We start from the raw sequence: 365,088 nt of genomic DNA on the forward strand, positions 1-365,088 counted from the left end.
TGGTCGGACTTGCACCGTTCCTGCTGTTTCGCAACACCGCTTTGCGCTTGATGAACAGCCCAAAGGAAAACCGCTCACTGTTTGCCTATAAACAGATCAAGCCGCTGGACACCTACATCGCCCGGGTTCTGGTGGAGTTCAGCATTTCGGCGAGCGCATACGCCATCCTGGTCTTCGGCTTTGCCTGGTACGGCTTCGACATGTCCATCAAGTCCCCCATCGAGTGGATACTGACCATCCTTCTGGGCGTCCTGTTCTCCTTTGGCCTGGGCATGCTGCTGTCGTTGATTGCCCACGCCATGCCCAGCAGCGTGCTGTTTCTGCGGATGATGTTCTTCCCGCTGTACTTCCTTTCGGGCGTGCTGATTCCCGCCGCCTACCTGCCACACGCCATGCTGCCAGTGCTGCTGCTCAATCCATTCCTGCACCTGCTGGAACTGATCCGCGCCGAAATCTTCCCGCACTACGTTCCGGTCGATGGCATTTCGGCCCACTACGTCATCGCGGTCACCCTGGTCTTGCTGTTCGTCTCCCTGGGCACCTACCGGGTTCGTCGACTGCATTTGATCTCTACCAAGAACGGCTAACCGCAGGCTTCCCGTGTTCGAGCTCAGAAATATCACCAAGTCTTATCTGACCCCAAAAGGTCGCCGGCATGTGTTCCGCGACCTGTCACTGCAGATTCCGCCGGGCAAAAACATCGGCCTGATCGGTCGTAATGGCTCGGGCAAATCGACCCTGATGCGCCTGTTGGGCGGTGCCGACGTACCGGACTCCGGCACGGTGGTCACCAACAAGAGCATTTCCTGGCCGGTCGGTTTGTCCGGCGGCCTCCACGGCACCATGACCGGGCGCGAAAACATCAAGTTCGTCAGCCGGGTATACGGCGCGGAAGGCGACGCCATGCGCCAGAAAGTCAGCTACGTCGAAGACTTCGCGGAAATCGGCAGCTGGATCGACGAGCCGGTCAAGACCTACTCCTCCGGCATGCGCTCGCGCCTGGCCTTCGGCCTGAGCATGGCCTTCGACTTCGACTACTACCTGATCGACGAAGTGATGTCGGTAGGTGACGCGCACTTCAAGCGCAAGTGCGCGGACGTGTTCGAAACTCGCCTGCAGAAATCCAAGGTGGTGCTGGTATCCCACAGCATGCCCGAAATCAAAAAGCTCTGTGACGTCGTGCTGCTGGTGCGCGATGGCGGGGTGCAGATCTATGACGATGTCGATGAAGGCATCAAGGCCTACAACACCTGATCGCCTGACCGTGGCGTGACAGTTTCATTTCAAGGATGCGTGAGCATATGAGCAGTACGGGTAAATTCAAGGGCTGGCGCCTGACACTGGGGCTGATCGTGCTGCCGATGATACTGGCCGCCGTTTACTACAGCCTTTTCGCCGTGGATCGCTATGTCAGCTCCGCGCAAGTGGTTGTACGCCAGGACGGCAACAACCCGGCGGCGCAGATGCCTGGCCTGAGCATGCTGCTCAGCGGTACCAACCCGGCTTCCCGCGAAGAAACCCTTTACCTGCGCGAATACATTGTGTCGATGGACATGATGCAACTGCTGGAAGATCGCCTGCACTGGGTCGAGCAATACAGCAAGCAACGCAGCGACCCGTTCTTCTGGCTGGCCACCGACACCGAACGCGAAGACCTGCTCGAGTACTACCAGCGCATGGTCTCGGCTCATTACGACGAAACCACCGGCCTGCTGAAAGTTGAAGTACAAGCCTTCAGCCCGGAACTGGCCGAACAAATGGTCAAGACCATTCTGGAAGCCAGCGAACACTTCGTGAACGAAGTCTCCCACAGCATCGCCCGCGAGCAGATGCGCTTCGCCCAGGGTGAGCTGGAAGGCGCGAAAAAGAACTACACCAAACGCAAGGAAGAGCTGCTGAGCTTCCAGAACCGCAACAAGGTACTGGACGGTAAAAGCTCGGCTCAAGGCCGTGCAAGCATCATCGACACCCTCGAAGGCGAGCACTCCAAAGAGCGCGCAGTACTCACGCAAATGAGCTACAAGCTTCGCCCGGACTCACCTCAGGTCAAGCAACAGCAGCAACGCGTCAGCGCCATTCGTGAACAACTTGCTGCCGAGAAACGCTTGTTGGTTTCCGCTCCCGATGGAGACCAATTGAACGTCGTCGCTTCGCGCTTCCAGCAATTGACCCTGGACGCCGGCATCGCCGAAGAAACCTACAAGACCGCCGTTGCCGCACTGGACAACGCCCGTATCGAAGCCAGCAAAAAGATTCGCACCCTGGTCACCGTGGTCAGCCCGAACACCCCGCAAATGGCCCTGTATCCGGAGCGCTGGTACAACCTGGCAACCATCTTCCTGGCCCTGCTTCTGCTCTACGGCATTACCCGCTTCCTAATTGCATCGATCGAGGATCATCGTGATTAAATCCATTTCTGGCCTGCCCCTTCGCCCCCTGAACTTGAGCATGCGAAACAGCGCTGTTGCGGGTTTGATGCTGGTGACTTTGACGCTGGCAGGGTGCAGCGGCACCCTGTCCGGTGCTGGTCCGTATAAGGGTGACATCGAAAGCAAAAGCCAAAACTCTGCTTATGACTTGGTGGACATCAACGCCAATACCATCGCCCCCTATATGCGTGGCACCGTACGACCTGTGCAATCGAGCGTTGCCAAACCCGTTGCCACCTCGGCCCGGCTAATGTCAGGCGATACCCTGAGTGTGCTGATCACCGATAACGCACCGGAAGGCTCGGCAGTGTTTGCACCACTGTCCACCGGTGGCACTCAACTCAAAACTCGCATCGACGACCAAGGCATGATCTCCCTGCCCTACGTCGGTCGTCAGTTTGTTGCCGGCATGACCCTAAACCAGGTTGAGGACATGATCCGCAAACAACTGAAAGGCGTTACCACCGATGTTCAGACACACGTCGAACTGGTTGGAGATCTGTCGGGCTCAGTACTGGTAGCCGGCGCAGTCAAATCCCCCGGCCGCTTCAGCACCTTACAAGGTCCACTGACCTTGCTTGATGCCGTCAACCAAGCCGGCGGCCCCGTGCTGGAACCCCATCTGGTAAACGTCACCGTACGCACCGGCAGTCAGGTTCAGCAGTTCAACTATGAGGATGTGCTGGCCGGTAACAACATAGTGCTGCGACCGAATTCGGAAGTGGTTTTAGATCGTGCTCGTCAACGTTTTGTTGCCATGGGTGCTGTCGGCGATCCTGGCCTGAAGGATCTGCCAGCACAAAACACGAGCTTGTTGGATGCACTGGGTAGTGTCGGCGGATTGAGAGAGGCCAACGCCAATCCGGAAGGTGTATTTGTATTCCGTATGGGTGAAGGGGCTAACCCGAAACCAACAGTACTACGCCTAGATATGCGTGATCCGGCAGCGATCTTTTTTGCCCGCCAAATCATGATTAAGCCGGACGACACCATCTACGTAACCAATGCAGCAGTCTATGAGTGGCAAAAGGTTATTTCGCCCATCGTACAAACTATGTTGTTAGGTAATGCCACGGGAGCTTATAAGTAAGCGCTTGAATGACAGGCAAGAGATCTCACTGCTCTTGCCTACTAATATCGTTAGTATCCCGTTGGCACTAACAACGAAATCGTAAAGCATGATGCTACAAGCCATGCCCTACATACCGAGTGTCGCCTAGCCAGAAAATGCTCGACACCACCACGTCTACGGACAGACACACTTCCAGGATGAAAGATGCGCTTCCAGAAAGCTTTATTTATGTCAAATTTTGGTGTCGATATGGGATTGCCCGAGTTCCGGGTTGGCTCGTATGCGACATATCTCTTGCCATTCAGCAAGGTTTTTGAAAAAGCCACTGGAGGCGAAAGCAAATTTCTATTGGGTTCTCATACCCTTGACCTCCTTAACCGAAAAAGCAAGATCACCGAAATCAATGCAAAAAACAGCTTTATTGTAAAGGGGAACGAATATGCCAGTCTGTTTGGACTGGGGGATGACTTTCTTCTTGAGAGCTACAACGACAGCTATGAAGAAAAAGAAGAACAATACACAACTTACTTTAAAAGTTTGTTCGGCGACTGGCAACCAGATGTAGTTTTTTGCTGGGAGTTCCCGACAACCTTCTTTAGAAGATTATTCCCGCAGGCATTGGTACTGGATATCATGCCAGGGGCATATATGCGACCACCGTATCCAAAAACCATCAGTGTAGATCCGGTTGGCCTGTATGCAAGTTCCTTCCTCAAGAACTACGATGAGTCCCAAGATTTTAGCGTACTTGATGACACTAGCGAATTCCTGAAAATCCGCGATCTGTACAGCCATTATTTCAATCATGATACAGACGTAAAAGATGTAATTTTGGACCTGGTTGATCCGAGCCGAAAATTTGAGAAGTACTGGTTAGTGCCGATGCAAATTTCGGGCTATTTTGGATTTTATGAAAACTGCAAATACAAAGATCAATTTGAATTCCTGACTGACGTATTGGAGAAAGCGCCGAAAAATGTTGGCGTAATTGCTACCCAGTATATCGGCAGTCTTGTATCTGAAAAAACACTAAACAACCGTAACCTTGGATACATTCGCGGCCTGTACCAAAACTTTTTGTACAGTACTGAATTTGAAAAACTGGACAACATCTCCCAGTACATCGCACCATGGGCAGATAGCGTAATAACTGTTTCCAGCACACTTGGATTCCAGGCACTGCTACATGACAAAAAACTAATATCCCCTTCAACATCGCATCTATCTTATCTCTCTTCAGACTACGAAGAAAGTTCGCATACACCAAACGAAGACCTGATCGCCTCACTGTTTTGCCGTCAGAACATACTTATCGAAAAGCTGTTGAATGACACAAATTATTTCAAATCTATTTTGACAGGTTTGGATGAGCGAAAAAGTGATTCCGCAATAGATGTATTATCTGCCCTTCCAAAGCCGACGAATCTTTACAAAGACTATCTAGCGCTTTCTCCATTCAGCGCCGCGGATAACCAGATCAAAAAAATGGGTGGCATTATAAGCAGCAAGAAAAATTCGCTTCGCAGCTTGCTTGATCGCATCGAAAAACACGAAATTGTATCATTCGACATCTTCGACACTCTTCTCAGAAGAACCGTATTCAAACCCGAAGACGTATTTTTGTTAATCCAAAAAAAACTGGAAACAGAACACAAAAACTTACTACCCCCAGTGTTTGTCAAACGATTCCCTGAGCTTAGAATCGGATTCGAAAGACAACTTCGAAAAGAATATGACCAACTACACAACATTACAGATGTGTACGCAGAAAAAAACGAAGAATTCTATACCGCAGAAGTATATCAGCGCATGCTGTCATCCTTCGGACTAAACGCCGAAATATCTCAGCAACTACTTGATATTGAGCAAGAGACCGAGCATTCAGTTCTTGAAGCGCGCTCGCTTGGCAAAGTACTATATGATTTTGCCATTGCCAAAGAGAAACGCGTACTGCTCATTTCTGACTTTACCCACAATGAACTATTTGTGAGCAAAGCACTTCAGCAATGTGGGTATACTGGATACGAAAAGTTATATGTCTCTTCTGAAGTAGGCTTGAAGAAACACTCAGGAAACTTATTTAAATACGTCATTGAAGATCTTGAAATCAAGCCAGAATCAATTCTTCACATAGGTGATAACTCTAATGGTGATTTCCTACGTGCCATCAACAACTCAATATTCCCAACAAAGATACTTGCAACCAGAGAACGCGTAAATCACGTTTTCAAAAATCGCGGTTTGGATCTTTCGGTATTCGATCAAAGCTTTTATTTGCGTACAGCCGCCAACCTGTACGCAGAAGAATACTATGACGCTCTGTTGGTAGCAGGTGACAAACCTGTAGAAAGCGCAAAAGAGAGACGTGACCTGTTCTCCACTCCAAGTGAGTTTGGCTTCTTGGCATTAGCCCCGGTTATCTATGAGTTCACTAAGTGGACACTGGATAACGCAATAGAGCAAAACTGTAAAAAAGTCCTATTTTTTGCTCGCGACTGCTTCCTGCCTTACGAAATCGCCAAAAAACTTGTTGCTGGCGTTGAGAAATATCGTGACCTCCAACCGATTTATCTTGCTGTGTCCAGAAAAGCACTGACATGCTTAAACCTGCATCAACCTGATGATTGCTTCAAAGTCCGCCTGGATGACTTCTCCCGTCACAAGACACTGGCCGATCTATTAAATAGCCGATTTAGAATCGACCCGACCCGAGTAAGTGATATACATCTCAACAAGTGGAATATTGATAGCGTTCAAACTCTGATCAAAGATACTACTCTGGGTGCGATCTATGGGCTCGTACATGAACACCTCAAGAACGACTGGCAGGCTTGGAATGACATCAATGGTGTATCCAAAGTAGCCTTCAGAACGTATCTTGAAGAAAATGGAGCGCACGAATCAGATGATGTGGTAGCTGTAGACTTCGGATACAAAGGGTCGGCTCACTCTGTGGTATCCGAGTACTTCTCAAAAAAATTCATCCCTCTATTTTTCATGACATACAATGGCGAGATGGGTAATGATCCGTACCCAGATGCTAAAGCATATCTCTTCAACAACATGAACGTCAGACATAAAGCGTGTACACCGATTATTTCTCACAACTTAATTATTGAGACACTGATAAACGAACCTCTGGGTAGTCTCAGCGCTTATACTTTGGTTGACGGAAAAGTCTTGTTGGAGCGCGAAGAGTTCGAAAGCGACGCACATACAATAAAAATCAGAGCAATTCACAATGGCGTGCTTAACTTCAGCGAACTATGGATTCAGAAAATAGAAAAGCTCAAAGCACCTATTCAATTGGAAAGTAACTCTGCCACTTACTTGCTTACCGCATTTCTCTCGCGCCCAGGAAACTTTGACCTTGAAATTTTGAGAGGACTCATTTTTGACAATGCGTTCGCGGGCGCGAACAACACTTATATCCTTTCTCCACGCGGAGCGAACGACAGCGATATCTGGAAAGAAGGTTTGGCACTTGTTAAGAAAAACGCAAAACCTGCAAGTACTATTTCTACAGCGGCCACTAATGTCAAGAACATCACAACAGCATTAGTTAAAGCAGCTTCTCCTGCCGACAATTCAATAAAAAACAACAAATCAAGCATGGCGCAAGGGAAGCCAATGGAAGCACTGAACTACACCGCTCAAAAAAGCTACAAGTCGGTAAAATCTTTGCATCGAACGCAATTCCTGCATGCGCTTTCCTCGATAGCTTTCCCAGACAAGCAATGCGTTATCGATAACTGTTTAATCAACCTTGTCCCAACGAAAGGTAAAAACCATGTTGCTATCAAATTCCTGAAAGAGAACGGTGGTATCTGGAGCTCAAAACTATCGCTAAAAGACAAGCTCTATCTATCAGCCACAAACTTGAAAGGATAATAGTGAGCACGGTATGCGCAGTAAAAACTGCGCATACCTCTATCGTTCAAATGTTTCATTTTCTATGGATCGCGTACCAGACCGACTCGGGAATCCCTCCCCGCCCAAGACTGGAAACGCAACCTAAGATCTGTTTTCGATAGATGCAATGCGCTCAGGCACCACCTGAACCGGATCCAATTTTTAGCAAAAAATCGGTTCCCCAGCGGCCCTCCCTCCGTTGTATACCTGAGTGCCTCCCCAGTTTACAGGTCATCGAACTGATTACTCGCCTAGACATCGACTCGACTGTTTTCGGTAATTTATGCTTTCAAACGAAGATGTGATGTCATTTATTGAGGCCGCAGGCAGCTCTAGCGTACGATAGCAGCCATTTAGGTTTCCCGGGCGCTGCCGATACAGCCTTTTAGGAACCAGTTTTAGACGGGCATGCATGGACTGCTCTGAAATCAGGTCATACTTCATGACTACGATGAATAACAATTTTTATAGCTTTTCGAGGGTGCTAATGCAGGATCAATTTAAAGCAAAGTTTTCAGGTCAAAGTAAGGTTGTATATGAAAAGCCCTGCATTGCGAATCAAGCAACAACTATAATCGGACTTTGTGAAGTTGGTGCATACAGCTATTTTGGCGACGGAAGCTTAATAGGCTCCTGCAAAATCGGAAGGTTCTGCTCTATCGCTCCTGGAGTAAAAATTGCTCTCGGGGAGCACCCGTTAAACAACATCTCTACTCACCCTTTATTTTTCGCATCCAAGAATGGCTTTCAGGTTCCGGATGGAATTGGCACACCGAGAGATCTTAAAGAAAAAAAATACAGCGCAGCGGTAATTGGCAACGACGTTTGGATTGGTGCCAACGCAGTAATTTGTCGTGGTGTGACAATTGGAAATGGCGCCGTTGTTGCCGCGGGGGCAGTGGTAACTGCGGATGTTGAACCCTACTCAATAGTTGGCGGCCTGCCAGCAAGACACCTAAAATACAGATTCGACAAAGACACAATAAATATTCTACAAAAAAGCGAGTGGTGGAACTATAAAGTTGAAAACTTTGTAGGACTTCCAGTATCAAACCCTGAACTTTTTGCAGAGCAACTTTTTTTGATTGGCGAGAAAGCAACTTACATTGTTATATCCGAGAATGGCAAAGATGGAAAGACCGTATTATCACCAGAAACAAAAATACCAGTCGAAAAAAACTAACACCAATATCAAATACTAAATATCTACGCCTTCCCGTTTCCAAGCCCGCGGCACGCGGGCTTTTTTATTGACAATAAATAAGTCAACATTTAAAAAACCGCCAGCACATCAATGCCAAAAATGTAGCAGTAACACACATATCGCACGATGACACCAAGGCGTCATCGTCACCATGTTCATGCATAAAGTTTATATAGAACGCAGATTCAGACCTGCATCTGATGATTCCAAGTCGTGAGAATGTGAAGTAATCAGTCGAAAATTTCCACCACACCCACTACAGCATTATCGCTATTGGTAACCGCCAGGGCACGGATCTTGTTATCGAGCATGTACGCTTCAGCTTCCGATAACTGAGCATCACCTTTGATGGTACGCGGATTCGCAGTCATGAAGCTTGCGACGCGTTCACGTACGACCCCTTCATTTTCCAGCAGCGCACGGCGCAGATCGCCGTCGGTGACGATACCGACCAAAACGCCCTTATCCATGACCACGGTCAGCCCCAAGCGGCTTTGGGTCATCACCAGCAGGCAGTCATGGAAGCTGGTGTCCGGTGTGACGATGGGTGCCGGCGAGTGCATAACGTCGCTGACGCGCGTCAGCAACTTGCGCCCCAAGCTGCCACCGGGGTGGTAACGGGCGAAGTCCATTGGCTTGAATTGAATTGCTTCAATCAAGGCCACTGCCAAGGCATCACCCATTGCCATGGTTGCAAGGGTGGAAGTGGTCGGCGCCAGATTGTTCGGACAAACCTCGCGCTCGACGGAGATGTCCAGCCAGATGTCTGCGTGCAGGGCCAAGGTCGACTTTCTGTTGCCGGTCATGGCGATGATTTTATTGCCAAAGGACTTCAGGCTCGGGATCAGCTTGATGACTTCTTCAGTTTCGCCGCTGTAGGAAATCAGGATCAACACGTCGATTGGCTTGAGCATGCCCAGGTCGCCGTGGAAGGCTTCAGCCGGGTGCAGGAAGAAACTCGGGGTGCCGGTAGAGGCGAATGTCGCGACCATCTTTTGTCCGATCAAACCGGACTTGCCCATTCCGCACACGACGGTGCGGCCTTTGCAACCGAGGATCAATTCAACGGCACGCTGGAATTCGCCGTCCAGGCGTTGTGCCAGTTGGCTGATGGCTTGCGCCTGGGCGCTGAGCGCTTCTTTGGCAATTGGAAGGTGATTCATGGGAAATCGATCGATCCTTGATTTAAGTAGCGCGTATGTTAACGACTCAATAGCCTGACGGAAACTAACGTTCTATGAACCCAGGAAAAATAGTCATTTTTCTGTATCGCCGAGGCCTCGAACATGGCAGTTGCCGGTTGGAAATTTTTATGTCACCCCCTTTTGATCGGCTGTTACAGAGGGTACGCAAGGACTCCCCGCCCTTCAGCTGCCAATAGTCATACCACACTACCCAGCGCCGACAGTGCCCCTCCCCCCCAGAGCAACGCCCAATGTTTGTAGGTAATTTCCTACTTTTATCGTTATAAATTGTCGGCTTTGTATTATCATCCACCCCACTTTTGGAAGAGCGTTGCCTGAGACGCTTTGGATTTTTTGCGCGTCTCGCAAGCGAGTGCGTCACCTACGGATATCTGCCGTTTTTTATGGACAAAAACCTCCTGAATCGGCCGTGCTTGCTGGTGCTGTCTAAAGGCGCTCGGCAAATTGCCACGCTTCCCGCCCTGTTGCCCGACTATCGATTGCTGCCTGGTTCGACTCGTGACGTCGCTCAGGCCGATATGTTGCTGGCGTGGGGTCGCAAGCCAAGCGCCCTGTTTGCCCAACGGGAAGCACAAAAAGCCGGTCTGCCTGTGCTGTCGGTAGAGGATGGTTTTTTGCGTTCGGTGGGCCTTGGCGCGGATGAGCCGCCGCTGTCACTGATCGTCGATGACCTGGGCATTTATTACGATGCCGATAATCCGTCGCGCCTGGAGGGATTGATTCCGACATCCTTGGGTGAATCTCAGACTCTCCGCGCCCGGGCCTTGCAGGCGAGCTGGCAGGAAGAGCGCGTTTCCAAGTACAACAGCGCACGCATCGAACAATGCCATTTACCGCAACCTTGCGTTTTGGTCGCTGACCAGACCAAAGGCGATGCCTCACTTCAGGGCGCCGGCGAGGCAGATTTTGAGCGCATGCTCCAGGCTGCACTCGATGAGCATCCTCAGAGTATTGTCGTGGTGAAGATCCACCCGGATGTCGTGGCCGGCCGCAAGCTAGGTCACTTTGATCTGGCGACGCTGCGCAAGCATCCACGGGTTCACCTGATCAGCGATAACGTTCACCCCGCCGAACTCTTGCCGGAAGTTGAAGCGGTGTATGTGATGACCTCGCAACTGGGCTTCGACGCGCTGTTGTGGAACGTGCCGGTGCACACCTTTGGCATGCCGTTCTATGGCGGCTGGGGTTTGACCGTGGATGCCCTGCCCGCTCCCGAGCGGCGCCAGCCGGTCAGCCTTGAGCAGTTGGTGTATGCGGCGCTGGTGGAGTACCCGCGTTATGTCGACCCGGAGACGGGCGCGCCATGCCAACCCGAGACCGTGCTGACGTGGCTGGGGTTGCAGCGACGGATGCGCAGTCGACTACCGCAAGACTTGCACATGGTGGGTTTCAGCAAGTGGAAGCAGCCCTTGGTGCAGGACTTCTTCAACGGCTCATCGCCACGGTTTGCCGCACCCTCAAGGCGCTCGAAGCCCCCTGCAATGGTAGTGAGTTGGGGTTGCCAGCACGACTCGGCGTTGGCGCAACAGAACACTGCCAATCACCTGGGCCGCGTCGAAGACGGCTTCCTGCGCTCCGTCGGCCTGGGCGCGAAGAAAACCCGGCCGCTGTCCTGGGTGTTCGACGACCTGGGCATTTACTACGACGCCACTCGCCCTTCGCGCCTGGAACAGCTCTTGCAGAACGAGCCGTGCCCACCTGAGTTGTTGCGGCGGGCGGCGGCGTTGCGCGAAGCGATCTGTGCCGCCGGAGTGACCAAATACAACTTGCCCGGTGCCACGTGGAAACGTCCGCCGGGTGTCGAGCAGGTGATTCTGGTGCCGGGGCAAGTGGAGTCCGACGCCTCGATCCGTTACGGCGCGCACCGCATCCGGCGCAATCTTGATTTGCTCAAGGCCGTGCGCGCCCGCCACCCGATGGCATGGCTGTTATACAAGCCGCACCCTGAAGTGCTGGCTGGCACACGCGAGGCTGGCGAGGACGAAGAACACACCGGTCAATGGTGCAATCAGGTGGTGGGCGATGTGCCCTTCCACGAGCTGTTGTCCGAGGTCGATGAGGTGCATGTGCTGACCTCGCAATCGGGCTTCGAAGCCTTGTTGCGCGGCGTGCCGGTGACCACTTACGGCCAGCCGTTTTATGCCGGCTGGGGCTTGACCCACGATCAGGACCTCAGCCCGCAGGTCCGGGCGCGTCGCACCCGGCGCCTGAGCCTGGACGAACTGGTGGCCGCGACCCTGATTCGCTACCCGACTTATGTCAGCCGCATTACTCGAAGATTCACCACCCCCGAACGTACGTTAATCGAGATTCAGAACTGGGATGAAGTACCTGCGCAAGGAAGAACGCCAACATGGCGAGAGATGATTCAGCGTTTGCTCCTTACCGTCTTGAGACCGTCGCCAAGGAAATTTTAGTTCCCATGCAGCGCTCCAGACGTCTGGTATCGGCGAAACCGCGCAACTCGTTCCTGTTTTTGCAGGGCGTCAGTTCGCCGTTTTTCGCGCGTCTGGTGCAGGCGTTGCAGGTCGAGGGACAACGGGTCAAATCCATCAGCTTCAATATGGGCGACACCCTGTACGGCAGCGGCGCGCGCGTGTTTTGTTCGGCGCGCCCCGAGCAGTTGAAGGACTTCTACAGCCAGTGTTTCAGCGCCGACCAGATTACCGATGTGGTGCTCTTCGGTGACTGCCGCCCCGTGCATCAACCGGCGGTGGAGCTGGCCAAGGCTCTGGGGATTCGCGTACACGTGTTCGAAGAGGGTTACTTCCGCCCGTACTGGATCACCCTTGAGCGCAACGGCGTGAACAATCACTCGTTGCTGCCCCGCGATCCGCAGTGGTATCGGGAAGTGGGCAAGTACATCCCGCGCTATCACAACGGCAATTCATTCCGCCTGTCCTTTGCCTCCAGGGCCTTCCACGATGTGATGTATCACGTCGGCGGCGCACTGAACAAAGTGGTGTTCCCCCACTATAAGACCCACGCCCCGTTCAACGCGGCCGTGGAGTATGCCGGCTACATCCGCCAGGGCCTGCGCCTGGTCAGTGCCAGGGGCCGTGACTCCGAGGTCATCAGTGAAGTGGCGCGCAACCGTCACCGAACCTTCCTGTTGCCGCTGCAACTCGACAGTGATGCGCAGATCCGCGACCACTCGCCCTTCAAGCATATGAAGGATGTGTTGAAACACGTATTGGGCTCGTTTGCCCGCCATGCCGGCAGCGATGCGCGGCTGGTGGTCAAGAACCACCCGCTGACGCCGGGCATCGTCAACTACCACCGCATCACCCGGCGGATAGCCGACAAATTCGGCATCGCCGACCGCGTGGATTTTCTCGAAAGCGGCCACATGCCGACACTGCTGTCGCATGTCGCCGGCGTGGTCACGGTCAATAGCACCGTGGGCGGTTCGTCACTGATGCACAACGTGCCGACCATTGCCCTCAGCGACCCGATCTACAACCTCAAGGGCCTGACCCACCAGGGCGGTCTCGATGAGTTCTGGGACAACCCGGAGCCTCCCGACTCCACCCTGTTTCAGCGCTTTCGCAGCACGGTCATTCACACCACGCAAGTCAACGGCGGCTTTTACACCCGCTGCGGCATCGACATGGCGGTGAACAATTCCCTGGAAGTGCTGATGGCCAAAACCTCGAAAATCGAACAGTACCTATGACCTCGCAACAGTCTCCACGCTGCATTCTCATCACCGGTGCCACAGGCGGCATCGGTGGCGCGCTGGCACCCGCCTACGCGAAACCGGGGGTTACGCTGATCCTGCAGGGCCGACGCCTGGACCGCCTGGAAGAAATGGCCACCCAGTGCCGCGCCGCCGGCGCTCGCGTACTGCTGCAACCGCTGGATGTTCAGGATCTGCAGGCCTTGCGCAGCTGGATCGACGAGATCAGTGTCACCGAGCAACCGGACCTGATCATTGTCGGTGCCGGGGTCAATACGTCCACCGGCGACAATGGCGAAGGCGAAGTCTGGGAGCTGTCCCAGGCGCTGATCGAAATCAACGTGCTGGCCGCCCTTGCCACGGTGCAGGCCGCATTGCCGGCCATGCGTGCCCGCAAGTCCGGGCAGATCGCCCTGTTCAGCTCGCTGGCCGGTTGGCGCGGATTGCCGGCCACACCGAGTTACAGCGCCAGCAAGGCAGCGATCAAAGCCTATGGCGAGGCCATGCGCGACCTGGTGGCAACCGATGGTGTGAAGATCAACGTGATCATGCCGGGCTACGTCGAATCGAAAATGTGCTTTGAAATGCCTGGGCCAAAACCGCTGCTCTGGACCCCGGACAAGGCCGCGCGACGGATTCAGCGCGGGCTGGCGGCGAACCAGGCGCGCATCAGCTTTCCGTTCCCGCTGAACCTCGGGTGCTGGGCTCTGGGGGTCATCCCGCCACGACTGTCGTCGATCATTTTGCGGTGGCTGGATTACGGTGCCTGATTTTTTGAATAACGTTTTTTGCTCGGTTGTAGTGCCTGGTTTTCTCCTGTCGTGCGCAATCGAAATGCTCCTGGTGCCGCGTACCGGCTGGGCCCGTCCGCTTCGCAGCTGGCTGTTGCATGGCGGTGTCTGGGCATTCGCCGTTGGTGTGCTGTACCTGATCAGCGGTCGCGCGTATTTCAGTGCGGTCAACGTGCTGGCGCTGTGGCTACTGATCGTGCTGGTGAGCAACGCCAAATACCATTCGCTGCGCGAGCCATTTGTCTGCGCCGATTTCGAATACTTCAGCGACGCCGTACGCTTTCCACGCCTGTACTTGCCGTTCTTCGGCATTGGCAAAGCCATCGGCCTGGCCCTTCTGTTTATCGCCTACCTGGCGTGCGGGTTGTATTTCGAACCGGTGGGCAGCAATGCTCGCGGCGTGGCGACGAGCACGCTGCTGGGCGGTTTGGTACTGCTGATGCTTGGCGGCTTGAAGCCACTGCACCCGACGTTCGACGCCAGCCTCGACCTCGGTCGCTGGGGCTTGGCGGCCAGTTTGTGGACGTACTTTATCGCGGCCCGGCGCCCGGTGGACCTCAATCGACTGAACTCGGCGTTTGCCGATGATCTGCCACGCCCGGCGTCCGACACCGTGCTGCCGGACCTGGTATCGGTACAAAGCGAATCATTCTTCGATGCGCGCAGGCTGTGGCCCGGCATCCGTCCACAGGTGCTCAGCCACTTCGACACCTTGCGGACCGAGGCGCGGGCCCAGGGCCGTCTGCAGGTCGCCGCATGGGGCGCCAACACGGTCCGCAGCGAGTTTGCCTTCCTCACCGGGATCAAGGTCGACCAACTGGGCGTCCATCGATTCAACCCTTATCGCCACCTGGCGCGACAGGGCGTTGCCAGCATCGCCAAGGCGCTCAAACGCCAGGGTTATCGCACGGTCTGCGTGCATCCTTATGTTGGCAGTTTTTATGGTCGGGACAAGGTGTTGCCTGCACTGGGCTTCGACGAATTCATCGACGTGCGCAGTTTCACCGAACAGCAAAAGGCCGGCCCGTTCATCGGTGACTGCGCGGTGGCGGACAAGATCACTGCGTTGCTGGATGATCCGTCCCGTACCCAGCCGTTGTTCATTCATGCCATCACCATGGAAAACCACGGCCCGCTGCACCTGGAAAATGTCGAAGCCGGTGACCTGCCGCAATGGTTTGACCGGCCGCTACCAGAAAGCCTGCGTGATCTGGCCCCGTACGTGCGCCACTTAAGCAATGCCGACCACATGCTCGGTCAGCTGCGTGAACATTTTCTGACCCGCGGCACACCAACCGGGCTGTGCTTTTTCGGTGACCATGTGCCGATCCTGCCTGACGTCTATGGCGCCCTGGGTGCACCGAATGGCGATACCGAGTACTTCATCTGGTCCAATACTTCGCCGCGTGCCAATACCTGCGCAGACCTCGGAGTCGAGCATCTGGCCAAGGCCTTTATCGACCATCTGGCCCCTACTGCCGATGACTGAAACCCGAGGTGAGCCGGTGCAGGTGGTTCTCGCGTCCAGCCTTGCGCAGCGCGACCCTGAGGTTGCGCGCTGGATCACCGCCGGGCGCGGCTCGTTGGCGTTCATCCTCGGCGATGAAGACTGCCGCCATCGCCTGCTCGCGCAGTCGATCAACTGGGACCGCGTCCTGCTGGCCTGTCAGGAAGGCGCACCGGTGGGTTACACCTCGTTCAAACACCAGCGCCGCGGACCATTTTCACCGGGCATCCGGCCATTCATTCATGAGTTTGGGCGACTGGGCGGCTCGCTGCGTTATGGCCTGTTCGTGATCAGCGAATGTCGCGAGTGGTACTACGGTTTTTATCTGTACGGCTTGCATGTGCGCAAAACCGCTCGGCGCCAGGGAGTGGCCAGTGCCTTGTTGCAAGTCGCCTTTGATCAGGCACTCAGCCTTGGCCATACCAAAATCGAGCTGGAAGTGCAGGTGAAGAACCTCGCGGCCAGGGCGTTCTATGCACGCCACGCCTTCATGCCGATACGCACCTTTCCAACGAACTGGCTGAGCCGCGTGATGCCCTTCCCGACGGTCATCAACCTGCGCCGCAGACTATCGCCCCATCCATGAGCAGCCCGCAAATGAATCAATCCGTACCCCTGGAATCGCTGGTGGATGGTCCCGGCCGGGTGGGCATCATGTCGCAGTGGGTGATGTGGAAAGTCCATCATCTGGAGGAGTTTCTCGACCCCGAGGGTCAGCCTCATTGGCTGTGGCGACGCGGTCGGCAGCGCCCCGCAGGCTTGAAGGCGATTGCCGGAATTGGCTACAAAAGTTCCTCTGACCATGCGCGGGTCTTGTGCAAGCGCTGGGGCATTCCCTACGTCGCACTGGAGGATGGCTTCCTGCGCTCATCTTCGCTGGGCGTCGAAGGCGATACGCCGATGTCGATGGTGGTCGACCCCATTGGCATTCACTACCTGGCCGATCGCCCGTCACGGCTGGAGAACATCCTGCAAGCCCCGCAGACCCTGAGCGCTTCGGAGCAGGCGAGCGCACGGGAGCTGATTGCCCTGATGCGCAGCAGTGGCATCGGCAAATACAACAATGCACCGGACCTCTGCGACGACGACCCGCTGGGCCGTGACAAGCCGCTGATTCTGGTGGTCGACCAGACTTATGGCGACTTCTCCATCCCCGGCGGCGGGCTGTGCGAAGCCGACTTTATCCGCATGCTCGACGAAGCCCTGGCGCAACACCCCGAGGCGGACGTGCGGGTGCGGATTCACCCGGACTGCATCAACGGCCACAAAAAAAGTTGCCTGCTTGACGCCGCTCTTGCCCGCGGCGTGACGCTGGAAAGTCGCCATGTGTCCTGGGCTTCGCTGGCGCGCCGGGCGCAGCGGGTCTATGTAGGTACCAGTCAGGCCGGGCTCGAGGCCTTGATTCAAGGCATCCCGGTCACCTGCTTCGGCTTGCCGTTCTACGCCGGCTGGGGCCTGACCGATGATCGCCTGGCAATCCCCCGTCGCCAGGCCCGACCGAACCTTGAGCAATTGGTGGCGGCGGCGTACATCCGCTATTGCCGCTACGTCGACCCGCTGACCGATCAGCGTTGCGATGTCATGACTGTGGCCCGTCAACTGGCCCGGCAAAAACACCAGGACAGCCAGTTCGCGGGGACATTGACCGTGCTGGGTGTACCACACCGACAGCGGCCGGCGATCCGGACCCTGCTCAAAAGCCGGTGGGGCCGGTTGACGTTCGCCAACGATAGTGCCGAGCTGATGCAATCGGTAGTCGCCGAAACCGGTAAGCTGTTGGTGTGGCGCGCCAGCGAACCCGGTGATCTGCAATCCCGTGCCGATGCCTACAGCGTGCCGCTATGGCGCATCAGCCCGGGCATGCTGCAATCACCGGGTGGCGATGAACAGCCACTGGTTCAGATTCGCGGCCTGCCGTGCAGTCCCCATCAAGCCCGGGAGTACAACTCCCGTCCTGAAGCCGGCCTGTTCGACAGCTGCGCACGTTATCGACAAATTCACCGCTACCTCAGACGCATGTTCTGATCCCTTGCCGGCGAAGGCGTCTTTGAAATTTGCGGTGCGCTTACGGCCGCCTTCGCTGGCAAGCCAGCTCCTACAGAAACGCGTACACACCGTCATTTTTTGTGCCGACACATGCCCAATGTAGGAGCCGGCTTGCCGGCGAAGGCGTCTTTGAAATTTGCGGTGCGCTTTCGGCCGTCTTCGCTGGCAAGCCAGCTCCTACAAAAACGCATACACACCGTCATTTTTTGTGCCGACACATGCCCTGTGTAGGAGCCGGCTTGCCGGCGAAGGCGTCTTTGAAATTTGCGGTGCGCTTTCGGCCGTCTTCGCTGGCAAGCCAGCTCCTACAAAATCGTGCGCGCACCGTTATTTTTGTGCCGACACATGCCCTGTAGGAGCCGGCTTGCCGGCGAAGGCGTTCTTGAAACTGGCGGTGCGCTTTCGGCCGTCTTCGCTGGCAAGCCAGCTCCTACAAAATCGTGCGCGCACCGTTATTTTTGTGCCGACACATGCCCTGTAGGAGCCGGCTTGCCGGCGAAGGCGGTAGTCCTGTCACATCCGGCCCCAAACCTATACGACGTAAATTCATCTGCGCACTAGCCTTACCCTTTTCGACCGATAAAGGAGGGCAACGGATTGCCCACTCGTCTACACGCCAGCCACCTGCGCACAGGGCGTCACTCTCAATCCGGGTAGATCTACCTGCTCACCACAGTCACCCATCTGCGTGAACCGCTCTTCAGTGACTGGCGTGTGGGGCGTTTGGTGGTGGATCAATTTCGTCAGGCTCAGACAGACGAACAGGCCAACTCCCTTGCCTGGGTAGTGATGCCCGACCACTTTCACTGGTTGCTTGAACTCAGGAACAGCACGTTGCCAGGGTTGATGCTCGCCACCAAATCCCGCAGCGCGAGAGCAGTGAATGCCTGTCTGGCACGCAAGGGGCAGATGTGGCAGAAAGGCTTCCACGACCGAGCGATTCGTCGCGAAGAAGATTTGCAGGCAGTAGCCCGATACATCGTCGCCAACCCATTACGCGCAGGGTTGGTCAAACGGGTGCATGACTACCCACTGTGGGATGCCATCTGGCTGTAGGAGCCGGCTTGCCGGCGAAGGCGTTCTTGAAACTGGCGTTGCGCTTTCGGCCGCCTTCGCTGGCAAGCCAGCTCCTACAAAATCGTGCGTACACCGTTCTGCCGATGCTCTGCAGGAGCCGGCTTTCGCCTACTTGCGTTATAGCTTATGCAGCTCCTGCGCGACGACGGCAACGGTCTCGGCGATTTGCTCGGGGGTGTGCAGGCATGACACGAAGAAGCGTACGCGGGCGGACTTTTCCGGCACCGCCGGGTGCAGGATCGGCTGGGCATTGATTCCGCGTTGGGCCAGGGCGCCAGACAGTTGCGTGGCCTTTAGCGAGCTGCCGGTAATCACCGGAATTACTGCCAGCCCGGTGCTGGTGCCGGTGTCCAGCCCCGCCTCGCGGGCCAGGGCCAGAAACTGTTGGCCGCGTGCCTGCAAGGTCGCCACGCGCTCGGCATCAGTGGCCATGCAGCGCACGGCAGCCAACGCAGCCGCAGCCACCGGTGCCGGCATGCCGACGCTGTAGAGAAACCCCGGCGCCAGGAACTTGAGATGCTCTACCAGCGCTGACTCACCGGCGATGTAGCCACCACAACTGGCCAGGCTTTTGCTCAAGGTGCCCATCCAGATATCCACGTCACTGCCCGCCAGACCGAAATGTTCACGGATGCCCTTGCCGGTCTGTCCCATGACACCCAGTGAATGCGCTTCATCGACCATCAGCAACACCTGGTGTTTCTTCCTGAGTTCGACGAAGCGTGGCAAATCCGGAAAGTCGCCATCCATACTGTAGATGCCTTCGAGCACCACCAACACGCGCTCGAAATGCTGACGCTGATCGCTCAACAACCGGTCAACCGCTTCCCAGTCGTTGTGGGCAAAGCCCAGACGCCGGGCGCCGGACAATTGAATCCCCTGGAGAACGCTGTTATGGATCAGTTCGTCATGCAGGATCAAGTCCCGCGGACCGAACAGATAACCAATGGTGGTCACGTTCGTCGCATGGCCGCTGACGAAAGTAATAGCGTCGTCCACCTCATAAAGCCGGGCCAGCTCCTGCTCCAGCTCGCGATGGATCGGACGATCGCCCGACACCGGACGGCTGGCGGACACTGACGTTCCATAGCGATCAATGGCCGCTTTGGCGGCTTCAGCGACCACCGGATGCCCCGAGTAGCCCAGGTAGTTGTAGCTGGCGAAGTTCACGTAGCGGCTACCGCCCATGACAGTTTCCGCACCTGCCAAACCTTCGTGCAACTTGAAAAACGGATTGGCCAGGCCAAAGCGTGCAGCCCCGTCGAGCATGATGCGCAAATGCTGATAGCCAGGGTGCTGGTCAAATCGGCAAAACTGCTCAAAGCCCTCGCGCGGGGCGCCTTTGACGCCCTCTAGTGAAGGGCTTGGAGCGCAATCGCCGATCTTGCGCAGTCGCCGTTCCAGGGCCTGCTGAATCAACTTGTCCTTCATCGAAGTGGCAAGCCCGGGCGTGGTTTTATTGGTCATGGTCCGGATCAACTAATCAAACGTGAAGGTTTCGAATCCTGGGTGCTCAACGGCGCGATGTCGTCGCGGGAAATGTCGACCCCGTGACGGGCGAGCGTATCGCTCGTCAGCGTCTGCCCGTTATGCTCGGTATCCGGTTGCCCATCGCAATCCTGATTGCCTCGCAGGAGCTCAAGGATTCGAACGGTGATTTTGCCAATGCTTGACGCTTCGCTCAGCTCCATTACCGGCAGACGCACACCGAATCGCTCCTCGACCGCCACCACCAGTTCGACACTCATCAGCGAGTCCAGCCCCAACTCTTGAAGCGGTCGCGTGGCGTCCAGTTTGCTTGTGGGTAACCGCAGGATTTCGCTGATTTCCTGCTTAAGCATTTCACCGAACAGTTCGATCAGTTCGCTGTCGTCCATTTCGGTCAACAGCCGCTGGATATCGTCGACATCGCTTTCTTCGTCCTGCTCACCACCGTGCAATCTGGCCAGCTCATTGAATTTTGGCGAGCCAGCCGCTGGCAGGAATCGCGACAGTGCTTTCCAGTCCAGCTCAAGTACGCCCAGCCCCGAACGCCGCTGCAACAGCAACCGCTCCAGGGTCTCCAGTGCCGCTTGCGACTGCAGGGCAGCACCGCCCATGCGGCTTTGCAGGGCATCTTTGATGTCCTGGTTGCGCGCCAGGAAACCCGCATCATCGATGGCTCCCCAGAGTACGCTGGTTGCCGGCAACCCATGCGCCAGGCGATGACGCGCCAACGCTTCGAGCCAATGGTTGGCGGCGACGTAGTTGGCCTGCCCCGGGTTGCCGAACAAGGTCGTTGCCGAGGAAAACAGCACGAAGAAGTCCAGCGCCAGGTGCGACGTCAGTTCGTGCAGGAGTTGCGCGCCTTTGGCTTTGGGTTCAAGCACCCGTTGCAACTGCTCCTGGCTGAGGTTGCGGATCAGCCCATCATCAAACACGGTGGCCGCATGCACGATGCCCCGCAACGGTGCCCTGGAGGCTTCGATGCCCGCCAGCACGCTGCGCAATTGAGCGCTATCGGTGATATCGCAAGCCAGCGCCTGCACCTCGATACCTTGCTCGCGCCACGCCGCCAGCACCGGCTGCGCTTCTTCGGTAGCAGCACCGCGACGACCGAGCAGCACCAGGTGACGCGCGCCCTTCTCCACCAGCCATTGCGCGGTACGCAGACCGAAACCGCTGAGCCCGCCAGTCACCAGATAGGTGCCGTCGGCAGCCAGTTGCAAAGCCTGAGCCTGCGCCACCGGCGCGTGGAAAACCTGCTGGATCGGTGTGCGGTAGGTGACGACGATCTTGCCGATCTGCCTGGCCTGCTGCATGTAGCGGAACGCTTCGACGACTTCATTGGCATCGAAGGCGCGATAAGGCAGCGGACTCAAAATGCCGTCGCGGAACAATGCCATCATTTCGCCAAACAGCCGACGGGTCAGCTGCGGACGCTCGCTCATGAGCTGGTCGGCATCGATGCCAAAGTAGCTGATGTTATTGCGGAACGGCCGCAGGCCGATCTTGGTGTTCTGGTAGAAGTCGCGTTTGCCCAGTTCGAGGAAGCGACCAAACGGCTTGAGTACCCGCAGGTTGCGATTGATGGCCTCGCCCGCCAGGGAGTTGAGTACTACGTCCACGCCACGGCCATCGGTAATGGCCAGGATGTCATCGGCAAACGCCAGCGAACGCGAATCGAAGATATGCTCGACGCCCAACAGGCGCAGGAAATCGCGCTTCTCGTCGCTACCCGCCGTGGCGTAGATTTCGGCGCCACACCATTTTGCAATCTGGATCGCGGCAATGCCGACGCCGCCCGCTGCACCGTGGATCAGGATTTTTTCTCCCGGTTCGAGCCGCGCCAAGTGATGCACGGCGTAATACACGGTGAAGAAAGTACTCGGAATGGTCGCCGCCGCTTCAAACGACATGCCTTCAGGAATGCGCGCCACAGCATTGGCGTTTGTGATCAGGCGATTGGCGAAGCTCGACGGACCAAAACCGACGACACGGTCACCCGGCTGGAAATCACCTTCGACCATCGCCCCTTTACCGCGCACCACACCGGCAAACTCGAAGCCCAGCGTCGGGCCCGAGAAGCCATTTTCGATCGCTTCATCAGACAAAAGACCCAACGCGTACATAACATCGCGAAAGTTCAAACCCGTGGCCTGAACCTGGATATCCAGTTCATCGTCTGCCGGCACCAGCGGCGCTCGAGCTTCCCAGCGCAAATTGCGCAGTTGCCCCGGCAAATCGAAGCCGAGCCTGACCTGCATCGGCGCATCCAGCAGCGCGCTGCCTGGCAACTCATCGGGCTGGATTCGCAGCCGTGCGACATACCGATCGCCCGCCGCGCTGATCGCCAGTTCGGTTTCTTCATCCGCATTGAGCAGTGCCGGCACCAGGGCCTCGACGCCAGCGCCAGGCGCCAGATCGAGCAGACGAACCCGACAACTGGCCGCTTCGTTCGTCAACGTCCGACCGAAGCCCCACAAGGCAGCATCGGCAATGCCTTGCACAGTCGTATCCAGGCGGGTGCCTTGCGGTAACAAATGGACGGCGGCGCCGCAGGTCAGCAACCAGCAATCCGCAGCGACGCCGGCCGATTCACAGGCTTGCGTGATGGCTGCGGCGTGCATGCAGCGGTCAGCCTGGGCATCAAGCCCCTGGGGTGCGAACAGGCCGGCCAGCATTACCACGTGTTGAGGCACCGCTGGACATTCACGTAACTGTTGCGCCAGATCCGATGCCGAGCCAGGCGCGAGCAGCGCGACCTCTTGGCCTTGCTCGCGCAACATCGAGGCGAGTGCCCGGGTAAACGGTGCTTCAGGACCCTGCCCGTCGGCGACCAGCAACCAGCTCTGGCGTGGATACTCACGTGCAACCGCAAGGGTCTTCGCGCAGTTTTCGGCGGCTACCAACAGATAGCAGCCAGACGCCGAGCCCGCAATGAACTCCAGCGGCTCGGACACCTTCAGGCCATGACGCCGCAATTCCTGTTGCCAGAATCCCGGGGGCTGCTGAACCGTTAATGCCTGTTGCCCCTGTCGGGCCAGCCACCAGGAAGGTTCGGCGCCAAATGTGAAGTCCGCCCAACGCGCAGGGTGTTGCGCCAACAGCAGCACTTCACCGTTGGCACACAGCCTTGCAGCGCCATGGTGCAAGGCTTGACTGACGGCTTCCAGCGGCGCCAGGTCGGTGGCGACAAGGACCAGATCGAAGTCGTTCGCCGGTGCCCGAGCGATTTTTTCCGACGCCTCCAGACTCAGTATCTGAAGCTCCGGGAGCTCAGCCTGAAGCATCGACGCAATTTCAATGTTCTGCGCAGAGTACTGATAATCGACCCGGTCAAAATCCAGGCCGACACACAAGTCTGCCGCCAGTGGTGCCCCCTCGAAGCCGAGTTCGAGAATACGCAGGCGCTGCCCGTCGGGCAGAGCGCTCAACCGTTGAGCGATATGTTCTCGCAGACCGCCCAGCAACGCCTGGTGACCGGACGCGCCAAGCACCAGGCGGGTCAATACGGCGGGCGTGGTTTCCCGTGGCAGCAGTTGCGCAATCTTCACCTGACCGCTGATCAGCTCCAGCAGATGCATGCCGATCCGGCCGACCGAATGAATGATCTGGAAGTGTTCGGGATAGCTTCTGAACAGTTCCTGCCAGATGTCTTGCGCACTCGCTCGCTCGCCTTGATCGGCAAGCTGCCAGCCGCCATTGCCTGCCGCAACCAGGCTGCCATCCTCCAGCGCTTGCTCAAGAAGATGGTCAAGATAACTTCCTGCTTCCCAGGTGGAGCGCTGCTGCAACGTCAGCTCACCGCCCAGCTTCTCGATGGCTTCCAGCACGAAACTGCCACACAGACCGTCGAGCAATGGGTCGATTTCATCGGCATAACGGCGCAATCCGGGATCATCCGCGATAGCGCAAAGGTGCTGCTGCAGTTGCGCCTCCAACCGTGAGTCCGCCAATGGCAATGCGCGTTCATTCCCAGGATAGGGTTTGGCAACCCCGACATAGTCCACCAGTTTGATGTCGCCACTGCGATCCTTGTGCAGCCGAACCCCACGAAAACGGGCGTCCTTGATGCAGATGACCGCGCGGCCATGGACGTCGTACAACGTGAAGTCTGCCAACAGGGAATGTGCTGAACGTCGTACCAGGGTGACCTGGGCCAGACAAGGCGGCAGGCTACCAGCAGCGAAGGCGATACGCCCGAGTTTCACCGGGATAAAGGCCAGGTCTTTGCGGCTGTCGGCCTCCTGATCCAACAGTTGGGTGATCAACTGGAAGGCACTGTCCAGCAGTGCCGGATGCACATTCAACGTTGCGAGTTCAGCCTCGATCGGGGCCGGGACCGTCAACCGCGCCAACACCTGGTTGCCGTCGATCCAGCCTGCCTCGATGGCTTGATAAGCCGGGCCATAGTTGAGACCAACCGCACGGGTCAGCGCCAGATGCCCGGACGAGGTGAAATCAGGAGCGCGCGCTGGCACCACTGGAGCGGTGCCAGCCAGCAACCCGCCGCGCGCTTCACCCGCAATCCTGGCAACCACATGCTGCACCCAAGGTTCAGCCTGGGCAGTGCTGCGCGACACGATGGAAACGGCACCGTCGGTGGTGTCGATCATCACCCGGACCTTTTTGCTGAAATCCGAGTGAAGCAAGAGCGGGCTGTGAATTTCCAGCTCTTCGATTTCCACATGTTCACCGGGTTGGTACTGCAATGCAGCAGCGAGTGCGACTTCGGTAAAACCCGCGCCCGGGAACAACACCGAGTCGCCCACCATGTGGTCGCCCAGTGACGGGAACAGTTGCGTATCCAGGCGATTGTCCCAGGTGAACTCATGCTCCGGCAGCGGATAACCCAACAGCGGATGGACGCGCTCTCGGCTCAGGTGGCCGGAAGACTCGGGCGTTTCCGTGTGCCAGTGACGTTCGCGCTGCCAGGCGTAATTGGGTAATTGCACGAAACGGCCGGCGTGAGGAAACAGGCATTGCAGATCGATGTCGACACCGGCAATCAGTACCTTCGCCAGCGTACGATCAATCATCTGCGGATGTTCTTCACCACGCAGCACCGTCGGGATCACCACCCCTTCCAGTTCCTGGCTGGCCATCGCATCGGCCACATAGCCACGCAGGATCGGGTGCGGGCCGACCTCCACGAATACGTTGTAGCCCTGCTCGGCGAGCGCCTCACTGGCGGACTTGAACAACACCGGATAACGAATGTTTTTCCACCAGTACCCGGCGTCCAGGTATTCACCAGCGAGCACGTCGCCGGTCACGGTCGAATACATTGGAATACTGGCGGGCCCCGGGACGATGTCGCTCAACACGTCGATGACTTGATCGGCGATCACATCCATGGCCGGCGAGTGGAACGCATAATCGAGACCCAGGCGGCGAACGAATACCTGACGCTCGGTCAACGCGTGTTCCAGGATTTCCAGCGCAGCCACTTGGCCGGCGACGGTCGCCCCCTTGAAACTGTTCTCGCCGGCGACGACCAACTCGCTGTCCAGGTCGAGCGTCCTCAACAGACTCGCAGTGTCCGCCCCCGACAACCCTACCGCCGACATGTTGCCGCAGCCCTTGGTCAAGCCTTGCAGGCGACTGCGCTGGTAGATCACACGAGTGGCGTCGTTCAGCGTCAGTGCTCCGCATGCCCAGGCGGCAGCGACTTCACCCACGCTGTGGCCAATGACGGCCACCGGCACTACGCCTTTTTCGGCCAGCATGCGGGTGACCCCCACTTGCAATGCAAACAACGCCGGTTGCGCAAATTCAGTCAACTGATAGCGGTCATCGCCCAGCTCGAGCGCCAGTTCGGCGCTCAACGAATAACCGGATAGCGCATGGAAAATCGCGTCCACCTCGGCAACCGCCTGATGGAAAACCGGATCGGCGAGCAACGACTTGCCCATGCCCTGCCACTGCGATCCATTACCGGAGAAGACGAACACGGGCCCTTTTGCCTGATCCAGGACACGGCCACTTTCCAGTACCGCCGACAACGCCGGAACGCCCGGTTCCGTGACGAAATCCAGTAGCGTCTGAGCGCTGCGTTGAGCATCCGCACCGAACACCACCACCCGTTGCGGGAGCAACTCGCGGCGAAACATCGACTGGTAGGCTACGTCGTAAAGGTTTGCCGCGTCTGGCCCGGACAAAAATTGCGCCAGCTGTTCGGACTGGGCCGCCAAGGCTGCGCTGTCCTTGGCAGAAACAATCAGCGGCACTGACCGCCCCATCTGACGCGGGGCCTGCGGCGCCTGTGGCGGACTTTCCAGGATGACGTGGGCGTTGGCCCCGCCGAAACCGAAAGAGTTGACACCGACCACCAGTTTTCCGCTGGGTTTGAGCGCTTGGGTTTCAGTGACCACGCTCAGGTTGAGGTCAGCGAAAGGAATGTTCGGATTGAGCTTCTTGATGCCGATGGTGGCGGGCACCTTGCGTTCGATCACGCAGTACAGCGCCTTCATTAAACCGGCGACACCCGAGGCTGCCTCAAGGTGCCCGATGTTGCTTTTGATCGAACCGATCAGCAGCGGCCGATCCGCCGGGCGCTGCTGCCCCAGCGCCTCACCGATAGCGCGGCTCTCGATAGGATCGCCGACTGGCGTGCCCGTACCGTGAGCTTCCAGGTAGTCAATGTCTGCCGCACTGATGCCGGCACTGTCGTAGGCCTGCTTCATCAGGGCTATCTGCGCATCCGCGCTGGGGACTGTCAAACTCGACTTTCGCCCATCGGTATTGGCCGCACTGCCGGCTACGACCGCGAGGATCTGGTTTCCATCCTCGATGGCCTTGTCGTAATCCTTCAGATAGAAAAGCCCCGCGCCTTCAGAACGGACATAGCCATCTGCAGACTCATCGAACACATGACATTGCCCGGTGCGCGACAACATTGAAGCCTTGGAAAAAATCAGGAAGCCAAAAGGGTGAAGATGCAGGCTGACACCACCGGTAATCGCCTGTTCGATATCGCCGTTCTGAATGGCCTGGCAAGCCTGGTGGAAGGCCATCAGGGAAGAAGAGCACGCCGTGTCGATGGCCATGCTCGGGCCTTGAAGGTCATAAAAAAAAGACAGCCGGTTGGCCGCGATACTGAAGGTATTACCGGTGGCGGTTGCCGCATCGATCGTCGACATGTCATGCGTCAGACGATAGCCGTAGTCGACACTGGCGATCCCCAGGTAAACACCACAATCGCTGCCACGCAGGCTCGACGGTTTGACACCGGCGTTCTCGAACACTTCCCAGCCAAGCTCCAGCAATAAACGCTGCTGAGGGTCCATGACCGCCGCTTCACGAGGAGAGATATTGAAGAATCCGGCATCGAAAGTGGAAATGTCGCCCAGGGAACCGGAAGCAAACGTATACGACGTTGCCGGGTTTGCCTTGTCCGGGTGCAGGAACTCGTCCCTGGACCAGCGAGAAAAATCCGCTTGGGTGATAAAGCTCTGCCTGTCCAGCAGGTGCGGCCAAAAAGTTGCAGAAGTAGAGCCTGGAAAACGGAACGACGTCCCTATGATTGCAACTTTCTTACGCATTGCTACTCGCCCTATTCATCCCCAGCTCTTTTCCAAAAGCTGAACAACAATCAAATTCCATTAATGTAAATGCAGTAAACCCGACGACACCCTGAATGTTATGTACAGCTTCCTGCCTGACCAAAAATAACGTCGCGCGCAAAATAGCCGCGAATCATACGCGCCGGGTTCATTAAGGGAAACCTGAAAAGTTCAACCGTTGGGCAGGTCAATCCTTTCAGCGCAAGGCGATTTTGAGACACACGTCAGGCTCTTAAAAAACATTCAATAAATCCGCGACGCCGCCGACAACTCTTGAAAGCCTTGCGGATTGAAAAAGCCATGCGTAACAACCAGCCAATTACACAGCGCGAGCGGACCTTCCCGGCTCAGCAACGGTTGATTTCCACCACCGATGCCAAGGGCATGATCACCTACTGCAACGACGATTTTGTCGAAATCAGCGGGTTTACCCGAGAGGAACTGATCCGTGCACCGCACAACCTGGTCCGTCACCCCGACGTTCCGGCCGCTGTGTTCGCGCACATGTGGGGCACACTGAAACAAGGCTTGCCATGGATGGGCATTGTCAAGAATCGCTGCAAGAGCGGTGATCATTACTGGGTGAACGCCTATGTGACGCCGATCTTCGAAGGCAATCAGGTGATCGGTTACGAGTCGGTGCGGGTCAAGCCCACCGCCGAACAGATCCGCCGCGCCGAAGCGCTCTACCAACGCATCAACCAGGGCAAGTCGGCCGTTCCCTCCTCGGATAAATGGTTGCCGATCCTGCAGGACTGGCTGCCGTTCATTCTGGTCAGCCAATTGAGCTTCATGATCGGTGCCACGCTGAACTCCCATTGGGGGTTTGCCCTGGCGGCCGGGCTCTCGGTGCCGCTGGGCCTGATGGGCCTGCAGTGGCAGCAGCGTGGTCTCAAGCGCTTGCTGCGCCTGGCCGAGCAGACCACCTCCGATTCATTGATCGCGCAGATGTACACCGACAGTCGCGGCGCCCAGGCGCGCCTGGAAATGTCCATCCTCAGTCAGGAGGCACGCCTGAAAACCTGCCTGACGCGCCTGCAGGACACCGCCGAACACCTGACCGATCAGGCCAGACAGTCCGATACCCTGGCGCACAACAGCTCCAGCGGCCTGGAACGCCAGCGCGTCGAGACCGAGCAGGTGGCCACCGCAGTCAACCAGATGGCCGCCACCACCCTGGAAGTGGCCAGCCACGTGCAACGCACCGCCGACGCAACCCAGGAAGCCAATCGCCTGACCGGTCGCGGTCGTGACATCGCCGGGGAGACCCGCGAAGCCATCCAGCGCCTGTCGGTAGTGGTCGGTGAAACCGGCGTGACCGTGACCCAACTGGCCAAGGACAGCAACGAAATCGGTGGCGTGGTCGACGTGATCAAAGGCATCGCCGACCAGACCAACCTGCTGGCCCTGAACGCCGCCATCGAAGCGGCCCGTGCCGGCGAGATGGGTCGCGGTTTTGCGGTGGTGGCTGACGAAGTGCGTCAGTTGGCACAACGCACCAGCGAGTCCACCGGGCAGATTCATGCGCTGATCGCCAAGCTCCAGCAAACCGCCGGTACCGCCGTGCAGACCATGGAAGCCGGGCACCGTCAGGCGGAAGAAGGCGTGGCGCGGGTACTGGAAGCGGACCAGGCACTGGTAGGAATCAGCGAAGCGGTGGCCAACATCACCGACATGACCGCACAGATCGCCGCTGCGACCGAAGAGCAAAGTGCCGTGGCCGAAGAAATCAGCCGCAACATCAGTAATATTTCGGACCTGGCGGACCAGACCTCGGAACAGGCACAGAACTCGGCGTTGCTCAGCGAAGAGTTAACCAGGACGGCCAATACCCAGTATTCGCTGGTGGAGCGGTTTAACCGGTAAGGCTTCAGACCGCCTTCGCTGGCAAGCCAGCTCCTACAGGAGATCGCAACCCCCTGTAGGAGCTGGCGCAGCCTGCGATCTTTTGATCTTGCTTCTCACAAAAATGCTGCAACCTTCTGCGCCGCAGCCGCCAAATGCTGCTCATGTGTAAACCCCGAAGCCTTCAACGGCTTCAAGTCATGATCCCCCGCCACCAGCCAGAACACCTCGATTCTCGGCGATAGGGCATAACCCTCGACCGCCTCCCGGTTGCCCAGCGCATCGCGCTCGCCTTGCACGATCAAGGTCCGTGTCTTCAGCCCCGCCAAATGCTCAACCCGTGGCTTTTCCGGCTTGCCCACCGCATAGAACGGATAGCCCAGGCACACCAGCGCATCCGCCTCCAACTCATCGGCCAGCAGGCTGGCCATGCGCCCGCCCATGGACTTGCCGCCGATGGCCAGCGGCCCAGCGACATGGCGTCGCACCAGGGCATACACTTCGCGCCAGCATTCCAGCAGTTTCGGCGCTGGGTTCGGCGGGCGCTTGCCGCCGTCGATGCGCCGCTGCGCCATATAGGGAAACTCGAAGCGCAACACGTTGACGCCTTGTGCCGCGAGGCGTGCAGCCATGTCGCTCATCCAGTCGCTGTCCATCGGTGCGCCGGCGCCATGGGCGAGGATCAACGTCGCCGCCGCCTTGCCAGCGGCGGCATTCCACAGCCATCCATGATCCCGCACGCACCACGCCCATTGATCCTCGTCAATACCGGCCTTGTGCCCTTTGTCCATGCTTGCCTCGCTTTCAGTCTGCCTATAACTCCGGCCGAAGGGTGCACTGCCTTGCGCTGTGCGCCCACTTCGGCTGAACCGTGGATGGGGAACCATGAACACTTCTATCAGTACCGCCTACAACTACAAGGTGGTCCGCCAATTCGCCATTATGACGGTGGTGTGGGGCATCGTCGGCATGGGGCTCGGGGTTTTTCTCGCGGCCCAATTGGTCTGGCCCGAACTCAACTTCAATTTGCCGTGGACCAGCTTCGGCCGCTTGCGCCCGCTGCACACCAACGCGGTGATCTTCGCCTTCGGCGGCTGTGCGCTGTTCGCCAGTTCGTTGTACTCGGTGCAACGCACCTGCCAGACCCGGCTGTTTGCACCGAAAATCGCCGCCTTCTGTTTCTGGGGCTGGCAACTGGTGATTCTGCTCGCGGCCATCAGCCTGCCGCTGGGCTACACCAGCTCCAAGGAATACGCAGAACTGGAATGGCCGATCGACATTCTGATCACCATCGTCTGGGTCGCCTACGCCATCGTGTTCTTCGGCACGATCATGCAGCGCAAGACCAAGCACATTTATGTCGGTAACTGGTTCTTCGGTGCGTTCATCATCACCGTGGCGATCCTGCACATCGTCAACAACATGGAGTTGCCGGTCAGCTTCACCAAGTCCTACTCGCTGTACTCCGGTGCCACCGATGCGATGGTGCAATGGTGGTACGGGCACAACGCCGTGGGCTTTTTCCTCACCGCCGGTTTCCTCGGGATGATGTACTACTTCGTGCCGAAACAGGCCGAGCGCCCGGTGTACTCCTATCGCCTGTCGATCGTGCACTTCTGGGCGCTGATTACCTTGTACATCTGGGCCGGCCCCCACCACTTGCACTACACCGCGCTACCGGACTGGGCGCAGTCGCTGGGCATGGTGATGTCGCTGATCCTGCTGGCACCGAGCTGGGGCGGGATGATCAACGGCATGATGACCCTGTCGGGCGCCTGGCATAAGTTGCGCAGCGACCCGATCCTGCGCTTCCTCGTGGTGTCGCTGGCGTTCTACGGCATGTCGACCTTCGAAGGGCCGATGATGGCGATCAAGACGGTCAACGCCCTCTCCCACTACACCGACTGGACCATCGGCCACGTACACGCTGGCGCCTTGGGCTGGGTGGCGATGATTTCCATTGGTGCGCTGTACCACATGATCCCGAAAGTCTTCGGACGCGAGCAGATGCACAGTATCGGCCTGATCAACGCGCATTTCTGGCTCGCCACCATCGGCACGGTGCTGTACATCGCCTCGATGTGGGTCAACGGCATCGCCCAGGGCCTGATGTGGCGTGCGGTGAACGAGGACGGCACGCTGACTTACTCCTTCGTCGAAACCCTGGTGGCCAGCCACCCTGGCTTCGTCGTGCGGCTGGTGGGTGGCGCAATCTTCCTCAGCGGCATGCTGCTGATGGCCTACAACACCTGGCGTACCGTGCGGGCCTCGCAGCCTGCCGAAGCCGCCGCTGCCGCGCAGATGGCCTGAGGAGTCCGCCATGAAACACGAAACTATCGAGAAAAACGTCGGCCTGTTGCTGCTGCTGATGATCCTGGCCGTGAGCATCGGCGGCCTGACCCAGATCGTCCCGCTGTTCTTCCAGGACGTGACCAACAAACCGGTGGAAGGCATGAAGCCCTACACCGCGCTGCAACTGGAAGGTCGCGACATCTACATCCGCGAAGGCTGCGTCGGCTGCCACTCGCAGATGATCCGCCCGTTCCGCGCCGAAACCGAACGCTACGGGCACTATTCGGTGGCCGGCGAAAGCGTCTGGGATCACCCGTTCCTCTGGGGCTCGAAACGCACCGGACCAGACCTGGCGCGAGTTGGTGCGCGCTACTCCGATGACTGGCACCGCGCGCACTTGTACAACCCGCGCAACGTCGTGCCGGAGTCGAAGATGCCGGCCTACCCGTGGCTGGTGGCCAATCAGCTCGACAGCAGTCATACCGAAACCAAGATCAAGGCCATGCGCACTCTGGGCGTGCCGTACACCGACGACGACATCACCGGCGCCGTCGCTTCGCTCAAGGGCAAGAGCGAGATGGATGCGCTGGTCGCCTACCTGCAAGTGCTCGGCACTGCCATCAAGAGCAAGAGGTGAGCTATGGACTTAGAACTGAGCACTGGAATGATCCGCGGCCTGGGCACGGTCGTGGTGTTCGTGGCCTTCGTCGGCCTGACGCTATGGGTGTTCAACGGCAAGCGCGGCCCGGAATTCGCCGAAGCACGCCTGCTGCCGTTCGCCGACGAGCCACAACCCGACATCACTGAAGAACCTGTCACAAGGAGTACCCGCCCATGACCACCTTCTGGAGTACGTGGATCTGCGTACTGACCATCGGCAGCCTGATCGGCCTGACCTGGCTGCTGATCGGCACTCGCAAGGGGGAAACCAAGGGCAGTGTCGACCAGACCATGGGGCACAGCTTCGACGGCATCGAGGAATACGACAACCCGTTGCCGCAATGGTGGTTCATGCTGTTCGCCGGCACGCTGGTGTTTGCCGTCGGCTACCTGATCCTCTATCCGGGCCTGGGCAACTGGAAAGGCATCCTCCCCGGCTACGAAAACGGTTGGACCGGGGCGCACGAATGGGAAAAGGAAATGGCCAAGGCTGACGCGAAGTTCGGGCCGATCTTCGCCAAATTCGCGGCGATGCCCGTGGAAGAAGTGGCCAAGGATCCGCAAGCGCTGAAAATGGGCGGCCGCCTGTTTGCCTCCAACTGCTCGGTGTGCCACGGCTCGGACGCCAAGGGTGCATTCGGCTTCCCCAACCTGACCGACAGCGACTGGCGCTGGGGCGGCAATGCAGAAACCATCAAGACCACCATCATGGGTGGCCGGATGGCGATGATGCCGGCCTGGGGTGAAGTCCTGGGGGAAGACGGTGTGAAGAACGTCGCCGCGTATGTGCGTCATGGCCTGGCCAAGCTGCCGTTGCCTGCCGACAGCAAAGCCGACCTGCAGGCCGGACAGCAAGCGTTCAGCACCACCTGCGTCGCCTGTCATGGGGCAAACGGCCAGGGCACTGAAGCGATGGGCGCACCGAACCTGACGCACCCGACCGGCTTCATCTACGGGACGAGCCTGACGCAGCTTGAACAGACGATCCGGCATGGTCGCCAGGGCCATATGCCGGCGCAGAACGAACTGCTCGGCAACGATAAAGTGCAATTGCTCGCCGCGTATGTGTACAGCCTGTCCCACGGTTTGAATACCGAGCGCTTACAGGCTGAAGACAACCGCAAATAAATCCCGAGCGCTCTGCTGCCGCATTCTCCCGGATGCGGCAGTTCCCTGCCCCTTTGCGACTCATTGTCGCACCCTCTTTGACTCTTCCTTTCCGATCCCTGGATTCGGGTCTAAGCTTCCCCCGATGCGGACTGGCCGGTGCCGGTTCCAGGTCGACCCTGAACGATGTGTTCGACGAATCTGCCCGATGACAGGCCGCAAAGGCTGGTAGATACCGGCTGTCGCACCAATTGCCTTCGGTCAGCCAAACGTTGCGTTTGAACACACTCCGTTACATCCGACCTGACCCCCTCGCCTGATCAGTTCGCCGGGACGTTTTGCCCGTGGGCAATTTTGTCCTTACGCGGCGCATGGAAAGGCCGCAGAATCAGCTTTTGAAAGCATTGACCCAGGTCATGGCGCGTTGCAATGACCCCTTGCTTTCTCCATACTTGCGGCCGATTTTTAATCCTAATAAAACACCCAAACCGTGGAACCTTAGAATGAGCACAGCAATCAGTCCGACTGCTTATAACTATAAGGTAGTCCGCCAGTTCGCCATCATGACGGTGGTCTGGGGGATCCTTGGCATGGGGCTCGGTGTCTTCATCGCCTCACAACTGGTCTGGCCGGAGTTGAACTTCGGTCTGCCATGGACGAGCTTTGGACGCCTGCGCCCGTTGCACACCAACCTGGTGATTTTCGCCTTCGGTGGATGTGCACTGTTTGCCACTTCTTATTACGTCGTGCAGCGAACCTGCCAAACGCGACTGATTTCCGACAGCCTCGCCGCCTTTACCTTCTGGGGATGGCAAGCGGTGATCGTCGGCGCGATCGTGACCTTGCCGCTGGGTTACACCACCACCAAGGAATACGCGGAACTGGAATGGCCCCTGGCTATTCTGCTGGCCATTGTCTGGGTCACCTACGGTCTGGTGTTCTTCGGCACCATCACCAAGCGCAAGACCAAGCACATCTATGTGGGTAACTGGTTCTACGGCGCATTCATCGTCGTGACCGCGATGCTGCACATCGTCAACCACATGTCCCTGCCGGTCAGCCTGTTCAAGTCCTACTCGGCCTACTCGGGCGCGACGGACGCGATGATCCAGTGGTGGTACGGCCACAACGCCGTGGGCTTCTTCCTCACCACCGGCTTCCTGGGCATGATGTACTACTTCGTGCCGAAACAGGCCGAGCGTCCGATCTACTCCTATCGCTTGTCGATCGTGCACTTCTGGGCGCTGATCACCCTGTACATCTGGGCAGGTCCTCACCACTTGCACTACACCGCGCTGCCGGACTGGGCTCAGTCCCTGGGCATGGCGATGTCGATCATCCTGCTCGCGCCGAGCTGGGGCGGCATGATCAACGGCATGATGACCCTGTCGGGCGCCTGGCATAAGCTGCGCACCGACCCGATCCTGCGCTTCCTGGTCGTCTCCCTGGCGTTCTACGGCATGTCGACCTTCGAAGGCCCGATGATGGCCATCAAGACCGTCAACTCGCTGTCGCACTACACCGACTGGACCATCGGCCACGTACACGCAGGCGCCTTGGGCTGGGTTGCGATGATCTCGATCGGCGCCATCTACCACATGATCCCGAAACTGTTCGGTCGTGCGCAGATGCACAGCACCGCCCTGATCAACACCCACTTCTGGCTCGCGACCATCGGTACCGTTCTGTACATCGCCTCGATGTGGGTCAACGGCATCACCCAGGGCCTGATGTGGCGCGCCATCAACGACGACGGCACCCTCACCTACTCGTTCGTCGAAGCGCTGCAAGCCAGCCACCCGGGCTTCATCGTTCGCGCCCTGGGCGGTGCGTTCTTCGCCACCGGCATGCTGTTCATGGCCTACAACGTATGGCGTACCGTACGCGCCTCGAACCCGGCTGAAGCCGAAGCCGCCGCCAAGATTGCCGTAGTTGGAGCTCACTGATGAAGCATGAAGCAGTCGAGAAGAATATTGGCCTGCTGGCCTTCTTCATGGTCATTGCCGTCAGCATCGGCGGCCTGACCCAGATCGTTCCGCTGTTTTTCCAGGACGTGACCAACAAGCCGGTCGAGGGCATGAAGCCCCGCACCGCCCTGGAACTGGAAGGCCGGGACATTTATATCGCCAACGGTTGTGTCGGCTGCCACTCGCAGATGATCCGTCCGTTCCGTGCCGAGACCGAACGCTACGGCCACTACTCGGTCGCCGGTGAAAGCGTCTGGGACCACCCGTTCCTGTGGGGTTCCAAGCGTACCGGTCCGGACCTGGCCCGTGTCGGCGGTCGTTACTCCGATGACTGGCAGCGTGCGCACTTGTACAACCCGCGCAACGTCGTGCCTGAGTCGAAAATGCCGGCCTACCCGTTCCTCGTGGAAAACAAGCTCGACGGCAAAGATACCGCCAAAAAAATGGAAGTCTTGCGCACGCTCGGCGTCCCTTACACCGACGAAGACATCGCCGGCGCCAAGGATGCTGTGAAGGGCAAAACCGAAATGGACGCGCTGGTGGCCTATCTGCAAGGCCTGGGCACCATCATCAAAAGCAAACGGTGAATTGGATGGATATCGGGATGATTCGTGGCCTGGGCACCGTTGTTGTAATGGTGGCCTTCATCGGACTGGCACTGTGGGTGTTCAGTCCCAAGCGCAAGTCGGAGTTTGAAGACGCGACCCTGCTGCCTTTCGCGGATGATCCCGAAGCCATCAAGCACGTCGAGCAAGCTTCTAGGAGTAACAAAGAATGACTACATTCTGGAGTCTGTACGTCACAGTCCTCAGTCTCGGTACGATCTTTTCCCTGACCTGGCTGCTGCTGTCGACCCGCAAGGGCCAGCGCACCGAGCAGACAGACGAGACGGTCGGGCACTCTTTCGACGGGATTGCGGAGTATGACAACCCGCTGCCGAAATGGTGGTTCATGCTGTTCGTGGGCACCATCATCTTCGCACTGGGCTACCTGGTGCTGTATCCGGGCCTGGGTAACTGGAAAGGCCTGCTGCCGGGTTACGGCTACCTCGACAACGAGAAGCAGACTGCGTTCGCCAACGGCCAGACCGGCTGGACCGGCGTTCACGAGTGGGAAAAGGAAATGGCCAGGTCGGACGCCAGGTTCGGTCCGATCTTCGCCAAGTTCGCTGCCATGCCTATCGAGGAAGTGGCCAAGGACCCGCAAGCGCTGAAGATGGGTGGCCGTCTGTTCGCCTCCAACTGCTCGGTTTGCCACGGTTCCGACGCCAAGGGCGCCTATGGCTTCCCTAACCTGACCGACGCCGACTGGCGCTGGGGCGGCGAGCCGCAAACCATCAAGACCACCATCATGGGCGGCCGTCATGCCGTGATGCCTGCGTGGGCTGAAGTGATCGGCGAGCAAGGCGTGGCCGACGTAGCCTCGTTTGTCCTGACCAACCTCGATGGCCGCAAGCTGCCGGAAGGCACCAAGGCCGACCCGGTTGCCGGGCAGAAACTGTTCGCCACCAACTGCGTGGCGTGCCACGGTCCGGAAGGCAAAGGCACGCCAGCGATGGGCGCACCGGACCTGACTCACCCGGCCGCGTTCATCTACGGTTCGAGCTTCGCTCAATTGCAACAGACCATCCGTTACGGCCGTCAGGGCCAGATGCCTGCGCAAGAGGCGATGCAGGGTAACGACAAGGTTCACCTGCTGGCCGCTTACGTCTACAGCCTGTCTCACGGTGAGAAGGCAGCGGACGCCCAGTAAGGCAAACGCTCGAAGCAACAAAAAACGGCCCCGCCAATGTGAATTGGCGGGGCCGTTTTGTTTAAAGCGGACTCCGGGTTTCGACCGATGGTCATGCCCGACACCTTCTGCGAGGTTGTCGAATGCCCCGCATAGTAGTAACGTTTCTACAAAGCTATTTCAGGAGGGCCAACCATGATGGCCATCACCACGATTTCCAGCCGCGAATTCAACCAGGACACAAGTGGTGCCAAAAAAGCCACACGTCAGGGGCCTGTTTTCATCACTGACCGGGGCAAACCGGCCCATGTGCTGCTAAGCATTGAGGACTACCAAAAACTGACTGGCACTAACGCCGACATCGTCGAACTTCTGGTGATGCCGGACGCAGCCGATATCGAATTCGAAACCGAGCGTGCCGTGATCAAACATCGCCCTGTGGATCTGTCCTGATGTTTCTACTCGACACCAACGTAATTTCTGAACTACGCAAACCCCAGGCTGACGCGAACGTCGTTGCGTGGGCCAAAAGTGTCATCGCTCCACGCATGTTCATTTCGGCTATTACCTTGAAGGAACTTGAGACAGGCGTTCTACGAATGGAGCGTCAGGATCCCGTCCAAGGGAAAGTCTTGCGCACTTGGTTGAAGCATCACGTCATGCCAGCCTTCGACGCCCGAATCCTTCCGGTCGATGCCGCCGTAGCGATTCGCTGCGCCAGTCTGCATGTCCCCGACAGAGCCAATGAAAGCGATGCCTTGATTGCGGCCACGGCGCTGGTTCATGGTTTGACGGTGGTCACACGCAATGTCACAGACTTTCAGTCCAGCGGCGTACAACTGATCAACCCATGGGCCGAATGACCGGCGACATGCGTAAAAAAGTCCATAATTCCCAAGTCAATTGATTCAAGTCATTACACCATCAAATGAATTTGCCAAACGTGACCAAAGGTCGCACCCGCAGGCTAGAGCGACAGGCGTATCATTGAGCCACTGCAACACCCCTTTTTGACCGCGGTCGGCACGTACTGACCGAGGCACTTTTCCACTGCCGTGGGATGCAATGATGAGCAACCAGATTCCGGTACACGACGTCACTCCACCTGCCAAGAGCGCGAACAACAGCGTCGACCTCTACGCCTCTCGAGAAAAGATCTACACCCGCGCCTTCACCGGCCTGTTCCGCAATCTGCGGATGACCGGCGGCGCCCTGTTGTTCCTGCTGTACTTCGGTACGGTGTGGTTGAACTGGGGCGGTCATCAGGCCGTCTGGTGGAACCTGCCGGAGCGCAAGTTCTTCATATTCGGCGCCACCTTCTGGCCCCAGGACTTCATTCTGCTGTCCGGCATGCTGATCATTGCCGCGTTCGGCCTGTTCTTCATCACCGTGTACGCCGGACGGGTCTGGTGCGGCTATACCTGCCCGCAAAGCGTCTGGACCTGGATCTTCATGTGGTGCGAAAAAGTCACCGAAGGTGACCGCAACCAACGCATCAAGCTCGACAAGGCGTCGATGAGCGCCAACAAGTTCCTGCGCAAGTTCAGCAAGCACACCCTGTGGCTGTTGATCGGTTTCGTCACCGGCATGACTTTCGTCGGTTACTTCTCGCCGATCCGCGAACTGGTGTTCGACTTCTTCACCGGCCAGGCGGATGGCTGGTCGTACTTCTGGGTCGGCTTCTTCACCCTCGCCACTTACGGCAACGCCGGCTGGTTGCGCGAACAGGTGTGCATCTACATGTGCCCGTATGCACGCTTCCAGAGCGTGATGTTCGACAAGGACACCCTGATCGTTTCCTACGACCCGCGCCGCGGCGAAAGCCGTGGCCCGCGTAAAAAAGGCGTCGACTACAAGGCTCAGGGCCTGGGTGACTGCATCGACTGCACCATGTGCGTCCAGGTCTGTCCGACCGGTATCGACATCCGTGACGGCCTGCAAATCGAATGCATCGGTTGCGCCGCCTGCATCGATGCCTGCGACGCCATCATGGACAAGATGGAATACCCGCGCGGGCTGATCAGCTACACCACCGAACACAACCTGTCCGGGCAGAAAACCCATAAACTGCGCCCGCGCCTGATCGGCTATGCCGTGGTGCTGCTGGCGATGATCAGCTTGCTGGCGACGGCATTCTTCATGCGTGCACTGGTGGGTTTCGATGTCAGCAAGGACCGCGTGCTCTACCGCGAGAACGCCGAAGGCCGGATCGAAAACGTCTACAGCCTGAAAATCATGAACAAGGACCAGCGCGACCATACCTACGTGCTCGAAGCCTCTGGCCTGCCGGATCTCAAATTGCAGGGCCGGCGCGAGATCAAGGTCGCGGCCGGCGAGATCGTCAGCCAGCCTGCCGAACTGTCCGTCGCGCCGGAAAAACTGCCGTCGAGCACCAACGAGGTGAATTTCATCCTCAAGGATGCCGATGACGACAGCGTCCATATCGAAGCCAAGAGCCGGTTCATCGGCCCACAAATTCGTTGAGAGAACTGAACATGCCCGCAGCAACTGCCGCAAGCCCCTGGTACAAGCACCTTTGGCCGTGGATCATCATCGGGATCCTCGCCTGCTCGGTGGCCTTGACCTTGTCCATGGTGACCATCGCGGTGAACAACCCGGACAACCTGGTCAACGACAATTACTACGAGGCTGGCAAAGGCATCAACCGCTCCCTCGACCGTGAGCTGCTGGCCCAGACCCTGAAAATGCGCGCCAGCGTTCATCTCGACGGCGTGACCGGCGAGGTTGACCTGCGCCTGAGCGGCGAGAGCCAGCCCAAGACCCTGGAGCTGAACCTGATCTCGCCGACCCAGCCGGAAAAGGATCGCAAGATCACCCTGGCCCGCAGCGAAACCGAACAGGGCCGCTACATTGGCCAGTTGAGCGACAAGATCGAAGGTCGGCGTTTTATCGAGTTGCTCGGCACCCAGGACGACCACACCTGGCGCATGTTCGAAGAAGAAATGGTCAGCCATGACAAGGATCTGCTGCTCGGTGATGAGCCGCTGCAAGGTGCCGAAGACCTGAAGAATTAATGTTTGCGCTTCGCGCTTCGCTGGCAAGCCAGCTCCTACGCAGATTCGTGTGATCCTGTAGGAGCTGGCTTGCCAGCGAAGAGGCCCATTCAGACACCATAGATTGCCCATGACCACCCCACTCCCCTGCTACCACTGCGCCCTGCCTGTCCCGACCGGCAGTCGCTTCACCGCCGTCGTGCTCGGGGAGTCCCGCGAATTCTGCTGCCCGGGTTGCCAGGCCGTGGCCGAGGCCATCGTCGCCGGCGGCCTGGGAAGCTACTACCAGCACCGCAGCGAAGCCTCGGCCAACCCTGAAGCGCTGCCGGTGCAACAGGTGGACGAACTGGTGCTGTACGACCGCGCCGATGTGCAGAAACCCTTCGTTCGCCACGAAGGCGAACTCGCCGAAATCACACTATTGATGGAAGGCATCAGTTGCGCGGCCTGCGGCTGGCTGATCGAAAAACACCTGCGCACCTTGCCAGCCGTGGCCGAAGCACGCCTGAACCTGTCCAACCATCGCCTGCACCTACGCTGGGCCGATGGGCAATTACCCCTGAGCCAGGTCCTCGGCGAACTGCGCCAGATCGGTTACGCCGCACACCCGTATCAGGCCGACCACGCCTGCGAACAACTGGCCAGTGAAAACCGCCTGGCCTTGCGCCAGCTCGGGGTGGCCGGGCTGCTGTGGTTCCAGGCGATGATGGCAACCATGGCCACCTGGCCTGAATTCAACATCGATCTCAGCCCTGAAATGCACACCATCCTGCGCTGGGTCGCACTGTTCCTTACCACTCCGATCGTGTTCTACAGCTGCGCGCCGTTCTTCAAGGGCGCCATGCGCGATTTGCGCACGCGCCACCTGACCATGGACGTTTCGGTGTCGCTGGCCATCGGCAGTGCCTACATCGCCGGGATCTGGACGTCCATCACCGGGGTCGGCGAACTGTATTTCGATGCCGTCGGCATGTTTGCCCTGTTCCTGCTGGCCGGGCGTTATCTGGAGCGGCGCGCCCGCGAGCGCACGGCCGCCGCCACCGCGCAGCTGGTGAATCTGCTGCCTGCCTCGTGCCTGCGATTGACACCCGACGGCCAGAGCGAACGCATTCTGCTCAGCGAACTGCGTGTCGGCGATCAAGTGCTGGTTCATCCGGGCGCCATCCTTCCGGCTGACGGCAAGATCCTCGACGGTCAGTCGAGTGTCGACGAGTCGCTGCTGACCGGCGAGTACCTGCCGCAACCCCACACCCTCGGCGATGCAGTCACCGCCGGCACCCTGAACGTCGAAGGCGCACTGACCGTCGAGGTTCAGGCCCTGGGCCAGGACACTCGCCTCTCGGCCATCGTTCGCCTGCTCGAGCGCGCCCAGGCCGAGAAGCCGCGGCTGGCGGAAATCGCCGACCGCGCCGCGCAATGGTTCCTGCTGTTGTCGCTGATTGCTGCTGCGGCCATTGGCTTGTTGTGGTGGGAACTGGACTCATCGCGGGCCTTCTGGATTGTGTTGGCGATGCTGGTAGCGACTTGCCCCTGCGCGTTGTCGCTGGCCACACCGACCGCCCTCACCGCCGCCACCGGCACGCTGCACAAACTAGGATTGTTGTTGACTCGCGGCCACGTGCTCGAAGGTCTCAATCAAATCGACACAGTGATTTTCGACAAGACCGGCACCCTCACCGAAGGGCGACTGGCGCTGCGTTCGATCCGCCCCCTCGGCGCGCTCGACAGCGATCAATGCCTGGGCCTCGCCGCCGCCCTGGAAAACCGCTCCGAACATCCGATCGCCCGCGCTTTCGGTCGTGCGCCGATGGCAGCCGAAGAGGTCCACAGCACACCGGGCCTTGGCCTGGAGGGTCTGGTCGAAGGGCGACGCCTGCGCATCGGCCAACCGCGTTTCGTCTGCGAACTCAGCGGTGCCGAGGCTCTGTCGATGCCCGAAGAAGCTGGCCAATGGCTACTGCTCGGCGACAGCCAGGGGCCGCTGGCCTGGCTCGTCCTCGATGATCGCTTGCGTGCCGATGCGCCTATGCTGCTGGCCGCATGCAAGGCGCGTGGCTGGCGCACGCTGCTGTTGTCCGGCGACAGCTCGCCGATGGTCGCCAGTGTGGCGGCGGAACTGGGCATCGATGAAGCCCGTGGCGGTTTACGCCCGGACGACAAACTGCAGGTCCTGCAACAGTTGCACAAGGAAGGTCGCAAAGTATTGATGCTGGGGGACGGGGTCAACGACGTGCCGGTGCTGGCGGCGGCGGATATCAGCGTCGCCATGGGCTCGGCCACGGACCTGGCGAAGACCAGTGCCGACGCCGTGCTGTTGTCCAACCGCCTCGACGCGCTGGTGCAAGCCTTCAGCCTGGCGCGGCGCACCCGCCGGGTCATTATCGAAAACTTGCTGTGGGCAGGGCTGTACAATGGCCTCATGCTGCCCTTCGCCGCCCTCGGCTGGATCACTCCGGTCTGGGCGGCGGTGGGCATGTCGATCAGTTCGTTGACCGTGGTGTTGAACGCGCTGCGCCTGACTCGAATGCCGAGCGCGCCCGCCCCAGGCACCACGCCAGAAACCCGCCCGCTGCCGACCTGAGCCGCGCGGGCATGGAGTCCAGATGCCAGCTCTCTACGTGATGATTCCCGCTGCGCTGCTGATCGTGGCCATCGCCGTCTATATCTTCTTCTGGGCGGTCGACAGCGGTCAGTACGACGACCTCGACGGCCCGGCCCACAGCATCCTGTTCGACGACCAGGACCCGAACCACACCGCCGCCGTCGATGAAGCCAGCGGCCCACCGGCCAAACCGCAAGACAAGGCGCCACCCCATGCTTGAGTTGGCGCCCCTGCTGGTGTCTGCGGTGATCCTCGGCCTGCTCGGCGGCGGACATTGCCTGGGCATGTGCGGCGGCTTGATGGGCGCGTTTACCCTGGCGATCCCCAAGGAACAACGCAGCCGCCGCTTTCGCCTGCTGCTGGCCTACAACCTGGGACGGATTCTGAGTTATGCCTGCGCCGGACTGCTGATCGGCCTGGCCGGATGGGCCGTGGCCAGCAGCCCTGCGGCGATGTTCCTGCGTATCCTCGCCGGATTGTTGCTGATTGCCATGGGCCTGTACCTGGCGGGCTGGTGGAGCGGCCTGACCCGTATCGAAAGCCTCGGTCGAGGCCTGTGGCGGCACATCCAGCCAGTCGCCAACCGGTTGCTGCCGGTATCGAGCGTACCGCGTGCGCTGCTGTTGGGCGCGCTCTGGGGCTGGCTGCCGTGCGGCCTGGTCTACAGCACCCTGCTGTGGTCGGCCAGTCAGGGCAACGCGCTGGACAGTGCATTGTTGATGCTCGCATTCGGGCTCGGCACCTGGCCGGTGCTGTTGGCGACAGGCCTTGCCGCCGAAAGGGTGACGGCATTGTTGCGCAAGCGCAGCGTGCGGATGGCAGGCGGATTGCTGGTGATGCTGTTCGGCATCTGGACGCTGCCGGGGCCCCATCAGCATTGGCTGATGGGGCATTAAAAAAAGCAAAGATCAAAAGATCGCAGCCTTCGGCAGCTCCTACATGGATTGGCGTACACCTGTAGGAGCTGCCGAAGGCTGCGATCTTTTGATCTTGACACCCTTTGATGCAAATCAAGATGCCCCACCCCGCCCTCGCATAAAGTGGCTGACACTGCCAGCCTATCCGGGGGAATGCCCGCATGATGCTCGACGCCATTCGTTGGGACACTGATCTGATCCGCCGTTATGACCTGGCGGGACCCCGCTACACCTCGTACCCGACCGCCGTACAATTCAACAGCCAGGTCGGCACCTTTGACCTGCTTCATGCCCTGCGCGACAGCCGCAAGGCTCAACGCCCGTTGTCGCTGTACGTGCACGTGCCGTTCTGCGCGAACATTTGCTATTACTGCGCCTGCAATAAAGTCATCACCAAGGATCGCGGTCGGGCGCAGCCGTATTTGCAGCGCCTGGAACAGGAAGTCCAGTTGATCGCCTGCCACCTCGACCCCACGCAGAAAGTCGAGCAACTGCACTTCGGCGGAGGCACGCCGACCTTTCTCAGCCACGACGAACTGCGCCAGTTGATGGCGCATTTGCGCAAACACTTCAATTTGCTGGACGACGACTCCGGCGACTACGGCATCGAGATCGACCCGCGCGAGGCCGACTGGTCGACCATGGGCCTGCTGCGCGAACTGGGCTTCAATCGGGTCAGCATCGGTGTGCAAGACCTCGATCCGGAGGTTCAGCGAGCGGTCAATCGCCTGCAAAGCCTGGAAGAAACCCGCGCGGTGATCGACGCCGCCCGCACCTTGCAGTTTCGCTCGATCAACATCGACCTGATCTACGGCCTGCCGAGACAGACGCCGGAGAATTTCGCTCGCACTGTCGAAGAGGTCATCCACCTGCAACCGGACCGGTTATCGGTGTTCAACTACGCCCACCTGCCGGAACGCTTCATGCCGCAGCGGCGCATCGACAGCAATGAACTGCCGACGCCAGCGCAGAAACTGGAAATGCTGCAGCGCACCATCGAGCAACTGATCAGCGCCGGCTACCGCTACATTGGCATGGACCACTTCGCCCTGCCCGACGATGAACTGGCGATTGCCCAGGAAGAATCGACCCTGCAACGCAATTTCCAGGGCTACACAACCCACGGTCATTGCGACTTGATCGGCCTCGGCGTCTCGGCGATCAGCCAGATCGGCGACCTGTATTGCCAGAACAGCAGTGACCTGACCGGGTATCAGAATGCCCTTGCGTCTATGCAACTGGCCACCAGCCGTGGCCTGCTGTGTAATGCCGATGACCGCCTGCGCCGCGCGGTCATCCAGCAATTGATCTGCAATTTCAGCCTGGAGTTTTCCGACATCGAACAGGCCTTCAACGTCGACTTCCAAGGATACTTCGGTGATCTCTGGCCCCAACTGCAAGACATGGCCAAAGACGGGCTGATCGAACTCGATCACGACAGGATCACCATCCTCCCCGCCGGGCGACTGTTGGTGCGCTCGGTGTGCATGGTATTCGACGCGTACCTGGAACAACACAGTCGCCAGCGCTTTTCACGGGTAATCTAATTCTGCAAGCAAGCGCCTCAGACTGGCCTCGATATCCTATGGTGAGTTACCCTTACGTCTCATGTGTGAATTCCCACAAGGATTGAAGAAATGTCCGAGCCAGTAAAACTGCGCGCTCATAACCAAGCCCATTGCAAGGATTGCAGCCTGGCCCCTCTTTGCCTGCCACTTTCGCTGAATCTGGAAGACATGGATGCGCTGGACGAAATCGTCAAACGTGGCCGGCCGCTGAAAAAAGGCGAGTTTCTGTTCCGTCAGGGCGATACCTTCGATTCTGTTTACGCAGTCCGTTCCGGCGCCCTCAAGACTTTCAGCCTGAGCGATACCGGTGAAGAACAGCTCACCGGTTTCCACCTGCCCAGCGAACTGGTCGGTCTGTCGGGCATGGACACCGAAAAGCACCCGGTATCGGCACAAGCCCTGGAAACCACTTCGGTGTGTGAAATCCCCTTTGAGCGCCTCGACGAACTGGCCCTGCAATTGCCGCAGTTGCGCCGTCAGTTGATGCGGGTGATGAGTCGCGAAATCCGTGACGACCAGCAGATGATGCTGCTGTTGTCGAAAAAGACCGCCGACGAACGCATCGCCACCTTCCTGGTCAACCTCTCGGCACGTTTCCGCGCCCGGGGTTTTTCCGCCAATCAGTTCCGCCTGAGCATGTCGCGTAACGAAATCGGCAACTACCTGGGCCTGGCAGTGGAAACCGTGTCCCGCGTCTTCACGCGCTTCCAGCAAAACGAACTGATCGCGGCAGAAGGCAAGGAAATCCGCATTATCGACCCGATCCAGCTTTGCGCCCTGGCCGGCGGTTCCCTGGAAGGCTGAACAAACCGTCGCGGCTGCGCGAAACGGTTCAGCCGCCGTTATACTGAGTCGTTTGCAGCCCTACCAGGACACCACGACGATGGTTTTCGACTCCTTCGACATCAAATCCCTCATCCGCCCTGTCATCGACTTCCCGAAACCGGGAGTGATCTTTCGCGACATCACCCCGCTGTTCCAGTCGCCCACGGCCCTGCGCCTGGTGATGGACAGCTTCGCCCACCGTTACGTCGAGGCGGACTTCACCCACGTCGGCGCAATGGACGCTCGTGGCTTCCTGATCGGTTCGGTACTGGCCTATCAGTTGAACAAGCCGCTGGTGCTGTTTCGCAAGCAAGGCAAACTGCCGGCTGAGGTGCTGGCCGAGGGCTATGCGACCGAATACGGCGAAGCCTTCCTGGAAGTGCACGCCGACAGCCTGTGCGAGGGGGACTCGGTGGTGATGTTCGATGACCTGATCGCGACCGGCGGCACCCTGATTGCCGCCGCCAACCTGATCCGTCGCATGGGCGCGCGGGTGCATGAGGCGGCGGCGATTATCGATCTGCCGGAACTGGGTGGCTCGCAACGCCTGGAAGACATGGGTATTCCTACCTTCTGCCTGACGCAGTTTGCCCTTTCCGATAAGTAAGCGGCGCCTGTCAGACCGCCATCGTCGGATCGCCGCCCGGAGCAAGCTCGCTCCCACAGTGTTCTTTGTCATGCACAAAATTTGTGTGCGCTGTAGATCCCTGTGGGAGCGGGCTTGCCCGCGATGGCGTCAGCGGCAGCACCACTAAACTCAAGATCGGTTCAAAGCCCCATCTGCTTGCCGATGATCTCGTTCATCACTTCCCGCGTCCCGCCGCCAATCGACAGGATCCGATTGTCGCGGTACAGCCGTTCCACCAGGCTCTCGCGCATATAACCCAGCCCACCGAGTATCTGCACCGCATCGGTGACGATCCGGTCTGCCGTATCCGTCGCAAAATTCTTGGCCATGGAAATTTCCTTGATCACACTCTGCCCCGCCGCCATCTTCGCGGCCTGGCGGTAAGTGAACTCCCGAGAGACCTCCAGCGCGGTCGCCATCTCGGCGAGACGATGCCTGATAACCTGAAACTTGCCGATCGGTTTGCCAAAGGCTTCGCGCTGGCGCGCCCACTTCAGGCTCTCCTCCAGCGCCAGTTGTGCGGTCATGTTGGCCATCAATGCCAGGGCCAGGCGCTCACTCTGGAAATTGCCCATGATGCAGGCAAAGCCCATGTTCTGGGTGCCGATCAGATTGCCTGCGGGCACCTGGCAATCATCGAAGAACAATTCGGCCGTGTCTGACGCCCACCAGCCCATTTTCTTCAGCTGCCGCCCTACGGTGAAACCGGGCGTGCCCTTCTCGATCAATAACAGGCTGATGCCCGCGAAACCCGGCTCGCCCGTTCGCACCGCGACGGTATAGAAATCCGCGCGCACACCGCTGGTAATAAAGGTCTTGCTGCCACTGACCCGGTAGACATCGCCGTCGCGCACGGCACGGGTTTGCAGGTTGGCGACGTCGGAGCCGCCGCTGGGCTCGGTGATAGCCAGGGCGCTGATCTTCTCTCCCGACAGCACCTGCGGCAGCACACGATCACGCACTTCGGGACGGGCCCACTTGAGAATGGGCGGCAAGCCGATATCCAGTGAGCCCAGGCCGGCAACCAACCCGCCTGAGCCGCAGCGCATCAACTCTTCACTGGCGGCCACCTTGGCGAACAGATCCCCTTCGTGGCTGCCTCCGTAAGCCTGCGGATAACCAATGCCGAGAATCCCCGCCGCGCCGGCCTTGAGGTAGAGTTCGCGAGGAAAGCTTTCGGCTTCTTCCCACTGCTCGATATCAGGAAGAATCTCGCGCTCGACGAAACGTCTGACGCTGTCACGGACCAATTGGTGGTTGGGGTCGAAGTATTCCTGAAAGGCAGACATCGGCGAGCTCCACTGAAGGGGTCAGTGAAGTTAACCGAGCGCTTGCTTGGTTTTCAACAGGATTGTGAAACCGCATCGCCTGCATCGCGAGCAAGCTCGCTCCCACATTGGTTTTGTGCACGCCGCAATACCCTGTGGGAGCGAGCTTGCTCGCGATGGCGTCAGCCCAAACAACTCAAATCACAGAGAAATCGGCTTGCGCCCGGCAAACGAATGCGCCAGCGTCCCGCCATCCACCAGCTCCAGCTCGCCACCAAGCGGCACGCCATGGGCGATACGCGAGGCGATCAGGCCTTTGTTGCTGAGCAATTGGGCGATGTAGTGCGCGGTGGCTTCGCCTTCCACGGTCGGGTTGGTGGCCAGGATGACTTCGGTGAACGTGCCGGCCTCTTCGATCCGTGCCATCAATTGCGGAATGCCGATGGCTTCCGGCCCCAGGCCGTCGAGCGGCGAAAGATGTCCCTTGAGCACGAAATAGCGCCCACGGAAACCGGTCTGCTCCACTGCATAGACATCCATCGGACCCTCCACCACGCAGAGCAAGGTGTCGTCGCGACGGGTATCGGCGCATTGCGGGCACAGATCATCTTCGGTCAGCGTACGGCACAAGCGGCAGTGACCGACCCCTTCCATGGCCTGGCTCAGGGCCAGCGCCAGTCGTGAGCCGCCATTGCGATCACGCTCGAGCAACTGCAACGCCATGCGCTGGGCGGTTTTCTGACCCACACCGGGCAAAATTCGCAGGGCGTCGATCAGTTGGCGAATCAAAGGGCTGAAGCTCATGGTGGAAAAGTCCGACAAAACAACGAGACGCGGTTTATACCCGCGCCTCGGTTGAGCGTCAAATTGCAGCGTCAATTACTCAGTCCCGGGAAACCCGAACCACCAATTTGCCGAAGTTGCGCCCCTCCAGCATACCGATGAACGCATCTGGAGCCTGCTCCAGGCCATCGACCACGTCTTCGCGGAACTTCACCTTGCCATCGCGCACCCAGGGCGCCATGGCACTGAGAAACTCCGGCTGGCGATCACCATAGTCATCGAACACGATGAAGCCCTGGATGCGCACCCGCTTGGTCAACAGGGTGCGCTGCAACAGTGGCAGGCGATCCGGCCCGCTCGGCGCTTCATAGGCGTTATAGGAGGCAATCAGGCCGCAGAGTGGAATTCGTGCCTTGGGATTGAGCAACGGCACCACGGCGTCGAATACCTTGCCGCCGACGTTTTCATAATAAATGTCGATGCCCTTGGGGCAGGCCTGCGCCAGCTCGTCAGCAAAATCCGGACTCCTGTGGTCAACGCAGGCATCGAAACCCAACTCGTCGACGACATAGCGGCACTTTTTTGCGCCACCGGCCACACCGACCACGTGCAGGCCCTTGATCTTCGCCACCTGGCCGACCACCGAACCCACCGCCCCGGACGCCGCTGCAACCACCAGGGTCTCGCCGGCTTTCGGCTGGCCGATGTCCATCAGGCCCATGTACGCGGTCATGCCCGGCATCCCCAGCACCCCAAGGGCCATTGAAGGACTGGACAGGCCGTTGGGCACCGGGATGATGCCGCGCCCGTCATTGATGCTGTGGCTTTGCCAACCGGTGGCACCGACCACCAGATCACCTTCCTGAAACTTCGGATTGAGCGAACGCTCGACCCGGCTGACAGCGCCGCCGGTCATGACTTCGCCGATTTCCACCGGTGCTGCGTAGGACGGTGCATCACTCATGCGTCCGCGCATGTAAGGATCGAGCGACAGGAAAACGGTCTTGAGCAGCACCTGACCTTCGGCCAGATCCGGCAGCGCCACCCGTTCCATGCGAAAGTTTTCCGGCGTTGGCGCGCCTACCGGGCGAGAGGCCAGGACAATGCGTTGATTGAGGGGCATGGGGTCGGACATGGCAGCGTCTCCTGTGATCGATGGGGCTCGGTGATATAGGGAGCAGACCTTTGTGGCGGTATGGCGTTCGATGTTTATTCAGCAAGACCGAGGCGAGATTATCGCCGGCAAGCCAGCTCCTACAGGGTTCTATGTCGCCCGAAAATTCTCTGTAGGAGCTGGCTTGCCAGCGAAGGCTATTTCATAGGCACTACATGCCTGTCCGCCAGAAACAAAAATGCCAGGCGCAATGCCTGGCACTTTTTGTAACTCATCTGCCGCCTGAAGGCGAATCAGAATGGCAGTTTCATGCCCGGCGGCAGTTGCATGCCGGCAGTCATGCTGCCCATCTTGTCCTGGCTGTTGGCCTCGATCTTGCGCACGGCATCGTTGACCGCGGATGCGATGACCGCTTCGAGCATTTCCTTGTCGTCTTCGCTCATGCCTTCAACCAGGCTTGGGTCGATGGTCACGCTCTTGACGTCATGACGACCGGTCATCACCACGGTGACCATATCGCCACCGGCTTTACCGGTGACTTCGGCGTTGGCCAGCTCTTCCTGCATCTTGGCCATTTTTTCCTGCATCTGCTGCGCCTGCTTCATCAGGCCGGCCATGCCACCTTTCATCATGGTAATCACCTCAAAAGTACTTGGATCAAAACAGCGTCCGGCCCATGCGGCCGAGCGCCTTCAGTTATCAGCCCTGAGTGACCAGGGCGTCGACAGGTTCAATAGTATCGTTACGGACCACCGCACCGAACTGCTGCATCATTTGCTGGATGAACGGATCACCGTGGATCGATTCCTCCGCCTCGCGCTGACGGTTGGCGCGGCGGCGCGAAGCCGCTTGCGCCGGAGTTTCCTGCTCGGGCTTGATCAGCTCGATGCTCAGGGTCAGCGTGCGCTGGTGATACTGATTCAGCGCATCGTTCAGGCGACGCTGCTGAGTGGCGTTGAACAAGGCACTGTGGGCCGGGTCCAGGTGCATCAGCCAATTGTCGCCATCCACCGCGATCAACGTGCAGTTGGCGGCGATGCTGCCAGTCATGCCGGAGATCGGCAATTTCGGAAACAGCTCCAGCCACTGCAGGGCCAGACCGGTGGCCGGCATTGCCGCGGGCTCAGGCTCGGGCTCCGGAACCGGGTCGGCGGCATGCTCGCTGGCCAGCTCGTCGAGGTAACTGTAGGCCGAATCCATGTCCGGCTCGATGTAATCCTCGTCCAGCGGCGGTTCGTCATCCAGGTCCATGCCCGACGTCGCGGCATCGACGTCGGCCACCGAAGGTTCCGGGATCGGTGCGGCGGCCCACTCCGGGGCGTCCGGCACCACGCTGTCCGGCGCCGGCAACGGCATCGACGGTAATTCGGGTTGTTCGCTGGCGGTTTCCAGTACAGGCTCCACCGCCGATTGCTGAACGGGCGCGGGCTCGACCGGGTCATTCCACGGCAGGTCGACGACTTCTTCGACCACGACCGCGTCGACCACAGGCACAGGCGCAGGTTGTGGAACAGGTACAACGACCGGCGCTACCGGTTCCAGTGCAGGCGCTGGAGCCGCCACTGGCGCAGCCGCTATCGGTGCAACGGTCGCAGCGACTACCGGCGCAACAACCGGCGCGGCAGCCACTGAGTTTGCGGAATCAACTGTGGCCTGGCTGATCCCCACTGGCTTTAGCGGTTGCCTCGGGGCATCCGCGGTGTCTGCGGGCCGGAACGCCAGCATCCGCAGCAGCACCATTTCAAAACCGCCCCGGGGATCCGGCGCCAGCGGCAGGTCGCGGCGGCCGATCAGGCCCATCTGGTAGTAGAACTGCACGTCTTCGGCCGGCAACGCCTGGGCCAGCGCCAGCACGCGATCACGGTCGCCGTGACCGTTATCGACGCCTTCCGGCAAGGCCTGGGCGATGGCAACGCGGTGCAGCACATTGAGAATTTCCGAAAGCACGCCGTTCCAGTCCGGGCCTTGCTCGGCCAGGTGGCGGACGGCTTCGAGCAACGTCTTGGCATCGCCTTCGATCAGCGCATGCAACACGTCGTAGACCTGCCCGTGATCGAGGGTCCCGAGCATCGCCCGCACATCGGCGGCCATGACCTTGCCTTCACCAAAGGCAATCGCCTGGTCGGTCAGGCTCATGGCATCACGCATCGACCCATCGGCGGCGCGGCCCAGCAGCCACAGTGCATCGTCTTCGAACGGCACGTTCTCGGCACTCAGCACATGAGTCAGGTGCTCGACCACACGCTCCGGCGTCATGTTCTTCAGGGAGAACTGCAGACACCGCGACAAAATCGTTGCAGGAAGTTTCTGCGGGTCGGTGGTCGCCAGGATGAACTTGACGTAGGGTGGCGGCTCCTCAAGGGTTTTGAGCAGCGCGTTGAAGGAATGGCTGGAGAGCATGTGCACTTCGTCGATCAGGTAGACCTTGAAGCGCCCGCGGCTCGGGGCGTACTGCACGTTGTCGAGCAATTCGCGGGTGTCTTCGACCTTGGTGCGGCTTGCAGCGTCGATCTCGATCAGGTCGACAAAGCGCCCTTCGTCGATTTCGCGACACACCGAGCATTCGCCACAGGGGGTGGAAGTGATACCTGTTTCACAGTTCAGGCATTTGGCAATGATCCGCGCGATAGTGGTCTTGCCGACCCCCCGGGTACCGGTAAACAGGTACGCGTGGTGCAGCCGCTGGCTGTCCAAGGCATTGATCAGAGCCTTGAGCACATGGGTCTGGCCGACCATTTCGCGGAACGAGCGCGGACGCCATTTACGTGCAAGAACCTGATAACTCATCGAAAACCGTCGCAGCGAAGGAAGCAGAAGCGGCTAATGCTAGCGGAGCAAGGCGCAAATTGCATCCGGTGCGCTCGTGTATTGTGACCAAGCTGCCCATCGGGGGCTATTAACGGAGTGTTTATGCGGCTGGCTTTGGGGGCATTGCTGTTGATCAGCCTGGACGGCATGGCCGCGCAAGCGCCGCTACGCTTCGTGATACCCGACAGCTGGACCATGCCCATGGTGCAACTTGAACAGGGCAAACCGATCCAGGGCATCCTGTATGACGTGATGCTCAGCCTTGCGACCCAGATCGGTGTACCGGCCGAATTCCATGTATTGCCCCGCGGGCGGATGCAAAACGCCATGGAGCAAGGCGAAGTCGATGTCCGCTGTTATGCCGCGCAATCATGGCTGCCTCATCAGTCCGGCGACTACCTCTGGAGCATCCCGCTCTTTGCCCAGCCCGACCTGTTGATCACCCGCAATGCGCGCCCCACCGCTGTGAACCCGGCGGACTTGCCAGATCAGCCCATCGGCACCGTGCTGGGCTACAGCTACCCGACCCTGCAACCGCTGTTCGACGCCGATCAGTTGCAGCGCGACGACGCACGCAATCAGGAACTGGTGCTGGAAAAACTCCTCGCCGGCCGCAACCGCTATGCCGTCAGCAATCAATGGAGCCTGGACTGGTTCAATCAACGGCTGCTGCCGGACCAACAACTGCACAGCGTAGCGATACTGCAGGAGCAGAATTTCGGCTGCTACGTGCGCAACGACCCGCAAGTGCCGGTGCAGCGCATTTTGCGCACCCTGGTTCGAATGAAGATGTCCGGGGAGATCGATGCGATTGTTCGGTTGTATATCGGTGGGGAGCCTGCGGCTATCGATAAATCGGAAACGACAAAAAACCGCCCCGGACAAGATCCTGGCAGCTAGCAAAAGTCTTTTTTCAGCAAGATAACGCGAGAGAACACTCGCGTGGCGTTAAGGTGGTAACCCCACCAGCCACACCCCGGCACACAATGTCACCGCTGCGGCTGCTCCCTTCCAGGCCTGACCGGGTTCACGGTTGATCGTTGCGGGGGGACCGATGGGGTCACCATAACGACACTCACCTGTCGGCGAGCCGCGCCATTGTACCTATCTGAGGCGAAGTTACAACCGTTCGGGGATATTAAAAAATATGAGCTGCTTCAAGGACATGCGCTGGCCTTAAAAGATCGCAGCCTGCGGCAGTTCCTACAGGTGTACGCCGGTCCATATAGGAGTTGCCGCAGGCTGCGATCTTTTGATCCTATTGCACCAACACCTCATCCGCCCGGCCGCCCTCCTGCTGAATCACCAGATGAATGAAATGCAGCTTGGCAATCACCGCCGACGGCAGGACGAAAGGATAGAAGTCCGGCTGCCCCATGCTGCGTGACAATTCATTGAGCATGCCGGCCAGTTCGATCCAGGCGTTGACGAACGACAGGAACGCCGGACCGTCGGGGTGCTGCGGATCGAAGAGTGTGCTGGGCGGAAACGGTTGGTAATCGAAATCCAATTCCCGCGCACTCATGCCAAAACCCAAGGCGGTGTCCACCGCATCGATCATGTGCAGGTAGTGAGCCCAGGTTTCCGCCCAGTCTTCCCAAGGGTGCATGGTGGCGTAGGCGCTGACGCAATATTGCTGCCAGTCAAGCGGCGCACCTTGCTGATAATGTCGTTCGAGCGCCTCGACGTAGCTGGCACGCTCGTCGCCGAACAAGCCACGGAACGGTTCCAGCCAATGGCTGCTGGAGACCAAGCGGTCCCAGTAGTAATGCCCCACCTCGTGACGAAAGTGACCGAGCAACGTGCGATAAGGCTCTCGCATCTGTATGCGCACCTGCTCACGGTGAGCGTCGTCGGCTTCCTTGATATCGAGGGTGATCAGGCCGTTGGCATGGCCCGTGGTCGGCAGTGTTCCCTCCAGGTCCACGCCAATGAAATCGAAGGCAAGGCCTGTCTCTTCATCGACTGTTTTGGGAATCACCTGCAATCCCAGACTGACCAGTTGCGCGACCAGACGCCGCTTGGCGGTTTCCACCTTGCCCCAGCGCTCGTGGTTGTCGGCTATCGACAGGTCGGGAATGGTGCGATTGAGGCTGCAGGCAATGCACAAGACGTCATGGTCATTGGCTGGCAGCACCCAATTACAGGCTGCCGGCGAGTCGAGGTTGGCACAGCGTCGAAACAGGCCAGCCCCGGGATCGACATCAAGCTGCCAGGTGCCCGTTTGTACACCTGGTTGCAATGAGGACAAGCGACTCTGCGTCGGCTGATAACCCAACGCAGCCGAACAGGCCAGGCACTGACTGTTGCGAAAAAACAGCGACTGCCCGCAACGACAGGACCAGACCTTGCTGTTGCGCGAATTCTCGGCCATGAACGGCGCGGCGATGCGCGAGCTGAGCTGTTCGAAGAAAGGGTGCATCACACGGAAATACCGTGCTTGCTCAAAAACGCCACAAACGCCTCTTCATCCAGCACCTTCAACCCCAGCTCACTGGCCTTGGCCAGCTTCGACCCGGCGCCAGGGCCTGCGACCACGCAATGGGTCTTGGCCGACACCGAGCCCGCTACCTTGGCCCCCAGACTTTCGAGCTTGTCCTTGGCCACATCGCGGCTCATCAGCTCCAGCGAGCCGGTCAGCACCCAGGTCTGTCCGGCCAGCAGCAAACCTTCGACGACCTTCTTCTCGCTCTGCCAGTGCATGCCGAAATCAGCCAGCTGCTTCTCGGCCGCCTCGGCCAATTGGCGATTTTCTTCGACCGCAAAAAACTCGCGTACCGAATTGGCCTGTTTCTCTGGCAGTGCCTGACGCATGTCCAGCCAATCTGCACCGATCACCGCCTGCAGCGAGCCGAATTTGTCCGCCAGTTTCTGCGCCCCGCCTGGCCCGACCAAGGGGATATGCAGCTTGTCGAGGAAACCACCCAGTGTGGTGCTCGCCGAAAACTCGGCACCCAACTCGCCCTGATCCTGAATCTGCATGCCATGCCTGAGCAAATCGGCGATCACCTGCTGGTTATGCGCATCCTCGAAGAAGCTATGGATCTCGTGCGCGACTTCCAGGCCAACATCCGGCAGGTACGTCAACACTTGCGGCAAAGCCTGTTGCACACGTTCCAGCGAACCCAGGGAGCGCGCCAGGACCTTGGCCGTCTCCTCACCGACATCGGGAATCCCGAGGGCATAGATGAACCGCGCCAGGCTCGGCTTCTTGCTGTCTTCGATGGCGCCGAGCAGGTTCTTGCTCGACAGCTCGGCAAAGCCTTCCAGGTCGACGATCTGCTCGAAAGTCAGGGCGTACAGATCGGCCGGCGAACTCACCAGGCCTTCGTCGACCAGTTGCTCGACGCTCTTCTCGCCCAGGCCTTCGATGTCCATCGCACGACGGGAAACGAAGTGAATGATCGCCTGCTTGAGTTGCGCGCCGCAGGCCAGGCGACCGACGCAGCGATACACCGCACCTTCGCTGACCGTCTCGCGACCCTTGCTGCGCTTGATCAGCTGGGTGCGCTCGACATGGGAACCACACACCGGGCACTGCTCGGGAATCTGCACCGGCCGGGCGTTTTCCGGACGGCGCTCCATGACCACTTGCACCACCTGCGGAATCACGTCACCGGCGCGACGGATGATCACCGTGTCGCCGATCATCAGGCCCAGACGCGCCACTTCATCCATGTTGTGCAACGTGGCGTTGGCCACCGTGACGCCCGCGACCTTGACCGGTTTCAGACGCGCCACCGGCGTCACCGCCCCGGTGCGGCCGACCTGGAACTCCACATCGAGCAGTTCGGTGAGTTCTTCCATTGCCGGGAATTTGTGAGCGATAGCCCAACGTGGCTCACGGGCGCGAAAACCCAGTTCGCGCTGGGAGGCAATGCTGTTGACCTTGAACACCACACCATCGATTTCATACGGCAGCGCGTTGCGACGTTCACCGATGTCGCGGTAATAATCCAGGCACTCGGCGATGCCGTGCGCCAGTTTCAGCTCATGACTGATCGGCATGCCCCAGGCCTGGAGTTGCTGCAAATTGCCGATGTGCGTATCGGCAATGTCCGCCGACACCTGGCCGATGCCGTAGCAGCAGAACTCCAGCGGACGATTGGCGGTAATCTTCGAATCCAGCTGGCGCAAACTGCCCGCCGCCGCGTTGCGCGGGTTGGCGAAGGTCTTGCCACCGTTTTCCAGTTGCGTGGCGTTGAGCCGTTCGAAACCGGCCTTGGACATGAAGACTTCGCCGCGCACTTCCAGGATCGCCGGCCAGCCGGTGCCATGTAGTTTGAGCGGGATATTGCGTACGGTGCGCACGTTGACGCTGATGTCTTCACCCGTCGTACCGTCGCCGCGCGTGGCGCCGCGTACCAGTACGCCGTCCTGATACAGCAGGCTGACGGCAAGACCATCAAGCTTGGGTTCGCAACTGTACTCGACTGTCGCGCCGCCACCGAACAGGTCGCCGGCCGGCAGGTCCAGGCCTTCGGTCACGCGGCGATCGAACTCGCGCATGTCGGCTTCTTCGAAGGCGTTGCCGAGGCTGAGCATCGGCACTTCATGACGCACCTGGGTAAACGCCGACAGTGCCGCACTACCCACGCGCTGGGTTGGCGAGTCGCTGGTGATCAGTTCGGGATTGGCCGCTTCCAGCGCCTTGAGCTCGTTGAACAAGCGGTCGTATTCGGCGTCCGGAATGCTCGGCTCGTCGAGCACGTGGTAGCGATAGTTGTGCTGATCCAGCTCGGCTCGCAGCTCTAGAATACGGTTTTTGACGGCAGTCATGGGTGTTCTCTCATAAAGCAAAAGAGCAGCCGAGGCTGCTCAATTTTTTAAATACAGTAGCTCAAGGCTATGGACATTGTGGCGAGGGAGCTTGCTCCCGCTCGGTGGCGAAGCCGCCATAAATCCTGCAATCGCGTTGAACCTGACACAACGAGGGGGATGGTTTTGGGGCTGCTTCGCAGCCCAGCGGGAGCAAGCTCCCTCGCCACAAGAGCTCGCTCCAACCTTTTCAATCAACGCTTCTGGGTCAGGGCGCGGCGTTCGAATTCGACGATGCGCTGACGGTAGTGCTCGATCGTCTGGGCGGTCAATACGCTGCGCTGGTCGTCCTTCAGTTCGCCGTTGAGCTCCTGGGACAATTTGCGCGCCGCTGCCACCATCACATCGAAGGCTTGCTTCGGGTGACGCGGGCCTGGCAGACCCAGGAAGAAGCTCACCGCCGGGGTGCTGAAATGGTCGATGTCGTCCAGATCGAATACGCCCGGCTTGACGGCGTTGGCCATGGAGAACAGCACCTCGCCGTTGCCCGCCATGCTTTCGTGACGGTGGAAAATATCCATCTCGCCGAAACGCAGGCCGCTCTCCAGAATGTTCTGCAACAGCGCCGGCCCCTTGAAGCCGGCAGCGTCGCGGCAGATCACGCTGATCACCAGCACTTCTTCAGCTTGCGGTTGTTCTTTGCCGTTGACCGAAGGCGAAGCCTTGGTGTCATCCGGGAAGTCGTCGTCGCGACTGCTGAAGCTCGGGCCACCGTCCAGATCCAGGCTGAGGTTCATGTCACCCTGGGAAGGCTCGCTGTGGCCACGCTTGCCGCGCTTGGAGCCCGACTCGCGAGGCTCGCGGGCCGGCATGCTCACCGACGGCAGATCGTGCTCGTCCAGTTGCGGCTCTTTGTGCGTGTCCAGCACGCGCGGCGGGCCCAGCAACTCGGCGCTGGCGTTGCTGTCCTCGTCCGGCAGGTTAGACAGACTTCGATCAAGACGGAACTTCAGTTTTCCCTTGCCGCCGCGCATACGGCGCCAGCCATCGAAAAGAATACCGGCAATGACAATAATGCCGATGACGATCAGCCACTCGCGCAGACCGATTTCCATGTAATCCCGTGCCTCTATAAAAAATGCTGAAAAATAAGGGGTTTACAACCTGCAAACCGCTTTAAAACGTGGCGCCAACTCTATGTTCTGACAGGCGTTTTGCCCACGTATACGAAAAATTGACATTAAACTAGCACGACCAAAGGCAACTTTACACCGTCTACCACGTCGGCTAGCGCGAATATGTCGATTGGCCAGCAGGTCGAAGCAAGGAAAAGAGTCCTACATACCGTAAACACCCTTTTCTACAACCACGACTCAGGCATCCACCATCGCCATCGCCTCCTCGACATCCACGGCCACCAGACGTGAACAACCGGGTTCATGCATCGTCACACCCATCAGCTGTTCGGCCATTTCCATGGCGATCTTGTTGTGGGTGATATAGATGAACTGCACTGTCTGTGACATCTCTTTTACCAATCGCGCGTAGCGTCCAACGTTAGCGTCATCCAGTGGCGCGTCAACCTCATCGAGCATGCAGAACGGCGCCGGGTTCAACTTGAAGATCGCAAAAACCAGGGCCAGTGCGGTCAGGGCTTTTTCGCCACCGGAGAGCAAATGGATGGTGCTGTTCTTCTTTCCTGGCGGCTGCGCCATGATTGTTACCCCTGTATCGAGTAGATCTTCGCCCGTCAGTTCCAAATACGCGCGGCCTCCACCGAAAACTTTTGGAAAAAGCGCCTGTAAACCGCCATTGATCTGATCAAAGGTATCCTTGAAACGGTTACGGGTTTCCTTGTCGATCTTGCGAATCACGTTCTCAAGGGTATCGAGCGCTTCCACCAGATCGTCGTTCTGCGCATCCAGATAACGTTTACGTTCCGATTGCTGCTGGTACTCGTCGATGGCCGCCAGGTTGATCGCACCCAGACGCTGGATCCTGGCGGCGATACGTTCTAGCTCTTCCTCGGCATCCTGCTCGCTGGCCTCGGCGGTCAATGTTGCGAGTACGCCGTGCAGATCGTAGCCGTCTTCCAGCAATTGGTCCTGCAAAGTCTTGCGGCGCACAGTCAGGGCTTGCCATTCCATGCGCTGGGTTTCGAGCTGACTGCGAATCAGCTGGGATTGTTGCTCGGCCTGACTGCGGCGCTTTTCGGCCTCGCGCAGTTCGCGGTCGGCGTCTTCGAGGGCGATCTGTGCGGTCTTGAGTTCTTCGTCGACGGTCATGCGCTTGTCGAGCAACTCCTCGAGCTTCAAACGCAGCTCTTCCAGCGGTGCTTCGCCCTCCTCCAGATTGAGGCTCAGTTGTTCGCGTTTTTCCGTCAGCCGCTCGGACTGCATCTCCAGTCGCTCCAGCGCCTGGCGCGTCGAATCATGCTGCGCCTTGAGCGACCCCAGACGCACCGCCAGCTGGTGGGCATGATCTTTGTGTTGCCGCGCTTCCTGACGCACCCGGTCCAGGCGCTCGCGCAGGCTGTCGCGCTGGGCCAGCAGCAACTCACGCTGCTCGGTGTCCAGCGCCATGCTGTCGAGGGCTTCCTGCAATTGCAGGCGCGCTTCGCCGATGCTTTCGTGCTCCAGGGCCCGCTGCTCGTCCAGCTCGGTGAGCTCTTCGTCGAGGCGGGTCCGGCGCAGGGTCAATTGTTCGGCCTTGGCTTTACCCGCGGACAACCGGGCTTTGAGTTCACCTTGCTGACGGGCTTCGTCCTGCAGCAAACGGCGCAGATGTTCGCGACCGTTTTCCTGCTGACGCTGCTGCGCGCGCAGGTTTTGCAGTTGGGTTTCCAGGGTTTCGACCGCGGCTTCGCGCTCCTCACGCTCAAGGCCCAGTTGCTGGATTTCCTGACCACGGGCGAGCACGCCGCTTTCGGCTTCACTGGCCCGACGCACCCGCAGAAAATGCCGACCAACCCAGTAACCGTCACGGCTGATCAGGCTCTGCCCGGCGGCCAGTTGACCGCGCAAGGCCAAGGCCTGTTCGAGGCTGTCGACCGGTTTGACCTGCCCCAGCCACGGCGACAGATCGATCTGCGCCTCGACCTTGTCCAGCAAGCTGCCCGGCACCCGTACGCCATCGCTGGACGGGCTGAGCAAACGCAAATCGCCTTGGGCAAATCCCGACAGATCGAAATCGTTGAAGTCGTCCACCAGCACCGCTTGCAGGTCGGCACCCAGTACGGTTTCCACCGCCAGCTCCCAACCGGCTTCAACCTTCAGGCCTTCGGCCAGGCGCGGGCGATTCGCAAGATTCTGTTCGCGCAACCATTCGGCGGTGCCGGTGCCCGGATCGAGCGCGGCTTGCTGCAGGGCTTCGAGCGAAGCCAGTCGACCGTTGAGACGCTGCAAATCGCCCTGAGCCTGCTGTTGCGCCGACAGCGCCTGCTGCAGCTCCTGACGCAATTGCTCAAGCTTTTCGACCTGCGCTTGTTCACTGGTCTGCAAATCTTCAAGGGTCGCTTCGGATTCAGCGAGCTGCTCGCTGAGTTCCATGATTGCCGCGTCTTCGGGATCCGCCGAGAGCAAGGCGCGTTCTTCGCCAAGACGTTTCTGTCGGTCGGCCAGGCGCTCCAGGCTGGTTTCCAGCTGCTGGATCCGCGACTGCTGCACTTCGGCCTGACGTCGTGGTTCGGCCGCGGTGTGGTTGAACGTATCCCACTGCTCCTGCCAGCCATGCATGGTGGTCTCGGATTCTTCCAGCGCGGCAGCGGCCTCTTCGGCGGCGGCACTGGTGACTTCCTGTTCCGGGGTGAGCATGTCCAGCTCTTCGCCGAGGGTCAGCAGCAGCGTGCGATCGTGGCCCAGGTGCGATTCGGTTTCCAGGCGCGCGCGCTCGGCTTCTTTCAGGTCGTCCTGCAACTGGCGCAAACGCTGCTGACCGTGCTGGATGCTCTGCTCGACCCGGGCGATGTCGCCACCGACCGAGTAGAAGCGCCCCTGCACCAGATTGAAGCGTTCCGAAAGGTCATGATGCCCGTCGCGCAGGCGCTCGATGCTCGCATCGGCGTTGCGTTGCTCGGCGACCAGGGCTTCGAAAGAAACCTCCTGATTACCAATGATCGCTTCACGCTGGCCGACCTGATCGTTCAGCGCCTGCCAGCGCAGGGCCGACAGTTGGGCCTTGAGTTGACGCTCCTCTCCCTTGAATTCCTGATACTTCTTGGCGGCCTCGGCCTGGCGATGCAAGCGCTCCAGCTGACGCTCAAGCTCTTCACGCAGGTCGGTCAGGCGCTCGAGGTTCTCGTGGGTGCGGCGGATGCGGTTTTCAGTCTCGCGCCGACGCTCCTTGTACTTGGAGATGCCCGCCGCTTCTTCGATGAAGTTACGCAAGTCTTCGGGCTTGGACTCGATCAGCTTGGAGATCATCCCCTGCTCGATGATCGAGTAGCTGCGCGGGCCGAGGCCGGTGCCGAGAAAGATATCGGTGATGTCGCGGCGCCGACATTTGGTGCCGTTGAGGTAATAGGTGGTCTGGCTGTCGCGGGTCACTTTGCGACGAATGGAAATTTCCGCATAGGCGGCATACTCGCCGAGCAGCGTCCCGTCGGAGTTATCGAACACCAGTTCGATGCTCGCCTGGCTCACCGGTTTGCGACTGGTGGAGCCGTTGAAGATGACGTCGGTCATCGACTCGCCGCGCAGGTTCTTCGCCGAACTTTCGCCCATCACCCAGCGTACGGCGTCGATGATGTTCGATTTGCCGCAGCCATTGGGCCCGACCACCGCCGCCATGTTACTGGGGAAGTTCACCGTGGTCGGGTCGACGAAGGACTTGAACCCCGCCAGCTTGATGCACTTTAGCCGCACGCTCAGGCGTCCGTCAGGGCAGAAACCACCAGATCGCAACTGCGCTGGGCGTAAGCCGTCAGCACTTCGCGGATCTGCGGAAAATCACGGGCCAGCACCGCAGCGAGCAAGCGCTCGAACAGCTCCAGGAATTCGCTCATCGACGCTTTGCGCTGGTCCAGAGCCAGGAAATACGCGCGGCTCATGGCCGGCTGCAGATTCTCGACGGTTTCCTGCAAGTACGGGTTGTTGGCGAACGGATACGCGGCGCGCATCACATTGAAACTGTCGTCGACGAAAGTGCGGATGTCCTGACGCTCGTAGCTGGCAGTCAGGCGCTGCTGGATCTGCAGGAACGGCGCCATGTCGGCCTGGGCTTTCCAGCCACTGGCCACCGCGTTACCGAGCAGAATGTAGAGCTCACTCATCAATGTGCACAGGCTCTGCACCTTGTGCGCGGTGAGTTCGGTAACGTGGGCGCCACGTCGCGGCAGGATCGCGATCAAGTGCCGACGCTCGAGGATCAGCAAGGCCTCGCGAACCGAACCACGGCTGACATTGAGGGCCAGCGTGACTTTCTGCTCCTGGATGCGCTCCCCGGGCTTCATTTCGCCGCGAATGATACGTTCGGCGAGGTGGTGAGCGATTTGCTCGGCGAGGCTGTCCGGCGCCTTGAACGTCATGGTTGTCTTTCAAACTCTTCGATCTGTACAAGCGGCGCAGTGTAGCGCAATTGCTGCATCAGGGCGCAGTGCCCGTCCGGAGGTTTTTGGCACGATTCAAGCAAAAAAGCAGGCTATCGAACCAACGACAATAATTAAGGAACAGGTGGTTAATCGACAAATTGCATTTTCCTGACCTTTAAGTCAGAAAATCATTGACCGAAAAGTCAGACCTGCTAAATTCAGTTCCTGTCGGTTAACAACAATAATGAGTCTGCGAGGCCTTCCGTGATCCAGTTTTTACTAAACCAGGAACTCCGTAGCGAGCACGCCCTGGACCCGAACCTGACCGTGCTCAATTATCTGCGCGACCATGTGGGCAAACCCGGCACCAAAGAAGGCTGCGCCAGCGGTGACTGCGGCGCCTGCACCGTGGTGGTCGGCGAATTGCAGACCGATGATGACGGCCGCGAACACATTCGCTATCGCAGCCTCAACTCGTGCCTGACGTTCGTGTCGTCCCTGCACGGCAAACAACTCATCAGCGTTGAAGACCTCAAGCACAAGGGTGAACTGCACAGTGTGCAAAAAGCCATGGTCGAGTGCCACGGCTCGCAATGCGGCTTTTGTACCCCTGGCTTTGTGATGTCGCTGTTTGCCCTGCAAAAGAACAGCGACGCACCGGACCCTGCCAAGGCCCACGAAGCACTGGCCGGCAATCTGTGCCGCTGCACCGGCTACCGGCCGATCCTGGAAGCTGCCGAGCAGTCCTGCTGCGCCAAACAGCCGGACCAGTTCGACGCCCGCGAGGCCGAGACCATCGCGCGCCTCAAAGCCATTGCCCCGACCGATATCGGCGAGCTCAACAGCGGCGACAAACGCTGCCTGGTGCCGCTGACCGTGGCTGACCTGGCCGACCTCTACGACGCTTATCCACAGGCTCGCCTGCTGGCCGGCGGTACTGATCTGGCGCTGGAAGTCACGCAGTTCCACCGTACCCTGCCGGTGATGATCTACGTCGGCAACGTCGCCGAGATGAAGCGCATCGAACGTTTTGACGATCGCCTGGAAATCGGTGCCGCTACCGCCCTTTCCGATTGCTACGAGGCCTTGAACGCCGAGTACCCGGACTTCGGTGAATTGCTGCACCGCTTCGCGTCCTTGCAGATCCGCAACCAGGGCACCCTCGGCGGCAACATCGGCAACGCTTCACCGATTGGTGACTCGCCGCCCTTGCTGATCGCCCTCGGCGCGCAAATTGTCCTGTGCAAAGGCGAAACCCGCCGCACCCTGGCACTGGAAGATTACTTCATCGATTACCGCGTCACTGCGCGCCAGGAAAGCGAGTTCATCGAGAAGATCATCGTGCCGCGCGCCAGCGTCGAAAAACTGTTTCGCGCCTACAAGGTTTCCAAACGCCTGGACGACGACATTTCTGCTGTCTGCGCCGCCTTCAACATTCGCCTGGAGAACGGCGTGGTGGCCGAAGCCCGCGTCGCCTTCGGTGGCATGGCGGCCATCCCGAAACGCGCCGCTGCTTGCGAAGCCGCGTTGCTCGGCTCGCCATTCAACAGCACCACTATCGAGCGTGCCTGCGCTGCCCTGGGCGAAGACTTCACGCCGCTCTCGGACTTCCGCGCCAGCAAGGAATACCGCCTGCTCAGCGCACAAAACCTGCTGCGCAAATACTTCATTGAACTGCAAACACCGCACATCGAGACTCGGGTGACCGCTTATGTCTAATCATCACGCCGTAGAGAAGACCCAAGCCGAACTGGCTGAATTGTTCGCCAAGGACCTGACCACCGGTGTCGGCCGTAGCGTCAAGCACGACAGCGCCGCCAAGCATGTGGCCGGTGAAGCGCAGTACATCGACGATCGCCTGGAGTTCCCGAACCAGTTGCACGTTTATGCGCGCATGTCGGACCGCGCCCACGCCCGGATCATCAGCATCGACACCGCGCCCTGCTACGCCTTCGAAGGCGTGCGCATCGCCATCACCCACGAAGACGTGCCGGGCCTGAAAGACATCGGCCCATTGCTGCCCGGCGATCCGCTGCTGGCCATCGATACCGTGCAATACGTCGGTCAACCGGTGCTCGCCGTCGCGGCGAAAGACCTGGAAACCGCGCGCAAGGCGGCCATGGCCGCGATCATCGAATACGAAGACCTCGAGCCTGTGCTGGATGTGGTCGAAGCCCTGCGCAAGCGCCACTTCGTACTCGACAGCCACACCCACAAACGCGGCGATTCAGCCACGGCGCTGGCCACCGCCGAGCACCGCATCCAGGGCACCCTGCACATCGGTGGCCAGGAGCACTTCTACCTGGAAACCCAGATCTCTTCGGTGATGCCCACCGAAGACGGCGGCATGATCGTCTACTGCTCCACCCAGAACCCCACCGAAGTGCAGAAGCTGGTGGCCGAAGTGCTGGACGTGTCGATGAACAAGATCGTCGTCGACATGCGCCGCATGGGCGGAGGTTTCGGTGGCAAGGAAACCCAGGCGGCGAGCCCGGCATGCCTGTGCGCGGTGATCGCGCACCTCACCGGCCAGCCGACCAAGATGCGCCTGCCACGGGTCGAAGACATGCTGATGACCGGCAAGCGTCACCCCTTCTACGTCGAATACGACGTCGGCTTCGACAGCACCGGCCGCCTGCACGGCATCAACCTGGAACTGGCCGGCAACTGCGGTTGCTCGCCCGACTTGTCGGCGTCGATCGTCGACCGGGCGATGTTCCACTCGGACAACTCGTACTACCTGGGCGATGCGACCATCAACGGTCATCGCTGCAAGACCAACACTGCATCGAACACGGCTTACCGTGGGTTCGGCGGCCCGCAAGGCATGGTCGCCATCGAAGAAGTGATGGACGCCATTGCCCGTCACCTGGCCCTCGATCCGCTGGCGGTGCGCAAGGCCAACTACTATGGCAAGACCGAGCGCAACGTCACCCACTACTACCAGACCGTCGAGCACAACATGCTCGAAGAGATGACCGCGGAGCTTGAAGAAAGCAGCCAGTACACCGAGCGTCGCGAAGCGATCCGTCGCTACAACGCCAACAGCCCGATCCTGAAAAAAGGCATGGCGCTGACCCCGGTGAAATTCGGCATTTCCTTCACCGCCAGCTTCCTCAACCAGGCCGGTGCCCTGGTGCACGTCTACACCGACGGCAGCATCCACCTCAACCACGGCGGCACCGAAATGGGCCAGGGCCTGAACACCAAGGTCGCGCAGGTGGTGGCCGAAGTGTTCCAGGTGGAAATGGACCGCGTGCAGATCACCGCGACCAACACCGACAAGGTGCCGAACACCTCGCCGACCGCCGCTTCCAGTGGTGCCGACCTGAACGGCAAGGCCGCGCAGAACGCGGCTGAAACCATCAAGCAACGCCTGGTGGAATTCGCGGCTCGCCATTACAAGGTCAGCGAAGAAGACGTGGTATTCCACAACGGCCACGTGCGGGTCCGCGATCACATCCTGACCTTCGAAGCATTGATCCAGCAGGCGTATTTCGCCCAGGTGTCGCTGTCGAGCACCGGCTTCTACAAGACCCCGAAAATCTACTACGACCGCAGCCAGGCCCGTGGCCGTCCGTTCTACTACTTCGCCTTCGGCGCGGCGTGCTGCGAGGTGCTGGTCGATACCCTGACCGGCGAATACAAGATGCTGCGCACCGACATCCTCCACGACGTCGGCGCCTCGCTCAACCCGGCCATCGACATTGGTCAGGTCGAGGGCGGTTTCATCCAGGGCATGGGCTGGCTGACCATGGAAGAGCTGGTGTGGAACGACAAGGGCAAGCTGATGACCAACGGCCCGGCCAGCTACAAGATCCCGACCGCGGCGGACATGCCGCTGGACCTGCGCGTCAAGCTGGTGGAAAACCGCAAGAACCCGGAGGACACGGTGTTCCATTCCAAGGCCGTGGGCGAGCCGCCGTTCATGCTCGGCATCGCCTCCTGGTGCGCAATCAAGGACGCCGTGGCCAGCCTGGGCGATTACAAGCATCAACCGAAGATCGACGCACCGGCGACCCCGGAGCGGGTGTTGTGGGGCTGTGAGCAGATGCGCCAGCTGAAGGCAGCGAAGGCTGTCGAGGCTGAAACCGAGTTGGCCTCGCTCTAAAGACCGCGTCGCCTGGTTCGCTGGCAAGCCAGCTCCTACAAGGACCGCGGCGCCTGGTTCGCTGGCAAGCCAGCTCCTACAAGGATCGCATATCACCTGTAGGAGCTGGCTTGCCAGCGAAGAGGCCCAAACAGACAACACAGATGTCGAGGTGAACATGTACAACTGGATCGACGCCCTCGCCGACCTGCAAAACCGGGGTGAGCCCTGCGTGCTGGTGACCATCATCGAAGAGCTCGGCTCGACGCCGCGTAATGCCGGCTCGAAGATGGTCATCAGCGCTAACCAGAGCTTCGACACCATCGGTGGCGGGCACCTGGAATACAAGGCCATGAAGATCGCCCGCGAGATGCTGGCCAGCGGCAAGCAGGACACGCATCTGGAGCGTTTCAGCCTCGGTGCCAGCCTGGGCCAATGCTGCGGCGGTGCAACCGTTTTGCTGTTCGAACCGATGGGCCAGGTTCAAGCGCAGATCGCCGTGTTCGGTGCCGGTCATGTCGGCCGCGCGCTGGTGCCGTTGCTGGCCAGCCTGCCCTGCCGGGTACGCTGGATCGATTCGCGGGAAGATGAATTCCCTGAGCAGATCCCCCACGGCGTGCGCAAGATCGTCAGCGAAGAACCGGTGGATGAAATCGATGACCTGCCCGCCGGCAGCTATTGCATCGTGATGACCCACAACCACCAGCTCGACCTCGAACTGACCGCTGCGATCCTCAAGCGCAACGACTTCGCCTACTTCGGCCTGATCGGCTCAAAGACCAAGCGCGTGAAGTTCGAACATCGCCTGCGCGACCGTGGTTTCGACAGCAGCGTCGTGCAACGCATGCGCTGCCCGATGGGCATCGGCGAAGTCAAAGGCAAGTTGCCTGTGGAAATCGCCATCTCCATCGCTGGCGAAATCATCGCCACCTATAACGCGAACTTCGGGCAGCACACCGCCAGCGCCGGATCGATTGCCAAACTGCTGCCTGCGTCACGCCGCAGCCAAGCCTCCCATTGAGAATACCCATGTCACTGACTCGCAAAGCCTACCGTGCCGCTATCCTGCACAGCATCGCCGACCCCGCCATCGTGGGCATCGAAGCCTCCTACGAGTATTTCGAAGACGGCTTGCTGGTTGTGGATAACGGCCAGATCAGCGCCCTGGGCCACGCCAGCGAATTGCTGCCGAGCCTGCCGGCTGACGTCGAAATCACCCACTATCAGGACGCACTGATCACTCCCGGCTTCATCGACACCCATATCCACCTGCCGCAAACCGGCATGGTCGGTGCCTACGGCGAGCAATTGCTGGACTGGCTCAACACCTACACCTTCCCGTGCGAAAGCCAGTTCGCCAACAAGGCCCATGCCGATGAAGTCGCGGACATTTTCATCAAGGAACTGCTGCGCAACGGCACCACCACTGCGCTGGTATTCGGCAGCGTGCACCCGCAATCGGTGGACTCGTTCTTCGAAGCCGCCGAGCAGCTCGACCTGCGGATGATCGCCGGCAAGGTGATGATGGACCGCAACGCCCCGGACTACCTGACCGACACCGCCGAATCCAGCTACGTGCAAAGCAAGGCGCTGATCGAGCGCTGGCACGGCAAGGGTCGCCTGCACTACGCCGTCACCCCACGCTTCGCACCGACCAGCACCCCGGAGCAGCTCACCCTGGCCGGCCAGTTGCTGACCGAATACCCGGATCTGTACATGCAGACCCACATCAGCGAAAACCTCAAGGAAATCGAGTGGGTCAAGGCGCTGTTCCCGGAGCGCAAGGGCTACCTGGACGTCTACGATCACTACCAGTTGCTCGGCGAACGCTCGGTGTTCGCCCACGGTGTGCACCTGTGCGATGACGAATGCGCACGACTTGCAGAAACCGGTTCGGCCATCTCGTTCTGCCCGACCTCGAACTTCTTCCTCGGCAGTGGCCTGTTCAACCTGCCGATGGCCGAGAAGCACAAGCTCAATGTCGGCATCGGCACCGATGTGGGCGGTGGCACCAGTTTCTCGCTGCTGCAAACCCTCAACGAAGCCTACAAGGTCATGCAGCTGCAAGGTGCACGCCTGAGCCCGTTCAAGTCGCTGTACCTGGCGACCCTCGGCGGCGCCCGCGCGCTGCGCCTGGAAGACAAGATCGGCAACCTGCAACCGGGCACCGATGCCGACTTCCTCGTGCTGGACTACAACGCCACGCCGCTGCTGGGCTATCGCCTGAAGCAGGCCAATAACATCGCCGAGACGTTGTTTGTGTTGATGACCCTGGGGGATGACCGGACTGTGTTGCAGACCTATGCGGCGGGGAATCTGGTGCATCAGCGCTAAATTTCTCCAGACATAAAAAATCCCCCGCAATCATCAGATTCCGGGGGATTTTTTTGATCCTCTGTAGGAGCGAGCTTGCTCGCGATGGTCGTAAACGATTACACGGGAAGCCTGACACCCCGTGGCGCCCTCAGGTTCATCGCGAGCAAGCTCGCTCCTACAGATCAGAGCTTCGCGGTCGACCGCCCTGGCTTCTTGGTCTGCAACAAATGCGAAAACACCGCATGCAGATCATCCGAAGCACTTTCCTCATCGAGGTTGAGCTTGCTGTCGATGTGATCCATGTGATGCATCATCAGGTTGACCGCCAGTTCAGCGTCGCGCTTCTCTATGGCGTCGATCAACTGGGTGTGCTCGTCGTAGGAGCAGTGGGAACGGTTGCCGCTTTCGTACTGGGCGATGATCAGCGAAGTCTGGGACACCAGGCTGCGCTGGAAACTGATCAACGGGGCGTTTTTCGCCGCTTCGGCCAGTTTCAGGTGGAATTCGCCCGACAGGCGGATGCCGGCACCGCGGTCGCCACGGGAAAAGCTGTCGCGCTCGTCATTGACCATCTGGCGCAATTCGGCAATCTGCTCGGCGGTCGCGTGCTGAACGGCCAGTTCAGTGATCGCGCGCTCGACCAGACGGCGGGCCATGAACACCTGGCGCGCCTCTTCGACGCTCGGGCTGGCAACCACGGCGCCGCGATTCGGACGCAGCAATACCACGCCTTCGTGGGCCAGGCGCGACAAGGCGCGGCGAATGATGGTGCGGCTGACCCCGAAAATTTCCCCCAGCGCTTCTTCGCTCAACTTGGTGCCGGGCGCCAGGCGCTGTTCGAGGATGGCCTCGAAGATATGCGCGTAGACAATATCGTCCTGGGTACCGCTACGGCCGGCTTTGCCTGCACGCGGTTGTTTCTTTAGGGGTTGCAACTGTTCGTTCATGGGCACTCGAGTCGGAAGAACTGCGGCGAATTGACGGTGACTGTATGACGGCACGGTGGGTCGCTGGCAAGTATCGCGTAAATAACACTGCGATTGTACACAATGGACGGTGGCAACACGACTGTACGGCCGAATGTTGCTTCGGCTGTATTGCAACGTCTGGTTACTTTTGAGTTTAGGCTTAAAACACAAAACTTTTGGCGAGAGACATTTTTGTGGCGAGGGAGCTTGCTCCCGCTCGACTGCGCAGCAGTCGTAAAGTCAGCCGACGCATTTCATTGGGCACACTGCGGTGCCTGGATTGGGGCTGCTTCGCAGCCCAGCGGAAGCAAGCTCCCTCGCCACACATTTGGGCCAGCCACAAATACCTGCTTGATTCATTGCTTTTATAGACAAGGAACACCCCCGTCATGAACGACGCCACCCACACGCAATTCCGCCCGTTGGCCGACACCTCGCCCTCGGCCATCGTCGCCGGATTCATCGCCATGATGACCGGCTACACCAGCTCCCTGGTGCTGATGTTTCAGGCAGGGCAAGCGGCGGGCCTGAGCAGCGGGCAGATTTCTTCGTGGATCTGGGCCATCTCGATCGGCATGGCGGTGTGCTCCATCGGCCTGTCCTTGCGTTATCGCACGCCGATCACCGTTGCCTGGTCGACCCCCGGCGCCGCGCTGCTGATCACCAGCCTTGGCGGCGTGAGCTATGGCGAAGCCATCGGTGCCTATATCACCTGCGCGGTGCTGGTGACGATTTGCGGGCTGACCGGCAGCTTCGAACGACTGATGAAAAAAATTCCAGCATCCCTGGCCGCCGCCCTGCTGGCGGGGATCCTGTTCAAGATCGGCAGCGAGATTTTCGTCGCCGCGCAACACCGCACCGCCCTGGTACTGGGGATGTTTGTCACTTATCTGGTGGTCAAGCGCCTGTCGCCACGCTATGCGGTGTTGGCTGCATTGCTGATCGGCACGACATTGTCAGGCTTCATGGGGCTGCTGGACTTCAGCGGTTTCCACTTGGAAGTGGCCACGCCGGTCTGGACCACGCCGCACTTCTCCCTGGCCGCGACCATCAGCATCGGCATCCCGCTGTTTGTCGTTGCCATGACCTCACAAAACATGCCCGGCATCGCCGTATTGCGCGCCGATGGCTACACGGTGCCCGCCTCGCCGCTGATCACCACCACCGGCATCGCCAGTTTGCTGCTGGCACCGTTCGGTTCCCACGGGATCAATCTGGCGGCCATCAGCGCAGCGATCTGCACCGGACCGCACGCCCATGAGGATCGCAACAAGCGCTATACCGCCGCGGTCTGGTGCGGGGTTTTCTACGGGATCGCCGGCGTATTCGGCGCGACGCTCGCAGCATTGTTTGCCGCGCTGCCCAAGGAGTTGGTGCTGTCGATTGCGGCGCTGGCGCTGTTCGGCTCGATCATCAACGGCTTGAGCATCGCCATGAGCGAAGTGAAAGAACGTGAAGCGGCGCTGATCACCTTCATGGTCACGGCGTCAGGGCTGACACTGTTTTCCATCGGTTCGGCGTTCTGGGGGATTGTCGCGGGGGTGGTGACGCTGCTGATTTTGAATTGGCGTAAAAGCTGAAAGATCGCAGCCTCGTTGCACTCGACAGCTCCTACAGGTTTACACCGCCCCGCAGGAGCTGCCGAAGGCTCGGGCCGCGTTTGGACGATTTTTTGATCCCCATAAAAAAACGGCGACCCTTGAGTCGCCGTTTTTTACTGGAACATCAAGCTACCGGATTGATCGGCTTTTCCGGGTACCAGACGTCCAGCAGCGGGCTGACTTCAACGCTGGTCAGCTCGGTGCGGCCTTTGAGCCAGGCTTCAACGGCAGCGCGCTGTTCAGCGCTGACCGAGCCACGCTTCTGCAGGCAAACCAGACCGTAGTCGTCGCCGCCAACATAACCCAGACCGTTGGCTTCCATGGCTTCTTTGAGGAACGCGTCGAGGAAAGCATCAATGGCTTCATCAGCCAAATCTTCTTTGAAATCCAGGTTCAGTTCGAAACCCAGCTCTTGAAATTCATCGACGCACAGTTTTTTGCGCAGACGCTGGGAACGGTTAGTCGCCATTGGAACAATCCTCTTAAGTAATAACGGGCGGCACTTTAGCAGTTTAAGCGGCCGATTGCCTGACTCTCTGGGCCACCACGCCTACCGTCGGTAAAAAAATAGCCGATCAGAATGCCCACGCACGGCCCAAGCGGTGAAACCTTGGGGCATAATGCCGACACTTTCATGACCATTGAGGGAATTTATCTCCATGCCCTCGTCTTTTCCCCCTCGACTGTAGGGTTTTATTTCAGATGATCAGATCTTTGCGTCCATTGCTGTTGGCCGGTTTTCTTCTCCCCCTGGCCCTTCCCGTTTGCGCCGCTCCCATCAATACCGCGTTGTCGCCCAACGTTGAAAAAGCCCTGAAGGCCAGCAAGTTGCAGGACAACGCCCTGTCGCTGGTGATGATCCCGCTCACCGGCCCCGGCACTCCGACAGTGTTCAACGCAGACGTCTCGGTCAACCCGGCGTCGACCATGAAACTGGTCACCACCTACGCGGCCCTGGAAATGCTCGGCCCGAACCACCAGTGGAAAACCGAGTTCTACACCGACGGCACCTTGAGTGGCGGCATTCTCAACGGCAACCTCTACCTCAAGGGTGGCGGCGATCCGAAGCTGAACATGGAAAAACTCTGGTTGCTGATGCGCGACCTGCGTGCCAACGGCGTCACCCAGGTCACCGGCGACCTGGTGCTGGATAAAACCTTCTTCGTGCAACCGCAATTGCCGGAGTTCAACGACGACGGCAACGACGAGAACAAACCGTTCCTGGTCAAACCCGACTCGCTGCTGGTCAACCTCAAGGCGCTGCGCTTCGTCGCGCGCAATGACTCGGGCAAAGTGCTGGTCTCGGTGGAACCGCCGATTGCAACCATCCGTATCGACAACCAGGTCAAGGCCCTCAATTCCAAACAATGCACCGGTGGCGTGCGCTACAACCCGGTGGCCCAGGCCGATGGCACTATGACCGTTACTGTCGGCGGCCAACTGGGCGAAGGCTGCAGCTCGCAGACTTACCTGTCACTGCTCGACCACGCAACCTACACCGCCGGTGCCGTCCGCGCGATCTGGAAAGAACTGGGTGGCAGCATTCAGGGCAAGGACGTGCTGGCGCCAACACCCAAGGACGCCAAGGTCCTGGCCCGGGCGTTCTCCCCGGATCTGGCGGAAATCATCCGCGATATCAACAAGTACAGTAACAACACCATGGCTCAGCAGTTGTTCCTGAGCCTGGGCCAACGCTTCCGCACCGATGCCGATGGTGACGACGCCAAGGCCGCCCAGCGTGTCGTGCGCCAGTGGCTGGCGAAGAAGGGCATCACCGCGCCGCACCTGGTGATGGAGAACGGCTCGGGCCTGTCCCGTGCCGAGCGCGTCAGCGCCCGGGAAATGGCCTCGATGCTCGAAGCCGCGTGGCACAGCCCGTATGCCGCCGAGTACATCAGTTCGATGCCGATTGCCGGCACCGACGGCACCATGCGCAAGCGCCTGAAGACCACCGCGATGCGCGGTGAAGCCCACGTCAAGACCGGCACCCTGAACACCGTGCGGGCGATTGCCGGATTCAGTCGCGACGTCAACGGCAACACTTGGGCGGTGGTGGCGATCCTCAACGACAAGGCCCCGTTCGGCGCCTCGTCGGTGCTCGATCAGGTGCTGCTGGACCTGTACCGCCAACCGAAAATGCCGCAGACGGCTTCGGTGTTGTAGAGCATCACGGACCTAATGTAGGAGCTGGCTTGCCAGCGAATGCGGCCGTTCAGTCAACATGAATATTGACTGACAAAACGTCTTCGCTGGCAAGCCAGCTCCTACAGGGATTGCGTGCACCCTCTAGTTCAATTGCGCCTCAACCCGATCCCTTCCCGCCTGCTTCGCCGCATAGACCCCCGAATCCGCACGCAACAGCAAGGCATCGGCGCCCTCTCCGGCCCGCCAACTGGCAATCCCGAAACTGGCGGTGACCGTACCCACTTCGTCAATGGGTGAACTGCGCAAGCCTTGCCACAATTGCCGGGCCAACACATAGGCATGTTCGCCGCTGATATCCGGGCACAGCACCATGAACTCCTCACCGCCCAGACGGCAGAACACATCGGTGCGGCGCAGCCGATGACCGATCCGTTCGCACACGACCTGCAACACCCGATCACCGATGGCATGACCGTGCAGGTCATTGATGCGCTTGAAATGGTCGATATCGAGCATGATCACCGACAGATTCCCACCGCCGCGCTCCACTCGGGCCATTTCGATGGTCAGGCGCTCCTGGAAATAACGCCGGTTGTGGATGCCGGTCAGGGAATCGGTGACCGACAACGCGCGCAATTCCTCCTCTACCCGTTTCATATCGGAAATGTCCGAGATATAGCCGTGCCACAGCACGCCGCCACCGGGCAGCTCCTCCGGAGTGGCTTCGCCGCGAACCCAACGCAAACCACGTTGCGGCAGTTGCACCCGGTATTCCTCACGCCACGGGCTGAGGGTGTCAGCCGAGGCGCGAATCGAGGCGCGGACACGGGTGGTGTCCAGAGGGTGAATCCGGGTGAAGATCGCTTCGGCATTGAGCACCAGCACATCGGGTTCGAGTTCGTAGATCTCGCGAATGCCGTCACTGGCATAGATCACACTGAAGCGTCCGTCGAACTCCATCTTGAACTGGTAGATGCCACCGGGCACATGGGCACTGAGCTTCTTCAACAGCAGGTCCCGCGCCGCGAGCGCTTCGTGGACCCGTTTGCGTTCGGTGATGTCGATGCACACCGCCAGGTGCCCGACCCACAGGCCTTGCTCGTCGAGCACTGGCGTGGCGAGCATGTTGACCATCAAATGGCTGCCATCGCCTCGCACCAGCGTCCACTCCCGCGCCTCGTGGGTGCCCTCCATGTCGCCTTCGACCAGCATCGCGTGGCAGGTTGGGACCGGCTTGCCATAGCGCGCGCTCAACTGCGCCGAGCGAGCGACCAGCTCCCGGGACAGGTGCAGGTTCTCCAGGGTCATGTGCCCCACCACCTCGGCACTGCTATAGCCGAGCATCTGCTCGGCACCGGCGTTGAAGGTGCTGATGACCCCGCGCAGGTCGGTGGCGATGATCGCAACCTGAGTGGCGGCATTCAGCACGCCACGCAACTGACCATGGGTGCCACGCAGTTCCTGTTCTCGATCCCGCAGCTCCCGGGTGCGTTGTTCGACCAGTTTCAGCGCCCGCTGCCGTTGACTGACCAGCACATACAGCAAGGCACTGAGCAACACGCTGAGCAATCCACCCAACACCACCAGACTGGTCACGGAGGAATGGTTGGCCCGCAAGAACGCGTCGCTGGGCTGGATATCGACTTGATAGTCATGGTCAGCCATGCGTAGCAGGCGCGTGGCGGACAACTCGCTGATAGCCGGCGGGTTGGGCGACTCGAACAGCACCTCGTGCTGCTCGTCGGTCGACAAATCGAGGATACGCACCGAGAGATAGTCACGGCTCGCCTGCGGCAGTCCGTCCACCAGCAACTGGCGCATGCTGATCACTGCCATGACATAACCGTAAGGTTTCTTGGCTTTGTGGCCCTGATTGTCATGTTGCGTGACCGGCGCGACCAGCAGCACGCCTCGCGCATAAGCCGGCTCGATACTCACCAGATGCATCGGTTGCGACACTGCCATGCCACCACGCTGATCGGCCCGATCGAGCGTGGCACGCCGCAGCGGCTGGGCCAGCAAGTCGTAACCGAGGGGGGAGCCAAGTCTGCTTTGCGTCTGGCTATACAGGACCGCTACGTACTCATCTCGCTCGCCGGCCAGCTGCAATTGGCCGTCAGCGCTGAGCTCTCTCAGGGTGAAGCTGCTCAAGCCTTCGTCACGCACTCGCCCCTCGAACGCCGCCCGCTCGTCACGAGTGACCCGTTTGGCAAAGGAATAAGCCTGGGTTCGCAATAGTAAAGGCTGGGTGTAACCGTCGAAATCCGTTCGAGAAACCGAATCGGAGTTGGCGAAAAACCGGCGCAGGCCATCAAGACGCTGCTCCTGATCTTCGAAACGCTCTTCGATACGGCTGTAACGCTCACTGGCCAGCAGTTGAAAGCGTTGCCGCAATTGATGGTGAAACAGATTCAGCGTCGACCATGCCAGTACCCCGGTGAGCACCCCGCCGGTCAGCAACACCAGCAGTGCGACCAGCCAGGCCGAAACATCTTCGCTGATAAAACCCAGGATCCTGGGGCGCACGGCGTGCAACGACATAAAACGCAAACTCAAAACGCCAGGTGCGGAAAAGCCCTTTGGCCATGGACTGAGTTATAGCTATTGGCCACTAATTTGACCAGCACTGTAGGAGCGAGCTCGGCTCCGGGCTCGCTCCTACAGTGAATCAGCACAGCTATCTAGCGAGCCATGATTTTCCAGGCGCGATGGATTTTTGCGTTGCGGGCAAAATCCGGATCGATCGTCTGGGCGGTGATCTCCTCGACCGCATAACGCTCGCCGAGGTTGGCCTCCAGTTCGAACTTGCGGAAGTTGTTGGAGAAGTACAACACGCCGCCAGGTGCCAGCCGCGCCATGGCCAGGTCGATCAATTGCACCTGGTCACGCTGCACGTCGAACACGCCTTCCATACGCTTGGAGTTGGAGAACGTCGGCGGGTCAATGAAGATCAGGTCGTACTCGTCACGACTGGCTTCGAGCCACGCCATTACATCGCCCTGCTCCAGGCGGTTCTTGTCGGAAAAACCGTTCAGCGACAGGTTGCGACGCGCCCAGTCCAGATAGGTTTTCGACAGGTCGACACTGGTGGTGCTGCGCGCGCCGCCCTTGGCCGCATGCACACTGGCCGTCGCGGTGTAGCAGAACAGATTGAGAAAGCGTTTGCCCGCCGCCTCCTTCTGGATACGCATGCGCATCGGCCGATGGTCGAGGAACAGCCCGGTGTCGAGGTAGTCGGTGAGGTTCACCAGCAGCTTCACGCCGCCTTCATTGACCTCGACAAACTTGCCCTGCGCCGCCTGGCGCTCGTACTGCCGGGTGCCACTCTGACGCTCGCGGCGTTTTACCACTACACGGCTCTTGTCGATGTTCAACGCCTGCGGAATCGCCGCCAGGGCATCGAACATACGGCCCGAGGCCTTTTCCGGATCGATGGATTTCGGCGCCGCGTATTCCTGGACGTGAACCCAATCGTGATACAGGTCGATGGCCATGGAGTATTCCGGCATGTCGGCGTCATACACGCGGTAGCAGTCGATGCCTTCACGCTTGACCCACTTGCCCAGGGCCTTGAGGTTCTTTTGCAGGCGGTTGGCGAACATCTGCCCACCTTCGCTCAGGCGCGGTTGCTCGACCACCGGTGCCGGTGCCGGCGTCGGTTTGATCGGGTTGCCGTTTTTGTTGAACTTGCGCTCCTGCGGTTCGTTCGGCGCCTGATCGTAGGCGGCTTGCTCACGCTCGACCTGGCGCTGTTCCGGAGTACGACGCTCGCCGGTGACGAACTGATCCGGCAGTACCTTGATCAGCAACAGCTTGCACGGCAAGGCACCGTTCCAGAACGAATACTGCTTGTGGCTGCGGATGCCCATGCGCTTGCCCAGGTCCGGCGCGCCGGTGAACACCGCCGCTTCCCAGTTCAGGCAGGCCTGACGCAGACGCTCGCCAAGGTTCTGGTAGAGGTAGAGCAGGCTCGCCTCGTCACCCAGACGCTCGCCGTATGGAGGGTTGCAGATCACCAGGCCTTTCTGGTTCTGGTCCGGGCGCGGCTCGAAGGTCGCGACCTCACCTTGGTAGATTTTGATCCACTCGCTCAGGCCGGCACGCTCGACGTTGTTACGACCCGGTTGAATCAGCCGCGGATCGGCTTCATAGCCGCGAATCCACAGTGGTGTTTTGGCCAGGCCGGCAGCGGCACGCTCGGACGCTTCTTCGTGGAGTTTTTTCCACAGCGCCGGGACGTGACCGAGCCAGGCGGTGAAACCCCACTGCTCGCGACGCAGGTTCGGCGCGATGTCGGCGGCGATCATCGCCGCCTCGACCAGGAAGGTACCGACACCGCACATCGGGTCGGCCAGCGCGCCGCCTTCGGCTGCGATACGTGGCCAGCCGGAACGGATCAGGATGGCGGCCGCGAGGTTTTCCTTCAGCGGTGCCGCACCTTGCTGCAGGCGATAGCCGCGCTGGTGCAGGCTGTGGCCGGACAGGTCGAGGGACAGAATGGCTTCGCCACGGTCCAGGCGCAGGTGAATGCGCAGGTCCGGGTTGAGCTTGTCGATGGACGGACGGTCGCCTTGCGGGGTACGCAGCTTGTCGACGATGGCGTCCTTGACCTTCAGCGCGCCGAAGTGGGTGTTGTCGATACCCGAGCCATGGCCGCTGAATTCGACGGCCAGGGTGCCGTCATTGAGCATGTGGTCTTGCCACTCGATGTCCAGCACACCGTGATACAGGTCTTCGGCGTCTTTCATCGGGAAACGTTTGAGCACCAGCAGCACACGGTTGGCCAGACGCGACCACAGGCACAGGCGATAAGCGGTTTCCATGGTGGCCATGCCGCGCACGGCCGAGGTGTGCTCCCGCGCTTCCTCAAGGCCAAGCCCGACGGCTTCCTCGATGAGCAGGCCTTCAAGGCCTTTTGGGCAAGTGAGGAAGAGTTCGAAACGATCGGACATGGGAATTCCAGAACCTTTAGCTAAGTGACCGGGCAACGCATTGCCGGTCCGGTTTTCAATCAGGCGCTTTTCTCGAAGAGCGCCCGCGTGGCACGAAGGTGTGCCGTTCCACCCTTGCTGCCCAGGTTAAAAGAGCTTAGATGCAAGGACAGATAAAAAAGTTGATGCAACAAAATGTCATAAGTCGACCCTTCGTCGAATAGTGCTTCCCGGCAACGGGAGCCATTCTCACTAAAGGATTAAGCCCATCATCCAGCGCAGGGCCGATCATACCGGGGTTTGGCCAATAAATACGGTAAACACGCTGTTACTTATGGCCTTAGCACATTAACAGTTACGTTCTTATGACAAAACGATCATTCCCTCGATGTGACGCATTGGTTAGAACTCAACTCAGGTTGGCGCCGCAATGACGCCAACACCTTGGCTCGTCACGCCGGCAACGAGCCCCCAACGGCAGAGTTTTTCTGCCAGACCTCAATTGAGGTCGACGCGATAAATACAGTCAACAAGTGAGGGCAACACCCTATGAGAAGACTTAAGCGTGATCCGTTGGAAAGAGCATTTTTGCGCGGATATCAATATGGCGTTGGTGGTAAATCCCGTGAGCTTTGCCCATTTACTCTACCGTCGGTACGTCAAGCCTGGATCAACGGCTGGCGAGAAGGACGCGGCGACAACTGGGACGGTATGACCGGCACTGCGGGAATCCACAGACTCAACGAACTTCACGCCGTCGGCTAATTACAGGGCAAAACACTCCGACACGACAATCTGATTTTGTACTGAATTAACCATGCGCGTCCCATCCGGACGGCGGGCTCCGGCCCAGGGGCTCCTTTTAAGGAGCCCTTTTTTATGCCTGCCAGAAACACCGCCACAAAAGCCCCCAAGCGACCTTTAGCGTAGCGCTGCGATGGCGTCTACCGACTCACGAATCAGCGCCGGGCCTTTGTAGATGAAGCCCGAATAGATCTGCACCAGGCTTGCGCCTGCGGTGATTTTTTCTGCGGCGTGCTTGCCTTCGGTAATGCCGCCGGCAGCAATGATCGGCAGCCGACCACCCAGCTCCGAAGCCAGCACTGTCACGGTGTGGGTGCTCTTGTCGCGAACCGGTGCGCCGGACAAACCACCGGCTTCGTCGCCATGCTCCAGGCCTTCGACGCCTACGCGGCTCAGGGTGGTGTTAGTCGCAATGACGGCATCCATTCCGGTTTCGATCAGCGCTTGCGCAACCTGAGCGGTTTCTTCGTCGCTCATGTCCGGCGCGATCTTGATCGCCAGCGGGACATGTTTGCCATGACGCATTGTCAGTTCCGTGCGGCGCTCGGCCAGATCGGCCAGCAACCGCTTGAGCGAGTCACCGAATTGCAGGCTGCGCAGGCCTGGCGTGTTCGGCGAACTGACGTTGACCGTCACATAGCTGGCGTGGGCGTAAACCTTGTCCAGGCAGATCAGGTAGTCGTCCACGGCACGCTCGACAGGCGTGTCGAAGTTCTTGCCGATGTTGATACCCAGCACGCCCTTGTACTTGGCCGCCGCCACGCGGGCCAGCAGGTGATCGACGCCGAGGTTGTTGAAACCCATGCGATTGATGATCGCCTCGGCCTCCGGCAAACGAAACAGGCGCGGCTTCGGGTTGCCCGGCTGCGGACGCGGCGTGATGGTGCCGATTTCGACAAAACCGAAACCCAGTTGGGCGAAACCATCGATGGCCGCACCGTTCTTGTCCAGACCGGCGGCCAGTCCCACCGGATTCGGGAAGTCCAGGCCCATGACATTCACCGGCATCTTCGCCGGCGCCTTGCACAGCAAGCCGTTGAGCCCAAGACGCCCGCCCGCGCCGATCAGGTCCAGGGACAGATCGTGGGAGGTTTCCGGGGAGAGTTTGAACAACAGCTGACGGGCCAGGGTGTACATGGGCGGATTTGACTCGATGGGCGGCGAATTGAGGCGGCGATTATAGCCGGGCATCGGCGCTGCAAGCGAGGCGCGAGAGCAAATCAGCGGTTAATGGCATATGCCTTGCACCAATCCTGGTACCAGCACCCATGCCGACGACGGAATGTGTGCAAAGACAATGGCGTCGTCCACGGCCTGCTCATGCAAGGACTCGGGACGACGTTTTTTTTGCAAGGTGAACACGCGATGAACGAACCGTCAGCCGGCCCTCTGGCCTGGGTCAATGGCAGCGATGCCCCGGAAAAAACCGAAATCAATCTCGGCTTCATGGCCCTGAGCGACTGCGCCTCGGTGGTGGTCGCCGCCACCCAGGGCTTCGCCCAACCCCACGGCTTGACCCTGAACCTCAAGCGCCAATCGTCCTGGGCCAACCTGCGGGACAAACTGGTCAGCGGCGAACTCGATGCCGCCCACAGCCTCTACGGTCTGATTTACGCCGTACACCTGGGTATCGGTGGCGTGGCGGCGACCGACATGGCCGTGCTGATGGGCCTGAATCAGAACGGCCAAAGCATTAATCTTTCCGGCGGCTTGCAGGCCCTTGGAGTGACCAGTCCTGAAGCACTGGATCGGCACGTGCACCAAACTCGCTCAAAACTCACCTTCGCCCAGACTTTTCCAACCGGCACCCACGCCATGTGGTTGTATTACTGGCTCGCCAGCCAGGGCATTCATCCCTTGCAGGATGTCGACAGCGTGGTGGTGCCGCCACCGCAAATGGTCGCGCACCTGCGAGCCGGGCGTATCGACGGGTTCTGCGTCGGCGAACCCTGGTCCGCCAGCGCCGTGCAACAGGACCTCGGCTTCACCCTGGCCACGACCCAGACCCTCTGGCCCGATCATCCGGAAAAAGTCCTGGGCTGCACCCGCGCGTTCGTCGAGCAATACCCCAATACTGCCCGGGCATTGGTGATGGCGGTTCTGGAGGCCAGCCGTTTCATCGAAGAAAGCACCGAGAATCGCCGCAGTACCGCACAATTGCTCAGTGCCGATCAGTACCTTGACGCGCCACTGGACTGTATCGAACCGCGCCTGCTGGGCGAATACGCCGACGGCCTTGGCCATCGCTGGCAAGACCCGCACGCATTGCGCCTGCACGGGGATGGCGAGGTCAACCTGCCGTACCTGTCCGACGGCATGTGGTTCATGACCCAGTTCCGCCGCTGGGGCTTGTTGCGCGACGACCCGGACTATCTCGCTGTGGCGCGGCAGGTCCAGCAACTGGACCTCTACCGTGAGGCCGCCCGTGCCGTCGGCGTCGCCTCGCCAGCCGAGGAAATGCGCAGCAGCCAGTTGATCGACGGCAAAATCTGGGACGGCTCGGACCCGGCCGGTTATGCCCGCAGTTTCAAACTGCACGCCATGTGCGACAGCTCCCATCGATCCGCCAGCCGCTGACAGGAGACCACGAACATGCTGCGTATCCTGCTGATCAACGACACCGCAAAAAAAGTCGGACGCCTGAAGGCCGCCCTGATCGAGGCCGGATTCGAAGTGATCGATGAATCCGGCCTGACCATCGACCTGCCCGAACGCGTCGAAACGGTGCGTCCGGATGTGATTCTGATCGATACCGAGTCACCGGGTCGCGATGTCATGGAACAAGTGGTGCTGGTGACTCGCGACCGGCCACGACCGATTGTGATGTTCACCGACGAACACGACCCCGGAGTGATGCGACAGGCGATCAAGTCCGGGGTCAGTGCCTACATCGTCGAAGGCATTCACGCACAACGCCTGCAGCCGATTCTCGACGTGGCCATGGCGCGCTTCGAAAGCGACCAGGCCTTGCGTGCACAATTGCAGGCCCGCGACCAGCAACTGGCCGAGCGCAAGCGCATCGAACTGGCCAAGGGACTGCTGATGAAAATGAAGGACTGCAACGAAGAAGAGGCCTACACGCTGATGCGCCGTCAGGCAATGAGTCGCCAGCAGAAGCTGATTCAGGTGGCGGAGCAGATTATTGCCATGAGCGAATTGTTGGGTTGAGCCCGCCCTGTGGCGAGGGAGCTTGCTCCCGCTGGGCTGCGAAGCGGCCCCAAAACCGGCCACTTCGGTAAATCGGACACAACGCGACTATTGAATTACGACTGCTTCGCAGTCGAACGGGAGCAAGCTCCCTCGCCACAAAAGCAGTGTTGGCACAAATCTCGCTAAGCAATCACCACAGGTAACCAACGGCGGTTGCCCCACCTACGACAAAGACGTCGCTCACCTCATTCGCCCCTGGCGGATCGGGTAGCGGCGTTTTTTCGTTTTGGCCCCACAGCACGGGGCCGGTGGTGCGGCCGTGACGGCGCCCCACCTGCAAGCTCATGACTCCTTTCGAGACTCTTCACAGCTGAGGTGCGCAATGAATTCAAGCTTCTGGAAATCCGGCCATACACCCACATTGTTCGCAGCCTTCCTCTATTTCGACCTGAGCTTCATGGTCTGGTACCTGCTCGGTCCTTTGGCAGTACAAATCGCCGCCGACCTGCACCTGACGACGCAGCAACGGGGGCTGGTGGTCGCCACGCCGATTCTGGCCGGGGCGGTGTTGCGCTTCGTGATGGGGATGCTGGCTGATCGCCTGTCACCCAAAACCGCCGGCCTGATCGGTCAGGTCATCGTGATCTGCGCATTGTTCGGCGCCTGGAAACTCGGTATCCACAGCTACGAGCAAGCGTTGCTGCTGGGTCTGTTTCTCGGCATGGCCGGCGCTTCTTTCGCCGTCGCCCTGCCCTTGGCATCGCAGTGGTATCCGCCGCAGCATCAAGGCAAGGCCATGGGCATCGCCGGTGCGGGGAACTCGGGCACTGTGTTCGCCGCATTGATCGCCCCAGTGCTGGCGGCGGCGTTTGGCTGGAGCAACGTGTTCGGGTTCGCCCTGATCCCGCTGATTCTGGCCTTGATCGTCTTCGCCTGGCTGGCCAAAAACGCCCCCGAGCGGCCAAAAGCCAAAGCCATGGCCGACTACTTCAAGGCCCTGGGCGATCGTGACAGCTGGTGGTTCATGTTTTTCTACAGCGTGACGTTCGGCGGTTTCATCGGCCTGGCCAGCGCCCTGCCCGGTTATTTCAACGACCAGTACGGCCTGAGCCCGGTCACTGCCGGCTACTACACCGCCGCCTGCGTGTTCGGCGGCAGCCTGATGCGCCCTCTGGGCGGCGCGCTGGCCGACCGGTTCGGTGGCATTCGGACCTTGTTGGCGATGTACACCGTCGCGGCGATCTGCATTACCGCTGTCGGTTTCAACCTGCCGAGTTCCTACGTCGCACTGGCACTTTTCGTCTGCACCATGCTCGGTTTGGGTGCAGGCAATGGTGCGGTGTTCCAGTTGGTGCCGCAGCGTTTTCGCCGGGAAATCGGCGTGATGACCGGCCTGATCGGCATGGCCGGCGGCATCGGTGGGTTTGCCCTGGCGGCCGGCATGGGCGCGATCAAGCAAAGCACCGGCAGCTATCAACTGGCCTTGTGGTTGTTCGCCAGCCTCGGCGTACTCGCCTGGTTCGGTCTACATGGGGTGAAACGTCGCTGGAGAACCACTTGGGGTTCGGCAGCCGTCACCGCTGCACGGGTGTGAGGACTGCATGAGCCTGCAACTGAGTTTCGCCGAACACAGCGCCATCGGCCCCCGCGAGGAGAACCAGGACGCTCTGCGCCTGGTCACTCCGGCCCCGGCGCTGGCGGCGAGCAAAGGTTATCTGTTCGCCATCGCCGATGGCGTCAGCCAATGTGCCGATGGCGGTCTCGCGGCCCGTTCGACCTTGCAGGCCCTGGCGCTGGACTACTACGCCACCCCGGAAACCTGGGGCGTCGCCCAGGCATTGGATCGCCTGCTGCTGGCGCAAAATCGCTGGTTGCAGGCTAACGGTGGCGGCCAACCACTGCTGACCACGGTCAGTGCCTTGGTGATGCGCGGCCGGCGTTTTACCCTGGCTCACGTCGGCGATTGCCGGGTTTATCGCTGGCACGCCGATACGCTGCAACGGGTGAGCGAGGATCACGTCTGGGACCAGCCGGGCATGCAGCATGTGCTTAAGCGGGCCCTCGGGCTGGATCAGCATCTGGTGCTGGACTTTCTCGATGGCGAACTGCGCCTGAACGAGAGTTTCGTGCTGCTCAGCGACGGCATCTGGGCCGTGCTGGGCGACACGGCCATTGCGGCGATTCTGCGGGATCAGCCTGATTTGGACAGTGCCGCGCAAACGCTGGTCAGCGCCGCGCACCTGGCCGGCAGTCAGGACAATGCCAGCGCCCTGCTGGTGCGGGTCGATGCCCTTGGCGAAACCAGCATTGGCGATGCATTGATTCATTTGCAGCAATGGCCACTCCCGCCTGCACTGAAGCCGGGCCAGACCTTCGAAGGCTGGCACGTGGAAGGGATCCTCGGCCAGAGCCAGCAATCGCTGCTGTATCGGGTGCGCGACGCGCAACAACAACCCTGGTTGCTGAAAACCTTGCCCGGTGCGCTACGTGACGATCACCAGGCCGGGCAGGCATTGTTATCCGAGGAATGGTTTCTCAAGCGTGTGGCCGGGCGGCATTTTCCTGAAGTCCATGCCTCGAGTCAGCGTCAGCATTTGTACTACGTGATGCGTGAATATTCCGGGTCTACCCTGGCTGAGCTGCATGAGCGTGTCGCAATGCTGCCACTGGCTCAATGGCTGGACCTGGCCGAACGCCTGCTGCGGGCCGTTGGCATACTGCATCGACGGCAGATTCTGCATCGCGATATCAAACCGGAGAACCTGCTGCTGGGGGACGACGGCGAGTTGCGCCTGCTGGATTTCGGCCTCGCCTACTGCCCCGGGCTGTCCGAAGATCAAGCTTGCGCCCTGCCCGGAACGCCCAGCTATATCGCGCCGGAGGCTTTTCGAGGCGACTATCCTACGCCACAACAGGATTTGTATGCGGTCGGCGTGACCTTGTATTACCTGCTGACCGGGCATTATCCCTACGGCGAAATCGAAGCGTTCCAGCGACCACGGTTTGGTGTGCCTGTCAGCGCCAGTCGCTACCGGCCCGACTTGCCGGAATGGATCGCGCAAAGCCTGGAGCGCGCGGTGGCTGCGGCTCCGGATCAGCGTTTTGAAACGGCGGAAGAATGGTTGTTGCTACTGGAACAGGGAGAACGTCGTAGTTTGAGCGTGCGTCCCAGACCGTTACTGGAGCGCGAGCCGCTGATAGTCTGGCGGACATTGGCGCTGGTGTCGCTGCTGGTGAATCTGGTGCTGCTGTTTTTGTTGTTTCATGGCTGAGTTTTTCACTACACCCAAAAGATCAAAAGATCGCAGCCTGCGGCAGCTCCCACGGGTGCCCACGATCTCCTGTAGCTGCCGCAGGCTGCGATCTTTTGATCTTTCTGCTTCAAAACCGGGCACTACGCCTTGAACCGGTGCACGCCAACCCTCTCCTCCCACGGTGAGAGTCCATAAATCAAGCCCTTGCGAGAGTTGGCACAACCACTGCATTACCTCTCCCAACAGACATAAAGCGCGGGCTTCAACGACGAAGGCTGCACTTCCCGAGAGAACGGGACCAGGACAAAGGCGTCCTCGCTAGGCAACTAGCGGGACGCCTTTTTTTGTTTGCGCAAAATTTGTCGAGCATGGCCTGAACCCTGATGAGGCAGGCCTGAGCTCCCCGGAGAACCTGATGAAAAAACTAAAACTGGTGATGATCGGCAACGGCATGGCCGGGGTCCGTACCCTGGAAGAACTGCTCAAGCTGAGTAATGAACTGTACGACATCACGGTCTTCGGCGCCGAACCCCATACCAACTACAACCGCATTCTGCTGTCGCCCGTACTGGCGGGCGAGCAGACATTCGAAGAGATCGTGCTCAACGATCTGGACTGGTATCTGGAAAACAACATCAAGCTGCTGCTCAACCGCAAAGTGGTGGAGATCGATCGGGTCAAACGCCGGGTCATCGCCGAAGACGGCACCGAGGCCGAATACGATCGCCTGCTGATTGCCACCGGCTCGACCCCGTTCATCCTGCCAATCCCCGGTAACACCTTGCAGGGCGTGATCGGCTACCGCGACATCGCCGACACCCAGGCGATGATCGACACCGCCAAGACCCACAAGCACGCCGTGGTCATCGGCGGCGGCCTGCTGGGCCTTGAAGCCGCCAACGGCCTGATGCTGCGCGGCATGCACGTCACCGTGGTGCACATCGGCGAATGGCTGCTGGAACGGCAACTGGACAAAACCAGCGGCCAACTCCTGCAAACCGCCCTGGAAGCTCGTGGCCTGCACTTTCGCCTGTGCGAACAAACCCAGGCCCTGCACGACGCCGGCAACGGCCGGGTCGGCTCGGTGCAGTTCAAGAACGGCGACATCATCCCCGCCGACCTGGTGGTGATGGCCGCCGGCATTCGCCCCAACACCGAACTCGCGGAAAAATCCGGCATCCCTTGCAGCCGCGGGATTCTGGTCAACGACACGATGCAAACCTACGACCCTCGGGTCTACGCCATCGGCGAATGCGCCAGCCACCGTGGCATCGCCTACGGCCTGGTCGCGCCGCTGTTCGAACAGGCCAAAGTCTGCGCCAACCACCTCGCCCAGTTGGGTTTTGCCACCTATAAGGGGTCGGTGACCTCGACCAAATTGAAGGTTACCGGTATCGACCTGTTCTCCGCCGGCGACTTCATGGGCGGTGAAGGCACCGAGACCATCACCCTCTCGGACCCGATTGGCGGGGTCTACAAAAAACTGGTGATCAAGGATGACGTGCTGGTCGGCGCCTGCCTGTATGGCGATACGGCAGACGGCGGCTGGTACTTCCGGCAGATCCGTGAGAATCACGCCATCGACGAGATCCGCGATCACTTGATGTTCGGTGAAAATTCGCTTGGCGACGTAGGACATCAGGGCCAGGACAAAGCCATGAGCATGGCCGACACAGCCGAAGTCTGCGGCTGCAACGGCGTGTGCAAAGGCACCATCGTCAAGGCCATTCAGGAACACGGACTGTTCAGCGTCGACGAAGTGAAGAAACACACCAAGGCCGCCAGCTCCTGCGGTTCCTGCGCCGGCCTCGTCGAACAGATCCTGATCAACACTGTGGGCGGCGCCGCCGACGTCAAACCGAAAAGCGAAAAGGCCATCTGCGGCTGCAGCGACCTCAACCACGGACAAATCCGCCAGGCCATCCGCGAACAGCACCTGCTGACTATCGCCGGCACCATGAGCTACCTGAACTGGCGCACCCCCAACGGCTGCGCCACCTGCCGGCCGGCGCTCAACTACTACCTGATTTCCACCTGGCCGGGGGAAGCCCGGGACGATCCGCAATCGCGCCTGATCAACGAAAGGGCCCACGCCAACATTCAGAAAGACGGCACTTACTCAGTAGTCCCGCGGATGTGGGGCGGCGTGACCAATCCTTCGGAACTGCGGCGCATCGCCGACGTCGCCGACAAGTACAACGTGCCGATGGTCAAGGTCACCGGTGGCCAGCGCATCGACTTGCTGGGCATCCGCAAGCAAGACCTTCCGGGGGTGTGGAAAGACCTGGACATGCCGTCCGGCCACGCCTACGGCAAATCCATCCGCACGGTGAAAACCTGCGTCGGCAGCGAGTTCTGCCGCTTTGGTACCCAGAACTCAACACAGTTGGGTATCGAACTGGAACATGACCTGTTCAACATGTGGTCACCGCACAAGGTGAAACTGGCTGTCTCCGGTTGCCCGCGCAACTGCTCGGAAGCCGGCATCAAGGATGTGGGAATCATCGGCGTGGACTCCGGCTGGGAGATGTACATCGGTGGCAACGGCGGGATCAAGACCGAAGTCGCGGAGTTCTTCGTCAAACTGAAAACCGCCGAAGAAGTCCGCGAATACAACGGTGCATTCCTGCAGCTCTATCGCGAAGAAGCCTTTTACCTCGAACGCACTGTGCACTACCTGCAACGGGTCGGCATGGACCACATCAAGAAAGCCGTACTAGAGGACCCGGAGCGGCGCAAGGCGCTCAACGATCGCCTGCAATTCTCCCTGTCGCTCGAACAGGACCCGTGGAAGGAACGCCTGGAACAGCCCCAGCTGAAAAAAGAATTCGACGTCATCCCCGTGAAGAACCTGGAGGTGCTGGCATGAACTGGCTGGATATCTGCGCACTGGAAGAGATCAATGCCCTGGGCTCGCGGATCATCGCTGGCCCCAAGGGTGACATCGCGATTTTTCGTACCAGCGACGACGAAGTGTTCGCCCTCGACGACCGTTGCCCGCACAAGGGCGGGCCGCTGTCCCAAGGTCTGATCTACGGCAAGCGGGTGGCCTGCCCGTTGCACAACTGGCAAATCGACCTGGAAAACGGCGAAGCCCTGGCCCCGGACATCGGCTGTGCCCATCACCATCTGGCTCGGGTAGAAAATGGCCGGGTGATGCTGGCCCTGCGGGATGCAGGCTGATGGGCCGCCAGATAACTGCGTCCACCTGCTGTTACTGCGGGGTCGGCTGCGGGGTGCTGATCGAGCACGACGGTTCACGCATCCTCGGCGTCAGCGGCGATCCCGCGCACCCGGCCAATTTCGGCAAGCTGTGCAGCAAGGGCTCGACCCTGCACCTGACCGGCGACGAGACCGCGCGGGCGCTGTACCCCGAGCTGCGCCTCGGCAAAGGCCTGGCCCGCCACCGCACAGACTGGGACACCGCCCTCGATCACGCCGCCAGCGTATTTGCCGCGACCATTGCCGAACATGGCCCGGACAGCGTGGCTTTTTACATTTCCGGGCAGCTGTTGACCGAGGACTACTACGCCTTCAACAAGCTGGCACGTGCCCTGGTGGGTACCAACAACATCGACAGCAATTCGCGGCTGTGCATGTCCTCGGCGGTGGTCGGCTACAAGCGCAGCCTGGGTGCCGACGCGCCGCCCTGCAGCTACGAAGACCTGGAATCGAGCGATTGTGTGATGATCGTGGGCAGCAACATGGCCTACGCCCATCCGGTGCTGTTTCGTCGGCTGGAGGAAGCCAAAGCCCGCCGGCCGCAGATGAAGGTCATCGTCATTGACCCACGTCGTACAGACACCTGCGATCTGGCTGACCTGCACCTGCCGATCTTGCCGGGCACCGATGTCGCTTTATTCCATGGGATTTTGCATTTGCTGCTGTGGGAAGACTGGATCGATCGTGACTTCATCAAAGACCATACCGAAGGTCTGGCTGAGCTGAAAAGCCTGGTGCGTGACTACACCCCGCAAATGGTTTCGCAGCTCTGCGGAATCAGCATCGAGCAATTGCAGCAATGTGCCGAGTGGATCGGTACATCCCCAAGCTTTCTGTCGCTTTGGTGCATGGGCTTGAACCAGTCCACTGCCGGTAGCGCGAAAAACAGTGCGCTGATCAATCTGCACCTTGCCACCGGGCAGATCGGTCGCCCCGGCGCCGGACCTTTCTCCCTCACCGGTCAGCCAAATGCCATGGGCGGGCGGGAAACCGGCAGTTTGTCCAACCTGCTGCCCGGCCATCGTGATGCCGCCAATGCGCAACACCGTGAGCAAGTAGCGTCCTATTGGGGCGTCGAGCAACTGCCGGAAAATCCCGGGCTCTCGGCGATCGAGCTGTTCGAGCAAGTGCGCAGCGGCAAGATCAAGGCGTTGTGGATCGCCTGCACCAACCCCGCGCAATCCATGCCGGACCAGATGACCGTGAGCGCCGCCTTGCAAGCCTGCCCGTTCGTGGTGTTGCAGGAAGCCTTTCGCACCACTGAAACCGCGAAGTTTGCCGACCTCCTGCTGCCCGCGGCCAGTTGGGGAGAAAAGGAAGGCAGCGTGACCAATTCCGAACGACGCATTTCCCACGTACGCCAGGCAATCGTTGCACCGGGTGAGGCACGGCCGGACTGGGCAATTACAGTAGATTTCGCACAACGCCTGGAGAAATACCTGCGCCCCGGCCAAACCAGCCTGTTTGCATTTGATAACCCCGCTCAGGTCTTTGATGAATACAAACACCTGACTCGCGGTCGCGACCTGGATCTGTCCGGTATCAGCCATGCACTGATCGATCGACTCGGCCCGCAGCAGTGGCCCTTCCCTTCAGGTGCCGTCGAAGGCACGGCACGGCTCTACGTCGACGGGATATTTGCCACTGCCAACGGGCGCGCACAGTTCGTGGCCGATCCGTACCGCGCCGCCAAAGAGCAACGCGATACACGCTTCCCCCTGACCCTGATCACCGGCCGCTTGCGCGATCAATGGCATGGCATGAGCCGCACCGGCACCGCCGCGCAGCTGTTCGGCCATGTCAGCGAAGCGCAGGTGAGCCTGCACCCTGACGAATTGCGCCGCCATCGCTTGCAGCCCGGGGATCTGGTCAGCCTGAAAAGCCGGCGCGGCGCAGTCATCGTCGCGGTCGCCAGCGATGACTGCGTGCGTCCTGGCCAGGCCTTTTTGCCAATGCACTGGGGCGACCGTTTTCTCAAGGGCGGGGTGAACAGCCTGACTTTGTCCGCATTCGACCCTTTGTCGAAACAGCCCGAACTCAAGCACAGCGGCGTACGCCTGGAGCCGGTCGATTTGCCCTGGAAACTGTTCGCACTGATCGAGGGTGATGTTCAACGGCATTTTGAGGCGCTACGACCGCTTTGTGAGGCATTTTCCTACGTCAGTCTCAGCCTGGTTGGTCGTGAACGCCCTGCTCTGCTTGTACGGGCTGCCAATGCTTCAGCGCCTTCGGCAGAGTTGCTCTGTGAAATCGATCAAAGCCTGGCACTCAATGACGGCCCGGTGTTGGCTTACGACGACCCTCGACGGGCCATTGGCAAGCGGGTGCGAATCGAAAATGGCCGGATCACCGCCATTCGCCTGGCCGGTGAAACCCTTGCCCAGCACTGGTTGCAGGGGCTGTGGCTCGACGGCCGCGCAGACGAGCAATTGCGCCGCTGGTTGTTGGCGCCGCTGAGCGCACCACCGGGCAATCTCGACGCGCCCTTCAACGCGACCAAGATCCTGTGCAACTGCAAGAACGTCGGCCAGAACGCGATCTGCGCCGGCATCGACCGTGGCCTGGACTTGCAGGAACTCAAGCAAGAACTGGGTTGCGGCACGCAATGCGGGTCCTGCGTTCCGGAAATCAAACGCCTGCTGGCTGCCAAGGCGCGGCCAGTCACTGTCATCTCGTGAGGAAAACACTATGAGTGCAAAAGTCTGGCTGGTGGGTGCAGGCCCGGGGGATCCGGAGTTGCTCACGTTGAAAGCGGTACGTGCCTTGCGCGAGGCTGATGTGGTGCTGATCGATGATCTGGTCAATGTCGCGGTACTCGAGCATTGCCCAGAGGCGCGGATCATCCCGGTGGGCAAGCGCGGCGGCTGCCGCTCCACTCCTCAAGCGTTTATCCATCGCCTGATGCTTCGTTATGCCCGGCAGGGTAAATGCGTGGTGCGGCTAAAGGGCGGCGATCCGTGCATTTTCGGCCGAGGTGGTGAAGAGGCGCAGTGGATGCGCGAGCGCGGGGTCGAAGCCGAGTTGGTCAACGGCATCACGGCGGGCCTTGCCGGCGCGACCCAATGCGATATTCCGCTGACGCTGAGGGGCGTTGCACGTGGCGTGACACTGGTCACGGCGCACACTCAGGATGACAGCTGCCTGAACTGGCAGGCCCTGGCTCAAGGGGGCACCACGCTGGTGATCTACATGGGGGTGGCGAAGCTGAGTGAAATTCGCGAGCAACTGCTGGCCGGCGCAATGGCTCCCGCTACGCCTGTGGCAATGATCGAAAATGCTTCCCTGCCGCACCAACGGGAATGTTGGAGCGACCTGGCAACCATGGAAGAAGATGCCCGCGACTTCCAGCTCAAAAGCCCGGCAATCCTCGTGATCGGTGCTGTAGCGGCCTGTGATGAGATCAAAAGATCGCAGACTGCGGCAGCTCCTACAGTGGTTCGACGTTCATCCCTGTAGGATGCTGGCGCAGGCTGCGATCCTTTCGCAACAGCGCCAAACCCTCGCTGAAACCCAAATCGCAGACAAAGAAAAGCCCGGCCTGAGCCGGGCTTTTCTCAGAGCTGCGAGCTAATTACTTAGCTTGAGCTTCAACCTGCGCTTCTACGCGACGGTTAACAGCGCGACCAGCTTCAGTGGCGTTGTCAGCAACCGGGCGGGATTCGCCGTAGCCAACGGACTGAACGCGGGACGACTCAACACCGTACTGGTTGGTCAGAACTTGCTTAACGGCGTTTGCACGACGCTCGGACAGTTTCTGGTTGTAAGCGTCAGGACCGACGTTGTCGGTGTGACCTTCAACAGTAGTGGTGGTGGATGGGTACTGCTTCATGAAGTCAGCCAGGTTCTTGATGTCGCCGTAGCTGCTTGGCTTGACTGCCGACTTGTTGAAGTCGAACTTCACGTCCAGCTCTACACGAACGACTTCAGCAACAGCCGGGCAGCCATCAGCGTCAACAGTTACGTTGGCTGCGGTGTCCGGGCACTTGTCAACGTTGTCGCAAACGCCATCGTTGTCGCTGTCGGAGCAGACTTCTGGAGCTGGAACCGGAGCAGCAGCAGGCTTGTTGCCACCGCCGAAGTTAACACCCAGACCTACGGACGGGATGTAGTCCCAACGGCCGTTGTCCAGCTTGTAGTCAGCTTCTACGCCAGCACGAGCGTAAACGTTTTCAACGAAGTAGTACTTGACGCCAGCGCCAGCAGTCAGGAAAGTCGACTGGTCACGACCGGTGTGGCCGTCAGCGGCTACGTTGGTCAGGCTGCCGTGCTTGACACCACCTTGAACGTAAGGACGCAGAGCGTCGCCAGCGTTGTTGAAGTGGTACTGGGCGTTCAGACCGAACTGGTCGCCTTCGATTTTCTGGTTGCCGGTGTTGTTGTTCGAACGGGTGTAGTCATCGTTGTTGTAGGTGAAGTTCAACGATACGTCGTCGGTCAAGAAGTAACCGATGGAGGCGCCAGGAGTGTAGCCGTCTTCAACGTTGTTAACGCTGTCGTTGTACTTCTTCCCGTAGTTGAGCTCGCCTTCAACTGCGCCTTGGCCTTGTGCCAGTGCGCCGAACGAAGTAGCGGCAATAAGAGTACCAATGGCCAAGCCCAAGGTGTTTTTCAGTTTCATCCGTTAAATCCCCATCTGGTGATTGTGAAGCAGTCCCGCAAACCGGGGGACAACTCGGCGGCAAGTCTAACAGAACTTGCCTACGCGTAAGAGATATTTGCGCTGAACTAAGTTTCAGCAATGCCTGCAAATTTCTCACGCAATTTATCTAGAGCGCGCTTGTACCGCATTTTTGTTGCGCTCAAACCCATGTGCATGATGTCTGCGATCTCCTGAAACTCCAGCTCTGCGACAAATCGTAGCACCAGAATTTCGCGGTCAATCGGGTTCACATACACCAACCAGCGATCAAGTCCGCCCTTTTCCTCAGGTTTCGGCGCCTTTTCTTCGGACGCTTCCTCAAGGGGATCAAGACTCAATGCGTCCATCAAGCGACGCTTTCGCCGTTCCTTTCGATACTGTGTGATGCATTCGTTGTACGTGATGCTATATAGCCATGTCTTGAACTTCGATTTACCTTCGAAGTTCTTCAGGCCATACAGCACCTTCAACATGACCTCCTGACAGACATCGTCTGCGTCGCGATCGTTCCCGAGATACCGTGCGCATACGTTAAATAATGTTCGCTGGTAACGCCGCATCAGTTCTTCATAGGCGCGTGTTACGTGAAACAGTTCGGTATGCGAGCGCGCGACCAACTCCTCATCAGAGAGCTCGCGGGGGTCGTAGCGCATGGATAACGATTGGGTTTTATTCAAAACAAGTCGGGCCGACAGTCAGGTCAATGTCCGCCGCAGCCAGCATCAGCAGGCATTTTGCGGCGGCATACATTAGCAGGGTTTGCCGGGTTAGTGGCTACTCACATGCTGCTCAAGGAGAATCCGATTGGAAAGAGAGACTAGCTCACCCTCATCGGTCAGCAATGTGGTTTTAACCGTGCCGATCTCCTCGATCTGGCCTTCGACCTCGCCAACACGCACTTGTTGCCCAACCTGGTACAGCTCACGCACGTAGATTCCCGCAAGAATCTGGCCGGCAATTTCCCGGCTCCCCAACCCCATGGCCAGCGCTACCGCCAGACCAACGGTTATCAACACGATCACGATCACATGGTTCAGCAGGTCAGTCTTGACCTCAAGCTGGCTGATCGCAACCGAAATACTGATGATGATCACCAGGCCCTGGGCAATTCGACCAAGCCCTGAAGCATAGTCCAGGCCTACGCCTTCTGCCGCTCCACGCACCAGCCCGTTGGCCAGTTGCGCCAGCAAAACACCTACCAGCAACACCAGTGCCGCGCCGAAAACCTTCGGCAGATACAACGCAAGCATATCCAGCGTAGCTGAAACCCGCTCAAGCCCAAGCGATTCTGCGGCAGAAACCAGAAAAATAAGCAGAATGAACCAATAGACGATCTTGCCGATCAGGGTCGAGATAGGAACCTGCAATCCAGCGCGGGACAGCAGCTTGGTCAGGCCAGTGCCGCCCATCAAGCGGTCAAGGCCCAGTTTGGCGAGCAACTTGGAGAGCAGGGTGTCCAGCAGTTTGGCCACGACAAAACCCAACAGCAGCACAACCAGTGCGCCGAACAGGTTCGGAATGAAGTTCGCAACCTTGGTCCACAACGCAGTCATTGCAGTGACGAGGCTCTGAGTCCAGAGATCAAGTTCCATATTCAATCAGCCTTATCAGCAGTGCGAGCAGCAGGTTTACGAAGACGGGATACCGGCGCGACATGGGCCGATCCGTTATTCAGGGCGATCATCAGTGCGGGCAACCAGCGCCCCAGCAGACTGAACAAATCACCGGCGCCAACCTGGCGATTGGCGGTTTTCAGCACACGCCCCAGGCACGCATCGTCGTCCCGGTTGGACGGTGAGGCCTTGAGCATGTCGCGTAAAGACTGTTCAAACGGATCGTGCATACGCACCTCTCGTGATGTCTGTGGGAGACGCGGTCAGTTTTGGTCGGGTCACATGGTTTCCCTCAGACCCAGCGCAAACGTCGGAATAACCACCATTGCCCCAGCGCCACCGAGACCATCATCAGGCAGGCGATCAGAAAGCCATAAGGGCTTGCCGAGAATGGAATGCCACCGACGTTGATCCCCAAAAGCCCGGTCAGAAAACTCATTGGCAAAAAGATCCCGGTAATGATGCCAAAGCGATACATCGTGCGGTTCATGCGCACGCTCAAGCGACGATCTTCAGCCTCCAGGACCAGCCCCACCCGCTCCCGGGTCAATTCCAGCTCTTCGAGGTAGCGGGTCAGGCTGTTGTTCAATTCGTTCCAGTAATCGCCATCGTCCTCGACGAACCAGGGCAACTTGATTCGCGTCAACTGCCCGAAAATGTCCCGCTGCGGAGCGAGAAAGCGCTTCAACGCAGCCGCCCGGCGACGAATCTGCAAAACCGATCCGTGCTCAGGAGTATACCGTTCGTCGGAATCCAGTTTTTCTTCTTCCTCATCGACCACTTCCGAGAGACAGCTGACCAGATCCTGCACCTTGTTGGTGAGGTACTGCGCCATGCACAGGATGAGTTCGGAGGCAGTTTTCGGCCCCTTGCCCTCGGACAGTTGCACCAGCAACTCGTCAGTGGCACGCAACGGACGCAAACGCAGGGAAATGACACGCTGGGCCGAGCCGAAGATCCGCACCGACACCATGTCCTCGGGCTCGGCACCGGGGTTCAGATTGACCCCGCGCAAAAATAGCAGCAGTTCGCTGTCGGAAAGCTGTAAAAGTCGCGGACGGGTGTTTTCTTCGAGCAGCAGGTCACAACTGAATTCGCTCAGACCACTGGATTTGCGCAGCCAGGTCCGGGTTTGCGGATGACTGCGATCCCAATGCAGCCACAGGCTTTCATGGGCCTGCAACTGCAAGTCATCGAGTTCAGTCCGGGCAATCGAACGCGCGCCGCCTTTACCGTCCAGCACCAGGGCATGCACCAGCCCCCATTGCGCGTTTTCTTCCTCGAACATCCGCACTCCTTTGGTCGACCAGCGTTTTATTCAGGCATTTTCAGCGGGGTTGGCGAGATGATCACGCCGTTGTTGTCCGCATAGATGTAATGACCCGGATGAAATGTCACGCCGGCGAAGGTCACGGCAACGTTGAGATCGCCGAGCCCGCGTCTGTCGGATTTCCTAGGGTGGCTGGCGAGGGCCTGAACGCCCAGATCGGTCTGCGCAATGATATCGACGTCACGGATGCAACCGTAGATCACCAGCCCTTCCCAACCGTTTTTCGCCGCTTTCTCGGCCAGCATGTCACCCAGCAACGCATGACGCAGGGAACCGCCACCGTCTACCACCAGCACTTTGCCATCCCCCTTGAGTTCGACTTGCTCCTTGACCCGCGAGTTGTCTTCGAAGCACTTGATGGTCACGATTTCGCCACCAAAGGAATCACGGCCGCCGAAATTGCTGAACATCGGTTCCAGCACCTGCACCAGTTCCGGATAGGCATCGCATAGGTCAGGCGTGAGGTAATGGATCATCGAGAAACTCCTGTGAAGAGGAAGACAGCACGAACATCAGTGATGACTTAGCCACGGAAAGTGACCAGAACAGCTCAATGCGTCATATCTTAGCCGCAAGCCGATCAGAGCGAAATGCCCTTGTTAGAGCGTCAGGCTCAGATTGCCGCGGCCAAATCCTGTTGTGCTCCCGGCAAAGGTGTCTGCTGATCAGCCAACCAGCGGGCCACCAACGGCCAGACTTCGGCCTGGGCGGGTTTGCTGACGAGCATTTCAACATGGCCAAAATTGTCGGCGAAACCTTGATCTCGCCCCAGATTGATAAATTGCTTGCGATCGGAACCGAACTGCTCGAACAGTTTGCGGCACGCCCACGCAGGATCCTGATGATCGCCCGTAGCGCTCACGGCGAGCACCGGCAACTTGACCTCGGCCAAACCCGCCCACCAATTCTTATCGGCATCGCCAAAACGCCCGAACAGACCGTACCAGCGCATGCTTTCCAGAGCCAGGCCAATCGGTTCGTCCTCCGGACCACGCTTGAGGCGTGAACCGGACAATTGAGCAAAACGCTTGAGAATAAAGCGTCCACTCCACTCCACCGGCGGAATCTTCAAGGGCCAGTAAGTGCGACTGACCTGAGTGCCAAAAAACGCCGCCGAGGCCACGACCGGCTCACCGATGTACTCGCCACCCAGCGCCGCCGCCAGGGTAATACCGCCCAGCGAGTGACCGATCCAGTGCGGCACCTGCCCGCTCTGTTCGCGCACGAACGCACCAATGGCCGGCAAGTCATAGCGTGCATAGTCGGCGACGCCGTTCTTGCGATAGTTCTGGTTGCGTTGGGACAAGCCGTGACCGCGCATTTCCGGAATCCAGACGTCGAATCCCAGGCGGGCCAGATAAGCGCCCAACCCCAGGCCCTTGGGAGAAAACCAGAACCGGCGATTGGAAAAGCTGCCGTGCAGCAGGATCACCGGCACGCCACGGGAGGACGACTCATCGGCCATGCCAAGACGCGTCACAGCCAGTTCGACGGTGAAGTCGGGGCTGTTACCGGGTTTCAAACGATAGACATCTTCGCTCAGATCACCGCGCCGTTCGGCGCTGATCAGAGCGACAGGAAATAGGTTGCTGCTGCTTTGCATAATCTCTTGCACAAAAAAGGGCGGCATCCAGATGGAGCCCGCCCTGCTTCAATCTCTAAAAGACCGCTCCCTGACGCTACGTCGCCCCTGTAGGAGCGAGCTTGCTCGCGAAAAACTTCAGGACACCGCGTTTATCCAGAATAAACGCGTTATCGTTTGCGTCCATCGCGAGCAAGCTCGCTCCTGCAAAGGTATGTGAGCGGGCCGTTCACACGTTATCAGGCCGAAGCTTGACCTTCCGCCAGGAAGAACCAGGTTTCCAGTACGGAATCGGGGTTCAACGAAACGCTTTCGATACCCTGTTCCATCAGCCATTTGGCCAGGTCCGGGTGGTCCGAAGGGCCCTGACCGCAGATGCCGATGTACTTGCCGGCCTTGTTGCACGCGGCAATGGCATTGGCCAACAGCTTCTTGACCGCCGGATTACGCTCGTCGAACAGGTGCGCAATGATCCCGGAGTCACGATCCAGGCCCAGGGTCAGCTGGGTCAGGTCGTTGGAGCCGATGGAGAAACCGTCGAAGAACTCGAGGAACTCTTCCGCCAGGATGGCATTGGACGGCAGTTCGCACATCATGATCACGCGCAGGTCGTTCTGGCCACGAGCCAGACCGTTTTCCGCCAGCAGATCGACTACCTGGCTCGCTTCGCCCAGGGTACGGACGAACGGCACCATGATTTCGACGTTGGTCAGGCCCATCTCGTTGCGCACGCGCTTGAGGGCGCGGCACTCGAGCTCGAAGCAGTCACGGAACGATTCGCTGATGTAACGCGACGCACCGCGGAAGCCCAGCATCGGGTTCTCTTCTTCCGGCTCGTAGAGCTTGCCGCCGATCAGGTTGGCGTATTCGTTGGACTTGAAGTCCGACAGGCGCACGATGACCTTTTTCGGCCAGAACGCTGCGGCCAGGGTGCTGATACCTTCAACCAGCTTCTCGACGTAGAAGCCGACCGGATCGTCGTAACCGGCGATGCGCTTGTCGACGCTTTCCTTGATGTCTTGCGGCAGGCCGTCGTAGTTCAGCAGTGCCTTGGGGTGCACGCCGATCATGCGGTTGATGATGAACTCCAGACGGGCCAGGCCCACACCGGCGTTCGGCAGTTGCGCGAAGTCAAAGGCGCGGTCCGGGTTGCCGACGTTCATCATGATCTTGAACGGCAGTTCCGGCATGGCGTCCACGGAGTTCTTCTTGATGTCGAAGCCCAGTTCGCCTTCGAAGATGAAGCCGGTGTCGCCTTCAGCGCAGGAAACGGTCACGCCCTGGCCGTCTTTCAACAGCTGGGTGGCGTTGCCGCAACCTACCACGGCCGGGATACCCAGCTCACGGGCAATGATCGCCGCGTGGCAAGTACGGCCGCCGCGGTTGGTGACGATCGCGCTGGCGCGCTTCATGACCGGTTCCCAGTCCGGGTCGGTCATGTCGGAAACCAGTACGTCGCCTGGCTGGACCTTGTCCATCTCGGACACGTCCTTGATGATGCGGACCTTGCCGGCGCCGATGCGCTGGCCGATGGCGCGGCCTTCCACCAGCACGGTGCCGGTTTCTTTCAACAGGTAACGTTCCATGACGTTGGCCTGGGTGCGGCTCTTCACGGTTTCCGGACGGGCCTGCACGATGTACAGCTTGCCGTCGTCACCGTCCTTGGCCCACTCGATGTCCATCGGGCACTTGTAGTGCTTCTCGATGATCATCGCCTGCTTGGCCAGCTCGCTGACTTCGGCGTCGGTCAGGCAGAAACGCGCACGTTCAGCCTTGTCCACGTCGACGGTCTTGACCGAACGACCGGCCTTGGCTTCGTCGCCGTAGATCATCTTGATGGCCTTGCTGCCCAGGTTGCGGCGCAGGATGGCCGGACGACCGGCAGCCAGCGTGCCCTTGTGGACGTAGAACTCATCCGGGTTCACCGCGCCCTGTACGACGGTCTCACCCAGGCCGTAGGCACCGGTGATGAACACCACGTCACGGAAGCCCGATTCGGTATCGAGGGTGAACATCACGCCGGCGGTGCCGGTTTCGGAACGGACCATGCGCTGCACGCCAGCGGACAGGGCCACCAGCTTGTGGTCGAAGCCCTGGTGCACGCGATAGGAAATGGCGCGGTCGTTGAACAGCGAGGCGAACACCTCTTTGGCGGCGCGAATGACGTTTTCGACACCACGGATGTTCAGGAAGGTTTCCTGCTGGCCGGCAAAGGAAGCGTCCGGCAAGTCTTCGGCGGTGGCGGAGGAACGCACGGCCACGGCCATGTCAGGGTTGCCGGCGGACAGCGTGGCGAACGCGGTGCGGATTTCGGCATTCAGCTTTTCAGGAAACTCGGCTTCCATGATCCACTGGCGGATCTGGGCACCGGTTTTGGCCAGGGCATTCACGTCATCGACGTCCAGGGCATCGAGGGCGTCATGAATCTGCTGGTTCAGGCCGCTCAACTCCAGGAAATCACGATAAGCCTGAGCGGTCGTGGCGAAGCCACCGGGCACCGAAACACCGGCGCCTGCCAGATTGCTGATCATCTCGCCGAGGGATGCGTTCTTGCCCCCCACATGCTCTACATCATGGACGCCGAGCTTATCGAGGGAAACTACGTACTCTACCAAGGTGATCTCTCCACTAACTGTGTTGGAAAAGCTCAAAACCGGCTGCTCGGGGGAGCGTTTGCCGGCTATATGGCCTGGACCTGGAAAATAAGTGAGAATGCGGGCCAATGGCGGCCGACAAATCGCGCCTATCATATCCAAGAATGATCATTAGCTTAAGGCCCAAGGTGCAAATGAAACGATCTGCTTTCTTTATCTCCGATGGTACCGGCATTACCGCCGAAACCCTGGGTCAAAGCCTTCTGGCGCAGTTCGAAAACATTGCCTTCAACAAAGTCACGCGGCCGTACATCGACAACGTGGACAAAGCGCGGGCCATGGTACAACAAATCAACAAGGCCGCCGAAACCGACGGCTTCCGTCCGATTATCTTCGACACAATTGTCAATCAGGACATTCGTGAGATTCTCGCAACCTCGAATGGTTTCATGATCGACATATTCTCGACGTTCCTGGCACCACTTGAACAGGAACTGACCGAGCATTCTTCCTACACCGTGGGCAAATCCCACTCCATCGGCTCCAACACCAATTACATGGAGCGTATCGAAGCGGTGAACTTCGCCCTCGACAACGACGACGGCGCCCGCACGCACTATTACGACAAGGCCGACCTGATACTAGTGGGCGTGTCGCGATGTGGTAAGACACCGACGTGTCTGTACATGGCCATGCAATTCGGTATCCGCGCAGCCAACTACCCGCTGACCGAAGACGACATGGAACGCCTGCAACTTCCAAACGCCCTGCGCGCCCACCAGCACAAGCTGTTCGGCCTGACCATCGACCCCGACCGCCTTACCGCGATTCGCAACGAGCGCAAGCCCAACAGCCGCTATTCGAGCTACGCCCAGTGCGAGTTCGAAGTGCGCGAGGTCGAGAACCTGTTTCGCCGCGCAAACATCCCGCACATCAACTCCACGCATTTTTCCGTGGAAGAAATCTCCGCGAAGATTCTTGTCGAGAAAGGCGTCGAGCGGCGCTTCAAATAAATCTCTATTGCTCGTTCTGACCTCATCGTCGGAACGCCGCCCGGAGCAAGCTCGCTCCCACAGGTTTTGTTGGTGTTCGCAAATACTGCATTCACAACCGCACCCTGTGGGAGCGAGCTTGCTCGCGATGAACGATAACTCGGTCTCCTAGATCACAAACAGATCCACAAACCGGTTCACCGGCGTAGCCTCTAGCCGCGCCTGATCCTTGCACAGCGCAAAAATCTCCTCGCTGCGCTGCCCCGCGAATCGTGTCAGCAAGTTCGCCCTGAATTTCTCCTCCAGCAATGGAATACCTTCAGCCCGACGCCGCCGATGCCCGATCGGGTACTCCACCACGACGTTATCAGTGCTGGAGCCATCCTTGAAAAACACCTGCACCGCATTGGCAATGGAGCGCTTGTCGGCCTCCAGATATTCACGGGTGTAGCGTGCTTCCTCGACGATGACCATCTTGTTGCGCAGCACATCGATGATTGGATGCGCCTTGTGGAAATCGTCCTCGTAGTGCTCCGCCACCAGATTGCCGAAGGCCAGCGGCACGGCCGTCATGTACTGGATGCAGTGATCGCGGTCGGCGGCGTTTGCCAATGGACCGACTTTGGAAATGATGCGAATCGCAGACTCGTGGGTGGTGATGACGATCCTGTCGATTTCGTGCAGGCGATTACGCACTCGCGGATGCAAGGTCACCGCCGCTTCGCAGGCCGTTTGCGCATGGAACTCGGCGGGAAAACTGATCTTGAACAGCACGTTTTCCATCACGTAGGTGCCGTACGGCTGCGAAAAGCTGAATGCACGTTTGTCTTCGGGTTTGAGCGCCAGATCATTGTTGGTGTGACTGAACAGTACATCGTAAAACCCCCACTGTTTGGCACTCAATACGCCGGGGATGCCCATCTCGCCGCGCATCGCGATGTCCGCCAGGCGTACACCACGACTGGACGCATCGCCCGCCGCCCAGGACTTGCGCGAGCCGGCATTCGGCGCATGCCGGTAGGTGCGCAAGGCCTGACCGTCGGCAAAGGCGTGGGACAACGCTGACAACATTTGCTCGCGATTGGCGCCCATCAGCTTGGCCGTAACCGCGGTCGAGGCGACTTTCACCAGAATCACGTGATCGAGGCCGACGCGGTTGAACGAATTCTCAAGGGCGATCACGCCTTGAATCTCGTGAGCCATGATCATCGACTCAAGCACCGTGCGCACGGTCAGCGGTGCCTCGCCATTGGCCAGGCGTTTTTGCGACAGGTGGTCGGCCACCGCGAGAATGCCGCCGAGGTTATCCGACGGATGTCCCCACTCGGCGGCGAGCCAGGTGTCGTTGTAGTCGAGCCAGCGCACGATACAGCCGATGTCCCAGGCCGCCTTGACCGGATCCAGCCGAAAAGACGTACCGGGGACCCGGGCGCCAAACGGTACGACGGTGCCTTCGACCACAGGCCCCAGATGCTTGGTGCACTCCGGAAAACGCAGAGCCAGCAGGCCGCATCCCAAGGTATCGATCAGGCAGTTGCGCGCGGTATCCAGCGCCTCTTCGGACTCGATCTTGAAGTTGAGAACGTAATCGGCAATGTCCTGCAGGACCTTGTCGTAGTCGGGGCGGTTGTTCAGGTCGACGTTGGCGCTCATGTTCGATTCACCTGTAGGAGCTGGCTTGCCAGCGAAAGCGGTGTCACAGATAACAATGATGTTGAATTTGACGGCCTCTTCGCTGGCAAGCCAGCTCCTACAAGGGGAATGCGTCAGTTAGAAGGAGTCGCCTGGCACACGAACGAACCCTTCCATCAACACCCGCGCACTGCGGCTCATGATCGCCTTGTTCACGGTCCATTCGCCATTGACCTGACTGGCCTCGGCGCCGACACGCAGGGTGCCGGACGGGTGGCCAAAGCGCACCGCATTGCGTTCGATACCGCCCGCCGCGAGGTTCACCAAAGTGCCGGAAATCGCCGCTGCCGTGCCGATCGCCACCGCCGCCGTGCCCATCATCGCGTGGTGCAGTTTACCCATGGACAGTGCACGCACCAGCAGGTCGACATCGCCTGCCGCAATCGCCTTGCCGCTTGAGGCCACGTAGTCCGCAGGCTTGGCCACGAAGGCCACCTTTGGCGTGTGCTGCCGCTTGGCCGCTTCGTCGATGTTCGAAATCAGCCCCATGCGCAGCGCGCCGTAGGCACGTATGGTTTCGAACATCAGCAAGGCTTTCGGGTCGCCATTGATCGCGCCCTGCAGCTCGGTGCCCTTGTAGCCGATGTCTTCGGCATTGACGAAAATCGTCGGGATGCCGGCGTTGATCATCGTCGCCTTGAAGGTACCGACGCCGGGCACTTCCAGGTCATCCACGAGGTTGCCGGTAGGGAACATCGAACCGCCGCCGCCCTCTTCATCCGCCGCCGGATCGAGAAACTCGATCTGCACTTCGGCTGCCGGGAAGGTCACGCCGTCGAGTTCGAAATCGCCGGTTTCCTGCACTTCGCCGTTGGTGATCGGCACATGGGCGATGATGGTCTTGCCGATGTTGGCCTGCCACACGCGAACCACCGCCACGCCGTTGTGCGGGATGCGGCTGGCGTCCACCAGACCGTTGCTGACGGCGAAGGAACCGACCGCCGCCGACAGGTTGCCGCAGTTGCCGCTCCAGTCCACGAACGGCTTGTCGATGGATACCTGACCGAACAGGTAGTCGACATCGTGATCGGCCTTGATGCTTTTCGACAGGATCACGGTTTTGCTGGTGCTGGAGGTCGCGCCGCCCATGCCGTCGATTTGCTTGTCGTACGGGTCGGGGCTGCCGATCACCCGCAGCAACAAAGCGTCGCGGGCCGGGCCTGGGACCTGGGCCGCTTCAGGTAAATCCTTCAGGCTGAAAAACACGCCTTTGCTGGTGCCGCCGCGCATGTAGGTGGCGGGAATCTTGATTTGAGCTGCGTGAGCCATAGTGCTCTTACTCCTAACCTTGAAAACAGGCACGGGACTCAAAGTCCCGTGCCTGCACAGCTATTAAACGGCAACCGCCGATTCTTCGAGGAAGTCCTGGGCGAAGCGTTGCAGCACGCCACCGGCCTCGTAGATCGACACTTCTTCAGCGGTGTCGAGGCGGCAGGTCACCGGCACATCGACGCGCTCGCCGTTCTTGCGATGGATCACCAGCGTCAGGTCTGCACGCGGAGTGCGCTCGCCGATCACGTCGTAGGTTTCGCTGCCATCGATGGCCAGGGTGTGACGGTTGGTACCTGGCTTGAATTCCAGTGGCAACACGCCCATGCCCACCAGGTTGGTGCGGTGGATGCGTTCGAAACCTTCGGCGGCAATCGCTTCCACACCCGCCAGACGTACACCTTTGGCCGCCCAGTCGCGGGACGAGCCCTGGCCGTAGTCGGCCCCGGCGATAATGATCAACGGCTGCTTGCGATCCATGTAGGTTTCGATGGCTTCCCACATGCGCATCACTTTGCCTTCCGGCTCGACACGGGCCAGCGAACCCTGCTTGACCTTGCCGTTTTCCAGAACCATTTCGTTGAACAGTTTCGGGTTGGCGAAGGTTGCGCGTTGCGCGGTCAAATGGTCGCCCCTATGAGTCGCGTAAGAGTTGAAGTCCTCTTCCGGCAGGCCCATTTTCGCCAGGTATTCGCCGGCGGCGCTGTCCATCATGATCGCGTTGGACGGCGACAGGTGATCGGTGGTGATGTTGTCCGGCAGCACCGCCAGAGGGCGCATGCCCTTGAGCGGACGGGCACCGGCCAGCGCGCCTTCCCAGTACGGCGGACGGCGGATGTAGGTGCTCATTTCGCGCCAGTCGTACAGCGGCGCGACTTTCGGGCCGGTATCTTCATGGATGGCGAACATCGGAATGTAGACCTGACGGAACTGCTCGGGTTTGACCGATGCCTTGACCACCGCGTCGATTTCTTCGTCGCTCGGCCAGATGTCTTTCAGGCGAATTTCCTTGCCATCCACCACGCCCAGCACATCCTTTTCGATGTCGAAACGGATGGTGCCGGCGATGGCGTAAGCAACCACCAATGGCGGCGAAGCGAGGAACGCCTGCTTGGCATATGGGTGGATCCGCCCGTCGAAGTTGCGGTTGCCGGACAACACCGCAGTGGCGTACAGGTCACGGTCGATGATCTCTTGCTGGATCACCGGGTCCAGTGCGCCGGACATGCCATTGCAGGTGGTGCAGGCGAAGGCCACGACGCCGAAACCGAGTTTGTCCAGCTCATCGGTCAGGCCGGCTTCGTCGAGGTACAGCGCGACGGTTTTCGAACCCGGTGCCAGGGACGACTTGACCCATGGTTTGCGAGTCAGGCCGAGCTTGTTGGCGTTGCGTGCCAGCAGGCCGGCGGCGATCACGTTGCGTGGGTTGCTGGTGTTGGTGCAACTGGTGATGGCAGCGATGATCACCGCGCCATCCGGCATCTGACCCAGTACATCGTCCCATTGGCCGGAGATGCCTTTGGCGGCCAGATCAGAAACCGCTACACGGGCGTGCGGGTTGCTCGGGCCGGCCATGTTGCGCACAACCGAAGACAGGTCGAAGGTCAGGCCGCGCTCGTATTGCGCGCCTTTCAGGCTGTCCGCCCACAGGCCTGTGGTCTTGGCATAGTTCTCGACCAACTGCACCTGCTCGTCTTCACGACCGGTGAGCTTGAGGTAGTCGATGGTCTGCTGGTCGATGTAGAACATCGCCGCAGTGGCGCCGTATTCAGGAGCCATGTTGGAGATGGTCGCACGGTCGCCGAGGGTCAGCGCGGATGCACCTTCACCGAAGAATTCCAGCCAGGCACCGACCACTTTTTGCTTGCGCAGGAACTCGGTCAACGCCAGCACCATGTCGGTGGCGGTGATGCCCGGTTGCAGCTTGCCAGTCAGTTCGACGCCAACGCTTTCCGGCAGACGCATCCACGATGCGCGGCCGAGCATCACGCTCTCGGCTTCCAGGCCACCGACACCGATGGCGATCACGCCCAGCGCATCGACGTGCGGGGTGTGGCTGTCGGTGCCGACGCAGGTATCAGGGAACGCGACGCCGTCACGCACCTGGATCACCGGAGACATTTTCTCCAGGTTGATCTGGTGCATGATGCCGTTGCCCGGCGGGATCACGTCGACGTTCTTGAACGCCTTCTTGGTCCAGTTGATGAAGTGGAAACGGTCTTCGTTGCGACGGTCTTCGATGGCACGGTTCTTCTCGAATGCCTCTGGATCGAAACCGCCGCGCTCGACGGCCAGGGAGTGGTCGACGATCAGTTGCGTCGGCACCACCGGGTTGACTTGCGCCGGGTCACCGCCTTGCAGGGCGATGGCGTCACGCAGGCCGGCGAGGTCGACCAGCGCGGTCTGGCCGAGAATGTCGTGGCACACCACACGGGCCGGGAACCACGGGAAGTCGAGGTCGCGCTTGCGCTCGATGAATTGTTTCAGGGATTCGCTGAGCGTGGCCGGGTCGCAGCGACGCACAAGGTTTTCCGCCAGCACGCGGGAGGTGTACGGCAGGGTGTCGTAGGCGCCAGGCTGGATCGCCTCGACCGCTGCGCGGACATCGAAGTAATCCAGGTGGCTGCCAGGCAGCGGTTTACGGAATTGTGTGTTCATCGTCAGGACTCGGTCACGGTAGTTACAAAAGGTGGGGCCTGGCACCAGCCCTGAATTGAAACGGACCTCTGTAGGAGCTGGCTTGCCAGCGAATGCGGTGGATCAGTCAACATGAAGGTTGAATGACAAATCGTCTTCGCTGGCAAGCCAGCTCCTACAGGGTCACCGGTTCATTCAGTGACCTGTGTCGGCGCCTCCACCATTCAGCGTTGTTCGATGGGTACGAACTTGCGCTGTTCAACGCCGATGTACTCGGCGCTTGGACGGATGATGCGGTTGTTGGCACGTTGTTCGTACACGTGGGCCGCCCAGCCGGTCAGGCGCGAGCAGACGAAAATCGGTGTGAACAACTTGGTCGGAATGCCCATGAAGTGGTACGCCGAGGCATGGTAGAAGTCGGCGTTCGGGAACAGCTTCTTCTGCTCCCACATGGTCTTGTCGATGGCTTCGGACACCGGGAACAACACCTTGTCGCCCACTTCGTCAGCGAGTTTTTTCGACCAGCCCTTGATCACCTCGTTACGCGGATCGTTGTCCTTATAGATCGCGTGACCGAAGCCCATGATCTTGTCCTTGCGCTCGAGCATGCCGAGGGTGCCTTTGATCGCGTCTTCCGGCGACGAGAAGCGCTCGATCATTTCCATCGCCGCTTCGTTGGCGCCACCGTGCAGCGGGCCGCGCAGCGAGCCGATGGCCGCGGTGATGCACGAATACAGGTCGGACAGGGTCGACGCACAAACACGCGCGGTGAAGGTCGATGCGTTGAACTCGTGCTCCGCGTAGAGGATCAGCGAAACGTTCATCACCTTGACGTGCAGTTCGCTCGGTTTCTTGCCGTGCAGCAGGTGCAGGAAGTGGCCGCCGATGGACGGCTCGTCGCTCACGCAATCGATGCGCTTGCCTTCGTGGCTGAAGTGATACCAGTAAGTCATGATCGCCGGGAACGCGGCCAGCAGGCGGTCGGTCTTGTCGTGCTGCTCAGAGAAGTCGTTCTCCGGTTCCAGGTTGCCCAGGAACGAGCAACCGCTGCGCATAACGTCCATCGGGTGGGCGTCGGCGGGGATACGTTCCAGCACTTCCTTCAAGGCTTGCGGCAGGTCGCGCAGCTTGCTCAGCTTGTCGATGTAGGCGTTCAGTTGTGCTTTGTTCGGCAGCTCGCCGTACAGCAGCAGGTAGGCGACTTCTTCGAACTGTGCGCCAGCCGCCAGTTCACGAACGTCATAACCACGATAGGTCAGACCGGCACCCGACTGGCCCACGGTGGACAGCGCGGTTTGCCCGGCTACCTGGCCACGGAGCCCGGCGCCACTGAGTACTTTTGCTTCGGCCATTTTTGTCTCCAGTATTCTTGAATTTGTCAGGAAAACCTGTGGGAGCGAGCTTGTTCGCGATGGTGGACCGAACACCGCGGGGTGCCAATTTCCCCGCGTCATCGTTAACGACCATCGCGAGCAAGCTTGCTCCTACAATTACTTCTTAGCGGCGAACAACGCATCGAGCTTCTGCTCGAAGGTGTGGTAGTCGATGCGATCGTAAAGTTCCATGCGGGTCTGCATGGTGTCGATGACGTTCTGTTGCGTGCCATCGCGGCGGATCGCGGTGTAGACGTTTTCTGCGGCCTTGTTCATGGCACGGAACGCCGACAGCGGGTACAACACCAGCGATACATCCGCTGCAGCAAGCTGTTCGGTGGTGTACAGCGGCGTCGCGCCGAACTCGGTGATGTTGGCCAGGATCGGCGCTTTCACGCGGTTGGCGAACAGCTTGTACATGTCCAGCTCGGTGATGGCTTCCGGGAACACCATGTCGGCACCGGCCTCGATGCACGCGGCGGCGCGATCCAGGGCAGACTCCAGACCTTCTACTGCCAGGGCGTCGGTACGGGCCATGATCACGAAGCTGTCATCGGTACGCGCATCGACGGCCGCCTTGATGCGGTCGACCATTTCCTGCTGGCTCACAATCTCTTTATTAGGACGGTGCCCGCAGCGCTTGGCGCCAACCTGGTCTTCGATGTGAATCGCCGCGGCGCCGAACTTGATCATCGACTTGACGGTGCGAGCGACGTTGAACGCCGAGGAACCGAAACCGGTGTCCACGTCCACCAGCAATGGCAGGTCGCAAACATCGGTGATACGGCGCACGTCAGTCAGCACGTCATCCAGGCCGGTGATGCCCAGGTCAGGCACGCCGAGGGAGCCGGCAGCCACCCCGCCGCCCGACAGGTAGATCGCCTTGAAACCGGCGCGCTTGGCCAGCAGCGCGTGATTGGCGTTGATCGCGCCGACCACTTGCAGTGGGTGTTCGCTGGCGACCGCATCGCGGAAACGCTGGCCTGGTGTGCTCTTGTTCAAACTCATGACTCACCTCGTTTGGCTGTCGGGTTGACGCCGTCCTGGTAATGACGGGCGATATTGCGTTTGGAGGCGCCGATGTGACGGCGCATCAACAACTCGGCCAGTTCACCGTCACGGTCGGCGATGGCATCGAGAATGCGGTGGTGCTCGGCAAACGCCTGGTGCGGGCGATTGGGCGTGGTGGAGAACTGGATGCGGTACATGCGCACCAGTTGATACAGCTCGCCGCAGAGCATTTGGGTCAGCGTGCGGTTGCCGCTGCCCTGGATGATTCGGTAGTGGAAGTCGAAATCGCCTTCCTGCTGGTAGTAGCCTCTCCCGGCCTGAAACGCCTCATCGCGCTCGTGGGTTTCCAGGACCCGACGCAGCTCGTCGATTTCTTCGAGGCTCATGCGCTCGGCGGCCAGGCGACAAGCCATGCCTTCCAGGGATTCGCGGATTTCGTAGAGCTCAATCAGTTCGGCGTGATTGAGCGACACCACCCGAGCGCCGACATGCGGCACGCGAACCAGCAGGCGCTGCCCTTCCAGACGGTGGATGGCCTCGCGCAACGGGCCACGGCTGATGCCGTAGGTGCGTGCCAGCTCCGGTTCGGAGATTTTGCTGCCCGGCGCAATCTCGCCTTTGACGATAGCCGCCTGAATGCGTCGGAAGACGTTCTCGGACAGGGTCTCCGTATCGTCTTGCGTTGAAACGGGGCGCTCGAGTTGATCCAGCATATTGTCGACACCTTGTGAGCCAGTGCCGCAAAAACTAACGAATACAGACAAAACAGTCAAAGGTTAAATCGATATTGTCGACAATCTTCTGATAACCGGCTGCACCACAACGAAGCAATCCCTCTGTTTATAGCCACCGGCCAGCGCTGGCGCCATCAAACTACCGTGCTAGAATGCCGCCCGCATTTGTTTGTCGCATCTGCACTGCCTGTCATAAAAACCTGACAGGCATACGAGGGAGCTTGCGCAGCGATGCCAGGGCCTTGAATCAAGTCGGACCGCTGCGCACCAGGATTTATGAGACTCAAGCCCTTCCCTGCCTTCCTTTATTTCCTTTGCCTGCCCGGTTTTACAATGGCCGGGGAAAAGACCCTGTATGGCCTCAATGAGTACGCATCGCTCAATGGCATCGACCTGGAAGTGGCGGCCAAACTCGACACCGGGGCAAAAACCGCATCCCTGAGTGCACGGGATATCAAACGTTTCAAACGCAACGGCGAGTCGTGGGTGCGTTTTTATCTGGCCATCGACACCGCCCATTCGCACCCGATCGAACGCCCGCTGGCCCGTGTCAGCAAGATCAAGCGCCGGGCCGGCGACTACGACCCGGAGGAAGGCAAGAAGTACACTGCCCGCCCGGTGATCGAACTGGACATCTGCATGGGCTCGGCCCTGCGCAGCATCGAAGTGAACCTGACCGACCGCAGCGCTTTCCAATACCCGTTACTGATAGGCTCCGAAGCCCTCAAGCGCTTCGATGCACTGGTCGACCCCAGCCTTAAATATGCTGCCGGCAAACCCGCCTGCACCACCGACGCTTATACCGCCGAGTAATTCAAATGCGCTCTCTTACCCTTCATCTGAAACTGCTGATCGCCATCCTGGTGGTGCTGGGCATTTCAGTTACGGCCTATCAGATCTTCGTGCTGGGCATCCCGGTGACCGAAGACGCAACCGACGACCTGTGGAACATCGACGCCAAGGTCGAGTTCGTCGCCAGTGCCAAGGACCCGGTCAAGATCCAGATGTTCGTGCCACCACTGAGCCGCGACTTCGTCAGCCTCAACGAGAGCTTCATCTCCAATAACTACGGCGTGGCAGTGAACCGGGTCGACGGCAACCGCAAGGTCACCTGGTCGGCGCGCCGGGCCAAAGGCAATCAGACGCTGTATTACCGCCTGGTGCTGACCAAGCGTTATTCCGGTGAGAAAGCCAAGATCAAAGGCCCGACCTTTCGCGACAGCATGACCATCGAAGGTCCGGAAAAAATCGCCGCCGAAGCGCTGCTCGCACCGATTCGCCAACACTCGGCCGACGTCGAAACCTTCGTCGGCGAATCCATCAAGCGGGTCAACAACCTCAACGACGACAACGTGAAGCTATTGCTGGCCGGCGATCCGTCCACCGCGCACAAGGCAAAAATCGTCGAGTTGCTGCTGTCCATCGCCCACGTGCCGATCGAGAAGGTCCACACCATCCGTCTGGTGGCCGACCAGCCGCAAATACCGGAACTGTGGCTGCGCAGTTTCAATGGCACCGACTGGCTGTACTTCAGCCCGGAAACCGGTGAACAGGGCCTGCCTGCAGACCGCCTGCTGTGGTGGACCGGCGACGAAAACCTGATCACCGTCGACGGCGGCAAGAAAGCCAACGTGACCTTCAGCCTGAACAACAGCGAAATGAACGCCATTCGTCTGGCCAAGCTGACCGACGAAAACACCGATGCCAACTTCCTCGAGTACTCGCTGTACGGCCTGCCGCTGCAAACCCAACAGACCTTCATGATCATGGTGATGATCCCGATCGGCGTGCTGGTGATCCTGATCCTGCGCAACCTGATCGGCATCCAGACCCTCGGCACCTTCACCCCGGTACTGATCGCCCTGGCCTTCCGCGAAACCCAGCTCGGCTTCGGCATCATGCTGTTTACCATCATCACGGCACTGGGGCTCTCGCTACGGTCCTACCTCGAACACCTGAAGCTGCAAATGCTGCCGAGACTGTCGGTGGTGCTGACCTTTGTGGTGGTGTTGATCGCGGCCATCAGCCTGTTCAGCCATAAACTCGGCCTGGAGCGCGGCTTGTCGGTGGCGCTGTTCCCGATGGTGATCCTGACCATGACCATCGAACGCCTGTCGATCACCTGGGAAGAACGTGGCGGCGGCCATGCCATGAAAGTGGCCATTGGCACACTGTTCGCCGCATCCCTGGCGCACCTGATCATGACCGTGCCAGAGCTGGTGTACTTCGTGTTCACCTTCCCGGCGATCCTGCTGATCCTGGTAGGTTTCATGCTGGCCATGGGGCGTTATCGCGGTTATCGCCTGACCGAACTGGTGCGTTTCAAGGCTTTCCTGAAAAAGGCTGACGCCTGATGTTCGGCTTCTGGAAGACCTGGAAGGCCCTGGAAGCCCGGGGCATCATGGGGATCAATCGGCGCAACGCAGACTACGTGCTCAAGTACAACAAGCGCAGCCTGTACCCGATCGTCGATGACAAGATCATCACCAAGGAGCGCGCCATCGCCGCCGGCATCCATGTGCCCGAGCTGTATGGCGTGATCTCCACCGAGAAAGAAATCGACAATCTCGAAGAGATCATCGGCACACGCCGCGACTTCGTGATCAAACCGGCCCAGGGCGCTGGCGGCGATGGCATCCTGGTCATCGCCGACCGTTTTGAAGGCCGCTATCGCTCGGTGTCCGGCCGGATCATCAGCCATGAAGAAATCGAGCATCAGGTTTCCAGCATCCTGACCGGCCTGTATTCCCTGGGCGGTCACCGCGACCGGGCGCTGATCGAATACCGCGTGATTCCGGACCAGATCTTCAAGAGCATCAGTTACGAAGGCGTGCCGGACATTCGCATCATTGTTTTGATGGGCTACCCGGTGATGGCCATGCTGCGCTTGCCGACCCGCCAGTCCAATGGCAAGGCCAACCTGCACCAGGGCGCAATCGGCGTCGGTGTGGATCTGGCCACCGGCCTGACTCTGCGCGGCACCTGGCTGAACAACATCATCAACAAACACCCGGACACCACCAACGCAGTGGATGGCGTGCAACTGCCCTACTGGGACGGTTTCATGAAACTCGCCGCTGGCTGTCATGAGTTGTGCGGGTTGGGCTACATCGGTGTCGACATGGTCCTGGACCAGGAAAAAGGCCCGCTGATTCTTGAACTCAACGCCCGGCCGGGGCTGAATATACAGATTGCCAACGACTGCGGGCTGACATTGCGTACCCATGCGGTGGAAGCACGACTGGAAGACCTGAAGGCTCGTGGCGTGACCGAGTCGGTCAAAGAGCGCGTGGCGTTTGTGCAGGAGATGTTTGGGCATATTCCTGCGGTCGAATGCTGATCCGAAACCGAGTTGCAGCGTTCGCTGGCAAGCCAGCTCCTACAGGTGGTCAGCCATCGACAATCAATACCGTAGGAGCTGGCTTGCCAGCGAAGACGTACTTCCAGTCACTGCATCATCCAATCGACATCCCCCTCTAGGAGCAAATCCCCGAGGGGACTACAATCGCCACCCCGCCTCGATGGCTGACTTCCCTCGCCCATGCTGACCTGTTCCGTACACCCGCTGCCCTATCGCGCCAACCCCGCCCAATACTTCGCGGCAATTCGCCATGCCCCCGGCGCCGTGCTGCTCGACAGTGGCCGCCCAAGCGCCGAGCGCGGTCGTTATGACCTGCTCAGCGCCTGGCCATTGGAACAACTGACGGTATCGCCCGACGAAACTGGCGACGCTTTCCTGCAACGCCTGCGCGATAATCTGACACGCCTGGGCGAAGCCAATTTGCCCGCAGATTATGAGTTGCCATTTGCCGGTGGGTTGATCGGCTACCTGAGTTACGACTTCGGCCGACATCTGGAGCGCCTGCCGAGCCAGGCACGGGACGACCTGCAACTGCCTGACGCGCGTTTCGGCCTGTACGGCTGGGCATTGGTCAGCGATCACCTTTCGCTGACCAGCCAATTGGTGTTTCACCCGACTCTGCCGGAGAGCGAGCGTCAGCGCCTGATCGATCTGTTCAGCCAGCCTGCACCGCAAGTGGTCGCCCCCTTCAAACTGCTCACCCCGATGACTGCTGACTTGAGCGCTGACCAGTATCAACAGGCCATCGAGCACATCCAGCAATACATTCAGGCCGGCGACTGTTACCAGGTCAACTTCGCCCAACGGTTTCGCGCCCCCTGCCAGGGTGATCCGTGGGCCGCTTATTGCGCATTGCGCGCAGCATGCCCGACGCCTTTTTCCGGTTTCCAGAGCCTGCCTGACGGCGATGCCGTACTCAGCCTGTCACCGGAGCGCTTCGTCAAAGTCAGCCAGCGCCACGTGGAAACCCGTCCGATCAAGGGCACTCGACCTCGGGGCCTGACGCCTGAGCAAGACGCCACGAACGCCGCCGAACTGCTGGCCAGCCCCAAGGACCGCGCGGAAAACCTGATGATCGTCGACCTGCTGCGCAATGACCTCGGCAGGACCTGCCGCACCGGTTCAGTGCGAGTGCCGGAGTTGTTCAGCCTGGAAAGCTATCCAAACGTGCATCACCTGGTGAGCAGTGTCACCGGTGAACTGGCGGATGACCGCGACGCCCTGGACCTGATCGCCGGCAGCTTCCCCGGCGGCTCGATTACCGGCGCACCAAAGATTCGCGCCATGCAGATCATCGATGAGCTGGAACCGACCCGACGCGGACTGTATTGCGGTTCATTGGTCTACCTGGACGTGCGTGGCGAAATGGACAGCTCCATCGCCATCCGCAGTTTGCTGGTCAAGGACGGGCAGGTGTGTTGCTGGGGCGGTGGCGGGATTGTCGCGGACTCGGAGTGGCAGGCCGAATATCAGGAATCGATCACCAAAGTGAAGGTGTTGCTCGATACCCTGCAAAACCTCTGAAAGCTTCGCCGGCAAGCCGGCTCCTACAAGGATCGCAGAGTTCTCGTAGGAGCTGGCTTGCCAGCGAAGGCGTCATTTCAGACAATTACAAACTCAAGGTCCGGTTCGAAGCCTTGATGAACTCCTGCTTCAGCTCTTCAAACGTATGCACCGCCGGGAACTGCGGGAACTGCGCAATCACGTTTTCCGGCGCATGGAACAAAATCCCGGCATCGGCCTCGCCCAGCATCGTGGTGTCGTTGTAGGAATCCCCCGCCGCAATCACCCGGTAGTAGAGGCTCTTGAAGGCCAGGACCGACTGACGCTTGGGATCTTTCTGACGCAACTGGTAGCCAGTGACGCGCCCGCTGTCGTCGGTAATCAGACGATGGCAGAGCAAGGTCGGAAAGCCCAGCTGGCGCATCAGTGGCTGGGAGAACTCATAGAAGGTGTCCGACAGGATCACTACCTGGAAGCGCTCGCGCAGCCAGTCGACGAACTCGATGGCGCCGTCCAGCGGCTTGAGCGTGGCGATTACTTCCTGAATGTCTGAGAGCTTCAGGCCGTGCTCGTCGAGAATCCGCAGACGCTGCTTCATCAGCACGTCGTAGTCGGGAATGTCCCGGGTGGTGGCCCTGAGGGATTCGATCCCGGTTTTTTCGGCAAAGGCGATCCAGATTTCCGGAACCAGCACACCTTCAAGATCCAGACAGGCAATTTCCACAAGACACTCCCATTTGTATTGATTATTGAGTCGAGCGAGCATAAAACCTGCCAAACTCTAGCGATTCGGGCCTGCCTGCGCAACGCAGAGGATGCCCCTGCCCGTGCAGCTTTTTGTTACCATCGGCGTTATATAGAGCGCCCAGCGCCACCGACCTGTAGGAAGCCGCCCTGATGAGCCCAACGTTCGACGTCGTGGAACTCGCCACGACCTATGCCAACAAATCCGCCCAGGACATCCTGAAGCTTGCGTTTGCCGAATTCGGCGATGACCTGTGGATATCTTTCAGCGGTGCCGAGGATGTGGTGCTGGTGGACATGGCCTGGAAGCTGAACAAGAACGTCAAAGTGTTCAGCCTCGACACCGGTCGCCTGCACCCCGAGACCTACCGCTTCATCGATCAGGTGCGCGAGCACTACAAGATCGACATCGAGCTGGTGTCGCCGGACTACACCAAACTCGAACCCTTCGTGAAGGAAAAGGGCCTGTTCAGCTTCTACAAGGACGGCCATGGCGAATGCTGCGGCATCCGCAAGATCGAACCGCTGCGCCGCAAACTGTCCGGCGTGAAAGCCTGGGCCACCGGCCAGCGCCGCGACCAGAGCCCGGGCACTCGCAGCGCCGTCGCAGTGATGGAAATCGACACCGCGTTTTCCACCCCGGAGCGCACCCTGTACAAGTTCAATCCGCTGGCACAAATGACCAGCGAAGAGATCTGGGGTTACATCCGCATGCTGGAACTGCCGTACAACAGCCTGCACGAGCGCGGCTTCATCAGCATCGGCTGCGAACCCTGCACCCGCCCGGTATTGCCGAACCAGCATGAGCGCGAAGGCCGTTGGTGGTGGGAAGAGGCGACGCAGAAGGAATGCGGCTTGCATGCGGGGAACATCATCAGCAAGTCTTGATCCCAACCTTGTGAAATCCCTGTGGGAGCGTGGCTTGCCCGCGATAGCCGCGCCGCGGTCTGGAGCCGGACTCAAACCGCACTGAACCTCTGCCCCAACCCCCGCTCGGCAAACTGCTCAATGATGAAATCGACAAACGCCCGGGTCTTGCCGGGCAGCAGTTTGTGTTCGGCGTAATAGACAGAAATGTTGCCGTCGTCGACATACCAGTCCGGCAACACCCGCTGCAACGTCCCCACCTCCAGATAACCCACGGCAAACGGCATGCTCACCAAGGCAATGCCCAAACCCTGGGTCGCCGTGGCGCAGGCAGCTTCCGAATCGCTCATGGTCATCCGCGCCTTGAGGGTCAATGGACTGTGTTGCTGACTACGACTGGTCAACTGCCAGGAACGCACGCGACCGGTCTGCGGCGAGCGAATGAGGATGCCATCGTGATACTTGAGATCGTCCGGCTCGACGATTGTCTCCCGCGCCGCCAGATACTCGGTGGAAGCCACCAACACGCGATGGGCCGGTGTCAGCTTGCGCGCCACCACGCCCTGAGGCAGTTCGAATCCGCCGCCAATCGCGGCGTCGAAGCCTTGGGCAATCAGGTCGACCTGTCGGTTGTCGAAATGCCAGTCCGGGTTGATTGCCGGAAAGCGCCGCAGAAACTCCCCGAGCAATGGCACGATGTACAAGCGCCCGAACACCGTGCCCATGCTGACTTTTAATGTTCCGGCTGGACGCCCTCCGGCACTGGCGAGATTGGCCACGGCATTCTGGATGGTGTGCAGACTGCCGCTGACTTCGCCGAGAAAAAGCTGGCCGGCTTCCGTGAGCGTCAGGCTGCGGGTGCTGCGCTGGAACAGCCTTACACCAAGGCGCGCCTCCAGTTTGGCAACGCTTTTGCCGACTGCTGCCGGTGTCAGACTCAAGCGCCGTGCGGCCTCGGCGAAGCTGCCGACCTCAGCGCTGCGCACAAAGCATTCGATACTGCTGAAGGTTTCCATAGGCGCCACTATAAACTTTTGGTTTACACAGACTATCGCAATTACGGTCTACACAGCATGGAATCCTGAATCGATACTAGCCTCCATCAACCGGGACATCTCGCCTCGGGACTTGGAGATCGACATGACTACTCAGAACCTCAGCGGCAAAGTGGCATTGATTCAAGGTGGTTCCCGCGGCATTGGCGCAGCCATCGTCAAGCGCCTGGCTGCGCAAGGCGCGACCGTTGCCTTCACCTATGTCAGCTCCACCGCGAAAGCTGAAGAACTGCAAGACAGCATCACCGCCAAAGGCGGCAAGGCCCTGGCCATCAAGGCCGACAGCGCCGATGCCGACGCCATTCGCGGCGCCGTGTCCGCCACGGTAGACGCCTTCGGTCGCCTGGATATCCTGGTCAACAATGCCGGCGTACTGGCCGTCGCACCGCTGGCCGAGTTCAAACTCGAAGACTTCGATCAGACCCTGGCCATCAACGTGCGCAGCGTGTTTATCGCCACCCAGGCCGCCGCCAAATACATGACCGAAGGCGGACGCATCATCAACATCGGCAGCACCAATGCCGACCGCATGCCCTTCGCCGGTGGCGGCCCATACGCCATGAGCAAGTCGGCACTGGTGGGCCTGACCAAAGGCCTGGCCCGTGATCTCGGCCCGCAAGGCATCACCATCAATAACGTGCAACCGGGTCCGGTCGACACCGACATGAACCCGGCCCACGGTGACTTTGCGGAGAGCCTGATCCCGTTGATGGCCGTGGGCCGCTACGGCAAGGCCGAAGAAATCGCCAGTTTCGTCGCTTACCTCGTCGGTCCCGAGGCTGGCTACATCACCGGTGCAAGCCTGACCATTGACGGCGGTTTCGGCGCGTGATGCGCTGAACGCAAACCCAATGTGGGTGCGGCGCACCGCCGCTCCCACATTGGCCAGTGTCGACCCGTCTATTCAGCTAGGCCCACTCAAGCGCCGGCAAACCAAAAGCACTCGGCTCGAACGCCTTCAGCGTACGAAGAATGCCATCGGCATGTGCGTACTTTGCGTCGGCCATTGCCGCATCCGGAATCGCAATCGCCGTCATCCCCGCTGCTTTCGCCGCCGTAACACCAAAGGGCGAATCCTCGAACACCAGGCAATCTTCAGGTGCAACACCCAGACGCCGCGCTGCCGTCAGGAAAATATCCGGTGCCGGTTTGGCGGCACCCACCTCGGGGTCATCAGCGGTGACAATAAAGTCGAACAAGGCGAACCAGTCGCGGTGCAGTGTGGTTTTCTGACCGAACGACTGGCTCGAAGAACTGGTGCCCACGGCAATGGGAATGTTGTTGGCCTTCAGATGCCGTACCAGTTCCTGTGCGCCAGGCATCGCTTGCGCTGTAGGAAAGCGCTCGCGCATCAACGGCTCACGGATCACCAGAAACTCTTGCGCCGTCATCGGCAAGTCCAGCGCTTGAACCACATAGCGCGCCAGATCGCCCGCGCCCCGACCAATGATGTTCTGTTTGATGCTCCAGTCGAAGGTTCGGCCGTAACGCGCAGCAATGATGGACGTGACTTCGGTGTAGATGCCCTCTGTGTCCAGCAACAAGCCGTCCATATCGAAAATCACGGCCTTGATCGGGCCGAATGCTTTCAGTGGTGCATTCATCGCATCTGATCCGTTTTCCAAGGCATCCCGGCCGACGCAGCTGAGGCCGACTCCCGGATGGATTAAAGGATTCAGCAGCATAGCGACCGCCGCGGGCTTAGAGCAACGATGAAATCCTGATCCACGTCGAATGGCACTGCGTGATTTGGCGAATCGCCCTACAGAAAACGCCAACTTTCCCGACTTCTTTCCTTGAAAATCCTCCGCAGAGTTTCACATCCCACATTCGGCCAAGCGAAAGTCTGCAGATGTTCGATCCCCAAAAGGTATTGGCATGCCCCGCCAGCGGTCCCTTGACAGGGGTGCATAGGGTCGAAACCGCCACCAGCACCGACACCGTCAAGCACACCGCCACCCACAATTGCCCCGTGTCGATGGTCACTGGCGAAGTATTGCTGACCCTCACGGACAGCACTCTCGACGGGATATTGCCGTTCGACTTCACCCGCATCTATCGCACCAGTGCCGTCGAACTCGACACCGGCCTCGGTTTTGGCTGGAGCCATTCGCTGTCCCAGCACCTGGAACTCCACGACGAGCAGGTGCTGTGGATCGACCCCGAAAACCACCGCACGCCATTTCCACGGCCGACGGCGACGCGCCCGGTGATCCACAACAGCCTGTCGCGGATGGCGATTTACCTCGGCGAGGAGCCGGACGAACTGATCCTCGCCCTGGCCGGCGACCGCGCGCGGTTCTACCACTTTCACGACGGCCGGCTCAGCGCGATCAGCGACGCCTACGGCAACCACGTGACGGTGCAGCGGGACCGCTTTGACCGGATCCAACGCCTGGACAACGGCGCCGACCGCGCCTTGCTGCTGCGTTACGACCTCAAGCACCTGATGGCCGTCGATTATCAGGTGTTTCAGCGCAGCGGCCCCGAGGCGTCCACCTGGCGCACCGAACAGACACTGGTCAGCTACCGCTACGACGCTCGCCAGCGGCTGATCGAGGCGACCAATGCCGCGGGAGAAAGCGAGCGCTATGACTACGACGAGCAGCACGTCATCCTGCAACGGCAACTGCCTGGCGGCGCAAGTTTCTTCTGGGCTTGGGAACGCTCCGGCAAAGCGCCCCGCTGCATCCATCACTGGGCCTCGTTTGCGCAGATGGAGGCGCGTTACGTGTGGGACAATCAAGGCGGCGTGGCGGTGAACTACACCGACAATGGCGAAGAGATTTACGTTCATGACGACCGCGCACGGCTAGTGCGCCACGTCGGGCTGGACGGCGGCGAGCGGCACAAGGCCTATGACGATCAGGGCCGCCTGATTGCCGAGCAGGACGCCCTCGGCGCCGTCACCGAATACCATTATGACGAGGTCGGCCGGCTGATCGCGCTGCTTGCGCCGGATGAGGCGCTCACGTCCTGCGAGTATCGCAACGGTTTCCTGCATACCCGCACCTGCGGTCAGGCGACATGGAGCTACCAGCGCAATGCCCAGGGCGACATCACGGCCGTCACCGATCCCGACGGGCAGATCACCCGCTATGTCTACGACTCGCAGGGGCGTTTGCTGACGATCCATCTCCCCGACCAGAGCGGTCACCGGTTTGTCTGGAACGCCTTGGGACAATTGCTGGAAGAGACCCTGCCAGACGGTGCTCAGCGCACTTTTTCCTACGATGCGCTAGGAAGGCGGATTACCCGCCAGGACGAACACTGTGCCGTCACCGGTTATGAATGGGACGCCGTGGGTCGACTGACCCGGACCACGCGCCCCTCCGGTGCCCGCCGTGCCTACCGCTACAACGCCTATGGCCAGGTCACCGCCGACACCGACGAGCTGGGACGGGTAACCCGTTACGAATACGCCGACGACCTGCGCTTGGTCAGCCGGCAGATCAACCCCGACGGTAGCGCACTGAAATACCGCTACGAACATGCGCAAATGTTGCTCACAGAGATCGAAAACGAGGTCGGCGACACCTACCGGCTGGATTACACCCCGGGCGGATTGATCCGACAGGAAACCGACTTTGATGGCCGTCGTACCGCCTACAGCTACGACCTCAATGGCCAATTGCTGGAGAAAACCGAGTTTGGCGACGACGGTTCGCTGCTGGTTACCGGTTATCAACGTGACAGCGCTGGACGGTTACGGGTCAAAACCCTGCCCGACGGGATCAAGGTCGAGTACCGCTACGACAGTCTCGGGCGGCTGGTCAGCGTCGATGACGGTCAGAACCATCCGCTGGCGTTCGAATACGACCGCCAGGACCGGCTGATCACCGAACATCAGGGTTGGGGCACCCTGCGTTACGGCTACGACGCCTGCGGTCGGCTCAAGCGCCTGCGCCTGCCGGACGCCTGTGCCCTCGTCTACCAATATGCCAAGGGAGGCGCCCTCACTGCCATCGACCTCAACGGCACGCGCCTGACCAGCCATCGTTTTGTCGGCGGGCGCGAACAGCAACGCCAACAAGGGCTGTTGCTCAGCGATTACGCCTACGACGAGCAAGGCCGTTTGCAGGCCCATGCCGTCAGCCAAAAGCAACGACCGCTGTATCGCCGCAAGTATGCCTACAGCATCAAGGGCAACCTCCTGCAAATTACCGACAGCCGCCACGGTTCACGTCGCTACCAATACGATGCACTCGACCGCCTGACCGGCGTACGCCAAGCCCGTGACCAGTTCGCGGAGAACTTCACCCACGACCCGGCCGGCAACCTGCTGATCCACGATCGCTCCGGCCCATGTGTGCTTCAGGGCAACCGCCTGCGTCGCCGTCACGACAGCCACTACGATTACGACGCCTTCGGCAACCTGATCCGCGAACGCCGCGGTATGCCGACCCAAGTCACCGAATACACCTACGACAGCCAGCACCGCCTGATCGGCGTCAGCACCCCGGATGGTAAACGTGTCAGCTACCGCTACGACGCGTTCGGCCGGCGCATCGACAAAACCGTCGACGGCCAGACCACGCAATTCTTCTGGCAAGGCGATCAACTCATCGCCGAAAGCGGTCCCCGACACTACCGCAGCTACGTCTATGAACCCGGCAGCTTCCGCCCGCTGGCGCTGCTCGCCGGCAAAGGCCGGGCAAACGCCTGCCCGCTCTACTACCAACTCGACCACCTCGGCACCCCGCAGGAGTTGACCAGCTACGGCGGCGTCATCGTCTGGTCGGCCAAATACACCGCCCACGGCAAACTCCGCGAACTGAGCGACGGCGACGGCGACGGCGACGGCGAACGAATCGAACAGCCGCTACGGTTTCAGGGGCAATACTTCGACGCTGAGAGCGGTTTGCACTACAACCGGCATCGCTACTACCAGCCGGACACCGGTCGTTATCTGACGCCGAATCCGGTCAAGTTAGCCGCAGGGTTGAACCCGTATCGCTACACCCTGAACCCGATCGGGTGGGTTGATCCGTTGGGGTCGAGGGGGAACTGTCCACTGGCGAACAAGGCCGCAGGCTCGGCGACAAATGGGGTGGGCGAGGCAAAGGTTGATGAGGGTGAACCCAATGCACCCTCTCCAATACCTGCAAATCGGTACTTGCATCACGCAGACTCAGGTCACGACATATCGAGGACTGGGCGATGGACGCATTCGATCAGCTAGACAAGCGGTCAATCCGGCAACACGACTCGATCAATCTTCGTCCTCTTCCTCATCTTCCAACTCAATATTCCCCACATCGCCCGCATCATCAGCGTCGTTAAGCGGCACCGTCGCATCATCCATCAGCGATCCCGGATCTTCATTGCCGGGATCGTTGATAGATGGCAGTCCGCCAGAGCCTTTTTCTTCCTTGCCTTCGGTTTTCGCAGTCATGGGATGCCTCACTCGGTTAGTGATGCTTTTTGTGGTGCTTGTTCGTGTGTTTATAACCGTTACCGGAATGGGAGTGACCGCTGTCACTTCCCAGATCATTGCCGACCGCACCGCCGGCTGCACCGCCCAGGCCTGCACCGATGGCCGACCCGGTCGAACCGCCAAGACTGTTGCCGACCACCGATCCACCCGCCGCGCCCAAACCACCGCCTACCGCCGCCTCAGTGCGACTGTGCCTGGGCGCGGCAATGGCACTGCCGGCCGCTCCGCCGACACCTGCACCAATCGCTGCCCCCGTGCTGCCACCCACCTGGCCACCGACCACATTGCCCAGCACCCCACCAAGACCACCGCCCACCGCGGCATCTCCATTACCTCCCGCCAGCGCCATCTGAGAGGCCAGCAATCCAAAAACAATCGCAGGCACAATCAATAGTCGAGCATTCAGGCTTCCATATTTTTTGCCGTTGGTTTTCGGGTTCATGGCACGCCTCGCATTCTTCAGGAGTATGGGAGATTTGAGCGGCTGCCGCGTGAAACGTTCATAAATGAAAAAGCCCGGCATCAAGCCGGGCTCTTTTCAAATCTGGATCAGGATCAGTGACGCTTGTGACCATTGGCCAGATTGCTGCCTACGCCGCCGCCCAATGCGCCGCCCAGGCCTGCACCGATGGTGGCACCGGACTTGCCGCCAAGGCTGTTACCGATCACCGAACCACCGGCCGCGCCGACACCGCCACCGATAGCAGCGCTGGTGCGATGACCTTTTTTGGCGGCGACTGCACTGCCCGCCGCGCCAGCCACGCCCGCACCAATCGCTGCGCCAGTGCTGCCGCCCATCTTCTGGCCGACCACGTTACCCAATGCGCCGCCCAAGCCACCACCCAGCGCGGCAGTACCGTCACCAGCCATTGCACCTTGAGCAACCAGAAGCCCCAGAACCAGAGCGGGCAGTGTTAAACGCATGACAAAAACCTCAAAAATAGGGGGTAAACAAAAAGGGGGCGAGATTGAATGCTTTTGCGCGGATAAAGTCCAGCACACCGGTCCAACTTCGCGATTGGCGACAGTTGGACAGCATTTTCGGAAAAGGTTTTATGACGGACAAAAAAAAGCCCGCTGGGGAAACGGGCCAGGTGTTGCTTTCTAACGGATGAGTCGAGATTACGGAGACTACTGTGAAAAGTTTGTGAAAGATCACCACTTTAAAAAACCTGTCACAAAACCTTTCAGACATTAAAAAAGCCGCTCAATGACGGCAATGCTGTTCAGTTAAGCGAATGTGCTCTCTGTAGGAACGGGCTTGCTCCGGGCGGCGTTCCGACGATGGTCGTTAACGATAACGCGTATTTACTGGCTAAACGCGGCGCTCTTGAGTCCATCGCGAGCGAGCTCGCTCCTACATGACCGGTACCGTCACCCTGGGTAAGAACTTGCCCTTCAGTACCCGGCACGCCCTGGTCTTGATCTTGTCGACCTCAGTCTGGTCCTCGCCGAAGCTGGCCACATATTGGGTCTGGCCACACTGCACGCAATTGTTGATCGGAAACTCTGCGCCATCATCCTCGATATACGGATCAGCCATCTCGTCACCCCTTTTCAACAAACGGAATCGACACCGGCAAGCCCTTTGCCTGAAAGAATATCGATCGCCACGGTTTTTGAGACTAGCCGGTCACCAATGGACCTGCCGTCCGGATTTTCCCGTGACCGACGAATGGCTTTTCACCTTTCATCTCAACTTGACCGCAGTTCCGGTGACAAACACCACGACCATCCCGCCCTTGCCAGCCGGCATACTGATTTCATAATCAAGCCCGACCACTGCGTCCGCCTCAAGCGCCTGCGCCCGCTCCTTGATCTCATCGGTGGCTTGAATGCGCGCCTCCTTCAACGCCCGCTCCAGTGTCTGGGAGCGCCCGCCGAAAAAGTCGCGCATCCCGGCAAACACGTCACGGACGACGTTGATCCCTTGCACCGATTCGGCGCTGACGATGTCCAGGTAGGCGGTAATTTGCCGGCCTTCAATGGAGTGGGTTGTGGTGGTGATCATGGGTGTTCCTTCCTGTTCAGAAATTCAGCCAGTGCATCAAACGCCGGCAACGTGACGGGATCGTTGGTCGAGTTGCTGGCCACCGGACGGGATGCTTAGCGGACGATGACCAACTCGGCCTTGGGGTCGACATAGATGCGCCGCATGATGTCGACTCTGTTCGAAGAGTTTGAGCGGTCTACAGTCGGACAGATCTATTCACTACTTAAGCACGGGCCTCGCGATCAAGAACATCAGCGACCCACTGATTGATACTTTTGTGGGCTAACTGAGCTTTCACAGCAACCGTAGCGTGAAGGGCCGGGGCCAGGCGCAGACTGAGATGGCCTGAATAGGGTTTCTGTGGGGTGCGACCGAGTTTCGCGCAAGTCTCCAGATAATCGGTGACGGCCTCTTCGAATGCGGTGCGAAGTTCTTTGACTGACTCGCCGTGAAACCCGACAACATCCTTGATGCCCGCAATGTGGCCGACGAACAGACCGTCTTCGTCGCTGTACTCGATCCGGGCTGAGTAGCCGTTGTAGTTCATTACGTTCACGGGGTAACTCCTGCTTGTTCAAGAAAAGCCCGGGCGTCACGCACCTGATAGGGCTTGGCTTCTTTGTCGGGGTGCGGCCGGTGGAAGGTGGCGACCACTCCGTTCAGTTCAAAACGTACTCGTGAACCATTGCCTTCGATGGTTATGGCCCCCTGCAGCGCTGAACAAGGATTCGATGCGGGACCACTCCATGGTGGCCGGGGTGGGTCTTGAAAATACGGCTTTGAGGGTGCTGAGCTGTTTATTATTACTGGTATTACATCATGGTACCGTACGAGGTTTAGCAACCGCGAATGACATCGCTGATGCGTGGGAGGCGACGCATTGGAGTGGCAGTGGTCAGAGTAGGATAAGATGCCTGCAAATCAGGCTTGCTGTGAGTAGCCCCACATGACAGATAACAGTCGGAACACCACCCGTCTGATCAAGAAATACCCGAATCGCCGTCTGTATGACACGCACACCAGCAGTCATTTGACCCTTGCGGATATACGCCAATTGGTCGTCGATAGAATCCCGTTCGAGGTGGTCGACGCCAAGACTGGCGAGGATCTGACCCGAAGTATTTTGCTGCAGGTCATTCTGGAAGCCGAAAGTGGCGGTGAGCCGATATTCTCCAGCGAGATGCTCATGGGGATTATCCAGTTCTACGGTCCCTACCAGAGCGTCCTCGGCAGCTACCTGGATAAAAGCATCCAGACGGTCATCGACATCCAGTCCCAGACCGGCGCTCAGTCCTCTGAAGCCTGGAGCGAGTTCATGCACCAGCAAGCACCGGTCATGCAGGATTTGATGCGCCAGTATGTCGACCAGTCAAAAGCCCTCTACCTTAACACTCAGAACCTCTTCGGCCTGTTCGGCGGCATGCCACCAGGCAAGCCAGGTACCGGTAGCGGGCCGAAAAAAAATGGCGATGGGGAGTAAACCCATCGCCATCAGTGTAACCACTCTAATGTGACTTACTTGTTACCGCTTGTAGCCTTGGCACCAGGAGCGCTTTTGCCGGTTGCGGCGGTCGCTGCGTCAAAACTGCTCTGGGCAACGTCAGCAGCCTGTTTTACGGCATTCTGTGCGCTTTCAAAAACGGTACTGGCATTCGCCAGCGACGACTTGAACGCGGCCACGACAGGCTCGGAGCCAGCCGGTGCATTCTTGCTGATCACTTCAACGAACTCTTGCACCTGCTGGGTGCCCGCCTCGACCTGACGCGAAGTCAGCTTGGCGATTTCCGAGTGAGTGCCGACAATCAACGCTTGCACTTGGCGATTGAACTCAGCCAGGCGTTCGGCTTGCACATTTGGCTGGGTGAAAGAAGTCTGGAGCTCAGCGAGCCCTTGTAGATCACGGACTGCCAGTAGCTTGCGAATGCCGTCGAACTGTTCCTCGGTGGAGGCCTGCAGAGTCTTGAACTGCAATTGGGTGAGCTGTTCAACGCTGGCGAAGACTTTGCCGCTGATTTGCTGCAGGAGGTCTAGGTTGGCTTTCTGAGCGTCTTGCAATTTTTCCGAGTTAAAAAAAGACATGCTTGAATCTCCTGATTCTGAAAAGCCGACATGGGCCTGAGGACGCGATAGCGATCCTGCCGGTCATCGCGCTAGCCTTGATATTGCAGCGCACAAATTCGTTTGGCAATGTTTTTTTGTGCAGTGCACAAAAAAAATTCTCCTCCTGCCTCTATTCGCTATAGACTCCTGACATCGAACAGCCAGCCAAGCCCTCCTCATTAAGGAGACGCTGGCAGCTTCTTCTCATGCATAACGCCAGGAGATCACCATGGGCCAGGAAGATATTATTGCACCGCAATATGACAAAACCTCCTCTCAACGCGGCCTGTTCGAACACCTGATTCATCTGCAGCACCTCAATACCCTGAACGTCCTTGATGCTTGGCGCCAGCGCCAGGAAAAAACCCTCGCGCCTCTTAAGCGGGGTCAACTCAAACAACCCACACTCACTGACTGGCAGGAATACTTCACCGACCTCGGCCAACGCAGCCTGCTGTTCTGGGACACACTGCGCCAGCGCGGCGACAATACGCTGGCCCATGAACGCGCCGGGTATCCCCTGCTGCTCAAGTTCGATCATGAAACTCTGGTCGCAGGCTCCGATCTCCCACGCCCGGTCAACTATTCACTGTTGCGAATCCTCCCCGGACCAGAGCAAACAATCGACAGCAATGGCCAGCCGGTGATCATCATTGACCCACGCGGCGGCCACGGCTCGGGAATCGGCGGCTTCAAACAGGATTCGGTATTAGGTGAAAGCCTCAGAGCCGGCCACCCCACCTATTTCATCTCTTTCAGTCACTCGCCACAGCCTGGGCAAACCCTGGCCGATATCGTGGAAGCCCAGGCCCGGTTCATCGAAGTAGTCAGTGCCCTTCACCCGGCCAACAGCGAGCCGATCATCATCGGTAACTGCCAGGCCGGCTGGGCGTTGATGGGACTGGCGGCAACACGACCGGAACTGCCGGGATTGATCATTATCAATGGTGCCCCCTTGTCATACTGGGCCGGTGTCAATGGACGCAATCCGATGCGCTATACCGGAGGCCTGCTGGGTGGCGGCTGGATGGCTCGCCTGGGCAGCGACTTGGGCAATGGCCGTTTTGACGGTACCTGGCTGGTCAGCAATTTCGAAAACCTGGACCCGGCCAACACCTATTGGACCAAGTACTACCAGTTGTTCAGCCAGGTCGACAGCGAGGCTACGCGCTTCCTCGACTTCGAACGCTGGTGGGGCAGCCCGACCCTGCTCAATGGCGAAGAGATCGAGATGATTGTCGATGACCTTTTCATCGGCAACCAATTGTCCGGCGGTCTCGGCCGCAAGAGCAGCGGCATTGACCTGAAACGGATCGAAGTACCGGTGGTGGTGTTCTGTTCCTACGGAGACAACATCACCCCTCCCCAGCAGGCATTGAACTGGATCGCCGATGTTTATCCCAGCGATCTTGCTTTGCATGACGCGGGACGTACCATCGTCTACCTGCGGCACGCCAGCATCGGCCATTTAGGTATTTTTGTTTCCGGCAAGGTAGCGAGGCGCGAACACCGAGGGTTGCTCGGCGCGGTCGAAGCCATCAATGCGCTGCCGACGGGGCTGTATGAAATGCTGATTGATGATCTGCCAACTTCCTCAGGCAGCGATGACATGCAATACCGAGTGCGTTTCGAATCAAGGCGAATCGCCGATATCCATGATGACGTCGAGCCGGCCCGTGATGACGATCGTGAATTCTCGCTGGTGGAGCGCACCTCTGAAATCAACAGCGCGTTTTACGATCTGTTTATTCGTCCGTGGTTGCGTCAGATCGTCAACGAGCCCATTGCCGAACTGTTGCGCAGGACGCACCCCTTCCATCAGCAGCAGGTGCTATGGAGCAGCCAGAATCCAGCGCTGTGGTGGTTAGCCGGGACTGCCTCCCAAGTCAGAAGCGATCGTCGTCCCGCACGTAAAGACAATCCGTTGCTGGCCTGGCAGAAACTGTTCTCCAACCAGATGCAAGACGCCCTGAATGCTTATCGCGATGTGCGTGACGCCACTCAGGAGCTGTGTTTTTACGGTATTTACGGCGCCCTGAGTACTCTCACCGGCAACAAGCCTGCGCGAAATCTCCAGGCTCACGCTGACCAGCAGGACCAGGCCCTGATCGAACGCCTGCAGGATGCGCTGCCCCATGGTGGTCCCCTGGAAGCATTGGTGCGGATTCTGTTTTTGCTGGGCCGCGACAGCGACAAGGCGGGCAAGGAAAGCATCGAGAAGCTGATCCAGCAGGTGCACCTGCTGGTCCAGGATTACAGCAATGAGCCCACTGCCCTGCGCGAAGCCATCCGATTGCAGAACCTGCTGGTTTTCGCCCACCCGCAAGAAAGCTTGCGCAGCCTGCCCTTGTTGCTGCCTGAGGCAAAGGTACGCCAACAGGTCCTGTCAGCCGTTGGGCAATTGATGCCTGAACTGCTAGCGACCGTTGGAGCCGAAGGCGAATTCTGGCGTGAACTGCACGCACTGCTCGAAGTTCCCCTGCCGGGCTTCAGCCTGACCCAGCCAGCCAGTGAAACAGTTGTCATCCCGCAGGAGGAACCCCCTTCGCAGCCATCTGCGTCGCCGCAGATCACACCACTGCCCGCTCCTGCCAACGTAGTCAAAGCCCCGAAGCGCAAAGCGAAAAAAGGGACAACCGGCCCCAAGCCTCAATGACCCTTCACAAGGGATTAGCGGTGTATCCGTTCGCTGTAGACGTTGGCGAAGCCTGCGACCTTATGATCTCTGGACAGACCGATGAGGTTCATGGATCGGACCCGCGCGACTTTTTCGACCACAGGCGACAACTCGTCGGTTCGATACTGACCGGGGGTCATACCGAACCAACGGATGCATGCCTTATGGAAGCTGCTGTGATCATGGAAGCCGAGCAGGCAAGTCACATGCTTCATGTTGAAATGAGAATGGCGCAAATAGAAGTCAGCCATCTGCCGGCGCACATCGTTCAGGACGTCCTTGAATTGCGTGCCATCCTTCTCAAGGCCTCTTTGAAGCGTTCGCTTGCTGATGTTCAGTGCCGCCGCAATCGATTCCATATCACATTGCCCTTGGCCTTGCCCCTGGCTCAAGCGCTCGGTAATCAGCGCGCGAATCCTGCCAACGATAGAGTAACCGGACAACAGGTCCAATTGAGCCTCGGCAAAACTGTCATGGAGTGTAGCCAATGCCTCGTTGGCCATGCTCAACGGACTCAGAAGCTCCTGGCCATCGAACAGGATACTGTCATATGCCGCCCCGAAACCCAGCGGACAGCCAAAAAGCCGCTGATGCTCCGACGTGTCTTCAGGTTCGGGATAAGTGAACTGCACACCCAACGGTTGCGGAGACTTGCCACCTGCCAGCCAACGGCAGAAACCCAACAGCGAAGCCAAGGCTGCATCCGTGTATTGCCGGGGTTTGACCGAGCCATTTTGCTGATGATCGAGACTGGCCAATCGGTAATGCTGCTGCTCCTTTACAAGGAAAAGGCTGAATCCGGTACCGATCAACGGGCTGAAACGAACCAGACGTTCAAGGGCTCTTTTCAGATTCGAACTGGACATCATCGTGTAGCCCACGATCTGAAAACTACTGGGATGGAATTCCCCGTAGGCTTTCAAACCGATATTCAGATCATCCGAAGCCTGAGCAGCCAGGTCCCAAAGACGAAAGATAACGCTTCGCTCGCAGAATGCTCCTGGTCTACTCACGAACCCGACATCCAGTCCCGCTTCCTGGCACAGACCGGCGAGGTCCAGTCCTTGGGCCAAAAACGTATTCGCCAGCATGCTGGCATAACCTGAACTCATTCTATACATGGCGTCCTCAATGACCGATGGAACCGAACGTCCTGTCCGGAGCCGATACTGACATGCGCTGAACATATTTCAACAGTGTTTCAGGAATATTAACTATCCATTGAGTTTTAAGAGTTGATCCAGGTAAGGGTACTCCTCATTTTTTTGCCTGCAGGCCAAAACACCCGCGTGGCACCGATGGACAGGAGAACGTCACCTTCAAACACTTCCGCACGGGCCGTCGATATCGAACAATCTTCTCTCCTGCAGCGCAAAAAAATGGAGTAGACGTATGGAATCGCGTAGTCGCATTGCTTTGGTAACGGGTGGTATGGGCGGTATCGGTACGGCAATCAGCCAACGTCTATACAAGGAAGGATTCAAGGTAATCGTAGGCTGCAGCTCTGATTCCAGCCGCAAGAACGACTGGCGCGCCAGCCAACTGGAGGCGGGTTATGAATTCGAGTTCATCTATGGTGACGTCACCGATTGGGAGTCAACCCGCAAGGCTTTCGAGATGGCTCGTGAACAATTCGGCCCGATCGATGTGCTGGTCAACAACGCCGGCATCACCCGCGACGCGTCTTTTCGCAAGCTCACCCCGCAGGACTGGAACAGCGTGATCGGGACCAACCTGACGGGCTTGTTCAACACCACCAAGCAGGTCATTGAAGGCATGTTGTCCAAAGGCTGGGGGCGGATCATCAATATCTCCTCCATCAACGGTCAGCGTGGCCAGTTCGGCCAGACCAACTACTCCGCCGCCAAGGCTGGCATCCATGGTTTCACCATGGCACTGGCCCGGGAAGTCTCCGGCAAGGGCGTGACCGTCAATACCGTATCCCCAGGCTATATCCAGACCTCCATGACCGCGGCGATACGCCCGGACATTCTCGAAGGCATGATCGCGGCAACCCCGGTTGGTCGCCTTGGCCAACCCGAAGAGATCGCCTCAATCGTGGCCTGGCTGGCATCCGATGAGTCCGCCTACAGCACCGGTGCGGACTTCTCGGTAAACGGCGGCATGAACATGCAGTAACCCTGACCAGGGCATGAATGCCCTGGCTTGCTCGACGAATTTTGTCTTTTCCATGAGGTCACGCATGAACGAAGTCGTAATCGTTGCCGCTACTCGTACCGCCATTGGCAGTTTCCAGGGTGCCTTGTCTGCAATTCCCGCGACCGAACTGGGTGCCGCAGTGATTCGCCGCTTGCTGGAGCAGACAGGGGTCGATGCTGCTCAAATTGATGAAGTGATCCTTGGCCAGGTACTCACTGCCGGCGCCGGGCAAAACCCGGCACGCCAGACAGCGATCAAGGCTGGCTTGCCACACACCACCCCTGCCCTGACCTTGAACAAGGTTTGCGGCTCCGGTCTCAAGGCGGTCCATCTTGCTGTCCAGGCAATCCGTTGCGGCGACGCGGAACTGGTCATCGCTGGCGGTCAGGAAAATATGAGCCTGGCCCCCTATGTTCTGCCCAAGGCACGCACCGGTTTGCGTATGGGCCATGCGCAACTGCAAGACAGCATGATCCAGGATGGCCTGTGGGACGCCTTCAACGACTACCACATGGGTATCACCGCCGAGAATCTGGCGCAGAAGTACGAGATCTCTCGTGAAGCACAGGATAGCTTCGCTGCCGCCTCGCAACAGAAAGCCGCAGCAGCCATTGAGAGCGGGCGCTTCCAGAGCGAAATCACCCCGATCCTGATTCCTCAGCGCAAGGGCGAACCGCTGGTCTTCGACACCGACGAACAGCCCCGTGTCGACAGTACTGCCCAAGCCTTGGCGAAACTCAAACCGGCATTCCAGAAAGATGGCAGCGTGACCGCCGGCAACGCTTCGACCCTCAACGATGGTGCTGCCGTACTGTTGCTGGCCAGCGCTGCAAAAGCACAAGCGCTGGGCCTGCCGGTTCTGGCACGGATCAAAGCCTATGCCAGCGCCGGTGTAGACCCGTCGATCATGGGCATCGGCCCAGTCCCGGCTACACGCCTGACCCTGCAAAAGGCCGGTTGGAGCGTCGAGGACCTGGACCTGATCGAAGCCAACGAAGCGTTCGCCGCCCAGTCGCTGGCGGTTGGTAAAGAGTTGGGTTGGGACACCAGCAAAGTCAACGTCAACGGCGGCGCAATCGCCCTCGGCCATCCGATCGGCGCGTCAGGAGCACGGATTCTGGTATCGCTGGTGCACGAACTGATCCGTCGCGACGGCAAGAAGGGACTGGCCACTTTGTGCATCGGTGGCGGACAAGGCGTCGGCCTGGCTATCGAGCGCTAACCAGCGGCATCCGAGTAGCCCATGCGCGGACTTGGCACCCTTGTTCCGCGCATCAGACTGGCGTCAGGTTGGCGCCAGTCAACGCTGCCCGCATTCCTGCCGTCGCTACGCCGGAATCCGGCAAAGCGCGGCTTTTTTTCTGCCCGGCTCATCTGTATGGGCAAGGAACTTTATGGATAACAACGCGCATACATTCAAAACCTATTGGTCAGGCCAGGTTCCGTTCATCGCTTCCTTTGCAGTGCAACAATTACGCCTATGGGTCAGCACTAATCCGTGGTTTTCCGGGCATGAGCACGGCGCCTGGTTCGAGTTGCCTCGCGAAACCCTGGACAGCCTTCAAGCGGACTACCAGGTTCAATGGGGCCAACTCGGCCAAAAACTGCTGACCGGCCAACCCTTCAGCTTCGATGATCGACGCTTCTCCAGCGGCAACTGGAGCGAGCCACTGTTCGGCTCCCTCGCTGCGTTTTACCTGCTCAACGCAAGCTTTCTCCTGAAACTGCTCGACAAGCTACTGATCGACGAAAAAAAACCGCGCCAACGCCTGCGCTATCTGGTGGAGCAAGCCATTGCCGCCAGCGCGCCAAGCAATTTCCTGGTCAGTAACCCTGATGCGCTCCAGCGTGCGATCGAGACTCAAGGTGCCAGCCTGCTCACAGGTATGCAGCATCTGGCCAGCGACATGAACGAAGGCAAAATGCGCCAATGTGATAGCGGCGCCTTCAAAGTTGGCGTCGATCTGGCCAACACCCCCGGCGAAATCGTCTTTGAGAATCACCTGTTCCAGCTGATTCAGTACTACCCGCAAAGCGAAACCCAGTACCGACACCCGGTATTCGTCGTACCTCCGTCGATCAACAAGTACTACATCCTTGATCTGCGCCCGGACAACTCGATGGTCCGCCACCTGCTGGAACAGGGACATCCCGTATTCCTGATGTCCTGGCGCAATTTTGACGAGGAACACGCCGGCACCACCTGGGACGACCTGATTGAGCACGGGGTAATCGACGCCTTGCAGGTGGCCCGCGAAATCAGTGGCGAGCAGCGACTCAATTGCGTGGGCTTCTGCATCGGCGGCACCCTGCTGAGCACGGCGCTGGCAGTACTTGCCGCACGCGGCGACAGAGAGATCGCCAGCGTGAGCCTGTTCACCACGTTCCTTGACTACCTGGATACCGGCCCCATCGACATATTCGTCGACGAAGAACTGGTGGCCTATCGAGAGCGCACCATCGGCGGCATGAAGGGTCCCATCGGTCTGTTCCGTGGTGAGGACATGGGCAATACCTTTTCCCTGCTGCGCCCCAACGAGCTGTGGTGGAACTACAACGTCGACAAATACCTCAAGGGGCAGAAGCCGATCCCGCTTGATCTGCTGTTCTGGAACAACGACAGCACCAACCTTCCGGGGCCGATGTACTGCTGGTATCTGCGCCACACCTATCTGCAGAACGATTTGAAATCGGGCGAACTGGAGTGCTGTGGGGTCAAGCTTGATTTGCGTGCAATCGACGCTCCCGCTTACATCCTCGCCACCCATGACGATCACATCGTGCCCTGGAAAAGCGCCTACGCCAGCACCAACCTGCTCTCCGGGGCCAAGCGTTTTGTATTAGGAGCTTCAGGGCATATCGCCGGCGTCATCAATCCACCGGCCAAGCAGAAGCGCCATTACTGGACCAATAATCGGGTCACGAAAAACCCGGAGACCTGGTTCAAGAATGCCGAGCAGCAACCTGGTAGTTGGTGGAATGATTGGTTCAACTGGCTGGCGGGACACTCCGGCGAGCGCCAACCAGCGGTTGCGCACATCGGGAATGACAAATTCCCGCCTCTGGAGCCGGCGCCAGGCAGTTATGTAAAGCAATGAAAGACTGAAATGCCCTGCTGCATGACTTCATGCAGCAGGGCAACTGCGGATCATTTGTTTCGGTACAAGGAGAGAGGCCCCATGAGCACCGCGTTGCGCATCAACGAAGCACTTTTGATTGCCGGGCACGCATTCGAACCTTTTCAATGCATCGCCTGGGCTGCGCAAGGCGGCAATGGCGAACTGAGTCTGACCGTCATCGACCAGGCCAGCACCCACATTTGTCGCAAACAGGTTCCAAGCAGTGCCTATTCCGACCCGGCGCAGCTGGAAAGCCTGCTGGAAGAGGTACGCGCCGAGTTGAGCCAGGAAGGCTACAAACTACAATCATGGACAATGCCAGAGTAAGCATTCTCGCGGATCGCTACCAGGATGTGAGGCAAATATTGGGCACGGGGCGACAATCCATTTCATCCCTGATGGAATGATTTGCCGGGCTGGAGTTTTTTCAGAAACGCAGAAACGAAAAAGCCCTGAATAATCAGGGCTTTTTCGTATAAATGTGGCGGTGAAGGAGAGATTCGAACTCTCGATACAGTTTCCTGTATACACACTTTCCAGGCGTGCTCCTTAAGCCACTCGGACACTTCACCGTATCTCTTCAAACAAGTTCTGTCTGTCGAGGCGCGCTAATGTAGTCGAAAGCTTTTCCGATGGCAAACATTTTTTTCAGAATTTTCATGCGGTTAACGCGATTCAGCGTTTTCGGTCGCTCGGGGCCATGGCAAACCGGCCAATCTCCGGCTTCGTGTCTTCTTCTATATAGAGGGAAATGCGCGGCAGGCACGGCGGGCTGCGCCTGGCGGGCGGGCAAAGGGTGACTGGCGGGTCAGTCACGGCGCTTTACCTGGCCTGCGGCGGTGGGTAACGTCTGCCCAACTTTATTGAAAGGAATAGCGTCATGAGTGAGTTGATTTCTTACCATCTCGAAGACGGTATCGCGACCCTGACCTTGAGCAATGGCAAGGTCAATGCCATCTCCCCGGATGTGATTGCCGCGTTCAACGCTGCGCTGGATCAGGCCGTGACTGATCGTGCGGTGGTGATCATTACTGGCCAGCCGGGCATTCTCTCCGGTGGTTATGACTTGAAGGTGATGACATCCGGCCCTAAAGAAGCCGTGGCACTGGTGACCTCCGGCTCGACCCTGGCCCGCCGCCTGCTGTCGCACCCCTTCCCGGTTATCGTTGCGTGCCCGGGGCATGCGGTGGCAAAGGGCGCGTTTCTGCTGTTGTCGGCCGACTATCGCATTGGCGTAGACGGTGCGTTCAGCATCGGCCTGAACGAAGTGCAGATCGGCATGACCATGCACCACGCGGGCATTGAGATCGCACGTGATCGCCTGAACAAAGTGGCGCTACAGCGTTCGGTGGTCAACGGCGAGATGTTCAGTCCACAAGGCGCCGTGGCTGCCGGTTTCCTTGATGTCGTGGTCTCGGCTGAAGAACTGCAAGGCGCAGCACTGGCGGTGGCTCGCCAGCTGAAGAAGATCAACATGACCGCGCACAAGAACACCAAATTGAAAGTGCGCAAAGCGCTGCTGGAGGCCCTGGACAACGCAATCATCCAGGACCAGGAACATTTGGGTTAAACCCGGATCGGCTACATCGAAAGCCCGACTGTCGTGTCGGGCTTTTTCATACATGTCTGCATTAAACGTCTGTAACCGCTCTAGACCGCCTCTGACCGATTGGTCGGAACATCAGCACAAACATCGGCTATTTCCCGCCTCCCCGGCAGCAATTGCCGAAAACAGTGCACATCCGTACACTGCGCCACCTTTTGTCCCGGTGGGGCCTGTAAATGCTGTTTTTGTTACGTATGTCATTGATGGGTCTGCATTTTATTGTGGCGGGTGTGCTGGGTGTGATTCTCGGCCTGTGCCGGCCATTCAATCCGGACAACAGCCGTCTGTGCGCACGCCTATACGCATGGCCGGCCATGTGTATTTTGCGTTTGCGAGTGAAGGCCGACGTCGGGCCGTTGATGGATAAACCGGACGGCTGCGTAATCATCGCCAACCACCAGTCCAACTACGACCTGTTTGTGTTTGGCAACGTGGTGCCCCGCCGTACCGTGTGTATCGGCAAAAAGAGCCTGAAATGGGTGCCGCTGTTCGGGCAGTTGTTCTGGCTGGCTGGCAATGTGTTGATCGACCGTGGCAATGCGCACAAGGCGCGCAACTCGATGTTGACCACCACCCACACCCTGCAAAACAAAGACACCTCGATCTGGGTTTTCCCGGAAGGCACGCGTAACCGGGGTGAAGATTTGCTGCCTTTCAAGAAAGGCGCCTTCCAGATGGCCATCGCCGCCGGGGTGCCGATCGTGCCGGTGTGTGTCAGCAGTTACGTCAAACACATGCGCTTGAACCGCTGGCGTAGCGGGAAAATTCTGATTCGCTCGTTACCGGCGATTCCCACCACCGGATTGAGCCTGGACGACATGCCCCTGCTGATTGCCCAGTGTCGCGAGCAGATGCGTGAATGCATCGAATCGATGGACCGGCAACTGCAAGCCGCCTGAAAAAAGAAAACCCGCCTGGTGCGGGTTTTCTTTTGCCTGCAAGACTCTACCCGCGAACCCGGCAGATTTAACTGACTCTCAAACACTACGAGGCTAAGCTGATCAACGCTGCCATTGCATTTGCTGCCAATTAAAAGCTGCCAAAAGAAGTGAATCACCATCATGGGTAGAGTTGTTGCTTCAGCGGTTTATAGCGCCGGTAAGAGAATCACCAATATCACCCTCGACGAAGGCGCAGCCTGGGCGGCAAAGCCCGGGCACTTTGTCTGGATCGGCCTCGAGGAGCCGAACGCCGAGGAACTCTACAATCTGCAACGCCAGTTCAACCTGCACGAACTGGCCATTGAAGACGCCCTGGAAAAGCACAGCCGGCCGAAGCTGGAAACCTTCGGCGATGCGCTGTTCATCGTGACGTATTCGCCCATCCGGGATGAAGGCAAACTCAAGTTCATCGAAACGCACATCTTTGCCGGTAATGGCTACATCATTACTGCGCGCAACGGTCATTCCGCGTCCTACGCTCATGTCCGACAACGCTGTGAGGCGCGTCCGCTATTGCTTGAGCACGGGGAAGATTTCGTACTCTATGCCATCCTCGACTTCGTGATCGAAAACTACCAGCCGATGGGCGAAGCCATTCACGCAGAAATCGATGAGCTGGAGGGCAATGTGTTATGTGGCTCGTTGAATGACTATGACATCCAGAGGCTGCATGGCCTGCGTCGTGATGTTTTGCGCTTGCGTCGTTATGTGGCACCGATGATTGAGATCGGGGAGGAACTGCAGAGGCTGAGCTTTCCGTTCATCGACAAGAACATGCGGCCTTACTTTCGCGATGTGCAGATTCATGTAACGCGGCAGATGGAAGACCTGACGACCCTGGCGGATATTGCCAGCCAGACGATTGAGGTCGGCGTGCTGTTGGAGGCCTCTCGCCAGAGTGTGGTGCAGCGCAAGTTTGCGGCCTGGGCGGCGATTCTGGCGTTCCCGACGGCGGTGGCGGGGATTTATGGAATGAATTTCCAGAACATACCGGAGCTGAGCTGGCACTACGGGTATTTCGGAGTGCTGGGGTTCATTACGGTGGGTTGCTTGGGGTTGTGGGCGAGCTTCAAGAAGTCGGGGTGGCTGTAGACGGGACCGGGGTGACTGGGAAATTCGCTGGCAAGCCAGCTCCTGCAATAGGTACGCAATCCCCCGTAGGAGCTGGCTTGCCAGCGAAGCTTTTGCTTCAGGTCGTTTGAGGTTTGTGCGCCACAAACCGCATCATCCACTCGGCAACCGTGGTGCCATGGTGCTCCTGCGCAAGGCTCGCGATACCTTTGGAGTAGACTTGCTCACCCAGTGCCTGCTGGCGAATCTCCAACAAAGCGCGGGAGTAGTCGTGGATGAATTCCGGATGCCCCTGGAAGCACAGCACCTGATCGTTGATGTGGTAAGCGGCATACGGACAGAAATCGCTGGAAGCGATGACCGTGGCGTTTTCCGGCAGCGACGTGACCTGATCCTGGTGGCTGATCAGCAACGTCAGTTCTTCGCGCACCGGACTCATCCATGGCGCCTTGGCGGCCAATTTGTAGTTGTGCGTGCCGACGCCCCAGCCTTGGGTCGCGCGCTCGCTCTTGCCGCCCAGCAGCAGTGCCAGCAACTGATGACCGAAGCAGATGCCCAGCAATTTGTCGCCGCGCTCGTAGCGGGTCAACAGATACTTCTTGAGGGTGTCGATCCACGGGTCGGTGCCGAAGGAATCGGCCTTGCTGCCCGTCACCAGATAGGCGTCGAATGTCAGGTCGTCGCTTGGGTATTCACCCTGCACCACGTTGTAGACCACGAACTCGGCGGCAATCGGCTGCTGCGAAAACAGGTGTTTGAACATCTGCCCGTAGCCCTGATATTGGTCAACCAATTCCGGACGCAGGTGGTCGGTTTCCAGAATGCAGATGCGTAACGACATAAAAAATACCTGACACGTGATGGGAATAATGCACACCCCAGAGCCTGCCTTGAAACACAGTGACAAGGCAAGCCCCGAAATGCGTCATCGCGCCGTCAGAAGATCTCCCCTTTCGCCGCTTTTTCCAGCAACAGTGCAGGCGGCGCAAACCGCTCGCCATATTGCCTGGTCAGGTACTGGGCACGGGCGACAAAGTCGTGCACACCGTACTGGTTGATGAACTGCAGCGCACCACCGGTCCATGGGGCGAACCCGATACCGAAGATCGAGCCGACGTTGGCATCCGCCGTTGAGGTCAACACGCCCTCCTCCACACAGCGCACGGTTTCGATGGCTTGCACGAACAGCAAGCGATCACGCACATCCTTTGGCGAGATCTGCCCGTCGGTGTTTTCGAACCGCGCCTTCAACTCCGGCCACAAGTGTTTCTGACCGCCCGCCGGATACTCGTAGAAACCTCCACCGGCAGCCTTGCCCGGGCGCTTGAATTCATTGAGCAGCACGTCAATCACGGCAAATGCTGGATGTTCTATCAGCGGTTTCCCTTCTGCTTGCAAGTCCTTGGCGGTTTGCAGGCGGATATGGCTCATCAGGCTGAGGGAAACTTCGTCAGAGACCGCCAGCGGTCCTACCGGCATGCCGGCTTTGCGCGCCTCAGTCTCTATCATTGCCGCGTTGATGCCTTCACCCAGCATGGCGATGCCTTCGTTGGTGAAGGTGCCGAACACCCGCGACGTGAAGAAACCGCGGCTGTCATTGACCACAATCGGGGTTTTCCTGATTTGCAGGACGTAATCGAAGCCTCGGGCCAGGGTTTCGTCGCTGGTGTTGGCGCCCTTGATGATTTCCACCAGCGGCATTTTTTCAACAGGGCTGAAGAAATGCAGGCCGATGAACTTGCTCTGGTCGGGCACGGCGCACGCCAGGCCGCTGATCGGCAAGGTCGAGGTGTTGGAAGCGATCACTGCGTCCGCGCCGACGACCTTCTGCGCCGCCAACGAGACCTTGGCCTTCAAATCCCGATCCTCGAACACGGCCTCGATGATCAGGTCGCAACCGGCCAGGTCGGCATCGCTTTCGCTGGTTTGAATGCGCGCCAGAACGGTGTCGCGTTGCTCGATGCTCATTTGTCCGCGAGCGACTTTCTTGTCCAGTAGCGCCGCCGAATGTGCCTTACCCCTGTCTGCTGCGGCGAGGCTGATGTCCTTGAGCACCACCTCGATACCCGCCGATGCGCTGACAAACGCGATACCGGCGCCCATCATCCCGGCACCGAGCACGCCGACCTTGCGGGTAACATAAGGCGCAAAACCTTGAGGCCGCGAGCCGCCGGCATTGATTTCGTTGAGCTGGAACCAGAACGTGCCAATCAGGTTTTTCGAGACCTGGCCGGTGGTCAGTTCGGTGAAATAGCGGGTTTCGATCAGGTGCGCCGTGTCGAAATCCACCTGGGCGCCCTCGACCGCCGCGCAGAGGATTTTCTCCGGCGCGGGCATCGTGCCCTGGGTTTTGCTGCGCAGGATCGACGGCGCAATCGCCAGCATCTGGGCGACTTTCGGGCTTGACGGTGTACCGCCCGGAATCTGGTAGCCCTTTACATCCCAGCGTTGTACCGCCGTCGGGTTGGCGAGAATCCACGCCTTCGCCTTGGCCAACAGGTCCTCGTCATCGATCGCCAGTTCGTCGATCAACCCTGCCTGCAATGCCTGTTGCGGTCGCACTCGCTTGCCCTCGAGCAGATACGGCAGGGCCTTTTCCAGGCCGAGCATACGCACCATGCGCACCACGCCACCGCCGCCCGGCAGCAGGCCGAGGGTGACTTCCGGCAGGCCGAGTTGCACCGATGGATTGTCCAGTGCCACGCGATGATGGCAGGCCAGGCAGATTTCCCAGCCGCCGCCGAGTGCCGCGCCGTTGATCGCCGCGACCACCGGTTTGCCGAGGGTTTCCAGAGTGCGCAACTGGCCCTTGAGGGTCAGCACCATGTCGTAGAAGGCTTTGGCTTCGGGCTTGCCGACCTTGATCAGCTCATTGAGGTCGCCGCCGGCAAAGAAGGTTTTCTTGGCCGAGGTGATGATCACTCCGGCGATGTTGCCTTTATCGGCCACCAGGCGCGCGACACAGTCAGCCATGGCCTCACGGTACATCGCGTTCATGGTGTTGGCGCTCTGGCCCGGTATATCGATGGTCAGGACCACGATCTGGTCCTGGCCTTTTTCGTAACGAATGGCTTCGCTCATAACTGGGTTCCTTGAAGTCCGGGCTCAGAGGCGTTCGATGATGGTGGCAATGCCCATGCCGCCACCGACACACAGGGTCACGAGGCCATAACGCAGGCGTCGGGCTTCCAGCTCATCGAGCAGCGTGCCGAGAATGGCGCAGCCGGTGGCACCCAGCGGGTGGCCCATGGCGATGGAACCACCGTTGACATTGACCTTGTCCGGGTCGACGGCCATGTCCTTGATGAATTTCAACACCACCGAAGCGAATGCCTCGTTGACCTCGAACAGATCGATGTCTTCAACCCGCAGCCCGGCCTTGGCCAACGCCTTGCGGGTCGCTGGCGCGGGGCCGGTGAGCATGATGGTCGGATCGGTACTGGTGACTGCCGTGGCGACAATCCGCGCCCGGGGCTGCAAGCCCAGCGCCCGGCCCTTGGCTTCGGAGCCGATGAGCATCAGCGCCGCGCCGTCGACGATTCCGGAGCTGTTGCCTGGGGTGTGCACATGGCTGATCCGCTCGACATGGCTGTAGACCCGCAGCGCGGTGGCATCGAAGCCCATCTGCCCCATCATCTCGAAACTCGGCTTGAGCTTGCCCAGGCCTTCCAGGGTCGAGTCAGCGCGGATGAACTCATCGTGATCGAGCAGGATGATGCCGTTCTGGTCCTGCACCGGCACCAGGGACTTGTTGAACGAACCGTCGGCTCGCGCACGCGCAGCCTTTTGCTGCGAATGCAGCGCGTAGGCATCGACATCCTGACGGCTGAAGCCTTCAAGGGTGGCGATCAGGTCGGCGCCCACACCCTGTGGCGTGAAGTGGCTGTGCAGGTTGGTCGCCGGGTCCAGCGCCCAGGCCCCGCCATCGCTGCCCATCGGCACCCGGGACATCGACTCGACACCGCCAACCACCACCAGGTCTTCGAAACCGGAGCGCACTTTCATTGCACCGAGGTTGACCGCCTCCAGCCCGGAAGCGCAGAAGCGGTTGATCTGTACCCCCGCCACACTGACATCCCAATCGGCCACCTGAGCGGCGGCTTTGGCGATGTCAGAGCCTTGATCGCCAACCGGCGTCACGCAGCCGAGCACCACGTCATCGACCTGGCTGGTGTCCAGCGCCATGCGCTGTTGTAGTGCGGTGAGCAAACCGCCAACCAGATTCACCGGTTTGACACTGTGCAAGGCGCCGTCGGCCTTGCCTTTACCACGGGGCGTGCGTAACGCGTCGAAAATCAATGCTTGGGTCATGACGTCCTCGAACCACAGTGCAGGTGGGTAAATACCGAGCGCTCACTCTTGGCCCGAGCCGCGATTGATTCAATGACCTTAGCGCTCACGGACGTTGACGCTCACGCTCAGACGGACGGTAGCCAGCTACCGGATTAACCGATTCAAGACACCAAGCTGTCTAGCCAACGGGCGCCAAAGAAGCTGGCAATAGGCCTCATACCTTTTTTAAAGCGAATCGTAACAACTCCATATGAAATGGATCTAAACCAAGCACAGCGCGGGCTCTAAGGTGAACTTGTACGAAGTCGTCGTCGGGTTTTGCCGAGGCGCTCGTCACTACAGGAAGTGCAACGCGCTGCCAACATGGAGATATGCAGGCAGGCATCAGGAAATAACAAAAAAGGCGGTCAAGCCATGTTCAAACAATCGAAAGTACGTCAAGCCGGGCTCATCCTTTTCGCCACCACGCTGTTGTTGATATTGCCGAACCTGACCAAGGTGATCGGCTAGTCGCGTCTAAAAGATTCGGCGTCACCGTTTTTGAATGGCCACTATCAAAATGTGACTGGCCCGCTACCCGGGCCAGCGTGGCTGTGCCAATCTTTGCGGCACTTGCACGACATGGACGGCGATCTCTTGAAAATGCTCACTCTGCTCGGGGCCCTGCTGTTCGGCACGCCCTTGTATGCCGCACAGCTGAATCTGGAGCTGGGCGCGAACAGTCGCACCTGGCAAACCGAGCAATTGCTCAAGCATCCCCAGGCTCAAACCATCAACATCAGCAACGACGTTTCCTACAAGCGGGACATGAGTTACCGCGCCGTGCCGTTGTCCGCGCTGCTGAACGGCATCAAGCCTGAGGACCATCTGCAAGCCGTGGCCCTGGATGGCTTTGCCGCCGAAATGGCCGCGGCGCCGTTGCTCAATACCCAGGGTGCACAGGCCTGGCTGGCGATTGAAGACCCGGCCAAACCCTGGCCACCGCTGTCGGAAGGCAAGCCGGGGGCCGGGCCGTTCTATCTGGTCTGGAGCAATCCGCAGGCCGGCAACATCAGCCCCGAACAATGGCCGTTCCAGGTGGCGAGCATCAAACGCCTGGCGCCCGTGGCCGAGCGCTTTCCTGCCCTGCTGCCCGATCCTGCGTTGAAGGCCGATGATCCGGTGAACAGGGGATTTGCGTTGTTCCAGAAGAATTGCCTGGCCTGCCATCGACTCAATGGCGCCGGGGATGCGCAATTCGGGCCGGACCTGAATATTCCGTACAACCCGACCGAGTACTTCGGTGCGGACTTCCTCAAGCGCTACATTCGCGATCCACAGAGCTTGCGCCAGTGGCCGCAGGCGAAGATGCCCGGGTTCTCGGCCGAGGTGCTGCCGGATGGGGATCTGGGGATGCTGGTGGGGTATTTGCAGCATATGGTGGGGCGCAAGGTTAAGCCGTAATAACAGCCTCCTGTAGGAGCGGGCTTGCCCGCGAAGCGGTGTATCAGTCACAAAAGTGCTGACTGAATGGACGCCTTCGCTGGCAAGCCAGCTTCTACAAGGAAGCGGCATTACTGCTGTTGAACGGTGATCACCGGCGCAGGCGTCGGTGAAACCAGCACCTTGGCGTGCATCTGCTCACACCCGCCGCCCCGGCGCATCCCGCGCACCGGACAGGCATCCAGGTAATCCAGGCCCACCGCCAGCTTCAGGTGACGTTCCGGCCGGGCCAGTTCATTGGTCACGTCGAAGCTGTACCAGGCGTCATCCAGCCAGGCTTCGGCCCAGGCGTGGCTGGCCAGGTGTTCGCTGCTTTCGCTGTACAGATAGCCCGACACATAACGCGCAGGAATGCCCAGGCTGCGGGTGCAGGCGAGAAACGCGTGGGTGTGGTCCTGGCACACGCCGGAGCGTCCGGCAAAGGCCTGGGCTGCGCTGGTGTCCACCTCCGTGGAACCCGGCGTGTAGGTCATATGCTGGTTGAGGCCATGCATCAGATCGATCAGCGCCGTGCGATCGCGGCGTTGCTTGCATGCCTTCTCCGCGAACGCACGCAGGGCGACGTCGGCTTCGGTCAAACGGGTGAAGCGCAGGAACGGCAATGCCGACTGGCTCTCGTGTTCGGCCTCACGCCATTCGTCGATATCGACCTGACCACGGGCACCGATGATGATCGCTTCGTGCGGTTCGTCCATGGTCAGCACATGCAGGATGTTGCCGAACGGATCGAGTTGCGCGCGCACCGGGCGCGGCAGGTCGAGCTGCCAACTGAGCACGTGCTGGCGCTCGCTGTCGTGGGGAGTCAATCGCAGGTACTGGATGCTCGCCCGCACCTTGTCTTCGTAGTGATAGGTGGTCTCGTGGCTAATGGAAAGTCTCATGCGGCCTCCAGATAAGAACTGTGAATCGCGTTACCCAACTGGCGCACCAGCGGGATGAACTCGGTCAGCCAGGCGTGCAGGCCTTCTTCAAGAATTTCATGGATGCCGGTGTAGCGCAGGCGTGCGTCCATTTCTGCCGCCAGGCGTTGTGCGGGGCGACCGTTGGCCCCCGGTAATTGCGCCAGGATCTGGTCGATCTCTTCGGTGCAGGCGCGCAGGGATCGCGGCACATCGGCCCGCAGCAACAGCAACTCCGCCACATGCCGGGCGCCGGGGGCGTCGCGGTAGATTTCCGTGTAGGCCTCGAACGACGACAACGCCCGCAATAATGCGCTCCATTGGTAATAGGCGTGAGCGGTGCCATCGCTGACCGCTTCGGCTTGGTCGCCGGCCATTTCGTAGCGGGCATCGAGCAGGCGCAAGGTGTTGTCCGCCCGCTCGATAAAGGTCCCCAGACGAATGAAGCGAAACGCATCGTTACGCATGATGGTGCCGTAGGACGCGCCCCGGAACAGGTGGGAACGTTCCTTGATCCATTCGCAGAAACGGCTCATGCCGTAGCGACTGAGGCCCTGTTCGGCGATTCCGCGAATTTCCAGCCAGGTGGCGTTTATGTTTTCCCACATGTCGGCGGTGATGCGCCCACGCACCGCATGGGCGCTGGCTCGTGCCGCCCCCAGGCAGCTGTAGATGCTTGCCGGGTTGGCGGCATCCAGGGCGAAAAAATGCAGCAGCCGTTCGGCATGCAATTCGCCATGGCGTTCCAGGTAATCATCCAGGGTTCCGGTAATCAACAGCGGCATGGCCAGTTCGTGCAAACCGTCGCCACGTCCGTCCTGCGGCATCAGCGACAGCGAATAGCTGATGTCGAGCATCCGTGCGAGGTTTTCCGCCCGCTCCAGGTAACGCGACATCCAATACAAATCCGAGGCAGTTCTACTTAACATGACAGGCTTCCTTTAATCCTCGACCACCCAGGTGTCCTTTGTTCCGCCGCCCTGGGAGGAATTGACCACCAGGGAGCCTTCGCGCAGGGCAACACGGGTCAAACCGCCGGGCACGACCCGGGTTTCGCGGCCCGACAAGACAAACGGCCGCAAGTCGATGTGGCGTGGCGCGATACCGTTTTCGACAAAGGTCGGACAGGTCGACAGCGACAACGTCGGTTGCGCGATATACGCATGGGGCTTGGCGATGATGCGCGCGCGGAAGGCTTCGATTTCCGCCGCCGTCGCCGCCGGCCCCACCAGCATTCCGTACCCGCCGGAGCCCTGGGTTTCCTTGACCACCAGTTCTGCCAGATTGGCCAGGACGTGGGAAAGCTCAGACGGATTACGGCATTGCCAGGTCGGTACGTTCTTCAGGATCGGTTCTTCGTCCAGGTAGAAACGGATCATGTCGGTAACGAACGGATACACCGACTTGTCATCCGCCACCCCCGTGCCGATGGCATTGGCCAGCACCACGTTGCCGGAACGGTAGGACGACAGCAGCCCCGGCACGCCAAGCATCGATTCCGGGTTGAACGCCAGCGGATCGAGGAAGGCGTCGTCGAGGCGACGATAAATCACATCGACCGCTTTCGGCCCGTCGGTGGTGCGCATGTAGACCTTGTCGTCACGCACGAACAGGTCTGCACCCTCCACCAGTTCCACCCCCATTTCCCGCGCCAGGAACGCATGTTCGAAGAACGCGCTGTTGAAGCGGCCGGGTGTCAGCACCACCACACTTGGATTGTCGATGGGACTTGAGCTTTTCAGGGTATCGAGCAGCAGGTTCGGATAGTGGTCGATGGGAGCGATGCGTTGTGCCGCGAACAGCTCGGGGAACAGGCGCATCATCATCTTGCGGTCTTCGAGCATGTAACTGACGCCGCTCGGTGTACGCAGATTGTCTTCGAGCACGTAGTAGGTGCCGTCGCCGTCGCGTACCAGGTCGACGCCGGAAATGTGCGAATAGATATCGCGGTGCAAATCCAGGCCCTGCATCGCCAACTGGTACTGCTCGTTGGCCAGCACCTGCTCGGCCGGAATGATGCCGGCCTTGATGATGCGCTGCTCATGGTAGAGGTCGGCGAGGAACATGTTCAACGCCTTGACCCGCTGGATGCAGCCGCGCTCGACGACCCGCCATTCACTGGCGGGGATGCTGCGGGGAATGGTGTCGAAGGGAATCAGGCGCTCTGTCCCCTGCTCATCACCGTAGAGCGTGAAGGTTATCCCGGCGCGATGAAACAACAGATCGGCCTCGCGTCGCCGTTGTGCCAGAAGCTCGTCAGGCGTCTCGGCCAACCAACGGGCAAACTCCCGATAATGCGGGCGGACCAGACCGCCGGCATCGTACATCTCATCAAAATAGGTGCGGATCATGCCGTACTCCTTGTCACTCGGACGTACAGACCTTCGCAAGGCCCGTGCCATCGGCATAAACGCTTAAATTTCAATCGGTTGGATAATCAAGATGCACGCGTCGCACCAATCCTGTGCGACAAATGCCCCAACCTGATTGCCCCCGCTTCATTGCAAGGCGCTGTGATCGCCTGTCACCAGCATAGTCTGTAGGAGCCGGCTTGCCGGAGAAGAGGCCACTAAGTCATGCGTTGTTCTTCAAGAACGCCTTCGCTGCGATGCGACGACCCGACAAGCCAGCTCCTACCGGTTCGTGTTGAGTTTTCTGTCGGCGAAAACGAAAACGGCCAACCCGAAGGTCAGCCGTCAATGCGAATTGTCACTGTTCATAAGTTATGCGAGTCGCCCTCGTACCTCCTGTTTCACACCCCAGCCTTCGATGATGCCGCCCAACGGCTCGACCACCGCTTCGAAACCCTGTTCGAAATCGCCGATGTCGTCGTAAGTGGCATACATGACTTTGCACAACTCCAGCGCCCAGGCGCCATCGTCGCGCACACTGATTTGCGCATTCAGGGATTCACCACGGTGGAAATGACCTGCCGCCCTGCGTGCCCGCTCCTCATCCGGGAAAATGGCGTAGAACTCGATGGGATGAAACCGTGAAAAGTCAAAACCGCCTTCTTTCATGCGGCGCAGAACGCTGCTGCTGATGTCTTCTTGATAGGCTGTGCTCATGAAACGTCCTCCTCAAAACGATGGATAGACTTTCCGTACTCCCTCACCCGCAGCCGAACAGCGCGAGCGACGGCAACCGATGTGCCGGCGGGAAACAAGCATGGAGCTGACAAGACCAGACCTTAGCGATCCGTTCGCTGATCTCGCCTGCAGAGTAGCCTCAAGATAGAGCCTCTGCCAAGGCCTGAATGTGAATGCGACAGGTATCGTTCAGATTGGAGTAATGCCGAGGATTTGAATGCTGTTCTGTGATTTGAGCTCTTTGACGCTCGCGTCATTGGTCCGCCCTTCCAGATCGTTCAGATCCAGTTCGGCGGCGACAGGAAGAAGCCGGGCCTTGATGAGCCTGGCGGCACGCTCGTAGTCCGGGCGCTCGACGCACTCAAAGACTTCGTCGATGGTTTCGCCATGATCATCCATGAAGGTGACTTTCCACTTTTGCATTGGTGCCTCCTTGATGAAACCCATGGATGGGTTTACTTCTATCTCGACCTTGTTAGCTGGCTAATTGTTCCGGTGGACCTTAAAGCCCGATGGCCCAGTCAGCACTAACCAATGTGGGAGCGAGCTCGCTCCCACAGGTTTTGTGTTTATACCAATCAGTCGTTGCTTGGCTTGTTGACTGCCTGCAACACGTATTGCGGCAAGGCGAAGGCGCCGATGTGAATTTCAGGATTGTAGTAGCGGGTGACGATGCCGCTGCCCGTGAAGCGCTGTTGCAGGGTTTCGCGGGACAACTTGCGATAAGCGGTATTGGTGGCGCCCCAGGCAAAGGTCATCGAGCCACCGATGTAGGTCGGCACGGCGGCCTGGTAGAAGTGCCAGTCCGGGAACAGGCTGCGCAGGCGACCGGCGGTGGTCTTCACTTCTTCGATCTGCATGAACGGCGTGCCGTTCTGCGTCACCAGGATGCCGCCGTCGTTCAGGCAACGGTGGCAGGCCTGGTAGAAGTTTTCCGAGAACAGCACTTCCCCCGGTCCGATCGGGTCAGTGGAGTCGGAAATGATCACGTCGAATTTTTCAGTGGTGGTGGCGACGAAACGCATGCCGTCATCGATCACCAGGTTCAGGCGTGGATCTTCGAATGCACCTTTGGAGTGGTTCGGCAGGAATTCCTTGCACATGTCGACCACGGTGCCGTCGATCTCGACCATGGTGATGTGCTCGACACTGCGGTGCTTGGCCACTTCACGCAACATGCCGCCATCGCCGCCGCCAATGATCAGCACGCGCTTGGCGGCGCCATGGGCGAGGATCGGCACGTGGGTCAGCATTTCGTGATAGATGAACTCGTCGGCTTCGGTGGTCTGGATCACGCCGTCCAGCGCCATCACCCGGCCCATGCGCGGGTTCTCGAAGATCACCAGGTGCTGGTGTTCGGTGCGCACTTCGTGCAACAGTTTTTCCATGCGAAAACGCTGGCCGTAGCCTTCGTAGAGGGTTTCCAGGTAGTCGCTGGTCGGGGTGATGCTCATGGGAAGTGCTCCGATGAATGCGGGTGGCAACGGACGGTTACCCGCCCATGATGGCCAATCGAGCGTCTCGATTGACCGGGAAAGGCGCGCATTCTACGTCGCGGAACATGACAGGTCGAATGTAGGAGCGAGCTTGCTCGCGAAGGCGGAGGCAGATTCACCATCAATGTGCCTGACAGACCGCTATCGCGAGCAAGCTCGCTCCCACAGTTTCGGTGTTGTTTATAGGAAACCGGTCAGATCCGCACATTCCCCCGCGGCCCGGCAATGGCCCAGATGATCAGTCCCAGTACCGGCAACAGCGCGATCAACAGTACCCAGAGGACTTTCATCCCGGTCTCGGCGCTACTTTTGAACACGTTGATGATGGCCCAGATGTCCAGGGCAAAAATGATCAAGGCAACCAGGCTGTTGAACGTGGAACCCATGGTGACGCTCCCAAAGAGTGATATGCCCTCTCAGGATAGACGGTCGTCGCGAGGGCTCCCTTTTATTGACAGTGTTTGGCTATCAGACGTGGATCGCCACTTTCAGGGCTTCCAGGGATGGCACGGCTGCAATGCCCACTTCTGCGCACAACTGCAGCACCCGTGGCACGTCATTGCCGTAGACCAGCACCACCTGCAACTCGTCATCGAGCAACTGGCTGAAGTTCATCAGCGTGTAGCCACCGTTTTCCTTGTTCAGGCTGCTCATCTGCACCTGGATGCGGTTGAGCGCGGTCAGGGCTTCGGTCCTGGCCAGTTGCTTGGGCTTGAGATTGAAGTCCACCTCCGGGCCGAACGAGGCGACGATTTGCGCGAACAGATCCATGTAGGTGTCCGCCTGGAACAGCACCGTTTCCGGCAGGCTGCCGACCACCACCCACTCACCCAACAGGATCGGGAAGCTGTCGTCGTAGTTGATGTCCGGATTGGCCGTCAGAAAAGCCTGCGGATCGGCGTAGGCCTGGGCCGCTTCGTCTGCGACTTTGAGGATTTCGTCTTCGCCCATGCACCCGGAGCTGATTTTGCTGATGAGTTCGACGAGTGCGGTTTTCATGGGGCGGATCCTGTAGCGAGGGGAGTTTTGAGGGCGCGAAGGATAGCGCATTAACGAGAAAAATGCGGACCTGTGGCGATGCAATCCCTGTGGCGAGGGGGCTTGCCCCCGTTGGGTCGCGAAGCGGCCCCAAAATCAGACGATGCGATTTGTCAGACAGACCGCGCTGAATGGATTTGCGACTGCTGCGCAGTCGAGCGGGAGCAAGCTCCCTCGCCACAAAGGAATCATCAGCCACAAATTCGTTGATATCAGTCCAAGAGCTTCTGCAGTTGCGCGACGGTATCGGAAGCGCCCATGGTTTTAGCCGCTTCCAGCGCGCTGATGCCATTGGCGTCCTTGGCTTTCGGGTCGGCGCCCTTGCTGATCAGGTAATCGACCACTTCGACGCGATTGAACATCGCTGCCATCATCAGCGCCGTGCGGCCATCGAAGGACGAGCCTTCAACCTGGGCGCCGCCGTCGACCAACGCCTTGATCACCGCCAGGTCGCCCTTGAAGGCGGCACCGGCAATCGGGCTCTGGCCGTTGTCGTTGCGGATCTCCGGGTCGGCCTTGTGCTCCAGCAGGACTTTTACCGTGTCCACATGGCCGTGATACGCGGCCAGCATCAGTAAGGTATCGCCTTTGTGGTTACGCAGGTTCGGCGGCAAACCCTTGGTCAGCAGCGCGGCCATCATTGCCGCATCGCCCTCCCGTGCCTTGTTGAATACCTGCTCGGTGAATTCAGCGGCTTCTTCGGGGGTCATCTGGCGGCTTTTGTCTGACATTGGGCACTCCCTTTTCTGTCATTCGTAAAAACCGACAGTTTCCCGAGCGGCCCCGGCACTGTCACTTGTTTTTTCTCATGGGCCGCCATAGCCAGATTCAATAGCGGTACTTGCCACCGTGGATGTCGGACAACAACTGCTGCGTGACCTGCACGTAAGTCTGGGTCCCCGGCAGCCAGGCATAGATCGGGTCATCGCCGGTTTTACCCGGGTCGAAGGCCTCGTCCTTGAGTCGGGTCTTTTGATATTTGAACGTCCCGGTGGTTTCCATTTTCACTTTCACCCGCAGGAACAACGGCACCGCATAGGCCGGCATTTGCTCGCGGGCGAAGACCAGCAGTTCACTGAAGTCCAGGGTTGCCAGGGATTCGGCTGGGGTAATCGCCGCCATCCCGGCCCGGCCATTGGTGTTGCGGATTTCCACGCCATAGGCCACGGCCTCGGAAATATGCGGGTGTTGCAGGAGGATGTTTTCGACCTCCGTGGTCGAGACGTTTTCGCCCTTCCAGCGATAGGTATCGCCCAGACGGTCGACAAACTGTGCATGCCCAAAGCCGATGTTGCGCAACAGGTCGCCGGTGTTGAAGTAGCGGTCACCCTTCTCGAACACATCCTGGAGCACGACCCTGGCGGTTTTCTGCGGATCGGTGTAGCCGTCCAACGGTGCCTTGTCGTCGATTTTCGCCAGCAACAACCCCTGCTGGCCCTTGGCGACCTTGCGCATCAAGCCGTTGGCCTGACGAATCGGCGCGCCGCTGTCGTGGTCGTACGCGACCAGCTCCCAGCGCATCAGGGAAAAACCGATGGTGTTGTCGAAGTTAAGAATATTGGTGAACCCGATATTGCCATCACTGGCGGCGTAGAGCTCGCAGATGTGATTCACCGCAAAGCGGGTCTTGAACTCGTTCCAGGCACCGGGACGCAGGCCATTGCCGATCATTTTCTTCACATCGTGCCGACTGTCGTCGGCGCTGGGCGGTTGATCGACCAGGTAGCGGCACAGTTCGCCGACATAACCGATGGTGGTCGCCCGGTACTTGCGCACATCGCTCCAGAACTGACTGGCGCTGAATTTGCGGCGGATCGCGAACCCGCTGGCACCACTGACGGCCGAACCCCAGCACACGCAAAGGCCCGTGGCGTGGTACAGCGGCAAGGTGCAATAGACGACATCGTCCGGGCGCATGTCCAGGGCGATCATGCCGAAGCTCGCAGAGCTGCGCATCCAGCGTCCGTGCTTGAACACGCCAGCCTTGGGCAACCCCGTGGTACCCGAGGTGTAGATATAAAAACAGGGATCGTCGAAGAAAATCTGCCGGCTGCTGGCCGGGTTGTCGCTGGCGTCATCGAGGCTGACGCTCATCAGGTTGGTGAAACCTTCAGGCGCGATACCCGGTTGGCGTGAGGTGTCCTGATCGGCGACGAACCAGGTTCGCTCAGCCTTGATCGACACCCGATCGCGTACCGCCAGGTACGCCGGGACCAACTCCTCACCGACAATGATCGCCACCGGCGCCACCAGATTCACACTGTGCACCAGGGTGTCGCGGGTCTGCGAGGTATTGAGCAGCGCACTGATCGCGCCGACCTTGGCCACCGCCAGAATCGTCACCAGCAGTTCCGGACGGTTCTCGATAAAGATCGCCACCACATCACCCTTGCCGATGCCTTGGCCGATCAGGTGATGGGCGATGCGATTGGCCCATTGGTTGACCTTGGAGTAACTGAGCGTTACGTCGCCTTGCAACAGCGCCGGGCCATCCGGGTTGCGCAACGCAGCTTGCTCGAAACTCCAGCCCAAACCACACGCCTGGGTCGGGTCCTTGACGTTGGCGGCCTTCATACCCTTCACCACCCGGGGGATGGCTTTGGCGATGGAAGGCAACTTGCGGAGCATCATGCCCCAGGTAATCGTGTCGTTCGACGTACGGCTCATGAGTGCTCCCGTTCGATCTTTTTTTATTGTCGGGTGGCGATGACTGAGCCCGAAAATACGTCAACGGTTCTTGAGCTGTACACGCGGTTTTTGAAATGTTTTGTATCCGCGATCTTGATCCGCGATAGCGCTGCGCGAAGATGATCCCCTGTGCGCCAATTGGTTCCATCGAGTCGCCGACGTACCTGCAAAATGCAGGATGCACGATAATCATTCATGCAGATTGCACGAAAGCAAAAATCACCAAAAAGATTAACTTATTGATTTTATTAACAATCAACCGCTTAAACTACTGGCACAAAGGCTGCAACAGTCTCTCCATGTTTACCATTCAAGTCATCATGGAGCTGAACGACATGAGCCTTATCCAGGAAAAATTTTCGTCCTTGTTCCCCAACTTCTCAGTCACTGCCCAGGACCGCCCTGATGGCGGGATTCTGCTGACCTTGCGCAGCGCCGACGGCAGAGAATTCATGCGCTCGATCTCCTACCAGCAATTGCACAATGGCGATCAACTGTCCTGGGTCATCAGCGCGATTCGCCGTGACCTCGCTGAACAGGCCAGCGAATTGCCGCAGATCTCCATGCTGCAGAGCCAGCAACGGTTTGCCCTGCCGACCTATCACTCGCTGTAAAAAACATTGTGGAAAAAACACTGTGGGAGCTTGCTCGCTCCCACAGGTTGTGCGGTGACCGCTGAAATCAGTGTTTAGAACGTAGCAGGATCGATCCGCGCAAAACTGTCCACGGTGACATGCCCCGCCAGTTCCCCACCCTCGCGAGCCAGCCCGCACGTGGCCATCCCCGCAGCACGCGCCGCATCCAACTCTTCGACGATGTCAGACAGGAACAGAATCTGCCCCGCCTCGATGTTGATCGCCTGCGCAATGTTGGTGTAGGACTGCACCTCGCGCTTGGGGCCCGAAGTGGTGTCGAAGTAGCCATTGAACAACGGCGTCAAATCCCCCGCTTGCGAACAGCCGAAAATCAAGCGCTGGGCCTGGATCGAACCGGACGAATAAACAAAAAGTTGATAACCGGCCTGATGCCAGCGCTTGAGCGCTTCAACGGCGTCCGGGTACACATGCCCCTTCAACTGCCCGGCCAGATAGCCCTGTTCCCAGACCATTCCCTGCAACGCTTTCAACGGCGTGGCCTTGCGGTCTTCGGCAATCCAGCCCAGCAGGATCTCGACAACGCGCTCGACATCGGCGTCCGGCTCATGGCTGTCCCGGCGCACGGCGTCCAACTGTGCCGCCACGTCTACGCGCCCGGCGTGCTCACGAACGAAGTCCGGCAGATGCTTGGCCGCGTAAGGAAACAGCACGTCGAACACAAAACTCACCGCACTGGTGGTGCCTTCGATGTCGGTGAGAATCGCTTTGATCGGCATCGACTCAGTCCTCCAGACGCGGGAATTGATTGGCGATGTCTTCGCCGGTGAAGTTGGCCACCCAGCCTTCCGGGTTGTTGAACAGACGGATCGCAATGAAATGCGGGTGCTCGCCCATGTCGAACCAGTGTTTGGTGCCCGCCGGCACCGAGATCAAGTCGTTTTTCTCGCACAGCACGGCGTAGACGTAATCGTCGATGTGCAGGGTAAACAGGCCACGACCAGCGACGAAAAATCGTACTTCGTCTTCGCCATGACGGTGTTCGTTGAGGAATTTGGCGCGCAATTCGGCTTTTTGCGGGTGGTCGCTGTTGAGACTGATCACGTCGACGGTGATGTAACCGCGTTCGGTCATCAACTGGTCGATTTGCTCTTGATAGGCGGCGATCACTTCATCCTGGCTGGCGCCCGGCTGGAGCTTTGTGGCGGCCTGCCAACGGTCGAAACGCACGCCCTGCTCGGCCAGGGTCGAGGCGATGTCTTCGAAATGGGTCAGCACCTTGTTGGGGATTTCAGGGCTGGAGACGTGATAAACGGACAGGCTGCTCATCAGGGCAACTCCTTAACGGTTCATGCTTTAAAGTTCAGGAGCGAGCGCATCTTCAACTCGCACTCGAACAAAAATTCAAAGGCCTCGATCTGCCGCAGGGCATCGCTCATGCGCGCCCCCCAGGTGTAGAGGCCATGACCACGGATCAGGTAGCCGACGCAATCGGGATGGGCGTCCAGCCAAGGACGCACCTTGGCGGCCAGGCGTGCAATGTCCTGATCGTTGTCGAAAATCGGCACCCGCACCCGGGATTCGTGGGTGGTCACACCGCTGAAGGCTTTTTGCAGTTCGTAGTCTTCGAACTCGATGAAATCTTGCGGCGTCAGGCGCGACAGCACGGTGGCATTCACCGAATGGGTGTGCAGCACCGCACCGATTTCAGGGCGCCAGTTGTAGAGCTGGGTGTGCAACAGGGTCTCGGCGGACGGTTTCTTGCCCGGTTCCAGGCTGTTGCCTGACAGGTCGGTGGCCAGCACATCGTCCATGCCCAGTTGCCCCTTGTGCTTGCCGGACACGGTCAGCAAGGCTTCGGTCGGCGACAGGCGGGTCGAATAATTGCTGCTGGTGGCCGGTGACCAGCCGCGGCCATACAGAAAACGCCCGGCGTCGATGATTTCCTGGGCGAGGTGTTCACGGGTAAGGCTCATGGCCTGTCCTCTTGCATACGTGTGGCAATGATAACGGCAGCGGCGAGCGCTGCGAGGCTGGCAATACTAAAGGTCCATGGCGCACCGAGGGCATTCCAGCTGTAGCCGGAATACAGCGCGCCCAATGCACCACCAGTGCCGGCCAGCGCAGCGTACAACGCCTGACCCTGGCCTTGTTGGCGTGCACCGAAACTACGTTGCACGAATGAAATGGCAGCGGCGTGAAAGCTGCCGAACGTCGCCGCGTGCAGCACCTGGGCAAACAACAGCACCCAGAGAAACTCCGCGAACGATCCCAGCAACAGCCAACGCAACGCCGCCAGCAGAAAACTGGCCATCAGCACCCGGCGCAGCGAGAAGCGCGCGAAGATCCGGCTCATGGCCAGAAACATCAGGACTTCGGCGACCACGCCGACCGCCCAGAGCATGCCGATCACGCCACGGCTGTAACCCAGTCGCTCAAGGTGCAGGGTTAAAAACGTGTAATACGGTCCGTGGCTCATCTGCATCAGCGCCACGCAGGCATAAAACGCCAATACGCCGGGGTTGCGCAGTTGCGTGAGGAAGCCCTCCCCCGCCACCCGATTGCCCGGCGCCGGCTGGGCATTGGGCACCCACAGGCTGCTGAGTACGATGCCGGCCATGATCAGCACCAGCGCCGCCGGGTAGATGTCCAGGCTCAGCCATTCGAACAAACGGCCCAGCGCGACCACGGTGATGATGAAACCGATCGAGCCCCACAGGCGAATCTGGCTGTAACGCGAGGTCTGGCCCTGCAGGTGCGCCAGGGTGATGACTTCGAACTGCGGCAGCACTGCATGCCAGAAGAACGCATGCAAGGCCATGACCATCGCCAGCCAGGCATAGCTCTTGCTGACGAAAATCAGCGAAAAGGTCAGCAGCGTGCACACCGCGCCGAAACGCACGATGGCCAGCCGCCGACCGGTGAAGTCGCCCAGCCAGCCCCAGATGTTCGGCGCCACGCAGCGCATCAGCATCGGGATCGCCACCAGTTCGCCGATGCGCGCGGCACTGAACCCCAGGTGATCGAAGTACAGCGCCAGAAACGGCGCTGTCGAACCGAGCAAGGCGAAATAGAACAGATAGAAACTGGAGAGCCGCCAGTACGGGAGCGTCGCAGTCGCCATCAGACGGCTGCGACCATGAGGCCAGCCATTTACAGCTGACCCAGCACCGGCGTGCTCACGCGCACATCGGCGTTCTGCCCACGGTGACGCAGCAGGTGGTCCATCAGCACGATAGCCATCATCGCCTCGGCAATCGGCGTGGCTCGGATGCCGACGCACGGGTCGTGACGCCCCTTGGTGATCACTTCCACCGGGTTGCCATGGATGTCGATGGAACGGCCCGGCGTGGTGATGCTCGACGTCGGCTTCAGCGCCAGGTGCGCAACGATCGGCTGACCGGAGGAAATACCGCCGAGAATGCCACCCGCGTTGTTGCTGAGGAAACCTTGCGGGGTCATTTCATCGCGATGCTCGGTACCACGCTGGGCGACGCTGGCGAAACCGGCGCCGATTTCCACGCCCTTGACCGCGTTGATGCTCATCAGCGCATGGGCCAGTTCAGCATCGAGGCGGTCGAAGATCGGCTCGCCCAGGCCCGGCATCACGCCTTCGGCGACCACGGTGATTTTCGCGCCGACCGAATCCTGGTCACGGCGCAACTGGTCCATGTAGGCCTCCAGCTCAGGCACTTTGTCCGGGTCCGGGCTGAAGAAGGCGTTCTGCTCCACCGAATCCCAGGTCTTGAACGGAATTTCGATCGGCCCGAGCTGGCTCATGTAGCCGCGAATGACGATGCCCTGACTGGCCAGGTATTTTTTCGCAATCGCACCGGCCGCGACGCGCATCGCGGTTTCGCGGGCCGAACTGCGACCGCCGCCGCGGTAGTCGCGCTCGCCGTATTTGTGGTGGTAGGTGTAGTCGGCGTGGGCCGGGCGGAACAGATCCTTGATCGCCGAGTAGTCCTTGGACTTCTGGTCGGTGTTGCGGATCAGCAGGCCGATGGCGCAACCGGTGGTGCGGCCTTCGAACACGCCAGAGAGGATTTCGACTTCGTCGGCTTCCTGGCGCTGGGTGGTGTGGCGGCTGGTGCCAGGCTTGCGGCGGTCCAGGTCACGCTGCAGATCCTCCAGGGATATCTCCAGGCCCGGCGGGCAGCCATCGACAATGGCGACCAACGCCGGGCCATGGCTTTCGCCCGCGGTGGTGACAGTGAACAGCTTGCCGTAGGTATTGCCGGACATGCAGGACGCTCCGTGAAATGAACCTGAATACGTAATGCGCGCCAGTATACGCAGGCTACCCAAGTAGTTCATCCTCGAACCTTATGGGTGCCGGTGAGTCCAACCGGCATCTTCTGGATGATGGCGCGATGATGCTGCGAGTTCTTGCCTTGAGCCTTACCCTGATTTCCGGCTTCGCCCAGGCGACTGTCCTGCAACGACCGATCACATTGGATACGGGCACCGGCGAGCTTTTCGGCTCGCTGCTGCTACCAAAATCCGACGACCCCGTGCCGGTTGTGCTGATCATTTCCGGCTCCGGCCCTACGGATCGTGACGGAAACAACGTCGATGGCGGGCGCAATGACAGCCTCAAGCGCCTGGCCTGGGTGCTGGCCAAACACAACATTGCCAGCGTGCGTTACGACAAGCGTGGCGTGGCCGCAAGCCTGGCCGCCACGCCGGACGAACGCAATCTGACGGTGGAGGCCTATGTGGCCGATGCGCAAGCCTGGGGCCAGAAACTCAAGACCGATCCGCGTTTCGGCAAGCTGATTGTGCTGGGGCACAGCGAAGGCGCCTTGATCGCCAGCCTCGCGGCGCCAGGCATCGATGCCGACGCGGTGATTTCTGTCTCCGGCAGCGCCAGGCCGGTCGATCAGGTCATCCGCGAGCAACTGGGCAATCGCCTGCCTCCCCCGCTGATGCTGCGCAGCAATGAATTGCTCGACAGCCTCAAGGCCGGGAAACCCGACGACAATGTGCCGCCACCGTTGCAGGCGATTTTCCGTCCGAGCGTGCAGCCGTACCTGATTTCCCTGTTCCGCCAGGACCCGGCCGCGGCGTTTGCCAAGCTGAAAATGCCGGCGCTGATCATCCAGGGCAGCAACGACATCCAGGTCGGCGTCAATGACGCAAGGCTGCTCAAGGCCGCCAAACCGGACGCCGAACTGGCGCTGATCGAGGGCATGAACCATGTCATGCGCATCGTGCCCAACGACGTCAAACGCCAACTGGCGTCCTATAGAGACCCGCAATTGCCCCTGGCAGCGGAACTGGGCACACGAATCCTCGGGTTTATTGACGGACTTAGCACCAGTTAAATCCCCTGGCCCTCCAGTCTTGAAAAAAACGGCCGATAAGCCTTTGTCGCCAACACATTGGTTGGCGACAAGCTGAGCTTGGACAGGATCTCGCCGTTATGACCGACACCCAGACTTCACCCGACACCAGCGCTGAAACAGACGCACCGCCAGCGGTCGAGCTGCCCTGGGCGGACGTCCACGTCGAGCACCACAAGATGCTCCGCCTGGCGCCGCTGCAGACTGACCGCAACACGGGCGGGCGCCCATTGCGCTTTGTCGAATCAGGCTATGCCGAGCGCAACGACAAGGCGCGCAGCCTGATGCGCATGAGCATCACCCTGCCCGGCCAGCGTGTGCGCAAGGAACAGAATCATCTGGACGTGTGGGTCGATCACGCGGAAAAACGCGTGCATTTCGGCCCGGACAGCGGTTTGCAGGTTGAACCGCTGAACCGTGGCATTGGCCGCTACCTGGTGGCCCAGGGCATCAACTGGGCGAAGAAACGCTGGCCGACCTACACCGTCGACGGCTTTGACCTGAACAACAAGGATGCGCTGAACGAAGACACCCGCCTGCGCCGCGATCACTTTTTGCGTGTGCACGGTTTCGACGTGGTGTATGCCGATGCCCAACATTTGAAAGGCAGCGTCAAGCCGGTCAAGGTCGGCGACCTTTCCGGCGACTGGAACAGCGAAAAACTGCAGGTCGTGGAGATTCTCGAGGCGGCGCAGATGCTCCAGCAAGCCGAGCAGAACCTGGCCGAGCAGGAAGTCAAACTCAAGAAACACGAAGAGAAAGTCAGCAAGTACAAACGCGAAGACGCCGGGCTGCGTTTCACCATTACCTGTCTGGTGGCATTCGCGGTGTTTCAGGCGGGGTTGTTGATCTGGATTGCCACGCACCGGTAGGACCTGAGTCGAGTGGCTTACTGTGGCGAGGGAGCTTGCTCCCGCTGGGCTGCGAAGCAGCCCTGAAACCGGACATCACAATTCTTTCAGATAAATCACTGCTACCTGTTTTGCGACCGCTTCGCGGTCGAGCGGGAGCAAGCTCCCTCGCCACAAGAGCTGTCCCGCCACAGTGATGAGTCTTAAACGCGGGAAGCGAACAACGCCTGATGCTCCCGGCACTGCTGCGCACTCAGCATGAACACACCATGCCCACCACGCTCGAACTCCAGCCAGGCGAAGTCGACTTCCGGGTACAACGCCTCGACGTGCACCTGGCTGTTGCCCACCTCGACTATCAGCAAGCCCTTCTCGGTCAGATGATCCGCCGCTTCGGCGAGCATGCGCCGCACCAGGTTCAAACCGTCATCACCGCAGGCCAGGCCCAGTTCCGGCTCGTGTTGGTATTCGTCCGGCATGTCGGCGAAATCTTCCGCATCGACGTAGGGCGGGTTCGACACGATCAGGTCGAAACGTTGCCCCGGCAAACCCTCGAAACCGTCGCCCTGGACCGTGTATACACGCTCATCGACACCATGGCGCTCAATGTTCTGGTTAGCCACTTCCAGCGCTTCGAACGACAGGTCCGCCAACACCACCTCGGCATGCTGGAACTCGTAGGCACAAGCGATGCCGATGCAACCGGAACCGGTGCACAGGTCGAGAATTCGCGCCGGCTCGTTAGCCAGCCACGGGGTAAAACGGTTTTCGATCAACTCACCGATAGGGGAACGCGGGATCAGCACGCGCTCATCGACGATGAACGACATGCCGCAGAACCAGGCCTCGCCCAACAGATACGCCGTAGGCACCCGCTCTTCGATGCGGCGCTTGAGCAAAAGCTGCAGGTGAACCACTTCGTCTTCTTCCAGATTGCAGTCGAGGTAGCTGTCGGCGATTTCCCATGGCAGGTGCAGCGCACCCAACACCAATTGCCGGGCTTCGTCCCAGGCATTGTCGGTGCCGTGGCCAAAAAACAGATCCTCCCCATGGAAGCGGCTGACGGCCCAACGGATATGGTCACGCAGGGTGCGAAGGCGGGAAGTGATCACGACGGCAAACTCCAGAAAAATCGACGGGCGATTCTACCAGTCAAACGGCGTCACGACGACGCGGGAAATTACCGATTCAAATGTAGGAGTTATCCGTTTTTTCGCCAGGCTATTGAAGAAAACGCGACTATTGACAAGGCTACAGGCCAGCAACGACGGCACCTACGATCGTAGCGATTCACAGAACCGCTCAGCCAGAGGACAATGTCGCAAAAGCCCCACTCCAAGGAGCCCCAGAATGTCCGTTCCAAAAACGATGTTTCAACTCAGCGGCCGCGGTTATCCGGCAGCCAAACTGAGCCATGCGACCCTTATCATCATCGATGCCCAGAAAGAATATTTGAGCGGGCCACTGGCCCTCTGCGGCATGGATGAGGCCGTCGCGAACATCAAGCAATTGCTCGCCGCTGCCCGTGCCGCCGGCCGGCCGATCGTGCATGTCCGTCATCTCGGCACCCTCGGCGGAATGTTCAACCCGCAAGGCGTCGGTGGTGAATTCATTCCGGGCCTGGAGCCGCAGGGTGACGAAACCGTCATCGGTAAATTGCTGCCAAGCGCGTTCCACGGCACCGAACTGGCCAAACGCCTGGAAGACCTCGGCGCCCTCGACCTGATCGTCTGCGGTTTCATGAGTCACTCCAGCGTCAGCACCACCGTACGCGCAGCGAAGAACCTTGGCTTTCGCTGCACACTCATTGAAGACGCCTGCGCCACCCGCGACCTGCCTTACAAGGGCGGCGTGCTCAGTGCCGAACACGTTCATCAGACGGAAATGGCGATCATGGGCGACAACTTCGCCACCCTCGCGCTGACCCGTGAACTGATCTGATCGACGCTCAATGAGCGGCCTGTAATGCCGCTCATCCGCAAAAGCCTCTCAACTGCCATAATTGTCTTAGCCTCAGGAACATCCCGGTCAACTCCCGGTCGAAGGGCCGATACCCATTGAGGAAGGTCGGAATGAAGTTATCCGATGGTTTTGACGCCCGGCGCTTGCGGCCCAAAGGCCAAAGCAACTGGCGTTTTCGAATTGGCGTGACGTTCGCGGCATTGCTGGCGATGTGCGGCGTGCTGCTCGCCATGGCCGGTGCCGCCAGTCTGTTCGGCCACGCACCCGCCCTGGGTGAGTTGAACACCAGCCGCACCGGTGCTGCCGTGATCCTGGTCATCGGCCTGTTCGTGCTGTACCTCGGTGTCTGGCTGTGGCGCCGTTGCCGTCGTCGCTCGCGGCAGTCGCGGGAACTGGCCATGTCGCCGCACCTGATGAAAAAACACGACTGAGCCAAGTGTCGTGCGCGTTTTTGTCGCTCCTGATTTGCTTCGAGTTGGGTAAACTGGCCGCCCTTCGCGGAGGCTGACATGCAAGACAACGATTTTTCCCTGTTCAAAAGCGCGATCCAAGGCGTCAAGCCAATCAGGCACGATCGCGCCGAAACCGGCAAACCCAAGGCTGACCGCGCGCAGATCGCCATGCTGCGCCAAGCGGCCACCGTGCGCACCGAATCCACCACCGTAGACGGGCTGTCCGACCAGTTCGTCATCGACGTCGGCCCTGAAGACGAGTTGATGTGGGCGCGTGACGGCGTGCAGGAAAGCCAGATGCGCAAGCTCAAGATCGGACAGATACCGTTCGAAGGCAGCCTCGACCTGCACGGCATGAGCGTGGAAAAGGCCCGGGAAACCCTTTGGGCGTTCCTCGCCGAAGCCACCCGATTCGAAATCCGCTGCGTACGCGTCACCCATGGCAAGGCGGTACGCCTGGACGGCAAGCGGCCGATGATCAAAAGCCACGTCAATACCTGGCTGCGCCAGCATCCACAGGTGCTCGGTTTCACCTCCTGCCAGGCCAGACACGGCGGTGCGGGCGCCGTTTATGTGATGCTCAAACGCACCATGATGGAAGGTCGCGACGAGTAAAGCTGTTGCGCCACGCTTGCAGCGTCGTGTCCGCCACCGTACCCTTGCCCTTTGCGTAAAATCCCACAGGTAGTTTCATGTCCCTGGAACAGAATTACACCGCGATCCTTGGCCAACTGGGCGAGGACGTCTCCCGCGAGGGCCTGCTCGACACGCCCAAGCGTGCCGCCAAAGCCATGCAGTACCTCTGCCGCGGCTATGAACAGACACTGGAAGAGGTCACCAACGGTGCCCTGTTCAGCTCCGACAACAGCGAAATGGTGCTGGTCAAGGACATCGAGTTGTACTCGTTGTGCGAACACCACCTGCTGCCGTTCATCGGCAAGGCTCACGTCGCCTACATCCCGAGCGGCAAGGTCCTGGGGCTGTCGAAGGTGGCGCGGATCGTCGACATGTACGCCCGTCGCCTGCAGATCCAGGAAAACCTCAGCCGCCAGATCGCTGACGCGGTCCAGCAGGTCACCGGAGCCCTGGGCGTTGCGGTGGTGATCGAGGCCAAGCACATGTGCATGATGATGCGTGGTGTGGAAAAGCAGAATTCGTCGATGATCACCTCGGTGATGCTCGGTGAGTTCCGCGAGAACGCCGCCACCCGCAGCGAATTCCTCAGCCTCATCAAGTAATTCGCGGCACGAAGAAAACCGGCACTCATCGCCGGTTTTTTTCGTCCGTGAAAAATCAGGTAAGCTGCGCGCCCTTCTTCGTTTGCACCGTGAGGCTTTCAACGTGTTCGTAAAAGCGCTTCGTGTCGGCCTTGGCCAACTGATCATTTTCATCGACTTCATTACTCGTCCAAGCAAGAAAAAGCGCCCTGCCGCCGCTCAGGCCCAGGTCGAATCCGCCGCCAAGGGTCTGACCCTGTATCAATTCCACGCCTGCCCGTTCTGCGTGAAGACCCGCCGCACCCTGCGCCGCCTGAATGTGCCAGTGGCCCTTCGCGATGCGAAGAACAACGAACAGGATCGCCAGACCTTGCTGGAGCAAGGCGGCAAGATCAAGGTGCCGTGCCTGCGCATTGAGGAGAATGGCCAGACCACCTGGATGTATGAGTCCAAGGTGATCATTGATTATCTGGATAAGCGTTTTTCGGCAGCCTGATTTATTTGTGGTGTTCTGATTGACGCCTTCGCTGGCAAGCCAGCTCCTACAAGGGATGGCAGTAGGCCCGTAGGAGCTGGCTTGCCAGCGAAGAGGCCCGCACAGACACCGCAAACTCCAGGCAAAAATAAACCGGCCCTCGAGCCGGTTTATTTGTTTTTGTTTTCAGGCCGCATTCGCTGCAAGGGCCTGTCGCACCACCGCCGCCAACCGCCTCAACCCCTCATCCAGCCGCGCCGGATCAATGTGGCTGAAGTTCAACCGCAAATACCCCGGATGGTTATCCGGCTCGGGGAAGAACGGCTCGCCCGGCATGAACGCCACGTCATTGGCCAACGCGGCGTTCAGCAAGGTTCGGGTGTCTTGCGGCTGCTTGAGTTTCAACCAGAAAAACAGCCCGCCCTGCGGCACATTCCAGTCCGCCAGATCCAGGAAATGAGTGTTCAGTGCCAACTGAAACGCATCCCGACGCCCGCGGTAAAAGTCACGCAACTCACTGCGGTGTTGCCGGTACTTTTCACTGCCGATCCATTGCAGCGCCTGCCACTGGCCGACCCGATTGGTGTGCAAGTCCGCCGATTGCTTGAGTTTCAACAGATGGGGAAACAGGTCCGGGCTGGCGATCAAGTAGCCGACACGCAATCCCGGTAACAGGGTTTTCGACACGGTGCCGGTGTAGATCCAGCTGGCCTTCTTCAAGCGACTGACGATCGGCGTGGCGCTGCCACCGTCGAAGGTCAGCTCGCGGTAAGGCTCGTCTTCAATCAGCGTCACGCCGAACTCATCGAGCAACGCCGCTACCGCGTCGCGCTTGGCCTCGCTGTAACGCACCGCCGATGGATTCTGGAAAGTCGGGATCAGGTAGATGAAGGCCGGACGGTGTTGTTCCAGGCGAGCGCGCAGCTGCGCCAGGTTCAACCCATCAGCCTCCAGCGGCACGGTCAGGCAATCAGCGCCGAACAGCTGGAAAATCTGTAGCGCCGCCAGATAAGTCGGTGCTTCGAGCAGGATTTCAGTGCCCTTGTCGATGTACAGCTTGGCGGCCAGGTCGAGGGTCTGCTGTGAGCCGCTGACCACCACTACCTGGCTTGCCTCACATGGCACTCCCAACGCTCGCGCCTCGGCGGCCAACGCTTCACGCAACGCCGGCTCGCCTTCGCTCATGCCGTATTGGCCGATGGACACCGGCATCCGGGCCCAATCGAGCTTCGGCAGCATGGCTTCTGCCGGCAAACCGCCGGCAAACGACATCATCTGCGGACGCTGGGCCGCGGCGAGGATTTCACGGATCAAAGAACTTTTAAGGCGTGAGACACATTCGGAAAAAGCCATGGGGATCACCGGTAGCGAGGCATGTGGAAAATGAGTCAAACTTATTGACCGAAATTACGCCTCTCCGAACGGATACGTCAATATGCTTGACCTTAAAAACCCGCTTTCCCAGCAGCAAGCCATGGAAGCGTTTTTCTTCGGCTACCAGGCCTTCACCGCCAAGGCCGATGAAATGCTCGAACGTCGCGGCCTGAGTCGGGTGCATCAACGCATCGTGTTTTTCATCGCCCGCTATCCGAACCTGAGCGTCAAGGAGCTGTTGGCGTTGCTCGGCGTGAGCAAGCAGGCGCTGAACATGCCGTTGCGGCAATTGTTGGAGATGCATCTGGTGGAGAGCGTCGCGTCCGAGACTGACAAGCGCAAACGTCTGCTGGAGCTGACGGCGGAAGGTGCGCGGTTTGAACAGGCACTGCGGCGCGAGCAGGTGAAATTGCTGGAGCGGGTGTTTGCCGAGGCCGGGGAGACGGCGGTGAATGGGTGGCTGGCGGTGAATCTGGCGTTGGGGAAAAGCCAGGTGCTCGCAGACTGAGCGTTCTGCTCGACGGATTTTTTGTGACTGTTCCGACGCCATCGTCGGAACAGGCGATATATCCCGAAAGCCAAACTTTTCGTAAACAAAACCAAAAACATTATTTGCTTTCTTTGTATACAAAAGCATAATCCACTTCGTGCGAGTTCCTGACCAACAGGTCAACAAATTCGCAAGCACCTCAAAGGGCCGCTGCCACCCCTCTCGGATCCGGCCCTGGAAATAAAAATAAAACTCTTGAGGAGTACTCGCTGTGGAAAGCCGCAAATCCGAAGCATCGACGCTGGATCTCTCGCCGCCATTACGCAATGGCTTGCTGGAGCGTCTGTTCAAACTCAGCTTACACGGCACCACGGTGAAGACCGAGCTGATTGCCGGTCTGACAACCTTCATCACCATGGCTTACATCATTTTCGTTAACCCCAACATCATGGCCGACGCCGGGATCGATCACGGCGCGGCATTCGTCGCCACCTGCATCGCCGCCGCACTCGGTTGCCTGTTGATGGGCCTCTACGCCAACTGGCCAGTCGGCCTGGCGCCGGGCATGGGCCTGAACGCGTTCTTCACCTACACCGTAGTCGGCACCATGGGCTACAACTGGGAAACTGCCCTCGGTGCGGTGTTCGTTTCCGGTGTATTGTTCATGATCCTGACCTTCTCGCGGATCCGCGAATGGTTGCTCAACAGCATCCCGGTCAGCCTGCGCTTCGCCATGGGCGCTGGTGTTGGCTTGTTCCTGGGGCTGATCGGTTTGAAAACCGCAGGTATCGTCGTCGATAGCCCGGCCACCCTGATCAAGCTCGGCTCCCTGCGCGAACCCGGCCCGCTGCTCGCCGCCGTGTGCTTCCTGATGATCGCCATCCTCAGCTACCACAAGGTGTTCGGCGCGATCCTCATCAGCATCATCACCGTTACCCTGGCCGGTTGGGGCCTTGGGCTGGTGCACTACGAGGGCATCATGTCGGCCCCGCCAAGCCTGGCCCCTACCTTTATGGCCATGAACGTCGCCGGCGTGTTCAACGTCAGCATGATCAGCGTGGTCCTGGCGTTCCTCTTCGTACACATGTTCGACACCGCCGGCACCCTGATGGGCGTTGCCCAGCGTGCCAACCTGGTGGGCGCTGACGGCAAGATCGAAAACCTCTCCCGCGCCATGAAAGCCGACAGTGCTTCCAGCGTATTCGGTGCGGTGGTGGGTGTTCCACCGGTCACCAGCTACGTGGAAAGTGCTGCCGGCGTAGCAGCGGGTGGTCGGACTGGTCTTACCGCAGTGACCGTAGGTGTGCTATTTATTGCAGCCATGTTCTTCGCACCGCTGGCCGGCATGATCCCTGCCTATGCGACCGCTGGTGCGCTGATTTACGTAGCAATGCTGATGATGGGCGGCATGGCCCACATCGAATGGGACGAAGCGACCGACAGCATCCCGGCAATCGTCACCGCCATCATGATGCCGTTGACCTTCTCGGTCGCCGACGGCATCGCACTGGGCTTCATCACCTACGTGGCGTTGAAGGCCGGTACCGGCAAGTACAAGGAAATTTCCGTAAGCCTGTGGGTGCTCTGCGCGATCTTCATCGCCAAGTTCATCTTCCTGTAAACCTTACGCGGGACCCGCTTGAAAACAGCCTCACCCCGTCGGGTGGGGCTTTTGTGCAAATGGAGGAAAGTGATGAGTCTGGAAACCTGGCTGCTGTTCAGCGGCGCTGCGCTGATAGTGATCCTGATCCCGGGGCCGCTGTCGTTGCTGATGATCAGCAACAGTCTGAATTACGGCCTGCACCGCTCTTACCCGGCCTTTCTTGGCGGCGTATCGGCCTCGATTTGCCTGCTGAGTGCTTCGGCGCTGGGGCTGGGTGCGTTGTTGCTGGCGTCCGAACAGCTATTCAGCGCCCTGAAGATGCTGGGCGCACTGTACCTGTTCTACCTTGCCTGGCAGAGCTGGCAGCAATCGCGTCAGCCTTCCCATGGCGCCGAAGTGCCACAGGCGGCGCCAGTGCCCCGTTTTCGCGCACTGTTCGGCCGCGCCTTCATGCTCGGCGCGAGCAATCCGAAAGACATTCTGTTCTTCGCCGCTTTCCTGCCGCAGTTCTTGAGTGCCGAACAGCCGTTCCTGCCTCAACTGTTGGTGATGATTGCGACCTGGACCGTGCTCGACCTGCTGTGCAAATTGGCCTATGGCCTCAGCGCCCATGGCGCGGCGCGGTATCTGCGCAGCGGCAAGGGGCAGAGCTGGTTCAACCGGATCAGTGCCGGGTTGTTCAGTGGGGCGGGTGCTGCTTCCCTGCTGAGCCGCTAGGAGCTTCGCTGGCAAGCCAGCTCCTACATTCGAACGCATTCTACTGTAGGAGCTGGCTTGCCAGCGAAGGCGTCAGCACAGGCGCCATATTTCTCCAGACGAAAAAAAGCCCGCAGTGTGAGCGGGCGAAAGACCAAAGAAGCTATATGCGCAGTCGCTTCCAGGGTGCGGCAGTTGCCTGGGGGATCAGCTGCCGCGATAGGTGGAGTAGCTGTAAGGCGAAATCAACAACGGCACATGGTAGTGATCCTGCTCGGCAGAAATGCCGAAACGCAGCACCACGACATCCAGAAAAGCCGGTTCCGGCAGCTTGACGCCACGGGCGCGGTAGTAATCGCCGGCATGAAACTGAACCTGATAGACCCCGGTGCGGTAGTCATCGCCTTGCAGCAGCGGTGCATCGACACGGCCATCGCCGTTGGTTATCGCGCTGGCGACCAATTCCAGCTGCGATCCTTCAACGCGGTACAACTCGACCTTGATCGAGCTGCCCGGGCAGCCGTGTGCTGCGTCCAAAACGTGTGTAGTCAAACGTCCCATTGATTCTGCGCGCCTGCCTGCGTGGAGCAGTCAGACTTCGCGCCTCCCGAAGTCAGTTGAAAGGAGACCGCACCGATTCGGAGCACGAAAAGCTGCGGCGAGCGATTGATTAAGACATTTTTCAAAAAAATTGTACACAATAAAAATGACATTTTTCGCGTTACTCTCGCCATCCGTACATTTAACGCCGACTCCCCACCAAACCGCACAGCCTATGAACCCTTCAGCAAATTACTGACCAGTCAGGCAGATTTCTTGCAGGCTCACGCCAATAGCAGTAAAAGATGACAGTCGGTGAAAAATGCGAAAATTCGGGCTTACAAATTGAATATAAAGTTGTATACAATCATCTCATCGCTGTGACGCCAGCCTGCCATCCAATCTTCAGCTACGTCACACCAACCGTCATCATCGAACAAGAAGGAAGCCTGCAGTGAGCGCTGACTATCCACGCGACCTGGTCGGTTACGGCAGTAACCCTCCTCACCCACACTGGCCGGGCAATGCCCGCATTGCCCTGTCGTTCGTGCTCAATTACGAAGAAGGCGGCGAGCGCAATATCCTGCACGGCGACAAAGAATCCGAAGCGTTCCTCTCGGAAATGGTTTCCGCCCAGCCGCTGCAAGGCGCGCGCAACATGAGCATGGAGTCCCTCTACGAGTATGGCAGCCGTGCCGGCGTGTGGCGGATCCTCAAGCTGTTCAAGGAATTCGACATTCCGCTGACCATCTTCGCCGTGGCCATGGCCGCCCAGCGTCACCCGGACGTGATCCGTGCCATGGTCGATGCCGGCCACGAGATCTGCAGCCACGGCTATCGCTGGATCGACTACCAGTACATGGACGAAGCCCAGGAACGCGAGCACATGCTCGAAGCGATCCGCATCCTCACCGAAATCACCGGCGAACGCCCACTGGGCTGGTACACCGGCCGCACCGGCCCGAACACCCGCCGCCTGGTGATGGAAGAAGGCGGTTTCCTCTACGACTGCGACACCTACGACGACGACCTGCCCTACTGGGAGCCGAACAACCCGACCGGCAAGCCGCACCTGGTGATCCCGTACACCCTGGACACCAACGACATGCGCTTCACCCAGGTCCAGGGTTTCAACAAGGGCGACGACTTCTTTGAATACCTCAAGGATGCGTTCGATGTGCTCTACGCCGAAGGCGCCGAGGCCCCGAAAATGCTGTCGATCGGCCTGCACTGCCGCCTGATCGGCCGTCCGGCGCGTCTGGCTTCGCTCAAGCGCTTTATCGAATACGCTAAAAGTCATGAACAGGTGTGGTTCAGCCGTCGCGTCGACATCGCGCGCCACTGGCAAGAAACCCACCCGTACACAGGGGCTGCCAAATGAGCACCTTTCAAACCGTCAAACCTTCGAGCCTGAGCCGCGACGCCTTCGTCGCCACTTTCGCCGACATCTACGAGCATTCGCCATGGGTGGCCGAGAAGGCCTTCGACCTGGGCCAGGATGCCTCGATCGACGAGATCGAGACCCTGCACCAGCGCATGAGCGACATTTTGTTGAGCGCCGATCACGCAAGCCAGCTTGAACTGATCAACGCTCACCCGGACCTGGCAGGCAAAGCCGCCGTCCAGGGCCAGTTGACCGAAGCCAGCACCAATGAACAGGCGGGCGCCGGTATTCACCAATGCACGGCCGAAGAGTTCCAGCGCTTCACCGAGCTGAACGACGCCTACAAAGCCAAGTTCAAGTTTCCCTTCATCATGGCGGTAAAAGGCAGCAACCGGCATCAGATCCTCGCAGCGTTCGAAACGCGCATCCACAATTCGGTCGACACCGAATTCAAATGCGCGCTGGCGCAGATCAACAAGATCGCCCTGTTCCGATTACTGACCCTATAGCAAGCCTGGCCCTGCGAATTCATGAGCGCCGAATTCGACCAGAGCCTTGCAAGCATCCCAAGCCACTTATTTAAAGGCAGACAAGAAGAATGAAAGCTTACGCCGTACCTTTCGAGAAGTTCGTCAACCTGGCCGATGCCCGCCTGGGTACCAAAATCATCTCGGTCACCGATGACTGGTTCGCAGACGCCAACCGTCTGTTCCAACCGACCCCGGCCGTATGGAAGGAGGGCGTGTTCGATGACAACGGCAAGTGGATGGACGGCTGGGAGTCGCGCCGCAAGCGCTTCGAAGGCTTCGACAGCGCAGTGATCCGCCTGGGCGTGCCAGGTTCGATCAAGGGCGTCGACATCGACACTTCATTCTTCACCGGCAACTTCCCGCCTTCGGCTTCCCTGGAAGCCTGCTTCCTGGCCTCGGGCGAGCCTGATGAAAACACCCAGTGGACTGAAGTGCTGTCCGCCGTCGAGCTGCAAGGCAACAGCCACCACTACCACGAAATCAACAACGACCAGGCGTTCAGCCACCTGCGCTTCAACATCTACCCGGATGGCGGCGTGGCCCGTCTGCGCGTGTACGGTGTGCCGTTCCGCGACTGGTCGGCGATCGGCGACAACGAGCAGGTCGACCTGGCCGCAGCTCTCAACGGTGGCCGCGCCCTCGCCTGCTCCGACGAACACTTCGGCCGCATGAGCAACATCCTCAACCCGGGCCGTGGCATCAACATGGGCGACGGTTGGGAAACCGCGCGTCGCCGTACCCCGGGCAATGACTGGGTGATCGTCGCGCTGGGCCATGCCGGTGAAGTCGAGAAAGTCATCGTCGACACCCTGCACTTCAAGGGCAACTACCCGGACAGCTGCTCGATCCAGGGCGCCTTCGTGAAGGGCGGTACCGACAGCCAGATCGAAACCCAGTCGCTGTTCTGGCGCGAACTGCTGCCAAGCCAGAAGCTGGAAATGCACGCCGAACACACCTTCGCCGAGCAGATCAAGGCACTGGGCCCGATCACCCACATCCGCCTGAACGTGTTCCCGGATGGGGGCGTGAGCCGCCTGCGCGTACTGGGCAAGGTCGCGAAGTAATGCTGAGCCTGTAGGAGCCGGCTTGCCGGCGAAGGCGTCAGTGAGGGCGCCTTCGCTGGCAAGCCAGCTCCTACAAAAAGCAGCGTCAGATCCAACAACACAGAATTCGGATAAGAACAGCATGCGCACACTGACGATTGAACCGCTGACCAAAGAAGCCTTCGCCCCTTTCGGTGACGTGATCGAAACCGACGGCAGCGATCACTTCATGATCAACAACGGTTCGACCATGCGCTTCCATAAACTGGCGACGGTGCAAACCGCTACGCCTGAGGACAAGGCGATCATCAGCATCTTCCGCGCCGACGCGCAGGACATGCCGCTGACCGTCCGCATGCTGGAGCGCCATCCGCTGGGCAGCCAGGCTTTCATTCCGCTGCTCGGCAACCCCTTTCTGATCGTGGTCGCGCCAGTTGGCGATGAACCTGTATCAGGCTTGGTCCGCGCCTTCGTCACCAACGGCAGGCAGGGCATTAATTACCATCGCGGCGTCTGGCACCACCCGGTGCTGACGATCGAAAAGCGGGATGACTTCCTGGTGGTTGATCGCAGTGGCACAGGCAATAACTGCGATGAGCATTTTTTCAAAGAGGATGAGTGTTTGATCCTCGCCCCCCACCAATAAGAGAAGGCCTGATCACTCGACAACAGAGTGACAGGCGAGAGGTAAAGACTGTGGAAGCACATCTGTTGGAATGGCTGAATCTTAGCGTGCGCTGGGTGCACATGATTACTGGCGTGGCCTGGATCGGTGCGTCGTTCTATTTCGTATGGCTGGAAAACAACCTCAATCGGGTCAACCCGAAAAGCGGTCTGGCCGGTGATTTGTGGGCAATCCACGGTGGCGGTATCTACCACCTGGAAAAATACAAACTGGCACCACCGACCATGCCGGACAACCTGCACTGGTTCAAATGGGAAGCCTACTTCACCTGGATGTCGGGTATTGCGCTGCTGTGCGTGGTGTTCTACTCCAACCCGACGCTCTACCTGCTGGCTCCGGGCAGCACCCTGAGCGGTCCTGAAGGCGTGGCCATCGGTCTCGGCTCGCTGTTCATTGGCTGGTTCATCTACTCCTTCCTGTGCGACTCGGCCCTGGGTAAACGCCCTGCCCTGCTGGGTTTCATCCTGTTCGTCCTGATCATCGGCGCGGCCTACGGCTTCAGCAAAGTGTTCAGCGGTCGGGGGGCATACCTGCACGTCGGCGCGATCATCGGCACCATCATGGTCGGCAACGTGTTCCGCATCATCATGCCGGCGCAACGCGCACTGGTGGCGGCGATCGCCGAGAACCGCACGCCGGATCCGGCGCTGCCGGCCAAAGGCCTGCTGCGTTCGCGTCACAACAACTACTTCACCTTGCCAGTGCTGTTCATCATGATCAGCAACCACTTCCCGAGCACCTACGGCAGCCAGTACAACTGGTTGATCCTGGCCGGGATCGCGGTACTGGCGGTGTTGGTGCGTCACTACTTCAACACCCGTCACGACAGCCACAAGTTTGCCTGGACTCTTCCAGTCGCAGCCGTCGGCATGATCAGCCTGGCTTACGTCACCGGCCCTGCGCCGCTGAACAGCCCGGAAGTGGCCAAGGCACCCTCGAAGATCGAATACCAGCCGCTGCCGGAAACAGCTGTGGGCGGCGGTTTGAAACCGGCTGAAGCCAAACCTGCAGAAACGCCAGCCGCCGCACCGGCGCAAGCGTCCAACACCGGCCCTGGCTTTGACAAAGTGCACAGCGTGATTCAGGAACGTTGCGCGGTTTGCCATTCTGCCAAGCCGACCAGCCCGCTGTTCAGTACGGCCCCTGCCGGTGTGATGTTCGACACCCCCGAGCAGATCCGCCAGAACGCACCGCGGATTCAGGCGCAAGCCGTCACCAGCCAGATCATGCCACTGGGCAACATCACGCAGATGACCCAGCAGGAACGTGACCTGATCGGTGCCTGGATTGTGCAGGGAGCCCAAACCAATTAATCGTTGAAAAGCTTCGCTGGCAAGCCAGCTCCTACAGGGTTTCACACAACCTGTAGGAGCTGGCTTGCCAGCGAACGGCCGCGCCGCGGCCAACCCGATGCACAAAATCAAAAGAATAAAAAGATCCGAGGTGTTGCATGTCCGAGCTATCCACAGCACGCATCCCCGACGCACCCGCCATTCAGCGTTTGCCCCTCTTGCAACTGATCCTGGTCGGTTTGCAACATGTTCTGCTGATGTACGGTGGTGCCATCGCGGTACCGCTGATCATCGGACAGGCCGCTGGCCTGAGTCGTGAAGAAATCGCCTTCCTGATCAACGCCGACCTGCTGGTCGCCGGCGTTGCCACCATCGTCCAGTCCCTCGGCATCGGCCCCATGGGCATTCGCATGCCGGTGATGATGGGCGCCAGTTTCGCCGCCGTCGGCAGTATGGTCGCCATGGCCGGCATGCCCGGCATCGGTCTGCAAGGGATCTTCGGCGCGACCATCGCCGCCGGTTTTTTCGGCATGCTCATCGCACCGTTCATGTCCAGGGTCGTGCGTTTCTTCCCGCCGCTGGTGACCGGTACGGTCATCACCTCGATCGGTTTATCGCTGTTCCCCGTGGCCGTCAATTGGGCGGGCGGCGGTGCTGGCGCCGCTCAATTCGGTTCGCCGATCTACCTGACCATCGCCGCACTGGTACTGGGCACCATCTTGCTGGTGCACCGCTTCATGCGCGGCTTCTGGGTCAACATTTCCGTACTGATCGGCATGTGCCTGGGCTATGTACTCTGCGGCCTGCTCGGCATGGTCGACCTCAGTGGCATGGCTCAGGCGCCATGGCTGCAATTCGTCACGCCGCTGCACTTCGGCATGCCGAAATTCGAACTCGCGCCGATCCTGTCGATGTGCCTGGTGGTCGTGATCATTTTCGTCGAGTCCACCGGGATGTTTCTTGCGCTGGGCAAGATCACCGGTCAGGAAGTCTGCCCACGGATGCTGCGTCGCGGCTTGCTGTGCGATGCCGGCGCTTCGTTCTTCGCCGGTTTCTTCAACACCTTCACCCACTCCTCCTTCGCCCAGAACATCGGCCTGGTACAGATGACCGGCGTGCGTTGCCGCTCAGTGACCATCGTTGCCGGCGGGTTGCTGATCGTCCTGAGCCTGCTGCCCAAAGCCGCGTTTTTGGTGGCGTCGATTCCTGCGGCAGTACTGGGCGGCGCAGCGATTGCGATGTTCGGCATGGTCGCCGCCACCGGGATCAAGATTCTCCAGGAAGCCGACATCGGCGACCGCCGCAACCAGTTGCTGGTGGCGGTGAGTATCGGCATGGGCCTGATCCCGGTCGTACGTCCGGAATTTTTCGCCCACCTGCCCGTGTGGATGAGTCCGATCACCCACAGCGGCATCGCCATGGCCACCCTCAGCGCGCTGACGCTGAACCTGCTGTTCAACATTCTGGGTGGCGCCGAACGCGCGGCCATCAACGACTGTCAGGCTCACTGACCGGTAACCACACAACCCACTGTAGGAGCGAGCTTGCTCGCGATTAACCCGAGAACGCCGCGTTTATCCAGATAACACGCGTAATCGTTAACGCCCATCGCGAGCAAGCTCGCTCCTACATGCGCCTCAAAAATAAAAACAAGAGGGAGCAACAGATGATTCGGACACAAAGCAGCTTATTTTTGAGTGGTGGCCTGCTGGTGAAGGTGCATTTCTGATGCTGCCTCGCAACCGTGCCTCAAACCTGTCGTCGGTGCGCCGTTGTGGAGCACTTGAGACCTGGCCGAGGAGTCAGTATTCTCCGCGGCCGCCCGAATCCGGTTTAAAAAAAAGCCCGGATGTAAAACCTGACCAGAAGGCCAACTTACCCCGATTCTGGCAGACACCAAGGCACTCCAAAACCCCTCTCAATCGACCGCTCCTGGGCCGCCGAACGGGAGTTTTTTGGCTTTCTGAAAGCCTTGGCCCAGCTATTGCTAACAGCACTAAAGCTGACCAAATGGATGATTTTTTACCGCTACAGAAAAAGGCGTCACACCAGAGCGCCGACCTTAAAAAAATAACGTGGAACCACCTACTTTTTGGGAGCAACCGAATGAAACGTACGTGCACTAGCCTGATGCTGGCAGGATCATTGCTGGCGGGGGGTCAGGCCATGGCCGGCGACTTGCTGCAATGGCAGAACAACAGCCTGTCCTATCTGTATGGCAAGGACTTCCAGGTCAACCCGCGCATCCAGCAGACGGTGACCTTCGAACACGCCGATGGCTGGAAGTACGGCGACAACTTCTTCTTCATCGACAAGATCTTCTACAACGGCAAGGAAGACCATTTCGCGGGAGAGAACAGCCATTACGGCGAGCTCAGTCCACGCCTGTCGTTCAACAAGATCTTCGACCAGAAGTTCGAGTTAGGCCCGATCAAGGACGTGCTGCTGGCCATGACCTACGAGTTCGGTGAAGACGATACCGAGTCGTACCTGATCGGTCCTGGTTTCGACCTGGCCATCCCGGGCTTCGATTACTTCCAGTTGAACTTCTACAACCGCCACACCGAAGGCGACCGCCCGGGCGACAACATCTGGCAGGTCTCGCCGGTCTGGTCCTACACCATCCCGGTGGGTGGCTCGGATGTGCTGATCGACGGCTTCATGGACTGGGTCGTCGACAACGATGTCAACAGCAAAGGCGAATACCACGCCAACCTGCACTTCAATCCGCAGGTCAAATATGACCTGGGCAAGGCGCTGAACCTGGGTGCCAAGCAGCTGTACGTCGGTGTCGAGTATGACTACTGGAAAAACAAGTACGGGATTGAAGACAGCCAGGGCTTCAAGACTGATCAGAGTGTGACCAGTTTCCTGGTCAAGGTTCACTTCTGATCATGTAGGTGCGAGCTTGTTCGCGATGAACTTCAGGGCAACGCGTTGAATCAGGAAACACGCGTTATCGTTAACGTCCATCGCGAGCAATCGAGCGTCGACCGGCTGCTCCTGCAGACCGCCTATTTCAAGCCGAAACCACAGGTTCCGCCAATCCGAGAAAACGGCACAACTCCCCGCGCTTGGCCAACGCATCGCGCCGCCCCAGCTCAATCAACTCGCTGCAATACCCCGCCTCGAACAACAGATAGCTCAGCACCCCTGCCCCGCTGGTCTTGGTCGCGCCCGGCCCGCGCAGAAACAGGCGCAGTGCCGCCGGCAATTCCTGACGATGTCGCGCGGCAATCTCATCGATCGGCTGGCTCGGCGAAATCACCAATACGTCCACCGGCGCCACGCCCAAAGCGCGGGTCGGCGTGCCGTCAGGCATCAGGTGACTGAACTGGTTCAGGCGCTGCAACAACTCGATGTCGCTTTCCAGGCTGTCAATGAACGTACTGTTGAGCATGTGCCCGCCAATCTGCGCCAGGGTCGGCTGCTGACCGGTGTAGCTGCGCTGCAAGGGTTGTTGCGGGTCGACGCCGCGGGGGTTGCCGCTGACACCCACCACCAGCACCCGACTGGCGCCCAGATGCAGCGCCGGACTGATCGGCGCCGACTGACGCACCGCGCCATCACCGAAATACTCTTCGCCGATTTTCACCGGGGCGAACAGCAGCGGAATGGCCGAACTGGCGAGCAGGTGTTCAACGGACAGTTGGGTGGGAACACCGATGCGTCGATGGCGCAACCAGGCATCGATCTTGCCGCCACCCTGATAGAAGGTGACGGCCTGGCCGGACTCATAACCGAACGCGGTGACCGCTACTGCATGCAATTGTTGCTGTGCGATCGCTTCGGCGATGCCGCCCATATGCAGCTTTTCATTGAGCAAGTCGCGCAGCGGAGAACTGTTGAGCAGCGCCACTGGCATGTGCTTACCAATGCCGAGCAAACTGTGGCTGACAAAGCGGCTGGCCTGGCGGATTACCCCGGGCCAGTCGCTGCGCAACACCAGATGACTGCGAAAGCCCTGCCAGAAGGCCGTCAGGCGTTCGATGGCGTTACGAAAGTCCATTGCCCCGCTGGCGAGGCTGACGGCGTTGATCGCACCGGCCGAGGTGCCGACGATCACCGGAAACGGGTTGCTCGCCCCCGGCGGCAGCAATTCGGCAATAGCCGCCAGCACCCCGACCTGATAGGCCGCCCGAGCCCCGCCACCGGAAAGAATCAACCCTGTAACCGGTTCGCCTGGACTCATGCACAACTCTCCATGGTGCTTGATGGGATTTCGTTGTTTCGACCTGTTCCCTTGTAGGAGCGAGCCTGCTCGCGATGGTCGTGAAAACGCCGCGGGGTGTCAGGTGCCCCGCGTTATCGTTGGCTACCATCGTCGGAACGCCGCCCGGAGCAAGCTCGCTCCTACAGGGTGTCGGTTATTCAACCACGTTTGGCGTACAGCTTCGGCTCGCCCGGCGGACGGCTCTTGAAGCGGCGATGGGCCCACAGGTATTGCTCGGGATGCTTGCGCAGAACACTTTCGATCCATTGGTTGATGCGCAGGCAGTCGTCTTCTTCGGTTTCGCCGGGGAAACCTTCTAGCGGCGCATGGATCACCAGGCGGTATCCGCCGCCGTCCGCCAGACGCTCCTGGGTGAACGGCACCACCAGCGCCTTGCCCAGCCGCGCAAACTTGCTCGTGGCGGTGACGGTCGCAGCCTGAATGCCGAACAACGGCACGAAGAGGCTTTGCTTGGCGCCATAGTCCTGATCCGGTGCGTACCAGATCGCCCGGCCCGAGCGCAGCAGCTTGAGCATGCCGCGCACGTCTTCGCGTTCCACCGCCAGCGAGTCGAGGTTGTGCCGCTCGCGGCCCCGGCGCTGGATGTAGTCGAACAGCGGATTCTTGTGCTCGCGGTACATGCCATCGATGGTGTGCTGCTGACCAAGCAACGCCGCGCCGATTTCCAGCGTCGTGAAATGCAGGGCCATCAGGATCACGCCCTTGCCTTCGCGCTGGGCCTTTTGCAAATGCTCCAGCCCTTCGACATGAGCCAGGGTGGCCAGGCGCTTGCGCGACCACCACCAGCTCATCGCCATCTCAAAGAAAGCGATGCCGGTGGAGGCGAAGTTATCCTTGAGCAGGCGCTTGCGTTCAGCGGCGGTTTTTTCAGGAAAACACAGTTCCAGGTTGCGTTTGGCAATGCGCCGTCTGTCGCCGGCCACGCGATACATCAATGCGCCCAGTACACGGCCGATTCCCAGCAGTGCCGGATACGGCAACTGGACAATCAGCCACAACAGCCCCAGGCCACACCACAGCGGCCAGAAACGTGGAGATAGAAATGCTTTTCGAAAACGCGGGCGGTCCATTAATGCTTCCGGAATGACAATGGCCGCGCATTCTACATCGTTCGACCCGGCTTGCGGCCTGCGGGCGTTCTCGTTATAAGTCTCGGCACTTTTAGTGACAAGTCGTTGTATGCCGACCATGAGCCAAACCGAACCGCTAGACCAAGATCCCGTGTTCCAGTTGAAGGGCAGCATGCTGGCCATTACGGTGCTGGAACTGGCCCGTAACGACCTCGAAAGCCTTGATCGGCAACTGGCCGCCAAGGTTGCCCAGGCGCCCAACTTCTTCAGCAACGCGCCGCTGGTACTGGCCCTGGACAAACTCCCGGCCAACGAAGGCGCGGTCGATCTGCCAGGGCTGATGCGCGTGTGCCGCCAGCATGGCCTGCGTACCCTGGCGATCCGCGCCAGCCGTATCGAAGACATTGCCGCCGCCATCGCTGTCGACCTGCCGGTGCTGCCACCGTCCGGCGCCCGGGAGCGTCCGCTGGACCTGACCGAAGGCGAACCGAAGAAAAAACCGGAAAAAACACCCGAGCCGACCATCAAGCCGACGAAAATCATCACCTCGCCAGTACGTGGTGGCCAGCAGATCTATGCCCAGGGCAGCGATCTGGTGGTGATCTCCTCGGTCAGCCCGGGGGCGGAACTTCTCGCCGATGGCAACATCCATGTATACGGCCCGATGCGCGGTCGTGTGTTGGCCGGCGTCAAGGGCGACACCAAGGCGCGGATTTTCTGTCAGCAAATGAGTGCTGAACTGATTTCCATCGCCGGGCATTACAAGGTTTCCGAAGACCTGCGCCGCGACCCTCTATGGGGTTCGGGTGTGCAGGTCAGCCTGTCCGGCGACGTGTTGAACATCATTCGGCTTTAACGGATACTGCCGCATTTTCCAAGCATCTCTAAAACGTAGCGAAAACGGCTCAAACGAAGTAGGAAAAAGGCCGAAAGCAGTGTTTACCGGGGGTAAACGCCGCTCAAATCCGGATTCCAGCCAAGGCTGTCCGACTGCAGTAGTTTTTCAGGAGATGTTTTTCAGGGACTGAAAAGTCCTTTTTCCTTAGGGGTGAAACACCTTGGCCAAGATTCTCGTGGTTACATCCGGCAAGGGTGGTGTGGGTAAGACCACCACCAGCGCCGCTATCGGTACCGGCCTCGCTCTGCGCGGCCACAAAACAGTTATCGTCGACTTCGACGTGGGCTTGCGTAACCTCGACCTGATCATGGGTTGCGAGCGCCGCGTGGTGTATGACTTCGTCAACGTGGTCAACGGCGAAGCCAACCTGCAACAGGCCCTGATCAAAGACAAGCGCCTGGAAAACCTCTACGTGCTGGCCGCCAGCCAGACCCGCGACAAAGACGCGCTGACCGTCGAAGGCGTGGAAAAAGTCCTGATGCAACTCAAGGAAGACTTTGAGTTCGTGGTCTGCGACTCCCCGGCGGGCATCGAGAAAGGCGCCCACCTGGCCATGTACTTCGCCGATGAAGCGATCGTCGTGACCAACCCGGAAGTCTCCTCGGTACGAGATTCGGACCGCATGCTCGGCCTGCTGGCCAGCAAGTCCCGTCGTGCCGAACGTGGCGAAGACCCGATCAAGGAACACCTGCTGATTACCCGTTATCACCCGGAACGGGTGAGCAAAGGCGAAATGCTCGGCGTGGAAGACGTCAAGGAAATCCTTTCGGTGGCCCTGCTCGGCGTGATCCCTGAATCCCAGGCGGTGCTCAAGGCATCCAACCAGGGCGTTCCGGTGATTCTCGACGACCAGAGCGATGCCGGCCAGGCCTACAGCGATACCGTTGACCGCCTGCTGGGCAAGACCGTGGATCATCGATTCCTCGATGTACAGAAGAAGGGATTCTTCGAGCGCCTGTTTGGAGGCAACTAAGCAATGAACCTTTTTGACTTCTTTCGTGCCAACAAAAAGCAAAGCACCGCGTCGGTAGCGAAAGAGCGTCTACAGATCATCGTGGCGCACGAACGCGGCCAACGCAGTACCCCGGACTACCTGCCGGCCTTGCAGAAAGAACTGGTCGAGGTGATCCGCAAGTACGTCAATATCGGGTCCGATGACGTGCATGTCGCACTGGAAGCCCAGGGCAGCTGCTCGATTCTGGAACTCAACATCACCCTGCCTGATCGCTGAGTCGATTCGTCAGGAGCCACGGCGGCTTAGGCCTTCCAGGCTTTTGTAGGAGCTGCCGCAGGCTGCGATCTTCTGATTTTGCTCTTTAAGTAAAGTCAAAAGATCGCAGCCTGCGGCAGCTCCTGCGGGTCTGAAGGGCCTGAGCCGCCGTTGGCGTTTGTTACGAGGCTGTTTTAATGCCGTTGTCCAACATCCACATCATTCATCAGGACGCCGCCGTACTGGTGGTGAACAAACCGACCCTGTTGCTCTCCGTTCCCGGCCGGGCCGATGACAACAAGGACTGCCTGATTACCCGTCTGCAAGAAAACGGCTACCCGGAAGCGCGCATCGTCCATCGGCTGGACTGGGAGACTTCCGGCATCATCCTGCTGGCCCGTGACCCGGATACCCATCGCGAGCTGTCCCGGCAATTTCACGACCGGGAAACCGAAAAGGCCTACACCGCCCTGTGCTGGGGTCAGCCGGAACTGGACAGCGGCAGCATCGACCTGCCCTTGCGCTACGACCCGCCGACCAAGCCACGGCATGTGGTCGATCACGAATTCGGCAAACATGCGCTGACCTTCTGGCGCGTGCTCGAACGCTGCGGCGACTGGTGCCGCGTTGAGCTGACACCTATCACTGGCCGCTCCCACCAGTTGCGTGTGCACATGCTCTCGATTGGCCATCCATTGTTGGGTGACGGGCTCTACGCCCACGAGCAAGCGCTGGCGGCATGGCCACGCCTGTGCCTGCACGCCAGCATGCTCAGCTTCACTCATCCGCAGACTGGCGAACGCTTGCGCTTCGAGTGCCCTGCGCCGTTTTAGGCGCAAGTACACAAAACCCTGTGGGAGCGAGCTTGCTCGCGATGAGGCAGGCACATCCAACATTGATGCTGGCTGACACTCCGCCATCGCGAGCAAGCTCGCTCCCACAGGGATCTCCTCCAGATTCAATTTCGATGACCAGCCCAACATTCAGTGCGACGCCATTTACCAGGCCAATACGTTAAACTGGCGCTACTGCTGTCTGGAGCTACTTTATGCGCGAAGAGTTGAACCAAGGCCTGATCGATTTCCTCAAGGCCTCCCCTACCCCGTTCCATGCCACTGCCAGTCTTGTTCAGCGCTTGGAAGCGGCGGGCTATCAACGCCTCGACGAGCGCGAGCCGTGGAATACCGAAACCAACGGTCGCTACTACGTCACCCGCAACGACTCTTCGATTGTCGCGATCAAAATGGGCCGCCATTCACCGTTGCACGGTGGCATTCGCCTGGTCGGTGCCCACACCGACAGCCCGTGCCTGCGGGTCAAGCCGCAACCGGAACTGCAACGCCAGGGCTTCTGGCAACTGGGCGTCGAAGTCTATGGTGGCGCGCTGCTGGCCCCCTGGTTCGACCGTGACCTGTCCCTGGCGGGCCGCGTAACTTTCCGTCGTGACGGCAAGGTCGAAAGCCAGTTGATCGACTTCCAGGCTCCGGTCGCGATCATTCCGAACCTGGCGATTCACCTCAACCGTGAAGCCAACATGGGCTGGGCCATCAACGCCCAGACCGAATTGCCGCCGATCCTCGCGCAATTTGCCGGTGACGAGCGCGTGGACTTCCGCGCAGTGCTCACCGATCAACTGGCCCGCGAACACGGCCTGAACGCTGATGTGGTGCTCGATTACGAGTTGAGTTTCTACGACACCCAAAGCGCGGCGGTCATTGGTTTGCATGGCGACTTCATCGCCGGCGCGCGCCTGGACAACCTGCTGTCGTGCTACGCCGGCCTGCAAGCGCTGCTGACAGCCGACACCGACGAGACCTGCGTGCTGGTCTGCAACGACCACGAAGAAGTCGGTTCCTGCTCGGCCTGCGGTGCCGACGGCCCGATGCTCGAGCAAACCTTGCGTCGCCTGCTGCCTGAAGGTGATGAGTTGGTACGCACCATTCAGAAATCCCTGCTTGTTTCGGCTGACAACGCCCATGGTGTGCACCCCAACTACGCCGACAAACACGATGCCAACCACGGTCCGAAACTCAACGCCGGCCCGGTGATCAAGGTCAACAGCAACCAGCGCTACGCCACCAACAGCGAAACCGCCGGGTTCTTCCGTCATCTGTGCATGGCTGAAGAAGTGCCGGTGCAGAGTTTCGTGGTGCGCAGCGACATGGGCTGTGGCTCGACCATCGGCCCGATCACCGCCAGCCACCTGGGCGTGCGCACCGTGGACATCGGCCTGCCGACGTTCGCCATGCACTCGATCCGCGAACTGTGCGGCAGCCATGACCTGGCGCATCTGGTCAAGGTGCTGAGCGCGTTCTACGCCTGCCGCGAGTTGCCGTAACAATACCCTGTAGGAGCGAGCTCGCTCGCGATGGACGCTAACGATTACGCGTGTTTTCTGGATAATCGCGGCGCCCTGAAGTCCATCGCGAGCGAGCTCGCTCCTACAGACAACACCGCGCAAAAAAGCCGCCTAGACTCCAGGTATCCCTTCGACAAGGCCGTCTCCATGATCTCGATGTCTACCTTCCACGCCATGCTGGTCCCGATCCTTGCCGGGATGCTCCTGCTGGCCGTCGGCTTCAACTTCCGCGATAAAAACGCCGGCGTGTTCGGCATGTGGATCGGCATGCTGACCATTCTCGCAACCGTGGTGATCAAGATCCTCGCCAAACTCAACGAATAATTCATCGCCCCTGGCTCGCATTGATTTTGACAGGCTCGTACACTCGGCCGATCCGCTCCCTGAGAGGTTGACCGCCTAGTGTTCGCTCGTCTTTTTGCCCTGCCGTGTATTTTCCTTGTCTGCCTGATGACGTTGCTGTCAGTGGCGCCTGCACAGGCGGCAGGCCTGCCTGGTCTGCTCGGCAGCCAGGCCAAGACCCAGCCCGAGGCACAGGAACCACTGGGGCAATCCCTGGACGAAGTGATCAAGTCTCTGGAGAACGATCAGCAACGCACCAAGCTGCTGACCGATCTGAAAAAGCTCCGTGACACCACCAAAAAAGCCCAGCCGGCTGCCGAAGAAGGCGTGTTGGGCCTGATTGGCGGAACCCTGACCAATATCGAGAAGAAACTTTCCGGCGACGGCAGTCCGCTCACGCGCTGGTCCAGTGAGTTCGACCAGGCCAGGGAAGAACTGGTGGCGCTGGCGCTGCCGGCCAATGAATGGCTGCCCATGCTGTTCGCCTTCGCCATGATCCTGATGGTCTGGAGCCTGCTGGCCGCCGCCCTGATCTGGATCAGCCACCGCGTGCGGATGCGTTTCGGCCTGACCGAAGAACTGCCGCAACATCCCAGGGCCCTCGACATGTTGCGCTTCGCCTTGCGCAAACTCGGGCCATGGCTGATCGCTCTGGTGATCACGGTCTACATGAGCTACGCCCTGCCCTCGTCCCTGGGCAAAAGCCTGGCCATGGTACTGGCCTATGCACTGGTAGTCGGCACCTGCTTCTCGGCCATCTGCGTGATTGCCTTTTCCCTGCTCGACGGCCCACACCGCCACCGCGCCCTGTACATCCTGCGGCACCGGGCGTTTCGGCCACTATGGCTGATCGGCAGCTTCGCCGCGTTTGGCGAAGCGCTGAGCGACCCGCAACTGGTCGACAGCCTCGGCAGCCATCTGGCCCATACCGCCGCGACAGTAGCCAATGTCTTGGCAGCGCTCTCCACCGGGCGGTTCATCCTGCGCTTCCGCCGGCCGATCGCCCACCTGATCCGCAATCAGCCGCTGTCCCGACGCCTGACCCGCCGTGCCCTTAACGACACCCTGTCGATCCTCGGCACCTTCTGGTACGTGCCGGCACTGGTGCTGGTGGCCGTTTCCCTGTTCGCCACCTTTATTTCCGCTGGCGACACCAGCACCGCCCTGCGCCAGTCGCTGATCTGCACCGTTTTGCTGGTGTTGTGCATGGTCATCAACGGTCTGGTACGCCGCCATGCCCTCAAACCCCGGCATGGCATCCGGCGTTACGCCGTGTATTCGGAGCGGCTGAAAAACTTTTTCTACACCATCGTTCATCTGCTGGTGTGGCTGGCCTTCATCGAGCTTGGCCTGCGGGTCTGGGGCATGTCGTTGATCCGCTTCACCGAAGGCGACGGCCACGAAGTCAGCGTCAAACTGTTCAGTCTCGCCGGCACGCTGCTGTTCGCCTGGCTGATCTGGATTCTCAGCGATACCGCTGTGCATCACGCGCTGACCCGCTCGCGCAAAGGCCTGGCCAATGCCCGCGCGCAGACGATGATGCCGCTGATCCGCAACGTGCTGTTCGTGGCGATTTTCATCATCGCGCTGATCGTTGCCCTGGCGAACATGGGCATGAACGTCACGCCACTGCTGGCCGGTGCCGGCGTGATCGGTCTGGCCATCGGTTTTGGCGCACAGTCGCTGGTAGCCGACCTGATTACCGGATTGTTCATCATCATCGAAGACTCCCTGGCCATCGACGACTACGTGGATGTCGGCGGCCACCTCGGCACGGTCGAAGGCCTGACCATCCGCACCGTGCGCCTGCGGGACATCGACGGCATCGTCCACACCATTCCGTTCAGCGAAATCAAAAGCATCAAGAACTACTCCCGGGAATTCGGCTACGCGATCTTCCGGGTCGCGGTACCGGCCAGCATGGACATCGACAACGCTATCAAACTGATGCGCGAAGTGGGTCAGAAAATGCGCACCGATCCGTTGCAGCGGCGCAATATCTGGTCGCCTCTGGAGTTTCAGGGGGTGGAAAGTTTCGAGTCGGGCAATGCGATTCTTCGCGCCCGCTTCAAGACCGCGCCAATCAAGCAGTGGGAAGTGTCGCGAGCGTTCAACCTGTCACTCAAGCGGCACATGGATGAAGCCGGGCTGGATCTGGCGACACCGCGGATGAGTATTCAGGTGATGACCGCCGGTGGTGGCTCGCAGGATGAATAACCTCTGGAGCTGGCTTGCCAGCGATGACGGCTTGACGTCCAACGAAGATGTTGAATGTTATGACCTCATCGCTGGCAAGCCAGCTCCTACGAAAAGCAGTATCAGACAACATCCACCCCGACATGAATCGCATCATGCCGCCAGAACTCCAGGTCGCAGTCGATCAACCGTTCATGCTGGTCATAGTTGACCCGGGCAATCCGCAGGCCCGGGCTGCCCACTGACACCTTCAACGCCGCCGCCGCGTCCACCGACAACGCCGTAGGCACAATCTCGAAGCGCACCCGCCCGTAGTGCAAATCGTAATGCCGCGCATACAGCTCGGTGATCGACTGATTCAAATCGAAATCGAGGATCCCGGGAAAGTACTGCGGGTTCAGATAGTGCTCCACATACAGCACCAGTCGCCCGTCGATCCGTCGTGAGCGGCAGATCTGGATCACGCTCGACAGCGCCGGCAATTGCAGCCAGGCACAGACCGCCGCCGATGCCGGTTGCAATCGTGCCGAAATCACCTCGGTGGACGGAATGCGCCCCTGGGCGCTGACCATCGCGTGAAAGTGGCTGCGCTGCATGAGGTTGTACGCCAGGCGCGGCGGCGAGACGAACCAGCCGCGCCGCTCCTCGCGGTAGATCTGCCCTTGTGACTCCAACTGCAACAACGCCTCACGCAAAGTGATCCGCGTGGTGCCGAACAGTTCACTGAGCTTGCGTTCGGCCGGCAATTTACTGCCAGGAGCCAACAGACCGTGATCGATCTGCTCCTGAAGCACCTGGCCGATGGCTGTTACCGCTTTTGTTGCCTCTTCACGCATCAACGTTTCCTTTCTGGACTAGACCAGCACCAATTCAGGGCAGAACCGCAGCGCAAACCGGCTCATTCAATAGTCTGCAGCGTAGGCAGCGCAGATGACCGAGATATGACAAAACCGCCCAACGGTCGCCACTCCCGACTTTCAATAACCTGCAATTCATCGGCCAAGTCCCTTGCCAGCCGGGGCCTTGACCATGGTCTACGCTTAGCAGGCCACTGGCGATACCAATGAACAAAAAGTCATCCCGGGCGACGAACGACATCAAAGTGTCATCCAGCCCCCTTAAATTGGCTCAGGTATTGCTGACCTAGACCAACACACACCGCAATCGCAGCGTTGAACACGACCCAAGGAGCTTTGGAATGAAACAGTTTTTCCTGGCATCACTGTTAGGCTCGACCATTGCAATGTGCACCGCCGCCATGGCGGCCGACATCGATCTGAAAACCCTGGAAGCCGCTGCGAAAGCGGAAGGCGCCGTCAACAGCGTCGGCATGCCCAATGACTGGGCCAACTGGGCCGGGACCTGGAAAGACCTGAGCGACAAATACGGCCTCAAGCACATCGACACCGACATGAGCTCGGCCCAGGAGATCGCCAAGTTCGCCGCGGAAAAAGACAACGCCAGCGCCGACATCGGCGACGTCGGTGCAGCGTTCGGCCCGATCGCGGTCAAGCAAGGCGTGGTCCAGCCTTACAAGCCTTCGACCTGGGATCAGATTCCGGCCTGGGCCAAGGACAAGGACGGCAACTGGGCACTGGCCTACACCGGCACCATCGCGTTCATCGTCAACAAGAAGTTGCTGCACGGTTCCGAAGTGCCGACCAAGTGGGCTGACCTCAAGGGTGGCAAATACAAAGTCTCTATCGGCGACGTGAGCACCGCAGCCCAGGCCGCCAACGGGGTACTGGCAGCGGCACTGGCCAACGGTGGCGACGAGAAAAACCTCAAGCCTGCCCTGGATCTGTTCGCCGACATCGCCAGGCAGGGTCGCCTGTCGATGTCCAACCCGGTCATTGGTGCCATGGAAAAAGGCGAAATCGAAGTCGGTGTGGTCTGGGACTTCAACGGCCTGAGCTACAAAGCCAAGATGGCCAACCCGGATGATTACGTGGTGCTGATCCCGTCCGACGGTTCGGTGATTTCCGGCTACACCACCATCATCAACAAGTACGCGAAAAACCCGAACGCTGCCAAGCTGACCCGCGAATACATCTTCAGCGACGCTGGCCAGATCAACCTGGCCAAGGGCAACGCCCGTCCGATCCGTGCCGAACACATCACACTGCCAGCCGAGGTGCAGGCCAAGCTGCTGCCTAACGAGCAGTACAAGAAAGTGACGCCGATCAAGGATGCGGATGCCTGGGAGAAGACCTCCAAGGCCCTTCCGCAGAAGTGGAATGAAGAAGTCATCGTCGAAATGAAGTGATGTCGTAAATCCCTGTGGGAGCGAGCCTGCTCGCGATGACGGCTTACATTCGAAGGAAATGTTGAATGTCAGGCCGCTATCGCGAGCAAGCTCGCTCCCACAAGGGGTTGAGTTGAGTTCGAAACTTCTGATTCCTGTTACACGGAGTTTTTTCCCCTATGAAGCACAACGTCATCCTTGTCGTGCTCGACGGCCTCAACCATGAGGTCGCCCGCCACGCCATGGGGCACCTGCAGGCGTACGTCGGCGCCGGACGCGCCGCACTCTATAAACTGGAGTGCGAGTTGCCGGCCCTGTCCCGCCCGCTGTACGAATGCATCCTGACCGGCGTTGCGCCCATCGACAGCGGCATTGTCCACAACAATGTCTCGCGCCTGTCCAACCAGCGCAGCATCTATCACTACGCCACCGACGCAGGTCTTGTGACGGCCGCTGCGGCTTATCACTGGGTCAGCGAACTGTACAACCGTTCGCCCTTCGTGGCGGCCCGGGACCGTCACACCGATGACCCGCAACTGCCGATCCAGCACGGGCATTTCTACTGGAACGATCACTACCCGGATTCGCACCTGTTCGCCGACGCCGAAAACCTGCGCCTGCGCCATGCGCCGAACTTCCTGTTGATCCACCCGATGAACATCGACGACGCCGGGCACAAGCACGGCCTCGACACCCCGCAGTACCGCAACAGCGCCCGCTCGGCCGACATCATCCTGGCCGACTACCTGCAAGGCTGGCTCGATGCCGGTTATCAGGTGCTGGTCACTGCCGACCACGGCATGAACAACGACCGCTCCCACAACGGCCTGCTGCCGGAAGAACGTGAAGTGCCGCTGTTCGTTCTCGGTGATGCATTCAGCTTCAACGTGGACGCCGCGCCGAAACAGACCGAAATCTGCGGCACCGTCTGCCAGTTGCTCGGCGTGCCCCACGACAAACCGGTCTGCCGGGAGCTGTTGAAGTGAATTCCATGACCCGCAGTAAATGGCTCGCTGTCCTGTGCCTGGTCCCGTTTGCGTTGTTCTTCATCGTGTTCGAGATCGCACCGCTGACCTGGGTGATGATCAACAGCCTGCAATCGGAAGAATTCGGCTGGGGCCTGGCCAACTTCAGCAAAATCTTCAGCTCGAAGTTCTACCTGCAGGCCATCCAGTACAGCCTCGAGATCAGTTTCTGGTCCAGCGTGTTCGGGATCCTTATCGCGATACTGGGCGCCTACTCCCTGCGCCGGGTCGATTCGAAACTGCGCAACTTCGTCAACGCCTTCGCCAACATGACCAGCAACTTCGCCGGCGTGCCCCTGGCCTTCGCGTTCATCATTTTGCTCGGCTTCAACGGCAGCTTTACCATCATGCTCAAGCAGGCCGGCATCATTCAGGATTTCAACCTGTACTCGAAAACCGGGCTGATCCTCCTCTACACCTACTTCCAGATCCCTCTCGGCGTACTGCTGCTGTACCCGGCCTTCGATGCCTTGCGCGAAGACTGGCGCGAGTCCGCCGCGCTGCTCGGTGCCAGTGGCTGGCAGTTCTGGCGGCACATCGGTCTGCCGGTGCTGACACCGGCGCTGCTCGGCACCTTCGTGATCCTGCTGGCCAACGCCCTCGGCGCCTACGCGACGGTGTACGCACTGACCACCGGCAACTTCAACGTGCTGCCGATCCGCATCGCGGCGATGGTGTCCGGCGACATTTCCCTGGACCCGAACCTGGCCAGCGCCCTGGCCGTGGTGCTGGTGGCCTTGATGACCCTGGTGACCATCGTGCATCAATTGCTGTTGAAGAGGAGTTACCATGTCTCGCGCTGAACTGGGGCCCGTCGGTGTCTACCACCGCGTCGTGGTGTACTTGGTGTTTGCCATCCTGCTGTTACCGCTGGCCGGCACGCTGATCTACTCGATCGCCAGCAGTTGGTCGGCGACCATTCTGCCCAGTGGCTTCACCCTCAAATGGTACATCCAGCTGTGGAGCGACCCGCGCTTCCTGGATGCGTTCGGGCAATCGTTGCTGGTCTGCGTCGGTTCGTTGATCCTTTCCGTGGTGCTGATTCTGCCGCTGCTGTTCGTGGTGCATTACCACTTCCCGAAACTCGACGCGCTGATGAACATCCTGATCCTGCTGCCCTTCGCCGTGCCGCCGGTGGTGTCGTCGGTGGGGCTGTTGCAGCTCTACGGCTCCGGACCGTTCGCCATGGTCGGCACACCGTGGATCCTGATCGGTTGCTACTTCACCGTGGCGCTGCCGTTCATGTACCGGGCGATCACCAACAACCTGCATGCGATCAACCTGCGCGACCTGATGGACGCTGCCCAGTTGCTCGGCGCCAGCACCTTTCAAGCCGCATTCCTGGTGGTGCTGCCGAACCTGCGCAAGGGCCTGATGGTGGCACTGCTGCTGTCGTTCTCGTTTCTGTTCGGTGAATTCGTGTTCGCCAACATCCTCGTGGGCACCCGCTACGAAACCCTGCAGGTCTACCTCAACAACATGCGCAACAGCAGCGGTCATTTCACCAGTGCGCTGGTGATTTCCTACTTCTTCTTTGTGCTGGTACTGACTTGGATCGCCAATATCTTGAACAAGGACAAAAGCTTATGAGCTACGTCAGCGTCCAGCATCTTCAGAAAAGCTACGCTCAAGCAGGGCAGGCTGGCACCACCGTGTTCAGCGACATCAATTGCGAAATCAAGAAAGGCGAATTCGTCACCCTGCTCGGCCCCTCCGGCTGCGGCAAATCCACACTGCTGCGCTGCATCGCCGGCCTGACCTCGGTGGACGGTGGCAAGATCCTCCTGGACAATCAGGACATCGTGCCCCTGAGCCCGCAAAAACGCGGGATCGGCATGGTGTTCCAGAGCTATGCCCTGTTTCCCAATATGAGTGTGGAGCAAAACATCGCCTTCGGCCTGCGTATGCAGAAGGTCAACGCCGACGACAGTCAGAAGCGCGTCGCCGAAGTGTTGAAACTGGTGGAACTGAATGACTTCGCCTCGCGTTTTCCGCATCAATTGTCCGGCGGTCAGTGCCAGCGCGTGGCCCTCGCCCGCTCGTTGGTGACCCGCCCACGCCTGTTGCTGCTCGACGAACCGTTGTCGGCCCTGGACGCGCGGATTCGCAAGCACCTGCGCGAACAGATCCGTCAGATCCAGCGCGAGCTGGGCTTGACCACAATATTCGTCACACACGATCAGGAAGAAGCCCTGACCATGTCTGACCGGATTTTCCTGATGAATCAGGGAAAGATCGTACAAAGCGGCGACGCCGAAACCCTCTACACTGCGCCAGTGGATGTGTTCGCCGCCGGGTTCATCGGCAACTACAATCTGCTGGATGCCGACAGCGCTTCGAAGCTGTTGCAGCGACCGATCAGCAAGCGCATCGCCATCCGCCCGGAAGCCATCGAACTGAGCCTCAATGGCGATCTGGACGCGCAGGTGCGTAGCCACAGCCTGCTGGGCAACGTGATTCGCTACCGGGTAGAAGCCCGGGGCGTGGAATTGGTGGTAGATGTGCTGAACCGCTCGGCGGCCGACTTGCATCCCGACGGTCGACGTCTGGCGCTTTCCATCGATCCGACGGCCCTGTGTGAGGTAGCCTGATGACTTTGCTGACGCTCAAGAGAGAACTGCACTGATGGCCCTGGCAATTTTTGATCTGGACGAAACCCTCATCCACGGCGACTGCGCCTCACTGTGGAGCGAGCAAATGGTTCGCCTCGGTTGGGTCGATGGCGAATCGTTCCTGCGTCGCGACAAGGAGCTGATGGATGCCTACGGCCGCGGCCACCTGGCGATGGAGGACTACATGGCCTTCAGCCTGGAACCGTTGATCGGTCGGACGCCCGCAGAAGTCGAGCATCTGGTTGGCCCATGGGTGGAAGACTTCATCGAACCGATCATCTTCAGCGACGCCACCAAAACCATCGCGGCACATCGCAAGGCCGGTGACCGGATTCTGGTGATCTCGGCTTCCGGCACCCACCTGGTCGGCCCTATCGCCGAACGTCTGGGCATCGACGAGATCCTGGGCATTGAACTGGAAGTGGCCCACGGCGTTTACAGCGGTCATACCGTCGGCACCCTGACCTACCGCGAAGGCAAGATCACCCGCTTGCTGGAATGGCTGGATGCCGAGGAGGAAAACCTTGAAGGCGCGAGTTTCTATTCCGACTCACGCAATGATTTGCCGTTGTTGCTGAAAGTGGATTTCCCCCACGCGGTCAACCCGGATCCGGTGCTGCGCGAACAGGCTGAAAAAGCTGGCTGGCCGATCCATCTCTGGAAGTAACCCGGAACCTGTAGGAGCTGGCTTGCCAGCGAACGAGACAACACGGTGTTCATGCCACACCGCATTATCGTTCTTCGCTGGCAAGCCAGCTCCTACAAGGATCAAGCCAGGCTCTCGTCAATCACCAACACCACCTTCCCCGCCACGGTATTGCTTGCCAGTTCGGCAAACGCCGCCTCGGCATCCTTGATCGGAAAAGCCTTGGCCAATTGCGGGCTCAAGCGCCCTTCGGCGAACAGCGGCCACACGTGCAGGCGTAGATCGCAGAACAGATCGGCCTTGAATTGCTCATCACGGCTGCGCAGGGTCGAACCCAGCAACTGCACTCGCTTGGCCAGCACCTGGGCCAGATCCAGCTTGGCCTCGCGGCCGCCCATCAGGCCGATCAACACCCAACGGCCATCCTGCGCGAGCAGCTTGAGGTTCAATGCCGCGTAATTACCACCCACCGGGTCGAGAATCACGTCGAACGGCCCCAGATCGCGCAGGCTCTCCAGATCGCCATTGCGCACCACGCCGCCCTGGGCGCCCAGCGCTTCGCAGTACGCCAGTCGCTCGGCGGAGCCGACGCTGACCCAGCATGGGCTACCAAAGGCCTTGCACAGCTGAATAGCCGCTGAACCAATTCCACTTGCTCCGGCGTGCAGCAGAACTTTCTGACCCGGCTTGAGCGCAGCAAGTTGAAACAAATTCAACCAGACCGTTGCATAGACTTCGGGCAGCGCTGCCGCTTCGACCAGTGACACCCCGTCGGGAACCGGCAGCACGTGCCGCCCGTCGACAACCACTTCTTCGGCCATGCCGCCCCCGGCCAGCAAGGCGCAAACCCGATCACCAATCTGCCAGGAGGACCCGGCGCCCACCTCGCTGATCACGCCCGAGCACTCTAGACCAAGCACTTGGCTGACCCCTGGCGGCGGGGGATAAAGGCCGGCCTTCTGTAATAAATCGGCGCGATTGATACCCGCTGCCGACACTCGAATACGAACTTGTCCTACATCGCATGCAGGACTCGGCTCATCAACCCACACCACTCGACCGTCAACGCCTTGCAATGCTTTCACAGTGCCTCCATAGTGAGTCTGGACTGAGCCCGAAGCTATAGCGCCGGGCTTTTTGCATTATGCGACCGGCTCTCAAAGAACCGGCGACTTCAAAGACGGCCTAATATGCGTTATCAATTGTCCCCGCGTCGAATCAGCATGAAGCATTTGTTCCCCAGCACTGCCCTCGCCTTATTCATCGGTATCGGCTTGCTGCCGATGTCGAGCAATACATTCGCAGCCAATAGCTGGGACAAGCTTCAACCCGATCGTGACGAAGTGATCGCCAGTCTGAATGTCGTGGAATTGCTCAAACGCCACCACTACAGCAAGCCGCCACTCGACGACGCGCGCTCGGTGATCATCTACGACAGCTACCTCAAGCTGCTGGATCCGTCGCGCAGCTACTTCATGGCCAGCGACATTGCCGAATTCGACAAGTGGAAGACGCAGTTCGACGACTTCCTCAAGAGTGGCGACCTGAACGCCGGGTTCACCATCTACAAGCGCTACCTGGACCGCGTAAAGGCGCGTCTGGACTTCGCCCTTGCCGAGTTGGGCAAAGGCGTCGACAAGATCGACTTCACCACCAAGGAAACCTTGCTGATCGACCGCAAGGACGCTCCCTGGCTCAAATCCACCGCAGAACTCGACGACCTGTGGCGCAAACGCGTCAAGGATGAAGTATTGCGGATGAAGATCGCCGGCAAAGAGCCCAAGCAGATCCAGGAAACCCTGACCAAGCGCTACAAGAACCAGTTGGCACGCCTGGACCAGACCCGCGCGGAAGACATCTTCCAGGCGTACATCAATACCTTCGCCATGTCCTACGACCCGCACACCAACTATCTGTCGCCGGATAATGCGGAAAACTTCGACATCAACATGAGCCTGTCCCTCGAGGGCATCGGCGCCGTGTTGCAGAGCGATAACGACCAGGTGAAAGTCGTACGCCTGGTGCCGGCAGGTCCGGCGGACAAGACCAAGCAGGTTGCACCGGCCGACAAGATCATCGGCGTGGCCCAGGGCAACAAGGAAATGGTCGACGTGGTGGGCTGGCGCCTGGACGAAGTGGTCAAGCTGATCCGTGGTCCGAAAGGCACTGTCGTGCGCCTGGAAGTCATCCCGGCCAGCAATGCGCCGAACGACCAGACCACCAAGATCGTGCCGATCACCCGTGAAGCGGTGAAGCTCGAAGACCAGGCCGTGAAGAAGTCGGTACTGAACCTGAAGCAGGACGGCAAAAACTACAAGCTCGGCATTATCGAAATCCCGGCGTTCTATCTGGACTTCAAGGCCTTCCGTGCCGGCGATCCGGATTACAAGAGCACCACCCGCGACGTCAAGAAACTGCTGACCGAGCTGCAGAAAGAGAAAGTCGACGGCGTGGTCATCGACCTGCGTAACAACGGCGGCGGTTCCTTGCAAGAGGCCACCGAGCTGACCAGCCTGTTCATCGACAAAGGCCCGACCGTGCTCGTGCGTAACGCCGATGGCCGCGTCGATGTCCTGGAAGATGAAAACCCGGGGGCGTTCTACAAAGGCCCGATGGCGTTGCTGGTCAACCGTCTGTCCGCCTCGGCTTCGGAGATCTTTGCCGGCGCCATGCAGGACTACCACCGCGCACTGATCATCGGTGGCCAGACCTTCGGCAAAGGCACCGTACAGACCATTCAGCCGCTCAACCATGGCGAACTGAAACTGACCCTGGCCAAGTTCTATCGGGTTTCCGGGCAGAGCACCCAGCATCAGGGCGTCTTGCCGGACATCGATTACCCGTCGATCATCGACACCAAGGAAATCGGCGAAAGCGCCCTGCCGGAAGCCATGCCGTGGGACACCATCAAGGCGGCGATCAAGCCTGCAGTGGATCCGTTCAAACCGTACATTGCGCAGCTCCAGTCCGAACATGACGTGCGTACGGCCAAGGATGCAGAGTTCGTGTTCATCCGCGACAAGCTGGCCCTGGCGCAGAAACTGATGCTGGAAAAAACCGTCAGCCTCAATGAAGCCGAGCGTCGTGCCCAGCACGCCGACATCGAAGCCAAACAGCTGGCCATGGAAAACATCCGTCGCAAGGCCAAGGGTGAAGAACCGCTCAAAGAGCTGAAGAAAGAAGACGAGGACGTCATTGCGGCCGAAGATGATAAAACCAAACCGGAAGACGACGCCTACCTGAGCGAAACCGGGCGGATTCTGCTGGACTACCTGAAACTCAACACGGCAGTGGCCAAGCACTGAGTTTTTACAAACAGCTGATGGCAATTTAATGCTGACGCCCCCCAGGCGTCATCAAACCGTCATCGTTCTGTCGTGAAATAAAGGACCGGGCGTACCCTTTACCAAGGGCACGCCCGGTCCTTTTTTTATCGCCAGAGATCGCCATGACCACAACCGAACAGCTGAGTGCATTGAGTTCGATCCTGACTCAAAGCGGTTTGCACAGCTTGTTCCAGCCGATCATCAGCCTCTGCGAACGACGCATTCTCGGCTACGAAGCCCTCAGTCGCGGCCCGTCCAACAGCCCTCTGCACTCCCCTGTCGCCCTGTTCTCCGTCGCCCGCCAGGCCGGACGTCTGAGCGAGCTGGAAATCGCCTGCCGCGAGAGCGCTTGCCGACGCTTCAATGAACAGCAATTGCCTGGCCTGCTGTTCTTGAACGTATCCCCGGAATCCCTGCTTGAAGCGGCCCACCAACCGGGGCGCACCTTGCAACTGCTGCAAGACTTCGGCATCCCTCCAAGCCAGGTGGTCATCGAGTTGACCGAACAAACGCCAACCGATGATTTCCAGCTGTTGCAAACCGCCCTGCATCACTATCGGGCGATGGGGTTTTCGATTGCGCTGGATGATCTGGGGGCGGGCTATTCGAGTTTGCGGCTGTGGTCCGAGCTGCGGCCCGATTATGTGAAAATCGATCGGCATTTCATTGATGGCATTCATCAGGATGCGCTCAAGCGTGAATTCGTCGGTTCGATCCTGCAAATCGCCAAGGCCTCGCGGGCGCAAGTCATCGCCGAAGGTATCGAACTGCTGGAAGAGCTCACGGTGCTGACCGAAATGGGCGTGGACCTGGTGCAGGGCTACCTGCTCTGCCGCCCCCAGGAACACCCACCGCGGGATGCCCGGGCAATGATGCCCCGACAGGACAGCACCGCCGTTGTACTGAGCGAAGACGGCAGCGACCTCAGCGCCCTGCTCAACGAGCAACCCGCGGTGAACCGCAGCACCCCCACCGCCAGGGTGCTCGAAACCTTTCGCCGCCAGGCCAACCTGAATTCGCTGGCGGTCCTGGATGAACAGGGTCAGCCCTGCGGCATTGTCCATCGTCATTCGCTCTCCGACGTCCTGCTCAAGCCCTTTGCCACCGACCTGTTCGCCCGCAAACCGATCAGCCGCTTGATGAGCGATGACTACCTCGCCGTCGAGCTGAGTCAGTCACTGCAACAAGTCAGCCGCCTGATCACCAGCCGTGCCCGCCAGCGCATCGAAGAAGACTTCATCATCACCCTCAATGGCGGCTATCTCGGGCTTGGCCGGGTGATTGACGTGCTCAAGTTGATTACGGAACTGAAGATCCAGCAGGCCCGCTACGCCAACCCGTTGACCTTGCTGCCTGGCAACGTGCCGATCCGGCAATGCCTGACGCGGCTGCTGCAACAGCAACGGGAATCGGTGATCTGCTACGTGGACATCGACAGTTTCAAGCCTTTCAACGACATCTACGGCTACGGCCGCGGCGACGAAGTCCTGCTGTGCCTGGCGCAATGCCTGAACGACCGCGTCGACCCGGCCCGCGACTTTGTCGGCCACATCGGTGGTGATGACTTCCTGCTGGTGCTCGGCCCGCAAGACTGGCGCAAACGCTTGAACCAGTTGCTCGACGACTTCCAGAGCCAGTGCCGGCGTTTCTACCGCAGCGAGCACCTGGAAGCCGGCTGCTTCGTCGCACCGAACCGCCAGGGCGTGCGTCAGGAGTTTGCGCTGTTGTCACTGTCGATCGGGGTGGTGCATCTGCACCCACAGGCCTGTGAACAACTCGATGCGAGCCAGTTGGCCGAGATGGCATCACAGGCCAAGCACCATGCGAAGAATGTGCAAGGGTATAGCGTGCATGTGATTGATAGCCTGGCGGTGCCGGAGCCCGAAAGGGTTTGGCTGACAGGGCAGCGCTGACTGATCTGACGCCCCCCTGTAGGAGCTGGCTTGCCAGCGAAGACGCCAGATCAAACAACCTGAATCTCGATTTGATCCTCACCTATATCCTTCAACAAGGCCTGGACCGCAACCGTCGCCCGGTCACGTCGAGCACATCACAGCCATCACCCGGCAGCTCAGGGGGTTATAGGTCAGTCTCGCGAAACACCAGTTCTTGCAACTTGATCGGCGCCAACGGATGCCCGGCCTTCGCTGCAATCTTCCAGAACCGCGCGGCCTCAACCGGGTCCGGAGCCTTGCTCGCCGTCCCGGCCAGGCTGATCACGCCCACTTGATACGCCGCCTTGCCATCGCCCGCCAACGCCGCCAGGCGCAACAAACGCACGCCCTCCTCACGAGCACCGAGGCCGACGCCGCGAAACGTCAGGATGTGCCCATAGAAGCTCTGGGCGCCGACATCGCCCAGGTTTGCCATACGTGCGAACTGACCTTCGAGCCAGCGCCAGCCACGTGGCCGACGGACAAACCACGACCAGTGAAACAACTGGCGCGCGAGCCAGTATCCGGCTCGCGCCTTGAGTCGCAAAAACACTCAGGCCTCGGCCGATTCCGGGTATTCGTATTCGAACACCCGCACTACTTCCGAAGCATGCCAGGACGCGGCGGCGACACCGTCGGACGGCCCGGAGAAACGCCCCAGGCGTTCGACACACTCAAAGAAACCGGTACGCGGCAAACGGCTGGCGCCCTGGCTGATCACCAGTGAACTGCGCAATGGCTGCTCCGCCTTGGCATCCAGTGCGGCCAGATGCTCCAGGGCCGCTGTCAGGGTTTGCATGGCCGGGGTCGGCAACTGCAGACGCTCCAGCAATGCCCGATACGTCAAGAGATGGCGCTGGCGACGCGCCTGATCCAGTTCGCCCAACAATCCGTCCCAATGTTGACGGCTGATGCGTACGCTCACGATTCATCCCTCCACCCCGGCACCGTCAATTCCCAGGCCAGGCTACGGCGAATCGCGGCGTCAGGCAGACGCTCGCCACTTTCGATCATGGCCAGGTAAGACGGGCTGATGCCTACCGTGCGGGCCAGCGCCTCAATGGCGATGCCCTTCCCCTCGCGCAAACTGCGTAGTTGATCCAGACCCGGCAGAATCGCGTCTGGTGTTGCCGCCTGAAGCTTCGTGGCTTGAGGCGACGCTTGCTCCTTGATCCCCGCTGCTTTCAATAACGCCTGATACTGAGCCCATGGCAGAACCGCATATTCGGGCTCGCCTTCGCGTGTAATTATCTGAATATCCATGACTACCCCGTAGGACAACAACACTTAGCGAGTCGGCACTTTTCCTTAGAAGTGTAATCCTAACAGCGGCCAAGGTCGCGGGGGACATCAATCTGCGAGCAGGTCGAAATCGACTCAGTGTTTTTTCGGGCCTTGAAGTTGCAGTTGCTCGGGGGTATCAGGCAGGCGCTCAACCACCGCGAGTTTCTCGGGCACCTGCCGTTTGCGCCAGGCGCGGAAGGCATCGAGTTCGTCGTCGAGCACTTTCATAAGCCACGCCAATACCGCGATGTCATCGAGCATGCCGAACACCGGAATGAAATCCGGGATCGCATCCACCGGGCTGAGGAAGTACATCAGGCCCGCGACGACCGCAACCAGCGCCTTGGGGCTGATGGCGCGATATTCACCACGCCAGTAGGCCAGGCCGAGTGCCTGCAACAGCTTCAAGTCATCCTTGAGCTTGCCCAGTCGGTTGCCTTGGCTCGCAAACTTGCTGGCGACTGCGAACAACAGGGTCGGTAATCGACCGCGTGCCAGCAGCCGTGCGGCCAGCGGCAGGAAACGAGCGAAATTCCAGGGTGCTTTCATGATGCCTCCCGTTAAAATGTTATCCACACAAATTGTGGATAACCTTGTGAACAGAGCTGCTTTTCAGCGCTGTAAGCCCCGTTTTACAAGGCCTCCGTTCAGATCGGGCGTTTTTCACCCATCAAAAAAAAACCTATAATTTCATTGACTTGGCGGCCTTGTGCGGCTAATGCCAACGCCTGCTATGCCTGAGACTCCGACCTGGAGCGTCTGTTCGTTTTGTTTACCCGTGCCAATCGCCAGATGCAACAACGCCCCGCATAAGCGAGGCGTTGTTATCGAAGCAGGCGCCGATTACTTGGCTGCGTCGTCTTCTTTTGCCGGATCCTTGATGGCCAGCAGTTCCAGGTCGAATACCAGCACCGAGTTAGCCGGAATCGCCGGGCTCGGGCTTTGAGCGCCGTAAGCCAGGTCAGCAGGGATGTACAGTTTGTACTTCTCGCCGACGTGCATCAGTTGCAGGCCTTCGACCCAACCCGGGATCACACCGCTGACCGGCAGATCGATCGGGCTGCCGCGCTCGACGGAACTGTCGAATACGGTGCCATTGGTCAGCTTGCCGGTGTAGTGAACGGTCACTACGTCAGTCGGCTTTGGCTGAGGACCATCGGCTTTCTGCACGACTTCGTACTGCAAGCCCGAAGCGGTGGTGGTCACGCCGGCTTTCTTGGCGTTTTCTTCGAGGAATTTCTTGCCGGCAGCGGCCGACTCTTCACTCATCTTGGCCATGCGTTCTTCGGCACGCTTTTGCAGTGCGGCGAACGCCTCAACCAGTTCTTCGTCCTTGAGCTTCTGCTCTTTCTTGCCGACGGCGTCTTCGATGCCCTGGGCTACAGCCTTGGAGTCCAGGTCATCCATGCCTTCCTGAGCCAGGCTCTTGCCCATGTTCAGGCCAATGCCGTAGGAAGCTTTTTGCGCCGGAGTTTTCAGCTCTACGCTGGTCTGCGAATCACAACCCGCAAGTACCAGGCCAACCAGGGCCACCGCCGCCGCCAACCGATGCTGTTTCATGCTATTTCCTTGTTCATGCGCCTAAAGGGCAATCGAGTAAAGCCGCGAGCTTATCAGGCCGCCACGACCAATGGCTACCGGCATGAGAGCCGGAAACGATCGATAAGTTCAGGTGTTTAAACGCATTTCACCATTCGGCTGATGAAGCTTCTTTCATCTTGTTCCGACGCAGACTGCTTCCTGAACCTACAATATCTGGCGTAATGGCCTCTTGCCGCACCCTGGGTACTCGGGCATAACGGCATGATCATTCGACAAGGACGTTTATCTTGCGCCTCTTCATTCGCTTACTGGTTCTCATCGCAGTACTGCTCGGGCTGGTCCTGGCCGTGGTTCTTTACTACGTCGCCAACCCGAAATTGCCGGCCTGGTCGCCTCCACAACAGGTGCATTACCTGGAGCAATGGAGCGCCGCCGATCGAGAGACTTATTACTTCACCCCCCAGGGCACTCAGGTCAAAGGCTTGCACTATGACTGGTTCACCGCCCTCGAACTGCCCTTCTCGCAGCAACGCTTCGCCACCCCCGAGTACCTCGCCCGCTTCGGTTTCCTGGTGGATCCTGGCCAGAAACCGACGCCGAATAACCCCGGCAACCTCCCGGCAGGCTTTACCCGACACCAGAATACGGGGAGCCCGGATGTGTTTCTGGATGTCACCTGCGCGGCCTGCCACACCGGCGAACTGCGGTTCAAGGGTCAAGCCGTGCGTATCGACGGCGGCTCGGCGCAACACGTCCTGCCGTCCAGTGTTCCTACACTCAAAGGGGGCAGTTTCGGACAGGCACTGGTGGCCAGCCTGACCTCGACTTACTACAACCCGTGGAAGTTCGAACGTTTCGCACGCAACGTGCTGGGCCAGGACTACGACGCCCGCCATCAACAGTTGCGCAAAGAATTCAAATCCTCACTCGATACGTTCCTAAAGGTGGCCTGGAACGACACCCATCGCGGGCTCTATCCGACCGAGGAAGGCCCGGGGCGCACAGACGCCTTCGGGCGCATTGCCAACGCCAGCTTCGGTGATGCGATCTCCCCCGACAACTACCGTGTGGCCAATGCCCCGGTCGATTATCCGCAGTTGTGGGACATGTGGACGTTCGAATGGGTGCAGTGGAACGGCTCGGCGAAACAACCGATGGCGCGCAACATCGGCGAAGCGCTGGGTGTCGGCGCCACGCTGAACTTCTTCGACAAGAACGACCAGCCACTGATGGGCGATGCCCGCTATCCCTCCAGTGTCCGTGTGCGCGACCTGCACCTGATCGAAGAAACCCTGCGACGACTCAAGCCTCCGGCCTGGCCGGAAGATCTGTTGGGCGCGGTCGACAAACCCCTGGCAGCGAAGGGACGCGCCTTGTTCGTCGAAAACTGCGCGGGTTGTCACGTACCGCACACCACCCAGGGCGACGGGCGATACGTTCAGCACCTGAAAATGATCCCCGTGAAATACATTGGCACAGACCCCGGCGCAGCCAACAACATCGCCGACCACCGCTTCGACCTGACAGCGCTGCAATGGAAGCAGGCGGAGCTGGAAAAACTCGATGTGGAGCCAAAACCCGACGAACCGATGGACCTGAGCAAAATGTCCGTGGCCACGGGACTGGCCTATGTCACGGCATTCGTCCGTGACCGCGCCTATAAAGACGCCAACATCACGCCCGCCGAGCGACCGGACATGGACGGTTTCGGCCTGCCAATCGGCGTGCGCGAATTGCGTTCGTACAAGGCCAGGCCATTGGCGGGCGTATGGGCGACGGCACCGTTTCTGCACAACGGTTCGGTACCGAGCATTTATCAATTGCTGTCGCCTCAGGATGAGCGTGCGACCACGTTCTACAAAGGCTCTTTCGAATACGACCCACAGCATCTGGGATATCGCACTGAAGCTTTCGACAACGCTTTTGTGTTCGACACGAAAATCACCGGCAACCACAACAGTGGTCATGAATTCCGCACCGGCAAACTCGGCAATGGTGTGATCGGCCGCGGGTTGCAGCCGCAAGAACGCTGGGCACTGCTGGAATACCTGAAGGTGCTGGGCGGCCCGCTGGAGGCGCAATTGCCATGATCACAGCACTAGTCAAAAGGACTCTCACATGCTGATTACACTCTGGCTGCGACTGGGCGCTTTGCTCGGCAAGCTGTTGCTGTGGCTGCTGGGTCTCGGTGTGCTGGGCTGGGCATTGGCCAGCGCCTGGTTTGCCTGGCAGCAGCGCGGGCCAGTCTCGGCACAGGAGTTGATTGCGGACGACGAAGCCGCGATGACCCAGGACATTATCCAGACCGCCGTGCGCATCGTCGATCAGCACCGCGAAAGCACCCGCTACCTGCGCGATGCCCATGCCAAGGCCCACGGCTGCGTGAAGGCCGAGGTTCAGGTGCTGCCGGAACTGCCAGGCGAGTTGCGTCAGGGCGTGTTCAGCGAACCGGGCAAAACCTGGCAAGCGACGATGCGCCTGTCCAACGGCAATGCCTACCCGCAGTTCGATAGCATGCGCGACGCCCGGGGCATGGCGATCAAACTGTTCGATGTGCCAGGCAAACAACTGTTGAGCGATCAGCAGAGGCGAGGAGAACAGGACTTTGTGATGTTCAGCCACCCGAACTTCTTTGTCAGTAATGTCGCCGAATACCGTCAGAACGTCGCCGCCCAGGCCGACGGTAAAAAGATAATGGCGTTCTTTCCGAGCCGGGATCCAAGCACCTGGCAGGTTCGCCACCTGTTTATCGCCCTGGCGACGCTGTCCCCTGCCCCACCAAGCCCGACCCGAACGACATACTTTTCGGTTTCGCCCTACAAATTCGGTGAAGCCAATGCGAAGTTCCGGGTTGCACCCGATCCGGACAGTTGCCCGGCCTACAGCTTGCCGGAACAAAATCGCAATTTGCCGAATTTTCTGCGCAATGCGCTGAATCAACAGTTGTCGACCGATCGGGTGCCCGTTTGTTTTGCCTTGCAAATCCAGCGACAGGACGCCAACAAGTACATGCCGATCGAAGACACCAGCATTGAGTGGCGTGAAAGCGATGCGCCCTTCGAGACCGTGGCGCGAATCAAAGTGCCGGCGCAGGACTTCGATACACCGGCGCTGAACCTGCAATGCGACAACCAGTCGTTCAATCCCTGGTTTGGCGTGGAAGCACACCGCCCTATCGGCGGTATCAATCGCTTGCGCAAAGCCGTGTATGAAGCCGTCAGCGACTACCGGCACAGGCGCAACGCCGGACTGTAGGTGTAAAAACCCACGTGCGCCGCTGGCTATCTGAATTTACGCGTTATCGTTCACGACCTTCGCGAGCAATCGAGCGTCGACCGGCTGCTCCTACAGGGAGCGAGGAAAGCCAAATCCAGGACAGCAAAAAGCCCGCACAAGGCGGGCTTTCTGTGGCGATCTGGCGTTCAGTGTTCCAGATTACCGAATATGGCGCAGCGGACGGGACTCGAACCCGCGACCCCCGGCGTGACAGGCCGGTATTCTAACCGACTGAACTACCGCTGCGCGTAGCGTTGAAAGTAAGTGGTGGGTGATGACGGGATCGAACCGCCGACATTCTGCTTGTAAGGCAGACGCTCTCCCAGCTGAGCTAATCACCCTTTACCTTCGTTGCGGGGCACATTATGCCACAGGTTTTTTATAAAGTGTTGATTTATTTGAAGTTTTTTCAAAAAAATCTAAAAACCGGTGAAACGACGCAACCCACAGGAACAACAGTGAAACTTGAGGCAGAAAAAAGCCCGCATCAGCGGGCTTTTCCGTGGTGACCTGGCGTTCAGTGTTCCAGGTTACCGAATATGGCGCAGCGGACGGGACTCGAACCCGCGACCCCCGGCGTGACAGGCCGGTATTCTAACCGACTGAACTACCGCTGCGCGTAACACTGAAAACGAATGGTGGGTGATGACGGGATCGAACCGCCGACATTCTGCTTGTAAGGCAGACGCTCTCCCAGCTGAGCTAATCACCCTTCGCTTCGGTGTGGCGCGCATTCTACGGAGCGACCCAACCTCTGGCAAGCACTTTTTAAAATAATTTTCCGAGGCCTTCCAAAGGCTTAGAGAAAGGTTGGCCTATGGCACGGCGAAGACAATAATGCCCCCCTTTGTATATAAGGAGAGACTCACCCCATGTGGTTCAAAAACCTGCTTATCTATCGCCTGACCCAAGATCTGCCTGTTGATGCCGAGGCGTTGGAAACTGCACTGGCCACCAAACTGGCGCGCCCATGTGCAAGCCAGGAGTTGACCACCTACGGTTTCGTCGCGCCGTTCGGCAAAGGCGAAGATGCGCCACTGGTGCACGTCAGCGGTGATTTCCTGCTGGTGTCCGCGCGCAAGGAAGAACGTATTTTGCCGGGCAGCGTCGTGCGTGATGCGGTCAAGGAAAAGGTCGAAGAGATCGAAGCCGAGCAAATGCGCAAGGTCTACAAGAAGGAACGCGATCAGATCAAGGATGAAATCATCCAGGCCTTCCTGCCCCGAGCCTTTATCCGCCGCTCGTCGACCTTCGCCGCCATCGCGCCGAAACAGGGCCTGATCCTGGTCAACTCGGCCAGCCCGAAACGCGCCGAAGATCTGCTGTCGACCCTGCGCGAAGTGATCGGCACCCTGCCGGTGCGTCCGCTGACCGTAAAAATGTCACCGACCGCCACCATGACCGAGTGGGTCACCACACAGAAAGCCGCGGACGATTTCTTCGTGCTGGACGAGTGCGAACTGCGCGACACCCACGAAGACGGCGGCATCGTGCGTTGCAAGCGCCAGGACCTGACCAGCGAAGAAATCCAGTTGCACTTGAGCACTGGCAAAGTGGTCACTCAGTTGTCCCTGGCCTGGCAGGACAAACTGTCGTTCGTCCTCGACGACAAAATGGTGGTCAAGCGCCTGAAGTTCGAAGACCTGCTGCAAGACCAGGCGGAACAGGATGGCGGCGACGAAGCCCTGGGCCAACTGGACGCCAGCTTCACCCTGATGATGCTGACCTTCGGCGACTTCCTGCCGGCGCTGATTGAAGCGCTGGGTGGGGAAGAGACGCCTCAAGGCATCTAGCCCCGACAGTGAACTTTTGTAGGAGCTGGCTTGCCAGCGAAGAGGCCTTCAAGTCATGCGCAAGCCATTGCGACGCCTTCGCTGGCAAGCCAGCTCCTACAAATAACCGCGTATTTCTATAACAAGGATCAGGCCATGCGCGCACTGGCTGCATTGAGTCGTTTTGTCGGCAATACCTTCGCTTACTGGGTACTGATTTTCGCTGTCGTGGCATTTCTGCAGCCGGCATGGTTCCTCGGTCTCAAGGGCGCCATCGTGCCCTTATTGGGCCTGGTGATGTTCGGCATGGGCCTGACCCTCAAACTCGAAGACTTCGCCGAAGTCGCTCGCCATCCATGGCGCGTGGCTCTGGGCGTGGTTGCCCATTTCGTGATCATGCCGGGTATGGCGTGGTTGCTCTGCCAGGCGTTTCACTTGCCGCCGGAAATCGCTGTCGGCGTGATTCTGGTCGGCTGCTGCCCGAGCGGCACCTCGTCGAACGTGATGACCTGGCTGGCCCGCGGCGATCTGGCGCTGTCGGTGGCCATCGCCGCCGTCACCACCCTCCTCGCCCCGCTACTGACCCCAGCCCTGATCTGGCTGCTGGCCTCGGCCTGGCTGCCGGTATCGTTCATGGAGTTGTTCTGGTCGATCCTGCAAGTGGTGCTGCTGCCGATCGTGCTGGGCGTGGTTGCCCAACGGGTGCTCGGCGACAAGGTTCGCCACGCCGTGGACGCTTTACCGCTGGTGTCGGTGGTCAGCATCGTGATCATCGTCACCGCAGTGGTGGCTGCCAGCCAGGCGAAGATTGCCGAGTCTGGCCTGTTGATCATGGCCGTGGTCATGCTGCACAACAGCTTTGGCTACCTGCTGGGTTACTTCACCGGGCGCCTGTTCAAGCTGCCTCTGGCCCAGCGCAAGTCCCTGGCCCTGGAAGTCGGCATGCAGAATTCCGGGTTGGGTGCCGCGTTGGCCAGTGCACACTTCTCGCCGCTGGCGGCGGTGCCAAGTGCATTGTTCAGTGTCTGGCACAATATTTCCGGGGCCTTGCTCTCCACGTATTTTCGCCGCATGAGCGAGAAACAGGATCGGGAAATGGCTGCACAGCAGGCGACTGACTGATTCAAAAACTTGATCCCCGGGTTAATGCTGGGCACTCTATTGCCCATCGCGAGGACGACCTCGCGGCTCGATCGAGTCATTAATCAGGGGACGACCCCGTCAGACGATGGAGGTCTTCATGTCCTGGATCATTCTGTTTTTCGCCGGCCTGTTCGAAGTGGGCTGGGCCGTCGGCCTCAAGTACACCGACGGCTTCACCCGCCCGCTCCCCACAGTGTTGACCGTTGCCGCCATGGCCATCAGCCTTGGCTTGCTCGGCCTTGCCATGAGGGAATTGCCGTTGGGTACGGCCTATGCGATCTGGACCGGGGTCGGCGCCGTGGGCACGGTGATCGCCGGGATCATCCTGTTTGGCGAATCCATGGCGCTGGTGCGACTGGCGAGTGTGGCGTTGATCATTTCCGGGCTTGTTGGCCTGAAGGTCAGCGCATAGGCCACTGACGCCATCGCGAGCAAGCTCGCTCCCACAGGGATTGCTGGTGTGACAACAATCTGTGCCACACCAGAGAACCCTTGTGGGAGCGAGCTTGCTCGCGATGAGGCCCGTTCAAACGACCATTATCTAACAGCCCCGCGCAACTCCCCCACCAACGCCTGCAACTTCGCCGGTTCCGCCACTTCAACCGCCACCGCCGGCCCCGCCACCAGCGTCACCCGTGACCACAGCCGATGAAACAGCCCCTTGCCCGGATCGCGGCTGAAGAAACTCCCCCACAATCCCTGCAAGGCCAGCGGAATCACCGGCACCGGCGTCTCTTCGAGAATCCGCGTCAGCCCGCCCTTGAACTCATTGATCTCGCCATCGGCGGTCAATTTACCCTCGGGGAAGATGCACACCAGCTCACCGTCCTTCAGATACCTGGCAATGCGCGTGAAGGCCTTTTCGTAGATCTGGATGTCTTCATGACGCCCCGCGATAGGAATCGTCCCCGCCGTACGGAAGACGAAGTTCAGCACCGGCAGGTTGTAGATATTGTAATACATCACGAAGCGAATCGGCCGGCGCACCGCGCCGCCAATCAGCAAGGCGTCGACGAATGACACGTGATTGCACACCAGCAACGCCGCGCCTTCATCGGGGATCAAATCCAGATTGCGGTGCTCGACGCGGTACATGGAATGGCTGAGCAGCCAGATCATGAAACGCATGGTGAACTCGGGGACAATCTTGAAGATGTAAGCGTTGACGCCGATGTTCAGCAACGACACCACCAGGAACAGCTGCGGGATCGACAGCTTGGCCACGCTCAGCAAAACGATCGAGACAATCGCCGACACCACCATGAACAATGCATTGAGGATGTTGTTGGCGGCAATCACCCGCGCCCGTTCGTTTTCCGCCGTACGTGACTGGATCAGTGCGTAAAGCGGCACGATGTAGAAACCACCGAAGACGCCCAGGCCGAGGATGTCGAGCAGTACCAGCCAGGCGTGGCCAAAACCGAGGATCTCGATCCAGCCATGGCCGGCGGCGCTGTCCGGTATTGAGCCGGAATGCCACCACAACAGCAGGCCGAAAACGGTCAGGCCGAAGGATCCGAACGGCACCAGCCCAATTTCGACTTTACGCCCGGACAATTTCTCACACAGCATCGACCCCAACGCGATGCCGACCGAGAACACCGTCAGAATCAGCGTCACCACGGTTTCGTCGCCGTGCATCCACTCCTTGGCATAGGCCGGGATCTGCGTCAGATAGATCGCCCCGACAAACCAGAACCACGAGTTGCCGACAATCGAGCGTGATACCGCCGGCGTTTGCCCAAGGCCCAGTTTCAACGTGGCCCAGGACTGGCTGAAAATGTTCCAGTTCAGGCGCATTTGCGGCGTGGCCGCCACCGCCCGGGGAATGCTGCGACTGGCCAGGTAGCCGAGCACGGCAGTGCCGATGATCGCCATGGACACCACCGGCGCGTAATGCGCCGAGGACATCATGATCCCGGCGCCAATGGTGCCGGCAAGGATCGCCAGGAAGGTGCCCATTTCCACCAGGCCGTTGCCGCCGACCAGTTCATCTTCATGCAGGGCTTGCGGCAGGATCGAGTACTTCACCGGCCCGAACAGCGCCGAATGGGTGCCCATGGCGAACAGCGCCACCAGCATCAACGACAGATGATCGAACATGAAACCGACGGCGCCGACCGCCATTATGGCGATTTCCCCAAGCTTGATCAGGCGGATCAACGCGTCCTTGGCGAACTTTTCCCCGAATTGCCCGGCCAGGGCCGAGAACAGGAAAAACGGCAGGATAAACAGCAGCGCACACAGGTTGACCCAGATCGAGCGGTCACCTTCGATGGCCAGCTTGTACAAGATGGCGAGGATCAACGACTGCTTGAACACGTTGTCGTTGAACGCCCCGAGGGACTGGGTGATGAAGAACGGCAGGAAGCGCCGGGTGCGCAGCAAGGTGAACTGTGAGGGGTGACTCATCTTCCATGTGTCCCTGATGTTAGGTAGCGAGTGGCCTGGATTCTTATTGGATTATCACAAGTCGATCCAGGCCACACCTTACCTAACTTTTGCCGGTTATTTCTTCAATCCGGCAATGCACGGCGAGACAAACAGCTCCCCACGCCAGGCGCCCAGCACCGTGCGCTTGCCGACGATCAGCCACATCACCGCCAGCAATGCCACCAGCACACAGCCAGACACACTGAAAAACGTCAGATTCAAGGTACTGGCCAGTTTCAACGTCGCCAGAGAATAGACGCCCAACGGGAAGGTGAAGCCCCACCAGCCAAGATTGAACGGAATGCCGGCACGCAAGTAGCGCACAGTGATCAGTAGCGCCATCAGCATCCACCACAATCCGAAGCCCCACAGGGTGATGCCGGCCACCAGGCCCAATCCTGAAGCAATCTCGCCGACTCCCGGCAAACCGTTGGCCGCAAAAATCAGCGGTGCATCACCGCCCAGGACCAGCATGCCCAGCGCGCCGGTACCGATCGGGCCGAGGGCCAGCCAGCTCGAGGCGGCCATGTTTTCGTGGGGCAGTTTATGCAGGGCCATGCGCAGCAACAGAATGGTCAGGATGCTGAAGGCCACCGGCAGGGAAAAGGCCCAGAGCACGTAGCTGGTCACCAGCACCACCAGTTGCGAGTGCACGTCGGCCAGATGCGGCGCCAACAGGCCGCCACTGGCGGCCGCCACTTCTGCCGCGACCACCGGCAACAACCAGACAGCGGTCATCTGGTCGATGCTGTGCTCCTGACGGGTGAACATCATGTAGGGAATCAGCACCCCGCAGGCCAGCGACATCGCCACATCCAGCCACCACAGCACCTCGGCGAGGTGAATCACACCGTCGCCCCAGCGCGGCAGGCCAAACACCAGGAAGCCATTGATGATGGTCGCCAGGCCCATGGGGATGGTGCCGAAAAACATCGAAACCGTGGAGTGGCCAAAGATCCGTCGTGCTTCGTCGAAGAACAGCACCCAACGCGCCGTGTATAACGCCGTGAACAGCAGAAACAGGGCGATGTTGAACAGCCAGAGAGCTTCGGCAAAGGCATGCATGGCGACCGGCAATTGCGCCAGTGCCAACGCCAGTACACCGGTGCCCATGGTGGCGGCGAACCAGTTGGGGGTGAACTGGCGGATTACCTCGCGGGGGTGCTGCAAGTGACTGAAAGGTCTGATTCCGGGCTTGATGCTATTGGCGCATGTCATGGCGAACTCCTGTCCTCTTGTGAGGTAGAGCCCATGTTAGATCCGAATCGAATATCTATATAACGGGTAATTTCTCTATATCTTATCTATTACACAGATATATGATCAGACACTGCCTTGCGATTCAATCACCAGAATCCGCGCCGGACCCAGTGGGTGGGCCACGTGTTCAGTGCCAACCGAGGCATGAAAAATGTCCCCGACGCTCAGCAATGCCTCCTGCTCGACACCTTCCTGGCGATAAAGCATCCGCACTTGCCCATCGAGCACCACGAACACTTCCTCGCCATCGTTGACATGCCACTTGTAGGGTTGATCGGTCCAGTGCAGCCGCGTGGTGATGCCGTTCATGCTGGCGATATCCAACGCGGCCCAGGCACGCTCGCCAATGAACGATTTGCTGCGGATGATTTTCATGGTCCGATCCTTCGAGTGAGCTGAGAAGCCTCCAAGGCTAACTCAATTTTACCGGTTGGCCTCACAGACCCCGGCCGAACGGGATCGCAGTAAACCCGCCATGGCGCTGAGGGCCAACACCGTCAACACCGCACCATAACCATCGGTGGTTGCCACCAGACCAAAGGTCCGCGCCAGGTTCCCGGCCAGCAGCGCTGGCAGGCAAAACGCCAGATAACTCAGCACGTAATACGCCGACATCAACCCGGCGCGCTCATGGGGCAAGGCCAGCGGCACCAGGCTGCGCACCGCCCCGAGGAAACCGGCACCGAAGCCACAACCGGCGACCAGCGTGCCAAGGAAAAACAGCGGCAAACTGGCGCTGTGCACACCCAGTAAAATCAGCAGGACTCCCGCCGGCAATGAGCTGGCGCCCACTTGCAGCGCCTTGGGCGCCGCCTGATTGCGCAAGGTGTAAATCATCAGCGCACCGGTCACCGTCAATGCGGCGACGGTCGCCCCACCAATCAGGTTCGACGTTGAACCGGTCGCCGTGCGCACCAGCGAAGGTGCCAGCGACGCGTAAAAACCGCCCAGCGCCCAGGTCGCCGTGTTGAGCGGCAACACTCGCCACAACGTCGTGCGTGCCTGGACCGGCACATGCAAGGTGGGCCGCAATGATGCCCAAGCCCCGGACTGGCGCGTGACGCTCTGCGGCAAACGCCAGACAAATACAGCCTGCATCGCGAACAGAGCAAGTAGCAGCCAGTAGGTCAGGTGCAACGGCGCCGGCGCAAACTCGGCCAGCAAACCGCAGCCCATTCCCCCCAGAGCCATGCCGAGCAAGGGCGCGACACTATTGACCAGCGGGCCTTGCTGGCGATCGGTGTCCAGCAAGGTTGCACTCAGCACGGCAGTCGCCATGCCGGTGGCGAACCCCTGCAGGACCCGGGCACTGATCAGCCACGCAACGCTGTCGGCGTAGATAAACAGCAACATCGCCAGGATGTTCAGCAGCACCGCCGTAAAAATCACCGGTTTGCGCCCCAGGTAATCCGACAGCGAGCCGACCGTCAGCAACGCTGCCAACAGGCTGAGGGCATACACGGCAAAAATCAGGGTCAAGGTCGCTGGCGAAAACTGCATCTGCTCCTGGTACAGGTGATACAGCGGCGTCGGCGCGGTGGAAGCCGCCAGAAAACTGAGTAAGGTTATTGCCAGAAACCACAGGCTGACACGATTTGAATGAGAACCGGGCATGAGCACACTCCGCAAAAGCTAATTTTTTGCTTTTGCGGAGTGTGCTACTGGACTTCTCTTAAAGCAAATTCTTTGTGTTAAGGTCCGATGCATGGCTTTCAGGACCGGGTGCCAGCCGCAAGACCCGGTGCAATACAGGAAACACAAGATGACCGCTCCCACTTTACGCCCCGGCGGCCGCAGCGCCCGGGTTCAAGAGTCGATTCATTCGGCCGTGCGCCAACTCCTCGAGGAGCAGGACCGCGCCAGCATGACGGTGCCGCAAATTGCGGCGCGCGCGGGAGTCACACCGTCCACCATCTATCGACGCTGGGGCGATGTGTCGGCGCTGCTGGCCGACGTCGCCCTCGCCCGCATGCAGCCCGACAACGAGCCGGCCAATACCGGCAGCCTGCACGGTGACGTGCGGGCCTGGGCCGAGCAGTACCTGGACGAGATGAGCTCCGAACCCGGCCGCAACATGCTGTACGACGTGCAGGCAGCGTTGAAGCCGAGTTATTGCGCGACCATCATTGGCGGGCAACTGCAGACGATTCTGGATCGCTATCCGGATGAGCCCAAGCCCAGTGTCGATCGGCTGATCAATCTGATCGCCGCACCGACGGTGTTTCGCATCCTGTTTGCCGAGGCGCCGCTGGAGGTTGAGGAGTTGCACCGATTGATTGAGATTGCATTGAATCAGTGAGACCCCCATCGCGAGCAAGCTCGCTCCCACATTTGCCCTGTGTTTGCCGCCCCCCCTGTGGGAGCCGAGCTTGCTGGCGATGGGGCAGGTCCAGACACTGCAAATTCCCCTGCGACTCCCCGCCACGCCACGACCTTGGTCGACACTGACTAACGCTGGCGGTCGTGCGAGACTGTCTGTCCGGGCGGGAGTCCCGGGAGTCTTTTGTCTGGAGTCCCCATGTCGCTGTCCACCGGGCTGATCGCCGCCGTCGCCCTGGCCTATATGGCCATCATGTTCGCCATCGCCTTCTATGGCGACCGTCGCAGCGCGCCCTTGCCGCCGCGAGTGCGCGCCTGGGTGTACAGCCTGTCGCTGGCGGTCTATTGCACCAGCTGGACTTTCTTCGGCTCCGTGGGCCAGGCCGCCGAACAGCTCTGGTCGTTCCTGCCGATCTACCTCGGGCCGATCCTGTTGCTGGTCGGCGCGCCGTGGGTCCTGCAAAAAATGGTAATGATCAGTAAACAGGAGAACATCACCTCCATCGCCGACTTCATCGCCGCACGCTATGGCAAATCCCAGTCGCTGGCAGTGGTGGTGGCACTGATTTGCCTGGTCGGCGTACTGCCCTATATCGCGCTGCAGCTCAAAGGCATTGTGCTCGGCGTGAACCTGCTGATCGGTGCCGGCGCCGACGCCATGGGCACCCGTGCCCAGGACACCGCGCTGATCGTATCGTTGGTACTGGCGCTGTTCACCATTGTCTTCGGCACCCGCAACCTCGACGCCACGGAGCACCACCGCGGCATGGTGCTGGCCATTGCCTTCGAATCGCTGGTCAAACTGTTCGCGTTTCTCGCCGTCGGCGCCTTCGTGACCTACGGCCTGTACGACGGCTTCGACGACCTGTTCGACCAGGCCATGCTCGCGCCTCGGCTCGAACAGTACTGGAAGGAGACCATTAACTGGCCGTCGATGGTGGTACAGACCGGAGTGGCGATGATGGCGATCATTTGCCTGCCGCGGCAATTTCACGTGACGGTGGTCGAGAACATCGAGCCCCAGGATCTGCGCCTGGCCAAGTGGGTATTCCCGGCCTACCTCGCCCTCGCGGCATTGTTTGTCGTGCCGATCGCACTGGCCGGGCAGATGATGCTGCCCAGCTCGGTGTTGCCAGACTCGTTCGTCATCAGCCTGCCCCTGGCCCAGGCGCACCCGGCGCTGGCCCTGTTGGCATTTATCGGTGGCGCATCGGCGGCCACTGGCATGGTGATCGTGGCCAGCGTGGCGCTGTCGACCATGGTGTCCAACGACATGCTGTTACCCTGGCTGCTGCGGCGCAACAACGCCGAGCGCCCGTTCGAAGTGTTCCGTCAGTGGATGCTGTCGGTGCGCCGCGTCAGCATCGTGGTCATTCTGCTGTTGGCCTACGTCAGTTATCGCCTGCTGGGCTCGACCGCCAGCCTGGCGACAATCGGCCAGATCGCCTTCGCCGCCGTGACCCAACTGGCCCCCGCCATGCTCGGTGCGCTGTACTGGAAACAGGCCAACCGTCGTGGCGTGTTCGCCGGCCTCGCCGCAGGCACCTTCCTGTGGTTCTACACCTTGATCCTGCCGATTGCTGCTAATAGCCTCGGTCTGTCCCTGAGCACGTTCCCTGGCCTGGCCTGGTTGCACGGCAATCCACTTAACCTGCCGATCACCCCGCTGACCCAAGGCGTGGTGCTGTCGCTGGCAGGCAATTTCACACTGTTCGCCTGGGTCTCGGTACTGTCCCGCACCCGGGTTTCCGAACACTGGCAAGCGGGCCGCTTCATCGGCCAGGAAATCAGTGCCCGTCCCAGCGCACGCTCGATGCTGGCAGTGCAGATCGACGACCTGCTGCAACTGGCCGCGCGCTTCGTCGGCGAAGAACGCGCCCGGCAAAGCTTCATCCGTTTTGCCTATCGCCAGGGCATAGGCTTCAATCCGAACCAGAACGCCGACAGTGAATGGATTGCCCATACCGAACGCTTGCTGGCCGGTGTGCTCGGTGCCTCTTCGACCCGCGCAGTGGTCAAGGCGGCCATTGAAGGCCGGGAGATGCAACTGGAGGACGTCGTGCGCATCGCCGACGAAGCGTCGGAAGTGCTGCAATTCAACCGTGCCTTGCTGCAAGGCGCCATCGAGAACATCACCCAGGGCATCAGCGTGGTCGACCAGTCGCTGAAACTGGTGGCCTGGAACCGTCGCTATCTGGATTTGTTCAACTACCCGGATGGCCTGATCAGAGTCGGCCGACCGATTGCCGACATCATCCGTCACAATGCCGAGCGCGGACTGTGCGGCCCCGGCGAGGCCGAAGTGCACGTCGCGCGCCGCCTGCACTGGATGCGCCAGGGCCGAGCGCATACCTCCGAGCGCCTGTTCCCCAACGGTCGGGTGATCGAACTGATCGGTAACCCGATGCCGGGCGGTGGTTTCGTCATGAGTTTCACCGACATCACCGCGTTCCGCGAAGCCGAGCAGGCACTGACCGAAGCCAACGAAGGCCTGGAGCGACGGGTCACCGAACGCACCCACGAGTTATCGCAGCTCAACGTTGCCCTGACCGAAGCCAAGGGCACCGCCGAGGCGGCCAACCAGTCGAAGACCCGTTTCCTCGCGGCTGTCAGCCATGACCTGATGCAGCCGCTGAATGCGGCGCGACTGTTCTCCGCCGCCCTCTCCCACCAGAACGATGGTTTGTCCGGCGAAGCGCAGAAACTGGTCGAACACCTGGACAGCTCGCTACGCTCGGCCGAGGACTTGATCAGCGACCTGCTGGACATCTCCCGCCTGGAGAACGGCAAGATCAACCCGAATCGCCAGCCGTTCGCACTCAACGAACTGTTCGACACCCTTGGTACCGAGTTCAAGGTGCTGGCGCGCGAACAAAAACTGGAGTTCCGCGTTCGCGGCAGCGCGCTACGGGTCGACAGCGACATCAAACTGCTGCGGCGGATTTTGCAGAACTTCCTGACCAACGCTTTCCGCTACGGCAAAGGGCCAGTGTTATTAGGGGTTCGTCGGCACAAGGAAGGATTGAGCCTGGAAGTCTGGGACCGTGGACCGGGTATTCCGGAAGACAAACAGCAGGTGATTTTCGAAGAGTTCAAGCGCCTCGACAGCCACCAGACACGGGCCGAAAAAGGCCTCGGCCTGGGGCTGGCGATTGCCGACGGGCTGTGTCGCGTGCTCGGGCATACCTTGCGCGTACGCTCCTGGCCGGGACGCGGCAGCGTATTCAGCGTCAGCGTGCCGCTGGCCCGGACACAAACCGCAGCGCCGGTCAAAGTCGCCGAGCTCAACGGCAAATTGCTCAATGGGGCGCAGGTGCTGTGCATCGACAATGAGGACAGCATCCTGATCGGCATGAACAGCCTGCTCAGCCGCTGGGGATGCCAGGTCTGGACCGCACGCAATCGCGAGGAGTGCGCAGCGCTGCTGGACGAAGGCGTGCGCCCGCAATTGGCGTTGGTGGATTACCACCTCGATCATGGTGAGACCGGCACCGATTTGATGGCCTGGTTGCGCACGCAAATGGGCGAGCCGGTTCCCGGGGTGGTGATCAGCGCCGATGGCCGGCCGGAGACGGTAAACCTTGTGCATGCCGCGGGGCTGGATTACCTGGCAAAACCGGTGAAACCGGCGGCGTTGCGGGCGTTGTTGAGTCGGCATCTGCCGTTGTAACGAGGTTCAACACAAGGTCCACGCTCGCCCGGGGTTATTCCGGCAACTCGACCAACCCATCGACATCGGTCATCGCCCGCTCCAGCAAGTCCGCCGGCAGGCTCTTGCTCGCCCGTGCGCCCAGCAGCTTGAGTTGCTCACTGCGACTGACCAGGTTGCCACGCCCCTCGGTCAGCTTGTTGCGTGCCGAGCTGTAAGCCTTGTCCAGTTGCTGCAAGCGATTGCCGACCTCGTCCAGATCCTGAATGAACAGTACGAACTTGTCGTACAGCCACCCGGCCCGCTCGGCGATTTCCCGGGCATTCTGGCTCTGGCGTTCCTGCTTCCACAGGCTATCGATGACGCGCAGGGTCGCCAGCAACGTGGTGGGACTGACGATCACGATGTTGCGGTCGAATGCCTCCTGAAACAGCGTCGGCTCAGCCTGCAACGCGGCAGAAAACGCCGCCTCGATCGGCACGAAGAGCAATACGAAATCCAGGCTGTGCAAGCCATCGAGGCGCTTGTAATCCTTGCCGGCCAGGCCTTTGACGTGATTGCGCAACGACAGCACGTGCTGCTTGATGGCGATCTGGCCGATGGCCTCGTCCTCAGCCGCCACGTATTGCTGATAGGCCGTCAGGCTGACCTTTGAGTCGACCACCACCTGCTTGTCGCCCGGCAGATAAATGATCACGTCCGGCTGAAAGCGCTCGCCGTCCGGCCCCTTGAGATGGACCTGCGTCTGGTACTCGCGACCCTTCTCCAGTCCCGCATGCTCGAGCACGCGTTCAAGAATCAGTTCACCCCAATTGCCCTGGGTCTTCTGCCCTTTCAAGGCGCGGGTCAGGTTGGTGGCTTCATCGCTCAAGCGCAAATTCAGTTGTTGCAGTCGCTCCAGTTCCTTTGCCAGGGAGAAACGCTCACGGGCCTCGCTCTGATAGCTTTCCTCGACACGCTTTTCGAAGGACTGGATGCGCTCCTTGAGCGGATCGAGCAACTGCCCCAGGCGCTGCTGACTGGTTTCGGCAAAACGCTGCTCGCGCTCATCGAAAATTTTCCCTGCCAGCTCGGCAAACTGCGCACGCAACTCGTCCCGCGAACCTTGCAGGTCATTGAGGCGTTGCTGATGGCTGTCCTGCTGCTCGCGCAATTCGGCATTGAGCGACGCGGCCTGGGCATCCAGACGGCGCAGTTCGGCTTCTTTGCCCGCGCGTTCGATATTCCAGGCATGGGCGGCGTCCCGAGCGTCGTCGCGCTCGATCTGCAGCAGTTCGACTTCACGACGCAGCGCCGCCAGATCAGCCTGTTTGGCGGCGTTGGCCTGGGTCAGGTCAGCGATTTCGTCGCGGCCGGATTCGAGCTGTGCGTTCAATCCGTCCTGCGCCAATTGCGCCATGGCCAGGCGCTCTTGCAGCAGTGCAATGTCTGCCTGCGTGGTGCTGGCCCGACGCTGAAGTTGCCAGGCCAATACCAGCAACGGTAAACCAGCCGCTGCCAGACCCAGCACTACGCTGGTCAAATCCATTGCCATAGCCACTCCTGCCATTGGGATAAAGCCTGAAGGTTAACCAAGGCGTCCGGTGTTGGACAGCTCAGTCTTCGATCAGCCCCAGTTCCTGTTGAGCACGGCGATCGCCTGCCCGAGCGGCCTGACGCAGCAGGTCCTGGCCGATCCGGCGGTCCCGGGCATTCCCGCATTCGCGGCACATCAACTGGCCAAGACGGCTTTGTGCAGCCACCACGCCTTCACGGGCCGGCTGCTTGAGCAGACGTCCGGCGATGTGTTTGACGTTACGGTTTTCGCCCAGATGCGGACTGTCCAACAGCCACTCCGCCACGCGCATGGAAAAGCGCTTGGTAGGGGCAACAGAGGGATGTGCGGAGGAAGAGGAAACAGAGGCTGAGCGAAACTTCATAAAGCACTGTGGGGCAGATCGGAAGGCGCGCAACTTTACTCTCTTTTTCTTACAGGTAAAGCTGAAAATCTCCCGGCACGCCCGTCCTAGAGCAAGCACTCGGGACAATCCACAGAAGCTGTGGATAACTCAGTGGACAACCGCCCCTGAACCCGCTCAAAGCCCTGTGGAATGGGGCTCGCAGTCAAACTGACGATTTTTTCACCAGTAAAAAAAAGCGATGTTTTTCATTGACTTAAATTTTGGTTACAGGCAGCCACGAGGCTTGAACATGAGATGACAGCGGGGTGACAGAGTGCGCAACTAATGTGCACAAGTGCCTTTGCGACGGTTATATCCATGCACTTTTTCGGCGCGTTTTTTGGTCATGCCTGGGGATAAACCTTGGCAAACCCGGTGTTTAGACGGCTGCGTTGCTACCAACATCGATGACCAATGGTCGGATTTTCTTCTGCTACAGGGCGCAGCAATCGCAGGTAGCGCAGCTTCATACGCCTGGCCACAAGACAAAACTGCCCGATCGGGCACCTGTTGGAAAATTCTTTTTGCTAACACACTTCCCTTGGCCAGTTCAATCCGTTAGTATCCGCGGCGTTAGTACCAAGCTGAAAGTCAATTCTGGTCGAACAAATCCCCCCGGTCAGCCTTCCCAAAGGAAGCCTCTACCGAGCAAGCGGGATCGACCACCTCGATGGTTTCCAGGTAAATCTTGCGCCAACACAACCTTTGAATCGAAAGCAAAGGGTGTTGTACCGCCTGCCTACTCTGCTCGAACCAACCTGCAAATTGATCAGGATCTTCACCCCGGGCCCAGAACCTTTGCCCTTGATGTGTTGCCTGCCCTCCTAAGTACCTACCTGCCAGCCCAAGCGCGCCAACTTGTCAGCGCTTCAAACTGGCTGCTTTGTTCCAGTCGGGTTCTTCGTTCGATCAATGGTGATCGACGTTACTGGAACGTTTTAACTTTGCACGGTTCTTATCCGTGTCGCTTGTAGGAACACCAATTATGTCCACTCAAATCCACACTCAGGATGCCATTCGCACCCTAACCAACGCTTTTGCGCCAATGAACTGCCTGATCATGGCCGCTCGCAAAGGCTGCTTCAGCTTCACCCTGGTCAACGAACACGGCATCGCTCGTCACAGCGAACGCCTGTACCCCGATCAATACTCCAGCGCCGAGCCGCTGCAGGCTGTGATTGAGCGTACTCGCCAGGCACTGATTGCCTGAGACGCCAGAAAGGCTGAAAACCTCAAAAGCCCTGCTGAAAAGCGGGGCTTTTTATTGCCCGATGTTTCCCATCCACCACACAACGACTAAGCACGATCCGATATAACGGTTATAACTGGTCGCTGGAAATATTTTAAAAACAGGCCTTTACAGCGCGAATATGACACTACACTTCAACTCAAGCGGCTTGACCCGCTTGCGGCGAGCCTGAACCGATTCACCGCTGCCAAGCCCCCCCTTTCAGGTATCGCCGTCTATTTCAGGTTTCGAGGGTTTTATGGGTATCGCTGCCAGCGAACTGTGCCGTTATGTGATTCGTCCGACCTTGATCTACCTCGGACGTCATAGCGCTACTGCCGAATCCCTGCTGCTGGGCATTGCCGCCAGCCAGTCCGCCCTTGGTTCCGCCCTGCATGACCGCCGCGGGCACGGCCTGTACCGCATTGCCGAGCCCCGCCACCAGGCCCTTTGGGACCATTACCTGGCCCTTGATCCGGAGCGTGCAAGCCTGGTTCGCGGCCTGGCCAGCCAGCATGCGTTTCTGAGTGGTCCGCACCTCGAATTGACCGTCAACCTGCGTTACGCCACCGCCATCGCCTGGCTGCTGGTGGAAGAACAGAACACCCCCCTCCCCGCCCCTGATGATTTGTTGGGTATGGCCAGAATCTGGCGCCAGACCTTTCAGCCACAGGGGCGTCTGCGTGATTTCACCTGCGCCTGGCAAACCTGTGTTTCACCGCTGAATCAGGTCGCCTGCTGACACGCCTGGATCCAAAGATCGCGCAACATGCCGTGATTTTGGTCGGATTGTCCTACAAAACCGCTCTAAATCAAGCGATACAGCCTCTGGCGCCGGGACGAAAATGTTGGTAATTTTCGCCCCGGTGATCATCAGGAATTCTAATAATGAAAAAAGTAATGCTCAAAACCACCATTAGCCTCGCCGTTGCCTTGGCATCCACCCAGATTTTCGCGAGCGGCTTTGCCCTCAACGAACAGAGCATCAGTGGAATGGGGACTGGTTTTGCGGGACGCTCTTCATCTGCCGATGATGCAAGCACTGTTTTTGGCAACCCTGCCGGCATGTCGCGAATCAAGCGCCAGGAAGTCACTGGCGGGATCGCAGCTATCGATGCCTCGACTGATATCAAAGACGCCCAAGGCGCCCACCCGGGTACCAACAAAGGCGACATGGTGCCGTTCACAGCCGTTCCGATGGGCTATTACGTCAAGCCGATTGATGATCACTGGGCATTCGGCCTTGGTGTCTACGCACCTTTTGGTCTGATTACCGACTATGAAAATGGCTTCCAGGGTGCCGGTTTCGGCAGCAAGAGCGAAGTCAAGGTTGTCACCTTCCAGCCTACCGTCAGCTACGCCTTTAACGACAAAGTATCGATTGGTTTCGGCCCGACCATCAACCGCATTGGCGGCACTCTGGAGTCGGATGTACCTCTTTTTGGCGATACCCACGTCAAAATCAAAGGGGATGATGTCGCTCTTGGCTACAACTTCGGGGTCCTGGTACAAGCAACAGACACCACTCGTGTCGGCCTGACCTATCACTCGAAGGTGAAATACAAGATTGAAGGTCATACCGATATCAGCGCAGGCGCAAATTCACCTTCCGCCTTCCTGAAAAGCAATCGATACGATGCTTCGCTGAAAATCGAAACACCTGAATCCGTCGACTTCTCCGTGACACAACAGCTGACGGATGCGTGGACTCTTTATGCAGGTTCCACCTGGACTCGCTGGAGCCGCTTGAAAGACATCACCGTCAATAACGACGGCGTAACGGCGGCACAAGGCGGTGCATTGTCCCCGGCCCTGTTCGGCACCATTACGGAAGAGCAGAACTGGCACGATACCTGGGCCTACGCCATCGGTACCTCCTACCAGCTGAATAAGCAGTGGGTATTGCGCACCGGCCTGAGCTTTGACCAGTCGCCTACCAACAATACCGACCGATCCCCACGCATTCCTACAGGTGACCGCACAATCTTCAGCCTTGGCGCCGGCTACAACGTCACCGATGATCTGACCATCGACGTCGCCTACTCCTACCTGAAGGAAGAAGCTGTCAAGGTGGATCGCTCCAACCTGGTAGACAGTTACAGCGCCAAGTACGAGAACAGCGCCAACGGTTTCGGTGTCGGTGCGACCTACCGCTTCTGATGATTCCCGGCGAGCCTGAACCGCTCGCCATCGGAATCAAAAAGCCCCGCTCTCTTCACAGAGGCGGGGCTTTTTTTGCGTGCGCCAGGGCAAAAGCAACCATATCCCCACCGCTATCGCGAGCATTTGCGCTGTTTATCGAGTGGTTGCGCAGGCATTAAAAGTCAAAAGATCTTGCTTTTGCGATCTGGAGATTGTTGATCAAGGGACTGCAATCGCGCGCATCAGCAGGCCGGTGCATCCTTGAAAACTCGTCATATACGACGTTACTCGCCCTCGCCGCACGCTAGCAAGCCCCCATGCCCAACTGCAAAAGTGCCAGCCCGCCCTGATGCCAGCCCCACCACGTCAGGGCAAGCAGCAAGGTGCAGACAGCGAAAATCGTGATACGAGGCCAAAGACTGTTCATGTCGCACTCAATTGTGTTTGCAGGCGCGCCACCGGCCGTTCACGCACCGGCCAGTTCAGGGCGGCGGCCAACAGGCTCAAGAGAATCGCGACCTGCCAGATCAAGTCATAGCTGCCGGTACGGTCATACACCACACCACCCAGCCAGCCGCCCAGGAACGAACCGAGCTGGTGAAACAGGAAAACAATCCCACCGAGCATGGACAGGTTTCGCACGCCGAACAAGGTCGCCACCGTACCGTTGGTCAACGGCACCGTCGACAGCCACAGGAAGCCCATGGCCATGCCGAACAGATAAGCCGTGGTGGTGGTCACCGGCGCCCACAGGAACAACGCAATGACCACCGCCCGCAGCAAATACAGACCGGTGAGCAAACGCGGCTTGGACATGCGCCCGCCAAGCCATCCTGCGGTATAGGTGCCGAAAATGTTGAACAGGCCGATCAGCGCCAGCACCGTGGTGCCGACCGTCGCCGGAAGATGCTGATCCACCAGATAGGCCGGCAAGTGCACACCGATGAACACCACCTGGAACCCGCACACAAAAAAGCCGAACGCCAGCAGCCAGAATCCGGAGTGGGAGCAGGCTTCGCGCAGTGCTTCGCCAAGGGTTTGTTCGTGGCCCAGGACGGGCAGCGGCTTGTCCTTGAGCATACTCACCAACGGCACGATCAGCGCCACCAGCAAACCCAGCACCAGCAGCGCCGCGGACCAGCCAAGCCATCCGATCAAACCGAGGGTACCGGGCAACATCGCGAATTGACCGAACGAACCGGCAGCACTGGCGATCCCCATGCCCATACTGCGTTTTTCCGGCGGCACCGCGCGGCCGACGACACCCAGAATCACCGAGAACGACGTACCCGACAGCCCGATGCCGATCAGCAGGCCGGCACTCAGGGACAGAGTCACCGCCGAGTCGGAGAGCCCCATGCAAATCAGCCCGGCCGCGTACAGGACGCCACCAACCAGTACTACTTTCGCAGCGCCGAAGCGGTCAGCCAGCGCGCCGGTGAATGGCTGAGCCAGGCCCCAGATCAGGTTCTGCAAGGCAATGGCGAAGGCAAAGACTTCACGGCCCCAGCCGAACTCAGCGCTCATCGGTGCCAGAAACAGCCCGAAACCATGTCGAACCCCCAGAGACAACGCAAGGATCAGCGCACTCCCCAACAGAACCCAGCCACATGTACGCCACATCGATGTCATTGTTGTTCTCCGGTAGCGGGTATATACCCGCTTATGTTCGAAAAAACCGGCATCACGCCAGTTCGTCCAGCAGCTTCAGTAAGGTTTCGCGCTTCTCAGGGCCCAAGCGATCGATCAATCGTTGCTGAGCGGCTTCCCAGGCCGGCAAGGCAGCCTTCAGACGCTCTGCGCCGGCCTCGGTCAGCAGGACGATGCGGTTACGCATGTCCTCGCCCTCGACCAGCGTCACCAGGCCGTCACCCTCCAGCACCCGCAAATTGCGCCCCAGGGTGCTGCGATCCAGGCCCATGGCCTCGGCCAGGGTCGAGATGCTCGGCTGATCCAGACGCTGCAGGTTACACAGCAAAGAATACTGCGCAACGTTGATCCCGAAGCCGTCGAGAGCGCCGTCGTAATGCCTGCTGACGCCACGGGCGGCGCGACGCAGGTTGATGCATAAACATTGGGAATCGAGCATGGTGCGTGTATATACCCGCGAGTCGGTTAAATCAAGTGGCATGGGGTTTGTTCAGCGATCAACCGGTGTCCGGAAGATCGCGCCCACAGTTGATCGCGTTCCAATGTGGGAGCTAGCTTGCTCGCGATGAGGCCGGAAAAATCAATGCAACCCAATCAGGCCAGCGCCAAGCCTACCAGCACTGCAACTTCCAGCAACTCCAGCATTGCACCTGCCGTATCCCCCGTCGTGCCACCCAGGCGCCGCAGCATCACCTGGCGCAGCCAGACAAACCCCAGCGCCGCCAGCACCAGCGCCACCACACCGCTGACGCCTGCGATCAACACACAAGCCAGCGCGCTGACCGCCAGCGCCTGCCTGCCCGCCGAACGCGGAAGATGATCGGCCAGCGCCTGGCCCAGGCCACCGGCACGCACATAGGGTGTGCTCAGGAACAAGCCGAGCAAGGCGCTGCGCCCTATCAATGGCACGATGATCAATGCCAGCGAATGCGGCTGTTCGATCAGCGCCAGCAGCGCGGTGAACTTGAGCAACAACACCAGCACCAGCGTCACCACGGCGATCGGCCCGCTACGCGGGTCTTTCATGATGGTCAGCGTACGCTCACGGTCGCCAAAGCCGCCGAGCCAGGCATCGGCACTGTCCGCCAGGCCATCCAGGTGCAACCCACCGCTGAGCAGTACCCACACGCTCAACAGTAACGCCGCGTGCAGCAAGGTCGGCGTGCCCTGCAACAGCCAGTTGAATGCCCACAGAATGGCGCCAAACAGTAATCCCACCAGCGGATAAAACAGCAACGACCGCCCCAGCTCCCGGGGCTCAGGCATGCCGGGCAGGCGAATCGGCAGACTGCTGAGAAATTGCAGGGCGATCCAGAATGGCAGCATGGTCAGAGCACTTCCTTCAATACACCAGCAGACTCCAGCGTCAGCGAAAACAGTGCGCCATGCCCGACCTCAACGTTGAGCAGTTGCTCTCGCGGCAGCCCGCGCGCTTGTGCCAGCAACAGACGCATCACTCCGCCATGGCTGATCAACAAAATGCGCTCACCGGCACAAGTCGCATGCAAACGCTCCAGCGCCGCCAGCACCCGCGCCGAAAAGTCTGCAACCGGCTCCCCCTGAGGTGGCGTGAACGAATACGGATCGGCCCAGAACAAACCCAGGGCCTGCGCGTCGGTTTCCATCAGCGCCGCCGCGCTTTGTCCTTCCCAGGCGCCGAAATGCAACTCTTGCAGGTCTTTATCCAGGTGCACCGGCACACCCATCTGCGCACCTAGTTCCTCGGCAAACCGCGCACAACGCTGCAACGGCGAACTGACCAGCCGATCCCACGGCCCTTGCCCGACCACGGCGGCGCGCATCTGCGCCCAGCCCAAAGCGGTCAATGCATCATCGATACTGCCGCGCAGACCGCCGCCGAGTTCAGTTTCACCGTGCCGCAACAGATCCACGCGCAAGGTCATACCGGGCGATCTGCCACGGCGGCTTCGGCGAAGGTCGCCATCTGCCCGTGCAGGTCGCACGCCAGGCGCAGCAGCGGTACCGCCAATGCTGCGCCACTGCCTTCGCCAAGCCGCAGGCCGAGCTCGAGCAAAGGCTGCGCATCCAGGGTTTCCAGCACATGACGATGCCCCGGCTCGGCACCGCGATGACCGAACAACAGCCACTGACGGCAATCCGGATTCAAGCGCACCGCAACCAGTGCCGCGACGCTGCAAATGAAGCCGTCCACCAGCACCGCGACACCCTCCTGGGCACAGGCGAGATAGGCACCGACCAGCGCGGCGATCTCGAAACCACCGAGGTTGAACAGGGTCTGCAAGGCATCGTCACGCTGCGCGCCATGCAATGCCAGGGCGCGCTCGATCACCTGCGCTTTGTGGCTGACACCTTCGGCATTGAGTCCGGTGCCAGGCCCGGTCAGATGGACCACCGGGCAATCGAGTAGCGCGCACGCCAGGGCGCTGGCGGCGGTGGTGTTGCCGATACCCATTTCGCCACCGATAAACAACTGCGCACCACTGGCAATGGCCCGCTGCACGCTGTCGCGGCCGGCCTGCAGGGCGAGCTGCCCCTGGGCCTGAGTCATGGCCGGTCCCTGTACAAAGTTTGCCGTGCCCGGGCCGACATTCAGGTGCCGCACGCCCGGCAGGTTCAGCGACGGCGTTACCGTGCCGAGGTCAACCACCTCGAGGGAAGCGCCCAACTGCCGCGCCAGTACGCTGATCGCCGCACCACCGCTGACGAAGTTGAGCAGCATCTGCCCGGTCACTTCCTGAGGAAACGCCGACACGCCCTCGGCGACCACGCCATGGTCGCCGGCAAAAATCGCGATCCACACCTGCTCCAGACTCGGCTTGACCCGCCCCTGCAAACCCGCCAGTTGCACCGCCACCGCTTCCAGCTGACCGAGGGAGCCGGCCGGTTTGGTCAGTTGCTGCTGCCGCGCCTGCGCCTGTTCGACCGCTTGGGTATCGACCGGCTTGCACGGGTTCAGCCACCAGGATTGAGTCATAACACAGTTCCTTTCAAAGTCAGGGGCAGGCCGGCGACAGTCAGGACGACACGCTGACAACGCTCAGCCAGAGCTTGATGCAGCCAACCGGCTTCATCGACATAGCGGCGAGTCAATTCGCCCAGCGGCACGACACCCATTCCGGTCTCGTTGCTGACAAAAATGATTTCACCCGGCAGCGACGCCAGGCAGTCCAGCAAAGCATCACGCTCGGCTTGCAAGCGTTCGACGTCGTCGAGCATCAGCAGATTGGTCAGCCACAGGGTCAGGCAATCCACCAACAGGCAGCGGTCCGCACGGGCGGATTCGCGCAGCACCCGGGCCAGTTCCACCGGCTCTTCGATCAATGCCCATTCGGCAGGACGACGGGCGCGGTGATGAGCCACCCGCTCGCTCATTTCTCCATCGAGTGGCTGGCTGGTGGCGATGTAGGTCACGGCCAGCGCGCTGTCGATGGCGAGTTTTTCGGCCAGGCGACTCTTGCCGGAACGGGCGCCGCCGAGGATCAGTTGGTGCATTGCTTATTCCTTAAATCTTCGGGGAGGCGACTGGCCCCTTCGCGGGCAAGCCCGCGAAGGGGCCATGACAGTCACCTCATATCCCACAGAGTTCCCGCAACAGCCCGGTATCCAGATGTTTCTCCACCAGATCCGCCAACCGCTCGATATCACGCTCGCGCAAGGCGTGGTAATCCACCGCCTGCACCTCCTGCAACCCGGCCCAGCGCAACAGCGCACTGCACGCCGCCGGCGATTCGAACAGTCCGTGCAGGTAGGTGCCGAAAATCTGCCCGTCCGCACTTTGCGCACCATCACAGCGCCCGTCATCCAGCTGCACGGCGGCGTTTTCCAGGGCCGGGCCGGTGGTCACGCCGGCATGAATTTCATAGCCTGATACCGGCGCATCTTCCAGCGCCAGGCGACCACGCACATTGCGCAACTGCTTCTCTTGTTCGAGCTGGGTCTGGAACGCCAGCAGCCCCAACCCGGCACTGGAACCCGGTGCGCCCTCGAGGCCCAGCGGATCATGCACCTGCTCACCGAGCATCTGCAGGCCACCACAAATCCCCAGCAGTTTCCCGCCGTAACGCAGGTGCCGGACGATGGCAGTGTCCCAACCATTGGCCCGCAGGTACGCGAGGTCGCTGCGCACACTTTTCGAGCCAGGAAGAATGATCAGGTCAGAGGGCGCAATCGCCTGGCCGGGACCGATGAATTGCAGGTCCACTTGCGGATGCAGACGCAGCGGATCGAAATCGGTGTGGTTGCTGATACGCGGCAGCACCGGCACCAGCACCTTCAGCACCTGTTCGGCTTTATCGGCCTGGCGTTGATCGATGCCGTCCTCGGCCTCCAGGTGCAGATCCATCACGTACGGCAGCACACCGATCACCGGTTTGCCGGTGCGTTCCTCCAGCCAGTCGAGGCCGGGTTGCAGCAACGCGATGTCGCCACGAAAACGATTGATGATGAAGCCTTTGACCCGCGCCTGCTCGCTCGGCGACAGCAGTTCGAGTGTGCCCACCAGATGAGCGAAAACCCCGCCGCGATTGATATCGGCAATCAGCACCACCGGGCAATCCACCGCTTCGGCGAAGCCCATGTTGGCGATGTCGCCGGCGCGCAAATTGATTTCCGCCGGCGAGCCTGCGCCCTCGACCATCACCAGCGGATACGCCCCGCTCAAGCGCTGGTGGGAGGCCAGCACCGCTTGCATGGCGATGGCTTTGTAGTCGTGATAGGCGACGGCGTTCATGGTGGTGACGGCGCGGCCATGGATGATCACCTGAGCGCCGGTATCACTGCTGGGCTTGAGCAACACCGGGTTCATGTCGGTGTGCGGTTCAAGGTTCGCGGCCTGGGCCTGTACCGCCTGGGCGCGGCCGATCTCGCCACCGTCGGCGGTCACCGCACTGTTGAGGGCCATGTTCTGCGGCTTGAACGGCACCACCCTGACGCCCTGGCGGGTGGCCCAACGGCACAGCGCGGTCACCAGCGTGCTTTTACCGGCGTCCGATGTGGTGCCCTGCACCATCAGCGTGGTCATTGGTTTTCCTTGGCGAAATCTTCGAACGCCTGCGCCAGTCGTACCCAGGCGATTTCGTCACCGGGCAAGCCGAATCGCAGGCTGCTGTTGTGCGTGAACAAGCGCAGGAGAATGCCGCGCCGGGCCATGAACTCATGCAACTCTTCGGCGCGCTCGGTGATCAGCCACTGGAACAGCGCACAACCTCCCTGGGGCTTGAAGCCGTATTGCTCCAGCAACGACACCAGGCGCGCGCTGGCCTCATCCGCGCGCACCTGTTGGCGCGCCTGCCCTGCCGTATCGCGCAGACAAGCCTGGCCCACTACCCGGGTCGCCCCGCTCACGACCCACGGCCCCACTTGTTCGGCCAGCAACTTGAGCAACTTGCGCTCGGCCAGCACAAAACCCAGGCGCACACCGGCCAGGCCGAAAAATTTGCCGAAGGAGCGCAAGACGATCAATCCGACTTGATGGGCAAACGGCGCCAGGCTCGATTGCGGCGTGTTATCCATGAACGCTTCGTCCACCACCAGCCAGCCACCGCGCTGGGCCAGTCGCGTGTGCCAGTCGAGCAGGCGACTGGGCGTCAGGTTCAGGCCCGTAGGGTTATTCGGATTGACCACCACCAGCACATCGAAACTGTCGATAAAGAAGTCGACTTCGTGCTCCAGCACTTCGCGCACGATGTAGCCGTTACGACGCCACGCTTCAGCGTGCTCGGCATAACACGGCGACAGCACGCCGACCTTGCCGGCCCGACGTAGTCGCGGCAGCAGCTGGATTGCCATTTGCGAACCGGCCACCGGCAATGCCTGCAAGGTGCCGTAGTAATCACAGGCGGCTTGCTCCAGACCATCGTCCGCTTCCGGTAAACGGGCCCAGGCCCGCAGCGGAATATCCGGCACCGGGAACGGCCAGGGCGCAAGGCCGGTGGACAGGTCCAGCCAGTCGGCTTCATCTATGCCGTATTCGAGCGCAGCCTTGCGCAATCGCCCACCGTGTTCAAGCATAAAATTCGGCCCCCAGGCAGAGAATCAGCAGCCATAACCATACCCCGCGCTGGACCAGTTGCCAGCCCCGGTCAATGGAGTCGGCATCCGCCGGCACGCCTTCGCCCAACTGCGGACGCTGATGCAGTTCGCCGTGATAAATCGCCGCCCCGCCCAATTCGACGCCAAGGGCACCCGCCCCTGCCGCCATCACCGGGCCGGCGTTCGGGCTGTCCCAGGTCGGGCCCTGGGTGCGCCAGCATTTCAACGCCAGCCGGGTTTTGCCCAGCAGCGCGTAAGTCAGTGCCACCAGACGCGCAGGTATGTAATTGAGCACGTCGTCGACCTTTGCCGCCGCCCAGCCGAACCGTTCGAAGCGTTCATTGCGATAACCCCACATCGCATCCAGCGTATTGCTCAGGCGGTAGAGCACCACGCCCGGCGCGCCCGCCACGGCAAACCAGAACAATGCGGCGAACACCGCGTCGCTGCCGTTCTCCAGCACCGACTCGGTGGCGGCACGGGCGACTTCGGTTTCATCCAGATCACTGGTTTTACGGCTGACCAGATAACTCACGCGTTTGCGTGCCTCATCAAGATCACCGCCGCGCAAGGCCCTGGCCACAGGCGCGACGTGCTCACCGAGGCTGCGCATGCCGAGGGCGCAATAGAGCGCGAGAATCTCGATGATCCAGCCGACATAAGGCGCCCAGGAGAATGCCGTGACCAACAGCGTCAACGGCAACACGGCGATTACCCACGCGGTGACGCCATGACTGCGCCAGCCGCGACCGCCGCCGTTGAAGCGTTGCTCGATGCGCTCGGCAAAACTGCCGAACGCCACCAGCGGATGCCAGCGTTTGGGTTCGCCCAGCAGCGCATCCAGCGCAACCGCGGCGACACTCAACAACGCCACACTCATTGACTCACTCCCCAATAGTTTTCATACAGCAATTCATGTAGCGGACGCGCCTGCGCCCAGCCTTCGAGTACCAGCATCGGCGCCGGGTAGAACGCCTTCACCGGTCCCAGGCACAGCACGGCCAGCGGCTTGGCACCGGGCGGCAGCTTCAACAAATCGGCCAAGGCTTGCGGTTCGAACAGCGACACCCAGCCCATGCCCAACCCTTCGGCCCGAGACGCCAGCCACAGGTTCTGGATCGCACAGGACAGCGAGGCCATGTCCATTTCCGGCAAGGTGCGGCGGCCGAAGATATGCTGCTCGCGGTCGTCCATCAGTGCGGCGACCAGTACCTCGGCGCAATCGTTGATGCCTTCGACCTTGAGCTTCATGAACTCATCGCTGCGCTCGCCGAGGGCTTCGGCGGTGCGCACGCGCTCTTCTTCCACCAGGGCCTGGATTTGTCCGCGCAAGGCGCGATCACTGATGCGGATGAAGCGCCAGGGCTGCATCAGGCCGACACTGGGGGCCTGGTGTGCGGCCTCGAGCAGGCGCCGCAGCAATTCGGGCGCGACCGTGCCGCCGCTGAAGTGGCGCATGTCGCGGCGTTCGGCGATGGCGCGATAGACCGCTGCGCGTTCGGCTTCAGAGAATGCGTTGTTCGTCATGGCCTCTTCGCTGGCAAGCCAGCGCCTACAGGGGCTGGCTGATCCATTGTTGGAGCTGGCTTGTCGGATCGCCGCATCGCAGCGAAGGCGGCTTCAAGGTCAGGCGCAAACAGCGCGGCAATCGCCGAAGGGTTCGACGGAAAATAAAAGTGCACATAAGAAGCGGTCATCCGCCCTTCGCGGTAGACCGCCTCCGCTCCGCGCCCGCCATTCGGACTCAAGCCACGAGCAATCGGCGCCAGCTCTGTGGTGGTCAACGAATGGTGATAGGTGTGCCCGCGCAGCGAACCTTCCGGCAATTCCACAGCCTGCAGCGCCAGCGCTGCCAGACGCTTTTGCATGACCGCATCACCGGCCAGCAAGCCAACCAACTCAGCGCGAGTACCCTCGACATCGGTCAGGGAATCGAGCAGATACAGCATGCCGCCACACTCGGCGAGCAACGGTTTGCCTGCCCGGTGGTGCGCGCGGATCGCATCGAGCATCGCAGTGTTTTGCGCCAGCGCGACATGGTGCAACTCCGGGTAACCACCCGGCAGATACAGGCTGTCGGCCTCCGGCAATGCACGGTCGCGGATCGGCGAGAAGAACGACAATTCGGCGCCCATCGCCCGCAGCAAATCCAGGCTCGCGCCGTAGGTGAACGCAAAGGCTTCATCACGGGCGACGGCAATGCGCACACCGGCCAGCAGCGGTTCGGCCGCGATGACATCAGGGGCGGCGAATTCGACTGCCGGCGGCAGCGCGACCTCACAACTGCTGGCCAGGGCATCGGCTGCCGCATCGAGGCGCAGGTCGAGATCATTCAGCTCACTGGCCTGCACCAGCCCCAGGTGCCGGCTCGGCAGTTCGATCCCGGTTTCCCGGGACAGCGCGCCGTACCAGCGCAAACCTTCAGTCAGGCTTCCTTCGAGCAGTTGCGCGTGGCGCAGCGTGCCGACGCGGTTGGCCAGCACGCCGGCGAACGGCAAGTCCGGCTGATAACGCGCCAGCCCCAGAGCCAATGCGCCGAAGGTCTGGGCCATGGCGGTGCCATCGATCACACCCAGCACCGGCACACCGAAATGCCGCGCCAGATCGGCGCTCGACGGCGTTCCGTCGAACAGCCCCATGACACCTTCGATCAGGATCAGGTCGGCTTCAGCGGCGGCTTCCCACAGCAGCCGGCGACTCTCTTGCTCACCAACCATCCACATGTCCAGTTGATACACCGGCGCACCGCTGGCGCGCTCGAGGATCATCGGATCGAGAAAGTCGGGGCCACACTTGAACACGCGAACCTTGCGCCCCTGATTGCGATGCAATCGGGCCAGCGCCGCGGTGACGGTGGTCTTGCCCTGGCCGGAAGCCGGCGCGGCAATCAGTACCGCCGGACAATGTCGAGGCTGACTCACAATTCGACGCCTTTCTGCGCTCTGATCCCGGCCTGGAAGGCGTGTTTGATCATGCCCATTTCGGTGACGGTGTCAGCCATTTCGATCATTTCCGGCTTGGCGGCACGCCCGGTGACCACCACATGTTGCATCGGCGGCCGGGACTGCAAGTCGCTGAGCACCTGATCGAGATCGAGGTAGCCGTGCTTGAGGGCGATATTCAGCTCATCAAGCACCACCAGACCGATGGACGGGTCGCGCAGCAGTTGCCGGGACACCGCCCAGGCAGCTTCGGCGGCGGCGATGTCGCGCTGACGATCCTGGGTTTCCCAGGTAAAGCCTTCGCCCATCACATGAAAACGCACCTGCTCGGGAAAGCGCCGGAAGAACAACTCTTCGCCCGTGCTGTTGCGGCCCTTGATGAACTGCACCACGCCGCATTGCATGCCGTGCCCCATGGCGCGGGCAAGCATGCCGAAAGCCGAACTGCTCTTGCCCTTGCCGTTGCCGGTCAGCACCAGCAGCAGGCCACACTCGTTCGGGGAATTGGCGATGCGCTCGTCGATCACGGCTTTTTTGCGCTGCATGCGCGCCAGGTGGCGTTCGTCACGATCGGGGGTATCAGTCATGGGGGAGCTCTCCGTTGAGGCAGGAATAACGGCGGGCAGGCACAGCAATAGAAGGCAACAAGCCTGGCATCGCCCACCGTGATGCCGCTGGATGAATCAGGCCGGTCTCCGGGCTCATGAGTGGCCGCGGGGCCAGACTGTGCGCCTTCCCGTATCAAATCGACACAGTGGCATCACACACAGTTTTCACTCATTTACCGTTGCGGGGGCAGCGCCGGAATTGCGGACCTTCGACCAACAGAAGGACTCACTCACCGGCTTCCCTGTTTCACTCTGTCGACCCAAGCCACAGAGCACCTGAAACAAGCGGCGAAGGTTAGAGGGTTGGGGGTGGAGCGTCAATTAAAGCCGGGAGGCGATCGACCGATTGACTGTCATCAATCAATAAACTGACGTCAATCTTGTGCCACGATCCCAGCAGTGATATCAAAGAGCCACAACTTATCAACACAACAATAAGGGTGAGCCCATGCAAGGCATGATCATCAGCAATCCAAAGCTGGAATTCCTGCGCCCGGTGCTCGAGCGCTGGTTCGAATGCATCGACCGTTACAACGCCGTCCGCGGTGATGGCGACACGCCGTACTGGCACGACGAAAAAGCCAATCTCGGACTGCTGTCTGCCGCCGCCTGGATGGCCGAGATGGTCACGCTGCAACAGACACCAACCCGCAAACAGACCGAAGAAGGCGAGCGCAACAGCCGCGCCGACCTGTTCCTCGCCTCGCCCGAAACCCGCGCCTACATTCAGACCACCCAGCGCTGGCCACGGGTCAACAGCCTCAACCTGAGCCAGGCCCTGCTCGACATCGCCAGCGATGCCAAGCGCGTGAGCCACGCCAGCGACCTGAAACTCGGCTGCCTGTTCGTCGCCCCGCAAAAAGCCCAGCAAGGCGCCACGCCGGAAGAACTCCAGGACATGGTCGACGACCTGCAAAAGGAACACACCTGCGCGGTCGCCTGGTATTTCCCATACGCCTATCGCAAATTGCGCAACGAAGCCGGCAACTATCACCCCGGCATTGCAGTGCTGTTCAAGGAAGCTCGCGGCTGAGGCGTTGAACCGGACTTGGTGGGAGCGAGCCTGTGGCGAGGGGGCTCGCTCCTACAGGATTCAACACTCAGCGCTTGCGGCAGAGCGTCAACCCATCCCCGATCGGCAACAACGAAAGATCTACCCGCATATCGTTTTTCAACGCCCGGTTGAGCACCTGGATCGCCCGGGTGTCCGCGCTCTCGGGACTGGTCTCCAGCACGCGCCCGCTCCACAGGGTGTTATCGAACACCGCCAGCCCGCCGACCCGCAGCAATCCCAGTGCGTGTTCCAGATAATTCGGGTAGTTGGCCTTGTCGGCATCGATGAACACCAGGTCGTACTGCCCGCCCTGCCCTTGTCGCTCAAGCTCTGCGAGGGTTTCCAGCGCCGGGGCCAGGCGCAGGTCAATCCGTCCGGCAAGCCCCGCCTCCTGCCAGTACCGTCGTGCGATGGCGTTGTAGTCGCCGGGGATATCACAGCAAATCAGCAAGCCGTCAGCCGGTAATGCCGACGCCATGCACAGGGCGCTGTAACCGGTGAAAGTGCCGACTTCGAGCAAGCGCCTGGCCCCCGTCAGTTTCACCAGCAAAGCGAGAAACTGCCCCTGCTCCGGCGCCACCTGCCAACGTGCCATCGGCAGCGCCTGGGTCTCATCGCGCAAGCGCTTGAGCAGTGGCGTTTCGCGCAGGGAGACATCGAGCAGGTATTGGTACAGGGCGTCGTCGAGATTAAGCGTGCGAGCAGTCATGACCACCGCCTCCGGACGTTACGGGTTGCGCGCCAGATGTTCAGGCTGCAGAACACGCTTGGCGCTCAGATAAGCCTTTTGCCAATAAGCCTTGGACAAGCTGTCGAGCTTCACGGTGCCGCCGGTGGCCGGCGCGTGGACGAAGCGCCCTTCTCCCACGTAGATGCCGGCATGGCTGACCTGGGAACCGCCATTGGTGGCGAAGAAAATCAGGTCACCGGTTTGCAGACCTTCCTTGCCCACATTCGCCGCTTGCATGGAGATCATTTCACGAGTGGTGCGCGGCAGGGAAATACCGGCGACATCGCGGTACACATAACCGATCAGGCCGCTGCAATCAAATCCGGAATCCGGCGTATTACCACCCCAACGATAAGGCGTGCCCACCAGGCCAAGCGCGCGAAACAGCACGTCTTGTGCCTCGGGCGAAAAAGCTTCTGAGGATCCGAATACGACGGGAGCGCGAACCACCTGCGCGGGTGGCGGTGTGCGGCTGGCGCAGGCACTGAGCAGCGCTGCGAAGCACATGATTGCGAGGCGGGCCGACATCGTCATAAGCAGAGCATCCTGATCTGGCTGCGGCTTTTTCTGCGGGGAGCGCAGAAAAGAAAACCGCCTGCGTTGGACGCAGGCGGTTTGCCATCATTTGTAGATCAAGATTCTAGCGGGTATACGACAAACTTCAAGTAAGACTTTAAGTTCGCCCTACAAACTGTCCGTTTATTTACGTGCAGTGACGATTGGCGACGCGTTAGGTGCCATCGCCAGGGCGCGCTTGGCTTCGATGAAGGTCTTGTTCCAGTAACTGTCGCCCAGACTATCGATGCGCACCCCACCGCTGCGGCGGCTGCTGGAGTGGATGAACTGGTTGTCACCCAGGTAGATCCCGGCGTGACTGACACGGCCACGACGGCCATTGGTTGCGAAGAACAGCAGGTCGCCCGGCTCAAGCTTGCTGCGCGAGACCAGCGGAGCGTCCACGTTGATCATTTCGCGGGTGGAGCGTGGCAGGTTCATGCCCGCCTCTTCGCGAAACAGGTAACCGATGAAACCGCTGCAATCGAAGCCGGCTTCAGAAGTACCGCCGAAACGGTAACGGGTACCGATCAGGGACATGCCACGTTCGAGGATGCTGTCGGCCAGGACCGGAAGCTGGTAGGACTTGCCGCCAGCGAAGTCGGCCAGTTCTTTTTCGGTTGCAAGCTCTTCCTGATAAAGAGCGGAAGACTGGGCAGTTGCAGAATTCTTGACCTGCTGTTGTTGCTCTTGCTGGGACACCGGAGTGTGGGCAGCGCAACCGAACAACAGGGTAACGAGTGCGAGAGGCACGAGGGGTGCGAAGCGGTTTAGCATGGGCACGACCGTGGCTGATAGTTGTAAAGAAGCCGAGACTATGCCCTCTATCATCCTGATTTGCAAATTCAATCGATCTTTTTGTGACTTATCCGTTTCTCGTTTACATCTAAGCGCTTAAGCCCATTTTAAACATACGCGCAGCCTGCAACCGGGCAGGAAAGCGGGATTTCTGGCGCCTGAAATTCGCCGAACAGGCTAGAAGCCCCGGATTCAGCGGGTTTACCAGCCGAGGGTTTCTTTCAAGAAGGGGATTGTCAGCTTGCGCTGAGCCTGGAGGGAGGCCTGATCGAGACGCTCGAGCAGCTCGAACAGCGCACTCATGCTGCGGGTACCGCGAGTCAAAATGAAATGCCCGACTTCGTCGGTCAGGTGCAGGCCACGACGGGATGCGCGCAATTGCAGGGCGCGCAGTTTGTCCTCATCGGAAAGCGGTCGCATCTGGAAGATCAGGGCCAGGGTCAGGCGCGACTTGAGATCCGCCAGCTTCACCGGCAACTCACGGGGGGATGTCGACGCGGCAATCAGCAAGCGTCGGCCGCTGTCGCGCAAGCGATTGAACAGATGGAACAGCGCCTCTTCCCAGTCCGCCTTGCCGGCAACCGCCTGCAGGTCATCGAGACAGACCAGTTCGTACTGTTCAAGGTTGTCGAGAATTTCAATACCGCGATCGAGCAGCTCGGCCAGCGGCAGATAGACCGCAGGCTCCCCCAATTGCTCGAAGCGCAGGCAGGCGGCCTGCAACAGATGCGTACGCCCTACCCCATCCTTGCCCCAAAGGTATATCAGGCTCTCGGTCCAGCCGGCGTCGGCTTCGCACAGCCGCTCGACATAGCCGAGTGCAGCGGCATTGGCGCCTGGGTAGTAATTGATAAAGGTGGCGTCGTCACGCAGACGCACACCTAGGGGCAGCTGAATCGGTTTCATCCTGACTGAACAGTTCCAAAGGAACCGTTAGTGGCCTCTGTGTAAAGTTTGCGAAGTTTATACCCGTGAGCCGGGCCGCACAATGCGACAGACCACAAGCAAAATCAAAGGTTTGCGTTAATGCACTGGTTTTATGACAGTTTCTTTGGCGGTGCATGTGACAGTCGCGCGATGCAAGCAGGCTGACCCGCCATGAACCGGGTCAACTCGCCATCACCCATCGACACCCCTTACCGCTCCGGCTCGTCGATACTCCCGTAGATTTCAGAATCCTTATATAAATCACGTACATGACGCACCAGCACCATGATCACCGCCGCGACCGGCAATGCCAGTAGTACACCGGTAAAGCCAAACAGCTCCCCACCGGCCAGAATCGAGAAAATCACCGCCACCGGGTGCAGGCCAATCCGGTCACCCACCAGCAACGGCGTCAGCACCATACCCTCCAGCGCCTGGCCGACCATGAACACCGCGACAATACCGAGCATCGGGTAAAGATCACCACCGAACTGGAACAACCCCGCAAGCAGCGCCGCGCCAATGCCGATGATAAAACCCATGTACGGCACGATCGCCGCCAGACCGGCAATCAGGCCAATCAACAAACCCAGTTCCAGCCCGACCAGCATCAGGCCCGCTGCGTAGATCACACCCAAGGCCACCATCACCAGCAACTGTCCGCGAACGAAGGCTCCGAGCACTTCGTGGCATTCACCCGCCAGGGCTACCGCGCGCGCTTCACGATCACGGGGCAGCAGGCTGCGGATCCTGGACATCATCAAGTCCCAATCGCGCAACAGATAGAAGCTCACCACAGGGATCAGCACCAGATTCGCCAACCAGCCAATCAACGCCAGCCCCGAGGCGGTGGCATGGCTCAACACGACACCGACAATATCGGTGGTCTGACTCATATGCTCGCTGATGGCGGCCTTCAGCCTGTCGAACTTCCAGAAACCTTCCGACAGGCCGAATTTCGATTGCACCCAGGGCAACGCCGTGTGCTGCAGCCAGTCGAGCATCTGCGGGGCCAACTCATACAAACGAAACAACTGCCTGGCGAGCAACGGCACCAAGACCAACAGCAGCGCGGTGAAGATCAATGTAAACAGGGTAAACACGGCCACGACACCCAAGGTTCGAGACAGGCCTGCCTTCTCCAGCCGATCCACCAGCGGGTCGAACAGGTAGGCCAACAGCAGCGCCACCAGGAACGGCGTCAGGATCGGATGCAACAACCAGACAAACGCACACAGCAGGACCACCCCACCGAGCCAGAACCAACGCCGCGTATCGGCCATGAACCACTCCATTGTTTCTATATAAAGAAAGAAAAACTACCAGCGAAAACGCAGCTGCGGTGTCGGGGCTGGCGCTGGGGCAGGCACCGCACCCCCGGCGGCAGGTTGAACCGGCACCGCCGGGGCCGGCGCCTGACCCGCCGGCGTTTCCTGCAGCCTTGCCAGCGACAGTTGTGCACGCAGTTGATCGGCGCTGCCATTGACCCTATAGACAATCCGATCGCCGTCGACACTTTGCACACGCCCGCCAAATGGCTCCAGCAAGCGCCCAAGGGACGCGTAGTGCTCAAGATTCATGCCTTGCACCTCCAGCAATTGCTCACTCGAAGCCCCGGCCTTGGCAACAAACCGCGGCGCCAGGCGCTCGTTGACCGCCAGCATCACCGCATCGGCCACGGCGGCCTGATCGGCGCCCTGCACGCTGCCTGCCTCTTTTTTATCCCCCAGCCACAATTGCCACTTGGCTTGCCACTGCCCGCCCTCCTCCTTGGCGTGTACCGCGAGCAGGGCGTCGGCGCTGTAGCGTTCCGATGCCGCAAGCAAAGGCGCCGGATCTGCGCCCTCCAGATTCGGCGCGGTCGCGACGATCTGTTCATTCAAATCCGCCAATGGCAAGCGCAATGGCAAACCACGGTGTTGAGCGGCCCGACGCAACGGCGCTGCGCTGGCCTGACCGTCGCCCACCAGACTTGAACCCTCGGTGGAGTCATTCAACCACCAGCCGAGGATCGACGGCCGATTGGCCCCCCACATCGCCAGGCCGGCGCGGCGCAAGGCTTGCTCGGTGGTGCCCGGATCGAAATCGACTTTCAGGACTTCCGGCGGCCCGGCATCGAAGCCGTACTGGCTGATGATCTGTTGCGGGTCTTTGCGAATCGCTGCCAGCCCCGGACTTTGAGCGGCCTTGGGGTCGCCGGTCAGGCGCAATACCAATGTGTCCAACGCTCGCTGAGTCGCCTGGTCGCGCTCCTCGGGCGATTGGCCATTCACCGGCTCGCGTACCTGGTAAAGGCCTTTGACGGTTTCGGCATGACTGGCCAGACTGACCACTGACAAACAACTCACAAGCAAGAATTTACAAAAACGCATGGAAGAATCCTGACGACAAGAGCGGCTGGAACAGACCGCATGAAAGCGATCGAGCAAGGCTGTGACCATTGCCCGACGCAAAACATTCACACGTTCCGGGTAAGTTTTCGCACTGTCATAACGATAGACGGTTAATCACGACACCTTATACAGCCATGCAGGATGCCACCGACACCGCGCATCAACGGTTTTTTTTGAACGGATATGGCCCTGCTGTCGGCCTGAGGATGGCCGCTGCGGCTCAAGCCTGATAAAATCGCGCGCCTTCGCAGACCGGCAACAGCCGGGTAGTGTCCGAATAGCGCGCATGGCTCTCGCCTACGCAGTTTCGGCGTTCCCGATGAACTCGGTCGTTACCCAGAAATCCCCCCCTAAAGGCCTGGATCATGAGCAAGCAACCCTCCCTGAGCTACAAAGACGCCGGTGTAGACATCGACGCCGGCGAAGCATTGGTCGAACGCATCAAGAGCGTCGCCAAGCGCACTGCGCGCCCGGAAGTCATGGGCGGCCTGGGCGGTTTCGGCGCCCTCTGCGAAATCCCGGCCGGCTACAAGCAGCCTGTGCTGGTTTCCGGCACTGACGGCGTTGGCACCAAGCTGCGCCTGGCACTGAACCTGAACAAGCACGACAGCATCGGCATCGACCTGGTCGCCATGTGCGTCAACGACCTGGTGGTGTGCGGCGCCGAGCCGCTGTTCTTCCTCGACTACTACGCCACTGGCAAACTGAACGTCGACACCGCCGCCCAGGTTGTGACCGGTATCGGCGCTGGCTGCGAACTGTCGGGTTGCTCCCTGGTCGGCGGCGAAACCGCTGAGATGCCGGGCATGTACGAAGGCGAAGACTACGACCTGGCCGGTTTCTGCGTCGGCGTCGTGGAAAAGTCCGAAATCATCGACGGCTCCAAGGTTGCTGCTGGCGATGCCCTGCTCGCCCTGCCGTCCTCCGGCCCGCACTCCAACGGCTACTCGCTGATCCGCAAGATCATCGAAGTGTCCGGCGCCGACATCGAAAACACCCAGCTCGACGGCAAGCCGCTGACCGACCTGCTGATGGCCCCGACCCGTATCTACGTGAAGCCGCTGCTCAAGCTGATCAAGGAAACCGGCGCTGTCAAAGCCATGGCCCACATCACCGGTGGCGGCCTGCTGGACAACATTCCGCGCGTTCTGCCAAAAGGCGCGCAAGCCGTGGTTGACGTAGCGAGCTGGACCCGTCCTGCCGTGTTCGACTGGCTGCAAGAGAAAGGCAACGTTGACGAGAACGAAATGCACCGCGTGCTGAACTGCGGCGTGGGCATGGTTATCTGCGTTGGCCAGGAGCACGTTGAAACCGCGCTGAACGTGCTGCGCGAAGCCGGCGAGCAGCCTTGGGTCATCGGTCAGATCGCCACCGCTGCCGAAGGCGCGGCTCAGGTCGAACTGAAGAACCTTAAGGCGCACTGATGCCTAAAACCTGTGATGTGGTGGTGCTGTTGTCCGGCACCGGCAGTAACTTGCAGGCCTTGATCGATAGCACGCGGACCGGCGACAGCCCGGTTCGCATCGCTGCGGTGATTTCCAACCGCGCCGACGCCTACGGCCTGCAACGCGCCAGGGACGCGGGTATCGATACCCGCACCCTGGATCACAAGGCTTTCGAAGGTCGCGAGGCCTTCGACGCCGCGCTGATCGAACTGATCGACGCCTTCAACCCCGAACTTGTGGTACTGGCCGGATTCATGCGCATTCTCAGCGCTGGCTTCGTACGCCACTATCAGGGTCGCCTGCTCAATATCCATCCTTCGCTGCTACCCAAATACAAAGGGTTACACACTCATCAGCGTGCATTGGAGGCCGGCGACACCGAGCACGGCTGCTCCGTGCACTTCGTCACCGAGGAACTCGATGGCGGACCACTGGTCGTACAGGCTGTAATACCGGTAGAGTTACAGGATTCGCCGCAGAGTCTGGCGCAGCGAGTCCACGTTCAGGAACACCTGATCTACCCGATGGCCGTACGCTGGTTTGCCGAAGGTCGTCTGGCCCTCGACGAGCAAGGTGCTTTACTGGATGGACAGTTACTCGCGGCCAGCGGCCACTTGATTCGAAACTAGGAGATTCTATGCGTCGCGCCCTGCTCTTTGCTTGCGCTCTGCTCACCTTGCCCTTCGCCCAGGCGGCGGACCTTCAACCCTTCTCCGCCAGCTACACCGCCGACTGGAAACAGCTGCCCATGAGTGGCACTGCCGAGCGCAACCTGACCCAGGAAGCCGATGGTGTCTGGAAGCTCAGCTTCAAGGCTTCGATGATGATCGCCAGCCTGACCGAAGAAAGCACCCTGACCGTCGACAAGGACACCCTGCTGCCTAAGTCCTATCACTTCGAACGCGGCGGCCTGGGCAAGGCCAAAAAGGCTGACCTGGACTTCGACTGGACCACCAAAATGGTCACTGGCTCCGATCGCGGTGATCCGGTCAAGGTTCCGCTGAACCGTGGCATGCTCGACAAATCCAGCTATCAACTGGCCTTGCAGCACGATGTCGCTGCTGGCAAAAAAAGCATGAGCTATCAGGTAGTCGACGGCGATGAAGTCGATACCTATGACTTCCGCGTGCTGGGCCCGGAAAAGGTTGACACCAAGGCCGGCAAGATCGACGCGATCAAGGTTGAACGTGTACGCGACCCGACGCAAAACAAACGCATCACCGTAATGTGGTTCGCCAAGGACTGGGATTACCTGCTGGTGCGCCTGCAACAGGTGGAAACCGACGGCAAGGAGTACAACATCATGCTCCTGGACGGCAAGGTCAACGGCAAGACTGTCAAAGGCAGCTGATCCGGATCGATACCATGAAGCCCCGCCATTGCGGGGCTTTTTTTGGGTTCGAAAATTGGAACACCCGATAAGCGCAATGGCTCTATACCTTCAAGGTCTTTTTTGATCGAATGAGTTTCCTGTCGCCTGCGAGGTTCCCCATGACCGTTACTGTCAACACCGTTTCTGCCGAAGGTTTTCGCCACAGCGTACAAATCGATGACCACGAACTCTTCGCCGACGTGCCCGTCACGGCCGGCGGTGATGGCTCGGCACCGGAACCGCACGATTATTTCGATGCCGCACTAGGCGCCTGCAAGGCCCTGACCCTGAAGCTGTATGCCAGGAAAAAGGACATCCCGTTGACCGGTGTCGGCGTGGAGGTCAAGCGCGACAACAGCCTGGAACAGAAAGGCCAATACGTGCTGCACGTCAAACTGACCCTCAAGGGCGTACTCACCGACGCCCAGCGCGACGAACTGCACCGCGTGGCCGATCGCTGCCCGATCCACAAGCTGATTACCACCTCTGAAGTGAGCATCGAAACGCATTTGTCCGAAGGCGCGTTCAGCCAATAGCGGCAAGGGCTGCGCAAGCGGGTTATGCTCGAACGCATCACCCGCTCAGCCTGGAACGCACCATGAACACTCCGCTCGTGATCCGCCCCCGCACCGAAGATGTCGAAGGCCAGCCGATTCTGCGCCCGCTGCCATCAGCCAAGTGCCGTAGCGTGGGGCCATTCGTGTTTTTCGACCACATGCTGGAAACCCGTTACCCACCGGGCAAAGGCATGAACATCCGCCAGCATCCGCACATCGGCCTGTCCACCCTCACCTACTTGTTCCAGGGGCAAATCCAGCACAAGGACAGCCTCGGATCCGATCAAGTGGTCGGGACTGGCGATGTCAGCTGGATGACGGCCGGCAGCGCCATCGCCCACGTCGAACGCACGCCCGAGGCGCTGAAAAAAAGCGGCTTCACGATGCACGGCTTACAGATCTGGCTGGCTTCACCCAAGGACAAAGAGCAAGGTCCTGGGCATTACAGTCACCATCCGGCGTCGACTTTGCCGGTCAGCGAAAACCTGGGGGTGAAGATCCGCATGATTGCCGGGTCGGGTTTTTGCCTGGAATCACCAGTGCCGGTGCTTTCTCCTACGCTGTACGCGGAACTGCACCTGCAAACGGCGACGACATTGCTGGTCCCCACCGAGCATGAAGAACGTGCGCTGTATGTACTGAGCGGCGAGGTGCAGCTGGATGGCGAGCCGCTGGAGCCGCATTCGCTGGTGGTACTGCCTGCCGGGGAAGAGATGACCCTGTTTGCTGAAAGCGACAGTCACGCCGTGTTGTTCGGCGGTGCTCCGCTGGACGGGCCACGGCGGATCAACTGGAATTTTGTCGCGAGCGATCCGGCGGCGATTGATGAAGCACGCCGGCGCTGGGCAGCCGGGGACTGGCCGACGGTGCCGGGGGAAGTTGAGCGGATCGAACTGCCTTCGGCTTAGCGTCGTTCATTCAATTGCCATCGCGAGCAAGCTCGCTCCCACAGGGGAATGGTGTCGTACGCAATTCTTGCGGTCGACTCGGTCTACTGTGGGAGCGAGCTTGCTCCGGGCGGCGCTCCGACGATGAGGCCGGCACTTACACCGGCCAAGCGTTAATTGAAAACCGCAATCAACCCTTGAACACTTCATCCAGCAAGTTATGCATCGACGTGAACGCGCGCGTAGCGACCTTCGCGTCATACATCATCATGCCCGGCACATTGGCGTGCGGGTCGGTGAACGAGTGCACCGCACCGCCGTAGCTCAGCAACTGCCAGTCCACCCCGGCGGCGTTCATTTCATCTTCGAACGCCGGCAACTGCTCCTTCGGCACCAGTGGATCAGAGGCACCGTGCAGCACCAGGACCTTGCCCTTGATGTTTTTCGCATCGGCCGGGTTCGGCGTGTCCAGCGTGCCGTGGAACGATACCGCAGCTTTCACCGGCGCGCCGGTACGAGCAAACTCCAGGGCGCAGCAACCGCCGAAGCAGAAACCGAAAGTGGCCAGTTTCGAAGTATCGACAGCCACTTCACCCTGACTTTGCAGCTGTTCGAACGCCACCTGCATGCGCTTGCGCAACAACGCCCGGTCATTCTTCAACGGCATCATGGCCGCGCCTGCCTCGTCATTGTTTGTCGGACGAACCGATTGACCGTAAAGGTCTGCGATCAACACCGCATAGCCCTTGGACGCCACCGACCTGGCGATCTCCTCCGCACCGGCGCCGACGCCCATCCAGTTCGGCGCCATCAACAAACCCGGGCGCGGGCCTTTCTGGTCGGCATCGAAGGCCAGACGGCTTTCGTAAGCCTGGCCGTCAATCTGATAAGCAACGGAACGTACAGTGATTTGGCTCATTTCTGACTCCTGATTTTTGAACACCAGAATGAGAAAACCCGCCGAAGCGGGTTTTCTGCTACCTGGTTAAGCTGACAGCTCAACCAACAGCTTGTTCAGACGGCGCACATAGGCCGCCGGGTCTTTCAAGCTGTCACCGGCCGCCAGCGCCGCCTGATCGAAGAGGATATGCGACAGGTCGCCGAAGCGCTCGTCACTCTGCTCGTTGTCGAGCTTCTCGATCAGCGGGTGAGCCGGGTTGAATTCGAAGATCGGCTTCGAATCCGGAACCTTCTGGCCGCTGGCTTCCAGAATCTGGCGCATCTGCAAGCCCAGGTCCTGCTCGCCGATGGCCAGGATCGCCGGGGAGTCGGTCAGGCGATGGGACACCCGAACTTGCGCAACGGATTCGCCCAGGGCGGTCTTCAGACGCTCGACCAGACCCTCTTTGGCCTTGGCGACTTCTTGCGCAGCCTTCTTGTCCTCTTCCGAGTCCAGGTTGCCCAGATCCAGGTCACCGCGCGCCACATCGACGAAGCTCTTGCCGTCGAAGTCGCTGAGGTAGCTCATCAGCCACTCGTCGATGCGATCGGTCAATAGCAACACTTCGATGCCTTTCTTGCGGAAGACTTCCAGGTGCGGGCTGTTCTTGACCTGCGCGTAGGTTTCGCCGGTAAGGTAGTAGATCTTGTCCTGGCCTTCCTTGGCGCGCGCCAGGTACTCGGCCAGGCCAACAACCTGCTCGCCATCGTCGCCATGGGTCGATGCGAAACGCAGCAGGCCGGCGATTTTCTCCTTGTTGGCGAAATCTTCTGCCGGGCCTTCTTTCATGACCTGACCGAAGTCTTTCCAGAAGCCTTTGTATTTCTCAGGCTCGTTTTTCGCCAGTTTTTCCAGCATGTCCAGAACGCGCTTGGTCAACGCCGACTTCATGGAATCGATGATCGGGTCTTTCTGCAGGATTTCCCGCGACACGTTCAGCGACAGGTCGTTGGAGTCGACCACGCCTTTGATGAAGCGTAGGTACAGCGGCAGGAAGGACTCAGCCTGATCCATGACGAACACACGCTGCACGTACAGCTTCAGGCCTTTCGGTGCTTCACGCTGGTACAGATCGAACGGAGCGCGGCTCGGCACGTACAGCAGCGAGCTGTATTCCAGCTTGCCTTCGACCTTGTTGTGGCTCCAGCTCAGCGGGTTTTCAAAATCGTGAGCGATGTGCTTGTAGAACTCCTGATACTCCTCGTCCTTGATCTCGGTACGCGGACGGGTCCACAGGGCACTGGCGCGGTTGACGGTTTCCCACTCAACGGCCGGCTTCTCTTCACCTTCGGCAGCGGCCACTTCTTTCGGCAGCTCGATCGGCAAGGCGATGTGGTCGGAGTACTTCTTGATGATGTTGCGCAAGCGCCAGCCATCGGCGAACTCGTCTTCACCGGATTTCAGGTGCAGGACAATGCGAGTGCCGCGCTCGGCCTTGTCGATGGTTGCAACTTCGAAATCGCCTTCGCCCTTGGACGACCAGTGCACCCCTTCGCTGGCAGCGCTGCCGGCACGACGGCTGAACACATCGACTTTGTCGGCGACGATGAATGCGGAGTAGAAACCGACACCGAACTGGCCGATCAGGTGCGAGTCTTTCTTCTGGTCGCCGGTCAGGTGCTTCATGAAATCGGCGGTGCCGGACTTGGCGATGGTGCCCAGGTGGGTGATCGCGTCTTCACGGCTCATGCCGATACCGTTGTCTTCGAGGGTGACGGTTTTAGCGTCCTTGTCGAAGCTCACGCGGATTTTCAGTTCAGCGCCACCTTCCAGCAGCTCTGGCTTGGCCAGGGCTTCGAAACGTAATTTGTCGACTGCGTCAGAGGCGTTCGAGATCAATTCGCGAAGGAAAATTTCCTTGTTGGAATACAGCGAATGGATCATGAGATGCAGCAGTTGCTTCACCTCGGTCTGGAAGCCCAGGGTTTCCTTTTGAGTTTCCACACTCATGGTCATCAAACTCCAATCAGATGGCTTAAGCCGCGACCTGAGGGTCGACGGCGGGTTGTCCTCAGAGTTTGGGGCTCCGTTCAGGATTTCAAGGGCTCTTCGAGTTTGAAATGTGCGCGGGCCGTGGCAATGGGTTCGGCCTCAGTGCTTTGCCAGGCGGTAATCGCCACGTTGGCGACCCGGCGGCCCTGACGGCAAACCTGGCATCGAGCCCAGGTATCGCGAAACTGCCCGGCGCGCAGGTAATCCAGGGAGAAGTCGATGATCTTCGGCACCCCGGGCGTTCCGGTAAACGCCACCAGGTGCAGCGCCGCGGTCAACTCCATGAATCCGGCGATCACACCGCCATGAATCGCCGGCAACAACGGGTTGCCAATGTTGTCCTTGTTCGCTGGCAGCTTGAACAGCAACTCATCTCCCACCCGTGAACATTCGACGCCGATCAGCCGGGCATAGGGAATCAAATCCAGCAGCGAGGCGTAATCGCCCTGCTCGTGGGCCTTGTGCAATGGGTCCTGCAGAGATTCACTCATTGCGCACCGCCGGCAACCACGCCACCAAAGCCCTTGGTACCCTTGATGCCCTTGCCCATGCGCATGAAAGTGCCCACCACATGGGCAATGGGTTGCCCGGGGTCGTCCTGATAGGCGAAGCCACGGGCAAAAATCACGTCGGTGGTGACCCGATAGCATTGGGCAAGGCCGTAGACATCCTTATGTGGCTCAGCTGCGTGCATGTAGTCAATGCGCAGGTCGAGGGTCGGGCAGACCTCGAACTCCGGGAGTACGCAGAGCGTCGCCATGCCACAGGCCGTGTCCATCAGCGAGGTCAGCGCCCCACCGTGAATCACGCCGGTTTCGGGATTGCCGACGATCTGCGGGCTGTACGGCAGCACAATCGTCAGCCCTTCGCTGCTGGCGCTATGAACGCTTAATCCAAGTACCTGACAATGTCGCAGCGCCGACAGAAAGCGCGTCGCACGCTCAAAAACGGGATTTTCAGCCATTTGATAAAAGCCCCTGTTTAAATCCGTACAGTGCAGTGGAGGTCCGGATAAAAGTTCCGCATTAGAACAAACTTATATATCTGAAAGAATTAAGGAACTTAACGCTGATACTTGGGTTCTTAAGGCCAGTAGATGCTTTTCATCAGGAGAAACACCCCATGCGTAAGACTTTAGCTATTGCCTTGATGTTGACCGCTTCCCTCGGTCTCGCTGCCTGCGATAAAAAATCCGAGGACAAAGCTCAAGATGCTAACCAACATGCTGAGCAAGCCCAGCAAAAAATGAACGAAGCTCAGGATAAAGTGAACGAGGCGGCGAAAGAAAACGCCGAAGCCGCCAAAGATCAGGCTGAACCGAACGCAGAAGCGCCAAAAGAGGCTGCTCCAGCCGCTCCAGCTGCTCCGCAAGCACCTAAGTACTAATCCGTATTTTTGTGTGATGAAAGAAAACCCGCCAAGTGCGGGTTTTCTTTTGTCTTCAAAAAAGCGATTAGAGAAAGATCGTGCGAAAAGTCGGACTAATCATCAACAACAAAAAACAGATTAATCCCACCAGCTAAACCAGACTGCGCTGCCAAGCCAGATCCCTCCAGTAACACGCTGGATAGCCAGCGCGGACGCCCGATCAGGCAGCTTCTTTATTCACCTCGGACGATGGCGCCTCTGTAGGGGTATAGACCATCACATCGAGAACGTCGGAGTGAAACTCGCGGCGATACAATACGAAGACCACACCGGCACTCATCAACATGAACAGCCATGGACTAACGAACCAGGCCAGCATGGTCATGCCGAAGTAATAAGAGCGCAGGCCAAAGTTGAACTGGTTGGCGGCCATGGAGATGACTCGGGCTGCACGGGCTGCAAAGGCCTTGCGCTCCTGTTCGGACACATGGCGTTCACCGACCATCGGCGCCGACCCCACCAGTATCGCTGCAAAGTTGTACTGGCGCATGCACCAGCTGAACGTGAAGAACCCATAGACAAACACCAGCGCCAGGCACAGCAACTTGATTTCCGACATGCCCTGGGAAGCCTGCTGCACCATCGGGATATCCGCCAGCAACGATACCGCCCGCTCCGAAGCCCCCAACACCGTGAGAATACCGGCCAGGATAATCAACGTACTCGAGGCGAAGAACGAAGCGTTGCGCTCCAGGTTGCCAATCACGCTGGCATCGGCGATGCGGTTGTCGCGCAACAGCATGCGACGCATCCAGTCTTCGCGATAAAGGTGCAAAACACTGGCCAGGCACGCCGTATCACGGCCCTTCCATGTGGCATAGCGGGTGTAACCGCCCCAGCAGATAACGAACCAGAAAGCGGCAAGAATGTGGATCAGGTTGGCGTGGATGAACGACATGCAGGTCCTTGTGATGTATTTGTAGGAGCGAGCTTGCTCGCGAAGAACCTGAGAGCAACGCGCCTATCCAGAAATCACGCGCCATAGTTCACGACCTACGCGAGCAATCGAGCGTCGACCGGCTGCTCCTACAATGGGTTTGGCAGTCTTTCGACGTTAGCCCGGAAAAAAAGACACTGCCTCAATCCCATAAAAAATGCCCCGTATCGATTGATACGGGGCATTTCTGTTTCTGCTCAAAACCCGCTTGTGGCGGGCCGTGAAGCGACTTAAGCCAAGGCTTCGGCGCGCTTGCCCAGCAGGCGATCGCAAACCACTGCGACCACCAGTGTCATCACCGACGGCACCAGCCAGGCCAGGCCCTGCTCGCTCAGCGGCAGGTGGGCCATTTGCGTCGGCATCCAGTCCGCCAGGCCTGCACCCTTGAGGGCGTCGATCAGGCCGAAGACGAACGACACCAGCATGACCGGGCCGAGGATACGACCCTGCTCATGCCAGAAGTCCTTGCAGAAGCTCAACGCCACCAGAACGATGCACGGCGGGTAGATCGCGGTGAGCACCGGGATCGAGAACGCAATCAGCTTGGTGAGGCCCAGGTTGGACACCAGCAGGGAGAATGCAGCAAGGATGATGACCAGCGTCTTGTAGGACAGTGGCAGCACTCGGCTGAAGTACTCGGCACAGGCACAGGTCAGGCCGACCGCAGTCACCAGGCACGCGAGCGAAATCAGCACGGCCAGGAAACCACTACCCAGAGAACCGAAGGTGTGCTGCACGTAAGCATGCAATACCGCCGCGCCATTGGTAGCGCCAGCGGCCACTTCGTGGCTGCCTGAACCCAGGCGGAACAGGCTGACGTAAACCAGTGCCAGACCTACACCGGCAATCAGACCGGCAATGATCGCGTAACGGGTGATCAGTGCTGGCGACTCGACACCGCGGGAGCGGATGGCGTTGACGATGACGATGCCGAACACCAGGGCGCCCAGGGTATCCATGGTCAGGTAACCATTGATGAAACCTTGGGAAAACGGCGCTGCCATGTATTCAGGGGTTGCATGGCCAATGTCACCGGCCGGCAGGGCGAAGGCTGCGATGCCCAGCACGGCCAGGGCGAAGATCTTCAGCGGCGCGAGGAAGCGCCCCACGGTATCGAGCAAACGGCCCGGATACAGCGAGATGAAGAACACCAGCAGGAAGTACACAGCACTGTACAGGAACAACGCCAGCGGGCTCTCGCCGGTCAGTGGCGCCAGGCCCACTTCGAAGGATACCGTGGCGGTACGTGGCGTCGCGAACAGTGGCCCTACGGCCAGATAGCAGGCAGCCGCCAACAGGCCGCCAGCCACTTTACCGATCGGGCTGCTCAATGCATCCATTGCCCCACCGACTTTGGCCAGTGCAACAACGGTGATCACCGGCAGACCGACCGCGGTGACCAGAAAGCCCAGCGCCGCCATCCAGACATTGGGCCCGGACTGCAGACCGACGATAGGCGGGAAGATGATGTTGCCAGCCCCGACGAACAGGGCAAACGTCATAAAACCAAGCGCCAGGATGTCCTGGCCTTTCAACACTTTCATTAAGGAAATACCACACTACTGAATCGGAATTTAGAGAGGGATTTCCCTATGGGTGAGGGAAATGCTGTCGGTCCGTATGAGACCAACCCTTTTAGCGCGTTGCTGCCTTGTGGGCCGCAGACGCAAAAATGGCCCGTAGACTAACGAATTTGGCCGATAAACGCACTGTTTGAGGGCGAACTATCCGATACACGACATTTCCATGTCGCGTTTTCGTACGAAATTTCGCCTTGTAGGAGCTGGCTTGCCAGCGAAAGCGCCATACCTGACACACCGCGTCGCCTTATTCGCCGGCAAGCCGGCTCCTACAGATTCTGCAGAAACGACAAAGGCCACCCGAAGGTGGCCTTTGCCTGGTGAAGCGTCAGCCAAGCACGAGGCTTACTTGACAGCCCAACCGGTCAGCTCGGCCAGGGCCTTGCCGATGTCTGCCAGCGAACGCACGGTTTTAACGCCTGCGTCTTGCAGAGCAGCGAATTTCTCGTCTGCAGTGCCTTTGCCGCCAGAGATGATTGCGCCAGCATGGCCCATGCGCTTGCCCGGAGGAGCAGTCACACCAGCGATGTAGGAAACAACCGGCTTGGTCACGTGTGCCTTGATGTAGGCAGCCGCTTCTTCTTCAGCCGAACCGCCGATCTCACCGATCATCACGATCGCTTCGGTCTTCGGGTCTTCCTGGAACAGCTTCAGGATGTCGATGAAGTTCGAACCCGGGATCGGGTCACCACCGATGCCGACGCAAGTCGACTGACCGAAACCGGCGTCAGTAGTCTGCTTCACAGCTTCGTAGGTCAGGGTGCCGGAACGGGAAACGATACCGACTTTGCCTGGCAAGTGAATGTGACCTGGCATGATGCCGATCTTGCATTCGCCTGGGGTGATCACGCCTGGGCAGTTAGGGCCGATCAGGACTACGCCCAGCTCGTCGCACTTAACTTTAGCGTCCAGCATGTCCAGGGTAGGAATGCCTTCGGTGATGCACACGATCAGCTTGATGCCGCCGAAGGCAGCTTCCAGGATCGAGTCCTTGCAGAAAGGAGCCGGAACGTAGATCACGCTGGCGGTGGCGCCAGTGGCAGCTACAGCGTCTTTCACGGTGTTGAACACTGGCAGGCCCAGATGCTCGGTGCCGCCTTTGCCTGGAGTTACGCCACCGACCATCTTGGTGCCGTATTCGATGGCTTGCTGGGTGTGGAAACTACCTTGCGAACCGGTAATACCCTGGCAGATAACTTTGGTGTCTTTATTGATCAGGACGCTCATTATTTGCCCTCCGCAGCTTTAACGACTTGTTGAGCAGCGTCGGTCAGGCTGGTAGCAGCGATGATGTTCAAACCGCTTTCTGCCAGTACTTTAGCGCCCAGCTCAGCGTTGTTGCCTTCAAGGCGAACAACAACCGGGATTTTCACGCCGACTTCTTTCACTGCACCGATGATGCCTTCGGCAATCATGTCGCAACGAACGATGCCGCCGAAGATGTTGACCAATACTGCAGCGACGTTAGTGTCGGACAGAATGATCTTGAACGCTTCGGTAACGCGTTCCTTGGTAGCACCACCGCCCACGTCGAGGAAGTTGGCTGGCTTGCCGCCATGCAGGTTGACGATGTCCATGGTACCCATGGCCAGGCCAGCACCGTTGACCATGCAACCGATGTTGCCTTCCAGCGCTACGTAGTTCAGTTCGAACTTGGCAGCGTGCGCTTCGCGCGGATCGTCCTGCGACGGATCGTGGAAAGTCTTCAGCTTAGGCTGACGGTACATGGCGTTGGCGTCGATGTTGATCTTGGCGTCCAGGCAGTGCAGATCGCCGTCAGCCTTGATCACCAGCGGGTTCACTTCCAGCAGAGCCAGGTCGTGATCCTTGAACAGCTTGGCCAGACCCACGAAGATCTTGGCGAACTGGGCAACCTGCTTGCCTTCCAGACCCAACTGGAATGCCAGCTCGCGACCCTGGAATGGCTGAGCGCCAACCAGTGGATCGATAGTGGCTTTCAGAATTTTTTCTGGAGTGTCGTGAGCGATTTTCTCGATGTCCACGCCACCTTCGGTGGAAGCCATGAACACGATACGACGGCTCGAACGGTCAACGACAGCGCCCAGGTACAGCTCTTTAGCGATATCAGTGCACGATTCAACCAGGATCTTGGTGACTGGCTGACCATTGGCGTCAGTCTGGTAAGTCACCAGACGCTTGCCCAGCCACTGCTGTGCGAAGGCCTTGGCGTCTTCTTTGCTGCGAACCAGCTTTACGCCGCCCGCTTTACCGCGACCACCGGCGTGGACCTGGGCTTTGACAACCCACTCGCTGCCGCCGATTTTGTCGCAAGCTTCTGCTGCTGCTTCCGGGGTGTCTACCGCGTAACCGGTGGAAACTGGCAGGCCGTACTCAGCGAACAGCTGCTTACCCTGATACTCGTGAAGATTCATGCTTATTACCGTCTTCGTTAGGTACTGCGCATTCGGTGCTGCACTCATTCAAGTGCCGCACCACCTGTGACTGCTGCTTGCATGGCCTTTCCGGATACCCGGTGCAGCCACGCAAGACTGCGTCCAGCGGATATTCCGCGGTGAGTCTTGCATGCAAGGCTCACGACGGGCCAAACCGCCGTGGTTTCTTATTATGTCTTAACGCTTCTTGCGGTTGGCGATGTGAATGGCGCCGCCATTCACTGCCAAAGCAGCTTCGTGCAAGGCTTCAGACAGGGTCGGATGGGAGAAAACCATCATGCCCAGGTCTTCAGCGCTGGTGCCGAATTCCATACCGATCGCGCCCTGCTGAACCAGTTCTGCAGCGCTTGGGCCAATCACGTGGACGCCCAATACGCGGTCTGTCTTGGCATCTGCGATGACCTTGACGAAACCACCGGTGTCGTTGGCAGCCATGGCACGGCCAGAGGCTGCGAACGGGAAGGTGCCGACGTTAACTTCAACGCCTTCAGCTTTCAAGGCCTGCTCGGTTTTACCGACCCACGCGATTTCCGGGTGAGTATAAATAACCGAAGGGATCAGGTCATAGTTCATCTGGGCCTTGTGGCCCTTGATGCGCTCGACAACCATGATGCCCTCTTCCGAGGCCTTGTGCGCCAGCATCATGCCGCGAACCACGTCACCGATGGCGTAAACGCCCGGTACAGTGGTGGCGCAGTGATCGTCGACGTGCACGAAACCGCGCTCGTCCAGGGTCACGCCGCAGTCGGCAGCCAGCAGATCAGTGGTCACCGGACGGCGACCAACGGCTACGATCAGCTTGTCGAAAGTGATGTTCTGTTCGCCCTTGGCATCGGTGTAGTTAACCACGACTTCGTCGCCGTTCACTTTGGAACCGGTTACGCGAGCGCCCAGCTTGATGTCCAGACCCTGTTTGGTCAGGGTTTTCAGCGCTTCCTTGGAAACAGCGGTGTCCGCTGCCATCAGGAAGGTGTCCAGGGCTTCCAGGACAGTCACTTCTGCACCCAGACGCGACCAGACCGAACCCAGTTCCAGACCGATCACGCCAGCGCCGATCACGCCCAGACGCTTAGGCACGGATTGGAATTCCAGGGCGCCGGTGGAGTCGACGATCACATTCTGGTCAACCGGAGCTGGCGGAATGTCGATCGGACGCGAACCTGGAGCCAGGATGACGTTTTCGGCTTCGATGATTTCTACCGAGCCGTCTGGCTTGGTGACTTCGACTTTCTTGCCGGCCAGCAGCTTGCCGTGACCCTGGATCGAGGTCACACCGTTGGCTTTGAACAGGGTCGCAACGCCGGAGGTCAGGCCTTTGACGATGTTGGCTTTACGGCCGACCATCGCTGGCACGTCCATGGTCACGCCAGCGTGATTGATACCGTGGATCGCGAAACCGTCCTGGGCTTCGTGGAATTTCCACGAGCTGTCCAGCAGGGCCTTGGATGGAATGCAGCCGACGTTCAGGCAAGTACCGCCGAGGGCCAGTTTGCCTTCCTTGTCGGTGTATTTCTCGATGCAGGCAGTGGAGAGGCCCAGTTGCGCTGCTTTAATGGCAGCCACGTAGCCGCCAGGGCCCGCGCCAATCACTACCACGTCGAATTTCTGAGTCATGTGTCATTCCTTCTCGAATCAAACCGGACGACCCCTTTTGGGGACCGTCGTGGGACGAAGCTGGTCATTACAGAAGGGCCGTCCATCGCTGAGCGGCCCGTGCAACGAAATCAGATATCCAGCAGCAAACGAGCCGGGTCTTCCAGCAGGTTCTTGATGGTAACCAGGAAGGTCACAGCTTCTTTGCCGTCGATCAAACGGTGATCGTAGGACAGTGCCAGGTACATCATCGGACGGATAACGACCTGACCGTTGATGGCCATAGGACGCTGGATGATGTTGTGCATGCCCAGGATGGCCGCTTGTGGCGGGTTGACGATCGGAGTCGACATCATCGAACCGAAAGTACCACCGTTGGTGATGGTGAAAGTACCACCGGTCATTTCGTCCATCGACAGTTTGCCGTCGCGGGCTTTCTTGCCGAAGGTGGCGATGCCGCCTTCGATTTCAGCCAGGCTCATCAGTTCGGCGTTACGCAGGACCGGTACAACCAGGCCGCGATCGCTGGAAACTGCAACGCCGACGTCAGCGTAGCCGTGGTAAACGATGTCGCCGCCGTCGATCGACGCATTGACAGCCGGGAAGCGTTTCAGCGCTTCGGTGGCCGCTTTCACGAAGAACGACATGAAGCCCAGGCGCACGCCGTTGTGGGACTTCTCGAACAGATCCTTGTACTTGGAACGCAGCGCCATGACTTCGGTCATGTCGACTTCGTTGAAAGTGGTCAGCATCGCCATGTTCGACTGAGCTTCAACCAGACGCTTGGCAACGGTGGCCCGTACACGGGTCATCGGTACGCGCTTCTCGATGCGCTCGCCAGCAGCGAACACCGGAGCAGCAGCGGCAGGTGCGGCAGCCTTGGCAGGCGCGGCAGCCGGTGCGGCTTTCTTGGCAGCAACGGCTGCAACCACGTCTTCCTTGGTCACGCGACCGCCTTTGCCGGTGCCGGCAACGGAAGCGATGTTGATGCCGTTCTCTTCAGCCAGCTTGCGGGCAGCTGGAGCAGCAACAGGATCGTCTTCGCCTTCGGCGGCAGCTGGAGCAGCGGCAGCCGCTGGAGCAGCAGCGGCTGGAGCGGTGGCGCCACTGCCTTCGCCGATGGAGCCCAGTACTTCGTCGGACAGAACAGTGTCGCCTTCGTTCTTGATGATCGCGCCCAGCACGCCGTCAGCGGTGGCCAGGACTTCCAGCACGACCTTGTCGGTTTCGATGTCGACGATCAACTCGTCACGCTTGACGGCGTCGCCCGGTTTTTTGTGCCAGGTGGCAACGGTGCCATCGGCAACCGATTCCGGGAAAGTGGGGGCTTTGATCTCGATAGCCATTGTCTGTGGTTCCTTAAATTCGGTTTCAGGTGCGCGAAGGCGTTAAACAGTAAAGGCGTCTTGCAGCAGTTGTTCCTGCTGTTCGGCGTGCATCGATGCGTAACCGCATGCAGGTGCAGCAGAAGCCTCACGGCCCGCGTACTCGAGTACGAGAGACTTGTTGAGAATGCTGATGCTGCGACGCATGTGGTGTTGGCTGCAGTACCAGGCACCCTGGTTCATCGGCTCTTCCTGACACCAGGCGGCATGCTTGACGTTGGTATAAGGCGCCAGGACTTCTTTCAAGTCGTCCTCAGGGAATGGGTACAACTGCTCGATACGCACGATGGCGATGTCGTCACGACCTTCGGCACGACGTTTTTCCAGCAGGTCGTAGTAGACCTTGCCGCTACACAGAACAACGCGCTCGACCTTTTTCGGGTCCAGGGCATCGATTTCCGGAATAACGGTCTGGAACGAACCTTCGGCCAGATCTTCCAGCGTCGAGATGGCCAGCTTGTGGCGCAGCAGCGACTTCGGAGTCAGGACTACCAATGGTTTGCGCAGCGGGCGAATCACCTGGCGGCGCAGCAAATGGTAGATCTGAGCCGGCGTCGTCGGCATGCACACCTGAATGTTGTGCTCGGCGCACAGCTGCAGGTAACGCTCCAGACGAGCCGAGGAGTGCTCCGGACCCTGACCTTCATAACCGTGCGGCAGCAGCATGGTCAGACCGCACAGACGGCCCCACTTGTGCTCGCCACTGGTGATGAACTGGTCGATAACGACCTGGGCGCCGTTGGCGAAGTCGCCGAACTGGGCTTCCCAGAGAACCAGGGCATTCGGCGTGGTGGTCGAGTAACCGTACTCGAACGCCAGCACCGCTTCTTCGGACAGGAACGAGTCGTACAGGTCGAAACGTGGCTGACCGTCGTACAGGTTCTGCAACGGGATGTAGGTACCCGCGTCTTTCTGGTTGTGCAACACGGCATGACGGTGCGAGAACGTACCACGGCCGATGTCCTGGCCAGTCATGCGGATCGGGTGACCTTCGAACGCCAGGGTCGCGTACGCCATGGTTTCGGCGTAACCCCAGTTGATCGGCAGGCCGCCGGCTTGCATCTTCTGACGATCTTCGTAGATCTTCGCAACCTGGCGCTGAACCACGAAGCCTTCCGGGATTTCCAGCAGCTTGGCGGACAGTTCCTGCAAGGTCTTGAGGTCGAAACGAGTGTCGTGACGCGCGGTCCAGGCGTGGCCCAGATACGGACGCCAGTCCACGAACAACTCTTTGTTCGGCTCTTTGACCAGGCTTTTCACGACGTGCAGACCGTTGTCCAGCGCGTTGCGGTATTCATCGACTTTCGCCTGAACACGCTCTGCGTCCAGCACACCGCCCTGGGTCAGACGATCGGCATACAGCTCACGGGTGGTGCGCTGCTTGGTGATCTGCTGATACATCAGTGGCTGGGTGCCGCTAGGTTCGTCAGCCTCGTTGTGGCCACGACGACGGTAGCAGACCAGGTCGATCACCACGTCACGCTTGAACTGCATGCGGTAGTCGATGGCCAGCTGGGTCACGAACAATACGGCTTCCGGATCATCACCATTCACATGGAGGATCGGCGCCTGGATCATTTTCGCAACGTCGGTCGCGTACTCGGTGGAGCGCGAGTCCAGCGGGTTGCTGATGGTGAAACCGACCTGGTTGTTGATCACGATGTGCACGGTACCGCCGGTCTTGAAACCGCGGGTCTGCGACATCTGGAAGGTTTCCATGACCACGCCCTGACCTGCGAACGCAGCGTCACCGTGGATGGAGATCGGCAGAACCTTCTCACCGGTTGGATCGTTACGACGGTCCTGACGGGCGCGAACCGAACCCTCGACCACCGGGGAAACGATTTCCAGGTGGGACGGGTTGAACGCCATGGCCAGGTGAACTTCACCGCCGGAGGTCATCACGTTGGACGAGAAGCCCTGGTGGTATTTCACGTCACCGGAACCCAGCTCGACCTTCTTCTTGCCTTCGAACTCGTCGAACAGCTCGCGCGGGTTCTTGCCGAAGGTGTTGACCAGTACGTTCAGACGGCCACGGTGGGCCATGCCGATGACGATTTCCTTGGTGCCGTAGGAACCGGAACGCTGGATCAGCTCGTCGAGCATCGGAATCAGGCTTTCGCCGCCTTCCAGACCGAAACGCTTGGTACCCGGGTATTTGGTACCCAGGTATTTTTCCAGGCCTTCACCGGCGGTCACGCGCTCGAGCAGGTGGCTCTTGATGTCGGTGGAGTACACCGGACGACCGCGCACGCTTTCCAGACGCTGCTGGAACCACTGGCGCTGCTCGGAATCGGTGATGTGCGTGAATTCAGCGCCGATGGTGCGGCAATATGTCTGCTGCAACGCTTCGTGAATTTCGCGTAGGCTCGCTTCCTCTTTGCCGATGAACAGGTCGCCGGCACGGAAGGTCGTATCAAGATCGGCATTGGTCAAGCCGTAATGATTGATCGACAGGTCTGCAGGTGCAGGACGCTGCCACAGTCCCAGCGGGTCAAGCTGGGCTGCCTGGTGGCCACGCATACGGTAGGCCTGGATCAATCGCAGCACTTCAACTTGCTTCTTTTCGTGCTCACTGCTCACGCTGCCGGCGGAAACCGGTTGGGCGCGGCGCTGGTTCTTTGCCAGCAAGACGAAATGATCGCGAATTGTGGAGTGCGAAACATCGGTGGCAGAGTTGCCGTCAGCAGGCAACTTCTGGAAGTAGGTGCGCCACTCTTCTGGCACAGCGTTAGGGTCGTGCAGGTAGAGCTCGTAAAGCTCTTCCACATAGGCAGCGTTACTACCGGATAGGTAGGCACTGTTCCACATGCGCTGCATCACGCTTTCTTGCATGCTTGGTCACCCTCGGTTAGGGGAACACCATCGGCGTCGACACCGAGCAAACTTGCAGAAGTCCGAATGCAGCGACCAAAACAAGCCACTAGGATCACACTGATAGTCCGGGTACCAGCCCGGATGCCCCTGCTTGTCTCATTTCTTCAAAATAAGAGCCGCAGCCTTTTAAGCTGCTGCCCAGGTTAAAACTACGGCGCCGGTTGAAGCCTGCGCCGTAGCATCTACGGGTACAGCGGTACTACATCTGCAACAGCTGGGTACAGCAGCTGAATCACACGCCGCTCGAGAGCAACATGTTACGGATGTGACCGATGGCCTTAGTCGGGTTCAGGCCTTTCGGACATACGTTGACGCAGTTCATGATCCCGCGGCAGCGGAATACGCTGAACGGGTCATCCAGCGAAGCCAGACGCTCGGACGTCTTGGTATCACGGCTGTCTGCCAGGAAGCGGTACGCTTGCAGCAGGGCAGCCGGACCCAGGAACTTGTCCGGGTTCCACCAGAAGGACGGGCAAGAGGTCGAGCAGCAGGCGCACAGGATGCACTCGTACAGACCGTCGAGCTTTTCACGTTCTTCAGGGGACTGCAGACGCTCGATGGCCGGAGCCGGCGTGTCGTTCTGCAGGTATGGCTTAACCTTTTCGTATTGCTTGTAGAAGATGCTCATATCGACGACCAGGTCACGGATAACCGGCAAACCTGGCAGAGGACGAACGATCAACTTGTTCCCTTTTACGACAGCAGACAGCGGCGTGATGCACGCCAGGCCGTTTTTGCCGTTGATGTTCATGCCGTCGGAACCGCAAACACCTTCACGGCAAGAGCGACGATAGGAAAAACCCTCGTCCTGCTCTTTGATCAGGGCCAGCACGTCCAGCACCATCAGGTCTTTACCACCGGTATCGACCTGGAATTCCTGCATGAACGGCGCGGCGTCCTGATCAGGGTTGTAACGATAAACGCTGACTTTCAACATGGCGGCCACCCTTAATAAGTCCGAATCTTAGGTTCAAAAGTCGGAACAGTCTTCGGCGAGAAGTTCACGGCACGCTTGGTCACGCGCTTGTCACCCGGGAAGTACAGGGTGTGACACAGCCAGTTTTCGTCATCACGGTCTTCGAAGTCTTCACGGGCGTGAGCACCACGGGACTCTTTACGTACTTCTGCAGCGATGGCGGTGGCTTCGGCCACTTCCAGCAGGTTCTGCAGTTCCAGCGCTTCGATACGCGCAGTGTTGAACGCCTGCGACTTATCGTTGATCTTCACGTTGGCGATGCGCTTGCGCAGATCAGCCAGCTGGGCAATACCCTTCTGCATGTATTCGCCGGTACGGAATACACCGAAGTAGTTCTGCATGCAGTTTTGCAGCTCGCGACGCAGGGTAGCCACGTCTTCGCCTTCGGTACGCTCGTTCAGAGCGGACAGGCGCGACAAGGCTGCCTGGATGTCAGCGTCGGTGGCGTCGTCGTATTCGATACCGTCGGTCAGCGCCTTTTCCAGGTGCAGGCCGGCAGCACGGCCGAATACCACCAGGTCGAGCAGCGAGTTGCCGCCCAGACGGTTGGCACCGTGAACCGATACGCAAGCCACTTCACCTACCGCAAACAGACCAGGAATGATCTCGTCCACGCCATCGGCGTTCTGGGTCATCGCCTGGCCATGAATGTTGGTGGCAACGCCGCCCATCATATAGTGGCAGGTCGGAACAACCGGAACCGGAGCGACAACCGGGTCAACGTGCGCGAAAGTCTTCGACAATTCGCAGATGCCTGGCAGACGGCTGTGCAGCACTTCCTCGCCCAGGTGGTCGAGCTTGAGCATTACGTGGTCGCCATTCGGACCGCAACCGTTGCCGGCAATGATCTCTTTAACCATCGAACGGGCAACAACGTCACGACCGGCAAGGTCTTTGGCGTTCGGAGCATAACGCTCCATGAAACGCTCGCCGTGCTTGTTGATCAGGTAGCCACCTTCACCACGGCAACCCTCTGTAACCAGTACACCAGCGCCGGCAATACCGGTCGGGTGGAACTGCCACATTTCAATGTCTTGTACCGGCACGCCGGCACGCAGCGCCATACCAACACCGTCACCGGTGTTGATCAGGGCATTGGTGGTCGAAGCGTAGATACGACCTGCACCGCCGGTGGCCAGTACGGTGGCCTTGGCACGGATGTAGGTGGTTTCGCCGGTTTCGATGCAGATGGCGATCACGCCGACGAACTCGCCTTGGCCGTTCTTCACCAGATCGACAGCGTAGTACTCGTTCAGGAACACGGTACCGGCTTTCAGGTTGCCCTGATAAAGGGTGTGCAGCAGTGCGTGACCGGTACGGTCGGAAGCAGCGCAAGTACGCGCAGCCTGGCCGCCTTTACCGTAGTCCTTGGACTGGCCACCGAACGGACGCTGATAGATACGGCCTTGCTCGGTACGCGAGAATGGCATGCCCATGTGGTCCAGCTCGTAAACGGCAGCCGGGCCTTCCTGACACATATATTCGATAGCGTCCTGGTCACCGATGTAGTCGGAACCCTTGACGGTATCGTACATGTGCCAGCGCCAGTCATCGTTCGGGTCAGCAGACGCGATCGCGCAGGTGATGCCGCCTTGAGCGGATACAGTGTGCGAACGGGTCGGAAAAACCTTGGTGATCACGGCAGTCTTGTGACCGCCCTGTGCCAGTTGCAGCGCCGCGCGCATGCCGGCACCGCCACCACCAATGATGATGGCGTCGAAAGAAATCGTTGGAATGTTAGCCATGAATCAGATACCCCAGAGAATCTGCACACCCCAGACGAAGTAAGCGAACATCGCGACGCCGCATACTGCCTGGAAAAGGAAACGTACTGCAGTCGCGGACTTGCCCAGCGCCATCGGCGTCAGGTAGTCGGTCGCGATGGTCCACATGCCGACCCAGGCGTGAGCGCCCAGGGCCACCAGGGCCAGCAGACTGAAGATACGCATCCCGTTGTGGGCGAACAGGCCGTGCCATTGCTCATAGCCAATGCCCGGATTCACCGCGAGGTATCCGATCAGGAAGATGAAATAAGCCGCGAGAACGACCGCAGACACACGTTGCGCCATCCAGTCATAAAGACCGGAACGCGAAAGGTTCGTAACGCTGGTTACCATATCCAAACTCCTGCCAGAACGATCAGCACCACGGAAACGGCGATGATAATTTTCGAGCCCAGGCGGCCGCCTTCCAGCGTCTCACCGATGCCCATATCCATGATCAAGTGGCGCACACCGGCTACCAGGTGATAAAGAAGAGCGGACAGGAGGCCCCATGCTACGAACTTGGCCAGCGGGCTGGTCAAGGTTGCCTTCACGTCGGCAAAACCTTCCTCGGAACCCAGGGATTTGCCCAATGCATAAAGCATGAAGCCAAGGCCCAGGAAGAGGATGATGCCGGAAACACGGTGAAGAAACGACGTAACGCCGGTGATGGGGAGTTTGATGGTCCTTAGGTCTAGGTTTACAGGTCGTTGGCTTTTCACGGCTTTTTTTTCACACTGAAGAGCCCCTAACAATCAGGGCAAAGTTGTTGGGGAGTGCACTGGTCAGGTAACCACCACCCAGGGATGCGACCCCCAGTAAAGCAGGCCCAAAAGCCCTTGGCGGTCGGTGGCCGAGTATAGACAGTTAGGCTACTAATGACAACGCAAACACCTAACCCGAACAGCTGATTGCGCAACTGACATAAAAGGCGTAAATGGCAGTCAATTTCGAGGAAAAAGTCCGGTTAAAGCCTTCTGGAGCAAGACTTTAGGCAAATTGACATTCGAATTTATCTCACTATAGTGGTGCGGGCCCTGCGTGGGGGGTCTGTCTGATGATTTCAAGCATAAATAGGAGGCCACATGGCTGACAAAAAAGCGCAGTTGATCATCGAGGGCGCAGCCCCCGTCGAGCTGCCCATTTTAACCGGCACCGTTGGTCCCGATGTTATCGATGTTCGGGGCCTGACGGCCACGGGCCGTTTCACCTTTGACCCAGGCTTCATGTCGACCGCCTCGTGCGAGTCGAAGATCACCTATATCGACGGCGACAACGGCATCCTGCTGCACCGCGGCTACCCGATCGAACAGCTGGCTGAAAAGTCGGACTACCTGGAAACCTGCTATCTGCTGCTCAACGGCGAACTGCCGACCGCAGAACAGAAGGCCCAGTTCGTCAGCACCGTGAAGAACCACACCATGGTTCACGAGCAGTTGAAGACCTTCTTCAACGGCTTCCGTCGCGACGCCCACCCGATGGCTGTCATGTGCGGCGTAGTCGGCGCCCTCTCGGCCTTCTACCACGACTCCCTGGACATCAATAACCCGCAGCATCGCGAAATCTCCGCGATCCGCCTGGTTGCCAAGATGCCGACCCTGGCAGCGATGGTTTACAAGTACTCCATGGGCCAACCCATGATGTACCCGCGCAACGACCTGTCGTACGCGGAAAACTTCCTGCACATGATGTTCAACACCCCGTGCGAGATCAAACCGATCAGCCCGGTACTCGCCAAGGCCATGGACCGGATCTTCATCCTCCATGCCGACCACGAGCAGAACGCTTCGACCTCTACCGTTCGTCTTGCCGGTTCTTCGGGTGCCAACCCGTTCGCCTGTATCGCCGCCGGTATCGCTGCACTGTGGGGCCCTGCCCACGGCGGTGCAAACGAAGCCGTACTGACCATGCTCGATGAAATCGGCGATGTTTCCAACATCGACAAGTTCATTGCCAAGGCCAAGGACAAGAACGATCCGTTCAAACTGATGGGCTTCGGTCACCGCGTTTACAAAAACCGCGACCCACGCGCCACCGTCATGAAGCAGACCTGCGACGAAGTGTTGAAGGAACTGGGCATCCAGAACGATCCGCAACTCGAACTGGCCATGCGCCTGGAAGAGATCGCCCTGACCGACCCGTACTTCATTGAACGCTCGCTGTACCCGAACGTCGACTTCTATTCGGGGATCATCCTCAAGGCGATCGGCATTCCAACCAGCATGTTCACCGTGATCTTCGCCCTGGCGCGGACCGTTGGCTGGATCTCCCACTGGAAGGAAATGCTCTCCAGCCCGTACAAGATCGGCCGTCCGCGTCAGCTGTACACCGGCTACGAGTCGCGTGACATCACCAAGCTGGAAGACCGCAAGTAAGAGCTGTCTTGCTGTAGCGTGTTGAGTTGTACCGGGAACGGCCTCTGCTTTTATATAAAGAGCAGGAGGCCGTTTTTGTTTGTGCGCTTTGGTCGGGTACATATCCATTATTTAGGTAACGGCCGCTATTGGTTCCGCCCTTACGGCGGGTCACTTTCGAAGAGCGCGAAAGTAACCAAAGCGCTTTGCCCCTTACATTCGGTGCCTCGCCTAGGCTCGGCATGCCCTCGCTCCGGTCCTGCTCCGTGGGCCCGCCGCCATCGGCCATCCATGGCCGGGGGCGGCTAACCCGGCATCCATGCCGGGTTGCCAACTGCGCAGAACCTCCACTCGGCCTCACGAGGGGGCGTACACCGCAAAAGCACCCGAGGCGGCCTACCGGCCGGCCTGGTTGCTGATTGAGTTCACTGCAGAATTTCGATCGGCCGGCAAACCGCCATCGCGAGCAGGCTCGCTCCCACAGTATTTGCGTCGAACACAAATTATTCGAATGACACCGAACCTGTAGGAGCGAGCTTGCTCGCGATGAGGCCAGTACATCCAACATTGATGTTGGCTGATAGGCCGCCTTCGCTGGCAAGCCAGCTCCTTCAGTAAATCGGGTACATCCACGAAATTCGGGTCGATTACCGCCCAACAAAAAATGCCCCGATCTCTCGACCAGGGCATTTCCATTCAACACAACTTAAACAGTCAAACCCAAACGCTTAGTGCGAAACCGCCCCACTCGCCCCAAGCCCCGTCTGCGAACGAACAAACTGCGGGAAGAACAGCGCCCGCTCTTTGTCAGCCGCAGTCGACTTGTCAGTAACCGAGAAGAACCAGATCCCGACAAAAGCAATCATCATCGAGAACAACGCCGGATACTCATACGGGAAGATGGCTTTCTCGTGGTGCATGATCTGCACCCAAATGGTCGGGCCGAGGATCATCAGGCCTACGGCACTGATCAGGCCCATCCAGCCGCCGATCATCGCACCCCGAGTGGTCAGCCTTTTCCAGTACATGGAAAGCAGCAGCACCGGGAAGTTGCAGCTCGCCGCAATGGAGAACGCCAGGCCGACCATGAACGCGATGTTCTGGCTTTCGAACAGAATGCCCAGAATGATGGCCAGCACACCCAGAGCAACGGTGGTGATCTTCGAAATGCGAATCTCATCCTTCTCGTTGGCCTTGCCCTTCTTGATAACGCTGGCATACAGGTCGTGGGACACCGCCGACGCACCGGCCAGGGTCAGACCGGCAACCACCGCCAGAATGGTCGCGAACGCTACGGCCGAGATGAAGCCCAGGAAAATGCTGCCACCAACCGCGTTGGCCAGGTGCACCGCCGCCATGTTGTTGCCACCGAGCAACGCGCCGGCCGCGTCTTTGAAGGCCGGGTTGGTGCTGACCAGCAGGATTGCGCCAAAGCCGATGATGAAGGTCAGGATGTAGAAGTAACCAATGAAGCCGGTTGCGTACAGAACACTCTTGCGGGCTTCCTTTGCGTCACTCACGGTGAAGAAGCGCATCAGGATGTGCGGCAGGCCAGCGGTACCGAACATCAGTGCCAGGCCGAGGGAGAACGCCGAGACCGGATCTTTCACCAGGCCACCAGGACTCATGATCGCTTCACCTTTAGGGTGAACCTTGATCGCTTCGGAAAACAGCAGGCTGAAGTCGAAGTTGACGTGTTTCATCACCATCAGCGCCATGAAGGAAGCACCGGACAGCAGCAGGACAGCCTTGATGATTTGCACCCAGGTGGTCGCCAGCATGCCGCCGAACAACACGTAAAGGCACATCAGCACGCCCACCAGGATCACCGCGACGTGATAGTCGAGACCGAACAGCAACTGGATCAACTTGCCGGCACCGACCATCTGGGCGATCAGGTAGAACGCCACCACCACCAGCGAGCCGCAGGCCGACAGTGTGCGGATCTGGGTTTGCCCCAAGCGGTAGGACGCCACGTCGGCAAAGGTGTACTTGCCCAGGTTACGCAGACGCTCGGCAATCAGGAACAGAATGATCGGCCAACCCACCAGGAAGCCGATCGAATAGATCAGCCCGTCATAGCCTGAAGAAAACACCAGCGCGGAAATCCCCAGGAACGAGGCGGCCGACATATAGTCGCCGGCGATCGCCAGACCGTTCTGGAACCCGGTGATCTTGCCGCCCGCCGCGTAGTAGTCGGCCGCCGACTTGTTGCGCTTGGAGGCCCAGTAAGTAATGCACAGGGTCGCCCCCACGAACACGACAAACATCAGGATCGCGGCGACGTTGAGAGGTTGTTTTTGCACTTCACCGGTCAGGGCTTCAGCCGCCCAGGCGCCCGGTGCAAACGCCGCGATGCTCAATAGAGCCAGTAGACGCCGGATCATTGCTGAGCCTCCTTGAGAATCGCATTGTTCAGGTCGTCAAACTCGCCATTGGCACGTCGTACGTAGATAGCGGTCAGGACGAAGGCGGAAACAATAAGCCCGACGCCGATCGGTATGCCCCAGGTAATCGAAGACTCGGGGCTGATTTTCGTCCCCAGCACTTGCGGCCCGTAAGCAATTAAAAGGATGAAGGCAGAGTAAAGCCCTAGCATGATCGCCGAAAGAATCCAGGCGAATCGTTCCCTCTTGCTAACCAGCTCCTTGAAACGCGAGCTGTTTTGAATCGAGAGGTAAATGCTGTCGTTCATTGTTTTTATCCTCGCAGCACAGATTTAGTTGGAACGGTATCCACTCTATGCGGCTGCGGGACAGGTTCCAGACGACCTTAGTCTTAGAACCACATGACGGATTCGCCAATTTCCGGCATGTACAAAACAACTGAGGGAGCGAGCTTGCTCGCGAAAGGGCCATAACATCCAACATCGTTGTTGTCTGTTACACCGCAATCGCGAGCAAGCTCGCTCCCACAGGGTAAAGCAAGGTGCCTGTTATTTAGTCCAGGCAGCCACTCGCTCAGGGTGTTTGGCGACCCAATCCTTCGCCGCCGCTTCAGGCTTGGCACCGTCCTGGATCGCCAGCATCACCTGGCCGATTTCATCCTTGGATTCCCACTGGAAGTTCTTCAGGAACTTGGCCACTTCCGGTGCCTTGGCCTCCAGGCCTTTGCTGCCGATGCTGTTCACGGTTTCAGCCGCGCCGTACACGCCCTTCGGGTCTTCGAGGAAGCGCAGTTTCCACTTGGCGAACATCCAGTGCGGCACCCAGCCGGTCACCGCGATGGATTCGTTTTTCTTCTCGGCACGGGTCAGCTCGGCGATCATGCCGGCACCGGAACTGGCCTTGAGTTGATAACCAGTCAGGTCGTAGTCCTTGATAGCCTGATCGGTCTTGAGCATCACGCCTGAACCGGCGTCGATGCCGACGATACGGTTCTTGAAGCTATCGTCGGTTTTCAGATCTTCGATGGACTTGGCTTTAACGTACTCCGGTACGATCAGGCCGATTTTCGCGTCCTTGAAGTTCGGGCCGTAATCGACGACCTGATCCTTGTTCTTCGTCCAGTAATCGCCGTGGGTCACTGGCAGCCAGGCCGACAGCATGGCGTCGAGTTTGCCGGTGGCCACGCCTTGCCACATGATCCCGGTGGCGACGGCTTGCAGCTTGACGTCATAACCGAGTTTCTGCCTGATCACTTCCGCGGCCACGTTGGTCGTGGCAACGCTGTCCGACCAGCCGTCGACATAACCGATCGTCACTTCCTTGCCGGCGGCACTGGCCACGGTAGAACTGATCGCCAGCACCAAAGCGGCACCTGCGCCCAAGAGTCGTCGCATCTTCATCGTTACTTCCCCGAAAGTGCTGCGCTCGACGGATGCCGAGCCGCTTAAACGTATTGTTATGGTGCACAGCGCCCCCATCACGCCTACCCGCAAACTCGTTCGAACATCAGCGGAGTACTGACGCCTTCGATGATCAACCTGACGCTCTTGGCGACCTGCTCTGCCAGCGACATCGAGGCAACGAGAAACGACATCAGAACGCCATTAATCCTGAGCGCGACCAACACATCGCAGACTCCGCCCGAACATTGCATGTCAAAATCATGCGGGCCACCAAGCACGCGGTAAATGCAGGTAACATGCGCGGCTTTGCTCCCACACGGCCTTTCCATGTCCGCGACATCCCGCTTCCCTTTTGCTGCTTATCTATTCGCTTGCCTGCTTGGGCTGTTTGCCCTGGGCGGCTTCTGGTACGGCCTCGGCAAACCGCTGATATTGCCGGACGCGGCCAGCGCAACGCACAAGCTGCAATGCGCGTCCTACACGCCGTTCGACAAAGACCAATCGCCGTTCGATGTGCCATTCAACCTGCGCCCCGAGCGCATGGACGCCGACCTCGCGCTGCTGTCCAAAAGCTTCGAATGCATCCGCACCTATTCCATGACCGGCCTCGAAGCCCTGCCGGAACTGGCGCGCAAGCACGGCTTGAAAATGATGATCGGCGCATGGGTGAACAGCAACCCGGTGGACACGGCAAAAGAAGTCGACCTGCTGATCGCCTCGGCCAATGCCAACCCGGATGTGGTGAGCGCGGTGATCGTCGGCAACGAAGCCCTGTTGCGCAAGGAAGTCACCGGCGCGCAATTGGCGAAGCTGATCAACAAGGTCAAAAGCCAGGTCAAACAACCTGTCACCTATGCCGACGTCTGGGAGTTCTGGCTCAAGCACCCGGAAATCGCCCCCGCCGTGGACTTCCTGACCATCCATTTGCTGCCGTATTGGGAAGATGATCCATCGAACATCGACGCCGCCCTGCAACATGTAGCCGAAGTACGCCAGGTGTTCGGCAACAAGTTCGCGCCCAAGGATGTACTGATCGGCGAGACCGGCTGGCCCAGCGAAGGTCGCCAACGCGAAACGGCCCTGCCGAGCCGGGTCAACGAAGCCAGGTTCATTCGCGGTTTTGTCGCCATGGCCGAGCAACGGGGCTGGCACTACAACCTGATCGAAGCCTTCGACCAGCCATGGAAACGCGCCAGTGAAGGTGCAGTGGGTGGTTACTGGGGGCTGTTCGATGCCGATCGCCAGGACAAGGGCGTGCTGGCCGGGCCCGTGACCAACGTTCCCTACTGGTCGCAATGGCTGGCGGTGGGTGGCCTGATCTTCATTGGCACGCTGTTGCTTGGCGGCCGGGTTCGCACGACGCGTTCGGCGCTGGTGCTGCCCCTGCTCGGCGCATTGGCAGCCTGCTCGATTGGTGCATGGGGCGATCTGGCACGGGTTACCACGCGCTTTACCAGTGAATGGCTGTGGGTCGGATTGCTGACCGCGCTGAATCTGCTGGTGCTGGCCCATGCCGCACTGACGTTGAGTACGCGTAACGGATGGCGTGGACGGGCTTTCATTTTACTGGAGGGTCGTGCTGGCTGGCTGGTTGCAACGGCAGGTTTCGCTGCAGCCGTGATGATGCTGGAACTGGTGTTCGATCCGCGTTATCGCAGCTTCCCGAGCGTCGCGTTCATCGTGCCTGCGCTGGTTTATCTGTGTCGCCCGGTGAATGTGCCACGCCGCGAAGTTGCGTTGCTGACCTTCATCATAGGTGCCGGCATTGCGCCGCAGCTGTTTCGTGAAGGTTTGCAGAATCAACAGGCCTGGGGTTGGGCGCTGGTGAGTGTGTTGATGGTGGCTGCGTTGTGGCGTTGCCTGCGGGTTCGTATAGCTTGATTCTTTAGCGACCCGACTGGCCTCATCGCGAGCAAGCTCGCTCCCACAGTAGATCTTCAGTGAACACAGAGTTTGTGTACGACAAAGATCCTTGCTCGCGATGACGGACTATCAGGCGCTGCGAGAAGCCCTGACCAACCGCAACCCCGCTATCACCACCGCAAACACCGCCAGCGTCGTGTTGTACAACGCCAGCGCCGGAAAACCGAACATCAGCGCCAGCGCTGCCAACCACCAGCCTGCCCGCCCCGGCACGACAAAGCCGATGATCGCCGCACCCAGCCCAGCCCAGCCCAGCACCCCGAAGTGGATCATCAGCCCCAGGTTCGAACGCACCTGACATTCCCAGCGACTTGCCTCATCCACGCAAATGCCAACCCACTGCGCATCCTCCATGAAGCCATAACGCGCGCCATAACTGGCGGCCAGCCATACAGGCAGCAATGCAAGCAGCAGAAACACGGGAAGGCGGCGAGACATGAAACACTCCAATTGGCGAAAAACGGTGGCCAGCTTAATCGCCCGAATGCGTTTCGCAAGCGATAACAACTGTTAACTGGTCTTTCAATCGCGGCAACGTGTATCGTCCAGCTTTTGCGACTGCGCATTCAGGCCTGTTTGTTGTCGATGGTTGGCACTTTGGCGCAGATCCGATGGTCATAGCCTGCGAAATTCATTCGGCACCTTCTTCTAAGGGATTTAGTCATGCTCCGTTCCTTGCGCTTCGCCGCCCTGTTTGGCGGCCTTATATTGAGTGCGTCCGCAATGGCGGTCGACATTGATGCCGCCAGTTATGGCTACCCCCTGACCAACCCGTTCGAGGCGACCATCGCGACCACGCCGCCGGACCTGCGTCCGGAGTTACCCCTGGACGACGACATCGATCAGGAAGTGCGCAGCGTCACCTTGCGTCCGGAACGGGCGTTCGAATTGCCGGACAATTTCTGGGCGGTCAAGAAACTCGACTACCGCATTGCCACGCAGGATCACGCCGCACCGCTGATTTTCCTGATCGCCGGCACCGGCGCACGCTATGACAGCACCCTGAACGAATACCTGAAGAAGCTCTATTACAAAGCCGGCTACCACGTGGTGCAGTTGTCATCGCCCACCAGCTATGACTTCATGAGCGCCGCATCACGCTTCGCCACGCCGGGTGTGTCCAAGGAAGACGCCGAAGATTTGTACCGGGTGATGCAGGCCGTGCGGGCACAAAACCCGAAAATGCCAGTCACCGATTACTACCTGACCGGATACAGCCTGGGTGGACTGGATGCCGCTTTTGTCGCGCACCTGGACGAAACCCGCCGCAGCTTCAACTTCAAGAAAGTCCTGCTGCTCAACCCGCCGGTCAATCTCTACACCTCGATCACCAACCTCGACAAGCTGGTCCAGACCGAGGTCAAGGGCATCAACAACAGCACCACGTTCTATGAACTGGTACTGAACAAACTGACCCGCTACTTCCAGCAGAAAGGCTACATCGACCTCAACGACGCTCTGCTCTACGACTTCCAGCAGTCCAGGCAGCAGCTGTCCAACGAGCAGATGGCCATGCTGATCGGCACCTCGTTCCGCTTTTCGGCGGCCGACATTGCCTTCACTTCAGACCTGGTCAACCGTCGCGGCCTGATCACTCCACCCAAGTTTCCGATCACCGAGGGCACCAGCCTCACGCCATTCCTCAAGCGTGCGCTGCAATGCGACTTCGACTGCTACATCACCGAACAGGTGATCCCGATGTGGCGCGCCCGCACTGACGGCGGCAGCCTGCTGCAACTGATTGACCAGGTGAGCCTGTATGCGCTGAAGGACTACCTGCACGACAGCCCGAAAATCGCCGTCATGCACAACGCCGACGACGTGATCCTCGGCCCTGGCGACCTCGGTTTCCTGCGCCGGACCTTCGGCGATCGCCTGACCGTTTACCCGCTGGGCGGCCACTGCGGCAACATTAACTACCGCGTCAACAGCGACGCCATGCTGGAGTTCTTCCGTGGCTAAATACCTCCTGCTTTTCGCAGCGTTACTCTGTGCAGGCGTCGCCAATGCCGACAACAGCAAAGCCAACGCCCCCGTGGTCGTCGACAATGATGGTTTCAAGGAGCCGCTGAGCAAACTCAAATTCAACCCGGGTCTGGACCAGCGTGAGTTCGAGCGTTCGACCCTCAGCGCGCTGAACGTCTACGATCCGCTGGAAGAGTGGAACCGGCGCGTCTATCACTTCAACTACCGCTTCGACCAATGGGTGTTCCTGCCGGTCGTCAATGGTTACCGCTATGTCACCCCGAGCTTCCTGCGCACCGGCGTCAGCAACTTTTTCAACAACCTCGGCGACGTGCCGAACCTGATGAACAGCCTGCTGCAACTCAAGGGCCAGCGTTCGCTGGAAACCACCGGGCGCCTGCTGCTCAACACTACCATCGGCATCGCCGGCCTGTGGGACCCGGCCACCGCCATGGGCCTGCCGCGCCAAAGCGAAGACTTCGGCCAGACCCTGGGCTTCTACGGCGTGCCGGGCGGCGCTTATTTAGTCCTGCCGATCCTCGGTCCGTCGAACCTGCGTGATACCGGCGGCCTGGTGGTGGATTACTCGGCCGAGAGTGCGATCAACTTCCTGAACGTGGCCGAAGTCAGCTCCAACCATCCAGAAGTGTTGATCCTGCGCGGCATCGACAAGCGCTACCAGACCACCTTCCGCTATGGCCAGACAAACTCGCCGTTCGAGTACGACAAAGTGCGTTACGTGTACACCGAAGCGCGCAAGTTGCAGATCGCCGAGTAATTCCGGCACCAAAAAAACACTGTGGGAGCGAGCTTGCTCGCGATGGCGATGTGTCAGACAACCTTGTTGGTGACTGACACGACCTCATCGCGAGCAAGCTCGCTCCCACAGTTGTTATATGCCGTCTTCAGCCTTTCAGGGCTTTCCAGATCTTGCTGACGGCCATCACGCCAACCAACACCACCGCCCCTGCGACAATCCCCGCCACGCCATTGAGCAACACCGGCACGATAAATCCGCCGCTACCCGCCGCCGCACCAACCTCTTCGATCCAGTGATGCACCACTGGCACACCGTGGGTCAGGATCCCGCCACCCACCAGAAACATCGCCGCCGTACCGATCACCGACAGGCTCTTCATCATGTACGGCGCAGCACGCAGAATGGCGCCACCGATGCTTTTCGCCAACTGCCCGGGCTTTTGAGTCAACCAGAGTCCAAGGTCATCCAGCTTGACGATGCCCGCCACCAGGCCATAGACGCCGATGGTCATGACGATTGCGATCCCCGACAACACGATGACTTGCTGGCTCAACGGCGCACCAGCCACGGTGCCAAGGGTGATGGCAATGATTTCCGCCGAGAGAATGAAGTCGGTGCGGATCGCGCCCTTGATCTTGTCCTTTTCGAACGCCACCAGATCCACCGCCGGGTCTGCCACCGCTTCGACCAGTTCAGCATGTTCGACCTGATCTTCGGCCTTGCTGTGCAGAAACTTGTGGGCGAGTTTTTCGAAGCCTTCGAAGCACAGATAGGCACCGCCGACCATCAACAACGGGGTGACCAGCCATGGAATGAACGCACTGATGGCCAGCGCCGACGGCACCAGGATCAATTTATTGATGAACGAACCCTTGGCAACCGCCCAGACCACCGGGATTTCCCGCTCGGCCCGCACGCCGCTGACTTGCTGGGCATTGAGTGCCAGATCGTCACCGAGTACGCCAGCGGTTTTCTTGGCGGCCATTTGGGTCATCAATGACACGTCGTCCAGTACGGCCGCGATGTCGTCAATCAGCACCAGCAAACTGCTTCCTGCCATGAATCGGGTTTCCTTCTGCAATGAATGCGCAGCAGCATAGCGCGGCATCACGGGCTGCGGTGCATTCTTGAGCGTCGCGCGAGGCCGGTGATACCATGCGCAACCGCCAGAACAGGCAAGGAATCACCCGGTTTATGAGCACTATCCGCGAGCGCAACAAACAACTGATCCTGCGTGCCGCCAGTGAGGAATTCGCCGACAAAGGCTTCGCTGCGACCAAAACCAGCGACATCGCAGCCAAGGCCGGATTGCCCAAGCCCAACGTCTACTACTACTTCAAATCCAAGGAAAACCTCTACCGCGAGGTCCTGGAAAGCATCATCGAGCCCATCCTGCAGGCGTCGACACCGTTCAATCCGGACGGTGAACCCGGTGAAGTGCTCAGCGGCTACATTCGCTCGAAAATCCGCATCTCCCGCGACCTGCCTTTCGCGTCCAAGGTGTTCGCCAGCGAAATCATGCACGGCGCGCCCCACCTGAGCACCGATCTGGTCGAACAGCTCAATGGCCAGGCCAAACACAACATCAAGTGTATCCAGACCTGGATCGACCGCGGGCAAATCGCCCCCATCGACCCCAACCACCTGATGTTCAGCATCTGGGCCGCGACCCAGACCTACGCCGACTTCGACTGGCAGATCACCGCCATCACCGGCAAGGCCAGACTGGATGAAGAAGATTACGAAGCGGCGGCGCAGACAATAATCCGGTTGGTGCTCAAGGGGTGTGAGGCGGGTTGATGGACCGAGTCGCCAGCATCGCGAGCAGGCGGGCGGTGCGGTCCGCAAATGCGCGCTCTGATTGCGCATATCAGGCTCGAAAAGAGCAATTTCCATACTACAAACGGCTGTGTCATCCGTTTTAAAAGCCCCTTCATTCATTGAATGTCGGGGCTTTGGTCTGGGAAGGCTATTGAACCACCGGCAAGGCCCGATCCTTGGCCATACGCATCCGATAAAAACCGAAGATGATCAACACCCACACCGGTATGGCGAAGACTGAAGCGCGTATCCCTGGAATCATCAGCATGACGCAGATGATCATGGCCATGAAGGCCAGGCACAGGTAGTTGCTATAGGGGAACCAGAACGCCTTGAAGCCCGGCACGATGCCTTGCTGGCCCATGACTTTGCGAAACTTCAGGTGCGTCAGGCTGATCATCGCCCAGTTGATCATCAGCGAGGCGACCACCAGTGCAAAGAGCAACTCAAGCGCTTCATGCGGGGCGAGGTAGTTAACCACCACGGACAGCAGGGTGATCAACGCAGATACGCCCAGCGCCAGTAGAGGCACGCCCTGCTTGTTCAGTTTCATCAGCGCCTTGGGCGCGTTGCCCTGTTCGGCCAGACCATAGAGCATGCGACTGTTGCAGTAGACGCCACTGTTATAGACAGAGAGCGCCGCAGTGAGCACCACGAAATTGAGGATGTGCGCAGCGGTGTCGCTGCCGATCAAGGAGAAGATCTGCACGAACGGGCTGCCGCTATAGGCATCGCCCGAAGCGCCCAGTGTCTGTAACAGTTGATCCCACGGATACAGCGACAACAACACGGTGAGTGCGCCGACGTAGAAGATCAGTACGCGATAAACCACCTGATTGATCGCCTTGGGAATCACTTTTCCAGGTTCGCTGGCTTCGGCGGCGGTGATGCCGACCAGTTCCAGACCGCCAAAGGAGAACATGATGAACGCCATGGACATCAGCAATCCGGTAGTACCGTTGGGAAAGAAGCCGCCGTGACTCCACAGATTGCTGACCGAGGCCTGCGGGCCGCCCGTTGCGCTGAACAGCATGTAGCAGCCCAGGGCGATCATGCCAATGATCGCTACGACCTTGATGATTGCGAACCAGAATTCCATCTCGCCGAAAACTTTGACGTTCATCGTATTGATCAAATTGACCAGGACGAAGAACACCGCCGCGCTGACCCAGGAGGGGACTTGCGGCCACCAGAACTGCACGTACTTGCCGACCGCCGTCAACTCGGCCATGCCCACCAGCACATACAGCACCCAGTAGTTCCAGCCGGACAGAAAGCCGGCATAACCGCCCCAATACTTATGGGCAAAATGACTGAAGGAGCCGGCCACCGGTTCCTCGACAATCATCTCGCCCAGCTGACGCATGATCAGAAAGGCGATGAATCCGGCAATCGCATAGCCGAGGATCATCGACGGCCCGGCCGATTTGAGTACTCCTGCAGAGCCTAGAAACAACCCGGTACCTATCGCTCCGCCCAATGCGATCAGCTGTATATGACGATTTTTCAGCCCCCGCTTGAGCTCGCCTTGTCGCAAGATTTCATCCGCCATCTGGTTACCTTCTAATTGTTATGGTCAGGCATGGTTTGAATGCATCAATTTATTCAATTGCCGCTCGGTTCAAGCGTTCAGACATCACTCTCGGCAACTCAGAGAGTTGAGCGCACTCGCCACAACTCCGGGAACAGCACGGTATCGAGCATCTTGCGCAGATACCCGACACCTTCTGTGCCGCCGGTCCCCGGTTGAAAGCCGATGATCCGCTCGACGGTGGTCACATGCCGGAAGCGCCATTGACGGAACGAATCTTCAAGGTCGATGAGTTTCTCCGCCAACTGATAGAGATCCCAATAACGCGAAGGGTCGCTGTAGACCTCGCGCCAGGCGGCTTCGACCGACGCATCGTGCGCCGTGGGACTGGTCGGATCGCGCTCGAAACGCAATGGGTCGATAGTCAGGCCAGCGCTGACCATCAGGCGAATCGCCTCGTCATACAGCGACGGGGTGGCAATCGCCTTTTCAAGTTCTTGCAACAGCTCCGGCCGATGCGCATGGGGGCGCAACAGGGTCGCGCTTTTGTTGCCCAGAATGAATTCGATCTCGCGGTACTGGAACGACTGAAAGCCCGATGACTGCCCCAGAAAGGGCCGTATCGCGTGGTATTCGGTGGGTGTCATGGTGGCCAACACCGTCCAGGCATGCACCAGCTGATCAAAAATCCGCGAGACCCGCGCCAGCATCTTGAAAGCCGGTGGCAACTCTCCCAGTCGAACGTGTTCACGGGCGGCCTTGAGCTCGTGCAGCATCAGCTTCATCCACAGCTCTGACGTCTGATGCTGGATGATGAACAGCATTTCGTTATGGTCTGGAGACAACGGGTGCTGTGCGCTGAGAATGCGCCCCAGATCCAGGTAGTCGCCGTAACTCATGGAATCGGAAAAATTCAGCTCGGCGTTATGCCATTCCGCCGTCTGGTTTGCAGGTGAATAGGGGCATTGGTTCATTGAGACGGCTCCTCAAGTTGCGGTTTATTCAGTGGACGCAGAATTGCCCTGACCGGACTGGCGTCCAGATGGGCAAAACGCAGTGGCAGCGCAATCAATTCATAGTCCCCTTCCGGGACGTCATCGAGCACGATGCCCTCGAGGATGGCCATGCCATGTCGGGCTACGGCATTGTGCGAATCCATGGTTTTGGATTGCTGAGGGTCCAGCGACGGCGCATCGATACCGATCAAGCGCACACCGAGGCTCGCCAGCAGGTCGACGGTTTCTTTGGCGACTGCGGTGAAATCCGGATCCCAGGTGCTCAACGGCGCTTGTCCCCAAGTGCGCAGCAGCACCCGTTCAGGCAGGTCTTGCAAGCGACCTTCAAGCTGCTCGGGGTGCACCAGCCGGCCGCTGTTCAGGCAATGCAGTACGCGGCAAGGTCCCATATAGACGTCGAGCGATACATCGCCAATAGCCGCACCGTCAGCGCTGTAATGCAGCGGCGCGTCGACATGGGCACCCGTGTGAGGCGACAGGGTGATACGCCCGACATTCACCGGACACTCTGGTCCGAACGTCCAGACGCGCTCTTCCTGAAAAGGTGTATCACCCGGCCAGGTAGGTGTAGCGGTGCTCAAAGGCGGGCTGATATCCCACCACGACAGTGTTGTTTTCATTGCAAAGCTCTCGGCCTGTTCCGAGAGAATGATACGAGTGATACCTGTGAATATTCTTGCGAAAATATTCGGCAGCACCCAAATGTTTCGCACAAAATTCTAAAAAAACGGAATTTACCGGATGGAAATTTCAACGGAAAAAGCGGGCAGCTGAAAAACTGTTCCGGGGCGAAAGTGCGCAGGAGAGTAGTTCGCGAATGGCTGCGCGAAATGGCGCAGACTTTTAGCTGGATGAGTCTGGGAGATTGCTTTCGCGAGCAAGCCCGCGAAAGCGGTAAATCAGACGCCGAAGATCAACCGACCACCCCCGCATCCGCCTTCAATCCCTGCCTCTCGATCGCGCGGATCGCACATTGCTCGTCAACATCTGACAGATCCCCGCTGATGCCCACCGCCCCCAATACAGTCCCGTCCTGATCCCGAACCAACACGCCGCCCGGCACCGGGACGACGCTGCCCTGCCCCAGGCTATTGAGCGCGGCGAAGAAGGCCGGGCGTTGCTGGGCGTCCTGGGCCAGCAAGCGTGATCCCTTGCCCAGGGCGATGGCACCCCAGGCTTTGCCGATGGCGACGTGCGGACGCAGCAGGCTGGCGCCGTCTTCGCGTTGCAGGGTGATCAGATGCCCGCCGGCGTCCAGTACCGCAATGGTCAAGGGCGCCGCGGAAATTGCCCGCCCGGCGGTGATGGCCTCGTTGACCAGGTTGACTGCGACTTTCAAGGTTAAAGCGCTCATGGTGCCGTCCTCATTTTGTTTTTCGGAAAGTCGGTGGGCTGCGCCGTTGCGCCGCGCGCTTTCGCCGCAGCCCGATGTAACAAATAGAACACAATGAATTACTTTTTTGTATACAATAATTATCGAAAGGCGCCACATGCGACGAAAAGCCACAGTAGAACGGGCTTCCGACGAATGAAACGAGCGCTTGAGAAAATGGATTGACCTGCGCCGTCCGCCGTGAATACACTCTGCGCAAAGCCACTTGTATACAATTACAAAACGTAAAGAGGCACAAAACCATGAGCAAAATGAGAGCAATCGAAGCCGCCGTTCTGGTGATGCGCCGTGAAGGGGTCGATACCGCTTTTGGCATCCCGGGTGCCGCCATCAACCCGCTGTACTCCGCCCTGCAAAAGGTCGGCGGCATCGATCACGTACTCGCTCGCCACGTTGAAGGCGCCTCGCACATGGCCGAGGGCTACACCCGCACCAAGGCCGGCAACATCGGCGTGTGCATCGGCACTTCCGGCCCTGCCGGCACCGACATGGTCACCGGGCTCTACAGCGCCTCGGCCGACTCGATTCCAATCCTGTGCATTACCGGCCAGGCACCCCGCGCCCGTATGCACAAGGAAGACTTCCAGGCTGTCGATATCACCACCATCGTCAAGCCAGTCACCAAGTGGTCGACCACCGTCATGGAACCGGGCCAGGTGCCTTATGCGTTCCAGAAGGCCTTCTATGAAATGCGCTCCGGCCGTCCAGGCCCGGTGCTGATCGACCTGCCGTTCGACGTGCAGATGGCCGAAATCGAATTCGACATCGACGCCTACCAACCACTGCCATTGGCCAAGCCGAGCGCTACCCGCGTCCAGGTTGAAAAAGCCTTGGCCATGCTGGATCAGGCCGAGCGTCCATTGCTGGTGGCCGGTGGCGGCATCATCAACGCCGATGCCGCCGACCTGCTGGTGGAGTTCGCCGAGCTGACCGGTATTCCGGTTATCCCGACCCTGATGGGCTGGGGCGCCATCCCGGATGATCACCCGCTGATGGTGGGCATGGTGGGTCTGCAGACTTCACACCGCTACGGCAACGCGACCATGCTGAAATCCGACGTGGTTCTGGGCGTGGGCAACCGTTGGGCCAACCGCCACACCGGTTCCGTTGACGTGTACACCGAAGGCCGCAAGTTCATTCACGTCGATATCGAACCAACCCAGATCGGCCGCGTGTTCACCCCGGACCTGGGCATCGTTTCCGACGCCGCTGCCGCGCTGACCGTGTTCATTGAAGTCGCTCGCGAATGGCAAGCCGCCGGCAAGCTGAAGAACCGCAGCGCCTGGCTGCAAGACTGCCAGCAGCGCAAGGCCAGCCTGCAGCGCAAGACTCACTTCGACAACGTGCCGGTCAAGCCGCAACGCGTTTATGAAGAAATGAACCAGGTGTTCGGCAAAGACACCTGCTACGTCAGCACCATCGGTCTGTCGCAGATTGCCGGCGCGCAGTTCCTGCACGTCTACAAGCCGCGCCACTGGATCAACTGCGGTCAGGCAGGCCCGTTGGGCTGGACCATTCCGGCCGCACTGGGCGTGGTCAAGGCCGATCCGAACCGTAAAGTCGTGGCCCTGTCGGGGGACTATGATTTCCAGTTCATGATCGAAGAACTGGCGGTGGGTGCGCAGTTCAAGCTGCCGTACATCCATGTTGTCGTGAACAACTCGTACCTGGGTCTGATCCGTCAGGCGCAGCGCGGTTTCGACATGGACTATTGCGTGCAGCTGTCCTTCGACAACCTGAACGCACCGGAACTCAACGGCTACGGTGTCGACCACGTCGCAGTGGCCGAAGGCCTGGGCTGCAAGGCACTGCGTGTGTTCGAACCAGCTCAGATCCAGCCTGCCCTGCGCAAGGCCCAGGAGCTGATCGAAGAGTTCAAGGTGCCGGTGATCGTCGAGATCATCCTGGAGCGCGTAACCAACATTTCCATGGGTACCGAGATCAACGCCGTCAACGAATTCGAAGACCTGGCGCTGGTCGGCGACGACGCACCGACTGCGATTTCGTTGCTCGATTAACTTGTAGGATCGTTCCCTCATCCTGTGGGAGCGAGCTTGCTCGCGATTGCGTAGTGCCATTCAGCATTCATGTCGACTGACACACCGCTATCGCGAGCAAGCTCGCTCCCACAGGGATCCGGGGCCGCTCACCACACATACTCAGGAGACCACCATGCCGCGTTTCGCAGCCAACCTGTCCATGCTGTTCACCGAACAGGACTTTCTTGCCCGTTTCGAAGCGGCCGCCAGGGCCGGCTTCAGTGGTGTCGAATACCTGTTCCCGTACGACTTCAGCTCCGCCGAAATCAAGGCCCAGCTCGACGCCAACGGTCTGACCCAAGTGTTGTTCAACCTGCCGGCCGGTGACTGGGCCAAGGGTGAGCGCGGTATCGCATGCCTGCCGGACCGGGTTGAGGAGTTCCGTGCCGGTGTCGACCTGGCTATCGCTTACGCCAAAGTGCTGGGCAACACCCAGGTCAACTGCCTGGCCGGTATTCGTCCGCAGGGCCTGGACGATGCCACCGTGGAGAAGACCTTCGTCGCCAACCTCAAGTACGCCGCCGACAAGCTGCAAGCGGTGGGTATCAAGCTGGTGATGGAAGCGATCAACACCCGTGACATTCCAGGCTTCTACCTGAACAACACGGCGCAAGCCCTGTCGATTCGCGAGCAGGTCGGCAGCGCCAACCTGTTCCTGCAATACGACATCTATCACATGCAAATCATGGAAGGCGATCTGGCCCGCACCCTGCAATCGCACCTGGGCGAGATCAACCATGTGCAGCTCGCGGACAACCCGGGGCGCAACGAACCAGGCACCGGTGAAATCAACTACCGCTTCCTGTTCGAACACCTGGACCGCATCGGTTATCAGGGCTGGGTCGGTTGCGAATACAAGCCGCTGACCACCACTGAAGCGGGCCTGGGCTGGTTAAAAACCCATAACGTAATCTGACCCAAATCTCTGTAGGAGCTGGCTTGCCAGCGAAGGCGCCATCGAGCCCTGCGCTAGTCATCCAACCGCCTTCGCCGGCAAGCCGGCTCCTGCAAATAACAAATAAAAAGAGGATTTTCTCATGGCTAAAATCGGATTTATCGGCACCGGCATCATGGGCCACCCAATGGCGGCGAACCTGCAGAAAGCCGGTCACAGCCTGTTCCTGTCGGCGCACCACGACCCTGCGCCTGCCGACCTGGTCGCCGCTGGCGCCGTTGCCTTGGCGAACCCGAAGCAAGTCGCCCAGGAAGCCGAGTTCATCATCGTCATGGTGCCGGATACCCCGCAGGTCGATGACGTGCTGTTCCGTGCCGATGGCGTCGCTGCGGGCGTGGGCAAAGGCAAAATCGTCATCGACATGAGCTCGATCTCGCCGACCGCCACCAAGGCTTTCGCGGCCAAAATCAACGAAACAGGCGCGCAATACCTCGACGCCCCGGTATCCGGCGGTGAAGTCGGCGCCAAGGCTGCGACCCTGAGCATCATGGTCGGCGGTGATGCCGACGCCTTCGAACGCGCCCTGCCGCTGTTCCAGGCCATGGGCAAGAACATCACCCTGGTCGGTGGCAACGGCGACGGTCAGACCGCCAAGGTGGCCAACCAGATCATCGTGGCCCTGAACATCCAGGCCGTGGCAGAAGCCCTGCTGTTCGCTTCGAAAAACGGTGCCGATCCAGCCAAGGTACGTGAAGCACTGATGGGCGGTTTCGCGTCCTCGAAGATCCTCGAAGTGCACGGTGAGCGCATGATCAAGGGCACCTTCGATCCGGGCTTCCGCATCAGCCTGCACCAGAAGGACCTGAACCTGGCCCTGCAAGGCGCCAAAGAGCTGAACATCAACCTGCCAAACACCGCCAACACCCAGCAAGTGTTCAGCACCTGCGCGGCCATCGGTGGCAGCAACTGGGACCACTCGGCGCTGATCAAGGGCCTGGAACACATGGCGAACTTCTCGATTCGCAAGTAGGAGCAAGCTTGCTCGCGACAAAATCGCCTCGGTGTATCTGAAGCACCGTGGCGCCTGGATCGCTGGCAAGCCAGCTCCTACAGAGGCCGATGAAACCCTGTAGGAGCTGGCTTGCCAGCGATCCATTCACCACCGTTCCAACGTCAACCCCAATAACAAGAATTCCGGGAGCCCGCCATGTCGGTCGATCCGCAACAATTGCTGCGCGAGCTGTTTGCCACAGCCATCGACGCGGCGCATCCGCAACAAGTCCTCGAAGCCCATCTGCCTGCCGACCGCACGGGCCGCGTAATCGTCATTGGCGCCGGCAAAGCCGCCGCCGCCATGGCCCAGGTGGTCGAGCGCTGCTGGCAGGGTGAAGTCACAGGCCTGGTGGTGACGCGTTACGGTCACGGCGCCCCGTGCGAAAAAATCGAAGTGGTCGAAGCCGCGCATCCGGTGCCGGACGCTGCTGGCCTGGCCGTGGCCAAGCGTGTGCTGGAACTGGTCAGCGACCTGAACGAAAACGACCGCGTGATCTTCCTGCTCTCCGGTGGTGGCTCTGCCCTGCTGGCACTGCCGGCCGAAGGCATCACCCTGGCCGACAAGCAGTCGATCAACAAAGCCCTGCTCAAGTCCGGCGCAACCATCGGCGAGATGAACTGCGTGCGCAAGCACCTCTCGGCGATCAAGGGCGGCCGCCTGGGCAAAGCCTGCTGGCCGGCCACGGTCTACACCTATGCGATTTCCGATGTGCCGGGCGACCTCGCCACGGTCATCGCCTCCGGTCCTACCGTGGCCGACCCGAGCACCTCGGCCGAAGCGCTGGCGATCCTCAAACGCTACGCCATCGAGGTTCCGGCTTCGGTGCGCTCCTGGCTGCTAAGCCCCGAGTCGGAAACCGTCAAACCCGGCGACCCGAGCCTGGCCCGCAGTCATTTCCAGTTGATCGCCCGCCCACAGCAATCGCTGGAAGCGGCGGCAGTGAAATGCCGTCAGGCCGGGTTCAGTCCGCTGATCCTCGGTGACCTGGAAGGCGAATCCCGCGAGGTGGCGAAGGTCCACGCCGGCATCGCACGACAGATCGTCCTGCACGGTCAGCCGCTGGCGGCGCCCTGCGTGATTCTCTCCGGTGGCGAAACCACCGTCACCGTACGCGGCAATGGCCGTGGCGGACGCAACGCCGAGTTCCTGCTGAGCCTGACCGACAGCCTCAAGGGCCTGCCCGGTGTCTACGCGCTGGCCGGCGACACCGACGGCATCGACGGCTCCGAAGACAACGCTGGCGCGATCATGACCCCGGACAGCTACGCCCGTGCAGCAGCAAAGGGCCTGAGCGCCAGCGACGAGTTGGACAACAACAACGGTTACGGCTACTTCGAGGCGCTGGACGCCCTGATCGTTACCGAGCCGACCCGCACCAACGTCAACGACTTCCGCGCCATTCTGATCCTTGAGAGCACTAAACATGACGCCTGATAAAAAGGTCAAAATCCTCGCCACGCTGGGACCTGCCACCGACGGTATCGACGCCATCCGTGAACTGGTGCTGGCCGGGGTCAACATCTTCCGCCTGAACTTCAGCCATGGCGATCACGCCGACCACGCCCAGCGTTTCCAGTGGATTCGTGAAGTCGAACGCCAGCTCAATTATCCATTGGGCATCCTGATGGACCTGCAAGGCCCGAAGCTGCGGGTCGGCAAGTTCGCCGACGGCAAGGTGCAACTGGTACGTGGCCAGGCCTTGCGCCTGGACCTCGATGCCACGCCGGGCGATGAGCGCCGGGTCAACCTGCCCCACCCGGAAATCATTGCCGCGCTGGAGCCGGGCATGGACCTGCTACTGGACGACGGCAAGCTGCGCCTGCGGGTAGTGACCAAGTACGCTGACGCCATCGACACCACCGTGCTCAATGGCGGCGAGCTGTCGGACCGCAAAGGCGTGAACGTACCGCAAGCGGTGCTCGACCTGAGCCCGCTGACCGCCAAGGATCGCCGCAACTTGACCTTCGGCCTGGAACTGGGTGTGGACTGGGTGGCGCTGTCGTTCGTGCAACGTCCCGATGACATCCGCGAAGCCCGCTCTCTGATCGGCGACAGGGCGTTCCTGATGGCCAAGATCGAGAAACCCTCGGCGGTCGAACAACTGCGCGAGATCGCCGAACTGAGCGACGCGATCATGGTCGCCCGGGGTGATCTGGGCGTGGAGGTGCCTGCCGAAAGCGTGCCGCAGATTCAAAAGAACATCATCAGCACCTGCCGCCAGCTTGGCAAACCGGTGGTGGTGGCGACGCAGATGCTCGAGTCGATGCGCTTCTCACCGGCGCCCACCCGCGCCGAGGTCACCGATGTGGCCAACGCCGTGGCCGAAGGTGCGGACGCGGTGATGTTGTCGGCGGAAACTGCCTCCGGCGAATACCCGCTCGAAGCCGTGCAGATGATGAGCAAGATCATCCGCCAGGTGGAAAACGGTCCGGACTATCAGACCCAACTCGACGTCAGCCGACCGAAAGCCGAGGCGACCGTTTCCGATGCGATCAGCTGCGCCATTCGCCGCATCAGTAACGTGCTGCCGGTGGCGGTGCTGGTGAACTACAGCGAGTCCGGCACGTCGAGCCTGCGCGCGGCGCGGGAGCGGCCGACGGTGCCGATCCTCAACCTGACACCGAACCTGCAGACCGCCCGTCGCCTGAGCGTGGCGTGGGGTGTGCATTCGGTGGTCAACGACCGCCTGCGTCAGGTCGATGAAGTCTGTTCCACGGCACTGGAGATCGCCCAGGCCCAGGGCATGGCGCAGCGCGGCGACACGCTGTTGATCACTGCGGGTGTGCCGTTTGGGCAACCGGGGTCGACTAACTCTTTGCGTATCGAGACATTGATCTAACGAACGCAATTTGTGGCGAGGGAGCTTGCTCCCGCTCGACTGCGTAGCAGTCGCCTTTTCGGCATGACGGGATCCACAGAGAAACCGCGTTCACCGGATCCGGGGCCGCTTCGCGCCCCAGCGGGAGCAAGCTCCCTCGCCACAGAGTTTGTGCAACACCTTGGATTTTCCACTGCCCTAGATTTCAAAATGCCTGCCAACCATTTCAACACCCACTGCCCCGACTGGGCCGAAGCTTTGCTCAACGGTTTCAGTCAAATATTTCTTCAACGCAATCCGCTGTGCGGTTTGCTGATACTTTCGGCCATCCTGTTCACCGCCCCGGCCCTGCTCGGCGGCGCCTTGCTCGGCGGTGTCGCCGGGCTGTTCACCGCGCAACGCCGCAACTATGCCAAGGCCGATCGTCAGGCCGGGCTGTTCAGCTACAACGGTGTCCTGCTCGGTCTGTTGCTGAGCCTGTACTTCCCCTGGTCGGCGATGATGCCGCCACTGATTCTGGCCGCCGGTGGCCTGAGCGCGATGATCACCCAGCAGTGGCTCAAGCGCGTCCGGTTCAGCCAATACCTCCCCGCCTACACCACGCCATTTGTGGTGCTGAGCTGGGTGCTGCTGTGCTTCGCCACGCCCTCGACAGAGGCGCACTTGATCGAAGTCAGCACCCTGAACATGCTCGCCGCCCCCCTCAAAGGCATTGGTCAGGTGATGTTCCTCGGTCATCCGCTGGCCGGTGCGATGATTGCTGCCGGTTTGCTGATCGCCGATCGCCGCGCATTTTTCTGGGCGTTGCTGGCGTCTGTCGCGGGCATGGGCTGGAGCCTGCTGCACAACGACTTCTATACCGCACTGCTCGGCCTCGGTGGCTATAACGCCGCGCTGGCCGCACTCGCTTTCAGTTCGCAGCATCGCCACCCGTGGCTGCCACTGGTAGGCATCAGCCTGGCACTGTTGCTGACGCCGGTGTTTGCCGCCATCGGTTTGCCCACGCTGACCGCGCCGTTCATTCTTGCCGGCTGGCTGATCCGTTGCGTTGTGCAAATGCTCGGCAAAGCCACCGTCGAAAGCGCGCCTTGCGCTCCCGGGGAGAATCAACCTAGGCTGCGCTGATTTGCGGCCAGGGCGATGGGCATGAACAGCAACGACACGTGGCGCAATCGCCTGTACGTGATTATTTTCCAGACCGACACCGTCGCCGGGCGACGCTTCGACTCCACCCTGCTGCTGATCATCCTCGCCAGCCTGGTGGTGGTGATCCTGGACAGCATCGATGACGTCCACCAAAACTACGCCCGCGTGCTTGCGTACATCGAGTGGGGCTTCACGGTGATCTTCCTCGGCGAGTACATCCTGCGCCTGTACTGCTCGCCCAGGCCCCTGCGCTATGCCTTCAGTTTCTATGGGCTGGTGGACCTGCTGGCCATCGTGCCCGGCATCCTCGCGCTGTACTACAGCGATGCCCAGTACCTGCTGATCATCCGGGTGATCCGCATGCTGCGGATCTTCCGCGTGCTCAAGCTCGGTCCGTACCTCAAGCAAGCCCATTACCTGCTCGATGCCTTGCGCGGCAGCAAGCAGAAAATCCTCGTGTTCCTGCTCAGTGTCTGCACCCTGGTGACGGTGTTCGGCACCCTGATGTACGTGGTCGAAGGCCCGCAAAGTGGCTTCACCAGCATTCCCAAGGGCATCTACTGGGCGATCGTCACCCTGACCACCGTCGGTTATGGCGACATCGTGCCCAGGACCGCCCTGGGCCAGGTCATTTCGTCGATGGTGATGATCACCGGTTATTCGATCATTGCCGTGCCCACGGGGATCTTCACCGCTGAGCTGGCCACGGCCATGCGTGGTGGCCAGTTACAGCACGACTGCCCGGTGTGTGCCAAGGACAGCCACGAACAGGAAGCCTCGTTCTGCTCCCGTTGTGGCAATGCACTGTTCAAAAAACTGGAATAAGCAAAGAGCTTTTTAATCTTTAAGGGACTAAACGAGCCCGGCTATAGTCGACACATCGTTGATAACTAATAAATAACCCGTAGGAGCTGCCGTAGGCTGCGATCTTTTGATCTTGAAAATCAAAGTCAAAAGATCGCAGCCTACGGCAGCTCCTACATCAAAAGGATTTCGCAGTGAAAAAACTCTTTGGCGCCTCTCTTCTGGCCGCGGGCCTGGCACTGACCAGCGTGGCTCAGGCCGCACCGACCCTGCTCAACGTTTCCTACGACGTGATGCGCGATTTCTACAAGGACTACAACACTGCGTTCCAGAAACACTGGCAAGCCGAACACAACGAAAACATCGTCCTGCAGATGTCCTTCGGCGGCTCCAGCAAACAGGCGCGTTCAGTCATCGACGGCCTGCCGGCTGACGTGATCACCATGAACATGGCCACCGACATCAACGCCCTGGCGGACAACGGCAAACTGGTCCCGGACAACTGGGTCACGCGCCTGCCGAACAACAGCGCGCCGTTCACCTCGGCCACCGTGTTCATAGTGCGCAAGGGCAACCCGAAAGCCCTGAAAGACTGGCCGGACCTGCTCAAGGACGGCGTTCAGGTCATCGTCCCGAACCCGAAAACCTCCGGTAACGGTCGCTACACCTACCTCTCGGCCTGGGGCTACGTGCTGAAAAACGGCGGTGACGAGAACAAGGCCAAAGACTTCGTCGGCAAGCTGTTCAAGCAAGCGCCGGTACTCGACACCGGCGGCCGTGCCGCCACCACCACCTTCATGACCAACCAGATCGGCGACGTGCTGGTGACCTTCGAGAACGAAGCGGAAATGATCGCCCGCGAGTTCGGCCGTGATCAGTTCGAAGTCATCTACCCAAGCGTTTCCGCCGAAGCCGAGCCACCGGTGTCGGTGGTCGACAAGACCGTCGACAAGAAAGGCACTCGTGCTGCGGCCGAGGAATACCTGAAATACCTGTGGTCGCCGCAAGGCCAGGAAATCGCTGCGGCGAACTACCTGCGCCCGCGTGACCCGGCCGTGCTGGCCAAGTACACCGACCGCTTCCCGAAAGTGGACTTCCTGTCGGTGGAGAAAACCTTCGGCGACTGGCGCACCGTGCAGAAGACCCACTTCAATGATGGCGGGGTTTTCGACCAGATCTACAACGGTCAGTAATCGACTGAAACTCTGCACCCCCTGTGGGAGCAAGATCGCTCCCACAGAGGATCTGCAGTGGTCTGTTACATCGGCGGCGTCACGCCATCCTTGCCCGCCGAGATGGATTGAGCAGTGAGCGTGCCGTCAGCGCCCTGCGTGACAAAGGTCACGATCTTCACACCTACCTTCAACAGGCTGCGATCGGCCGGCACCAGGTTGACGATGGGTACGTCTTCGGGCACCAGAATCTTCTGTTGGCCGCCCTTGTAATTGACGGTCAGCACCCTGCCGTTGCTCACCACCAAGTCGCCGACGCTGCCGTTGGTCATGCTGCTGCCCTTGACCAGATCGAAGGGCCGATGACCGTCGCCACTGCCGGCCAGCTCCGGCGGGAAAACATGAACTTCAAGGGCCTTGAGGGTGCCATCTTCCTGAGCAATGGCCGCAGAGCCGATGTAACTGCCAGGCTTGATGTCTTCGATGTTGGCCAGGGTCACGGCGCGGACCTTGGTGTCCTTGGTCAAATTGATCACCACGTTGTCGCCGCTGTTGGCATGGACTTTCAAAACGTCCTGGCTGACACCGGTGATCTCGCCACGTACACCGATGCGCGTGCCCGGTGCATCCTCAGCCTGCACCAGGGCAACGCTGAAGACGCTGATCAAGGTAGCGACACAAGCGCGGCGAATCAGCTGACGAAACTTCACATTCATGGAGCGGCCCTCCGGTGACGGGACGTGGAGTGAGAACATAAGCACGCTATCGAACAAGATGTAAGTGAATGTATCATCCACCCTCGATGTTTTGACGCAAGACACATGCGTCCGTCAGTCATTGCGCAATGGAATGATTGCTATCACTCCAACCCCGCTTCCGCCGTTTCAGCCAGCCCATTAGCCTGCGCGCATTCCTTTGTGTACAGCGAGACCCGTTATGAACCCAGCGACCCAGGTGCCCCACGGCACTGCGACAATGACCCCAGGGATGGTGCTGCTGTTCGCCTTCTGCTGCGGCGCTATTGTCGCCAACATCTACTATGCGCAGCCGATCATCAGCCTGATCGCGCCGGACATCGGCCTGACCAACACCATGGCCAGCCTGATCGTTTCCCTGACCCAGATCGGCTATGCGCTGGGGCTGTTTTTCCTGGTACCGCTGGGGGATTTGCTGGAGAACCGCCGGTTGATGATCATCACCACGCTGGTGGCAATCGGCAGCCTGCTGGGGGCGGCGTTCACCGATCAGCCAAATGTGTTTTTGCTGATTTCGCTGTTGGTGGGGTTCAGTTCGGTTTCGGTGCAGATCCTGATTCCGTTGGCCGCGCACCTGGCGCCGGAAGAAACCCGTGGCCGTGTGGTGGGCGGGATCATGGGCGGTTTGTTGCTCGGCATTCTACTGGCCCGGCCAGTGTCCAGCGTGGTGGCCGACCACTTTGGATGGCGGGCGATGTTTATGATTGCCGCCGTATTGATGGCAGCCATCAGCATCGTACTGGCAGTGACCATTCCCAAACGTGAACCTGATCACAGTGCGTCCTATGGCCAGTTGCTGGGCTCGCTGTGGACGCTGTTGCGCAAGCAACCGGTGTTGCGCCAACGGGCGTTTTACCAGGGGTGCATGTTTGCCACCTTCAGCCTGTTCTGGACCGCCGTGCCGTTGGAGCTTGCGCGTAACCATGGCTTGTCGCAAAGCGAGATCGCGATTTTCGCGCTGGTGGGCGCCATTGGCGCCATTGCCGCCCCCATCGCCGGACGCCTGGCCGATGCCGGTCACACCCGTATCGCTTCATTGCTCGCCCTGCTGTTCGCCAGCCTGAGTTTTCTGCCAGCGTTTATCCACCCGGCCTGGAGCGTCATCGGCCTGGCTGTGACCGGCGTGGTGCTCGACTTCTGCGTGCAGATGAACATGGTCCTCGGCCAGCGTGCGGTGTACGCCCTCGATGGCAAAAGCCGCAGCCGCCTGAATGCGCTGTACATGACCAGCATTTTCATTGGCGGCGCCTTCGGCTCTTCGGTGGCCAGCGCGGTGTACGAGCACGGCGGCTGGTTGTGGATCGTGATCGTCGGCAGCGCGTTTCCGTTGCTGGCGTTGTTGCGGTTTTTGAGTGTTTCGCAGAAGGGTTCGCTGGCGACGGCATAAATCGCTAAAAGCTTCGCAGGCAAGCCCGCTCCTACAGGGTTCGTGAACATCCTGAGGGAGCGAGCCTGCTCGCGAATGAAAGCGGCCCGGACTTATTGCCGAACCAGCTTCTCCATCGCCGCATCCGCCAGAAAGGAGGAGCGGCTTTTGACGTTGTGCTCGCGCACATAGCGGTCAATGCGCTGGATCACATAGCCGGGCAGCGTGACATTGACCTTCTCGGTCTTGCCCATGTACGGCGAAATATCTAGCTCCAGCATTCCCCAGCCCATGTCGGCGAACTCCGGATTACCACGATGCACCGCTGCTGAAGTCGGCATCGGAATCGTCTCTCCATCTGCCGCCATCTCTTGCAGCATGATGTGGGCAATTTCGACGGCGGCGTTGTAAGCCTCTTCAAAGGTATCCCCGGCGGTCACCGCGCCCGGAATATCGGGGATCTGGATACCGATGGCGGTGTTCTCGTCGCCCCATTCGATACAGATTGGATATTGCATTATGGATCTCCTGCGTAACTGGCTGGCGGGCAGTACAGCCCGGCTCGCCGTCTGATGCTCTTGACCGTCCCGATCGGTAAATCCTTTTTGGGATGAGGGACGGGAATGGTGTACGGGTTGTAAGGGTGCGTGAAGATGTGATGACTGCCAGTGACCCGGTCCAGGGTCCAACCCGCTTCCACCAACTCCTTGATCAATAGCCTGCTCTGCACCACCAGCCTCCTTGCTCCAGCCCAATTAAAAATAACCCTAGAGTTATCTTTACTCAAGCACAAAATCTCGCAGTTCGACGCTCGGTTGTTTTACAGAGTGTGATGCTGCCCATGCCGGGGCGCTATGTGATCGGCCGAGAGGGTGTGATCCGTTACGCCGAGGTCAACCCGGATTACACTCAGCGTCCCGAGCCTGAGGCGATGCTGGATACAATTCGCGGTTCGCACTGACACCATTCATCAATTGTGGGGGCGAGCAGGCTCGCTCCCACATCTCGAATCGCGGCTGGCGGTGCGGCTGTTGCTGCGTTCGACCCGGGGCCTGACACCCACCGAGGCCGGGCTGGCCTTTTTCGAACGGGCCAAGCGCACCATCGAAGAAGCCGACGAGGCCGATAACGCCGCGCGCGGTGCGGCCAGCGGGCTGACCGGCAACCTGCGCATCTGCGCGGCGGTCACCTTCGGCCGGCTGCACATCGTTCCGCACCTGGGCCCCTTCCTGGAGCAAAACCCGGAGCTGAACATCGACCTGATGCTCGACGATCGCAACGTCAATCTGGTGGAAGAAGGCGTCGATGTCGCCCTGCGCATGGGTGAGCTGAGCGACTCGGGCCTGATCGCCCGCAAAATCGCCGATTGCTGGCGCATGGTGCTGGGCACGCCGGCGTACTTCGCAAAACATGGCGAGCCCACCTGCCCCGACGACCTGTGCAAGCATCAGGCAGTCCTCTACAGCCTTGGCGGCGGCGCCAGTTGGCGGTTCGACAAGGACGGCGAGGAGCAGTCGGTGAACATCAGCGGCCGGATCCGCGTCAACGCTGCCGAAGGCCTGCGTGAAGCCGTGCTGGCTCATCAAGGCCTGACCATGGCCTCGCAATGGATGTTCGCACCGGAACTGGCCGACGGCTCGGTCCGGGAAGCGATGAAGGACTGGGCATTGCCGGACCTGGATCTGTGGGCGGTGCTCCCCACAGGCAGAATGGCCAGCGCCAAGGCTCGGACGTTCGTGGAGTATGTGCAGGGGTTGTTGGTGAAGTAAGTTTCAGCCCCTCAATCAAGATCAAAAGATCGCAGGCTGCGCCAGCTCCTACATCAAGCGCGGACACAGGTAAATCATCGTCGTTCGTTCCCGGCAATGTCAGACACATGGAGGTTGCTCGTCAAAGCAGGCCAGCAAACGTTCGACCGTTTGCTCAAGTTGTCCGGAGTTGTCGAGCAGGTGCACGGTCGGGGCTTGCGCCAGCAGTTGCTCGCTGAACCGGGCATTGCGTGCCAACCGCTGATCGATCTCGATCAGCGACTCACGCCCGCGCGCCAGCAGTCGTTGACGCAACACCGCCTGGTCCACAGTCAGCAACAGCACCAACACATCCGGATAGCGCAGGCGCGTGCTCTGCAAATGCCCCCGCGAGCCATTGACCAGTACGTCCTGCCCGGCGGCCAGCCAATCGTCGATTTCCCGCGGGATGCCATAGGACAACCCGTTGGCGTGCCAGCTCAGGGCAAACGCGCCCTGAGCTTCCATATCCGTGAATTGCTGCGCACTGACACCCAGCGCCGCCTCACCCACGGCTTCAGCCGAGCGAGTGATGACCCTGCGCACAATGCGGCAGCCGCGTTCGGCCAACCGCGCTCGCGCGGCATCCAGCAGGCTGTCCTTGCCCGAACCTGAAGGCCCGATGAGATAGATCAACCTGCCTGACATCAAAACACCCTCGTTGCTTGTCGCCATACTTGCCGGACCCTCGGCAGACCCTCTGCGGTCAGATCTGCGACGGCCACGTTACCCGAGTGCGACTCGCCGCGCACGATGTTCGGTGTGCCCATCGACACATTCATGCCGTGCTTCCGGTAAGTACTCACGGTACTTGGATTCCAGTACTGACTGGCGCTGACCCGGCGAGCGGTCCATCACCGACACCAACTGCACCAGCGGGTTTTCCACCAGATCGCGGAACACGCTGAGGGTGTCCGGGTGGCACAGTCCGCAGCGCAAGTGAAGGCTGTGTTCGGCGCGGGTCAGCCCGGCGTTTGAGGCTGTGGAGATGGCGTCGAGCATCGCCGGCAGTTTCTGCATGCGGGGCCGGGTACATTCGAAAGTAATGGGTCGGCTGGCAGGCCGTCTTCGCTGGCAAGCCAGCTCCTACAGGATTGGGGTTGAAGCGGATTATTCGGCAGGTACAAAAAAGGCGACCCGAAGATCGCCTTATGCGTTACTGCCCGAATTGCCGCCCCAGGCCTCCCGGTACACCGTGGATATCCGTCTCCTCCCACGGGCCCTTCGGACTGATCGACCGGCTCCAGCCGTTATCCCAGCGGTAATAGGTACGCTGGCGATAAAAGGTATTGGGCTGGTCATCCAGCACATAGACCCCAAGCTTCGGATCCCAATGGCTGTTGCCCCCAGGCGGCGGCGCGAAGCTCGCAGAAGTGCGTGGCAACGGCTTGGAGGGTTTGGCCGGGATGCTCGGCTTGCTCGGTACAGGCGAAGTCGATGGCGTAGGGCTGGGCTGCGACGGCGGGAACGGTGGGGGTGCCTGTTGCTCCGTTGGTGGCTGGACCGCACAAGCGCTTAACCCCATAACGACGCTGAGCAGGGTGATACGAGCGAATGCGGTCATGATTGCGTTTTCCTGTTATTTGTCCGGGCTGTCGATGGTCAGTGTTTGCGGCGCGGTGGTGCTGCTGGCCAGGGGCTGGCTGCGACCGATCCACTCGCCGGCAGTGGGTTTGCCGGCACGGGAAATACGCGCAACCAGTTGGACTTCAGGGAAGTTCGACAGTTTCAATTGCGGCATCATTGCGTCGGCATCGCCCAGTTCGACGGTCACCGGCAGGTCGGCCACGGTCATGCGCTTGACCGCCAATGGGGCCGGAGGACCGGAGATGGCACGGGCGAAGATGAACACGCTGTCGCCAGGCTGGACTTTGGCCTTGAGGTCCGCGGCCAGATCGACACTGACCTTGAGCAATGCCGCGGCCTTGGCCGCCGGGACTTGCGCAACCTTGCCGCCACTGGCCACCAGTTTCTCCGTGGCCCGGGTGATCCCGCCCTGCAATGCCTCGCGGGATCTGTCTTGCGGCGGCAGTTGCGCCAGCAGACGATTCCAATAGTCGATAGCCTCCTGATAGCGCTCGCCTTCAAACGCGGCGATGCCGAGCAGGCCGAGGCTGGTGACTTCCTTTGGATCGGCCTTGAGCGCTTCGTCGGTCAGGGCCTGGACCTTGTCCGACCATTTCTTGCCATCGGCGAAGTACTGGGCCTGGGCCCATTGGCCGAGCAACTCCGGCTGACGTCCGGCCAGGTTCACCGTGCGCTCGAACATCTTCGCCGCGTCCGCCGGGCGATCCTGAGCCATGTAGGTACGACCGAGGAAATACGTACCTTCGGCGGATTCCGGTTGTGCGGCAACCGCGCGCTCCAGGCGCTTGGTCATCTCTTCCATCGACTGCGGCGCCTGCGCGAACTCGCGGGTCAGCTCAACCTTGTCGCTGGCGCCGTAATGCAGGTACAGCCCCAGGGCCAGCACCGGCACCAGAACGGCCGCCAGCAATGGCAAGGGTTTGCCCAGACGCGACACCCGCGGCGCTTCGACGCCTTCGGTGTCCGCCAGCAACTCACGGGCGGCTTCGGCGCGACCGGCGTCCATTTGCGCCGCATCGAGCACGCCCTCTTCCTGCTGAGTCTGCAACTCAGCCACGCGTTCCTGATAAAGCGCGACGTTCAGGGCGGTACGATCCTCTTCACGCTGGGCGCGACGGCTGCGCAGCACCGGGATCAACAGAAAACTCAGGGCCACCAGAAGCAGCAGGCCTGCAGCGAGCCAGAAATCAATCATTCTTGGTTTTATCCAACAGGTGGTCGAGGCGCGAGCGCTCCTCGGCAGACAGCGAGCCCGGGGTGCCGGCGCGTTGCACGCGACGACGGCGGACGATCACCGCGATGATCACGACACCGCCCAGCAACAGGCCGGCGGGGCCGAACCAGAGCAAGGCGGTCTTGGCGTTAAGCGCAGGTTTGTAGCGGACGAAATCACCGTAGCGATCGACCATGAAGTCGATGATCTGCTGGTTGTCCTTGCCCTCGCCGAGCATGCGGAAAATTTCTTTGCGCAGGTCGGCGGCAATCGGTGCGTTGGAATCGGCGATGTCCTGATTCTGGCACTTGGGGCAACGCAACTCCTTGGTCAACTCGCGAAAACGCTCGCGATCACCTTCCTTGGCGAACTCGTAGGTGTCGATGGCCGCGTGGGCCACGCCCGCCAGGCTCAAACCCAGCACAGCAGCAGCGATCCAGCGCTTCATGGCTTGGCCTCGTCGACCAGCGCCTGGTATTTGACCGCCAGTTTTTCGCGCCAGACCTGTTCGTCGATCACACCGACGAACTTGTCGCGGATGATGCCCTTGGCGTCGATGAAGAAGGTTTCCGGCGCGCCGTACACGCCGAGATTCAGACCCAGCGAGCCTTGGTCGTCACGAATGTCCAGTACATACGGATTGTGAAAATCCGTCAGCCACTTCAAGGCATCGGCATTGGTGTCCTTGTAGTTGATGCCGTAGATCACCACGCCCTGTTGGGCCAGCTTGTTCAGCACCGGGTGCTCGACCCGGCACGAAATGCACCAGGTGCCCCAGACGTTGACCAGTGCCGGCTTGCCGAGAATGTCAGCGCGGGTCAGGGTCTTGTCGCCCTGCACCGTCGGCAGGGAAAACTCCGGGAACGGCTTGTCGATCATGGCCGAAGGCAGCTCGGCCGGATCCAGGTACAACCCACGGTAAAGGAATACAGCGACCACCAGAAAAATCGCCAGTGGCAACAACATCAACCAACGCTTCATGCAGTGGCTCCCGACATGCCCAGTGCTTCGCGCACGCGGCTTTTGACCTTGACCCGATAACGCCGATCCAGCGCCGCCAGCAACCCGCCAAAGCCGGTCAGCAAACCGCCGAACCAGATCCAGCGCACGAACGGTTTGACGTGCACGCGCACCGCCCAGGCGCCGTTACCCAAGGGTTCACCGAGGGCAACGTAGAGGTCGCGGGTGAATCCGGCGTCGATGCCCGCTTCGGTCATCACCGAGTTCTGCACGGTGTACAGGCGTTTTTCCGGGTGCAGCACGCTGACTTCCTTGCCATCGCTGATCACCCGCACGGTGCCCTTGTCGGAGGTGAAATTCGGGCCTTCGAAGTGCTTGGCGCCTTCGAAGACGAACTGATAGCCGCCCAGGTCCATGGATTCACCCGGTGCCAGGCGCAAGTCGCGCTCGGCGCTGTTCTGGCTCGACAGCACGACACCCAGCGCACACACGGCGATGCCCAGGTGCGCGACCTGCATGCCCCAGTAGCTGCGGGTCAGGGTCGGCAGGCCTTTGATCAGGCCCTTGTGGCGGGTCTTGTCGAAGATGTCACGCACACCGGCCAGCAACACCCAGGCCGCGAGCATGAAGGCCGCGAACACGGCCCAGTTGAAATCGCCGTAGGCGACGCCGGCCACCACCGCCAGCGCGGCACTGCCGAGCAGGACCGGGGTCAGCATGCTCACCAGCCATTTCACCGGGGTGTCTTTCCAGCGCACGATCACACCGACCGCCATCACCACCATCAGCAACGCCATCAACGGAATGAACAGCGCGTTGAAGTACGGCGGGCCGACCGACAGCTTGGCGCCGGTCATGGCGTCCAGAATCAGCGGATACAAGGTGCCGAGCAGGATCATCGACGCCGCCACCACCAGCACCAGGTTGTTGCCCAGCAGCAAGGTTTCCCGGGACCAGAGGTTGAAGCCCACCTGGCTCTTGACCACCGGCGCGCGCAGGGCGAACAGGGTCAACGAACCACCGACCACGAACAGCAGGAAAATCAGGATGAACACCCCGCGCGCAGGATCGGACGCAAAGGCGTGCACCGAGGTCAGTACACCGGAACGCACAAGGAAGGTGCCCAGCAGACTCAAGGAGAATGCGGCGATGGCCAGCAACACGGTCCAGCTCTTGAACACGCCACGTTTTTCCGTGACCGCCAGCGAGTGAATCAGCGCGGTGCCCACCAGCCATGGCATGAACGAGGCGTTTTCCACCGGGTCCCAGAACCACCAGCCGCCCCAGCCGAGTTCGTAGTAGGCCCACCACGAACCGAGAGTGATGCCAATGCCGAGGAACGCCCAGGCCACGATGGTCCACGGACGCGACCAGCGTGCCCAGGCGGCATCCAGGCGACCACCCATCAGTGCGGCGATGGCGAAGGCGAAGGCCACCGAGAAACCGACGTAGCCCATGTACAGCATCGGCGGGTGAACGATCAGGCCGATGTCTTGCAGCAACGGGTTGAGATCGGCGCCGTCGCCGGGCACTTGCGGCAGGATGCGCTTGAACGGGTTGGAGGTCATGATCAGGAACAGCAGGAAACCGGTGCTGATCATGCCCATCACCGCCAGCACGCGGGCCAGCATGACTTGCGGCAACTGCCGGGAAAACACCGACACCGCGAAGGTCCAGCCGCCGAGAATCAAGGCCCACAACAACAGGGAACCTTCGTGGGCACCCCACACGGCGCTGAACTTGTAGTACCACGGCAACGCGCTGTTGGAGTTGTTGGCCACGTAAGCCACGGAGAAGTCATCGGCCATGAAGGCGTAGGTCAGGCAGCCGAAGGCGAACAGCAGAAAGGTGAATTGCCCCCACGCCGCCGGCTGGGCCAGGCTCATCCACAGGCGATCACCGCGCCAGGCACCGAGCAATGGCACCACGGCCTGGGCCAGGGCGAAGCACAGGGCCAGGATCATTGCCAGGTGGCCAAGCTCGGGAATAAAGATGCCGGATGTCATGGATCAACCCTCCTTCGCGGGCGTTGGAGCCGATTGACCGCTGTCTTTCAACGCCTTGGTCACTTCCGGCGGCATGTACTTCTCATCGTGCTTGGCCAGCACTTCATCGGCCACCACCACGCCATCGGCGTTGAGCTTGCCCAGGGCGACGATGCCCTGCCCTTCGCGGAACAGGTCCGGCAGGATGCCGCGATAGGTGATGGTCACGGATTTGTTGAAGTCGGTGACGACGAACTTCACGTCCAGGGAATCGCCGGAACGCTCCAGCGAACCCTTCTCGACCATCCCGCCAGCACGGATGCGCGTGTCATGCGGAGCTTCGCCGTTGGCGATCTGGGTCGGTGTGTAGAACAGGTTGATGTTCTGCTGCAAGGCGCTCAGGGCCAGGCCGACGGCAGCGCCGACCCCGACCAGGATCGCGAAAATGATGATAAGACGCTTTTTGCGCAGCGGATTCACTTGCCGTTCTCCCGGCGCAGACGACGCGCCTCCTGTTGCAGATACCGCTTGCGGGCCAGGATCGGCGCCGCCACGTTGAGGGCCAATACCGCCAGGCAAATGCCATAGGCTGACCAGACATACAGGCCATGATGACCCATGGCGAGAAAGTCGCCGAATGAAGCAAAACTCATCGAGCGACCTCCAGGCTGTTTTCCACTTCGACTTTGACCCAACTGGCCCGGGCTTCGCGCTTGAGCACTTCAAGACGCATGCGCAGCAGCAGGACCGCGCCGAAGAAACAGTAGAAACCCAGCGCCGTCAGCAGCAATGGCAGCCACATTTCGGCGGGCATCGCCGGTTTTTCGGTGAGGGTGAAGGTCGCGCCCTGGTGCAGGGTGTTCCACCACTCCACCGAGTATTTGATGATCGGGATGTTGATCACGCCGACGATCGCCAGTACCGCGCAGGCCTTGGCCGCACTGTCACGATTGCTGATCGCGTTGCCCAGCGCAATGAGACCGAAGTACAGGAACAGCAGAATAAGCATGGACGTAAGGCGTGCATCCCAGACCCACCACGAGCCCCAGGTCGGCTTGCCCCAGATCGCCCCGGTGACCAGCGCCACGGCGGTCATCCAGGCGCCGATGGGCGCCGCGCATTGCAGAGCGACATCGGCCAGCTTCATCTTCCAGACCAGCCCGACGATGCCGCACACGGCCAGCATCACGTAGATGGACTGCGCCAGCATGGCGGCCGGGACGTGGATATAGATGATGCGAAAGCTGTTGCCCTGCTGATAGTCCGGCGGCGCGAAGGCCAGGCCCCAGACCACGCCAACGCTGATCAGCAGCAACGCCGCGACGCTCAGCCAGGGCAGCATTTTTCCGCTGATGCCGTAAAACCATTTGGGCGAGCCGAGCTTGTGAAACCACGTCCAGTTCATACTGTTTCCATCACGGTTGCTCTTTGCTGTGAAGAGCCAGGGTCTGCTTTTCTTTCAAAAAGAGTGGTTATTTTTTAACCAAACCTCATCATTATTCGCCGACGCTGATCTTCAGGCCAGCAGCTATTGCAAAAGGTGTCAGGGTTATCGCCAGGGCGGTCAGGCTGCCAAGCCACAACAGATAACCAGTCGCCGGCATCCCCTGCAAGGCAGCCTGCAAGGCGCCACTGCCAAGGATCAATACCGGGATGTACAGCGGCAGAATCAGCAGTGCCAGTAACAGGCCACCGCGCTTCAAGCCTACCGTCAGCGCCGCGCCCACCGCACCGAGCAGGCTCAGTACCGGTGTACCGAGCAGCAACGAAAGCAGCAACACTGGCAGACAGGCGGCAGGCAAACCGAGCATCAGCGCCAGCAAGGGTGCGAGCAAAACCAGTGCCAGGCCGGAAAAAGCCCAGTGTGCCAGCACTTTGGCCAAAACCAGAAGAGCCAGGGGGTGCGGCGAAAGGACCCACTGTTCGAGCGATCCATCCTCGAAATCACTGCGGAAAAGCCCGTCCAGCGAGAGCAGGACCGATAAAAGCGCTGCGACCCAGACCAGCCCTGGAGACAAGGTTTGCAACAATTGAGACTCAGGTCCTACCGCCAACGGGAACAGAGAAACAACGATGGCAAAGAACACCAGTGGATTGGCCAGCTCCGCCGGACGACGGAACAACAGACGAGCCTCGCGGGCGACCAGCAGGCCGAAAACTCTCATACGGCCCAGCTCCCCAGATCGATGTCGCGATAACCGACCGGCATCCGGCTCAGCGTGTGATGAGTGGTCAACACCACCATCCCGCCGCGTTCGCAGTGGCCGGCCAGATGAGATTCAAGCTGTGCCACGCCCTGCTTGTCGAGGGCGGTAAAGGGTTCATCGAGGATCCACAGCGGCGGACTGTCCAGATACAGGCGCGCCAAGGCGACACGGCGCTGTTGTCCGGCAGACAGGGTGTGGCAAGGCACATCCTCGAATCCGCGCAGGCCGACCGCGGCCAGCGCCTGCCAGATCGCCTCATGGGTCGCCGGATGGTGCAAGGCACACAGCCAGCTCAGGTTCTCTTCCGGCGTCAGCAAATCCTTGATCCCGGCCGCGTGGCCGATCCACAGCAGGTTGCGCGCCAGTTCACCGCGTTGCTCGTTCAGCGGCTGACCGTTGAGCAGCACTTGACCGGCGGTCGGCTGCATCAGCCCCGAGAGCAGGCGTAGCAGGCTGGTCTTGCCACTGCCGTTGGGGCCGCTGATTTGTACCATTTCGCCACTGGCCAGTCGCAAATCGAGATTTTCGAAGAGCAGCCGAAGGTCTCGCTCACAGGCAAGGGCAACGGTTTGCAGGACAGGACTGGTCAAGGGTTCACGGGCCTTATACGGTTCAAGTCGGCACTGGCGCGGCCGTTAAAGAGATGCAGCATAGATGCAATGACGTCTTGTTCTAGAGAGCTGCGTCAAACAATTGCAAAGTTTTCGCCATTTTTGGATACAACGGCGCGGCATTATACATGCCAGGCCTTACTCCAAAGAGTGGATTTTCCTCAGGTTGTGACCGCGTATGACAGGCGAAATGAACATCCTCCCGCTACCGCAAACCGTCCCGGCGACTTCGCGCCCGCAGGTGGTCAGCGGCGAGCTGCTCAAATTGCTGACACCGGTGGAGGGGCTGATCAGCGTCGGTCAAACCGCCCAGGCCGAAGTGTTGTCGCTCAAGCAGGCGGACCAGACTTTCCAGATGCTGCTCAAGGTCACCCTCGACAGCGGCCGCCAGACCACGGTCCAGACCACCAGCAATCAACCGTTGGCCCAAGGCACCACGCTGGTCGTCACCCAACCCTCGGCCGGCAGTCTGGCCGTGACGATACAACAGGCCATCGCCTCCAGCGTCGCCACCCTCACCCGCCTCGACACCACGCAACTGCCCGTTGGCAGCCTGCTGCAAGGCAAAGTGCTGACCTCGCAAGTGTTGCCGCAGGTGCCCGGCCAGCCCATGGTGTTTCGCTCGATGGTGAGCCTGCTCAATACCGCACTGAGTGGCAGCACCCTGAGCATCGACAGTCCGCAGCCCCTGCGCATCGGCACCTTGTTGAGCGCGCAGGTGCAGGACGCCCAGACCTTGAAGTTCGTGCCGCTGAGCAGCCGCCAGGAACAACTGGCGGTGACTCGACAACTGGTCGACCAGCAAAGCCGCCAGGGTTCGCTGGATGGCTTGCTCAAACTCCTGCAGAACCTTGCGCCCTCGGACCAGACATCCGTTGAATTGCGCAGCGCCGCTGCCCGGATGCTCGCCGGCCTGCCGGATGTTCAACAGTTGAGTACCCCCAAGGGCCTGGCTCAGGCCGTGGCCAGCAGCGGTGTGTTTCTCGAAAGCAAATTGCTGAGCGGGCAAAATCCGACGCTAGCACCAGACATGAAAGGCGACCTGCTCAAACTGGTTGCGCAATTGAGTCAGGGCTTGCCGGCCAACACCAGCCTCGGCGCGATCATCGCCGCCAACACCCTGGCCCAGGCCATGCCGAATTTTGTCCGCAATGCCCTGGGCATGCTCGGTCAGGTCAGTGCCAAACCGTCGCCGAGCGGTTTCCCGCTGCCCGAACGCCGGTTGCAAAGCGCCGACGCTGAAAACGACCTCGAACACCTGCTGCGCCTGGCTGCCGCCGCGGTTTCACGCCTGCAAAGCCATCAACTGTCGAGCCTGGAGCAGACCGGCGTAACCGCCGACGGACGGCTGATGAGCACCTGGCAGCTGGAAATCCCGATGCGCAACATGCAAGACATCGTGCCCTTACAGGTCAAGTTCCAGCGTGAAGACTCACCCGAAAAAGAACAACCGAAGGAACGTCGCGAAGAACGCGAACCCAAGCAACAGCTGTGGCGTGTGGAACTGGCCTTCTCCATGGAGCCTTTGGGGCCGCTGCAAATCCAGGCGCAGTTGATCAAGGGCAGCCTGTCCAGCCAGCTCTGGGCCGAGCGGCCTTACACCGCCAGCCTGATCGAATGCAACCTCGCCGGGCTGCGTGACCGCCTGCTGTCCGCCGGCCTGAACGTCGGCGACCTGGATTGCCACCTCGGCACACCGCCCCAAGGTACCCAAACCCGCCTCGAACAACGCTGGGTCGATGAAAACGCATGAATAACCCCAATGCCCCACGCCAGGCCATCGCCCTCAAATACGACGGCACCCACGCCCCGACCCTCACGGCCAAGGGTGACGAAGAACTGGCGGAAGAAATCCTGCGCATTGCCCGCGACTGCGAAGTGCCGATCTACGAAAACGCCGAACTGGTGAGGCTGCTGGCGCGTATGGAGCTGGGGGACAGCATTCCACAGGAGCTGTATTTGACGATTGCCGAGATCATTGCGTTTGCGTGGAGTTTGAAGGGGAAATTTCCGGCGGGGCAGGATCCGGATGCGCTGATGGTCGAGAAGGACATTACCGAGCGCGGGGATGATTATTGAGTTTGTGTTGAATGTAAAAGATCGCAGCCTCGTTTCACTCGACAGCTCCTACAGGGCGTACTGCATTCCACGGCCTTGAATATTGCACCGGTCATTTAGCCGCCTTCGCTGGCAAGCCAGCTCCTGCGAAGCGCAAAAGCCTGAGACTGCGACCGACAATCAATCCATTGATAAGGCCAGCCCCCAGTGCCGACCATGCCGCCATCGGCAAATCATTGGCCATTTGCGGATACATCGCTGCCTGATAGCCAAGGTAGTGACGCCATGCGAAGAAGCCCCAATACACCATCAGTACCTTGATCGTGCCAGGCAGAACCAGATGCTCCCCCTCGCGCTGCACGTTGCTGTACGAGAAAAAGCGCAGTGCCAGCAACCATCCCGCCAATAACCCGATTACATAGGCCGAGAGTGGAATGACTACACTTTGGGAGAGATTCAGCGAAGCCAGGGACAGGGTCACGAATATCACCGGCGTGATTTGCAATGACCTTTTCGATTCATGGTTTTTGAAGCAGGCAATGACACCGTAATAAGTCAGGATCAGAAAAACCGCATAAACCCACAGCGGTGTACCGCGCAAAATGTCGAGCATAAGCCTCCTTGGCACTGCATATTTTGAACGAAGTGCTCAACCTACTGATGGCGGGTTGCAATCACAAGACGGCGGGATCTGAGAACGCTATAGGCTGGAGACTACGACGGCGTGGTACCTGTCTGAGGACCGAGAGGGAGGCGTCGGATCGCGGGGAAGACTACGGAAATTTCGAGGACGCCTTCGCTGGCAAGCCAGCTCCTACAGTTCGGTATCGGCGCGAATCTGTAGGAGCTGGCTTGCCAGCGAAAGCGACTTAAGCCTGATCGCAACACTCAGTTCTTGTGAAGCTTACTCATCAACTCCGCCTCAGCCTGGGTCAAGCCGCAGGACTGGGTCAGTTCGTTGACGCTGGCGCCCATCCCGACCAGTCGCGCCGCCTGGGCGAACGACAGGCTTGAGGGGTCGCGTTGTTCCAGCTGGGCGAGTTTGTCCGGCAAGGGCGCAACGATCGCCCGCAGTTCATGCAAATCTTCCCCCATGCGCACATTGCCGTTCTGGTAGTCGTCGACGCGTTTGCCCAGGTCCTTGATGCGCTGATCACGCAGTGCATCACCCTGGGCCTGTTGCGCGGCGATCTGCTTTTGAGCGCGAATGTACGCCAGGAACATTGCCAGCGTGCCTGCCCAGAACAGGAACAGGACAATGACCGCAACCTCGAGAATCAATCAGATACTCTCCAGTTCCGACCATTCTTCTTCGCTCATCATCTTGTCGAGCTCGACCAGGATGAGCAATTCGTTGTTCTTGTTGCACACGCCTTGAATGAACTTGGCGGACTCTTCGTTACCCACGTTCGGCGCGGTTTCGATTTCCGACTGACGCAGGTAAACCACTTCGGCCACGCTGTCGACCATGATCCCGACCACTTGCTTGTCGGCCTCGATGATAACGATACGGGTGTTATCGCTGATCTCGGCATTCATCAGGCCGAAGCGCTGGCGGGTGTCGATCACGGTGACGACGTTGCCGCGCAGGTTGATGATGCCCAGCACGTAGCTCGGGGCACCCGGGACCGGGGCGATTTCGGTGTAACGCAGGACTTCCTGAACGCGCATCACGTTGATGCCGTAGGTCTCGTTGTCCAGCTTGAAGGTGACCCATTGCAGGATCGGATCTTCGGAACCCTTTGCCGCCGTCGCCTTGTCATTCATACCCTGATCCCCTCAAGAAACCGCCCTGGCGGTGTGTGTTCCGTGCAACGCCATCGAGTGGCGTCGCCTGTTGTTTATTTAACGTGTGTCGGTGTGTGGTTCGGCTTGTTGGCAGACATGTGCTTTGCCCCGCCGCTGGCAATCAACTCGGCCAGCGCGGAAACGTCGAGCAAAGCGCACATGTGTTCAATCACCGTGCCGGCCAGCCATGGCCGCTGACCTCGATGACTTCTCCATTTGATTTCATTCGGGTCCAGACGCAACGAGCGGCTGACCTGATGCACTGCCAGCCCCCACTCATAGCCCTGGACGGAAATGACGTATTGCAAACCTTGCTTGAAATCGTCGCGGTAACGGTCGGGCATGACCCAACGCGCGGTATCGAGGACCTTGAGGTTGCCGGCCTGACTCGGCAGGATGCCCAGGAACCACTCCGGCTGGCCGAACAGCGGCGTCAGCTCGTGACCGGCCAGGGAGTAAATCGACCCCAGGCACACCAGCGGCACCGCCAGGGTCAAACCGGCGACATCGAACAGCAGGCATTCGAAGGGTTCGGCAGCCCAGGATGGACGTCCGTCGGTTTGTACCGGTGGCGGCGTGTTCGCGGGTGGCAGATGCACTTCGACCACAGGCGCCACCAGAATCGGCTGCACCTCGACCGCCACAGGCACAACGACGGGGGCAGCAGCTACCGCTGGTTTCTGCGCATCACGAGCCTGCTCTTCAAGCACGGCCGCCTGGAACTCATCCAGCACCGCTTCAACCTCGACCACCTCGGGCAGCGCTTCAATTTCCGGTGGCAGTTCTTCAGTTGCGTCCTGCAGCAAGTTGTCCAGGTACGACTGCAGCGCCAGTTGCGGGCGCGACGTCACCTTCAACGGCCGGTTCATGCGCACACTCCTGTAGGAGCGAGCTTGCTCGCGATGAACCTGAGCGCGCCACGGGGTGTCAGGTTTCCCGCGTCATCGTTGACGACCATCGCGAGCAAGCTCGCTCCCACAGGGATTGGGCTCATCTCACGCCACCTGTGGAACGAGTTGTGCCGCCAGCAGATGCTTGAGCAACGCGCGGTAAGCGAGAACGCCACGGCTCTTGCCGTCGAACTGCGAAGGCGTCAGCCCCGCCCGGCTGGCATCGCGCAGGCGCGTGTCCACCGGGATGTAGCCTTGCCAGATTTCGTCGGGAAATTTGTCGCGCAGCACGCGCAATGTTCCAAGGGACGCCTGGGTGCGTCGGTCAAACAGGGTCGGCACGATGGTGAATGGCAACGCCTGTTTGCGCGAGCGATTGATCATCGCCAGGGTGTTGACCATGCGCTCCAGGCCCTTGACCGCCAGGTGTTCGGTCTGCACCGGGATCACCAGTTGCTGGCTCGCCGCCAAGGCATTGACCATCAGCACGCCGAGCAAGGGCGGGCTGTCGATCACGGCGTAATCGAAGTCCTGCCACAGTTGCGCCAGACTCTTGGCAATCACCAGGCCCAGACCGCTCTGTCCCGGCGACTGCCGCTCAAGGGTGGCCAGCGCGGTGCTGGAGGGCAACAAGGAGATGCGTTCGTCACTGGTCGACAGCAGCAGTTGACCCGGCAGGCCTTGGGGCACGTTGCCCTTGTGCAGGAACAGGTCGTAGTTGCTGTGTTCCAGGCTGTCGGGGTCGTAGCCAAAGTAGCTGGTCATCGAGCCGTGGGGGTCGAGATCGACCACGACCACGCGCTTGCCCGCCTCCGCCAGTAAACCGGCTAAAGCGATGGAGGAAGTGGTTTTACCAACACCACCCTTTTGATTGGCGACTGCCCAGACTCTCATTCGGATTGTTCCTCCCGGCCCAACGCGGCGACCGAGAAATAGCTCAACGTGTTAATGCGGGTGACGGAGAATTGACGGCGCTCTCTCGTACCGGCGACTTGACCAGGGTCGGTGCAGTTTGTGTGCCAGCACGCTTCAATGCGGCATCCGGTTGCGCATGGGCGGTTCCGGTGCCGGTCAGGCTGCGGCGCACATCGAGGTTGCGTGACACCACCAGCACCACGCGACGGTTACGGGCGCGGCCTTCAGCGGTGGCGTTGTTGGCCACCGGCTGAAACTCGCCGTAGCCCACCGACGCCAGGCGACCGGGGTTCACCCCCTGCATCGCCAGCATGCGCACGATGCTGGCCGAGCGGGCCGAGGACAGCTCCCAGTTGGTCGGGTACTGCGCGGTGCGAATCGGTTGGTCGTCGGTGAAACCTTCGACATGAATCGGGTTGTCGAACGGTTTCAGGATCGCCGCGACCTTGTCGATGATGTTGAACGCGATATCGCTGGGCATGGCGTCGCCGCTGCCGAACAGCAGGCTGGAGTTGAGCTCGATCTCGACCCACAACTCGTTGCCGCGCACGGTCATCTGGTTGGAGCTGATCAGATCACCGAACGCCGCACTGATGTCGTCGGCGATGCTTTTGAGTGGATCGCTGGCGCCGGCGACACCCGCATCGACCTGGTCACTGTCCTTGACCAGCGGCTTGGCCGGGGTCACGGTCTTTGGCCGCTCGTCCCCGATGGGGATCGGCTTGAGCGAACGATCGGAATCGGTGAAGACGCCGATCAGCGCTTCGGAAATGACCTTGTACTTGCCTTCGTTGATCGAAGAGATGGAGTACATCACCACGAAAAAGGCGAACAGCAGGGTGATGAAGTCCGCGTAGGACACCAGCCAGCGTTCGTGGTTGACGTGTTCTTCATGCTGGCGACGACGTGCCATGATCCATGTCTCCCATCAATCCATGAAGCCCTGAAGCTTCAACTCAATGGAGCGAGGGTTTTCACCTTCGGCAATCGACAGCAGCCCTTCCAGCAACATTTCGCGATAACGCGACTGACGCAATGCGATGGATTTGAGTTTGGCGGCAATCGGCAACAGCACCAGGTTGGCACTGGCCACGCCGTAGATGGTGGCAACGAACGCCACGGCGATGCCGTTACCCAGTTGGGACGGATCACCCAGGTTGCCCATGACGTGAATCAGGCCCATCACCGCACCGATGATGCCGATGGTCGGCGCGTAACCGCCCATGCTTTCGAAGACTTTGGCCGCTTCGATATCGCGGCTTTCCTGGGTGTAGAAATCCACTTCCAGAATGCTGCGGATCGCTTCCGGCTCGGCGCCGTCGACCAGCAGTTGCAGGCCTTTGCGCGCGTAGTTGTCAGGTTCGGCGTCGGCGATACCTTCCAGGCCCAGCAGGCCTTCCTTGCGGGCGGTCAGGCTCCAGTTCACCACGCGGTCAATGCCACCGGCCAGGTCAACGCGAGGCGGGAACAGGATCCAGGCGAGGATCTGCATGGCGCGCTTGAAGGCGCTCATCGGCGATTGCAACAGCGCGGCGCCAATGGTACCGCCGAGCACGATCAGCGCTGCCGGACCGTTGGCCAGGGCACCGAGATGCCCCCCCTCGAGATAGTTGCCGCCGATGATGGCGACGAAGGCCATGATGATGCCGATCAGGCTTAGAACATCCATCAGATACAGGCCTCGACCAGGTGCTTGCCAATGTCGTCGAGGCTGTACACCGCGTCGGCGAGCTCGGCTTTGACGATGGCCATCGGCATGCCGTAGATCACGCAACTGGCTTCGTCCTGTGCCCAGACAGAACTGCCGCCCTGCTTGAGCATACGCGCGCCCTCTCGACCATCGGCGCCCATGCCGGTGAGGACGACCGCCAGAACTTTGTCGCCGTAGGACTTGGCTGCCGAGCCGAAGGTGATGTCCACGCACGGCTTGTAATTCAGACGCTCGTCACCCGGGAGGATTTTCACCGCACCGCGGCCGTCGATCATCATCTGCTTACCACCGGGTGCCAGCAGCGCCAGGCCCGGCCGCAGGATGTCGCCATCCTCGGCTTCCTTGACGCTGATGCGGCAGAGCTTGTCCAGGCGCTCGGCGAAAGCCTTGGTGAAGGCAGCCGGCATGTGTTGAACCAGCACGATCGGGGCCGGGAAACTGGCCGGCAGTTGGGTCAACACCCGCTGCAAGGCAACCGGCCCGCCGGTAGACGTACCGATGGCCACCAGTTTGTAGGCTTTGCGTTTCGGTGCGGGCGACGCATTGGCCGCATGCGTACGCGCAGGGATCGGTGCCGGTGCCGGACGCACGGGCGCGCTGCTGCCGTAACTGCCGACGCTCGAAGGCGCAGGTGTTGGAGCGGGTGCGGCCACAGGGGCCGGAGCGCTGTAAGTGCTGACGCGACGATTGCTGCGCGCAATGCTCAGGATCTTCTCGCACAGCAGTTGCTTGACCTTCTCGGGGTTGCGCGAGATGTCTTCGAAGTTCTTCGGCAGGAAGTCCACCGCACCGGCATCCAGCGCATCGAGGGTGACCCGGGCGCCTTCGTGGGTCAGCGAGGAAAACATCAAGACCGGGGTCGGGCAGCGCTGCATGATGTGCCGCACGGCGGTGATGCCGTCCATCATCGGCATCTCGTAGTCCATGGTGATCACGTCGGGCTTGAGGGCCAGCGCCTGATCGATCGCCTCTTTGCCGTTGGTCGCCGTGCCGACGACCTGGATATTCGAATCCGCTGAAAGAATTTCCGAGACGCGGCGGCGGAAAAACCCCGAATCGTCCACCACCAGGACTTTGACTGCCATAAACACTCCATTAGATGGAGCGAGGCCAGGCGCCCCGCTCCACCAGAATCAAATACGCCGTGTGGCGTAACGCTTGAGCATGCTCGGGACATCGAGAATCAGCGCGATGCGGCCGTCACCGGTGATGGTGGCGCCAGACATGCCCGGGGTTCCCTGGAGCATTTTGCCCAACGGCTTGATGACCACTTCTTCCTGGCCCACCAGTTGATCGACGACAAAGCCGATCCGCTGCGTGCCCACCGAAAGGATCACCACATGGCCTTCGCGCTGCTCTTCGTGAGCGGCGGAACTGACCAGCCAGCGTTTGAGATAGAACAATGGCAGTGCCTTGTCCCGCACGATCACCACTTCCTGGCCGTCCACGACGTTGGTGGTCGACAGGTCGAGGTGGAAGATCTCGTTGACGTTCACCAGCGGGAACGCAAACGCCTGGTTGCCGAGCATGACCATCAGCGTCGGCATGATCGCCAGGGTCAGCGGCACCTTGATGACGATCTTCGAACCCTTGCCCTTGGTTGAGTAGATATTGATGGTGCCGTTGAGCTGGGCGATTTTGGTTTTCACCACGTCCATGCCCACGCCGCGCCCGGAGACGTCGGAAATCTCGGTCTTGGTCGAGAAACCCGGAGCGAAGATCAGGTTGAAGCAATCCGACTCGCTGAGACGGTCCGCCGCGTCCTTGTCCATCAAGCCTTTCTTCACGGCGATACCGCGCAGAACATCGGCGTCCATACCCTTGCCATCATCGGAGATGGACAACAGGATGTGGTCGCCTTCCTGTTCAGCGGACAGGATCACCTTGCCGCTGCGAGGCTTGCCCATCGCTTCGCGCTCAGCTGGTTCTTCGATACCGTGGTCGACCGAGTTACGCACCAAGTGGACCAACGGGTCGGCCAGGGCTTCGACGAGGTTCTTGTCGAGGTCGGTTTCTTCGCCGACCAGCTCCAGGTTGATCTCTTTCTTGAGCTGGCGAGCCAGGTCGCGAACCAGGCGTGGGAAGCGCCCGAAGACTTTCTTGATCGGCTGCATCCGGGTCTTCATGACCGCGGTTTGCAGGTCGGCCGTGACCACGTCGAGGTTCGACACGGCCTTGGACATGGCTTCGTCGCCGCTGTTGAGGCCCAGGCGGACCAGGCGGTTACGCACCAGCACCAACTCGCCGACCATGTTCATGATCTCATCGAGACGCGCGGTATCGACGCGCACGGTGGTCTCGGCTTCGCTGGCCGGTTTTTCCGCCGGTGGCGCGGCCGGAGTACGGGCGGCAGCAGGTGCAGCGCCAGCAGCTGGCGTTTGGGCTTTTGGCTCAGGTGCCTTGGCCACCGGTTTCGGCGTCGCCGCCTTCGCGGCCGGCGCGGCAACGGACGCGTTCGATCCGCTGGCAACTGTCGCCTTGCCGACTTCGCTGAACTTGCCCTTGCCGTGCAACTCGTCGAGCAGCGATTCAAATTCGTGATCGCTGATCAGGTCGCTACCGGCCGCAATGGCGGCTGGCGCAGCAGGTGCTGGCACAGAAGCAATGGCCGATTCAAGCGCATCGACAGCGAAGTTACCCTTGCCGTGCAGTTGGTCGAGTAGTGCTTCGAATTCGTCGTCAGTAATATCGGAGCTGTCGCCGGCCGCTTTCGGGGCCTCTGCCGCAGCCGGTGCCGGGACCAGCGCGTCAACGGCGAACTGGCCCTTGCCGTGCAGTTGATCGAGCAACGACTCGAACTCGGCATCGGTGATTTCATCGCTGGCAGCGGTATCGCTAACCGGCGCACAAACAGGTGCCAGTGCCTCGGCCTGAGCCTTGACGGCGTTCAGCGAGTCCAGCAGTTGTTCGAATTCATTGTCGGTGATATCGCCCGATTCGCTTTCAGCCACAGGCGCTTCGACCACGGCGGCGACAGGTACAGCAGCCGCCTCGTCAGCCGATTGCGGCTCGGCCAGACGTGCCAGCGCCGCGAGCAGTTCCGGTGTAGCGGCCGTGATCGGGCCGCGATCGCGGACCTCGCTGAACATGCTGTTCACCGCGTCCAGCGCTTCGAGAACCACGTCCATCAGTTCCGAATCGACGCGACGCTCCCCCTTGCGCAGGATGTCGAACACGTTCTCGGCGATGTGGCAGCACTCCACCAGCTCGTTGAGCTGGAGGAAGCCGGCGCCCCCTTTTACAGTGTGAAAACCGCGAAAAATTGCATTGAGCAGATCCGCATCATCCGGACGGCTTTCCAGCTCGACCAGTTGCTCGGACAGTTGCTCTAGAATCTCGCCGGCCTCAACCAGGAAATCCTGAAGGATCTCTTCATCGGCGCCGAAGCTCATTAAGGGGGTGCTCCTAAAGGTCTAAAAACCTAAAAAACCTGAAACGCTAAAATCCCAGGCTGGACAGCAAATCGTCCACATCGTCCTGACCGGACACAACGTCTTCTCTTTTATCGGCATGAATCTGCGGACCTTCACCCTGAGAGAGATGTTTTTGTGGATCTTTTTCAGCAAGCATCGCTTCACGGTCATGTTCGATGCCCGCAAAGCGGTCCACCTGACTGGCCATCAGCACGAGCTTGAGCAGGTTGCTTTCGACTTCGGTGACCAACTGGGTCACTCGCTTGATCACTTGCCCCGTGAGGTCCTGGTAATCCTGGGCGAGCAGGATGTCGTTGAGGTTGCCCGACACCGCGCGATTGTCCGTGCCGCTGCGCGCGAGGAACCCGTCGACCCGCCGGGCCAGTTCACGAAACTCTTCGGCGCCGACTTCGCGACGCATGAAGCGCCCCCAGTCCGCGCTCAAGACCTGGGCTTCATCCGCCAGGCCATTGACCAGCGGCGTGGCACTTTCCACCAGGTCCATGGTGCGGTTGGCCGCGGCCTCGGTCAGCTTGACCACATAGCCCAGACGCTCGGCGGCGTCAGTGATCTGGGACACTTCTTCGGCTTGCGGCATGTGCGGGTCAATCTGGAAATTGACGATCGCGCTATGCAGTTCGCGAGTGAGCTTGCCCACTTCCTGATACAGGCCGCGGTCACGGGTCTGGTTGAGCTCATGGATCAATTGCACCGCGTCGCCGAACTTGCCTTTTTCAAGGCTCTCGACCAATTCGACGGCGTGTTTTTTCAGGGTCGACTCAAAGTCGCCCAATGAAGTTTCGTTATTGCCCATAGCTCCCCCGTGGCGCACTCATCAACCGATGCGTTCGAAAATCTTCTCGATTTTTTCTTTCAACGCCTGGGCCGTGAAGGGTTTGACCACATAGCCGTTAACGCCGGCCTGGGCCGCTTCGATGATCTGCTCACGCTTGGCTTCAGCGGTCACCATCAGCACTGGCAGGTGCTTGAGCTTTTCATCGGCACGCACGTGGCGCAGCAGATCGATACCGGTCATGCCAGGCATGTTCCAGTCCGTTACCAGAAAGTCGATGCTTCCGCTGTTGAGTACCGGAATGGCGGTAGTGCCATCGTCGGCCTCGACGGTGTTGGTGAACCCAAGGTCACGCAGCAGGTTCTTGATGATCCGCCGCATCGTTGAGAAGTCATCAACGATGAGGATTTTCATGTTCTTGTCCAATTCGACCTCCAAGCAGTCTTAAACGCGCCCAGCACCTGGACGCGCCATTTCAATCAATCCGGCAAAGCACTCAATGACTGTCTGGAGCACCACAGATCGAGACCGGCGCAGTTCAACACCACACCGGCTTCGTTCGCAGTGTCCCCCACACTGCCTTCAGCGCGCTCGCCACTCCCCCAAACGCCCCCGCAAACGGGCCGCGCACTGGCTGTGTAACTGGCTGACCCGAGATTCGCTGACCCCCAGGACCTCACCGATTTCCTTGAGGTTCAACTCTTCGTCGTAGTACAGCGCCAACACCAGTCGCTCACGCTCCGGCAAATTGGCAATCGCCTCCGCCAGCGCAGCCTGGAAGCGTTCATCTTCCAGGTCGCGTGACGGCTCGATATGAGCACTCGCGCCATCCTCGTGCAGCCCTTCGTGTTCGCCGTCCTGCAACAGATCGTCGAAACTGAATAACCGGCTGCCCAGGGTGTCGTTCAAAATCCCGTAGTAATCGTCGAGACTCAATTGGAGTTCGGCCGCAACTTCGTGATCTTTAGCGTCACGACCGGTTTTCGCTTCAATCGAGCGGATGGCGTCACTGACCATGCGCGTATTGCGGTGAACCGAACGTGGCGCCCAGTCCCCCTTGCGCACTTCATCGAGCATGGCGCCGCGGATTCGAATGCCCGCGTACGTCTCGAAACTGGCGCCTTTGCCGGCGTCATATTTGGTCGACACTTCAAGCAGGCCGATCATCCCGGCCTGGATCAGGTCTTCGACCTGGACGCTGGCCGGCAGACGCGCCAGCAAGTGGTAGGCAATGCGTTTAACCAGCGGCGCGTAACGCTCGATCAGCTCGTACTGCGCATCACGGGCCGATTTTCTGTAGAGGTTGTAACCGCTTGCTGTCATAGAACCGGTCCTGCTGTCTGCTGCACGAGGCGCTCGACGAAAAATTCCAGGTGCCCACGGGGGTTGGCAGGCAGTGGCCAGGTATCGACCTTTTGCGCGATGGCCTTGAATGCCAGCGAGCACTTGGAGCGCGGGAAGGCCTCGTAGACGGCACGCTGCTTCTGCACGGCCTTGCGCACGCTTTCGTCGTAGGGCACCGCGCCGACGTATTGCAGGGCGACGTCGAGGAAGCGATCGGTGACCTTGGTCAGTTTGGCGAACAGGTTGCGCCCCTCCTGCGGGCTCTGGGCCATGTTGGCCAGGACGCGGAAGCGGTTCATGCCGTAGTCGCGATTGAGCAACTTGATCAAGGCGTAGGCATCGGTAATCGAGGTCGGCTCATCGCACACCACCAGCAGCACTTCCTGGGCTGCGCGAACGAAACTGACGACCGAGTCACCAATGCCCGCCGCGGTGTCGATCACCAATACGTCGAGGTTGTCGCCGATATCACTGAAGGCCTGGATCAGGCCGGCGTGTTGCGCGGGGCTCAGATGCACCATGCTCTGAGTGCCGGATGCGGCCGGAACGATACGGATGCCGCCAGGTCCCTGCAGCAGTACATCGCGCAGTTCGCAGCGGCCCTCGATCACGTCGGCCAGGGTACGTTTGGGTGTCAGGCCCAGCAGAACGTCGACGTTCGCCAGTCCCAGGTCGGCGTCCAACAGCATGACGCGCCGGCCAAGCTCAGCCAGAGCCAGGGACAAGTTCACTGACACATTAGTTTTCCCGACGCCACCTTTGCCGCCGGTCACCGCGATCACCTGTACGGGATGCATGCTGCCCATGTTATTTCTTTACCTTGTCTTGCATAGACGGAGGCCACATTACTGGCTGCGCGTTCGCAATCGGAACAATGCATGGCAGACCATCGATGTAGGTACAAAAACTGTTCATTACTACCTTAGCCAACCTGCTTGGTTTGGCTGTGGTAAATATCAGCGAACATGTCAGCCATGGCTTCCTCGCTGGGTTCTTCCTGCATTTGCACGCTGACGGCGCGACTGACCAACTGATGACGGCGCGGCAGATGGAGATCATCCGGAATCCGCGGGCCATCGGTCAGGTAGGCCACGGGTAACTCATGACTGATGGCCAGGCTCAACACCTCGCCCAGACTAGCCGTCTCATCCAGTTTAGTCAGGATGCAGCCAGCGAGCCCACAACGCTTGTAACTGTGATAAGCGGCGGTTAGAACCTGCTTTTGGCTGGTGGTTGCCAGGACCAGATAATTTTTTGAACGGATGCCGCGACCGGCCAGGCTTTCGAGCTGCATGCGCAGGGCCGGGTCGCTGGCCTGCAGGCCCGCGGTATCGATCAGCACCACGCGCTTGCGCAGCAAGGGTTCCAGCGCCTGCACCAGGGACTGGCCCGGATCGACGTGGGTCACCGACACATTGAGAATGCGCCCCAGGGTCTTGAGCTGCTCCTGGGCACCGATGCGGAAGCTGTCCATGCTCACCAGCGCAATGTTCTGCGCGCCGTACTTGAGCACGTAACGGGCTGCCAGCTTGGCCAGGGTGGTGGTCTTGCCCATGCCGGCAGGGCCGACCATGGCGATCACACCGCCTTCTTCCAGCGGCTCGACTTCGGGGGTAACGATCATCCGCGCCAGGTGCGCCAGCAACATGCGCCAGGCCTGACGAGGTTCTTCGATCCCGGTGATGAGCGCCAGCAGGTCGCGCGACAGCGGGCCGGACAGGCCGATGCGTTGCAGGCGTCGCCAGAGGTTGGCCTGGTCCGGACGGCTGCCTTGCAGTTGATTCCAGGCCAGGGAGCCCAGCTGGACTTCCATGAGTTCGCGCAGGCTGTTGAGCTCGAAACGCATCGAGTCGAACGCGCGCGGGTCCACGCCACCGGACGCAGACACAGCGGCTGGCGCGGGGCGACGGGGTTCGGCGTACGTCGGCTCGACCAGCGGCTCGGCGGCAGTCAACGGCAAGCCGGCGAACAACTGACGGTTGGTGCTGTGATCGCTCTCGCCATCGCTACGCAGGCTCAATTCGGCCTGGGCAGTGACGATCCGCGACTGAGTCTTGCGCAACTCGTCTTCGAGCTCCATGTTCGGAACACGCGGCGCCAGCGCCGATAACTTGTAATCCAGCGCAGCCGTCAGCTCGACACCACCGGCGATCCGACGATTGCCAATGATGGCGGCATCGGCGCCCAGCTCATCGCGAACCAGCTTCATGGCCTGACGCATATCGGCGGCGAAAAAACGCTTAACTTGCATAAACCACTACCTCAGCCGTTGGGCCCTACTGTCGCAACGATGGTCACTTGCTTGTTGTCAGGGATTTCCTGGTAAGCCAACACGTGCAAACCCGGGACTGCGAGCCGGCCAAATCGCGAGAGCATTGCGCGAACCGGACCGGCCACCAGCAGAATCACCGGCTGACCCTGCATCTCCTGGCGCTGCGCCGCATCGATCAGCGAGCGTTGCAGCTTCTCCGCCATGCTTGGCTCCAGCAGAACGCCTTCTTCCGAGCCTTGCCCGGCCTTTTGCAGACTATTGAGCAATATCTGTTCCAACCTTGGCTCCAGCGTGATCACTGGCAGCTCTGACTCAGTGCCTACAATGCTTTGCACGATTGCACGGGAGACGCCAACCCGCACGGCAGCCACCAGCGCGGCGGTATCTTGACTCTTGGCGGCATTGTTGGCGATGGCCTCGGCAATGCTGCGGATGTCGCGCACAGGCACTTGCTCGGCCAACAGCGCTTGCAACACCTTGAGCAGTTGCGACAGCGAAACCACGCCCGGCACCAGTTCCTCGGCCAGTTTCGGCGAGCTTTTGGCCAGCAATTGCATGAGCTGCTGCACTTCTTCGTGACCGATCAGCTCACTGGAATGTTTGTAGAGAATCTGGTTCAAGTGGGTAGCCACAACGGTACTGGCATCGACCACCGTATAACCGAGGGATTGCGCCTGGGCGCGCTGGCTGATTTCAATCCAGACCGCCTCCAGGCCAAAAGCCGGATCTTTGGCGGTAATGCCGTTGAGCGTGCCATAGACCTGTCCCGGGTTGATCGCCAGTTCGCGATCCGGGTAAATCTCGGCCTCGGCCAGGATCACCCCCATGAGGGTCAGGCGGTAGGCACTGGGCGCCAGGTCGAGGTTGTCGCGGATATGCACGGTCGGCATCAGGAAGCCCAGATCCTGGGACAGCTTCTTGCGCACCCCCTTGATCCGCGCCAGCAACTGGCCGCCCTGGTTGCGGTCCACCAACGGAATCAGGCGATACCCCACTTCCAGGCCGATCATGTCGATCGGCGTCACGTCATCCCAGCCAAGCTCCTTGGTTTCCTGGGCGCGGGCCGGCGACGGCAGCAGCTCCTGCTGGCGTTTGACCTCTTGCAGGGCTTGCACCTTGGCGACGCTCTGCTTCTTCCAGAACAGGTAAGCGCCGCCGGCCGCCAAGGCCGCCATGCTCAGGAACGAGAAGTGCGGCATGCCGGGCACCAGGCCCATGACCGCCATCAAGCCCGCGGCCACCGCCAGCGCCTTGGGCGAGGCGAACATCTGGCGATTGATTTGCTTGCCCATGTCTTCCGAGCCGGAAGCACGGGTCACCATGATCGCAGCGGCTGTCGATAACAACAGTGATGGCAATTGCGCCACCAAACCGTCACCGATGGTCAACAGCGCATACACTTTGCCTGCGTCGGCAAAGGTCATGTTGTGCTGGAAGATACCGACCGCCATACCGCCGATCAGGTTGATGAACAGAATCAGCAGGCCAGCAATGGCGTCACCGCGCACGAACTTGCTGGCACCGTCCATGGAGCCGTAGAACTCGGCTTCCTGAGCGACTTCCGAGCGGCGGGCCTTGGCCTGGGCCTGATCGATCAGACCGGCGTTGAGGTCGGCGTCGATCGCCATTTGCTTGCCGGGCATCGCATCGAGGGTAAAACGCGCGCTCACCTCGGAAATGCGCCCCGCGCCCTTGGTCACCACGACGAAGTTGATGATCATCAAGATCGCGAAGACCACGATACCGACCACGTAGTTACCGCCGATCACCACCTCGCCGAACGCCTGGATCACCTTGCCGGCCGCCGCATGGCCGTCCTGGCCGTGGAGCATCACCACCCGCGTCGAGGCCACGTTCAACGCCAGGCGCAACAGCGTCGCCACCAGCAGAATGGTCGGGAACACCGCGAAATCCAGCGGGCGCAAGGCGTAGACGCATACCAGCAGAACGACGATGGACAGGGCAATGTTGAAGGTGAAGAACACGTCCAGCAGGAACGGCGGCACGGGCAACATCATCATCGCCAACATGACCAGCAGCAACAGCGGCACGCCCAGATTGCCTCGACTGAGGTCGGCAATGTTGCTGCGGGCACTGTTGATTAACTGAGAGCTATCCACCGGTATTCCCCGTTCCTTTAAAGCAAATCTTTGACGCCTGAAGCAGACGCAGGACGGCTACTGCAAGAAGCTTTCCAACTTTTGCGGGAGGTTGAAATAGAGGTCTGTTTCGGGAGGGGTATTGCCTGAACTGGCGCATTCGCGGGTAAGCCTCGCTCCTACAGTTATTGAGTCGGTCGCAACATATACGAACGACACAGGACTGTAGGAGCGAGCGGGCGGCATTCAGACTTGCCCGCGTGACGAGGCTGGCATTGCGAACACCAATCAGGAATCGCAGCGCAGATCCGGTGGAATCGGCAGATCGTCGTTGTCATCAGGTAAGTTCGTCGAGAATAGAAGTGACGAATTCATGCCCACCAAAAGAATGGTCATAAATAGATCCGTCATCTTTTTTCTGGTCACCTTTTTTCCTGCACAGGGTCCAGTTCACCCTGTTATTCAAGAGGCCTTCAACGACGAGATCTCGTGCGCAAACGTTCAGACGAAAGCCATCCCGCGGCCGCGCTCGCCGGCTTGCTCTGTCTGATAGTACGGCCAATGGGCGACTTCGCCGGTCGTTGCTTGGTTTTTCGCTCGAAGGCCAGTCATCCAAGCAGTGCCATCGTTGTTATAGTTGAGTTGTATCCAACGTTTATCGGGCTGTGGGCCGACGATCTGAGAAATATTTGAAAAGTTGGCATCGAACATTTCAGTAGTTGGGCGGAGTATCGAGCCGCCGAGAGATTGATGCCACGCATGGACTTGAGATGGCAACATCATGTTGTCGTTGATTAGAACCCGATACACGTTAGCAACGTCGACCGGATATGACACGCTATTGCCAGGTCTGTCGGTTGCGCGGATGGTGGTGCTTCCATTCTTCATCCCGGATACCTTGCCGGTGGTGGCATTTACTGTAGCGATGACAGGATTATCAGAAGTATAGGTATAAGGGCCCTGACCACCTGTCGCGGTCCGCGTCGCTGTGTTGCCATAAACCTCCTTCGCTGTCCACCCGTATGCTTGGATAAACTTGGTACCCGCCAAGATCATCTTGGATGGATTTATGGCCAAAGGCGCCGTTACCGTCAAGGTCCACGGTGGAGCAGAGATCGGTTCGGAGCCGTACAGCCCCTTGGCGGTGAAGCTGCGGATGCCCACGGCCAAGCCCGTCACCTGACGCGTCCAGACCCCGTTGGCACCGACATCGGCCTCGCCCTTGAGGTCGGCGTCATCGAAGATCTCCACCTTCTGGCTGGCTGTGGCGGTGCCGCTGAGCGTGACCGCGGTGTCGACCGTGGCGGTACCCTCGGGAATCTCCTTGCCGGCGCTGTCCGTGACCGAGGTGATCGCGGGCGTCAGCGCCACCAGCGCCTTGACCGTGTAGGTGCGCACCGGGAAGGTGACCGCCCGGGCCTCGACCGAGCTGCCATCGAAGGTCACCTTGAACTCAATGCGCAGGGGCGTGTCATGCTTGAACAGCTCCAGGTCGAGCCTGAGCAGCACCTTGCTCAACCCGTTCACCACCTCGGCGGCGCTCACGCTGGAGGAGGTCCGCAACGGGATCGTGTGCGGTGTGCCGTCCTGTCGGGTGCCGTGGCAGCGCAGCCAGATCTTCTGTCCTGCGGCGATCAAGGGCCAGATCGCCACCGTGATGAGCGCATCGCCCTCGAACGTGGTCAGGTCCAGCACGTCACCGCTGGCCTGCGTGATCGCCGGCGTCGTCAGATTGTCATCCCCGTCCGCAATGCCCCCCACATTCAGGGTCAAGGCCAGGGACTCCTTATCCACCCCGCCACGCGTGACCGTGTAGCGCACCGTCACCGCCTTGCCCAGGCTGAAGGCCACCACGCTGCGGAGCATGTCCACCTCCAGGCCCTGGCTCACCGGCCGCGGCAGCGTCGTGTGCGAGCCGCCCGTGGGCGAGCCAGGCGCCCCCGTCCAGGTCACGCTCAACTGATCATCGGGTCGCAGCGCGGCATTATCGGGCACCCTCACGGTCAGACGGTCCTTGGCGGCGATCGGATCCAGGTTGTTGCCAGTGGCTTCTTTGATCGCCGGTTCCTTTAAATCCAGCACGGCTCCGATTCTGAAGGTCAACGGGTGCGAAGCACTGGTCCGGCCAGGGGTACGTGCTTCGAGGGCAAGCGGAGCGAGGTCGGGCGAGTGGGTGGTAGGCATGGGCGAAAACTCCGGACGATGGGCGACGGAGTGATTGAATGCCAGCGTTGTGGAGGGCGCTACTGTCAGATCTGACAGTAGCGACGAGCGGTAAAATCCTATCGGAGTGCGGCGGTGGAGTGGGAGCAACTTTTCCATTCAGTACAGGCAGCATCGCCATCTGGCCCGAGAGTTAATAAATACGTCCCCTTTTGCCCGAGCGTCAGCACCTGTCTTTGAATTACAAAACGCCTGATGCGGTGCATCGGGCGTTGGGGTGAAACAGGTGTAAATCTATTTCAGGACTAGACACTGGGGCGCCCAATACCGGCGGATCGGATAAATGTAGACCTGTCGCCAGGTAAGTTCGTCGAGAATAGAAGCGACGGATTCATGCCCACCAAAAGAATGGTCATAAATAGATCCGTCTCCTTTTCTGCTTTGAAGGTGAAGAACACGTCCAGCAGGAACGGCGGCACCGGCAACATCATCATCGCCAACATGACCAGCAGCAACAGCGGCACGCCCAGATTGCCTCGACTGAGGTCGGCAATGTTGCTGCGGGCACTGTTGATTAACTGAGAGCGATCCACCGGTATTCCCCGTTCCTTTAAAGCAAATCTTTGACGCCTGAAGCAGGCGCAGGACGGCTACTGCAAGAAGCTTTCCAACTTTTGCAGAGGGAGAAATAGAGAGTTTTTTCAGGGGGATATGCATGGCCTGGACTGACGCCTTCGCTGGCAAGCCAGCTCCTACAAGGTTATCGCCAAACCCGTAGGAGCTGGCTTGCCAGCGAAGAGGCCGGCAGAGACAACGCGAAATCAGGAGTCACGGCGCAAATCCAGCGGAATCGGCAGATTCTTGAGCGAACCCGGGAGCTTGCCCTTGCCAGCGTGCCCCGCCTGGACTAATAGCACTCGACGCAAACCGAATAACAATTCACTTTGCTATCAAAATCTTCTCCTTACTAATCTCACCAAACTCAAGCTTCTTGCCGATCATGTAACGCGTCCCTCGCAACATTGAAAGACCCTCTTGCTCGACAATGTCTTCCTGCGCGTACCCAAGCACTACCCTTGTCTCTGGCGCCTGTAGATCATTCCCCTCGAGAAGATTAAGTGCCCACATGAAACGGATAATAGGCAAATCATCTATAACGATTTGACGTTTATCGCCCCTACGAAAGTCCATCCGTGCAGTGACTTGCAATTGCCCGTCGATGACTTCGAATTCGGGTTTGCCATATCGTTGCTCCAGCCCACCCGAGGACCATTGGTCCATGTAGTGCTCTGGATGGGTGAAAACGTCGAATAGTGCTTTGTTGTCATGGATATTGCCGGCGGCATCGAAAAAATAATTGTAGGCATAGTGATAAGCAACGCCGTCCAACTCAGGCCGGATGGCGTTGATCGGACTATTCAGATATCCCGAAATATACTGATTGGCCATTTGCACAAAATGCGTGAAATCCAGGCTCATTTTGAAAGTGACGATGTAACCGATCGCCCACTCGCGAGGATTTTCCACCAACCTCCCCGAAACAAACTCCAACTCCATGCCTTTCAGTTTTCTATATGGACGTTCTGTCATGATTGTTCCCTCTGAGACTTGATGTAAACATCGATTCCTGGCGCTCGTATCAAATGATCGAAGCCGCCACTACCGAACATCGACCGGGAGAATTCCCACGGGTATGACAGCGTTGAAAGGAGATGACTGTCTACTGTCAGAAATAACAGGTTGGGGTGGATTCCGACAGCTGGTAAAAGGTTGGAAAGGAATGCCGCCAGCTCCTATGCGTCCCGGCAGGAGCAAGCCTCCTCGCCACAATCAATCATCAGATCCTGGATTTCTGTTAACTGACCCATACCAGAATTTTCCGACAAGCTTTGCGGCTTGCTTTTGCGCAGACAGAAAAGATGACCAGCAGCAACAGCGGCACACCCGGATTGCCCCCGACTGAGGTCGGCAATGTTGCTGCGGGCATTGTTGATTAACCGAGGGCGATCCACCGGTATTCCCCGTTTCTTTAAAGCAAATCCTTGACGCCTGAAGCAGGCGCAGGACGGCTACGGCAAGAAGCTTTCCAACTTTTGCAGGGGCAAGAAACAGAGGGGGTTTGAAGGATTCTGTGGGAGCGAGCTTGCTCGCGATGGCGGTGTGTCAGCCGATACATATTGTGCCTGGGCAGGCGCTATCGCGAGCAAGCTCGCTCCCACAAAGGAATTGCGCCCGGCTCAGGAGTCGCGGCGCAAATCCGGCGGAATCGGCAGATCGTCCTTGAGCGGATCCGGTCGTTTGCCCTTGCCCGCCCGGTACTGTCGAATCTGGTAGACGTAGGCCAGCACCTGCGCGACCGCCAGATACAGCCCACCGGGAATTTCCTGCTCAAGTTCGGTGGAGTAGTAGATCGAGCGCGCCAGCGCCGGTGACTCTAGCAGCAGGATCTCGTTGGCCGCCGCGATTTCACGGATCTTCAGGGCCAGGAAGTCGCTACCCTTGGCCAACAATACCGGCGCATTACCCTTTTCCGGGTCGTACTTGAGGGCCACGGCGTAGTGCGTCGGGTTGGTGATGACCACGTCGGCCTCGGGAATGGCGGCCATCATCCGCCGCTGGGACATCTCGCGTTGCAGCTGCCGAATCCGCTGCTTGACCTCCGGTCGCCCCTCCTGGTCCTTGTGCTCGTCGCGCACCTCCTGCTTGGTCATCAGCAGTTTCTTGTGGCTTTCCCAGAGCTGCACCGGCACGTCCACCACAGCGATCAGGATCAGCCCGCACGCCATCCACAAGGTGCTCCAGCCCACCACTTGCAGGCTGTGAATGACTGCCATGTCCAAAGGCTCATGGGCGATGCGCAGCAGGTCGTCGATGTCCGATGACAACACCGCCAGCGCCACGAACAGGATGATGATGAACTTGGCCAGGGCCTTGAGCAGTTCGATCAGCGACTTGGTCGAGAACATGCGCTTGAGGCCGGGACCGGGGTTCAAGCGGCTGAACTTGGGCGCCATGGAACTCGCCGCGAACAGCCAGCCACCCAGGGAAATCGGACCGATGATGGCGGCCAGCACCAAGGTGATCATCACCGGCTGGATCGACCACAGGGCAATTTGCCCTGAGCGCATCAGGTAGGTGGCCATGTAGCGCTGATCCAGTATCACTTCCCGTGGCAGCGAGAAGTTGATGCGCATCAGCTCCATCATGTCCTGCGCCAGGGCGCCGCCAAAAATCAGCAATGCCGAGGCACCGACCAGCATGATCGCCAGGGTGTTGAGCTCCTTGGACCGGGCTACCTCACCCTTTTCACGAGAGTCCTGCTTGCGCTTCTCCGTGGGGTCTTCTGTTTTGTCCTGACCGCTTTCGCTTTCGGCCATGACTCAGTTCGCCCGCGCCATTTCGCGTAACAACTGCAAGGCCTCGGCGGCCAGCGGTTGGTACTGATTGAGAATGTCCGCCAGACCGACCCAGACGATGAACAGCCCAAGCACCAGGATCAAGGGGAAGCCGACAGAGAAAATGTTCAGCTGCGGCGCCGCCCGGGTCATGACGCCAAACGCGATGTTGACCACCAGCAACGCGGTGATCGCCGGCAGCACCAGCAACAGCGCCGATCCGAGCACCCAGCCGAGCTTGCCGGCCAGCTCCCAGTAGTGATTGACCATCAGGCCGCCGCCCACCGGCAACGTGGTGAAACTTTCGGTGAGGATCTCGAACACCACCAGATGACCGTTCATGGACAGGAACAGCAGCGTCACCAGCATGGTGAAAAACTGCCCGATCACCGCCGTCGATACGCCGTTGGCCGGATCGATCATGGAAGCGAAGCCCATGCCCATCTGAATGGCGACGATTTGCCCGGCCACCACAAAGGCCTGGAAGAACAGCTGCAAGGAGAAGCCCATCACCGCACCGATGAGAATCTGCTCGGCAATCAGCAACAGCCCGCTCGGGTCCAGGGGATTGACCGGCGGCATCGGCGGCAGGCCCGGCGCGATGACCACGGTAATGGCCAGGGCGAAATACAGGCGAATGCGCCGCGGCAGCAGGGTCGTACCGAACACCGGCATCACCATCAGCAAGGTGCCGACGCGAAACAGCGGCAACATGAACGTCGCCACCCAGGTGCTGATCTGCGTATCGGTCAGCGCAAGCAGTGACATGGTTTAGCCGATGACCTGAGGAATGCTGCCGTACAGCTGCAGGATGTAGTCCATGAAGGTCTGCACCATCCATGGACCGCCGACGATCAGCGTCACCAGCATCACCAACAGACGCGGCAGGAAGCTCAAGGTCTGTTCGTTGATCTGGGTGGCGGCCTGAAACATCGCCACCAACAAGCCCACCAGCAAACTCGGAATCACCAGGATCGCCACCATCATGGTGGTCAGCCACAGCGCTTCGCGAAAGATGTCGACCGCGACTTCAGGCGTCATGGCGATACACCGCCGAAGCTGCTGGCCAGCGTGCCGATGATCAGCGCCCAGCCATCCACCAGCACGAACAACATGATCTTGAACGGCAGGGAAATGATCAGCGGCGAGAGCATCATCATACCCATGGCCATCAACACGCTTGCCACCACCAGGTCGATGATCAGGAACGGAATGAAGATCATGAAGCCGATCTGGAACGCCGTTTTCAGCTCGGAGGTCACGAAGGCCGGCACCAGGATGGTCAGCGGCGCCTGATCCGGCGTCGCGATGTCAGACCGTTTGGACAGGCGCATGAACAGCTCCAGATCGCTGGTGCGGGTCTGGGCGAGCATGAAGTTCTTGATCGGCACCTGCGCCTTGGCGACCGCATCCTGGGCCGTCAGCTTTTCCGCCAGATACGGCTGCAGGGCGTCCTGGTTCACCCGGTCGAACACCGGCGCCATGATGAACAGGGTCAGGAACAACGCCATGCCGGTGAGGATCTGGTTCGATGGCGTTTGTTGCAGGCCCAGGGCCTGGCGCAGGATCGAGAAGACAATGATGATCCGGGTGAAACTGGTCATCAGCATGACAAACGCCGGGATAAAGCTCAGCGCGGTCATGATCAGCAGGATTTGCAAACTGACCGAGTATTCCTGCGCACCCTGTGCATTGGTGCCCAGGGTGATGGCCGGGATCGACAGCGGATCGGCGCCGAATGCCAGTGGCACACCCAGCATCAGGGCCAGCGTCAAGACGATGCGTAGCGCACCCATTACTTCTTATCCTTCTGATCTTTACCCAGCATCTCCAACAGGCGCTGGGCAAATTCCGGCGTCGGTTTCTCGGTACTCGGCACTTGCACCGGCTCCTTGAGCACGTGCAGCGCAGCAATGTTGCCGGGGCTCAGGCCCAACAGAATCTGCTCGTTGCCGACCTGCACCAGCATCAGCCGGTCGCGAGGCCCCAGCGCGCGGGAACCGACAATCTCGATCACCTGCCCCTTGCCGGCCGGACCGGCCTGCTGGACCCGCCGCAGCAACCAGGCGAGGAGGAGAATCAGCCCCAGCACCAGCAGCAGGCCGAACACCAGTTGCGTCAGCTGGCCAGCCACACCACTGCTCACCGCTGGCGCAGCAGCCGTGGCTGCCGTTGCAAGCGGCTCGGCCGCCAGCACGTTGAGCGGCATCGCCAGCACAAATCCAAGAACCTTTTTCACTCAGCGCAGCTTCTTGATGCGTTCGCTTGGGCTGATCACGTCCGTCAGGCGGATGCCGAACTTCTCGTTGACCACCACCACTTCGCCATGGGCGATGAGCGTGCCGTTGACCAGCACGTCCAGCGGCTCGCCGGCCAGGCGATCGAGCTCGATCACCGAACCCTGGTTCAGTTGCAGCAGGTTGCGGATGTTGATGTCGGTGCTGCCCACTTCCATGGAAATCGACACCGGGATATCGAGGATCACGTCCAGGTTCGGGCCTTCAAGGCTGACCGGATCGTTGTTTTTCGGCACGCTGCCGAACTCTTCCATTGGCAGGCGGCTGGACGCGGAACTGCCGGAATCGGCCGCCAGCAAAGCGTCGATGTCGGCCTGCCCGGCGTCGCCGGTTTCTTCCAGGGCCGCAGCCCATTCATCGGCCAGTGCCTGATCGTCCTGGGTGTTCATATTGTCAGTGTCCTCGGCGAGCAAAAATTCAGAATTCGGTTAATCGCGAATGGGTACGAGCGCCGGTCAACGACGCTCGATAGGCTCGATCACTTGCAACGCCAGGTTGCCCTTGTGCGATCCCATCTTGACCTTGAAGGCCGGCACGCCGTTGGCGCGCATGATCATTTCTTCCGGCATGTCGACCGGGATCACATCCCCCGGCTGCATGTGCAGAATGTCGCGCAGACGCAACTGCCGACGGGCCACCGTCGCACCGATCGGCACGTCGACGTCCAGCACGTCCTGGCGCAGGGCGTTGACCCAGCGCTCGTCCTGGTCGTCGAGGTCCGACTGGAAGCCGGCGTCGAGCATTTCGCGCACCGGCTCGATCATCGAGTACGGCATGGTCACGTGCAGGTCGCCGCCACCGCCATCGAGTTCGATGTGGAAGGTCGATACCACAATGGCTTCGCTCGGGCCGACGATGTTGGCCATGGCCGGGTTCACTTCCGAGTTGATGTACTCGAAATTGACTTCCATGATCGCCTGCCAGGCTTCCTTCAAATCGACGAACGCCTGCTCCAGCACCATGCGCACCACGCGCAGTTCGGTCGGCGTGAATTCACGCCCTTCGATCTTGGCGTGCCGGCCGTCACCGCCGAAGAAGTTGTCCACCAGCTTGAACACCAGCTTGGCGTCGAGGATGAACAGCGCAGTGCCGCGCAGGGGTTTGATCTTGACCAGGTTGAGACTGGTCGGCACGTACAGCGAGTGCACGTATTCGCCGAACTTCATCACCTGCACGCCACCGACCGCCACGTCTGCCGAGCGACGCAGCATGTTGAACATGCTGATGCGGGTATAGCGGGCGAAACGCTCGTTGATCATTTCCAGGGTCGGCATGCGTCCACGGACGATGCGATCCTGGCTGGTCAGGTCATAGCTTTTGACGGTGCCGGGTTCGGCAGCGTTTTCGGTCTGTACCAGACCATCGTCAACGCCATGCAACAGCGCGTCGATCTCATCCTGGGACAGCAGGTCCTGCACGGCCATGTCGTGTTCCTACTGCAGTACGAAATTAGTGAAAAGCAACTGTTCGATCACCACTTTGCCGAGCTCTTTCTGGGCCACTTCCTGGACGCTGGCAGTGGCTTTCTGCCGCAGCATTTCCTGGCCGACTGGCGAGGCGAGGGTCGCGAAGTCCTGCCCGGAGAACAGCATGACCAGGTTATTGCGGATCACCGGCATGTGGACCTTGAGGGCATCCAGATCCGCCTGATTGCGCCCAAGCATGGTGATGCTCACCTGCATGTAGCGCTGGCGACCGTTCTGGTTGAAGTTGGCCACGAAGGCCGGCGCCATCGACTCGAAAATCGCTGGCTGTTTACCGACGGGAGCGATTTGTGCCTCGGCGGCGGCAGGTTTGCTCTGAGCGCTGTGCATGAAGTACCAGGTCGCCCCCACAGACACACCGATCGCCAGCAGCAGGGCCACCACGATCACGATAATCAGCTTGAGTTTGCCTTTGGTTGCGGGGTCTTTTACTGCTGCGTCGCTCTTCGCCATGCCAATAATCCGTCACTAATCGGGTTTTCACAGTCGCACGGCAAGGCAAGAGCAAGTGTTATGCCAGAAATGTCAGAGGGAGATGGAGCGGCGGACTGCCAGCAATCTGAAAAACACTGTAAAACCACTGTGGGAGCGAGCTTGCTCGCGATGGCGTTTTAACAGTCCACATTTTCATCGACTGTTACACCGCCATCGCGAGCAAGCTCGCTCCCACAGGGTTAGGTGTTTCGTTTGTCAGGCGTAGTAATCGACTGCGCTGGAGCCGATCACGCTGGTCGCACTGGCGGCCACTTCAGCGACGCTCGGTGCAATGTCGTCATCCATCGAGTCCAGGCGCCCCCCGCTCGCATGGCTGCGACCGCTTTGAGCCTGCTGGTTTTGCCCCTGATTTTGCGAACCACGGGACTGGTCCGAAACGTTGACATCGACTTGCCCCATGCCCTGCTGCGCGAACATGTCGCGCAAGCGATGGACCTGGCCATCCAGCGCCTCACGGACACCCGGATGCGCACTCATGAACGTGACCTGGGTCTGTTGATCGGGAACCATGTTCACCCGAATGTCCAGACGCCCGAGCTCAGCGGGCTGCAACTGGATGTCCGCGGCCTTGAGATTGGCGCTGGACAGGTACATGACCCGGTTCACCACCTCTTCGGTCCAGCCGCTCTGGTGCATGGCGATCGGCTGGTTCACCGGCAAGGCATTGGCGGTCTTGGGTGTGGCCGCCTGGGTCAGCGCAGCCAGACGGTTGGCGAAATCATCGACACGGGTGTCGCTGCTGGCGGACTCGAGGTCCTTCAGGCCTTCATCGAGCAAACCGCTGAAAGCCTTGTCGTCCCCCTGGCGGGTGCTGTTCTTGTCGGCCTGAACATCCAGCAGGGTCGCCATGCCGGCAGCAAAGTTTTGCGCCGGTGTCAGCTCACCGTCAGCCTGGGCTTGTGCCTGTGTCGGTGCCGCCTTGGGCTGCGCCTGGCTGGAAGCCGAAACGTGACCGCTCTGCTCCATCGCCAGGCGCACCGCCGGCAATGCATCTAGCGGATCAGCCTGCGGATCGAAATCGCCGTCAACAGCAGTCTGTGTCGGTGCGGTTGTCACGGTGATCGCTGCGTCAACCGTTGGCGGCACAATGTTGGCCACGGCAGGGGTTGCCGGCGCTGGCGCAGTTACTACTGGCTGTACGGCTTGCTGCAACGAGGGATCGAGCGCGGGATCGAGCGGTGCGGTATCGACGACCAGCGCCTGGTCGGCATCTGACGCCTCATCGTCGGCAGTTTTTCCATCAGCCTGAACCGGTGTGTCGGCAGGCAAGGATTTGCCGCCATCGGCAACCATCGGCTCCCCGGCGGCAGACTTGTCGTCGCCAGCGTCTTTTTCCCCGCCGACACCGGAGCTTTTTTCACGACTCGGTTTAACCAAGGTATCCGCCGATGCATTGGGCTTGCTCTGGGCCTGATTGGCATAGACATGAGCGAAGCTTGCGGCCTTGTCCCCGGGCTCAGCGGTGAGCGCCGGAGGATTGGCGCAGGCGGCTTGAGTCTTGGCCTGCCTGGAGGCCTGAAGCAGAACATTGGGAGTAACGGGCATGAAACGGTCTCCGCTGCACGGGGCTCGTAAGTACAGTTGAGGAGTTAACTGCAAAGGTCGAGCCAGTTTCACTCCAAGGAGACCAAATGAAACGCAGGCTCAGATTTTCGCCGTGCAACGCTGTCGTTCAGCTTCGTACTCAGGCCGGATAGAGGCGAATTCGCGATCGATTTTACCGACCATCTCCTTAACGGCCGCCCATGGCAAACTTGCGGCCTGCTGTTCAAGCTGGCGGCAGAGCTCGGCCAGCCTGAGGGCACCCATATTGCTGCTGCTGCCTTTGAAGCTATGGGCGGTTGCAACGAGCAATGCAGTACTGTCAGCCGTTCGCAAGACGTCAAGGCGCTCCTCGGAGTCCGCAAGAAAGATATCCAGCAAATCCGCATAGCCCTCTTCCATCACCTCCTGCAATATACTCAGCACACCGCGATCCACAGGTTTGTCGTCCACTTGCTCACTCCTTGATCAAGAATGCGCGAATTACTGCGCAGCCTTCCAGATAAACTCCACGCATGCACTTCGACCATCGTCGGTCCAGCGGGCATTACGCCCCAACTGACGGATCATACTGACCCCACGTCCCGACAGGCGGATGTCATCCATGGGTCTTGCCATCACCCGCTCGACATCGAAACCCTTGCCACTGTCTTCAATGCGAATGGTCAGGCAACCGCCGTCGTCAGTTGGCGCCACCTGCAAATGCAACCGTACATAGCCTTCCTGAAGTTCGTCCAGCCGGGTATTGCGTTGCTGATAATAACGCGCAAAACCCGATGCATCGCGCTTGAGGCTTGAATCCAGCCCCAGTACGCCATGCTCCAGCGCGTTGGAATAGAGTTCCGCCAGCACACTGTAGAGCTCACCGCTCTGGCTGCGCAGACCATGTACCTCAAGCAGCAACTGCAACAGATAGGGCAACGGGTTGAAGCGTTTGAGCGTGGCGGCGCGAAATTCGAAACTCACCGACCAGTCCAGCGGGCAGGACTGGCCGCTGTCGGAGTAGACCAACGCCGGCGGCGTAATCTGCGCCGGCTCCAGCAAGCTGATTTCGACCATGCTGACATCGTCACGCGTTTCACCGCCAAACTGTCGCAGCGCCTGCTCGATCTCTTCGAACAGCGCATCCGGCTGGCGATTGGCGGCAAACACCTGCTGCAATCGCTGCACGCCAAACAACTGGTCATTGGCGTCGCAAGTGTCGATCACCCCATCGGACAGGAGAAACACCCGATCCCCGAGCACCATGGGAAACACCTCGGTACGCTCGTCGAAGGACTCCGGGCTCAGCACCCCCAAAGGCAGGTGCCGCGCCGGCAGAAGCGTTCGCTCGCCACTGGCAACGCGATGCAGGTAACCGTCCGGCATGCCGCCGTTCCAGACCTCCACTGAGCGACGCTGAAAACTCAGGCACAGCAACGTGGCACAACAGAACATGTCCACCGGCAGGATGCGCTTGAGCTTGGCATTCATCTCGCGCAGGGTATCCGCCAGGCCATAGCCCTTGGCGGTCATTCCGTAGAAGACTTCGGCCAGGGGCATGGCCCCCACTGCCGCCGGCAGACCGTGGCCAGTGAAGTCGCCCAGCAGCACATGCATATCTCCGGCCGGGGTGAACGCGGCCAGCAACAGGTCGCCGTTGAACAGCGCGTAGGGCGATTGCAGATAACGGATATTGGGTGCGGCATTCAGGCAGCCGGAGTGCGCCACCTTGTCGAATACAGCCTTGGCCACGCGTTGTTCGTTGAGCAGGTAGTCGTGGTGCCGGGCGATCTGGTCACGCTGTTGCAGCACGGTGTCCTGCAAGCGCCGCAAGCGGTCCATCGCCTTGATCTTGGCGGCGAGAATCACCTGGTTGTAGGGTTTCGCCAGAAAATCGTCACCGCCGACTTCCAGGCAACGGGCCAGGGCTTCGCTTTCGGACAACGAGGTGAGAAAGATGATCGGCACCAGGGTTTCCCCGGCCAGGGCCTTGATTTGCCGGGCCGCCTCGAAGCCGTCCATGACCGGCATCATCGCATCCATCAACACCAGGTGTGGTTGCTGCTGGCGAAACGTGTCGACCGCTTCGGCGCCGTTGGCCGCCGTCAACACATCGTGCCCCAGGCGACGCAGGATGCTCGACAGCAGCAGGCGATCGGCGGCGCTGTCCTCGGCAATCAGGATCGTCAGTGGCTGCATGACCATCAACTGATATCGAACAGTTTGTCGAAGTTGGAGATGGCGAGGATTTTGCGCACGTCGGTACTGCTGTTGACGACACGCACATCGGAGTCGTCGCCGCCAGCGTGATCGCGCAGCAACAGCAGCATGCCCAAGGCCGAGCTGTCGAGGTAAGTGGCGTCTTTCAGGTCAACCACAACCGCCGACAGCTTCGTATTTTCGTAGGACTGGCGAAACTCCTGATGCTTGGCGAAATCGAATCGTCCTTTGACCGATATCGTCAATTTTTGCCCATCAGGGGACACTTCGGTAACGACTGACATTCAATGGCTTCCTTGTCTTTGGAGAACGTGTAGAAGGTTTAGCACCAGCTGTGGATGGGGGCAAGCCTGTCTGTTTTTCGAAAGCACGTTCAATAGGGGTTCTCGCGCGGCAAGCGCTGGGACAACTCATCCAGCAATTTCTGCTCACGCCGGTCTTCAAGTGCCCGCGCCTCATCGGCATAGCGCTGAACCAGCTTGCGCAAGCCTTCGACCCGGGCAAACGCCTGCTGCCAGGTTTCCCGAGCCTTGTTCAGGTTGTTCTGATGCCAGGCCAGGCTCTGCCGCTGCTGGTCGATGGCCGTGCCCAGTTGCGCGAGAAAACCCTGATAGCCCAGCAACCACTGACCCGAGACGCCGCGGCTGCCGCGCACGATCCATTGTTCCTGATAGTCGAGACGGAAGGCTTCAAGGTCAGCGAGTTTACTTTCAGCCAAACGCACTTGCCCCTGGAAATGCCCCAGGCGCTGGACCGCGGTTTTCTCGGCCTTCTCGGCCATTTCCACCACCGGCGCCAGCCTTCCTGCGCGACTCAGGGCCATGACCGCTTAACCGCCTGCCGCGGGCGCGAAGATCGAGGCGAGATACGCCTCGCTTTCGCCCAGACTGATGCTGTCGTCGAGGCCCTGGCGCAGGTATTTGACCAATTGCGGTTGCAGGGAAATCGCCAGATCGGTTTCCCGGTCACCGCCGGCGACATAGGCACCAACACTGATCAGGTCGCGGCTTTGCTGATAACGCGACCACAATTGCTTGAAGTACTGAGCACGGGCCATGTGCTCCGGCGAGACCACCGCCGGCATCACCCGGCTGATGGACGCCTCGATATCGATTGCCGGGTAATGCCCCTCTTCGGCCAGGCGCCGGGACAGCACAATGTGCCCGTCGAGCACCCCCCGCGCCGAGTCGGCAATCGGGTCCTGCTGGTCATCGCCTTCGGACAGCACGGTGTAGAACGCGGTGATCGAACCACCGCCCTTCTCCGCGTTGCCGGCCCGTTCCACCAGTTTCGGCAGCTTGGCGAATACCGACGGCGGATAGCCCTTGGTCGCCGGCGGCTCGCCGATGGCCAGGGCGATTTCCCGCTGGGCCTGGGCGAAACGGGTCAGGGAGTCCATCAGCAACAGGACATTCTTGCCCCTGTCGCGGAAATACTCGGCAATGCGCGTGCAATACATCGCCGCGCGCAGCCGCATCAACGGCGCATCGTCCGCCGGAGACGCCACCACCACCGAACGTTTGAGCCCTTCTTCACCGAGGATGTGTTCGATGAATTCCTTGACTTCGCGACCCCGCTCACCGATCAACCCGACGACGATAATGTCGGCCTCGGTGAAGCGGGTCATCATGCCCAACAGGACGGATTTACCGACACCCGTACCGGCGAACAGGCCGAGACGCTGACCGCGACCGACCGTCAACATGCCGTTGATGCAGCGAATGCCCACATCCAGCGGCTCGCTGATGGGCTCGCGCTTGAGCGGGTTGATGGTCGGGCCATCCATTGGCACCCAGTCTTCGGCCTTCATCCCGCCCTTGCCGTCCAGGGCACGACCGGCGCCATCGAGCACCCGCCCGAGCATGCTCATGCCCATGGGCAGACGCCCCGTGTCGGATAGGGGAACGACACGCGCGCCCGGGGCAATGCCGGCGACACTGCCGACTGGCATCAGAAAGACTTTACTGCCGGAGAAACCCATCACTTCGGCTTCAACCTGTACCGGGTGATAGCTGTCGTCGTTGATGACCATGCAGCGGCTGCCCATGGCGGCGCGCAGACCTTCGGCTTCGAGGGTCAGGCCGACCATGCGCAGCAAGCGACCCTCAAGGATCGGCGCGCCGGCAAGCGTAGTCGCCTCGGCGTAACTGCCCAGGCGCCTGGCGAAGCTGGTGCGCTCAAGGCGCATCAGGCACATCCGCTTCTGGCGCGGCAGCAGGCTTGCTGTCGACCGGCAGTTCCAGGCTCAAGTCCGGTGCGGCCGGGTGCAAGGACTGTTCGTGCAACTGGTCGAACAGCTTGTCCATCACCCGCGCGACACGGGTTTCGACTGTGGCGTCGATGCGACTGTGTTCGGTTTCGACCCGGCAACCGCCCGGCAACAACGATTCGTCCTCGACGATACGCCAGGTCTCTTCATGGCGCTCGCGCAGGGCTTTGACCTGTTCGAAATCCTGCGGATTGATGTACAGCCGCACATTGCCCACGCCCAACGGCAAGAGCTTTAGAGCCTCGCGCATGACGTGTTCGATCTGCGTGGAGTCGATGGCCAGTTCGCGCTGGATCACCTGTCTGGTGATGTGTTGCACGAGGTCGACCAGGGATTTTTCGATCTGGGTGTCCTGCTCGGCGATGGGCTCGAACAGATGCGCCATCAGCTGTTCCAGCCCCGCGATCTTCGCAGAAAGTGCCACTTCGGCTTCCTGGCGGACCTTGAGCGTGGTGCTGTGGAAACCTTCCTTCTCACCCACCGCGAAACCTTCGTTGTAGGCTTCCTGGCGAATGCTTTCGAGTTCTTCAAGAGTCAGTGGCTGGACTTCCTCCAGCGGCACTTCCTCCATTTGCGGCGGCTCGGGTTCAGGCACAGGTTCCGGCTCGGGTTCCGGCGGGTCGAAACTGGGCAGCGCCCAGGACTCGAAACCACTGACATCCCTGGCCCGGATCAGGTCAGTGGGTGCATCATCATTCTTGACCATGGTGTTAGATCATTTCCTCGCCGCCCTTGCCGCCGAGAACGATTTCTCCAGCTTCGGCCATACGGCGGGCGATGGTGAGGATTTCCTTCTGCGCAGTTTCCACGTCGCTGACGCGTACCGGGCCCTTGGCTTCCAGGTCGTCGCGCAACAGTTCGGCGGCACGCTTGGACATGTTCTTGAAGATCTTCTCCTTGACGCCTTCGTCCGATCCCTTGAGGGCCAGCACCAGCACGTCGGAGGACACCTCGCGCAACAGCGCCTGGATCCCGCGGTCGTCGACATCGGCCAGGTTGTTGAAGACGAACATGAGGTCTTCGATCTGACCGGACAGGTCTTCGTCGACTTCGCGGATCGAGTCCATGAGCTGGCCTTCGATGGAGCTGTCGAGGAAGTTCATGATGTCCGCCGCACGCTTGATGCCACCCAGGGTGGTGCGCGAGGCATTCGAGTTGCCGGAGAACTGCTTCTCGAGAATCTGATTGAGTTCCTTCAGGGCCGCTGGCTGTACGGTGTTCAGCGAGGAAACCCGCAGGATGATGTCCAGTCGCACCTTGTGGTCGAAGTTGCCGAGCACTTCACCGGCCTGGTCCGGATCGAGGTACGCCACCACGATCGCCTGGATCTGCGGGTGCTCATAACGGATCACGTCGGCGACGGCGCGCGGCTCCATCCACTTCAGGCTGTCGAGGCCGCTGGTGTTGCCACCGAGCAGGATGCGATCGATCAGGCCGTTGGCCTTGTCTTCGCCCAGGGCCTGGGTGAGCATCTTGCGCACATAGTCGTCGGAGCCGACGCCCAGGCTGGTCTGGTCGCCGACGATATCGACGAACTCGCTCATCACCTGCTCGACCTGCTCGCGGTGCACATTACCCATCTGGGCCATGGCCACACCTACGCGCTGAACCTCTTTGGGGCCCATGTGGCGCAGCACCTGGGCCGCGTCGGTGGAGCCCAGGGACAACAACAGGATCGCGGCTTTGTCGACCTTGGACAGTTTGGCGGCAACGGCTCGGTTATCACTCATCTGCGTTAATCCACTCTTTCACGACCTGGGCCACACGACCCGGATCTTCTGCCACCAGACTCTTGATTGCGTTCAACTGAGCGTCATAGCCTTCGCTCGGGCTCGGCAGCAGAATGCTTTGCGGACCGCCGAGGCTGACACGGTCGTTGGCCAACTCGCCATCCAGACCGCCCATGCCTCCCAGCTCGATGTCGCTGCCGATACCGGCCAGTTGCTTGCCTTTGCCACCACCGGTGATGTTGTTGAGCACCGGACGCAGCACACCGAACACCAGCACCAGAATGAACAGCACACCCAGCACTTGCTTGACGATGTCCCAGAACCAGGGCTGGGAGTAGAACGGAATCTCGGCAATCGATTCACCGCGCTCGGCGGAGAACGGCATATTGATCACGCTGACGCTGTCACCACGGCTGGCATCGAAGCCGACCGCGTCCTGAACCAGACGCGTGAAGCGCGCCAATTCATCGGTGCTCCACGGCGCACGGGTGGTCTCGCCGTTGGCCGGGTTGATCTTGACTTGATCATCGACCACCACCGACACCGACAGGCGATTCAAGCGACCCTGCTGCTGCCTGGTATGGCTGATGGAACGGTCGAGTTCGAAGTTCCTGGTCGACTGCTGACGCTTGTCCGCCGGGTATGGGGCGAGCATCGGCTGACCGGTGGCCGGGTCCATGATCTGCTGGCCGTTGGCATCGATCAGCGGCTGGCCTGGCTGCACCATGCCCGCCGACGCAGTGGCGCCACCGGTGGTCTGCGGCGCGGAGGCCGGCGACGGCGGCTGGTTGCTCAAGGCACCCGGCACGCCTTGCGGACCATTGCTGGCGGTACGCTGTTCGTTGACCGACTGCTCGCTACGCAACGCCGGTTGATCCGGGTTGAATTGCTCGGAAGTCGACTCGACCGCACTGAAGTCCACGTCGGCCGAGACTTCGGCTTTATAGCGATCGTTGCCCAGCACCGGCTGCAGGATGTTGTGCACGCGCTGGGTGAGCATGCTTTCCATGCGACGACTGTAGTCGAATTGCTTGCCGGCCATGGTCAGTTCGGAGTTCTCCGCCTGATCCGAGAGCAGGTTGCCCTTCTGGTCGACGACGGTAATCTGCGACTTGCTGAGTTCGGGAACGCTGGTCGCCACCAGGTTGATGATGGCCACGACCTGGCCGGGTTCGAGGGAGCGACCGGAATAGAGTTCAACCAGCACCGAAGCGCTCGGCTTACGCTCGTCGCGCACGAACACCGAGCTTTTCGGGATCGCCAGGTGCACGCGGGCACCCTTGACGTTGTTCAGACTGGAAATGGTCCGGGCCAGTTCGCCTTCGAGACCGCGACGATAGCGGGTCGCTTCCATGAACTGGCTGGTGCCCAGCCCCTGTTCCTTGTCGAGGATTTCAAAACCGATGTTGCCATCGCTGGGAGTGACACCAGCGGCCGCGAGTTTGAGCCGCGCACGGGACAGGTCATCGGCCTTGACCAGCAAGGCACCGGAATTGGGCTCGACGGTGTACGGGATATCGGCTGCGGCCAGGGTATCCATGACCTGCTTGGCGTCCATGCCGGCAAGGCTGCCGTACAGAGGCCGGTAGTCCGGTTGCTGGGACCACAACACCACGGCAAAACCAATCGCCACGCTCGCTGCCAGGCCGACCAACAGGCCCACCTGTCGCAACATGGTCATCTCGGAGAGGTTTTCCAGGAAGGACAACCCGAACAGCGGCGGCTTGCCGTCTATTGGAGCGGCCTTGGCCGGAACATTATCGGCGACTGCTTCTGCCATGACTCAATCTCGTCCTTTAAACCGGCATCTGCATGATGTCTTGGTAGGCCTGAACCAGCTTGTTGCGCACCTGGGTCAATGCCTGGAATGACACGCTGGCCTTCTGCGAGGAAATCATCACGTCTGTGAGGTCGACGCCGCTTTTGCCGATTTCGAAGGCGCTGGCCAACTGAGTGGAAGCCTGTTGCGTGTCGTTCACTTTATTGACGGCCTGGCCGAGCATGTCGGAAAAACTGCTGCCCGCCACTTCAGGGACGGCAGTCGATTTCGGCGCAGACATGGCATCCATTTGCATGGCGCGCATATCCAGCATCAACCGATTGAATTCAATACCTTGGCTCATGGTTTCTCTCTTTGACGACCCGCAATTTTTTGACACTCACTCGGCGGGTAACGAGGTGTTAGCAACAAGGGTGCCAGCTCCTCCCGGACTCCACGCAATTCTCTGTAGGAGCTGCGGTGCGGCGATCCGACTTGCCAGCGAATCAATGGTCGCCATGACGCCGCCTTCGCTGCGATGCGGCGACCCGACAAGCCAGCTCCTACAAGGGATTGTGTTGCGGCATGACGCATCAGGTGGCGAACAAAAACGCTTGCACATCCATGCCGGCATCACGCATCTGCGCCAACTTGTAACGCAGGGTCCGCGGGCTGATGCCCAGGCGCTCGGCCGCCTCTTTGCGACGACCGCGCTCGGCACGCAAGGTATCGATGATCATCTGGAATTCACGGCGACGCAGGTCATCGCCCAGCGCACCGGCCGACTCGGGCTGAACTTCCACGGGACGCGTCGGCGCCTGTGCCAACGCAGGCAGTGGCGCGCAAGCCAGCGGCCCGGCGAGGCAGAAATCCTGCGGCTGGATCAAGCCACCCTGCTGCAAAATCAATGCACGTTGAATCGCGTTGTCCAGCTCACGAACGTTACCCGGCCACGGATAACCGATCAGGCACGCCTGAGCTTCGGGCGACAACCTGGCAGGCGAATGCTTCATTTTATTGACGTGCCTGGCCAGCAGACGCTCGGCCAGCGGCAGGATATCGGCGGTGCGCTCGCGCAACGGGCGCCATGCCAGGGGAAACACCGACAGGCGATAATAGAGATCCTCGCGGAAACGCCCCGCCGCCACTTCACCCGCCAGGTCGCGATTGGTGGTGGCGACCACGCGAATATCCAGCGTGATCGGTTTGCGCGCACCAACCCTTTCGACCTCGCGCTCTTGCAGCACACGCAGTAATTTGGCCTGGAGCCCCAGGGGCATTTCGGAAATTTCATCGAGCAAAATGGTACCGCCGTCGGCCTGCTCGAACTTGCCGGCTTGCGCGGCAATGGCGCCGGTGAAGGAGCCCTTCTCGTGACCGAACAACGTCGCTTCGAGCATGTTGTCCGGAATCGCTGCGCAGTTGATCGCGATGAACGGCTGATTGGCGCGATGAGAATGCCGATGGATATAACGCGCCAGCACTTCCTTGCCCGTGCCCGACTCGCCGGAGATCAACACCGTGGAATCGCTGCGGGCGACCCGCGCCGCCAACTCGAGCAACTGCGCACTCGCCGGTTCGAACGCTATCGGCCCTTCGCCCTCGCTCTGGCCGAGACTGCCCAGGGCATGCCGCCCCACCAGATCGAGCAACGCCTTGGGCTCGAATGGCTTGACCAGATAGTCCGCCGCCCCCTGGCGCATCGCATCGACCGCGCGCTCGACCGCACCGTGAGCCGTCATCAGCAACACCGGCAACTGCGGCTGCCGCACTCGCAGCATGCCAAGCAACTGGTGGCCGTCCATGCCCGGCATATTGACGTCGCTGATCACCAGGCTGAAGGCCTCGCCGCCGACGGCAAGCAACGCCTCCTCTGCCGACCCCACTGCCTCGTAATCATGCCCCGCGAGCAGCAGCGTATCCGCCAGGGCCTCACGCAACGCGCGGTCGTCCTCGACCAGCAGAACCTTGATAGCCATCTGCGTCACTCCGTTCCTTGAGCGCTGCTGAACAACGGCAGGATCACCTGCGCGCAGGTGCCGCGACCGAGCCGCGAACGCAGCTGCAATTGCCCCTGATGAGCACGCGCCACTGCCTTGACCACGGCCAGACCAAGCCCCGTGCCGGTGGCCCTGGTGGTAAAAAAGGGTTCGCCCAATCGCGTCAGAACAGCGGCATCGATACCTGCACCACTGTCACTGACGCACAAACGCAGGTTGTTGCCGCGGGTATAGAGATGAATCTTGAGGCGCAATTGGCCAGCACTGGCCTGAATGGCGTTCTCGATCAGATTGAGGATCGCGCCGACCAGAGTGTCGCGATTGCACAGCAACTCCCCCGAGTGACTGTCGCACTGCCAGCGGATCGGCAGATCCTGTACGTGGGTCAGCGCCGCCGCTTGCAACGATTGCATCAACTGTCCCGGCGTCACGCGGTCGGTCAGCGGCAACTCGCCCCGGGCGAACACCAGCATGTCGCGCACCTGGTGCTCCAGCTCGTGCAGGCGTTCCTTGAGGCGCCCGGCAAAGCGCTGCCGGGTAGCGACCGGCAGCTCTTGCTCGGTCAAATGACTGGCATACAGCAACGCGGCGGACAACGGCGTGCGTATCTGATGAGCCAGTGAAGCGACCATGCGCCCCAATGACGACAGACGTTCATGACGGGCCAGTTGCTCCTGCAGATGGCGGGTTTCGGTCAGGTCGTTGAGCAACACCAACTGGCCAGGCTCGGCATCCAGCGAGCGCGTGGCGATCGACAGGCGCCGACCATCCTTGAGGGAGACTTCATGGCCATCGTCTTCGCGCGGCGCAAAACAGCGGGCAATGACGTAGCGCCACAATTCACCTTCCAGCGGCAGGCCCAGCAACTCGCACGCCGCCGGATTGGCTTCGCGCACGATGCCCTGGGCATCAATGACGATGACACCGCCGGGTAACAGATCAAGGAGGTTTTGCAGGCGGTTGGCCAGGCGTTCCTTTTCCGCCAGCTCCTGCATGCGCTGGGCGCTGACCACCGCCAGTTCACCCTTGAGCTCGGTTACCCGGGCTTCAAGCATGCTGTAGGAATCAGTCAACTGAGTGGACATCTGATTGAACAGTGCGAATGCCTGCTCAAGGCCCAGCTGACTCGCCTGCTCTACGGACGACGGTCGCCGCGAAGCATCAGGGACAGGAGACATCTGGGCGGCTTGGGGCATTGTGCTCTCTCGCTTGGCTGACCGTCAGTGAAACGGAACGTTGCGAGGGACGTAGCAATACCCGTGCCTAAAAAAAACTTCTTATAAATGAATGGATTGAAAAACAGGCGTCAATCATCCGCCTGTTCGTCTCCATCACGACGGCTCATGCCGTACTTGCGCATCTTTTCCACCAACGTGGTACGACGGATACGCAACCGCTCGGCCGCGCGCGCCACAATGCCGTTGGCATCATCCAGCGCCTGCTGAATCAAGCCCTGCTCCAGACCACCGAGGTAGTCCTTCAGGTCCAGGCCCTCCGGAGGCAACATGGCGTTGGCCGTGAAGTCCGGCGTATGACCGTTGATGGCCACGCGCTCTTCCAGATCACTGCGCAGGCTATCGACCATCTGCTCGTCTTCATCGTCGACGTAGCGGAATTTCTTCGGCAACTCGACCACGCCGATCACACCGTAGGGATGCATGATCGCCATGCGCTCCACCAGGTTGGCCAGTTCGCGGACGTTGCCCGGCCAGCCATGCCGGCACAGCGACATGATCGCCGCCGAGTTGAACCGTATCGACCCGCGCTTCTCGTGCTCCATGCGCGAGATCAGTTCGTTCATCAGCAGCGGAATGTCTTCGACACGCTCACGCAGCGGCGCCATTTCGATCGGGAACACATTCAGGCGGTAGTACAAGTCTTCGCGGAAGGTGCCGATCTCGATCATGCTTTCGAGATTCTTGTGGGTCGCCGCAATGATGCGCACGTCGACGCTCTGGGTCTTGTTGCTGCCCACGCGCTCGAAGGTGCGCTCCTGCAACACGCGCAGCAGCTTGACCTGCATCGGCAGCGGCATGTCGCCGATTTCGTCGAGGAACAGGGTGCCGCCGTTGGCCAGTTCGAATCGACCGGCGCGGCTGGTGATCGCCCCGGTGAAGGCGCCCTTCTCATGACCGAACAATTCGCTTTCCAGCAACTCGGCCGGGATCGCCCCGCAGTTGACCGGCACGAACGGCGCTTCGCGGCGCTTGGAATGGTAATGCAGGTTGCGCGCAACCACTTCCTTGCCGGTGCCAGACTCACCGAGGATCAGCACGCTGGCATCGGTATCGGCGACCTGCTGCATCATCTGGCGCACGTGCTGAATCGCCCGGCTGGTGCCGACAAGACTGCGGAAAAGATTGGGTTCGCGATGACGACCGCGCTCGCGGGCCTGGTCGTACATCTCGCGATAGACCTGGGCACGGTGCAGCGAATCGAGCAACTTGCTGTAACTGGGGGGCATTTCCAGGGTCGAAAGCACACGACGACGCTGGTCTTCCGGCAGGTCAATGGAAGAATTATCGCCCATTAACAAAACCGGAAGGAACTCATCCCATGTCGAGAGTGTCTTAAGCAAGCCCAGAAGTGCACCAGGAGCATTGACCGTCCCGATGAGGACACAGATTACTTCACGACTTGACGACAAAGAGCCGACAGCCTGCTGCCAGTCATGGCTACCGCAGGGTAAATTTTCTTCGCCGAGAAAATTCAAAATCACCGCCAGGTCGCGGCGGCGGACGCTATCGTCATCAATCAGCAGAATTTTGGTTTCACGCCACATGCAATAGCAACTTCCCTAGTCAACTCAATGCCCAAAATGCTGGGGCAAGCTAGACGCTTGCAGACACGTTATGCCTGAAGACGACTGAAATCTGGAACCAGCCACTAGTTAAGTCAAAAAACCGTGCACAGTCAAATTTATGGCGCACATATCTGGATTAACTTGAGGTTAATTATCCAAACAGATGGTAAACCTTTGCCGCGTTCCGCGCTTGCTGGATCTGAGACATTTCATCGACTATCGCCTGCCTCTCACCCATCGCCACTTCAAGTAGCTGCTTGTAGACATACAGCAACTCCTCAAGATTGCTACGCAGAACTTCTTCGTCCAGCGAAGCTTCGCTCAAGACGTCTTCCATGCAGGAACGGCAATCCAGGTCCAATTGACCGATAGCCTCCCAGTTGCGCTCGGCCAAAGCACCGACCAGCGCTTCTCGAGTTTGTTCTATTCGCTGCAATACGAGACTCATGGCGACCTCCCTAGAACTGCGGACCAGGCTCGGCAATACCGTCCCAGCCTTCTTTCACCGTGCGCAGCAACCCTGCAACTTCATCGAGAATCTTCGCATCACTGCTGATGTTCGCTTCGGCCAGACGCTTCATCATGTAGATGTAAAGACTGTCGAGTTCGCCCACGGCTTCGGCGCAATTTTCAAGATCCAGGCCTTCACGCAAGCCACCGATGATGCCGATCGCCTTGCTGATCGACACACACTTGCCGGGAATATCCTTGCGCTCCAGCGCGCCTTTGGCCTGAGCGATCCGATCCAGGCCTCCTTCCATGAGCATCTGTACCAGACGATGCGGACTCGCTTCGGACGTCTGGGCGTGCGCGCCCACTTTCTGATACTGCCGAAGGGCTAACATTGGATTCATGTTCTACCTCATTACCACAATGACTCGTATAGCCAGTGTATCGTCCGCGCACCGGGAAACTTTAGATCAAAAGACAAAAACCCGGCACACGCGAAAATGCGTAGCCGGGTTTGTCGACAGCCTGTGACTAGCTGTTGGACTTCTGGGCGTTCAGGGAAGTGAAGAACGAGGTGATGTTCGTCGCCGTCGCTTTCATTTGCCCGACCAACAGGTCCATTGCGTTGTATTTGGCGGTCAATGTCTTGGTCATGTTGGCGACACGCAAGTCCAACGCAGACTGCTGGTTTGAAAGGTTCTTGCTCACGCTCTGCAGGTTGGTATTGCGCTGGTCAAGCAACCCGCCCGTTTGTATATAAGGCTTGATTGCAGTGCCCATGCGCGCCAGCAGGCCGTTGGTAGCATTGGTACCGCTGAACAACTGCTGCACCTGGCCGCTCATGCCGTTGGTGGCCATCGTCTTGTTGAACGCCGTCGTATCGAACGCCAGGTTGCCGGTTTTCTCGTTCGTGAGCACGCCGATCTGCGACAGCACGGCCAATGGACCGCCCGCCCCGGGAGCTGTCAGCACGCTGCGGATATCGGAAATCAGTGTGCGCGACATCGAGTCGCCGGTAAACGCCGCCTGAACCGTCAGTTTGCCATCGGCATCCGCTGTCGCCTTGGACAGGGAATTGATGGTGTTCATCAAGGTGTTGTAGGAATCGACGAACGACTGGATCGACGTCTGCAAACCGGTGGTGTTGGTCGCAACCGTGACGGTCGCCGCAGCCGGCGGCGTACCCGGACTTACCGACGCCAGGTTCAGGGTCAGGCCACTGACTGCGCCGGTCACCGTGTTGCTCTTGCTGGTCACTGCCAGACCATCGATGGTCAGCGATGCATCCGTCGCGAGCCCGCTGACAGCCCCGGAACTGGAGGCCGACGGGTTAGAGCCCATCAGTTGCGTGCCGTCGATATCAAGGCCGGCAATACCGCTGACCACAAGATCGGAACCCGCGCCGGTCTTGGTGGAGCTGATCACCAGTCGCGACGCACCACTGCTGTCGGTCACGATGTTGGCAGAAATACCGTTGCTCGCCTGTGCAGAGTTGATGGCATCCCGGGTGCTCTGCAAGGTCGCATTGGCTGGAATCGTGACATCGTAATCAGTGCCATTCTGACTGATTTTCAAAGTACCACTCGGAATGGCACTGGCGGCACCGCCGGCAAAAGAAGCACTGGCTACTTTCGAGCTGGTGGCCAGGTTATTCACAACAACGCTGTAAGTACCGGCAACGGCGGTGTTGTCGGAAGTCGCGCCCAGAATCGACGGGGTACCCGAGGTGGCGGTATAGCCCGCAAACACAGGATTGGTCTTGCTACCGAGATTGGTCAGCGCCGTCTGAAAGGCCGTCAGTGCGCTTTTCAGGGAACCGACACCGGAAATCTTCAGCGTGTTGGTTTTGGTCTGAGTATCGATCTGCGTCTGTTTCGCCGATTTGTCGGCGTTGACCAGCGCAGTGACGATCGCACCGATATCCAGGCCAGACCCCAAGCCCGTACCCGGTAAAATTGGACTTGCCATTTTTCGTCTCCCTTCAGGTTGCTGCCACTCTTTTGGCCAATACCTGCGCCCAAGAACGTACAAACACTATTCATGCCAGCTATCAGACTTTGGCGTCGAACAATACATGACTCACATTGCTCAGGCTTTCTGCCAGCTTGAGGGCTTCTGCGGAGGGAATCTGTCGCACGACTTCACCCGTTTCGCTTGCAATCACTTTGACGACGACCTTTCCGGACTGCTCGTCTATCGAGAACTCCAGATTGCGCTTGATCGACTGTACAAACTTTTCGATCTGCTGCACCGCCTGCTTCAGGTGAACGTCATCCGCATCCGGTTTCTTGTCCGCCGCTGGCGTCACGCTGGCGGCTTCGGGCTTTTCCGGCGCTTTATCCGCAACGGTGCTCGCAGGCTGGGGAGCCGGGTAAGACACGCCAAGCTTTACGCTCATCTCCATGCCCATCACCTCTTAACGTAAAAAGCGAGAGAGCGTGACAAGCACACTCCCCCGCTCAAACTCATTGCGAAATTACTGAAGCAGCTTCAGTACAGCGGAAGGCAGTTGGTTGGCTTGAGCCAGAACCGAGGTAGAAGCCTGTTGCAGGGTTTGCTGCTTGGTCAGGTTCGCGGTTTCTGCGGCGAAGTCGGTGTCTTGTACGCGGCCTTGTGCAGCAGTGGTGTTTTCCACGATGTTCTGCAGGTTGGAGATGGTGCTGGTCAGACGGTTCTGCGAAGCACCCAGGTTTGCGCGGGTGGCGTTGATCGATGCCAGAGCAGCGTCGATCGCGGTGATCGCGTTGTCGATGTTGGCAGACAGGGTAGCGGAAGTCGCACCGGTCAGAACAACAGTACCGCTGCCCACGGACAGGGATACGGCGTCGAACTTGGAGCTCAGTACCAGGTCGATGCGGTTGGCCGAACCCGTGTTGGCGCCAACTTGCAGTTGCATGGTACCCGCCGAACCGTCCAGCAGGTTTTTGCCGTTCAGGTTGGTAGAGGCAGAGATACGGGTGATTTCGTCAGACATCTGAGCGAATTCGGAGTTGGTAGCGGTCTGGTCAGCAGTGCTGTTGGTACCGTTACGTGCTTTAACAGCCAGTTCACGCATACGCTGCAGAATGTCGGTCGAAGCTTGCAGCGCGCCTTCAGCGGTCTGGGCAACGGAGATACCGTCGTTGGCGTTCTGCACTGCCTGGTTGCCACCACGAATCTGTGCGGCCATGCGAGTTGCGATCTGCAGGCCAGCGGCGTCGTCTTTGGCGCTGTTGATTTTCAGGCCGGAAGACAGGCGAGCCATCGAAGTCGACAGAGCGTCGGTAGCACGGTTCAGGTTCTTCTGAACGTTCAACGACGTGGTGTTGGTGTTTACTGTTAAAGCCATGACGAATTCCTCGTTGGTTGGGTACTGCGGCTTCCGGCCCTGGCAACCGCCGGGTATGGCCTAGAGAACCTTCGTAATAGTTATCGTCGGGTTGGCAGGTTGCTTGAGGGCTTTTTTTAAAAAAAATGCCATCACCCTGCCACCCCCGAGAAAACAAGGGCTTAGCGCCCCTCAACCACGAAAAAATGACGCCATAAAACTGTCCAGCCCACAAACGCCCGTGCCAAAGCTGTTGCTGCCCCTCAGTCCGGCAGGTTTTCGAGCAGCTCGATCAACTCATATTCCATGAAGTCGGCGAGCCCCAGCCAATCCTGGCGCTCCTGACAGGCCAGCATTTGCCTGAGCATCAAAGCCCAGGCCTGCTGAACTTCCTGGGGCATCCGCGCAAACAGTCGTTGCGCCTCATCGAACAGATCAACCATGTTCAGTGCCGCTTCGACATCACGCCCCAGGCGAAAAAGCCCTGCGCACTGCCGGTACTCATCGATGCCTTTCACTGGCGCCTTCATTGCACGAAATCCTGATTGAACTGCGTACCGGCAATCATTGCCCCAGCCCGGCTGCTATTGAAAAAAAGCACCTCAGGATGCCTGGCAATGTAACGCTCGAGCTCACACAGGTAACTGCGGAAATTCAGCTGTGTCTTGACCTTTTGCCCATGACCATCGTGCACCCAGTGCCTGGCCTGGTTCACCGGCGGCCCCAGGTCACCATCGTTCCAACCGGTATGGGTCCGGTTCATGGGAAAAGAAAAATCCGCACCGAAAAGCGTGATGCGCTGCGCGCCCATCTTCACCGCCAGATCGACCGCCGGGTGGATCACGCTGCCGCTGACGTAGAGCTGCGCACGCGGGTGTTGCTCTCGCAATGCGGCATAGATCGGGCTGGCGGAGTAACCGCCATAACGTTTGCCTTGCCAGGCCTTCAGCATGTGTGGATCGCTCAAAGGCAAGTACACCAGCGGAATGCCTTCGGAGCCCTCGCCCGGCAAGTGCAGCTCACTGATGCGCTGATCGATGCTCACGACCAGGTCCGGCTTGATTCCATGCTCGCGAAGGGGCCGGTAGGCGGTATCCACACTGATGAACAGTGGTCGCGACGCTTGATTGCGCACGGCTGCCAGGCGCTCGAAATTCCCTTCAAGGCTGGGCCCTGTGGCGATCACGTAGATTTCACGCCCGGAACACGTGCCAAACAGCTGTGCCACATCATCATCGGCCAGCAGCACTTCGAGGGTGTCCTGCAAGCGCTGTTGAATGACGGGAGACTGCGGGTCGAACTCTCGATTGTTGAAACTCAGGTGTACTTCGCTGACCAGGCGATCACGAATCTTCGCACTGAAGTCATCCGCCAGCAGCATTTCGGCCGGCAACGCAAAAAACGGTGTGCAGATGTCCGACAGATCGCCGGCATACAACAATTGCACGCGAGGATCGCCCAGCCACTGGCGCTGATCGATCAGCTGCAACACCAGTGCGAAAACCGCGCCATTGAGGATATGGACATAGAGCTTTTCAAGCCCGGCGCGCTCCAGCAAAACTGCAGGCAAATCGCCGAAGCCGGTGCCGTAAACGTGCAGCTGTGCCTCGTCGAGTGGGAGGCTGGCAGCCTGCAAACGAGCCTCGTGCAGGCGATCATGGCGGCTGGTGAGCTGGATGCCGCCCACACACAACGTAGAGTTCCGCCCTTCGATCAGGTCGACCTCGACAGCCAGGCGATCTTCTGTTTCCAATCGCGCATACAGCGACGGCCAGCGCTGCTGAATAACCTGAGCATTGTCTTCAAAGCATTCGCTCATGCTACCTCGCATTCCTTACAAGCAAAAAAGCGCTCAAGGTTAACCCTTGAGCGCTTTTTTGTACCGGCCTTTTTATTAAAAAACCTTCACTCAAGGGCGATAGATGATCGCCGAACCCCATGACAGCCCCACGCCGAAACCACTGAGCGCAACGCGCTTCCATTCGGAATCGAGAATATGCTTTTCCAGCAGCAATGGAATGCTCGACGACACCGTGTTACCGGTCTCGACCATGTCCTTGATGAACTTCTGCGGGCATTCTTCGAAACGTCGCGCGACTGCATCGACAATCGCTGCGCTGCCCTGGTGAATGCAGAACGCATCGATGTCGTCGGCGCTCAGTTGCGACTCGCCCAGCAACTCATGCAAGTGTGCCGGCACCTTGAGCAGTGCGAAGTTGAATACCTGGCGGCCGTTCATGAAGAACACGCCGTCGGTGACTTTCAAATGCGGAGCGCCGGAACCATCGGTGCCGAACTTGGCCTTGCCCAGAGCCCAGGTCGGGTTTTCACCCATCCAGGTCGCGGTGGCCGCATCGCCGAACAACATGGTGGTGTTACGATCTTCCGGGTCGACGATCTTCGAATACGGGTCGGCAGTGATCAGCAGGCCGTTCTTCAGGCCAGCGGCCTCCATGAAGCCCTTGATCGCATAGATGCCGTAGACGTAACCGGAACAGCCCAGGGAAATATCGAACGCGGCGACGTTGGTCGACAGGCCGAGTTTGTCCTGCACGATGGCCGCGGTATGCGGCAGGCCTTCTTCGTCACCGTTCTGGGTGACGATGATCAACGCATCGATGGATTCACGCTTCAGATCAGGGTTGCTGGCAAACAGCGCATTGGCCGCTTCAACGCACAGATCGGATGTTTCCTGATCAACGCCTTTGCGCGGCAGGAAAGCCGAACCGATCTTGCCCAGGATGAACTCTTCATCCTTCTCGAATTTTGCACCTTGTGCATAATTGTCCACGCCGGCTACAGGAACGTAGCTCGCAATGCTTTTTATGCCAATCATTACGGCTTCCCAATAATAAACAGCCCAATACCACCACTCGCAAGGAATCGAGGGGCGCCGACAAATCTGGATTTCCGTCACCCCGAGGCGACAGCCGGAAAGCGTAAAGGGCAATCGCTGAACCCGATAAAGGGTCAGGCGCCATCTTCCCGGTCAATACAATACAGTGAAGATGCCCGTTATGACTCGCAGGTCACGCTATTTTGCCGAATCAGCCCGGCATTGGGTCATTCGACCAACGACCAGTCCAGTGGTGTTCCACGCTTGATAGCCTGACGGGCACGGCGTTCCAGCAGGCTTTGCGCATACTTGGGCGCCAGCCCGAGACCCGGACGGATGGCTCGCAGATTTGTCGCATTGAAGGGCTCGCCGGCCTTCATGTCCTGGGTGACATACAGCGATCGACGGTATACCAGGGATTGGCGCTCCGCCTCGGTGACGCCGTAATGCACGTGCCCCATGGCTTGCCAGGCGCGTTCGGTTTCGATCACCAGGCTGGCCAGTTCCGAGGGCTCCAGAGAGAAACCGGCATCGACGCCACCGGCCGCACGCTCGAGGGTGAAATGCTTTTCCACCACCGTTGCCCCCAGTGCCACCGCCGCCACGGACACACCGACACCCATGGAGTGATCGGACAGCCCCACCTGACAATCGAACAGTTCCCGCAAATGCGCGATCGTGCGCACATTGCTGTTCGCGGGAGATGCCGGGTAGGTGCTGGTGCATTTGAGCAGCACCAGATCCTTGCACCCGGCTTCGCGGGCGGCACGCACGGTTTCATCGAGCTCGGCGATGCTGGCCATGCCGGTGGAAATGATCAGCGGCTTGCCCGTCGCGGCCACCCGGCGTATCAGCGGCAAATCGGTGTTTTCGAAACTGGCGATCTTGTAGGCCGGTACGTCGAGGCTTTCGAGGAAGTCCACGGCGCTGTCATCGAATGGCGTGGAAAACGCCAGCAGGCCCAGTTCTTTGGCACGAGCGAAAATCGGCGCATGCCATTCCCAGGGCGTGTGGGCCTTCTCATACAACGCGTACAACGAAGTGCCCGCCCACAGGCTGTTGGGGTCCTTGATGAAAAACTCGCCCTCGGCCAGGTCCAGGGTCATGGTGTCGGCGGTGTAGGTCTGCAGTTTCAATGCATGGGCACCGGCCCTGGCCGCGGCCTCGACGATTTTCAGCGCCATGTCCAGGGACTGGTTATGGTTGCCGCTCATCTCGGCAATGATGAAAGGCGGCGCGTCGGCACCGATCAGGCGCTCGCCAATCTTGAAGCTAGTCATCTGCGTGATCCTTCAATACGCGCGTGAACGCGCAGGCACTCTGGGTAAAACCGGCTTCGCGAAACACCCTCAGCGACGGCTGGTTATCGGGCAACACCTGGGCGGTAAGCGACTGAAGTTCCGGCCAGTGGGCCTTCACAAAGGTTTCGCCACGGGCCAGCAGCGCCCTGCCCCAGCCCAGGCCGAACCGGCCTTCGAACAGATAAATCGACACCTGGGCGCTAAAGCCACGCCGGTCATAACGCAGCACACCGACCGGACCGTCATCGGCCTCGGCAATCAACAGCAGCCGCCGGGGATTGTTCAGGCTCGCGGCCAGCCAGTTTTGATGCGCAGGCCAGTGGATCTCGCCAGGCTCCAACGACCAGCGACGCACGGCCTCGGTGTTGCGCCCGTCGAATAACAACTGCGCATCACCCAGGGTCGCCGGGCGCATCCTTAGCACCGCACCGGCCAGCGCAACCGCTACCCGCTGCGCACCCCAGCCATCGACAAGTCGTCGCGAATGCTGTGCCAGGCTCTGGCGCAAACCCTGGTTACCCGCGACAAAGCCGATGGCCAGGCGCAGTTGCTCGACGCTGACGTGCTCGCGGGCGCCCATGAACACATGAGCGCCCGCGGCCGCCATCACCTCGCCGTTGGCCTGTTGGTTGTTCGATACGGCAATGCAGATCGTCGGCAGCCCCATGGCCGCCCGCTCCCAACTGGTGCCGCCACCCGCCCCGACAAACAGGTCGGCTTCGGTCATCAATCGATAGAAGTCGCTGACAAAACTGTGCAGGCGCCAGTGCGGGCGACTGGCCGCCAACGCCTGCATCTGCGCCCAGGCCGGATTACCCGCACCGGCGACAAAATCGACTTCCAGCCCGGCAAAGTCCGCCAGCGCCAGCATTGCATGATGGGTCTGCATGGCTGCGTCAAAACCACCGAAGTTCACCAGCACACGCAGGGCCCGGGGCTTGATGTCGATGGCCGGGCAACAGAACTCGTCGCGCAACATGGCAAACCGGGGGCCGAACAATGTGCGGCAGCCTGGCGTCAGCAGCGCGGTATAAGCCTCTGGCGTGCCGGAAAGATTCTGGTTCAGCAGCAAGTCGGCGCTGTAGCTGCGCGTAGCGAGATCATCGATCACGGCGATCCGCGGCGCAAAGCGCCGGGCGGCCGTCTGCCAGTGATGATCGAGGCCGTAGTGGTCGACAACGATCCAGTCGAACGCCGGCTGGTGCTCCAGCAGCGGCTCGAGCGCGGCGATGTCCGCCTGCCAGGGCAGCATGGATTCGATGGCTTGTTGCGGGTCTTCGTCGTTGTAGCGTTCGGGCAGCGCAAAGGTTTCGAAACCTTCGGCCCGCAGTGCCTCCAGGCGATGCCCCGGTAGCAGGCGACAGGCGAAAGCCACATGACTGCCCTGCCGGCGCAATACGCGGGCCAGGCACAGGCAACGCGCGATGTGGCCACTGCCGATGGTCGGCGAGGCGTCAGAGCGAATCAGCACTCTCATGGCAGCTCACCTGCGGCTTTGAGCGCGGCATACAGGTACTCCGCGCGCGTCCAGTCCTGCGGTGTATCGATGTCCTGCACCAGATGCCGCGGCAGGATGACCGGCAGACTATAGGGTGAATACAACACCTCGCCGCGCAGCCAGGCATCGCTGCGCCCCCAGTAGAACTGCCCGGCATCCTGATAGGCGACCGACAAGTCCTGGGAGCGGGTGTCACGATACTGCGGATACAGCGCCATCAATGCGCCGTGATCATCAAGGGTCAGGGCTCGTTGAACCGGGAAACCGAAGTCGCACACCGAGAAGGCGAAAGACTTGTCGGGATGCTGTTCCAGCAGGCTCAGCCCCTGGGCAAGAAATCGTGTTTGCAACAACGGCGCGGTCGCGTAGATGCAGCAAGCGCGATCAAACTCGTGCCCTTGTTCGCGCAAGGCTAGCAGGGCATGGACGATCACCGCTGCGGTCCCCGTGAAGTCGTCGGCCAGTGCGGCCGGACGCATGAAGGGCACCTGGGCGCCACAGTCCCGCGCCAGCCCGGCGATTTCTTCGTCGTCGGTACTGACCACGATCCGGGAAAACAATCCGGACTCCATCGCGACCTGAATCGAGCGGATAATCATCGGCACACCGGCGAACGGCTTGAGGTTCTTGCGGGGTATGCGTTTGCTGCCACCGCGGGCCGGGATGATGGCGACGTTGTTCAACGGCGTTTTTCCAGGACAAACCAGGTGATGTCATCCACCGGGAATTGCGGATCGCGGTGGTAGCCAAAACCGTAATCGAGCAGTTGCAGGTCGTCGTAGCGATCGAGCATTTCACCGGCAAAATCGCGTTTGAACAACTTGCCGCTATTGCCGCGATACGGGACTTCGACCGGCGCCGGGTTGTAGTACTCGGCGATCAGTATGTAGCGCTGGCTCAGCTCATACAGTTGCGCGTAGGCGGCCGGCAGCAACTGCGGCGCCAAGTGAATCAGCACACCTTTGCTCAGGGTCAGGTCGTAGGTGCGTTCACGGGGAAAGTCGAACAGCGAGCCGTGCCAGATCTGTGCGATACCCAAGGCCTGGGCAGCAGCACAGGCACTGGCATTGATCTCCACGCCGGACAACTCGCAGCGCGGCAACAGCTGACGCAGTGCCTGCAGGTTGTTACCGGCATTGGTGCCCAGCTCCACCAGGCTGTCGATGCGCCCGACCCGTGTCAGCGCCTTGGCGAACAGCGCCAGGTTGGCCGCCACCAGCGGCTGTCCGACATTGCGGTCAACGTACTGGTTGCCGAATTCGCCCTGCCAGAAAGTTTCCTGCTCGGTCAGTTCACGCATCACACATTTCCCACCCGCCGCAATGGCTGGATTATTTCGATCAGCTGCCGCATCTGCTCGACCACGTAGTCCTGTTGTTCATCACTGAGCAACGGATACAACGGCAGGCTGATGGCTTCGGCGTAGTAACGTTCGGCCTGCGGAAAATCACCTTCGGCGAACCCGAGATCACGATAGTAAGGCTGTAAATGCACGGGAATGTAGTGCAGGTTCACACCGACCCCGGCAGCTCGCAAGCCCTCGAACACCTCACGATGGGTGAGATTGATCTGATCGAGTTGCAGGCGCACCACATACAGATGCCATGACGACTCGGCCTCAGGCTGCGCACTGGGCAGGGTCAGCGGCAAATACGCCAGCAATCGCTCATAACGCGCTGCCAATTCACGTCGGCGCTCGATGAACTCATCCAGTTTGTTCAGCTGCGACAAACCGAGGGCCGCCTGCAGGTCGGTAATGCGGTAGTTGAAACCCAGTTCCACCTGCTCGTAGTACCAGGGGCCGTGGCTGGGTCCGGTCATTTGCTGCGGATCCCGGGTCATGCCGTGGCTGCGCAAGCGTTGCAAACGCTCGGCGAGTTCCAGGCTGTTGGTCATGACCATGCCGCCCTCGGCACTGGTGATGATCTTCACCGGATGAAAGCTGAACACGGTCATCGCCGCAAACTCGCCACAACCCACCGGGCGCCCGGCGTAGGACGCACCGGCGGCATGGGCCGCGTCTTCGATCACCGTAACGCCATAGCGCCTGGCCAGGGCGGCAATCCTGCGCATGTCGCAGCTCTGCCCCGAGAACGCCACGGCCACGAGCACTTTCGGCAACCGGCCTTCACGTTCGGCCCGTTCCAGCTTGACGGCCAGCGCAGCGGCATCGAGGTTCCAGGTCAGCGGGTCGATGTCGACAAAATCCACTTCGGCACCGCAGTAGCGACCACAGTTGGCCGAGGCGAGAAAGGTGTTCGGTGTCGTCCACAGCCAATCGCCCGGGCCGAGCCCTGCCGCCAGGCAAGCGATATGCAGGGCCGCAGTGGCATTGCACACCGCTACGGCAAAACCGGCCTCGCAGCGTTCGGCCATCGCCCGTTCGAAGCGCTCGATGGTCGGCCCCTGGGTCAACCAGTCAGACTGCAATACGCCGACCACGGCGTCGATGTCCGCCTGATCGAGGCTTTGCCGAGCATAAGGAATCATGCTGGCAACCAGACACGCACCAGCGCGTCCCGGATGATCTGACACCCGAACGAACCGTTCCGGCCTGCAATGAAAATTGAATTACCGTTGTGCATGCCTTGAATCCCTTATACCTTTTCGCCGGGCCTAGCCGAGCAACTGCGCCCAGTTCACCGAAGCACTTTCGCCCAGGGCAAAGCCTTTGCCGCTCAAAGCCAGATTGGCGTTATAGGCCTGGTCCTGGGCAAAGGCTGCCGCCCACTTCTCACGCAGCGCATCGAGGGCCTGCGGCACCTGTGGCACTTCACCCGAATGAATGACCTGTACCAGCGGTGTCCACACGGTGAGGTAACCGGCCTGACCGGCCCGCAGGCACAGATCGACGTCGCTCAAGCCGTCGCCGAAAGTCACGCAGTCCAGACCGTCCAGGTCGTCGAACAACGCTTTGCGCACCATCAGGCATACCTTCGACACCGCCGAGTAGTTCTGCTCCAGCGCCAACCGGTGCAAGTAACCTTCGGCGTCGTGCTTTTCACCGACAAAGGCTGAGCCCACACCACCGTTCATGCCGAGAATCAGCCCGGCCTGAGTGACCTTGCCATCACGGTCGATCAACTTGGGACCGACCACGCCGACTTCCGGACGCTGGGCGTGATTGAGCAGCGACTCGAGCCAGTTCGGGTTGACCACTTCACTGTCGGCGGCCAACAGCACCAGGTACTCGCCCTGCGCCTGCTGGCTGGCCGCGTTGTACAACGCCACCTCGCTCAGGGTCTGGTCGGCACGCAGCACGCTGACTTTCGGATGCTGGTAAGTACCCAGCCAGTCATTGACTTCGGCCGACTGATTCGGATTGAGTGCGATCAGCACTTCGTACTGGATGTAGCGGGTACGCAGCAAGACCGCTTGCAGGCACTGTTGCAGGGCCGAAAGATGGTCCCCGGCCGGCAATATGATCGACACCAGCGGGCGCTCGGTGTGGCGGTAATCGACCTGCCAGGTGCCCGGTACTGCCGATGTGATCTTGGCCTTGTAGCCACGGTTGCCCAAGTGACGTAGCAACGCCAGGCGCTCATCGGCGTTTTCTTCCAGCACCGGTGCCCGGCTGATCAGCAACGGTTCGTCCAGGTGGGCCAGCCCGTTGAGGCCACCCTGCTCGATGATACGCAGCAGCAAGTCGAACTCCAGGGCCTTGCTGAAGTCAGGCTGGTAGCCGCCGACTTCAATGAACACTTGCCGACGGATCAACCAGTGACGCGCCATCAAGGCCGGCAGGCTTTGCAGCAAATCAAGATTGAAGCCAGGGCGGAACACGTCCACCAGTGCGCCTTCGGCGGTGCGCTGGATTTCGTCGGTGGCAACGGCGCGGCAGTCTGCAGCGGCCAGCAGTTCCAGGCTGGCGCGCAACAGGCCACCGGCAGTGAACTCGTCGCCGGCTTCAGCCAGTAGCAACCAATCGCAGGTCGACTGACGCGCGCTCTGGTTCAGCTTGTCCACGTAATTGCTTTGCGTGACCCGGACAAAGTGCAGGGTGTTCTGCGCCGTGGTTGCCGCCGGTGCTTCACCGGTGGTGAAGACCACGATCTTGAACGCCTTGCTGTGACCTTCGAGCAGGCTGTCGAGAGAGACCTGCAGCTTGTCGATATCGTTATCCAGGTCCAGCAGGAAAATCCCGAACTGCGGGCCACCGTCATTGGCCGCCAGGTGTTGGGCGATCGACTCAGCTTCAAGTGCATCGGGCTGACGGGGTGCAAGCCACTTGAGCAAACGACCGGACAGCATCTTGTCGAACGTCGCACGATTACCCTCGACCGACACCGCCTCAAGACGTGCAACCCAGTCGCGCAGGGTCTGCGCCTCTTCGTCTTCACCCAGCAGTTCCAGCTGAGCCACCAGACGCTTGACCACCGCGCGATTGAACACGTTGCTGTCATGGGCCTGCCACAAACGGTCGACCACACTTTCCGGCGTGTCATTGTTACGCGCCAGCATCAGGCTCTGCTGACGGGTCCAGATACCCTCCAGGCCAGCCAACTGAACGCGACCGGCCGGCATGGCGTGCAACAGGAATTCGAACTGGGTCAACTGATCGAAAAACGGCTGATTGTAGAACGGCATTTCGACGTATTGCTTGGGGCCGAAGCGGCGCTCCGGGCCTTTCTCGACGCTCGTCCAGGCGGACTCGATAATCAGCTCGGTGGTCAGTGCGCGACCGGTGCGCAAGCTATCGGCCAGGGCTTCAAAGCTTTGCAGCGCGAACTGCCGGCCTTGCTCCGGGTCTTCGTTTTGAACGTGAGTCGGCAGACCGAAGAGGAAATCGGCAAAGGCTTCGCGCTCGGCAACCGTCCTGGCATCGGTATGCGCCAGGGTGTGGAAGATCTCGGTGTTGTGGTCCGAATACCCGTAGTTCATTTCACGCACGACATACGGGATCGGCAGAATCCGCGCCTTGCCCCGCGCCAGCATGTAATAGGTGTGACCGATTTCCTGCCATTGGAAGGACGTATCCTGCGGCATCACCTGATACCAGTCACGGACCAGGTCGGTGCGCTGTACGGCATAGAAAGGTGGCAGGTACTGGTGCATGTAATCGAGCACACGCTCCTCGGCGTGCTCGGACGAATAGTCTTCGCAGACCTTCTTGTCACGCCGAAAGTAGCTGACGCTGTTGGGTTGCGACAGGTACATCATGCTGTAGCCGTGGCACAGGCCGTAGTCGGGATTGGCCTCCATGAACGCCACGGCGGCGCGCAGGGCGTCATGCACATGGAAGTCATCGTCGGCGGCGAACACCATGAACGGCGTGCTCACTTGCTCCACGCCAAAGGCCAGCTTGGCGCGGACACCCCAGTAGCCGAACTGCGGGACATGCTGGTAATCCACATTTTCAAACTGCCCGGCCAGGCTTGGCTGGCCTTCGGTCGAAGAGTCCAGCACCAGAATCCTGCAAGGCAAGCCGCTGTAGAAACGTGCGGCCCGGCGCAAAAATGCCGGCCGCTCGTGAGACATCAGCACCACGGTCAACTGTTCGTTGAGTGCCAACCCGTGTCCAGAATTGATCTTGCCTTGCATACCTTTCCCCACAACGGCGTATCGCCGAAAAAACCCAACGATGTCTTGTCGATTAGCGCACGCGACGCAAATAGCCATCCGGCGCGACGGTGATCAACAGTTTGCTGTGAATGGCCTGGTCGATTGCAAAATCGCGGTTTTCTTCCAGATAGGCCCATACCGCGGTTTTCGGGTTGTCACCCTTGCCCCACGGGCGGTCCGGGAACGCGTCTTCGGGCATGTCTTCCACCACGGTATCCATCACCACGCAGTAGCTGCCCACCGAGGTCATCGGCGCATAGGCCCGCAGCTCTTCAAGCACATGTTCGTGGGTGTGGTTGGAGTCCAGGACCACCAGCACGGTCTTGCCTTCGACGCGCTGGCGAACCTGTTCGACGATCGCCGGATCAATGCTCGAACCCTGGATCATCCGGATCCGCTTGCTCATCGGGTGCGCTTCGATCGCCTCACGGTTGTGCTGGCGGATATCGATGTCGACACCCAGCACTTCGCCATGGCCGATCAGCTCCAGCATCGAGGCGTAAAACACCAGCGAGCCGCCGTGGGCGATACCGGTCTCGACGATGATGTCCGGCCGCAGCGCCCAGATGATCTCCTGCATGGCGACCATGTCCTGGGGGAACTGAATGATCGGGCGGCCCATCCAGCTGAAGTTGTAGGTGTACTTGTGCCTGGCGGTGGTGCCAACCCAATCCAGCGACGTGGCTTGCAAGGCTTTGTCCTGTTGCAGGCCTTCGATGTTCTCTTTTACTTCTTCACGAAACTGCTCATGAGGATTCATTACAGACTCTCCGGAAATTAGTCGCGGTGGTTACTTGAAAACCCGACCGTCTTGAAAGGAAGCAGGATTGGTCTTGATGGTCCTGGCGGGGCTGCCCACCACAACCGCATAGTCTGGAACGTCCCTGGTCACCACGGCGCCCGCACCGATGGTGACCCAACGACCGATGCGCAAACGCGGCAGGATCGTAGCGTTGGTGCCGATGAAGGTGCCGTCACCGATCTCGACACAACCAGCGATACAGACACCCGGCGCCATGAACACCGAATGGCCGACCAGCCCTTCATGCCCGACCACGCTGCCGGCGCTGATACTGGTGTTGTCACCCAGGCTGACTTGCGCCTGCATGATCACGCCCTCTTGCAGATAGGTGCCGATGCCCATCGTGATCATCGTCAGATCGATGCCCGGGTGGATGAAGTTGCCCAGGGCGCCACCGGCCTCGACGATCTCGCAGGTGGTCCGGTAACGCAGCGCCGTGCTGCCGGTGATCAAATTGACAAAGCGTGTGTCGGGGCCTTTCAGCTCGGCCACCTTGTCGGTGCCACCCACCACTGGCACGCCATGAAACAGCGTGCCTTGTTTCGCCTGATCGTTATCGAGAAAGGCGAACTGCACGTCCGGCTGACTGCGTTGCAGGGTGAGGATCATCCGTACCGCTTCAGGATTGGCCGCCCCCAGCAGGTAAACCTTCATAGCCGAGTCCTTTTGAGTACCAGCGCGCGCAGCACCTCGATGACCCGGTGCTGATCGTCATCGGTCATGTCGTGGTAACTCGGCAGATTGATCGCGCGCTCCGGCAGCGCATGCGCCACGGGCGAGTCGGCCGTCAGTTCGCTGAACATCGGCAAGGACGACAGCGGCCAGAAGAACACCCGCGCGTCGATATCGGCGGCCTGGAAGGCGGCGATCAACATGTCCCGCGTGATCCCCAACTCGCGGTCAAAGACCACGGTAGGCATCCAGTAACCGTTGCGCGCGTGTACGGGCTCAGGGTTCATGGACAAGCCTGGCAATGCAGCCAGGGCGCCGGCGTAGTTGGCGAAGATCGCGCGCTTGCGCTGGATAAGCTCCTCGATCCGTTCAACCTGGGCGCAACCGACGGCGGCTTGCAGGTTGCTCATCTTGTATTTGAAACCGAGGAAATCCGGCCAGAACTGTTTGCTGCTGCCAGCCACGCGGCCATGGTTGGACAGGGTCAGCACACGGTCATACAGAGCCTTGTCCGACGTCACGAAGATGCCGCCTTCGCCGGTGGTCATGGTCTTGGTGCCATGAAAGGAAAACGCGCCGAACGCGCCCAGCGAACCGGCGGCCCGACCGCGCCACTGCGAGCCAATCGCCTCGGCGGCGTCTTCGATGACCGGCAGGCCAAACTCGCGACCGATGGCCAGCAACGCATCCATGTCGCAGAGATTGCCGTAGAGGTGCACCGCCAGAATCGCCTTGGTTCGTGGAGTGATCGCCCGGCGAACCTGCTGCGGGTCGAGGCACCAGCTGTCGGCCAGCACGTCGACGAACACCGGCGTCGCGCCCAGATAAGTGATGGGTGCGGCCGAGGCGATCCAGTTGGTATCGGCGAGGATCACCTCATCGCCGGCACCGATGCCCAGCGCCGCCATGCCCATATGCAGCGCGCCGGTGCAACTGGACGTGGCAATCGCGTACGTCGCACCCACGTGCTCGGCAAAGGACTTTTCGAAGCGCGTCAGGTATTCGTAGCAGCGCTCTCCCCAACCATGGCGGACGGCATCGAGCACATAGTCGGCTTCCAGCTCACCGACACTGGGTTTGGTGTAATGAATTCGGCTCATCGAATGATCAACTCGGGAATGGCAATGACAAAACGACCGTCCCATGCACGAATGCCGACAAAGGCCTGGGTGATCTCATCGAGCAGGTTCCACGGCAGTACCAGCACGTAATCCGGCTTCTCGATGTCGATCCGGGCCGGCGACACGATCGGAATGCGACTACCGGGCAGGTACTTGCCTTGCTTGTGCGGGTTGGCATCGGCCACCCAGGCCAACAGGTCCGGCTTGACCCCGGCGTAGTTGAGCAAGGTGTTGCCCTTGGCGGCGGCGCCGTAGCCGACCACACGCTTGCCGTCAGCCTTGGCCCGCAGCAGGAAACGCAGCAGTTCGTGCTTGATGCGCTCGGCCGCCGGGGCGAGGGTCGCGTAGTACCCGGGGGTTTTCACCCCAGCGGCGAGTTCGGCCTGCAACTGCTGGTGCACCGCCGGCAGCACTTCACGGCGCTCACCGTCCATGCGCTGCACGAACACCCGCAGCGAGCCGCCATGGGTCGGCAACTGGCTGACGTCGAACACTTCAAGGCCGTTGCGCGCGCAGAGGGTTTGCACGGCGGTCAACGACAGATAGGAATAGTGCTCGTGGTACAGCGTGTCGAATTGCTGGCCGGCCATCAGCGTCAGCAGTTGCGGAAACTCAAACGTTGCCACGCCAGTCGGTTTGAGCAGGGTCGCAAAACCACCGAGGAAATCGTTGATGTCCGGCACATGCGCCAGCACGTTGTTGGCGGCCATCAGGTCGGCGCCCCAGCCTTCGCTTCTCAGCTGCGTGGCGGTGTCGCGACCGAAAAATACTTCACGAATCTCCAGGCCTTTTTCCCGTGCCGCTTGCGCGGTGCTACGGGTCGGCTCGACGCCCAGGCAAGGGATGCCGCGCCCGGCCACGTATTGCAACAGGTAGCCATCGTTGGCCGCGATTTCCACCACGCGGCTATCGGCGCTCAGGCCGAAGCGCTCGACCATCTCGGCCACATAACGCTCGGCATGGGCCAGCCAGGTGCTGGAGAACGAACTGAAATAGGCGTACTCGGCATCGAACAGGCTGTCGGCGCGGGTGTAATCCTCGGTTTGCACCAGCCAGCATTGCTGGCACACGGCAACCTTCAGCGGCACCCATTGTTCGGCCTGCTCCAGCTGGTCGCCACGCACGTAGGCATTGGACGGCGGCGAGGTGCCCAGGTCGATCAGCGGCAGGGTCAGCGCAGTGGCGCAACCACGGCAGTTCATAGACGCACTCCGGCGAAGTGTTCATCGAGTGCTGGATGACTGGCATCGCGCACCGACAGATTATTGACAGGCAGCGGCCAGGCAATCGCCAGCCGTGGATCGAACACCGACAACCCGCCTTCGTGTTCCGGCGTGTAGTCGTTGCTGTGCAGGTAAAGCAGCTCGGCGTCGGCGCTCAGGGTCTGGAAGCCGTGGGCGAATCCGGCCGGAATCAACAGGCTGCGGCCATCGCCGGCACGCAGGTGTTCGGCGTGCCAGTGCAGGAAGGTCTCGGAGTCGGGACGCAGATCCACCGCGACGTCCCAGACTTCCCCGCGCAGGCAGGTGATCAACTTGGCTTCCGGCGCGCGGGCATTCTGGTAATGCAGGCCACGCACGCTGCCACGTTCGCGGGTACAGGAGTGATTGATCTGGCGGATATGAAACGCCTGGCCAAACGCACTCAGGCTGCTCTCGCAAAACAATCGGGAAAAGTGCCCGCGCTCGTCCTCGAAGCGTTTTTGCTGCACGCTGAACAAACCGCTCAGCGGCAATGCCTTCAGCAGGAATTCACTCACAGCGCGCCTCGGTACAGGTTCAGTTGCGCCAGAGTGATGGCGCGCATGTCATCGCCGTTCTGCCATGCCAGATGCCAATCCAGGGTCTGGGTCAGGCACTGCTGCAACGACCAGCGCGGTTGCCAGCCGAGCAATTGACGGGCGCGGCTGCTGTCCAGGCGCAACAGGCCGGCCTCATGCATATCGCTCGGTTCGATACGCAGCCCGCGTGCCTGCGGCCAGCGGCTGGCGAGCAGTTCGACCACTTCACCGACGCTGCACATGTCCGCTTCGCCGGGACCGAAATTCCACGCCCCGGCGAATTGCGTACCTTGCTCATACAGCCCGGCAGCCAGTTGCAGATAACCGGCCAGCGGTTCCAGTGCGTGCTGCCACGGGCGCACCGCGTGCGGATAACGCAAGGTCACCGGTTCATCCGCCGACCACGCCCGCAGCACGTCGGGAATCAACCGCTCCGGGGCAAAATCGCCGCCGCCCAGCACGTTGCCGGCACGCGCCGTGGCCAATGCCAGACCATGTTCGGCGTGCTTTTGCGGCGCAAAGAACGAAGCGGCATAGGATTGCGCCAGCAATTCGCAGCACGCCTTGCTGCTGCTGTAGGGATCGTGACCGCCCAGCGCTTCGTTTTCGCGGTACGGCCACAGCCATTCCTGGTTGGCGTAGACCTTGTCGGTGGTCACCAGCACACAGGCGCGCACGCCGCCGACCTGGCGAATCGCTTCGAGCAGGTTGAGGGTGCCCATGACGTTGCTGGAATAAGTGCCCAACGGGTCGCGATAACCTTCGCGCACCAGCGGCTGTGCCGCCAGGTGCAGGACGATTTCCGGCCGGGTCTCGGCGATCAGTTCCAGCAAAGCGCCCAGGTCACGCAAGTCGCCGCGCTGATCGTTGATGCCTTCATGCACCCGTGCCAGTTCGAAAAGGCTCGGTTCGGTGGACGGATCGAGGGAAAACCCGCTGACTTCGGCACCCAGGCTTTGCAGCCACAACGTCAGCCAACTGCCTTTGAAACCGGTATGGCCGGTGACCAGCACCCGCTTGCCGCGCCAGAACTGCGGGCTCAGTCCCATTGCTTCCATGGGGCCTCCCCGCTCTGCCACAACGCCTCGAGGTGGTTCTTGTCACGAAGGGTGTCCATCGGCTGCCAGAAACCGTCGTGCTGGAACGCCATGAGCTCGTCGCGCTCGGCCAGACCATCCAGCGGCCCAGACTCCCACGAGGTCTCATCGCCTTCGATCAGCGGCAACACCTTGGGCGAGAGGACGAAGAACCCGCCATTGATCCAGCCACCATCACCGCGTGGCTTTTCGGTGAAGCCCAGGACCTTGTCACCATCGCGATTGAGCGCGCCGTAGCGGCCAGGTGGTTGTACTGCGGTGACGGTCGCCAGCTTGCCGTGCTTGAGATGGAAATCCACCAACGCGCCAATGTTGAGGTCCGACACGCCGTCGCCGTAGGTAAAGCAGAACGCCTGTTCGTCTTCGAGGTAGCGTCGGGCGCGGCGCAACCGGCCGCCGGTCATGGTCTCTTCCCCGGTGTCGATCAGCGTGACGCGCCATGGCTCGCTGTAGTTCTGATGAACATCCATGCGGTTGTTACGCATGTCGAACGTGACGTCGGAGGTGTGCAGAAAGTAGTTGGCGAAGAAGTCCTTGATTGCATAGCCCTTGTAGCCAAGGCAGATCACGAAATCGTGAATCCCGTGAGCGGAGTACTGTTTCATGATGTGCCAGAGAATTGGCTTGCCGCCGACCTCGATCATCGGCTTGGGCTTGAGATGCGACTCCTCGCTGATCCGCGTACCCAGACCACCCGCCAAAATAACTGCCTTCATCCCCTTCCTCTCTTGTTCGTCGCAGGGCTCAGCCAAGCTGTATCAAGCTTTTGCGGGCCATCCGGGTTAAACCTGCCACCGTTCAGGGCACGTCCGGGCTCACCGCAAGTGCTCGTTTTATGGCGATATAAGGGGGACTTGCAGGAAACGCGCCAGCTCTTTCAATCCGCTACCGGGCGATGCGCTGCGGG

Annotated in this window: 328 protein-coding genes, 5 tRNA genes, 1 other RNA gene, 8 pseudogenes and 1 riboswitch (1 of these 343 running past the window's edge); of the genes and pseudogenes, 135 read left to right on the forward strand and 207 right to left on the reverse strand. The window is 59.7% G+C overall.

Annotation, left to right across the window (positions count from 1 at the left end):
• From KGA81_RS00445 to KGA81_RS30045, 6 genes are all read left to right on the forward strand, one after another.
• Window positions 1–587 carry the 3' portion of an ABC transporter permease gene (locus KGA81_RS00445; protein WP_223544106.1) on the forward strand. Its footprint begins 208 nt before the window's first position, so the window shows 587 of its 795 coding nt (coding positions 209–795); the start codon falls outside the window, past its left edge; its stop codon occupies window positions 585–587.
• Between the two features lie 13 nt (window positions 588–600).
• Complete coding sequence (locus KGA81_RS00450; protein WP_108219151.1) at window positions 601–1,254, forward strand: ABC transporter ATP-binding protein; 654 nt, start codon at window positions 601–603, stop codon at window positions 1,252–1,254.
• Window positions 1,255–1,301: 47 nt separating this feature from the next.
• Window positions 1,302–2,408 (forward strand): ABC transporter permease, encoded by a 1,107-nt coding sequence (locus KGA81_RS00455; protein ID WP_223544107.1) that lies wholly within the window; start codon window positions 1,302–1,304, stop codon window positions 2,406–2,408.
• A 40-nt stretch (window positions 2,409–2,448) separates the two neighbouring features.
• Window positions 2,449–3,519: a polysaccharide biosynthesis/export family protein gene (locus tag KGA81_RS00460; protein ID WP_223544365.1), complete on the forward strand. Its 1,071-nt coding sequence runs from the start codon at window positions 2,449–2,451 to the stop codon at window positions 3,517–3,519.
• A gap of 186 nt (window positions 3,520–3,705) precedes the next feature.
• Window positions 3,706–7,392 carry a hypothetical protein gene (locus tag KGA81_RS00465; protein ID WP_223544108.1) on the forward strand — a complete coding sequence of 1,229 codons (3,687 nt, stop codon included), beginning with the start codon at window positions 3,706–3,708 and terminating at the stop codon, window positions 7,390–7,392.
• Window positions 7,393–7,855: 463 nt separating this feature from the next.
• Window positions 7,856–8,596: a CatB-related O-acetyltransferase gene (locus KGA81_RS30045; protein WP_317850763.1), complete on the forward strand. Its 741-nt coding sequence runs from the start codon at window positions 7,856–7,858 to the stop codon at window positions 8,594–8,596.
• Window positions 8,597–8,847: 251 nt separating this feature from the next.
• Here the strand turns inward: KGA81_RS30045 and KGA81_RS00475 are convergent, their stop codons facing one another.
• On the reverse strand, window positions 8,848–9,780 hold the full coding sequence (locus KGA81_RS00475) for an SIS domain-containing protein (protein ID WP_223544109.1): 933 nt from the start codon (window positions 9,778–9,780) through the stop codon (window positions 8,848–8,850).
• A 425-nt stretch (window positions 9,781–10,205) separates the two neighbouring features.
• On the opposite strand from KGA81_RS00475, the gene KGA81_RS00480 reads away from it, so the two are divergent.
• The 7 genes from KGA81_RS00480 to KGA81_RS00510 all read left to right on the forward strand — a co-directional run bounded on the left by KGA81_RS00480 (window position 10,206) and on the right by KGA81_RS00510 (window position 18,901).
• Window positions 10,206–12,239 carry a capsular polysaccharide biosynthesis protein gene (locus KGA81_RS00480; RefSeq protein WP_223544110.1) on the forward strand — a complete coding sequence of 678 codons (2,034 nt, stop codon included), beginning with the start codon at window positions 10,206–10,208 and terminating at the stop codon, window positions 12,237–12,239.
• A 5-nt stretch (window positions 12,240–12,244) separates the two neighbouring features.
• Window positions 12,245–13,498: a capsule biosynthesis protein gene (locus KGA81_RS00485; RefSeq protein ID WP_223544111.1), complete on the forward strand. Its 1,254-nt coding sequence runs from the start codon at window positions 12,245–12,247 to the stop codon at window positions 13,496–13,498.
• On the forward strand, window positions 13,495–14,271 hold the full coding sequence (locus tag KGA81_RS00490; protein ID WP_223544112.1) for an SDR family NAD(P)-dependent oxidoreductase: 777 nt from the start codon (window positions 13,495–13,497) through the stop codon (window positions 14,269–14,271). Before KGA81_RS00485 ends, KGA81_RS00490 begins: the two co-directional genes overlap by 4 nt.
• Window positions 14,272–14,335: 64 nt before the next feature.
• Window positions 14,336–15,781 carry an LTA synthase family protein gene (locus tag KGA81_RS00495; RefSeq protein WP_223544113.1) on the forward strand — a complete coding sequence of 482 codons (1,446 nt, stop codon included), beginning with the start codon at window positions 14,336–14,338 and terminating at the stop codon, window positions 15,779–15,781.
• Complete coding sequence (locus KGA81_RS00500) at window positions 15,774–16,385, forward strand: GNAT family N-acetyltransferase (RefSeq protein WP_223544114.1); 612 nt, start codon at window positions 15,774–15,776, stop codon at window positions 16,383–16,385. Before KGA81_RS00495 ends, KGA81_RS00500 begins: the two co-directional genes overlap by 8 nt.
• A gap of 11 nt (window positions 16,386–16,396) precedes the next feature.
• The gene (locus tag KGA81_RS00505) at window positions 16,397–17,824 is read left to right on the forward strand and encodes a capsule biosynthesis protein (RefSeq protein WP_223544115.1); all 1,428 of its coding nucleotides are present in this window, start codon (window positions 16,397–16,399) and stop codon (window positions 17,822–17,824) included.
• A gap of 678 nt (window positions 17,825–18,502) precedes the next feature.
• A complete protein-coding gene (locus KGA81_RS00510; protein ID WP_223544366.1) occupies window positions 18,503–18,901 on the forward strand; it encodes an REP-associated tyrosine transposase in 399 nt (132 codons plus the stop codon).
• 138 nt (window positions 18,902–19,039) lie between these two features.
• Here KGA81_RS00510 and KGA81_RS00515 read toward each other — a convergent pair whose 3' ends face one another.
• Window positions 19,040–20,389 (reverse strand): aminotransferase class I/II-fold pyridoxal phosphate-dependent enzyme, encoded by a 1,350-nt coding sequence (locus KGA81_RS00515; protein WP_223544116.1) that lies wholly within the window; start codon window positions 20,387–20,389, stop codon window positions 19,040–19,042.
• A gap of 8 nt (window positions 20,390–20,397) precedes the next feature.
• Window positions 20,398–27,948 (reverse strand): type I polyketide synthase, encoded by a 7,551-nt coding sequence (locus tag KGA81_RS00520; protein WP_223544117.1) that lies wholly within the window; start codon window positions 27,946–27,948, stop codon window positions 20,398–20,400.
• Window positions 27,949–28,269: 321 nt separating this feature from the next.
• On the opposite strand from KGA81_RS00520, the gene KGA81_RS00525 reads away from it, so the two are divergent.
• Window positions 28,270–29,835, forward strand: a complete 1,566-nt coding sequence (locus KGA81_RS00525; RefSeq protein ID WP_223544118.1) for a methyl-accepting chemotaxis protein — start codon at window positions 28,270–28,272, stop codon at window positions 29,833–29,835.
• Window positions 29,836–29,930: 95 nt separating this feature from the next.
• Here the strand turns inward: KGA81_RS00525 and KGA81_RS00530 are convergent, their stop codons facing one another.
• Window positions 29,931–30,605: an alpha/beta family hydrolase gene (locus KGA81_RS00530; protein WP_223544119.1), complete on the reverse strand. Its 675-nt coding sequence runs from the start codon at window positions 30,603–30,605 to the stop codon at window positions 29,931–29,933.
• A gap of 94 nt (window positions 30,606–30,699) precedes the next feature.
• Between KGA81_RS00530 and ccoN (KGA81_RS00535) the strand changes: the two genes are divergently transcribed.
• The 18 genes from ccoN (KGA81_RS00535) to KGA81_RS00620 all read left to right on the forward strand — a co-directional run bounded on the left by ccoN (KGA81_RS00535) (window position 30,700) and on the right by KGA81_RS00620 (window position 47,104).
• Window positions 30,700–32,124, forward strand: coding sequence for a cytochrome-c oxidase, cbb3-type subunit I (ccoN, locus tag KGA81_RS00535; RefSeq protein WP_223544120.1), 1,425 nt, complete (start codon window positions 30,700–30,702; stop codon window positions 32,122–32,124).
• Window positions 32,125–32,134: 10 nt separating this feature from the next.
• Window positions 32,135–32,743 carry a cytochrome-c oxidase, cbb3-type subunit II gene (gene ccoO, locus KGA81_RS00540; protein ID WP_223544121.1) on the forward strand — a complete coding sequence of 203 codons (609 nt, stop codon included), beginning with the start codon at window positions 32,135–32,137 and terminating at the stop codon, window positions 32,741–32,743.
• Window positions 32,744–32,746: 3 nt separating this feature from the next.
• Window positions 32,747–32,944 carry a cbb3-type cytochrome oxidase subunit 3 gene (locus KGA81_RS00545; RefSeq protein WP_223544122.1) on the forward strand — a complete coding sequence of 66 codons (198 nt, stop codon included), beginning with the start codon at window positions 32,747–32,749 and terminating at the stop codon, window positions 32,942–32,944.
• Window positions 32,941–33,894 (forward strand): cytochrome-c oxidase, cbb3-type subunit III, encoded by a 954-nt coding sequence (gene ccoP, locus KGA81_RS00550; RefSeq protein WP_223544123.1) that lies wholly within the window; start codon window positions 32,941–32,943, stop codon window positions 33,892–33,894. The genes KGA81_RS00545 and ccoP (KGA81_RS00550) overlap by 4 nt, the downstream gene beginning before the upstream one ends.
• Window positions 33,895–34,376: 482 nt before the next feature.
• Entirely contained in the window at window positions 34,377–35,819 is a 1,443-nt protein-coding gene (ccoN, locus tag KGA81_RS00555; RefSeq protein ID WP_218431397.1) for a cytochrome-c oxidase, cbb3-type subunit I, read from the forward strand.
• Window positions 35,819–36,427: a cytochrome-c oxidase, cbb3-type subunit II gene (gene ccoO / locus KGA81_RS00560; protein WP_018925301.1), complete on the forward strand. Its 609-nt coding sequence runs from the start codon at window positions 35,819–35,821 to the stop codon at window positions 36,425–36,427. The genes ccoN (KGA81_RS00555) and ccoO (KGA81_RS00560) overlap by 1 nt, the downstream gene beginning before the upstream one ends.
• 5 nt (window positions 36,428–36,432) lie before the next feature.
• On the forward strand, window positions 36,433–36,618 hold the full coding sequence (locus KGA81_RS00565; RefSeq protein WP_003175465.1) for a CcoQ/FixQ family Cbb3-type cytochrome c oxidase assembly chaperone: 186 nt from the start codon (window positions 36,433–36,435) through the stop codon (window positions 36,616–36,618).
• On the forward strand, window positions 36,615–37,592 hold the full coding sequence (ccoP, locus tag KGA81_RS00570; protein ID WP_223544124.1) for a cytochrome-c oxidase, cbb3-type subunit III: 978 nt from the start codon (window positions 36,615–36,617) through the stop codon (window positions 37,590–37,592). The genes KGA81_RS00565 and ccoP (KGA81_RS00570) overlap by 4 nt, the downstream gene beginning before the upstream one ends.
• 177 nt (window positions 37,593–37,769) lie before the next feature.
• The gene (locus KGA81_RS00575; protein ID WP_223544367.1) at window positions 37,770–38,024 is read left to right on the forward strand and encodes a type II toxin-antitoxin system Phd/YefM family antitoxin; all 255 of its coding nucleotides are present in this window, start codon (window positions 37,770–37,772) and stop codon (window positions 38,022–38,024) included.
• Window positions 38,024–38,434, forward strand: coding sequence for a type II toxin-antitoxin system VapC family toxin (locus KGA81_RS00580; protein ID WP_223544125.1), 411 nt, complete (start codon window positions 38,024–38,026; stop codon window positions 38,432–38,434). Before KGA81_RS00575 ends, KGA81_RS00580 begins: the two co-directional genes overlap by 1 nt.
• 205 nt (window positions 38,435–38,639) lie before the next feature.
• Window positions 38,640–40,055: a cytochrome c oxidase accessory protein CcoG gene (gene ccoG / locus KGA81_RS00585; protein ID WP_223544126.1), complete on the forward strand. Its 1,416-nt coding sequence runs from the start codon at window positions 38,640–38,642 to the stop codon at window positions 40,053–40,055.
• A gap of 11 nt (window positions 40,056–40,066) precedes the next feature.
• The gene (locus tag KGA81_RS00590) at window positions 40,067–40,606 is read left to right on the forward strand and encodes a FixH family protein (protein WP_223544127.1); all 540 of its coding nucleotides are present in this window, start codon (window positions 40,067–40,069) and stop codon (window positions 40,604–40,606) included.
• A gap of 109 nt (window positions 40,607–40,715) precedes the next feature.
• Window positions 40,716–43,166 (forward strand): heavy metal translocating P-type ATPase, encoded by a 2,451-nt coding sequence (locus KGA81_RS00595; RefSeq protein ID WP_223544128.1) that lies wholly within the window; start codon window positions 40,716–40,718, stop codon window positions 43,164–43,166.
• Window positions 43,167–43,188: 22 nt separating this feature from the next.
• On the forward strand, window positions 43,189–43,407 hold the full coding sequence (gene ccoS / locus KGA81_RS00600) for a cbb3-type cytochrome oxidase assembly protein CcoS (RefSeq protein WP_223544129.1): 219 nt from the start codon (window positions 43,189–43,191) through the stop codon (window positions 43,405–43,407).
• The gene (locus KGA81_RS00605) at window positions 43,400–44,083 is read left to right on the forward strand and encodes a sulfite exporter TauE/SafE family protein (protein ID WP_223544130.1); all 684 of its coding nucleotides are present in this window, start codon (window positions 43,400–43,402) and stop codon (window positions 44,081–44,083) included. The genes ccoS and KGA81_RS00605 overlap by 8 nt, the downstream gene beginning before the upstream one ends.
• Window positions 44,084–44,268: 185 nt before the next feature.
• Window positions 44,269–45,651 carry an oxygen-independent coproporphyrinogen III oxidase gene (gene hemN / locus KGA81_RS00610; protein ID WP_223544368.1) on the forward strand — a complete coding sequence of 461 codons (1,383 nt, stop codon included), beginning with the start codon at window positions 44,269–44,271 and terminating at the stop codon, window positions 45,649–45,651.
• Between the two features lie 90 nt (window positions 45,652–45,741).
• On the forward strand, window positions 45,742–46,476 hold the full coding sequence (fnr, locus tag KGA81_RS00615) for a fumarate/nitrate reduction transcriptional regulator Fnr (protein WP_046041331.1): 735 nt from the start codon (window positions 45,742–45,744) through the stop codon (window positions 46,474–46,476).
• A gap of 79 nt (window positions 46,477–46,555) precedes the next feature.
• On the forward strand, window positions 46,556–47,104 hold the full coding sequence (locus KGA81_RS00620) for an adenine phosphoribosyltransferase (RefSeq protein WP_223544131.1): 549 nt from the start codon (window positions 46,556–46,558) through the stop codon (window positions 47,102–47,104).
• 161 nt (window positions 47,105–47,265) lie between these two features.
• On the opposite strand, the gene KGA81_RS00625 is transcribed toward KGA81_RS00620, so the two are convergent.
• From KGA81_RS00625 to dnaX, 5 genes are all read right to left on the reverse strand, one after another.
• The gene (locus tag KGA81_RS00625) at window positions 47,266–48,414 is read right to left on the reverse strand and encodes an acyl-CoA dehydrogenase family protein (RefSeq protein WP_223544132.1); all 1,149 of its coding nucleotides are present in this window, start codon (window positions 48,412–48,414) and stop codon (window positions 47,266–47,268) included.
• Window positions 48,415–48,594: 180 nt separating this feature from the next.
• On the reverse strand, window positions 48,595–49,197 hold the full coding sequence (gene recR, locus KGA81_RS00630; protein ID WP_223544133.1) for a recombination mediator RecR: 603 nt from the start codon (window positions 49,195–49,197) through the stop codon (window positions 48,595–48,597).
• A gap of 79 nt (window positions 49,198–49,276) precedes the next feature.
• Window positions 49,277–50,311, reverse strand: coding sequence for an NADP-dependent oxidoreductase (locus tag KGA81_RS00635; protein ID WP_223544134.1), 1,035 nt, complete (start codon window positions 50,309–50,311; stop codon window positions 49,277–49,279).
• Between the two features lie 272 nt (window positions 50,312–50,583).
• A complete protein-coding gene (locus KGA81_RS00640; protein WP_007971455.1) occupies window positions 50,584–50,922 on the reverse strand; it encodes a YbaB/EbfC family nucleoid-associated protein in 339 nt (112 codons plus the stop codon).
• A gap of 67 nt (window positions 50,923–50,989) precedes the next feature.
• Window positions 50,990–53,077 carry a DNA polymerase III subunit gamma/tau gene (gene dnaX / locus KGA81_RS00645; protein ID WP_223544135.1) on the reverse strand — a complete coding sequence of 696 codons (2,088 nt, stop codon included), beginning with the start codon at window positions 53,075–53,077 and terminating at the stop codon, window positions 50,990–50,992.
• Between the two features lie 123 nt (window positions 53,078–53,200).
• Between dnaX and KGA81_RS00650 the strand changes: the two genes are divergently transcribed.
• Complete coding sequence (locus KGA81_RS00650) at window positions 53,201–53,998, forward strand: substrate-binding periplasmic protein (protein WP_223544136.1); 798 nt, start codon at window positions 53,201–53,203, stop codon at window positions 53,996–53,998.
• Window positions 53,999–54,058: 60 nt separating this feature from the next.
• Here the strand turns inward: KGA81_RS00650 and ffs are convergent.
• The 6 genes from ffs to KGA81_RS00680 all read right to left on the reverse strand — a co-directional run bounded on the left by ffs (window position 54,059) and on the right by KGA81_RS00680 (window position 63,380).
• An RNA gene (gene ffs, locus KGA81_RS00655) (signal recognition particle sRNA small type) lies at window positions 54,059–54,155 on the reverse strand.
• Between the two features lie 201 nt (window positions 54,156–54,356).
• The gene (locus KGA81_RS00660) at window positions 54,357–55,520 is read right to left on the reverse strand and encodes a putative zinc-binding metallopeptidase (protein WP_223544137.1); all 1,164 of its coding nucleotides are present in this window, start codon (window positions 55,518–55,520) and stop codon (window positions 54,357–54,359) included.
• Window positions 55,520–57,877 (reverse strand): NAD-dependent DNA ligase LigA, encoded by a 2,358-nt coding sequence (ligA, locus tag KGA81_RS00665; protein WP_223544138.1) that lies wholly within the window; start codon window positions 57,875–57,877, stop codon window positions 55,520–55,522. The genes KGA81_RS00660 and ligA overlap by 1 nt, the downstream gene beginning before the upstream one ends.
• 233 nt (window positions 57,878–58,110) lie before the next feature.
• Window positions 58,111–58,971 carry a cell division protein ZipA gene (gene zipA, locus KGA81_RS00670; protein ID WP_223544139.1) on the reverse strand — a complete coding sequence of 287 codons (861 nt, stop codon included), beginning with the start codon at window positions 58,969–58,971 and terminating at the stop codon, window positions 58,111–58,113.
• A gap of 258 nt (window positions 58,972–59,229) precedes the next feature.
• Window positions 59,230–62,718, reverse strand: coding sequence for a chromosome segregation protein SMC (smc, locus tag KGA81_RS00675; protein WP_223544140.1), 3,489 nt, complete (start codon window positions 62,716–62,718; stop codon window positions 59,230–59,232).
• Window positions 62,719–62,720: 2 nt separating this feature from the next.
• On the reverse strand, window positions 62,721–63,380 hold the full coding sequence (locus tag KGA81_RS00680) for a GntR family transcriptional regulator (RefSeq protein ID WP_223544141.1): 660 nt from the start codon (window positions 63,378–63,380) through the stop codon (window positions 62,721–62,723).
• 267 nt (window positions 63,381–63,647) lie between these two features.
• On the opposite strand from KGA81_RS00680, the gene xdhA reads away from it, so the two are divergent.
• The 4 genes from xdhA (at window position 63,648) to guaD (ending at window position 69,807) form a co-directional block, all read left to right on the forward strand.
• Window positions 63,648–65,102, forward strand: coding sequence for a xanthine dehydrogenase small subunit (gene xdhA, locus KGA81_RS00685; RefSeq protein WP_223544142.1), 1,455 nt, complete (start codon window positions 63,648–63,650; stop codon window positions 65,100–65,102).
• The gene (gene xdhB / locus KGA81_RS00690) at window positions 65,095–67,494 is read left to right on the forward strand and encodes a xanthine dehydrogenase molybdopterin binding subunit (protein WP_223544143.1); all 2,400 of its coding nucleotides are present in this window, start codon (window positions 65,095–65,097) and stop codon (window positions 67,492–67,494) included. Before xdhA ends, xdhB begins: the two co-directional genes overlap by 8 nt.
• Window positions 67,495–67,651: 157 nt before the next feature.
• Window positions 67,652–68,494 (forward strand): xanthine dehydrogenase accessory protein XdhC, encoded by an 843-nt coding sequence (gene xdhC / locus KGA81_RS00695; RefSeq protein WP_223544144.1) that lies wholly within the window; start codon window positions 67,652–67,654, stop codon window positions 68,492–68,494.
• 8 nt (window positions 68,495–68,502) lie between these two features.
• Window positions 68,503–69,807 (forward strand): guanine deaminase, encoded by a 1,305-nt coding sequence (guaD, locus tag KGA81_RS00700; protein WP_223544145.1) that lies wholly within the window; start codon window positions 68,503–68,505, stop codon window positions 69,805–69,807.
• A gap of 164 nt (window positions 69,808–69,971) precedes the next feature.
• Here the strand turns inward: guaD and KGA81_RS00710 are convergent, their stop codons facing one another.
• Window positions 69,972–70,736 carry a GntR family transcriptional regulator gene (locus KGA81_RS00710; protein ID WP_008050187.1) on the reverse strand — a complete coding sequence of 255 codons (765 nt, stop codon included), beginning with the start codon at window positions 70,734–70,736 and terminating at the stop codon, window positions 69,972–69,974.
• Window positions 70,737–71,146: 410 nt separating this feature from the next.
• Between KGA81_RS00710 and KGA81_RS00715 the strand changes: the two genes are divergently transcribed.
• Window positions 71,147–72,337, forward strand: coding sequence for a benzoate/H(+) symporter BenE family transporter (locus tag KGA81_RS00715; RefSeq protein WP_223544146.1), 1,191 nt, complete (start codon window positions 71,147–71,149; stop codon window positions 72,335–72,337).
• A gap of 145 nt (window positions 72,338–72,482) precedes the next feature.
• On the opposite strand, the gene KGA81_RS00720 is transcribed toward KGA81_RS00715, so the two are convergent.
• Window positions 72,483–72,827: a YggL family protein gene (locus KGA81_RS00720; RefSeq protein WP_007971486.1), complete on the reverse strand. Its 345-nt coding sequence runs from the start codon at window positions 72,825–72,827 to the stop codon at window positions 72,483–72,485.
• A 233-nt stretch (window positions 72,828–73,060) separates the two neighbouring features.
• Between KGA81_RS00720 and dacB the strand changes: the two genes are divergently transcribed.
• A complete protein-coding gene (gene dacB / locus KGA81_RS00725) occupies window positions 73,061–74,521 on the forward strand; it encodes a D-alanyl-D-alanine carboxypeptidase/D-alanyl-D-alanine-endopeptidase (protein ID WP_223544147.1) in 1,461 nt (486 codons plus the stop codon).
• Between the two features lie 123 nt (window positions 74,522–74,644).
• Here dacB and KGA81_RS00730 read toward each other — a convergent pair whose 3' ends face one another.
• The gene (locus tag KGA81_RS00730; RefSeq protein ID WP_223544148.1) at window positions 74,645–77,044 is read right to left on the reverse strand and encodes a GGDEF domain-containing protein; all 2,400 of its coding nucleotides are present in this window, start codon (window positions 77,042–77,044) and stop codon (window positions 74,645–74,647) included.
• A 140-nt stretch (window positions 77,045–77,184) separates the two neighbouring features.
• A complete protein-coding gene (rlmKL, locus tag KGA81_RS00735) occupies window positions 77,185–79,455 on the reverse strand; it encodes a bifunctional 23S rRNA (guanine(2069)-N(7))-methyltransferase RlmK/23S rRNA (guanine(2445)-N(2))-methyltransferase RlmL (protein ID WP_223544149.1) in 2,271 nt (756 codons plus the stop codon).
• Between the two features lie 528 nt (window positions 79,456–79,983).
• Between rlmKL and rmf the strand changes: the two genes are divergently transcribed.
• Window positions 79,984–80,199 (forward strand): ribosome modulation factor, encoded by a 216-nt coding sequence (gene rmf / locus KGA81_RS00740; protein WP_003223300.1) that lies wholly within the window; start codon window positions 79,984–79,986, stop codon window positions 80,197–80,199.
• A gap of 156 nt (window positions 80,200–80,355) precedes the next feature.
• Here the strand turns inward: rmf and KGA81_RS00745 are convergent, their stop codons facing one another.
• On the reverse strand, window positions 80,356–81,375 hold the full coding sequence (locus KGA81_RS00745; protein WP_223544150.1) for a quinone-dependent dihydroorotate dehydrogenase: 1,020 nt from the start codon (window positions 81,373–81,375) through the stop codon (window positions 80,356–80,358).
• A gap of 228 nt (window positions 81,376–81,603) precedes the next feature.
• Here KGA81_RS00745 and KGA81_RS00750 point away from each other — a divergent pair, with 228 nt between their 5' ends.
• The 8 genes from KGA81_RS00750 (at window position 81,604) to cobA (ending at window position 93,320) form a co-directional block, all read left to right on the forward strand.
• The gene (locus tag KGA81_RS00750) at window positions 81,604–82,815 is read left to right on the forward strand and encodes a CmpA/NrtA family ABC transporter substrate-binding protein (RefSeq protein ID WP_223544151.1); all 1,212 of its coding nucleotides are present in this window, start codon (window positions 81,604–81,606) and stop codon (window positions 82,813–82,815) included.
• Between the two features lie 15 nt (window positions 82,816–82,830).
• On the forward strand, window positions 82,831–83,406 hold the full coding sequence (locus KGA81_RS00755; RefSeq protein WP_223544152.1) for an ANTAR domain-containing response regulator: 576 nt from the start codon (window positions 82,831–82,833) through the stop codon (window positions 83,404–83,406).
• A 364-nt stretch (window positions 83,407–83,770) separates the two neighbouring features.
• Window positions 83,771–84,982, forward strand: coding sequence for a nitrate/nitrite transporter (locus KGA81_RS00760; RefSeq protein ID WP_223544153.1), 1,212 nt, complete (start codon window positions 83,771–83,773; stop codon window positions 84,980–84,982).
• Between the two features lie 7 nt (window positions 84,983–84,989).
• Window positions 84,990–86,660 (forward strand): bifunctional protein-serine/threonine kinase/phosphatase, encoded by a 1,671-nt coding sequence (locus KGA81_RS00765; protein ID WP_223544154.1) that lies wholly within the window; start codon window positions 84,990–84,992, stop codon window positions 86,658–86,660.
• Window positions 86,661–87,057: 397 nt separating this feature from the next.
• Window positions 87,058–89,511: a nitrite reductase large subunit NirB gene (gene nirB, locus KGA81_RS00770; RefSeq protein WP_223544155.1), complete on the forward strand. Its 2,454-nt coding sequence runs from the start codon at window positions 87,058–87,060 to the stop codon at window positions 89,509–89,511.
• Window positions 89,508–89,825, forward strand: coding sequence for a nitrite reductase small subunit NirD (gene nirD / locus KGA81_RS00775; RefSeq protein WP_223544156.1), 318 nt, complete (start codon window positions 89,508–89,510; stop codon window positions 89,823–89,825). The genes nirB and nirD overlap by 4 nt, the downstream gene beginning before the upstream one ends.
• Entirely contained in the window at window positions 89,825–92,542 is a 2,718-nt protein-coding gene (locus tag KGA81_RS00780) for a nitrate reductase (RefSeq protein ID WP_223544157.1), read from the forward strand. Before nirD ends, KGA81_RS00780 begins: the two co-directional genes overlap by 1 nt.
• A 10-nt stretch (window positions 92,543–92,552) precedes the next feature.
• Window positions 92,553–93,320 (forward strand): uroporphyrinogen-III C-methyltransferase, encoded by a 768-nt coding sequence (gene cobA, locus KGA81_RS00785; protein ID WP_223544158.1) that lies wholly within the window; start codon window positions 92,553–92,555, stop codon window positions 93,318–93,320.
• Window positions 93,321–93,435: 115 nt separating this feature from the next.
• Here the strand turns inward: cobA and KGA81_RS00790 are convergent, their stop codons facing one another.
• The 8 genes from KGA81_RS00790 to ppsA form a co-directional block, all read right to left on the reverse strand.
• Window positions 93,436–94,482 carry an OmpA family protein gene (locus KGA81_RS00790; protein WP_223544159.1) on the reverse strand — a complete coding sequence of 349 codons (1,047 nt, stop codon included), beginning with the start codon at window positions 94,480–94,482 and terminating at the stop codon, window positions 93,436–93,438.
• A 107-nt stretch (window positions 94,483–94,589) separates the two neighbouring features.
• On the reverse strand, window positions 94,590–95,180 hold the full coding sequence (gene sigX, locus KGA81_RS00795; RefSeq protein ID WP_081501652.1) for an RNA polymerase sigma factor SigX: 591 nt from the start codon (window positions 95,178–95,180) through the stop codon (window positions 94,590–94,592).
• Window positions 95,181–95,270: 90 nt separating this feature from the next.
• Window positions 95,271–96,095, reverse strand: coding sequence for a mechanosensitive ion channel family protein (locus KGA81_RS00800; protein WP_223544160.1), 825 nt, complete (start codon window positions 96,093–96,095; stop codon window positions 95,271–95,273).
• A gap of 2 nt (window positions 96,096–96,097) precedes the next feature.
• A complete protein-coding gene (locus KGA81_RS00805) occupies window positions 96,098–96,346 on the reverse strand; it encodes a CrfX protein (RefSeq protein ID WP_223544161.1) in 249 nt (82 codons plus the stop codon).
• A gap of 62 nt (window positions 96,347–96,408) precedes the next feature.
• Window positions 96,409–97,404: a zinc transporter ZntB gene (locus tag KGA81_RS00810; protein WP_223544162.1), complete on the reverse strand. Its 996-nt coding sequence runs from the start codon at window positions 97,402–97,404 to the stop codon at window positions 96,409–96,411.
• Window positions 97,405–97,430: 26 nt separating this feature from the next.
• Entirely contained in the window at window positions 97,431–97,919 is a 489-nt protein-coding gene (gene rraA, locus KGA81_RS00815; protein WP_223544369.1) for a ribonuclease E activity regulator RraA, read from the reverse strand.
• Window positions 97,920–98,059: 140 nt separating this feature from the next.
• Entirely contained in the window at window positions 98,060–99,049 is a 990-nt protein-coding gene (locus tag KGA81_RS00820; protein WP_223544163.1) for an alpha/beta fold hydrolase, read from the reverse strand.
• A 218-nt stretch (window positions 99,050–99,267) separates the two neighbouring features.
• Window positions 99,268–101,643: a phosphoenolpyruvate synthase gene (ppsA, locus tag KGA81_RS00825; RefSeq protein WP_223544164.1), complete on the reverse strand. Its 2,376-nt coding sequence runs from the start codon at window positions 101,641–101,643 to the stop codon at window positions 99,268–99,270.
• 173 nt (window positions 101,644–101,816) lie between these two features.
• On the opposite strand from ppsA, the gene KGA81_RS00830 reads away from it, so the two are divergent.
• Window positions 101,817–102,635 carry a pyruvate, water dikinase regulatory protein gene (locus tag KGA81_RS00830; RefSeq protein WP_223544165.1) on the forward strand — a complete coding sequence of 273 codons (819 nt, stop codon included), beginning with the start codon at window positions 101,817–101,819 and terminating at the stop codon, window positions 102,633–102,635.
• A 147-nt stretch (window positions 102,636–102,782) separates the two neighbouring features.
• On the opposite strand, the gene prpD is transcribed toward KGA81_RS00830, so the two are convergent.
• The 6 genes from prpD to KGA81_RS00860 form a co-directional block, all read right to left on the reverse strand.
• Window positions 102,783–104,267 carry a 2-methylcitrate dehydratase gene (prpD, locus tag KGA81_RS00835; protein ID WP_223544166.1) on the reverse strand — a complete coding sequence of 495 codons (1,485 nt, stop codon included), beginning with the start codon at window positions 104,265–104,267 and terminating at the stop codon, window positions 102,783–102,785.
• A 117-nt stretch (window positions 104,268–104,384) separates the two neighbouring features.
• The gene (prpF, locus tag KGA81_RS00840) at window positions 104,385–105,575 is read right to left on the reverse strand and encodes a 2-methylaconitate cis-trans isomerase PrpF (protein ID WP_223544167.1); all 1,191 of its coding nucleotides are present in this window, start codon (window positions 105,573–105,575) and stop codon (window positions 104,385–104,387) included.
• A 63-nt stretch (window positions 105,576–105,638) separates the two neighbouring features.
• The gene (acnD, locus tag KGA81_RS00845; protein ID WP_223544168.1) at window positions 105,639–108,233 is read right to left on the reverse strand and encodes a Fe/S-dependent 2-methylisocitrate dehydratase AcnD; all 2,595 of its coding nucleotides are present in this window, start codon (window positions 108,231–108,233) and stop codon (window positions 105,639–105,641) included.
• Between the two features lie 203 nt (window positions 108,234–108,436).
• Window positions 108,437–109,564, reverse strand: coding sequence for a 2-methylcitrate synthase (gene prpC / locus KGA81_RS00850; RefSeq protein ID WP_223544169.1), 1,128 nt, complete (start codon window positions 109,562–109,564; stop codon window positions 108,437–108,439).
• 138 nt (window positions 109,565–109,702) lie between these two features.
• On the reverse strand, window positions 109,703–110,593 hold the full coding sequence (prpB, locus tag KGA81_RS00855) for a methylisocitrate lyase (RefSeq protein ID WP_223544170.1): 891 nt from the start codon (window positions 110,591–110,593) through the stop codon (window positions 109,703–109,705).
• Entirely contained in the window at window positions 110,590–111,309 is a 720-nt protein-coding gene (locus KGA81_RS00860) for a GntR family transcriptional regulator (RefSeq protein ID WP_223544171.1), read from the reverse strand. Before KGA81_RS00860 ends, prpB begins: the two co-directional genes overlap by 4 nt.
• Window positions 111,310–111,606: 297 nt before the next feature.
• Between KGA81_RS00860 and KGA81_RS00865 the strand changes: the two genes are divergently transcribed.
• The 4 genes from KGA81_RS00865 (at window position 111,607) to pabB (ending at window position 116,215) form a co-directional block, all read left to right on the forward strand.
• Entirely contained in the window at window positions 111,607–112,143 is a 537-nt protein-coding gene (locus KGA81_RS00865) for an ATP-dependent zinc protease (protein WP_223544172.1), read from the forward strand.
• 5 nt (window positions 112,144–112,148) lie between these two features.
• On the forward strand, window positions 112,149–113,684 hold the full coding sequence (locus tag KGA81_RS00870) for an inactive transglutaminase family protein (RefSeq protein WP_223544173.1): 1,536 nt from the start codon (window positions 112,149–112,151) through the stop codon (window positions 113,682–113,684).
• Window positions 113,684–114,670, forward strand: a complete 987-nt coding sequence (locus KGA81_RS00875; protein ID WP_223544174.1) for an alpha-L-glutamate ligase-like protein — start codon at window positions 113,684–113,686, stop codon at window positions 114,668–114,670. The genes KGA81_RS00870 and KGA81_RS00875 overlap by 1 nt, the downstream gene beginning before the upstream one ends.
• Before the next feature lie 201 nt (window positions 114,671–114,871).
• Window positions 114,872–116,215 carry an aminodeoxychorismate synthase component I gene (gene pabB, locus KGA81_RS00880; protein WP_223544175.1) on the forward strand — a complete coding sequence of 448 codons (1,344 nt, stop codon included), beginning with the start codon at window positions 114,872–114,874 and terminating at the stop codon, window positions 116,213–116,215.
• Between the two features lie 85 nt (window positions 116,216–116,300).
• Here pabB and thrH read toward each other — a convergent pair whose 3' ends face one another.
• Window positions 116,301–116,918 carry a bifunctional phosphoserine phosphatase/homoserine phosphotransferase ThrH gene (thrH, locus tag KGA81_RS00885; protein ID WP_108218929.1) on the reverse strand — a complete coding sequence of 206 codons (618 nt, stop codon included), beginning with the start codon at window positions 116,916–116,918 and terminating at the stop codon, window positions 116,301–116,303.
• Window positions 116,919–117,091: 173 nt separating this feature from the next.
• Here thrH and KGA81_RS00890 point away from each other — a divergent pair, with 173 nt between their 5' ends.
• Window positions 117,092–117,826 (forward strand): phosphoadenylyl-sulfate reductase, encoded by a 735-nt coding sequence (locus tag KGA81_RS00890; RefSeq protein WP_008061755.1) that lies wholly within the window; start codon window positions 117,092–117,094, stop codon window positions 117,824–117,826.
• 71 nt (window positions 117,827–117,897) lie between these two features.
• Here the strand turns inward: KGA81_RS00890 and KGA81_RS00895 are convergent, their stop codons facing one another.
• Complete coding sequence (locus KGA81_RS00895; RefSeq protein WP_223544176.1) at window positions 117,898–118,821, reverse strand: LysR family transcriptional regulator; 924 nt, start codon at window positions 118,819–118,821, stop codon at window positions 117,898–117,900.
• 124 nt (window positions 118,822–118,945) lie between these two features.
• Here KGA81_RS00895 and KGA81_RS00900 point away from each other — a divergent pair, with 124 nt between their 5' ends.
• A complete protein-coding gene (locus KGA81_RS00900) occupies window positions 118,946–119,692 on the forward strand; it encodes a 3-oxoacyl-ACP reductase family protein (RefSeq protein WP_223544177.1) in 747 nt (248 codons plus the stop codon).
• A gap of 76 nt (window positions 119,693–119,768) precedes the next feature.
• Here KGA81_RS00900 and KGA81_RS00905 read toward each other — a convergent pair whose 3' ends face one another.
• Window positions 119,769–120,464, reverse strand: coding sequence for an HAD-IA family hydrolase (locus tag KGA81_RS00905; RefSeq protein ID WP_223544178.1), 696 nt, complete (start codon window positions 120,462–120,464; stop codon window positions 119,769–119,771).
• Between the two features lie 326 nt (window positions 120,465–120,790).
• Between KGA81_RS00905 and KGA81_RS00910 the strand changes: the two are divergent.
• A pseudogene (locus KGA81_RS00910) lies at window positions 120,791–123,958 on the forward strand (RHS repeat-associated core domain-containing protein); the annotation flags it as partial.
• 114 nt (window positions 123,959–124,072) lie between these two features.
• On the opposite strand, the gene KGA81_RS00915 reads toward KGA81_RS00910, so the two are convergent.
• The 8 genes and pseudogenes from KGA81_RS00915 to KGA81_RS00950 form a co-directional block, all read right to left on the reverse strand.
• On the reverse strand, window positions 124,073–124,255 hold the full coding sequence (locus KGA81_RS00915) for a hypothetical protein (RefSeq protein ID WP_223544180.1): 183 nt from the start codon (window positions 124,253–124,255) through the stop codon (window positions 124,073–124,075).
• A gap of 16 nt (window positions 124,256–124,271) precedes the next feature.
• Window positions 124,272–124,739, reverse strand: a complete 468-nt coding sequence (locus tag KGA81_RS00920) for a glycine zipper domain-containing protein (RefSeq protein ID WP_223544181.1) — start codon at window positions 124,737–124,739, stop codon at window positions 124,272–124,274.
• A 113-nt stretch (window positions 124,740–124,852) separates the two neighbouring features.
• Entirely contained in the window at window positions 124,853–125,221 is a 369-nt protein-coding gene (locus KGA81_RS00925) for a hypothetical protein (protein ID WP_007988063.1), read from the reverse strand.
• A 433-nt stretch (window positions 125,222–125,654) separates the two neighbouring features.
• Window positions 125,655–125,840, reverse strand: coding sequence for a hypothetical protein (locus KGA81_RS00930; RefSeq protein ID WP_223544182.1), 186 nt, complete (start codon window positions 125,838–125,840; stop codon window positions 125,655–125,657).
• A 147-nt stretch (window positions 125,841–125,987) separates the two neighbouring features.
• Complete coding sequence (locus KGA81_RS00935; RefSeq protein ID WP_108218940.1) at window positions 125,988–126,308, reverse strand: YbjQ family protein; 321 nt, start codon at window positions 126,306–126,308, stop codon at window positions 125,988–125,990.
• A pseudogene (locus KGA81_RS00940) lies at window positions 126,305–126,451 on the reverse strand (6-aminohexanoate hydrolase); the annotation flags it as partial. The pseudogene KGA81_RS00940 and the gene KGA81_RS00935, both read right to left, overlap by 4 nt.
• 62 nt (window positions 126,452–126,513) lie before the next feature.
• Window positions 126,514–126,846, reverse strand: coding sequence for a type II toxin-antitoxin system HicB family antitoxin (locus tag KGA81_RS00945; protein ID WP_223544183.1), 333 nt, complete (start codon window positions 126,844–126,846; stop codon window positions 126,514–126,516).
• Window positions 126,843–127,038 (reverse strand): annotated as a pseudogene (locus KGA81_RS00950) (type II toxin-antitoxin system HicA family toxin). Before KGA81_RS00950 ends, KGA81_RS00945 begins: the two are co-directional and overlap by 4 nt.
• A 198-nt stretch (window positions 127,039–127,236) precedes the next feature.
• On the opposite strand from KGA81_RS00950, the gene phaR reads away from it, so the two are divergent.
• Window positions 127,237–127,770 (forward strand): polyhydroxyalkanoate synthesis repressor PhaR, encoded by a 534-nt coding sequence (gene phaR, locus KGA81_RS00955; RefSeq protein WP_223544184.1) that lies wholly within the window; start codon window positions 127,237–127,239, stop codon window positions 127,768–127,770.
• A 35-nt stretch (window positions 127,771–127,805) separates the two neighbouring features.
• Here phaR and phaP read toward each other — a convergent pair whose 3' ends face one another.
• The gene (gene phaP / locus KGA81_RS00960) at window positions 127,806–128,369 is read right to left on the reverse strand and encodes a TIGR01841 family phasin (RefSeq protein WP_223544185.1); all 564 of its coding nucleotides are present in this window, start codon (window positions 128,367–128,369) and stop codon (window positions 127,806–127,808) included.
• Window positions 128,370–128,619: 250 nt separating this feature from the next.
• Here phaP and KGA81_RS00965 point away from each other — a divergent pair, with 250 nt between their 5' ends.
• Complete coding sequence (locus KGA81_RS00965; RefSeq protein ID WP_223544186.1) at window positions 128,620–131,046, forward strand: DUF3141 domain-containing protein; 2,427 nt, start codon at window positions 128,620–128,622, stop codon at window positions 131,044–131,046.
• Between the two features lie 14 nt (window positions 131,047–131,060).
• On the opposite strand, the gene KGA81_RS00970 is transcribed toward KGA81_RS00965, so the two are convergent.
• Window positions 131,061–132,188, reverse strand: coding sequence for an AraC family transcriptional regulator (locus KGA81_RS00970; RefSeq protein WP_317850764.1), 1,128 nt, complete (start codon window positions 132,186–132,188; stop codon window positions 131,061–131,063).
• Window positions 132,189–132,459: 271 nt separating this feature from the next.
• Here KGA81_RS00970 and phbB point away from each other — a divergent pair, with 271 nt between their 5' ends.
• The 4 genes from phbB to KGA81_RS00990 all read left to right on the forward strand — a co-directional run bounded on the left by phbB (window position 132,460) and on the right by KGA81_RS00990 (window position 136,673).
• Entirely contained in the window at window positions 132,460–133,206 is a 747-nt protein-coding gene (phbB, locus tag KGA81_RS00975) for an acetoacetyl-CoA reductase (protein WP_223544188.1), read from the forward strand.
• Between the two features lie 64 nt (window positions 133,207–133,270).
• Entirely contained in the window at window positions 133,271–134,449 is a 1,179-nt protein-coding gene (locus KGA81_RS00980) for an acetyl-CoA C-acetyltransferase (RefSeq protein WP_223544189.1), read from the forward strand.
• Window positions 134,450–134,621: 172 nt separating this feature from the next.
• Window positions 134,622–136,325 (forward strand): class I poly(R)-hydroxyalkanoic acid synthase, encoded by a 1,704-nt coding sequence (gene phaC, locus KGA81_RS00985; RefSeq protein WP_223544190.1) that lies wholly within the window; start codon window positions 134,622–134,624, stop codon window positions 136,323–136,325.
• Between the two features lie 81 nt (window positions 136,326–136,406).
• Window positions 136,407–136,673, forward strand: a complete 267-nt coding sequence (locus KGA81_RS00990; protein ID WP_223544191.1) for a hypothetical protein — start codon at window positions 136,407–136,409, stop codon at window positions 136,671–136,673.
• A 155-nt stretch (window positions 136,674–136,828) separates the two neighbouring features.
• Here KGA81_RS00990 and KGA81_RS00995 read toward each other — a convergent pair.
• Window positions 136,829–136,918, reverse strand: a tRNA-Ser gene (locus KGA81_RS00995).
• Between the two features lie 308 nt (window positions 136,919–137,226).
• Between KGA81_RS00995 and KGA81_RS01000 the strand changes: the two genes are divergently transcribed.
• The 3 genes from KGA81_RS01000 (at window position 137,227) to KGA81_RS01010 (ending at window position 139,985) form a co-directional block, all read left to right on the forward strand.
• Entirely contained in the window at window positions 137,227–137,916 is a 690-nt protein-coding gene (locus KGA81_RS01000) for a crotonase/enoyl-CoA hydratase family protein (RefSeq protein WP_223544192.1), read from the forward strand.
• 212 nt (window positions 137,917–138,128) lie between these two features.
• Window positions 138,129–138,851 (forward strand): lysophospholipid acyltransferase family protein, encoded by a 723-nt coding sequence (locus KGA81_RS01005; RefSeq protein ID WP_223544193.1) that lies wholly within the window; start codon window positions 138,129–138,131, stop codon window positions 138,849–138,851.
• Between the two features lie 162 nt (window positions 138,852–139,013).
• Complete coding sequence (locus KGA81_RS01010; protein ID WP_223544194.1) at window positions 139,014–139,985, forward strand: magnesium and cobalt transport protein CorA; 972 nt, start codon at window positions 139,014–139,016, stop codon at window positions 139,983–139,985.
• Window positions 139,986–140,082: 97 nt separating this feature from the next.
• Here KGA81_RS01010 and KGA81_RS01015 read toward each other — a convergent pair whose 3' ends face one another.
• From KGA81_RS01015 to KGA81_RS01025, 3 genes are all read right to left on the reverse strand, one after another.
• Window positions 140,083–140,805, reverse strand: coding sequence for an amidotransferase (locus KGA81_RS01015; protein WP_223544195.1), 723 nt, complete (start codon window positions 140,803–140,805; stop codon window positions 140,083–140,085).
• A 95-nt stretch (window positions 140,806–140,900) separates the two neighbouring features.
• Window positions 140,901–143,045 (reverse strand): 3-hydroxyacyl-CoA dehydrogenase NAD-binding domain-containing protein, encoded by a 2,145-nt coding sequence (locus tag KGA81_RS01020; RefSeq protein ID WP_223544196.1) that lies wholly within the window; start codon window positions 143,043–143,045, stop codon window positions 140,901–140,903.
• A gap of 24 nt (window positions 143,046–143,069) precedes the next feature.
• Window positions 143,070–144,275, reverse strand: coding sequence for an acetyl-CoA C-acetyltransferase (locus KGA81_RS01025; protein WP_223544197.1), 1,206 nt, complete (start codon window positions 144,273–144,275; stop codon window positions 143,070–143,072).
• Window positions 144,276–144,878: 603 nt separating this feature from the next.
• On the opposite strand from KGA81_RS01025, the gene KGA81_RS01030 reads away from it, so the two are divergent.
• Window positions 144,879–145,700 (forward strand): c-type cytochrome, encoded by an 822-nt coding sequence (locus KGA81_RS01030; protein ID WP_223544198.1) that lies wholly within the window; start codon window positions 144,879–144,881, stop codon window positions 145,698–145,700.
• A gap of 110 nt (window positions 145,701–145,810) precedes the next feature.
• Here the strand turns inward: KGA81_RS01030 and KGA81_RS01035 are convergent, their stop codons facing one another.
• From KGA81_RS01035 to KGA81_RS01080, 10 genes are all read right to left on the reverse strand, one after another.
• Window positions 145,811–146,620 carry a transglutaminase domain-containing protein gene (locus KGA81_RS01035; RefSeq protein ID WP_223544199.1) on the reverse strand — a complete coding sequence of 270 codons (810 nt, stop codon included), beginning with the start codon at window positions 146,618–146,620 and terminating at the stop codon, window positions 145,811–145,813.
• A complete protein-coding gene (locus tag KGA81_RS01040) occupies window positions 146,617–147,567 on the reverse strand; it encodes an alpha-E domain-containing protein (protein WP_007971901.1) in 951 nt (316 codons plus the stop codon). The genes KGA81_RS01035 and KGA81_RS01040 overlap by 4 nt, the downstream gene beginning before the upstream one ends.
• A 12-nt stretch (window positions 147,568–147,579) precedes the next feature.
• The gene (locus KGA81_RS01045; protein ID WP_223544200.1) at window positions 147,580–148,989 is read right to left on the reverse strand and encodes a circularly permuted type 2 ATP-grasp protein; all 1,410 of its coding nucleotides are present in this window, start codon (window positions 148,987–148,989) and stop codon (window positions 147,580–147,582) included.
• A gap of 372 nt (window positions 148,990–149,361) precedes the next feature.
• Window positions 149,362–149,706: a ribonuclease E inhibitor RraB gene (locus KGA81_RS01050; RefSeq protein ID WP_150724613.1), complete on the reverse strand. Its 345-nt coding sequence runs from the start codon at window positions 149,704–149,706 to the stop codon at window positions 149,362–149,364.
• Between the two features lie 210 nt (window positions 149,707–149,916).
• Window positions 149,917–150,150 carry a hypothetical protein gene (locus KGA81_RS01055; protein ID WP_223544201.1) on the reverse strand — a complete coding sequence of 78 codons (234 nt, stop codon included), beginning with the start codon at window positions 150,148–150,150 and terminating at the stop codon, window positions 149,917–149,919.
• Window positions 150,151–150,305: 155 nt separating this feature from the next.
• Entirely contained in the window at window positions 150,306–151,181 is an 876-nt protein-coding gene (speE, locus tag KGA81_RS01060; protein ID WP_223544202.1) for a polyamine aminopropyltransferase, read from the reverse strand.
• 236 nt (window positions 151,182–151,417) lie between these two features.
• The gene (locus KGA81_RS01065; protein WP_223544203.1) at window positions 151,418–151,609 is read right to left on the reverse strand and encodes a PLD nuclease N-terminal domain-containing protein; all 192 of its coding nucleotides are present in this window, start codon (window positions 151,607–151,609) and stop codon (window positions 151,418–151,420) included.
• A gap of 82 nt (window positions 151,610–151,691) precedes the next feature.
• The gene (locus KGA81_RS01070) at window positions 151,692–152,222 is read right to left on the reverse strand and encodes a hypothetical protein (protein ID WP_223544204.1); all 531 of its coding nucleotides are present in this window, start codon (window positions 152,220–152,222) and stop codon (window positions 151,692–151,694) included.
• Between the two features lie 251 nt (window positions 152,223–152,473).
• The gene (locus KGA81_RS01075) at window positions 152,474–152,992 is read right to left on the reverse strand and encodes an ankyrin repeat domain-containing protein (protein ID WP_223544205.1); all 519 of its coding nucleotides are present in this window, start codon (window positions 152,990–152,992) and stop codon (window positions 152,474–152,476) included.
• A gap of 97 nt (window positions 152,993–153,089) precedes the next feature.
• Window positions 153,090–154,928 carry a long-chain-acyl-CoA synthetase gene (locus tag KGA81_RS01080; protein ID WP_223544206.1) on the reverse strand — a complete coding sequence of 613 codons (1,839 nt, stop codon included), beginning with the start codon at window positions 154,926–154,928 and terminating at the stop codon, window positions 153,090–153,092.
• 356 nt (window positions 154,929–155,284) lie between these two features.
• Between KGA81_RS01080 and KGA81_RS01085 the strand changes: the two genes are divergently transcribed.
• Window positions 155,285–155,563, forward strand: a complete 279-nt coding sequence (locus KGA81_RS01085) for a DUF3509 domain-containing protein (protein ID WP_317850767.1) — start codon at window positions 155,285–155,287, stop codon at window positions 155,561–155,563.
• Window positions 155,564–155,637: 74 nt separating this feature from the next.
• Here KGA81_RS01085 and mtnC read toward each other — a convergent pair whose 3' ends face one another.
• Genes mtnC through aroC form a run of 5 tightly spaced genes read right to left on the reverse strand, consistent with a single transcriptional unit; the run spans window position 155,638 to window position 159,787 of the window.
• Window positions 155,638–156,321 carry an acireductone synthase gene (gene mtnC, locus KGA81_RS01090; RefSeq protein WP_223544208.1) on the reverse strand — a complete coding sequence of 228 codons (684 nt, stop codon included), beginning with the start codon at window positions 156,319–156,321 and terminating at the stop codon, window positions 155,638–155,640.
• A 4-nt stretch (window positions 156,322–156,325) separates the two neighbouring features.
• Window positions 156,326–156,871 carry a 1,2-dihydroxy-3-keto-5-methylthiopentene dioxygenase gene (locus KGA81_RS01095; protein WP_108218969.1) on the reverse strand — a complete coding sequence of 182 codons (546 nt, stop codon included), beginning with the start codon at window positions 156,869–156,871 and terminating at the stop codon, window positions 156,326–156,328.
• A 20-nt stretch (window positions 156,872–156,891) separates the two neighbouring features.
• Window positions 156,892–157,518 (reverse strand): methylthioribulose 1-phosphate dehydratase, encoded by a 627-nt coding sequence (locus KGA81_RS01100; protein ID WP_223544209.1) that lies wholly within the window; start codon window positions 157,516–157,518, stop codon window positions 156,892–156,894.
• Entirely contained in the window at window positions 157,515–158,666 is a 1,152-nt protein-coding gene (locus KGA81_RS01105; protein ID WP_223544210.1) for an MFS transporter, read from the reverse strand. The genes KGA81_RS01100 and KGA81_RS01105 overlap by 4 nt, the downstream gene beginning before the upstream one ends.
• Window positions 158,667–158,695: 29 nt before the next feature.
• Window positions 158,696–159,787, reverse strand: a complete 1,092-nt coding sequence (gene aroC, locus KGA81_RS01110; protein WP_085723208.1) for a chorismate synthase — start codon at window positions 159,785–159,787, stop codon at window positions 158,696–158,698.
• A gap of 83 nt (window positions 159,788–159,870) precedes the next feature.
• On the opposite strand from aroC, the gene KGA81_RS01115 reads away from it, so the two are divergent.
• Both KGA81_RS01115 and KGA81_RS01120 read left to right on the forward strand, forming a co-directional pair.
• Window positions 159,871–160,869 carry an alpha/beta hydrolase gene (locus KGA81_RS01115; RefSeq protein WP_223544211.1) on the forward strand — a complete coding sequence of 333 codons (999 nt, stop codon included), beginning with the start codon at window positions 159,871–159,873 and terminating at the stop codon, window positions 160,867–160,869.
• 98 nt (window positions 160,870–160,967) lie between these two features.
• The gene (locus tag KGA81_RS01120; RefSeq protein WP_223544212.1) at window positions 160,968–161,759 is read left to right on the forward strand and encodes a hypothetical protein; all 792 of its coding nucleotides are present in this window, start codon (window positions 160,968–160,970) and stop codon (window positions 161,757–161,759) included.
• Between the two features lie 182 nt (window positions 161,760–161,941).
• On the opposite strand, the gene prmB is transcribed toward KGA81_RS01120, so the two are convergent.
• Complete coding sequence (gene prmB, locus KGA81_RS01125; protein WP_007974906.1) at window positions 161,942–162,850, reverse strand: 50S ribosomal protein L3 N(5)-glutamine methyltransferase; 909 nt, start codon at window positions 162,848–162,850, stop codon at window positions 161,942–161,944.
• 238 nt (window positions 162,851–163,088) lie between these two features.
• On the opposite strand from prmB, the gene KGA81_RS01130 reads away from it, so the two are divergent.
• The 5 genes from KGA81_RS01130 (at window position 163,089) to KGA81_RS01150 (ending at window position 165,865) form a co-directional block, all read left to right on the forward strand.
• Window positions 163,089–163,679 carry a cysteine hydrolase family protein gene (locus tag KGA81_RS01130; protein WP_223544213.1) on the forward strand — a complete coding sequence of 197 codons (591 nt, stop codon included), beginning with the start codon at window positions 163,089–163,091 and terminating at the stop codon, window positions 163,677–163,679.
• Window positions 163,680–163,810: 131 nt separating this feature from the next.
• Complete coding sequence (locus tag KGA81_RS01135) at window positions 163,811–164,131, forward strand: hypothetical protein (RefSeq protein WP_223529480.1); 321 nt, start codon at window positions 163,811–163,813, stop codon at window positions 164,129–164,131.
• A gap of 78 nt (window positions 164,132–164,209) precedes the next feature.
• Entirely contained in the window at window positions 164,210–164,767 is a 558-nt protein-coding gene (locus tag KGA81_RS01140; protein WP_223544214.1) for a Smr/MutS family protein, read from the forward strand.
• Between the two features lie 77 nt (window positions 164,768–164,844).
• Window positions 164,845–165,390, forward strand: a complete 546-nt coding sequence (gene folE / locus KGA81_RS01145) for a GTP cyclohydrolase I FolE (RefSeq protein WP_003204506.1) — start codon at window positions 164,845–164,847, stop codon at window positions 165,388–165,390.
• 103 nt (window positions 165,391–165,493) lie between these two features.
• Complete coding sequence (locus KGA81_RS01150; protein WP_223544215.1) at window positions 165,494–165,865, forward strand: glutathione S-transferase N-terminal domain-containing protein; 372 nt, start codon at window positions 165,494–165,496, stop codon at window positions 165,863–165,865.
• A 165-nt stretch (window positions 165,866–166,030) separates the two neighbouring features.
• On the opposite strand, the gene KGA81_RS01155 is transcribed toward KGA81_RS01150, so the two are convergent.
• Window positions 166,031–167,197 carry a PLP-dependent aminotransferase family protein gene (locus KGA81_RS01155; protein WP_223544216.1) on the reverse strand — a complete coding sequence of 389 codons (1,167 nt, stop codon included), beginning with the start codon at window positions 167,195–167,197 and terminating at the stop codon, window positions 166,031–166,033.
• Between the two features lie 82 nt (window positions 167,198–167,279).
• Between KGA81_RS01155 and KGA81_RS01160 the strand changes: the two genes are divergently transcribed.
• From KGA81_RS01160 to KGA81_RS01170, 3 genes are all read left to right on the forward strand, one after another.
• On the forward strand, window positions 167,280–167,726 hold the full coding sequence (locus tag KGA81_RS01160) for a MarR family winged helix-turn-helix transcriptional regulator (protein ID WP_223544217.1): 447 nt from the start codon (window positions 167,280–167,282) through the stop codon (window positions 167,724–167,726).
• Window positions 167,727–167,979: 253 nt separating this feature from the next.
• A complete protein-coding gene (locus tag KGA81_RS01165) occupies window positions 167,980–169,329 on the forward strand; it encodes an NCS2 family permease (RefSeq protein WP_223544218.1) in 1,350 nt (449 codons plus the stop codon).
• Window positions 169,330–169,401: 72 nt separating this feature from the next.
• Window positions 169,402–170,028, forward strand: coding sequence for a LysE family translocator (locus KGA81_RS01170; protein ID WP_223544219.1), 627 nt, complete (start codon window positions 169,402–169,404; stop codon window positions 170,026–170,028).
• Window positions 170,029–170,214: 186 nt separating this feature from the next.
• On the opposite strand, the gene uraH is transcribed toward KGA81_RS01170, so the two are convergent.
• Entirely contained in the window at window positions 170,215–170,568 is a 354-nt protein-coding gene (gene uraH, locus KGA81_RS01175; RefSeq protein ID WP_223544220.1) for a hydroxyisourate hydrolase, read from the reverse strand.
• Between the two features lie 284 nt (window positions 170,569–170,852).
• Between uraH and KGA81_RS01180 the strand changes: the two genes are divergently transcribed.
• The 8 genes from KGA81_RS01180 to KGA81_RS01215 all read left to right on the forward strand — a co-directional run bounded on the left by KGA81_RS01180 (window position 170,853) and on the right by KGA81_RS01215 (window position 178,373).
• A complete protein-coding gene (locus tag KGA81_RS01180; protein ID WP_223544221.1) occupies window positions 170,853–171,005 on the forward strand; it encodes a hypothetical protein in 153 nt (50 codons plus the stop codon).
• Window positions 171,002–171,928 (forward strand): allantoinase PuuE, encoded by a 927-nt coding sequence (gene puuE, locus KGA81_RS01185; RefSeq protein WP_108218982.1) that lies wholly within the window; start codon window positions 171,002–171,004, stop codon window positions 171,926–171,928. The genes KGA81_RS01180 and puuE overlap by 4 nt, the downstream gene beginning before the upstream one ends.
• Entirely contained in the window at window positions 171,925–172,440 is a 516-nt protein-coding gene (uraD, locus tag KGA81_RS01190) for a 2-oxo-4-hydroxy-4-carboxy-5-ureidoimidazoline decarboxylase (RefSeq protein WP_223544222.1), read from the forward strand. The genes puuE and uraD overlap by 4 nt, the downstream gene beginning before the upstream one ends.
• A gap of 89 nt (window positions 172,441–172,529) precedes the next feature.
• Window positions 172,530–173,525 carry an allantoicase gene (gene alc / locus KGA81_RS01195; protein ID WP_007988149.1) on the forward strand — a complete coding sequence of 332 codons (996 nt, stop codon included), beginning with the start codon at window positions 172,530–172,532 and terminating at the stop codon, window positions 173,523–173,525.
• Window positions 173,526–173,646: 121 nt separating this feature from the next.
• Window positions 173,647–174,150, forward strand: a complete 504-nt coding sequence (locus KGA81_RS01200) for an ureidoglycolate lyase (protein ID WP_223544370.1) — start codon at window positions 173,647–173,649, stop codon at window positions 174,148–174,150.
• 50 nt (window positions 174,151–174,200) lie between these two features.
• A complete protein-coding gene (locus tag KGA81_RS01205; protein WP_223544223.1) occupies window positions 174,201–175,502 on the forward strand; it encodes a urate hydroxylase PuuD in 1,302 nt (433 codons plus the stop codon).
• Window positions 175,503–175,639: 137 nt separating this feature from the next.
• Complete coding sequence (locus KGA81_RS01210) at window positions 175,640–176,992, forward strand: nucleobase:cation symporter-2 family protein (RefSeq protein ID WP_223544224.1); 1,353 nt, start codon at window positions 175,640–175,642, stop codon at window positions 176,990–176,992.
• A gap of 595 nt (window positions 176,993–177,587) precedes the next feature.
• Window positions 177,588–178,373, forward strand: coding sequence for an outer membrane protein OmpK (locus KGA81_RS01215; protein ID WP_223544225.1), 786 nt, complete (start codon window positions 177,588–177,590; stop codon window positions 178,371–178,373).
• Between the two features lie 127 nt (window positions 178,374–178,500).
• Here the strand turns inward: KGA81_RS01215 and KGA81_RS01220 are convergent, their stop codons facing one another.
• Window positions 178,501–179,673, reverse strand: coding sequence for a patatin-like phospholipase family protein (locus tag KGA81_RS01220; RefSeq protein WP_223544226.1), 1,173 nt, complete (start codon window positions 179,671–179,673; stop codon window positions 178,501–178,503).
• 179 nt (window positions 179,674–179,852) lie between these two features.
• Window positions 179,853–180,785 (reverse strand): lipid A biosynthesis lauroyl acyltransferase, encoded by a 933-nt coding sequence (locus KGA81_RS01225; RefSeq protein WP_223544227.1) that lies wholly within the window; start codon window positions 180,783–180,785, stop codon window positions 179,853–179,855.
• A 118-nt stretch (window positions 180,786–180,903) separates the two neighbouring features.
• Here KGA81_RS01225 and minC point away from each other — a divergent pair, with 118 nt between their 5' ends.
• The 7 genes from minC (at window position 180,904) to KGA81_RS01260 (ending at window position 187,811) form a co-directional block, all read left to right on the forward strand.
• Complete coding sequence (minC, locus tag KGA81_RS01230; RefSeq protein WP_223544228.1) at window positions 180,904–181,641, forward strand: septum site-determining protein MinC; 738 nt, start codon at window positions 180,904–180,906, stop codon at window positions 181,639–181,641.
• Between the two features lie 202 nt (window positions 181,642–181,843).
• On the forward strand, window positions 181,844–182,656 hold the full coding sequence (gene minD, locus KGA81_RS01235; protein ID WP_060541535.1) for a septum site-determining protein MinD: 813 nt from the start codon (window positions 181,844–181,846) through the stop codon (window positions 182,654–182,656).
• Between the two features lie 3 nt (window positions 182,657–182,659).
• Window positions 182,660–182,914, forward strand: coding sequence for a cell division topological specificity factor MinE (gene minE / locus KGA81_RS01240; RefSeq protein WP_218431299.1), 255 nt, complete (start codon window positions 182,660–182,662; stop codon window positions 182,912–182,914).
• Window positions 182,915–183,090: 176 nt separating this feature from the next.
• Window positions 183,091–183,726 (forward strand): RluA family pseudouridine synthase, encoded by a 636-nt coding sequence (locus tag KGA81_RS01245; RefSeq protein ID WP_090324073.1) that lies wholly within the window; start codon window positions 183,091–183,093, stop codon window positions 183,724–183,726.
• Between the two features lie 215 nt (window positions 183,727–183,941).
• On the forward strand, window positions 183,942–185,231 hold the full coding sequence (locus KGA81_RS01250; RefSeq protein ID WP_223544229.1) for a M18 family aminopeptidase: 1,290 nt from the start codon (window positions 183,942–183,944) through the stop codon (window positions 185,229–185,231).
• A 30-nt stretch (window positions 185,232–185,261) separates the two neighbouring features.
• Window positions 185,262–185,576 (forward strand): hypothetical protein, encoded by a 315-nt coding sequence (locus KGA81_RS01255; protein ID WP_223544374.1) that lies wholly within the window; start codon window positions 185,262–185,264, stop codon window positions 185,574–185,576.
• Between the two features lie 126 nt (window positions 185,577–185,702).
• Window positions 185,703–187,811, forward strand: coding sequence for a mechanosensitive ion channel family protein (locus KGA81_RS01260; protein ID WP_263293193.1), 2,109 nt, complete (start codon window positions 185,703–185,705; stop codon window positions 187,809–187,811).
• Window positions 187,812–187,912: 101 nt separating this feature from the next.
• Here KGA81_RS01260 and KGA81_RS01265 read toward each other — a convergent pair whose 3' ends face one another.
• Window positions 187,913–188,626: a UTRA domain-containing protein gene (locus KGA81_RS01265; RefSeq protein WP_108218996.1), complete on the reverse strand. Its 714-nt coding sequence runs from the start codon at window positions 188,624–188,626 to the stop codon at window positions 187,913–187,915.
• Window positions 188,627–188,988: 362 nt separating this feature from the next.
• On the opposite strand from KGA81_RS01265, the gene KGA81_RS01270 reads away from it, so the two are divergent.
• From KGA81_RS01270 to KGA81_RS01295, 6 genes are all read left to right on the forward strand, one after another.
• Entirely contained in the window at window positions 188,989–190,056 is a 1,068-nt protein-coding gene (locus tag KGA81_RS01270) for an ABC transporter substrate-binding protein (protein WP_223544231.1), read from the forward strand.
• 158 nt (window positions 190,057–190,214) lie between these two features.
• Window positions 190,215–191,021 (forward strand): alkaline phosphatase family protein, encoded by an 807-nt coding sequence (locus KGA81_RS01275; RefSeq protein WP_223544232.1) that lies wholly within the window; start codon window positions 190,215–190,217, stop codon window positions 191,019–191,021.
• A 5-nt stretch (window positions 191,022–191,026) separates the two neighbouring features.
• Window positions 191,027–191,863, forward strand: coding sequence for an ABC transporter permease (locus tag KGA81_RS01280; protein ID WP_223544233.1), 837 nt, complete (start codon window positions 191,027–191,029; stop codon window positions 191,861–191,863).
• Entirely contained in the window at window positions 191,850–192,650 is an 801-nt protein-coding gene (locus KGA81_RS01285) for an ABC transporter permease (protein ID WP_223544234.1), read from the forward strand. The genes KGA81_RS01280 and KGA81_RS01285 overlap by 14 nt, the downstream gene beginning before the upstream one ends.
• Window positions 192,647–193,651, forward strand: coding sequence for an ABC transporter ATP-binding protein (locus KGA81_RS01290; RefSeq protein ID WP_223544235.1), 1,005 nt, complete (start codon window positions 192,647–192,649; stop codon window positions 193,649–193,651). The genes KGA81_RS01285 and KGA81_RS01290 overlap by 4 nt, the downstream gene beginning before the upstream one ends.
• A 34-nt stretch (window positions 193,652–193,685) precedes the next feature.
• Window positions 193,686–194,339 (forward strand): HAD family hydrolase, encoded by a 654-nt coding sequence (locus KGA81_RS01295; protein WP_223544236.1) that lies wholly within the window; start codon window positions 193,686–193,688, stop codon window positions 194,337–194,339.
• 101 nt (window positions 194,340–194,440) lie between these two features.
• Here the strand turns inward: KGA81_RS01295 and KGA81_RS01300 are convergent, their stop codons facing one another.
• Window positions 194,441–195,403: a zinc-binding dehydrogenase gene (locus tag KGA81_RS01300; protein WP_223544237.1), complete on the reverse strand. Its 963-nt coding sequence runs from the start codon at window positions 195,401–195,403 to the stop codon at window positions 194,441–194,443.
• Window positions 195,404–195,541: 138 nt separating this feature from the next.
• Here KGA81_RS01300 and KGA81_RS01305 point away from each other — a divergent pair, with 138 nt between their 5' ends.
• Window positions 195,542–197,623: a carboxy terminal-processing peptidase gene (locus tag KGA81_RS01305; RefSeq protein ID WP_223544238.1), complete on the forward strand. Its 2,082-nt coding sequence runs from the start codon at window positions 195,542–195,544 to the stop codon at window positions 197,621–197,623.
• Between the two features lie 143 nt (window positions 197,624–197,766).
• Entirely contained in the window at window positions 197,767–199,557 is a 1,791-nt protein-coding gene (locus KGA81_RS01310; protein ID WP_223544239.1) for a bifunctional diguanylate cyclase/phosphodiesterase, read from the forward strand.
• Between the two features lie 166 nt (window positions 199,558–199,723).
• Here KGA81_RS01310 and KGA81_RS01315 read toward each other — a convergent pair whose 3' ends face one another.
• The 5 genes from KGA81_RS01315 to KGA81_RS01335 form a co-directional block, all read right to left on the reverse strand.
• A complete protein-coding gene (locus KGA81_RS01315; RefSeq protein ID WP_223544240.1) occupies window positions 199,724–200,131 on the reverse strand; it encodes a sel1 repeat family protein in 408 nt (135 codons plus the stop codon).
• Window positions 200,132–200,503: a hypothetical protein gene (locus KGA81_RS01320; protein WP_003223109.1), complete on the reverse strand. Its 372-nt coding sequence runs from the start codon at window positions 200,501–200,503 to the stop codon at window positions 200,132–200,134.
• Window positions 200,500–200,841 (reverse strand): helix-turn-helix transcriptional regulator, encoded by a 342-nt coding sequence (locus KGA81_RS01325; protein WP_223544241.1) that lies wholly within the window; start codon window positions 200,839–200,841, stop codon window positions 200,500–200,502. The genes KGA81_RS01320 and KGA81_RS01325 overlap by 4 nt, the downstream gene beginning before the upstream one ends.
• Window positions 200,842–200,955: 114 nt before the next feature.
• Complete coding sequence (locus KGA81_RS01330; protein ID WP_223544242.1) at window positions 200,956–201,411, reverse strand: YkvA family protein; 456 nt, start codon at window positions 201,409–201,411, stop codon at window positions 200,956–200,958.
• Between the two features lie 294 nt (window positions 201,412–201,705).
• Window positions 201,706–202,422 (reverse strand): FKBP-type peptidyl-prolyl cis-trans isomerase, encoded by a 717-nt coding sequence (locus KGA81_RS01335; protein ID WP_218431282.1) that lies wholly within the window; start codon window positions 202,420–202,422, stop codon window positions 201,706–201,708.
• A 269-nt stretch (window positions 202,423–202,691) separates the two neighbouring features.
• Between KGA81_RS01335 and KGA81_RS01340 the strand changes: the two genes are divergently transcribed.
• Together KGA81_RS01340 and KGA81_RS01345 are read left to right on the forward strand one after the other, a co-directional pair.
• Window positions 202,692–204,494: a di-heme-cytochrome C peroxidase gene (locus tag KGA81_RS01340; protein WP_223544243.1), complete on the forward strand. Its 1,803-nt coding sequence runs from the start codon at window positions 202,692–202,694 to the stop codon at window positions 204,492–204,494.
• A gap of 28 nt (window positions 204,495–204,522) precedes the next feature.
• Window positions 204,523–205,659 (forward strand): catalase family protein, encoded by a 1,137-nt coding sequence (locus tag KGA81_RS01345; RefSeq protein WP_223544244.1) that lies wholly within the window; start codon window positions 204,523–204,525, stop codon window positions 205,657–205,659.
• A 190-nt stretch (window positions 205,660–205,849) separates the two neighbouring features.
• Here the strand turns inward: KGA81_RS01345 and KGA81_RS01350 are convergent.
• From KGA81_RS01350 to KGA81_RS01365, 4 genes are all read right to left on the reverse strand, one after another.
• Window positions 205,850–205,926: transfer RNA gene (locus tag KGA81_RS01350), tRNA-Asp, on the reverse strand.
• 19 nt (window positions 205,927–205,945) lie between these two features.
• Window positions 205,946–206,021: transfer RNA gene (locus KGA81_RS01355), tRNA-Val, on the reverse strand.
• A 199-nt stretch (window positions 206,022–206,220) separates the two neighbouring features.
• Window positions 206,221–206,297, reverse strand: a tRNA-Asp gene (locus tag KGA81_RS01360).
• Window positions 206,298–206,316: 19 nt separating this feature from the next.
• Window positions 206,317–206,392: transfer RNA gene (locus KGA81_RS01365), tRNA-Val, on the reverse strand.
• Window positions 206,393–206,552: 160 nt separating this feature from the next.
• On the opposite strand from KGA81_RS01365, the gene rdgC reads away from it, so the two are divergent.
• The 3 genes from rdgC to sugE all read left to right on the forward strand — a co-directional run bounded on the left by rdgC (window position 206,553) and on the right by sugE (window position 209,007).
• Complete coding sequence (gene rdgC, locus KGA81_RS01370; RefSeq protein ID WP_150814128.1) at window positions 206,553–207,473, forward strand: recombination-associated protein RdgC; 921 nt, start codon at window positions 206,553–206,555, stop codon at window positions 207,471–207,473.
• Window positions 207,474–207,608: 135 nt separating this feature from the next.
• Entirely contained in the window at window positions 207,609–208,574 is a 966-nt protein-coding gene (locus KGA81_RS01375) for a bile acid:sodium symporter family protein (RefSeq protein WP_223544245.1), read from the forward strand.
• A gap of 118 nt (window positions 208,575–208,692) precedes the next feature.
• Window positions 208,693–209,007, forward strand: a complete 315-nt coding sequence (gene sugE, locus KGA81_RS01380) for a quaternary ammonium compound efflux SMR transporter SugE (RefSeq protein WP_223544246.1) — start codon at window positions 208,693–208,695, stop codon at window positions 209,005–209,007.
• A gap of 125 nt (window positions 209,008–209,132) precedes the next feature.
• On the opposite strand, the gene KGA81_RS01385 is transcribed toward sugE, so the two are convergent.
• The 4 genes from KGA81_RS01385 to KGA81_RS01400 all read right to left on the reverse strand — a co-directional run bounded on the left by KGA81_RS01385 (window position 209,133) and on the right by KGA81_RS01400 (window position 213,902).
• Window positions 209,133–211,007, reverse strand: a complete 1,875-nt coding sequence (locus KGA81_RS01385) for an MFS transporter (protein ID WP_223544247.1) — start codon at window positions 211,005–211,007, stop codon at window positions 209,133–209,135.
• 96 nt (window positions 211,008–211,103) lie between these two features.
• Complete coding sequence (locus tag KGA81_RS01390) at window positions 211,104–212,246, reverse strand: TDT family transporter (RefSeq protein WP_223544248.1); 1,143 nt, start codon at window positions 212,244–212,246, stop codon at window positions 211,104–211,106.
• Window positions 212,247–212,351: 105 nt separating this feature from the next.
• Window positions 212,352–212,663 carry a cupin gene (locus KGA81_RS01395; protein WP_223544249.1) on the reverse strand — a complete coding sequence of 104 codons (312 nt, stop codon included), beginning with the start codon at window positions 212,661–212,663 and terminating at the stop codon, window positions 212,352–212,354.
• A 48-nt stretch (window positions 212,664–212,711) separates the two neighbouring features.
• Window positions 212,712–213,902 carry an MFS transporter gene (locus KGA81_RS01400; RefSeq protein WP_223544250.1) on the reverse strand — a complete coding sequence of 397 codons (1,191 nt, stop codon included), beginning with the start codon at window positions 213,900–213,902 and terminating at the stop codon, window positions 212,712–212,714.
• Between the two features lie 148 nt (window positions 213,903–214,050).
• Here KGA81_RS01400 and KGA81_RS01405 point away from each other — a divergent pair, with 148 nt between their 5' ends.
• A complete protein-coding gene (locus KGA81_RS01405) occupies window positions 214,051–214,587 on the forward strand; it encodes a TetR/AcrR family transcriptional regulator (RefSeq protein ID WP_223544251.1) in 537 nt (178 codons plus the stop codon).
• A 219-nt stretch (window positions 214,588–214,806) separates the two neighbouring features.
• A complete protein-coding gene (locus tag KGA81_RS01410; RefSeq protein WP_223544252.1) occupies window positions 214,807–218,277 on the forward strand; it encodes a PAS domain-containing hybrid sensor histidine kinase/response regulator in 3,471 nt (1,156 codons plus the stop codon).
• 34 nt (window positions 218,278–218,311) lie between these two features.
• Here KGA81_RS01410 and rmuC read toward each other — a convergent pair whose 3' ends face one another.
• Both rmuC and KGA81_RS01420 read right to left on the reverse strand, forming a co-directional pair.
• Window positions 218,312–219,676 carry a DNA recombination protein RmuC gene (gene rmuC, locus KGA81_RS01415; RefSeq protein ID WP_223544371.1) on the reverse strand — a complete coding sequence of 455 codons (1,365 nt, stop codon included), beginning with the start codon at window positions 219,674–219,676 and terminating at the stop codon, window positions 218,312–218,314.
• A 175-nt stretch (window positions 219,677–219,851) separates the two neighbouring features.
• Window positions 219,852–220,175, reverse strand: a complete 324-nt coding sequence (locus KGA81_RS01420) for a sel1 repeat family protein (RefSeq protein WP_223544253.1) — start codon at window positions 220,173–220,175, stop codon at window positions 219,852–219,854.
• A gap of 1,006 nt (window positions 220,176–221,181) precedes the next feature.
• Here KGA81_RS01420 and KGA81_RS01425 point away from each other — a divergent pair.
• The 3 genes from KGA81_RS01425 to KGA81_RS01435 all read left to right on the forward strand — a co-directional run bounded on the left by KGA81_RS01425 (window position 221,182) and on the right by KGA81_RS01435 (window position 223,584).
• Complete coding sequence (locus tag KGA81_RS01425; protein ID WP_019407963.1) at window positions 221,182–221,406, forward strand: hypothetical protein; 225 nt, start codon at window positions 221,182–221,184, stop codon at window positions 221,404–221,406.
• A gap of 277 nt (window positions 221,407–221,683) precedes the next feature.
• Entirely contained in the window at window positions 221,684–222,166 is a 483-nt protein-coding gene (locus tag KGA81_RS01430; protein WP_007984504.1) for a hypothetical protein, read from the forward strand.
• A gap of 146 nt (window positions 222,167–222,312) precedes the next feature.
• Complete coding sequence (locus KGA81_RS01435) at window positions 222,313–223,584, forward strand: OmpP1/FadL family transporter (protein WP_223544254.1); 1,272 nt, start codon at window positions 222,313–222,315, stop codon at window positions 223,582–223,584.
• A 405-nt stretch (window positions 223,585–223,989) separates the two neighbouring features.
• On the opposite strand, the gene KGA81_RS01440 is transcribed toward KGA81_RS01435, so the two are convergent.
• The 12 genes from KGA81_RS01440 to cobO form a co-directional block, all read right to left on the reverse strand.
• Entirely contained in the window at window positions 223,990–225,198 is a 1,209-nt protein-coding gene (locus KGA81_RS01440; protein WP_223544255.1) for an MFS transporter, read from the reverse strand.
• Between the two features lie 52 nt (window positions 225,199–225,250).
• The gene (locus KGA81_RS01445) at window positions 225,251–225,655 is read right to left on the reverse strand and encodes a MarR family winged helix-turn-helix transcriptional regulator (RefSeq protein ID WP_108219022.1); all 405 of its coding nucleotides are present in this window, start codon (window positions 225,653–225,655) and stop codon (window positions 225,251–225,253) included.
• A 155-nt stretch (window positions 225,656–225,810) separates the two neighbouring features.
• Complete coding sequence (locus KGA81_RS01450) at window positions 225,811–226,542, reverse strand: adenosylcobinamide-GDP ribazoletransferase (protein WP_223544256.1); 732 nt, start codon at window positions 226,540–226,542, stop codon at window positions 225,811–225,813.
• Window positions 226,543–226,544: 2 nt separating this feature from the next.
• Entirely contained in the window at window positions 226,545–227,120 is a 576-nt protein-coding gene (gene cobC / locus KGA81_RS01455) for an alpha-ribazole phosphatase family protein (protein WP_223544257.1), read from the reverse strand.
• Complete coding sequence (cobT, locus tag KGA81_RS01460) at window positions 227,117–228,172, reverse strand: nicotinate-nucleotide--dimethylbenzimidazole phosphoribosyltransferase (RefSeq protein WP_223544258.1); 1,056 nt, start codon at window positions 228,170–228,172, stop codon at window positions 227,117–227,119. The genes cobC and cobT overlap by 4 nt, the downstream gene beginning before the upstream one ends.
• Window positions 228,169–228,690, reverse strand: coding sequence for a bifunctional adenosylcobinamide kinase/adenosylcobinamide-phosphate guanylyltransferase (gene cobU, locus KGA81_RS01465; protein ID WP_223544259.1), 522 nt, complete (start codon window positions 228,688–228,690; stop codon window positions 228,169–228,171). Before cobU ends, cobT begins: the two co-directional genes overlap by 4 nt.
• 76 nt (window positions 228,691–228,766) lie before the next feature.
• On the reverse strand, window positions 228,767–230,218 hold the full coding sequence (locus KGA81_RS01470; RefSeq protein WP_223544260.1) for a cobyric acid synthase: 1,452 nt from the start codon (window positions 230,216–230,218) through the stop codon (window positions 228,767–228,769).
• Window positions 230,215–231,207 carry a threonine-phosphate decarboxylase CobD gene (gene cobD, locus KGA81_RS01475; protein WP_223544261.1) on the reverse strand — a complete coding sequence of 331 codons (993 nt, stop codon included), beginning with the start codon at window positions 231,205–231,207 and terminating at the stop codon, window positions 230,215–230,217. Before cobD ends, KGA81_RS01470 begins: the two co-directional genes overlap by 4 nt.
• Window positions 231,200–232,108 (reverse strand): adenosylcobinamide-phosphate synthase CbiB, encoded by a 909-nt coding sequence (gene cbiB / locus KGA81_RS01480; protein WP_223544262.1) that lies wholly within the window; start codon window positions 232,106–232,108, stop codon window positions 231,200–231,202. Before cbiB ends, cobD begins: the two co-directional genes overlap by 8 nt.
• Complete coding sequence (bluB, locus tag KGA81_RS01485; protein WP_223544263.1) at window positions 232,105–232,755, reverse strand: 5,6-dimethylbenzimidazole synthase; 651 nt, start codon at window positions 232,753–232,755, stop codon at window positions 232,105–232,107. Before bluB ends, cbiB begins: the two co-directional genes overlap by 4 nt.
• Window positions 232,752–234,149 (reverse strand): cobyrinate a,c-diamide synthase, encoded by a 1,398-nt coding sequence (locus KGA81_RS01490; protein WP_223544264.1) that lies wholly within the window; start codon window positions 234,147–234,149, stop codon window positions 232,752–232,754. Before KGA81_RS01490 ends, bluB begins: the two co-directional genes overlap by 4 nt.
• Entirely contained in the window at window positions 234,146–234,757 is a 612-nt protein-coding gene (cobO, locus tag KGA81_RS01495; protein ID WP_223544265.1) for a cob(I)yrinic acid a,c-diamide adenosyltransferase, read from the reverse strand. The genes KGA81_RS01490 and cobO overlap by 4 nt, the downstream gene beginning before the upstream one ends.
• A gap of 81 nt (window positions 234,758–234,838) precedes the next feature.
• Window positions 234,839–235,073: riboswitch (cobalamin riboswitch) on the reverse strand.
• 153 nt (window positions 235,074–235,226) lie between these two features.
• Here cobO and KGA81_RS01500 point away from each other — a divergent pair.
• Window positions 235,227–235,811: a hypothetical protein gene (locus KGA81_RS01500; RefSeq protein ID WP_223529448.1), complete on the forward strand. Its 585-nt coding sequence runs from the start codon at window positions 235,227–235,229 to the stop codon at window positions 235,809–235,811.
• Window positions 235,812–235,878: 67 nt separating this feature from the next.
• Here the strand turns inward: KGA81_RS01500 and KGA81_RS01505 are convergent, their stop codons facing one another.
• From KGA81_RS01505 to KGA81_RS01530, 6 genes are all read right to left on the reverse strand, one after another.
• Window positions 235,879–236,541 (reverse strand): class I SAM-dependent methyltransferase, encoded by a 663-nt coding sequence (locus KGA81_RS01505; RefSeq protein WP_223544266.1) that lies wholly within the window; start codon window positions 236,539–236,541, stop codon window positions 235,879–235,881.
• A gap of 18 nt (window positions 236,542–236,559) precedes the next feature.
• Window positions 236,560–237,096 (reverse strand): C40 family peptidase, encoded by a 537-nt coding sequence (locus tag KGA81_RS01510; protein WP_223544267.1) that lies wholly within the window; start codon window positions 237,094–237,096, stop codon window positions 236,560–236,562.
• Window positions 237,097–237,261: 165 nt separating this feature from the next.
• Window positions 237,262–237,894: a C40 family peptidase gene (locus KGA81_RS01515; RefSeq protein WP_223544268.1), complete on the reverse strand. Its 633-nt coding sequence runs from the start codon at window positions 237,892–237,894 to the stop codon at window positions 237,262–237,264.
• Between the two features lie 222 nt (window positions 237,895–238,116).
• Window positions 238,117–238,821 carry a DnaA regulatory inactivator Hda gene (gene hda / locus KGA81_RS01520; RefSeq protein WP_007898944.1) on the reverse strand — a complete coding sequence of 235 codons (705 nt, stop codon included), beginning with the start codon at window positions 238,819–238,821 and terminating at the stop codon, window positions 238,117–238,119.
• 230 nt (window positions 238,822–239,051) lie between these two features.
• Complete coding sequence (locus KGA81_RS01525; protein WP_223544269.1) at window positions 239,052–240,125, reverse strand: AI-2E family transporter; 1,074 nt, start codon at window positions 240,123–240,125, stop codon at window positions 239,052–239,054.
• Window positions 240,126–240,161: 36 nt separating this feature from the next.
• Window positions 240,162–241,214 carry a DUF2066 domain-containing protein gene (locus KGA81_RS01530; RefSeq protein WP_223544270.1) on the reverse strand — a complete coding sequence of 351 codons (1,053 nt, stop codon included), beginning with the start codon at window positions 241,212–241,214 and terminating at the stop codon, window positions 240,162–240,164.
• 386 nt (window positions 241,215–241,600) lie between these two features.
• On the opposite strand from KGA81_RS01530, the gene purM reads away from it, so the two are divergent.
• The 5 genes from purM (at window position 241,601) to KGA81_RS01555 (ending at window position 245,517) form a co-directional block, all read left to right on the forward strand.
• Window positions 241,601–242,659 carry a phosphoribosylformylglycinamidine cyclo-ligase gene (gene purM / locus KGA81_RS01535; RefSeq protein ID WP_223544271.1) on the forward strand — a complete coding sequence of 353 codons (1,059 nt, stop codon included), beginning with the start codon at window positions 241,601–241,603 and terminating at the stop codon, window positions 242,657–242,659.
• Window positions 242,659–243,309: a phosphoribosylglycinamide formyltransferase gene (purN, locus tag KGA81_RS01540; protein WP_223463325.1), complete on the forward strand. Its 651-nt coding sequence runs from the start codon at window positions 242,659–242,661 to the stop codon at window positions 243,307–243,309. Before purM ends, purN begins: the two co-directional genes overlap by 1 nt.
• 8 nt (window positions 243,310–243,317) lie before the next feature.
• The gene (locus KGA81_RS01545; protein WP_223544272.1) at window positions 243,318–244,031 is read left to right on the forward strand and encodes a DUF3108 domain-containing protein; all 714 of its coding nucleotides are present in this window, start codon (window positions 243,318–243,320) and stop codon (window positions 244,029–244,031) included.
• A gap of 140 nt (window positions 244,032–244,171) precedes the next feature.
• Window positions 244,172–244,588 carry an OsmC family protein gene (locus KGA81_RS01550; RefSeq protein ID WP_223544273.1) on the forward strand — a complete coding sequence of 139 codons (417 nt, stop codon included), beginning with the start codon at window positions 244,172–244,174 and terminating at the stop codon, window positions 244,586–244,588.
• 62 nt (window positions 244,589–244,650) lie between these two features.
• Window positions 244,651–245,517, forward strand: a complete 867-nt coding sequence (locus KGA81_RS01555) for a pirin family protein (RefSeq protein ID WP_223544274.1) — start codon at window positions 244,651–244,653, stop codon at window positions 245,515–245,517.
• Between the two features lie 169 nt (window positions 245,518–245,686).
• Here the strand turns inward: KGA81_RS01555 and KGA81_RS01560 are convergent, their stop codons facing one another.
• The 4 genes from KGA81_RS01560 to KGA81_RS01575 form a co-directional block, all read right to left on the reverse strand.
• Window positions 245,687–246,415, reverse strand: a complete 729-nt coding sequence (locus KGA81_RS01560; RefSeq protein ID WP_223544275.1) for a dienelactone hydrolase family protein — start codon at window positions 246,413–246,415, stop codon at window positions 245,687–245,689.
• Window positions 246,416–246,481: 66 nt separating this feature from the next.
• Window positions 246,482–248,386, reverse strand: coding sequence for a molecular chaperone HtpG (gene htpG, locus KGA81_RS01565; RefSeq protein WP_223544276.1), 1,905 nt, complete (start codon window positions 248,384–248,386; stop codon window positions 246,482–246,484).
• Window positions 248,387–248,466: 80 nt separating this feature from the next.
• Entirely contained in the window at window positions 248,467–248,919 is a 453-nt protein-coding gene (locus KGA81_RS01570; protein ID WP_223544277.1) for a PaaI family thioesterase, read from the reverse strand.
• Window positions 248,916–249,392 carry a PaaI family thioesterase gene (locus KGA81_RS01575; protein ID WP_223544278.1) on the reverse strand — a complete coding sequence of 159 codons (477 nt, stop codon included), beginning with the start codon at window positions 249,390–249,392 and terminating at the stop codon, window positions 248,916–248,918. Before KGA81_RS01575 ends, KGA81_RS01570 begins: the two co-directional genes overlap by 4 nt.
• A 158-nt stretch (window positions 249,393–249,550) precedes the next feature.
• Here KGA81_RS01575 and KGA81_RS01580 point away from each other — a divergent pair, with 158 nt between their 5' ends.
• On the forward strand, window positions 249,551–249,814 hold the full coding sequence (locus KGA81_RS01580; protein WP_223544279.1) for a hypothetical protein: 264 nt from the start codon (window positions 249,551–249,553) through the stop codon (window positions 249,812–249,814).
• A gap of 67 nt (window positions 249,815–249,881) precedes the next feature.
• On the opposite strand, the pseudogene KGA81_RS01585 reads toward KGA81_RS01580, so the two are convergent.
• The 12 genes and pseudogenes from KGA81_RS01585 to sdhC form a co-directional block, all read right to left on the reverse strand.
• Window positions 249,882–249,998, reverse strand: a pseudogene (locus KGA81_RS01585) (MAPEG family protein); the annotation flags it as partial.
• 18 nt (window positions 249,999–250,016) lie between these two features.
• Window positions 250,017–250,754, reverse strand: coding sequence for a DUF599 domain-containing protein (locus KGA81_RS01590; protein WP_223544280.1), 738 nt, complete (start codon window positions 250,752–250,754; stop codon window positions 250,017–250,019).
• A 269-nt stretch (window positions 250,755–251,023) separates the two neighbouring features.
• Complete coding sequence (gene brnQ, locus KGA81_RS01595; protein WP_223544281.1) at window positions 251,024–252,337, reverse strand: branched-chain amino acid transport system II carrier protein; 1,314 nt, start codon at window positions 252,335–252,337, stop codon at window positions 251,024–251,026.
• Between the two features lie 381 nt (window positions 252,338–252,718).
• Window positions 252,719–253,600 (reverse strand): succinate--CoA ligase subunit alpha, encoded by an 882-nt coding sequence (gene sucD / locus KGA81_RS01600; RefSeq protein WP_007919877.1) that lies wholly within the window; start codon window positions 253,598–253,600, stop codon window positions 252,719–252,721.
• On the reverse strand, window positions 253,600–254,766 hold the full coding sequence (gene sucC / locus KGA81_RS01605; protein ID WP_007919879.1) for an ADP-forming succinate--CoA ligase subunit beta: 1,167 nt from the start codon (window positions 254,764–254,766) through the stop codon (window positions 253,600–253,602). The genes sucD and sucC overlap by 1 nt, the downstream gene beginning before the upstream one ends.
• Before the next feature lie 198 nt (window positions 254,767–254,964).
• Complete coding sequence (lpdA, locus tag KGA81_RS01610) at window positions 254,965–256,401, reverse strand: dihydrolipoyl dehydrogenase (protein WP_108231346.1); 1,437 nt, start codon at window positions 256,399–256,401, stop codon at window positions 254,965–254,967.
• A gap of 110 nt (window positions 256,402–256,511) precedes the next feature.
• A complete protein-coding gene (gene odhB / locus KGA81_RS01615) occupies window positions 256,512–257,726 on the reverse strand; it encodes a 2-oxoglutarate dehydrogenase complex dihydrolipoyllysine-residue succinyltransferase (protein WP_223544282.1) in 1,215 nt (404 codons plus the stop codon).
• A 42-nt stretch (window positions 257,727–257,768) separates the two neighbouring features.
• Window positions 257,769–260,600 (reverse strand): 2-oxoglutarate dehydrogenase E1 component, encoded by a 2,832-nt coding sequence (locus KGA81_RS01620; RefSeq protein WP_223544283.1) that lies wholly within the window; start codon window positions 260,598–260,600, stop codon window positions 257,769–257,771.
• A 274-nt stretch (window positions 260,601–260,874) separates the two neighbouring features.
• Window positions 260,875–261,579, reverse strand: a complete 705-nt coding sequence (locus KGA81_RS01625; protein ID WP_108219935.1) for a succinate dehydrogenase iron-sulfur subunit — start codon at window positions 261,577–261,579, stop codon at window positions 260,875–260,877.
• 11 nt (window positions 261,580–261,590) lie between these two features.
• On the reverse strand, window positions 261,591–263,363 hold the full coding sequence (gene sdhA / locus KGA81_RS01630) for a succinate dehydrogenase flavoprotein subunit (RefSeq protein WP_223544284.1): 1,773 nt from the start codon (window positions 263,361–263,363) through the stop codon (window positions 261,591–261,593).
• A gap of 3 nt (window positions 263,364–263,366) precedes the next feature.
• Window positions 263,367–263,735: a succinate dehydrogenase, hydrophobic membrane anchor protein gene (gene sdhD / locus KGA81_RS01635; RefSeq protein WP_095139417.1), complete on the reverse strand. Its 369-nt coding sequence runs from the start codon at window positions 263,733–263,735 to the stop codon at window positions 263,367–263,369.
• On the reverse strand, window positions 263,729–264,103 hold the full coding sequence (sdhC, locus tag KGA81_RS01640) for a succinate dehydrogenase, cytochrome b556 subunit (protein WP_033052382.1): 375 nt from the start codon (window positions 264,101–264,103) through the stop codon (window positions 263,729–263,731). Before sdhC ends, sdhD begins: the two co-directional genes overlap by 7 nt.
• A gap of 363 nt (window positions 264,104–264,466) precedes the next feature.
• On the opposite strand from sdhC, the gene gltA reads away from it, so the two are divergent.
• Entirely contained in the window at window positions 264,467–265,756 is a 1,290-nt protein-coding gene (gene gltA / locus KGA81_RS01645) for a citrate synthase (protein WP_007977501.1), read from the forward strand.
• 707 nt (window positions 265,757–266,463) lie between these two features.
• On the opposite strand, the gene KGA81_RS01650 is transcribed toward gltA, so the two are convergent.
• The 3 genes from KGA81_RS01650 to KGA81_RS01660 all read right to left on the reverse strand — a co-directional run bounded on the left by KGA81_RS01650 (window position 266,464) and on the right by KGA81_RS01660 (window position 269,522).
• Window positions 266,464–268,122, reverse strand: a complete 1,659-nt coding sequence (locus tag KGA81_RS01650) for a cation acetate symporter (RefSeq protein WP_223544285.1) — start codon at window positions 268,120–268,122, stop codon at window positions 266,464–266,466.
• The gene (locus KGA81_RS01655) at window positions 268,119–268,430 is read right to left on the reverse strand and encodes a DUF485 domain-containing protein (RefSeq protein WP_223544286.1); all 312 of its coding nucleotides are present in this window, start codon (window positions 268,428–268,430) and stop codon (window positions 268,119–268,121) included. Before KGA81_RS01655 ends, KGA81_RS01650 begins: the two co-directional genes overlap by 4 nt.
• Before the next feature lie 240 nt (window positions 268,431–268,670).
• Entirely contained in the window at window positions 268,671–269,522 is an 852-nt protein-coding gene (locus KGA81_RS01660) for a glycine betaine ABC transporter substrate-binding protein (RefSeq protein WP_223544287.1), read from the reverse strand.
• A gap of 288 nt (window positions 269,523–269,810) precedes the next feature.
• On the opposite strand from KGA81_RS01660, the gene KGA81_RS01665 reads away from it, so the two are divergent.
• Window positions 269,811–271,406: a glycosyl hydrolase family 17 protein gene (locus tag KGA81_RS01665; RefSeq protein WP_223544288.1), complete on the forward strand. Its 1,596-nt coding sequence runs from the start codon at window positions 269,811–269,813 to the stop codon at window positions 271,404–271,406.
• Between the two features lie 111 nt (window positions 271,407–271,517).
• Here the strand turns inward: KGA81_RS01665 and KGA81_RS01670 are convergent, their stop codons facing one another.
• Complete coding sequence (locus tag KGA81_RS01670; RefSeq protein WP_223544289.1) at window positions 271,518–271,886, reverse strand: hypothetical protein; 369 nt, start codon at window positions 271,884–271,886, stop codon at window positions 271,518–271,520.
• A gap of 225 nt (window positions 271,887–272,111) precedes the next feature.
• Between KGA81_RS01670 and KGA81_RS01675 the strand changes: the two genes are divergently transcribed.
• Both KGA81_RS01675 and KGA81_RS01680 read left to right on the forward strand, forming a co-directional pair.
• Window positions 272,112–273,410 carry a serine/threonine protein kinase gene (locus tag KGA81_RS01675; protein ID WP_223544290.1) on the forward strand — a complete coding sequence of 433 codons (1,299 nt, stop codon included), beginning with the start codon at window positions 272,112–272,114 and terminating at the stop codon, window positions 273,408–273,410.
• Complete coding sequence (locus KGA81_RS01680; protein WP_223544291.1) at window positions 273,403–274,191, forward strand: VacJ family lipoprotein; 789 nt, start codon at window positions 273,403–273,405, stop codon at window positions 274,189–274,191. The genes KGA81_RS01675 and KGA81_RS01680 overlap by 8 nt, the downstream gene beginning before the upstream one ends.
• A gap of 127 nt (window positions 274,192–274,318) precedes the next feature.
• Here the strand turns inward: KGA81_RS01680 and KGA81_RS01685 are convergent, their stop codons facing one another.
• A complete protein-coding gene (locus KGA81_RS01685) occupies window positions 274,319–275,233 on the reverse strand; it encodes a DUF808 domain-containing protein (RefSeq protein WP_223544292.1) in 915 nt (304 codons plus the stop codon).
• 134 nt (window positions 275,234–275,367) lie between these two features.
• On the opposite strand from KGA81_RS01685, the gene KGA81_RS01690 reads away from it, so the two are divergent.
• The gene (locus KGA81_RS01690; protein WP_223544293.1) at window positions 275,368–275,973 is read left to right on the forward strand and encodes a TetR/AcrR family transcriptional regulator; all 606 of its coding nucleotides are present in this window, start codon (window positions 275,368–275,370) and stop codon (window positions 275,971–275,973) included.
• Between the two features lie 169 nt (window positions 275,974–276,142).
• Here KGA81_RS01690 and KGA81_RS01695 read toward each other — a convergent pair whose 3' ends face one another.
• The 4 genes from KGA81_RS01695 to KGA81_RS01710 form a co-directional block, all read right to left on the reverse strand.
• Window positions 276,143–277,546, reverse strand: coding sequence for an amino acid permease (locus tag KGA81_RS01695; RefSeq protein WP_223544294.1), 1,404 nt, complete (start codon window positions 277,544–277,546; stop codon window positions 276,143–276,145).
• A 98-nt stretch (window positions 277,547–277,644) separates the two neighbouring features.
• Window positions 277,645–278,499 (reverse strand): tryptophan 2,3-dioxygenase, encoded by an 855-nt coding sequence (kynA, locus tag KGA81_RS01700; protein ID WP_223544295.1) that lies wholly within the window; start codon window positions 278,497–278,499, stop codon window positions 277,645–277,647.
• Entirely contained in the window at window positions 278,496–279,161 is a 666-nt protein-coding gene (gene kynB, locus KGA81_RS01705) for an arylformamidase (RefSeq protein WP_223544296.1), read from the reverse strand. The genes kynA and kynB overlap by 4 nt, the downstream gene beginning before the upstream one ends.
• A 293-nt stretch (window positions 279,162–279,454) precedes the next feature.
• Window positions 279,455–279,895, reverse strand: coding sequence for a GlcG/HbpS family heme-binding protein (locus KGA81_RS01710; RefSeq protein ID WP_223544297.1), 441 nt, complete (start codon window positions 279,893–279,895; stop codon window positions 279,455–279,457).
• Between the two features lie 281 nt (window positions 279,896–280,176).
• Here KGA81_RS01710 and gcl point away from each other — a divergent pair, with 281 nt between their 5' ends.
• From gcl to KGA81_RS01750, 8 genes are all read left to right on the forward strand, one after another.
• On the forward strand, window positions 280,177–281,952 hold the full coding sequence (gene gcl / locus KGA81_RS01715; protein ID WP_057715848.1) for a glyoxylate carboligase: 1,776 nt from the start codon (window positions 280,177–280,179) through the stop codon (window positions 281,950–281,952).
• 154 nt (window positions 281,953–282,106) lie between these two features.
• Window positions 282,107–282,889 (forward strand): hydroxypyruvate isomerase, encoded by a 783-nt coding sequence (gene hyi, locus KGA81_RS01720; protein ID WP_223544298.1) that lies wholly within the window; start codon window positions 282,107–282,109, stop codon window positions 282,887–282,889.
• 121 nt (window positions 282,890–283,010) lie between these two features.
• Entirely contained in the window at window positions 283,011–283,898 is an 888-nt protein-coding gene (locus tag KGA81_RS01725) for a 2-hydroxy-3-oxopropionate reductase (protein ID WP_223544299.1), read from the forward strand.
• 177 nt (window positions 283,899–284,075) lie between these two features.
• Window positions 284,076–285,356, forward strand: a complete 1,281-nt coding sequence (locus tag KGA81_RS01730) for a glycerate kinase (RefSeq protein WP_223544300.1) — start codon at window positions 284,076–284,078, stop codon at window positions 285,354–285,356.
• Complete coding sequence (gene pyk, locus KGA81_RS01735; protein ID WP_223544301.1) at window positions 285,346–286,761, forward strand: pyruvate kinase; 1,416 nt, start codon at window positions 285,346–285,348, stop codon at window positions 286,759–286,761. Before KGA81_RS01730 ends, pyk begins: the two co-directional genes overlap by 11 nt.
• 189 nt (window positions 286,762–286,950) lie before the next feature.
• Window positions 286,951–287,865, forward strand: coding sequence for an urea transporter (locus KGA81_RS01740; protein WP_223544302.1), 915 nt, complete (start codon window positions 286,951–286,953; stop codon window positions 287,863–287,865).
• Window positions 287,866–287,886: 21 nt separating this feature from the next.
• A complete protein-coding gene (locus KGA81_RS01745; protein ID WP_223544303.1) occupies window positions 287,887–288,711 on the forward strand; it encodes an ion transporter in 825 nt (274 codons plus the stop codon).
• A 173-nt stretch (window positions 288,712–288,884) separates the two neighbouring features.
• Window positions 288,885–289,883 carry a sulfate ABC transporter substrate-binding protein gene (locus KGA81_RS01750; protein WP_223544304.1) on the forward strand — a complete coding sequence of 333 codons (999 nt, stop codon included), beginning with the start codon at window positions 288,885–288,887 and terminating at the stop codon, window positions 289,881–289,883.
• A 65-nt stretch (window positions 289,884–289,948) separates the two neighbouring features.
• Here the strand turns inward: KGA81_RS01750 and KGA81_RS01755 are convergent, their stop codons facing one another.
• Window positions 289,949–290,578: a hypothetical protein gene (locus tag KGA81_RS01755; protein ID WP_223544305.1), complete on the reverse strand. Its 630-nt coding sequence runs from the start codon at window positions 290,576–290,578 to the stop codon at window positions 289,949–289,951.
• Between the two features lie 220 nt (window positions 290,579–290,798).
• Here KGA81_RS01755 and KGA81_RS01760 point away from each other — a divergent pair, with 220 nt between their 5' ends.
• Complete coding sequence (locus tag KGA81_RS01760) at window positions 290,799–292,004, forward strand: MFS transporter (protein ID WP_223544306.1); 1,206 nt, start codon at window positions 290,799–290,801, stop codon at window positions 292,002–292,004.
• Between the two features lie 92 nt (window positions 292,005–292,096).
• On the opposite strand, the gene KGA81_RS01765 is transcribed toward KGA81_RS01760, so the two are convergent.
• The gene (locus tag KGA81_RS01765; RefSeq protein WP_223544307.1) at window positions 292,097–292,501 is read right to left on the reverse strand and encodes a type II toxin-antitoxin system HicB family antitoxin; all 405 of its coding nucleotides are present in this window, start codon (window positions 292,499–292,501) and stop codon (window positions 292,097–292,099) included.
• Window positions 292,501–292,713, reverse strand: coding sequence for a type II toxin-antitoxin system HicA family toxin (locus tag KGA81_RS01770; RefSeq protein WP_223447966.1), 213 nt, complete (start codon window positions 292,711–292,713; stop codon window positions 292,501–292,503). Before KGA81_RS01770 ends, KGA81_RS01765 begins: the two co-directional genes overlap by 1 nt.
• Window positions 292,714–292,815: 102 nt before the next feature.
• On the opposite strand from KGA81_RS01770, the gene KGA81_RS29965 reads away from it, so the two are divergent.
• Together KGA81_RS29965 and KGA81_RS01775 are read left to right on the forward strand one after the other, a co-directional pair.
• Window positions 292,816–292,944 carry a hypothetical protein gene (locus tag KGA81_RS29965; RefSeq protein ID WP_256357406.1) on the forward strand — a complete coding sequence of 43 codons (129 nt, stop codon included), beginning with the start codon at window positions 292,816–292,818 and terminating at the stop codon, window positions 292,942–292,944.
• 31 nt (window positions 292,945–292,975) lie between these two features.
• Window positions 292,976–293,752, forward strand: a pseudogene (locus KGA81_RS01775) (LysR substrate-binding domain-containing protein); the annotation flags it as partial.
• A gap of 99 nt (window positions 293,753–293,851) precedes the next feature.
• Here KGA81_RS01775 and phnN read toward each other — a convergent pair.
• The 12 genes and pseudogenes from phnN to ccmA all read right to left on the reverse strand — a co-directional run bounded on the left by phnN (window position 293,852) and on the right by ccmA (window position 302,312).
• Window positions 293,852–294,418 carry a phosphonate metabolism protein/1,5-bisphosphokinase (PRPP-forming) PhnN gene (gene phnN, locus KGA81_RS01780; RefSeq protein ID WP_223544308.1) on the reverse strand — a complete coding sequence of 189 codons (567 nt, stop codon included), beginning with the start codon at window positions 294,416–294,418 and terminating at the stop codon, window positions 293,852–293,854.
• A gap of 44 nt (window positions 294,419–294,462) precedes the next feature.
• A pseudogene (locus KGA81_RS01785) lies at window positions 294,463–294,793 on the reverse strand (alpha-D-ribose 1-methylphosphonate 5-triphosphate diphosphatase); the annotation flags it as partial.
• A 133-nt stretch (window positions 294,794–294,926) separates the two neighbouring features.
• Window positions 294,927–295,334, reverse strand: coding sequence for a hypothetical protein (locus KGA81_RS01790; protein ID WP_223544309.1), 408 nt, complete (start codon window positions 295,332–295,334; stop codon window positions 294,927–294,929).
• Window positions 295,335–295,349: 15 nt separating this feature from the next.
• Window positions 295,350–296,552, reverse strand: a complete 1,203-nt coding sequence (gene ccmI / locus KGA81_RS01795) for a c-type cytochrome biogenesis protein CcmI (RefSeq protein WP_223544310.1) — start codon at window positions 296,550–296,552, stop codon at window positions 295,350–295,352.
• On the reverse strand, window positions 296,545–297,018 hold the full coding sequence (locus KGA81_RS01800) for a cytochrome c-type biogenesis protein (RefSeq protein WP_223461425.1): 474 nt from the start codon (window positions 297,016–297,018) through the stop codon (window positions 296,545–296,547). The genes ccmI and KGA81_RS01800 overlap by 8 nt, the downstream gene beginning before the upstream one ends.
• A complete protein-coding gene (locus tag KGA81_RS01805) occupies window positions 297,015–297,551 on the reverse strand; it encodes a DsbE family thiol:disulfide interchange protein (RefSeq protein ID WP_223544311.1) in 537 nt (178 codons plus the stop codon). The genes KGA81_RS01800 and KGA81_RS01805 overlap by 4 nt, the downstream gene beginning before the upstream one ends.
• On the reverse strand, window positions 297,548–299,536 hold the full coding sequence (locus KGA81_RS01810) for a heme lyase CcmF/NrfE family subunit (RefSeq protein WP_223544312.1): 1,989 nt from the start codon (window positions 299,534–299,536) through the stop codon (window positions 297,548–297,550). Before KGA81_RS01810 ends, KGA81_RS01805 begins: the two co-directional genes overlap by 4 nt.
• 3 nt (window positions 299,537–299,539) lie before the next feature.
• Window positions 299,540–299,995: a cytochrome c maturation protein CcmE gene (ccmE, locus tag KGA81_RS01815; protein WP_223544313.1), complete on the reverse strand. Its 456-nt coding sequence runs from the start codon at window positions 299,993–299,995 to the stop codon at window positions 299,540–299,542.
• Complete coding sequence (ccmD, locus tag KGA81_RS01820) at window positions 299,992–300,168, reverse strand: heme exporter protein CcmD (RefSeq protein ID WP_008055370.1); 177 nt, start codon at window positions 300,166–300,168, stop codon at window positions 299,992–299,994. The genes ccmE and ccmD overlap by 4 nt, the downstream gene beginning before the upstream one ends.
• The gene (locus tag KGA81_RS01825) at window positions 300,165–300,920 is read right to left on the reverse strand and encodes a heme ABC transporter permease (RefSeq protein ID WP_223544314.1); all 756 of its coding nucleotides are present in this window, start codon (window positions 300,918–300,920) and stop codon (window positions 300,165–300,167) included. Before KGA81_RS01825 ends, ccmD begins: the two co-directional genes overlap by 4 nt.
• A gap of 91 nt (window positions 300,921–301,011) precedes the next feature.
• Window positions 301,012–301,680: a heme exporter protein CcmB gene (gene ccmB, locus KGA81_RS01830; protein ID WP_223544315.1), complete on the reverse strand. Its 669-nt coding sequence runs from the start codon at window positions 301,678–301,680 to the stop codon at window positions 301,012–301,014.
• Window positions 301,677–302,312: a cytochrome c biogenesis heme-transporting ATPase CcmA gene (gene ccmA / locus KGA81_RS01835; RefSeq protein ID WP_223544316.1), complete on the reverse strand. Its 636-nt coding sequence runs from the start codon at window positions 302,310–302,312 to the stop codon at window positions 301,677–301,679. The genes ccmB and ccmA overlap by 4 nt, the downstream gene beginning before the upstream one ends.
• 199 nt (window positions 302,313–302,511) lie before the next feature.
• Between ccmA and KGA81_RS01840 the strand changes: the two genes are divergently transcribed.
• Window positions 302,512–304,086 carry a flagellar hook-length control protein FliK gene (locus tag KGA81_RS01840; RefSeq protein WP_223544317.1) on the forward strand — a complete coding sequence of 525 codons (1,575 nt, stop codon included), beginning with the start codon at window positions 302,512–302,514 and terminating at the stop codon, window positions 304,084–304,086.
• A complete protein-coding gene (locus tag KGA81_RS01845) occupies window positions 304,083–304,412 on the forward strand; it encodes an EscU/YscU/HrcU family type III secretion system export apparatus switch protein (protein ID WP_223544318.1) in 330 nt (109 codons plus the stop codon). The genes KGA81_RS01840 and KGA81_RS01845 overlap by 4 nt, the downstream gene beginning before the upstream one ends.
• 91 nt (window positions 304,413–304,503) lie before the next feature.
• Here KGA81_RS01845 and KGA81_RS01850 read toward each other — a convergent pair whose 3' ends face one another.
• From KGA81_RS01850 to rfbF, 61 genes and pseudogenes are all read right to left on the reverse strand, one after another.
• Window positions 304,504–305,004, reverse strand: a complete 501-nt coding sequence (locus tag KGA81_RS01850) for a DUF6622 family protein (protein WP_223544319.1) — start codon at window positions 305,002–305,004, stop codon at window positions 304,504–304,506.
• Between the two features lie 275 nt (window positions 305,005–305,279).
• The gene (locus KGA81_RS01855) at window positions 305,280–305,672 is read right to left on the reverse strand and encodes a DUF2802 domain-containing protein (protein WP_223544320.1); all 393 of its coding nucleotides are present in this window, start codon (window positions 305,670–305,672) and stop codon (window positions 305,280–305,282) included.
• Window positions 305,673–306,158: a chemotaxis protein CheW gene (locus KGA81_RS01860; RefSeq protein WP_007980742.1), complete on the reverse strand. Its 486-nt coding sequence runs from the start codon at window positions 306,156–306,158 to the stop codon at window positions 305,673–305,675.
• A 74-nt stretch (window positions 306,159–306,232) separates the two neighbouring features.
• Window positions 306,233–307,048, reverse strand: coding sequence for a CheW domain-containing protein (locus KGA81_RS01865; protein WP_223544321.1), 816 nt, complete (start codon window positions 307,046–307,048; stop codon window positions 306,233–306,235).
• Window positions 307,049–307,050: 2 nt separating this feature from the next.
• Window positions 307,051–307,173 (reverse strand): annotated as a pseudogene (locus KGA81_RS30050) (outer membrane lipoprotein carrier protein LolA); the annotation flags it as partial.
• A gap of 1 nt (window position 307,174) precedes the next feature.
• The gene (locus KGA81_RS01870) at window positions 307,175–307,963 is read right to left on the reverse strand and encodes a ParA family protein (protein WP_115948140.1); all 789 of its coding nucleotides are present in this window, start codon (window positions 307,961–307,963) and stop codon (window positions 307,175–307,177) included.
• Between the two features lie 43 nt (window positions 307,964–308,006).
• Window positions 308,007–308,897, reverse strand: a complete 891-nt coding sequence (gene motD / locus KGA81_RS01875) for a flagellar motor protein MotD (protein WP_223544322.1) — start codon at window positions 308,895–308,897, stop codon at window positions 308,007–308,009.
• Window positions 308,898–308,912: 15 nt separating this feature from the next.
• A complete protein-coding gene (locus KGA81_RS01880; protein WP_057398382.1) occupies window positions 308,913–309,653 on the reverse strand; it encodes a flagellar motor protein in 741 nt (246 codons plus the stop codon).
• Window positions 309,653–310,780 (reverse strand): chemotaxis response regulator protein-glutamate methylesterase, encoded by a 1,128-nt coding sequence (locus KGA81_RS01885; RefSeq protein WP_223544323.1) that lies wholly within the window; start codon window positions 310,778–310,780, stop codon window positions 309,653–309,655. The genes KGA81_RS01880 and KGA81_RS01885 overlap by 1 nt, the downstream gene beginning before the upstream one ends.
• 48 nt (window positions 310,781–310,828) lie before the next feature.
• Window positions 310,829–313,087 (reverse strand): chemotaxis protein CheA, encoded by a 2,259-nt coding sequence (locus tag KGA81_RS01890; protein ID WP_223544324.1) that lies wholly within the window; start codon window positions 313,085–313,087, stop codon window positions 310,829–310,831.
• Between the two features lie 46 nt (window positions 313,088–313,133).
• The gene (locus KGA81_RS01895) at window positions 313,134–313,922 is read right to left on the reverse strand and encodes a protein phosphatase CheZ (protein ID WP_223544325.1); all 789 of its coding nucleotides are present in this window, start codon (window positions 313,920–313,922) and stop codon (window positions 313,134–313,136) included.
• Between the two features lie 21 nt (window positions 313,923–313,943).
• On the reverse strand, window positions 313,944–314,315 hold the full coding sequence (locus KGA81_RS01900) for a chemotaxis response regulator CheY (protein WP_003183998.1): 372 nt from the start codon (window positions 314,313–314,315) through the stop codon (window positions 313,944–313,946).
• A gap of 168 nt (window positions 314,316–314,483) precedes the next feature.
• Complete coding sequence (gene fliA / locus KGA81_RS01905; RefSeq protein WP_223544326.1) at window positions 314,484–315,224, reverse strand: RNA polymerase sigma factor FliA; 741 nt, start codon at window positions 315,222–315,224, stop codon at window positions 314,484–314,486.
• Window positions 315,221–316,051: a flagellar synthesis regulator FleN gene (gene fleN, locus KGA81_RS01910; RefSeq protein ID WP_008001746.1), complete on the reverse strand. Its 831-nt coding sequence runs from the start codon at window positions 316,049–316,051 to the stop codon at window positions 315,221–315,223. The genes fliA and fleN overlap by 4 nt, the downstream gene beginning before the upstream one ends.
• A gap of 116 nt (window positions 316,052–316,167) precedes the next feature.
• Window positions 316,168–317,496: a flagellar biosynthesis protein FlhF gene (flhF, locus tag KGA81_RS01915; protein WP_223544327.1), complete on the reverse strand. Its 1,329-nt coding sequence runs from the start codon at window positions 317,494–317,496 to the stop codon at window positions 316,168–316,170.
• 11 nt (window positions 317,497–317,507) lie between these two features.
• Window positions 317,508–319,637: a flagellar biosynthesis protein FlhA gene (gene flhA / locus KGA81_RS01920; RefSeq protein ID WP_223544328.1), complete on the reverse strand. Its 2,130-nt coding sequence runs from the start codon at window positions 319,635–319,637 to the stop codon at window positions 317,508–317,510.
• Between the two features lie 480 nt (window positions 319,638–320,117).
• The gene (locus KGA81_RS01925; RefSeq protein WP_223544329.1) at window positions 320,118–321,800 is read right to left on the reverse strand and encodes an Ig-like domain-containing protein; all 1,683 of its coding nucleotides are present in this window, start codon (window positions 321,798–321,800) and stop codon (window positions 320,118–320,120) included.
• 377 nt (window positions 321,801–322,177) lie between these two features.
• Window positions 322,178–322,372 (reverse strand): annotated as a pseudogene (locus KGA81_RS01930) (hypothetical protein); the annotation flags it as partial.
• A gap of 346 nt (window positions 322,373–322,718) precedes the next feature.
• Complete coding sequence (locus KGA81_RS01935; RefSeq protein ID WP_223544331.1) at window positions 322,719–323,369, reverse strand: hypothetical protein; 651 nt, start codon at window positions 323,367–323,369, stop codon at window positions 322,719–322,721.
• Window positions 323,370–324,016: 647 nt separating this feature from the next.
• The gene (gene flhB / locus KGA81_RS01940; protein WP_223544332.1) at window positions 324,017–325,156 is read right to left on the reverse strand and encodes a flagellar biosynthesis protein FlhB; all 1,140 of its coding nucleotides are present in this window, start codon (window positions 325,154–325,156) and stop codon (window positions 324,017–324,019) included.
• Window positions 325,157–325,159: 3 nt separating this feature from the next.
• Complete coding sequence (gene fliR / locus KGA81_RS01945; RefSeq protein ID WP_223544333.1) at window positions 325,160–325,942, reverse strand: flagellar biosynthetic protein FliR; 783 nt, start codon at window positions 325,940–325,942, stop codon at window positions 325,160–325,162.
• 3 nt (window positions 325,943–325,945) lie between these two features.
• Window positions 325,946–326,215 carry a flagellar biosynthesis protein FliQ gene (gene fliQ / locus KGA81_RS01950; RefSeq protein ID WP_007983364.1) on the reverse strand — a complete coding sequence of 90 codons (270 nt, stop codon included), beginning with the start codon at window positions 326,213–326,215 and terminating at the stop codon, window positions 325,946–325,948.
• Window positions 326,212–326,970: a flagellar type III secretion system pore protein FliP gene (fliP, locus tag KGA81_RS01955; RefSeq protein WP_411736533.1), complete on the reverse strand. Its 759-nt coding sequence runs from the start codon at window positions 326,968–326,970 to the stop codon at window positions 326,212–326,214. Before fliP ends, fliQ begins: the two co-directional genes overlap by 4 nt.
• The gene (gene fliO / locus KGA81_RS01960) at window positions 326,970–327,413 is read right to left on the reverse strand and encodes a flagellar biosynthetic protein FliO (RefSeq protein ID WP_223544334.1); all 444 of its coding nucleotides are present in this window, start codon (window positions 327,411–327,413) and stop codon (window positions 326,970–326,972) included. Before fliO ends, fliP begins: the two co-directional genes overlap by 1 nt.
• Complete coding sequence (gene fliN / locus KGA81_RS01965; RefSeq protein WP_218432701.1) at window positions 327,414–327,860, reverse strand: flagellar motor switch protein FliN; 447 nt, start codon at window positions 327,858–327,860, stop codon at window positions 327,414–327,416. It lies immediately after the preceding gene.
• Between the two features lie 66 nt (window positions 327,861–327,926).
• The gene (gene fliM / locus KGA81_RS01970) at window positions 327,927–328,895 is read right to left on the reverse strand and encodes a flagellar motor switch protein FliM (RefSeq protein ID WP_103394738.1); all 969 of its coding nucleotides are present in this window, start codon (window positions 328,893–328,895) and stop codon (window positions 327,927–327,929) included.
• Between the two features lie 9 nt (window positions 328,896–328,904).
• On the reverse strand, window positions 328,905–329,408 hold the full coding sequence (fliL, locus tag KGA81_RS01975) for a flagellar basal body-associated protein FliL (RefSeq protein WP_223544335.1): 504 nt from the start codon (window positions 329,406–329,408) through the stop codon (window positions 328,905–328,907).
• Between the two features lie 237 nt (window positions 329,409–329,645).
• On the reverse strand, window positions 329,646–330,995 hold the full coding sequence (locus tag KGA81_RS01980) for a flagellar hook-length control protein FliK (RefSeq protein ID WP_223544336.1): 1,350 nt from the start codon (window positions 330,993–330,995) through the stop codon (window positions 329,646–329,648).
• 99 nt (window positions 330,996–331,094) lie between these two features.
• Window positions 331,095–331,445 carry an Hpt domain-containing protein gene (locus tag KGA81_RS01985; protein ID WP_223544337.1) on the reverse strand — a complete coding sequence of 117 codons (351 nt, stop codon included), beginning with the start codon at window positions 331,443–331,445 and terminating at the stop codon, window positions 331,095–331,097.
• 30 nt (window positions 331,446–331,475) lie between these two features.
• Window positions 331,476–333,179, reverse strand: a complete 1,704-nt coding sequence (locus KGA81_RS01990) for a fused response regulator/phosphatase (RefSeq protein WP_223544338.1) — start codon at window positions 333,177–333,179, stop codon at window positions 331,476–331,478.
• Window positions 333,179–333,478 carry an STAS domain-containing protein gene (locus KGA81_RS01995; protein WP_223544339.1) on the reverse strand — a complete coding sequence of 100 codons (300 nt, stop codon included), beginning with the start codon at window positions 333,476–333,478 and terminating at the stop codon, window positions 333,179–333,181. The genes KGA81_RS01990 and KGA81_RS01995 overlap by 1 nt, the downstream gene beginning before the upstream one ends.
• Window positions 333,479–333,567: 89 nt before the next feature.
• Window positions 333,568–334,017 carry a flagellar export protein FliJ gene (fliJ, locus tag KGA81_RS02000; RefSeq protein WP_223544340.1) on the reverse strand — a complete coding sequence of 150 codons (450 nt, stop codon included), beginning with the start codon at window positions 334,015–334,017 and terminating at the stop codon, window positions 333,568–333,570.
• A 6-nt stretch (window positions 334,018–334,023) separates the two neighbouring features.
• The gene (fliI, locus tag KGA81_RS02005; RefSeq protein ID WP_223544341.1) at window positions 334,024–335,382 is read right to left on the reverse strand and encodes a flagellar protein export ATPase FliI; all 1,359 of its coding nucleotides are present in this window, start codon (window positions 335,380–335,382) and stop codon (window positions 334,024–334,026) included.
• Complete coding sequence (gene fliH, locus KGA81_RS02010; RefSeq protein WP_223544342.1) at window positions 335,372–336,169, reverse strand: flagellar assembly protein FliH; 798 nt, start codon at window positions 336,167–336,169, stop codon at window positions 335,372–335,374. Before fliH ends, fliI begins: the two co-directional genes overlap by 11 nt.
• A 4-nt stretch (window positions 336,170–336,173) precedes the next feature.
• Window positions 336,174–337,193: a flagellar motor switch protein FliG gene (gene fliG / locus KGA81_RS02015; RefSeq protein WP_007983391.1), complete on the reverse strand. Its 1,020-nt coding sequence runs from the start codon at window positions 337,191–337,193 to the stop codon at window positions 336,174–336,176.
• Window positions 337,186–338,973 (reverse strand): flagellar basal-body MS-ring/collar protein FliF, encoded by a 1,788-nt coding sequence (gene fliF / locus KGA81_RS02020; RefSeq protein WP_223544343.1) that lies wholly within the window; start codon window positions 338,971–338,973, stop codon window positions 337,186–337,188. The genes fliG and fliF overlap by 8 nt, the downstream gene beginning before the upstream one ends.
• A 16-nt stretch (window positions 338,974–338,989) precedes the next feature.
• Window positions 338,990–339,316 carry a flagellar hook-basal body complex protein FliE gene (fliE, locus tag KGA81_RS02025; protein WP_008021337.1) on the reverse strand — a complete coding sequence of 109 codons (327 nt, stop codon included), beginning with the start codon at window positions 339,314–339,316 and terminating at the stop codon, window positions 338,990–338,992.
• Between the two features lie 229 nt (window positions 339,317–339,545).
• The gene (locus KGA81_RS02030; RefSeq protein ID WP_223544344.1) at window positions 339,546–340,931 is read right to left on the reverse strand and encodes a sigma-54-dependent transcriptional regulator; all 1,386 of its coding nucleotides are present in this window, start codon (window positions 340,929–340,931) and stop codon (window positions 339,546–339,548) included.
• Between the two features lie 5 nt (window positions 340,932–340,936).
• Window positions 340,937–342,130, reverse strand: a complete 1,194-nt coding sequence (locus KGA81_RS02035; RefSeq protein ID WP_223544373.1) for a sensor histidine kinase — start codon at window positions 342,128–342,130, stop codon at window positions 340,937–340,939.
• 128 nt (window positions 342,131–342,258) lie between these two features.
• On the reverse strand, window positions 342,259–343,734 hold the full coding sequence (locus tag KGA81_RS02040; RefSeq protein ID WP_077045767.1) for a sigma-54 dependent transcriptional regulator: 1,476 nt from the start codon (window positions 343,732–343,734) through the stop codon (window positions 342,259–342,261).
• 172 nt (window positions 343,735–343,906) lie between these two features.
• Window positions 343,907–344,203, reverse strand: coding sequence for a flagellar protein FliT (locus tag KGA81_RS02045; RefSeq protein WP_223461353.1), 297 nt, complete (start codon window positions 344,201–344,203; stop codon window positions 343,907–343,909).
• 10 nt (window positions 344,204–344,213) lie between these two features.
• Window positions 344,214–344,609 (reverse strand): flagellar export chaperone FliS, encoded by a 396-nt coding sequence (gene fliS / locus KGA81_RS02050; protein WP_223544345.1) that lies wholly within the window; start codon window positions 344,607–344,609, stop codon window positions 344,214–344,216.
• 127 nt (window positions 344,610–344,736) lie between these two features.
• Window positions 344,737–346,173: a flagellar filament capping protein FliD gene (gene fliD, locus KGA81_RS02055; protein ID WP_223544346.1), complete on the reverse strand. Its 1,437-nt coding sequence runs from the start codon at window positions 346,171–346,173 to the stop codon at window positions 344,737–344,739.
• 82 nt (window positions 346,174–346,255) lie between these two features.
• Window positions 346,256–346,609, reverse strand: coding sequence for a flagellar protein FlaG (locus tag KGA81_RS02060; protein ID WP_223544347.1), 354 nt, complete (start codon window positions 346,607–346,609; stop codon window positions 346,256–346,258).
• Between the two features lie 72 nt (window positions 346,610–346,681).
• Complete coding sequence (locus KGA81_RS02065; protein WP_108218632.1) at window positions 346,682–347,533, reverse strand: flagellin domain-containing protein; 852 nt, start codon at window positions 347,531–347,533, stop codon at window positions 346,682–346,684.
• A gap of 242 nt (window positions 347,534–347,775) precedes the next feature.
• Window positions 347,776–348,042, reverse strand: coding sequence for a hypothetical protein (locus tag KGA81_RS02070; protein ID WP_223544348.1), 267 nt, complete (start codon window positions 348,040–348,042; stop codon window positions 347,776–347,778).
• Complete coding sequence (locus KGA81_RS02075) at window positions 348,039–349,331, reverse strand: motility associated factor glycosyltransferase family protein (protein WP_223544349.1); 1,293 nt, start codon at window positions 349,329–349,331, stop codon at window positions 348,039–348,041. The genes KGA81_RS02070 and KGA81_RS02075 overlap by 4 nt, the downstream gene beginning before the upstream one ends.
• Before the next feature lie 90 nt (window positions 349,332–349,421).
• Window positions 349,422–350,348 carry a ketoacyl-ACP synthase III gene (locus KGA81_RS02080; RefSeq protein ID WP_223544350.1) on the reverse strand — a complete coding sequence of 309 codons (927 nt, stop codon included), beginning with the start codon at window positions 350,346–350,348 and terminating at the stop codon, window positions 349,422–349,424.
• A gap of 227 nt (window positions 350,349–350,575) precedes the next feature.
• A complete protein-coding gene (gene pseI, locus KGA81_RS02085; RefSeq protein WP_223544351.1) occupies window positions 350,576–351,628 on the reverse strand; it encodes a pseudaminic acid synthase in 1,053 nt (350 codons plus the stop codon).
• Window positions 351,621–353,126: a UDP-2,4-diacetamido-2,4,6-trideoxy-beta-L-altropyranose hydrolase gene (gene pseG / locus KGA81_RS02090; protein WP_223544352.1), complete on the reverse strand. Its 1,506-nt coding sequence runs from the start codon at window positions 353,124–353,126 to the stop codon at window positions 351,621–351,623. The genes pseI and pseG overlap by 8 nt, the downstream gene beginning before the upstream one ends.
• Complete coding sequence (pseF, locus tag KGA81_RS02095; RefSeq protein WP_223544353.1) at window positions 353,123–353,830, reverse strand: pseudaminic acid cytidylyltransferase; 708 nt, start codon at window positions 353,828–353,830, stop codon at window positions 353,123–353,125. The genes pseG and pseF overlap by 4 nt, the downstream gene beginning before the upstream one ends.
• Complete coding sequence (locus tag KGA81_RS02100; RefSeq protein ID WP_223544354.1) at window positions 353,827–354,447, reverse strand: pseudaminic acid biosynthesis-associated methylase; 621 nt, start codon at window positions 354,445–354,447, stop codon at window positions 353,827–353,829. The genes pseF and KGA81_RS02100 overlap by 4 nt, the downstream gene beginning before the upstream one ends.
• Window positions 354,447–355,637 (reverse strand): UDP-4-amino-4,6-dideoxy-N-acetyl-beta-L-altrosamine transaminase, encoded by a 1,191-nt coding sequence (gene pseC, locus KGA81_RS02105; RefSeq protein ID WP_223544355.1) that lies wholly within the window; start codon window positions 355,635–355,637, stop codon window positions 354,447–354,449. The genes KGA81_RS02100 and pseC overlap by 1 nt, the downstream gene beginning before the upstream one ends.
• A gap of 126 nt (window positions 355,638–355,763) precedes the next feature.
• Entirely contained in the window at window positions 355,764–358,688 is a 2,925-nt protein-coding gene (locus tag KGA81_RS02110) for a TIGR00180 family glycosyltransferase (RefSeq protein WP_223544356.1), read from the reverse strand.
• 52 nt (window positions 358,689–358,740) lie between these two features.
• A complete protein-coding gene (locus tag KGA81_RS02115; protein ID WP_223544357.1) occupies window positions 358,741–359,469 on the reverse strand; it encodes a cephalosporin hydroxylase family protein in 729 nt (242 codons plus the stop codon).
• A gap of 30 nt (window positions 359,470–359,499) precedes the next feature.
• Window positions 359,500–360,165 carry an acetyltransferase gene (locus KGA81_RS02120; protein ID WP_223544358.1) on the reverse strand — a complete coding sequence of 222 codons (666 nt, stop codon included), beginning with the start codon at window positions 360,163–360,165 and terminating at the stop codon, window positions 359,500–359,502.
• Window positions 360,162–361,283 carry a DegT/DnrJ/EryC1/StrS family aminotransferase gene (locus KGA81_RS02125; RefSeq protein ID WP_223544359.1) on the reverse strand — a complete coding sequence of 374 codons (1,122 nt, stop codon included), beginning with the start codon at window positions 361,281–361,283 and terminating at the stop codon, window positions 360,162–360,164. Before KGA81_RS02125 ends, KGA81_RS02120 begins: the two co-directional genes overlap by 4 nt.
• A complete protein-coding gene (locus tag KGA81_RS02130) occupies window positions 361,280–362,506 on the reverse strand; it encodes a class I SAM-dependent methyltransferase (RefSeq protein ID WP_223544360.1) in 1,227 nt (408 codons plus the stop codon). Before KGA81_RS02130 ends, KGA81_RS02125 begins: the two co-directional genes overlap by 4 nt.
• The gene (locus KGA81_RS02135; RefSeq protein WP_223544361.1) at window positions 362,503–363,063 is read right to left on the reverse strand and encodes a dTDP-4-dehydrorhamnose 3,5-epimerase family protein; all 561 of its coding nucleotides are present in this window, start codon (window positions 363,061–363,063) and stop codon (window positions 362,503–362,505) included. The genes KGA81_RS02130 and KGA81_RS02135 overlap by 4 nt, the downstream gene beginning before the upstream one ends.
• The gene (gene rfbG, locus KGA81_RS02140) at window positions 363,060–364,142 is read right to left on the reverse strand and encodes a CDP-glucose 4,6-dehydratase (RefSeq protein ID WP_223544362.1); all 1,083 of its coding nucleotides are present in this window, start codon (window positions 364,140–364,142) and stop codon (window positions 363,060–363,062) included. Before rfbG ends, KGA81_RS02135 begins: the two co-directional genes overlap by 4 nt.
• Window positions 364,124–364,897: a glucose-1-phosphate cytidylyltransferase gene (rfbF, locus tag KGA81_RS02145; protein ID WP_223461314.1), complete on the reverse strand. Its 774-nt coding sequence runs from the start codon at window positions 364,895–364,897 to the stop codon at window positions 364,124–364,126. Before rfbF ends, rfbG begins: the two co-directional genes overlap by 19 nt.
• Window positions 364,898–365,088: the final 191 nt, after the last annotated feature.

It is taken from the genome of Pseudomonas sp. A-B-19, assembly GCF_019947515.1.
Lineage (GTDB): Bacteria > Pseudomonadota > Gammaproteobacteria > Pseudomonadales > Pseudomonadaceae > Aquipseudomonas.

Bases quoted from the DNA above. Each gene is read 5' to 3' on its own strand.
- KGA81_RS01530 (WP_223544270.1), bottom strand. From the start codon at position 241,214: ATGCGTTTTTGTAAATTCTTGCTTGTGAGTTGTTTGTCAGTGGTCAGT.
- KGA81_RS01405 (WP_223544251.1), top strand. From the start codon at position 214,051: ATGACCGCTCCCACTTTACGCCCCGGCGGCCGCAGCGCCCGGGTTCAA.
- ccoS (WP_223544129.1), top strand. From the start codon at position 43,189: ATGCCAGCTCTCTACGTGATGATTCCCGCTGCGCTGCTGATCGTGGCC.
- KGA81_RS01860 (WP_007980742.1), bottom strand. From the start codon at position 306,158: ATGAATGACAAGGCGACGGCGGCAAAGGGTTCCGAAGATCCGATCCTG.
- KGA81_RS01425 (WP_019407963.1), top strand. From the start codon at position 221,182: ATGTCCACTCAAATCCACACTCAGGATGCCATTCGCACCCTAACCAAC.
- KGA81_RS01760 (WP_223544306.1), top strand. From the start codon at position 290,799: ATGAACCCAGCGACCCAGGTGCCCCACGGCACTGCGACAATGACCCCA.
- KGA81_RS01825 (WP_223544314.1), bottom strand. From the start codon at position 300,920: ATGAACTGGACGTGGTTTCACAAGCTCGGCTCGCCCAAATGGTTTTAC.
- KGA81_RS01745 (WP_223544303.1), top strand. From the start codon at position 287,887: ATGAACAGCAACGACACGTGGCGCAATCGCCTGTACGTGATTATTTTC.
- KGA81_RS01045 (WP_223544200.1), bottom strand. From the start codon at position 148,989: ATGATCCGCACCTATTTTGATGAGATGTACGATGCCGGCGGTCTGGTC.
- cobD (WP_223544261.1), bottom strand. From the start codon at position 231,207: ATGCTTGAACACGGTGGGCGATTGCGCAAGGCTGCGCTCGAATACGGC.
- fliH (WP_223544342.1), bottom strand. From the start codon at position 336,169: ATGGTCAAGAATGATGATGCACCCACTGACCTGATCCGGGCCAGGGAT.
- KGA81_RS01215 (WP_223544225.1), top strand. From the start codon at position 177,588: ATGAAACGTACGTGCACTAGCCTGATGCTGGCAGGATCATTGCTGGCG.
- KGA81_RS00890 (WP_008061755.1), top strand. From the start codon at position 117,092: ATGAGCCCAACGTTCGACGTCGTGGAACTCGCCACGACCTATGCCAAC.
- KGA81_RS00830 (WP_223544165.1), top strand. From the start codon at position 101,817: ATGAAACGATCTGCTTTCTTTATCTCCGATGGTACCGGCATTACCGCC.
- KGA81_RS00460 (WP_223544365.1), top strand. From the start codon at position 2,449: ATGCGAAACAGCGCTGTTGCGGGTTTGATGCTGGTGACTTTGACGCTG.
- ccoO (WP_018925301.1), top strand. From the start codon at position 35,819: ATGAAGCATGAAGCAGTCGAGAAGAATATTGGCCTGCTGGCCTTCTTC.
- KGA81_RS01395 (WP_223544249.1), bottom strand. From the start codon at position 212,663: ATGAAAATCATCCGCAGCAAATCGTTCATTGGCGAGCGTGCCTGGGCC.
- zipA (WP_223544139.1), bottom strand. From the start codon at position 58,971: ATGGAAATCGGTCTGCGCGAGTGGCTGATCGTCATCGGCATTATTGTC.
- KGA81_RS01740 (WP_223544302.1), top strand. From the start codon at position 286,951: ATGCCTGCCAACCATTTCAACACCCACTGCCCCGACTGGGCCGAAGCT.
- KGA81_RS01400 (WP_223544250.1), bottom strand. From the start codon at position 213,902: ATGCCCGGTTCTCATTCAAATCGTGTCAGCCTGTGGTTTCTGGCAATA.
- KGA81_RS01570 (WP_223544277.1), bottom strand. From the start codon at position 248,919: ATGAGTGAATCTCTGCAGGACCCATTGCACAAGGCCCACGAGCAGGGC.
- KGA81_RS02120 (WP_223544358.1), bottom strand. From the start codon at position 360,165: ATGAAGGTTTACCTGCTGGGGGCGGCCAATCCTGAAGCGGTACGGATG.
- KGA81_RS00980 (WP_223544189.1), top strand. From the start codon at position 133,271: ATGAACGAAGTCGTAATCGTTGCCGCTACTCGTACCGCCATTGGCAGT.
- KGA81_RS01130 (WP_223544213.1), top strand. From the start codon at position 163,089: ATGTCCGTTCCAAAAACGATGTTTCAACTCAGCGGCCGCGGTTATCCG.
- ccmI (WP_223544310.1), bottom strand. From the start codon at position 296,552: ATGATTGATTTCTGGCTCGCTGCAGGCCTGCTGCTTCTGGTGGCCCTG.
- KGA81_RS00780 (WP_223544157.1), top strand. From the start codon at position 89,825: ATGGGCCGCCAGATAACTGCGTCCACCTGCTGTTACTGCGGGGTCGGC.
- KGA81_RS00755 (WP_223544152.1), top strand. From the start codon at position 82,831: ATGCTGCGTATCCTGCTGATCAACGACACCGCAAAAAAAGTCGGACGC.
- KGA81_RS00525 (WP_223544118.1), top strand. From the start codon at position 28,270: ATGCGTAACAACCAGCCAATTACACAGCGCGAGCGGACCTTCCCGGCT.
- hda (WP_007898944.1), bottom strand. From the start codon at position 238,821: ATGAAACCGATTCAGCTGCCCCTAGGTGTGCGTCTGCGTGACGACGCC.
- fliP (WP_411736533.1), bottom strand. From the start codon at position 326,970: ATGGGTGCGCTACGCATCGTCTTGACGCTGGCCCTGATGCTGGGTGTG.
- ccoO (WP_223544121.1), top strand. From the start codon at position 32,135: ATGAAACACGAAACTATCGAGAAAAACGTCGGCCTGTTGCTGCTGCTG.
- kynB (WP_223544296.1), bottom strand. From the start codon at position 279,161: ATGAAAACAACACTGTCGTGGTGGGATATCAGCCCGCCTTTGAGCACC.
- KGA81_RS00765 (WP_223544154.1), top strand. From the start codon at position 84,990: ATGAGCCTGCAACTGAGTTTCGCCGAACACAGCGCCATCGGCCCCCGC.
- KGA81_RS00760 (WP_223544153.1), top strand. From the start codon at position 83,771: ATGAATTCAAGCTTCTGGAAATCCGGCCATACACCCACATTGTTCGCA.
- prpC (WP_223544169.1), bottom strand. From the start codon at position 109,564: ATGGCCGAAGCAAAAGTACTCAGTGGCGCCGGGCTCCGTGGCCAGGTA.
- KGA81_RS00605 (WP_223544130.1), top strand. From the start codon at position 43,400: ATGCTTGAGTTGGCGCCCCTGCTGGTGTCTGCGGTGATCCTCGGCCTG.
- sucC (WP_007919879.1), bottom strand. From the start codon at position 254,766: ATGAATCTTCACGAGTATCAGGGTAAGCAGCTGTTCGCTGAGTACGGC.
- KGA81_RS02080 (WP_223544350.1), bottom strand. From the start codon at position 350,348: ATGATTGGCATAAAAAGCATTGCGAGCTACGTTCCTGTAGCCGGCGTG.
- fliF (WP_223544343.1), bottom strand. From the start codon at position 338,973: ATGGCAGAAGCAGTCGCCGATAATGTTCCGGCCAAGGCCGCTCCAATA.
- motD (WP_223544322.1), bottom strand. From the start codon at position 308,897: ATGGCACGTCGTCGCCAGCATGAAGAACACGTCAACCACGAACGCTGG.
- KGA81_RS01900 (WP_003183998.1), bottom strand. From the start codon at position 314,315: ATGAAAATCCTCATCGTTGATGACTTCTCAACGATGCGGCGGATCATC.
- KGA81_RS01310 (WP_223544239.1), top strand. From the start codon at position 197,767: ATGACCACAACCGAACAGCTGAGTGCATTGAGTTCGATCCTGACTCAA.
- KGA81_RS00480 (WP_223544110.1), top strand. From the start codon at position 10,206: ATGGACAAAAACCTCCTGAATCGGCCGTGCTTGCTGGTGCTGTCTAAA.
- phaR (WP_223544184.1), top strand. From the start codon at position 127,237: ATGACAGATAACAGTCGGAACACCACCCGTCTGATCAAGAAATACCCG.
- KGA81_RS00475 (WP_223544109.1), bottom strand. From the start codon at position 9,780: ATGAATCACCTTCCAATTGCCAAAGAAGCGCTCAGCGCCCAGGCGCAA.
- KGA81_RS00520 (WP_223544117.1), bottom strand. From the start codon at position 27,948: ATGCGTAAGAAAGTTGCAATCATAGGGACGTCGTTCCGTTTTCCAGGC.
- KGA81_RS00965 (WP_223544186.1), top strand. From the start codon at position 128,620: ATGGGCCAGGAAGATATTATTGCACCGCAATATGACAAAACCTCCTCT.
- KGA81_RS01250 (WP_223544229.1), top strand. From the start codon at position 183,942: ATGCGCGAAGAGTTGAACCAAGGCCTGATCGATTTCCTCAAGGCCTCC.
- KGA81_RS01440 (WP_223544255.1), bottom strand. From the start codon at position 225,198: ATGACATCGATGTGGCGTACATGTGGCTGGGTTCTGTTGGGGAGTGCG.
- KGA81_RS01305 (WP_223544238.1), top strand. From the start codon at position 195,542: ATGAAGCATTTGTTCCCCAGCACTGCCCTCGCCTTATTCATCGGTATC.
- KGA81_RS00575 (WP_223544367.1), top strand. From the start codon at position 37,770: ATGGCCATCACCACGATTTCCAGCCGCGAATTCAACCAGGACACAAGT.
- KGA81_RS00900 (WP_223544177.1), top strand. From the start codon at position 118,946: ATGACTACTCAGAACCTCAGCGGCAAAGTGGCATTGATTCAAGGTGGT.
- KGA81_RS02075 (WP_223544349.1), bottom strand. From the start codon at position 349,331: ATGAGCGAATGCTTTGAAGACAATGCTCAGGTTATTCAGCAGCGCTGG.
- KGA81_RS00465 (WP_223544108.1), top strand. From the start codon at position 3,706: ATGCGCTTCCAGAAAGCTTTATTTATGTCAAATTTTGGTGTCGATATG.
- KGA81_RS01545 (WP_223544272.1), top strand. From the start codon at position 243,318: ATGCGTCGCGCCCTGCTCTTTGCTTGCGCTCTGCTCACCTTGCCCTTC.
- KGA81_RS01040 (WP_007971901.1), bottom strand. From the start codon at position 147,567: ATGTTAAGTAGAACTGCCTCGGATTTGTATTGGATGTCGCGTTACCTG.
- sugE (WP_223544246.1), top strand. From the start codon at position 208,693: ATGTCCTGGATCATTCTGTTTTTCGCCGGCCTGTTCGAAGTGGGCTGG.
- KGA81_RS01445 (WP_108219022.1), bottom strand. From the start codon at position 225,655: ATGCTCGATTCCCAATGTTTATGCATCAACCTGCGTCGCGCCGCCCGT.
- fliE (WP_008021337.1), bottom strand. From the start codon at position 339,316: ATGAGCCAAGGTATTGAATTCAATCGGTTGATGCTGGATATGCGCGCC.
- KGA81_RS01590 (WP_223544280.1), bottom strand. From the start codon at position 250,754: ATGTCGTTCATCCACGCCAACCTGATCCACATTCTTGCCGCTTTCTGG.
- KGA81_RS00455 (WP_223544107.1), top strand. From the start codon at position 1,302: ATGAGCAGTACGGGTAAATTCAAGGGCTGGCGCCTGACACTGGGGCTG.
- KGA81_RS00495 (WP_223544113.1), top strand. From the start codon at position 14,336: ATGCTCCTGGTGCCGCGTACCGGCTGGGCCCGTCCGCTTCGCAGCTGG.
- KGA81_RS01505 (WP_223544266.1), bottom strand. From the start codon at position 236,541: ATGACTGCTCGCACGCTTAATCTCGACGACGCCCTGTACCAATACCTG.
- KGA81_RS01890 (WP_223544324.1), bottom strand. From the start codon at position 313,087: ATGAGCTTCGGCGCCGATGAAGAGATCCTTCAGGATTTCCTGGTTGAG.
- alc (WP_007988149.1), top strand. From the start codon at position 172,530: ATGAAAGCTTACGCCGTACCTTTCGAGAAGTTCGTCAACCTGGCCGAT.
- KGA81_RS00680 (WP_223544141.1), bottom strand. From the start codon at position 63,380: ATGACGTTCAAGGCGCCGGACAGCCTCGCCGAGCAAATCGCTCACCAC.
- cobT (WP_223544258.1), bottom strand. From the start codon at position 228,172: ATGACTCAATCCTGGTGGCTGAACCCGTGCAAGCCGGTCGATACCCAA.
- KGA81_RS00820 (WP_223544163.1), bottom strand. From the start codon at position 99,049: ATGCAAAGCAGCAGCAACCTATTTCCTGTCGCTCTGATCAGCGCCGAA.
- KGA81_RS00935 (WP_108218940.1), bottom strand. From the start codon at position 126,308: ATGATCACCACCACAACCCACTCCATTGAAGGCCGGCAAATTACCGCC.
- KGA81_RS01925 (WP_223544329.1), bottom strand. From the start codon at position 321,800: ATGCCTACCACCCACTCGCCCGACCTCGCTCCGCTTGCCCTCGAAGCA.
- KGA81_RS01430 (WP_007984504.1), top strand. From the start codon at position 221,684: ATGGGTATCGCTGCCAGCGAACTGTGCCGTTATGTGATTCGTCCGACC.
- KGA81_RS01980 (WP_223544336.1), bottom strand. From the start codon at position 330,995: ATGCCCGTTACTCCCAATGTTCTGCTTCAGGCCTCCAGGCAGGCCAAG.
- KGA81_RS00545 (WP_223544122.1), top strand. From the start codon at position 32,747: ATGGACTTAGAACTGAGCACTGGAATGATCCGCGGCCTGGGCACGGTC.
- KGA81_RS01330 (WP_223544242.1), bottom strand. From the start codon at position 201,411: ATGAAAGCACCCTGGAATTTCGCTCGTTTCCTGCCGCTGGCCGCACGG.
- fliM (WP_103394738.1), bottom strand. From the start codon at position 328,895: ATGGCCGTGCAGGACCTGCTGTCCCAGGATGAGATCGACGCGCTGTTG.
- KGA81_RS00990 (WP_223544191.1), top strand. From the start codon at position 136,407: ATGAGCACCGCGTTGCGCATCAACGAAGCACTTTTGATTGCCGGGCAC.
- KGA81_RS01290 (WP_223544235.1), top strand. From the start codon at position 192,647: ATGAGCTACGTCAGCGTCCAGCATCTTCAGAAAAGCTACGCTCAAGCA.
- KGA81_RS01865 (WP_223544321.1), bottom strand. From the start codon at position 307,048: ATGAACCGGCCGTTGAAGGTGACGTCGCGCCCGCAACTGGCGCTGCAG.
- pabB (WP_223544175.1), top strand. From the start codon at position 114,872: ATGCTGACCTGTTCCGTACACCCGCTGCCCTATCGCGCCAACCCCGCC.
- KGA81_RS01255 (WP_223544374.1), top strand. From the start codon at position 185,262: ATGGACGCTAACGATTACGCGTGTTTTCTGGATAATCGCGGCGCCCTG.
- ccoP (WP_223544123.1), top strand. From the start codon at position 32,941: ATGACCACCTTCTGGAGTACGTGGATCTGCGTACTGACCATCGGCAGC.
- fliL (WP_223544335.1), bottom strand. From the start codon at position 329,408: ATGGCGAAGAGCGACGCAGCAGTAAAAGACCCCGCAACCAAAGGCAAA.
- KGA81_RS00790 (WP_223544159.1), bottom strand. From the start codon at position 94,482: ATGAAACTGAAAAACACCTTGGGCTTGGCCATTGGTACTCTTATTGCC.
- phaC (WP_223544190.1), top strand. From the start codon at position 134,622: ATGGATAACAACGCGCATACATTCAAAACCTATTGGTCAGGCCAGGTT.
- KGA81_RS01840 (WP_223544317.1), top strand. From the start codon at position 302,512: ATGACAGGCGAAATGAACATCCTCCCGCTACCGCAAACCGTCCCGGCG.
- uraD (WP_223544222.1), top strand. From the start codon at position 171,925: ATGAGCACCTTTCAAACCGTCAAACCTTCGAGCCTGAGCCGCGACGCC.
- uraH (WP_223544220.1), bottom strand. From the start codon at position 170,568: ATGGGACGTTTGACTACACACGTTTTGGACGCAGCACACGGCTGCCCG.
- KGA81_RS01335 (WP_218431282.1), bottom strand. From the start codon at position 202,422: ATGAAACAGCATCGGTTGGCGGCGGCGGTGGCCCTGGTTGGCCTGGTA.
- KGA81_RS01075 (WP_223544205.1), bottom strand. From the start codon at position 152,992: ATGTCAGACAAAAGCCGCCAGATGACCCCCGAAGAAGCCGCTGAATTC.
- prpB (WP_223544170.1), bottom strand. From the start codon at position 110,593: ATGAGTTTGAACAAGAGCACACCAGGCCAGCGTTTCCGCGATGCGGTC.
- KGA81_RS01650 (WP_223544285.1), bottom strand. From the start codon at position 268,122: ATGATCCGGCGTCTACTGGCTCTATTGAGCATCGCGGCGTTTGCACCG.
- KGA81_RS00925 (WP_007988063.1), bottom strand. From the start codon at position 125,221: ATGCGTTTAACACTGCCCGCTCTGGTTCTGGGGCTTCTGGTTGCTCAA.
- fliI (WP_223544341.1), bottom strand. From the start codon at position 335,382: ATGCGCCTTGAGCGCACCAGCTTCGCCAGGCGCCTGGGCAGTTACGCC.
- KGA81_RS01155 (WP_223544216.1), bottom strand. From the start codon at position 167,197: ATGGCTTTTTCCGAATGTGTCTCACGCCTTAAAAGTTCTTTGATCCGT.
- KGA81_RS02125 (WP_223544359.1), bottom strand. From the start codon at position 361,283: ATGAGCCGAATTCATTACACCAAACCCAGTGTCGGTGAGCTGGAAGCC.
- flhB (WP_223544332.1), bottom strand. From the start codon at position 325,156: ATGGCCGAAAGCGAAAGCGGTCAGGACAAAACAGAAGACCCCACGGAG.
- fliA (WP_223544326.1), bottom strand. From the start codon at position 315,224: ATGACAGCAAGCGGTTACAACCTCTACAGAAAATCGGCCCGTGATGCG.
- KGA81_RS01990 (WP_223544338.1), bottom strand. From the start codon at position 333,179: ATGGTCATGCAGCCACTGACGATCCTGATTGCCGAGGACAGCGCCGCC.
- KGA81_RS01725 (WP_223544299.1), top strand. From the start codon at position 283,011: ATGGCTAAAATCGGATTTATCGGCACCGGCATCATGGGCCACCCAATG.
- KGA81_RS00500 (WP_223544114.1), top strand. From the start codon at position 15,774: ATGACTGAAACCCGAGGTGAGCCGGTGCAGGTGGTTCTCGCGTCCAGC.
- KGA81_RS01375 (WP_223544245.1), top strand. From the start codon at position 207,609: ATGCGCGCACTGGCTGCATTGAGTCGTTTTGTCGGCAATACCTTCGCT.
- KGA81_RS00515 (WP_223544116.1), bottom strand. From the start codon at position 20,389: ATGACCAATAAAACCACGCCCGGGCTTGCCACTTCGATGAAGGACAAG.
- KGA81_RS01805 (WP_223544311.1), bottom strand. From the start codon at position 297,551: ATGAAGCGTTGGTTGATGTTGTTGCCACTGGCGATTTTTCTGGTGGTC.
- KGA81_RS00650 (WP_223544136.1), top strand. From the start codon at position 53,201: ATGCGGCTGGCTTTGGGGGCATTGCTGTTGATCAGCCTGGACGGCATG.
- KGA81_RS01510 (WP_223544267.1), bottom strand. From the start codon at position 237,096: ATGACGATGTCGGCCCGCCTCGCAATCATGTGCTTCGCAGCGCTGCTC.
- fnr (WP_046041331.1), top strand. From the start codon at position 45,742: ATGTCCGAGCCAGTAAAACTGCGCGCTCATAACCAAGCCCATTGCAAG.
- KGA81_RS02115 (WP_223544357.1), bottom strand. From the start codon at position 359,469: ATGAATCCTCATGAGCAGTTTCGTGAAGAAGTAAAAGAGAACATCGAA.
- KGA81_RS00860 (WP_223544171.1), bottom strand. From the start codon at position 111,309: ATGCTGGATCAACTCGAGCGCCCCGTTTCAACGCAAGACGATACGGAG.
- guaD (WP_223544145.1), top strand. From the start codon at position 68,503: ATGTCACTGACTCGCAAAGCCTACCGTGCCGCTATCCTGCACAGCATC.
- KGA81_RS00920 (WP_223544181.1), bottom strand. From the start codon at position 124,739: ATGAACCCGAAAACCAACGGCAAAAAATATGGAAGCCTGAATGCTCGA.
- KGA81_RS01070 (WP_223544204.1), bottom strand. From the start codon at position 152,222: ATGAAAACCGCACTCGTCGAACTCATCAGCAAAATCAGCTCCGGGTGC.
- KGA81_RS01005 (WP_223544193.1), top strand. From the start codon at position 138,129: ATGCTGTTTTTGTTACGTATGTCATTGATGGGTCTGCATTTTATTGTG.
- KGA81_RS01200 (WP_223544370.1), top strand. From the start codon at position 173,647: ATGCGCACACTGACGATTGAACCGCTGACCAAAGAAGCCTTCGCCCCT.
- ccmB (WP_223544315.1), bottom strand. From the start codon at position 301,680: ATGAGAGTTTTCGGCCTGCTGGTCGCCCGCGAGGCTCGTCTGTTGTTC.
- KGA81_RS01625 (WP_108219935.1), bottom strand. From the start codon at position 261,579: ATGTTGAAAGTCAGCGTTTATCGTTACAACCCTGATCAGGACGCCGCG.
- pyk (WP_223544301.1), top strand. From the start codon at position 285,346: ATGACGCCTGATAAAAAGGTCAAAATCCTCGCCACGCTGGGACCTGCC.
- KGA81_RS01550 (WP_223544273.1), top strand. From the start codon at position 244,172: ATGACCGTTACTGTCAACACCGTTTCTGCCGAAGGTTTTCGCCACAGC.
- KGA81_RS00660 (WP_223544137.1), bottom strand. From the start codon at position 55,520: ATGCACCCTTTCTTCGAACAGCTCAGCTCGCGCATCGCCGCGCCGTTC.
- pseG (WP_223544352.1), bottom strand. From the start codon at position 353,126: ATGAGAGTGCTGATTCGCTCTGACGCCTCGCCGACCATCGGCAGTGGC.
- KGA81_RS01055 (WP_223544201.1), bottom strand. From the start codon at position 150,150: ATGCAAAAGTGGAAAGTCACCTTCATGGATGATCATGGCGAAACCATC.
- KGA81_RS01260 (WP_263293193.1), top strand. From the start codon at position 185,703: ATGACGTTGCTGTCAGTGGCGCCTGCACAGGCGGCAGGCCTGCCTGGT.
- lpdA (WP_108231346.1), bottom strand. From the start codon at position 256,401: ATGACTCAGAAATTCGACGTGGTAGTGATTGGCGCGGGCCCTGGCGGC.
- KGA81_RS01025 (WP_223544197.1), bottom strand. From the start codon at position 144,275: ATGACCCAAGCATTGATTTTCGACGCGTTACGCACGCCCCGTGGTAAA.
- KGA81_RS00505 (WP_223544115.1), top strand. From the start codon at position 16,397: ATGAATCAATCCGTACCCCTGGAATCGCTGGTGGATGGTCCCGGCCGG.
- cobA (WP_223544158.1), top strand. From the start codon at position 92,553: ATGAGTGCAAAAGTCTGGCTGGTGGGTGCAGGCCCGGGGGATCCGGAG.
- KGA81_RS01500 (WP_223529448.1), top strand. From the start codon at position 235,227: ATGCAAGGCATGATCATCAGCAATCCAAAGCTGGAATTCCTGCGCCCG.
- KGA81_RS01100 (WP_223544209.1), bottom strand. From the start codon at position 157,518: ATGAGCCTTACCCGTGAACACCTCGCCCAGGAAATCATCGACGCCGGG.
- KGA81_RS01095 (WP_108218969.1), bottom strand. From the start codon at position 156,871: ATGAGCAGCCTGTCCGTTTATCACGTCTCCAGCCCTGAAATCCCCAAC.
- KGA81_RS01995 (WP_223544339.1), bottom strand. From the start codon at position 333,478: ATGTCAGTCGTTACCGAAGTGTCCCCTGATGGGCAAAAATTGACGATA.
- KGA81_RS01280 (WP_223544233.1), top strand. From the start codon at position 191,027: ATGACCCGCAGTAAATGGCTCGCTGTCCTGTGCCTGGTCCCGTTTGCG.
- KGA81_RS02110 (WP_223544356.1), bottom strand. From the start codon at position 358,688: ATGCAAGGCAAGATCAATTCTGGACACGGGTTGGCACTCAACGAACAG.
- hyi (WP_223544298.1), top strand. From the start codon at position 282,107: ATGCCGCGTTTCGCAGCCAACCTGTCCATGCTGTTCACCGAACAGGAC.
- KGA81_RS00730 (WP_223544148.1), bottom strand. From the start codon at position 77,044: ATGTCGTTGCACGCCGTGCGCCCCAGGATCCTGGGTTTTATCAGCGAA.
- KGA81_RS01225 (WP_223544227.1), bottom strand. From the start codon at position 180,785: ATGGACCGCCCGCGTTTTCGAAAAGCATTTCTATCTCCACGTTTCTGG.
- KGA81_RS01170 (WP_223544219.1), top strand. From the start codon at position 169,402: ATGAGTCTGGAAACCTGGCTGCTGTTCAGCGGCGCTGCGCTGATAGTG.
- KGA81_RS00905 (WP_223544178.1), bottom strand. From the start codon at position 120,464: ATGAATGCACCACTGAAAGCATTCGGCCCGATCAAGGCCGTGATTTTC.
- KGA81_RS01870 (WP_115948140.1), bottom strand. From the start codon at position 307,963: ATGAGAGTCTGGGCAGTCGCCAATCAAAAGGGTGGTGTTGGTAAAACC.
- KGA81_RS01895 (WP_223544325.1), bottom strand. From the start codon at position 313,922: ATGGGCAATAACGAAACTTCATTGGGCGACTTTGAGTCGACCCTGAAA.
- gltA (WP_007977501.1), top strand. From the start codon at position 264,467: ATGGCTGACAAAAAAGCGCAGTTGATCATCGAGGGCGCAGCCCCCGTC.
- KGA81_RS01435 (WP_223544254.1), top strand. From the start codon at position 222,313: ATGAAAAAAGTAATGCTCAAAACCACCATTAGCCTCGCCGTTGCCTTG.
- dacB (WP_223544147.1), top strand. From the start codon at position 73,061: ATGATCAGATCTTTGCGTCCATTGCTGTTGGCCGGTTTTCTTCTCCCC.
- KGA81_RS00865 (WP_223544172.1), top strand. From the start codon at position 111,607: ATGAGACTCAAGCCCTTCCCTGCCTTCCTTTATTTCCTTTGCCTGCCC.
- KGA81_RS01410 (WP_223544252.1), top strand. From the start codon at position 214,807: ATGTCGCTGTCCACCGGGCTGATCGCCGCCGTCGCCCTGGCCTATATG.
- KGA81_RS01555 (WP_223544274.1), top strand. From the start codon at position 244,651: ATGAACACTCCGCTCGTGATCCGCCCCCGCACCGAAGATGTCGAAGGC.
- KGA81_RS01420 (WP_223544253.1), bottom strand. From the start codon at position 220,175: ATGAAGTTTCGCTCAGCCTCTGTTTCCTCTTCCTCCGCACATCCCTCT.
- pseC (WP_223544355.1), bottom strand. From the start codon at position 355,637: ATGATTCCTTATGCTCGGCAAAGCCTCGATCAGGCGGACATCGACGCC.
- phaP (WP_223544185.1), bottom strand. From the start codon at position 128,369: ATGTCTTTTTTTAACTCGGAAAAATTGCAAGACGCTCAGAAAGCCAAC.
- mtnC (WP_223544208.1), bottom strand. From the start codon at position 156,321: ATGCCGATCAAAGCGATTCTCACCGACATCGAAGGCACCACCAGTGCG.
- KGA81_RS02040 (WP_077045767.1), bottom strand. From the start codon at position 343,734: ATGTGGCGTGAAACCAAAATTCTGCTGATTGATGACGATAGCGTCCGC.
- KGA81_RS01675 (WP_223544290.1), top strand. From the start codon at position 272,112: ATGCTCCGTTCCTTGCGCTTCGCCGCCCTGTTTGGCGGCCTTATATTG.
- KGA81_RS01265 (WP_108218996.1), bottom strand. From the start codon at position 188,626: ATGCGTGAAGAGGCAACAAAAGCGGTAACAGCCATCGGCCAGGTGCTT.
- fliR (WP_223544333.1), bottom strand. From the start codon at position 325,942: ATGTCACTGCTTGCGCTGACCGATACGCAGATCAGCACCTGGGTGGCG.
- sucD (WP_007919877.1), bottom strand. From the start codon at position 253,600: ATGAGCGTCCTGATCAATAAAGACACCAAAGTTATCTGCCAGGGTATT.
- KGA81_RS01030 (WP_223544198.1), top strand. From the start codon at position 144,879: ATGGACGGCGATCTCTTGAAAATGCTCACTCTGCTCGGGGCCCTGCTG.
- KGA81_RS02035 (WP_223544373.1), bottom strand. From the start codon at position 342,130: ATGTCTCCTGTCCCTGATGCTTCGCGGCGACCGTCGTCCGTAGAGCAG.
- KGA81_RS00710 (WP_008050187.1), bottom strand. From the start codon at position 70,736: ATGAACGAACAGTTGCAACCCCTAAAGAAACAACCGCGTGCAGGCAAA.
- KGA81_RS00750 (WP_223544151.1), top strand. From the start codon at position 81,604: ATGAACGAACCGTCAGCCGGCCCTCTGGCCTGGGTCAATGGCAGCGAT.
- hemN (WP_223544368.1), top strand. From the start codon at position 44,269: ATGCTCGACGCCATTCGTTGGGACACTGATCTGATCCGCCGTTATGAC.
- ligA (WP_223544138.1), bottom strand. From the start codon at position 57,877: ATGACTGCCGTCAAAAACCGTATTCTAGAGCTGCGAGCCGAGCTGGAT.
- KGA81_RS02070 (WP_223544348.1), bottom strand. From the start codon at position 348,042: ATGAAGGCGCCAGTGAAAGGCATCGATGAGTACCGGCAGTGCGCAGGG.
- KGA81_RS01765 (WP_223544307.1), bottom strand. From the start codon at position 292,501: ATGCAATATCCAATCTGTATCGAATGGGGCGACGAGAACACCGCCATC.
- flhF (WP_223544327.1), bottom strand. From the start codon at position 317,496: ATGCAAGTTAAGCGTTTTTTCGCCGCCGATATGCGTCAGGCCATGAAG.
- htpG (WP_223544276.1), bottom strand. From the start codon at position 248,386: ATGAGTGTGGAAACTCAAAAGGAAACCCTGGGCTTCCAGACCGAGGTG.
- KGA81_RS02045 (WP_223461353.1), bottom strand. From the start codon at position 344,203: ATGAGTCTCGTATTGCAGCGAATAGAACAAACTCGAGAAGCGCTGGTC.
- KGA81_RS02100 (WP_223544354.1), bottom strand. From the start codon at position 354,447: ATGCGTGAACTGACCGAGCAGGAAACTTTCTGGCAGGGCGAATTCGGC.
- odhB (WP_223544282.1), bottom strand. From the start codon at position 257,726: ATGGCTATCGAGATCAAAGCCCCCACTTTCCCGGAATCGGTTGCCGAT.
- KGA81_RS00915 (WP_223544180.1), bottom strand. From the start codon at position 124,255: ATGACTGCGAAAACCGAAGGCAAGGAAGAAAAAGGCTCTGGCGGACTG.
- KGA81_RS00595 (WP_223544128.1), top strand. From the start codon at position 40,716: ATGACCACCCCACTCCCCTGCTACCACTGCGCCCTGCCTGTCCCGACC.
- ccoG (WP_223544126.1), top strand. From the start codon at position 38,640: ATGAGCAACCAGATTCCGGTACACGACGTCACTCCACCTGCCAAGAGC.
- folE (WP_003204506.1), top strand. From the start codon at position 164,845: ATGTCCCTGGAACAGAATTACACCGCGATCCTTGGCCAACTGGGCGAG.
- KGA81_RS00930 (WP_223544182.1), bottom strand. From the start codon at position 125,840: ATGGCTGATCCGTATATCGAGGATGATGGCGCAGAGTTTCCGATCAAC.
- ccoN (WP_223544120.1), top strand. From the start codon at position 30,700: ATGAACACTTCTATCAGTACCGCCTACAACTACAAGGTGGTCCGCCAA.
- KGA81_RS01105 (WP_223544210.1), bottom strand. From the start codon at position 158,666: ATGGCGACTGCGACGCTCCCGTACTGGCGGCTCTCCAGTTTCTATCTG.
- KGA81_RS01160 (WP_223544217.1), top strand. From the start codon at position 167,280: ATGCTTGACCTTAAAAACCCGCTTTCCCAGCAGCAAGCCATGGAAGCG.
- KGA81_RS01210 (WP_223544224.1), top strand. From the start codon at position 175,640: ATGTCCGAGCTATCCACAGCACGCATCCCCGACGCACCCGCCATTCAG.
- rdgC (WP_150814128.1), top strand. From the start codon at position 206,553: ATGTGGTTCAAAAACCTGCTTATCTATCGCCTGACCCAAGATCTGCCT.
- KGA81_RS01880 (WP_057398382.1), bottom strand. From the start codon at position 309,653: ATGGATGTTCTAAGCCTGATCGGCATCATCATGGCCTTCGTCGCCATC.
- KGA81_RS00805 (WP_223544161.1), bottom strand. From the start codon at position 96,346: ATGCACGATCCGTTTGAACAGTCTTTACGCGACATGCTCAAGGCCTCA.
- KGA81_RS01135 (WP_223529480.1), top strand. From the start codon at position 163,811: ATGAAGTTATCCGATGGTTTTGACGCCCGGCGCTTGCGGCCCAAAGGC.
- rfbF (WP_223461314.1), bottom strand. From the start codon at position 364,897: ATGAAGGCAGTTATTTTGGCGGGTGGTCTGGGTACGCGGATCAGCGAG.
- KGA81_RS01695 (WP_223544294.1), bottom strand. From the start codon at position 277,546: ATGGCGGATGAAATCTTGCGACAAGGCGAGCTCAAGCGGGGGCTGAAA.
- KGA81_RS02060 (WP_223544347.1), bottom strand. From the start codon at position 346,609: ATGGAGATGAGCGTAAAGCTTGGCGTGTCTTACCCGGCTCCCCAGCCT.
- KGA81_RS01845 (WP_223544318.1), top strand. From the start codon at position 304,083: ATGAATAACCCCAATGCCCCACGCCAGGCCATCGCCCTCAAATACGAC.
- nirD (WP_223544156.1), top strand. From the start codon at position 89,508: ATGAACTGGCTGGATATCTGCGCACTGGAAGAGATCAATGCCCTGGGC.
- KGA81_RS01660 (WP_223544287.1), bottom strand. From the start codon at position 269,522: ATGAAGATGCGACGACTCTTGGGCGCAGGTGCCGCTTTGGTGCTGGCG.
- prpD (WP_223544166.1), bottom strand. From the start codon at position 104,267: ATGAGCGCCAACGTCGACCTGAACAACCGCCCCGACTACGACAAGGTC.
- KGA81_RS01515 (WP_223544268.1), bottom strand. From the start codon at position 237,894: ATGCTAAACCGCTTCGCACCCCTCGTGCCTCTCGCACTCGTTACCCTG.
- KGA81_RS01710 (WP_223544297.1), bottom strand. From the start codon at position 279,895: ATGAGCGCTTTAACCTTGAAAGTCGCAGTCAACCTGGTCAACGAGGCC.
- KGA81_RS01730 (WP_223544300.1), top strand. From the start codon at position 284,076: ATGTCGGTCGATCCGCAACAATTGCTGCGCGAGCTGTTTGCCACAGCC.
- xdhC (WP_223544144.1), top strand. From the start codon at position 67,652: ATGTACAACTGGATCGACGCCCTCGCCGACCTGCAAAACCGGGGTGAG.
- sdhA (WP_223544284.1), bottom strand. From the start codon at position 263,363: ATGGCTAACATTCCAACGATTTCTTTCGACGCCATCATCATTGGTGGT.
- aroC (WP_085723208.1), bottom strand. From the start codon at position 159,787: ATGTCCGGCAATACCTACGGCAAGCTGTTCACTGTCACCACCGCGGGC.
- KGA81_RS01385 (WP_223544247.1), bottom strand. From the start codon at position 211,007: ATGAGTCACCCCTCACAGTTCACCTTGCTGCGCACCCGGCGCTTCCTG.
- rfbG (WP_223544362.1), bottom strand. From the start codon at position 364,142: ATGGAAGCAATGGGACTGAGCCCGCAGTTCTGGCGCGGCAAGCGGGTG.
- fliJ (WP_223544340.1), bottom strand. From the start codon at position 334,017: ATGGCCCTGAGTCGCGCAGGAAGGCTGGCGCCGGTGGTGGAAATGGCC.
- ccmD (WP_008055370.1), bottom strand. From the start codon at position 300,168: ATGAGTTTTGCTTCATTCGGCGACTTTCTCGCCATGGGTCATCATGGC.
- rlmKL (WP_223544149.1), bottom strand. From the start codon at position 79,455: ATGTCCGATCGTTTCGAACTCTTCCTCACTTGCCCAAAAGGCCTTGAA.
- KGA81_RS00580 (WP_223544125.1), top strand. From the start codon at position 38,024: ATGTTTCTACTCGACACCAACGTAATTTCTGAACTACGCAAACCCCAG.
- KGA81_RS00875 (WP_223544174.1), top strand. From the start codon at position 113,684: ATGTTCGGCTTCTGGAAGACCTGGAAGGCCCTGGAAGCCCGGGGCATC.
- KGA81_RS01120 (WP_223544212.1), top strand. From the start codon at position 160,968: ATGACCGACACCCAGACTTCACCCGACACCAGCGCTGAAACAGACGCA.
- KGA81_RS01325 (WP_223544241.1), bottom strand. From the start codon at position 200,841: ATGGATATTCAGATAATTACACGCGAAGGCGAGCCCGAATATGCGGTT.
- KGA81_RS01220 (WP_223544226.1), bottom strand. From the start codon at position 179,673: ATGAGTCCAGGCGAACCGGTTACAGGGTTGATTCTTTCCGGTGGCGGG.
- minC (WP_223544228.1), top strand. From the start codon at position 180,904: ATGAGCCAAACCGAACCGCTAGACCAAGATCCCGTGTTCCAGTTGAAG.
- fleN (WP_008001746.1), bottom strand. From the start codon at position 316,051: ATGGGCAGCATGCATCCCGTACAGGTGATCGCGGTGACCGGCGGCAAA.
- KGA81_RS01000 (WP_223544192.1), top strand. From the start codon at position 137,227: ATGAGTGAGTTGATTTCTTACCATCTCGAAGACGGTATCGCGACCCTG.
- KGA81_RS00635 (WP_223544134.1), bottom strand. From the start codon at position 50,311: ATGTCCGACCCCATGCCCCTCAATCAACGCATTGTCCTGGCCTCTCGC.
- KGA81_RS01665 (WP_223544288.1), top strand. From the start codon at position 269,811: ATGCAGGTAACATGCGCGGCTTTGCTCCCACACGGCCTTTCCATGTCC.
- fliN (WP_218432701.1), bottom strand. From the start codon at position 327,860: ATGAACACCCAGGACGATCAGGCACTGGCCGATGAATGGGCTGCGGCC.
- nirB (WP_223544155.1), top strand. From the start codon at position 87,058: ATGAAAAAACTAAAACTGGTGATGATCGGCAACGGCATGGCCGGGGTC.
- pseI (WP_223544351.1), bottom strand. From the start codon at position 351,628: ATGACTAGCTTCAAGATTGGCGAGCGCCTGATCGGTGCCGACGCGCCG.
- KGA81_RS01525 (WP_223544269.1), bottom strand. From the start codon at position 240,125: ATGGCCGATACGCGGCGTTGGTTCTGGCTCGGTGGGGTGGTCCTGCTG.
- acnD (WP_223544168.1), bottom strand. From the start codon at position 108,233: ATGAACACACAATTCCGTAAACCGCTGCCTGGCAGCCACCTGGATTAC.
- KGA81_RS00895 (WP_223544176.1), bottom strand. From the start codon at position 118,821: ATGGAAACCTTCAGCAGTATCGAATGCTTTGTGCGCAGCGCTGAGGTC.
- KGA81_RS00745 (WP_223544150.1), bottom strand. From the start codon at position 81,375: ATGTACACCCTGGCCCGTCAGCTGTTGTTCAAACTCTCCCCGGAAACC.
- KGA81_RS01885 (WP_223544323.1), bottom strand. From the start codon at position 310,780: ATGGCAGTCAAAGTCCTGGTGGTGGACGATTCGGGGTTTTTCCGCCGC.
- KGA81_RS01270 (WP_223544231.1), top strand. From the start codon at position 188,989: ATGAAACAGTTTTTCCTGGCATCACTGTTAGGCTCGACCATTGCAATG.
- KGA81_RS30045 (WP_317850763.1), top strand. From the start codon at position 7,856: ATGACTACGATGAATAACAATTTTTATAGCTTTTCGAGGGTGCTAATG.
- KGA81_RS01245 (WP_090324073.1), top strand. From the start codon at position 183,091: ATGCCGTTGTCCAACATCCACATCATTCATCAGGACGCCGCCGTACTG.
- xdhB (WP_223544143.1), top strand. From the start codon at position 65,095: ATGTCTAATCATCACGCCGTAGAGAAGACCCAAGCCGAACTGGCTGAA.
- KGA81_RS01935 (WP_223544331.1), bottom strand. From the start codon at position 323,369: ATGACAGAACGTCCATATAGAAAACTGAAAGGCATGGAGTTGGAGTTT.
- KGA81_RS01850 (WP_223544319.1), bottom strand. From the start codon at position 305,004: ATGCTCGACATTTTGCGCGGTACACCGCTGTGGGTTTATGCGGTTTTT.
- KGA81_RS00720 (WP_007971486.1), bottom strand. From the start codon at position 72,827: ATGGCGACTAACCGTTCCCAGCGTCTGCGCAAAAAACTGTGCGTCGAT.
- KGA81_RS01685 (WP_223544292.1), bottom strand. From the start codon at position 275,233: ATGGCAGGAAGCAGTTTGCTGGTGCTGATTGACGACATCGCGGCCGTA.
- KGA81_RS01800 (WP_223461425.1), bottom strand. From the start codon at position 297,018: ATGAAGCGCTGGATCGCTGCTGCTGTGCTGGGTTTGAGCCTGGCGGGC.
- KGA81_RS00620 (WP_223544131.1), top strand. From the start codon at position 46,556: ATGGTTTTCGACTCCTTCGACATCAAATCCCTCATCCGCCCTGTCATC.
- dnaX (WP_223544135.1), bottom strand. From the start codon at position 53,077: ATGAGTTATCAGGTTCTTGCACGTAAATGGCGTCCGCGCTCGTTCCGC.
- KGA81_RS01560 (WP_223544275.1), bottom strand. From the start codon at position 246,415: ATGAGCCAAATCACTGTACGTTCCGTTGCTTATCAGATTGACGGCCAG.
- KGA81_RS00485 (WP_223544111.1), top strand. From the start codon at position 12,245: ATGCAGCGCTCCAGACGTCTGGTATCGGCGAAACCGCGCAACTCGTTC.
- KGA81_RS01620 (WP_223544283.1), bottom strand. From the start codon at position 260,600: ATGCAAGAAAGCGTGATGCAGCGCATGTGGAACAGTGCCTACCTATCC.
- phnN (WP_223544308.1), bottom strand. From the start codon at position 294,418: ATGTCAGGCAGGTTGATCTATCTCATCGGGCCTTCAGGTTCGGGCAAG.
- phbB (WP_223544188.1), top strand. From the start codon at position 132,460: ATGGAATCGCGTAGTCGCATTGCTTTGGTAACGGGTGGTATGGGCGGT.
- fliD (WP_223544346.1), bottom strand. From the start codon at position 346,173: ATGGCAAGTCCAATTTTACCGGGTACGGGCTTGGGGTCTGGCCTGGAT.
- KGA81_RS01275 (WP_223544232.1), top strand. From the start codon at position 190,215: ATGAAGCACAACGTCATCCTTGTCGTGCTCGACGGCCTCAACCATGAG.
- speE (WP_223544202.1), bottom strand. From the start codon at position 151,181: ATGAGCATCACCCCGACCAGCGACTACCTGGAAACCCTCTACGAAGGC.
- KGA81_RS00625 (WP_223544132.1), bottom strand. From the start codon at position 48,414: ATGTCTGCCTTTCAGGAATACTTCGACCCCAACCACCAATTGGTCCGT.
- fliG (WP_007983391.1), bottom strand. From the start codon at position 337,193: ATGAGTGATAACCGAGCCGTTGCCGCCAAACTGTCCAAGGTCGACAAA.
- cobO (WP_223544265.1), bottom strand. From the start codon at position 234,757: ATGACTGATACCCCCGATCGTGACGAACGCCACCTGGCGCGCATGCAG.
- KGA81_RS00530 (WP_223544119.1), bottom strand. From the start codon at position 30,605: ATGGACAAAGGGCACAAGGCCGGTATTGACGAGGATCAATGGGCGTGG.
- KGA81_RS01085 (WP_317850767.1), top strand. From the start codon at position 155,285: ATGAGCCTTATCCAGGAAAAATTTTCGTCCTTGTTCCCCAACTTCTCA.
- KGA81_RS01345 (WP_223544244.1), top strand. From the start codon at position 204,523: ATGCTGATTACACTCTGGCTGCGACTGGGCGCTTTGCTCGGCAAGCTG.
- KGA81_RS01655 (WP_223544286.1), bottom strand. From the start codon at position 268,430: ATGAACGACAGCATTTACCTCTCGATTCAAAACAGCTCGCGTTTCAAG.
- gcl (WP_057715848.1), top strand. From the start codon at position 280,177: ATGAGCAAAATGAGAGCAATCGAAGCCGCCGTTCTGGTGATGCGCCGT.
- KGA81_RS01450 (WP_223544256.1), bottom strand. From the start codon at position 226,542: ATGCTGCCATTCTGGATCGCCCTGCAATTTCTCAGCAGTCTGCCGATT.
- ccoP (WP_223544124.1), top strand. From the start codon at position 36,615: ATGACTACATTCTGGAGTCTGTACGTCACAGTCCTCAGTCTCGGTACG.
- cobC (WP_223544257.1), bottom strand. From the start codon at position 227,120: ATGACCTTGCGCGTGGATCTGTTGCGGCACGGTGAAACTGAACTCGGC.
- KGA81_RS00590 (WP_223544127.1), top strand. From the start codon at position 40,067: ATGCCCGCAGCAACTGCCGCAAGCCCCTGGTACAAGCACCTTTGGCCG.
- fliS (WP_223544345.1), bottom strand. From the start codon at position 344,609: ATGAATCCAATGTTAGCCCTTCGGCAGTATCAGAAAGTGGGCGCGCAC.
- KGA81_RS02065 (WP_108218632.1), bottom strand. From the start codon at position 347,533: ATGGCTTTAACAGTAAACACCAACACCACGTCGTTGAACGTTCAGAAG.
- KGA81_RS01390 (WP_223544248.1), bottom strand. From the start codon at position 212,246: ATGACATGCGCCAATAGCATCAAGCCCGGAATCAGACCTTTCAGTCAC.
- KGA81_RS01140 (WP_223544214.1), top strand. From the start codon at position 164,210: ATGCAAGACAACGATTTTTCCCTGTTCAAAAGCGCGATCCAAGGCGTC.
- KGA81_RS01295 (WP_223544236.1), top strand. From the start codon at position 193,686: ATGGCCCTGGCAATTTTTGATCTGGACGAAACCCTCATCCACGGCGAC.
- KGA81_RS01810 (WP_223544312.1), bottom strand. From the start codon at position 299,536: ATGACATCCGGCATCTTTATTCCCGAGCTTGGCCACCTGGCAATGATC.
- KGA81_RS01010 (WP_223544194.1), top strand. From the start codon at position 139,014: ATGGGTAGAGTTGTTGCTTCAGCGGTTTATAGCGCCGGTAAGAGAATC.
- KGA81_RS01755 (WP_223544305.1), bottom strand. From the start codon at position 290,578: ATGAATGTGAAGTTTCGTCAGCTGATTCGCCGCGCTTGTGTCGCTACC.
- brnQ (WP_223544281.1), bottom strand. From the start codon at position 252,337: ATGAAAGTGTTGAAAGGCCAGGACATCCTGGCGCTTGGTTTTATGACG.
- KGA81_RS01470 (WP_223544260.1), bottom strand. From the start codon at position 230,218: ATGACCACGCTGATGGTGCAGGGCACCACATCGGACGCCGGTAAAAGC.
- KGA81_RS01080 (WP_223544206.1), bottom strand. From the start codon at position 154,928: ATGAGCCGTACGTCGAACGACACGATTACCTGGGGCATGATGCTCCGC.
- KGA81_RS02030 (WP_223544344.1), bottom strand. From the start codon at position 340,931: ATGGCTATCAAGGTTCTGCTGGTCGAGGACGACCGCGCGTTGCGTGAG.
- KGA81_RS00640 (WP_007971455.1), bottom strand. From the start codon at position 50,922: ATGATGAAAGGTGGCATGGCCGGCCTGATGAAGCAGGCGCAGCAGATG.
- KGA81_RS01015 (WP_223544195.1), bottom strand. From the start codon at position 140,805: ATGTCGTTACGCATCTGCATTCTGGAAACCGACCACCTGCGTCCGGAA.
- KGA81_RS01580 (WP_223544279.1), top strand. From the start codon at position 249,551: ATGCGTAAGACTTTAGCTATTGCCTTGATGTTGACCGCTTCCCTCGGT.
- kynA (WP_223544295.1), bottom strand. From the start codon at position 278,499: ATGAACCAATGCCCCTATTCACCTGCAAACCAGACGGCGGAATGGCAT.
- ccoN (WP_218431397.1), top strand. From the start codon at position 34,377: ATGAGCACAGCAATCAGTCCGACTGCTTATAACTATAAGGTAGTCCGC.
- KGA81_RS00810 (WP_223544162.1), bottom strand. From the start codon at position 97,404: ATGTTCGAGGAAGAAAACGCGCAATGGGGGCTGGTGCATGCCCTGGTG.
- fliQ (WP_007983364.1), bottom strand. From the start codon at position 326,215: ATGACGCCTGAAGTCGCGGTCGACATCTTTCGCGAAGCGCTGTGGCTG.
- KGA81_RS00870 (WP_223544173.1), top strand. From the start codon at position 112,149: ATGCGCTCTCTTACCCTTCATCTGAAACTGCTGATCGCCATCCTGGTG.
- rmf (WP_003223300.1), top strand. From the start codon at position 79,984: ATGAGAAGACTTAAGCGTGATCCGTTGGAAAGAGCATTTTTGCGCGGA.
- KGA81_RS01035 (WP_223544199.1), bottom strand. From the start codon at position 146,620: ATGAGACTTTCCATTAGCCACGAGACCACCTATCACTACGAAGACAAG.
- KGA81_RS01575 (WP_223544278.1), bottom strand. From the start codon at position 249,392: ATGGCTGAAAATCCCGTTTTTGAGCGTGCGACGCGCTTTCTGTCGGCG.
- cobU (WP_223544259.1), bottom strand. From the start codon at position 228,690: ATGCACCAACTGATCCTCGGCGGCGCCCGTTCCGGCAAGAGTCGCCTG.
- KGA81_RS00715 (WP_223544146.1), top strand. From the start codon at position 71,147: ATGAACGACGCCACCCACACGCAATTCCGCCCGTTGGCCGACACCTCG.
- minE (WP_218431299.1), top strand. From the start codon at position 182,660: ATGAACCTTTTTGACTTCTTTCGTGCCAACAAAAAGCAAAGCACCGCG.
- KGA81_RS00800 (WP_223544160.1), bottom strand. From the start codon at position 96,095: ATGGAACTTGATCTCTGGACTCAGAGCCTCGTCACTGCAATGACTGCG.
- KGA81_RS01065 (WP_223544203.1), bottom strand. From the start codon at position 151,609: ATGGGTTCCACGTTCAACAGCCTGGTTGCCTTGATCATTTTTGCCCTG.
- KGA81_RS29965 (WP_256357406.1), top strand. From the start codon at position 292,816: ATGCTGCCCATGCCGGGGCGCTATGTGATCGGCCGAGAGGGTGTGATC.
- KGA81_RS00490 (WP_223544112.1), top strand. From the start codon at position 13,495: ATGACCTCGCAACAGTCTCCACGCTGCATTCTCATCACCGGTGCCACA.
- recR (WP_223544133.1), bottom strand. From the start codon at position 49,197: ATGAGCTTCAGCCCTTTGATTCGCCAACTGATCGACGCCCTGCGAATT.
- KGA81_RS01690 (WP_223544293.1), top strand. From the start codon at position 275,368: ATGAGCACTATCCGCGAGCGCAACAAACAACTGATCCTGCGTGCCGCC.
- KGA81_RS01670 (WP_223544289.1), bottom strand. From the start codon at position 271,886: ATGTCTCGCCGCCTTCCCGTGTTTCTGCTGCTTGCATTGCTGCCTGTA.
- sdhD (WP_095139417.1), bottom strand. From the start codon at position 263,735: ATGGTAACCAGCGTTACGAACCTTTCGCGTTCCGGTCTTTATGACTGG.
- prpF (WP_223544167.1), bottom strand. From the start codon at position 105,575: ATGGCTCACGCAGCTCAAATCAAGATTCCCGCCACCTACATGCGCGGC.
- KGA81_RS01115 (WP_223544211.1), top strand. From the start codon at position 159,871: ATGGGTGCCGGTGAGTCCAACCGGCATCTTCTGGATGATGGCGCGATG.
- purN (WP_223463325.1), top strand. From the start codon at position 242,659: ATGCCTAAAACCTGTGATGTGGTGGTGCTGTTGTCCGGCACCGGCAGT.
- bluB (WP_223544263.1), bottom strand. From the start codon at position 232,755: ATGACGAACAACGCATTCTCTGAAGCCGAACGCGCAGCGGTCTATCGC.
- KGA81_RS01180 (WP_223544221.1), top strand. From the start codon at position 170,853: ATGACAGTCGGTGAAAAATGCGAAAATTCGGGCTTACAAATTGAATAT.
- cbiB (WP_223544262.1), bottom strand. From the start codon at position 232,108: ATGAGTGTGGCGTTGTTGAGTGTCGCCGCGGTTGCGCTGGATGCGCTG.
- KGA81_RS00565 (WP_003175465.1), top strand. From the start codon at position 36,433: ATGGATATCGGGATGATTCGTGGCCTGGGCACCGTTGTTGTAATGGTG.
- KGA81_RS02130 (WP_223544360.1), bottom strand. From the start codon at position 362,506: ATGAACTGCCGTGGTTGCGCCACTGCGCTGACCCTGCCGCTGATCGAC.
- KGA81_RS01020 (WP_223544196.1), bottom strand. From the start codon at position 143,045: ATGAGCGAAGCCATTCGTTACGAAAAAGGCCAGGACCAGATCGTGGTC.
- KGA81_RS00970 (WP_317850764.1), bottom strand. From the start codon at position 132,188: ATGTATAGAATGAGTTCAGGTTATGCCAGCATGCTGGCGAATACGTTT.
- purM (WP_223544271.1), top strand. From the start codon at position 241,601: ATGAGCAAGCAACCCTCCCTGAGCTACAAAGACGCCGGTGTAGACATC.
- KGA81_RS01050 (WP_150724613.1), bottom strand. From the start codon at position 149,706: ATGAGCACAGCCTATCAAGAAGACATCAGCAGCAGCGTTCTGCGCCGC.
- KGA81_RS01790 (WP_223544309.1), bottom strand. From the start codon at position 295,334: ATGACCGCATTCGCTCGTATCACCCTGCTCAGCGTCGTTATGGGGTTA.
- KGA81_RS01285 (WP_223544234.1), top strand. From the start codon at position 191,850: ATGTCTCGCGCTGAACTGGGGCCCGTCGGTGTCTACCACCGCGTCGTG.